At 68.7% G+C, this 461,373-nt stretch carries 356 protein-coding genes and 8 tRNA genes (1 of these 364 cut by a window edge); 230 read left to right on the top strand and 134 right to left on the bottom strand.

Annotation, left to right across the window (positions count from 1 at the left end):
- Positions 1-836 carry the 3' portion of a MipA/OmpV family protein gene (locus FD678_RS02080; RefSeq protein ID WP_177497513.1) on the top strand. 4 nt of this gene lie to the left of the window's left edge, so the window shows 836 of its 840 coding nt (coding positions 5-840); its start codon lies beyond the left edge, outside the window; it ends in the stop codon at positions 834-836.
- A 176-nt stretch (positions 837-1,012) separates the two neighbouring features.
- Positions 1,013-2,845, top strand: a complete 1,833-nt coding sequence (locus FD678_RS02075; RefSeq protein WP_140718938.1) for an ABC transporter ATP-binding protein — start codon at positions 1,013-1,015, stop codon at positions 2,843-2,845.
- A 61-nt stretch (positions 2,846-2,906) separates the two neighbouring features.
- Here FD678_RS02075 and FD678_RS02070 read toward each other — a convergent pair whose 3' ends face one another.
- A complete protein-coding gene (locus FD678_RS02070) occupies positions 2,907-3,560 on the bottom strand; it encodes a TetR family transcriptional regulator (protein WP_140718937.1) in 654 nt (217 codons plus the stop codon).
- 93 nt (positions 3,561-3,653) lie between these two features.
- On the opposite strand from FD678_RS02070, the gene FD678_RS02065 reads away from it, so the two are divergent.
- Positions 3,654-4,319 carry an O-methyltransferase gene (locus tag FD678_RS02065; RefSeq protein ID WP_140718936.1) on the top strand — a complete coding sequence of 222 codons (666 nt, stop codon included), beginning with the start codon at positions 3,654-3,656 and terminating at the stop codon, positions 4,317-4,319.
- Positions 4,320-4,418: 99 nt separating this feature from the next.
- Here the strand turns inward: FD678_RS02065 and FD678_RS02060 are convergent, their stop codons facing one another.
- Both FD678_RS02060 and FD678_RS02055 read right to left on the bottom strand, forming a co-directional pair.
- A complete protein-coding gene (locus FD678_RS02060) occupies positions 4,419-6,503 on the bottom strand; it encodes a TonB-dependent siderophore receptor (protein ID WP_140718935.1) in 2,085 nt (694 codons plus the stop codon).
- Between the two features lie 117 nt (positions 6,504-6,620).
- The gene (locus FD678_RS02055) at positions 6,621-7,634 is read right to left on the bottom strand and encodes an AraC family transcriptional regulator (protein WP_140718934.1); all 1,014 of its coding nucleotides are present in this window, start codon (positions 7,632-7,634) and stop codon (positions 6,621-6,623) included.
- Between the two features lie 75 nt (positions 7,635-7,709).
- On the opposite strand from FD678_RS02055, the gene FD678_RS02050 reads away from it, so the two are divergent.
- Together FD678_RS02050 and FD678_RS02045 are read left to right on the top strand one after the other, a co-directional pair.
- The gene (locus FD678_RS02050) at positions 7,710-8,936 is read left to right on the top strand and encodes an MFS transporter (RefSeq protein WP_218569445.1); all 1,227 of its coding nucleotides are present in this window, start codon (positions 7,710-7,712) and stop codon (positions 8,934-8,936) included.
- A gap of 20 nt (positions 8,937-8,956) precedes the next feature.
- Positions 8,957-10,000 (top strand): NADP-dependent oxidoreductase, encoded by a 1,044-nt coding sequence (locus FD678_RS02045; RefSeq protein ID WP_140718933.1) that lies wholly within the window; start codon positions 8,957-8,959, stop codon positions 9,998-10,000.
- Positions 10,001-10,050: 50 nt separating this feature from the next.
- Here the strand turns inward: FD678_RS02045 and FD678_RS02040 are convergent, their stop codons facing one another.
- Positions 10,051-11,868: a DUF885 domain-containing protein gene (locus FD678_RS02040; RefSeq protein ID WP_140718932.1), complete on the bottom strand. Its 1,818-nt coding sequence runs from the start codon at positions 11,866-11,868 to the stop codon at positions 10,051-10,053.
- A gap of 159 nt (positions 11,869-12,027) precedes the next feature.
- Between FD678_RS02040 and FD678_RS02035 the strand changes: the two genes are divergently transcribed.
- Entirely contained in the window at positions 12,028-12,384 is a 357-nt protein-coding gene (locus FD678_RS02035; RefSeq protein WP_140718931.1) for a GFA family protein, read from the top strand.
- A complete protein-coding gene (locus FD678_RS02030; protein ID WP_218569444.1) occupies positions 12,381-13,199 on the top strand; it encodes a DUF4349 domain-containing protein in 819 nt (272 codons plus the stop codon). The genes FD678_RS02035 and FD678_RS02030 overlap by 4 nt, the downstream gene beginning before the upstream one ends.
- Before the next feature lie 731 nt (positions 13,200-13,930).
- Here FD678_RS02030 and FD678_RS02025 read toward each other — a convergent pair.
- Both FD678_RS02025 and FD678_RS02020 read right to left on the bottom strand, forming a co-directional pair.
- The gene (locus FD678_RS02025) at positions 13,931-14,224 is read right to left on the bottom strand and encodes a hypothetical protein (RefSeq protein WP_140718930.1); all 294 of its coding nucleotides are present in this window, start codon (positions 14,222-14,224) and stop codon (positions 13,931-13,933) included.
- A 96-nt stretch (positions 14,225-14,320) separates the two neighbouring features.
- Complete coding sequence (locus FD678_RS02020; RefSeq protein WP_140718929.1) at positions 14,321-15,310, bottom strand: LysR substrate-binding domain-containing protein; 990 nt, start codon at positions 15,308-15,310, stop codon at positions 14,321-14,323.
- 164 nt (positions 15,311-15,474) lie between these two features.
- On the opposite strand from FD678_RS02020, the gene FD678_RS02015 reads away from it, so the two are divergent.
- Both FD678_RS02015 and FD678_RS02010 read left to right on the top strand, forming a co-directional pair.
- Positions 15,475-16,371, top strand: coding sequence for a DMT family transporter (locus FD678_RS02015; RefSeq protein WP_140718928.1), 897 nt, complete (start codon positions 15,475-15,477; stop codon positions 16,369-16,371).
- Between the two features lie 25 nt (positions 16,372-16,396).
- Positions 16,397-16,891: a DinB family protein gene (locus FD678_RS02010; protein ID WP_140718927.1), complete on the top strand. Its 495-nt coding sequence runs from the start codon at positions 16,397-16,399 to the stop codon at positions 16,889-16,891.
- Positions 16,892-17,822: 931 nt separating this feature from the next.
- Here the strand turns inward: FD678_RS02010 and FD678_RS02005 are convergent.
- The 18 genes from FD678_RS02005 to FD678_RS01920 form a co-directional block, all read right to left on the bottom strand.
- Positions 17,823-18,731 (bottom strand): peptidylprolyl isomerase, encoded by a 909-nt coding sequence (locus FD678_RS02005; RefSeq protein WP_140718926.1) that lies wholly within the window; start codon positions 18,729-18,731, stop codon positions 17,823-17,825.
- Between the two features lie 231 nt (positions 18,732-18,962).
- The gene (locus FD678_RS02000; protein ID WP_140718925.1) at positions 18,963-19,415 is read right to left on the bottom strand and encodes a DUF4442 domain-containing protein; all 453 of its coding nucleotides are present in this window, start codon (positions 19,413-19,415) and stop codon (positions 18,963-18,965) included.
- 55 nt (positions 19,416-19,470) lie between these two features.
- Positions 19,471-21,090, bottom strand: a complete 1,620-nt coding sequence (locus FD678_RS01995) for a CHASE2 domain-containing protein (RefSeq protein ID WP_218569442.1) — start codon at positions 21,088-21,090, stop codon at positions 19,471-19,473.
- A gap of 2 nt (positions 21,091-21,092) precedes the next feature.
- Positions 21,093-22,664: a FecR family protein gene (locus tag FD678_RS01990; RefSeq protein WP_140718924.1), complete on the bottom strand. Its 1,572-nt coding sequence runs from the start codon at positions 22,662-22,664 to the stop codon at positions 21,093-21,095.
- Between the two features lie 292 nt (positions 22,665-22,956).
- A complete protein-coding gene (gene trxA / locus FD678_RS01985) occupies positions 22,957-23,814 on the bottom strand; it encodes a thioredoxin (RefSeq protein WP_140718923.1) in 858 nt (285 codons plus the stop codon).
- Between the two features lie 243 nt (positions 23,815-24,057).
- Complete coding sequence (locus tag FD678_RS01980; protein ID WP_218569441.1) at positions 24,058-24,777, bottom strand: DUF2968 domain-containing protein; 720 nt, start codon at positions 24,775-24,777, stop codon at positions 24,058-24,060.
- A gap of 140 nt (positions 24,778-24,917) precedes the next feature.
- Positions 24,918-26,861 carry a TadG family pilus assembly protein gene (locus tag FD678_RS01975; RefSeq protein WP_140718921.1) on the bottom strand — a complete coding sequence of 648 codons (1,944 nt, stop codon included), beginning with the start codon at positions 26,859-26,861 and terminating at the stop codon, positions 24,918-24,920.
- Positions 26,862-26,867: 6 nt separating this feature from the next.
- Positions 26,868-27,311: a DUF3613 domain-containing protein gene (locus tag FD678_RS01970; protein WP_140718920.1), complete on the bottom strand. Its 444-nt coding sequence runs from the start codon at positions 27,309-27,311 to the stop codon at positions 26,868-26,870.
- Positions 27,308-28,132, bottom strand: a complete 825-nt coding sequence (locus FD678_RS01965) for a tetratricopeptide repeat protein (RefSeq protein ID WP_140718919.1) — start codon at positions 28,130-28,132, stop codon at positions 27,308-27,310. Before FD678_RS01965 ends, FD678_RS01970 begins: the two co-directional genes overlap by 4 nt.
- Positions 28,129-29,064: a type II secretion system F family protein gene (locus FD678_RS01960; RefSeq protein ID WP_140718918.1), complete on the bottom strand. Its 936-nt coding sequence runs from the start codon at positions 29,062-29,064 to the stop codon at positions 28,129-28,131. Before FD678_RS01960 ends, FD678_RS01965 begins: the two co-directional genes overlap by 4 nt.
- A 22-nt stretch (positions 29,065-29,086) precedes the next feature.
- Positions 29,087-30,028: a type II secretion system F family protein gene (locus tag FD678_RS01955; protein ID WP_140718917.1), complete on the bottom strand. Its 942-nt coding sequence runs from the start codon at positions 30,026-30,028 to the stop codon at positions 29,087-29,089.
- Complete coding sequence (locus tag FD678_RS01950; RefSeq protein ID WP_140718916.1) at positions 30,025-31,374, bottom strand: CpaF family protein; 1,350 nt, start codon at positions 31,372-31,374, stop codon at positions 30,025-30,027. Before FD678_RS01950 ends, FD678_RS01955 begins: the two co-directional genes overlap by 4 nt.
- Entirely contained in the window at positions 31,359-32,651 is a 1,293-nt protein-coding gene (locus tag FD678_RS01945) for an AAA family ATPase (protein ID WP_218569440.1), read from the bottom strand. Before FD678_RS01945 ends, FD678_RS01950 begins: the two co-directional genes overlap by 16 nt.
- A gap of 23 nt (positions 32,652-32,674) precedes the next feature.
- Positions 32,675-33,979: a type II and III secretion system protein family protein gene (locus FD678_RS01940; RefSeq protein ID WP_218569439.1), complete on the bottom strand. Its 1,305-nt coding sequence runs from the start codon at positions 33,977-33,979 to the stop codon at positions 32,675-32,677.
- Between the two features lie 33 nt (positions 33,980-34,012).
- On the bottom strand, positions 34,013-35,053 hold the full coding sequence (cpaB, locus tag FD678_RS01935) for a Flp pilus assembly protein CpaB (RefSeq protein ID WP_140718914.1): 1,041 nt from the start codon (positions 35,051-35,053) through the stop codon (positions 34,013-34,015).
- A gap of 31 nt (positions 35,054-35,084) precedes the next feature.
- A complete protein-coding gene (locus FD678_RS01930; protein ID WP_218569438.1) occupies positions 35,085-35,585 on the bottom strand; it encodes a TadE/TadG family type IV pilus assembly protein in 501 nt (166 codons plus the stop codon).
- Positions 35,578-36,111 (bottom strand): A24 family peptidase, encoded by a 534-nt coding sequence (locus tag FD678_RS01925; protein WP_218569437.1) that lies wholly within the window; start codon positions 36,109-36,111, stop codon positions 35,578-35,580. The genes FD678_RS01930 and FD678_RS01925 overlap by 8 nt, the downstream gene beginning before the upstream one ends.
- 31 nt (positions 36,112-36,142) lie before the next feature.
- On the bottom strand, positions 36,143-36,325 hold the full coding sequence (locus FD678_RS01920) for a Flp family type IVb pilin (protein ID WP_140718912.1): 183 nt from the start codon (positions 36,323-36,325) through the stop codon (positions 36,143-36,145).
- Between the two features lie 607 nt (positions 36,326-36,932).
- On the opposite strand from FD678_RS01920, the gene FD678_RS01915 reads away from it, so the two are divergent.
- From FD678_RS01915 to rlmH, 12 genes are all read left to right on the top strand, one after another.
- Positions 36,933-37,772, top strand: coding sequence for an AraC family transcriptional regulator (locus tag FD678_RS01915; RefSeq protein ID WP_218569436.1), 840 nt, complete (start codon positions 36,933-36,935; stop codon positions 37,770-37,772).
- A 210-nt stretch (positions 37,773-37,982) separates the two neighbouring features.
- Positions 37,983-44,612, top strand: a complete 6,630-nt coding sequence (locus FD678_RS01910) for an ESPR-type extended signal peptide-containing protein (protein WP_177497511.1) — start codon at positions 37,983-37,985, stop codon at positions 44,610-44,612.
- Between the two features lie 40 nt (positions 44,613-44,652).
- Positions 44,653-45,453: an OmpA family protein gene (locus FD678_RS01905; RefSeq protein WP_218569435.1), complete on the top strand. Its 801-nt coding sequence runs from the start codon at positions 44,653-44,655 to the stop codon at positions 45,451-45,453.
- Positions 45,454-45,622: 169 nt separating this feature from the next.
- Positions 45,623-58,213, top strand: a complete 12,591-nt coding sequence (locus FD678_RS01900; protein WP_177497509.1) for a FimV/HubP family polar landmark protein — start codon at positions 45,623-45,625, stop codon at positions 58,211-58,213.
- Between the two features lie 282 nt (positions 58,214-58,495).
- Positions 58,496-59,107: a DUF998 domain-containing protein gene (locus tag FD678_RS01895; RefSeq protein WP_218569434.1), complete on the top strand. Its 612-nt coding sequence runs from the start codon at positions 58,496-58,498 to the stop codon at positions 59,105-59,107.
- Between the two features lie 99 nt (positions 59,108-59,206).
- The gene (gene leuS / locus FD678_RS01890) at positions 59,207-61,849 is read left to right on the top strand and encodes a leucine--tRNA ligase (protein ID WP_140718907.1); all 2,643 of its coding nucleotides are present in this window, start codon (positions 59,207-59,209) and stop codon (positions 61,847-61,849) included.
- A gap of 401 nt (positions 61,850-62,250) precedes the next feature.
- On the top strand, positions 62,251-62,826 hold the full coding sequence (locus FD678_RS01885) for an LPS-assembly lipoprotein LptE (protein ID WP_140718906.1): 576 nt from the start codon (positions 62,251-62,253) through the stop codon (positions 62,824-62,826).
- Between the two features lie 40 nt (positions 62,827-62,866).
- Positions 62,867-63,898, top strand: coding sequence for a DNA polymerase III subunit delta (gene holA / locus FD678_RS01880; protein ID WP_140718905.1), 1,032 nt, complete (start codon positions 62,867-62,869; stop codon positions 63,896-63,898).
- Positions 63,895-64,569, top strand: coding sequence for a nicotinate-nucleotide adenylyltransferase (gene nadD, locus FD678_RS01875; RefSeq protein WP_140718904.1), 675 nt, complete (start codon positions 63,895-63,897; stop codon positions 64,567-64,569). Before holA ends, nadD begins: the two co-directional genes overlap by 4 nt.
- Before the next feature lie 111 nt (positions 64,570-64,680).
- The gene (gene rsfS, locus FD678_RS01870; protein WP_256661860.1) at positions 64,681-65,034 is read left to right on the top strand and encodes a ribosome silencing factor; all 354 of its coding nucleotides are present in this window, start codon (positions 64,681-64,683) and stop codon (positions 65,032-65,034) included.
- 36 nt (positions 65,035-65,070) lie between these two features.
- Entirely contained in the window at positions 65,071-66,192 is a 1,122-nt protein-coding gene (locus tag FD678_RS01865; RefSeq protein ID WP_140718902.1) for a J domain-containing protein, read from the top strand.
- Positions 66,193-66,214: 22 nt separating this feature from the next.
- Positions 66,215-66,685, top strand: a complete 471-nt coding sequence (gene rlmH / locus FD678_RS01860; RefSeq protein ID WP_140718901.1) for a 23S rRNA (pseudouridine(1915)-N(3))-methyltransferase RlmH — start codon at positions 66,215-66,217, stop codon at positions 66,683-66,685.
- 199 nt (positions 66,686-66,884) lie between these two features.
- Here rlmH and FD678_RS01855 read toward each other — a convergent pair whose 3' ends face one another.
- From FD678_RS01855 to FD678_RS01845, 3 genes are all read right to left on the bottom strand, one after another.
- Positions 66,885-67,544, bottom strand: coding sequence for an energy transducer TonB (locus FD678_RS01855; RefSeq protein WP_140718900.1), 660 nt, complete (start codon positions 67,542-67,544; stop codon positions 66,885-66,887).
- Positions 67,545-67,780: 236 nt separating this feature from the next.
- Positions 67,781-70,516: a TonB-dependent receptor gene (locus tag FD678_RS01850; protein ID WP_218569433.1), complete on the bottom strand. Its 2,736-nt coding sequence runs from the start codon at positions 70,514-70,516 to the stop codon at positions 67,781-67,783.
- 252 nt (positions 70,517-70,768) lie between these two features.
- A complete protein-coding gene (locus FD678_RS01845) occupies positions 70,769-71,506 on the bottom strand; it encodes an SIMPL domain-containing protein (protein WP_140718898.1) in 738 nt (245 codons plus the stop codon).
- 251 nt (positions 71,507-71,757) lie between these two features.
- Here FD678_RS01845 and FD678_RS01840 point away from each other — a divergent pair, with 251 nt between their 5' ends.
- The 4 genes from FD678_RS01840 (at position 71,758) to tldD (ending at position 79,469) form a co-directional block, all read left to right on the top strand.
- Positions 71,758-72,330: a Maf-like protein gene (locus FD678_RS01840; RefSeq protein ID WP_140718897.1), complete on the top strand. Its 573-nt coding sequence runs from the start codon at positions 71,758-71,760 to the stop codon at positions 72,328-72,330.
- Positions 72,331-73,830, top strand: a complete 1,500-nt coding sequence (gene rng / locus FD678_RS01835; RefSeq protein WP_140718896.1) for a ribonuclease G — start codon at positions 72,331-72,333, stop codon at positions 73,828-73,830.
- Between the two features lie 143 nt (positions 73,831-73,973).
- Positions 73,974-77,858 (top strand): YhdP family protein, encoded by a 3,885-nt coding sequence (locus FD678_RS01830; protein ID WP_140718895.1) that lies wholly within the window; start codon positions 73,974-73,976, stop codon positions 77,856-77,858.
- A gap of 165 nt (positions 77,859-78,023) precedes the next feature.
- Entirely contained in the window at positions 78,024-79,469 is a 1,446-nt protein-coding gene (gene tldD, locus FD678_RS01825) for a metalloprotease TldD (protein ID WP_140718894.1), read from the top strand.
- A 71-nt stretch (positions 79,470-79,540) separates the two neighbouring features.
- On the opposite strand, the gene yjgA is transcribed toward tldD, so the two are convergent.
- A complete protein-coding gene (gene yjgA, locus FD678_RS01820) occupies positions 79,541-80,095 on the bottom strand; it encodes a ribosome biogenesis factor YjgA (protein WP_140718893.1) in 555 nt (184 codons plus the stop codon).
- A 120-nt stretch (positions 80,096-80,215) separates the two neighbouring features.
- Between yjgA and pmbA the strand changes: the two genes are divergently transcribed.
- Positions 80,216-81,559 (top strand): metalloprotease PmbA, encoded by a 1,344-nt coding sequence (pmbA, locus tag FD678_RS01815; protein WP_218569506.1) that lies wholly within the window; start codon positions 80,216-80,218, stop codon positions 81,557-81,559.
- 104 nt (positions 81,560-81,663) lie between these two features.
- Complete coding sequence (locus FD678_RS01810) at positions 81,664-82,077, top strand: DUF4870 domain-containing protein (protein ID WP_140718891.1); 414 nt, start codon at positions 81,664-81,666, stop codon at positions 82,075-82,077.
- A gap of 142 nt (positions 82,078-82,219) precedes the next feature.
- On the opposite strand, the gene FD678_RS01805 is transcribed toward FD678_RS01810, so the two are convergent.
- The 4 genes from FD678_RS01805 to FD678_RS01790 form a co-directional block, all read right to left on the bottom strand.
- A complete protein-coding gene (locus FD678_RS01805; RefSeq protein WP_140718890.1) occupies positions 82,220-83,095 on the bottom strand; it encodes a polyprenyl synthetase family protein in 876 nt (291 codons plus the stop codon).
- A 2-nt stretch (positions 83,096-83,097) separates the two neighbouring features.
- Positions 83,098-83,358: an exodeoxyribonuclease VII small subunit gene (locus FD678_RS01800; RefSeq protein WP_140718889.1), complete on the bottom strand. Its 261-nt coding sequence runs from the start codon at positions 83,356-83,358 to the stop codon at positions 83,098-83,100.
- 200 nt (positions 83,359-83,558) lie between these two features.
- Complete coding sequence (gene tilS / locus FD678_RS01795) at positions 83,559-84,860, bottom strand: tRNA lysidine(34) synthetase TilS (protein WP_218569432.1); 1,302 nt, start codon at positions 84,858-84,860, stop codon at positions 83,559-83,561.
- An 83-nt stretch (positions 84,861-84,943) separates the two neighbouring features.
- Complete coding sequence (locus FD678_RS01790) at positions 84,944-86,650, bottom strand: alkaline phosphatase (RefSeq protein ID WP_140718888.1); 1,707 nt, start codon at positions 86,648-86,650, stop codon at positions 84,944-84,946.
- 155 nt (positions 86,651-86,805) lie between these two features.
- On the opposite strand from FD678_RS01790, the gene FD678_RS01785 reads away from it, so the two are divergent.
- Positions 86,806-88,122 (top strand): dicarboxylate/amino acid:cation symporter, encoded by a 1,317-nt coding sequence (locus tag FD678_RS01785; RefSeq protein ID WP_140718887.1) that lies wholly within the window; start codon positions 86,806-86,808, stop codon positions 88,120-88,122.
- 72 nt (positions 88,123-88,194) lie between these two features.
- Here the strand turns inward: FD678_RS01785 and FD678_RS01780 are convergent, their stop codons facing one another.
- The 3 genes from FD678_RS01780 to FD678_RS01770 form a co-directional block, all read right to left on the bottom strand.
- Entirely contained in the window at positions 88,195-91,356 is a 3,162-nt protein-coding gene (locus FD678_RS01780; protein ID WP_218569431.1) for a TonB-dependent receptor, read from the bottom strand.
- Positions 91,357-91,622: 266 nt separating this feature from the next.
- Entirely contained in the window at positions 91,623-92,300 is a 678-nt protein-coding gene (locus FD678_RS20520; protein WP_256661829.1) for a C40 family peptidase, read from the bottom strand.
- 199 nt (positions 92,301-92,499) lie between these two features.
- Positions 92,500-93,015, bottom strand: coding sequence for a C40 family peptidase (locus FD678_RS01770; RefSeq protein ID WP_218569503.1), 516 nt, complete (start codon positions 93,013-93,015; stop codon positions 92,500-92,502).
- Positions 93,016-93,148: 133 nt separating this feature from the next.
- Here FD678_RS01770 and FD678_RS01765 point away from each other — a divergent pair, with 133 nt between their 5' ends.
- The 4 genes from FD678_RS01765 to FD678_RS01750 all read left to right on the top strand — a co-directional run bounded on the left by FD678_RS01765 (position 93,149) and on the right by FD678_RS01750 (position 96,931).
- Positions 93,149-93,628, top strand: a complete 480-nt coding sequence (locus tag FD678_RS01765; protein ID WP_140718883.1) for an FKBP-type peptidyl-prolyl cis-trans isomerase — start codon at positions 93,149-93,151, stop codon at positions 93,626-93,628.
- A 199-nt stretch (positions 93,629-93,827) separates the two neighbouring features.
- Positions 93,828-95,051 carry a DUF418 domain-containing protein gene (locus tag FD678_RS01760; RefSeq protein ID WP_140718882.1) on the top strand — a complete coding sequence of 408 codons (1,224 nt, stop codon included), beginning with the start codon at positions 93,828-93,830 and terminating at the stop codon, positions 95,049-95,051.
- Positions 95,052-95,168: 117 nt separating this feature from the next.
- Complete coding sequence (gorA, locus tag FD678_RS01755) at positions 95,169-96,527, top strand: glutathione-disulfide reductase (RefSeq protein WP_140718881.1); 1,359 nt, start codon at positions 95,169-95,171, stop codon at positions 96,525-96,527.
- The gene (locus tag FD678_RS01750; protein ID WP_140718880.1) at positions 96,524-96,931 is read left to right on the top strand and encodes an MGMT family protein; all 408 of its coding nucleotides are present in this window, start codon (positions 96,524-96,526) and stop codon (positions 96,929-96,931) included. Before gorA ends, FD678_RS01750 begins: the two co-directional genes overlap by 4 nt.
- A 158-nt stretch (positions 96,932-97,089) precedes the next feature.
- Here the strand turns inward: FD678_RS01750 and selD are convergent, their stop codons facing one another.
- The 8 genes from selD to fdnG all read right to left on the bottom strand — a co-directional run bounded on the left by selD (position 97,090) and on the right by fdnG (position 107,615).
- Complete coding sequence (selD, locus tag FD678_RS01745) at positions 97,090-98,184, bottom strand: selenide, water dikinase SelD (protein ID WP_140718879.1); 1,095 nt, start codon at positions 98,182-98,184, stop codon at positions 97,090-97,092.
- Positions 98,185-98,240: 56 nt separating this feature from the next.
- A tRNA-Sec gene (locus tag FD678_RS01740) sits at positions 98,241-98,336 on the bottom strand.
- A 46-nt stretch (positions 98,337-98,382) separates the two neighbouring features.
- Positions 98,383-100,317: a selenocysteine-specific translation elongation factor gene (gene selB, locus FD678_RS01735; protein WP_140718878.1), complete on the bottom strand. Its 1,935-nt coding sequence runs from the start codon at positions 100,315-100,317 to the stop codon at positions 98,383-98,385.
- Positions 100,314-101,738, bottom strand: a complete 1,425-nt coding sequence (gene selA / locus FD678_RS01730) for an L-seryl-tRNA(Sec) selenium transferase (RefSeq protein ID WP_218569430.1) — start codon at positions 101,736-101,738, stop codon at positions 100,314-100,316. Before selA ends, selB begins: the two co-directional genes overlap by 4 nt.
- 4 nt (positions 101,739-101,742) lie before the next feature.
- Positions 101,743-102,723, bottom strand: a complete 981-nt coding sequence (gene fdhE / locus FD678_RS01725; RefSeq protein ID WP_140718876.1) for a formate dehydrogenase accessory protein FdhE — start codon at positions 102,721-102,723, stop codon at positions 101,743-101,745.
- A 236-nt stretch (positions 102,724-102,959) separates the two neighbouring features.
- The gene (locus FD678_RS01720) at positions 102,960-103,607 is read right to left on the bottom strand and encodes a formate dehydrogenase subunit gamma (RefSeq protein ID WP_140718875.1); all 648 of its coding nucleotides are present in this window, start codon (positions 103,605-103,607) and stop codon (positions 102,960-102,962) included.
- Positions 103,604-104,530, bottom strand: coding sequence for a formate dehydrogenase subunit beta (gene fdxH, locus FD678_RS01715; RefSeq protein WP_305955969.1), 927 nt, complete (start codon positions 104,528-104,530; stop codon positions 103,604-103,606). Before fdxH ends, FD678_RS01720 begins: the two co-directional genes overlap by 4 nt.
- 16 nt (positions 104,531-104,546) lie before the next feature.
- On the bottom strand, positions 104,547-107,615 hold the full coding sequence (fdnG, locus tag FD678_RS01710; protein ID WP_140718873.1) for a formate dehydrogenase-N subunit alpha: 3,069 nt from the start codon (positions 107,613-107,615) through the stop codon (positions 104,547-104,549).
- Positions 107,616-107,889: 274 nt separating this feature from the next.
- Here fdnG and FD678_RS01705 point away from each other — a divergent pair, with 274 nt between their 5' ends.
- On the top strand, positions 107,890-108,540 hold the full coding sequence (locus FD678_RS01705; protein WP_140718872.1) for a rhomboid family intramembrane serine protease: 651 nt from the start codon (positions 107,890-107,892) through the stop codon (positions 108,538-108,540).
- Positions 108,541-108,601: 61 nt separating this feature from the next.
- On the opposite strand, the gene FD678_RS01700 is transcribed toward FD678_RS01705, so the two are convergent.
- Positions 108,602-110,608, bottom strand: coding sequence for a M13 family metallopeptidase (locus FD678_RS01700; protein ID WP_140718871.1), 2,007 nt, complete (start codon positions 110,606-110,608; stop codon positions 108,602-108,604).
- A 146-nt stretch (positions 110,609-110,754) separates the two neighbouring features.
- Positions 110,755-112,860, bottom strand: a complete 2,106-nt coding sequence (locus tag FD678_RS01695) for a M13 family metallopeptidase (protein WP_218569429.1) — start codon at positions 112,858-112,860, stop codon at positions 110,755-110,757.
- Between the two features lie 226 nt (positions 112,861-113,086).
- Between FD678_RS01695 and FD678_RS01690 the strand changes: the two genes are divergently transcribed.
- Entirely contained in the window at positions 113,087-114,679 is a 1,593-nt protein-coding gene (locus FD678_RS01690; RefSeq protein WP_140718869.1) for a phytoene desaturase family protein, read from the top strand.
- 65 nt (positions 114,680-114,744) lie between these two features.
- Here FD678_RS01690 and FD678_RS01685 read toward each other — a convergent pair whose 3' ends face one another.
- Positions 114,745-117,834: a TonB-dependent receptor gene (locus FD678_RS01685; protein ID WP_140718868.1), complete on the bottom strand. Its 3,090-nt coding sequence runs from the start codon at positions 117,832-117,834 to the stop codon at positions 114,745-114,747.
- A 542-nt stretch (positions 117,835-118,376) separates the two neighbouring features.
- Complete coding sequence (locus FD678_RS01680; protein WP_140718867.1) at positions 118,377-121,364, bottom strand: TonB-dependent receptor plug domain-containing protein; 2,988 nt, start codon at positions 121,362-121,364, stop codon at positions 118,377-118,379.
- 110 nt (positions 121,365-121,474) lie between these two features.
- Here FD678_RS01680 and apbC point away from each other — a divergent pair, with 110 nt between their 5' ends.
- The gene (gene apbC, locus FD678_RS01675) at positions 121,475-122,443 is read left to right on the top strand and encodes an iron-sulfur cluster carrier protein ApbC (RefSeq protein ID WP_218569428.1); all 969 of its coding nucleotides are present in this window, start codon (positions 121,475-121,477) and stop codon (positions 122,441-122,443) included.
- Positions 122,444-122,528: 85 nt separating this feature from the next.
- Complete coding sequence (dcd, locus tag FD678_RS01670; protein ID WP_140718865.1) at positions 122,529-123,104, top strand: dCTP deaminase; 576 nt, start codon at positions 122,529-122,531, stop codon at positions 123,102-123,104.
- Positions 123,105-123,119: 15 nt separating this feature from the next.
- Here the strand turns inward: dcd and FD678_RS01665 are convergent, their stop codons facing one another.
- From FD678_RS01665 to FD678_RS01650, 4 genes are all read right to left on the bottom strand, one after another.
- On the bottom strand, positions 123,120-123,305 hold the full coding sequence (locus tag FD678_RS01665) for a LiaI-LiaF-like domain-containing protein (RefSeq protein ID WP_140718864.1): 186 nt from the start codon (positions 123,303-123,305) through the stop codon (positions 123,120-123,122).
- Between the two features lie 119 nt (positions 123,306-123,424).
- Positions 123,425-123,592, bottom strand: a complete 168-nt coding sequence (locus FD678_RS01660) for a LiaI-LiaF-like domain-containing protein (protein ID WP_140718863.1) — start codon at positions 123,590-123,592, stop codon at positions 123,425-123,427.
- Positions 123,593-123,617: 25 nt separating this feature from the next.
- A complete protein-coding gene (locus tag FD678_RS01655) occupies positions 123,618-124,025 on the bottom strand; it encodes an HIT family protein (RefSeq protein ID WP_140718862.1) in 408 nt (135 codons plus the stop codon).
- On the bottom strand, positions 124,022-124,681 hold the full coding sequence (locus FD678_RS01650) for a dienelactone hydrolase family protein (RefSeq protein WP_140718861.1): 660 nt from the start codon (positions 124,679-124,681) through the stop codon (positions 124,022-124,024). The genes FD678_RS01655 and FD678_RS01650 overlap by 4 nt, the downstream gene beginning before the upstream one ends.
- A 201-nt stretch (positions 124,682-124,882) precedes the next feature.
- On the opposite strand from FD678_RS01650, the gene rimO reads away from it, so the two are divergent.
- On the top strand, positions 124,883-126,259 hold the full coding sequence (gene rimO, locus FD678_RS01645) for a 30S ribosomal protein S12 methylthiotransferase RimO (protein WP_140718860.1): 1,377 nt from the start codon (positions 124,883-124,885) through the stop codon (positions 126,257-126,259).
- An 81-nt stretch (positions 126,260-126,340) separates the two neighbouring features.
- Here rimO and greB read toward each other — a convergent pair whose 3' ends face one another.
- Entirely contained in the window at positions 126,341-126,844 is a 504-nt protein-coding gene (gene greB, locus FD678_RS01640; RefSeq protein ID WP_140718859.1) for a transcription elongation factor GreB, read from the bottom strand.
- A 109-nt stretch (positions 126,845-126,953) separates the two neighbouring features.
- Between greB and FD678_RS01635 the strand changes: the two genes are divergently transcribed.
- Positions 126,954-128,408 carry a rhomboid family intramembrane serine protease gene (locus FD678_RS01635; RefSeq protein WP_140718858.1) on the top strand — a complete coding sequence of 485 codons (1,455 nt, stop codon included), beginning with the start codon at positions 126,954-126,956 and terminating at the stop codon, positions 128,406-128,408.
- Between the two features lie 25 nt (positions 128,409-128,433).
- Here FD678_RS01635 and FD678_RS01630 read toward each other — a convergent pair whose 3' ends face one another.
- Both FD678_RS01630 and FD678_RS01625 read right to left on the bottom strand, forming a co-directional pair.
- On the bottom strand, positions 128,434-129,729 hold the full coding sequence (locus FD678_RS01630) for a tetratricopeptide repeat protein (RefSeq protein WP_140718857.1): 1,296 nt from the start codon (positions 129,727-129,729) through the stop codon (positions 128,434-128,436).
- Between the two features lie 226 nt (positions 129,730-129,955).
- Positions 129,956-131,464 carry a helicase HerA-like domain-containing protein gene (locus FD678_RS01625; protein ID WP_140718856.1) on the bottom strand — a complete coding sequence of 503 codons (1,509 nt, stop codon included), beginning with the start codon at positions 131,462-131,464 and terminating at the stop codon, positions 129,956-129,958.
- Positions 131,465-131,643: 179 nt separating this feature from the next.
- On the opposite strand from FD678_RS01625, the gene FD678_RS01620 reads away from it, so the two are divergent.
- Positions 131,644-133,158, top strand: a complete 1,515-nt coding sequence (locus tag FD678_RS01620; protein ID WP_218569427.1) for a transglycosylase SLT domain-containing protein — start codon at positions 131,644-131,646, stop codon at positions 133,156-133,158.
- A 213-nt stretch (positions 133,159-133,371) separates the two neighbouring features.
- Here the strand turns inward: FD678_RS01620 and asd are convergent, their stop codons facing one another.
- Together asd and FD678_RS01605 are read right to left on the bottom strand one after the other, a co-directional pair.
- Positions 133,372-134,217 (bottom strand): archaetidylserine decarboxylase, encoded by an 846-nt coding sequence (gene asd, locus FD678_RS01615; RefSeq protein WP_140718854.1) that lies wholly within the window; start codon positions 134,215-134,217, stop codon positions 133,372-133,374.
- 226 nt (positions 134,218-134,443) lie between these two features.
- A complete protein-coding gene (locus FD678_RS01605) occupies positions 134,444-135,094 on the bottom strand; it encodes an SCO family protein (RefSeq protein WP_140718853.1) in 651 nt (216 codons plus the stop codon).
- A gap of 80 nt (positions 135,095-135,174) precedes the next feature.
- Between FD678_RS01605 and prmB the strand changes: the two genes are divergently transcribed.
- From prmB to FD678_RS01570, 7 genes are all read left to right on the top strand, one after another.
- The gene (prmB, locus tag FD678_RS01600; RefSeq protein WP_140718852.1) at positions 135,175-136,101 is read left to right on the top strand and encodes a 50S ribosomal protein L3 N(5)-glutamine methyltransferase; all 927 of its coding nucleotides are present in this window, start codon (positions 135,175-135,177) and stop codon (positions 136,099-136,101) included.
- The gene (gene aroC, locus FD678_RS01595; RefSeq protein WP_140718851.1) at positions 136,098-137,201 is read left to right on the top strand and encodes a chorismate synthase; all 1,104 of its coding nucleotides are present in this window, start codon (positions 136,098-136,100) and stop codon (positions 137,199-137,201) included. The genes prmB and aroC overlap by 4 nt, the downstream gene beginning before the upstream one ends.
- Positions 137,194-138,237, top strand: coding sequence for a 2-hydroxyacid dehydrogenase (locus tag FD678_RS01590; RefSeq protein WP_140718850.1), 1,044 nt, complete (start codon positions 137,194-137,196; stop codon positions 138,235-138,237). The genes aroC and FD678_RS01590 overlap by 8 nt, the downstream gene beginning before the upstream one ends.
- A 115-nt stretch (positions 138,238-138,352) precedes the next feature.
- Complete coding sequence (locus FD678_RS01585; RefSeq protein ID WP_140718849.1) at positions 138,353-139,378, top strand: aspartate-semialdehyde dehydrogenase; 1,026 nt, start codon at positions 138,353-138,355, stop codon at positions 139,376-139,378.
- Between the two features lie 372 nt (positions 139,379-139,750).
- Positions 139,751-141,511 carry a type IV pilus assembly protein FimV gene (locus FD678_RS01580; RefSeq protein ID WP_140718848.1) on the top strand — a complete coding sequence of 587 codons (1,761 nt, stop codon included), beginning with the start codon at positions 139,751-139,753 and terminating at the stop codon, positions 141,509-141,511.
- Positions 141,512-141,690: 179 nt separating this feature from the next.
- Positions 141,691-142,464 carry a tRNA pseudouridine(38-40) synthase TruA gene (gene truA, locus FD678_RS01575; RefSeq protein ID WP_140718847.1) on the top strand — a complete coding sequence of 258 codons (774 nt, stop codon included), beginning with the start codon at positions 141,691-141,693 and terminating at the stop codon, positions 142,462-142,464.
- Positions 142,461-143,117 carry a phosphoribosylanthranilate isomerase gene (locus tag FD678_RS01570; protein ID WP_140718846.1) on the top strand — a complete coding sequence of 219 codons (657 nt, stop codon included), beginning with the start codon at positions 142,461-142,463 and terminating at the stop codon, positions 143,115-143,117. The genes truA and FD678_RS01570 overlap by 4 nt, the downstream gene beginning before the upstream one ends.
- 63 nt (positions 143,118-143,180) lie before the next feature.
- On the opposite strand, the gene FD678_RS01565 is transcribed toward FD678_RS01570, so the two are convergent.
- Positions 143,181-144,068 carry a LysR family transcriptional regulator gene (locus FD678_RS01565; protein ID WP_140718845.1) on the bottom strand — a complete coding sequence of 296 codons (888 nt, stop codon included), beginning with the start codon at positions 144,066-144,068 and terminating at the stop codon, positions 143,181-143,183.
- Between the two features lie 132 nt (positions 144,069-144,200).
- Here FD678_RS01565 and trpB point away from each other — a divergent pair, with 132 nt between their 5' ends.
- From trpB to pnp, 30 genes are all read left to right on the top strand, one after another.
- Positions 144,201-145,403 carry a tryptophan synthase subunit beta gene (trpB, locus tag FD678_RS01560; protein WP_372237520.1) on the top strand — a complete coding sequence of 401 codons (1,203 nt, stop codon included), beginning with the start codon at positions 144,201-144,203 and terminating at the stop codon, positions 145,401-145,403.
- A gap of 177 nt (positions 145,404-145,580) precedes the next feature.
- Positions 145,581-146,384 carry a tryptophan synthase subunit alpha gene (gene trpA, locus FD678_RS01555; RefSeq protein WP_140718843.1) on the top strand — a complete coding sequence of 268 codons (804 nt, stop codon included), beginning with the start codon at positions 145,581-145,583 and terminating at the stop codon, positions 146,382-146,384.
- 183 nt (positions 146,385-146,567) lie between these two features.
- Complete coding sequence (gene accD, locus FD678_RS01550) at positions 146,568-147,449, top strand: acetyl-CoA carboxylase, carboxyltransferase subunit beta (protein WP_140718842.1); 882 nt, start codon at positions 146,568-146,570, stop codon at positions 147,447-147,449.
- 100 nt (positions 147,450-147,549) lie between these two features.
- Positions 147,550-148,911, top strand: coding sequence for a phosphoglucosamine mutase (gene glmM / locus FD678_RS01545; RefSeq protein WP_140718841.1), 1,362 nt, complete (start codon positions 147,550-147,552; stop codon positions 148,909-148,911).
- 55 nt (positions 148,912-148,966) lie between these two features.
- Positions 148,967-149,905 carry an isopenicillin N synthase family dioxygenase gene (locus FD678_RS01540; protein ID WP_140718840.1) on the top strand — a complete coding sequence of 313 codons (939 nt, stop codon included), beginning with the start codon at positions 148,967-148,969 and terminating at the stop codon, positions 149,903-149,905.
- Positions 149,906-150,118: 213 nt separating this feature from the next.
- Positions 150,119-150,880 (top strand): triose-phosphate isomerase, encoded by a 762-nt coding sequence (gene tpiA, locus FD678_RS01535; protein ID WP_140718839.1) that lies wholly within the window; start codon positions 150,119-150,121, stop codon positions 150,878-150,880.
- A gap of 37 nt (positions 150,881-150,917) precedes the next feature.
- The gene (gene secG / locus FD678_RS01530; protein ID WP_218569426.1) at positions 150,918-151,331 is read left to right on the top strand and encodes a preprotein translocase subunit SecG; all 414 of its coding nucleotides are present in this window, start codon (positions 150,918-150,920) and stop codon (positions 151,329-151,331) included.
- Between the two features lie 47 nt (positions 151,332-151,378).
- Positions 151,379-151,463 (top strand) — tRNA-Leu (locus FD678_RS01525).
- Between the two features lie 107 nt (positions 151,464-151,570).
- Entirely contained in the window at positions 151,571-151,927 is a 357-nt protein-coding gene (locus FD678_RS01520) for an NADH-quinone oxidoreductase subunit A (protein ID WP_140718837.1), read from the top strand.
- A 20-nt stretch (positions 151,928-151,947) separates the two neighbouring features.
- A complete protein-coding gene (locus FD678_RS01515; RefSeq protein WP_017912133.1) occupies positions 151,948-152,472 on the top strand; it encodes an NADH-quinone oxidoreductase subunit NuoB in 525 nt (174 codons plus the stop codon).
- Between the two features lie 33 nt (positions 152,473-152,505).
- Entirely contained in the window at positions 152,506-153,258 is a 753-nt protein-coding gene (locus tag FD678_RS01510; RefSeq protein WP_140718836.1) for an NADH-quinone oxidoreductase subunit C, read from the top strand.
- On the top strand, positions 153,255-154,559 hold the full coding sequence (locus tag FD678_RS01505) for an NADH-quinone oxidoreductase subunit D (RefSeq protein ID WP_140718835.1): 1,305 nt from the start codon (positions 153,255-153,257) through the stop codon (positions 154,557-154,559). Before FD678_RS01510 ends, FD678_RS01505 begins: the two co-directional genes overlap by 4 nt.
- Positions 154,556-155,083 (top strand): NADH-quinone oxidoreductase subunit NuoE, encoded by a 528-nt coding sequence (gene nuoE / locus FD678_RS01500; protein WP_140718834.1) that lies wholly within the window; start codon positions 154,556-154,558, stop codon positions 155,081-155,083. Before FD678_RS01505 ends, nuoE begins: the two co-directional genes overlap by 4 nt.
- A 4-nt stretch (positions 155,084-155,087) precedes the next feature.
- Positions 155,088-156,428, top strand: a complete 1,341-nt coding sequence (nuoF, locus tag FD678_RS01495; protein WP_140718833.1) for an NADH-quinone oxidoreductase subunit NuoF — start codon at positions 155,088-155,090, stop codon at positions 156,426-156,428.
- On the top strand, positions 156,425-158,659 hold the full coding sequence (gene nuoG / locus FD678_RS01490; RefSeq protein WP_140718832.1) for an NADH-quinone oxidoreductase subunit NuoG: 2,235 nt from the start codon (positions 156,425-156,427) through the stop codon (positions 158,657-158,659). Before nuoF ends, nuoG begins: the two co-directional genes overlap by 4 nt.
- On the top strand, positions 158,656-159,747 hold the full coding sequence (gene nuoH, locus FD678_RS01485) for an NADH-quinone oxidoreductase subunit NuoH (protein ID WP_140718831.1): 1,092 nt from the start codon (positions 158,656-158,658) through the stop codon (positions 159,745-159,747). The genes nuoG and nuoH overlap by 4 nt, the downstream gene beginning before the upstream one ends.
- Positions 159,748-159,752: 5 nt before the next feature.
- Complete coding sequence (nuoI, locus tag FD678_RS01480; protein ID WP_140718830.1) at positions 159,753-160,241, top strand: NADH-quinone oxidoreductase subunit NuoI; 489 nt, start codon at positions 159,753-159,755, stop codon at positions 160,239-160,241.
- Positions 160,242-160,248: 7 nt separating this feature from the next.
- On the top strand, positions 160,249-160,905 hold the full coding sequence (locus tag FD678_RS01475) for an NADH-quinone oxidoreductase subunit J (RefSeq protein ID WP_140718829.1): 657 nt from the start codon (positions 160,249-160,251) through the stop codon (positions 160,903-160,905).
- Positions 160,902-161,207, top strand: coding sequence for an NADH-quinone oxidoreductase subunit NuoK (gene nuoK / locus FD678_RS01470; RefSeq protein ID WP_140718828.1), 306 nt, complete (start codon positions 160,902-160,904; stop codon positions 161,205-161,207). The genes FD678_RS01475 and nuoK overlap by 4 nt, the downstream gene beginning before the upstream one ends.
- Positions 161,208-161,214: 7 nt before the next feature.
- Positions 161,215-163,326, top strand: coding sequence for an NADH-quinone oxidoreductase subunit L (nuoL, locus tag FD678_RS01465; protein ID WP_140718827.1), 2,112 nt, complete (start codon positions 161,215-161,217; stop codon positions 163,324-163,326).
- Between the two features lie 20 nt (positions 163,327-163,346).
- Entirely contained in the window at positions 163,347-164,852 is a 1,506-nt protein-coding gene (locus FD678_RS01460) for an NADH-quinone oxidoreductase subunit M (RefSeq protein ID WP_140718826.1), read from the top strand.
- A gap of 35 nt (positions 164,853-164,887) precedes the next feature.
- Positions 164,888-166,348 (top strand): NADH-quinone oxidoreductase subunit NuoN, encoded by a 1,461-nt coding sequence (gene nuoN / locus FD678_RS01455; protein ID WP_140718825.1) that lies wholly within the window; start codon positions 164,888-164,890, stop codon positions 166,346-166,348.
- 187 nt (positions 166,349-166,535) lie between these two features.
- Positions 166,536-166,612 (top strand) — tRNA-Met (locus FD678_RS01450).
- A gap of 178 nt (positions 166,613-166,790) precedes the next feature.
- Entirely contained in the window at positions 166,791-167,381 is a 591-nt protein-coding gene (gene rimP / locus FD678_RS01445) for a ribosome maturation factor RimP (RefSeq protein WP_140718824.1), read from the top strand.
- Positions 167,382-167,385: 4 nt separating this feature from the next.
- Positions 167,386-168,897, top strand: a complete 1,512-nt coding sequence (nusA, locus tag FD678_RS01440; protein ID WP_140718823.1) for a transcription termination factor NusA — start codon at positions 167,386-167,388, stop codon at positions 168,895-168,897.
- Positions 168,898-168,992: 95 nt separating this feature from the next.
- Positions 168,993-171,662 (top strand): translation initiation factor IF-2, encoded by a 2,670-nt coding sequence (gene infB, locus FD678_RS01435; RefSeq protein ID WP_177497505.1) that lies wholly within the window; start codon positions 168,993-168,995, stop codon positions 171,660-171,662.
- Between the two features lie 101 nt (positions 171,663-171,763).
- Positions 171,764-172,123 carry a 30S ribosome-binding factor RbfA gene (gene rbfA, locus FD678_RS01430; protein WP_140718821.1) on the top strand — a complete coding sequence of 120 codons (360 nt, stop codon included), beginning with the start codon at positions 171,764-171,766 and terminating at the stop codon, positions 172,121-172,123.
- A gap of 101 nt (positions 172,124-172,224) precedes the next feature.
- A complete protein-coding gene (truB, locus tag FD678_RS01425; protein ID WP_140718820.1) occupies positions 172,225-173,127 on the top strand; it encodes a tRNA pseudouridine(55) synthase TruB in 903 nt (300 codons plus the stop codon).
- A gap of 181 nt (positions 173,128-173,308) precedes the next feature.
- Positions 173,309-173,569 (top strand): 30S ribosomal protein S15, encoded by a 261-nt coding sequence (gene rpsO / locus FD678_RS01420; protein ID WP_140718819.1) that lies wholly within the window; start codon positions 173,309-173,311, stop codon positions 173,567-173,569.
- 150 nt (positions 173,570-173,719) lie between these two features.
- The gene (pnp, locus tag FD678_RS01415) at positions 173,720-175,822 is read left to right on the top strand and encodes a polyribonucleotide nucleotidyltransferase (protein ID WP_140718818.1); all 2,103 of its coding nucleotides are present in this window, start codon (positions 173,720-173,722) and stop codon (positions 175,820-175,822) included.
- 213 nt (positions 175,823-176,035) lie between these two features.
- Here the strand turns inward: pnp and FD678_RS01410 are convergent, their stop codons facing one another.
- From FD678_RS01410 to FD678_RS01400, 3 genes are all read right to left on the bottom strand, one after another.
- A complete protein-coding gene (locus FD678_RS01410) occupies positions 176,036-177,109 on the bottom strand; it encodes a DUF2272 domain-containing protein (RefSeq protein WP_140718817.1) in 1,074 nt (357 codons plus the stop codon).
- 167 nt (positions 177,110-177,276) lie between these two features.
- The gene (gene nadC / locus FD678_RS01405) at positions 177,277-178,143 is read right to left on the bottom strand and encodes a carboxylating nicotinate-nucleotide diphosphorylase (RefSeq protein WP_140718816.1); all 867 of its coding nucleotides are present in this window, start codon (positions 178,141-178,143) and stop codon (positions 177,277-177,279) included.
- A gap of 11 nt (positions 178,144-178,154) precedes the next feature.
- A complete protein-coding gene (locus tag FD678_RS01400; protein ID WP_140718815.1) occupies positions 178,155-178,424 on the bottom strand; it encodes a Trm112 family protein in 270 nt (89 codons plus the stop codon).
- Positions 178,425-178,492: 68 nt separating this feature from the next.
- Between FD678_RS01400 and purE the strand changes: the two genes are divergently transcribed.
- Positions 178,493-178,996 (top strand): 5-(carboxyamino)imidazole ribonucleotide mutase, encoded by a 504-nt coding sequence (purE, locus tag FD678_RS01395; RefSeq protein ID WP_140718814.1) that lies wholly within the window; start codon positions 178,493-178,495, stop codon positions 178,994-178,996.
- Positions 178,993-180,138, top strand: coding sequence for a 5-(carboxyamino)imidazole ribonucleotide synthase (locus FD678_RS01390; RefSeq protein WP_140718813.1), 1,146 nt, complete (start codon positions 178,993-178,995; stop codon positions 180,136-180,138). Before purE ends, FD678_RS01390 begins: the two co-directional genes overlap by 4 nt.
- Before the next feature lie 123 nt (positions 180,139-180,261).
- On the opposite strand, the gene FD678_RS01385 is transcribed toward FD678_RS01390, so the two are convergent.
- Positions 180,262-180,840 carry a superoxide dismutase gene (locus FD678_RS01385; RefSeq protein WP_140718812.1) on the bottom strand — a complete coding sequence of 193 codons (579 nt, stop codon included), beginning with the start codon at positions 180,838-180,840 and terminating at the stop codon, positions 180,262-180,264.
- Between the two features lie 116 nt (positions 180,841-180,956).
- Here FD678_RS01385 and grxD point away from each other — a divergent pair, with 116 nt between their 5' ends.
- From grxD to FD678_RS01320, 13 genes are all read left to right on the top strand, one after another.
- A complete protein-coding gene (gene grxD, locus FD678_RS01380; protein WP_140718811.1) occupies positions 180,957-181,277 on the top strand; it encodes a Grx4 family monothiol glutaredoxin in 321 nt (106 codons plus the stop codon).
- Positions 181,274-182,020: an SDR family NAD(P)-dependent oxidoreductase gene (locus tag FD678_RS01375; RefSeq protein WP_140718810.1), complete on the top strand. Its 747-nt coding sequence runs from the start codon at positions 181,274-181,276 to the stop codon at positions 182,018-182,020. The genes grxD and FD678_RS01375 overlap by 4 nt, the downstream gene beginning before the upstream one ends.
- Positions 182,017-182,616 carry a YhgN family NAAT transporter gene (locus FD678_RS01370; RefSeq protein ID WP_140718809.1) on the top strand — a complete coding sequence of 200 codons (600 nt, stop codon included), beginning with the start codon at positions 182,017-182,019 and terminating at the stop codon, positions 182,614-182,616. The genes FD678_RS01375 and FD678_RS01370 overlap by 4 nt, the downstream gene beginning before the upstream one ends.
- A 232-nt stretch (positions 182,617-182,848) precedes the next feature.
- Positions 182,849-185,218, top strand: coding sequence for a TonB-dependent receptor (locus FD678_RS01365; protein WP_140718808.1), 2,370 nt, complete (start codon positions 182,849-182,851; stop codon positions 185,216-185,218).
- Positions 185,219-185,763: 545 nt separating this feature from the next.
- Entirely contained in the window at positions 185,764-189,009 is a 3,246-nt protein-coding gene (locus FD678_RS01360; RefSeq protein WP_140718807.1) for a TonB-dependent receptor, read from the top strand.
- 108 nt (positions 189,010-189,117) lie between these two features.
- Positions 189,118-190,506, top strand: coding sequence for a nucleotide 5'-monophosphate nucleosidase PpnN (gene ppnN / locus FD678_RS01355; protein WP_140718806.1), 1,389 nt, complete (start codon positions 189,118-189,120; stop codon positions 190,504-190,506).
- Positions 190,507-190,644: 138 nt separating this feature from the next.
- Positions 190,645-191,157, top strand: coding sequence for a GspH/FimT family pseudopilin (locus tag FD678_RS01350; protein ID WP_140718805.1), 513 nt, complete (start codon positions 190,645-190,647; stop codon positions 191,155-191,157).
- The gene (gene pilV, locus FD678_RS01345) at positions 191,154-191,633 is read left to right on the top strand and encodes a type IV pilus modification protein PilV (protein WP_218569425.1); all 480 of its coding nucleotides are present in this window, start codon (positions 191,154-191,156) and stop codon (positions 191,631-191,633) included. Before FD678_RS01350 ends, pilV begins: the two co-directional genes overlap by 4 nt.
- The gene (locus FD678_RS01340; protein WP_140718804.1) at positions 191,630-192,796 is read left to right on the top strand and encodes a PilW family protein; all 1,167 of its coding nucleotides are present in this window, start codon (positions 191,630-191,632) and stop codon (positions 192,794-192,796) included. Before pilV ends, FD678_RS01340 begins: the two co-directional genes overlap by 4 nt.
- A gap of 5 nt (positions 192,797-192,801) precedes the next feature.
- Positions 192,802-193,311: a pilus assembly PilX family protein gene (locus tag FD678_RS01335; RefSeq protein ID WP_140718803.1), complete on the top strand. Its 510-nt coding sequence runs from the start codon at positions 192,802-192,804 to the stop codon at positions 193,309-193,311.
- Positions 193,312-193,319: 8 nt separating this feature from the next.
- A complete protein-coding gene (locus tag FD678_RS01330; protein WP_140718802.1) occupies positions 193,320-197,150 on the top strand; it encodes a pilus assembly protein in 3,831 nt (1,276 codons plus the stop codon).
- A 13-nt stretch (positions 197,151-197,163) separates the two neighbouring features.
- Entirely contained in the window at positions 197,164-197,610 is a 447-nt protein-coding gene (locus FD678_RS01325) for a type IV pilin protein (RefSeq protein ID WP_140718801.1), read from the top strand.
- Positions 197,611-197,667: 57 nt separating this feature from the next.
- Positions 197,668-197,744 (top strand) — tRNA-Asn (locus tag FD678_RS01320).
- A gap of 48 nt (positions 197,745-197,792) precedes the next feature.
- Here FD678_RS01320 and FD678_RS01315 read toward each other — a convergent pair.
- The gene (locus FD678_RS01315) at positions 197,793-198,320 is read right to left on the bottom strand and encodes a GspH/FimT family pseudopilin (protein WP_140718800.1); all 528 of its coding nucleotides are present in this window, start codon (positions 198,318-198,320) and stop codon (positions 197,793-197,795) included.
- 155 nt (positions 198,321-198,475) lie between these two features.
- On the opposite strand from FD678_RS01315, the gene uvrB reads away from it, so the two are divergent.
- From uvrB to FD678_RS20135, 5 genes are all read left to right on the top strand, one after another.
- Positions 198,476-200,491 carry an excinuclease ABC subunit UvrB gene (gene uvrB, locus FD678_RS01310; protein ID WP_140718799.1) on the top strand — a complete coding sequence of 672 codons (2,016 nt, stop codon included), beginning with the start codon at positions 198,476-198,478 and terminating at the stop codon, positions 200,489-200,491.
- A 100-nt stretch (positions 200,492-200,591) separates the two neighbouring features.
- Positions 200,592-200,666 (top strand) — tRNA-Val (locus tag FD678_RS01305).
- Between the two features lie 355 nt (positions 200,667-201,021).
- Positions 201,022-201,255, top strand: coding sequence for a DUF3606 domain-containing protein (locus FD678_RS01300; protein ID WP_140718798.1), 234 nt, complete (start codon positions 201,022-201,024; stop codon positions 201,253-201,255).
- 66 nt (positions 201,256-201,321) lie between these two features.
- Positions 201,322-201,807 carry a hypothetical protein gene (locus FD678_RS01295; protein ID WP_140718797.1) on the top strand — a complete coding sequence of 162 codons (486 nt, stop codon included), beginning with the start codon at positions 201,322-201,324 and terminating at the stop codon, positions 201,805-201,807.
- A gap of 88 nt (positions 201,808-201,895) precedes the next feature.
- Positions 201,896-202,039 (top strand): hypothetical protein, encoded by a 144-nt coding sequence (locus FD678_RS20135; RefSeq protein WP_177497503.1) that lies wholly within the window; start codon positions 201,896-201,898, stop codon positions 202,037-202,039.
- 20 nt (positions 202,040-202,059) lie between these two features.
- On the opposite strand, the gene FD678_RS01290 is transcribed toward FD678_RS20135, so the two are convergent.
- Positions 202,060-202,317: a hypothetical protein gene (locus FD678_RS01290; RefSeq protein WP_140718796.1), complete on the bottom strand. Its 258-nt coding sequence runs from the start codon at positions 202,315-202,317 to the stop codon at positions 202,060-202,062.
- Between the two features lie 153 nt (positions 202,318-202,470).
- On the opposite strand from FD678_RS01290, the gene FD678_RS01285 reads away from it, so the two are divergent.
- The gene (locus tag FD678_RS01285) at positions 202,471-202,749 is read left to right on the top strand and encodes a hypothetical protein (protein WP_177497501.1); all 279 of its coding nucleotides are present in this window, start codon (positions 202,471-202,473) and stop codon (positions 202,747-202,749) included.
- A 49-nt stretch (positions 202,750-202,798) separates the two neighbouring features.
- On the opposite strand, the gene FD678_RS01280 is transcribed toward FD678_RS01285, so the two are convergent.
- Positions 202,799-203,311 (bottom strand): ferritin-like domain-containing protein, encoded by a 513-nt coding sequence (locus FD678_RS01280; RefSeq protein ID WP_140718794.1) that lies wholly within the window; start codon positions 203,309-203,311, stop codon positions 202,799-202,801.
- A gap of 302 nt (positions 203,312-203,613) precedes the next feature.
- On the opposite strand from FD678_RS01280, the gene FD678_RS01275 reads away from it, so the two are divergent.
- Entirely contained in the window at positions 203,614-205,227 is a 1,614-nt protein-coding gene (locus FD678_RS01275) for an alpha-glucosidase family protein (RefSeq protein WP_140718793.1), read from the top strand.
- 547 nt (positions 205,228-205,774) lie between these two features.
- Here the strand turns inward: FD678_RS01275 and FD678_RS01270 are convergent.
- Positions 205,775-208,543 (bottom strand): TonB-dependent receptor, encoded by a 2,769-nt coding sequence (locus tag FD678_RS01270; protein ID WP_218569424.1) that lies wholly within the window; start codon positions 208,541-208,543, stop codon positions 205,775-205,777.
- A gap of 293 nt (positions 208,544-208,836) precedes the next feature.
- Entirely contained in the window at positions 208,837-210,864 is a 2,028-nt protein-coding gene (locus tag FD678_RS01265) for a glycoside hydrolase family 97 protein (RefSeq protein ID WP_218569423.1), read from the bottom strand.
- Between the two features lie 437 nt (positions 210,865-211,301).
- On the opposite strand from FD678_RS01265, the gene FD678_RS01260 reads away from it, so the two are divergent.
- The 3 genes from FD678_RS01260 to FD678_RS01250 are packed head-to-tail and all read left to right on the top strand — an operon-like array spanning position 211,302 to position 216,687.
- Positions 211,302-213,494 (top strand): alpha-L-rhamnosidase-related protein, encoded by a 2,193-nt coding sequence (locus FD678_RS01260; RefSeq protein ID WP_218569422.1) that lies wholly within the window; start codon positions 211,302-211,304, stop codon positions 213,492-213,494.
- On the top strand, positions 213,491-214,972 hold the full coding sequence (locus FD678_RS01255) for an MFS transporter (protein WP_140718789.1): 1,482 nt from the start codon (positions 213,491-213,493) through the stop codon (positions 214,970-214,972). Before FD678_RS01260 ends, FD678_RS01255 begins: the two co-directional genes overlap by 4 nt.
- Entirely contained in the window at positions 214,969-216,687 is a 1,719-nt protein-coding gene (locus FD678_RS01250) for an alpha-amylase family glycosyl hydrolase (protein WP_140718788.1), read from the top strand. The genes FD678_RS01255 and FD678_RS01250 overlap by 4 nt, the downstream gene beginning before the upstream one ends.
- Before the next feature lie 28 nt (positions 216,688-216,715).
- Here FD678_RS01250 and FD678_RS01245 read toward each other — a convergent pair whose 3' ends face one another.
- Positions 216,716-217,747 (bottom strand): LacI family DNA-binding transcriptional regulator, encoded by a 1,032-nt coding sequence (locus FD678_RS01245; RefSeq protein WP_140719910.1) that lies wholly within the window; start codon positions 217,745-217,747, stop codon positions 216,716-216,718.
- Positions 217,748-218,039: 292 nt separating this feature from the next.
- On the opposite strand from FD678_RS01245, the gene thrS reads away from it, so the two are divergent.
- From thrS to FD678_RS01130, 23 genes are all read left to right on the top strand, one after another.
- Positions 218,040-219,944, top strand: coding sequence for a threonine--tRNA ligase (gene thrS, locus FD678_RS01240; protein WP_140718787.1), 1,905 nt, complete (start codon positions 218,040-218,042; stop codon positions 219,942-219,944).
- Positions 219,847-220,536, top strand: a complete 690-nt coding sequence (gene infC / locus FD678_RS01235; protein ID WP_441346740.1) for a translation initiation factor IF-3 — start codon at positions 219,847-219,849, stop codon at positions 220,534-220,536. The genes thrS and infC overlap by 98 nt, the downstream gene beginning before the upstream one ends.
- Positions 220,537-220,828: 292 nt before the next feature.
- Entirely contained in the window at positions 220,829-221,026 is a 198-nt protein-coding gene (rpmI, locus tag FD678_RS01230) for a 50S ribosomal protein L35 (protein ID WP_010342861.1), read from the top strand.
- A gap of 10 nt (positions 221,027-221,036) precedes the next feature.
- The gene (gene rplT / locus FD678_RS01225) at positions 221,037-221,396 is read left to right on the top strand and encodes a 50S ribosomal protein L20 (protein ID WP_140718786.1); all 360 of its coding nucleotides are present in this window, start codon (positions 221,037-221,039) and stop codon (positions 221,394-221,396) included.
- 127 nt (positions 221,397-221,523) lie between these two features.
- Complete coding sequence (gene pheS / locus FD678_RS01220) at positions 221,524-222,519, top strand: phenylalanine--tRNA ligase subunit alpha (protein WP_140718785.1); 996 nt, start codon at positions 221,524-221,526, stop codon at positions 222,517-222,519.
- 115 nt (positions 222,520-222,634) lie between these two features.
- Positions 222,635-225,028 carry a phenylalanine--tRNA ligase subunit beta gene (pheT, locus tag FD678_RS01215; protein ID WP_140718784.1) on the top strand — a complete coding sequence of 798 codons (2,394 nt, stop codon included), beginning with the start codon at positions 222,635-222,637 and terminating at the stop codon, positions 225,026-225,028.
- 21 nt (positions 225,029-225,049) lie between these two features.
- Positions 225,050-225,349: an integration host factor subunit alpha gene (locus FD678_RS01210; RefSeq protein ID WP_002811076.1), complete on the top strand. Its 300-nt coding sequence runs from the start codon at positions 225,050-225,052 to the stop codon at positions 225,347-225,349.
- Positions 225,330-225,686: a MerR family transcriptional regulator gene (locus tag FD678_RS01205; protein WP_140718783.1), complete on the top strand. Its 357-nt coding sequence runs from the start codon at positions 225,330-225,332 to the stop codon at positions 225,684-225,686. Before FD678_RS01210 ends, FD678_RS01205 begins: the two co-directional genes overlap by 20 nt.
- 75 nt (positions 225,687-225,761) lie before the next feature.
- Positions 225,762-225,838, top strand: a tRNA-Pro gene (locus FD678_RS01200).
- Between the two features lie 587 nt (positions 225,839-226,425).
- Entirely contained in the window at positions 226,426-227,124 is a 699-nt protein-coding gene (locus FD678_RS01195) for a polysaccharide biosynthesis/export family protein (protein WP_177497499.1), read from the top strand.
- Positions 227,121-228,521, top strand: a complete 1,401-nt coding sequence (locus tag FD678_RS01190) for a GumC family protein (protein WP_218569420.1) — start codon at positions 227,121-227,123, stop codon at positions 228,519-228,521. The genes FD678_RS01195 and FD678_RS01190 overlap by 4 nt, the downstream gene beginning before the upstream one ends.
- Positions 228,522-228,782: 261 nt before the next feature.
- A complete protein-coding gene (locus tag FD678_RS01185) occupies positions 228,783-230,237 on the top strand; it encodes an undecaprenyl-phosphate glucose phosphotransferase (protein WP_140718781.1) in 1,455 nt (484 codons plus the stop codon).
- A gap of 65 nt (positions 230,238-230,302) precedes the next feature.
- Entirely contained in the window at positions 230,303-231,610 is a 1,308-nt protein-coding gene (locus FD678_RS01180; RefSeq protein ID WP_218569419.1) for a hypothetical protein, read from the top strand.
- On the top strand, positions 231,607-232,698 hold the full coding sequence (locus FD678_RS01175; RefSeq protein WP_140718780.1) for an acyltransferase family protein: 1,092 nt from the start codon (positions 231,607-231,609) through the stop codon (positions 232,696-232,698). Before FD678_RS01180 ends, FD678_RS01175 begins: the two co-directional genes overlap by 4 nt.
- A gap of 31 nt (positions 232,699-232,729) precedes the next feature.
- Complete coding sequence (locus FD678_RS01170; RefSeq protein WP_140718779.1) at positions 232,730-233,872, top strand: glycosyltransferase family 4 protein; 1,143 nt, start codon at positions 232,730-232,732, stop codon at positions 233,870-233,872.
- On the top strand, positions 233,869-234,909 hold the full coding sequence (locus FD678_RS01165; protein ID WP_218569418.1) for a glycosyltransferase: 1,041 nt from the start codon (positions 233,869-233,871) through the stop codon (positions 234,907-234,909). Before FD678_RS01170 ends, FD678_RS01165 begins: the two co-directional genes overlap by 4 nt.
- Positions 234,910-234,926: 17 nt before the next feature.
- Positions 234,927-236,405: a lipopolysaccharide biosynthesis protein gene (locus tag FD678_RS01160; protein ID WP_218569417.1), complete on the top strand. Its 1,479-nt coding sequence runs from the start codon at positions 234,927-234,929 to the stop codon at positions 236,403-236,405.
- A 37-nt stretch (positions 236,406-236,442) separates the two neighbouring features.
- Positions 236,443-237,639, top strand: coding sequence for a GumK N-terminal domain-containing glycosyltransferase (locus FD678_RS01155; protein WP_140718777.1), 1,197 nt, complete (start codon positions 236,443-236,445; stop codon positions 237,637-237,639).
- A 47-nt stretch (positions 237,640-237,686) separates the two neighbouring features.
- Entirely contained in the window at positions 237,687-238,481 is a 795-nt protein-coding gene (locus tag FD678_RS01150; RefSeq protein WP_140718776.1) for a polysaccharide pyruvyl transferase family protein, read from the top strand.
- A gap of 170 nt (positions 238,482-238,651) precedes the next feature.
- Positions 238,652-239,446 carry a polysaccharide pyruvyl transferase family protein gene (locus tag FD678_RS01145; protein ID WP_140718775.1) on the top strand — a complete coding sequence of 265 codons (795 nt, stop codon included), beginning with the start codon at positions 238,652-238,654 and terminating at the stop codon, positions 239,444-239,446.
- A 53-nt stretch (positions 239,447-239,499) separates the two neighbouring features.
- The gene (locus tag FD678_RS01140) at positions 239,500-240,279 is read left to right on the top strand and encodes a WecB/TagA/CpsF family glycosyltransferase (protein ID WP_218569416.1); all 780 of its coding nucleotides are present in this window, start codon (positions 239,500-239,502) and stop codon (positions 240,277-240,279) included.
- 105 nt (positions 240,280-240,384) lie between these two features.
- A complete protein-coding gene (locus FD678_RS01135; RefSeq protein WP_140718774.1) occupies positions 240,385-240,843 on the top strand; it encodes a cupin domain-containing protein in 459 nt (152 codons plus the stop codon).
- A 65-nt stretch (positions 240,844-240,908) separates the two neighbouring features.
- A complete protein-coding gene (locus FD678_RS01130) occupies positions 240,909-241,946 on the top strand; it encodes a TraB/GumN family protein (RefSeq protein WP_218569415.1) in 1,038 nt (345 codons plus the stop codon).
- Between the two features lie 162 nt (positions 241,947-242,108).
- Here the strand turns inward: FD678_RS01130 and dxs are convergent, their stop codons facing one another.
- The 9 genes from dxs to FD678_RS01085 all read right to left on the bottom strand — a co-directional run bounded on the left by dxs (position 242,109) and on the right by FD678_RS01085 (position 250,277).
- Complete coding sequence (gene dxs, locus FD678_RS01125; protein ID WP_140718773.1) at positions 242,109-244,019, bottom strand: 1-deoxy-D-xylulose-5-phosphate synthase; 1,911 nt, start codon at positions 244,017-244,019, stop codon at positions 242,109-242,111.
- A 143-nt stretch (positions 244,020-244,162) separates the two neighbouring features.
- Complete coding sequence (locus FD678_RS01120; protein WP_218569414.1) at positions 244,163-244,723, bottom strand: HNH endonuclease; 561 nt, start codon at positions 244,721-244,723, stop codon at positions 244,163-244,165.
- A gap of 403 nt (positions 244,724-245,126) precedes the next feature.
- Positions 245,127-246,914, bottom strand: coding sequence for an acyl-CoA dehydrogenase C-terminal domain-containing protein (locus FD678_RS01115; protein WP_140718771.1), 1,788 nt, complete (start codon positions 246,912-246,914; stop codon positions 245,127-245,129).
- Between the two features lie 44 nt (positions 246,915-246,958).
- Positions 246,959-247,432 (bottom strand): LEA type 2 family protein, encoded by a 474-nt coding sequence (locus FD678_RS01110; RefSeq protein WP_140718770.1) that lies wholly within the window; start codon positions 247,430-247,432, stop codon positions 246,959-246,961.
- Between the two features lie 79 nt (positions 247,433-247,511).
- On the bottom strand, positions 247,512-248,048 hold the full coding sequence (locus tag FD678_RS01105; protein ID WP_177497497.1) for a lipocalin family protein: 537 nt from the start codon (positions 248,046-248,048) through the stop codon (positions 247,512-247,514).
- A 131-nt stretch (positions 248,049-248,179) separates the two neighbouring features.
- A tRNA-Phe gene (locus FD678_RS01100) sits at positions 248,180-248,255 on the bottom strand.
- A 269-nt stretch (positions 248,256-248,524) separates the two neighbouring features.
- Positions 248,525-248,788, bottom strand: a complete 264-nt coding sequence (locus FD678_RS01095; RefSeq protein WP_140718768.1) for a hypothetical protein — start codon at positions 248,786-248,788, stop codon at positions 248,525-248,527.
- Between the two features lie 192 nt (positions 248,789-248,980).
- A complete protein-coding gene (locus tag FD678_RS01090; RefSeq protein WP_218569413.1) occupies positions 248,981-249,235 on the bottom strand; it encodes a hypothetical protein in 255 nt (84 codons plus the stop codon).
- 286 nt (positions 249,236-249,521) lie between these two features.
- The gene (locus tag FD678_RS01085; RefSeq protein ID WP_218569412.1) at positions 249,522-250,277 is read right to left on the bottom strand and encodes an XRE family transcriptional regulator; all 756 of its coding nucleotides are present in this window, start codon (positions 250,275-250,277) and stop codon (positions 249,522-249,524) included.
- A 138-nt stretch (positions 250,278-250,415) separates the two neighbouring features.
- On the opposite strand from FD678_RS01085, the gene FD678_RS01080 reads away from it, so the two are divergent.
- Positions 250,416-250,874, top strand: a complete 459-nt coding sequence (locus FD678_RS01080; RefSeq protein WP_140718766.1) for a DUF6491 family protein — start codon at positions 250,416-250,418, stop codon at positions 250,872-250,874.
- 18 nt (positions 250,875-250,892) lie between these two features.
- On the opposite strand, the gene FD678_RS01075 is transcribed toward FD678_RS01080, so the two are convergent.
- The 4 genes from FD678_RS01075 to FD678_RS01060 all read right to left on the bottom strand — a co-directional run bounded on the left by FD678_RS01075 (position 250,893) and on the right by FD678_RS01060 (position 254,732).
- The gene (locus tag FD678_RS01075; protein WP_140718765.1) at positions 250,893-251,168 is read right to left on the bottom strand and encodes an oxidative damage protection protein; all 276 of its coding nucleotides are present in this window, start codon (positions 251,166-251,168) and stop codon (positions 250,893-250,895) included.
- A gap of 20 nt (positions 251,169-251,188) precedes the next feature.
- Complete coding sequence (mutY, locus tag FD678_RS01070; protein WP_140718764.1) at positions 251,189-252,244, bottom strand: A/G-specific adenine glycosylase; 1,056 nt, start codon at positions 252,242-252,244, stop codon at positions 251,189-251,191.
- Between the two features lie 304 nt (positions 252,245-252,548).
- The gene (gene ftsY / locus FD678_RS01065; protein WP_140718763.1) at positions 252,549-253,859 is read right to left on the bottom strand and encodes a signal recognition particle-docking protein FtsY; all 1,311 of its coding nucleotides are present in this window, start codon (positions 253,857-253,859) and stop codon (positions 252,549-252,551) included.
- Between the two features lie 165 nt (positions 253,860-254,024).
- Positions 254,025-254,732: an AraC family transcriptional regulator gene (locus tag FD678_RS01060; protein ID WP_177497495.1), complete on the bottom strand. Its 708-nt coding sequence runs from the start codon at positions 254,730-254,732 to the stop codon at positions 254,025-254,027.
- A gap of 171 nt (positions 254,733-254,903) precedes the next feature.
- Between FD678_RS01060 and FD678_RS01055 the strand changes: the two genes are divergently transcribed.
- The 20 genes from FD678_RS01055 to FD678_RS00955 all read left to right on the top strand — a co-directional run bounded on the left by FD678_RS01055 (position 254,904) and on the right by FD678_RS00955 (position 293,824).
- Entirely contained in the window at positions 254,904-255,845 is a 942-nt protein-coding gene (locus tag FD678_RS01055) for a proline racemase family protein (RefSeq protein WP_140718761.1), read from the top strand.
- The gene (locus FD678_RS01050; RefSeq protein ID WP_140718760.1) at positions 255,842-256,954 is read left to right on the top strand and encodes an NAD(P)/FAD-dependent oxidoreductase; all 1,113 of its coding nucleotides are present in this window, start codon (positions 255,842-255,844) and stop codon (positions 256,952-256,954) included. Before FD678_RS01055 ends, FD678_RS01050 begins: the two co-directional genes overlap by 4 nt.
- Complete coding sequence (locus FD678_RS01045) at positions 256,951-257,196, top strand: 2Fe-2S iron-sulfur cluster-binding protein (RefSeq protein WP_140718759.1); 246 nt, start codon at positions 256,951-256,953, stop codon at positions 257,194-257,196. The genes FD678_RS01050 and FD678_RS01045 overlap by 4 nt, the downstream gene beginning before the upstream one ends.
- Positions 257,189-258,499 carry an NAD(P)/FAD-dependent oxidoreductase gene (locus tag FD678_RS01040; RefSeq protein WP_140718758.1) on the top strand — a complete coding sequence of 437 codons (1,311 nt, stop codon included), beginning with the start codon at positions 257,189-257,191 and terminating at the stop codon, positions 258,497-258,499. The genes FD678_RS01045 and FD678_RS01040 overlap by 8 nt, the downstream gene beginning before the upstream one ends.
- Positions 258,496-259,401, top strand: coding sequence for a dihydrodipicolinate synthase family protein (locus FD678_RS01035; protein WP_140718757.1), 906 nt, complete (start codon positions 258,496-258,498; stop codon positions 259,399-259,401). Before FD678_RS01040 ends, FD678_RS01035 begins: the two co-directional genes overlap by 4 nt.
- Positions 259,402-259,629: 228 nt before the next feature.
- Positions 259,630-261,228: an aldehyde dehydrogenase family protein gene (locus tag FD678_RS01025; protein WP_140718756.1), complete on the top strand. Its 1,599-nt coding sequence runs from the start codon at positions 259,630-259,632 to the stop codon at positions 261,226-261,228.
- Entirely contained in the window at positions 261,225-262,427 is a 1,203-nt protein-coding gene (locus tag FD678_RS01020; RefSeq protein ID WP_140718755.1) for a M24 family metallopeptidase, read from the top strand. Before FD678_RS01025 ends, FD678_RS01020 begins: the two co-directional genes overlap by 4 nt.
- 178 nt (positions 262,428-262,605) lie before the next feature.
- A complete protein-coding gene (locus tag FD678_RS01015) occupies positions 262,606-264,456 on the top strand; it encodes a DUF885 domain-containing protein (protein WP_140718754.1) in 1,851 nt (616 codons plus the stop codon).
- The gene (locus FD678_RS01010) at positions 264,453-266,288 is read left to right on the top strand and encodes a DUF885 domain-containing protein (RefSeq protein WP_140718753.1); all 1,836 of its coding nucleotides are present in this window, start codon (positions 264,453-264,455) and stop codon (positions 266,286-266,288) included. Before FD678_RS01015 ends, FD678_RS01010 begins: the two co-directional genes overlap by 4 nt.
- A 62-nt stretch (positions 266,289-266,350) precedes the next feature.
- A complete protein-coding gene (locus tag FD678_RS01005) occupies positions 266,351-267,922 on the top strand; it encodes an APC family permease (protein WP_140718752.1) in 1,572 nt (523 codons plus the stop codon).
- A 176-nt stretch (positions 267,923-268,098) separates the two neighbouring features.
- Positions 268,099-270,480 (top strand): S9 family peptidase, encoded by a 2,382-nt coding sequence (locus tag FD678_RS01000; protein ID WP_177497493.1) that lies wholly within the window; start codon positions 268,099-268,101, stop codon positions 270,478-270,480.
- Between the two features lie 89 nt (positions 270,481-270,569).
- Positions 270,570-272,126, top strand: a complete 1,557-nt coding sequence (locus FD678_RS00995; protein ID WP_218569411.1) for a DUF5597 domain-containing protein — start codon at positions 270,570-270,572, stop codon at positions 272,124-272,126.
- Positions 272,127-272,738: 612 nt separating this feature from the next.
- Positions 272,739-274,118 carry an MFS transporter gene (locus FD678_RS00990; protein ID WP_140718749.1) on the top strand — a complete coding sequence of 460 codons (1,380 nt, stop codon included), beginning with the start codon at positions 272,739-272,741 and terminating at the stop codon, positions 274,116-274,118.
- Positions 274,119-274,173: 55 nt separating this feature from the next.
- The gene (locus FD678_RS00985; protein ID WP_140718748.1) at positions 274,174-276,126 is read left to right on the top strand and encodes a glycoside hydrolase family 127 protein; all 1,953 of its coding nucleotides are present in this window, start codon (positions 274,174-274,176) and stop codon (positions 276,124-276,126) included.
- Positions 276,127-276,275: 149 nt separating this feature from the next.
- Positions 276,276-278,549 carry a hypothetical protein gene (locus tag FD678_RS00980; RefSeq protein ID WP_218569410.1) on the top strand — a complete coding sequence of 758 codons (2,274 nt, stop codon included), beginning with the start codon at positions 276,276-276,278 and terminating at the stop codon, positions 278,547-278,549.
- Between the two features lie 427 nt (positions 278,550-278,976).
- Positions 278,977-281,757 (top strand): TonB-dependent receptor, encoded by a 2,781-nt coding sequence (locus FD678_RS00975; RefSeq protein WP_140718746.1) that lies wholly within the window; start codon positions 278,977-278,979, stop codon positions 281,755-281,757.
- 205 nt (positions 281,758-281,962) lie between these two features.
- The gene (locus tag FD678_RS00970; RefSeq protein WP_218569409.1) at positions 281,963-286,195 is read left to right on the top strand and encodes an Ig-like domain-containing protein; all 4,233 of its coding nucleotides are present in this window, start codon (positions 281,963-281,965) and stop codon (positions 286,193-286,195) included.
- A 140-nt stretch (positions 286,196-286,335) separates the two neighbouring features.
- The gene (locus tag FD678_RS00965) at positions 286,336-287,862 is read left to right on the top strand and encodes a family 43 glycosylhydrolase (RefSeq protein ID WP_218569408.1); all 1,527 of its coding nucleotides are present in this window, start codon (positions 286,336-286,338) and stop codon (positions 287,860-287,862) included.
- 249 nt (positions 287,863-288,111) lie between these two features.
- Positions 288,112-290,538 carry a glycoside hydrolase family 127 protein gene (locus FD678_RS00960; protein ID WP_140718743.1) on the top strand — a complete coding sequence of 809 codons (2,427 nt, stop codon included), beginning with the start codon at positions 288,112-288,114 and terminating at the stop codon, positions 290,536-290,538.
- Positions 290,539-290,947: 409 nt separating this feature from the next.
- The gene (locus tag FD678_RS00955; RefSeq protein ID WP_140718742.1) at positions 290,948-293,824 is read left to right on the top strand and encodes a TonB-dependent receptor; all 2,877 of its coding nucleotides are present in this window, start codon (positions 290,948-290,950) and stop codon (positions 293,822-293,824) included.
- A gap of 116 nt (positions 293,825-293,940) precedes the next feature.
- Here the strand turns inward: FD678_RS00955 and htpG are convergent, their stop codons facing one another.
- On the bottom strand, positions 293,941-295,839 hold the full coding sequence (htpG, locus tag FD678_RS00950) for a molecular chaperone HtpG (RefSeq protein WP_140718741.1): 1,899 nt from the start codon (positions 295,837-295,839) through the stop codon (positions 293,941-293,943).
- Positions 295,840-296,083: 244 nt separating this feature from the next.
- Here htpG and rsmD point away from each other — a divergent pair, with 244 nt between their 5' ends.
- The 7 genes from rsmD (at position 296,084) to FD678_RS00915 (ending at position 303,057) form a co-directional block, all read left to right on the top strand.
- Positions 296,084-296,716 carry a 16S rRNA (guanine(966)-N(2))-methyltransferase RsmD gene (gene rsmD, locus FD678_RS00945; protein WP_140718740.1) on the top strand — a complete coding sequence of 211 codons (633 nt, stop codon included), beginning with the start codon at positions 296,084-296,086 and terminating at the stop codon, positions 296,714-296,716.
- A complete protein-coding gene (gene coaD / locus FD678_RS00940) occupies positions 296,713-297,219 on the top strand; it encodes a pantetheine-phosphate adenylyltransferase (protein ID WP_140718739.1) in 507 nt (168 codons plus the stop codon). The genes rsmD and coaD overlap by 4 nt, the downstream gene beginning before the upstream one ends.
- A 42-nt stretch (positions 297,220-297,261) precedes the next feature.
- Positions 297,262-297,756 carry a hypothetical protein gene (locus FD678_RS00935; RefSeq protein ID WP_177497491.1) on the top strand — a complete coding sequence of 165 codons (495 nt, stop codon included), beginning with the start codon at positions 297,262-297,264 and terminating at the stop codon, positions 297,754-297,756.
- A 257-nt stretch (positions 297,757-298,013) separates the two neighbouring features.
- Entirely contained in the window at positions 298,014-298,298 is a 285-nt protein-coding gene (locus tag FD678_RS00930; RefSeq protein ID WP_140718738.1) for a YfhL family 4Fe-4S dicluster ferredoxin, read from the top strand.
- A complete protein-coding gene (gene ggt, locus FD678_RS00925; protein ID WP_140718737.1) occupies positions 298,295-300,043 on the top strand; it encodes a gamma-glutamyltransferase in 1,749 nt (582 codons plus the stop codon). The genes FD678_RS00930 and ggt overlap by 4 nt, the downstream gene beginning before the upstream one ends.
- Before the next feature lie 301 nt (positions 300,044-300,344).
- Positions 300,345-301,235 (top strand): MBL fold metallo-hydrolase, encoded by an 891-nt coding sequence (locus tag FD678_RS00920; protein ID WP_140718736.1) that lies wholly within the window; start codon positions 300,345-300,347, stop codon positions 301,233-301,235.
- Between the two features lie 82 nt (positions 301,236-301,317).
- On the top strand, positions 301,318-303,057 hold the full coding sequence (locus tag FD678_RS00915; RefSeq protein WP_140718735.1) for a glycoside hydrolase family 9 protein: 1,740 nt from the start codon (positions 301,318-301,320) through the stop codon (positions 303,055-303,057).
- Between the two features lie 313 nt (positions 303,058-303,370).
- Here the strand turns inward: FD678_RS00915 and upp are convergent, their stop codons facing one another.
- Positions 303,371-304,003 carry a uracil phosphoribosyltransferase gene (upp, locus tag FD678_RS00910; RefSeq protein ID WP_140718734.1) on the bottom strand — a complete coding sequence of 211 codons (633 nt, stop codon included), beginning with the start codon at positions 304,001-304,003 and terminating at the stop codon, positions 303,371-303,373.
- Positions 304,004-304,276: 273 nt separating this feature from the next.
- Here upp and FD678_RS00905 point away from each other — a divergent pair, with 273 nt between their 5' ends.
- From FD678_RS00905 to FD678_RS00890, 4 genes are all read left to right on the top strand, one after another.
- Entirely contained in the window at positions 304,277-306,802 is a 2,526-nt protein-coding gene (locus tag FD678_RS00905) for a TonB-dependent receptor (RefSeq protein ID WP_177497489.1), read from the top strand.
- Positions 306,802-307,962 (top strand): phytase, encoded by a 1,161-nt coding sequence (locus FD678_RS00900; RefSeq protein WP_218569407.1) that lies wholly within the window; start codon positions 306,802-306,804, stop codon positions 307,960-307,962. Before FD678_RS00905 ends, FD678_RS00900 begins: the two co-directional genes overlap by 1 nt.
- Positions 307,959-309,329, top strand: a complete 1,371-nt coding sequence (locus FD678_RS00895) for a purple acid phosphatase family protein (RefSeq protein WP_140718732.1) — start codon at positions 307,959-307,961, stop codon at positions 309,327-309,329. Before FD678_RS00900 ends, FD678_RS00895 begins: the two co-directional genes overlap by 4 nt.
- Positions 309,330-310,077: 748 nt before the next feature.
- Positions 310,078-310,698 (top strand): inorganic diphosphatase, encoded by a 621-nt coding sequence (locus FD678_RS00890; protein WP_140718731.1) that lies wholly within the window; start codon positions 310,078-310,080, stop codon positions 310,696-310,698.
- A 19-nt stretch (positions 310,699-310,717) separates the two neighbouring features.
- Here the strand turns inward: FD678_RS00890 and FD678_RS00885 are convergent, their stop codons facing one another.
- The 3 genes from FD678_RS00885 to FD678_RS00875 form a co-directional block, all read right to left on the bottom strand.
- Positions 310,718-311,620: an alpha/beta fold hydrolase gene (locus tag FD678_RS00885; protein ID WP_218569406.1), complete on the bottom strand. Its 903-nt coding sequence runs from the start codon at positions 311,618-311,620 to the stop codon at positions 310,718-310,720.
- A gap of 47 nt (positions 311,621-311,667) precedes the next feature.
- Positions 311,668-312,273: a TetR/AcrR family transcriptional regulator gene (locus FD678_RS00880; RefSeq protein ID WP_140718729.1), complete on the bottom strand. Its 606-nt coding sequence runs from the start codon at positions 312,271-312,273 to the stop codon at positions 311,668-311,670.
- A 90-nt stretch (positions 312,274-312,363) separates the two neighbouring features.
- On the bottom strand, positions 312,364-313,863 hold the full coding sequence (locus tag FD678_RS00875; RefSeq protein ID WP_140718728.1) for an aminotransferase class III-fold pyridoxal phosphate-dependent enzyme: 1,500 nt from the start codon (positions 313,861-313,863) through the stop codon (positions 312,364-312,366).
- Positions 313,864-314,030: 167 nt separating this feature from the next.
- Between FD678_RS00875 and FD678_RS00870 the strand changes: the two genes are divergently transcribed.
- The 6 genes from FD678_RS00870 (at position 314,031) to secF (ending at position 320,525) form a co-directional block, all read left to right on the top strand.
- Positions 314,031-314,462, top strand: coding sequence for an Lrp/AsnC family transcriptional regulator (locus tag FD678_RS00870; protein WP_140718727.1), 432 nt, complete (start codon positions 314,031-314,033; stop codon positions 314,460-314,462).
- A gap of 251 nt (positions 314,463-314,713) precedes the next feature.
- Positions 314,714-315,766, top strand: coding sequence for a tRNA preQ1(34) S-adenosylmethionine ribosyltransferase-isomerase QueA (gene queA / locus FD678_RS00865; protein ID WP_140718726.1), 1,053 nt, complete (start codon positions 314,714-314,716; stop codon positions 315,764-315,766).
- 63 nt (positions 315,767-315,829) lie between these two features.
- Positions 315,830-316,969 carry a tRNA guanosine(34) transglycosylase Tgt gene (tgt, locus tag FD678_RS00860; RefSeq protein ID WP_140718725.1) on the top strand — a complete coding sequence of 380 codons (1,140 nt, stop codon included), beginning with the start codon at positions 315,830-315,832 and terminating at the stop codon, positions 316,967-316,969.
- A gap of 240 nt (positions 316,970-317,209) precedes the next feature.
- The gene (yajC, locus tag FD678_RS00855) at positions 317,210-317,560 is read left to right on the top strand and encodes a preprotein translocase subunit YajC (protein WP_140718724.1); all 351 of its coding nucleotides are present in this window, start codon (positions 317,210-317,212) and stop codon (positions 317,558-317,560) included.
- Between the two features lie 58 nt (positions 317,561-317,618).
- Positions 317,619-319,463 carry a protein translocase subunit SecD gene (gene secD / locus FD678_RS00850; protein ID WP_140718723.1) on the top strand — a complete coding sequence of 615 codons (1,845 nt, stop codon included), beginning with the start codon at positions 317,619-317,621 and terminating at the stop codon, positions 319,461-319,463.
- 93 nt (positions 319,464-319,556) lie between these two features.
- Complete coding sequence (gene secF / locus FD678_RS00845) at positions 319,557-320,525, top strand: protein translocase subunit SecF (RefSeq protein WP_140718722.1); 969 nt, start codon at positions 319,557-319,559, stop codon at positions 320,523-320,525.
- 319 nt (positions 320,526-320,844) lie between these two features.
- Here the strand turns inward: secF and FD678_RS00840 are convergent, their stop codons facing one another.
- The 4 genes from FD678_RS00840 to ptsP form a co-directional block, all read right to left on the bottom strand.
- Positions 320,845-322,092 (bottom strand): carbohydrate porin, encoded by a 1,248-nt coding sequence (locus FD678_RS00840; RefSeq protein WP_140718721.1) that lies wholly within the window; start codon positions 322,090-322,092, stop codon positions 320,845-320,847.
- Between the two features lie 171 nt (positions 322,093-322,263).
- Entirely contained in the window at positions 322,264-323,958 is a 1,695-nt protein-coding gene (locus FD678_RS00835) for a PTS fructose transporter subunit IIC (protein WP_140718720.1), read from the bottom strand.
- Positions 323,959-324,082: 124 nt separating this feature from the next.
- A complete protein-coding gene (gene pfkB / locus FD678_RS00830; RefSeq protein WP_140718719.1) occupies positions 324,083-325,036 on the bottom strand; it encodes a 1-phosphofructokinase in 954 nt (317 codons plus the stop codon).
- Complete coding sequence (gene ptsP, locus FD678_RS00825; protein ID WP_218569405.1) at positions 325,033-327,543, bottom strand: phosphoenolpyruvate--protein phosphotransferase; 2,511 nt, start codon at positions 327,541-327,543, stop codon at positions 325,033-325,035. Before ptsP ends, pfkB begins: the two co-directional genes overlap by 4 nt.
- Before the next feature lie 155 nt (positions 327,544-327,698).
- Here ptsP and FD678_RS00820 point away from each other — a divergent pair, with 155 nt between their 5' ends.
- Positions 327,699-328,682 (top strand): LacI family DNA-binding transcriptional regulator, encoded by a 984-nt coding sequence (locus tag FD678_RS00820; protein ID WP_140718717.1) that lies wholly within the window; start codon positions 327,699-327,701, stop codon positions 328,680-328,682.
- A gap of 204 nt (positions 328,683-328,886) precedes the next feature.
- Here FD678_RS00820 and FD678_RS00815 read toward each other — a convergent pair whose 3' ends face one another.
- The 3 genes from FD678_RS00815 to FD678_RS00805 are packed head-to-tail and all read right to left on the bottom strand — an operon-like array spanning position 328,887 to position 333,944.
- Entirely contained in the window at positions 328,887-332,057 is a 3,171-nt protein-coding gene (locus tag FD678_RS00815; protein WP_140718716.1) for a multidrug efflux RND transporter permease subunit, read from the bottom strand.
- A 12-nt stretch (positions 332,058-332,069) separates the two neighbouring features.
- The gene (locus FD678_RS00810; RefSeq protein WP_140718715.1) at positions 332,070-333,293 is read right to left on the bottom strand and encodes an efflux RND transporter periplasmic adaptor subunit; all 1,224 of its coding nucleotides are present in this window, start codon (positions 333,291-333,293) and stop codon (positions 332,070-332,072) included.
- Positions 333,294-333,308: 15 nt separating this feature from the next.
- Positions 333,309-333,944, bottom strand: a complete 636-nt coding sequence (locus FD678_RS00805; RefSeq protein WP_140718714.1) for a TetR/AcrR family transcriptional regulator — start codon at positions 333,942-333,944, stop codon at positions 333,309-333,311.
- Positions 333,945-334,241: 297 nt separating this feature from the next.
- Between FD678_RS00805 and FD678_RS00800 the strand changes: the two genes are divergently transcribed.
- The 4 genes from FD678_RS00800 to FD678_RS00785 all read left to right on the top strand — a co-directional run bounded on the left by FD678_RS00800 (position 334,242) and on the right by FD678_RS00785 (position 342,328).
- Positions 334,242-339,236 carry an NAD-glutamate dehydrogenase gene (locus tag FD678_RS00800; protein WP_140718713.1) on the top strand — a complete coding sequence of 1,665 codons (4,995 nt, stop codon included), beginning with the start codon at positions 334,242-334,244 and terminating at the stop codon, positions 339,234-339,236.
- Between the two features lie 425 nt (positions 339,237-339,661).
- Positions 339,662-340,447, top strand: a complete 786-nt coding sequence (locus tag FD678_RS00795) for an NAD kinase (protein ID WP_140718712.1) — start codon at positions 339,662-339,664, stop codon at positions 340,445-340,447.
- A gap of 197 nt (positions 340,448-340,644) precedes the next feature.
- Positions 340,645-341,607: a 5'-nucleotidase gene (locus tag FD678_RS00790; RefSeq protein ID WP_140718711.1), complete on the top strand. Its 963-nt coding sequence runs from the start codon at positions 340,645-340,647 to the stop codon at positions 341,605-341,607.
- Complete coding sequence (locus FD678_RS00785; protein WP_140718710.1) at positions 341,591-342,328, top strand: transferase; 738 nt, start codon at positions 341,591-341,593, stop codon at positions 342,326-342,328. The genes FD678_RS00790 and FD678_RS00785 overlap by 17 nt, the downstream gene beginning before the upstream one ends.
- A 63-nt stretch (positions 342,329-342,391) precedes the next feature.
- Here the strand turns inward: FD678_RS00785 and FD678_RS00780 are convergent, their stop codons facing one another.
- On the bottom strand, positions 342,392-343,387 hold the full coding sequence (locus tag FD678_RS00780; RefSeq protein ID WP_140718709.1) for an MBL fold metallo-hydrolase: 996 nt from the start codon (positions 343,385-343,387) through the stop codon (positions 342,392-342,394).
- Positions 343,384-343,929 (bottom strand): DUF2939 domain-containing protein, encoded by a 546-nt coding sequence (locus tag FD678_RS00775; protein ID WP_140718708.1) that lies wholly within the window; start codon positions 343,927-343,929, stop codon positions 343,384-343,386. Before FD678_RS00775 ends, FD678_RS00780 begins: the two co-directional genes overlap by 4 nt.
- Positions 343,930-344,028: 99 nt before the next feature.
- Between FD678_RS00775 and FD678_RS00770 the strand changes: the two genes are divergently transcribed.
- The gene (locus tag FD678_RS00770; RefSeq protein ID WP_140718707.1) at positions 344,029-345,012 is read left to right on the top strand and encodes a hypothetical protein; all 984 of its coding nucleotides are present in this window, start codon (positions 344,029-344,031) and stop codon (positions 345,010-345,012) included.
- Between the two features lie 16 nt (positions 345,013-345,028).
- Here FD678_RS00770 and FD678_RS00765 read toward each other — a convergent pair whose 3' ends face one another.
- The 11 genes from FD678_RS00765 to asnS form a co-directional block, all read right to left on the bottom strand.
- A complete protein-coding gene (locus tag FD678_RS00765; protein WP_140718706.1) occupies positions 345,029-345,715 on the bottom strand; it encodes a DUF2461 domain-containing protein in 687 nt (228 codons plus the stop codon).
- Entirely contained in the window at positions 345,712-347,151 is a 1,440-nt protein-coding gene (gene sbcB / locus FD678_RS00760; protein WP_140718705.1) for an exodeoxyribonuclease I, read from the bottom strand. The genes FD678_RS00765 and sbcB overlap by 4 nt, the downstream gene beginning before the upstream one ends.
- Positions 347,152-347,504: 353 nt before the next feature.
- Positions 347,505-348,869, bottom strand: coding sequence for an FAD-dependent oxidoreductase (locus tag FD678_RS00755; RefSeq protein WP_140718704.1), 1,365 nt, complete (start codon positions 348,867-348,869; stop codon positions 347,505-347,507).
- A gap of 102 nt (positions 348,870-348,971) precedes the next feature.
- Positions 348,972-350,246: a kynureninase gene (kynU, locus tag FD678_RS00750; RefSeq protein ID WP_140718703.1), complete on the bottom strand. Its 1,275-nt coding sequence runs from the start codon at positions 350,244-350,246 to the stop codon at positions 348,972-348,974.
- A 127-nt stretch (positions 350,247-350,373) separates the two neighbouring features.
- Positions 350,374-350,895: a 3-hydroxyanthranilate 3,4-dioxygenase gene (locus FD678_RS00745; protein ID WP_140718702.1), complete on the bottom strand. Its 522-nt coding sequence runs from the start codon at positions 350,893-350,895 to the stop codon at positions 350,374-350,376.
- A gap of 22 nt (positions 350,896-350,917) precedes the next feature.
- A complete protein-coding gene (can, locus tag FD678_RS00740) occupies positions 350,918-351,580 on the bottom strand; it encodes a carbonate dehydratase (RefSeq protein ID WP_140718701.1) in 663 nt (220 codons plus the stop codon).
- Between the two features lie 44 nt (positions 351,581-351,624).
- On the bottom strand, positions 351,625-352,266 hold the full coding sequence (locus tag FD678_RS00735) for an FMN-binding negative transcriptional regulator (RefSeq protein ID WP_140718700.1): 642 nt from the start codon (positions 352,264-352,266) through the stop codon (positions 351,625-351,627).
- A gap of 1 nt (position 352,267) precedes the next feature.
- A complete protein-coding gene (locus tag FD678_RS00730) occupies positions 352,268-352,582 on the bottom strand; it encodes a hypothetical protein (protein WP_140718699.1) in 315 nt (104 codons plus the stop codon).
- Positions 352,579-352,884: a hypothetical protein gene (locus FD678_RS00725; protein ID WP_140718698.1), complete on the bottom strand. Its 306-nt coding sequence runs from the start codon at positions 352,882-352,884 to the stop codon at positions 352,579-352,581. Before FD678_RS00725 ends, FD678_RS00730 begins: the two co-directional genes overlap by 4 nt.
- A complete protein-coding gene (locus FD678_RS00720; RefSeq protein ID WP_140718697.1) occupies positions 352,881-353,126 on the bottom strand; it encodes a hypothetical protein in 246 nt (81 codons plus the stop codon). The genes FD678_RS00725 and FD678_RS00720 overlap by 4 nt, the downstream gene beginning before the upstream one ends.
- 157 nt (positions 353,127-353,283) lie before the next feature.
- Positions 353,284-354,684: an asparagine--tRNA ligase gene (gene asnS / locus FD678_RS00715; RefSeq protein WP_140718696.1), complete on the bottom strand. Its 1,401-nt coding sequence runs from the start codon at positions 354,682-354,684 to the stop codon at positions 353,284-353,286.
- A 219-nt stretch (positions 354,685-354,903) separates the two neighbouring features.
- Here asnS and FD678_RS00710 point away from each other — a divergent pair, with 219 nt between their 5' ends.
- From FD678_RS00710 to rplI, 4 genes are all read left to right on the top strand, one after another.
- The gene (locus tag FD678_RS00710; RefSeq protein ID WP_140718695.1) at positions 354,904-355,245 is read left to right on the top strand and encodes a HesB/IscA family protein; all 342 of its coding nucleotides are present in this window, start codon (positions 354,904-354,906) and stop codon (positions 355,243-355,245) included.
- 188 nt (positions 355,246-355,433) lie between these two features.
- The gene (rpsF, locus tag FD678_RS00705) at positions 355,434-355,865 is read left to right on the top strand and encodes a 30S ribosomal protein S6 (protein WP_140718694.1); all 432 of its coding nucleotides are present in this window, start codon (positions 355,434-355,436) and stop codon (positions 355,863-355,865) included.
- Positions 355,866-355,876: 11 nt separating this feature from the next.
- Positions 355,877-356,107, top strand: a complete 231-nt coding sequence (gene rpsR / locus FD678_RS00700) for a 30S ribosomal protein S18 (RefSeq protein WP_002804494.1) — start codon at positions 355,877-355,879, stop codon at positions 356,105-356,107.
- Positions 356,108-356,259: 152 nt separating this feature from the next.
- Positions 356,260-356,709 (top strand): 50S ribosomal protein L9, encoded by a 450-nt coding sequence (gene rplI / locus FD678_RS00695; protein WP_140718693.1) that lies wholly within the window; start codon positions 356,260-356,262, stop codon positions 356,707-356,709.
- A 175-nt stretch (positions 356,710-356,884) separates the two neighbouring features.
- On the opposite strand, the gene FD678_RS00690 is transcribed toward rplI, so the two are convergent.
- Positions 356,885-357,547: a flavodoxin family protein gene (locus FD678_RS00690; RefSeq protein ID WP_140718692.1), complete on the bottom strand. Its 663-nt coding sequence runs from the start codon at positions 357,545-357,547 to the stop codon at positions 356,885-356,887.
- A 118-nt stretch (positions 357,548-357,665) separates the two neighbouring features.
- On the opposite strand from FD678_RS00690, the gene FD678_RS00685 reads away from it, so the two are divergent.
- The 3 genes from FD678_RS00685 to zipA all read left to right on the top strand — a co-directional run bounded on the left by FD678_RS00685 (position 357,666) and on the right by zipA (position 363,057).
- The gene (locus FD678_RS00685; protein WP_140718691.1) at positions 357,666-358,550 is read left to right on the top strand and encodes a LysR substrate-binding domain-containing protein; all 885 of its coding nucleotides are present in this window, start codon (positions 357,666-357,668) and stop codon (positions 358,548-358,550) included.
- A 188-nt stretch (positions 358,551-358,738) separates the two neighbouring features.
- Positions 358,739-362,242: a chromosome segregation protein SMC gene (gene smc, locus FD678_RS00680; protein ID WP_140718690.1), complete on the top strand. Its 3,504-nt coding sequence runs from the start codon at positions 358,739-358,741 to the stop codon at positions 362,240-362,242.
- A gap of 86 nt (positions 362,243-362,328) precedes the next feature.
- On the top strand, positions 362,329-363,057 hold the full coding sequence (gene zipA, locus FD678_RS00675) for a cell division protein ZipA (protein WP_140718689.1): 729 nt from the start codon (positions 362,329-362,331) through the stop codon (positions 363,055-363,057).
- Positions 363,058-363,084: 27 nt separating this feature from the next.
- Here the strand turns inward: zipA and FD678_RS00670 are convergent, their stop codons facing one another.
- Positions 363,085-364,197, bottom strand: coding sequence for a pyridoxal phosphate-dependent aminotransferase (locus tag FD678_RS00670; protein WP_177497485.1), 1,113 nt, complete (start codon positions 364,195-364,197; stop codon positions 363,085-363,087).
- Positions 364,198-364,483: 286 nt separating this feature from the next.
- Here FD678_RS00670 and ligA point away from each other — a divergent pair, with 286 nt between their 5' ends.
- The 9 genes from ligA (at position 364,484) to FD678_RS00625 (ending at position 376,979) form a co-directional block, all read left to right on the top strand.
- Positions 364,484-366,961 carry an NAD-dependent DNA ligase LigA gene (gene ligA, locus FD678_RS00665; protein WP_140718687.1) on the top strand — a complete coding sequence of 826 codons (2,478 nt, stop codon included), beginning with the start codon at positions 364,484-364,486 and terminating at the stop codon, positions 366,959-366,961.
- Positions 366,958-367,431: a GNAT family N-acetyltransferase gene (locus FD678_RS00660; protein ID WP_140718686.1), complete on the top strand. Its 474-nt coding sequence runs from the start codon at positions 366,958-366,960 to the stop codon at positions 367,429-367,431. The genes ligA and FD678_RS00660 overlap by 4 nt, the downstream gene beginning before the upstream one ends.
- The gene (gene epmA, locus FD678_RS00655; RefSeq protein WP_140718685.1) at positions 367,431-368,390 is read left to right on the top strand and encodes an EF-P lysine aminoacylase EpmA; all 960 of its coding nucleotides are present in this window, start codon (positions 367,431-367,433) and stop codon (positions 368,388-368,390) included. Before FD678_RS00660 ends, epmA begins: the two co-directional genes overlap by 1 nt.
- Positions 368,391-368,582: 192 nt before the next feature.
- Positions 368,583-369,191 carry a DUF3011 domain-containing protein gene (locus tag FD678_RS00650; protein ID WP_218569403.1) on the top strand — a complete coding sequence of 203 codons (609 nt, stop codon included), beginning with the start codon at positions 368,583-368,585 and terminating at the stop codon, positions 369,189-369,191.
- A 218-nt stretch (positions 369,192-369,409) separates the two neighbouring features.
- Positions 369,410-370,471 carry an S-methyl-5-thioribose-1-phosphate isomerase gene (gene mtnA, locus FD678_RS00645; protein WP_140718683.1) on the top strand — a complete coding sequence of 354 codons (1,062 nt, stop codon included), beginning with the start codon at positions 369,410-369,412 and terminating at the stop codon, positions 370,469-370,471.
- A 380-nt stretch (positions 370,472-370,851) separates the two neighbouring features.
- Positions 370,852-373,545 (top strand): DNA gyrase subunit A, encoded by a 2,694-nt coding sequence (gene gyrA / locus FD678_RS00640; protein WP_140718682.1) that lies wholly within the window; start codon positions 370,852-370,854, stop codon positions 373,543-373,545.
- Between the two features lie 13 nt (positions 373,546-373,558).
- Positions 373,559-373,792, top strand: coding sequence for a hypothetical protein (locus FD678_RS00635; RefSeq protein WP_140718681.1), 234 nt, complete (start codon positions 373,559-373,561; stop codon positions 373,790-373,792).
- A complete protein-coding gene (locus FD678_RS00630) occupies positions 373,782-376,331 on the top strand; it encodes a membrane-bound PQQ-dependent dehydrogenase, glucose/quinate/shikimate family (protein ID WP_140718680.1) in 2,550 nt (849 codons plus the stop codon). Before FD678_RS00635 ends, FD678_RS00630 begins: the two co-directional genes overlap by 11 nt.
- Before the next feature lie 135 nt (positions 376,332-376,466).
- A complete protein-coding gene (locus FD678_RS00625) occupies positions 376,467-376,979 on the top strand; it encodes a TonB C-terminal domain-containing protein (RefSeq protein ID WP_218569402.1) in 513 nt (170 codons plus the stop codon).
- Between the two features lie 23 nt (positions 376,980-377,002).
- Here FD678_RS00625 and FD678_RS00620 read toward each other — a convergent pair whose 3' ends face one another.
- Positions 377,003-377,521 carry a hypothetical protein gene (locus tag FD678_RS00620; RefSeq protein WP_140718679.1) on the bottom strand — a complete coding sequence of 173 codons (519 nt, stop codon included), beginning with the start codon at positions 377,519-377,521 and terminating at the stop codon, positions 377,003-377,005.
- Positions 377,522-377,771: 250 nt separating this feature from the next.
- Here FD678_RS00620 and FD678_RS00615 point away from each other — a divergent pair, with 250 nt between their 5' ends.
- From FD678_RS00615 to FD678_RS00505, 23 genes are all read left to right on the top strand, one after another.
- The gene (locus FD678_RS00615; protein ID WP_372237519.1) at positions 377,772-379,349 is read left to right on the top strand and encodes a ShlB/FhaC/HecB family hemolysin secretion/activation protein; all 1,578 of its coding nucleotides are present in this window, start codon (positions 377,772-377,774) and stop codon (positions 379,347-379,349) included.
- A 37-nt stretch (positions 379,350-379,386) separates the two neighbouring features.
- The gene (locus tag FD678_RS00610) at positions 379,387-381,198 is read left to right on the top strand and encodes a MotA/TolQ/ExbB proton channel family protein (RefSeq protein WP_140718677.1); all 1,812 of its coding nucleotides are present in this window, start codon (positions 379,387-379,389) and stop codon (positions 381,196-381,198) included.
- A 9-nt stretch (positions 381,199-381,207) separates the two neighbouring features.
- The gene (locus FD678_RS00605) at positions 381,208-381,618 is read left to right on the top strand and encodes an ExbD/TolR family protein (protein WP_140718676.1); all 411 of its coding nucleotides are present in this window, start codon (positions 381,208-381,210) and stop codon (positions 381,616-381,618) included.
- A 6-nt stretch (positions 381,619-381,624) separates the two neighbouring features.
- Entirely contained in the window at positions 381,625-382,323 is a 699-nt protein-coding gene (locus FD678_RS00600) for a TonB family protein (RefSeq protein WP_256661821.1), read from the top strand.
- A 49-nt stretch (positions 382,324-382,372) separates the two neighbouring features.
- On the top strand, positions 382,373-384,103 hold the full coding sequence (locus FD678_RS00595) for a putative porin (RefSeq protein ID WP_140718675.1): 1,731 nt from the start codon (positions 382,373-382,375) through the stop codon (positions 384,101-384,103).
- Positions 384,104-384,156: 53 nt separating this feature from the next.
- The gene (locus FD678_RS00590) at positions 384,157-384,462 is read left to right on the top strand and encodes a hypothetical protein (protein WP_140718674.1); all 306 of its coding nucleotides are present in this window, start codon (positions 384,157-384,159) and stop codon (positions 384,460-384,462) included.
- Positions 384,463-384,496: 34 nt separating this feature from the next.
- Positions 384,497-385,273, top strand: coding sequence for a SapC family protein (locus tag FD678_RS00585; RefSeq protein WP_140718673.1), 777 nt, complete (start codon positions 384,497-384,499; stop codon positions 385,271-385,273).
- Positions 385,274-385,324: 51 nt separating this feature from the next.
- The gene (locus FD678_RS00580; RefSeq protein ID WP_140718672.1) at positions 385,325-385,924 is read left to right on the top strand and encodes an OmpH family outer membrane protein; all 600 of its coding nucleotides are present in this window, start codon (positions 385,325-385,327) and stop codon (positions 385,922-385,924) included.
- Positions 385,925-386,925: 1,001 nt separating this feature from the next.
- The gene (locus tag FD678_RS00575; protein ID WP_177497483.1) at positions 386,926-387,564 is read left to right on the top strand and encodes a hypothetical protein; all 639 of its coding nucleotides are present in this window, start codon (positions 386,926-386,928) and stop codon (positions 387,562-387,564) included.
- Positions 387,557-388,075, top strand: coding sequence for an RNA polymerase sigma factor (locus FD678_RS00570; protein WP_140718670.1), 519 nt, complete (start codon positions 387,557-387,559; stop codon positions 388,073-388,075). The genes FD678_RS00575 and FD678_RS00570 overlap by 8 nt, the downstream gene beginning before the upstream one ends.
- 98 nt (positions 388,076-388,173) lie before the next feature.
- A complete protein-coding gene (locus FD678_RS00565) occupies positions 388,174-389,166 on the top strand; it encodes a FecR family protein (RefSeq protein WP_140718669.1) in 993 nt (330 codons plus the stop codon).
- 165 nt (positions 389,167-389,331) lie between these two features.
- The gene (locus FD678_RS00560; protein WP_140718668.1) at positions 389,332-389,898 is read left to right on the top strand and encodes a transposase; all 567 of its coding nucleotides are present in this window, start codon (positions 389,332-389,334) and stop codon (positions 389,896-389,898) included.
- Between the two features lie 144 nt (positions 389,899-390,042).
- Complete coding sequence (locus FD678_RS00555; RefSeq protein WP_177497481.1) at positions 390,043-390,636, top strand: transposase; 594 nt, start codon at positions 390,043-390,045, stop codon at positions 390,634-390,636.
- 132 nt (positions 390,637-390,768) lie between these two features.
- Positions 390,769-391,209: a type II secretion system major pseudopilin GspG gene (gspG, locus tag FD678_RS00550; RefSeq protein ID WP_372237516.1), complete on the top strand. Its 441-nt coding sequence runs from the start codon at positions 390,769-390,771 to the stop codon at positions 391,207-391,209.
- 19 nt (positions 391,210-391,228) lie between these two features.
- Positions 391,229-392,212, top strand: a complete 984-nt coding sequence (gene gspK, locus FD678_RS00545) for a type II secretion system minor pseudopilin GspK (protein ID WP_140718666.1) — start codon at positions 391,229-391,231, stop codon at positions 392,210-392,212.
- The gene (gspL, locus tag FD678_RS00540; protein ID WP_140718665.1) at positions 392,209-393,438 is read left to right on the top strand and encodes a type II secretion system protein GspL; all 1,230 of its coding nucleotides are present in this window, start codon (positions 392,209-392,211) and stop codon (positions 393,436-393,438) included. Before gspK ends, gspL begins: the two co-directional genes overlap by 4 nt.
- Positions 393,435-394,010 carry a type II secretion system protein GspM gene (gene gspM, locus FD678_RS20510; RefSeq protein WP_177497479.1) on the top strand — a complete coding sequence of 192 codons (576 nt, stop codon included), beginning with the start codon at positions 393,435-393,437 and terminating at the stop codon, positions 394,008-394,010. The genes gspL and gspM overlap by 4 nt, the downstream gene beginning before the upstream one ends.
- The gene (gene gspD, locus FD678_RS00530; protein ID WP_140718663.1) at positions 394,010-396,454 is read left to right on the top strand and encodes a type II secretion system secretin GspD; all 2,445 of its coding nucleotides are present in this window, start codon (positions 394,010-394,012) and stop codon (positions 396,452-396,454) included. Before gspM ends, gspD begins: the two co-directional genes overlap by 1 nt.
- 90 nt (positions 396,455-396,544) lie before the next feature.
- Positions 396,545-397,969 (top strand): type II secretion system ATPase GspE, encoded by a 1,425-nt coding sequence (gene gspE, locus FD678_RS00525; protein WP_177497563.1) that lies wholly within the window; start codon positions 396,545-396,547, stop codon positions 397,967-397,969.
- 19 nt (positions 397,970-397,988) lie between these two features.
- Entirely contained in the window at positions 397,989-399,194 is a 1,206-nt protein-coding gene (gene gspF / locus FD678_RS00520; protein WP_140718661.1) for a type II secretion system inner membrane protein GspF, read from the top strand.
- Between the two features lie 562 nt (positions 399,195-399,756).
- On the top strand, positions 399,757-401,040 hold the full coding sequence (locus tag FD678_RS00515; RefSeq protein WP_305955965.1) for a substrate-binding domain-containing protein: 1,284 nt from the start codon (positions 399,757-399,759) through the stop codon (positions 401,038-401,040).
- A gap of 125 nt (positions 401,041-401,165) precedes the next feature.
- A complete protein-coding gene (locus FD678_RS00510) occupies positions 401,166-402,380 on the top strand; it encodes a substrate-binding domain-containing protein (RefSeq protein ID WP_140718659.1) in 1,215 nt (404 codons plus the stop codon).
- A gap of 247 nt (positions 402,381-402,627) precedes the next feature.
- Entirely contained in the window at positions 402,628-415,302 is a 12,675-nt protein-coding gene (locus FD678_RS00505) for a filamentous haemagglutinin family protein (RefSeq protein ID WP_140718658.1), read from the top strand.
- A gap of 248 nt (positions 415,303-415,550) precedes the next feature.
- On the opposite strand, the gene FD678_RS00500 is transcribed toward FD678_RS00505, so the two are convergent.
- Genes FD678_RS00500 through gspH form a run of 3 tightly spaced genes read right to left on the bottom strand, consistent with a single transcriptional unit; the run spans position 415,551 to position 417,078 of the window.
- Positions 415,551-416,198: a prepilin-type N-terminal cleavage/methylation domain-containing protein gene (locus FD678_RS00500; protein WP_140718657.1), complete on the bottom strand. Its 648-nt coding sequence runs from the start codon at positions 416,196-416,198 to the stop codon at positions 415,551-415,553.
- On the bottom strand, positions 416,195-416,548 hold the full coding sequence (gene gspI, locus FD678_RS00495; protein ID WP_140718656.1) for a type II secretion system minor pseudopilin GspI: 354 nt from the start codon (positions 416,546-416,548) through the stop codon (positions 416,195-416,197). Before gspI ends, FD678_RS00500 begins: the two co-directional genes overlap by 4 nt.
- Before the next feature lie 35 nt (positions 416,549-416,583).
- Complete coding sequence (gene gspH / locus FD678_RS00490; RefSeq protein ID WP_140718655.1) at positions 416,584-417,078, bottom strand: type II secretion system minor pseudopilin GspH; 495 nt, start codon at positions 417,076-417,078, stop codon at positions 416,584-416,586.
- Positions 417,079-417,205: 127 nt separating this feature from the next.
- On the opposite strand from gspH, the gene FD678_RS00485 reads away from it, so the two are divergent.
- Together FD678_RS00485 and FD678_RS00480 are read left to right on the top strand one after the other, a co-directional pair.
- Positions 417,206-417,655, top strand: a complete 450-nt coding sequence (locus FD678_RS00485) for a type II secretion system protein N (RefSeq protein WP_140718654.1) — start codon at positions 417,206-417,208, stop codon at positions 417,653-417,655.
- Between the two features lie 179 nt (positions 417,656-417,834).
- A complete protein-coding gene (locus FD678_RS00480) occupies positions 417,835-419,982 on the top strand; it encodes a glycoside hydrolase family 2 protein (RefSeq protein ID WP_177497476.1) in 2,148 nt (715 codons plus the stop codon).
- Between the two features lie 178 nt (positions 419,983-420,160).
- On the opposite strand, the gene FD678_RS00475 is transcribed toward FD678_RS00480, so the two are convergent.
- The 6 genes from FD678_RS00475 to hutI form a co-directional block, all read right to left on the bottom strand.
- Positions 420,161-420,553 carry a DUF3037 domain-containing protein gene (locus FD678_RS00475; RefSeq protein WP_140718652.1) on the bottom strand — a complete coding sequence of 131 codons (393 nt, stop codon included), beginning with the start codon at positions 420,551-420,553 and terminating at the stop codon, positions 420,161-420,163.
- Complete coding sequence (locus FD678_RS00470) at positions 420,531-421,325, bottom strand: HipA family kinase (protein WP_140718651.1); 795 nt, start codon at positions 421,323-421,325, stop codon at positions 420,531-420,533. Before FD678_RS00470 ends, FD678_RS00475 begins: the two co-directional genes overlap by 23 nt.
- 88 nt (positions 421,326-421,413) lie before the next feature.
- Positions 421,414-423,084 (bottom strand): urocanate hydratase, encoded by a 1,671-nt coding sequence (hutU, locus tag FD678_RS00465; RefSeq protein ID WP_140718650.1) that lies wholly within the window; start codon positions 423,082-423,084, stop codon positions 421,414-421,416.
- 42 nt (positions 423,085-423,126) lie between these two features.
- Positions 423,127-423,975 carry an N-formylglutamate deformylase gene (gene hutG, locus FD678_RS00460; protein ID WP_140718649.1) on the bottom strand — a complete coding sequence of 283 codons (849 nt, stop codon included), beginning with the start codon at positions 423,973-423,975 and terminating at the stop codon, positions 423,127-423,129.
- Between the two features lie 250 nt (positions 423,976-424,225).
- Positions 424,226-425,824, bottom strand: coding sequence for a histidine ammonia-lyase (gene hutH / locus FD678_RS00455; protein ID WP_140718648.1), 1,599 nt, complete (start codon positions 425,822-425,824; stop codon positions 424,226-424,228).
- Positions 425,825-425,869: 45 nt separating this feature from the next.
- Complete coding sequence (gene hutI, locus FD678_RS00450) at positions 425,870-427,075, bottom strand: imidazolonepropionase (RefSeq protein WP_140718647.1); 1,206 nt, start codon at positions 427,073-427,075, stop codon at positions 425,870-425,872.
- 63 nt (positions 427,076-427,138) lie between these two features.
- Between hutI and FD678_RS00445 the strand changes: the two genes are divergently transcribed.
- Both FD678_RS00445 and hutC read left to right on the top strand, forming a co-directional pair.
- On the top strand, positions 427,139-428,521 hold the full coding sequence (locus FD678_RS00445) for a formimidoylglutamate deiminase (protein WP_256661820.1): 1,383 nt from the start codon (positions 427,139-427,141) through the stop codon (positions 428,519-428,521).
- Between the two features lie 62 nt (positions 428,522-428,583).
- Positions 428,584-429,330, top strand: coding sequence for a histidine utilization repressor (gene hutC / locus FD678_RS00440; protein WP_177497474.1), 747 nt, complete (start codon positions 428,584-428,586; stop codon positions 429,328-429,330).
- A 47-nt stretch (positions 429,331-429,377) separates the two neighbouring features.
- Here hutC and FD678_RS00435 read toward each other — a convergent pair whose 3' ends face one another.
- The 4 genes from FD678_RS00435 to FD678_RS00420 all read right to left on the bottom strand — a co-directional run bounded on the left by FD678_RS00435 (position 429,378) and on the right by FD678_RS00420 (position 431,822).
- Positions 429,378-429,662, bottom strand: a complete 285-nt coding sequence (locus FD678_RS00435; RefSeq protein WP_140718646.1) for a hypothetical protein — start codon at positions 429,660-429,662, stop codon at positions 429,378-429,380.
- Positions 429,663-429,741: 79 nt separating this feature from the next.
- Complete coding sequence (locus FD678_RS00430) at positions 429,742-430,719, bottom strand: restriction endonuclease (protein ID WP_140718645.1); 978 nt, start codon at positions 430,717-430,719, stop codon at positions 429,742-429,744.
- A gap of 212 nt (positions 430,720-430,931) precedes the next feature.
- Positions 430,932-431,447 (bottom strand): phasin family protein, encoded by a 516-nt coding sequence (locus FD678_RS00425; protein WP_140718644.1) that lies wholly within the window; start codon positions 431,445-431,447, stop codon positions 430,932-430,934.
- A gap of 90 nt (positions 431,448-431,537) precedes the next feature.
- The gene (locus FD678_RS00420; RefSeq protein ID WP_140718643.1) at positions 431,538-431,822 is read right to left on the bottom strand and encodes a polyhydroxyalkanoic acid system family protein; all 285 of its coding nucleotides are present in this window, start codon (positions 431,820-431,822) and stop codon (positions 431,538-431,540) included.
- Between the two features lie 114 nt (positions 431,823-431,936).
- Between FD678_RS00420 and FD678_RS00415 the strand changes: the two genes are divergently transcribed.
- Entirely contained in the window at positions 431,937-432,749 is an 813-nt protein-coding gene (locus tag FD678_RS00415) for an FHA domain-containing protein (RefSeq protein ID WP_140718642.1), read from the top strand.
- On the opposite strand, the gene msrQ is transcribed toward FD678_RS00415, so the two are convergent.
- Both msrQ and msrP read right to left on the bottom strand, forming a co-directional pair.
- A complete protein-coding gene (msrQ, locus tag FD678_RS00410; protein WP_140718641.1) occupies positions 432,718-433,344 on the bottom strand; it encodes a protein-methionine-sulfoxide reductase heme-binding subunit MsrQ in 627 nt (208 codons plus the stop codon). The two genes, FD678_RS00415 and msrQ, sit on opposite strands and share 32 nt — an antisense overlap.
- A 187-nt stretch (positions 433,345-433,531) precedes the next feature.
- On the bottom strand, positions 433,532-434,503 hold the full coding sequence (gene msrP / locus FD678_RS00405) for a protein-methionine-sulfoxide reductase catalytic subunit MsrP (RefSeq protein WP_140718640.1): 972 nt from the start codon (positions 434,501-434,503) through the stop codon (positions 433,532-433,534).
- A 174-nt stretch (positions 434,504-434,677) separates the two neighbouring features.
- On the opposite strand from msrP, the gene serC reads away from it, so the two are divergent.
- The 3 genes from serC (at position 434,678) to aroA (ending at position 438,811) form a co-directional block, all read left to right on the top strand.
- On the top strand, positions 434,678-435,763 hold the full coding sequence (gene serC / locus FD678_RS00400; protein WP_140718639.1) for a phosphoserine transaminase: 1,086 nt from the start codon (positions 434,678-434,680) through the stop codon (positions 435,761-435,763).
- Between the two features lie 72 nt (positions 435,764-435,835).
- Positions 435,836-436,981, top strand: coding sequence for a prephenate dehydratase (gene pheA, locus FD678_RS00395; protein ID WP_140718638.1), 1,146 nt, complete (start codon positions 435,836-435,838; stop codon positions 436,979-436,981).
- Between the two features lie 513 nt (positions 436,982-437,494).
- Complete coding sequence (aroA, locus tag FD678_RS00390) at positions 437,495-438,811, top strand: 3-phosphoshikimate 1-carboxyvinyltransferase (protein ID WP_140718637.1); 1,317 nt, start codon at positions 437,495-437,497, stop codon at positions 438,809-438,811.
- Here aroA and FD678_RS00385 read toward each other — a convergent pair.
- Positions 438,795-439,352 carry an energy transducer TonB gene (locus FD678_RS00385; RefSeq protein WP_218569400.1) on the bottom strand — a complete coding sequence of 186 codons (558 nt, stop codon included), beginning with the start codon at positions 439,350-439,352 and terminating at the stop codon, positions 438,795-438,797. The genes aroA and FD678_RS00385 overlap by 17 nt on opposite strands.
- Positions 439,353-439,457: 105 nt before the next feature.
- Complete coding sequence (locus tag FD678_RS00380) at positions 439,458-440,120, bottom strand: energy transducer TonB (protein WP_140718636.1); 663 nt, start codon at positions 440,118-440,120, stop codon at positions 439,458-439,460.
- 110 nt (positions 440,121-440,230) lie between these two features.
- On the opposite strand from FD678_RS00380, the gene serS reads away from it, so the two are divergent.
- The 3 genes from serS to FD678_RS00365 all read left to right on the top strand — a co-directional run bounded on the left by serS (position 440,231) and on the right by FD678_RS00365 (position 442,914).
- Entirely contained in the window at positions 440,231-441,511 is a 1,281-nt protein-coding gene (serS, locus tag FD678_RS00375; RefSeq protein WP_140718635.1) for a serine--tRNA ligase, read from the top strand.
- A 211-nt stretch (positions 441,512-441,722) separates the two neighbouring features.
- Positions 441,723-442,718 (top strand): LysR family transcriptional regulator, encoded by a 996-nt coding sequence (locus FD678_RS00370; RefSeq protein ID WP_140718634.1) that lies wholly within the window; start codon positions 441,723-441,725, stop codon positions 442,716-442,718.
- A gap of 106 nt (positions 442,719-442,824) precedes the next feature.
- Positions 442,825-442,914: transfer RNA gene (locus FD678_RS00365), tRNA-Ser, on the top strand.
- Here the strand turns inward: FD678_RS00365 and FD678_RS00360 are convergent.
- The 5 genes from FD678_RS00360 to FD678_RS00345 form a co-directional block, all read right to left on the bottom strand.
- On the bottom strand, positions 442,876-443,193 hold the full coding sequence (locus FD678_RS00360) for a helix-turn-helix transcriptional regulator (protein WP_140718633.1): 318 nt from the start codon (positions 443,191-443,193) through the stop codon (positions 442,876-442,878). The two genes, FD678_RS00365 and FD678_RS00360, sit on opposite strands and share 39 nt — an antisense overlap.
- A gap of 73 nt (positions 443,194-443,266) precedes the next feature.
- Positions 443,267-443,443 carry a hypothetical protein gene (locus FD678_RS00355; RefSeq protein ID WP_177497472.1) on the bottom strand — a complete coding sequence of 59 codons (177 nt, stop codon included), beginning with the start codon at positions 443,441-443,443 and terminating at the stop codon, positions 443,267-443,269.
- Positions 443,444-443,531: 88 nt separating this feature from the next.
- Entirely contained in the window at positions 443,532-444,125 is a 594-nt protein-coding gene (locus tag FD678_RS20130) for a hypothetical protein (RefSeq protein ID WP_177497470.1), read from the bottom strand.
- Positions 444,126-444,216: 91 nt separating this feature from the next.
- Positions 444,217-444,618: a hypothetical protein gene (locus FD678_RS20125; RefSeq protein ID WP_177497468.1), complete on the bottom strand. Its 402-nt coding sequence runs from the start codon at positions 444,616-444,618 to the stop codon at positions 444,217-444,219.
- Positions 444,611-444,862 (bottom strand): hypothetical protein, encoded by a 252-nt coding sequence (locus FD678_RS00345; protein ID WP_140718631.1) that lies wholly within the window; start codon positions 444,860-444,862, stop codon positions 444,611-444,613. The genes FD678_RS20125 and FD678_RS00345 overlap by 8 nt, the downstream gene beginning before the upstream one ends.
- A 425-nt stretch (positions 444,863-445,287) precedes the next feature.
- Between FD678_RS00345 and FD678_RS00340 the strand changes: the two genes are divergently transcribed.
- Positions 445,288-446,295: an LLM class flavin-dependent oxidoreductase gene (locus FD678_RS00340; RefSeq protein WP_140718630.1), complete on the top strand. Its 1,008-nt coding sequence runs from the start codon at positions 445,288-445,290 to the stop codon at positions 446,293-446,295.
- A gap of 48 nt (positions 446,296-446,343) precedes the next feature.
- Here the strand turns inward: FD678_RS00340 and FD678_RS00335 are convergent, their stop codons facing one another.
- Positions 446,344-446,994 carry an exopolysaccharide biosynthesis protein gene (locus FD678_RS00335; RefSeq protein ID WP_140718629.1) on the bottom strand — a complete coding sequence of 217 codons (651 nt, stop codon included), beginning with the start codon at positions 446,992-446,994 and terminating at the stop codon, positions 446,344-446,346.
- Positions 446,978-448,291 (bottom strand): hemolysin family protein, encoded by a 1,314-nt coding sequence (locus FD678_RS00330; RefSeq protein ID WP_140718628.1) that lies wholly within the window; start codon positions 448,289-448,291, stop codon positions 446,978-446,980. Before FD678_RS00330 ends, FD678_RS00335 begins: the two co-directional genes overlap by 17 nt.
- A gap of 274 nt (positions 448,292-448,565) precedes the next feature.
- Between FD678_RS00330 and FD678_RS00325 the strand changes: the two genes are divergently transcribed.
- From FD678_RS00325 to FD678_RS00315, 3 genes are all read left to right on the top strand, one after another.
- Entirely contained in the window at positions 448,566-449,192 is a 627-nt protein-coding gene (locus FD678_RS00325) for a DUF47 domain-containing protein (protein ID WP_140718627.1), read from the top strand.
- A 73-nt stretch (positions 449,193-449,265) separates the two neighbouring features.
- On the top strand, positions 449,266-450,387 hold the full coding sequence (locus FD678_RS00320; RefSeq protein WP_140718626.1) for an inorganic phosphate transporter: 1,122 nt from the start codon (positions 449,266-449,268) through the stop codon (positions 450,385-450,387).
- A gap of 157 nt (positions 450,388-450,544) precedes the next feature.
- Positions 450,545-451,327 (top strand): CDP-diacylglycerol diphosphatase, encoded by a 783-nt coding sequence (locus tag FD678_RS00315; RefSeq protein WP_218569398.1) that lies wholly within the window; start codon positions 450,545-450,547, stop codon positions 451,325-451,327.
- A gap of 104 nt (positions 451,328-451,431) precedes the next feature.
- Here FD678_RS00315 and parE read toward each other — a convergent pair whose 3' ends face one another.
- Complete coding sequence (gene parE, locus FD678_RS00310; protein ID WP_140718624.1) at positions 451,432-453,321, bottom strand: DNA topoisomerase IV subunit B; 1,890 nt, start codon at positions 453,319-453,321, stop codon at positions 451,432-451,434.
- 165 nt (positions 453,322-453,486) lie between these two features.
- Between parE and FD678_RS00305 the strand changes: the two genes are divergently transcribed.
- From FD678_RS00305 to truD, 8 genes are all read left to right on the top strand, one after another.
- Positions 453,487-453,747: a hypothetical protein gene (locus FD678_RS00305; protein ID WP_140718623.1), complete on the top strand. Its 261-nt coding sequence runs from the start codon at positions 453,487-453,489 to the stop codon at positions 453,745-453,747.
- Between the two features lie 176 nt (positions 453,748-453,923).
- Positions 453,924-455,588 (top strand): CTP synthase, encoded by a 1,665-nt coding sequence (locus tag FD678_RS00300; protein WP_140718622.1) that lies wholly within the window; start codon positions 453,924-453,926, stop codon positions 455,586-455,588.
- A 157-nt stretch (positions 455,589-455,745) separates the two neighbouring features.
- Positions 455,746-456,576 carry a 3-deoxy-8-phosphooctulonate synthase gene (kdsA, locus tag FD678_RS00295; protein ID WP_140718621.1) on the top strand — a complete coding sequence of 277 codons (831 nt, stop codon included), beginning with the start codon at positions 455,746-455,748 and terminating at the stop codon, positions 456,574-456,576.
- Positions 456,577-456,757: 181 nt separating this feature from the next.
- Positions 456,758-458,050 carry a phosphopyruvate hydratase gene (eno, locus tag FD678_RS00290; RefSeq protein WP_140718620.1) on the top strand — a complete coding sequence of 431 codons (1,293 nt, stop codon included), beginning with the start codon at positions 456,758-456,760 and terminating at the stop codon, positions 458,048-458,050.
- A gap of 3 nt (positions 458,051-458,053) precedes the next feature.
- Positions 458,054-458,404: a cell division protein FtsB gene (gene ftsB / locus FD678_RS00285; RefSeq protein WP_140718619.1), complete on the top strand. Its 351-nt coding sequence runs from the start codon at positions 458,054-458,056 to the stop codon at positions 458,402-458,404.
- The gene (ispD, locus tag FD678_RS00280; protein ID WP_140718618.1) at positions 458,401-459,099 is read left to right on the top strand and encodes a 2-C-methyl-D-erythritol 4-phosphate cytidylyltransferase; all 699 of its coding nucleotides are present in this window, start codon (positions 458,401-458,403) and stop codon (positions 459,097-459,099) included. The genes ftsB and ispD overlap by 4 nt, the downstream gene beginning before the upstream one ends.
- Positions 459,100-459,130: 31 nt before the next feature.
- Entirely contained in the window at positions 459,131-459,619 is a 489-nt protein-coding gene (ispF, locus tag FD678_RS00275) for a 2-C-methyl-D-erythritol 2,4-cyclodiphosphate synthase (protein ID WP_140718617.1), read from the top strand.
- A 96-nt stretch (positions 459,620-459,715) separates the two neighbouring features.
- The gene (gene truD, locus FD678_RS00270) at positions 459,716-460,750 is read left to right on the top strand and encodes a tRNA pseudouridine(13) synthase TruD (RefSeq protein ID WP_140718616.1); all 1,035 of its coding nucleotides are present in this window, start codon (positions 459,716-459,718) and stop codon (positions 460,748-460,750) included.
- A gap of 4 nt (positions 460,751-460,754) precedes the next feature.
- Here the strand turns inward: truD and FD678_RS00265 are convergent, their stop codons facing one another.
- On the bottom strand, positions 460,755-461,291 hold the full coding sequence (locus FD678_RS00265) for a Smr/MutS family protein (RefSeq protein WP_140718615.1): 537 nt from the start codon (positions 461,289-461,291) through the stop codon (positions 460,755-460,757).
- Positions 461,292-461,373: the final 82 nt, after the last annotated feature.

Here is a 461,373-nt window from a genome sequence, read left to right as displayed (position 1 = left end):
CGGTGGGTTTTGTTCACGGCGCGTGGCGCCTGGCGTTGGCGGCCCTGGCTGGCCTGCCCCTGACCTTGCAGGCCGCGCCTGCCGATGCCGATCCCCCTGCGTCGCCTGCCTCGTCCCAGAGCCTGTGGGGGGACAAGACCGAGGTTACGGTCGGCATGTCCGCCCTGCTCACGCCTAGCTACGACGGCGCATCGCAGGATCGTTGGGAGCCGTTGCCGGTCGTGTCGGTACAACGCGGCATATTGTTCGCCGACAGCGTGCGTGGCGCCGGCTTGCAGTTCCAGACCGCGTCGGGCCTGTCATTATCGCAATCGATCTACTACGACCTGGGCCGCGCGGACCACGACAGCCGCTGGCGGCCAGGAGACAGCTCGCTTGCCGGGATGGGGCAGGTACCCGATTCGTTCACCAGCAAGACGCTGGTAGGTGAGCAGGTCACCCCTTGGTTCATGGCCAGTGCCGAGGCCGAACTCACGCTGCGCAGCGGCCTGCATCGCCAGCGCTACCGCGCCGGCGTGGAGCTCACGCCGTGGAAGACGGACAGCGACGAAGTCTCGATCGACCTGGACGGGCACTGGGGCAACAGCCGCTATAACCAGGCCTATTACGGGGTCACCGCACTGCAAAGCTCGCGTACCGGTTTCGATGCGTTCGCGCCGCGGGCGGGTTTGTATGCGGTCTCCAGCGGGGTCGAGTGGGACCACACTTTCAGCCCGCATTGGACCAGCGTGTTCCAGTTGACCGGCACGCATTACACCGGCCAGGCGAGCGGCAGCCCGATCGTGGCCGACCATACCGGCCTGGAAGTCACGCTGGGGTTCACCTACACCCGTTGAAGGCCGCCTGCTGCCCCAGGCCGCGTCTCGCGACGATGCGCTCCGGACGTGTTGCGCACGCCGCCGTTCGCGCCGCCGGTGCGGGGCCGGGCTCGCCGCGATCGGTTCGATCCCGTTCGCTTGACCACCACATCCAATGAGCTACCCTCGGCGCCTTTGTCGATTGGGGTCTGGCGATGTTCCGGTGGTTCGAATCCTTGGTGGAGGTGTTTCCTTCGCCGGAAAACCGCACGCCACCCGGTGCGGTATGGCGTTTCTACCTGCATTACCTGCGCCCGCTGTGGCCGGTCCTGCTGGCGACGCTGGTCGCCGGCCTGCTGTTGGCGCTGGTCGAAGTGGCGATGTTCGATTTCCTCGGTCGCATCGTCGACATGGTGGCCGAGCGCCCGGGCCCGGATTTCTTCCGGCGCCATGCCGTCGAGCTGCTGTGGATGGGAGGCATCACCCTGATCGCGCGCCCGCTGCTGGTGGGCGTGCACAACCTGCTGGTCAACCAGGCGATCGTGCCGGGGCTGAGCAACCGCGCGCGCTGGCTGATGCACAACTACGTGGTGCGGCAGAGCCTGTCGTTCTTCCAGAACGACTTCGCCGGCCGCATCGCCAACCGGGTGATGCAGACCGGCACCTCGCTGCGCGAGTCGGCGGTGCAGATGGTCGATGCGCTCTGGTACATCGTGGTCTACACCGGCAGCGCGCTGTACCTGTTCGCGCAGGCCGACCCGCTGCTGACCGCGCCGCTGCTGCTGTGGCTCGTCGCCTACGTGGCGCTGATGGTCCACTTCGTGCCGCGCATGAAGACCCGTGCGTGGATCGCCTCGGATGCGCGCTCCAAGGCGATGGGCCGGATCGTCGACGGCTACACCAACGTGGCGACGTTGAAGCTGTTCGCCCGGGCCGGGCGGGAGCAAGGCTACGTGCGCGAGGCGATCGACGAGCTGGCGGTCAAGCATCGCGCGCAGACCCGCGTGACCACCTCGATGGATACCTCGATCGCGATCATCAACGGCTTCCTGATCGTCGGCACCTGCGCGCTGGCGCTGTGGCTGTGGAGCCGCGGCCAGGTCAGCGTCGGCGCGATCACCGTGGCGACCGGCCTGGTGATCCGCATCCACAACATGTCCGGCTGGATCATGTGGACGATCAACGGCATCTTCGAGGACATCGGCACGGTGCAGGACGGCATGCAGACCATCTCGCGGCCGCTCACGGTGCAGGACGCGCCGGACGCGCGCGAACTGCAGGTGACGCGCGGCGAGGTGTGCTTCGAGGACATCCATTTCCACTACGGCAAGCAGGGCGGGGTGATCGCGGGGTTGGACCTGGAGGTGCGGCCGGGCGAGAAGATCGGCCTGGTCGGCCCGTCCGGCGCCGGCAAGTCGACGTTGGTCAACGTGCTGCTGCGCCTGTACGACCTGGAGAGCGGCCGCATCCTGATCGACGGGCAGGATGTGGCGCGGGTGACGCAGGAGAGCCTGCGCGCGCAGATCGGCGTGGTGACCCAGGACACCTCGCTGCTGCATCGCTCGATCCGCGACAACCTGCTGTACGGCCGGCCCGACGCCACCGAGGCGCAACTGCACGAAGCGGTGCGCAAGGCCCGCGCCGACAGCTTCATCGAGACGCTGGTGGACGGCGAGGGCCGGCGCGGCTACGAGGCGCACGTGGGCGAGCGCGGCGTGAAGCTGTCGGGCGGCCAGCGCCAGCGCATCGCGATCGCGCGGGTGCTGCTGAAGGACGCCCCGGTCCTGGTGCTGGACGAGGCCACCTCGGCGCTGGATTCGGAGGTCGAGGCCGCCATCCAGGACAGCCTCGACGAGCTGATGGCCGGCAAGACGGTGATCGCGATCGCGCACCGGCTCTCGACCATCGCGCGCATGGACAGGCTGGTGGTGATGGACCGCGGCGCGATCGTCGAGACCGGCACGCACGCCGAACTGGTCGCGCGCGGCGGGCTGTATGCGCGGCTGTGGGCGCGCCAGACCGGCGGGTTCGTGGCGGCGGAAGCCTGAGGCAACGCACCGCCGCGGTGCGCGTCGGCCCGCCCGGCAGGTTCCGTATCCGGGCGGCCCGCTACGGGGCGCGTCCCTTGGCGCTGGCTTCCGCCAGGCGTTCAAGGTAGGCGCAGAACATGTCCGCCATCGCGTCGGCGTAGGCGGCGATCTCCTCCGGCCGGCGCGGGCTTTCGGAGAACTGCTTGCCGGCGCCGCTGAGGGTATCGGTGATCAAGCCGCCGGCCCGAGCGCGGGTCGGCGCGTCGGCCCCGGGCAGCGCTTCGCGCATGAAATCGGCGAAGGCGCGTTCGCCCGCTTCGCGCGCCTGGCGCGCCTCCGGCGCGTGCCGGTAGAACGGCGCGGCATCGCCGAGCGCGACGCGCATGTCCGCTTCCTCGCACTCGGAGCGCACGAACGCATGCACCAGGGCGCGCAAGCGCTCGGCCGGCGGCTGCGCGCGATCGGCCATCAGGCGGGCCAGCAGGTTGCTGGTGTGGCGCCATTCGTCGCTCTGCAGGCGGAACAGGATCGCCGCCTTGTTGGGGAAGTACTGGTACAGCGAGCCGATGCTGACGCCGGCCTTCTCGGCGACTCGAGCGGTGGTGAAACGGGTGGCGCCTTCGGCGGCCAAAACCTGAGCGGCCGCCTGCAGGATCGCCGCCATCAGTTCGTTGGAACGCGCCTGTTTGGGCTGTTTGCGCTGGGAAATACGGGGCGCGCGCGGTGCGCTCATGGCCAGTCCCGGAATGCGATTAGAAAACGCGAATGATTGCTCGCATTCTAGTCCGGCGCGACGTGCACCTTCATTCCTTTCGGAGATTCACCAATGAACACCCCGGTTTTCCCCCTCCTGGCGCCGCTGCTGGACCGCCTGTTCGCCGAGGACGCCGCCGCCTCGCCCGTGGACAGCCCGGCCGTGGCCGCATTGTCCGCGGACGAGCAAGCGCGCCTGATGCGCAGCAAGACCGACTACCTGGATTTCTACGGCCGGTTGAAAGATCTGCCGCTGGCGGTCTCGCGGCGGACCGGCACGTTGCTGTACATGCTGGCCCGCAGTTGCCGGGCGCGCAGCATCGTCGAGTTCGGCACCTCCATCGGCATCTCCACGTTGCACCTGGCCGCCGCCTTGCGCGACAACGGAGGCGGCCGGCTGGTCACCAGCGAGTTCGAGCCGTCCAAGCTGGCGCGCGCACGCGCCAACCTCGAAGCGGGCGGCCTGCTCGACCTGGTGGAGATCCGTGCCGGCGACGCATTGCAGACCCTGGCTGCGGATCCGCCGGAGACGATCGACCTGTTGCTGCTGGATGGCGCCAAGGCCTTGTACCCGGAGGTGCTGGCGCTCCTGGAGCCGCGGTTGCGCCCGGGTGCGCTGGTGGTCGCCGACAACGCCGACTACAGCCCCGAGTACCTGGCGCGGGTGCGTTCGCCGGAAGCCGGCTACCTGTCGCTGGCGTTCGACGAGGACGTGGAACTGTCGATGCGGCTGGGCTGAGCCGGACTTCCATGCGCCGCATCGGAGAGCGATGGCGGCGCACGGAGGCGGTCAGTCCGAGCCGGGGCCGCCACCGCCCGGTGGCGGCCCGCCGCGGTCTCAGAAGCGGTAGGTCGCCGTGCCCACCATGTTGCGGGTGTTGCCGCTGAAGCAATCGCCGAAGTTGCGGCACGGCGCGAAGTATTCCTTGTCGAACAGATTGGTGACGCTCAGGGAGAACGTCCACGACGGCAGTTGCAGCTCCACCAGCGCGTCGACCAGCGTGTAGCTCGGCGTGCGCACGGTGCTGGTGGCGCCGGCCGAGATCGTGGATCCGACATGGCGGCCGCCAAGCCCGGTGCGCAGGCGCAGGCCGTCGTCCAGGACGAAGCCCTTGGCGAGCCAGACCGAGGCCAGGTCCTGTGGCGTATCGTTCAGGCGCCGGCCCACTTCCGGCGCGTAGTTGCTCCTGGTCACCTCGGCCTTGTTGTGGCTGTAGCTGGCCGTGACCGTTAAGTCGCCGGCGAAGGCGTAGGCGCCTTCCAGTTCCACGCCCTTGGACTGGATCTCGCCGGTCTGCACCACGTTGAGCACGTTGTCCGGGTCGTTGGTCTGGCGATTGGTCTCGGTGATGCGGTAGGCCGCCAGCGTCAGCAGCGCACCGGGGGCGGGCTGCCACTTCGCGCCCGCTTCCACCTGGCGGCCGCGCATCGGTTCGAAGGCACGACCGTACAGGTCCTGGCCGGTCACCGGCAGGAACGACTCGCTGTAGCTCAGGTAGGGCGATACGCCGGCGCCGACGTCGCCGATCAGGCCGATGCGGTAGGTGGTGGCGTTGTCGGTCTGCGCCGATACCCCTTCGGTCTTGGTACGGGCGCGGTCGCGGCGCGCTCCGAGCACCAGCGAGACGCGGTCGGCGTAGCGGAGCTGGTCCTGCACGTAGACGCCCGTCTGGGTGGTGCGCTGGTCGGGCAGGCGATCCCAGCCGTCGATGGCGACCCCGGCCGAGACCGGCGCGTAGATGTCGATCGGCGTGGCCGTGGCCCGCAGGTTCGACGAATCCTCGCGGAAATCGGTGTAGTCCACGCCGGCCAGCAGCAGGTGCCGGAAGGCGCCGGTGGTGAAGTCGAACTGCAACGAGTTGTCGGCGGTGGTGATGCGGTCGTGCGGCTTCACGCCGTAGGCCGTCCGCTTGACCACGCGGCCGTCGGCATCGATGAACGGGTTTTCGGGCTTCTCGTAGACGTTGGGGAACAGCTCGCGGAATTCCACCTTGGAGTCGATGTAGCGCAGGTTGGAACGCCAGGTCACCGTGTCGTTGAAGGCGTGGTCCAACAGCATGGCGGCGCTGAACAGGCGTGCGTCGAGCTTGTCGAAATCCTTGTCGCCGAGGAAGGTGGACGGATCGAGCTTGCGTCCCGGCGGCGCCTTCAGCGTTGCCACGACCGGCAGGAACTGCTGGCTGGAGGCGGTCTCGTCGTGCTGGTAGCTGGCCAGGAAGGTGATATTGGTGCGCTCGCCGCGCCAGGTGAGCGACGGTGCCAGGTAGATGCGGTCGTCGTCGATCTTGTCGGTCTGCATGCCCGAATCGCGGAACACGCCGACCACGCGCCCCGCCAGCGAATCGCCGAGCGCGCCGGTGACGTCGCCTTGCAGTTGCTTGCGCCGGAAGTTGCCGACCTGCACGCCGATCTCGCCGCCGTCCTGGAAGCTGGGGCGCTTGCTCATGGCGTTGATGATGCCGCCGGTGGCGCCGGCGCCGTACAGCACCGAGGAGGGGCCGCGCAGCACTTCCACCCGCTCCAGCCCGTAGACCTCCGGGCGGGCCATCGGGTTGAAGCCGTAGACGCGGCGCATGCCGTCCAGGTATTGCACCGGGTCCAGGCCGCGGATGGTGCTGCCGTCGCCGCGGGTATCCAGGCCCCAGGCGTCGGCGGTGACACCGGCGCTGTAGCGCAGGGTTTCCTGCAGGTTGCGCGCGCCGCGGTCGGTGAACAACTGCGAAGTCACCACGCTGATCGCCTGCGGGGTTTCCACCAGGGGCGTGTCGGTCTTGGTGGCGGTGCTGGCGCGATCGGCCACCACGGTCACGCCGTCCAGCGTGCGTGCGTCGACGTCGTGCGCCTGGGCCATGGCGGCCGCGAGCAGGGCGGGCGCCGCCAGCGACAGCGCGGCGACGGTGTGGCGGCGAAGATCGCCCGGCATGTTCAATCCCCCGATGAAGTCAGGGGCGGGATTATGGGAATCCAATGATGAGGATGCAAATTATTCGCAGTTGCGTGGCGGCCACGCAGGCGCGGAGCGGGCTGGCCGATCGCCGCCTCAAGCGGCGGTGCGGGCCTGCGGCCGCACCGCGCTCGGCGGCACGCCGATGATGCGCTTGAAGGCGCGGCTGAAGGACGCCTCGCTGTCGTAGCCCAGGCGCCCGGCGGCCACCGCCACGCGCATGCCTTCCTGCTCGATCCAGCGGCGTGCGCGGAACATCTTGACCTTGGCGACGTAGCGCGCCGGGCTCTCGCCGACGGTGCGCGTGAACGATTCGGCGAAGCGCGAGCGCGAGGCGCCCATCAGGTCGGCGAGCTCGGCGACGCTCCAATCGCGCTCCGGTTCGGCATGCACGGCCGCGATCACCTTGCCGATCTTGGGGCAGTGCACCGCCGCGATCCAGCCGCTGGCGTCGCTGCAGGCGCATTCCACCCAGGCGCGGATGATGCTGGCGGCGAGCACGTCGGCCATGCGCGCGAGGATGCCGCAGGCGCCGATGCGGTCCAGCGACGCCTCGCGCTCCATCGCTTCCAGCAGCACCGGCACGGCCGGGTCGCGCTTGAGCAGGTCGCCGGCCAGCATCTGCTCCGGCATCATCGCCAGCAGCGGGTGCAGCGGGTCCAGGTTGAAGCGCATCGCCCCGCAGAACAGTACGTCCGGCGGCGGAGGCTCGGCCTTGCCGCCGTCGCCGCCGGTGCCGTCGCAACCGCGCTTGCAGACGAGGTAGACGTCGTCGCACACCGGCGTGCGCGCGCAACTGCCGATCTCCACCGTGGGCACGTCCGGCGCGCTGGCCAGCACGTGCGCGCTGCCACGCGGCAGCAACACCGCGTCGCCGGCCTGCAGCCGCTTCCATTCCGCGCCCTCCACGCGCAACCATGCGCCGCCGCGTGCGACGAAATGGAAGCGCGCATCGCGCTGCGCCGGAAACGCCAGCGACCACGGCGCCTGCAATTCGCAGCGGCCGTACTCCACGCCGTCCAGGCGCAGGCCCAGCAACACCTGGGTCAGCATGTCCGGGGGCGTCTGGGCCGAGGCGATCGGGGAGGGTTGGGAGGATTGGACAAGCATTATGGGTTTTCCGGCATGGAAACGCCAGAATCATACGCCTAATCTGCCGGTCCCTTCACTTCCCGGTCCCCCACCGTGATCCCCGACACCCGTTCCGACCCCGCCTCCGGCCCTGTTCAGCCCGACGCTCCCGCCGCCGCCAACTGGTGGGCGGTGGGCGCCATGACGTTGGGCGTGTTCGGCCTGGTCACCGCGGAATTCCTGCCGGCCAGCCTGTTGACCGCGATGGCGGCCGACCTGGCGGTCAGCGAAGGCGCGGCCGGGCAGAGCGTCACCGCGACCGCCCTGGTGGCCGCGGTGGCCGCCCCGGCATTGCCGCTGCTGACCCGGCGCCTGGACCGCCGCCAGGTGATGTTCGGCCTCACGCTGCTGTTGCTGTTGTCGAATGTCCTGGCGGTGATGGCGCACACCCTGTCCACGCTGCTGGTGGCGCGCGTCGTGCTGGGCGTGGCGCTGGGCGGCTTCTGGGCGATGGCCGCGCCGCTGGCGATGCGCCTTGTGCCGGAGTCGCTGTTCCCGCGCGCGATGTCGCTGATCCTCACCGGCGTCTCGGTCGCCACGGTCTGCGCGGCCCCGGTAGGCGCGTGGATGGGGGACACCTGGGGCTGGCGCAGCGCCTTCATGGCGGCCGGCGCGGTCTCGCTGCTGACCCTGCTGGCGCAACTGCTCAGCCTGCCGGCGCTCAAGCCGCGCGCGCAGTCGGACCTGCAGGTGCTCGGGCACCTGCTGGCGCGGCCCGGCATCCGCGTGGTGCTGCTGGCGGTGCTGCTGGTGATCTCGGGCCACTTCGCCGGCTTCACCTACGTGCGCCCGTTGATGGAGAACGTCAGCCATCTGTCGCTGAGCGCGATCTCGGCGGTGCTGCTGGCCTACGGCATCGGCGGCTTCTTCGGCAACCTGTTCGGCGGCTACCTGGCGGGGCGCAGCGAGCGCCTAGCGATCATGTTCGGCAGCGTGACCATCTCCTTGCTGGCCGCCAGCCTGCTGGTGCGCGGCGAGTCGGCGCTGGTGGCCGCGGTGGCGATCACCTTGTGGGGCTTCGCCTTCGCCGCATTCCCGGTCGGTTTCCAGATCTGGATCGTGCGCGCCGCGCCGGACCAGGCCGAAGGCGCCAGTGGCCTGCTGGTGGCGGCCTTCCAGGTGGCCATCGCCAGCGGCGCGGTGGGCGGCGGCGTCCTCGTGGACCACATGGGGGCGCTCGGGGCGCCGCTGTTCGCGCTGGTCACCATGGTGCTGGGCGCGATGCTGACCTGGCACCGCGGTCCGCGCGTCGGCCAGGAGTCGGTCGGCGAAGCGGCCTGAAGCACACGATGGAGAACCCGATGCAAAGCACGTCTTCCGCGGCGGGATCGCCGGTCAACCGCCGCATCGTCCTCGCCGCGCGGCCGCAGGGCCTGCCGGGCGCCCGGGATTTCCGCCTCGAGCAGGTGCCCGTGCCGTCGCCGGAGGAGGGCGAGGTGCTGCTGCGCACGCACTATCTCTCGCTCGATCCGTACATGCGCAACCTGATGGACGAGATCGGGCCCGGCTATGCGCCGCCGCTGGCGCTGGGCGAGGTGATGGTCGGCGGCACCGTCAGCCGCGTGGTCGAATCGCGCCATCCCGGCTTCGAGGCGGGCCAGCTCGTGCTGGCGCAGGCCGGCTGGCAGGACTATGCGCTGTCCGACGGAACCGGCCTGGAACGCCTGGGCGACATGGAGCGGCCGTCGTTGGCATTGGGCGCGCTTGGCATGCCCGGCTTCACCGCCTACGTCGGCCTGCTCGACATAGGGCAGCCGCGGCCGGGCGACACCGTGGTGGTGGCCGCGGCCACCGGCGCGGTCGGGGCGATGGTCGGGCAGATCGCCCGCCTGAAGGGTCTGCGCGTGGTCGGCATCGCCGGCGGTGCCGACAAATGCCGGCATGCGGTGGGGACGCTCGGCTTCGATGCCTGCGTGGACCGCTACGACGAGGACTTCGCGCAGCGGCTCGCCGCGGCCTGCCCGTCGGGGATCGACGTGTACTTCGAGAACGTCGGCGGCGCGGTGCTGGAGGCGGTGCTGCCGCTGCTGAACATCGGCGCGCGCGTGCCGGTGTGCGGTTTCATCGCCCACTACAACGCGGCCGGCGAGGCGCCGGGGCCGGACAGGTCGGCCAGGCTGCTGGCGACCGTGCTGAGCAAGCGCGTGCGCATGGAGGGTTTCATCATCCTCGACCACTACGCCACGCGCCACGCCGAGTTCCGCCGCGAGGCGGAAGCCTGGATCGCGGCCGGCCTCATCCACCCGACCGAGGACATCGTCGATGGCCTGGAGCAGGCGCCTGCGGCGTTCGCCGGGCTGCTCCAGGGGCGCAACTTCGGCAAGCTCGTCGTGCGGGTGGCCTAGAGCCTGGATTCCAGGAAGTGCCCGGCCCGGCCGGGCACTTCCGTTGCCGGTCACTCGATCGGCTGGTCCAGCATCAGCTCGCGCACGAAGCGCACCGGCGGCGCGCCGTACGACAGCACCTGGTCGTGGTAGGCCTTGAGGTCGAACTTGTCGCCCAGCTTCTCCTGCACCGCCTTGCGCATGTCCAGGTGTTCCTGCACGCCGACGAAGTAGGTCGGCAGCTGCGCCGAGGACAGCTGCGCGCGCACCCATTTGCCGGCCGCCTCGCTCTCCTGCTGGAACGCGTCGTGGGTCATCAGGTGCATCGCCTGCTCGCGGCTCCAGCCGTCCACGTGCACGCCCTGGTCGAGGATCGCGTTGGCGATGGTGCGCAGGTAGAACTTCAGCTGCACCAGGTGGAACAGCGGGTCGTTGTCCAGGTAGCCCTGCTCCTGCATCATCCGCTCGGTGTAGACCGCCCAGCCCTCGGCGAACATCCCCGAGCGCAGCACGCCGCGCAGCGTGGAGGGGAACTTGGCCGAGTGCCAGCCTTCCAGGTAGTGGCCGGGGATGCCTTCGTGGATCGACAGCAGGTGGATCATCCGCGAGTTGTACTCGCGCAGGAACGAATCGACCTGCGCCTGCGACCAGTCGTCCGGGATCGGCGAGATCGCGTAGAAGGTCTTCAGGTTCTTGTCGAGCGGGCCGGGCGAGTCGCAGTAGGCGACCGCGACGCCGCGCTGGAACTCCGGCATCAGGATCACGTCCACAGGCGCGTCCGGCAGCGTCACCAGGTCGTGCGCGCGCACGAAGTCGGTGGCCGACTTCAGCGAGGCCTTGGCGTCCTCGACCACCTTGTCGCGCGCCGGGCGCTCGGCGTAGGCCAGCTCCAGCGCGGCCTCGATGGCCTTCTGCTGCTGCTCGTCGCTGGGCGCGTCCGGCAGGGCCGGGGCGCCGGGCTTGTCCTTCAGCACGGTGCGGGCGATCCCGTACATCTCCTCGCGCACGCGCTTGAGTTCGGACTCGGCGCGCTGCTTGATGTCGGCGCGCGAGAGCGAGGACAGCAGCGCGAACTTCAGCTTCTGGTCGTACTTCTCCGCGCCGATGCGGAAATCGCCCTTGGCGTTCGGCACCAGGGTCTTGTCCAGCCATTCCTGCTGCTCGGCGACCGCCTTCTTCAGCGTCTCGATCGCGGCGCGGGTGCGTTCGGCATCGGCCGGCGCCAGTTCGCCCAGGTGCGGGGTGATGAAGGCGTCGACGATGGAGAGGATGCCCTTGTTCTGCTTGGCGACGGTCTCGGCGTGGATCTTCGGCACGCGCGCCGGGTCCAGGTTCTCGCGGGCCTGGGCGAAGACCTGCGGGATCTTCTCCATGCGCTCGGTGGCGGACTTGATGCGCTCGGGCAGCGGCGCGAACTCGCGCGCCATCAGGCCGTAGATCGCGCTGCCGGCCAGGCCGTTGTAGAGCTGCGGGTCCCAGGCCCAGCTCTGCAGCGTCTCGGTGCCCCAGATGTCCGACTGCAGCTGGTTGCGCAGGATCGCCGCATCGACCTGGTTCTCGCGCGAGAGCCTGGCGACGTCGATCGCGTCCAGCTCGGCCAGCAGGGCCTTGCCGGCGCCCAGGCTCTTCTGCCGGCCGGCCGCGCTGAGGTCGTCGATCTGCGTGTCGAAGCGATGGTCGCCGATCTGGGTGGCGTTGACCGGCGAGAGCTGCATCCAGGTGTCGAGCGCCTTCTTCGACAGCTCGGCGAAGCGGGCGTCCACGGCCGGGTCGGCGGCCGGGCTGGCCGTGGCGCTGGCGGCGGAGGACGAGGCGGACGACGGGGATTCGGCCTGCTGGCAGCCGGCGAGGGCGGCGAGCAGGGCGGCGGCGAGCAGATGCTTGCGCATGGGATGACCTTGGGTGGACGAAACCCCCAGCATACGGCGCCCGCCGCCCGGGCACCCCTGCCGTTGGATGGGGCCGGGTCCATCGGGCCGGCTCGTCGCGTCCCGTCCCACGGGCCGTCGCTCGCTCTAAACTGGCGCTTTCCAAGGGAGGGTACGCACATGAAGTACGCAGGCAGCTGTCATTGCGGGGCGGTCGCGTTCGACCTGGAGGCCGAGCCGGCCATCGCCGAGGTCTACGACTGCAATTGCTCCATGTGCAGGCGCCGCGGCGGCCTGCTGTGGTTCGGTCCGCACGCATCGTTGTCCCTGCACGGCGATCCGGCCGGGCTGGCCACCTACCGGTTCAACCACCATCACATCGATCACCACCATTGCACCGTATGCGGCATCGCGCCTTTCAGCGAGGGCACCGATCCTCGCACCGGCGAGCGGATGGTGGCGGTGAACGTGCGCTGCCTGCCGGAGGTGGACCTGTCCACGCTGAAGGTGGTGCCGATCGACGGAGCGCGCCTGTGACCCTGCGCATGCTCGGCCTCGCCGCCGCGGCGCTGGTCGCGGTGGGCTGCAGCCGCCAGGGCGGCGAAGGTTCCGCGGCGGAGAGTTTTGCCGCCATCGCGCCAGCGGCGCCGGCGGCCTCGGCCAAGATGCTGCAGGCGCCCGAAGGGACCTTCCTCGCCTACGAGACGGACGTGCAGGTGCGCGTGCCGGCGGCGGAGATCCCCAAGCGCATCGATGCGGTGCAGCAGGCCTGCCAGCAGGCGCGCTTCGGCGATTGCGCGGTGCTGTCGGTGTCGCAGCAGGGCGGGCCCTACGCGAGCGGCGACATCGAGCTGCGGATCGCGCCGGCCGGGGTCGAACCGATCCTGAAGCTGGCCGGAGAGGGCGGCGAACTGGCCTCGCGCAGCACGCGCGCGGAGGACCTGGCCCAGCAGGTCGCCGACAACCGGATGACGCAGGAGCGGTTGCAGAAGGAGCATGCGCGCCTGCTCGAATTCCAGCAGCGCGGCGACCTGAAGGTGGCCGACCTGCTCGCGATCTCGCAGCGGCTGGCCGAGATCGAGGCCTCCGCGGAAGCGGCGCAGCGCGAGGCGGCGCAGCAGCGCCGTCGTATCGATACGCAGAAGGTCACGATCGCTTATCGCGCCACCGGCGGGGAGCAGGGACGCAGCGAGATCGGCGAAGCGTTCGCGGAAAGCGGCCGGATCTTCGCGGGGAGCGTGGCGTTCCTGGTGCGTGCGGTGGCGGGATTGGCGCCGGTCGCGATCGTGGTGGTGGTGTTGTTGGCGGTGTTGCGCGGGTGGTGGCGCAGGCGGCGCAAGCGCGGCGCGTGACAGATTGGCCATGTGGATGGGAGGTTTGCGCTTCCCGTGGAGCCCATCCCATCCACGTGGTTCTCGCTATTGCCGGCCGGTAAAGGGTGGCGTGAGGTCCTCTTCTTGGGGCGAAGACGTGTGGCCCGCGAGCCACTGGCTCGCACGCGCCTGAGCGTCCAGCGCGCGAAGCGAGGTACTCCGAAGGAGCGGATGAGGGTACGAGTGAGGCCTTGGGATCCTTGCCATCGCCATTCCCGCGAACGCAGGAGTGCTTTCAGCAGCCGAAGTGCTTCATGACAGCCGAATGTGGCTGGTCATGGCTGATCATCCCGGGATTTTTTCGCCATCCATCCGACCCCCATTATCCATCTATCGTCATCCCCGCGAAGGCGGGGATCCAGGGACGTTGCTCTTGGCTTTGGGGTCTTTGGCAATCAAGGCAAAGGCTTTCGCCTTCGGTCAGTCACTTTTCTTCGCTTGTGCACGCGCGCCGCAGGAGCGGCGCCGCCCGGCGAATGCCCGCCCGCCGGGAGCGAAGCGGTGCTTCGCCTTTTTCCGCCCTGCCGCGGCGAAAAACGACGTGCAGCCATGCACATCGCCCTTCGGGTTTTTCCCGCCGACTCCGCCGCTTCGGAGGGGCCGCGCCTCAGTGACGCTCGCAGTCCATACAAGGTTGGCGCACGCCGCGCGAGGAGGGGCCACCCCGATCCAATGCAAGATCACGGGCAACAGCAACAACTGCTGCTGCCTCAGCCTTCGTCCTCTTCGAATTCGACGAACACGTCCAGTTCCCGTGCCAGCTCTTCAACCGCATCGCGCACCTTCTGCGCAGTGGCGTCGTTGCCGGCTTCCACTTCGATCTCGTGGGTGCCGGGGCCTTCGTCGTCGGGCAGTCCGGCCGAACTGGAGTCGTCGTCGTCCAGGTGGGACATCAGGTCGTCCACTTCCTCGACGTGCTCGATGCCGTCCAGGCTCAGCAACAGGTTGCCGATGGCGCGGGCGTCGTCTTCGCTGCCGGTGATCCGAAGGCGTAGTGTCGGCATGGTCGTCGCTCCGTGGTGAGGGACGTCCAGCCTAGGCGGGCCGCGGGCAACGCGAGGTGATGGCGCGCGGATGCAGGGCAGTCCGGCGTGTCGATGTCACGCGCCTGGGCCCGCGCGGGGCGGGCGCCTGCGTTCGCGCGTCCGTCCGCTGCCGGTGGCCGGCAATCCCGCCAGGTCGGCCGGCAAGGCCGGCATCGGCGTGCGTTCGTCGCCGGCCTCGCGCTTGAGCCAGTCGATGAACAGCGCCGCGGCCGGGCTCGGTGCGCGGTGCGTGGGGTAGACGATGTAGTACGAGGGCCGGGCGCGCAGGACCGGTCCCGGCAGGCGTACCAGCTCATGGCGCTGCAGGTACGGCTGGGCGATGTGCTTGCGCGCCAGCGCCGCGCCGATGCCGTACACGGCCGCGCGCATCACGTCGGTGCTGTCGTTGAAGCTGTGCATCGGCGGCAGCTCCAGGCCGTGCACGCCCGCGGCGCGGAACCAGTCGCGCCAGCCCTGCGGCGACAGGTCGGTGAGCAGCGTCAGCGCCGCCACGTCGCGCGCGCCGCGCAGCCCGGCGACCTGGGGCAGGGCGGGCGAGGCCACCGGGAACAGTTCCTCGTCCATCAGGTGATGGGCGGTGAGTCCCGGCCAGGCGCCTTCGCCATAGCGGATGCCCAGGTCCGGGCCGCCTTCCTCGAAGCGCGAGAATGCGCTGTCGGTCTGCACCTCGAGGCGGATATGCGGGTGCGCCTGGCAGAAGCGCGGCAGCCGCGGCAGCAGCCAGCAGTACGACAGCGAGCGCAGCGTGGTGATGCGCAGCGGCGCGGCGTCCGGGCGCGGATGCAGGTTGCCGGCCACCGCGGCGATGTCGTTGAGCGCGGCGCTGGCGGCGTCGGCCAGTTGCCGGCCCTCGGGAGTGAGCTTGACGCCGCGCGCGTGGCGTTGGAACAGCGTCGTGCCGAGCAGCGTTTCCAGCTTGCGCACGTGATGGCTGACCGCGCTGGCGGTGAGGTGCAGTTCTTCGGCGGCATGCGCGAAGTTCTGGTGGCGGGCCGCCGCAGCGAACACGCCGAGCGCAGGCAGCAGGGTCGGGCGGAGCTTCATCGAGACGTGAGTGAGATTTGTGGCTCGCCGCGATACTACTCGCTTGTGGCCGGCGGGTCCGAGGTGGATGCTCGCATCCTCTCCCACCGGGTTCCTGCCATGCGTGCCGTGTCGTCCGCCGTCGTGCCTTGTCCTTCCGCAGCGCCTGCCAAGGCGGTGTCGCCATGAGCGGCGCGCAGGGCGAGGCGGTGGCGGCGACGCTGGCGGCGAGCCGCGATTGGCGGACGCCGGTCGAGCTGCTGTTCCTCGGCGTGGTCTGGGGCTGTTCGTTCCTGTTCATGCGGGTGGCGGCGCCGGCGTTCGGGCCGTTCGCGCTGGTCGAGCTGCGGTTGACGCTGGGCGCGCTGGTGCTGCTGCCGTTCCTGTGGCTGGCGCGCCAGCGCTTCCCGCTGCGGCGCTGGCCGGTGCTGGCCGGGATCGGCGTGCTCAACTCGGTGCTGCCGTTCCTGCTGTTCGCCTGGGGAGCCGAGCGCGCGCCGGCGGCGATCGGGGCGATCTGCAATGCGATGACGGTGCTGTTCACCGCCCTGGTGGCGTTCCTGTTCTTCGGCGAGAAGATCGGCGCGCGCCGCGCCGGCGCCTTGCTGGTCGGCTTCGCCGGGGTGGTCGTGCTGGCCACCGGCAAGGCGGGCGGCCTGAGCGTCGGCCCGGCCGCGCTGGCCGGCGCCACCGCGTCGCTGCTGTACGGGATCGGCTACAACCTGGTGAAGCGGCACATGGCGGACCTGCCGCCGGCCGCGTCGGCCGCGGCCACGCTGAGCGCGAGCGCGCTGTTGCTGTCGCCGCTGGCCTGGTCGCACTGGCCGGAAGCGGCGGTCCCGGCGCGCGCCTGGGCGTGCGCGGTGGCGCTCGGCGTGGTCTGCACCGGCCTGGCGTACCTGCTGTACTACCGCCTGATCCATCGCATCGGCCCGGCCCGCGCTTCGACCGTGACCTACCTGATCCCGGTGTTCGGCGCGCTGTTGGCCTGGTTGATCCTCGACGAGCCGCTGACCTGGACGATGCTGCTGGCCGGCGTGCTGATCCTGGGCAGCGTGGCGGTCAGCCAGCGCGCGCGTTGAGCCGGACGAGAGGCCGGGCAGTCGCATGGAAAGGCAGTTCGCATACAAGGCGTGGGCCAACGCGGAGATACTCGACGCGCTCGCGCGGATCGATGCCTCGAGATATCCGGAGCAGCGCAAGCTCGCCATCCGCCTGGTCAACCATACCCATGTGGTGGACCGCATCTTCGCCGCGCACCTGAGCGGTGCACGGCATGGCTTCCAGGACACGAACACCCCGGAGACGCCCACGGTCGAACGACTGCGCGAGCAGGTCGCCGAGTCCGACGCCTGGTACCGGGATTACGTCGGCAGGCTCGACAGGCAGTCGCTGCACGAATCCATCGCCTTCATCTTCACCGACGGCGACAGCGGCACCATGACGCGCGAGGAGATCCTGTTCCATGTCCTGGCGCATGGGACCTACCACCGCGGCAATGTCGGCATGGTGCTGGCCGAATGCGGCATCGACCGCCCCCGCGACTCGTTCACCCGCTTCCTGCATGCGACCGAGCCGGGTCGCCGCCGCGCGAGGGATTAAGATCCGCGCTTGTTTCTCCAGCTCGTTTCTCCAACGGGCCGCTTGCTCCCCGGGCTGCAAGCGCATTTCTCCCGCTCGCGAGGTGAGGTCGCGCAAAGCGCCGGATGAGGCCGCTTTGGCCGGAGCACATTCCCCCATCCGCCCTGCGGGCACCTTCCCCCGCAAGCGGGAGAAGGGAAAAGCCGGTGTTTCTTCGGCTCGTTTCTCCAACTGGCTGCTTGCTACCCGGCTGCAAGCGCACTTCCTTCTCCCGCTTGCGGGAGAAGATGGCGCAAAGCGCCGGATGAGGCCGCTTTGGCCGGTACACATTCCCCCATCCACATCTCCGGGCACCTTCCCCCGCGAGCGGGAGAAGGGAAAAGCAGGTGTTTCTCCGGCTCGTTTCTCCAACGGGCCGCTTGCCCTCGGGGCTGCAAACGCATTTCCTTCTCCCGCTCGCGGGAGGAGGTGGCGCAAAGCGCCGGATGAGGGCCTTTGGCCGGTGCACATTCCCCCATCCGCCCTCCGGGCACCTTCCCTCGCAAGCGGGAGAAGGGAAAAGCCGGTGTTTCTCCGGCTCGTTTCTCCAGCTGGCCGCTTGCTACCCGGGCTGCAAGCGCACTTCCTTCTCCCGCTTGCGGGAGAAGATGGCGCAAAGCGCCGGATGAGGGCCTTTGGCCGGTGCACATTCCCCCATCCGCCCTGCGGGCACCTTCCCCCGCAAGCGGGAGAAGGGAAAAGCAGGTGTTCTCCGGCTCGTTTCTCCAACGGGCCGCTTGCCCTCGGGGCTGCAGGCGCATTTCCTTCTCCCGCTCGCGGGAGAAGGTGGCGCAAAGCGCCGGATGAGGGCCGCTTTGGCCGGTGCACATTCCCCCATCCACCCCCGGCACCTTCCCCCGCAAGCGGGAGAAGGGAAAAACCGGGTTCCCGGTCGATCGGTATCTCTGCGCGATCAACCTTTCGTTGGCGCACGCACCGGGACCGGTACGTTGCACAGGTCGATGTGCCCGGCCGGACGCTTGTAGAAGTCGTCGACGCGGTTGCGGCGCGCCTCGGTCGCGTCGCGGAAGGTCTGGCTGTCGGTGCGCAGCACCTGCAGGGGCGTGCGCTCGGTTTCGGGCACCTCGCTGGCCAGGCGGATCGCGCGGATCGGCGTGCGCTGCGCGGGATCCTCGTAGAAGCCCATCGGCGGCGGGCCGCGCCGGATCGTGCTGAGCAGTTCCATGCCCTGGACCACGCGCCCGACCACGGTGATGTTGTCGTCGAGCTGGCGCGGCGACTGGCCGATCACCACGTACAGTTCGGCGCCGATGCTGCTGTCGTCGGCGTTGTTGCGGCCGGCGCCCAGCATGCCGTAGCAGTGCGCCAGCCAGGCGGTGCCCTTCTTCGGGTCGCGCGCGGCGGGAAAGCCGGCGACGAAGCCCACCTCCGGCGCCCAGCCGTCGCTGTCGGGCAGGCGGTCGAAGGCCAGCCCGGCGGCGGGACGATGGAACTCGGCGGGCAGGTGGGTCCTGGCGCTGCCCAGCGACTTGGCCTTGCCGGGTTCTTCCCCGTCCGGATCGCCGAACTGCACGACGAAGTTGTCCTGCGCGCGATAGATGCTCAGCCCATCCCAGAAGCGCTCGTGCGCCAGCGTGCGGATGTTGGCGACATGCTCCGGCGCGAACTCCGGCGCCAGCTCGATGATCACCCGCCCGGCGTCCAGTTCCATGTACAGCGTGCGCGCCGGATCCAGCGTGCGCCAGGCCGAAGCGGGCGAGGCGTCGAGGATCTGCTGGGCGCTGCGATAGGGCGTGGCGGCATCGGCGCAGGTACAGGCGAGCAGGGCGGCGCAGGCCAGGGCAAGGCGGGTGGCGGGCATCGGCGTATCCAGGACGGGATCGGCCGATTGTGAGCGAGCCGCGGGCTGCGGTACAGCGAAGTCCGGCTTCCGGATCGGCTGGCACGCGCGGGATGGATCGCGCGGGATGGATTGCAGGAGTGGTTCCTGTGGGTGCGGCTTTTGTGGGAGCGGCTTCAGCCGCGATGGGGCTTTACCGGTAAAACCCCATCGCGGCGGGAGCCGCACCCACAAGAAGCAGAGCCTGGCGCTCTAGGTTCGCGCAGGTTTGCGTTTGACGTACAACTGCTTGCGCACGCGCGCGACCACGTCGCCCTGGGCGTCGGTCACCTCGTTCTCGAACCAGCGCAGGTACTTCTCGCCGCCGGCGGTGGCGGCGCGGATCTCTTCCAGCAACGCATCGTCCAGCCGGAACTCGGCCACGACCGTGCCGCGCCCGGGCTTGACGAACTCGATGGTCCCGGCCTTGTCCCAGACGTAGTAGTCGCGGCCGACGTTGTGCATCACCAGCAGCATCCAGAACGGGTCGGTCATCGCGAACAGGCTGCCGCCGAAGTGGGTACGCACGTAATTGCGGTTCCACGGGCGCATGCGCAGCTCGACCCGGGCATGGCGATAGTCCTCGGCCAGGGTGGTCACGTGGATGCCGGTGAACAGGAACGGCGGCCACAGGTTGAGACCGAATCTGAGCAACCCTGCCTTCATGCGCAGCTCCATGGATCACAAAAGACGGAGCTTACCATTCGCATGGGTATGGTGGTCAGGGGCGCGCGCTGGCGGCGTAGCCGTCGCGCCCCCCTTCCTTGGCCCGGTACAAGGCCGCGTCGGCCTGGGCGAAGAAGCCCTGGGTGCTCTGGTCGGGGTTCCCGGGGACCGCGCTGTGCACTCCGAGCGTCACGGTGATGGCGGGCGGATGCCGCGGATCGGCGGCGTGCAGTTCATGGACATGGGCGAGCAGGTGCTCGGCGCACTGGCAGGCCTTTTCCCGCGGCGTCTCCGGCAACAGCAGGGCGAACTCGTCGCCGCCCAGGCGTGCGGCCAGGTCGCGCGCGCGCCGGGCATGCGCGCGCGCGGCCCCGGCGATGCCGCGCAATACCAGGTCGCCGGTCGGGTGGCCGAGCCGGTCGTTGACCTGCTTGAAGTGATCGACGTCGATGAGGATCAGGGCCAGCGGTTTCCCGCTTCGACGGGCGGCCTCGAATTCGCGGGCGAACGCGGTTTCGAAGCCGCGGCGGTTGGCGAGCCCGGTCAGCGGGTCGCGTTCGGCCAGGGTCCGCCAGTGGTGCAGGTGGATGCCGAGCCATGCCGCGAAGACCGCGGCCGTGGTGATCATGGCCGGTGCGATCGCGGTCCCGCGTTCGGCGCCCAGCAGCAGGAGCAGGCCGGCCAGGGCGATGCCGCCGAGGGCGACGACCGGGGCAGCCACCCAGCCGCGCCGGCGTTGCGCAGGCAGGGTGGCGACCCAGGCGCCCGCGGCGGCCAGGAACGCCGCCAGCAGCATCCGCAGCGTGGGAGGCAGTGGAGTGACTGCCTTGGACTGCAGCAGCATCGAGGCGACATTGGCCTGGACTTCCGCCCCGCTCATCCAGGTCTGCTGCGACATGGGGGTCAGGAACCGCGGGCCGAGGCCGCTGGCGGTCACGCCGACGATGACGTTGCGGCCGCGCAACAGGTTCGAAGGCACCCGGCCTTCGATCACGTCGATGTAGGAAAACGTGGGAAAGGTGCCGGGAGGGCCGGCATAGCGGATGCCTGCATAGGCGTCGCGGTGCCAGCGATAGGCGGTGCCATCGCCCGGGATGTTCGAGCGCAGCCCGGGAGGCGGCGGCTCGACTCCGGCCAGGGTGGCGCCGAGCGCGGGCCAGTGGGCATCGCCGAGCCCCGCGCGCAGGTACACGCCCCGGGTCACGCCGTCGGCGTCGCGCTCCAGGTCGGTATGCCCGAAACAATGGGTGCCGGCCGCAACGGTGGGCGTGGGCAGCAGTTCCTGCGGCGGGAGGGCCGCGTCCATGCTAGGGATCACCGGCAGACAGATGCGCCCGTTGCGGGCGATCGCTGTGCCCAGCGTGCGGTCGTCGTCCGGGGCGCGGCTGTCGGGCTCGCTGAACACGAGATCCAGTGCCACCGCATTGGCGCCGGCCGCGCTCAGCTGGTCCACCAGGCGCGCGTGCACCGCGCGCGGCCAAGGCCAGCTTCCCAGCGCCTGCAGGCTGCGGTCGTCGATCGCGATGATCGCCAGTCTCGGATCGGGCGGCACCGGCCAGTTGCGCACCGCCATGTCCTGGATCTGCCTGTCCTGCCGCCACGACAACCCGGACCAGGACAGCGCGCCGGCGACCAGCGTGGCGGCGGCGACCAGCGTCCAGCGCAAGCGCGACATCGCTACAACGCCAAGAGCAACAGCAGGCTGCCGCCGGCGATGCCGTAGCAGGTGTAGCAGCGCAGCGCGATCTGCTGCGGCTCGGAGAACGGTGCGGCGTAGCCATCGTCGTCGAGGGTCTGCACGCGCACGTACCAGGTGCCACCCCATGGCCGCTTCAGGCTGACCTGCGGCTGGTCGACCACTTCGTCCAGCTTTGGTCGCGCGAAATCCGGCTTGCGGGCGAGCTGCACGCGATAGCGCTGGCCCGGGGCGCCGGCCTGCCAGCGCAAGGTCAGGCGTCCCTTTTCGTTCTCAGGCGCCAGCCCCGGGTCGACCGGGGCGTCGCTGACCTGCAAGGCCAAGGGCTGGCCGAACGGCCCCAGGTGGCCTTCCGCGGCGCGCGAGGCCACGCGCCAGTAATAGTTGCCGGGCGGCAACGGTTGCGGCGCGCGGGCGCGCACGCCCTTGACGTCCTGTTCGAACACCAGGTCGGCGAAGGCTTCATCGTGCGCGACCTGCAGCCGCGTCGCGGCGGCGTCCGGATGGCGGGTCCATTCGAAGCGCGGTTGCGGCTGGTGGACTTGCGCGTCGGCGAGCGGGGCAATGGTCAGGGGCGGCGTCGGGGTGGCCGCCACGTCGAGCGCGTGGACGGCGTCCTCGCCCTCGATGCCGTAATCGGTGATGGCGCGGACCAGCAACCGGTATTGGCCCGGTTCCAGCCCGTCGAGCTGCAACGAAGGCTGCGTGGTCTCGCGGGCATAGCGCAACACCTGCGGGCGCTCGGCTTCGACCGCCTCGATGCGGTATCCGCTGGCGCCCGGCACCGGTGCCCAGGCCAGCCGGAACGGCGGCGTGTCCAGCCGGCTCGCGGCGGCGTCGAAGACCGGGGCCGGCAGCAGCGGTTCCTGCTGCGGCGCGCTCGCAGCCCCCTGTCGCGCGGCCTGCCCGGGGCGCAGCAGGCGCTGGGCCTTGCCGCTCTCGACCTGCACCACGCCATGCAGCACCTCGGTCGCGCCACGCCCGTCGTCCGCACCCGCGGCGACGCGGAAACGGGTACCGCGCACGCTGCTGCTGCCATTGGGCGTATCGATGATGTATCGCGAGGCGGGGCCGCGGGCCGGGGCGACCTCGTTGAGGAGCCGCCCGGTCTCCAGGCGCACCTCGGTGTCGACCATGCCCGTGGCGCCGTACCGGCTCATCCGGTCGAACCGCACGCGAGTGCTCTCGCGCAGCTGCATCTGCGAACCGTCGGCGAACTCGACGGTGGCGCTGGCATCGGGGCCGGTTTGCAGTTGCGCACCGATCTGCAACGGCATGCCGGTCGTGGCCGGCAGCACGACGTGCCCGGTCAGCACCTGGACGCCGCCGCGTACCGCGATCAGCCGCGCCGGCGCCGGTTGCACCCGCAGCCATGGGATCGGGAAGCGCAGGGTACGGCCGGGCGGCAGCGCGTACGGGTCGGCGACCGCATTGAAGCTGCCCAGGCGCTGCCAGGGGACGTCCGGCTTGAGATAGCGCGCGCTGAGGTCCCACAGCGTGTCTCCCGGGCGCACGCGGTAGTTCCAGTCCGCGGCCTGGACCGGCATCGACATCGCAAGAAGACAGAGCAAAAGGCAGCGGACCGCTTGGCTCCACGGGAAACGCGACTGGCGGCGGGAGAGCAAAGACAAAGGCGGCACAGTTTCCTCGAAGACGCAGGACCGCAGGCCGGTGGGAAGCGCGTCGGCTTCGTGCCGTCCTTTAGCCGTGGGGTGGAGCAACCGCGGTCGATTCCGCGTTCAATAATGTGACGCAGTGCGCCCAATTATGCGGCATATCCCGGTGTCCCCGCATATCCCGCCCCCGGGCCCCTCCCCGCCGGGGGAGGGGCTGGACGACGCCGGCTCAGAACAGCAGCGAGGACATCTTCCGACGGTAACGGCCCACCAGGTCCTCGTCTTCGATCACCCGGAATGCGTCGATCAGCGCCTTGCGCGGCAGCCCGTCGTCGAAACCGCGGTCCTGGCGCAGCATTTCCAGGAACTGTTCCAGGGCCGCTTCGTCCTGGCCGTCCAGCAACAGGCGCACGCCGAGCAGGTGGCGCGCGCGCAGGTCGGCGCCGTTCGCCGAAATGGCGGCCTGCAGCGCATCGGCGGGCGGAGCGTCCTTCAGGACCCCGGCAAAGCCCAGGCGCGCCTTGGCGCGCAGGGCCCGGTCATCGGTGGCGAGATTGGCAGGCAACGCATCGATCAGCTGGCCGGCCTCGGCGGTGTCGCCGGTCTTCAGCAACGCGAGCGCCAGGTCGAGCTTGAGCTCCTCCTTGTCGGGGGCGGCGGCGATCGCCTCGCGCAGCCGCGCGACTTCGGCATGCGGATCGAGCGGAGCTTCCGGCACCGCCGCCTCGTCGCCAGCTTCGGCCGGGACGATCCCGTGCTGGGCGAGGAATTCGCGCAGCTGGCCTTCCGGCAGCGCGCCGGGGAAGCCATCGACCAACTGGCCGCCCTTGACCAGGAACACGGTCGGCACCGAACGGATCTGGAAGGCCGCGGCGATCTGCTGCTCCTTGTCCACGTCGACCTTGGCCAGTTCGAAAGCGCCGCGATACTCGGCCGCCAGCTTCTCCAGGATCGGCCCCAGCGTCTTGCACGGGCCGCACCAGGTGGCCCAGAAGTCCACCAGCACCGGCACCTGCAGCGATTTTTGCAGGACCTCGGTCTCGAAGGTCTCGGTCGTGGCGTCGAATACGTAGGGCGTGTCGGACATGGGGCTCGTTTCGGTAGCGGCGAAATCCGCTTTATGGTGGCGAAAGCCCCCCGACTCAAGCCATGGCCCGCTTACCCCTCGCCGTTGCCGGCCCGCGGGGCGGCGCGCGGAGGCGCGATGGATGCCAAAAATGGATTCCAGCGTGCCCGGCGCCACCTTCCCCTGGAGGTGGCAGGGCATGCGTGCACGGAGGCGGCGGGCGCAGGGTAGGGCCGCTCCGCCCTGCGAAGCGGCCCCTGGATCCTATGGCGTGTCCGCCGCTGCCGGCGTCGGGCTCGGTGCCGGCGGCGTGTTGACCGGCGGCAGCTCCAGGTCGGGCTTAACCTGCTGCGCCTGCAGCGCCTGGATGCGCTGGTTGATCGCCTCCAACTGCGAATTGCTGGCACGCAGCTCGCTGCTCAGCGATACCGCCTGCTGCTTGTTGGCCTCGATCGACGCGCTGACCTGCATCGCCTGCTGGCGCTGCTGCTCGATTTCCTGCTGCATGCCCTGCAGGCGCCGCTCGTTGAGCGAGACCATGCGCTCGGTATAGCGCTTGCCGGCTTCCAGGCGGATCGTGTCGATGTAGACCTGGGCCAGCTGCTGGGTCTGGTCGGCGAAGGTGCGATAGAGCTGCTCGGCGTTCTCGACCGAATCGGTGCGGATGACGCGCCAGAACTCCTTGTCGTGGAACAGCGCAACGTAGTAGTGCAGCGAATCGGCGTGGAACAGCAGGCTGGCGCCGTAGTTGCCGTTATAAGTGGTACGCAACTCGGTCAGCTGCTGGGCGTCCATCAGCCGGCGCAGTTCGGCCGCGGTATTGCCGACGGTGCTCTCCGGGGGCTGGGCCGGAGCCGTCGTGGCCGGTGGCGGCGCTACGCTGCGCTGTTGCCCACGGGCGGCGGAGGCAATGGGCGTGCAAGCGGTGGTGACCAGCAAGGTGAGGGCAAGCCAGCCGGCCGCGATATAAGTACGATGCGTCATCCCCTTTGATTCCTGCATGTCGAGCCTGGACGGGTCCCCGTGTGCGACTGCACGTCGCCGGGCGAGTCTAGCATGGACATTGCGCGGCGGAGGGCGACCGGGCTTGTTACTTGGAAGCTGCTGATAGGGGGCAGATTCCCTCAATACACCAGCCGGACGTTGCCATTGCACCGTACATCCAAGAGCCGGACTTGTGCATTGCCGACATCAATGCCGAGTAGCCCAAGCAATGGGCCGAGCACCAGTTGGTCGAGCAGAGAAAAGACCGGGGTCAGAATGCTGCCAAGCAGCCCGACGAGCCAGCTTACTAGGACGTTGAGTGCGCCGAGCAGCCCATTCACGATATTGGATAGCAAATTGGCTTGAATCCCGAGGATGCGCAAATCCCGGATGACTTTCTCGTCCAGAGTAATGTTACCGGGTGTCAGCAGTCCTCTGCTGACACTTGCGAGAATGTCCTGGTTTGAGCTGATGTCGGCTTGAAGATGTTGGTCGGAGACCGGCGTTTCTGGATCAATGGCAGCGAAAGTTACCGATTGCGGATTTGCCTCGGCATTGGCGGGGACGTTGGCGTAGGCGCGCAACGCAATGGTCGTATCGGCGACCGGGATGATGTCCAGAAGAAGGTTCACCTTTAGCTTGAGCGATAAAAGGTTGGCGAAGGCGGAGCCGTCGGCAATGGCTGCATCTACTACTTCGCTCCAACTAGACCTGGTATTGGTGAAGGCCTTATCCAGGTTGCCCACGAAAACATTGGCAATGCCCGGTGCGGCGGAGAGGTCGACCCGGTGGGTGAGCGGGTTAGGGGACTGATAACAGCGGATGTCTTCCAGCGTGGCGGTCCCCGAGGCCAGCTCTAGATTGATCGGAAGAGAAAGTGTCTGGCCTGCCGGGGCACCAAGAGTGATGCGGGCGAGTCCCAGAATGTTTAGGTCGATGATGGTGCCGTCGCTGCTGTTAGTGGCATTGAGTAATTTCAGGTCTAGCTTCAAGCGCGTCTGAGCGGTATGGGCAGTGACGCCAGGTGCGCCGATTGCGATCTTCGGTGGCTCAACTACGGCCAGCTTGAGGGCGATCGTGGCGAGTGATCCCAGGTTTATCGCGGTACCCAAGTCCAATGCATGCTCGCGATTTGCCGCTTGCAGGGTAACACTGATTAGATCGCCGACGCCGACGTCTGCGTCGAGGGCGCTGCGAGGATTGGAGGTGTTGGCCGACACGTTGAGGATGTCGCGAAGCTTGATCGTGACATCGCCTAATACAGCCTTGACGCGGGCAACTTCCGTGTTGATTGCGTCTAGCACGACCCCGACCAGTTCATTGTTTTCGGCCAGTACGCCGACAGTTGCATCCAATAGATCGCCGACCGAGATTTCCGAATCGAGCACATCGTCGAGTGTGGCGGCATTTAGGTCCACACCCGCTGGCAGTACGCCAGGTAAAACGTCGAGCAGCTTGATCTTCGCTCCGGCGATACCTTCGCTGCTGAGTAGTCGCAGTCCTAACTGTGTGCCCAGCGCGCTATTCAACAAAGGGGCCAGGGCGCTGTCATCAGTGTTCAACTCCAATAGTGAGGAGCCGATCGAGAAAGCGGCAATCGGCTCTGCATTGGTGGCAACAGCTGAGGCGGACAGAGTTAATTCATCGGACTTGAACGCCTGTCCGAAGAATGGAACAGCCGGGCGAGAGGCGATCACCTTGACTGCGTTGACGGGGGCGGAAGCGCTGGCGACATAGAAGTGGTCGAGAGCGGTTGGATCCTCCGGATTCCAGTGGCCACATGAGACTTGTAGGGAGCCATCGAAGGCATTGTCGATCCTAGCGTTGCCAAGAGCTGCAGCATTGCTATCGTTAGCGGCATTACACTGGTCCAGCCGGCCAGCGCCCGCCAGCGCTGCAAGATCGGCGACCTTCTGCAGGTCGCGCTTGGTCCAATAGAGATAACCGACCTCCACCAGCCCCAGCATCGCGACCAGCGACAGCATCAGCAGCAGGATGGTGACCGCGGCGGCGCCTCGCTGCCCCTCGATCGCGCGCGGACTGCTTGGCGATGTGGACGACGATGGCCGGATCGAGGTGGACATGGCGGCTTACTGGGTTTGATTGTTGTTGCGGACGGTCTGTTCGAAGTGCTCGGGGATCGGGTAGTCGAAGCTGTCCAGGTAGCGCTTGTAGCTGCGGCTGGCCTGGTCGCCGAGGATCGGGAGCGAGCGGCCGGCGTAGGTGCCTTCGGCCTGCAACCGCAGCAGGGCGCGGGTGGCATCGCCGATCTCGTGTCGCGCCGGACGCGTGGAGGCGGCCACCGGAGCCGGGGGCGCGGCATCGGCGAACGGCGAGGTTTGCGGCGGCAGTGGCGTGGCAGGGCCGGCATCGGGCGCCCGCAGCGGCTCCGTGGTCGTGGTGGCTGCCGCCGTCGCGGGCGTTTCGGGCAGGGTATCGGTCAGCCGGCGCTGTTGCTGCTGGGCCCCGGCACCGCAGGCGAACAGGGCCAGGATGACGGCGATCGGCAGGCGCCAGGAGTTCGGTGCGGTCACGGGGTGGTCTCCGAAGAGGGGGAATTGGGACTGCCGAAGCGTTCGAGCATCGAAGGCGGTGCGACGATGCCCGGGCGTGGCGGCGCGGCCGTGGCGGGTACGGAAGAGGGCGGGGTACTGGCGACACCGGGCGCCGCGCCGGGTGCCGGCCGTGGCCGGGCGTTGCGGAGGTTGCCGGCCAAGCGATAGACCTCGTTGCGGGTGGCATCCGGCAAGGTGGCCTGGCGCATGATCGCCTCGGCCTGGGATGCCTGCCCGTGCAGCAGCATCCACAGCGCCAGGTTGGCTGCGGCGCGCGGATCGCCCGGGGCCAGTTCCGCGGCTTGCGCCAATGGTGCTCGGGCCTCCTCGGCCTGGCCGTTGCGCAGGCGGTTGAATCCCAGGTCGCCCAGGTAGTCGACATTGAGCGGATCCAGTTCCACTGCCTTCGCCAAGGCGAACTCGGCATCGCCGCTGCGCTCCTGGGTCGCCGCGATCAGGCCCAGCCCATGCCAGGCGGCGGCGGCTTCCGGACCCTTGAGCAGGCCTCGGTAGATCTCGGCGGCTTCGTCGCCGCGGCCGGTGCGGCGCAGCGCCTCGGCCTGCAGCGAGCGCAGGACCGGCGTGTCGGGGAAGCGCTTGCGGTAGGCGTCGATGTGCGCAAGCGATGCGTAGTAGGCACCCTCGCGCTGCATCCTCCGGATCAGCTCGAGGTACATGCCGCGATCGTCCTGCGGCGATGGCTCGGACAAGGTCTCGGCAGCCACGGGTGGGCGCATGTAGCCGCCGTGCGCGCAGGCAGCCAGCAGGCAGATGGCGATGGCTGGAGCCAATATTCTCATGAGCCCATCCTCGCAACTGCCCTTACAAGTGCGAGCAGAGCGGGGCCACCCAGCACCAACATCAGTGCCGGCAGCAAAGTCAGCATCATGACCATGGTCATCTTCACCGACAGCTTGCCCACCTTCTCCTTGAGTTGCATGCGGCGCTGCTCGCGCAGGCGCATGCCGAACTGGCGCAAGGGTTCCTGCATGGCGCCGCCGTGCTGGTGCACTTGCACCAGCATCTGCACCAGGCTGTGCAGGTCCTCGTTGCCGAACGATTCGCCGATGCGGCGCAGCGACTGCGCCCGGCTGCGGCCACGCGTGTAGGCGGTATTGGCCTCGTTCAATTCTCCGCCGAGCAATGGCAGCGCGTCGCGCAGCTTGTCGCCGAGCATCTGCAGGCTCTGGTCGACGCTGAAGCCCACGCCCTGCAGTAGCCGCAACAGGTCGATCAACAGCGGTAGCTCGTCGCTGGCGCGCTTGCGCAAACGCGCAGCCCAATTGCGTAGAACGATCTTTGGGAGCAGTACGCCGATTGCCAACGCAGCCACGATCAAGATCGGGACATGATTGCCTTTGGGTTGGAGAACAAGCAACGCCAATATGGGTAAGAGCAAGGCAAGCAGCAGCCGGAGGCCGAGGAATGCCGCCGTGCCGTTGCGGGTGTTCCAGCCAACCTGTTCCAGCAACAGGCGGTCTTCCGGTGCCAGCAACCACGCATGCAGGCGGCTACCCTCGAGGCGCTGGCCGAGCAAGGTCACCTTGTCGAGCAGGCGCTGGACAGGAGTGCGCGACGCGCTGTCTGCCTGCGCCTGCTCGCGCTGGCCTTGCAGCGCCTGCTGCAGGGCGCGCTCGGCCTGTTCCGCGCGGCGGCCGCGCAACAGCAGGTCGATGGCGAACAACAGCAGCGCCAGGGCGAACAGGAACACGGCGGAGGCGAGCAGGTTCATGGACTCTCCCTAGCCATCGATGTCATAGCGACTTCGCCATGCGGTACAGCAGGAACGCCCCGAGCACCTCGAGTCCCAGCGCGCCGAGCAGCAGCTTGTGGCCGAAGGACTGCTCCAGCATGGGCTGGAAGAACGCAGGGCTGAACAAGGCCATCAACAGCGCGCAAGTGGGGGGCAGCAAGCCGATCACCCAGGCCGACATGCGGGTTTCGGACGTGGTGGCGATCAATTCCTGCTGCACCTGCTCGAGATCGCGCAGGAAGTCGCTCATGCGCTGCAGGATCTGGTCGCTGCGGCCGCCGATGCGCAGGCTGGTGCCCAGTACCACGGCCAGCGTCTCGATCTCAGGCAGGCGATAGGGGCGTGCGGCGTGTTGCAGGGCGCGGTCGAGGTCCAGGCCGCCACGCGTGTAGACCAACGCGTTGTCCAGCAACGGGCGCAACGGCGGCACCACCTGCGCCGTGGCGGTCTGGAACGCCATGGACAGGCTGTTGCCCACGCCTGCCAGGCGCACCATGTTCTCGAGGAAGTCGGGCAACTGGCGCAGCAGTTGCTTGCGCTGGCGCTCGATGCGCCGCCGGATCCACAGGGTTGCCACCAGGGCGTACAGCACCAGCGCGAGCATGGCGAAGCCCAGCGAATGCAGGCGCAGCCAGGTCAGCAGGGCCAGGACCAGGCCGGGCACGGCCAACAATACGAGGGTGGAGATGCTGTCGCGCAAGTTGGCGCGCCGCAGGAGGGCGCGCCATGCCGGCAAGGCCTGTTGTGGTGCGAGCGCGCCGGGACGCGAGGGCGCCGCCATGCCCGGAGCGGCGGCGCCCTGCGGCTGGACGTTGCCGAGCCGGTTTTCCACGTGGCTGGCCGCCGCGCGCTGGCGCTGCCGGGCCGTGGTGTTCCACCACAGCTCGATACCGCCGGCGAGGCACAGCAGGGCGACGCTCAGCAGTACCAGGGCCGCGGTCACTGGAAGTCCTCCGTCGCGGCATTGCGCAGGAACTGGCGGAACGGCTCCAGCTTGTGGCAATGCGGATGGAAGCCGAGCCCGACCCAGCGGTCGCGCTCGACGTTGTTGGCGTCGTACCAGTTCTCGTGGCGGAACAGTTCCTGGGTGGTGATCAGGTTGTCGGTCACGCCGGTGACCTCGGTGATCGACACGATCACGCGCCGGCCACCGCCCAGGCGCGCGATCTGCACGATGAAGTCCACCGCGCTGGCGATCTGGCGGCGCAGGCTTTCCTCGCTGCCCTGGAAGCCGGCGAAACCCGCCAGCATTTCCATGCGGTAGAGGCAATCGCGCGGCGAGTTGGCATGGATGGTGGCCATCGAGCCGTCGTGGCCGGTGTTCATGGCCTGCAGCATTTCCAGCACCTCGGCGCCGCGTACCTCGCCGACCACGATGCGGTCCGGGCGCATGCGCAAGCTGTTGCGCACCAGGTCGCGGATGCTGACCGCGCCGCTGCCGTCAGGACCGCCGAGCCGGCTCTCCAGTCGCACCACGTGCGGATGGTTGAGCGACAGTTCGGCGGTGTCCTCGATGGTGACCACCCGCTCGTCGTGCGGGATGAAGCTGGCGAGCGCGTTGAGCAGCGAGGTCTTGCCGGAACTGGTGCCGCCGGAGATCAGGATGTTGCACCGGCCCAGGACCATGGCATTGAACAACGCATGCATGGGCTTGTCGAAGGTGCCCTTGGCGAGCAGTTCGTCCGGCGTGAACGGATCCTTGCGGAACTTGCGGATCGACACCATCGGCCCGTCCACGGCCAAGGGCGGGATGATCGCGTTGAGGCGGCCGCCGTTGGGCAGGCGCGCGTCGACCATCGGATTGGATTCGTCCAGGCGCCGGCCCAGCGGGGCCAGGATGCGGCGCAGGATCCGCAGCAGGTGGCGATCGTCGCTGAAGCGTTGCTGTGCGCGCCTCAGCACGCCGCCCTGGGAGATATGGACGTCCTTGTAGCTGTTGATGAGGATGTCCTCGATCGTCGGATCGAGCAGGAGATCCTCCAGGGGCCCGAAGCCGGTCAGCTCCTTGTGCAGGGCCGTGGCGACCTGCTCCATTTCCTGCTCGTTGACCGGGATGCGCCACTCCTGCACGAAGCTGGCGGTATGCGAGCGCACGTACTTGGCGATGGTGTCCGGCGCCCAGGCATCGATATCGATGCGTTCGTCCTCGATGCGATTGAGCAGGTGCTCGTGCGCGGCCGACAGCACGCCCTGGAACTGCTCGGACTGTTCGAACGGCTGCGGCTCGGCGGGAGCGGCGACCGCTACCGTCGCACCACCGGAATTGAGCACGGTTACTTTGTTTTCCATAGATTGCCACTCAGGCCGCGAACGAGGCGTTGATGAAGGCCGACCGGCTGTGCCGGCACTGCGGCGGGATCGAGCCGGCGCACCAACGGCGCGAGGGCCCGGATGTAAGGGTCGTTGGGCGCTTGTTCGGAGAGCAGTTTGCCTTCGGCCGCGCAGGCGTGCAGGGCGCGAGCGCGATCCGGCAAGGTGGCCAGCAGCGACAGCCCGAAGCGCGCGGCGAGCTGGGGCGCGCTGATGCCGTGGCTGTCGTCGTAGCGATTGACCAGCAACTGCAGGCGCTCGTTGCGGAGCCCTCGCTGTTCCAGTTCCTTGAGGAGGTGGTCGAGCGAAACCAGGGCGCCGATGCTCTGATCGGTGAGCAGCCAGGTCTCGGCGGCGGCGTGCAGCAGCCCGCTGGGCAGTTGCTGCGGTGCCAACCCGCCGAGGTCGCACAGCACCAGGCCAAACACGCTGCGCAGCCGGTCCAGCAGCATGCTGGGGTCATGGGCCGGCGGCTGGATGCCGGTGGGATGACCCAGCAGCGCCAGCCCGCTCGCGTGGTGGGCAAGCGCCGTGCGCGCCAAGGTGGCGTCGATCCTGCCGAGATTGCGCAGGGCGTCTTCGTAGTGGAAGGTGACGTCGGTATTGAGGTAGAGCGCGGCATCGCCGCTGGGAATGCCCAGGTCGAGCAGGAGGCGGCGCGCCTCCGTGCTTTCGTTGTCGCCGGGAGCATCCGCCGGTCGTTGCAGCAACACGCTCAGTTGGGTGGCAAGGGTGGTGGTGCCGACACCGGGCCGGCTGCCCAGCAGCACGACCAGCCGGCCCTTGGGCTGCGGTACCGGCGCCGGCTCGGCCGCGACCGGCACGCGTGCCGTGGCCGGTTGCGCCAGTACCCGTTTCAGGGTCGTCTGGATTTCCTCGGCGGGGCTCTCGATGTCGATGAAATCGCTCACGCCCGCGCGCAATGCGGCGAGGACGGTCGGCGCATGGTCGGCATTGGCGAGGCCGACCGCCACCACCGGCAGGGCTGGCATCAACGAGCGCAGTTGGACGGTGAGTTCCGACGAGTAGTTGGCGTTGGTATTGGAATAGTCCAGGAGCACCAGGCGCCAGCTTGCCTGCTGTGCCGCCAGCATCGCCGGGGCGATGTCGCGGCTGTCTTCCCACTGGAGGTCGCCGAAGCCGGCCAGCTTCGCGGCCAGGCGCGCGCTATAGCGATTGTCGGGGGCGTACAGCAGCACGCGCACCGCCTGACCGGCTGCGCTGCGGACCTGCTGCATGGCCGTTACCTTCGACATGGGCGGATGGGGTTCCTCGCTACTCAACGGGAAAAACCTGGCAATTGGTCGGACCCGGCCGGGTGCGTCAGCCACGCCCCCCAGACCGGCATGTTGGGTTTGGATTCGCGTTCGCCCGGCAGCGGCAGTTCGGCGCCGCGCGCGATCGGACGCACCAGCCGCGGCGTCACCACGATCACCAGTTCCTTGTCCTGCCGGCTGTAGTTCAGATTGCGGAAGAAGGAGCCGATGATCGGCAAGTCGCCCAGCAGCGGAATCTTGTTGACCGTAGAGGTAAGATTGCTGCTGACTAGGCCGCCGATCACGAAGCTCTCGCCATCGCCCAGCTCGACCGTGGTGTCGGCACGACGGGTGGTGATGGAGGGCACCTGAACCCCGTTGTAGGTGACGCCATTGCTGTAGTTGAGGTCGCTGGCTTCCGGGGCGACCTTCAGGGCGATGCGGTCGGCCGAAAGCACGGTGGGCGTCACCGTGAGACCGATGCCGAACGGCTTGAAGGTCACCGTCGTGGTGCCAAGCCCCTGCGGCTCCAGGATCGGCAACTCGCCGCCGGCCAGGAAGCTGGCGCTCTGGCCCGATAGCGCGACCAGCGTCGGTTCCGCCAGCACCCGCGCCATGCCGTTGCTCTGCAACAGGTCGATATTGGCTTCCCAGCCATGCGTCAGCGAGCTGGCCACCAGGTTGAACGCCGACGACAGTGCATTGCCGCTGCCCCCGGTGCCGCCACTGCTGGAATTGCCGCTCGGCGAGGTGATGCCATAGCTGAAGCCGCCGTTGGTGTTCTTGAAGTTGATGCCGATCTGGCGCAGCACGCTCTTGTTGAACTCGACGACCTTCACCTCGACCTGGACGACGCCGCCGGTGGCGACGGTGGAGACGTCGCTGATCGCTCCCTTCTCGCCGGCCGAAGCCTGGGCGGCCTTGTAGGCCCGCTGGTGCGAGAGCACCGAGTCGGTATCGCCCTGGAGTAGGGAGCTATCGCCGGCCAGGGTAAGTCCCGGGCCGCGGCCATCGAGCAGCTCCTGCTGCACCGGGCTGCGCACGGCCACCTGGATGCGCTGCGGACTGCCGTTGCCGCGCTGCCAGAGCAGCAGGGTGGTCTGCCCCGGCTGCTTGCCCACCAGCAGCACCTGTTGCTTGTTCTTCAGGGTCACCAGGTCGGCCACGGCGGGATCGGCGATGGCGATGCGTTCCAGGTTGGCGGGCAGGTTCCAGGGACGCTGCTCGTGCGTCTGCAGTACCAGTTCGGCGCCCTCGTTGCCGGCGGCACCGGTGCAGGCCAGCGCGAGCATGGCTGCCAAGGGCCAACGGCGGAGGATGGAACGCATGCGGCGGGATCGTTCGCTCATGTGGGCACCGGATCAGGGAGAAGAAAGCGTGCCGCTCTGGCCGCCACGGATGATTTCGAGAGAGGGGCCGGCGGGCCGGCGGATGCTGCGCTGCTGCGGAGCCGCCACGCGAGTCGGAGACGCGGTGTTGCGACCGGCCAGCGCCGCGCCGTCGATGCCCGCGAACGCAGTGTTCTCCGGCGTCGAGGCGGTCTCGCGCAGGCTCGGATCCAGGTCCAGGCGCGGCGTGAGCACGTTGCGTGGGCGTGGGAACAGGCTTTCGTCGGGCCGGCCGGGGTCGGAGGGATGGCGCAAGGCGAGGAACAGCTTGCCGCTTTGCGCACCGAGCAGCAGCCGGTTCGCCTCTTCGACCGGGACGGCCAGCACCGCGCTGCGCGGTTGTGCGGCCCTTGCCTGGCTTCCGGAGGTGCCGCCGCCGCTGCGGCTGGCGATGCTGGCCGCCCGGCTGCCTTCCGGGGGCTGGGAGGCGTCGGATCCCGCTTCGTCCGTGGACGGCGGAACGGAATCGATGTCCTGGGTACCGTAGCCAAGTACCCGCAGGTGCGAAAGCAGCAGGCGCGACTGGCTATCATCGCCTTCCTGTTGCTGCAGGCCGCGCTCCCTGTCCTTGAGGCTGAGGAAGACGTCGACGTAGTCGCCCGGGACGATGCGATTGCCGACGCCGGCCAGTTCGTCCACGGGCACCGCCAGCGCGCGCTCGCCCGGCTGTAGGTTGAGGGCCAGGCCCTCCGCCAACTGGTTGCTCGTCAGCGGCGTGCCGCTGCCGATCGCCACGGCCGGCACCTTGCCGATCAGCGGCGCGGCATTGGCAAACCCGCCCGGCGGCAATGCCGCCAGCGGCGCCATGCGCAGGTCGCCCGTGGTGATCGGTACGCCGGCGGGAAGATCCCGCGCCGCCACCACCACCGCGACCTCGCCGCGCTGCGTGGACGCCGCCGTGGCGACCGGCGCGGCCGGCTTCGGCTTGCGCAAGCCCATCGCGATCGCGACGACCAGCAACAGGCCGGCGAGGGCGACCAACAGCAAGGCAACGGTCCTGGTCACTTTCTGCATCGCCGGTTCTCCTTGTTGCAAATTTGAATAATCAGTTGCCCATGTCGAGTTGGGCCACGGCGGAGCTGGTCAAATCACCCATCGTCCAGCCGTAGAGCGCCACGGTGCCGGGCAGGAAGGGATGGTTCTCGTAATCGTAGGAAACGGTGACCCGCATGCACTGAAGCCCGGCGGTTCCCGTGCACGCCACGGACTCGACGGCGATGGGGGCGGCGCTGGCGCTGCTGCAGTTGGGGGTCTGCCGGGAGAAATCGAGCAGCCATTGCATGGACCGGCTCGCGGCCGTGCAAGCGGCCTGGCGGCGCTCGGGAAGCGTGCCATAGCGCAGCGAGGCTCGCGCGCCTTCGGCTGCGGCAAGCGACAGCGTCTGCTTGGCGGCGAAGATCATTACGCCTGTGAATGTCAGCATGATCAGCGGAAATATTCCGAATATCATCATCAATGCATATTCAACGGTAACGATGCCGCGAGCGTTCCGCGAGCCCATTGAAGTGCATCTATTTTTTGAATGGATGTGGAGGTGCTCAGCCATGTGGGAGCCCTTTCCAGATAAGCGCCAGGGAAGCGAACGCAAGATATGCCGCGTAAGGAATGCCTTGCCGGCCTTGGCGCGCAGCGAGCATGCGCTGATGAAACGGTGTGGCATCGAGCCTGCGCTGTGAGTATGCGATAGAGATGCGCAAAGGTGCTGGAATGAAATTCAGCAGGCGCGATGAGGAAAGTATGACGACTGCATGCAGGCCAGCCATTAGGCTGGCTGCAACCCAGATTGGGAGCATTGCTTGCCAGCCAAGCAGAAATCCCAATGTTCCGAAGAATTTAACGTCTCCAGCCCCCATCAATCTGAATGCGTAGAAAGGAAGTAGCGCCAGCCCGCACAGGAGGCCAATCAAAGCCTGGGACGGGCTGGGGCTACCATTCAGCTGCAAGCCGATGGCTATGGCGCCAACAAGCAACGAAGCTAGTAGCGCGCCATTAAGCACCTTCCGTGCGTACAGGTCACTAATGGCGACCTGTACGCAGAGAAGGGTGACAATCATGGCAGCTGCGTTAGGCATGAAAGCCTCAATTTGGCCTATGAAGATTCCTTTAGGTTGCAGGGCCTTCGGCCTCAACCAGGCCTTTCAGAGTGGTGAAAATGCTTTCGAAGAAATCTTCGATGGTTTCGTGAGCAGCGACGATGGCGCCTGCAATTACCGCAGCCAGTAATCCGTATTCGAGTGCCGTAACGCCATCTTCCTCACGCAGAAAACGCTTGATCGAGCTAACCATGGTGGATCTCCTTGTCAGTGGTCGGGTTCGCCTGCGTGGCAGGCAACACCCGGGGGGAATCGGTATCGATTGATACCGAATGGTTGCTTGGCGAAATGAATGGGCGAGGTGGGGCGAGTGGCGGGTCCCGGCCCACCTGCGCGGGATTAACTGTCTGGTCTCATGGCATTCCCCTGCTTATGCCGAAGCGTAGGGCTTCGCCCCGTTAGCATCGATACTCAGACAAAAATCCGCATGCAAATGCGCAAAAACGGCAAATCGACGTTTCCCAATGTGATTTTCATCGCAAGGGACATCATCAGTGGACTGGCGTGAAGATTTCTTCACGCGGCGTTCGCACGCGAATTACATAGTAGGCATACGGGACAAGCCGGGCACGAATTCACGGAGATGATTCGGCGCCCGGCTTCGGCTGGAGCAAGACCGCGAGCGTGCCGCCCTCGATGGGGCGAGGGCGCGCTTCGGGCAACACGAAGAGGACCTGGGGATTGTTATGGAAGGTGCCGGCGACAGGCCAAGAGCGTTCGACCTCGTCGGATTGGGGGGATTGCTGCGGGTCTGCGAGATCGAACTGGTGCTCCTGGACGGGAACGGGCCGAATGCGACCGTGACCAGCCACGTCCACGACGAGGCGCTGTTCTGCACGATCAAGACGGAGTTCGCCGCACGCGGACGTTTCATGTTGCCGTTGGATTGGTGCCTGCTCGGCTATATCCATCGCACCGACGATGCGATGAGCTGGTGCCATGGCGCGATGATGGCGACGGGCAGCGTGGTGACGCTGATGCCCGATGGCGTGAGCGAGTTCGCGCTCAGCGCCAACAGCTGGGTGACGTTGGTGATGGTGCCGGTCAAAAGGTTGCGCCAGAAGTTCAACGAGCTGCACCTGGGCGACCGCCCCGGCCATTCGCTGGCGCTGCTCAACCCGGGGCCATCGAACCCGTTGCGGCGCTACTACGCGGAACTGCAGCAACGCCTGGTCGAGGGGTCTGCATCGATGGCCGACCTCCGGCTGGACGACGTGCTGGACCAGCACCTGCGCGGGATCCTGGCGACCAGTCCACTCGATCGCGCGGTCAAGGGCAAGGGACGGCGCGGGCATTACCTGATCCTGCGCAAGGCCGAGGACTTCATGCGCATGAACCTCCGCCAGAACATCTACATGAACGAGATCTGCGCGGCGGCCGGCGTCAGCGAGCGGGCCCTGCGCTACGCCTTCGACGACATGCTCGGCATCTCGCCCAACCGCTATCTGTCCATGCTCCGCCTCTGCACGGCCTGCCGCAGCCTTTCGTCGGCCGACGCGGGCAGGAAATCGGTGAAGGCCATCGCGCTGAGCTGCGGGCTCTGGGACCTCTCCCGCTTCGCCGAGAACTATCGCCGCGTGTTCGGGGAACTGCCGCGCGAGACGCTGATGCGGCAGTCGGGCAGTGCCGAATACGCGTAATGCACGTATTCGGCATCTCCCGGTGCCGGGACCGACGGGGAAACCGGCCGCTGCCGTAAATGTGCATTGGCGTGCCGGATTTCGCCAACGACTTGCCGTATTGGCTTCTTTGCCTGCCGAAACGGAGTAAGAACGCGGCGCGCGAAAATCTGTAATGGCTCCTACAACGCCGGCATCGGGTGGATGCCGCGGAATACAGGGAGCAAGCATATGAATCGCATCTACCGGCTGGTGTGGAATCACCGCCTGAACGCTTTCGTCGTCGGCTCCGAGCTGGCGTCCGCAAGGGGCAAGAAGAGCAGCGCCGACCGGCAGCTGCAGACGCTGTTGGCCTCGCCGCTGGCTTTCGGCCTGGCCTTGTTCGCCGCGGGGTGGCATGGACAGGCCTTCGCCGCCGATCCGCGCATGGACGAACTGCTGGATCTCGCCGGCAAGTACGCCACCCCGGCGCCGGTGCTGACGCTGCCGGAGCCCGGGACCTCGTCCGCGGGCGCCGCCGTCGCCTCCGCCGGAAACACGCTTTCCACTTCAACGCGTTCCACGGCGCTGTCCGTGTCGTCGGCTGTCACGCCCCTGCGGTCGGCGGCACGGACAACGTCTCTTGCTTCCGCGCCTGTGCGCAGCGCTTCGAGCGCAGCGAAGGCGAGCATCCGGGCCGCCGTGCCCGCGACGCTGGGCCTGGTCGATGCCGCTGGCGGCCTCGTCGCGGGTTCCGCGCCGGCGAGCGGCGCCAGCCTGCAGGAGCCGATCGCACAGATCGTCGCGCATGTGCAGGACAGCATCGCGCTGAAGGATGGCAGCCAGCTCGTTGGCGCCCCCGGCGATGGCCCGTTGGTCGGCCGCGACAATCCGATCGGACCGGTGAAGGACGTGGTGGCGACCACCGCGAGCCTGGTCGAGAACGGCCATGGCGGCAAGTTGCCGACCTCGCTCGGTGGCGCGCTGACCGACGTGGTCGGAAAGACCGGCAAGCTGGTCTCCGGCACCGGCCAGGTGCTCGACAAGACGCTGAAGGGCGTGACCGGTTCGGCGGCCCTGGGTGGTGTCGTCAGTGGCGCCACCCAGAACATCGAAACGGGCTTGAATGCGACGACCTCTTCGCTGGTGGCGGGCAACGTGCCGGGCGTGGTGGATCGCGTGAGCGATACCGCGCAGTCGCTGGTGACCACCACGACCAAGGGCCTGGATGCGGTGCTGACCGGCACGGCCGGCGGCACGGTCGGCCTGGGCAAGGTGGGCACGGCGGTGAACGGCGTGGTGAATGGCGTGACCGATGCCGCCAGCAGCGTGCTGGCGGGCACCGCCGGCGGCAACAATCCGGTCGGCCAGGTCGTGGACAAGGTGGTCGGCGGGGTCGTGGGCAAGGTCGGCGATACGGTCTCCGGCGTGCTTGCGGCGGGAAGCGCGCACGACGTGCTGACGACCGTGGCGGACCTGACCAAGGGTGGCGGCACGCTGCCGGTTTCGCTCGGTGGCGCGCTGACCGACGTGGCCGGGAAGACCGGCAAGCTGGTCTCTGGCACCGGCCAGGTGCTCGACAAGGCGCTGACGGGCGTGACCGGTTCGACGTCTCTGGGGGGTGTCGTCAGTGGTGCCACCCAGAACGTCGAAACGGGCTTGAATGCGACGACTTCGTCGCTGGTGGCGGGCAACGTGCCGGGCGTGGTGGATCGCGTGAGCGATACCGCGCAGTCGCTGGTGACCACCACGACCAAGGGCCTGGATGCGGTGCTGACCGGCACGACCGGCGGCACGGTGGGCCTGGGCAAGGTGGGCACGGCGGTGAACGGCGTGGTCAATGGCGTGACCGATGCCGCCAGCAGCGTGCTGGCGGGCACCGCCGGCGGCAACAATCCGGTCGGCCAGGTCGTGGACAAGGTGGTCGGCGGTGTCGTAGGCAAGGTCGGCGATACGGTCTCCGGCGTGCTTGCGGCGGGAAGCGCGCACGACGTGCTGACGACCGTGGCGGACTTGACCAAGGGCGGTAATGGCACGCTGCCGGCCTCGCTCGGCGAGGTAGTGACCGATGTGGCCGGGAAGACCGGCAAGCTGGTCTCCGGCACCGGCCAGGTGCTCGACAAGACGCTGACGGGCGTGACCGGTTCGGCGGCCCTGGGTGGTGTCGTCAGTGGTGCCACCCAGAATGTCGAAACGGGCTTGAACGCGACGACCTCTTCGCTGGTGGCGGGCAACGTGCCGGGCGTGGTGGATCGCGTGAGCGATACCGCGCAGTCGCTGGTGACCACCACGACCAAGGGCCTGGATGCGGTGCTGACCGGCACGACCGGCGGCACGGTGGGCCTGGGCAAGGTGGGCACGGCGGTGAACGGCGTGGTCAACGGCGTGACCGATGCCGCCAGCAGCGTGCTGGCGGGCACCGCCGGCGGCAACAATCCGGTCGGCCAGGTCGTGGACAAGGTGGTCGGCGGCACCGTGAGCACGGTGGGCAACACCGCCGCCGGCGTCCTGGGCGCGAAGAGCGGGCAGGACGTGGCGCAGGTGGTGGCGGACACCGGCAGCGACGCGAAGTCGCTGGTGACGACGACGGCCGGCGCCACCAGCAGCTTGTTGTCGAGCATCGGCAGCGGCGGCCAGCCGGGCGGCAACGTCCTGGCCCAGACCCTCAGCGGCGTGCTGAAGGGCACCGTGGACGCGCTGGGCAAGACCACGGCGGGCCTGCTGGATGCGACCAGGCTGGGCGACACCACCGGGAAGGTGGTCGATGGCGTCGCCGCGGTGGTCGATGGCGCCGGCAAGGTGGTGGGCGCGACGGTCGAGAAGGTCACCGGCTCGGAAGCGCTGGCCGACACCGTCACCGGTACCACGTCGGCGCTGGGCAGCGGGCTGAAGGACACGGCGTCGAACCTGAAGGAAGGCGACCTGGTCGGTGTCGTCGATAGCGCCGGCAAGACCGTCGGCAATTCCGGCAGCACCCTCGTATCCGGCGTCACCAAGACGGTGGACCAGTTGACCGGCTCCAACTCCGGCATCGCCGGCGTCGGCAGCACGCTCGCCGGTGCGGTGAGCAGCGTCGGCAACGGGCTGGGCAGCACGGTGGGCAACCTGCTCGACCTGGGTACGTCGTCGCCTGGCGGCGGGACCATCAATGCGGCACCGCCGGTGCCGGCGCAGACCGGCAGCCCGGGCCTGATCATCGGCACCGGCGGCTTCACCGGCTCGTTGAACCAGCTGCTGAGCCCGACCCTGAGCAGCCTGCTCGGTGGCGATGGCTACGTGCGCAACGGCGATCTGGCCATCAACAGCGCCAACGTGGTGCAGACCTATTCCAGCGTGAGCGTGCTCGGTATCCCGGTGGTCAACCTGACCCCGGTCGGGCAGCTGCTGAACGGCCTGGGCGGCGCCACCACCGGCGGCAACTCGCACATGACGCTGATCGGCGGCGTCACCTCCGACAGCTACATCTACAACATCAACAACGGCGATCCGAACGGTCTGCTCGGGCTCATCCTGCCCGACCAGGCGCCGGCCTGGGCCAGCAAGTGCCTGAACGTGCTGGGCGTGGTGGAAGCCGATTGCTGGGCGATCAACGCCGCGCAGGACTACCAGGTGCTGATCGGCGACGGCGCCTATGCCAACGGTTCCAAGGAAGTGGTGATCGGCACCAATGCCCGCCACGAACTGGCCAAGCAGGATGCCAACGTGGCCTTCCCGGGTGCGGGCACCAACGACCCGAACAATCCCACCGGCGTGCCGACGGCCGACTACGACGCACGGCAGGGCCACTCGGTGGTGATCGGCGACAGCGCCAAGGGCACCGCCAACGCGCAGACGCTGATCGGCGCCGGCGCGAAGTCGGACAAGGCCAATACCGTGGCGCTGGGCTACCAGTCCAACGCCGATCGCGGCGGCATGGACAACTACACCGCGGTCGGCCTGAGCACGCCGCAGACCTCGATCGGCGAAGTGGCGGTGGGCTCCGCCGGGCGCGAGCGGCAGATCACGCATGTCGCCGCCGGCAGCCAGGACACCGACGCGGTCAACGTCGCCCAGTTGAAGGGCGCGGTGATCCAGGCCAACGAACTCGCGGTGACCTACGACACCGATGCTTCGGGCAACCCCGACTACACCCGCGTGACGCTGGGCAAGGGAAGCGCCCCGAACGGGACGCTGCTCGACAACGTCGCCGCGGGCTCGGTCGCCGCCAACAGCCGCCAGGCGATCAACGGCAGCCAGCTGTACCAGACCAATGTGCAGCTGGCGGACTTCCTCGGTGCCGGCACGCAATACGATTCCGCCACCGGCACCTGGACCGCGCCGCAGTTCCAGATCACTTCGGTCGCCACGGACGGCACCACCAATGTTGCGACCTATGGCGACGTCGGCTCGGCGTTCGAAGCGGTGGATGGCTCGCTGACCAACGTCAACCAGCGCATCACCAATATCGACAACACCACCAAGTACCTGTCGGTCTCCTCGACGGCGGCCGCGGCCTCGGCCACGGGCGCGGAGGCCGTGGCGGTCGGCCCGCAGGCGGTCGCCAGCGCGGCCGGCAGCGTGGCGCTGGGTGCGGGCGCGGTGGCGGATCGTGCCAACGCGGTCTCGGTCGGGGCGGCGGGCGCCGAGCGCCAGATCGTCAACGTGGCCGATGCCACCGCGGACCACGACGCGGTCAACCTCAAGCAGCTGAACAGCGCGATCGACAATAGCAACGCGTTCGCGGTCACCTACGACAAGGATGCCGCGGGCAATCCGGACTACACCCGCGTCACGCTGGGTTCGGCCGGTTCCGGCAGCGCCACCGTGATCGGCAACCTGGCCGCCGGCGTGGTGTCGGCCGACAGCAAGGAGGCCATCAACGGCGCCCAGATGTTCGCGCTGGCGCAGGGCACCGCGCTGCACCTCGGCGGCGGTTCCACCGTGGGCCCCGACGGCGTGCCGACCGCGCCGCTGTACGTCATCAACAACATCGGCGCCGATGGCACGGTCACCACCGGCAACTACAACAACGTCGGCAGCGCGCTGGATGCGATCAGCCAGTCCCTGGCGAACGTGAGCTCCAACGACACCGATGCGCTGGCCGTGCACTACGATGCCGACGCCAACGGCGCCGCGACCAACAAGGTGACGCTGAAGGGCGACAACAGCGGTGCGGCGGTGACGATCGCCAACCTGGCGAACGGCGCGGTGGCCGCCGACAGCAAGGAAGCGATCAACGGCAGCCAGCTGTACCAGACCAATGCGCAGCTGGCCACCTTCCTGGGCGCCGGCACGCAGTACGATCCGGCCACCGGCACCTGGACGGCGCCGCAGTTCCAGATCACCTCGATCACCAGCACGGGCGGCACCAGCACTTCGAGCTACGGCAACGTCGGCGACGCATTCGAAGCGGTGGACGGTTCGCTGAACAACCTCAACCAGCGCATCGACAACATCAATACGGGCGGCAGCAAGTTCGTGTCGGTGAACTCGACCAAGGATGCGGCCTCGGCGACCGGCACGGATGCGATCGCGATCGGCCCCGTGGCCGTCGCCAGCGGTGCCGGCAGCGTGGCGCTGGGCGATGCGGCCTCGGCCACGGCCGCGGGCAGCGTGGCGCTGGGTTCCGGGTCGGTGGCGAGCCGCGCCAATACGGTCTCGGTGGGCAGCGCCGGCGCCGAGCGCCAGATCACCAACGTCGCCGCCGGTACCGAAGACACCGATGCGGTCAACGTCGCCCAGCTGAAGGACTCGATCGGCAAGGCGCAGGCGGGCGTGGTCCGCTACGACACCAACAGCGACGGCAGCATCGACTACAGCCGCGTGACCCTGGGCGCCCCCGCCAATGCCTCCGGCGACGTGGCCGCCGCGGCGGCTGCTCCCGTGACCATCTCCAACGTGGCCGATGGCGCGGTGACCGCCGACAGCAGCGATGCGATCAACGGCAGCCAGCTGCACGAGACCAACACCAAGGTGGCGCAGTACCTCGGCGCGGGCGCGCAGTACAACAACGGGACCTGGACCGGACCGCAGTACCAGATCACCTCGGTGGGCAGCAACGGCAACACCACCCAGGCGAGCTATGGCGACGTGGGGTCGGCGTTCGCGGCCATGGACAGCTCGCTGGTGAACGTCAACCAGCGCATCAACAACATCCAGGTCTCCGGCAACGAATACGTGTCGATCAACTCGTCCAAGGCCGCGGCCGCGGCGACGGGCGCCGACTCGGTGGCGATCGGCGGCGCGTCCACCGCCAGCGGCACCGGCAGCGTCGCGTTGGGCGACGCGGCGGCGGCCAGCGCGGCCAACAGCGTGGCCCTGGGTGCCGGCTCGGTGGCCAACCGCGCCAATACGGTCTCGGTCGGCAGCGCGGGCGCGGAGCGCCAGATCGCCAACGTCGCCGCCGGTACCGCGGCCACCGACGCGGTCAACGTGGCCCAGTTGGAGGCGTCGCAAGCCGGCTCGGTGCGCTACGACACCAACAGCGACGGCAGCGTCAACTACAGCAGCGTGACGATGGGCCGGGGCACCAACACGGTGACCCTGCACAACATCGCCGCGGGTACTGCCGACACCGATGCGGTCAACGTCGGGCAGCTCAATGCCGGCCTCATCAACGCGATGGACTGGTCGAAGGATTACACCGACCGGCAGATCAAGCGTCTCGACAACCGCGCATCGGCAGGCGTCGCTTCGGCGATGGCCATGGCCGGCCTGCCGCAGCCCACCGAGGCGGGCCGCAGCATGGCGTCGATCGGCGCCAGCTCCTTCGGCGGCGAATCGGGCATCGCGATCGGCCTGTCGGGCGTCTCCGAGGGCGGGCGCTGGGTCTACAAGGCCAGCGGCTCGACCAACAGCCGCGGACAGGGTGGTGTTTCGGTGAGTGCCGGCATCCAGTGGTGATGCCGGTTGACCAGGCGCAATACGCAGGAGGGGCGAAGTCATGCAGACGATGATGAAGATGGTGGTGTTGGGCCTGGCGTCGGCAGCGGCGCTGGGACTGGCGGGATGCAGGAGCGTGGCCGGCGATGGATTCCCGGATCCGGAGCGCGCCTATCCGCGCGGGGGCACGTTCGTCAACATCGACGACCTGCGCCAGTACGCACCGGGGATGAACAAGGACCAGGTCCAGGCCTTGCTGGGACCGCCGCAGTTCAACGAAGGAATGTGGGGCGTCCGCGAATGGAACTACCTGTTCAACCTGCGCCGCAGCGTGGGAGCCGAGCCGGTGCGTTGCCAGTTCCGGATCGAGTTCGACTCGAAGGGCGTGGCCCAGAACCAGCACTGGAAGCCGGAGGCGTGCAGCGCATTGCTTGAGCCTCCGGCGGTGGCGGCTCCGGCGGCACCGCCGCCGCCGCCTCCGGCACCGGTGCGATTACAGACCGATGCGCTGTTCGATTTCGACAGCGCCACGCTCAAGCCGGCTGGGCAGGAGCGGTTGCGGCAGCTGGTGCGGGAAGCCGGCGACCTGGAGGCGGTACGCGACGTCCTGGTGGTCGGCTATACCGATCGCATCGGCAGCGACGCGTACAACCTGAAGCTCTCGCAGCGCCGTGCGCAGGCCGTGCGCGACTTCCTGGTCGGGCAGGGACTGCCCGCCAGCGCGGTACGCGCCGAAGGTCGCGGCGAGGCCGATCCGGTGGCCGAATGCCCGCCCGGCAGCAGCCGGGCGGTGATCGAGTGCCTGGCGCCGAACCGCCGGGTGGAGATCACGGGCATCACCGTGCCGGCCAAGAGCGATTAATTAAGTGTCCCCGGCCACCGTGGACCGGCAGTTGCCGGCACGGTTGCGGGGGAGTACCGTCTGGAGCAGTCCCCCGCAGTCAGCGCTGAGCCGCATGCCGGCGCGACGGACGCAGAAAAAAAAGTAGTGAGCGCCCTTGTCGCGCCGCATGCCCATGGGAGACCAGGTCATGTGGAACAAGAACACCACGCGCACACGCCGTTATCACGCTCGCCTGCGGCTGCGGCTGCAAGCCAGGCGCAAGAAGCGCCATCTGCTCAGCAGCAGCATTTCCCGCGCGCTTTTGATCTTCGTCGCCTTGCAGGGCGCCAGCGGCGTGGCCCGCGCGAGCTGCACGCCGGGCGCCCCCGCCGACGGCTCGACGGTGACGTGCACCGGCACCGCGACGGTGTTCAGCCCGAACGGCTTCAGCTCCAACGCCAACAACCTGACCGTGAACGTGCAGGCCGGCACGACGATGAGCTCCACGTCGATCCTCGGCGGCAACGTGCTGACGCTGGGCGGGAGCGGGGCCACCCTCAACAACTTCGGCACCATCGACCCGGCGGTCGCGCTGGGCGGCATCACCTCGCCTTCGCTGATTTCCGGCGTGCGCATCGGCAACTTCACCACGCCGACGAGCAGCGACGTCAAGGTCAACAACGCCGCCGGCGCCATCATCAACGGCAGCGCGACGCTGCTGCTCGGGGGCGAGGCGCTGGCGATCTCGAACGGCTCCGCGGGGATCACCACGGTCACCAACGACGGCAAGCTGGGAACGCGGAACTTCGGCATCTACCTCAGCGACCTGGCCACGTCGCGGGTCGTCACCATCAGCGGCGGCGGGACCACCGATTTCACCAACGGCACCACCGGCACGATCTTCGGCCAGGTCGTCATCGACGGCGCGCTCGCCGGCGGCCACACGTTCCGGAATTTCGGCGAGATCACCGGGGGCGTATCGCTCGGCGACAGCCTGTCGGGCAACGTCTTCTACAACGCGGGCGCCATCTCCGGCGCGGTCTCGCTCGGCTCGGGCGACGATACCTATACGGCGGTGACGGGATCGACGGTGGGGTCGGTCGATGCAGGGCTCGGCCTCAACACGCTCAACCTGGAGGGCACCGGCACCGGGTCGCTGTCCGGTTCGCTGGTGCCGGGCGTGGGGTTCTACGGTTTCACCAATCTCAATCTCAATGGCGGCACCTGGACCTTCTCCGGCGCGGCGCCCGTCGTCAGCGGTTCGGCCTTCCTCAACGGCGGCCTGGCGATCTTCGATTCCGCATTGGCCTTCGGGAGCGGCACGATCTTCGGCAATGGCGGTTCGCTGCAGGCATCCGCGCTGGGTGCCGGCACCACCTTCACCCAGAACATCACGCTGGGCGCGGGCGGGCTGAGCCTGCTGGGCGGCAACGGGTTCAATTTCGGCGGCAGCCTGGGTGGCAGCGGCAGGCTGAACCTGGGCGGCAGCGGCACGTTCAATCTCACCGGCAACAACGCGCTCTGGAGCGGTGGGGCCTCGATCACCGGCGGCGGCACCCTGGGACTCGGCAGCGCTGCCTCGCTGGGCACGGGCGCGTTGAGCGTGAGCGGGCTGGGCGGTTCGCTGGCCACGTCGTTCAGCGGTACGCTGGGCAACGACATCGACCTCGGCCTGGGCGCCGGGTTGAATCTGTTCGGTACCGGCAACCTGCAGCTGGATGGCGTCATCTCCGGCGCGGGCGGCCTGAGCCTCGGCGGCGGCTCGCTGACGCTGACCGGCGCCAACGCGGCGTGGTCGGGCGGCTTCGCGCTCAACGGCGGCAACGTCGCCATCGGCAACAGCCTCTCGCTCGGCACCGGCGACGTCACGGTGAACGGCAGCGGCGGATTCAGTGCGCTGTCCGGCCTGAGCCTGTCCAACCGTTTCAACCTCGCGACGGGGGCCACGCTGGGCTTCGGCGGTGCCCATGGCATCACCCTCGACGGCACGCTGTCCGGGGCGGGAGGCATCCTCCTGGACGGCGCGCTGGGGGCCAGCCTGACCCTCAACGGCGCCAACACCTATGGCGGCGGCACCGGCCTGTTCGGCGGCTCGCTGACGGTCGGCAACGATCTGGCCCTGGGCACGGGCCTGGTTTCCCTGTCGGGCCTTTCTTCGCTGGATGCCAATGCCGCGGTCTCGCTGGGCAACGCCTTCAACCTGGCCGCGGGCGCGACGCTCGGCTTCGGCGGCTCGGCGAACCTGGGCCTCACCGGCGACATCGGCGGTGCCGGCGGCATCGCCATCAATGCCGGCCTAGGCGGCGCGCTGACCCTCGGCGGCAACAACAGCTACGCCGGCGGCACCCTGCTGAATGCCGGTGGCCTGCTGTACGTCGGCAGCGATACGGCGCTCGGCACCAACGCCCTGTCGGTGGCGGGCAACGCGACATTCGGCGCCACCACCACGGTGAACCTGCTCAACGCGGTGAACCTGTCCGGCGGTGCCGGCCTCACCATCGGCGGCATCGGCGATCTCACCCTGGGGGGCACGATCGGCGGCAACGGATCGCTGATCGTCGATACCGGCGGGACGTTGTCGCTGGCCGGCAACAACACCTTCGACGGCGGGATCAGCGTGAACAGCGGTTCGCTGGTGGCGCTCAGCGCGGGCGCCTTCGGCTCGGGCAATCTCGCGCTGGCCGCGAATGCCGCGCTCGGCGTCGGCGACGGGATCACCATCGCGAACGATATCGCCCTGGGGGGCAACGCGATCCTCGACGCCACGTTCGGGCTGGGGACGATCAGCGGCACGATTTCCGGCAACTACGGCCTGATCAAGTCGGGTGGCGGCACGCTGGCGTTGACCGGCGACAACCTGTTCGATGGCGGCCTGTCGATCGATGCCGGCGGCGTGCTGGCGGGCAGCCTCGGCGCGCTCGGTACCGGTGGCGTGACCTTGGGCAACGCCACCTCGTTGACCTTTGGCGTGGCGGGCGGCTTCGGCAATTCGATCGGCCTGGGAGGCGGCCTGGCGGGAACGATCGCGGTCGGCAACGGCCTGGACGCATCGTTGAGCGGCGGCCTGGACCTCGGGGCCGGCGCGACGCTGGGGATCGGCTCGGGAACCGCGACGGGCAGTCTCACGCTGTTCGGCGGCGGCCTGGCGGGCCCCGGGGCGACGCTGTCGGCCGACTTCGGCACGCTGCACTTCGGCGACCAGGCTTCCGCGGGCTTGCTCGGCAATGGCACGCTCAACATCGGCGCATCAGGCACGTTGGACCTCAATGGCTTCGCGGGCATTGCAGGGGCGCTGACCGGATCGGGCCTGCTGACCAACCTGGGAGGGGCACCGGCCTCGCTCGACGTGGATGGCGGCATCTTCTCGGGCACGATCAGCGATGGCGCGGGCGGCCTTTCGCTGAGCATGAACGGTACCGGCACGCTGAGCCTGGGCGGCAACAACGCCGGCTGGAGCGGCGGCCTCACGTTGGGCAGCGGCACGCTGGACCTGGGCAATGCCATGGCCCTCGGCACGGGCCTGCTGGATGTCTCGGGCAATGCTCAACTGACCACGGGCCTCGCCGGGTTGGATCTCGGCAATGCGATCAATCTGGGCGCGGGCGCCACGTTGGGCCTGGGCGGCACGGCCGATCTCGACCTGAGCGGAACCCTGGGCGGCTCCGGCGGGCTGAACTTCAACGGCAGCGGCACGCTCGGCTTGAACGGCAACAACGTCGGGTGGAGTGGCGGCTTCACGTTGGGCAGCGGCACGCTGGACCTGGGCAACGCCCTGGCCCTGGGTACGGGGCTGCTGGATGTCTCGGGTAATGCCAACCTGACCACCGGCCTCGCCGGGTTGGATCTCGGCAATGCGATCAATCTGGGCGTGGGTGCCACGTTGGGCCTGGGCGGCACGACCGACCTCGACCTGAGCGGAACCCTCGGCGGCTCCGGCGGACTGAGCTTCAACGGCAGCGGCACGCTGGGCTTGAACGGCAACAACGCCGGTTGGAGTGGCGGTCTCACCCTGGGCAGCGGCACGCTGGACCTGGGCAACGCCCTGGCCCTGGGTACGGGGCTGCTGGATGTAACGGGCAACGCCAATCTGACCACGGGCATTGCGGGTCTGGATCTCGGCAATGCGATCAACCTTGGCGCGGGCGCGACGTTGGGCCTGGGCGGCACGACCGATCTGGATTTGAGCGGAACCCTCGGCGGCTCTGGCGGATTGAGCTTCAACGGCAGTGGCACGCTCGGCTTGAACGGCAACAACGCTGGGTGGAGCGGCGGTCTCACCCTGGGCAGCGGCACGCTGGACCTGGGCAACGCCCTGGCCCTGGGTACGGGGCTGCTGGATATCTCGGGCAATGCCAACCTGACCACGGGCCTCGCCGGGTTGGATCTCGGCAATGCGATCAATCTGGGCGCGGGCGCGACGTTGGGCCTGGGCGGCACGACCGATCTGGATCTGAGCGGAACCCTTGGTGGTTCCGGCGGACTGAGCTTCAACGGCAGCGGCACGCTCGGCTTGAACGGCAACAACGCCGGCTGGAGCGGCGGTCTCACCCTGGGCAGTGGCACGCTGGACCTGGGCAACGCCCTGGCCCTGGGTACGGGGCTGCTGGATGTCTCGGGCAACGCCAACCTGACCACCGGCCTCGCCGGGTTGGATCTGGGCAATGCGATCAATCTCGGCGTGGGCGCCACGTTAGGCTTGGGCGGTACGGCCGACCTCGACCTGAGCGGAACCATTGGCGGCTCCGGCGGACTGAGCTTCAACGGCAGTGGCACGCTGGGCTTGAACGGCAACAACGCCGGCTGGAGCGGTGGCTTTACGCTGGGCAGTGGGACGCTGGACCTGGGCAGCGCCATGGCCTTGGGTACGGGCCTGCTAGATGTAACGAGCAACGCCAATCTGACCACTGGCATTGCGGGTCTGAATATCGGCAATGGGATCAACCTGGGCGCCGGCGCTACGTTGGGCCTGGGCGGCACGACCGACCTGGACCTGAGCGGAACCCTTGCTGGTTCCGGCGGACTGAGCTTCAACGGCAGCGGCACGTTGGGCTTGAACGGCAACAACGCCGGCTGGAGCGGCGGTCTCACCTTGGGCAGTGGCACGCTGGACCTGGGCAGTACCACGGCCCTGGGTACGGGCTTGCTGGATATCTCGGGCAACGCTCAACTGACCACCGGCCTCGCCGGTCTGGATCTGGGCAATGCGATCAATCTCGGTGTGGGCGCGACGTTGGGCCTGGGCGGTACGACCGACCTCGACCTAAGCGGGACTATTGGCGGCTCCGGCGGACTGAGCTTCAACGGCAGTGGCACGCTGGGCTTGAACGGCGACAACGCCGGCTGGAGCGGTGGCTTTACGCTGGGCAGTGGGACGCTGGACCTGGGCAGCACCACGGCCTTGGGCACGGGCCTGCTGGATGTAACGGGCAACGCCAATCTGACCACTGGCATTGCGGGTCTGGATATCGGCAATGGGATCAACCTGGGCGCCGGCGCTACGCTGGGCCTGGGTGGCACGACCGACCTCGACCTGAGCGGAACCATTGGCGGCTCCGGCGGATTGAGCTTCAACGGCAGCGGCACGCTCGGCTTGAACGGCGACAACGCCGGTTGGAGCGGCGGCCTCACGCTGGGCAGCGGTACGTTGGATCTGGGCAGCAGCACCGCCCTGGGCACGGGCCTGCTGGATGTGACGGGCAACGCCAATCTGACCACTGGCATTGCGGGTCTGGATATCGGCAATGGGATCAACCTGGGCGCCGGCGCTACGTTGGGCCTGGGAGGCACGGCCGACCTCGACCTGAGCGGAACCATTGGCGGTTCCGGCGGATTGAGCTTCAACGGCAGCGGCACGCTCGGTTTGAACGGCGACAATGCCGGTTGGAGCGGTGGCCTCACGCTGGGCAGCGGTACGTTGGATCTGGGCAGCACCACCGCCCTGGGCACGGGCCTGCTGGATGTGACGGGCAACGCCAATCTGACCACCGGCCTCGCCGGGCTGGATCTGGGCAACGCGATCAATCTTGGCACGGGCGCGACGTTGGGCCTGGGCGGTACGGCCGATCTGTCGTTGAGCGGCGCGATCGGCGGCAATGGCGGCCTGAACTTCGATGGCACCGGCACGCTGACGCTGGGTGGCGCCAACACCTACCTGGGCGACACCACCATCGCGTCCGGCACCCTGGCAGTGAACGGTTCTATCGTCTCGACGACGACGATCGGCGCGGGGGCAATGTTGACCGGCACCGGCAGCATGGGCGACGTGATCCTCAACGGCGCGCTCAACCCCGGCAGCATCGGTGCGGCCGGCACATTGACCACGGGGTCGTTGTTCATGGGGAGCGGCTCGCTGCTCAACTACGACCTGGGCGTCGCGGGCGTGATCGGCGGTGGCGGCAACGACCTGATTTCGGTCAACGGCAACCTGACCCTGGACGGCACGCTCAACGTCGTCGACATCGGCGGCTTCGGTCCCGGCGTGTACCGCCTGATCGACTACACCGGTGCGCTGACCAACAACGGCCTGGACATCGGCACGGTGCCGGGGCCGTTCTCGACCGGCGACCTGCTGGTGCAGACGGGCGTGGCGAACCAGGTCAACCTGGTCGTCGATGGCAGCGGGGTGGTGCAGTTCTGGGATGGCGTGAATTACCTGCCGAACGGCAGCGTGGACGGCGGCGCCGGCATCTGGACCATGGGCACGACCAACTGGACGAACGCCAACGGAACCGCGAACAGCGGCTGGGTGGGCGGCTTCGCGGTGTTCCAGGGCACCGGCGGCACGGTGACGGTCGTGGGGCCGGTCGATTTCAGCGGCATGCAGTTCGCGGGCAGCGGCTACACCATCGCCGGTGGATTGGGCGGCGTGCTCAACACCGACGAAGCCCAGACGATCATCCGCGTCGATCCCAACCTGACCGGCACGATCTCGGCTTCGATCGGCGGTACGGGCGGGCTGGTCAAGAACGATGCCGGCACGCTGGTGCTTTCGGGAGCCAACACGTTCACCGGTGGCGTCGATCTCAACGCGGGAACCTTGACCCTGGGCAACAACCTGGCCCTGGGTACGGGTTCGCTGGACGTGCTCGGGAACGCCAACCTGACCACGAACGTGGCCGGACTGAACATCGGCAATGCGATCAATCTCGGGTCCGGCATTACGCTGGGCCTGGGCGGCGCGAACGATTTCGCCTTGAGCGGCATGATCGGCGGTGGCGGCGGATTGAGCTTCAACGGCACCGGTACGTTGAGCCTGGCGGGTGCGAATACCTTCACGGGTGGTTTCGACCTGTTCAGCGGCACGTTGAGCCTTGGCAACGCTTCCGCGCTGGGCACCGGCGCGCTGGACGTGCTCGGCAATGCCGGCCTGACCACGAGCGTGGCCGGGCTGGACATCGGCAATGCGATCAACCTGGGCGCCGGCGCGACGCTGGGCATCGGCGGGGCCAACGATCTGGAACTGAGCGGCACGATCGCCGGCAGCGGCGGGCTGGGCTTCAACGGTACCGGCACGTTGGCGCTGAGCGGCAACAACGCAGCGTGGAGCGGCGGACTGGACCTGGCCAGCGGCACCGTGAACCTGGGCGGCGCGACCGCGTTGGGCACCGGCGCGCTGGACGTGCTCGGCAACGCCGGCCTGACCACGAGCGTGGCCGGGCTGGACATCGGCAATGCGATTAACCTGGGCGCCGGCGCGACGCTGGGCCTCGGCGGGGCCAACGATCTGGAACTGAGCGGCACGATCGCCGGCAGCGGCGGGTTGGGCTTCAACGGTACCGGCACGTTGGCGCTGAGCGGCAACAACGCAGCGTGGAGCGGCGGACTGGACCTGGCCAGCGGCACGCTGGACCTGGGCAGCGCGACCGCGTTGGGCACCGGCGCGCTGGACGTGCTCGGCAACGCCAGCCTGAGCACGAGCGTGGCGGGACTGAACATCGGCAACGCGATCAATCTCGGTTCGGGTGCCATGCTGGACCTGGGCGGCGCGGTCGGCCTCGGCTTGAGCGGCAACATTGCGGGGGGCGGCGGATTGAGTTTCGACGGCACCGGCACGCTGGGCCTGAGCGGTGCGAACACCTTCTCGGGCGGCTTCGATCTCGGCAGCGGCACGTTGAACCTGGGCAGCAGCACCGCACTGGGTACCGGCGTGCTGGACGTGCTCGGCAACGCCAGCCTGGCCACGAGCGTGGCCGGGCTGAACATCGGCAACGCGATCAACCTCGGCACCGGTACGACGCTGGATTTGGGCGGCGCGAACGGCTTCGCCCTGAGCGGCACGATCGGCGGTGCCGGCGGATTGAGTTTCGACGGCACCGGCACGTTGGGCCTGAGCGGCGCGAACACCTTCACGGGTGGCTTCGATCTCGCCAGCGGCACGTTGAGCCTTGGCAATGCTTCCGCGCTGGGCACCGGCGCGCTGGACGTGCTCGGCAATGCCGGCCTGACCGCGAGCGCAGCAGGGCTGGATATCGGCAACGCGATCAATCTCGGGTCCGGCATTACGCTGGGCTTGGGCGGTGCCAATGACTTCGCCCTGAGCGGCACGATCGGCGGCGCCGGCGGGCTGGGCTTCAATGGCACCGGTACGCTGGTCCTGAGCGGCGCGAACACCTTCACGGGTGGCTTCGACCTGGCCAGCGGCACGCTGAGCTTGGGCAATGCTGCCGCACTGGGCACCGGCGCGCTGGACGTGCTCGGCAACGCCAGCCTGGCCACGAGCGTGGCCGGGCTGGACATCGGCAATGCGATCAACCTCGGCACCGGTACGACGCTGGATTTGGGCGGCGCGAACGGCTTCGCCCTGAGCGGCACGATCGGCGGTGCCGGCGGATTGAGTTTCGACGGCACCGGCACGTTGGGCCTGAGCGGCGCGAACACCTTCACGGGTGGCTTCGACCTGGCCAGCGGCACGCTGAGCTTGGGCAATGCTGGCGCACTGGGCACCGGCGCGCTGGACGTGCTCGGCGATGCCGGCCTGGTCACGAGCGTGGTCGGGCTGGACATCGGCAACGCGGTCAACCTCGGCACCGGCGCGACGCTGGAGCTGGGCGGCACCAACGATTTCGCGCTGAGCGGCACGATCGGCGGCGCCGGCGGGCTGGGCTTCAATGGCACCGGTACGCTGGGCCTGAGCGGCGCGAACACCTTCACGGGTGGTTTCGATCTGGCCAGCGGCACATTGAGCCTCGGGAATGCTTCCGCGCTGGGCACCGGCGCGCTGGACGTGCTCGGCGATGCCGGCCTGACCACGAGCGTGGCCGGGCTGGACATCGGCAATGCGGTCAACCTGGGCACCGGCGCGACGCTGGAACTGGGCGGCACCAACGATTTCGCGCTGAGCGGCACGATCGGCGGCGCCGGCGGGCTGGGCTTCGACGGCACCGGCACCCTGGGCCTGAGCGGCGCGAACACCTTCACGGGTGGCTTCGATCTGGCCAGTGGTACGCTGGACCTGGGCAGCAACACCGCACTGGGCACCGGCGCGCTGGACGTGCTCGGCAATGCCGGGCTGACCACGAGCGTGGCCGGGCTGGACATCGGCAATGCGGTCAACCTGGGCACCGGCGCGACGCTGGAACTGGGCGGCACCAACGATTTCGCGCTGAGCGGCACGATCGGCGGCGCCGGCGGGCTGGGCTTCGACGGCACCGGCACCCTGGGCCTGAGCGGCGCGAACACCTTCACGGGTGGCTTCGATCTGGCCAGTGGTACGCTGGACCTGGGCAGCAACACCGCACTGGGCACCGGCGCGCTGGACGTGCTCGGCAATGCCGGCCTGACCACGAGCGTGGCCGGGCTGGATATCGGCAACACGATCAACCTCGGCACCGGTGCGACGCTGGAACTGGGCGGCACCAACGACTTCGCCTTGAACGGCACGATCGCCGGCAGCGGTGGCCTCGGCTTCGGCGGCACCGGCACGCTGGGCCTGAACGGCGCGAACACCTTCGCGGGCGGCCTCACGCTCAGCAGCGGCACGGTGAGCCTGGGCAACGCCGCGGCGCTGGGCACCGGCGCACTCACCGTCGACGGCGCTGCTGCGTTGCAGGCCAGCCTGTCCGGCCTGAACGTCGCCAACGCCTTGGACATCGCGAGCACCGGCGCGCTCACGGTCGGCGGCAGCAATCCGTTGACGATGAGCGGCAGCGTCTCCGGCACCGGCGAACTGCTGTTGAACGGCCCATCGCTCACGCTCGAGGGCGACATGTCGGGATTCGACGGCAGCCTCGATGTCCAGGCCGGCACGTTGAACGTGGTCCACGGCGTCACCGCCGGCATCAACAGCGCGGCCGGCACGGTGGCCAACTTCGGTGACGAGGTGGACGATCTCACCAAGATCACTCCAGACTCGGTGCACGGCACGATCAACCTCGGCGGCGGCAACGATGTCTTCAACAGCGTGCTGGGCTACCTGGGCGGCATCACCGGGCTGATCGACGGGCAGGCCGGCACCGACGCGCTGCTGATCAGCGGCCCGGGCGATGGCATCCTGCCGACGAGTTCGTTCGTCGACTTCGAGATATTGAACCTGGACGGCACCGGGACCCTGGTCATTCCCGAGGGCGGCACGGCCGACTTCCTCGATACCACCGTCCAGAACGGCGTGCTCGCGCTGGATGGCACCCTGGGCGGCGACGCCGTGGTGGCCTCCGGCGGCAGCCTGGTGGGCGGCGGCCAGGTTCTCGGCAACCTGCTGCTGCAGGGCACGCTGGCGCCCAGCGGCCTGGCCGGTGCGACGGGAGCCGCGGCAGGCAGCGGCGTGCCGGGCAGCACGCTTGCGGTCGGCAGCCTGGTCACCGATCCGTCGGCGGTCCTGCAGTTGCGCCAGGACGGCAGCGGCGCCACCGATGCGCTGCTCGTGTCGGGCGCGGCCACGCTCAACGGCGGCCAGGTGGTCGCGCTGCCCACGCCGGGTGCCTACGCCGACCGCACGGACTACCGGATCCTCGATGCGGGTTCGCTGTCCGGCGCGCTTGCCGGCGTCACCCAGACGGTGCTGCCGTTCCTGGAGGCCAGCCTGTTCACCCAGGGCAACGACGTCTACCTGCGCCTGGAGGAAGCCAACCGGTTCAACGAATTCCCCGGCCTTGATCGCAACCAGCAATCGGTGGCCGACGCGCTGCAGTCGCTGGCCGACAGCGGCAATCCGGCGGTCGAGAACCTGGTCGCGGCTGCGCGCGGCGTGACCGCCGAGCAGGCCGTGCCGATGTTCGACACGTTGACCGGCGAAACCTACGCTTCCGTGCTCAGCGCGTCGCGCTACAGCATCGAACGCATGCAGCGCAGCATCGGCGGTCAGCTCGACGCGATCCGCAATAGCGGCGATGCGATGCGGTGCGGAGGCGCCTGGGTGACCGCGTTCGGCGGGGATGCGGCGTTCAACGGCGATGGCAGGTCGAACCTGGACAACCAGGTGCGCGGGATGACCGCCGGCGCCGATGCCGCCCTGGGCGACAATTTCTGCCTGGGCGGGCACGTGGGTACCGCGCGTTCCGACATGGACGCGGCCCGCCGCAGCGACCGCATCGATGCCGACCAGGTCTACGTCGGCGCGCAGTTCCTGTACGGCACGACCGGACCGTTCTGGCTGCAGGGCGCCGCCGGCTACATGAAGCAGGACAACGACAGCCGCCGCGAGGTCAACGTGGGCGTGTTCCAGCGCACCGCGCGGGCCGATTTCGACAGCAAGGGCTACTACGCGATGCTCGAGGGCGGCTGGCGCGTGCAGACGCGGAGCTGGACGATCGAGCCGATGGTGGGCATCTACCACAGCCGCATCGACATGGACCGCATCGTCGAGACCGGGGCCGACGACGCCAACCTGGTGATCGCATCGAAGTCGTACGACACCACCAGCGTCGGCGCCGGCATCCGCTTCGCCGGCAACGTCCAGGGTGGCCGGCTGACGCCGACGCTGGACGTGCGCTACCTGCACGACCTCAACGACGATCTGCCGGTCACGACGAACCGTTTCGCCGCCGCGCAGGCGCCGAGCTTCGCGACCACCGGGTTCTCGCCGGACCGCAACCGCGTCAACGCCGGCATCGGCCTGGCCTATGCCTTCACCCCGGCGGTGCGCGGTTTCCTCGAATACCGCGCGGACCTGAGCGACGACGACAATGCGCATGCGGTGCAGGCCGGATTGCGCGCCAGCTGGGGCGGTTCCAGCGGCGTGGCGGCGCGGCCTGCGCCGGTCGTGCCCGTCGTCGGTGCCGCGATGGCGGCGCCCGCGCCGGCAGCGACGTCGGCGGCGCCGCAAGCCGATCCGCAGGCCTCGCTGGCTCCGGCCGCAGTCGCGGCGCCCGTCGCCCCGGCGGCGGCGACGTCCTCGAACCGAGGCGCTTCCCCGGCGCCGGTCGCGGCCGCAGCAGTGGGGCTGGGGGCCGCGGCCGCCGCGAGCGCGGGTGCGGGTGCGGGCTCCGCGTCGTCCCCGGAAGGAGGCATGTGCCGGATCGGGGCCATGGCCCCGGCCAAGCTCGAAGGTTGCTCGCACTACACCACGGTCCCCGGCGACTCCGTGGGTAGCATCGCCAGTCGCATGACCGACGGTGTACCCGAGCAGCGGATGGTGGCCCTGTTCCGTGGCAATCCCGCCGCATTCGCCAGCAGCAACATGAACCAGCTGAAGGCCGGGGCCGAACTGAACATCCCGTGCGCGGATGCGGTCGAGGGCATCCCGGTGCCCGAGGCCAAGCAGGTGGTCGGGCAGCATGTCCGCAGCCATGTCCGGCGCTACGGGCCGTTCAAGCCGGCAGCGGCCGCGACGGATCCGCAACAGCCGATGCAGTGCGGCGGATGAGCGCCTTCGCCCGGCGGCGACGCAGCCGCCGGGCGATCCCGGGACTTCGGCCCCCCTAGAGCAGGCGGTGCCGTAGGCCGGCCCGCCAGCGGCGGCAAGGCCGGCATGGTCTTCCTCGGGGCGGGCGGCCCGGTACCCGGACCTCCCCGGAAGTCGTTGCGAGCGATGCCACGAGCGACGCCCGGATTCACGCGATCCGTCGCAGCGGCGAGAATGGTCGCCTGGGCCGACGCGACATGCACCGCATCGGGTGGTGCAAGTGGCGGCCCCGGGAGATGCCGAGTGTCGAATGTCGTGAAGTGGGGGCGCTGGGCCGCGGCCCTGGTGCCGGTGAGCCTGGTCGTGGCGGTCGCCGGATTCGGTGCCGCGTTGCCCGGCTATTCGCAATGGCGGCATCCGGTCGCGCTGCTGGGCGCCACCGGCATTCCCCATGCTTCGGCTTTCTGCGTGCTGGGCTTCGTGCTGCCTGGCCTGCTGGCGTTCGCGGCGGTGCCGGGCCTGTTGGCGGGCAGCCGCGACAAGCTGCAACGCATCGGCCTGCAACTGACGATGCTGTCGGGCATCGCCTTCTGCGGACTGGGCCTGTTCCCGCTGGATCCTACCGACCTGGACAGCCGCTCCAGCCAGTTCCATGCCACCGCCTGGCTGCTGTGGGCGCTGGCGTTCGTCCCGGGCGCCGGGATGCTGGGCCTGTGGCTGCGGCAGCAGCCCGGCGGCCGGCTGCCGGGCGCGCTCTGCCTGGCAGCGGCCGCGGCGTTGGCGCTGTTGTCGTTCCTGCCACCCGGCCCCTGGCTGCCGGCCCCGCTGGCGCAGCGCCTGGCATTCCTGGCCTGGGCGCTGTGGTGGCCGCTGGCCAGCTGGACTTGGCCGCGGGCACGGGGCACCGCCCTGTAACAAGGGGAGCGGCGTTCCCCGGTGCCGCCGGGTGGAGCGGCCTGCTGCGCTGCGGTACCCTTTGCGGCTTTGCGCCGTCCCGCGTCCCGACCGCCTTCCATGTCCTCCGCCGAAACCACCGCCTACGACCCGCAGCAGGTCGAATCCTCCGCCCAGTCGTTCTGGGAGTCCACCAAGGCCTTCGAGGTCAAGGAGGATTCGGACAAGCCCAAGTACTACTGCCTGTCGATGCTGCCGTACCCGTCCGGCGCGCTGCACATGGGCCACGTGCGCAACTACACCATCGGCGACGTGATCAGCCGCTACAAGCGCATGACCGGGCACAACGTGCTGCAGCCGATGGGCTGGGACGCGTTCGGCCTGCCGGCCGAGAACGCCGCGATCAAGAACCGGACCGCGCCGGCGGCATGGACCTACAAGAACATCGACCACATGCGCAGCCAGCTCAAGTCGCTGGGCTACGCCATCGACTGGTCGCGCGAGTTCGCCACCTGCCGCCCCGAGTACTACGTGCACGAACAGCGCATGTTCACCCGGTTGATGCGCAAGGGCCTGGCCTACCGGCGCAACGCGGTGGTGAACTGGGACCCGGTCGACCAGACCGTGCTGGCCAACGAGCAGGTCATCGACGGCCGCGGCTGGCGCTCGGGCGCGCTGGTGGAAAAGCGCGAGATCCCGCAGTGGTTCCTGCGCATCACCGACTATGCCCAGGAACTGCTGGACGGCCTGGACCAGCTGGAAGGCTGGCCGGAATCGGTCAAGACCATGCAGCGCAACTGGATCGGCCGCTCCGAGGGCCTGGAGATCCAGTTCGACGTGCTCGACGCCCGGGGCCAGCCGCTGGACCCGCTGCGCGTGTTCACCACGCGCCCGGACACGCTGATGGGCGTGACCTTCGTGTCCATCGCCGGCGAGCACCCGCTGGCGCTGAAGGCGGCTGCGGGCAATCCTGCGCTGGCCGCGTTCCTGGACGAGCTGAAGAAGGGCGGCGTCTCCGAGGCCGAGCTGGAAACCCAGGAAAAGCGCGGCATGGACACCGGCCTGAAGGCGGTGCACCCGGTCACCGGGGAGCAGGTGCCGATCTGGGTCGCCAATTTCGTGCTGATGGGCTACGGCACCGGTGCGGTCATGGCCGTGCCGGGCCATGACGAGCGCGACCACGCCTTCGCCAACAAGTACGCGCTGCCGATCCGCCAGGTCATCGCGCTCAAGGATGCCCGCAACGACGACGAGCGCACCTGGGAGCCGACCCGCTGGCGCGACTGGTACGGCGACAAGACCCGCGACATCGAACTGATCAATTCCGCCGAGTTCGACGGCCTGGACTACCAGGGCGCGTTCGAGGCCCTGGCCGAGCGCTTCGAGCGCCAGGGCCGCGGCCAGCGCCGGGTCAACTACCGCCTGCGCGACTGGGGCGTGAGCCGCCAGCGCTACTGGGGCTGCCCGATCCCGGTGATCTACTGCGATAGCTGCGGCGCCGTGCCGGTGCCGGAGGACCAGCTGCCGGTGGTGCTGCCGGAGAACGTGGAGTTCAGCGGCACCGGCTCGCCGATCAAGGCCGACCCGGAATGGCGCAAGACCACCTGCCCGGAATGCGGCAAGCCGGCCGAGCGCGAGACCGACACCTTCGATACCTTCATGGAGTCGAGCTGGTACTACGCGCGCTACACCTCGCCGGGCGCCAAGGACATGGTCGACAAGCGCGGCAACTACTGGCTGCCGGTGGACCAGTACATCGGCGGCATCGAGCACGCGATCCTGCACCTGATGTACTTCCGCTTCTACCACAAGCTGATGCGCGACGCGCGGCTGGTGGACAGCGACGAGCCGGCCACCAACCTGCTGACCCAGGGCATGGTGATCGCCGAGACCTTCTATCGCCAGAACGACGATGGGTCCAAGGACTGGATCAACCCGGCCGACGTGGAGGTGCAGCGCGACGACAAGGCGCGCGTGGTCGGCGCGATCCTCAAGTCCGATGGCCAGCCGGTGCTGATCGGCGGCACCGAGAAGATGTCCAAGTCGAAGAACAACGGCGTGGACCCGCAGGCGATGGTCGACAAGTACGGCGCCGACACGGTGCGCCTGTTCTCGATGTTCGCCGCGCCGCCGGAGCAGTCGCTGGAGTGGAACGAGGCCGGCGTGGACGGCATGGCGCGCTTCCTGCGCCGGTTGTGGGCGCAGGTGCACAGGCACGTCGCCGACGGCGCGGCCCCGGCGCTGGACGCCTCGGCGCTGGACGCCGGGCAGAAGGCGATGCGCCGCAAGACCCACGAGACCATCGGCAAGGTCGGCGACGACTATGGCCGCCGCTACAGCTTCAACACCGCGATCGCCGCGGTGATGGAGCTGTCCAATGCCCTGGCCAAGTTCGAGGACGCCAGCGCGCAGGGCCGCGCCGTGCGCCAGGAAGCGCTGGAAGCGATGGTGCTGCTGCTCAACCCGATCACCCCGCATGCCAGCCATGCCTTGTGGCAGGCCCTGGGCCATGCCGAAGCGTTGCTGGAGGACGTGCCGTTCCCGGCGGTGGACGAGTCCGCCCTGGTGCGCGACGCGCTGACCCTGGCGGTGCAGGTCAACGGCAAGCTGCGCGGGACCATCGACGTGCCGGCCGATGCGCCGAAGGACCAGATCGAGGCGCTGGCGAAGGCCGAGCCGAACGCCGCCAAGTTCCTGGAAGGCCTGACGATCCGCAAGGTGATCATCGTGCCGGGCAAGATCGTCAACATCGTTGCGGCATAGCCGCAGCGATGTTCATGCCGTCGGATGGAGCCTGACGGCTGCGCCATGCACTTCCATCCCCATCCGTGCTACGCGCGGATAGCCCCAACTTGGAGGCGTACCGGCTTCGTCGCGCATTTCCTGGCCGTCGTCCTCGCGCGAGCGGGGACCCAACGGCTTCCGCATGCTGCCTATCCTAGGAGCGGCGGCAGCCGCGAAAGGGCTTTCATGCGAGGCCCCGGCGCAGATGCTTTCCCGAATCCCGAATCCCGGCTTTTCGCGGCTCAAGCTCCACCTGCGCCCCGCCGCATGCGTTGCCGTGCGGGCGGAAACCTTGTCTCAAGCGGCGTTCACGCGGTTTCGGGCAGGCTGTGGCGCTGTTTCCAGTTGCCGCTTCCGGCCCGCTCATCCAGACTGTGCCCATGATCCGATCCTTCATCGTCCTCGTCCTGGTCGCCGGGCTGACCGCCTGCGGTTTCCATCTGCGCAGCAGGTTGGCCCTGCCGCCCGACGTGCCGGCGGTGAAGGTGACTTCGGTGGCGCCCTACAGCGAACTGGTCAAGCTGCTCAAGCGCAGCCTGACCGCCTCCGGCGCGACCATCGCCGACGAGGACGCCAAGACCGGCTTCGCCCAGCTGAACGTGCTGTCCGAGCGCTGGGGCGACCTGCCGATCGCGATCGATGCCGAGGGCCGCGCCCAGGAGTACAGCCTGCGCTATGCCGCGATCTTCACCCTGCTGGCGCCGGACGGCTCGGTGATCGTGCCGCAGCAGGTGATCGAGATGTCGCGCGACTACGTGTCGCCGCCGACCGACGCCACCGGTACCGCGACCGAGCGCGAGATCCTGGCCGACGAGCTGCGCCGCGACATGTCCGCCTCGATCCTGCGCCGCATCGACAGCGTGGTGCGCGCCCGCACCAAGAACGGGTTGCCGCTGAGCTCCGGCGCCGCCCCAGCCGGCGGATCCGGCACGACCCCGGCCGAGCCGGCCAAGTGAGCGCGCGCCAGCCGATGCTGGCGCATTCAGCCGAAACTCCATGGAACTGCGTCCGGAACAGCTAGCCAATCCGTCGGGCTCGCAGCCGTTGCAACCCGTCTATCTCGTGGCCGGGCCCGAGACCCTGCGCGTGCTCGAAGCGGCCGATGCGATCCGCGCGCGCGCGCGCGCCGAGGGGATCGGCGAACGCGAGGTGTTCGACGCCGAAGGCCGCGACTTCGACTGGAACCAGCTCGATTCCTGCTTCAACGCGCCCAGCCTGTTCAGTGCGCGCAGGCTGGTCGAACTGCGCCTGCCCAGCGGCAAGCCGGGCAAGGAGGGCGCCGAGGTCATCGCCAACTTCTGCGCCAATCCTCCGCCCGACGTGGTGCTGCTGATCACCGCCAACGAGTGGAGCAAGGCGCACCACGGCAAGTGGGCGGACGCCATCGCGCGCATCGGCACGATCGCGGTCGCGTGGGCGATCAAGCCGCACGAGCTTTCCGACTGGATCGAGCGCCGCCTGCGCAGCAAGGGCTTGCGCGCCGATGCCGAGGCCGTGCAACGGTTGAGCGAGCGCGTGGAAGGAAATCTGCTTGCCGCCGCGCAGGAGATCGACAAGCTGGCGTTGCTGGCGCAGGGCGAGACGCTCGACGCCGCGGCGATGGAGTCGCTGGTCGCCGACGCGGCGCGCTACGACGTATTCCGGCTCGCCGAGACGATGTTGTCCGGCCAGCCGAACGCGGTGATCCGCATGCTGGTGGGCCTGCGCGCCGAGGGCGAGGCCGCCGCCGCGCTGATGCCGATCCTGATCAAGGAATTGATGCGCACGGCGGCCCTGGCCAAGGTGCAGGCGCGCGGCGGCAACCTGGCCGCCGAAATGAAGGGGCAGGGTATCTGGGAGTCGCGCCAGGCTCCGTTCAAGCGGGCGCTGCAGCGCCATGCCGATCCCCGGCGCTGGGAGCGCTTCGTCGCCGAGGCCGGCAAGGTGGACCGGATCGCCAAGGGACGCGGCGATGGCGACGTGTGGGTCGCGCTGGAACGCCTGCTGGTGGCCGTGGCCGAGGCGCGCGCGGTGCGGTTGCTGGCATGAAGGCCGGCCCCGAACTCCACCTCTACTACGGCGGCACGTTCGACCCGGTCCATCAAGGGCACCTGGCCATTGCGCGCGCCGCGCGCGACGAACTCGGCGTGCCCGTGAACGTGGTTCCCGCGGCCGACCCGCCGCATCGCGCGCCGCCCGGGGCCGATGCCGCGCAGCGCGCGCGCATGCTGGAACTCGCCCTGGCCGGCGAGCACGGGCTGATCCTCGACCGGCGCGAGCTCGAACGGGCGGCGCGGACGGATCGTCCCTCCTATACGGTGGACACGCTGGCGGAACTGCGGGCCGAACTGGGCCCCCGGGTCCCGATCGCCTGGTTGCTCGGGGCCGACAGCCTGGTATCCCTGGCCGACTGGTACCGCTGGCAGGAGCTGTCGGGCCTGGCGCACCTGGTCGTGGCCGAGCGTCCAGGCGCCTCGCTGGAAACCCAGATGCCGGACGCCGTGCGCGCCCACCTGGATGGCTGCTGGGCCGAGGACGCGGCGGAACTGTCGAGCCTGCCTGCCGGCCGGGCCTGGCGACTGCGCCAGCCGCTGCACCCCGGATCGGCCAGCGAGGTCCGCGACCGCATCGCCTCCGGCGAGCCCTGGCGCGATCTGGTGCCGGCCCCGGTCGCACGCTACATCGACGACCACCGGCTGTACCGTGGCGCCGGTGCCTGAACGCGGCAGGGCGGCCAGTTGCCTATAATTCGCTCCATCCCATCGAGTCATTCGCCTTTGACCAGTCAAGCCCAAGTCATCAAGACCTCCCTTCCCAACCCGCCGCCGCCGCTGCCGGTGCTGCTGGCCACCGTCCGCGACGCCGTCGAGGAGCTCAAGGCCAAGGACGTGGTGGAGATCGACGTGCGCGGCAAGTCCAGCGTCGCCGACTACCTGGTGATCGCTTCGGGCACCTCCACCCGCCACGTCAAGGCGATCGCCGACGAGGTGGTGAAGTTCGCCAAGAAGCTCGACGTGATGCCGCTGGGCGTGGAAGGCGAGCGCGAGGCCGAATGGGTGCTGGTCGATCTGGGCGACGTGATCGTCCACGTGATGCTGCCGCGCGTGCGCGAGTTCTATGCGCTGGAACGGCTGTGGACGGTCGGCGACCAGCCGCCGTCGGACGAGGACGGCGCCGACGATTGATCGTCGCGTCGTTGTCCAGGCGTGGCGGAGTAGGAAATGACCGGAGCCACCCCAAAGAAATCATCGATCCAGGTACGGCTCGCCGAAGGGAGCGACAGCTACGCGACCTCCGCGGCGCGCAGGCGCTTCGATGGATTGGTGAGCCGGCTGGAGAGCTGCCGGGCCTCGTTGCAGGCCTGGAACGAAGCGCTGCCGCGTTGGCGCGAGCGCTATCACGAGCAGCTCGAACCCTTGTTCCGGCAACGCGACGACCTCGATTGCGAAAAGCTGGATCTGCTCGATCGGGCCCACGCCACCTACAAGCTCGGCAAGACCGACCGTGGCTTCCTGTCCGAATTGATCTGCGCGCTGGCCGGCCCGTTGATCGAACAGGGGCACGCGCGCCTCAAGCCGTTGTACGACCGCCACAGCGCGGTCGGTTACGACGAGAGGGGCGAGGCATCCAGGCAACTGGCCAAGGAACTGCTGGGGGCGCATCTTGGCCTCTCTCCCGACGAACTGGATGAACTCGCTTCGGCCGAGGGGCTGTTCGAGAAGCTGCGCGAGCGCGAGCGGGCCCAGCAGGCGCACGCGCGGGAGCGCCAGGAGCGCGCCCGGGCGCGCAAGGCGCGGAGCAAGGGCAAGCCGGATCCGGCCGAGCCACCGAACCTGCCGCCGGCGCGGGAGCTTTATCGGAAGCTGGCGACGGCGCTGCACCCGGATCGCGAAGCCGATCCGTCCGAACGTGCGCGCAAGACCGAGCTGATGCAGCGCCTCAACCAGGCCTACAAGGCCGGAAACCTGCTGGCGCTGATCGAATTGCAACTGGAGATCGGCCAGTTGCTGCCGGAACAGTTGCGCCGGATGGACGATGCGCGGATATGCGACTACAACCGGGAACTGGATCGCCAGTTGAAGGAAATCGAATCCGAGTTGTTGCAGGTGGAGGAAGGATTCCGCGCCGAGTACGGCCTGACGGGCGGCCGCCGGCTGGACCCTGCCAAGCTCAATGCGTTGATGGCCGGGATCAAGCGCGACCTGGGCGAGGATATCCTCGACACCGAGGCCGAACTCCGGGCATTGCAGACGCAAGCCGAATTCAAGCGCTGGCTCAAAGGCCAGCGCGAGCGGGCCGAATGGGACGCGCAGGCCTTCGGCGGCCTGGGCTCGCCATCGTGATGGGCCGGGAGCATCCGCACGCATGAAAGCCCGGTTGATCGCCACCGGCGAACGCGCGCCCTCATGGGTGGCGCAGGGATTCTCCGAGTACCAGAAGCGGCTCTCGCACTGGCTGCCGCTGGAACTGGTCGAGATCGAACCGGGCCTGCGCGGCAAGGGCCGCGATCCGCAACGGGCGATCGAGGACGAGGGGCGCCGGGTACTGGCGGCGTTGCCGAAGAACCCGCACGTGGTCGCGCTGGATGTGCCGGGACGGCAGCTCAGCTCGGAGCAGCTGGCGCAGCGCCTGGAACATTGGCGTGGGCAGGGGCGCGACCTGGCGTTCCTGATCGGCGGTCCCGAAGGCCATGCCCCTGAAGTCAAGGCCGCCGCCGCCGAACTGTGGTCGCTGGGGCCATTGACCTTGCCGCACATGCTGGTGCGCCTGGTGGTCGCCGAGCAGTTGTACCGGGCCGCGGCGATGCTGGCCAACCACCCGTACCACCGGGGGTGAAGCCCCGGTGGTACGGGTGATGCTAGGGGCATCCTATCCCCGCGCCTTGGGCGCGCCCCCTTAGCAAAGGGGGATCCACACCATGAAGAGGGCCGGGGTTTTGTAGGAGCGGCTTCAGCCGCGATGGGACTTTCCCGGGAAAGCTTCATCGCGGCTGAAGCCGCTCCCACGGTTTGTGGATGTCTGAAGCAAGAACGTTCTAGTCCAGCGAGAACGCGATCGGCACCAGGCCGTAGGCCTGCGAGGCATGCCCATCTTGCATGGCCGGTTTGAAACGCCACTGCTTCAGCACCTGGTTGCGCGCGGCCTGGTCGAGCACGCGGTGGCCGCTGCTGGATTCGATCGTCACTTGCAGCGGTTTGCCATCCACGTCCACGAGCACGCGCAGCATGACCGTGCCGGTCAACCGGTCCTGGAGCGCGGCACGCGGATAGGGCGGTGGCGGAGCGGCCAAGTACTGCAATTGGATGCCCGGGACCGGCGGGGCGAGGGCGGTGGGCGCCGTTGTCTCGGCGATTGGCGCTGCATCGGCTTCCAAGGTCGCCACGTCCGGGACGGGCGCATCCATCGTCGGTTGCACCGAGGGGATGTCGAGGGCAACCGGCTGCGTGCGGGGCGCGGGAGCGGTGCGGGGCTGCTCGGGTTGCACCTGCCGCGGCGGCGGAGGTGGCGTCGGAACGAGCTCGGGAAGCTGCCAGCGTACCTGGATGCGTTCCGGCGGCGCGGCGGCAGGGTGGTAGGACAGCGGGGCGAGGAGCAGCGCGAGCGCCAGCACGTGCAAGGCGATGGCGGCACTGAAGGCGAGGACGCGGGAGGGATCGATGCCGGGAAAGCGCGGCTCGGAGTGCGTGCGAACCATGATTCCACCTCCTGGAAGGACCTGCGGAAAGGAAGCAGCGGTATCGCCCTGCGGATCCTGCAGGGCGGTTCCATCATGGTGCGCGGCCAGGGCCGATGGGCAGGGGCGTGTCCATCGTCGTTTGGTTGGCGTTGGGGATCGATTGCCAGGATCTGGACCTGGAGCGGCCAGTTGACCGTTCGCGGCCATTGCCAAAAAAGCGGCGCCGGGCAACGATGGCCCGGCGCCGCACGTCTTCAGTTGAAGGTGTACTTCGCTCCCAGGGTGAAATAGCGGCCGATCGCGCCGCTGTAATGCAGCGGGTTGTAGTTGACCGCGCCGTAGGTGACCGGATCTAGCGGGGCGACACGGTCGAACACGTTCTGCACCGAACCGAAGAGCTCGAATGCATCGGTGATCTTCCAGTTCGCCGACAGGTCGAACGTCGTGAACGAACCGAGCTTGCATCCGCTTGGCGCGGGGACGCCGTCGGTGTAGTACCACAGGCACGCATCTTCCTTGTCGTCGCCACGCTGCTGGATGTTGTCCATGCTGGAGATGTAGTTGACGATGCCGCTCACCGACCAGGCGTTGTAGTTCCAAGTCGCGCCGAAGTTGATGCGGTCCTTGGGCGTGCCGATGCAGTTGGTCACGTTGCAGTCGCCGTGGGTGCCGGCGAAATCCACGGTAGCGTCGCCTTCGGTGCGCTCGAACTTGCGGATGTGGCTCCATTGCAGGTCCAGGCGCAGGTCGCCATAGGCCCCGAGAGGGATGTCCTGGCGGATGTCGGTATCGATGCCTTCGACCTTGGACGAATTGGCGTTCACGTAGGCGGTATTGATCGCCAGGATGCTGCCGCTGCCCGGGACGCCGTTGATCAGGTCGGTGTCGCGCAGCACGTTGCCGGCTGCGATCGCCTCCGCGGTGCTGCTCTGGGCGATCTCGTCGGTGCGCTTGATGCGCCAGGCGTCCACCGTCACCGATGTGGTGCGGGTGGGTTGCAGCACGATGCCGATCGAATAGCTCTTGGACTCTTCCGGCTTCAGGTCCGGGTTCGGCCGGGTGATGATCGCCACGGGTTGCGCACCGCACTCGCTCGGGTCGAGCGCGCAACGTACCGGGTCGCGTGCATTGGAGAAGGCAGCCAGTCCGCCGTCGCCGTTCTCGGCCGGGTTCGGTGCGCGGAAGCCCTCGGCATAGGTGCCACGCAAGGCGAACCAGTCCACCGGGTTCCACTTGAAGCCGACCTTTGGCTTGGTGGCGCTGTCGCCGCTTTCGTACTTGTCATAGCGCACGGCGCCATTGAGCTCCAGCGATTCGAGAACGGGCGCCGACAATTCGGCATAGGCGGCATAGACGTTCTGGGTGCCGTCGTAGGCCGAGTAGCCCAGGCCGATGATGTCGCCCTGGTCGGTATAGGTCTGGGGAGTCAGCGAATTGGATGTGCGCCGCCACTCGGTGCCTAGTGCCAGACCGAGCGGGCCGCCCTTCAGGTCGACCAGCGAGCGGCTGACCTTGAAGTCGAACATGTCCAGGCTCGACTTGGCGTTGGCATGGATGGTCGGCGAGATGTAGTCGTACAGGCTTTGCGGATTGCTTTCCGAGCCCTGGCCGATGTTCCAGGTGCCATAGGGGCAGGCGTCGTTGCCGAGCACGCATTGCACTGCACTGTAGCGCAGGAAACCGTGGCGGGTATTGACCAGGTCGGTGGACGAGTGCAGGTAGGCGGTGTCGTAGTCCCAGTCGCCCCAACTGCCCTTGATCCCGGCAAGGAATCGGATGAACTCGTTGTCGTTCTCGGTGATGCGCGAACCGACGTCGCCGGCGTTGTAGCGCACGCGCACCGCCTGGCCAGGATAGGGGTTGTCGGGATGGTTCGGGCCCAACACCACTGCGCCGTCGCCGCTATTGGCATTGACCGGCCCGCCCGGGTAACCCCATCCGCCGGAAATGTTGGAGGGCGTGTTGCGGAACGTGGTCTCCTTCTTCGAGTAGCCCATCTCGACGTAGGCCTCGGCGCCGCTTTCGAAGGCGAAGGTCGCGCGAGCGAAGATGTTGGCGTACTTCTCCTCGGGCACCATGTCACGCCATTTGCCCATGTCCCACAGGCAGCCGCCGCCCGGGTCCTGGGGCGAAACGCTCGAGAGCTGGTCGCAGCCTGGCAGCGACACCAGCAATTCAGTGGTCGGGTCGAATACGCTGCCGGCCTGGGAGTTGCCGCCGCTGGCGCCGCCATTGGTGATGGATCCGCCGAGGAACTGGTTGTTCTCCACGGAATAGCCCCAGCGCCGGATGTCGCCCGTGCCGATCCACTTGCGGTCCTTGCGATCGGAAATCCTCACCGCGTCGCTCTTGCCCACGTCGAGGCTGAAGAACGCGTTCCAGCCATCCTCGGACAGGCTGCCGGTACCGGCGGTCAGCGTGGCCTTCTTCTGGTCGCCGTCGCTGTCGCCGGATAGTCCGTACGAGCCCCGCAGGATCGCGCCGTTGAAATCGGTGCGCAGGATGATGTTGACCACGCCGGCGATGGCATCGGAACCGTAGATCGCCGAGGCGCCGTCCTTCAGCACTTCCACGCGCTCGACCGCGTCGAGCGGGATGGTGCTCAGGTCGGTGAACACCTTCTGGCCGTCGTCGGCCAGGCCGTAGGTGGCCATGCGGCGGCCGTTGAGCAGCACCAGCGTGGAGCCGGCGCCCAGTCCGCGCAGCGAAATGCCGGCACCGCCGCCGGCGAAGCCGTTGCCGAAGGTCTTGGGAATCGAACCGGCACCGTCCACGGTGAGGGTCTGCAGGAATTCGGCGACGGAAGTCTTGCCGGTGCGGTCGATATCCTGGCGGCTGACGATCTGCACAGGAGAGGGCGTCTCGGTATTCGTGCGCGGGATGTTGGAGCCGGTCACGGTGATCCGGTCCAGCGTGGTGGCCTGTCCTTGGTCTTGCGCAAAGGCCGGCGCGGCCAGAGCGACTCCGGCGGTGGCGGCGATGGGAAGCAATGCAAGGAACAACGGGGAGCGTCGAAGCGCAGGCCTGGGATGACGGTATTTCACGGTTCTCTCCTGACAGTGAATGCCTGACGCGGTGTCGGGATGACACCGACAGGGCGCAATCTAGGTTTCTCTTTTGTGAGAGAGTCGTGAAATATTGCTTAATGCGACATCCGCGGCGGTCTGTGTGACTTCTCCCGTCCAATGTGTCGCCAGGAACACATGGGGGCGCCCTGTCCCGGCAGGGCGCCCCCGGACGGATTACTTGCCCAGTTCGAACGTCACGTCCAGGTTGACCGACAGGCTGGTTTCGCCGGGGGACACCGGCGGGGCGGCGGCATCGGCCGCCATCGCCTGCATCCGCATCATCGGCATCGGGCGCACGCCGCCGCCGCGACCCTCGGAGATGCTGACGATGCGGCGCACCCGCAGGCCGAGCGACTTGGCATAGGTCTCGGCGCGCGCCTGGGCCTGCTTCAGGGCGGCGATGCGGGCCTCGTCGTAGACCGGCTCCGGCTTGTCGATCTCGAAGCTGGGGCCGTTGATCTGGTTGGCGCCCTGCGCGGCCAGCACTTCCAGCACCTTGCCCAGGCGGGTCAGGTCGCGGACCTTGAGGTTGACGGTGTTGCTGGCCTGGTAGCCGGTGATGCGCGGGTTCTCGCCTTCCTTGTAGGTGTACTGGGGATAGAGCGTGATGCCGCTGGTCTGCACGTCCTTCTCGGCGATGCCGGCGCCGCGGATCGCCTGCATGACCTTTTCCATCTGCTGGGCGTTCTGGCGCATCGCGGCGTCGCCGTCGGGCGCCTGGGTCACGACGCCGGCCGAAAGCGAGGCCACGTCCGGCACGCGCTTGGCCTCGGCCTCGGAGGCGATGTTCAGCAGGGTGCCGTCGGCCGGGATGGCATAGGGGGCCACGGTCTGGGCATGGGCGGTCATGGCAACTCCGGTGGCGAGGCTCAGGGCGAGCAGGAGCGGGGTCGAACGAAGGGTGGTGCGCATAGACGTCTCCTTGGTTAGCGCGTGTCATGGATTCCGGGACGGGACGCGTGGGCCTTCAGCGGCGCCGGTTCCGTGCCGCAGACGGTCCACCCTGCGGGACATGCTTCCCCAGGCCGCTTCGCGTCCGCCCCAACTCCATGACGCTCATATGCGGGCAGTGAGCGTGGCGGCAGGCGGATGAACCGGCTGTGAGCCGCGCCGGGCCAAGCATGCGCCATCCGGCGCGCGACGGCTCCGGTTATGCTTGCCGGATGCTCTATCTCGCTTCGCGCTCTCCCCGACGAAAAGAACTGCTGGCGCGCCTGGGCGTCGCGTTCGAGACCATGGACCTGGACGTGCCGGAGGTGCGCGGCGAGGGCGAGCCGCCGGCCGGCTACGTGCGCCGCGTGGCGCTGGAAAAGGCCCGGGCGGGATTGGCCCAGGTGGGCGGGCGCGACCCGCAGGCGGTCGTGCTCGGGTCGGATACCGAGGTGGTGCTGGGCGACAGGGTGTTCGGCAAGCCGGTGGACCGGGCCGACGCGATCGCCATGCTGCAGGCCCTGTCCGGCCGCACCCACGAGGTGATCACGGCGGTCGCGCTGGTCGCCGGGCAGCGCGAGCCTGCCCTGGCCGAGGTGGTCTCGCGGGTCACCTTCGCAGGGATGACGGCCCGGCAGATCGAGGCTTATGTCGATACCGGCGAGCCGATGGGCAAGGCCGGGGCCTATGCGATCCAGGGCGGCGGCGAGCGCTTCGTGGTCCGGCTCGAGGGCAGCTTTTCCGCGGTGATGGGCCTGCCGCTCCACCATACTTCGCAGCTGCTGGCTGCCTTCGGGGGGCATTGAGTGTCCGAGGAAATCCTGGTCAACGTCACCCCGCGCGAGACCCGCGTGGCGGTGATCGAGAACGGCATGCTGCAGGAGCTGCACATCGAGCGCGGCTGGCGCCGCGGGGTGGTCGGCAACATCTACAAGGGCAAGGTCCAGCGGGTGATGCCGGGCATGCAGGCCACCTTCGTCGAGGTCGGGCTGGAGCGCGCCGCGTTCCTGCACGCCAACGACGTGGTGCGGCCCGCCCCGGCCGCGGCCAGCGTGGTCGACACGGAGGAAACCCCGATGCCGCCCCCGCCGCCGGCCTCCGTGCCGATCGTCGAGCTGCTGCGCGACGGCCAGGACGTGGTGGTGCAGGTGGTCAAGGACCCGATCGGCACCAAGGGCGCGCGCCTGACCACCCAGATCAGCATCCCTTCGCGCTACCTGGTGCTGCTGCCGCAATCCAAGGTGGTGGGCGTATCGGCGCGGATCGAGGACGAGGCCGAGCGCGCGCGCCTGAAGGCCATCGTCACCGAGCTGGCGGCCAGCCATGGCGGCTACGGCTACATCATCCGCACCAATGCCGAGGGCCAGCCGGCCGAGGCGCTGGCCGAGGACATCGCCTACCTGTCGCGGGTCTGGAACGTGGTCGAGCGGCGCGGCCGCGAAGCGCCGCCGTGCAGCATGATCTACGAGGACCTGAGCCTGCCGCTGCGCGCGGTGCGCGACCTGATCCGCAAGGACGTGGACAAGGTCAAGGTGGACTCGCAGGAGACCTTCGCCAAGCTGCAGGCGTTCGTCGCCAAGTACATGCCGGTGCTGGCCGAGCGGATCGAGCTGTACACCGGCGACCGGCCGATCTTCGACCTGTACGGGGTCGAGGACGAGATCGGCCGGGCCCTGGACAAGCAGGTGCCGCTCAAGTCCGGCGGCTACCTGGTGATCGACCAGACCGAGGCGATGACCACGGTGGACGTCAACACCGGCTCGTTCGTCGGCCAGCGCAACCTCGAGGAGACGGTGTTCCGCACCAACCTGGAGGCGGCGCAGGCGGTGGCGCGCCAGCTGCGGCTGCGCAACCTCGGCGGCATCATCATCATCGACTTCATCGACATGGACGATCCCGAGCACCGCCGCCAGGTGCTGCGCACGCTGGAGAAGTCGCTGGCGCGCGATCACGCCAAGACTACCGTCTACGACTTCTCGCCGCTGGGGTTGGTCGAGATGACCCGCAAGCGCACCGTCGAGAGCCTGGAGCGGCAGTTGTCCGAGCCGTGCCCGGAGTGCGCCGGGCGCGGTTCGATCAAGACCGCCGAGACGGTCACCTACGAGATCTTCCGCGAGATCACCCGCCAGGTGCGCCAGTTCGACGCGGCCCGGCTGCTGGTGATCGCCTCGCCCAAGGTGGTGGCGCGGATCACCGACGAGGAGTCGGCGGCCGTGGCCGAGCTGGAGGAGTTCCTCGGCAAGACGATCAGCTTCCAGGCCGACGAGCAGTACCTGCAGGAGCAGTACGACGTGGTGCTGTTGTGAGGCGGGGATCGGGGTTGGGGGATTCGGGATTCGCGACGGCGGTTTTCACGCGGCCCGGGCAAGCTGTGTTGCATCGCGATTCCGGTGCATGCAGGCATGCTTTCTCCCATCCCGGATCCCCCATCCCGAATCCCGGCTCCTAGATGCCCACTCCGCTGCGCCGCCGACTTCGCCTGACCCGCCGCTACGCGATCTACGCCTGTGCGATCGCGGTGGTGGCGCTCGCGCTGGTGGTCGGCGCGGCCAGCCAGTTGCTGCCGCTGGCGGAGCAGCATCCGCAGCGGATTGCCGCCTGGCTGAGCGAACGCGTGGGCAAGCCGGTGCATTTCGACCGGCTCGATACCCGCTGGACCCGGCGCGGCCCGTTGCTGCAGCTGAAGGGGCTGCGGATGGGGGCGGGCGAGGGCGTACGCATCGGCGATGCCGAGGTGCTGGTGGCGATGTACACGGGGCTGTTGCCGGGGCGCTCGTTGACCGAGCTGCGCCTGCGCGGCCCGGTGCTGACCCTGTTGCGCGCCGACGACGGCACCTGGTCGGTGCAGGGATTGCCGAGCGACGGGCGCGGCGATGCGCTGGATTCGCTGCGCCGGCTCGGCGAGCTGCAGATAATCGGGGCGCGGATGCAGGTGCATGCGCCGTCGCTGGGCCTCGACGTGGCGCTGCCGCGGATCGACCTGCGCCTGCGCGTCAACGGCTCGCGCCTGCAGGCCGGCAGCCGCGCCTGGATCGATCCGCAGCGGGCGCCGCTGCAGGCGGTGGTCGACTTCGACCGGAACCGCGGCGACGGCACCGCCTACCTGGAAGCCGAGCCGGCCGACCTCGGGGCGTGGGCGCCGCTGCTGCGCGTGGCCGGGGTGCAGGCGCGCGGGGGGCGCGGCGAACTGCACGTGTGGGCCCAACTGCGCGAGCACCGCATCGCCTCGGTCAGCGTCGATGCCGACCTGCGTTCGCTGCTGCTGGAAGGCGCTCCCCTGCCGGGGCAGCGCAAGCCGCCGGCGCTGGCATGGGAGCGCCTGCAGGCCCGGGCGCGCTGGACGTCCGGGACGGAGGGATGGCGGCTGGACGTGCCGATGCTGCGGGTCAGGAGCGGCGGCAAGGTACAGGCGATGGACGGGGTGGCGCTGGCCGGCGGCAAGCGGTTCGCGGCGGCGGCCGGGGCCGTGGATGCCTCTCCCGCGATCGCCGCGCTGGCCTTGAGCGATCGGCTCGGTCCCCGCCTGCGCCAGTGGCTGGCCGGCGCGCGCCCGCAGCTGCGCCTTTCCGAATTGACGCTATCGGGCACCCAGGGGGGGCCGCTGCGGGCCCAGGGACGGCTGGCCGAGCTGGCGTTCTCGCCGGTGGGCGACGCGCCCGGGTTGAGCGGGCTGCAAGGCCGTTTCGACGGCGACGCGCAGGGCGTGGTGTTGCAGTTCGAGCCGCAGGCGTTGCTGCGTTTCGATTGGCCGACCGGGTTCGGCGTGGTGCACGAACTGCACCTGGCCGGGCGCGTGGTCGGCTGGCGCGAAGGCGAGGGCTGGAAGATCGAGACCCCGGCGCTGCGCGTGCAGGCGCCGGACTATGCGGCCGACGTGCGCGGCGGGATGTGGTTCCAGAACGACGGCAGCCGGCCGCGCATCGACCTGGCCGCCAAGCTGGACGATGCGCCGGTGCCGGTGGCGAAGAAGTTCTGGATCCATTCCAGGATGAGCAAGGCGGCGACCGGCTGGCTGGATGCCGCACTGGCCGGCGGCACGCTCAGCGGCGGCATCGGCCTGGCCAGCGGCGACCTGGACGATTGGCCGTTCGACCAGCACGACGGGCGTTTCGAGGCCACCGGCCACATCCGCGATGGCCAGATCCGGTTCCAGCACGACTGGCCGCCGATGGAGAAACTCGACGGCGACATCGCTTTCATCGCCAACGGTTTCTCCCTGCGCGGCACCGGCGAACTGGCCGGCGTGGCGGTCTCCGGGATCGAAGCGGGCATTCCTGACTTCAAGACCAACGAGCTGTACGTGCGCGCCAGCAGCCGCAGCGACGCGGCGACGATGCTGGAGATGCTGCGCCGCAGCCCGCTGCAGAAGAGCTACGGCGACACCTTGAAGAACCTCAGCGCGTCCGGTCCCGCCACCGCCACGTTCGACATGCTGCTGCCGCTGCGCAACGACAACGGCCAGGGGCACCTGCGCGGCAACGTCGGCCTGGAAGGCATCAAGCTGGGCGACAAGCGCTGGGACCTGGCGTTCGAGGGCGTGCGCGGCAGCGCCGGCTACAGCGACCGCGGCTTCGACGCCGAGAACCTGGCGGTGGTGCATCGCGGTCGCCCGGGCCAGCTCTCGCTGCGCGCGGGCGATGCGGTGAAGGATCCGCAGCAGGCGTTCCAGGCCGATTTCTCCGCCGCGCTCGATGCGAAGGAACTGTTCGATCGCGCGCCGCAGATGGAATGGCTGCACCCCTATGTGCACGGTACCTCGCAGTGGCGGATCGGCGTGGACCTGCCCAAGGTCGAGCCCGGCGCGCCCGAGGAACCGACCCACCTGACCCTGGACTCGGACCTGATCGGCACCACGCTCGACCTGCCCGCGCCCCTGGACAAGCGGCCGGACAAGCCGTTGGCGACCCACGTCGACGTGGCCTTGCCGTTCGGTACCGGCGACGTCGACGTGGCATTCGGCAAGCTCGTGGCATTGAAGGCGTCCAGCCGCGGCGACCAGACCGGCGTGCGGGTGGTGATGGGCAGCGACCGCGTGCAGGAGCGGCCGCCGGCGAAGGGCCTGGTGGTCAATGGGCGCACCCCGTCGCTGGATGCGATGGACTGGATCGCGCTGACCCGGTCGGGGGCTTCCGATCCCAAGCAGGCCGATGCGATGCCGCTGCAGCAGATCGACGTGCAGGCCGACCGGTTGCTGATGCTCGGCGGCGTGTTCCCGAATACGCGGCTGCAGTTGCGCCCGGTCCGCGATGCGGTCGCGGTGACCCTGGACGGACCGTCGCTGGCGGGCCAGATCAACGTGCCCAATGCCGACGGCGCGGTGGTGCGCGGCCAGTTGCAGGCCGTGCACTGGCAGCCGGCGACGCCGGTCGAGCCGGCGCCGGCGCAGCCGCAGGCGACGCCGACCGCGGTGCCCGCGCCGCTCGCCGACAACCTGCCGGAACCGGCACGCAAGGCGGTCGCCGATTTCGACCCGGCCACGATCCCGCCGCTGGCGCTGGACATCGCCGATCTGCAGTTCGGCAAACTGGCGCTGGGCAGCGCCACGCTGCGCACGCGCCGGCTCACCGACGGCATGCAGGTGGACCAGCTGCAGCTGCGTTCGGACAAGCAGAAGATCGCCGTCACCGGCGCCTGGCGCGGCAAGGGCGAGTCGGCGACGACCCGGGTGTCGGCGCGGGCCGACAGCGAGAACCTCGGCCAGCTCATGCAGGCGCTGACCTTCGGCGGCCAGCTGCGCGGAGGCGAGGGCCAGATCGAACTCAACGTGGGCTGGAACGGCGCGCCGACCGCGTTCCAGCTGGCCTCGCTGCAGGGCAACCTCAAGGTCGACGCGCGCAACGGCCAGTTGCTCGAAGTGGAGCCCGGCGCCGGGCGCGTGCTCGGCCTGCTCAGCCTGGCGAAGCTGCCGCGGCGCTTGATGCTCGATTTCCGCGACTTCTTCTCCAAGGGCCTGGCGTTCAACCGGGCCAGCGGCGAGGTGCTGTTCGGCGATGGCCTGGCCAAGGCCGACGGCATCCGCATCGAAGGGCCGGCGGTGGACATCGACATGCGCGGCCAGGCCGACCTGCGCCAGCAGACGTTCGACCAGACGGTCGATGTCTATCCCAAGTCCGGCAACCTGCTGGCGGTGGTCGGCGCGGTCGCCGGCGGACCGGTCGGCGCCGCGGTCGGCGCGGCCGCCAATGCGGTGCTCGGCAAGCCGCTGGGCGAGATCGGCGCGAAGACCTACCACGTGTCGGGGCCGTGGAAGGACCCGAAGGTCGAGGTCGTGGACCGCCAGGAAGCGCGCAAGGACCGCCAGGCCGACCGCGCGGAGAAGGCCCGCCTGGATTGAAGCGCGATGCGCCGGGCGCGCAGGCGCGGGACGCGTGCGCGTTCGGTCCTGGCCCGGTCCTTCGCCGGGGCGTTCTTCTTCATCCGGCTGCCCGCCTTCGCCCGATAGGCAGCCCATATCGGCAGCCGGCTTGTATGCGCCGGCCGCGGGCCCCATCCTGTCCGGATGACCGACAACGCACTCTCCCTGGCCGAATCGCGGCTACTGCTTCCCGCCGGGCTCGACGCCGGCCAACTCGACCGTGCCTTCGGCACCCTGCTCGGGCCGGGCATCGACTTCGGCGACCTGTATTTCCAGCACTCCCGGCGCGAGAGCTGGAGCGTGGAGGACGGCATCGTCAAGGACGGCGCCCATTCGATCGAGCAGGGCGTCGGCGTGCGCGCGATCGCCGGCGAGAAGACCGGCTTCGCCTATTCCGACGACATCCACCGCGATGCCCTGCTGGAGGCGGCGAACTCCGCGCGCGCGATCTCGCGCGAGGGCGGCGCGGCCAGTTCGCGTTCGCTGGTGCGCGGCGATGCGCGCGCGCTGTATCCGGCGGTAGACCCGGTCGATGCGATGGAGAACGCCGCCAAGATCGAGGTGCTGCGCCGGCTCGACAAGTTCCTGCGCGCGGCCGATCCGCGCGTGCAGCAGGTGATGGTGAGCCTGAGCGGCGGCGTGGACACCGTGCTGGTCGCGCGCAGCGACGGCGTGCTCGCCGCCGACGTGCGCCCGCTGGTACGGCTCAACGTGCAGGTGATCGTCGAGCAGGACGGCCGCCGGGAGTCCGGCTATGCCGGCGGCGGCGGTCGCTACGGCTACGAGGAACTGTTCGCCGAAGGCCGTCCGGAAGCGTTCGCGCGCGAGGCGCTGCGGCAGGCGCTGGTCAACCTGGAGGCGATTCCCGCGCCGGCCGGGGTGATGCCGGTGGTGCTGGGCGCGGGCTGGCCGGGCGTGCTGCTGCACGAGGCGGTCGGCCACGGCCTGGAAGGCGACTTCAACCGCAAGGGCACCAGCGTGTACGCCGGCCGCATCGGCCAGCGCGTGGCGTCGCCCGGCGTGACCATCGTCGACGACGGCACGCTCGACGGCCGCCGCGGTTCGCTCAACATCGACGACGAGGGCACGCCGACCCAGTGCACCACGCTGATCGAGGACGGCGTGCTGGTCGGCTACATGCAGGACACGCTCAACGCCCGCCTGATGGGCATGAAGCCCACGGGCAACGGCCGCCGCGAATCGTTCGCGCACCTGACCATGCCGCGCATGACCAATACCTACATGCTGGCCGGCCGGCATACCCAGGAAGAGATGATCCGCTCGGTGAAGAAAGGCCTGTACGCGGTCAACTTCGGCGGCGGGCAGGTCGACATCACCAGCGGCAAGTACGTGTTCTCGGCGACCGAGGCCTACCTGATCGAGGACGGCAGGGTCACCGCGCCGGTGAAGGGCGCCACGCTGATCGGCAACGGCCCGGAGACGATGCAGAAGGTGCGCATGGTCGGCAACGACCTGGCCCTGGACGAGGGCGTGGGCGTATGCGGCAAGGACGGCCAGAGCGTGCCGGTCGGCGTCGGCCAGCCCTCGCTGTTGATCGAGGGACTGACCGTGGGCGGTACGCAGGCGTGAGCGCGCCGGCCGGGACCGGGAGCCCGCGACCGGGGCCCCGGGAAAAGCAGGCGCCGGCCGGGCCTTTGCGCTTACTCGGCTTCCGGCTCCCGGCTCCCGGGGCCCGCCGCCACCAGCATCAGCTCGCGAAGGACCTGGTAGATCTCGCGGAACGCGCGCGGCGGCTTGTTGCGGGCGCGTTCTTCGGCGGCATTGCGCACCAACTGGCGCAGGTGCTGGCGGTCGGCCGCTGGGTATTCGTCGAGCAGCGCGGCCAGGGCGGCGTCGCCTTCCTCGATGAGCCGTTCGCGCCAGGCCTCGATGCGATGCATCACCGCCACTTCGCGGCGCGAGGTCTCGCTGTTGGCATCGAGCGCGTCGCGGATGGCTTCCAGCACCTCGTCGTCCTCGCGGCGCATCTGCTTGGCCAGGTAGGCCAGCTGGCGCTTGTGCGCGATGTGCGAGGTGATCCGCTTGGCTTCGGCGATGTGCGGAAGCAAGTCCTCCGGGATCGGCAGGCGCGCCAGCTGGGCCGGCGTCAGCGCCACCAGCTTTTCGCCGAGCGCGAGCACCTCCAGCGCTTCGCGGCGCTTCTGCCCGCGGCTGGCGTCAAGGAATTCGCCGGTTTCTTCGTCGCGTCCGCGCATCGGTCTGCCACTCACTAGACTTCAAGAAATTAGACAGTCCGGCCGGATGGCCGGGTTTTTTTCGCGAAGGATTCGCCCAGCAAGGATAAAGCATTGAACGCGATCACCCCTGAAACCCGCATCGACGACGACAGCACGGCGCGCCTGGACGCGCTGGCCGACATCTCGCAGCGCCTGCTCGCCCGCGCCCGCGAACTCGGCGCCAGCCAGGCCGAGGTGACCTGCAGCGAGGAACGCGGCCTGGACGTGAACGTGCGGATGGGCGAGGTCGAGACGGTCGAGTCCACCCGCGACCGCGGCGTCGCCATCACCGTGTATTTCGGCCAGCGCAAGGGCAGCGCCAGCACCGCCGACCTGCAGGACGCCAGCCTGGAGGCCACGGTCGCCCAGGCCTGCGCGATCGCCCGCTATACCGAGGACGATCCGGCCGCCGGGCTGGCCGAGGCGGAGTCCATGGCCACCGAATTCCCGGACTTCGACGGCTGGCACCCGTGGGCGATCGACGCCCAGCAGGCGGTGGACATCGCCCTGGCCTGCGAGGCCGCCGGGCGCGATGCCGACGCCCGGATCAGCAATTCGGACGGGGCGTCGTTCGGCAGCAGCCGGAGCCTGTCGGTGTATGCCAACTCGCACGGCTTCATCGGCCGCGAACGCGATACCCATCACTCGATCGGCTGCGCGCTGATCGCCGGCGAAGGCGATGGCATGCAGCGCGACGGTTGGTATACCAGCGCGCTGGCCCGCGAGGACCTGTGGAGCCCGACCGAGGTCGGCCGGCGCGCGGCCGAGCGCACCGTGGCCCGCCTGCAGCCGCGTTCCGTGCCGACCGGCGAGTATCCGGTGCTGTTCGCGCCGGAGGTGGCCCGGTCGCTGGTCGGGCACCTGCTCGGGGCGATTTCCGGCGGCGCGCTGTACCGCAAGGCCAGCTTCCTGGTGGGCAGCGCCGGGACCCGGCTGTTCCCGGAGTGGCTGGCGATCGAGGAGCGCCCGCACCTGCGCCGCGGCCTGCGCTCGACCGCGTTCGACAGCGAAGGCGTGGCGACCCAGGCCACCTCGCCGCTGGTGACCGACGGCGTATTGCAGCGCTATGTGCTGGGCAGCTACTCGGCCCGCAAGCTGGGCCTGCGCAGCACCGCCAACGCCGGCGGCGTGCACAATCTGCTGGTTTCGGCGAATGCCGGCGACCTGGCCTCGATCATCGCCGATCTGCCGCGCGGCCTGCTGGTCACCGAGCTGATGGGGCAGGGCGTCAACAGCGTGACCGGCGACTATTCGCGCGGTGCCGGCGGCTTCTGGATCGAGAACGGCGCGATCGCCTACCCGGTGGACGGCATCACCATCGCCGGCAACCTGCGCGGCATGTTCCATGGCATCGAGGCGGTGGGCAGCGACATCGACGTGCGCTCGCACATCCATGTCGGTTCGGTGCTGGTCGGCAGGATGACCGTAGCCGGCGACCGGTGAGGTCCGCCGCTCGTCCGCATCTTCTTGACGGGGCTCGGGCGACTGCCGACAGTGGCGTTCCGGCAACCGCCGATCAACCCCATCGAGACTAGGGAAGGAAGCAGATGAGCGAGTTCGAGAACCTCACCACCCCGCCGCCGCCGGTATCCGGCGTGCCCTCGGCGGAAGAAAAGCAATGGGCGCTGTTCGCGCACATCTCCGCGTTGACCGGCCTGTTCACCGGCGGCATCGGCTCGATCGTCGGCCCGCTGGTGATCTGGCTGATCAAGAAGGACACCATGCCGTTCGTGGACGACCAGGGCAAGGAAGCGCTGAACTTCAACATCACCGTGCTGATCGCGGTGGTCGCGCTGACCATCGTCGGTACCGTGCTGATGGTGATCCTGATCGGTTTCCTGTTCTACCTCTTGGCGGGCGTGGTCGGCATCGCCTGGCTGGTGCTGACGATCGTGGCCACGATCAAGACCAGCAACGGCGAGAGCTACCGCTATCCGCTGACGCTGCGCCTGGTCAAGTAACCGATCCGCGCATCGGCAGGCAGGAACCCGGCTGCGGCCGGGTTCCTGCGTTCTGGGCGACGGCATGCCTTCCGCGAAAGGACGCCGGCAAAGGCATTCGAATCCGGCAGCGACAGCCCGGCGTCGCCGGCGAACGCCCGACCTAGTGATTGCGCTCGACCGCCATGCGCGCCAGCGCCAGCAGCGGGCCGGCGGAGTCCCCGTAGGCTGCGAGCTGCGCATGCATCTGCCCGGCCAGCATCGACAGGCGCTGCTTGGCGCCGTCCATGCCGAGCAGGGCCGGGAACGTGGACTTGTTCTGCGCGACATCCTTGCCGGCGGTCTTGCCGAGCTGCTCGGAGCTGGATTCGACGTCGAGGATGTCGTCGCGGACCTGGAAGGCCAGGCCGAGGTCGCTGGCGAACGCGTCCAGCCTCCCTAGATCGGTTGCGCTGGCGCCGGCGCCCAGGGCGCCCATCCGCACCGCGGCACGGATCAGCGCGCCGGTCTTCAACGCGTGCATGCGCTCGAGCTGCGGCAGCGACTGCTGCTGCCCGGTGGCGTCGATGTCGAGCGCCTGTCCTCCGCACATGCCGGCCGCGCCGGATGCGTTCGCGAGGGTCTGCAGCCAGTCCACCCTGAGCCCCGCATCCACGGGCGCACGGGCCAGCACGTCGAAGGCGAGGGTCTGCAGGGCGTCGCCGGCGAGGATCGCGGTGGCCTCGTCGAAGGCCACGTGCACGGTGGGCCGGCCGCGGCGCAGGTCGTCGTCGTCCATGGCCGGCAGGTCGTCGTGGACCAGCGAATAGGCATGCACCAGTTCGACGGCGCAGGCGGCGGCGTCGAGCCTGGACGATTCGGCCTGCAGCAGCGTGCCGGTCGCGTACACCAGCAACGGACGCATGCGCTTGCCGCCACCGAGCACGGCATGCCGCATCGCCTCGTGCAGGTGGTGCGGGGCGAGCGACGGATCGGGCAGGCAGGCTTCCAGGCAGGCCTCGATATGCGCCTGCCAGCGTGCGAACAGCTCGGCGGCCACGTCTAGGTGCCGTCGCCGGGCGGATCGAACGGTTCCGCGGCCTCGGGCCGGGCCGGATCGCTGAGCAGGCGCACGCGCAGTTCCGCCTGCTCCAGCGCCTGCTGGCACTGCCGGTACAGGCCGATGCCGCGTTCGTAGGCGCTCAGCGATTCTTCCAGGCTCAGGTCGCCGGCTTCCATCTTCTCGACCAGTTGCTCCAGTTCCTCGAGCGACTGCTCGAAGCGGGCCACCGGCGAGGTCTCGTTGGGGGACTTCTTGGGCATCCCGAAAGTGTGCGGGCCACGGCCGGGCGGGTCAATTCGGGAAGATAGGAGCGGGCGCGCGGGATCCCGTGGGAGCGACTTCAGTCGCGATGGGGTTTTCTCATTTGAACCCTGCACAGGGATGTGCAGGCTGTTGCAGAGGGATCTGCATGTAAGCGCCATCGCGGCTGAAGCCGCTCCCACAAGGTGCGCTGCATGGATCATTCCGGGGGTTGCCACGCCAGCCACGCCGCCCGAGCATCCAGCCAGGCGCGCAGCTGCGCCGAGACGATGCCGTCGCCGGCGGCCAGCAAGGTATCGCCATCGAACAGCAAGGGCATCGCCAGGCGCTGCCATGGTGGCAGGTCCGCCTCCTGCAGCAGGTGCTTCAGCGCATGCGAATGCGCGCGGCCCGGCAGCAGGATGCGCTCGCCGCCGCGCCGGGCGCGTACCTGCAGAGGACGCTCGAAGCGCAACGGCGCGGGGCCGAGCAGCGCAAGCGTCCCGCCGTCGGGCAGGGACAGCGGCAAGGCGCCGTCCCAGGCGGCTTGCCAATCCGGCGGCCATGCGCGTGCGGGGTGGAGCAGGTACAGGCGCTGGCGCCAGCGCCGGATCTCGACGTCGCGCCAGACGAAGCGCATCTGGCGATCGGGGCCGGCATGGGCGAGTTCGGCTTCCAGCGCCGCCACGCCCTGGGCCGGCAGTGCGGGGGCGTGCCGACCGGCCACCCAGCGCCGCAGCAGGCGGGAGCGCAGCGGGGAGGGCTGCGCGCGCAAGCCCTCGAGGTCGAGCGCGCCCTGCGCGTCGAGCAGGCCCGCCAGCGCCGCGGCCTCGCCAGCGGCGAGCAGGCCGGCGGCCTCGCCGCTCAGCGTGGCGCTGCGCGCCAACGCCGCCGACGCGTGCGGCCAGCGCTCGCGCAGCAGCGGCAGGACGCGATGGCGCAGGAAATTGCGGTCGTGTTCCAGGCGCTCGTTGCCGGGATCGTCGATCCAGGCCAGCCGGCGTTCGTGCGCATAGGCGAGCAGGTCTTGGCGCGGCACCTCGAGCAGCGGCCGCCACAGCGTGCCGGCGGCGAACGGACGTTGCGCGGCCATCGCCGCCAGCCCGTCCGGCCCGGAGGCGCGCAGCGCGCGCAACAGGAAGGTCTCGGCCTGGTCGTCGAGGTGATGGGCCAAGGCAAGCCACTGGCCAGGCGCCAGGTGCTCGGCGAAGGCGGCATGGCGGGCATGCCGGGCCGCGGCTTCCAGCCCTTCGCCGGCGTCGCGCGGCACCTGCACGCGCGCGATCCGCAGTGGCACCCCGAGCGCGTCGCAGGCCGACTGGCAGTGCCGGCTCCAGGCATCGGCTTCCGGGTGCAGACCGTGATGGACGTGCAGGGCCGCCAGGCCGCGCGTGCGCTGGACGGGCGAGGAGGCCAGCCAGTGCAGCAGCACGGTGGAATCCAGCCCGCCGCTGTAGCCGACCAGCAGCGGCGCGTCGATGTCGGCAGGGGCGGGGAAGGCGGCCAGGACGATGGGCGGCAAACGAAAACGGCGGCCAGTATGGCCGCCGTTCCGATCCGGTCCAAGGCCCGGCGCCGCCTAGCCGGCAGCCGGGCGCCGCAGGTTCATTGCGCGCCGGCCTGGCGCTCGAACTGCCTGGGCTGCGGCAGCTCCACCGGCACGCCGTTGCCGTCGCAGGTGCCGGCCGAGCACAGGCGCTGGCGCAGCCGGGGCGTGGCCTGCACGATCACGTGGTAGATCACGTTCTCTTCCAGCGTGCCGCGGAAGGCGCTGCTGCCCGGGCCGGTGGCCCAGATGCCGACGTCCTCGCCGCCATGGGTCTCGGCGCTGGTCGGCACCAGCGCTTCCTGCATGTAGTCGGGCGCCTCGGTGTCGACGTGGGTCAGGTCGGGGCGGCCCTGGACCGGCTCGACGCTGCTCGGCGAGTGCGGGAACTTCTTGGGGCCGGCGGGCTGGGCGTTGCTGGCGCCGGTATAGCCGGGGCCGTTGGCGTAGCTGAGCGTGGTGTAGGGCAGGCCCAGCTGGTCGCGCGCGTACTGGGTACGGTCGCCGTCCTCGCCGCCGGTGCCGCGCACCTTGCCGAGGATCGGGTTGCCGCGCACCGGGTAGCCGACGAAGTTCAGGGTGTGGGCGTGGTCGGCGGTGACGACGATCAACGTGTCCTCCGGCGCGGTCTCCACGGCGGTGCGGACCGCTTCGGACAGGGCGATGGTCTCGTCGAGCGCGCGGTAGGCGTTGCCGGCGTGGTTGGCATGGTCGATGCGCCCGCCTTCCACCATCAGCACGAAACCGTTGGGATCGTGCGCCAGCGACTGGATCGCGGTACGGGTCATTTCGGCCAGGCTCGGTTCGCCGTCGGGGCCGCGCTTGCGGTCGTGGTCGTACTGCATGTGGTCCGGCTCGAACAGGCCCAGCAGGGCCGGTGCGCCGGCCGCGGCCTGCAGCTGTTGCTCGTTCCAGACATAGGCGCCTTGCGGGTGCGCCTGCTTCCACTCGCCGACCAGGTCGCGGCCGTCCAGGCGCAGGCCGACGCGGTCGTCGTACTCGGGATCGCGCTGCTCGACCGTGGTGAACTGGCCGCGGCCGCCGCCGAGCACGACCAGCGGGCCGCGCCCGTAGCGGGAGGCCGACAGCAGCTGCTGGGCGATGTCGCGACAGCCGGCGGCGACGGCCTGCTCGGGCAGGTCGGTATCGCTTTCCCAGTTGCGCTCCGGCGAGTGCGCGTAGGTGGCCGCGGGCGTGGCATGGGTGATGCGGGTGGTGGTGACGATGCCGGTAGCCATGCCGGCGCTGTCCGCCAGCGCCAGCCAGCTCAGCAGGCCCTTGCCGAGGCTGTCCGTGCAGTCGCTGCGGTTGCCGGCGCTGACGCCGATCGCGCCCATGTGGGTCTTCACGCCGGTGGTGATCGCGGTCATCGTGCCGGCCGAGTCGGGCGTCTGCGAGTCGGTGTTGTAGGTCTTGCTCAGCGCGGTCGCCGGGAAGCGCTCCCACGACAGCAGGTTTTCCTCGCCGGGGCTGCCCTTGCGCTGGCCGTCCAGGATGCGCGCGGCGGCCACCGTGGTCAGGCTCATGCCGTCGCCGAGGAACAGGATCACGTTGCGGGCCTTGCCGGCCATGGCCCCGTTGGCGGCCGCCTTGGCCGCGCCGCTGCGGTACCACCAGGCCGGCGTCTCGCCCTGCGGGTGCGCCACGGCGGGGACGTCGACGGCCAGGCCGGCCGGCGGCGCGCTCGGGGCGGAGGCGGGCTGCGTGGCGCAGGCCGCCAGCAGCAGGGTGGAGAGCGTGGCAAGGAGCGGGGTGCGGCGGGACATGAGGCGCGGTTTCTCGCGGCAGGGTGAAGCCTTCATTATGACCGGATGACAAAGTCATGCCGATGACATGCCGCTGTTCCAGCCGTGGCGTCGCGGCGGGCGGTGGCATGAGCTAATGTGCGTTTCTTCCTCCTCCCGCTTGGCGATCTGACGACATGAAACTGGTCTCGGCCTGGTTGCGCATCCCGTTCTGGCAGCGCGTGGTGGGCGGCTTCGTGCTCGGCGCCCTGGCCGGTTGGCTGATGGGGCCGGCGGCGGAGACCTGGTTCGGGCCGCTCGGCGACCTGTACGTCACCCTGATCAAGATGATCGCGGTGCCGCTGGTGTTCTTCGCGGTGATCAACGCGATCTCGGCGCTGCACGGGCAGAAGTCGGTGGCCGCGCTGGGCGGGCGCACGTTCCTGTGGTTCATCGTGACCGCGGCGCTGGCGGTCTGCGTGGGCCTGGCGGTGGGCACGATCATGCAGCCGGGCGCCGGCCACTTCGGGCTGAGCGTGGACTCGGCCTGGAAGCCGCGCGACGTGCCCAGCCCGATCAAGGTGCTGCTGGACGTGGTGCCGGCCAACCCGTTCTACGCGCTGACCGGCATCGGCACCCGCACCAACGCCGCCGGCGAGACCGTGCTGGCGGCCGGGCGCGGTTCGATCCTGCCGGTGATCTTCTTCGCCGCGCTGCTGGGCTTCGCGATGGTCAAGCTCGGCGAGCGCGTGGCCGAGGCGCGCAAGCTGGCCGGGCAGATGAGCGAGATCATGATCCAGGTCACCCGGTTCGTGCTGGAGGTGACCCCGCTCGGCACGTTCGGCCTGATCGCCGGGCTGGTCGGCGCCTACGGCTTCGAGAAACTGCTGCCGCTGGGCAACTTCGTGATGGCGCTGTACATCGCCTGCGCGATCCACATCGTGGTGGTGTACGGCTCGCTGCTGCTGGTGCATGGGCTGAACCCGTGGAAGTTCTTCCGCGGCGCCGCGCCGGGCATGCAGGTGGCCTTCGTCAGTTCGTCGAGCTTCGCGGCGATGCCGGTGGCGATGCGCTCGATCACCCACAACCTGGGCGTCAACAAGGACTACGCCGCGTTCGCGGTGCCGCTCGGCGCCAGCATCAAGATGGACGGCTGCGGCGCGATCTACCCGGCGCTGTGCGCGGTGTTCATCGCGCAGTACACCGGCGTGCCGCTGACCGCCGACCAGTACTTCGTGGTGCTGATCGCCTCGGTGCTCGGCAGCTTCGGCACCGCCGGCGTGCCGGGCACGGCGGTGGTGATGGCGACCGTGGTGCTGAGCGCGGCGAACCTGCCGCTGGAAGTGATCGGCTACCTGTACGCGATCGACCGCATCCTCGACATGATGCGCACGATGACCAACGTCACCGGCCAGATGCTGGTGCCGGTACTGGTGGCCAAGGAGACCGGCCTGCTCGACCGCCAAGCCTACGACGTGGCATCGACCAACGTCGGGGTCGAGGACGCGACCTGATTCCCGGCCGGAAACGGCGGGCTGGAAAGAAAACCCGCGCGGTCGCCCGCGCGGGTTTTCCATTGCCAGACATCACCAGCTGGCGCGCAGCACGGCCGAGTAGCGTCGGTCGTTCTCGAACCAGGCGCGCGTGTACAAGGTCTCGTCCACGTAGCCGTCGCGGTTGTACTTGCGGGGCCCCATCAGCAGCTTGGTGATGCTGTTGGTCAGGTTGTTGGCCTGCACGCCGATCTGGACGTGGTCGTTGATGCGGTAGAAGAACGAGCCGTCCAACTGGCCGTAGTCGTCGTTCCAGACCGGCAGGCGGATGATCGCGTCGCTGCTGGTCAGCAGGTAGCGCGAGCGCCAGTTGTAGGCCAGGCGCAGCGACACCGGGCCCTTCTCGTAGATGCCGACCAGGTTGTAGGAACGCTTGGAAAGCCCTTCCAGGGGCAAGTCCACCGGCGCGGTGCGCAGGTCGGTCTCGTACGGGTTCACGACCGCGTTGGTGCCGCCCTTGCTGTCCACGTAGGTGAAGTTGGCCTGCACGCCGAAACCGGGCAGGAAATCGTAGAACTGCGAGTAGCCGATCTCGAAGCCGCGGATCTTGCCCTTGTCCAGGTTGCGGGTGCGGGTGATCTGGTACTCGTTGCCGAACAGGACCTCGGTCCCGGTGCCGCTCGCGAAGTAACCCTTCACGTCCTTGTAGAAGAAGGTGGCGTACACGCTGTTGGCCGGGCCGAAATACCACTCCAGCGCGGTGTCGAACTGGTTGGCGCGCATCGGCTTGAGTTCCGGGTTGCCGCCGCTGCCGCTGTAGCTCAGGTCGGCTTCGCCGCACAGTTCGGTGCGCAGCCCGTCGCTGAGCGCGCGCTGGCACGCCGAGGCGCTGGCCTGCAGGGGCAGCCACGGCTGCATCAGGCGGAACTCCGGCCGGGCGATGGCCTTGGACGCGGCGAAGCGCCATTGCAGGCCATGGTCGAAGCGCGCGCGCAGGTTCAGGCTGGGCAGCACGTCGGTGTAGGAACTGCGGGCGTCGGTACTGAAGATCTGGCCGGCGAACTTCTGCAGCACCTCCGGCGTCACCACGTCGGCCCAGCTCTGCATGTCCGGCATTTGCCCGCCGCCGGTGGTGCTGACGCTGGTCTTGACCACGCGCACGCCGATGTTGCCGTCCACCGGCACGTCCAGCGCATCGTTGCCGAAGTAAAGCGCCAGGTAGCCGGCCTGGGTGCGTTCGTCCTGCTTGTTGACGTTGCCCGGCCCGTAGTCGAGCGGCCGCCATTTCGCGTTCGGGATCTGCGCCAGCGTCGCGGCGACCCGGTCGATGTCGACCATGCCGTTGGCGGCCGACCAGAACCGGGTCGGCACGTTGGCCTTGCCGCCGAAGAAGTCGCCCATCGAGTACAGCACCGAGTCGCTCGGGTAGAACAGGTCCAGCCAGGCCACGTCGGGGCGGGCGGGGTCGGGGCTTTCGGTCTTGTTCCAGTCGTCGCTGATCACGCCCCAGTTCCAGCCGGTGGCGTAGCTGGTGTAGCTGCGGTCGGCCACGCGCGCGCCGAAGCGGACGAAGCGCAGCCAGTCGCTGTCGCGGAAGTTGTACTCGAAATCGACGCGGCCGGCACGTTCGTCGCCCTCGTTGTCGGCGATGTGGTCCATCGCCGAACGCCAGAAGTAGCGGTTCTTGTCGAGCGCGGTGCTCGGGTCGCCGAGCGTCACCGAGGGGTATTTCCCGCTCAGGTCCAGGGTCAACTCCTCCAGCAGGGTGGTGGTGTGCAACGAGAAGTCGACCTGGTCGCTCTCGGCCTTGACGTACTGGAAATCGCCGCGGACCACGAAGTCGTCGGTGATGAAGTGCTGGAAGCCGGCCGACCAGTCGGTGGTCTTCGAGGTCTGCTGGTTCAGGCGATGGCCGCTGATGAACTGGATGCCGGGCCCCTGGTACAGGCCCGGCTCGGCATCGCCGGGCTGGCCGCGCCAGCCGCCCTGGCGCAGGGTGCCGCTGACGAAGCGGCCGTTGGCGTCGTAGACGAACTGCGTGCCCGGCATCGGGATCACGTTGTTGGTGCGGTCGGCCAGGCCGTCGGTGTACCACGGGTTGTAGTGGTCCGGGTCGCCGTTCCAGTTCAGTTCGTTCTTCTGCGAGGCGCCGCCGAATTCCATGAAGTGCTCGCGCCAGGTCAGGTCGTACTTGGAGGTGATGAACTGCGTGTAGACCTCGGTGTCCTGGTTCGGCCTCCACTGGAAGGCGAAGGCGCCGCCCTGGCGCTTGCGCTCGAAATCGGTGCGGCGCCAGTTGACGCCGCCGGGGACGAAGACCTGGTCGAAGTCGGTGCCGGCCAGCAGCGATTCGCGTTGGGACTCGGCCGATTGCCAACTGCCCTGTTCCCAGTCGTAGACGTAGTCGCTGTCGCCTCCCTCGGGTTGTTCGGCCGGCTTGCGGCCGCGCCTATCGAAGGGCATGACCTGGATGCCGTCGGACTGCGTGGCCATCTCCGAATACGAGGCGTTGGCGAGGAAGCCGATTTCGCCGATGCCGGTCTGCCAGCGGTCGCTGAACAGGAACGAGGCCGAGGGCTTGCCCTTGCGCGCCTTGTCGCCGCGGTTGTAGTCCACGCTGCCGGCGATCTTGCGCCCGGCTTCGTCGAACGGCTTGCGCGTGCGCAGGTTGATCGTGCCGCCCAGGCCGCCTTCGATGATCTCGGCAGAGGGATTCTTGTACACGTCCACGCCGGCCATCAGTTCGGCGGGCACTTCCTCGAAGCTGATGCCGCGACCGCCGTTGGCGCTGAACACGTCGCGGCCGTTGAGTTCGCCGCGCACGAAGGTCAGGCCGCGGATCATCACGCCGCTGCCCTCGGCCGAGAAGTGGTCGGTGTCGTCGCGCGCGGCGAAACCGGTCACGGTGACGCCGCTGATGCGCTTGAGCGACTCGGTGACGCTGCGGTCGGGCAGGGCGCCGATGTCCTCGGAAGTGACCGAGTCGATGATCTGCTCGGCGTCCTGCTTGATGTCCTGGGCACGGATCATGGCGCCGCGTACCCCTTTCACCACCACGGCGTCGAGTTCCTTCACTGCGGCCGGGGCGGCATTCCCGGATTCTGCGGCCTGTTGGGCATGCAGCGTGCCGCTGGCCAGCGCGCACGCCACGCCGAGGGCGAGCGTGCGATGGCCGGGGATGGAGCGGTTGGAAAAAAGAGCGGCGCGCGCGAGGACGCCACGGCCAGCGGTACGGACCGGTCGATTCAACTTCACGATTCCCCCTCCCAGAGATATCGATTCCATGTTGTCGGCAAGCGCTTCCCGGTCTCCCGGACCGAGGGCATGCCGAATTCAGGTTAGCGCTAACAACAGAAGCATTGCAAAGCCATGACAAGCCACTGATTCATAAGGGCAATATCGTGCTGCGTTGCGGAAACCAGGGCGCCGCGAGGGATGCGCGGTAGCCAGAGCGGACCCGGCAAAACGAGAAAGGCCGCGACGAGCGCGGCCTATCCGAGAACGCCAGCGGATCGGAAGGATCACATCGCGATGCGGCGCGCCTGCATGAACTTCTGGCTCCAGTAACCGCTGGCGAGCGAGTCGATCTGCACGTCCTTGCCGCGGCTGGGCGCGTGCAGGAAACGGCCTTCGCCGACGTAGATGCCGACGTGGTCGATGCGGCCGCGCTTGCCGAAGAACACCAGGTCGCCGGCATTGAGCGCGTTGCGGTCCTTGATGATCTCACCGCTGCCGTCGTGGGCCATCTCGCGCGAGACGCGCGGCAGTTCGATGCCGAGGGCGGTCTTGAACACGTAGCCGACCAGGCCGCTGCAGTCGAAGCCGTCCGGCGAGGTGCCGCCCCAGCGGTACGGGGTGCCCAGCAGGGTCATGGCGCGCTTGAGGATGACCTGGACCTTGCTGTCGTTGACCGCGGCTTCGGCGGCGGCGACGGCGCTCTGCGAGACGTCGTAGTTGGCGAGCAGGCGGCTGAGGTCGCCGGCGAACATCGCCGAGCGGTCCATCAGCGGAATGGTGTCGTTGCCGGCCAGATGCGGCAGCAGCGCGGCGAGGGTGGCAGTGGCGGCGGCATCGGCGCGGCTGCGGGCCGGTGCGGGGGTCTTGGCGGCGGAAGAGGGGGGAGCCGGTTCGGCGGCGGGGCCGGGGACATCGGCGATCTGCGGCGGGGTGGATTGCGCCAGGGCCGGAAGGGAGGCCATGCAAAGCGCGGCACTGCAAAGCAAGCGGAGCGGATGGGACAGGCGGCGAGGGGCGGCGAAGCCGGGTTTGAGCTGGTCGTCGGTCGTCACGCGTGGGTCACATTGCGGCAGGCGATGCGCGATGATGCCCCGGTGAAGGTGGCGTGATGTTCAAAAAAAGTTAAATTTCCGTTGGGTTACATGTGACGCAGTTCGCTTTTCAGGGCAAAACCCGTTTTGCGCCCGTGTAGTGATCCCGCCAGTAATACCCGTCGAGGTAATCCAGCCGGACCGTGCCGCCGGTGCTCGGCGCATGCACGAACCGGCCCTCGCCGACGTAGATCCCGACGTGGGACACGTTGCCGCGCGTGCCGAAGAACACCAGGTCGCCGGCCGCCAGCCGGTCCTGCGCGATCTTCGGCCCCAGGACGGCGGCCAGTTCGCCGGAACTGCGCGGCAACCGCAGGTCCAGCACGTCGCGATATACGTAGGTGACCAGCCCGCTGCAGTCGAAGCCGGTTTCCGGCGTGTTGCCACCGTAGCGGTAAGGCGTGCCCACCAGGCCCAGGGCCCGCATCAGCACGTTGTTGGCGGCGGCCGGATTGGCGGGGGCCACTTGCGGCCAGCTGCGATGCGAGGGCGGTGGGCCGGCCTGCTTGACCGGGGCGCTGCCGCAACCGGCCAGCAGCAGGAGCGAGAGGCTGGCCAGCCATGGCAGGAGCCGTGGCGGACGCATCGGGACGGCTGGCTTGTTGTGCATCGAGCCGGGATAATGCGCGGTTTGAGATGCCGCCATGATGGCGGCGCCCCTGGCGGCCGACAAGCCGTCCCCCTCGTCTGCCACCGGGCAGCCCATTCCAGAGTCAGGCATGAAGATCGAAAAAGACCGCGTCGTCCGCTTCCATTACACCGTTTCCGAGGTCGGCCAGGAGCCGATCGAGAGCTCCAAGGACCGCGAGCCGCTGGCGATCCTGATCGGCCACGGCAACATCATCCCGGGCCTGGAGAACGCGATGATGGACAAGGAAGCCGGCGAGAGCTTCGGCGTCGACGTGCCGGCGGCCGATGCCTACGGCGAGCGCCGCGATGGCCTGACCCAGCGCATCCCCAAGAAGCATTTCGGCAACACCAAGCTGGCGCCGGGCCAGCAGGTAGTGCTGCAGACCAACTTCGGTCCGCGCGCGGTCACCGTGCAGAAGGTCGGCCTGAGCGTGGTCGACGTCGACCTGAACCACCCGATGGCGGGCAAGGACCTGCATTTCGACGTGGAGATCGTCGAGGTGCGCGAGGCCAGTGCCGAGGAAGTCGAGCACGGCCACGTGCACGGCGACGGTGGCCACCACCACTGAGTCACGTGTGAGTCCCTCTCCTGTTGGTTGAGAGAGGGGTTGGGGTGAGGGTACTGGGGCGAAGCTTCGTCCGTACCCTCATCCGGCGCTTCGCGCCCGGCCGGGCGCAGCGCGCCGGGCGTTCAGGCGTATGCGAGCCAGCGGCTCGCAAGCAATACGCCTTCATCCCGAAGGAAGAAGGGAATAACGGCCTATTCCAATGACGCCCACCTCCTTCCAGCCCGTCGCCCCCGGCGAACGCATCGCCCTGCTGGACGTGCTGCGCGGGTTCGCGCTGCTGGGCATCCTGCTGATGAACATCGAGGCGTTCGTCGGCCCGCTCAATGCGGCGCTGACCGGCGTCGATCCTGCGTTGGCCGGCGCCGATCGCTGGGCCGATGCGCTGGTCTACGTCCTGGTGCAGGGCAAGTTCTACACGCTGTTCTCGCTGCTGTTCGGCATGGGATTCGCGGTGATGGCGCAGCGCGCCGGGCAGGCCGGGCGCCCGTTCGCGGGGTTCTACGTGCGCCGCAGCCTGGGCCTGCTGGCGATCGGCCTGCTGCACGCGCTGCTGGTCTGGTCCGGCGACGTGCTGGTGAGCTATGCGCTGCTGGCGATGCTGTTGCTGGCGGTGCGGTCGATGCCGACGTCCTGGCTGCCGGTCGCCGCGATCGTCGTCTACCTGTGCGCCCCGGCCATGGTGATGGCCTATGGCGCGCTCGGCTCGCTGATGCAAGCGAATCCTTCCAGCGCGGCGGAATGGCAGCGCACGATGGCGCGGATCGGCCAGGACGCGGCGGCGGCGGTGGACGCGCAGCGGGCGGCGTACGGTGCGGGCCGCTATGCGCAGGCGGTGCTGCAACGCCTGCACGATCTCGGCGAAACGCTGCGCGGGTTGACGATCAACGGCCCGGCCATGTTCGGCATGTTCCTGCTGGGGGGCTGGTTCGTGCGCTCCGGCGCGATCCAGGCGCCGGAGCGGTTCGCGCGGTTGTTCGCGGCGCTGCGCTGGGGAGCGTGGCCGCTGGGGCTGGCGGCCATGCTGGCCAGTCTCGCATTGGAGCCGTACATGGACCCGGGCCGGCTCGATCTGCGCCTGTCGAGCGCGTTCGCGCTGTCCTCGGTGGCCGGTCTGCTGATGTGCCTGGGCTACCTCGCCTGGGTGGCGCGCTGGCGCGGCGCGCTGGCGTGGCTCGCTCCCGCCGGGCGCATGGCATTGAGCAACTACGTGCTGCAGTCGCTGCTGTGCACCTGGATCTTCTACGGCTACGGCCTGGGCTACTTCGAACGATTGCCGCGCGCCTGGCAGCTGCCGTTCGCGACCGGGCTGTTCCTGCTGCAGGTGGCGGCGAGCGCATGGTGGCTGCGCCGGTTCCGTTTCGGTCCGCTGGAATGGGCATGGCGCGCCTTCACCTACCTGCAGTGGCCACCGCTGCGGCGATAGGGCCGGCGCGCCGGCGGCGCCCCGGATGACGGGATGCGGAAGCCGGGAGCGCTACGATGTCCCGCAATCCGGAAACAGGAAGGAGCAGCCGATGTCGATCGGGGCGGGAGGCAAGTGATGGGGGCAGCATTCGATTACGACGTGATCGTGCTGGGCGGCGGTTCCGGCGGCCTGGCCGCGGCGTTCCGCGCCGCCCGCCATGGGGCGAGCGTGGCGATGCTCGAACCCGGGCTGCTGGGAGGCACCTGCGTCAACGTCGGCTGCGTCCCGAAAAAGGCGATGTGGCTGGCCGCCGACCTGGCGAACCGGCTCGACCAGGCGCGTGCGCTCGGCTTCCGGATCGGGCCGAGGCCGGCGCTGGCGTGGGACACCCTGGTCGAGCACCGGCAGGCCTACATCGCCAACATCCATGCCAGCTACCGCAAGCGGCTTGACGAGAACCGCATCGCGGTGGTGCCGCGGCGCGGGCGGTTGCGCGATGCGCATACGGTGGTGTGCAGCGATGGCGTGGCGATCAGCGGACGGCACATCGTCATCGCCACCGGCGCGCATGCGGCCCGCCCGTCGTTCGAGGGTGCCGGGCTGGGCAGCATTTCCGACGACTTCTTCAAGCTGAGCGCGGCACCCGGACGGGTCGCCGTGGTCGGGGGCGGCTACATCGCGGTGGAACTGGCGGGCTTGCTGCAGGCGCTGGGCAGCCAGGTGGAGATGTTCGTCCAGGGGCGCCAGCTGCTGGCGCGTTTCGATGCCGAGCTGGCGGCGCAGCTGGCCGAGAGCCTGCGCCAGCAGGGCGTGCACGTGCACTTCGAGTATCGCGTCCGCCGGATCGAACAGGCCGGCGGCGGGTTGCGCGTGCTGGGGACCGGCGATACCCGGGATGCCGCGTTCGACCAGGTCTTCCTGGCCATCGGGCGCCGCCCCAATACCCAGGACATGGGCCTGGAGGATGTGGGCGTGCGGCTCGGGGAAAAAGGCGAGGTGGTGGTCGATGCCTGGCAGACCAGTTCGGTGCCCAACATCCATGCGGTGGGCGACGTCGCCGGCAAGGTCGGCTTGACCCCGGTCGCGATCGCCGCCGCGCGCAGGCTGATGGACCGGTTGTTCGGCGGCGATGCCCAGGCCCGGCTCGACTACGAGAACGTGCCGACCGTGGTGTTCTCGCATCCGCCGCTGGGCATGGTGGGCATGGGCGAGGAGGAGGCGCGCGAGCGCTACGGCGACGCGGTGAGCGTCTTCCGCAGCCGTTTCCGGCCGATGTTGAACGCCTTGTCGGATTCGCCGCACGGCAGCCTGTTCAAGGTGGTATGCCTCGGCGAGGAGCGGCGCGTGATCGGCGTCCACCTGCTCGGCGAGGCCGCCGACGAGATCCTGCAGGGCTTCGCTGTGGCGCTGAAGATGGGCGCGACGCTGCAGGACTTCGAGGACACGGTGGCGATCCACCCGACCTCGGCCGAAGAAGTGGTGTTGATCCGATGACGCGCGCGGCCGCACGCAAGCCCGCGCCCGGCGCGCGCAAGAAGGCGGTGGCGAAGGGCGCGGCGATGACGCCGGAGCAGGCGCGGGCCCGCATACTCGCGGCGATCCGGGCGATCCCGCGCGGCCAGGTGGCCGGCTACGGCGAGGTCGCCGCCCGCGCCGGCTTGCCCGGGCGCGCACGGCTGGTGGCGCGGGTGCTGGCCGGCAACGACGATCCGGACCTGCCGTGGCATCGCGTGCTGCGCTCGGACGGCCGCATCGCGATGCCGGAAGGCTCGCGCGGCTGGAGGGAGCAGAGCCAGCGCCTGCGCAGCGAGGGCGTGGCGGTCGAGCGCGGGCGCGTGAAGCGCGAGAGGACGCGCGACGACGACCTGGATGCGGCGCTGTGGGGGCCGCCGTCATAGGGATTTCTTCGCAGGACCGCTCCGCCTGCCGCCATCCGGCAGCCTGGCCGGAGTTTCCCGTGGAAGCGACTTCAGTCGCGACAGGGCTTTACCGGTGAAGTCGCTGCCGCGACTGGAATCGCTCCCGCAACCCGCGCGCTATCGCAGCGGGAGCTCTCTCATTCGCCGCCCATCCGTACTTCGACCCCGGGAACGCCTTCGTGCAATTCGCCGACCACCGCGGCCTGCGCGAACCCGGCATCGCGGAACACGTCGAGCACTTCGTCCGCCGCTTCCGGGGCGCAGGCCAGCAACAACCCGCCACTGGTCTGCGGATCGGTGAGCAGCGACTGCCACGGCGCGGGCAGGTCGGCCGCCAACGCGACTTCGGCGCCGTACGATTGCCAATTGCGGTTCGACGCCCCCGTCACGCAGCCTTGCGCCAGCAGTGCCCGTGCCTGGCGCAGCAAGGGCAGGCGGGTCGCGTCCACGCGCGCCTTGGTCCCGCTGGCGCGGCACATTTCCAGCAGGTGGCCGAGCAGGCCGAAGCCGGTCACGTCGGTCATCGCGTGCACGCCCTCCAGGCGGGCCAGGCGGGTACCGGGCCGGTTGAGGCGGGAGGCGGTGGCCAGCATCTCGCGGTAGCCGTCGGCGTCGAGCAGGTCTTTCTTCAATGCCGCGGAGTAGACGCCCACGCCGAGCGGCTTGCCGAGTACCAGCAGGTCGCCCGCGCGCGCGCCGCCGTTGCGCTTGAGGTGCGCGGGATCGATCATGCCGATCGCCGCCAGTCCGTAGATGGGTTCGACCGAATCGATGCTGTGGCCGCCCGCGACCACGATGCCGGCGTCGGCGCATGCGGCCTCGCCGCCGCGCAGGATCTCGCGGATATGCGCGTGCGGCAGGGTGTTGATCGGCATGCCGACGATCGCCAGCGCGAACAGCGGCGTCGCGCCCATGGCGTACAGGTCGGACAGCGCGTTGGCGGCGGCGATCCGGCCGAAGTCGAACGGATCGTCCACGATCGGCATGAAGAAGTCGGTGGTCGCCACCACCGCCTGGCGGTCGTCGAGGCGATACACCGCCGCGTCGTCGGAGGTTTCGCGCCCCACCAGCAGGTCGGCCGGCGCGGGCAGCGCAGGCATGCCGCGCAGCAGCTCCGACAGCACGCCCGGTGCGATCTTGCATCCGCATCCGCCGCCATGGGCGAGCGAGGTCAGGCGCGGTTGCGCGTTCCCGGCAGGGGCTTGCGAAGCGGGCGGCGAAAGCGTGGCCATGCATTGCGTCCCTGGATCAGGAGCGGCCCCGGTGCGGGCTCGCATCCTGCGCGGAATGGCGGAAGGCAGCAGGAGTCGAACCTACCAGGAAGCGATCGACGCCCCCTACTGGGTTTGAAGCCCAGCCGCATGCCCGGATGCGCATGCCTCCCGAATCGAGCGGCGACCCGCGGCCTTCGCACTGGAGCGCCGACTGCATCATGGCGCGGCATTCCATTGCATGTCGTTGCGCAGGCGGTGGCTGTCGCCGACGCGGCGAGTGTAGCCGACGCGATCGAAGAACTCCAAAATCTGGATGCTGCGCTTGCGCCCGAGGCCGATGGCATCGCGGAAGAGCGCGGCTTCGACCGCGCCGTGGGTCCTGGCCAGTGCGCCCAGCGTGCCTGCCAGCTCGGCGATGCGCTGCGGGTGGTAGAACAGGTCGGACACCACCTGGAACACCTCGCCGCGCGCGGCCGCGTGCCTCAGCGTGGCGCGTACGAGTTCCTCGTCCGCGCCGGTCTGCGCGGCGAGCGTGCGCACCCAGGGCGGATCGAAGCCGCCGGCGGACAGCAGCGGCAGCAGCTCAGGCAACAGTGCCCGTTCGCGTTCCGGCAATGGCGTGTCGTGGCCGGGCAGGTGCCACCAGGCGCCGTTGCGCTGGATCCGCCCGTTCGCCTGCAATTCGTGCAGGAGCGCCTGCCACAGGGCCGGGGCCAGCCCGGGCAGGGTGCTGCGCTGCAGACGCCCGCTGTCGACGCCCGGTTCGTCCGGCCGCCGCTGGTGCCAGGTGCGCAGGGATTCCAGCACCTGGTCGCAGAGCGCCTGCCAATGCGTCAGGAGGATCGCGTGGCCATCGTCGCGGCCTTCGACATGCCGCGCATCGGCCGGCAGGACGATGCGCTGGACCGGCAGGCGGCAATGGCGCGCGAGCGCGGCCATGGACAGGCCGAGCGGCGATTGCCGCAACAAGGCTTCGATGCCGTCGCCCGCCGCCAACCGTTCCAGCGCCGCCAGCCAGGCGAGCCGGGCCGGGCTGCGGCGTCGGCGCTGCGGCGGATCGGTGTCGAGCACCACGCCGCCGCCGAGGGTGGCCGTCGCGCCGGCGTTGCGCACGATGAAGCGGTCGCCGGTCATCGCGCACACGGGCGCGTCGAACACCAGTTGCACGAGCATGCTGCGCGTTCCGCCGGGCGATGCCTGGCCGCCGTCGAGTACCACGGCATGCGCCAGCCGATGCATCGTGCCCCAGTGCACGTGCAGCGGGGTCCAGTCGCGCAGGGGCGGCGCATCGGCGTCCAGGTGCAGGCGCACGTCCACGCGCGGGCTGGGAAGGAAGGCGCGCGGATCGGCGATCCAGTCGCCGCGCGATATCGCATCGCGCCCGATCGATGCCAGGTTGAGCGCGCAACGTTGTCCGGCCTCGGCGGCGGCGGCGGCACGGTTCTGCGCATGGATGCTGCGGATGCGCACGGCGATGCCTTGCGGCATCAGGCGCAGGTTGGCGCCGACCTCGGCGCGGCCGCCATGCACGGGGCCGGCCACCATGGTGCCGTGTCCCGGCAGCGTGAACACGCGGTCGATCGGCAGCCGGAACAGTTCCTCGTGCGCGGAGGCGCCTTGCCTGCCGGCCGCGCCGGCGGCTTGCGCATGCAGGTACGCACGCAGCGCGGCGATGCCGGCGTCGGCCGGAGCGGTGCTGTCGCAGGCGAAGCTCGGCGCATCCCGCAACGGCGTGCCGGCCAGCAGGGCAGCGACCTGCGCCTGCACTTCGGCCAACCGCGCCGCGTCCACCCGGTCGACCTTGGTCAGCGCGATCGCGCCGCGTTCCACGCCCAGCCACGCGAGGATCGCAAGGTGCTCGCGGGTCTGCGGCATCACGCCATCGTCGGCGGCGATGACCAACAGCGCGAAATCGATGCCGGTGGCGCCGGCGACCATCGTGTGCACGAAACGCTCATGGCCGGGCACGTCGACGAACCCGAGCATCTCGCCGGCGGCGGCGTCGCCCTCGAGCGGCACGTAGGCGTAGCCGAGTTCGATGGAGATGCCGCGCGCCTTCTCTTCCTTCAGGCGGTCGGTGTCGATGCCGGTGAGCGCGCGGACCAGGCGGGTCTTGCCGTGGTCGATATGGCCGGCCGTGCCGACGATCATCCGCGCAGCTCGTGGAGTTGTGCGAGGAACGCGGCTTCGTCCCCGGGTTCCAGGCAGCGCAGGTCCAGCCACAGCGCATCGTCGGCGACGCGGCCCAACACGGGGCGCGGCAATGCGCGCAGGCGCCTGGCCAGGCGGTCCAGGCCGCCGCGCTTCGCGCCGGCCGGCTGGATCCGGAAGCCGGCGCTGGGCAGGCGCGCTTCGGGCTGCGCGCCGCTGCCGACCTGGCTGTGCGGCGATGCCAGTTCGACGCGGTAGGCCGGCGCCAGCGCCTGCTGCAGCGGCGCGAGCAGGCGCTGCGCCTGCTCGCGCATCGCTTCGGGCGGGCGGGCGAGCGCGCGCAGGGTCGGCAGGCGCCGCGCCAGCAGTTCCGGCTCGCGGTACAGGGCGAGCACCGCTTCGAGCGCGGCCAGCCCCATCTTGTCCATGCGCAGCGCTCGCTTGAGCGGATTGCGGTTGATGCGCGCGACCAGGTCGGCGCGACCGGCCAGGATGCCGGCCTGAGGGCCGCCGAGCAGCTTGTCGCCGCTGAAGGCCACCAGGTCGGCGCCAGCGGCCAGGGTTTCCTGCACGGTGGGTTCGTGCGGCAGGTCCCATGCTTCCAGACCGCACAGGCTGCCGCTGCCCAGGTCGACGGCCAGCGGCAGCGCGTGCCGGCGTGCCAGTTCCGCCAACTGCGGGACCTCGACCTTGGCGGTGAAACCGGTGATGGCGTAATTGCTCGCATGCACCTGCATCAGCAACGCGGTGCGCGGGCCGATCGCGTTGGCGTAGTCGCCCGGGTGCGTACGGTTGGTGGTGCCGACTTCCACCAGCCGCGCGCCGGCGCTGCGCATCACGTCGGGGATGCGGAAGGCGCCGCCGATCTCGACCAGTTCGCCGCGCGAGACCACCACCTCGCGACGGTTGGCGAGCGTGTTGAGCATCAGCAGGACCGCCGCCGCGTTGTTGTTGACCACGCAGGCGGCTTCCGCGCCGGTGAGCTCGCGTACCAGGGCCTGGACGTGCGCATCGCGTTCGCCGCGACGGCCGCGATCGAGGTCGAACTCCAGGTCGACCGGCGACGCCATCGCCCGCACCACCGCTTGCACTGCGGTTTCCGGCAGCAGGGCGCGGCCGAGATTGGTGTGCAGCACGGTGCCGGTCAGGTTGAATACCGGTTGCAGCCGCTGGCGGTCCTCCTGGCGGATCGCGTCTTCGAGCGCCATCGCCACGGCCGCGTCCTGCAAGGCGTCGTCCAGCGCATCGCGCGAAAGTCCGCCCAGCGCGATGCGCTCGCGCAGGGCCTGCAGGCGGATCCGCAGCAGCCGGGCGATGCGCGAGCGGCCATGCCGTTCCAGCAGGGGCGCGAGTTGCGCGCTGCGCAGCAAGCGGTCGAGCGAGGGCAGGGCGTCGGCCGATGCCGGTTCGGCACGCTGCATCGGCTCAATCCCCATCCGCCTGCCACAGCAAGGGGTTCTGGCTGGCGCGCTCGTAGCCCTGTTCGCCGAGCAGCAGGTCCAGCGCCAGCGTGCCGAGATCGTCGGCGACCGGCTCCACCTGCGGGTCCTTCTCCAGGTACAGGATCTTGCGATACCCGTGGCAGCGTTCGCAGGTCTCGGCGCGCACGGCGGCGTCCTTGGCAGTATCGGCAGGATCATCGATGCCGGCCAGCGAGGGGTAGGCGATGTCCTTGCCCGCGGCGCCGCAGCGGCTGCACTGCACGCGTACGTAGTGCCATTGGCAGGCGCACAGCGCACAGTACAGGTAACGGTAGGAGGCATGGGGCGCCTGCGCATGCACGAGGCTGGCGACCGGCGCGGTGCCGCACAGCGGGCACAAGCCGGGGGCATCCGCCATCGGGGCAAGCTCGCCGGTCCCGTAGGCCAGGCCCAACGCGACCCAGTACACCTGCAGGGCCGCCATCACGAAGGGGGCGGTGCCGGCTTCCACCGGGGGAGCGCCCGGCACGTCGAGCAAGGCATCGGCCTGGGCCTCGAGCCAGGCATCCTGGGCGGCGGCCAGCTGCTCCAGGATCGCCTTCGCCTGCGCCGGGAAGGCTTCATGCCCGGCGCAGTGGGCGCACAACTCGCGCAGGAGCGTGCGCCAATATCCGTCGCGCGCGAGGCTGGCGGCATGCAGCGGCGGCATGCCGGCACCGGCCGCGCCGTTGCGCCGCTGCGACGCGGCGGCGGCCTGGAGGCCGGCGAGCCGTTCGGGCGCGATCCGCGCAAGCGCGGCGTGCTGCGCATCGACCAGCGCGGCGAGCAGTTGCAGGTAGCCGGAGATCGGGCTGGCGGAGGCCAGGACGCGCAGTCGGTCGGCGCGCGCGGCGAACAGGCGATCGCGGTCGGCGAGGATGATGCGGGGAATATCGCGCTGCGCGAGCGTTTCGATCTGGCCGGGTTCGAGGATGCGTTGGGCCATGGCGATGCCGGTGGGCTAGCTGCCCGGTATCGTCGCCGTTGTCGGTGGTCGAGTCCAGTGTGGTGCGGCGACGGGTGCGTTCCGGAGCTGGGAACGCTGGAGTGCCTTTGTGGGAGGGACTTCAGTCCCGACGGGCTTCATCGGCCCATTGTCGGGACTGAAGTCCCTCCCGCAGAAAAATGCCTGATCCAGGCCAGGATGCTTTGCCGAATCCCGAATCCGAATCCCGAATCCGGCTACTCCTTCGGCCGCTGCCCGCTCAACACCTGGCGGAACCACGCTCGATGGTGCTTGTGGGCCCAGCCGTAGCTGACCTTGCCGCGGGTCATGGCCTTGACCGAACCCTTCACCCAGATCGCCGCGTAGATGTGCACCACGATCGCGCAGACCAGGACCAGGCCGAACAAGGCATGCACGACGACCGAGAAGCGGATCACGCCGATCGGGAAGTAATGGCTGAAGTAGGCGCGCCAGATCACCAGTCCCGACAGCAGCAGCGCCAGCAGGCAGCCGACGATGCTCCAGAACAGCAGCTTCTGGCCGGCATTGAAGCGGCCCACCGGCGGCAGCTTGTCGTCCTCGTTGCGCAGCACGTGGCGCATGCCGCGCAACCAGCTCCGGTCGTCGCGGTCGAGCAGGTTGTCGCGCCACATGCGCGCGGCCAGCAAGGCGAACGCGACCACCATGACCAGGCCGATGAAGGGATGCAGGATCCGCGTCCACGGGCCGCCGCCGAACAGCGCGCTCAGCGGGAACAGGGCCGGGTGGAACAGGGCCAGTCCGGACAGCGCGACCAGCACGAAGCTGATCGCGACGATCCAGTGGTTGATCCGGGTCGGGGCCCGGTAGCGGACGATCTCGTTGTCGCGAGGCGCATGGCTCATGGCCGTTCCTCCTCGTTGGCGGTCCCGGCGCGGATCTTCTCCGCCTCGCGCTCGGCGGCCTTCTCTTCGTCCTCGTCGACGGTGTTCGGGCCGACGCCGATGTAGTGCAGGAAGCCGGCGAACGCGGTTGCGGCGATCGCGAACAGGCCCAGCGGCTTGGCCGCGCCCTTCCACAGCGACACCATCGGGCTGATGTGCGGGTCCTTGGGCAGGTCGCTGTACAGCTGCGGCTGGTCGGCATGCTGCAGCACGTACATCACGTGGGTGCCGCCGACGCCGGCCGGATCGTACAGGCCGGCGTTCTGGTAGCCGCGCGACTTCAGGTCCTCGATGCGCTCGGCGGCGTGCTGGGTCATCGCCTCCTTGCTGCCGAAGGTGATCGCGCCGGTCGGGCAGGTCTTCACGCAGGCCGGTTCCATCCCGACCGCGACCCGGTCCGAGCACAGCGTGCACTTGTAGGCCTTCTTGTCCTTCTTCGAGATGCGCGGCACGTCGAACGGGCAGCCGGTGACGCAGTAGCCGCAGCCGATGCAGTTCTCCTCGTGGAAATCGACGATGCCGTTGGCGTACTGCACGATCGCGCCGGGCGAAGGGCAGGCCTTCAGGCAGCCGGGGTCGGAGCAGTGCATGCATCCGTCCTTGCGGATCAGCCATTCCAGGTTGCCGTTGGCGTCCTCGTACTCGTCGAACTTCATCACCGTCCACGACTGGTCGCTCAGGTCGGGCGGGTTGTCGTAGCTGCCGGTGCAGTTGCCCACCTCGTCGCGCAGGTCGTTCCACTCCATGCAGGCGACCTGGCAGGCCTTGCAGCCGATGCACTTGCTGACGTCGATCAGCTTGGCGACCTGGCCGGTGTGCGCGCCACGCGCCTCCGGCGAGGGCGTGGTGGTGGCCGAGCGGCGGATGATGTCCAGCGATTGCAGTGACATGGTTCGTCTCCTACGCCTTCTCGACCTTGACCAGGATGCACTTGGACTCGGGCGTCTGCGAGTTGCCGTCGCCGATCGCGTTGGTCAGCGCGTTGGCGATGTAGCCGGGCTTGGCCGCGCCGAGGAAGCCCCAGTGGATCGGCACGCCGACCTGGTGCACGGTCCTGCCGTCGATCTGCAGGGCCTTGATGCGCTTGGTCACCATCGCCACCGCCTCGATGTGCCCGCGCTTGGAACTGACGCGGACGCGGCTGCCGTTGGCGATGCCCAGTTCGTCGGCCAACGCCGTGCCGATCTCCACGAACTGCTCGGGCTGGATGATCGCGTTGAGCCTGCCGTGCTTGGTCCAGAAGTGGAAATGCTCGGTGAGGCGGTAGGTGGTCGCCACGTGCGGGAACTCGTCCGGCGAGCCGATCTGGGCGCGGTCGCTGGCGAACACGCGCGCGGCCGGGTTGTTCAGCGCCAGCGGCTGTGCCGGGCTCAGCGGGTTCTTCGCCAGCGGCGTGTCGAACGGTTCGTAGTGCTCGGGGAACGGACCTTCGGCCATGCCGCCCTTGGCGAAGAAGCGGGCGATGCCTTCCGGGTTCATGATGAACGGGCCCATGCCGTTGGCCGGGTCTTCGTCGGCCTTGTAGTCCGGCACGTCCACGCCGCCCCAGCTCTTGCCGTTCCAGGCGATCAGCGTGCGCTTCGGATTGAAGGGCTTGCCGGCTGGGTCGCAGGACGCGCGGTTGTACATCACGCGCCGGTTGGCCGGCCACGCCCAGGCCCAGCCGATGGTGTTGCCGATGCCGGAAGGATCGCTGTTGTCGCGCCGCGCCATCATGTTGCCGGTCGGACCCCAGGCGCCCACGTAGATCCAGCAGCCGCACGCGGTGCTGCCGTCGTCGCGCAGTTCGCCGAAGGCGGCCAGCTGCTCGCCGGCCTTGCGCACCAGCTTGGTCGGGTCCTTGGGGTCGTACACGTCCGCCAGCGCCTTGCCGTTGTACTCCATCGCCAGTTCCTCCGGCGTCGGCAGCTCCGGGTTGGCGTACTTCCAGGCCAGGTCGCGCACCGGGTCCCACCAGGCGCCGCCTTCCTTCTCGTACAGGGCCTTGATGCGGTGGAACAGCTCGGACATGATCTCGATGTCGCTGCGCGCCTCGCCCGGCGGCTTGGCGCCCTTCCAGTGCCACTGCAGCCAGCGCGAGGAGTTGACCACCGCGCCGTTCTCCTCGGCGAAGGACGTGGTGGGCAGGCGGAACACCTCGGTCTGGATCTTGCTCGGGTCCACGTCGTTCAGCGCGCCGTGGTTCTGCCAGAACGCGATGGTCTCGGTCTCCAGCGGGTCCATGCTGACCATGAACTTCAGCTTGGAGAACGCGCTGATCAGCTTGCCCTTGTTCGGCGCGGAGGCCAGCGGGTTGAAGCCCTGGCAGATGTAGCCGTTCATCTTGCCCTGGTCCATCAGCTCGTAGGCCTGCAGCATGTCGTACGGCTTGTCGAGCTTGGGCAGGTAGTCGAAGCACCAGTCGTTGTCGGCGGTGGCCGCGTCGCCCCACCACGACTTCATCAGGCTGACGTGGAACTTGGGATAGTTCTGCCAGAACGACATCTGGTTGGGTCGCAGCGGCTTCTGCGTGCGCTTGGCGATGTAGGCTTGGTAATCCTGCTCGTCCTGCTTCGGTAGGGTGAGATAGCCCGGCAGCAGGTCGGACATCAACCCGATGTCGGTCAGGCCCTGGATGTTGGAGTGCCCGCGCAGCGCGTTCATGCCGCCGCCGGCCACGCCGATGTTGCCCAGCAGCAGCTGCACCATGGTGCCGGCGCGGACGTTCTGCGCGCCGACCGAATGCTGCGTCCAGCCCAGCGCGTACAGGATCGTCATCGCCCGGTCCTTGCTGGCGGTGGAGGCGATCATGTCCCAGATCTGCCGGATCTTGTCGGCGGGCGTGCCGCAGATGCGCTCGACCATCTCCACGGTGTAGCGCGCGTAATGCTGCTTGAGCAGGTTGTAGACGCAACGCGGGTCCTTCAGCGTCGGGTCGGTGCGGACGTAGCCGTCGTCGCCGTACGCGTAGTCCCAGCTGGAACGGTCGTAGCTGCGAGTCTGCTCGTTGTAGCCCGAGTACAGGCCGTCCTTGAAGGCGAACTCGTCCTTCACCAGGAACGGCATGTCGGTGTAGTTCAGCACGTACTCGTGCTGGATCCGGTCCTCGGCGAGCAGGTAGTTGATCAATCCGCCCAGGAACACGATGTCGGTGCCGGTGCGGATCGGCGCGTACACGTCGGCCACCGCGGCCGAGCGGTTGAAGCGCGGGTCGACCACGATCAGGCGCGCCTTGTTGTGCGCCTTGGCCTCGGTCACCCATTTGAAGCCGCACGGGTGCGCCTCGGCGGCGTTGCCGCCCATGATCAGGATCAGGTCGGCATTCTTGATGTCGACCCAGTGATTCGTCATCGCACCTCGGCCAAGCGTCGGGGCAAGACCTGCCACCGTCGGGCCGTGTCAGACACGCGCCTGGTTGTCGAACGCGAGCATCCCGAGGGAACGGACGACCTTGTGGGTCAGCACGGCGGTTTCGTTGCTGGTCGCCGAGGCGGCCAGCATGCCGGTGGTCAGCCAGCGGTTGACCGTCTGGCCGGCCTCGTTCTTCTGCACGAAGTTGGCGTCGCGGTCGGCCTTCATCAACCGCGCGATGCGGTCCAGCGCGTCGTCCCAGGACAGCCGCTGCCACTTGTCCGAACCCGGCGCGCGGTATTCGGGATAGAGCAGGCGCGACTTGCTGTGGATGATGTCGACCAGGCCGGCGCCCTTCGGGCACAGCGTGCCGCGGTTGACCGGGTGGTCGGGGTCGCCCTCGATGTGGAAGATGCTCGCTTCCGCGTTCTTGGCGCCGTCGCCCAGCCCGTACATCAGGATGCCGCAGGCGACCGAGCAATAGGTGCAGGTGTTGCGGGTCTCGGTCGCGCGGGCCAGCTTGTACTGGCGCACCTCCGCGAGCGCTACCCCGGGCGCGAAGCCCATCAGAGCCAGGCTGGAACCCACCAGGGTCGTCCCGGTGACTTTCAGGAACTGGCGGCGACTCAACGTGGTCATGCCGTTCTCCTCCCCGCCTTCATGAAGACGCCAGAAGGGCAGTGCCGCTTCGTGGCATCGCTCGCCGAAGCCGTCCGCTCCCGTGGCAGTGGATGCCACACCGGACGGCCCCGGCCCACCGGCGCCTTATAGCACACCCATGTAAGCGCGGCGTTGCGCCGGCGCGGCCTGGGCCGGCCGCGCCGGGCCCCATGGCGGCCGAAGCGCTTGCCGCGGAGACAGGGGCAGGCGGTGGCAGCCGTTATGATGTGGCGCAGTTTCCACGGATGCCGCCATGTTCCCCCGACTGCCCACCGTCACCAAAGCGTTGCTGATCGCCAACGGCCTGCTGTTCCTGCTGCAATGGGCATTGGGGGACGGCACGTTCGCGCCGCTGATGCTGTGGCCGGTGGGCGAGGCCGGTTTCGACCCGTTCTCGCCCGGGCAGAACTTCCAGGTCTGGCAGCTGCTGACCTACGGCTTCCTGCACGGCAGCTTCTCGCACCTGTTCTTCAACATGCTGGCGCTTTTCATGTTCGGCGCCCCGCTGGAACAGACCTGGGGCGAGAAGCGCTTCCTGGCCTATTACCTGGTCTGCGTGGCCGGTGCCGGCCTGTGCCAGCTGCTGGTGGGCTGGCTGGCCGGCAGCGACATGCCGGTGCTGGGCGCGTCCGGCGGCGTGTTCGGCCTGCTGCTGGCCTACGGCATGCTGTTCCCGAACCAGCGGGTGATGCTGCTGTTCCCGCCGATCCCGATGAAGGCTCGTACTTTCGTGATCGTGTTCGGCGCGATCGAGCTGTTGTTGGGCTTCACCGGCTGGCAACCGGGCGTGGCGCACTTCGCGCACCTGGGCGGCATGCTGTTCGGCTGGCTGCTGATCCGCTACTGGCGGGGCCAGCCGCCCTTCGGCGGCAAGCGCAAGCCACCGATGCGGATCGTCCGCTAGACACTTAAATAAAGAAGGGGCGCGATTCCGCGCCCCTTCTTGCTTGCCCGTCCCGGACCGGTCAGCGCCAGATCCGGACCTGGTCGGCCTCCGCGCGCTGCATCGGCTGGCCCGGCTTGCAGCCGAAGGCCGCGCCGAACTCCGGCAGGTTCGACAGCGGGCCGTTGGTGCGCCACTTGCCGGGCGCGCGCACTTCCGCGGTGGCGCGCTGCACCGCTTCGTTCGGGGACAGCTGCTGTGCCCAAAGCCCGGCCCAAGCATTGAAGAACGCCTGCTTGCTGGCCTGGGTGGCCTGCGGCTGGGCCTTGGCGAAGGCCTGCCAGGCCAGCTCGACGCCGGCCTGGTCGGCCAGGTTCTCCTCGGCGGTCAATGTGCCGTTGACCTTGGTATTGGGAACGCCCGGATAAGGGTAGGCGCCGTACTGCGCGGCGACCTTCTGCGTCAGCAGGGTCCAGGCGGTCTTCTCGGCCGGGCTCCACCAGCTGCGCAGCTGGCCCTGCGCATCGACCAACGCGCCCTTGGCATCGATCGCGCGGGTGATCTCGTGCGCGGCGAGCGCGCCGAACGCACCGTACTGGGCGGCCGGGTCGCCGCCCTGCGCGAACACCGGCGCTTGCAGCACCGCGGCGGTGACGATCAGGCGGTTCTGCGCGATGTCGTAGGCGATCGCCGGCTGCTGCGGCAGCACGTCCCAGCGACGGTCGGCGTTGCCCTTGCCGATCCGCTTCATTTCCTCGCGATGGCGCCAGGTGGAGGCGATCAGCATGTTGCCGCCGAAGCTGCCGCGGCCCATCGGCTGCACGCTGTAGTCGAGGTCGCGGCGGGGCGCGCCGATCTCGATCTTCATCGCGTCGAGCTTGGCCTTGGCCTCGGCCACGACTTCCGGATTGCCCCAGCCGGTGCGTTCGATCGCCGCGATCTGGGCCTCGCGGACCTGGTCGACGATGACGGCGGCCTGGCGGCGCGTGTCCGCGCCGAGGTAGCGGGCGACGTACTCGCGGCCGAGCATCGGGCCGGCCGCGACGTTGATCGCGTCCAGCACCTGCTGCCAGCGCGGCGGCGGCAGCACGTCGCCGCGCAGCAGGCGCCCGCGGAACTGGAACTCGGCGTCGCGGAAGCCCTTGGACAGGTACGGCGCCATCGCATCGCCCACGCGCCAGCGCAGGTAGGCCTTCCACTGGTCCGGCTTGAGGCTGGCGATCAGGCCGTCGAGCTGCTTGAAGTAGCCCGGGTCGGCCATCGACACCAGGTCGTCCTGCACGCCCTGGGCTTTCAGGAAATCGGCCAGCTGCAGGTTCTTGAACTGCTTGGCGACGTCCTTGGTCGCCAGCGGCGCGTAGTTGTTGAAGGGGTTGTTGATGTCGGCGACCGGCTTGCCGGCCTTGGCCAGCAGCGTCTCGATCTGGATCACCGCGGCCGAGTCGGCGTCGAGGCGGTTGGCGGCGGTGCCGGTCAGCGCCAGGATCTGCTTGACGTAGGCGCGGTAGCGGCCCATCAGCGCGGTGGTATCGGCATCGGTGCGGGTGTAGAACGCGGGATCGGGCAGGCCGGTGCCGCCCTGCATGAAGTAGCCGATGTGGCGGTCCAGGGCCTTCAGGTCCACGTCGGGGCTGAAGTTGAACGCCACCGGGATGCCGACCTGGTGCAGCGCGGCGATCGCCGCCGGTATTTCCTTGGCCTTCTTGATCGCGTCGATGCGCGAGAGCAGCGGGGCGATCGGCCTGGAGCCATCGGCCTCGACCGCCGCTTCGTCCAGTCCGCTGGCCCAGAAGTCGCCGAGCAGCTTCTGCACGTCGTTCTGCGGCGCCTTCATCGCGGCGTCGAGCAGGTCGCGCTGCTGCTGCAGCGCATGCTCGGCGAGTTGGCCGAGCGCGGTGGTCGCGCCGGTCTGCGGCAGCGGGTTGGCCTTCAGCCAGGCGGCGTTGGCGGCGTCGTAGAAATCGGTGCAGGCCGGCGGCACGGCCGGGGCCTTGGGAGTCTTCTTGCGGGCGGCTTCGGCATGGGGCGCGGCCAGCAGGGCGGTCAGGCTGAAGCCGAGGGCGAGGGCAAGCGGACGAAGGGTGGGCATCGAAATGGATCCAGCCAGTTGGAAGTCGGCGGAGTTTAACAAGGCCGGCAAGCGTGCTGTCAGGGGATTGACGATCCGGCATGGGCCAAGCAAAAAAGAAGGCCCGGCAATGCCGGGCCTCCATGGATCGCACCTACGCGGGCGGTTTACCAGATGACCACCTGCTGGTCGCCCTGGCGCACCATCTTGTCGCCCGGCTTGCACGAGAACGCCGCCGCGAACGCCGGCATGTTCGACGGCGCGCCGATCGCGCGGAAGTTGGCCGGGGCGTGCGGGTCGGTCTTCAGGCGCACGGCCAGTTCGTCCGGGGTGAAGTTGCGACGCCATACCGTGGCCCAGTTCAGGAAGAAGCGCTGGTCGCGGGTGATGCCGTCGGTCTTCGGGTCTTCCTGGCCGGCGGTCGCCGCCTTCATCGCGTCGTAGGCGGTGTTCAGGCCGCCCAGGTCGGCGATGTTCTCGCCCAGCGTCAGCTTGCCGCTGACGTTGCCCTTGTCGGTCTTGTAGCCGTCGAACTGCTTGACCAGCCTGTCGGTCCGGGCCGCGAAGCCCTTGGCGTCGGCCGGCGTCCACCAGTTCTCGAAGTTGCCGGTCGGTCCGAAGCGGCTGCCCTGGTCGTCGTAGCCATGGGTCATCTCATGGCCGATCACCGCGCCGATGCCGCCGTAGTTCATCTCCACCGGGGCGTTCGGGTCGAAGAACGGCGGCTGCAGGATCGCGGCCGGGAACACGATCTCGTTCTGCAGCGGGTTGTAGTAGGCATTGATCGTCTGCGGCGTCATGCCCCATTCGGTCTTGTCGACCGGCTTGCCGATCTTGGACAGGTTCCACTTGTAGTTGAACTCCTGGGCCGCCTGGAGGTTGCCCAGGTAGCTGTCGCGGTTGGTCTGCAGGCCGTCCCACGAGCGCCACTTGTCCGGGTAGCCGATCTTCGGGGTGAAGCTGTTCCACTTGGCGATGGCCTTTTCCTTGGTCTCCGGGCTCATCCAGTCCAGCTTCTCGATGCGGGCCTTCAGCGCGGTGCGCAGGTTGCCGACCAGCTCCTCCATCTTGGCCTTGGAATCGGCCGGGAACGCGACCTGCACGTACAGCTGGCCCAGCGCCTCGCCGACCTGGCCGTTGACCGCGGCCAGCACGCGCTTCCAGCGCGGCTTGATCTCCTTCTGGCCGCGCATTTCCTTGTTGTAGAAGGCGAAGTTCTCTTCGACGAACGGCTGGCTCAGGTACGGCGACGCGCTGTCGACCGCATGGAAGCGCAAGTAGGCGCGCCACACCGCCGGATCGGTGTCGGCGATCATCTTGCTCACTTCCTCGTGGAAGGCCGGGATCGCCAGCGAGAACATCTGGGGCACTTCCACGCCCTGCGACTTGAAGAACTCGGTCCACGACCAGTTCGGGGTCAGCTTGTCGGCGTCGGCGGGGCTGACCGGGTTGTAGAACAGCGAAGCATCGCGCGAGAGCTCGGTGCTGGTCTTGGAGACCTTGGCCAGGCGGGTCTCGAACGCGACCACCTGCTTGGCCTGCTCGGCGGCATCGGCCGCCGGCGTGCCGGACAGCTCCAGCACCTTGGCGATGTGCGCCTGGTAGGCGTCCAGCTTCGGCTTGTTCTCGGCCTTGGTGTAGTACTCCGGATCCGGCAGGCCCAGGCCGCCCTGTGCGGCATAGGCGATGTTCATGCTGGAGTTCTTGAAGTCGGCCTCGGCGCCGAACGAGAACAGCCCGTTCCGTCCCTTGGCGGCGCTGGTGTGCAGGTAATCGACCAGCTTGGCCTGGTCGGTGACGCCGTCGATGGCGGCGAGTTCGGGCTTCAGCGGCTCGATGCCCTGGGCGTTGATCTTGGCCTCGTCCATGCCGGTGGCCCAGATGTCGCCGACCAGCTTCTCCACGCCGGTGGCGTTCTTGTCGGCGGCGGCCTGCTCGACCAGCTGGTGCTGGACCGCGTTGGAACGCTCGTCGAGCATCTCGAACGCGCCCCAGCTGGTGCGGTCGCCCGGCACCGGATTGGCGGCCAGGAACTTGGCGTTGGCGTAGGCGTTGAGGTCGGTGCAGGCGTTCGCGTTCGGGTCGATGTCGCCCGGCTTGAACTGGTTGAACGGCGGCAGCTTGGACTCGTCGAGGGTCAGCTTCTTCGGCGCGGCTTCGCTTTCGCTGGCCGGCGCGGCGGCGCTGGGGGCTTCCTCGGGCTTCTTGCAGCCGCTCAGCGCGGCGGCGACGGCGAGGGACAGCGTCAGCAGATGAGGTTTGCGGAAGGTCACGTAGGGCTCCGGAATCGGGCATGGACAAGGAAGCCCCGTCGCCGGGGCCGTGGCCGGCATTCTGAACCTCTGCGCGACGGTAGTCAGTGTCGAAGGTCATGGCCGGCTGGGGCCGGACATCCGCCGTCTCCGGGGAAGAGCAGGGCCGACGGGGCGACGCGCCGACCAGGCATGCCTGGCCAAACAGGGGAATCGGACCCCGCCAGCGCATGCTATACAGGCCGGCATGGGCACCCGACGCGACCCGTACGACACGATCATCATCGGCGCCGGCCACAACGGGCTGGTGTGCGCCGCCTACCTCGCCAAGGCCGGCCGCAAGGTGCTGGTGCTCGAACGGCGCGACGTGGTGGGCGGGGCCGCGGTCACCGAGGAGTTCCATCCCGGCTTCCGCAACTCGGTCGCCTCCTACACCGTCTCGCTGTTGCAGCCGAAGGTGATCGAGGACCTGGAACTGCCGCGGCACGGCCTCAGGGTGGTGCCGCGCCGGATCAACAACTTCCTGCCGCTGCAGGACGGATATCTGTTGGCCGGGGCCGGACGGACCGCGGCCGAAGTCGCGAAGTTCTCCGCCCGCGATGCCGAACGGCTGCCGGCCTACGAGGCGCGCCTGGAACAACTGGCCGACGTGCTGCGCGCGCTGGCCTTGCAGCCGCCGCCCAACGTCACCGACGGCGGGTGGTGGCAGGCGCTGCCCCAGCTCTGGCGAGCCGGCCAGCTCGGGCGAAGGCTGCATGCGCTGTCGCCGGCCCTGCGCCAGGAACTGCTCGACCTGTTCACGATCTCGGCGGCCGAGTACCTGGACCGCTGGTTCGAAAGCGCACCGATCAAGGCGCTGTTCGGCTTCGACGGCATCGTCGGCAACTACGCCAGCCCGTACGCGCCGGGCACCGCTTACGTCTTGCTGCACCACGTGTTCGGCGAGAGCAACGGCGTCAAGGGGGCGTGGGGGCACGCGATCGGCGGCATGGGGGCGATCACCCGGGCGATGGCCGCCTGCTGTCGCGAACGCGGCGTGGACATCCGTACCGGACGTGGCGTCGCACGCGTGCTGGTCGAAGGGGGACGAGCGGTCGGCGTGACGACGCTCGACGGCGAATCGCTGCGCGCCGACTGCGTGGTTGCCAACGTCAACCCCAAGCTGCTGTACGAACGGTTGATCGATCCCGCGCACGTGCCGGCCGCGACGCGCGAGCGCATGGCGAACTGGCGCTGCGGCTCCGGCACCTTCCGGATGAACGTGGCATTGTCCCGGCTGCCGGACTTCCGCGTCCTGCCGGGCGAGGGCGACCACCTGACCGCCGGCATCATCATCGCCCCGAGCCTGGACTACATGGACAAGGCCTGGCGCGACGCGCGCGACCACGGCTGGTCGCGCGAGCCGATCGTCGAGATGCTGATCCCGAGCACGCTGGACGACTCGCTGGCCCCCCCGGGGAAGCACGTGGCGAGCCTGTTCTGCCAGCATGCCGCGCCGGTACTGCCGGAAGGACGCAGCTGGGACGACCACCGCGAGGAAGTCGCCGACCTGATGATCGCGACGGTGGAACGGCACGCTCCCGGCTTCGCTGCCTCGGTCCTGGGACGCCAGGTCCTGAGCCCCCTCGACCTCGAGCGCGAGTTCGGCCTGGTCGGCGGCGACATCTTCCACGGCGCGCTGAGCCTGAACCAACTGTTCTCCGCAAGACCGATGCTGGGCCAGGCCGATTACCGCGGCGCGATCCCCGGGCTCTATCTATGCGGGTCGGGCACGCACCCGGGAGGCGGCGTCACCGGGGCGCCTGGGCACAATGCGGCGAGGGTCGTGCTTGGAGGCTGAAGAAAAAAAGAGCCGCCAGCGCTGCTGGCGGCTCCGGTGTCGCGGTTAACAAGATGCCTTCTGGCTTACCAATCGTACTGAATCTGGAAGCGCACATAGCGCGGCGTGCTGAAGTACTTGGGCGCGCCGTAGCTGTGATAGATGCGAGTGGCAGCGGCATTGGGATAGCCGAAGTTCGCTTCGTACACCTGGGTTTCCACGATCTTGTTGAACAGGTTGAAAACGCTCAGCTGGGCGCTCAGGCCCGGCAGCCAACTCGGACGATAGGTGACATTCGGGCTGACAGTGATCAGCCACGGAGTCCGGCCGGCGGAACCGAGCTTGCTGGGTAGATCGTCGCTGGCACGGTTGGGGCCAGTGACGATATCGCCGTAGTCGCAGACGTGGAACACGCCGGTATAACCGTACTGCGTGTCGTAGCTGCCGGTGCCGCCGCCGAGGCAGGTCTTGGGCGATCCGGATTGGGCCAGGATGTTCAGCCCCATCTCCCACTCTTCCGTGAACTTGTAGCCCCCGTAAAGCTTGATGCTGTGGCGGTGATCGTTGAACAGTTCGCCGTCGGCCCCGTACATCAACTCCTTGAAGTCGAAGTCCGAGGTGGTGCCCGTGTCGTCCTGCCCGTTGGTGCTCTTGATCAGGCCTTCATAGTTGCCGTTGAGCTTGGACCACGTGTAGGAAGCGCTGACATACCACTTGTCCGTATTCTTGTCGGCGCTCAAGGTGACGGCCTTGTAGTAGCGCTTGGCCTTGGGGCCCAGTTCGTTCGCCGGCACGTTGATGTTGTCGGCGGTGCCGTCACCATCCACATCCAGGGTCACATTCAGGTCACGGCCCGGATTGTACAGGTAGCAGCCGGGCAGGCCGGAAGGAATGGCCCAGGGGCTATCCCAGTTGGACAGGTCGTAGCCAGCGGCCTCGGCGGCGTTGTAGATCGCGCGGCTGTCGCAAGTGTCGTCGATCGCATCGTTCACGCGCCGATACGTGGCCTTGATGCCCAAGGTCCAGCCATCGAAGAACGAGTTGTTCGAGGAGATCAGTTGCTGATATCCGAGAATCGCTTCGTCCGCCGTGTAGGGCTTCAAGCCACGCGAAGCGACGGCACGCGGATCGGGAGTGCTTCCGTCTTCGCCGTTGACGATCTGGTCGTACGCGCCATCCGCGTAGGAGCCGGTAGGCGTGGGAACCTTGGAGACGGGATCCAGCGTGCCGTCGTAGGTGTACAGATAGTCGGTATAGAACGATGCCGAAGCCGCCCTGAGCGCGACGTTTGCCGCGATCGGGAGAGAGTACCGGCCGACCGATCCATACAGCTTGCTTGTGCCATCGCCGAGCATATCCCAGGTGAAGCCGACGCGGGGCTGCCAGATGTTATCTTGCTTGACGAAGGTGGCGCCGCTGCCGTTCTTGTTCTCGAAGTTGTCGTTGCGAATGCCGAGATACAGCATGAAGTTGTCGGTGATGTTCCAGTTGTCCTCCAGATACCAGGACTTCTGGTCGATCTTGATCGAGCCGCCCGTCATGTAGCGTACGTGCTCGTAGACATTCGCATTCGGATCGCCGAGTTCGCCGCCGTCGACATCGTCGCCGGTGCCCAGGATGTAGTAGATCGACTGGGCATCGCCCTGCTTGGATTTCCACTGTTCGTCGCTATAGCCGAACGAAACCTTGTGGTCGCCGAGCTGCCACTCGAAGTCGATGCGGCCGGCATCGCGCTGGTTGATGCCGTCGGCGATCGGGGTCGTGGAGATGGTGGAGCAACCGATGATGCTGCCGTAGGTGGGGCTGGCCGGGTTCTGGTCCAGGACATAGGGACAGGTCGGGCCGTTGCCGAACACGTTGCCGTCGTACTTGTTGGCGACGCCGGCGGCATTGACGCTGTAGTATTCGTTCTTGTTGTGCATCTCACCGTACTGCAACGCCATGGTGAGATTGTCCGTCAGGTAGCTGGTCCACTTGAATATGCCGGTGTGCCCGCCATTCTTCTGCACTTCGGTATTCGAATAGCCAGTCTTGGTCGGCTTGGCGTTGCCGTCGATGCTGCTGTAGGCAGCTGTATAGTTCGTGTACTCGGTACGGCGATTGTTGGTGAACCCGGTGAATTCCAGGTGATTGTTGTCGTTCAGGTACCAGTCGAGCTTGAGCAGCGTATACGGCATTTTCGAGCTGGAGTCGTATGCCGTGGTGCTGCGCGTGGTCGACATCGGCGCCGGATAGTTCGCGTATCCGTTGGTGCGCGTGCTATAGGAAGTGTTGTCGTTGTCGGTCAATGAGGCCAGCGCGAACACGAACAGCTTGTCGGGAATCAGCGGGCCCCCGGCCCAGATGCTGTAGACGGATGATTCGGACTCGTTGTTCTTGTAGGAGCGGAATACGCTGCCGTCATCCAGGCGAACATTGTCGGGTTGTTCGCGCAGGGAGTCCGGGGCATAGGTCCAGCTTGCTCCTCCCTTCCATTCATTTGTTCCGCGCTTGACGTTGATGCTGGTGACACCGCCGGTGGAGAAGCCGTAGCGAGCCCCGTATCCGCCGGTCTGGACGTCCAGCTGATCGATCGCCTGGTACGGTACTTCGGTGAACGACAGGCTGTCGTAAAGGTTGGTGACGTTGAAGCCATTGATGTAGTAGCTGTTCTCGGCCGCCGACGCGCCACCGAAGGAAGCGTTGCTGAAGTATCCGCTGCTCGAGGTCGTGCCGGGGGTAAGGAGCGAAACGCTGGTGACGTCGCGCGCCACGGGCAGGGTGTTCAGTTGCTCGGCGGTAAACGTGGTACGGGTTTCCACGCTGTTCAGGTCGATGGCATTGGGGCCCGAGCCGCGGACCACGATGGTGTCAAGGCTCGTGGCGTCCGCGAAGGACGCTGTAGTCGCCTGGCCGGCTACCACGGTCACCGTCGTGGTTTTTCCGTCTATGGAAACCTCGTACTGGCCTGTGGGGAGCGAAGGAACCCGGAACTTGCCATCGGCGCCCACGGTGACTTCACGTGCGATGCCCGACGATAGAGAACGAACTTGCACCTTGCTGCCGGCCTGGCCGGAGGTGCTGCCTATGATGTCGCCCGAAGTGCTCTGCGCAAGTGCAGCGCCTTGGGCCAAGCACGTGCCGAGTACGATAGCCAAAGCTGTCCGCTTCAGCAGACGGCGGTTTGCGTTGCTCATTCCTTTAAACCCCGTGAGAACGAATGGATGGATTTCGGTCGACCGTACTGGGTCCGGATTCGACCTTAACCGGACCGTAACGATAGTTTGGTAGAGGATGCAACAGTTAGAGATATTTCAGCATTGAATGTGCTGAATTCGTCTTCTTATATGCGGATTTCGGCATATTCTTGCGGCTGCGGACATCATTCTGCGCAGGTTCATCTCTAGTGGGGCGGGACCTGACCGGTCCGGAGATTCTGGATGAATGAAGCGCCATGGAGCAGGCGGATGTCTGATGCGCTTCCGGCGGTCAATCGTTTCTGCGCCAACCGGGTACGAGATCGAGCATTCCGGATGAGAGCTCGCGCGTATAGATCGGCCACAGAAGCGGACGACGGCTAGCGAACCGTGTTTTTTTCGACTTTCATCACAAACTTGGCCTCTGACGAATGTGCAGCGGCTGAAATGCACCGTTCGGTCGAGATCCAACTGGTAATGGCATAGAAAAAAGCCCCGCCTTTTCGGCGGGGCTTTCCAGGCGTTTCCGATCGATGCCGCGATCAGAACTTGACGGTCGTCCCGAGATAGAAGAACCGGCCGATGTTGTCGTAATAGGCCGAGCCCACATCCGCTCCGAAGTAATTGCGGGGCGGATCCTTGTCGAAGGCGTTATCGATGCCCAGGTACACATCGATCTTGGAGCCCGGGAAGGTGTAGCCGAACTGGAAGTTGTGGTAGGTGTAAGAGCCGTTCTTGATGGGGGCTGCCGACCCTGGATTGCTGTTGTAGCTCTCCGGCGTAACCCGCAGGTTGCCATCGACATAGTTCATGTCCCAGGAAACGCGCCATTCGTTGCGTTGGTACTTCGCCTGGATCTGGGCTCGCCAGCGAGGATCGGTGACGTAGGTGACGTATTCGTCATACTCGCTCGGGAAATCCTGGAAGGGCCATTCGCGCGACTGGATAAGACGTGTCCCGACCAGGCGCAGGACGGTGCTTCCGCCGGCCAGGTTGAAGCGATAGTCCATTTCGACATCCACGCCGACTCGCTTGCGCCTGGCAAGATTTTCATTGAGTGCCTGCCAGCCGATGATGCTGTGTTCCGGATAGATGCGGCCCTGGGCGTCGGTGTATCCCCCCAGCGGCGCTCGCTGCACCATGCCGCAGAACGAATTGTTGATGCCGCCGGGGTTGTCGACGCACCTCGTGGCGAGTGTCTCCGCCGACACGGCGCCAATGACATCGCGCAGGTCTATGCGCCAATAGTCGACCGATACCCCGAAACCTTCCAGGAACTCAGGTTGCCAGATCAAGCCATAGGAAAAGCTGCGGGAGCGCTCTGGCTTCAGATCCGGGTTGCCGCCGCTAACGCCGGGCCGGCTCGACGAGAAGGTATCGATCCAGCCGACAGGAATGCCCAGGGCGCTGCAGTTCGCCTGGCGCAATGCCACGTCGGCCGCCGTGCTCGGCCGATTGACGTTCGTGGACAGGTAGTTGCAGGGGTCGGCGATGGTGGCGAAGTTCTGGCTTTGCGGATTGTAGAGTTCGCCAATGCTTGGCGCGCGCACCGCCCTGGCCAAGGTCGCACGAGCACGCAGCGACGACAGGATTGTCCAGTTCAGGCCGATATTCCATGCCTTGGTGCTGCCTACGCTGCTGTAGTCGGAGTAACGCCCGGCGACGTCAAAAGCCAGGTATTCGATGCCGGGGATGCCGGACAGCACGGGAACTGAAGTCTCGGCGAAGACTTCCTTGACGTTGTATTCGCCCATGCGGCTCGGGATGGCGTTGAGGAAGGTGGCACCGGTGGCGGCGAGTGGATCGGTGATCTCCTCGCTTTGTTCCTTGCGATACTCGATGCCGGCAGCCACGCCGACGTCTCCGGCCGGAAGTGTGAACAGGCTACTGTTGGCCACCGATGCGCTGAAGACCGTCTGCTTCAGCTTGGACCGGTTCAGCGAGTCCACGTTGAACCAATCGGCGGCCTCCCGGGAGACGGCGCCGTTGCCGAAAATGCTGAACGGCACGCAGCCTTCGCGGGCCAAGGCCGAATACACGCGACCGGTGTGGGGGTTTACCGCGTTCGGATCGAGCGTCGTGCGGCAGACGATGTTGCCGTTGGCGTCCACGGCGGCGTCCATGCCGGCCTGCCAGCGCTCGTTGATACGGTTATTGAGGTTGAGCCGGCGGATCTTGGTTTCGCCGTAATTGATCGACACGTCGTAAGTCCAGGCGTCGAACAAGTTACCCTCGCTGCCGAGGACCGCGCGATAGGTCTTGCGATCGATCTTCTCGCCACGGCGTCCCGCATCGACATTGAATCGATTGAGTATGAGCTGCGACATGCCGTTGGCGTCCAAGAGCGCGCCAAGTTCGGGGCTGATGTAGGGATTCTGCCGCCGAATGCGTAGCGAAGTGTCGAAAGCCGGTTGGCCGTAGAACTCGGAATCGGTTTCGCTGTACTTGCCTTCGAAGTACAGGCGATGGTTCTGGTTGAGGTCGAAGTCGAGCAGCGTGTTGACGCTCTTGCGCTCGAATCCGGGCTGCAGATCGGCAACTGCGTTCAGGTCGGTGAAATCGCAGTCCACGCACGACGTGTTGCTGACGACGACACCGTCATAGCGATTGCGCTGGAACGTGCCGTCCTCGTTGAAGATGTAGCGATTGCCATAGGTCGCCGGATTACGGAAGTTGAACGTGCCTATGTCGAATGTGCCGCCGTAGGACGTCGAGTGATTGCCGCCTGGGCGGCTCAGCACCGTCTGGGGATTGCTTTGGCTGGGAGGCTTGGTCGGGTCGTAGCCGGGATTGGGGACGCTGACGAGATACTCGCGGCCGATCCTGCGGTTGCCGCGGCCAAAACGGTCCTGCTTGCTGTACTCCACCGCGATGGCCGCGTTGCCCCGACCATCCGCGAATTCGGAACCGGCCGAAACGCTGGCGAACGAACGATTGTAATTACCCTCGTCGGCGATGCCCGTCTGAGCACGCGCTTCTATGCCATCAATGGACTTCTTCAGGATGAAGTTGACGACGCCTGCCACGGCATCGGCACCGTAGACCGCAGACGCGCCGCCGGTGATGACTTCCACGCGATCGATCCATTCCACCGGGATCGTATTGACGTCCACGGCCGTGGAGCCTGGGCTGGAGCCTACATGCCGGCGACCATTGACCAGGACCAGGGTACGGCTGACGCCCATGCCGCGGAGATCGAGTTGCCCCAGTCCCGCCGTTCCGATGAAGCGGGTGGAGTTGCCGAGGCTGTAGGTCGGAGTGAGTGCGGGCAGGCGGGTCATCAGGTCGCTGATGGTGGTTGCGCCTGTCGCGCGGATCTCTTCGGCACTGATCGAGGTAACCGGGGTGGGCGTGGCGAAGCCGGTACGTGCGATGCGCGAGCCGGTTACGGTGATCCGATCCAAGTTAGTGGCGTCGGATGCGGCCTGGGCTGATTCGTTTTGCGCGGCTGCTTGGGTTGCCGGAAGCAGCAACACGGCGACCAGGGCGGAACTCAGGCGATTGCGGCGTGCGTTAAGCATTTCGGGCATGTAGGAGCTTCCTTTGCTGACTCGGTGCATGAATGGATCTTTAACTGGCGTGAGCTCCGAAATTAACGTTGTCTTAATTTGTTGTCAACGAATGACAAATATGTCTTTGCATGGCACATTCTGGACCTGCCCTCTTAATCGGCGGTCACGGTGTCCGGTGGACTAGAATTGCCGCATTCGCGCCAGGCTTGGCGATGGCTGCTTCCACGGTGAATGAATTGAGTTCGGCAAGTCCCTTGGCGCTTATTCCCGCCCATCGGCCGCAAGGCGGCCTGTCCCCCCATCCCCGCATCCGCAATGTCATTGCCGTCGGTTCCGGCAAGGGCGGGGTGGGGAAATCCACCACGGCCATCAATCTGGCGCTTGCCCTGCACCAACTTGGTGCAAAGGTCGGGGTGCTCGATGCGGACATCTACGGACCCAGCGTGCCGGCGATGCTGGGGCTGAGCGGGCGTCCGGAAAGCCCCGACAACAAGTCGATCGAGCCGTTGCGGGCGTTCGGGGTCGAGGCGATGTCGATCGGGCTGCTGATCGACCCGGACACGCCGATGATCTGGCGCGGGCCGATGGCGACCTCGGCGCTGACCCAGTTGTTCAACGACACGCTGTGGGGCGACCTGGACTACCTGCTGGTCGACCTGCCGCCGGGCACCGGCGACATCCAGTTGACCCTGTCGCAGAAGATCCCGGTGGCCGGCGCGGTCATCGTCACCACGCCGCAGGACATCGCGACGCTGGATGCGCGCAAGGCGCTGAAGATGTTCGAGAAGGTCGAGGTCGCCGTGCTCGGCATCGTCGAGAACATGGCGGTGCACGTGTGCTCGAACTGCGGGCACGAGGAACACTTGTTCGGCGAAGGCGGCGGCCAGCGCATGGCCGGGCAGTACGGGGTGCCGCTGCTGGGTTCGTTGCCGCTTGACATCGGCATCCGCGAGCGCGGCGACGAAGGGCGGCCGATCGTGGTGGCCGACCCCGGGTCGGCGGCGGCCAAGGCGTACCTGGCGGCGGCGGAACGGTTGGCCGAGGAGCTGGGCAAGCGGCCCCGCGCGGCGATCCCGATCGTGTCCTCGCTGGCCTGAGCCCGTTCGCGGAGGGCGGCCGAAGTCGCTCCCCCGGGGCACTCATGGGTAGAATTGCCGACCCCCACGGGCATCAGGATTCCGCATGAGCATCAAGAGCGACCGTTGGATCAGGCGCATGGCCGAACAGCACGGCATGATCGAGCCGTTCGAGCCGGGCCAGATCAAGCAGGACGCCGCCGGGCAGCGCATCGTCAGCTACGGCACGTCCAGCTACGGCTACGACGTGCGCTGCTCGCGCGAATTCAAGGTCTTCACCAACATCAACTCGACGATCGTCGACCCGAAGCAGTTCGACCCGAAGAGCTTCGTCGACGTGATCGGCGACGAGTGCATCATCCCGCCGAACAGCTTCGCGCTGGCGCGCACGGTGGAGTACTTCCGCATCCCGCGCGACGTGCTGGTGGTATGCCTCGGCAAGAGCACCTACGCGCGCTGCGGCATCATCGTCAACGTCACGCCGCTGGAGCCGGAGTGGGAAGGCCACGTGACGCTGGAGTTCAGCAACACCACGCCGCTGCCGGCGCGCATCTACGCCAACGAGGGCGTGGCGCAGATGCTGTTCTTCCAGTCCGATGCCGACGACGTCTGCGAGACCTCGTACCGGGACCGCGGCGGCAAGTACCAGGGCCAGACCGGGGTCACGCTGCCGCGGACCTGAGTCGCGGCCGGCGGATCAGGCGCCGGCGCTCTTCCCGTCGAAGCGGCGCGTCAACTGGCCGATCCCGGCCAGGATCAGCAGGGCCGGCCACCAGGTGGCGACCAGGTGGCGGGCGTCGAGGTCGGCCAGGCCGAGGTTGTCGAGCAGGAACAGGGTGCCCAGGCAGATCAGGACCAGGGCGGGGATCAGGCGGCGAGGCATGGCGGGCGTCCTTGTTGGCGTGGCGCCATGCTGCGTCCGGGCCGGCGCCGGATCAGGTGCCGGAAGTCAGCTCTTCCGGGTGCCGGTGGTCAGCCCCCTGCCACTGCGGGGCCGCCGAGCTACTTGCCCTTGCCGAACAGCATGCCGATGCCGACCGCCACCAGGATCGCCGGCCACCAGGTGGTGATCAGCTTGCCGATGCTCAGGTTGGTCCAGCCGAGGTTGTTGGCCAGGAACAGCAGGCCGACCACGATCAGGATCAGGGCGGCGACGATGTTCGATCTCATGCAGGTGACGGTCCGGAAGGGCCGCCTATCGTAGCCGCTGTGCCCATGCGCTGGCACGCTCGGCCAGCGCCTCGGGAACGAAGCGCTGGGCGGGGCCGCTGCCCCAGACCGGCCCCGGCCAGGCGGGGTCGCCTTCGCGGCGGCCCACCAAGTGCACGTGCAGTTGCCGCACGATGTTGCCGAGCGCGCCGATGTTGAGCTTGCCGACGCCTGGCTCCGCGCGCAGCAGGTGCGAGAGCTGGTTGATCTCGGCCAGCAACAGGCGCTGCTGGCCGCCGTCCAGGTCGATCCACTCGCTGGCGCCTGCGACGCGGGGCACCAGGACCAGCCAGGGGAAGCGCATGTCGTCCATCAGCCGGACCTGCGACAGCGGGCCGTCGGCGACGAACGCGCTGTCGGCGGCCAGGCGCGCATCGAGCTGGAAACCGCTCATGCCAGGTGCTCGGCGAAGAAGTGCAGTGTCCGTTCGCGTGCGAGGCGGGCACTCTCCGGCTCGTGGGCGTGGCCGCCGTCGCGGTTGAAGGCGTGGTCGGCCGGATAGGTGAAGACTTCCATCTGCGGCAGCTTGTCGCGATGCCGCTGCACCGCTTCCGGCGGAATGCTCTTGTCCTTCTCGCCGAAGTGGAACATCACCGGCGCCTTCGGGGTTTCGTCGAGGAACTGCGTGTTGCGGGCGCCGTAGTAGCTCACCGAGGGCAGGCCCAGGCGGATGGCCGCCAGCAGCGCGATGGTGCCGCCCCAGCAATAGCCCACCGTGCCCACGGGACCGGCGGGAGCCAGCGCCATCGCCGCGGCCTTCACCACGTCGACCGCCTTGTCGAAGCCGATCTGGCCGACCAGTTCCAGCCCGCGCTTGACGCCTTCGTTGTCGTACGGCAGTTGCAGGTCCTTCTCGACCAGGTCGAAGAAGGACGGCGCCAGCACTTCGTAGCCTTGCGCGGCGAAGTCCTCGGCGACCCGGCGGATGTGATCGGTGGTGCCGAAGATCTCCTGGATCACGACCAGGCCGCCGCGCGGCGCTGCGGCGGGCGTGGCATGCCAGGCCGAGACCTGGCCATGGGGCGTGTCGAGGGTGGTCCAGTGGGCCATGAGCGTTCTCCTGACGGGGGAAACGGGGATTATCGCGCCGTGGGATGTCGCGGGAGTGTTTCCGGCCGTCGTCCATCGTCCCGGCGACGGTTGCGTGCGAGCCCGGACTGCGCGGCATTCAGGCCGGCCTGCGGCGGCCGGCTATAATCCGCCGGCTCAGGCCCCAGGCCGCATCCCACCCAGGCCCCCCCCTCGTTTCCCATGTCCTTGTCGAACCCCAAAGTCGGCTTCGTCAGCCTTGGCTGCCCGAAGGCGCTAGTCGATTCCGAACGCATCCTCACCCAGCTGCGGGTCGAGGGCTACGACATCGTGCCGTCCTACGATGCCGCCGACGTGGTGGTGGTCAACACCTGCGGTTTCATCGACTCGGCCGTGGCCGAATCGCTCGACGCGATCGGCGAGGCGATGAACGAGAACGGCAAGGTGATCGTCACCGGCTGCCTGGGCAAGCGCAGCGAACTGATCCGGGAGCAGTACCCGGACGTGCTGGCGGTGTCCGGCCCGCAGGACTACGACAGCGTGATGCAGGCCGTGCATGCCGCGCTGCCGCCGCGGCACGATCCGTTCGTGGACCTGGTGCCGGACTACGGCGTCAAGCTGACCCCGCGCCACTACGCCTACCTGAAGATCTCCGAGGGCTGCAACCATCGCTGCAGCTTCTGCATCATCCCGTCGATGCGCGGCGACCTGGTGTCGCGGCCGGTCGACGAAGTGCTGCGCGAGGCCGAGCGGCTGGTGCGCGGCGGCGTGCGCGAGCTGCTGGTGGTGTCGCAGGACACCTCTGCCTATGGCGTGGACCGCAAGTACGCGCCGGGTACCTGGCAGGGCCGCGAGTACGCCACGCGGATGAAGGCGCTGTGCGAGGGCCTGTCCGAACTGGATGCCTGGACCCGCCTGCACTACGTGTACCCGTACCCGCACGTGGACGACGTGGTGCCGCTGATGGCCGAAGGAAAGATCCTGCCGTACCTGGACATCCCGTTCCAGCACGCCAGCCCGCGCATCCTCAAGCTGATGAAGCGCCCGGGCGCGGTCGACAAGACTCTGGAGCGCGTGCTGCGCTGGCGCGAGCTGTGCCCGGACATCACGGTGCGTTCGACCTTCATCGTCGGTTTCCCGGGCGAGACCGAGGCCGAGTTCGAGGCGCTGCTGGATTTCCTCGACGCGGCCCAGCTCGACCGCGTCGGCGCGTTCGCCTATTCGCCTGTGGAAGGCGCGGCGGCCAACGACCTGCCCGACCCGGTGCCGGAGCCGGTGAAGCAGGAACGCCTGGCGCGCTTCATGGAAAAGCAGGCGGCGATCTCCGCGGCCAAGCTGGAAGCCAAGATCGGCAGCGTGCAGCAGTGCCTGGTCGATGCGATCGAGGACGGCATCGCGGTGGCGCGTTCGAAGGCGGACGCGCCGGAGATCGATGGCCTGGTGCACATCCAGAACGCCGGGGAGGCGAAGCTGCGGGTCGGCCAGTTCGTCCAGGTGGAGATCACCGACAGCGACGAGCATGATCTGTTCGGCGAAGCCTTGCCGGCGCAGAACGCGGGCTTGGGCGGGCCTCTCGCGCTGGACCTGCGGGTCGTCTGAACGCCGCTGTGGGAGGGACTCCGGTCCCGACATGCTCTACCGGTAGAGCCTCGCCGGGACCGGAGCCCCCCCCACAATCGTTCAGTCCGCGTATTCCACCGCCAGCACCGCGAAGCGATGCCGGCCGCCCGGCAGCTGGACCTCGAACTCGTCGTCGATGCGCTTCTTCAGCAGCGCGCGCGCCAGCGGCGAGTCGATGCTGATCCAGCCGCGGGCCGCATCGGTCTCGTCCGGACCGACGATCCGGTAGCGCACGACCTCGCCGCTGTCGGCGTCCTCCAGCTCCACCGTCGCGCCGAAGAACACCGCCTCCGGATCGGACGGCACGGTGTCCACCACGCGCAGGCTTTCCAGGCGTTTGCTCAGGTAGCGCACGCGCCGGTCGATCTCGCCGAGCTGCTTCTTGCGATAGGTGTACTCAGCATTCTCGGAGCGGTCGCCTTCGGCCGCCGCCGCGGCCAGGGCCTTGACCACCTCAGGCCGCCGCACCCGCCACAGCTCGTCCAGCTCCGCCTTCAGCCGCGCGTGGCCTCCGGGGGTGATCAGGGCGGTGCTTTTCTCTGCGGGGGGACGCCAGCGGCTCATGCTTTGCGGGAGGGGGCCAGGTACGGGCGCACGATGCTAGCGCCTGCCGGCTTGCGTGTCCCGCGGCGATCGCCGAAGCTGCGCGGCCATCGATACATGGAGTGTCGCGATGTTCATCCTGCCCCTGCACAAGCCGCTGGACCGGGAGACCTTCCCGTGGATTACGATGCTGCTGGTGCTGGCGAACGCGCTGGTGTTCTTCGGCCTGCAAGCGGGGGACGATGCGGCGTTCGCGCGGGCACGGGCGTACTACCTCGAATCCGGCCTGGGCCGCTACGAACTGCCGGCCTACGAGCGCTACCTGCAGCGGGCCGGGCGCGGCGACGCACTGGCGGAGTTGCGCCGGCAGCCGGAGCCGCTGCGGTTCGCCTACGTGGCGGCCGGCACGGTCAACGATCCGGCGTTCCAGCGCGCCCTGGCCACGGGAGGCCTGTTCGAGGACGCGGGCCAGGAGTCGGCCTGGGAGCCGTTGCGCCGGCGCTACGACGCATTGCTCGGCGAGGTGTTCACGCTGCGCCACAACCTGCGCAGTTCGGAATGGTCGCCCTGGCGCATGGTGGCCGCGGCGTTCCTGCATGGCGGGGTGATGCACCTGGTCGGCAACATGTTGTTCCTGGTCGCGCTGGGCCTGCTGCTGGAAGGCGCGATCGGCCCGCTGCGGCTGCTGGCGGTGTACGTGCTGGGTGCGTTCGGCGCGAGTGCGGCGAGCCTGCTGTGGCGCTGGGGGCAGCCGGGCGGCGGGCTGGGCGCGTCGGGCGCGATCGCGGCCCTGATGGGAGCGTTCTGCGTGGTGTGGGGGCGGCGCCCGGTGCGCTTCTTCTACTGGTTCGGCGTGGTGTTCGACTACGCGCGCGCACCGGCGATCGTGCTGCTGCCGCTATGGTTGGGATGGGAGCTGTACAACCTGCTTTTCGGCGGCGAGAAGGGCATCGGCTTCGATGCGCATGCCGGTGGCCTGGTGACCGGGGCGTTGCTGGGCGGCGTGCTGGTGCTGACGCGGCAGACCCGGCCGGACTTCATGCACGACGCCGGCGAAGCCGGAACCGGCGACGATCGCTGGGAACGCGCGCAGCGGCACCTGGGCAGGATGGAGAACCTCGAGGCCGAGCGCTTGCTGGCCGACCTGGCCGCCGAGCAGCCGCAGCGCTTCGACGTTGCGCTGGCGCGCTGCCGGGTGGCGCGCAATGCGGGCCAGCGCAGCGCATTGCGCGATCGCGCATTGGAACTGCTGGCATTGACGGCGACGGACGCGGAGCAGGCCCGGGCGCAGCGCGCCATCCTGCAGGAGCTGCCGCCGGGAGCGTTGCCCGCCCGGCAGTTGCTGTCGCTGGCGCGCCGCTGGAGCGAGCTGGGCTTGCTCGCCGAAGCGGAAGCGCTGCTGCAGTCCGCCGGCCAGGCGGATGCGTCGCGCGAATGGGTGGCGCAGGCGTGGCTGTCGCTGGCGATGCGCCATGCCGAGCAGAACGCGCCGGAGGGGCAGCGGCGCATCCTGGGCCTGGTGGTCGAACGCTATGCCGACCAGCCGCAGGCGGCGAAGGCGCGCTTCCTGCTCGACAACCTGTAGCCGCCGGGCCGGGGCGGCGGGGGCGTCATGGGCGTGCCGCCGCGATATCCGTCCCCGACAGCGCCTTCAGCGCCGCCAGCAGCTTGCGTCGCTGTTCCTCGTCCTCGCTGGCCGCCAGCCCTTGCTGCAGCAGCGCGCGGGCATCGTCGTCGCGGCCGAAGCGCTCGACCAGCAGCATCGCGGCATCCAGCGACCATTGCGGCGCCTGCGGCGAGCGTGGCCAGGTCTTCAGCATCGCCGAGAGGATGTCGCTGGCGAGCTGGTACTGGCCGGCCAAGCGCGCGCGCTCGGCCAGCAGCGCCGCCTGGGCGTCCTGCGCCGGGACGAAATCCGGTTGTTGGTCGAGCATCTCCCGCATCAGCGCGAGCGCGCGCCGTTCCTGGCGCTCGTCGACCAGGCGCGAGACGTAATGGCGGGCGTGTTCGCGCAGTTCGTCCCGGCGCGCGCCCTGCCGGAGCAAGCGATGGTAGAGCTCGTGCACCGGCAGGCCCACGGCGCGGCTGCGCACGGCGGCGCGCAGCGTCTCCAGCGCGGCTTCGGGGTGGCCGTCGCGGACCTGCCCCTCGGCCTCGTCGAGCAGGGGCCGGTCCGGGTCATGCCGGTCCGGTGCGTCCAGCGCGTCGGGCTCGAAGCCCAGCACCTCGTGGTACTGGTAGACCAGGTAGCCCATCAGGTGGAAGGTGGCGAACAGGCCCCAGATCGAGACCACGGTGATCGCCAGGTCGTCCAAGACCGGGGGCAGGTAGCGGTGCAGCCAGCGGTTGGCGGTGAAGGCGCTGCCCTGGATCACGAACAGCAGGCCGAATGCGGCCAGGTAGGGCCAGCCGATGCGCGTGGCCAGGCCCAGCGATACCGCCGGATTGAGCGCCCTGCGCAACGAGCCGTCCAGCGCCAGCGAGATCACGCATCCCGGCTGCAGCAGCGCGGCAAGCAGCAACGCCACCCCGGTCAGGGCAGGGCTGCGGGTGAGCAGCGCCACGGCCGCCACCGCGGCGACCATCAGGATCATCAGCAGGATCAGCCGCAGCACCGTTCCGTCGCCGACGTCGAAGCCGTGCTGGGGCGACTCCAGGTGCCCGTTGGCGGTGTGGCGCAGGATCTCGAAGGCGTACTTGTAGATCGCCAGCCAGGTGACGATGGCGATGATCCAGCCCACGCCCGGCAATATCCCCAGCAGGCTGCACAGGGTCAACGCGACCAGCGTCCATAGCGCCGAGCCCTGCAGCGGATACAAGGCGATGGCGCGGGTGCGGGTCCAGAACGGTGCGGGTGCGGCGCTGTGGCTGGACCGTGCCCGCGTCCGGTAACGACGGTCTTCCATGACATTCCCCTGAGTGTCGATGGCGGATTTTGGTGGGAACGGCAGCGGCGGTGCAATCGGGTCGGTGGCATGGCCTGCCGTGGCGCCCGAGGCTCCCGCGGGCGCATTCGTGCGCTGCCCGCGCGGGGGGATTCCGCTCCCGCGCGATATGCCGATGTTCGAGTGGCCGTGCCCGGGTTCCTTTCCCCACCCGGCATGCGGGAGGGCCGGGTGGAGCGACGGCGCGCTAGCGCTTGCCCCCGAAAATGCCGCCGAGGATGCCGCGCACGATCTGCTGGCCGAGCTTGCTGCCGACCGTGCGGGTGGTCTGCTTGGCCATGGTTTCCAGCAGGCCCTGGCGGCGCTTGGTGCCGAACACCACGTCCTTGACCGCCTGGCCCCAGTCGTTGCCGGCTTGCGCCTCGTCCTGCTCGCGGGTGCGGGCGGGCGGGGCGCCAGCCTTGGCGGATTGCTCGCCGGCGCGCTTGGCCAGCATCTCGGCGGCCGATTCGCGGTTGACCGCGGTGTCGTACTTGCCGCCGACCGGGCTGGTGGCGCGGACCTGGGCGCGCTCGGCGTCGGTGATGGCGCCCATCCGGCAGCGCGGCGGGGCGACCAGGGTCTGCTGCACCGGCATCGGCACGCCCTTGTCCTGCAGCGTGGACACGAGCGCTTCGCCGGTGCCCAGGCTGGAGATGGTCGTGGCGACGTCCAGCTTGGGGTTGGCGACGAAGGTCTCCGCGGCGGTCTTCACCGCCTTCTGGTCGCGCGGCGTGTAGGCGCGCAGCGCGTGCTGCACGCGGTTGCCGAGCTGGCCGAGTATGTTGTCCGGCACGTCGTCGGGGAACTGCGAGCAGAAGTACACGCCCACGCCCTTGGAGCGGATCAGTCGCACCACCTGTTCGATGCGCTGCACCAGCGCCGGCGGCGCGTCGTCGAACAGCAGGTGGGCCTCGTCGAACACGAACACCAGCTTGGGCTTGTCCAGGTCGCCGACCTCGGGCAGCCGCTCGAACAGCTCCGACAGCAGCCACAGCAGGAAGGTCGAGTACAGGCGCGGCTTGAGGATCAGCTGCGCGGCGGCGAGGATGCCGATCACGCCGCGGCCGTCCGGGGCCGTGCGCATGATGTCGGCCAGGTCCAGCGCCGGTTCGCCGAAGAAGCCCTCGCCGCCGTCCTGCGACAGCCGCAGCAGCGCGCGCTGGATCGCCGAGACCGACTGCGCGCCGATCAGGCCGTACTCGGTGGAGACTTCCTTGCGTTCCTCGACCACCAGGTTGAGCAGGGCGCGCAGGTCGTCCAGGTCGAGCAGGAGCAGGCCGCGGTCGTCGGCGAGCTTGAACACGATGTCGAGCACGCCGGCCTGGGTGTCGTTGAGTTCCAGGATGCGCGCCAGCAGGGTCGGGCCCATCTCGCTGACGGTGGTGCGCACCGGATGGCCGAGCTGGCCGTACAGGTCCCAGAACACCACCGGGCTGGCGCCGGGCGCGTAGTCGGCCACGCCGATGTCCTTCGCGCGCTGCAGCAGCTTGTCGTTGCCATCGCCGGGCGTGGCCAGGCCGGCCACGTCGCCCTTCACGTCGGCCATGAACACCGGCACGCCGATCCGCGAGAAACCTTCGGCCAGGGTCATCAGGGTGACGGTCTTGCCGGTGCCGGTGGCGCCGGCCACCAGGCCATGGCGGTTGCCGAAGCGGGGATTCAGGACGACCTGGATGTCGTCGGTGATGCCTTTGCCGAGCAGGATCGGGTCCATGGCGGTCTGCGGATGGGAGGTGACCGGATTCTAACGGCGGACTGTCCTCCCGGCGCCAGTCGCCTTGCTCCGGCGCACGGCCGGCGGCTACCCTGCGGGCCTTTCCGTCGCGCCCGCCCACGATGCCGCTTTCCCGATTCGCGCCGCCCCTCCGGTCGACCCTGGCCGTCGCCCTCCTGATGTCGTTGTTGCCCGCCGCGCACGCGGCCTCGCGCGAGGAGAAGATCGCCGCGCTCGATCAGCGCATGGCCGCGGCCGAGAAGCGCTACCGCGACGGCATGGTGCTGGTGAACAACTCCGACCCGAGGGGGCAGGCGGAGACCGACGCCGCGCTGGAGGACATGGAGGACGTCATCGATGCCTGCCTCAAGCTGCGCGGCTGCCAGGTCAACACGATGCTGGCCGGCTACAAGCGCCTGCTGAAGGCCAACGTCGATGCCGAGGCGGCGGCCAGCGACGAGGAGGGCGACGAGTTGCTCGAGGCCGATCCGGACCACATCGGCCCGCTCGCCGCGGACGTGCCCGAGGCGGCGCGCGCCGCCGACCTGCTCAACGACCACCGCCATGCCTTCGACGACATGGTCCAGTACAACGCCGCGGTGCAGGCCGGCATCCGGCGCTGGCTGACCGACCTGCGGCCGGCGCTGCTGACCAGCTACGAGAACTACGAGAACCTGCGCGCGATCATGTGGCCGGAATGGCAGAAGCGCGGCCTGCCCGAAGCGCTGCTGTTCGGCATCATGGCCAAGGAGTCCAACGGCCGCGTGCACGCCAGCTCGCGCGCCGGCGCGGCCGGGTTGATGCAGTTCATGCCGGCGACCGCGGCGCGCTTCGGCCTGGGGCCGGACGGCACCGGCTTCGATACCCGCTTCGATGCGCGCAGCGCCGCCGAGGCCAGTGCGAGCTACATCAACGAGCGCCTGGCCGAACTCAACCGCAGCGTCGAGCTGGCGCTGGCCGCCTACAACGGCGGCGAGGGCCGCGCGGCGCGCGTGTTCGCCCAGACGGGCGGGCGCAACTTCTGGGACCAGTCGGTTTACGAGCAGTTCCCGGCCGAGACCAAGGACTACGTGCCGATGGTGATCGCCGCCGCATGGATCTTCCTGCATCCGCGCCAGTACGGGGTGGAATTCCCCAAGATCAACGCGCAGCCGGCCACGCTGCGGCTGGCCAAGTCGACCACGATCTACGAGTTGACCATCTGCCTGGGCAGCGCCGGTACCCGCGACGGCTACATGCGCGTGCTGCGCAACCTCAACCCGCGCTACGAGGCGGACGGCTGGATCCCGGCGGGCACGCTGATCAATGCCAACACGCGCATCGTCGGGCTGTACAACAGGTACTGCGTGAGCGGCCCGCGCGCCGACCTGGCGCGGACCCTGATCACCGCCGACCTGAACGCGGCGATCGTGCGCCCCGCGCCGAACAGCTATACCGGCAGCGTCGCGGTGGGCGATGCCTCCCCGATCGCCGCCGGCGTGCCGACCACGGTGGCCACCGGTCGGCCGGAGCCGGCCAAGCCGAAAGCGAAGCTGGCGCGCAGCTACAAGGTCGCCAAGGGCGACACGCTGGGCCGCGTCGCGCAGAAGTACCAGTGCGAGCTGAAGGAGCTTGCCCGCGCCAACGGGCTCAAGGCGCCGGCCTATGCGATCAAGCCGGGGCAGACGATCAAGCTGCAGGGCTGCGACAAGTAGGCCGCGGGCAAGTAGTGCCCCTCTCTTCCGCGCCGCTGGCGTGGGTGGGAAATGGGGTGGAGCGGGCCGAGGGTACGGGGGCGACGCCCCCAGCCTTGTTTAAATCCCATGAGGCTTCGCCCGAACCCCCATCCGCCCCCGCGGGCCCTTCTCCCGAGGGGAGAAGGGGGCACCGGACAACACGCCTTCATCCCTGGAGGGATAAGGAAAAACTCAGTCCCGCCGTGCCAGCGCCTGCCCGAGCTTCACCGGACTCTCCGCCTGCAACCCCGGGGCGAACGCGGCCACCCCGGGCGGCAACAGCACGATCACCGTGGAGCCGTAGTTGAACCGCGCCATCTCGGCGAACCGCTCCAGCACGATGCCCTTGCCGCGCCAGTCCTTGCGGGTGATGCGGTCGCCATAGGCGGGGATTTCCACGCCGCTCCACACGGTTTCCACCCCGGACACCAGCAGCGCGCCGACCATTACCTGCACCATCGGCCCGAAGTCGGTGTCGAAGTGGCAGACCAGTCGCTCGTTGCGGGCGAACAGCCTCGGCACGTTGCGCACCGCGTCCGGGCCGACGCTGAACAGGCGGCCGGGCACATGCACGGTCTCGCGCAGCGTGCCGGTCCACGGCATGTGCACGCGGTGGTAGTCGCGCGGTGACAGGTAGACGGTGGCGAACAGGCCGTCGTTGAACGGCGTGGCGGCGGCCTCGTCGCCGAGCAGTTCGGCGGCGGTGAAGGATTGCCCCTTGGCCTGGAAGATGCGGCCGGCCTGGATCGGGCCGAGCTGGCTGATGCGGCCGTCGGCCGGCATCAGCAGGGTGCGCGGGTCCGGGTCGGCCTGGCGCGCGCCGGGTTTCAGCGGACGGGTGAAGAACGCATTGAAGCTGGGATAGGCGCGGGCATCGGGCTCGGCGGCCTCGGCGAGGTTGACACCGAACTTGGCCACTACGGTGTCGATCAGGCGCTGCTTGATCGCGGGATGGGTCGAATACGCCAGCCGGCGCGCCAGCGACGACAGCAGGCGGTGCGGCAGGGCGTAGGTCAGGGTGGTAATGGAGCGTGTCATGCGCTTTTTCATGAGATGCGTTGGTCGTCAGCGGTGCGGAGCGTGTGTTGCGTGGGGCAGCCTTGGCTGGCCGCCAAGGCGAGCCGCGCGGCGCTGGCTCCGTGCCGCTGACGACCAACCCTCCGGGAAGTCCCTTGGGACGCGCCGATCCTGCGTTGCGCGCCTTGGCTCGCCGCGCCCCAAGGGGCTTCGCGCTCATGAAAGAGTGCATGACACGCTTTACAACTCAAGGGGCGGTTTCCTGGGTCAGCTTGGTGAAGTCGGCGGCGATCGCCTGCGGGTCGAGCGGGGGGCGGATCAGGCCGGCGAGGCGGCCTTCCGGGTCGAGCACGGCGATGCCGGCCGAATGGTCCATGCTGTAGTCGTTCGGGTTCTCGTCGAAGTGCTTGCCCGGCACCTTCTGGAACACGAAGCCGAGCGCGGTGGCGAAGCGCTCCAGCGAGGGCGTGTCGGCGGTGGCGGCGAGGGTGTCCTTGTGGAAGGCATGGGCGTACTCGCCCAGCCTCGCCGGCGGGTCGCGGTCGGGGTCGACCGAGACGAAGAGCACGCGCGGGCGCAGCGAGTCGGGGATCGATTCCCACTGCTTCTGCGCGATCGCCAGGTCGGCCAGCGTGGTCGGGCACACGTCCGGGCAGAACGTGAAGCCGAGGAACACCAGCGTCCAATGGCCCTTGAGCTCGCCCGGGACCAGCTGGGTGCCGTCGGACTGGCGCAGGCTGAAGTCGGGCAGGGTGCGCGGCTGCGGGTAGAAGGTCACGGTGCGGGTGTCCGGCCACGGCGCGGGCTTGCCGCCGCCCAGCAGCTTCTGTCCGAGCAGCAGGCCCAGCCCGGCGGCCAGCGCCACCACCAGCACGATCAAGGTATTCCGGTTGAACATGGACGTTTCCGATGCAACAGACGCTCAATCATACCGGCGGGAACCCTATAATCGGGGGCCGACCTGACCCAGCTGTTGCCATGACTGCCGCCGCGGCCGACGAACTGCACACGATCATCGACCTGATCCGCTACGGCGCCAGCCGTTTCAACGAAGCCGGCCTGACCTTCGGCCACAGCTACGACAACGCGCTGGACGAGGCCACCCAGCTGGTCCTGCACGCGCTGCACCTGCCGCACGACCTCGGCCCGGCCTACGGCCAGGCGCGCCTGCTGCGCGCCGAGAAGGACGCGGTGCTGGCGCTGTTCCAGCGCCGCATCGACGAGCGCGTGCCGGCCGCCTACCTGACCGGCGAGGCCTGGTTCGCCGGGTTGAGCTTCAAGAGCGACGCGCGCGCGCTGGTGCCGCGCTCGCCGATCGCCGAGCTGATCGAGGCCGGCTTCGAGCCCTGGCTGGCCGGGCGCGACGTGCACCGCGCGCTCGACCTGTGCACCGGCTCGGGCTGCATCGCCATCGCCATGGGCCACTACAACCCGAACTGGGACGTGGACGGCGTGGACATCAGCGACGACGCGCTGGCGCTGGCGGCCGAGAACAAGGAGCGCCTGCTCGCGCACAACGTCACGCTGCTCAAGTCCGACCTGTTCGACGGGCTGACCGGCCGCCACTACGACCTGATCGTCACCAACCCGCCCTACGTCACCAACGCCGAGACCGACGCCCTGCCGAAGGAGTATTCCTACGAGCCGGAGCTGGGCCTGCGCGCCGGCGAGGACGGCCTGGACCTGGTGCTGAAGATCCTGCGCGACGCCCCGCTGCACCTGAGCGAGGATGGCCTGCTGATCTGCGAGGTCGGCGATTCCGAGCAGCACCTGGTCAAGCTGCTGCCGGAGGTCGATTTCGCCTGGATCGAGTTCAAGGTCGGGCAGATGGGCATCTTCGCGGTGGAGTGCCGCGAGCTGATCCGCCACAACGCCCGCATCGCGGAGCTGGCCGCGCAGCGATGAGCTCCAATTCGTTCGGCAAGCTGTTCACCGTCACGACCTTCGGCGAATCGCACGGGCCGGCGATCGGCTGCGTCATCGACGGCTGCCCGCCGGGCCTGGCGATCGCCGCCGAGGAGTTCGCCCACGACCTGCATCGGCGCGCCACCGGCAAGACCCGCCACACCTCGGCGCGGCGCGAGGCAGACGAGGTCGAGATCCTGTCCGGCGTCTACGAAGGCGTCACCACCGGCACGCCGATCGCGCTGCTGATCCGCAACACCGACCAGCGCAGCAAGGACTACGCCACCATCGCCGCGCAGTTCCGCCCCGGCCATGCCGACTACAGCTACTGGCAGAAGTACGGCATCCGCGATCCGCGCGGCGGCGGCCGCAGCTCCGCGCGCGAGACCACGATGCGGGTGGCCGCCGGCGTCGTCGCCAAGAAGTGGCTGAAGCAGCGCCACGGCGTGAGCGTGCGCGGCTACCTGTCGCAACTGGGCGAGATCAGGCCCGAGGGCTTCGACTGGAGCGCGGTCGAGGACAATCCGTTCTTCTGGCCGCACGCCGCGCAGGTGCCGGCGCTGGAGGCCTACATGGACGCGCTGCGCAAGTCCGGCGACTCGGTCGGCGCGCGCGTGGACGTGGTCGCCGATGGCGTGCCGCCCGGTTGGGGCGAGCCGATCTACGGCAAGCTCGACGGCGAACTGGCCGCGGCGCTGATGAGCATCAACGCGGTCAAGGGCGTGGAGATCGGCGACGGTTTCGCCAGCGCGGCGCAGAAGGGCACCGAGCATCGCGACCTGATCACGCCGCAGGGTTTTCTCAGCAACCATGCCGGCGGCATCCTCGGCGGCATCTCCACCGGCCAGCAGGTCGTCGCCTCGATAGCGCTCAAGCCCACCTCCAGCCTGCGCCTGCCGGGCCGGACCGTGGATGTGGACGGCAACCCGGTCGACGTGGTCACCACCGGCCGCCACGATCCCTGCGTCGGCATCCGCGCCACCCCGATCGCCGAGGCGATGGTCGCGCTGGTGCTGATGGACCAGGCGCTGCGCCATCGCGCCCAATGCGGCGACGTCGGCGAGGTCGCGCCGCGCATCCCGGGGAGCGTCGATGGCTGAGTCGCGGCCACGCGTGTGGGTCAGCCAGCCGCTGTTCGACGACGTCGTCGCGCAGCTGGGCGAGCATTTCGATCTGGCCACCACCGCGGACGTGACCGCGTATTCGCCGCAGGAACTGGCGGCGAAGCTGGCGCCTTTGGACGGCGCGCTGGTGACGCTCAACGAGCGCATCGGCGAGGCCGAGATCGCCGGCGCGCCGAGGCTGCGCGCGATCGCCAACGTCGGCGTCGGCTACAACAACCTGGACATCGCCGCGCTCAGCGCGGCCGGCATCGTGGCGACCAACACGCCCGACGTGCTGACCGAGACCACCGCCGACCTGGGCTTCGCCCTGCTGATGGCGGCGGCGCGGCGCATCACCGAATCCGAGCGCTGGCTGCGCGACGGGCAGTGGGGGCAGTGGTCGTTCAAGACCATGCTCGGCGCCGACGTGCACGGCGCCACGCTGGGCATCCTCGGCATGGGCCGGATCGGCCAGGGCATCGCGCGCCGCGGCCACCACGGCTTCGGCATGAAGGTGCTGTACCACAACCGCTCGCGGCTGCCGGAAGGCGTCGAGCGCGAGGTCGGCGCGCGCTACGTCGGCTTCGACGCGCTGTTGGCGCAGGCCGACCACCTGGTGCTGGTGTTGCCGTACAGCGCCGCCTCGCACCACGTCATCGACGCGGCCGCGCTGGCGAAGATGAAGCCGACCGCGACGCTGGTCAACGTCGCCCGTGGCGGCCTGGTCGACGAGTTGGCACTGGCCGAGGCGCTGGCCAACGGCCGCCTGGCGGCGGCCGGGCTCGACGTCTACGAGGGCGAACCGCAGGTGCGCCCGGAGTTGCTGGCGCTGCGCAACGTGGTGCTCACGCCGCACATCGGCAGCGCCTCGCTGGCGACGCGCCGGGCGATGGTGCAGCTGGCGGTGGACAACCTGGTCGCGGCGCTGGGCGTCGGTCCCGATGCCGGCCACCCGCCGTGCGCGATCAACCTCGACGCGGCCAAGGCGGCCGGCGGCACCGCGGGCGCGGGCAAAACCGGCGAGAAACGATAGGGAACCTCCGCGGCCGTATCCGGAGGTTCCCCGAACCCGTTGGTGCGATTCCCTCGCAAGAGCGCGCACATCCATGTGCCGTTATCAAACTTCGTTTCCTATCCAAAGGTCCGCAATGAACAACCCTGCCCGTCGTTTCACCGTCGCGGTCGTGGGCGCCACCGGCGCCGTCGGCGAAACCATGCTGTCCATCCTGGCCGAGCGCGATTTCCCGGTCGGCAAGCTGATCCCGCTGGCCTCGGCCCGTTCGGCCGGCAGCCAGATCGAGTACAAGGGCGAGAAGGTCGACGTGCTCGACCTGGAGACCTTCGACCCGGCCGGAGTGGACATCGCGCTGTTCTCGGCCGGCGGCGGCGTCTCCAAGGAGTACGCGCCGAAGTTCGCCGCCGCTGGTGCGGTGGTGATCGACAATTCCTCCACCTTCCGCTACGACGACGACGTGCCGCTGGTGGTCTCCGAGGTCAACCCGCACGCGCTCAAGAACCGTCCGCGCGGCATCGTCGCCAACCCGAACTGCTCGACCATGCAGCTGATGCCGGTGCTGGGCCCGATCCACAAGGAATACGGCATCGAGCGCATCAACGTGGCCACCTACCAGTCGGTGTCCGGCGGCGGCCGCTCGGGCCTGGAGGAGCTGGGCAAGCAGACCGCGCAACTGCTCGCGTTCCAGGACATCGAGCCGAAGAAGTTCCAGGTGCAGATCGCCTTCAACCTGATCCCGCACATCGACGAGTTCCAGCCCAACGGCTATACCAAGGAAGAGATGAAGCTGGTCTGGGAGACGCAGAAGATCCTGGAGGACAAGAACATCCTGGTGAACCCGACCGCGGTGCGCGTGCCGGTGTTCTACGGCCACTCCGAGGCGGTGAACATCGAGACCAGGAAGAAGATCACCCCGGAACAGGCGCGCGAACTGCTGCGCCGTTCGCCGGGCGTGGAGGTAGTGGACGAGCAGAAGGCCGGCGGCTATCCGACCCCGGTGACCCATGCCTCCGGCAAGGACCCGGTGTTCGTCGGCCGCATCCGCGAGGACTTCTCGCATCCGCGCGGCCTGAACCTGTGGGTGGTGGCCGACAACATCCGCAAGGGCGCCGCGCTCAACGCGGTGCAGCTCGCCGAACTGGTCGCGCAGGAAGGCTGAAGCCCGGCCGGCGATGCGGTGCCGGCCATCGACGCCCCTCCCCCGTCGGAGAGGGGTTGCGGCGAGAGAGCGGGCTAAAGCCGTGTCGAGGGAACTGGAAACCATCGCATCGAAGAAGGCATCGTGGCCCGCCCGGTCGGGAAACGATCCGGGCTCCGCGATGGATTCCCGGGCCGATGCGCGGCGACGCGTTCTTCCATGTCGCCATCGGGGGGACTTGCGGCGCGGTTGCGCCCGGCCCACGGCCTTGGGGGCGGCATCCAGGCGTGTGCGAGCCGAGAGGAAGAAGGAACGCGGCCACCCGATGCCGATCGGCACCGCGCGCGCCACGCGCAGTATTCGGATCAGGGGCTTGCGGCTATATTGGCGCCCATGAAACGTAGCGGCAGGGGCGCATTGCGCCCGTTACAAGGTCTGGGTGCACTGGTCCTGGCGCTTTGCAGCGGCGCGGCGGCGGCGCTGGGCCTGGGCGACATCCGGGTGCTGTCCGGGCCGGGGCAGCCGCTGGTCGCCGAGATCCCGGTGATCTCCAACGAGCCGGGCGAGCTGGAGAGCGCGCGCGTCGCGCTGGCCTCGCCGGAGACTTTCGAGCGGGTCGGGTTGGAACGCCCCACGGGATTGGTCAACGACCTGCAGTTCCAGTTCACGCAGGATGCGCGCGGTCGCGCGGTGATCCGGGTCACCAGCAGCGTGCCGGTCGAGCAGAAGGCGATCGGTTTCCTGATCGAGGTGGATTGGGGCAGCGGCCGGCTGGTGCGCGAGTATTCCGCGTTGGTCGACGCGCCCAATGCCGCCACCGCGATCGCCGAGCCGGCGATCGAGGCGCCCCAGGCGGGCAACAGCGACGCGATCGTGCGCGAGTCGGCGCCGGCTGCCGCGCCATCGGCGGATGCGGCAGCCGCCGCACCGGCCGCGGCGCCAGCCGCACCGGCAGCCAGGCCCCAGCGTCCGCCGCCGGCCGCACCGGTATCCCCCGTGGCGCCGGGCGAGAACCTGGCCCCGGTGCGGCGCGGCCAGACGTTGTCGCAGATTGCCATGCAGTTGAACCGCGGCGCCGGCTATTCGCTCGACCAGACCATGCTGGCGCTGCTGCGGGCCAATCCGGAGGCCTTCATCGGTGGCAACATCAACCGGCTCAAGCAGGGCGCGGTGCTGCGCACGCCGCGGCAGGACGAGCTGGCGCAGATCGGCGCCTCGGAGGCCCGGGCGATCGTGCGCGAACAGGCCGCGCAGTGGCGGCAGGCGCGCGCGCCGATTCCGCAGCCCGCGGAAGCGGGCGCGACGCCGCGGGCGGCGAGCGCCGCGCCGGCCGCGGCGACCGGCGCGCGGCTGGAGATCGCGCCGGCCGTCGCCAGCGACGGCAACAAGGCAGGTACGACCACCGGCACCGGAGCCGGCGGCGAAGGGGACAGGCTCGTGAACGAACAACTGCAGCAGGCGAGGGAAGACGTCGCCACCCGCGATGCCGAGATCCAGGAGCTGCGCACGCGCGTGGCGGAGCTGGAAAAGCTGCAACAGCAGCAGGCCAGGCTGATCGCGATGAAGGATACGGACCTGGCCGCGGCGCAGCAGCGCCTGGCCCAGCAACGGCCTGCGGACGAGTCCGGCGGTTTCCCGATGTGGTTGTGGGGCGGCGTGGTGCTGGTGCTCGCGGGCATCGCCGCATGGCTGGCTTCGCGGCGGCGCAAGCCGTCGCCGTTCGCCGCGCCGCCGCGCCGCTTCGACGGCGCGGCGTTCGGCGCGACGACGACCGCGCCGACCGCCGTGCAGGACGAGCCGGTGATCGGCGAGCGCGAATTCGACCACGACGTGGAGATCGAGGAAGCGTCCCTGCGCGCGGACGAGCGCATCGCGAGGAGCGAAGAGCCCGAAGCGCCCGTCGCGGAGGCGCCGCAACCGCTCGAAGAGCGTCCGCTGCCGGCCGCGTGGGGGCCGACCTGGCATGCTCCGGAGGCGCCCTCGATCGCCCCGTTGAATCCGGCCCCGGCCGGCCGCGACAGGCTGGAGCTGGCGGTGGCCTATCTGGACCTGGGCGACAAGGAAACCGCGCGCAGCCTGCTGCTGGAGGTGGCGGCGAGCGGGGACCCGGACGCGCGTGCCGAGGCGTCCGCCTTGCTCAGCCGGATCGGCTGAAGCCACGTCCTCCGCGGGGCGGCGAAAGCCGCGCAAGGCTTCGACGAACGGCTCGCTCGGCAAGGCTCCGCCGCCTCGTGCGTGGCGGTTCGAACGCAAGGTTCCATCGTGTCCGTGTCGCTGCCGCGGCGGCAATCGTTCCGGCAAGTGCGGCCAAGATCCAATCAGTAGAGGTTCCGATGCGCTACGCCATGGGCGTGGAATACGACGGCAGCGAGTTCCTGGGCTGGCAACAGCTCGGCGAGCATGGCGGCCCCAGCGTGCAGGCGACCTTGCAGGAGGCGCTGTCGTCGGTCGCCGCCGCGCCGGTGCAGGTGGTCTGCGCGGGGCGTACCGACGCGGGCGTGCACGGCGAATGCCAGGTGGTGCACTTCGACAGCGAAGCGAAGCGCGAGCCGCGCGGCTGGATGCTGGGCACGACCGCGCGCCTGCCGGTTTCGGTGGCGGTGCGCTGGTGCGTGCCGGTGGCGGACGACTTCAACGCCCGCTTTTCGGCGCGGGCGCGCCGCTACCGCTATCGCCTGCTCAATCGCCAGGTGCGCCCGGCGCTGCACCGGCAGACCCTGAGCTGGGAACGCCGGCCGCTGGACGCGGCGGCGATGCACGATGCCGCGCAGGCATTGCTGGGCGAGAACGACTTCAGCGCGTTCCGCAGCGTGCAGTGCCAGGCGCTGCACGCGCGCCGCGAGTTGCAATGGATCGACGTGCGCCGCGATGGCGACCTGGTCGAGATCGGCGTGCAGGCCAATGCATTCCTTCATCACATGGTGCGCAATATCGTCGGTTCGCTGATTCTGGTCGGAGCCGGAGAAAGGCCGGTGGAGTGGATCGCGGAACTGCTCGCCGGGCGCGACCGCACCCTCGCGGGCCCGACCGCCCCCCCGCAGGGCCTGGTCTTCGTCGGGCCGCTGTATCCGGCAGAATGGCGCCTGCCACCCGAGGTCACCCTATGAGCCGAACCTTCTACCGTACCCGCATCAAGTTCTGTGGCATGACCCGGGCGGGCGACATCCGCCTGGCCGGCGAGCTGGGCGTGGATGCGGTGGGCTTCATCTTCGCGCACGGCAGCTCGCGCCGGGTCGCGCCGACCGAGGCGCGCGCGATGCGCCAGGCAATCGCGCCGATGGTCGACGTGGTGGCGCTGTTCCGCAACAACCCGAAGGAGGAAGTGCGCGAGGTGCTGCGCACGGTGCGGCCGACCCTGCTGCAGTTCCACGGCGAGGAAGACGACGCGTTCTGCCGCAGTTTCAACCTGCCGTACCTGAAGGCGGTGCCGATGGGCGGCAGCGAGGAGGTCAGCGCGCGCGGCCTGCAGTTGGCGCACCCGAACGCGTCCGGCTTCCTGTTCGACAGCCATGCGCCGGGCGCCAGCGGCGGCAGCGGCCTGACCTTCGACTGGGCGCGCCTGCCGACCGGGCTGCACCGGCCGTTCCTGCTCGCCGGCGGCATCACCCCGGACAACGTGTTCGACGCGATCGTCGCGACGCTGCCCTGGGGCGTGGACGTGTCCAGCGGTATCGAGCTGTCGCCGGGCATCAAGGACGGCGACAAGATGCGCCGCTTCGTCGAGGAAGTGCGGCGCGCGGACTGCCACGAGCTGGGGTGATCCCTTTCGCGGCGGAGCGGCTCCGGAGCGGCGGGCCGCTCCCGATGGCCGGAGGGCGCGGGGTCAGCGCTCCAGTTCCTCGCGGAACCATCGGGCCAGCCGCTCCACGCGCGGGTCCGGGTTGCGACGCAGCCGACACAGCGCCCAGCGCGCCGGCGTCTCCACGAAGCCCCAGGGGGCGATCAGCCGGCCGGTCGCGAGGTCTTCGCTGACCAGCGGCTGCGGCGCGATCGCGATGCCAAGGCCGGCCACGGCCGCTTCCAGCAGATAAAGCAGGTGCTCGAACTCGCTGCCGTGGCGCAGCGCAGCGGCCTCCATTCCATGCGCGGCAGCCCAGTCGGGCCAGGCCTGCGGGCGCGACCGCGTGTGCAGCAGCGGGTAGTCGAGCAGGCGCTGTGGCGCGCTGCCGACAAGCCGGGCGACGTCCGGATGGTGCGGGCTCAGGACCGGGCCGATCCGTTCCGGCCCGAGGTCGGATACCTGCCACTCGGATGGCCACGGGGGCGCCGCCAGCAACAGCATCGCGTCGAGCCCGGGCAGGTGCGGTTCGGGCGCCTGTTCGCGTGCCGACAGGTGCAACCGGACTGCCGGCAAGGCCTGCTCCAGCCGGCCCAGGCGCGGGATCAGCCAGCGTGCCAGCAGGCTGCCCGAGCACCCCAGGACCAAGGGCGTCTCGGCCGGCAGGCGGCGCAGTTGGGTCCAGGCGTCGCCGAGCTGGGCGAAGGCTTCGCTGGCGGCTTCGCGCAGGCGCTCGCCCGCCGGGGTCAGGGCCAGGCCTCGCCCGGCCTTGGCGAACAGGGCGGTGCCCAGGGCCTGCTCCAGGGTGCGGACGTGCCGGCTGACCGCCCCGTGGGTGACGTGCAGTTCGTCGGCGGCCCGGCTGACGCTGCCCAGCCGGGCCGCGGCCTCGAAGGCGCGAAGGGCGGCAAGCGGGGGCAGGGGAGAGGTCATGATGTGTGAGTATAGATCACGCATCGTGCGTAATCGTCGATTTTTCCGGGGTGCCCAGGCGCGCTAGAGTGGCGTCCAAACCACTGTTCCCGCGTTCCGCGGGATGGAATCTCCCCGATGTCAGCCTCTCCCATTCGTGATTTCCACGCCTTCCCCGACGCGGCCGGCCATTTCGGCCGCTACGGCGGCCGTTTCGTCGCCGAGACCCTGATCGGTCCGCTGGAAGAGTTGGCCGCCGCCTACGACGAGGCACGCCGGGATCCGGCCTTCATCGCCGCCTACGACAAGGACCTCAAGCACTACGTCGGCCGGCCCAGTCCGATCTACCACGCCGAGCGGCTGAGCCGCGAGGTCGGCGGGGCGCAGATCCTGCTCAAGCGCGAGGACCTGAACCACACCGGCGCGCACAAGATCAACAACACCATCGGCCAGGCGCTGCTGGCCGCGCGCATGGGCAAGAAGCGGATCATCGCCGAGACCGGCGCCGGCCAGCACGGCGTGGCCAGCGCCACGGTGGCGGCGCGGTTGGGCTTGGAGTGCGTGGTCTACATGGGCGCCACCGACATCGAGCGGCAGAAGATCAACGTCTTCCGAATGAAGCTGCTCGGCGCGACCGTGGTGCCGGTGAACTCCGGCTCGGCCACGCTCAAGGACGCGCTGAACGAGGCGATGCGCGACTGGGTGACCAACGTGCAGGACACCTTCTACATCATCGGCACCGTGGCCGGGCCCGATCCGTACCCGCGCATGGTGCGCGATTTCAACGCCATCGTCGGGCGCGAGGCGCGCGCGCAGATGCTGGAGGACTATGGCCGCCTGCCGGATGCGATCGCCGCTTGCGTCGGCGGCGGCAGCAATGCGATCGGGCTGTTCCACGCCTTCCTCAACGATGCCTCGGTGAAGATCTACGGCGCCGAGGCGGCCGGCGACGGCATCGGCACGGGCCGGCATGCGGCCTCGATCGCGGCCGGCCGGCCCGGCGTGCTGCACGGCAACCGCACCTACGTGATCTGCGACGACGATGGCCAGATCATCGAGACCCATTCGGTCTCGGCCGGCCTGGACTATCCCGGCGTCGGCCCCGAGCACGCGTTCCTGGCCGACAGCGGCCGCGCCAGCTACGTCGGCATCACCGACGACGAGGCGCTGGCCGCGTTCCACCTGCTGGCGCATACCGAGGGCATCCTGGCCGCGCTCGAATCGAGCCACGCCGTCGCGCAGGCGATCAAGCTCGCCCGCGACCTACCCAAGGACGCGCTGGTGCTGTGCAACCTGTCCGGCCGCGGCGACAAGGACGTGCACACCATCGCCGCGCGCGAAGGCATCGTGTTCTGAACCTTTCTCTCTTCTCCCGTTCGGGAGAAGAGCTTGCCCCGCGAAGGCGGGGATGGCGCGAAGCGGCGGACGAGGGCAGCAGGCGGAGCCTTGCATGCCCGAATTCCGCGAGGCTTCGCCCATACCCTCACCCCGACCCCTCTCCCGATCGGAGAGGGGCTTACAGGCAGCCCGTCCATGAGCCGTATCGCAGAGAAGTTCTCCCAGCTTCAGTCCCAGGGCCGCAAGGCGCTGATCCCCTTCGTCACCGCCGGCGATCCCTCGCTGGAGGCGACCGTGCCGCTGATGCACGCGCTGGTGCGTGCCGGCGCCGACGTGCTCGAGCTCGGCGTGCCGTTCTCCGATCCGATGGCCGACGGCCCGACCATCCAGCGCAGCTCCGAGCGCGCGCTGGCGCGCGGCGCCGGCCTGGCCTACGTGCTGGAGGCGGTGCACGAGTTCCGCCGCGAGGACGCTTCCACCCCCGTGGTGCTGATGGGCTACCTCAACCCGATCGAGATCCACGGCACGGAGCGCTTCGCCGAGGAGGCGGTCAAGGCGGGCGTCGACGGCGTGCTGCTGGTCGACCTGCCGCCGGAAGAGGCCGCCGAGACCCGCGCGATCTTCACCGCCGCCGGGCTGGACCTGATCGTGCTGGCCGCACCGACCACGACCGACGCCCGCCTGGCGACCCTGTGCGATACCGCGCAGGGCTATCTCTACTACGTCAGCTTCGCCGGCGTGACCGGAGCGGACCGGCTCGATACGCGCTCGGCCGGCGATCGCCTGCGGCGGATCCGCGAGCGCGCGAAGGTGCCGGTGGTGGCCGGCTTCGGCATCAAGGACGCGGCCAGCGCCGCGGCGATGGCGGTCGACGCCGACGGCGTGGTGGTCGGCAGCGCGCTGGTGGCGGCGCTGGCCGAGGCCGGCGATACCGCGACGGCCCGCCAGCGCGCCGAGGCCTTCCTGGCGCCGTTGCGGGCCGCGCTGGACGCCGGCTGAGCGGTCCGCCGGGGCAGCGTCCGGCGAGACCCGCGGGCAAGCGGGCGCAACCCATCCTGCAGCGCAGGCCCGGCGGGGGCGGCGCTCCATTCGGTGCCGTCCTGCACCCCAATGGGGCGTCGAGTTAGACTGTCGCCCCTCTGCGGTCCCCCGGGGCCGCCCTGCATGGATTTTTCATACCGCATGAGCTGGCTCAGCAAATTGATGCCCTCCGGCATCCGCACCGACAACACCCAGAGCAAGAAGCGCAGCGTTCCCGAGGGCCTGTGGGAAAAGTGCAGCAACTGCGGCGCGGCACTGTACCGGCCCGAGCTGGAGGAGAACCTCGAGGTCTGCCCGAAGTGCGGCCACCACATGCCGATCCGCGCGCGCGCGCGCCTGGCGGCGCTGTTCGACCCGGACAGCACCACCGAGATCGCCGCCGGGCTCAGCCCGACCGACGTGCTCAAGTTCAAGGACCAGAAGAAGTACGTCGACCGCATCAAGGCCACCCAGAAGAGCACCGGCGAGTACGACGCGCTGGTGGCGATGCGCGGCCTGCTCAAGGGGCGCCCGCTGGTGGCCGCGTCGTTCGACTTCGCCTACATGGGCGGCTCGATGGGATCGGTGGTCGGCGAGCGCTTCGCGCGGGCGGCCGAGGTCGCGCTCGAAGCCGGCTGCCCGTACGTCTGCTTCTCCGCCAGCGGTGGCGCGCGCATGCAGGAAGGCCTGTTCTCGCTGATGCAGATGGCCAAGACCTCCGCCGCGCTGGGCCGCCTGCGCGAGGCCGGCCTGCCGTACATCTCGGTGCTGACCCATCCGACCACCGGCGGCGTGTCGGCCTCGTTCGCGATGCTGGGCGACATCAACATCGCCGAGCCGCAGGCCCTGATCGGCTTTGCCGGCCCGCGCGTGATCGAGCAGACCGTGCGCGAGAAGCTGCCGGAAGGCTTCCAGCGTTCCGAATTCCTGCTCGAGCACGGCGCCATCGACCAGATCTGCGACCGCCGCGAACTGCGCGACCGCCTCGCCGACCTGACCGCGCTGATGATGCGCCAGCCGATGCCGCAGGAGAGCGCGGCATGAGGCCGGGAAGCGCGGGGGCCGGAAGGGCCGATTGCCGTTCCGTTTCCCGCCTGCAGGGGCGGCGGGGCGGCTCCTGCCCTCAGCGGGTCCCGGCTTTCCCATGAGCGCCCGCAAGTACTTCGGCACCGACGGCATCCGCGGCCGGGTCGGGCAGGGGCCGATCTCGGCCGATTTCGTGCTGCGCCTGGGCAATGCGCTCGGCCGCGTGCTCGGGCAGAAGCGCGCCGGCGGCAAGCGGCCGATGGTGCTGATCGGCAAGGACACGCGCATTTCCGGCTACATGTTCGAGGCCGCGCTGGAGGCCGGGCTGGTCGCCGCCGGCGCCGACGTGCAGCTGATCGGGCCGATGCCGACCCCGGCGGTGGCGTTCCTGACGAACACCTTGCAGGCCGATGCCGGCATCGTCATCAGCGCCTCGCACAATCCGCACTACGACAACGGCATCAAGTTCTTCTCCGCCGACGGCGAGAAGCTCGACGACGCCACCGAGGCGGCGATCGAGGCCGCGCTGGACGAGCCGTTCTTCACCGTCGAGTCCGAAGGCCTCGGCAAGGCCGCGCGCGCGCGCGACGCGATCGGGCGCTACATCGAGTTCTGCAAGGCCAGCGTGCCGCGCGGCTTCGACTTGCGCGGCATCCGCATGGTGCTCGATTGCGCGCACGGGGCCACCTACCACATCGCGCCGATGCTGTTCCGCGAACTTGGCGCCGAGGTGACCGTGATTGGCGCCGCGCCCGATGGGCTGAACATCAACGCCGGCGTGGGCTCGACCCACATCGACAACCTCGCCCTCAAGGTGCGCGAGGTCGGCGCCGATCTCGGCATCGCCTTCGACGGCGACGGCGACCGCGTGCTGATGGCCGACGACCAGGGCAACCCGGTCGACGGCGACGACCTGCTGTACGTGCTGGCGCGCGCCTGGCAGGCCAGCGGCCGCCTGAAGGGCGCGGTGGTCGGCACGCTGATGACCAACTACGGCCTGGAGAAGGCCCTGGCCGGCCTGGACATCCCGTTCAAGCGGGTCAACGTCGGCGACCGCTACGTGCACCAGGCGCTGGTCGAAGGGCAGGGCGTGCTGGGCGGCGAGACCTCCGGCCACGTGCTGTGCCTGGACCGCGCCACCACCGGCGACGGCATCGTCAGCGCGCTGCAGGTGCTGGAGGTGCTGCGCCGCGACGGCGTCTCGCTGCGCCAGGCGTTGTCGGGCCTGCAGAAGGTGCCGCAGAAAACCGTCAACGTCCGCCTCGAGGGCGCCAATGCCAAGGCGGCCGTCGCCGATGCCGGCGTGCAGCACGCGCTGCAGCAGGCGCAGGCGGCGGTGCAGGGGCGTGGCCGCGCGTTCCTGCGCCCGTCCGGCACCGAGCCGGTGGTGCGGGTCACCGTCGAGGCCGGCGACGAAGCGTTGATGCAGTCCACGCTCGACCGCCTCTCGGCCGCGGTGCGCCAGGCCGCGGCGGCCTGAACCGTTCCCCGCCAGGCCGCCCATGCGCGCCGGCCACCTTCCTGGAGTCAAGACGATGAGTTCCCGCATTCCCACCCTCGACATCACCCGCTTCGAAAGCGACCGCGACGCCTTCGTCGCGGAGCTGGGCGCCGCGTACCGCGAATGGGGCTTCGCCGGCATCCGCAACCACGGCATCCCGCAGGCCGAGATCGATCGCGCCTACGAGGCGTTCAAGGCGTTCTTCGCGCTGCCGGAGGAAGTCAAGAAGAAGTACCACGTGCCGGGCGGCGGCGGCGCGCGCGGCTACACCGCGTTCGGCGTCGAAACGGCCAAGGACTCCAAGCACTTCGACCTGAAGGAGTTCTGGCACATCGGGCGCGAGATCCCGGACGACTCCAAGTACCGCGACGTGATGCCGCCGAACCTGTGGCCGGTCGAGGTCCCGGGCTTCCGCGAGGCCGGCTACGGCCTGTACCAGGCGCTGGACAAGCTCGGCTCCAAGGTGCTGTCGGCCCTGGCCCTGCACATCGGGCTGCCGGCGGACTACTTCGCCGACAAGACCGACAACGGCAATTCGATCCTGCGCCCGATCCACTACCCGCCGATCACCGCCGACGACATCCCGAACGTGCGCGCCGGCGCGCACGAGGACATCAACCTGATCACCCTGCTGGTCGGGGCCAGCGCCGCCGGCCTGGAAGTGAAGTCCAAGCAGGGCGAGTGGGTGCCGTTCACCTCGGACGCGGACACCATCGTGGTCAACATCGGCGACATGCTGCAGCGCCTGACCAACCACGTGTACCCGTCCACCACCCACCGCGTGGTGAACCCGCCGGGCGAGGAGGCGCGCAAGCCGCGCTATTCGGTGCCGTTCTTCCTGCACCCGAACCCGGATTTCCTGATCGACGTGCTGCCCTCGACGATCACCCCGGACAACCCCAAGCGCTACCCGGAGCCGATCACCGCGCAGGGGTACCTGGAGGAGCGCCTGCGCGAGATCAAGCTCAAGTAGCGCCGGGCGGCGCCCGGCGGGCTCGGGATCCACGGTCGCACGGGGTTCCTCGGCGCCGGGAGGGCGGTCCGGCGGCAGGCGACCAGGGACAAGGGCCGGTCAATCGACCGGCCCTTGTCGTGTCCGGCATGTCCCGTCGCTGTCCATCCATAACCTGACGGAAGCGGTCGATAGATTATCCTTATACCTTTGGCATGTTCCCGAGGAGTCTCGATGTCCAAGCGCCGCAAGATCGTCGCCGGTAACTGGAAGTTGCACGGCACGCGCACCTTCGCCCACGAGCTGGTCCGCGAAGTCGCCGCCGGCCTGCCGATCGAGGGCGTGGAGGTGATCATCCTGCCGCCGCTGCCTTACCTGGGCGACCTGATCGAGGACTTCGAGGGCCGCCCGGTCGGCTTCGGCGCCCAGAACGTCAGCAGCAACGAGGTCGGCGCCTATACCGGCGAGGTCTCCGCGGCGATGCTGGTGGATGTCGGCGCGACCTACGGGCTGGTCGGGCATTCCGAGCGGCGCGAGCACTACCACGAGGACAGCGAGCTGGTTGCGCGCAAGTTCCGGGCCGCGCTCAACGCGGGGCTTGTGCCGATCGTCTGCGTCGGCGAATCGCTGCAGCAGCGCGAGGCCGGGCAGGCCGAGGCGGTGATCGCCGCGCAGCTGGGCCCGGTGCTGGAGCTGGTCGGGGCCGAGGGGATCGGCCGGGGCATGGTCGCCTACGAGCCGATCTGGGCCATCGGCACCGGCCGCAGCGCCAGCCCGGAGCAGGCGCAGGGGATGCACGCCTTCATTCGTGGCGAAGTGCGCCGGCATGATGCTAGAATTGCCGATTCGTTGCCGATCCTGTATGGCGGCAGCGTGAAGCCCGACAACGCCGCCGTGCTGTTCTCGCAGCCGGACATCGATGGCGGGCTGGTGGGCGGAGCATCGCTGGTCGCCGGGGATTTCCTGGCCATCGCGCGGGCGGCCGCGAACAGATAAGCCAATAGGTCTCGTCCGGGACGGATTCGAAATGTTGATGTTGATCCTCAATGTGGTCTACGTGCTGGTGGCGATCGCGATGATCGCGCTGATCCTGATGCAGCGCGGCGCGGGCGCGGCCGCCGGTTCGGGTTTCGGCGCCGGCGCTTCCGGTACCGTGTTCGGCGCGCGGGGTGCATCGAATTTCCTGTCCAAGTCCACCAAGTGGCTGGCCGTGGTGTTCTTCGGCATCAGCCTGTTCATGGCGTGGTACGCCAGCCATGGTTCGCGCCCGGCCGACCAGGGCCTGGGCGTGATGTCGCAGGCCGCGACGCCGGTCCCGGCTGCGCCCGCCGGCGAGATGACCCAGCCGCTGCCCCAGGCTCCGGCGGCCGCCACTCCCGCCCAGCAGCCACAGCAGGCGCCGGCGAAGAGTGAAGAAAACGCTTCAGAACCATCACAAAAACACTGAAGCCGGTTACAATACGCTGCGCACTTGAGTACGGGTGCGCAACGTAAGCCCAGGTGGCGGAATTGGTAGACGCACTACCTTGAGGTGGTAGCGACGCAAGTCGTAGGGGTTCGAGTCCCCTCTTGGGCACCATGTTTGGCTGCGAGTCCTGTGCGTGTCGGTGATGCCGGCACGCGGGGGTTCGTTTATCCCCCATGCCCGCATGCGGTTGGTGCGGGCAGAGGCAAGAGAGAAAAGCCGTGCTGGCCGAATATTTGCCGAGTCTGCTGTTCCTGGTCGTCGCCACCGGTATCGGCATCGCCCTGATGCTGATCGGTAGTTTCCTCGGTCCCCGCCGTCCCGACGCGCAGAAGCTTTCGCCGTACGAGTGCGGTTTCGAGGCCTTCGAAGACGCGCGCATGAAGTTCGACGTGCGCTACTACCTGATCGCGATCCAGTTCATCGTCTTCGACCTGGAAATCATCTTCATCGTGCCCTGGACCCAGGTGTTCATGGATATCGGCCCGCGTTCGCTGGTCACCATGGGCCTGTTCGTCGGCATGCTTTTCCTTGGCTTTATCTACGTGTGGAAGAAGGGAGCGCTGGAATGGGAGTGATTCAGACCCTCGATCGTCTGATGACCAATCCGATCCCCGAGGGTCGGGTCGACGACATCCTGCGCCCGGAAGGCGAGAACCCGCTGCTCGAGAAGGGCTACGTGACCACCAGCGTCGACGCGCTGCTGAACTGGGCGCGCACCGGCTCGATGTGGCCGATGACCTTCGGCCTGGCCTGCTGCGCGGTGGAGATGATGCACGCCGGCGCGGCGCGCCTGGACCTGGACCGCTACGGCGTGGTGTTCCGCCCGTCGCCGCGTCAGTCCGACGTGATGATCGTGGCCGGCACGCTGGTCAACAAGATGGCCCCGGCACTGCGCAAGGTGTACGACCAGATGCCCGATCCCAAGTGGGTGATCTCGATGGGCAGCTGCGCCAACGGCGGCGGCTACTATCACTACTCGTATTCCGTGGTGCGCGGCTGCGACCGCATCGTGCCGGTCGACGTCTACGTGCCGGGCTGCCCGCCGACGGCCGAGGCGCTGGTCTACGGCATCCTCCAGCTGCAGAAGAAGATCTGGCGAACCCAGACCATCGCGCGCTGATCCCTCTACCTTAAAGAGAGCAGCCAAGCCCCCATGGCAGAGCAAGCATCCTCCTTCACCGACCGACTCAGTGCGCGCTTCGCCGGCGCCCGGGTCACCGTGGTCGAACCGCGCGGCGAAGTGACGCTGGAAGTGCCTGCGGCCGACTGGCATGCCACCTGCCTGGCGCTGCGCGACGAGTTCGGTTTCGAGCAGCTGTCCGACCTGTGCGGCGTCGACTATCTCGGCTACGGCAGCGACGAGTGGGATACCAGCGACGTGTCGTCGCAGGGATTCAGCCGCGGCGTCGAGGGCAAGGCCGTCGGCCGCTTCGCCTGGGGCGAGTTCCCCTCGCGCGAGACGGCCGAGGGCGTGCAGCCCGACGTGCTGCCGGCGCAGCGTTTCGCCGTCGTCGCGCAGCTGCGTTCCTACCAGCACAACCTGATGCTGCGCGTGCGCTGCTACGCGCCGAACGACGAGTTGCCGGTGGTGGCCTCGGTCACCGACGTCTGGCCGGGCGTGAACTGGTTCGAGCGCGAGGCGTTCGACCTGTACGGCATCGTCTTCTCCGGCCATCCGGACCTGCGCCGCATCCTCACCGACTACGGCTTCGTCGGCCACCCGTTCCGCAAGGACTTCCCGCTGATCGGCAACGTCGAGGTGCGCTACGACGAAGAGAAGAAGCGCGTGATCTACGAGCCGGTGACCTCGGTCGAGCCGCGCGTGAACGTGCCGCGCGTGATCCGCGACGACGCGCGCTACCAGACCGCGGCCGGCGAGTCCGCACAGACGGAGGCCGCCAAGTGAGCGAGTTCCACCAGGCCCACCAGGGCTTCGCGACGCCTGCGCAGAGCAAGCAGGAAATCCGCAACTACACGATGAACTTCGGTCCGCAGCACCCCGCCGCGCACGGCGTGCTGCGCCTGATCCTGGAAATGGACGGCGAGACCGTGGTCCGCGCCGACCCGCACATCGGCCTGCTGCACCGCGGTACCGAGAAGCTGGCCGAGACCAAGCCGTTCAACCAGTCGATCGGCTACATGGACCGGCTGGACTACGTGTCGATGATGTGCAACGAGCACGCCTACGTGCGCGCGATCGAGACCCTGATGGGCATCGAGGCGCCGGAGCGCGCGCAGTACATCCGCACGATGTTCGACGAGATCACCCGCATCCTGAACCACCTGATGTGGGTCGGGTCGAACGCGCTCGACCTGGGCGCGATGGCGGTGATGCTCTACGCGTTCCGCGAGCGCGAGGAGCTGATGGACGTCTACGAGGCGGTCAGCGGCGCGCGCATGCACGCCACCTACTACCGTCCGGGCGGCGTCTACCGCGACCTGCCGGACCGCATGCCGAAGTACAAGGAGTCGCGCTGGCACAAGGGCAATGCGCTGAAGAAGCTCAATGCCGCCCGCGAAGGCTCGATGCTGGACTTCCTGGAGAACTTCACCAACGAGTTCCCCAAGCGCGTCGACGAGTACGAGACGCTGCTGACCGACAATCGCATCTGGAAGCAGCGCACCGTCGGCGTCGGCGTGGTCGAGCCCGAGCTGGCCAAGGCCTGGGGCATGACCGGCGTGATGCTGCGCGGCTCGGGCATCGCCTGGGACCTGCGCAAGAAGCAGCCGTACGCCAAGTACGACGCGGTCGATTTCGACATCCCGCTCGGCACCCAGGGCGATTGCTACGACCGCTACCTCTGTCGCGTGGCCGAGATGCGCGAGTCCAACCGCATCATCAAGCAGTGCGTCCAGTGGCTGAAGGCCAACCCCGGCCCGGTCATGGTCAAGAACTTCAAGGTCGCTCCGCCCGCGCGCGAGGACATGAAGGACGACATGGAAGCGCTGATCCACCACTTCAAGCTGTTCAGCGAAGGCTATTGCGTGCCGGCCGGCGAGACCTACTGCGCCGTGGAAGCCCCGAAGGGCGAGTTCGGCTGCTACCTGGTCTCCGACGGCGCCAACAAGCCGTTCCGCGTGCACCTGCGCGCGCCGGGCTTCGTGCACCTGTCGTCGATGGACGCGGTGGTGCGCGGCTACATGCTGGCCGACGTGGTGGCGATGATCGGTACTTACGATTTGGTTTTCGGTGAGGTCGACCGATGAAGGCGACGGGTAATTTCGAGGCGGCGCGCGACGTCGATCCGATGGTGGTGCTCAGCGACAAGACGCGGGCGCACATCGACCACTGGCTCGCCAAGTTCCCGCCGGACCGCAAGCGTTCGGCGGTGCTGCAGGGCCTGCATGCCGCGCAGGAGCAGAACCAGGGCTGGCTGACCGACGAGCTGATCGCCGGCGTCGCCAAGTACCTGGACATCCCGCCGGTGTGGGCCTACGAGGTCGCCAGCTTCTACTCGATGTTCGAGACCGAGAAGGTCGGCCGCAACAACGTCGCCTTCTGCACCAACATCAGCTGCTGGCTCAACGGCGCCGAGGAACTGGTCGCGCATGCCGAGAAGAAGCTCGGCTGCAAGCTGGGCCAGTCCACCGCCGACGGGCGCGTCTACCTCAAGCGCGAAGAAGAATGCCTGGCCGGCTGCGCCGGTGCGCCGATGATGGTCATCAACGGCCATTACCACGAGCGCCTGACCAAGCAGAAGGTCGACGAGCTGCTGGACGGGCTGGAGTAACGGCATGGCACATCACCACGAATCCCATGGGCCGGTCGGCCCGGCGCCGCAGCCGCACCAGGTGGTCTACACCACGCTGCACTACGACACCCCGTGGTCGTACGAGAACTACCTGAAGACCGGCGGCTACGCCGCGCTGCGCAAGATCCTCGAGGAGAAGATCCCGCCGGCCGACGTGATCGAGATGGTCAAGCAGTCCGGCCTGCGAGGCCGCGGCGGCGCGGGCTTCCCGACCGGGCTGAAGTGGTCCTTCATGCCCAAGGGCGACATGCAGAAGTACATCCTGTGCAACTCGGACGAGTCCGAGCCGGGTACCTGCAAGGACCGCGACATCCTGCGCTACAACCCGCACTCGGTGGTGGAGGGCATGGCGATCGCCTGCTACGCCACCGGCTCGACCGTGGGCTACAACTACCTGCGCGGCGAGTTCCACCACGAGCCGTTCGAGCACTTCGAGCAGGCCCTGGCCGATGCCTACAAGCACGGCTGGCTGGGCAAGAACGTGCTGGGCTCGGGCGTGGACATCGACATCTACGGCGCGCTCGGCGCCGGCGCCTACATCTGCGGCGAGGAAACCGCGCTGATGGAGTCGCTGGAAGGCAAGAAGGGCCAGCCGCGCTACAAGCCGCCGTTCCCGGCCAACTTCGGCCTGTACGGCAAGCCCTCGACGATCAACAACACCGAGACCTACGCCTCGGTGCCGGCGATCATCCGCAACGGCCCGGAGTGGTTCAAGGGCCTGAGCAAGACCGCCAATGGCGGCCCCAAGATCTTCTCGGTCTCCGGCTGCGTGCAGAAGGGCGGCAACTTCGAGGTGCCGCTGGGCACGACCTTCGACGAGCTGCTGGAGATGGCCGGCGGCCTGCGTCCGGGCCGCAAGCTGAAGGGGGCGATCCCGGGCGGCGTGTCGATGCCGGTGCTGAAGGCCGAGCAGCTCAAGGGCCTGCAGATGGACTACGACACCCTGCGCGCGCTCGGCACCGGCCTGGGTTCCGGCGCGATCGTGGTGCTCGACGACAGCGTCTGCTGCGTCAAGTTCGCCTGCCGCATCAGCCAGTTCTTCCACAAGGAATCGTGCGGCCAGTGCACGCCGTGCCGCGAAGGCACCGGCTGGATGCACCGGGTGCTGGAGCGCATCGTCGCCGGCAAGGCCACGATGGAAGACCTGCACCAGCTGCGTGCCGTGGCCGGCCAGATCGAGGGTCACACGATCTGCGCCTTCGGCGAGGCCGCGGCCTGGCCGATCCAGGGTTTCCTGCGCCAGTTCTGGGACGAATTCGAGTACTACATCGTCAACGGTCATTCGATGGTTGACGGCAAGAAGGTGGAGGCTGCTGCCGCATGAGCGCGCAACCGGTAAATCCAAACGTGCCGCCGGATCACGTCACCATCGAGATCGATGGGCAGAGCCTGGTCGTGCCGAAGGGCTCGATGATCATCCAGGCCGCCGACAAGGCCGGGATCCCGATCCCGCGCTTCTGCTACCACGACAAGCTGGCGATCGCGGCCAACTGCCGCATGTGCCTGGTCGACGTGGAGAAGTCGCCGAAGCCGTCGCCGGCGTGCGCGACGCCGGTGATGGACGGCATGAAGGTCTTCACCCGCAGCGACAAGGCGCTGAAGTACCAGCGTTCGGTGATGGAGTTCCTGCTGATCAACCACCCGCTGGACTGCCCGATCTGCGACCAGGGCGGCGAGTGCGAGCTGCAGGACGTCTCGCTCGGCTACGGCCGCTCGGTCAGCCGCTTCAACGAGCGCAAGCGCGTGGTCCCCGACGAGGACCTGGGCCCGCTGGTCGCCACCGAGATGACCCGCTGCATCCAGTGCACGCGCTGCGTGCGCTTCACCGCGGAAGTGGCCGGCACCTACGAGCTGGGCGGCATGTACCGCGGCGAGAACCTGCAGATCGGCACCTACGACGGCAAGCCGCTGACCACCGAGCTGTCCGGCAACGTGATCGACGTCTGCCCGGTCGGCGCGCTGACCAACAAGGTGTTCCAGTTCCGCGCCCGTCCGTGGGAGCTGCAGGCGCGCGAATCGCTGGGCTACCACGACGCGATGGGCTCGAACCTGTTCCTGCACGTGCGCCGCGGCGAAGTGCTGCGCGCGGTGCCGCGCGACAACGAAGCCGTCAACGAGTGCTGGTTGTCCGACCGCGACCGCTATTCGCACCAGGGGCTGTACAGCGCCGACCGCGCGCTCAAGCCGCTGAAGAAGGTCAACGGCGAATGGCAGGAAGTGAGCTGGGCCGAAGGCCTGGCCGCGGCCACCGAGATCCTCAAGGCCCACCGCGGCGACGCGCTCGGCGTGCTGGCGCACCCGGCCACCTCTAACGAGGAGGGCGCGCTGCTGGCCCGCCTGGCCGAGGGCCTGGGCACCGGCAACCTGGACCATCGCATCTACAACCGCGACTTCTCCGACGCCGCCATCGCCCAGCCGTTCGCGATGCCGCTGGCCGAGATCGAGCAGGCCGACGTGATCGTCCTGGTCGGCAGCAACGTCCGCCACGAGCTGCCGCTGCTGCATGCCCGCCTGCGCAAGGCGCAGACCAAGCACGGCGCCAGGATCCACTCGGTCAATCCGGTCGACTTCGACTTCGCCTTCGCGCAGGCCGGCAAGAAGATCGTGGCCCCCTCGGGCTACGCCGCCGCGCTGGAAGACGGCGCGCTGCGCGATGCGGTCAAGGCCGGCACGCGTGCGGTGGTGATCGTCGGCGGGCTGGTCGAGAACCATCCGCAGGCCGCCACGCTGCGCAAGGCCGTGGCCGACTTCGCCGCCGCGACCGGCGCCGCGCTGTGCCGCATCCCGCAGGGCCCGAACAGCCTCGGCCTGGGCGCCCAGGGCGTGCTGCCGACCGGCCTCGACGCCTCGGCCATGCTGGCCCAGCCGCGCCAGGCCTACGTGATCTACGGCATCGAGCCCGGCCTGGACTTCGCCGACACCGCGGCCGCGCGCAAGGCGCTGGCCGGTGCCAAGGTGGTGGCGTTCAGCCAGTTCGCCTGCGCCTCGACCCGCGACGTGGCCGACGTGATCCTGCCGATCGGCGCGTTGCCGGAAATCGAGGGCACCCTGGTCAACCTCGACGGCCGTGCGCAAACCACGCGTGCCGCCGGCAAGCTGCCGGGCGAGGCCCGCGAGGGCTGGCGCGTGCTGCGTGCGCTCGGCGGCGAGCTGGGCCTGGCCGGTTTCGATTTCACCGACCTGGCCGGCCTGCGTGCAGGCATGCAGCAGCGCGACGTGGCGCCGAAGGCCTCGGCCCAGCCGTCCGTGGCGGGCGAGGGCCTGGAAGTGGCGGCGACGGCGGCGATCTACCGCACCGATGCCGTGGTGCGCCGCGCCCAGGCGCTGCAGTCGCATCCGCTGAACGTGGCGCCGCATGTCGCCCTGCATCCCGACGAGGCCGCGCGGCTGCAGGTGCGGGAAGGGCAGGTAGTCAAGGTCGGCACCGCCACCGGGCATGCCACCTTGCCGGTCGTCGTCGACGCGCGCGTGGCGGCCGGGACGGTCTGGATTGAGTCGGGCCACGGCGCTACCGCGCCGATCGGCGCCGGTCGCGTAACGGTGGTGGCTGCATGAACGAGATGCTGTTGAACGCGGTGGACCCGCTGCACCAGTGGTTCCTGGGACTGGGCACCATCGGCGCGATCCTGTGGATCGTGCTGAAGATCCTGCTGATCGCCGTGCCGGTGATCATCGCGGTCGCCTTCTACGTGGTCTGGGAGCGCAAGCTGATCGGCTGGATGCACGTGCGCCACGGGCCGATGTACGTCGGCATGGGCATCTTCCAGGCCTTCGCGGACGTCTTCAAGCTGTTGTTCAAGGAAGTCATCCAGCCGAGCAGCGCGCACAAGGCGCTGTACGTGATCGCCCCGCTGATCGTGCTCGCGCCGGCGTTCGCGGCCTGGTCGGTGGTGCCGTTCGACGCGAAGGTGGTGCTGTCCAACGCCAACGTCGGCCTGCTGTACCTGCTGGCGATGACCTCGCTGGGCGTGTACGGCATCATCCTCGCCGGCTGGGCCTCGAACTCGAAGTACGCCTTCCTCGGCGCGATGCGCTCGGCCGCGCAGGTGGTCAGCTACGAGATCGCGATGGGCTTCGCCCTGGTCGGCGTGATGATCGCCGCGCAGAGCGCGAACCTGAGCGAGATCGTGATGGCGCAAGCCGGCAGTTCCGGCTTCCTCGACTGGTTCCTGATCCCGCTGCTGCCGCTGTTCGTCGTGTACTGGGTGTCCGGCGTGGCCGAGACCAACCGCGCGCCGTTCGACGTGGTGGAAGGCGAATCGGAAATCGTGGCCGGCCACATGGTCGAGTACTCCGGCGGCGCGTTCGCGCTGTTCTTCCTGGCCGAGTACGCCAACATGATCTTGGTCAGCTTCCTGATCTCGATCTTCTTCCTCGGCGGCTGGTTGAGCCCGATCCAGGGCTGGGTCGCGGCGGACGTGTCGCCGTGGGTCAACTGGATCTGGACCGGCGGCTGGCCGTGGCTGCTGCTGAAGGTGCTGTTCTTCGCCAGCGCGTACATCTGGTTCCGCGCCAGCTTCCCGCGCTACCGCTACGACCAGATCATGCGCCTGGGCTGGAAGGTGTTCATTCCGTTGACCATCGTGTGGATCGCGGTCACGGCGCTGATGGTGTTCTACGGCGTGATCCAGAAGGGCGTTTGATTTCGATGAACAAGATCACCCACTACTTCAAGAGCCTGCTGCTCCTCGAGCTGATCGGCGGCCTGTGGCTGACGCTGAAGTACACCTTCAAGCCGAAGTACACCGTGCTGTACCCGATGGAGAAGTTCCCGCAGTCGCCGCGCTTCCGCGGCCTGCACGCGCTGCGCCGCTATCCGAACGGCGAGGAGCGCTGCATCGCCTGCAAGCTGTGCGAGGCGGTGTGCCCGGCGCTGGCGATCACCATCGACTCGGCCAAGCGCGAGGACGGCACCCGCCGCACCACGCGCTACGACATCGACCTGTTCAAGTGCATCTTCTGCGGCTTCTGCGAGGAGAGCTGCCCGGTCGATTCGATCGTGGAGACCCACATTCTCGAGTACCACTTCGAGAAGCGTGGCGAGAACATCGTTTCCAAGCCGCAGCTGCTGGCGCTGGGTGATCGGCTCGAGGCCGAGATCGCCGAGCGTCGCGCCGCCGACGCCGCCTTCCGCTGAGGTCATGATGGACTGGGTCAATATCGCTTTCTGGGCCTTCTCCGCCATCGCGGTCGTCGCCGCGGGCGCGGTGATCAGCGTGCGCAACCCCGTGTACGCCGTGCTGTGCCTGATCCTGACGTTCTTCTCCATCGCCTGCGTGTGGCTGCTGGTCGGCGCCGAGTTCCTGGGCGTCACGCTGGTGCTGGTCTACGTCGGCGCGGTGATGGTGCTGTTCCTGTTCGTGGTGATGATGCTGGACATCGATACCAGCCGCCTGCGCGAGGGCTGGGTGAAGTACCTGCCGGTCGGCGCGGTCGTGGCGGTGGCGATGCTCGTGCAGATGATCACCCTGATCGGGGTCAAGGCGCGTTCGGCCACGCCGCTGCCGGCCGACAACGCCGCCGCCCAGGCCGCCGACGTGTCCAACCTGAAGTGGCTGGCGCACAGCCTGTTCACCGAGTTCCTGCTGCCGTTCGAGTTCGCCGCCGTCATCCTGACCGTGGCGGTGATCGCCGCGGTGATGCTGACCCTGCGCAAGCGCGAGGGCGTGAAGACCCAGGACGCCGGTGCGCAGACCCGGGTGAAGGCCGGCGACCGCCTGCGCATGGTCAAGATGCCCGTCGAGAAGAAGCCGGCCGCGTCGTCCGGTTCCAATGCCGAAGCACAGGAGGCTAAGTCGTGATCACCCTGGGCCACCTGCTCGCGCTGGGCGCGGTGCTGTTCTGCATCAGCCTGGCCGGCATCTTCCTGAACCGCAAGAACATCATCGTGCTGTTGATGTCGATCGAGCTGCTGCTGCTGTCGGTCAACATCAACTTCATCGCCTTCTCCCGCCAGATGGGCGATCCGGCCGGCCAGTTGTTCGTGTTCTTCATCCTGACCGTGGCGGCCGCCGAGGCCGCGATCGGTCTGGCGATCCTGACCACCCTGTTCCGTACCCGCCGCACGATCAATGTGGCCGAAGTCGATTCGCTGAAGGGCTGAGCCGTAGATGGAAATCACTCTCTCCAAGAATCTGCTGATCGCCGTGGTGCTTGCGCCGCTGCTGGGCAGCATCATCGCGGGCCTGCTGGGCCGGCAGGTGGGGCGCAAGGGCGCGCAGCTCGTCACCATCCTCGGCGTCGCCGTCAGCTGCGCGCTGTCGTGCTGGACGCTGTACCAGCTGGTCGGGCAGGGCGCGGTGCCGTTCAACCAGAACGTCTACACCTTCTTCGAGGTCGGCAACTACTCCGCCCACGTCGGCTTCATGGTCGACCGCCTGACCGCGATGATGATGGTCGTGGTGACCTTCGTGTCGCTGCTGGTGCACGTGTACACCATCGGCTACATGGCCGACGACCCGGGTTACCAGCGCTTCTTCAGCTACATCTCGCTGTTCACCTTCTCGATGCTCACCCTGGTGATGAGCAACAACTTCCTGCAGCTGTTCTTCGGCTGGGAAGCGGTGGGCCTGGTGTCGTACCTGCTGATCGGCTTCTGGTTCAAGCGCCCGACCGCGGTGTTCGCCAACATGAAGGCGTTCCTGGTCAACCGCGTCGGCGACTTCGGCTTCATCCTCGGCATCGCCGGCGTGCTGCTGTGGTTCGGCTCGCTGGACTACTCGGTGGTGTTCGCCAACGCGCCGCTGCTGGCCGGCGCCCAGGTGCAGCTGTTCGAGGGCCATACCTGGAGCGTGATGACCCTGATCTGCATCTGCCTGTTCATCGGCGCGATGGGCAAGTCGGCGCAGGTCCCGCTGCACGTGTGGCTGCCGGACTCGATGGAAGGCCCGACCCCGATCTCGGCGCTGATCCACGCCGCGACGATGGTGACCGCCGGCATCTTCATGGTCGCGCGCATGTCGCCGCTGTTCGAGCTGTCGCAGGCAGCGCTGGACTTCGTGCTGTTCGTCGGCGCCACCACCGCGTTCTTCACCGGCCTGATCGGCATCGTGCAGAACGACATCAAGCGCGTGGTCGCGTACTCGACCCTGTCGCAGCTGGGCTACATGACCGTGGCGCTGGGCGTGTCGGCGTACTCGGCGGCGGTGTTCCACCTGATGACCCATGCCTTCTTCAAGGCGCTGCTGTTCCTCGCCGCCGGTTCGGTGATCATCGGCATGCACCACGAGCAGGACATGCGCAAGATGGGCGGCCTGCGCAAGTACATGCCCATCACCTACATCACCAGCGTGATCGGTACGCTGGCGTTGGTGGGCACGCCGTTCTTCTCGGGTTTCTACTCGAAGGACACCATCATCGAGGCGGCCGCCCACCACGCCCACGAGGCGCACAGCTGGGTGGCGAACTACGGCTACTGGGCGGTGCTCGGCGGCGTGCTGGTGACCAGCTTCTACAGCTTCCGCCTGCTGTTCCTGACCTTCCACGGCAAGGAGCGCTTCCGCGACGCGCATGACGACCATGCGCATGGTCATGGCGCCCACGCCCACGACGACCACCACGCCCACGACGATCATGGCCACCACGGCGCCCACGAGCCGCACGAGTCGCCCTGGGTGGTGACCCTGCCGCTGGTCCTGCTGGCGATCCCGTCGATCGCGGTCGGCTTCTTCTCGATCGGCCCGATGCTGTTCGGCACCGACTGGGCCGGCCACCACGCCGCCGAGGCGATCAAGGGCCAGGCCGTGTCGTTCTTCACCGGCATCGTCGACTTCTACGATCCGGCGCGCGACACGGTCGGCGCGCTGGCCGAGGAGTTCCACGGCCCGGTCGCCTTCGCCCTGCATGGCCTGACCGCGTGGCCGTTCTTCCTGACGGTGGCCGGCTTCCTGCTGGCGGCGCTGATGTACCTGTGGAAGCCGGAGCTGGCCGCCAAGGCGCGCGAGGCCTTCTCGCTGCCGGTGCGCATCCTCGAGAACAAGTACGGCTTCGACAAGCTCTGGATCGGCGGTTTCGCCGGCGGCGGCGTCAAGCTGGGCAAGGTCTCGCGCGCCATCGACACCTACGTCGTGGACGGCGCCGCGGTGAACGGCTCGGCGCGCCTGGTCGACCTGGCGGCGAACCTGCTGCGCCGCACGCAATCCGGTTTCCTCTACCACTACGCCTTCGCGATGATCATCGGTCTGATCGCTCTGCTGGCGGTACTGATGCATTACTGGCGTTGACCTGTACGGAATAAGAAGACGTGTCGAACTGGCCCTTACTGTCTGTCCTGATCTGGCTGCCGATCGTCGGCGGTGCCCTGATCCTCGCACTGCGCAATGCGCAGGCCGCCCGCTGGGCGTCGCTGCTGGTCGCCGTGGTGACGTTCCTGCTCAGCCTGCCGTTGCTGAGCGGATACGACACCGGCAACGACGCCCTGCAGTTCGTCGAGCAGCACGCGTGGATCCCGGCCTACGACATCGGCTACAACCTGGGCGTGGACGGGATCGCGGTGGCGCTGATCCTGCTGACCACGCTGGTGACGGTGCTGGCGCTGATCGGCGCGTGGAGCGCGATCGAGAAGCGGGTCAACCAGTACGTGGCCGCGTTCCTGATCCTGGAAGGCGTGACCGTGGGCATCTTCGCGGCGACCGACGCGATGCTGTTCTACGTGTTCTTCGAGGCGATGCTGATCCCGATGTTCCTGATCATCGGCGTCTGGGGCGGCCCGCGCCGCATCTACGCGGCGATCAAGTTCTTCCTGTACACCTTCCTCGGCTCGGTGCTGATGCTGGTGGCGCTGATCTACCTGTACCTGAAGGGCGGCAGCTTCCAGCTGCACGACCTCTACGCGCTGCAGCTGACCGCCAGGGAGCAGACCTGGATATTCTTCGCGTTCCTGATCGCCTTCGCGGTCAAGGTGCCGATGTTCCCGGTGCATACCTGGCTGCCCGACGCGCACGTGGAGGCGCCGACCGCCGGTTCGGTGATCCTGGCCGCGATCGCGCTGAAGATCGGCGGCTACGGCTTCCTGCGCTTCAACCTGCCGATCGTGCCGGACGCCAGCCACGAATGGGCCTGGCTGGTGATCGCGCTGTCGCTGGTCGCGGTGATCTACGTCGGCCTGGTCGCGCTGGTGCAGGACGACATGAAGAAGCTGGTGGCGTACTCGTCGGTCGCGCACATGGGCTTCGTCACCCTGGGCACGTTCATCGCCTTCACCCTGGTGCGCGACTACGGCAGCGTCGATGCCGCTCGCCTGGGCCTGCAGGGCGCGATGGTGCAGATGATCTCGCACGGCTTCGTGTCCGGCGCGATGTTCTCCTGCATCGGCGTGCTGTACGACCGCATGCATACCCGCCGCATCGCCGACTACGGCGGCGTGGTCAACGTGATGCCGTGGTTCGCCACCTTCGCCATGCTGTTCTTCATGGCCAACGCGGGCCTGCCGGGCACCAGCGGCTTCGTCGGCGAGTTCATGGTGATCCTGGCCAGCTTCCAGAAGCACCCGTTCGTCGCCTTCGGCGCGGCGACCACGCTGGTGATCACCGCCGCGTACACGCTGTGGCTGTACAAGCGCGTGTTCTTCGGCGAGGTGGCCAATGCCCACGTCGCCGAGTTGAAGGACATCAACGGCCGCGAGGCGTTCGTGCTCGGCGTGTTCGCCGCCGGCGTGCTGGCCCTGGGCCTGTATCCGAAGCCGCTGACCGATCTGATGGAGCCGTCGATCGCCAAGCTCGCCACGCAGATCGCCGCGAGCAAGCTCTGAACGGCCGTTGCAAGACTTGATTCCAGGATTTGATGATGACCACGCCAACGCCCTTGTCGTTGACCACCGCTGATCTGGCACCCCTGGCCCCCGAGCTGGTGCTCGTCGCCGGCGCCTTCGCGCTGCTGATGATCGACCTGTTCGTGAGCCAGCGACACAAGGCGGTCACGCACGTGATCTCGGTGGCCATCCTGGCCATCGTGTTGGCCATGCTGGCCACCGGTACCGGGGGGCAGGGGGAGGTCTTTCACGGCATGTTCGTGCGCGATACCGCCGCGGACGTGATGAAGGCCGTGATCGTGCTGGTCAGCGGCCTGACGCTCGTCTACGGCTGGAGCTACCTGCGCGAGCGCAACCTGTTCCAGGGCGAGATACCGGTGCTGGTGCTGTTCGCCACCTCGGGCATGATGATCCTGGTCTCGGCCGGCAGCCTGCTGATGGTGTACCTGGGCCTGGAGCTGCTGGCGCTGTGCTCCTACGCGCTGGTCGCCTCCAACCGCGACAACGCGCTGGCGACCGAGGCGGCGATGAAGTACATCGTGCTGGGCTCGCTGGCCTCGGGCCTGCTGCTGTACGGCATGTCGCTGATCTACGGAGCCACCGGCACGCTGAGCCTGGCCGGCATCCACGAGGCGATCGACGGTTCGTCCGAGAAGACCCTGCTGCTGACCGGCACGATCTTCATGATCGCCGGCGTGGCCTTCAAGCTCGGCGCCGCGCCGTTCCACATGTGGCTGCCGGACGTCTACCAGGGCGCGCCGGCGCCGATCGCGCTGTTCATCAGCTCGGCGCCGAAGCTGGCGGCGTTCGGCATGGCCTACCGGCTGCTCGAGGTGGGCGTCGGCCCGCTGTCGCAGCAGTGGCACCTGCTGATCGGCGGCCTGGCGGCGGCGTCGCTGGTGATCGGCAACCTGATGGCGATCGCGCAGAGCAACCTCAAGCGCATGCTGGCGTACTCGACCGTTTCGCACATCGGCTTCCTGCTGATGGGCGTGGCCGGCGGGGACGAGCGCGGCTACGCGGCGGCGATGTTCTATGCGGTGAGCTACGCGATCATGTCCACCGCGTCCTTCGGCGCGATCATCGCGCTGTCGCGCAGCGGCTTCGAGGCCGAGAACATCGACGACTTCAAGGGGCTGAACGCGCGCAACCCGTGGATGGCCGGCCTGGTGCTCTGCATCATGGCATCGCTGGCCGGCATCCCGCCGTTCCTGGGCTTCTGGACCAAGCTGGCGGTGCTCGGCGCGGCGGTGCACGGCGACATGCTGTGGCTGGCGATCCTGGGCGTGGTCAGCGCCGTGATCGGTGCCTACTACTACCTGCGCGTGATCAAGGTCATGTACTTCGACGAGCCGGTCGGCGAGCCGCTCCCGGCCAACAACGACCGCGTGCTGGGGATCGTGCTGGGCGTCAATTCGCTGGCCCTGCTGGCGCTGGGCCTGGCCTGGAACCCGATCATGGTGTGGTGCCAGCGCGCCTTCGCCGGGCTGGCCTGATCGGTCGTTCTGCGCCCGCGGCCTCCGTTCGCATGGAGGCCGCGGCGATGGATTGGGTTGTTCGTATTCCTTAATCGGAATACAGCGGTTATCATTGACCGCCTCGGTGGACGTGCTTCGGCCGATCATCGATCGAGTGAACAGGGCTTGCAATGTTTTCCCGGTTCCCTCATAATTCCGCTTCTGCTGCGGGGTGGAGCAGTCTGGCAGCTCGTCGGGCTCATAACCCGAAGGTCGCAGGTTCAAATCCTGCCCCCGCTACCAAGTTTCGGTTCGTTGCCTTTGCGGCGAATGTCCTTGGAATCGCAAAGACGCTTGTTCCCGTCTTTGCGCCAACCCTCCGAGGTTGGATTTTTTCGCGCAAGGGGCCCATTGGGCCCCTTGTTGTTTCCGGGGCTCATGTTTTTCCGGGGCCTCGCTAGTCAGACTGGATCAGGTGGCTGTGAGCGACAAGGCAACCGAAATCGCGAATATGCTGGCTCCCACGGTGCAGGCCCTGGGGCTCGAGCTGCTGGGCGCGGAATACCTCCCCGCACCCGGCAGCGCGACCTTGCGCCTGTACATCGACGTTCCGTTGGCGGAGCAGCCCGAGCGGGTGGTGAACATCGACGACTGCGAGCGGGTGAGCCGCGAGGTTTCGGCGCAGTTGGACGTGGAAGACCCGATCAGCGGCAACTACACGCTGGAAGTGTCCTCGCCGGGCGTCGACCGCCCGCTGTTCACGCTGGACCAGTTCGCCCGCCATGTCGGCGAATCGGCGAAGGTCGGCCTGAAGCTGCCGCAGGACAACCGCAGGCGCCTGCAGGGGACGATCGTCCGCGTCGAGGCGGCGGCCGGCCAGGTCGTCTTCGACGTCGACGGTAGCGAGATGGCGGTCGCTTTCGACAACATCGACAAGGCGCGGATCGTCCCCGACTGGGTCGCCCTGGGGCTGGCGCCGCAGAAACCGAACAAGCCGGGCCCGAAGAAGGCGGGCCAGGCCAAGAAGAAACCATCCAACGAGTCGGCGGCCGGCAAGCCGCGCGCGGAGTGATCAGATGAGCAAGGAACTTTTGCTGGTAGTGGACGCGGTCGCCAACGAGAAGGGCGTCCCGCGCGAAGTCATCTTCGAGGCGATCGAGGCGGCGCTGGCGTCGGCGGCGAAGAAGCGCTACGTGGACCAGGACGTGCTCACGCGCGTGAGCATCGACCAGAAGGATGGCAGCTACGAGACCTTCCGCCGGTGGGAAGTGGTGGCCGACGACGTGGTGATGGAGTCGCCCGACCGGCAGATCCGCCTGATGGACGCGATCGATGAGGCCGACGGCGTCGAGGTCGGCGACTACATCGAGGAGCAGATCGAGAACCCGGACTTCGGGCGCATCGCCGCGCAGGCCGCCAAGCAGGTGATCGTGCAGCGCGTGCGCGAGGCCGAGCGCCAGCAGGTCGTAGACGCCTGGAAGGACCGCGTGGGCGAGCTGGTCACCGGCGTGGTCAAGCGCGTGGAGCGCGGCAACATCTACGTCGACCTGGGCGGCAACGCCGAAGCCTTCATCCCCAAGGACAAGGGCATCCCGCGCGATGTGCTGCGCGCCGGCGACCGCGTGCGCGGCTACCTGGCCGAGGTGCGCTCCGAGCCGCGCGGCCCGCAGCTGTTCATCAGCCGCGCCGCTCCCGAATTCATGATCGAGCTGTTCAAGCTCGAGGTGCCGGAAGTCGGCCAGGGGCTGGTCGAGATCAAGGCCTGCGCGCGCGATCCGGGCGACCGCGCCAAGATCGCCGTGATCGCGCACGACAACCGCACCGATCCGATCGGCGCCTGCATCGGCATGCGCGGCTCGCGCGTCCAGGCGGTCTCCAACGAGCTCAACGGCGAGCGCGTGGACATCGTGCTGTGGAACGAGAACCCAGCCAACTTCGTCATCAACGCGATGGCGCCGGCGGAGGTGCAGTCGATCATCGTCGACGAAGAGAAGCATTCGATGGACCTGGCCGTGGCCGAGGACCGGCTAGCCCAGGCGATCGGCAAGGGCGGCCAGAACGTGCGCCTCGCCAGCCGCCTGACCGGCTGGCAGCTCAACGTGATGACCGCCGACCAGGTCGCCGCCAAGTCGGAAGCCGAGCAGGCGGCCGCGCGCCAGCTGTTCATGGACAAGCTGGAGGTCGACGAGGAGATCGCCGGCATCCTGGTGTCCGAGGGCTTCAACACGGTCGAGGAAATCGCCTACGTCCCGGTCGGCGAGCTGCTGGCGGTGGAGGGCTTCGACGAGGACATCGTCGAGGAGCTGCGCGCCCGCGCCCGCGACGCGCTGCTCAATGCCGCGCTGGCCGAGGAGGAGGGGCTGGACGAGCAGCAGCCGGCCGACGACCTGCTGGCGCTGGAGGGCATGGACGAGGCCACCGCCTTCGCCCTGGCCGCGCACGGCGTGCGCACCAGCGAGGACCTGTCGGACCTGGCCGCCGACGAGATCGTCGAGTTCGGGATCGAGGGCATGACCGCCAAGCGCGCCGCCGCGCTGATCCTGGCCGCCCGTGCCGAGGAGATCGCCCGCCTGGAGCGCGGCGAATGAGCCGGCGATGAACCGCGCCCTGACCCCTTCAGGGCTTAGAATCTGCGTTTCCCTTGCGATGGGCGAGGGGGCGCCCACCAGAGCATAGGATCCGAATGTCGCAGCAAACCACCATCCGCAAGCTTGCCGAACTGGTCAACACGCCGGTCGAGAAGCTGCTGGAGCAACTGGCCGAGGCCGGCATGAAGTTCAGCGGTCCCGACCAGGTCGTGACCAGCACCGAGAAGATGAAGCTGTTGGGCTTCCTGCGTCGCATGCACGGCAAGTCCGAGGCTTCGGCCGAGGCCGTGGGCGAGGCGCCCAAGAAGATCACGCTCAACCGCCGCAAGCTGCAGGAGGTGACCGTCAACGCCGGTCGCAGCAAGACGACGGTGAACGTGGAAGTGCGCCAGAAGCGCACCTACGTCAAGGCCGCCGAGAACGAGGCGGCGCCGCGGGCCTCCGCCGGCCCGGTGGACGACGAGCGCGCCGAGATCCTGCGCAAGCTCGAGGAGTCCCGCCAGCGCAACCTGGCCGAGCAGCAGCGCCTGGCCGAGATCGACCGCCAGCGCGCCGAGGAACTCGAGCGCAAGCGCAAGGAAGAAGAAGCCGAGCGCGAGCGCCAGGAGGCCGAGCGGCGCGCAGCCGAGGCCGCGGCAGCGGCCGAAGCCGCGCCGGCCGGTGCCGACGGCACCGATGACGAGGCGCCTGCGCCGCGTGCCGCGCGCACCGCGCCGGCCGCGCGTCCGGCCGCGCCTGCGCCGCGTTCCGCGCCGCGCAGCGACGATCGCGGTGCCCCCCGGCACAAGAGCCGCGGTTCGCACGCGATGGTGGCCGGCGTGGACGACGACGATACGACCAAGCGTTTCGCCGGACAGTTGCACCTGTCGGCGGCCGACCGGGCGCGTCGTTCCAGCTCCAATACCCGCGGTCGCCCGGGCAAGGCGTCGCAGGGCTCGCGCCGCGGCAACGAGCCCTCGCGCAGCGGCGGCGGCAGCCATGGATTCGAGCGCCCGATCGCCCCGGTGGTGCGCGAGGTCGCCATCGGCGACACCATCACCGTGGCCGACCTGGCGCAGAAGCTGGCGCTGAAGGGCGGCGACGTGGTGAAGGCGCTGTTCAAGATGGGAGTGATGGCCACCATCACCCAGAGCATCGACCACGACACCGCGGTGCTGGTCACCGAGGAACTGGGCCACAAGGCCACGCGTGCCGACAGCGCCGACTTCGAGGACGCGCTGCTGGCGCATGCCGAGGAAGTGCAGGGCGAGACCTCGCCGCGTCCGCCGGTGGTCACCATCATGGGCCACGTCGACCACGGCAAGACCTCGCTGCTGGACTACATCCGCCGTACCAAGATCGCCTCGGGCGAGGCCGGCGGCATCACCCAGCACATCGGCGCCTACCACGTCGAGACGCCGAAGGGCGTCATCAGCTTCCTGGACACCCCCGGCCACGCCGCGTTCACCTCGATGCGTGCCCGCGGCGCCAAGATCACCGACATCGTGGTGCTGGTGGTCGCGGCTGACGACGGCGTGATGCCGCAGACCAAGGAAGCGGTGCAGCATGCGAAGGCGGCCGGCGTGCCGCTGATCGTGGCGGTGAACAAGATCGACAAGTCCGACGCCGACCCGCTGCGCGTGAAGAACGAGCTGCTGGCCGAGGACGTGGTGGCCGAGGAGTTCGGCGGCGACACCCAGTTCGTCGAGGTCTCGGCCAAGACCGGCCAGGGCATCGACAACCTGCTCGACGCCATCAGCCTGCAGGCCGAGGTGCTCGAACTGAAGGCCGTGGCCGAAGGCCGCGCCAGCGGTACGGTGATCGAATCCTCGCTGGACAAGGGGCGCGGCCCGGTCGCGACGGTGCTGGTGCAGCAGGGCCGCCTGAAGAAGGGCGACTACCTGGTGTGCGGCATCCAGTACGGCCGCGTGCGTGCGCTGTTCGACGAGACCGGCAAGCAGCCCGAGTTCGCCGGGCCGTCGATCCCGGTGCAGGTGCTCGGCCTGTCCGGCGTGCCGGATGCCGGCGACGACTTCGTGGTCGTCGACGACGAGCGCCTGGCCAAGGACGTCGCGCAGCAGCGCGAGGCCAAGCGCCGCGAGTCGCGGCTGGTGGCCTCGGCGGGCAACCGCATGGAGGACATCCTGGCGCAGATGGGCAAGGGCGAGGGCCAGCAAGTCCTCAACCTGGTCATCAAGGCCGACGTGCAGGGCTCGGTGGAGGCGCTCAAGCAGGCGCTGGTGGCGCTGTCCAACGACGACATCCGCATCAACGTGATCCACGCGGGCGTCGGCGGCATCACCGAGTCGGACGCCAACTCGGCGGTCGCGGCCAAGGCCACGGTGATCGGCTTCAACGTCCGCGCCGACGCGTCGGCGCGCAAGATCATCGAGTCCAACGGCGTGGACCTGCGCTACTTCTCGATCATCTATGACGTGATCGACCAGGTGAAGCAGGTGGCTTCCGGCCTGTTGGGCGTGGAGATCCGCGAGGAGATCATCGGCATCGCCGAGGTCCGCGACGTGTTCCGCAGCTCCAAGTTCGGCGCGGTCGCCGGCTGCATGGTGGTCGAGGGCGTGGTCAAGCGGAGCAAGCCGATCCGCGTGCTGCGCGACAACACCGTGGTGTTCGAGGGCGAACTGGAATCGCTGCGTCGCTTCAAGGACAACGTCGACGAGGTGCGCAACGGTACCGAGTGCGGCATCGGCGTGAAGGCCTACAACGACGTCAAGGTAGGCGACCAGATCGAGTGCTTCGAGCGCATCGAAGTGGCGCGGACGCTGTGAGGCCGTGATTCGGGACTCGGGATTCGTGATTCGCAAAGGCGGAACACGTTCCCCGATCCCGCCACTGCTTGGCGAATGACAAATCACGAATCACGAATCACATGCCCACCAAATCCTTCCACCGTACCGACCGGGTCTCTGCGCAGATGCGCCGGGACCTGGGCACGATCGTGCACGCCGCCGTGCGCGAGCACGGGTTGCCTTCGGTCAGCGTTTCCGACGTCGAGGTGAGCCGCGACCTGGCGCATGCCAAGGTGTTCGTCACCGCGCTGCAGCCGGAGCGCTCGGCCGAGGCGGTCAAGGGCCTGAAGGAACTGGCCCGCGAATTGCGGACCCAGTTGGCGCGCGCGATGAAGCTGCGCCACGTGCCGGAACTGCACTTCCAGTACGACGATTCGGTGGACCGCGGCGAGCGCATCGGCAACCTGCTGCGCGATCTGCCGAAGGGCGACGAAGAATAAGCCGTCCCGGCTGTGGCGCCCGGTTGCCAGCCGGGTAGGCCCGTCGGGACCGGGGCCCGCCCGCAACGGCAGGCCCGGCTTCGCACTGCACTCGATCCTGAATGACCTCGAAGAAGATTTCCTTCCGTCGCCTGGACGGCATCCTCTTGCTCGACAAGCCGGCAGGCATGAGCTCCAACGGGGCGTTGCAGGCCGCACGCCGGCTGTTGCGGGCCGAGAAGGGCGGGCACACCGGCAGCCTGGACCCGCTCGCGACCGGCCTGTTGCCGTTGTGCTTCGGCGAGGCGACCAAGATCGCCGGGTTGCTGCTCGGCTCGGCCAAGGCCTACGAGGCCGGGGTGGTCCTGGGCGCCACCACCGATACCGACGACGCCGACGGCGTGGTGCTGCGCGAGCGACCGGTGCCGGCCCTGGACATGGCTTCGGTGCGTGCGGCCCTGCAGCCGCTGACCGGACGCATCCGGCAGCGCGCGCCGATCTATTCCGCGCTCAAGCAGGGCGGCGAACCGCTGTACGCCCGGGCGCGACGCGGCGAGGCCATCCAGGCGCCGGTGCGCGAGGTCGAGGTGCAGGCGATCGAGGTCCTGGAGCTGGACGCCGGGCGCCTGCGCCTGCGGGTGACCTGCGGCTCCGGGACGTACATCCGCAGTCTGGCCCGGGACCTGGGCGAGGCCCTGGGATGCGGGGCGCATATCGCCACGCTGCGGCGCCTGTGGGTGGAGCCGTTCCGGGAGCCCGGGATGGTCACGCTGGACGCCCTGGAAGCGGCCCCGGAGGCCGGGCGCGAGGCGATGCTGTTGCCGCTGGCGGACGGACTGGCCGGGTTCCCGCGGCTGGAGCTCGACGGCGAGCAGGCGCGCCGCTTCCGCATGGGCCAGCGCCTGCGCGATGCTGCCTTTCCGCAAGGGCAGGTCGCGGTGTTCGGGCCCGACGGGGCGGCGAGCGGCCTCGGCCACGTGGACGGTTCAGGTTTGTTGTCGCCGCAGCGGCTGTTCAACCCCTGAATCCGGCCCGGATCCAGCCCGCCCCAAGCCCGCGCCTTGTTCCGGGAAGTCGCCAACGTTACAATTTCGTGCGCCTTTCTGGCGCATTCCGGCGCCAAGGGCGCATATCACCAGCAAACGGCGAGTCGGGCGGTGCGCAATCGTGCGTTCCTGCCGGCCACGCATCTACGAGAAAACTACCATGTCGATCGACACCCAGAAGGTCATTGAAGACAACAAGCGCAGCGCGCAGGACACCGGTTCGCCGGAAGTGCAGGTCGCGCTGCTGACGGCCCGCATCGAGCTGCTGACCGAGCACTTCAAGACCCACAAGAAGGATCACCACAGCCGTCGCGGCCTGCTGCAGATGGTCAACCGCCGTCGCAGCCTGCTGGACTACCTGAAGAAGAAGGACGGCGAGCGCTACAAGGCCCTGATCGAGAAACTCGGCCTGCGCCGCTGATCACCCTAATCCGCCGCGGCGCAGCGATGCGCCGCGGCTTCGTTTTGGTTCTTCGCTGAACTTCCGGCCGGGATCGCCCGGCAGCCGTCCACGGCAAGGGCCGCGGCCGGTCCATCCGCAGAAAAGCATTCATTCCCCAAGGAAACCCTCGTGGCAAAAATCACCAAAACCTTCCAGTACGGTAAACATACCGTCACCCTGGAAACGGGCGAGATCGCCCGCCAAGCCAGCGGTGCCGTCATCGTCAACATGGACGAGACCGTGCTGCTGGTCACCGCCGTCGCCGCCAAGAGCGCGCGCGAAGGCCAGGACTTCTTCCCGCTGACCGTCGACTACGTGGAGAAGTTCTATGCCGGCGGCCGCATCCCCGGCGGCTTCTTCAAGCGCGAGGGACGCCCGACCGAGAAGGAGACCCTGGTTTCCCGCCTGATCGACCGCCCGATCCGCCCGCTGTTCCCGGAGGAGTACAAGAACGAAGTGCAGATCATCGCCCAGGTGATCTCGCTCAATCCGGAAGTGGACGGCGACATCCCGGCGATGATCGGCGCCTCGGCCGCGCTGGCGCTGGCCGGCACGCCGTTCAAGGGCCCGATCGGCGCCGCCAAGGTCGGCTACAAGGACGGCCAGTACATCCTCAACCCGACCACCACCGAGCTGCAGACCTCGCAGCTGGAGCTGGTCGTCGCCGGCACCTCCAACGCGGTGCTGATGGTCGAATCCGAAGCGCAGCTGCTGAGCGAGGAAGTGATGCTCGGCGCGGTGACGTTCGGCCACCGCGAGATGCAGAAGGTCATCAACGCGATCAACGAGCTGACCGTCGAGGCCGGCACCAAGCCGAGCGACTGGGTCGCCCCGCCGAAGAACGAGGCGCTGATCTCGGCCCTGAAGGAAGCGGTCGGCACCAAGCTGGCCGAAGCCTTCCAGATCCGCGACAAGCTGCAGCGCCGCGACGCGATCGCCGCGATCAAGAAGGACGTGACCGAGCAGCTGGCCGGCCGCGTCGAGGCCGAGGGCTGGAGCCCGGCCGAGCTGTCGAAGGAATTCGGCGAGCTGGAATACCGCACCATGCGCGACGCGGTGCTGGACACCAAGATCCGCATCGACGGCCGCGACCTGACCACCGTCCGCCCGATCGCCGTCAAGGCCGGCGTGCTGCCGCGCACCCACGGCTCGGCGCTGTTCACCCGCGGCGAGACCCAGGCGATCGTGGTCACCACGCTGGGCACCGCGCGCGACGGCCAGATCATCGACGCGATCAGCGGCGAGTACAAAGAGAACTTCCTGTTCCACTACAACTTCCCGCCGTTCTCGGTGGGCGAGACCGGCCGTTTCGGCGCGCCGAAGCGCCGTGAGATCGGCCACGGCCGCCTGGCCAAGCGCGGCGTGCTGGCGGTGATGCCGAGCCTGGAGGACTTCCCGTACACGATCCGCGTGGTCTCGGAGATCACCGAGTCGAACGGCTCCTCGTCGATGGCCTCGGTGTGCGGCTCCTCGCTGGCGCTGATGGACGCCGGCGTGCCGGTGAAGGCGCCGGTCGCGGGCATCGCGATGGGTCTGGTGAAGGAAGGCGACCGCTACGTCGTGCTGAGCGACATCCTGGGCGACGAGGACCACCTCGGCGACATGGACTTCAAGGTCGCCGGCACCGCCGAGGGCGTATCCGCGCTGCAGATGGACATCAAGATCGACGGCATCACCGAGGAGATCATGAAGGTGGCGCTGGCCCAGGCCAAGCAGGGCCGCCTGCACATCCTCGGCGAGATGAGCAAGGCGCTGACCGCGCCGCGCGCCGAGCTGTCGGACTACGCGCCGCGCCTGCTGACCATCAAGATCCACCCGGACAAGATCCGCGAGGTGATCGGTAAGGGCGGCTCGACGATCCAGGCGATCACCAAGGACACCGGCACCCAGATCGACATCCAGGACGACGGCACCATCGTCATCGCGTCGGTCAACAACGCCGCCGCGCAGGAAGCCAAGCGCCGCATCGAGCAGATCACCTCGGACGTCGAGCCGGGCCGCATCTACGAAGGCAAGGTCGCCAAGATCATGGACTTCGGTGCGTTCGTCACGATCCTGCCGGGCAAGGACGGCCTGGTGCACGTCTCGCAGATCTCCAGCGAGCGCGTCGAGAAGGTCAGCGACAAGCTGAAGGAAGGCGACGTGGTGAAGGTCAAGGTGCTGGAAGTCGACAAGCAGGGCCGTATCCGCCTGTCGATCAAGGCCGTCGAGGAAGAGGGCGCCGGCGAGTAATCGCGGCGATCCTGGCACTCGGGAAAAGCGGGCTCCGGCCCGCTTTTTCTTTGTCCCATGCAAGCCTTGAGTAGGAATGGCTTTCGTGGGAGCGGCTTCAGCCGCGCTGGGGCTTTCATGCAGGTCCCTCTGCAAAAGCCTGCACATCCTTGTGCAGGGGTTTGAATGGGAAAGCCCCATCGCGGCTGAAGCCGCTCCCACGAAAAGTCGCTGCTAGGGGTTTTCAGGGTTTTGCGGATTCGGGGGATTCTGCCGCTCCTGCCTGGTGGCCGGCCGTGGTGGCACCACGCGCGGGAATCCCGGTGGCATCGCAGTGGGGGCGGATGCGGGAATGGACTGCGACGGGACGACCGGCAGGCTGGCAGGCGCCGCCAGCGCGGCGTCCTCGCGCAGCTTCAGCAGCGCGGCCCAGTCCCGGCGGTTGAAGTCGCACAGTTCCTCGCGGGCGGGCGTGCATTCCAGGCCGGCGCCCTGGGTGTCCTCGTCGCTGCCGCCGTTGCCGTCGATGGGCGCGGGCAGGACCAGGCGGCCGGCGCGGTCCAGCGGCAGCTTGCGCATCATCACCGTGTTGAGCACGTTGCCGCCGATCAGGTACAGCGTGCGATCGCCGCCGACATTGGCGGCCACGACGATGTCGCAATGCGATTTCCAATGCACGGTGCCGCCGCGGGCGAGTTCCGCGTTCAGGCCGGCGAAGCCCAGCGAGCGGTCGCGTCCGCGCAGCAGGCACAGCAGGTCGCCGGGCGCGGGTTTCTCGATGCCGGGGTCGGTCAATCGATAGGGGCTGCCGCCGTCGTTGCGGTAGGCGGCGCGGACGTAGTCGATGTGGCGCGGGGAGCGCAGGAAACCCGCCACGCCGGCCTGCGTCATCACCCACGATACGAAGGCCGCCGACCACGGATTGTCGCTGATGAAGGCGCGGCAATCGCTGGCGGTGTAGCGCGAACCGTCCAGCGCCGCGCAGCCGGGGGCGCCTTCGATGCCGCCCATCGCCGCCAGCGTGCCGCTGTCGCGCCAGTAGCCGGCCACGCGCTGCCAGGCGACCACGCCGTGGTCGGCAAGATAGCCGCTTTCCGCTTCGGTGATGGACAGGCTCGCCACGCGTCCGCGCAGGTCGATGAACGGACGCATCCACAGGCGATGCTCGTTGCATGCGGTGCGGACGATGGCGATGGCGGCCTGCCCGAGACCGTAGCGCGGCGGCAGGTCGCAGACTTCCGCGGCGGCGGCCGGAGCCGCCAGGCCGGCCAGCGACAGGCACAGCCAGGACAGGCGGGTACGAGCCATCGAGGATCCTTCCGGAGGGAGAGAGAGGATGCCGGGAGGCTGCCAAAGACCACCGCGAACGGGTCGTGAAAGCGCCTGTCGCCGTTCCGGCGAAGTCGTGGGCTCCTACGGTGCGGGCTTGCGGGATGCCCCGCCGCCGTCCGCGGTCGCTCCGGGCGGATGGCCGGTCAGCCCGGCGGCGGACCGAGCTTGAGCGAGAGGTCGACGGCCTGCACATGCTTGGTCAGCCCGCCGATCGAGATGAAATCCACGCCGTCCTCGGCGATGGCGCGCACGCCGGCCAGGTCGACGCTGCCGGAGACTTCCAGCGGTATGCGGCGCCCGGACGGGGCCGAAGCGGCGATGCGCACGGCCTCGCGCCGCATCGCGGCGTCGAAGTCGTCGATCAGGATCCTGTCGCAGCCGGCCTGCAGCGCTTCGCGCAACTCGTCCAGCGTCTCGACCTCGACGATCAGCGGCAACGCCGGCTGCTGCGCGCGCGCAGCCCGGATCGCCGCGCCGATCGAACCGGCGGCGCGGATGTGGTTTTCCTTCAGCATCACCGCATCGAACAGGCCGATCCGGTGGTTGAGGCCGCCGCCGCACCGCACCGCGTACTTCTGCGCCATGCGCAGGCCGGGCAGGGTCTTGCGGGTGTCGAGGATGCGCGCACCGGTGCCGGACACCGCGGCGACATAGCGTGCGGTCGTGGTGGCGGTGGCCGACAGGGTCTGCAGGAAGTTCAGCGAGGTGCGTTCGGCGCTGACCAGGCTGCGGCTGCGGCCCTGCAGGGTCGCCAGCACGGTGCCGGCGGCGACCGGCTGGCCCTCCTCGACGCGCCAGTCGATGCGCACCTGCGGGTCCAGCGACCGGTGGCAGGCATCGAACCAGGGGCGCCCGGCGATCACCGCGTCCTGCTTGCACAACAGGTAGGCGCGGTCCTCGGCATCCGGCAGCAACGCGGCGGTGACGTCGCCGCTGCCCATGTCCTCGGCCAACGCCCGGGCGACGTCGGATTGCACCGTCAACGGATCGGGGGCGATCACGGCCTGCATCGCGATGCGCCTTACTTTTCGGGAAAATCGGCCACCTGGGCGGTGGCGATGGCTTCCTCGGCCAGCAGCACCGGGATGCCGTCGTCGACCCGGAACACCTGCTTGCGGTCGCGGGTGACCAGCGCCTCGCGCAACGGCTGCTCCTGGCGGCTGCCGTCGGCGCGCTGGACGCCACCGGCGGCGATCGCGCGATTGAGTGCCTCCAGCCCTTTCGCGTCCAGCAGCGAAAGCGGCTGGCGGGTATCGGGCGAGCACAGCAGGTCGAGCAGTTTGCGGTCCATGGGGCTTGTTCGGGTCTTCGTCTTGCGCGGAAGACGGCTAGAATACGTCTTTAAGGCAGGGCAGGGCCATGACCTCGAACCAAACCACGCCGCTGGTCGGCATCGTGATGGGGTCCCGATCCGACTGGGACACCATGCAACACGCGGCACAGAAGCTCGACATGCTCGGTGTGCCCTACGAAGTGAGAGTGGTTTCGGCGCATCGCACGCCGGACGTGCTGTTCTCCTACGCCGAACAGGCGGCCGGGCGCGGCCTGCGCGCGATCGTCGCCGGCGCCGGCGGCGCGGCGCACCTGCCGGGCATGTTGGCGGCCAAGACCGCGGTGCCGGTGCTGGGCGTGCCGGTCCAGTCCAAGGCGCTGAACGGGATGGACTCGCTGCTGTCGATCGTGCAGATGCCGGCCGGCATCCCGGTGGCGACGTTCGCGATCGGCAATGCCGGCGCGGCCAACGCGGGGCTGTTCGCCGCGGCGCTGCTGGCGCCGGAGCACCCGGCGATCGGCGCGGCGCTGGCGCAGTTCCGCCAGCGCCAGACCGACGACGTGATGGCGGCGGACGATCCCCGACAATGACCACGGTCGGCATCCTGGGAGGCGGGCAGCTGGCCCGCATGATGGTCTTGGCGGGAGCGCCGTTGGGATTGCGGTTCGCGGTGTTCGACCCGGCGACCGACGCGTGCGCGGGCCAGGTCGCCCCGCTGCAGGTGGGAGGATTCGAGGACGAATCCGCGCTGGCCGAGTTCGCCGCGCAGGTCGACGTGGTGACCTTCGACTTCGAGAACGTGCCGGCGCGCAGCGCGCAGTGGCTGGCCGATCGCGTGCCGGTGTTCCCGAATCCCGGTGCGCTGGCGGTCGCCCAGGACCGGCTCAGCGAGAAGAGCCTGTTCCGCGAACTGGGCATCCCCGTCCCGGACTTCGCCGCGGTCGACGACCGGGCGGGCCTGGATGCGGCGCTGGCGCGCATCGGCACGCCGTGCATCCTCAAGACCCGGCGGCTCGGCTACGACGGCAAGGGCCAGTTCCGGATCAAGTCCCCGGCCGACGCCGATGCGGCCTGGGCCGCGCTGGGCGAGCAGGCGGGCAAGGTCGGCCTGATCGCCGAGGCGTTCGTGCCGTTCCAGCGCGAGGTCAGCGTGGTCGCGGTGCGCGGTCGCGACGGCGAGTTCCGCGCCTGGCCGCTGACCGAGAACTGGCATGTCGATGGCGTGCTGTCCGCGAGCCTGGCGCCGGCACCGGTCGACGCGGGCATGCAGCAACGGGCCGAGGCGCATGCGCGCAAGTTGGCCGGGAAGCTGGATTACGTGGGCGTGTTCGCGCTGGAGCTGTTCGTGCGCGACGGCGAACTGCTGGCCAACGAGATGGCGCCGCGCGTGCACAACTCCGGGCATTGGAGCATCGAGGGAGCGGAGACGTCGCAGTTCGAGAACCACGTGCGCGCGGTGCTCGGCCTGCCCTTGGGCAGCACCGCGATGCGCGGCCATGCCTGCATGCTCAACTGGCTGGGCGAGATGCCGCCGGCCGTGCCGTTCCTGGCCGTGCCCGGCGGGCACTGGCACGATTACGGCAAGCAGCCGCGCGCCGGGCGCAAGGTGGGACATGCGACCCTGCGCGCCGATGATGCCCGGGCGTTGCGGGCAGCGTTGGCGCAGACGGGCGATGCGCTGGGGCGCCAGGCACAGGTGGCGCCGGTGCTGGAGCGATTGGCGCAGGAGTGATCCTGCGGCCCGGCGCGAGCCGCGCCGGGCTTGCCGCCCCAAGCCGCGCATGGGCGCGTGGGTTTTCGCAGGAGGTGCATCGGCGCCCCGCGGCGGCTTGCGTCGCGCCCGCGGGACGCGGGCTCATTGCAGCCGGCTGGCGACGAAGTCCCAGTTGACGACTTTCCAGAACGCTTCCAGGTAGGCGGCGCGCGCGTTCTGGTGGTCCAGGTAATAGGCGTGTTCCCAGACGTCGCAGGCAAGCAGCGGCGTATCGCTGCCGGTCAGCGGCGTGCCGGCATGGGGCGTGCTCGCCACGGCCAGGAGGCCGTCCGGGCGCTGCACCAGCCATACCCAGCCCGAACCGAACAGCGCCAGCGCGGCGCGATCGAATTCCTGGCGCAGTTGCGTGACGCCGCCGAAGGACTGGGCGATCTTCTCGGCGAGCGCGCCGGTGGGATCGCCGCCGCCGCGCGCGCGCATGCACTGCCAATAGAAGCCGTGGTTCCAGACCTGCGCGGCGGTGTCGAACAGGCTGCCCTGGGCGCGCCGGACGATTTCCTCCAGCGCAAGATCGGCGAACTCCGTGCCTTCGATCCGCGCGTTGAGCTCCTCGACGTAGTTCCGATGGTGCTGGCCGTGATGGCTGTCCAGCGTCGCGGCCGACAGGTGCGGCTCGAGGGCGGAGCGGGAATAGGGCAGGGGAGGCAGTTCGATCGGCATGAGGGCGTTTTTTCCTGGTCGGCCCGCGGTTGAACGCGTTGGGGCTTACAATGGGCGGCAATGCGGAAGTCTATCCGACCCGGATGGCCGGGCTTCCGCCCAGCAAGGAGAATCCCATGGCGGTGATCGAGCGGATCCAGGCCGAAGTCGAGCGGTATCCCATCGTGCTGTTCATGAAGGGCACGCCGCAGTATCCGATGTGCGGGTTCTCAAGCCGGGCCGTGCAGGCGCTGCTGGCCGCCGGCGCCGAGCAACTGCACACGGTCAACGTGCTCGAGGAGCCCGAGATACGGGCCAACCTGCCGCGCTTCTCCAACTGGCCGACCTTCCCGCAGCTGTTCATCCACGGGGAACTGATCGGCGGTTGCGACATCACGCTGGAGCTGTTCGAGTCCGGCGAACTCAAGCGCATCGTCAGCGAGGCCTACCAGCCGTGAGCCAGGAGCAGGCGACCTCCCTGCCAGCGGCGGCGTTGGCGGGGCGCGTGGTGTTGGTCACGGGGGCCGCGGGCGGCCTCGGCGCGGCGGCGGCGCGCGCGTGCGCGGCGGCGGGCGCGACCGTGGTGCTGCTCGGACGGCAGGTGCGCAAGCTCGAGCGCGTCTACGATGCCGTGGCGGCGGCAGGGCCGGAGCCGTTGCTGTATCCGATGGACCTGGCCGGCGCCAGCCCGGACGACCATGCCGAGCTGGCCGCGCGGATCGGGGCCGAGCTCGGCCGCCTGGACGGCGTGCTGCATTGCGCGGCCGATTTCCCCGGCCTGACGCCGCTGGAGAACACGGATCCCGCGGTGCTGGCGCGTTCGCTGCAGGTCGGCCTGACCGCACGGCTGTGGTTGTCGCAGGCTTGCCTGCCGCTGCTGCGCCAGCGCCAGGACGCGGCGCTGGTGTTCGTGGTCGACGACCCGGCCCGGGTGGGCCAGGCGTACTGGGGGGCATACGGCGCCGCGCAGCATGCGCAGCGCGGCCTGGTATCGAGCCTGCACCAGGAGACCGCCGCCGGGCCCGTGCGGGTCTGCGGCCTGCAGCCGGGGCCGATGCGCACGCCGTTGCGCGCGCGCGCGTTCCAGCACCAGGACGACCATGCGGCCGTGGATCCGGGGCATTACGCGGATGCCTGCGTCGCCTTGCTTTCCGCGTCGGGCATCGCGCACCGCGGCACTGTCTGGAGTCCTTCGGCATGACCATTCTTTCCGCCGCACTGCTGTTGTTCCTGATCCTGGACCCGCTCGGCAACGTCCCGGTGTTCCTCAGCGTGCTCAAGCCGCTGCCGCCGCGGCGCCAGCGCATCGTGCTGGCGCGCGAGCTGCTGATCGCGCTGGTGGTGCTGATGGGGTTCCTGTGGGGCGGCAAGTACGCGCTGGAGCTGATGCACCTGCGCCAGGAGTCGGTGGCGATCGCCGGCGGCATCGTGCTGTTCCTGATCGGCATCCGGATGATCTTCCCGCGCCCGGAGGGGCTGATGGGCGAGATCCCCGACGGCGAGCCGTTCATCGTGCCGCTGGCGATCCCGCTGGTGGCCGGTCCTTCCGGCATGGCCGCCGTGATGCTGATGGGCAGCAACGAGCCGGCACGCCTGCCGGAGTTCAGCCTGTCGCTGCTGCTGGCATGGGGCGCGACCGCGGCGATCCTGTTCTGCTCGCCCTTGCTCTACAAGCTGCTGGGCCACCGCGCCCTGACCGCGCTGGAGCGCCTGATGGGCATGTTGCTGGTGGCGATCTCGGTGCAGATGTTCCTCGACGGCATCGGTACCTATCTCAAGTTGCCGGTGAACATCTGATCGCTACGCGATCTTTGTGACAACTTGATGGCGAGCGAGGACATTTTCCTTGCTCGTCCTTGCCGGCGTGTGTCCGGCTTGCAATGCGCCCCGGCATATGGCGGCGACATGCGCTGCTTAACGTGATCGTCACGTTTCGAGCGCCCTCCCTTTTCGGTGGATCGACCGGACGCCGGCATGCCGGCGGCGGGAGGGGCGCGCTTGTCGCATTCCTTCAGCCCAGAGGTCCTCCATGAAATCACGCCAGCCGTCCTCCCTGTCGGTGCTCGCCGTCGCCCTGGCCAGCGCGCTCGCCAGCCACGCGCAAGCGCAGAGCAACGACACCGAGCAACAGCAGAGTTCCCGCGTCACCGCGTCCAGCACGTCCAACACCACCTCGGCGTACGACACCAAGCGCGTGCAGGAACTCGACAAGGTCAGCGTCACCGGCAACAAGAACGCCTACGTGCTAGGCGGCGGCAACATGACCGTGCAGACCGCCAGCAAGGCGATCTCCACCGTGACGCGCGAGTCGATCTCGCAGGCATCCGGCGGCAGCAACTTCACCCAGGTGATCGACGCCATCCCCGGCGTGGATGCTTCCACCAGCGACGTGACCGGCCTGAACAACGGCAACTACAGCCTGCGCGGCTTCGATTCCTCGGCGATCGGCATCACCGTCAACGGCGCGCCGGTCACCGACAGCGGCAGCTACTCGGTCTACGCCACCGAGTACGGCGATGCCGAGAACTACAACGACATCACGGTGATGCAGGGCACGCCGAACGTGGACCAGCCGGAGATGGGCGCCACCGGCGGCCAGATCGCCTGGTCGACGGTCGATCCGACCCACGATTTCGGCGTCGACTTCAACCAGGGCTTCGGCAGCAACGACTATCGCCGCAGCTTCATCCGGGTGAACACCGGCGATACCGGCCCGGTGCGCTCGTGGGTCTCCTTCTCCCGCAACACCGCGGACAAGTGGAAGGGCAAGGGCACGATGGACGTCAACAAGATCGACGGCAAGAGCCTGTGGGAGATCAGCCCCGGCAACTCGATCAGCGCCTCGTTCCAGTACAACCGCCAGTCCAACTACTCCTACCAGACCGGCAGCAAGGCCCAGCTCGCCAACGATTACGAATACGACTACGCGGACGACTGGGGTACGGGATCGACCTCCTACTACAAACTGCGCCGCAACCCCTACAAGAGCCTGCTGGCCAGCCTCGATGGCGAGTTCACTCTGAGCGACAGCCTGCGCCTGTCGGTGGTGCCGTACGTGTGGTGGGGCCAGGGCGGCGGCTCCAGCGCCACCACGATCCGCCCTTCGACCAGCAGCGCCAACGTCTACGGTCGCTCCGGCAGCGTCGTCGACGCCAGCGATTACGCCTACACCTATTCGTACTCCAGTACGGTGCGCCCGGGCATCGTGGCCAAGTTCTTCCAGGATATCGGCCTGGACCACAATCTGGTATACGGGTTGTGGTTCGACCGCTCGCGCAAGAGCCAGAACAGCAGCAGCGTCGCCGTCGACCAGTCCACCGGCGAACCCTGCGACGTGTGGGCCGATACCGACAGTTGCTTCATCACCTATCCGGACGGTTCGGTGCAGCAGAGCTATCGCACCTACACCGTGACGAACGTGCAGAAGTACTTCGTCCAGGACAACTGGACGCCGGCCGACGATTGGGCGCTCAACCTGGGCCTGTCGTGGATTCATGCCACCCGCAAGGGCCACAACTACCAGTGGCCGGGTTCCACCCAGGAGATCGGCGTGGAGTTCGACAACAGCTACAGCAAGCTGCTGCCGGCCTTCGGCGTGAAGTACTCGCCGGACAGCCGCAACCAGTTCTTCTACGGCGTGGCCAAGACCTTCCGCGTGCCGGCGACCAACTCGATCACCTTGAACATGTCCGCCGACCAGGCGATCCCGGAACCGGAGTCGGCCTGGACGAACGACATCGGCTGGCGCTTCTACGGCGACCGCCTCGCCGTCTCGTCGATGCTCTACCAGAGCAACTACGAGAACAAGCAGATGAGCAGCTACGACCAGAACACGGCGCTGACCACCTACGTATCGATCCCGAAGGTGCGCATGCGCGGCTTCAACACCGAAGCCAGCTACGCGTTCACCGACAGCCTGAAGCTGTATGGCTCCTACACCTATACCCAGGCCAAGATCCTGAGCGATACGCTGGCGGTGGGCACTTCCAGCGGCGTCTACGAGTACGCCGTCGGCGGCAAGCAGTTGGCCAACACCCCGAAGAACATCGCCAACCTGCGCCTGAGCTACAACTACGGCAACTTCTGGGCCACCTTGAAGGGACGCTATTCCGGCTCCCGCTACGGCGACTACATGAACACCGAACGGGTCGGCGGCTACACCACCTTCGGCATCGACACCGGCTATACGTTCAACGATTGGGCCTGGCTGAAGAAGCCCTCGATCAAGCTCAACCTGTACAACCTGACCGACAAGCGCGTGATCACCTGGGCCAATACCACCCAGGTGCTGGCCGCCTCCGGCGCCAGCGAGTACCCGGACGTGGCGTCCACCGGCACCCCGTACTACTCGGTGCTGGAATCGCGCGCCTTCGCTGTGACCTTCGGCGCTTCGTTCTGACCTGATCCAGGCGTTCCACCTAAGCGAGTCCATGCAGGGGAGGCCGGCGCCGAGCGCCGGCCTTTTTTGCGCCTGTGTTCCCGGCATCCCGGGCTCCCCAACGCCCAGGGTTGTCATTTTTCTTTCAAGTTCGCGGTTCCGGACGGCTTCCCCCGACGACGGGCGAGCATGGGACTTTCTTTTTTCTGAATGAATTCAGGTTGATGTGCCATACGCTGGCGCCTGCGGACCGGACCCGCATCACGGCCGAGGTGGCGGATGCATCGCACTGCGAAGAGCGCTTGCCGGCGGGTGCGTTCCGGATGTTCTGTCCGCAACAAATGTCCTGATGCGCTAAAAATGTCATGGCACGGTCACAATCCGTGGATACCGTGTTAACCTGTTGTTAACCGTTGCGGCTGCAACCGGCCGCCCGGTCAGGGAACCCCAGAGCACAACACATTCAGGTCCATCCATCTCTTCCAGTGGATGGATCAGCACGTCTTTTTTCGTCCGCCAAATCCGCATCGAGGCTACCGACAATGACTGACCACCGCCGTCTCCGCATGTCCAAGCTCACGCTTGGTCTCGTGGCTGCGCTCGCCGCCGCTCCCGTCTTCGCGCAGAGCACCTCCGCCGGTGTCGGCGGCCAGGTGACCACCACCAGCGGCCAGCCGGTTGCCGGTGCCGAGGTGACGATCACCCACGTGGAGTCGGGCACGGTCAGCCGCGCGACGACGGATGCCGCCGGCCGCTACAACGCGCGCGGCCTGCGCGTCGGTGGCCCGTACACCATCACCATCACCAAGCCCGGCGAAGGCACCAAGACCGAGGATGGCGTTTATCTGGCCCTCAATCAGATTAGTACGGTCAATGCGCAGCTGACTGGCGACGTGACCACCTTGGGTACCGTGACCGCAACCGCGATCGCGGGTGGTTCGGAAGTGTTCAGTGCCAACAAGATGGGGGCGGGTACCTCGATAGACCAACAGAAGATCGAAGCGCTGCCTTCGATCAATGGCAATATCCAGGACTACATGCGCCTCGATCCGCGCGTGGCCTTCGTCGATCGCGCTTCGGGCACCATATCTGCCGGTGGCCAGAATCCACGCTACAACTCGATCAGCATCGATGGCGTCTCGGCCAGCGATACCTTCGGTCTGGAAGGCAACAACATGACCACCCGTCGCCAGCCGGTATCGATGGAGGCCATCGAGGCGATCGACATCAACCTGTCCAACTATGACGTCAGCATCGCCAGCGCCGTGGGTGCGACGGTCAATGCCGTAACCAAGTCGGGTACCAACGAGTTCCATGGATCTATCTATGGCAACTACCGGGACGGCGACTGGTTCGGCGACAACCCGGACGGCACCCCGTTCAACGGCTTCACCAAGGAAAAGACCTACGGCGCGACCTTCGGCGGCCCGATCGTCAAGGACAAGCTGTTCTTCTTCGCCAACTACGAAAAGTTCGAGCAGAAGGCTCCGGGCGCCGACCTGAGCAGCACGGCTTATGGCAAGCCCAATGCGTTGATCACCGATTCGGTGATCCAGCAGGCTCAGGATATCGCCCGTAACACTTGGGGCATCGACGCTGGCGGCCTGTCCAGCGACGGCAATACCGACCTCGAAGAGTACGCGCTGAAGCTGGACTGGAACATCAACGACAATCATCGTGCCAGCCTCCGTTACAGCAAGTTGGAGCAGAACAAGCTCCGGATCAACGGCATGAGCACCAGCAGCCAGGTATCGCTGAGCTCTTACTGGTACGAACACGAGAAGACCGTCGAGAGTTACGTCGGCCAGCTTTTCAGCGACTGGACCGATAATTTCTCCACCGAGTTCAAGGTGTCCTATCGCGATTACTCGGCGATCCGCGTCGTGCCGACGACTGCCCCGAGCATTGCGATTTATATGGGAGGCGACGAAGCTACTCCGTCCGGAGACGTGCTGTACTTCGGTACCGAGACCAACTCCCAGAACAATATCCTCGAAACCAAGACTTGGAACTACTACGCCGCGGGTACTTGGACGCTGGGTGACCATGACCTGAAGTTCGGCGTCGATTACAGCGACAACGACGTCTACAACTACTATGGCGCCAATTCCTGGGGCGTTTACCGCTTCTATGGCCTGGAGAACTTCCGTCTTGGCAAGTGGAGCCAATACGACCTCAGCGCCGAAACTTCGCCGGGTTCGATCGCCGCAGACTACAAGAACAAGAACCTTGGCCTGTTCGTGCAGGATACCTGGTACGTCAACAGCAACCTGACGCTGACCCTTGGCCTGCGCGCCGATCGCCCCGATACCTCCCCGGCGCCGGCCTACAATGCTGCGGCCTCAGAAAAATTCGGTTACGACAATAGCAAGATCTTTGATGGCGACTTCCTGATCCAGCCGCGCTTCGGCTTCAATTACACCTTCGATACCGATCGCCCCACCCAGCTGCGCGGCGGCGTCGGCTTGTTCCAGGGCGATGCACCGCAGGTTTGGATCGGCAACAGCTACGCAACCACCGGCCTCAACTACACTTCGTACACCAACTACTTGGTATCCAGCAGCCCGTCGAACCAGACGTGGACCACGCTGCCGTTCAGTCCCGATGGTTTGGCCCAGAACGTGCCGACGGTCGCAGGTTCGGCGACCCAGAACGTCAACTTCGTGGCCAAGGATTTCAAGTTGCCGTCCGTATGGAAGGCCAACTTGGCATTCGATCACGAACTGCCGTGGTACGGCATCGTCGGTTCGGCCGAGTTCCTGATCACCAAGGTCAAGAACGGCTTGTTCTACAAGAGCTTGAACATCGGCAATGTGGCCGCCCCGGGTGAGGATCCGAGCCCGACCTTCTATGGTCCGGATGGCCGAGCCCTGTATTGGAACCCGAACAAGCGCAATACCGGCGTTTGGCAATCGGGTGATGCGCGTGCCGGACGTGACCGCAACTACAACAACGTATTCCTGATCGACAACACCGATAAGGGCGAGAGCCGTCAATTCACGGTGTCGTTGACCAAGCCGTTCAGCGAGACGAGCGATTGGTCATGGACCTTGGGTTACACGTACACCGACGCGACCGAAGTGGGCCCGCTTACCAGCTCCACCGCCAGCTCGGGCTTCGGCTACCAGTATGGCTTCAATACCAACGACAATGTTGCCACGACCTCGCGCTACGAGATCAAGGATCGGGTCTCGGGCTCGCTGAACTGGAAGCACAAGTTCTTCGGCGATTACGAGACCCGCGTGGGCTTGGTATACGAAGGCCGCAGTGGTCGTCCGTTCAGCTACATCTTCAACGGCGATGCCAATGGCGACAGCCGTACCCTGAACGACCTGTTCTATGTCCCGTCGGGTCCTGGCGATGTGCTGTTCGGAACCATTGGCAACAACGGTTCGTTCACGCCGAATGCCGCGTTGGAGAAGCAGTTCTTCGACTGGCTTGCCCAGCATCCGCAACTGGCCAAGTATGCTGGCACCTACGCGCCGGCCAACGGCTTCCGTACCGGCTGGGTCAATACCTTCGACGTGCGTATCACTCAGCAATTGCCTGGTTTCGCCAAGGGGCACAAGTCGGAACTGTGGCTGGATATCCAGAACGTCGGCAACCTTCTGAACAAGAAATGGGGCCGCATCATGGATTACGGCTTCTATGCCGATGCCCGTGTTGCCAACCTGCAAGGTATCTACAACGGGAAGTACGTGTACAACACCCTGTACACCGATGCGCCGACCGCCGCCAACTCCGACGCGGACGGTTTCAACATCGGCGTCTCGCAGTGGTCCATGCAGTTGGGCTTCCGCTACGAGTTCTGATCCTTCGCGGTATATACTGCAGTCCATGGAACGGCCGGGGCGACCCGGCCGTTTCCTTTTGGATGGGGGAGTGCGTTACATTCCCGCGGCTGCAGACAGGAGCACACGATGGAAACAGGCAATACGGCACCGAGGGCGTTGCCGGTGGTGGACGCGCGGATCTATCCGCGGGGCGGTCTGGACGTGCTGTCGCGGGCGGAGGTCGCCCGGTTGCGCGACGCCTCCAGCGGCGGCATGCACGAGCTGCTGCGCCGCTGCGCGTTGGCGGTGCTGACCAGCGGCAGCGCCTCGGACGATCCGCGGGCGGCCCGCGACCTGTACCCGGACTTCGACATCCAGGTCGCGCAGCGCGACCGGGGCATCCGCCTGGAATTGACGAACGCCCCGGCCATGGCCTTCGTGGACGGCGAGATCATCAACGGCGTGGCCGAACTGCTGTTCGCCGTGGTGAGGGACCTGGCCTACATGGCGATCGAGCTGGGCCCGGAATCCACGGCCGACCTCGAATCCAGCGAGGGCATCACCAACGCGGTGTTCGGCCTGCTGCGCAACGCCCGCATGCTCCAGCCCTCCGATCCCAACCTGGTGGTCTGCTGGGGCGGACACTCGATCTCGCGCGACGAATACCTTTACACCAAGCAGGTGGGTTACGAGCTGGGCCTGCGCGGCCTGGACATCTGCACCGGCTGCGGCCCGGGCGCAATGAAGGGGCCGATGAAGGGCGCGACCATCGCCCATGCCAAGCAGCGCCGCACCAGCACGCGCTACATCGGCATCACCGAGCCCGGCATCATCGCCGCGGAGTCGCCGAACCCGATCGTCAACCACCTGGTGATCATGCCGGACATCGAGAAGCGGCTCGAAGCCTTCGTGCGCCTGGGGCACGGCATCATCGTGTTCCCGGGCGGCGTGGGCACGGCCGAGGAGATCCTGTACCTGCTCGGCATCCTGCTGCGCGAGGAGAACCGCGACCTGCCTTTCCCGCTGGTCTTGAGCGGGCCGACCATCGCCGCGCCGTACTTCGAGCAGATCGATCGATTCATCCGCCTCACGCTCGGCAACGAGGCCGCGTCGCGCTACGAGATCGTGATCGGCGATCCGGTGATGGTGGCCCGGAAGATGGCGGAGGGCATCCAGCGCGTGCGCGAGTATCGCAAGGACCAGAAGGACTCCTTCTATTTCAACTGGTCCGTCGACATCCCGCTGGAATACCAGCGTCCGTTCGTGCCAAGCCACGAGGCCATGGCGGCACTGGACCTGCACCACGGGCGCCCGGCCCATGCGCTGGCGGCCGACCTGCGCCGCGCCTTCTCCGGCATCGTCGCCGGCAACGTCAAGGAAGACGGCATGCGCCGGATCGAGGCCTTCGGCCCGTTCGAGATCAACGGCGACCAAGACATCATGCAGGCGCTGGACGGCCTGCTGCGCGCCTTCGTCGAGCAGCGCCGGATGAAGATCTCGGGCGAGTACCACCCCTGCTACAGGGTGGTGACCTGAGGCGGCATCACTCGGCATGTGATGGGCGTCAAATCGTTGACGCCCATCCCGCCTGAACGACCGTTCGTCCCCCGGGGATCTTGCCGCTTCGGCGGCGCTTTGTCAGGCTTTGCCCAACACGCTGGGGAGCGTTCTTCGATGTCACCTCGTCGGATTGGCGGCTTCACGCTGGTGGAGCTGATGGTCACCGTTGCCGTGCTGGCGATCCTGTCGGCGATCGCGTATCCGAGCTTCCAGGGGGTGATCCGCTCCAATCGTGTCAGTAGCGCCAGCAACGAAGCTTTGGCGCTGCTGTCCTTGGCGCGTAGCGAAGCAATCCGCAACCGGCGGGGGGCGGGCGTGTGCGGCAGCAGCACAGGGGAAGTTTGCGACGACGATTGGGCCGCGGGCATGTTGGCTTGGTCGGATGCCGATGGGAATGGGGTATATCAGACAGGGGAGACTGTCCTTCGTTTCGTCGCCATCGACCCGGCTCTGCAAAGTGCCGGGCCGGCAGCGGCGGTCGCCTTCGATTCCCGCGGACGGCGACGGGGTGACGTCGCCCAGGAGATCTCTTTGCAGCCCGTCTCGTGTGGCGAACAGGAGTTGCGCCGGGTCTTGACGATCAATGCGTCCGGCCAAATCCGCATCCAGAAGGAGGCTTGCTCGTGAAACGCCCGCGCTTCCCCTCGTTCGGAAACGACGCCGCAGGCTTCAGCATGATCGAGGTGCTGATCGCAATTCTGGTCCTGGCCATTGGCCTGCTCGGCTTCGCCTTGCTGCAGACCATGAACGTGCGTTTCGTTCAGAGTGCGAACTATCGTACCCAGGCGACCAACCTGGCCTATGACCTAATCGACCAGATGCGGAGCAATCGCTACCAGGCCGCTTGGTACAGTGCGGCGACGTTTGCGCCTAACACGGTTTCGGTCGGCCGGTGCCGCCGCCCGATAGGCAACGACGTCACCATCGACCAGAACATCCAGCGATGGCAGTGCCAAGTCGTGCAGGCGTTGGGAGAAGGCGCGAGCGCCACCGTGGTCAATGCCAATGGACAAGTGACCGTGGGTATTAGCTGGGGCGACCAACGTTGGGACAAGGACGATCCGGATGCCCTGACCACCTTTACCTTGGTCTCGCAGCTATGAAAAAAGCCGTTGCAAGACCGCGGCTGCAAGCCGGCCTCTCGTTGATCGAGATGATGATCGCGATGGTGATCGGGCTGGTCCTGATGCTGGGCGTGATCCAGGTGTTCTCCGCTTCGCGAGAGGCTTCGCGATTGGCCGAAGGAGGATCGCGTAGCCAGGAAAATGCGCGTTTCGCTCTGGATTTCCTGCAGCGCGATATCCGCATGGCCGGGCATTTCGGTTGCGTCAACGATCAAGCACATTTCGTCCGTGGCGAAGGCGATCCGGTGGTCCATATCGCGGGTGTGTCGACCGGGAGCGGCGATCCTCTGGATTTCAGCGTGTCGATACAGGGATATGAGGCGCCGAACACGAGCGCCAACTCCTCGCTGACGCTAGGCCAGAACTGGGCAGGCCCGAGCAATCTCCCTGCCAAGTTGCAGGGCCTCGGCATCCGGGGGGGCAGCGACGTGCTGGTATTGCGGTACCTGTCTCCTGAAGGCGTGCCGGTGACGGGAATCGCCTCCGGGACCAACAGCACGCTGACGTTTGACGCCGCCTTGGGAGCCCGTCTTACCGAGGGTGGAGTCGCCTCGCCGGCACTTTTTGGTGTTGCCGATTGCAGCCACGCCGATGTGTTCAGCGGTGTCTATTCTTCAGGAACGGTCACCGCCGCCGGCGTGAACCTGGAACGCTACACTGCCCAGCCGAGCGGCCAGACCATGCTGTACCGTGCCGAATCCATCGTCTACTTCATCGGCACAGGTACGTCGGGCGAACCGAGCTTGATGCGGGCTCGGGCGGATGGCGCCGGAAACTACGGGCAGCCCGAGGAACTGGTGGAGGGCATCGAGAGCCTGCAAGTCCTCTATGGCCTGGACAGCACGACCGCGATCAGTTCGACCACGCCACCACTAGGCAACATCACGGTGCAAGGCACCGCGGCCGATGTCAGCACGGGCACCGATGCCGACGCGGCTGCCCAGTGGCGACGCGTGGGACAGGTGCAGGTGGGAATCCTGGCCCGGAGTCCCACGCCGGCAGCGGCTGCATCGCCTAGCGACGCGGTCCACTATCCGCGCGCACTGGGCGTCGAGTTCGTACCGGCAGCCAACGGCGACGGCCGCTATCGCGCCGCTTACGAATCCACCATTGCCTTGCGCAATCGCTTGTTCGGGAATTGACACACATGGCTACCTTGTCGCGATCGCTCCCATTGCGTGCCCGGCAGCGCGGCGCGGTGCTGTACGTGGCGTTGATCATGCTCATCCTGCTGGCTTTGCTGGGGATCGCGGGCATGCAGGTGGCAGGGATGCAGGAGAAGATGGCAGCCAACTATCGAGCAGCCAACCTGGCATTCCAGCGAACAGAGGGGGTGACCCGGCGTGCGGAGAATGCCGTTGAGAGCATCGCCAATCGCACGTCTCTCGCTGCCGATGCGCCGCTCCAGTCGGGCGACATCCAGTTGGCGTGCGACGATGGATTCGACCCGGTCGCCTGGGGAAGAGCGCGCACTCTGGAAGGAGGGGAGGCCGTCAACGTCCGGCGCATCGATACCTGCATCGTCGGTCAGAGTGATTACGGTATGGGCAGTCCTTTGGATCCTGTTTCGCCCATCTACCAGATCACGTCGTTCTCCACCGATACCGATAGCGATCCCTCCTCTTCGGCGGTGATCGACACCGTGTTCAAACTCTGAGGTTCGCGATGGCAAGCCGTACATCCAAGATCGTGGTCGCCGGCACTTTCGCGTTACTGGCGGCCGGTGGCTACTTCGCCTACAACCTCCTGGCTGCGCAAGGGCAGGGCGAATTGGCCCAGGCGCCATTGAACAACACGACGCAAGCTCCGCCGGCTTTCATCATGGCGGTGGACGATTCCAACTCGATGACGTTCGAGCGGATCTTTCCCGGCGGCGATGGGCGGATGCAGTGGAACGGAAGCAGCTTCTTCAGTTCGGCGGGCGTGTTCTATAACGTGGGACAGCCGTGCTCCAACAACTCTGTCGACTGTTATCTGTATTTGTTCCCGCACGTGGGCTTCAATAGCTCGTACTCGCCAGGTCGTGCCATCCCGCCCCTGGACGTGTTCGGCTTCGCGCGGTCGCCGACCTATAATGCCGGCTACTTCAATCCGAACGTGAATTACGATCCGTGGAAGCTGGCGGCCGCGGACAGTCAAGGGAACACGCTGTGGCCTGACGCGACGATTATCGATACTCGCGCGGATCCCCGGACTGGAACGGACTTCGCCACGGCTCATGGCGTCAGCTACGATCTCACGTCCTCCAGAGCGGTGAACAACGAGCCATTCCAGTTCTTGACCGGCATGGTCATCCCCGCGGGGACCACCTATCGCTCGACGTCTCGAACATGCAATAGCTCCAATAGCAACGGCCTGCCTAGCACTAGCGGCAGCTGGACCTCCTTGAAGAACGACGTCGAGGTGCGCAACAACTGCACTGTCCAGCTGCAGTATTTCCCCGCTACGTTCTATCTGCCTGCCGACGCGGATGCCCCCGCGGGTTATCGCACGGACGATGCCAACCGTCCGGTCATCGCCAATGCCTGCGGGCCTGGCTGCGGCATGCGCCGCTACGAGATAAAGCCGGCCAACTACACGTCCACGGCGGCTTACGACGCGGCTATCAAGAACTTCGCGAATTGGTTCCAGTACCACCGCAATCGCATTCTTTCGATGGTGGGATCGTCCTCGCATGCGATGTTCGATGCCAGCAACATGCGGGTGGGATATTTCACGATCAACAACCGAACCGCGGTGACCATGTATGACGTGGTCACGCAGCGTTCGAACCTGTACGCGCAGATATACGCGTTGAAGCCCAACGGAGGGACTCCCAATCGCGAGGCCGTCGCCTTCCTGGGAGAACAGTTCCGCCGGACCGACGACAATGCGCCAGTGAAGCTTGCCTGCCAGCGCAATGGCGGCATGTTGTTCACGGATGGATACACCAATACCACCAGTAGCGTATCCGGCTATGGCAATGCCGATTCGGCGGGAGGAGCCAACCTGAGTGGTGCTCCCTTCCCTGACAACTATTCCAATACGATCGCCGACATCGCGGCCGCCTACTATGCGGGCGGAACGTACACGCCCTTGCGTACCGGAACGAATTTCCCGGTGGGCAGGGTGCCGGTGCCCAAACAGTGCAATACGTTGGATCCGAGTTCGGCGGATTGGAAGCGCCTGGACTGCCAGACCAACCTACACATGAATTTTTACGGCGTTACCTTGGGGGCCCAGGGCAAGATCTTCGAGGTCAACCAGGCGGCTACCGAGGATCCCTACACCAATCCGCCAAGCTGGAATGCGAATGGCGATCCATTGAGCTCCGATGACGGCCGCGTCATCGACGAGCTCTGGCACGCGACCATCAACAGCCGCGGCGAGTTCATCAATGCCAAGACACCTGCGGAAGTCACTGCCGCAATGCGTCGCGTCCTGTCCTCTGTGAGCGCGGGCTCCTCGCCCTCAGGAAGCCTCGCATTGACGGGTGCCAGGATCGGAGCCGGGTCACTTACCGTTTCCCCGAGCTACGAGGTCGCCAACGAAGGCACCGATTGGTTCAGCCGACTCAATGCCTCCAGCGTCAGCGTGGATCCGAGAACGCGCGAGGTCCTGTACACGCCCCTATGGGAGGCAAGTGCACGCTTGCCTGCCGCCGCCTCGCGCCGCGTGTACTTCTCCAGCGGCAGCACGGTCAGCGAATTCACTAGCGACAACGTGACCCTGGCCGGGCTGTGCAGCACGCCGTCCTCGAGCTATCCCGGCATGAGTCGGTGCACCGAGGTTACGCTGGGGGGGCTGGGAGCTACATCCGAGAGTGCTGTTGCCTACCTGCGCGGGGACGTCAGCGGTGAGAAGCGCAACGGCGGCAAACTGCGAGATCGCACCACAAGACTGGGCGATATCGTGAATTCGACACCCGTGATCAGTTCGCCTATCGACGACTATGGGTACCGCTCCCTGGCAGGAGGTCTGGGGGCAAGCTATCTCCAGTACTTGAACGCAAAGCGCCAAAGCAAGCGTTATATGGTCTACGTCGGCGCCAACGACGGCATGTTGCATGCCTTCGATGGCGGCATGGACGGCAGTGGGGCGATCAGCGGTAACGGTGGCCAGGAAGTATTCGCGTACATCCCGGCCACTTCCTATGGTCACATGGGCAATCTGTTGTTTCCCTACGATCCGGACCAGAAGAACGACCAGAAGTTCGCGCATCGCTACTTCGTGGATGGGCCGGTGGCCTTGGGCGATAGCTATTACGGAGGCAGCTGGCATACCACGCTCGTGGGAACCACGGGTGCGGGCGGTCGCGGCGTGTTCGCTCTGGACGTCACGACGCCAGGCAGTTTTGGTGCCAGCAGTAGGCTGTGGGAGATCAACGATCTCGATACCAGCCTCCCCCAAGCCGTGCGCCAGAACATCGGCCACGTGCTTGGCAAGCCAGTGATCGTGCCCGTGAAGGCCGGCAATGGCGATGTCTCCTGGAAGGCGATCTTCGGCAATGGCTACAACAGCGCCAGCGGGAAGGCGGTGTTGTTCTTGGTCGACATCGGGACCGGAGCGCCGAGCATCCGGATGATCGAGGCAGTCGAACCCGCCAGCAGTGCCCCGGCCGGCAGCAACGGCCTGGGCAATATCGTCGTGATCGACCGTTGGGGCGGAGCCAGCCAGACAACACGGGTAAGGGATGGCTTTGCTGATACCGTGTATGGAGCCGACCAGCGCGGTGCCGTGTGGAAGTTCGACTTGCGCGATGCGTCCAATTCCGTGTCCGTGCCCGTGTTCACGACGGCTACGCACAGCGACTCGGGACAGATCTATCGGCAGCCAATCACCGGGGGCTTGGCCGCCGCCGCTGGCGAGATGGGGGGGGTGCTGCTGGTATTCGGTACCGGCAGTTTCTCCTTCACGAACGACGTCAGCGATACGAGCACGCAATCGCTGTATGGTTTCACGGATATTTCCGAAGGGCGGGCGACCACGACGCTGACGCGTTCCAGCCTCATGCCTTATACGGTCTCTTCCAGCGGGAACGTCCGTACGCTCACCGCAGGTGCCCGTCCTGCGGGGGCGGTTGGCTGGTACGTGGATCTGCCGGCAGGCGAACGATTCGTCGGTAACCCGGAGATCGTATCAGGCATCGTGTTCATGCCCACGTACGTACCACAGCAGACGTCCAGCGGTTGCAGTACCGATGGATCCAACTGGCTCTTCGGTCTTAGTGCTCGCACTGGCGCTGGAGGCTTGGCCGGAGTGAGGGTAGGGTCGCCCACGGGGGCCTCGTTGACGGGGGGCACTGCAGGAATTTCGCTGGATACAGGGGGCAACGCACCCGTGAAGGACGTTGCAGTGTCAGTGGTTCCGAGGCTTGCGCCGCCCGAGACGGTGGGTGGCGGCAATCCACCGTCCCCGCCGGAGTTCGGATGCTGGATGGCGGTCAATGTGAGTGGTGCCAGCCCGATGTACTTGCCATATCCCTGCGGTCGCCAGTCCTGGCGCCAAATCCAATAGCGGAGAGCGTCAGATGGCCACGATCTATGGAAATCCTCCGGTTCCGCGAGCTATGACATCCATACGGTCCATCGGGATGGCCGGCTTCACGCTCATCGAACTGATGATTGTGGTGGCCGTGATAGCCATTCTTGCCGCCATTGCATATCCGTCTTACCAGGATCAAGTGCGCAAGTCGCGTCGAGCCCAGGCCAAGGCGGACCTGGTGGAGTACGCACAAAGGGCCGAGCGTTACCACACCACCAACAACACTTACGAAGGCTATGCGCTGCCCACTGCGCAATCGCCAAGGGAAGGCGGGACGGCTCATTATCAGCTCGCCTTCCAAGGAGCCCAGGCGACGTTCACGATCACCGCCACTCCCCAGGGGGGGCAGGCCCAGGACAAGTGCGGGACGTTGACGCTGAACCAGGCCGGCGTGAAAACGCCGGCGGAAACGACGGTTTCCGGCTGTTGGTAGCGATGTATCGATCAAGGCTTGCATCGGACGAAACCAGTGTCTAGAATGCGCCTCCCCGCCCGAATAGCTCAGCCGGTTAGAGCACTTGACTGTTAATCAGGGGGTCGTTGGTTCGAGTCCAACTTCGGGCGCCATATCCTGCAAAGGGCTGCGAGAGATCGCAGCCCTTTGTTTTTTTGGCTTCACCGGCCGCAGGGCAGGTTGCCTGTGGGGCGGGAGGTGCGGACGCGGCCGAGGTTGTTCACGACGATTTCGGCCATGAAGCGTTCATCCGAGCAGACCCGCACGCTCAGGTTTGTGCCCGCACTGCGGCCGTCCGGCAGGAAGCGGATGAGGCGGCGGCCCGGGCTCGAGAGCAGGCGCGTCGCGCCTGAGGCCGGCCGGTTCTCCCACCTGAGCACGGACGCGGCGCTGGCGGGCTGGGGTGTCCTGCCGGGATCGCGGTACATGATCCAGCCGCGGCTCCAGTCGGTGCCCTCCGTACAGCGGAGCCCGTCCGCGGAAGGACACACGGTGGTGGGGGTGCGATGGCTGATGGCCACGCTGCGGGCGCTGGCGAACTGGGCGCTGAGCAGGTGCGTGGCGGTACGGGCCCGTTGCCGTTCGAGCGTGGCCTTGAAGGCGGGGATCCCGATGGCGACCAGGATGGCCAGCACGGCCATGGCCATCATGGATTCGATCAGCGTGAAGCCGGTGTCTCTGCCTGGCATTGCGACTGCTTCCCTGCGGTCCCGGTGCAGTGTCGGGGGCAGGGGCGCCGGCATGAATCGGTGAAGCAGTCCGGCGGGGGTAGGACTTCTGCCCACGAGGGCGTCGGCGAACGATGGCTATACTGGTCAATCGTCCAGAGCGGCACCCCCTTGCCATGAGCGACCGTTTCCAGTTGGTATCCCCCTATTCGCCCGCGGGCGACCAGCCCGCGGCGATCGAGAAGCTGGCCGCCAATTTCGAGGCCGGGCTGGCCAAGCAGGTACTGCTGGGCGTGACCGGCTCGGGCAAGACCTACACCATCGCCAACGTGGTGCAGCAGATCCAGAAGCCGACGCTGGTGATGGCGCCGAACAAGACGCTGGCGGCGCAGCTGTACGGCGAGTTCAAGGCGTTCTTCCCGCACAACGCGGTGGAGTATTTCGTCAGCTACTACGACTACTACCAGCCGGAGGCCTACGTGCCTTCGTCGGACACCTACATCGAGAAGGACAGCTCGATCAACGAGCACATCGAGCAGATGCGGCTGGCGGCGACCAAGACGCTGCTGTCGCGCCGCGACGCGCTGGTGGTGGCGACGGTGTCGGCGATTTACGGCCTGGGCGCGCCGGAGGATTACCTCTCGCTGCGGTTGATCCTGTCGGTCGGTGAGCACATCGACCAGCGCCAGCTGATCCGGCACCTGACCGACCTGCAGTACACGCGCAACGAGTTCGAACTGACCCGCGGCGCGTTCCGCGTGCGCGGGGAGGTGGTGGACGTGTTCCCGGCGGAGTCCGACACCGAGGCGCTGCGCATCGAGCTGTTCGACGGCGACATCGAGAACCTGACCCTGTTCGATCCGCTGACCGGCGAGACGCTGCGCAAGCTGCAGCGCTACACGGTGTATCCGAAGACCCACTACGCGACCACGCGCGAGCGCACGCTCAGCGCGATCGACACCATCAAGGCGGAACTGAAGGAGCGCCTGGAGCAGCTCTACGCGCAGAACAAGCTGGTCGAGGCGCAGCGGCTGGCCCAGCGCACCCAGTTCGACCTGGAGATGATGGCCGAGGTGGGGTACTGCAACGGCATCGAGAACTATTCCCGGCACCTCACCGGCAAGGCGCCGGGCGAGCCGCCGCCGACGCTGTTCGACTACCTGCCGCCGGACGCGCTGCTGGTGATCGACGAATCGCACGTGACCATCCCGCAGATCGGCGCGATGTACAAGGGCGACCGCTCGCGCAAGGAGACGCTGGTGGAGTTCGGCTTCCGGTTGCCCTCGGCGCTGGACAACCGGCCGCTGCGCTTCGAGGAATGGGAGGCGCGTTCGCCGCGCAGCATCTACGTCTCGGCGACGCCGGGGCCGTACGAGTTGCGCGAGGGCGGGGACGAGATCACCGAACTGGTGGTCCGCCCGACCGGCCTCGTCGATCCGGAAGTGGAGATCCGGCCGGTCGCGACCCAGGTCGACGACCTGATGAGCGAGTGCAACGAGCGGATCAAGCTGGGCGACCGCGTGCTGGTCACCACGCTGACCAAGCGCATGGCCGAAAACCTGACCGAGTACCTCGGCGAGCACGGTATCCGCGTGCGCTACCTGCACTCGGACATCGATACGGTCGAGCGCGTGGAGATCATCCGCGACCTGCGCCTGGGCAAGTTCGACGTGCTGGTGGGCATCAACCTGCTGCGCGAGGGCCTGGACATGCCGGAGGTGTCGCTGGTGGCGATCCTGGATGCCGACAAGGAGGGCTTCCTGCGCTCCACCGGGTCGCTGATCCAGACCATCGGCCGTGCCGCGCGCAACCTGCGCGGCAAGGCGATCCTGTACGCGGACAAGGTCACCCGGTCGATGCAGGCGGCGATCGACGAAACCGACCGCCGCCGGCAGAAGCAGATCGAGTACAACGCCGAGCACGGCATCGTGCCCAAGTCGGTGGCGCGGCCGATCGCGGACATCCTGGAAGGCGCCCGGGACGAGGGGGCGGCGACCGGCAAGGGCAAGTCCAAGACGCGCCGGGCCGCGGAGGAACCCGCAGATTACCGCGCCCTGGGGCCGGCCGAGGCCGCCGCCCGGATCAAGGCGCTGGAGCAGCAGATGTACCAGCATGCCCGCGACCTGGAGTTCGAGGAGGCGGCCCGGATCCGCGACCAGATCCATCGCCTGAAAGAAGCCAGCCTGGGCTGAGGCGCCACGATCGGCCGGAATTTTCGTGTGGCTATTGTGAAGTGCCCGGGAGCTGGGCTAGAATGCGCGCCCCTGCAGAGAGCAACTCACTGCAGATGACGGGCGGTTAGCTCAGCGGTAGAGCACTACCTTGACATGGTAGGGGTCACAGGTTCGAACCCTGTACCGCCCACCACTCCGGACCAGGCAATACAAGGTTCCGGGTGGCTTCACGATCATCGATGCGATCTCCGCTGACCCCAAGGTGACCCTGGTCGATCGGGGTAAGCGCGGTTGCGTATCGATCGTTTCCTGCCGATCCGCGCGTGGCGAACGCAGTCGCGCTCCCGTCGCCTGCCATCACGCGGGCTTGCCGGCACATGGACGCGGAATTACGCCCACGGATGCTGCGATGGCCCTGTCGAGTCATCCCGAGCGGAGGTCATCATGCCGCGCATTTCGATAGGCATCCCGTCCGGCCATGCGCTCCGTGCGTGCGGACATGGCGCCTGCCGGGCCGGCCGCGGGCGCCCGTCGCCGAGGGGCGGCGCATGAGCCGGCGCAATCCCGGCCCGGAGCCGACGCCGCCGGATACCGAGCCCGTGTCGGAGAACGTCGATTCGCGTGGCCGTCCACGGGATCCGGAACGGGTCGATGTCAACGATGAGTGGGAGCTGCGCTACTGGGCCCGGGAGCTCGGCTTGACGGAAGACCAGTTGCGCACGGCGGTGCGCGAGCTCGGCGACCTGGTCACGCGCCTGCGCCAGTACACGCCGCCGCACTGAAAGGCAGGCTCCCGGCCCTATCCGATGCCGGTCCGCCGACATGACCGAAGCGATATCGGGGCGTTCATGGATCTGCCCGCCTATCTTCTCTATCTCGCCTGGATCGCGGCCGGCCTGGGCGATTTCGCCCTGCATCGCCGCAGCGATCTGCCGCATACATCCGGCCTGGCCGAATCCCGCCTGCACCTGGCGCAGCTTTGCGTGGTCGGGTCCGGCGTGCTTGCCTGGTGGGCACTGGAGGCCACGTCGACCGCCTGGGGCGTGCTGGCCCTGGCCGCGCTCGCGCATGCCGTGCTCGGCTATGCCGATACGTGCGCGGCGTACGGCAAGCGGGTTCTCTCGCCGTTGGAGCAGCACGTGCACAGCGTGCTCGATATCGCACCGTGGATCCTGTTGGGTTGGGCGGCGCTCGGCGTGGACTGGCACGATGGGCGGCTGCGCTTGGAGCCGCGTGCGCCTGGAGTCCTGCTGGCCCTGCTGGCGCCCGCGCTCCTGCCGGTGACGGCGGCATCCTGGGAGTTCGCCCAGGCCTGGCGCGTGGCGAAACGGTGAAAGCAGGCGCTGCGCCTCCGGGCTTCCTGGACGTCGTATCGATGGGGTCCGGTGCAGGGTAAGGCTTCGTTCCCAAGGGAAGACGCCCATGCCGCACCACAAAGACCCGGCCAGCCCGGCGCTGGACGAGCAAAAGCGCCGCGAGCAGCGGCTCCAGGACAAGCAACGCCAGCAACCGCAGGATCCACGCGAGCAACGCGAAGGAAATCCCGAGCAGCGGCAGATCCGTTGAGCTTCCGCCGGGCCGCGATGTCAGCCGTCGTCGCGGTCCGGCTCGGGCTTTTCCTCGGTGCTGGCATAGGTGCCGTGCTGGCCGAAGTTCGGCTGAGTGCGTCCATCGCGCTCGGGATGGCCTTCCGGTTCGCCTTCGCCCAGGCGGCCGCCGCGGCCGTGTCCGCGAGGGTGGAAGCCTTCCAGCGAGCGGCTTTCAGGGAGGGGCGCCGACGACGGTTCGCGACGCGGATCGTTCGTTGCCGGAGAGCGTGGTTGGGGCTTGCGGGAAGACGTCATGGGGAACTCCAGTGATTCTTCATGTCGATCCGGTCGATCTGGTCGATCCGGACATGGGACGTGGTTGCGCGGTGAATCCCGGCAAAGGCGTGCCGGGAATCTTGATCCGGGCATGGCGTGCGGTGCGATGTCATGCCGGCCAAGGAGGTGGTTATGGATCGAGCGACAGTGCAGGTGGTCGATGAGGAAATGGCGCATTGGCAACAGGAGCACCGGAAAGGCGAACTGGGGTATTGCGAATTCGACCGGGTGCCGGCGAGGGTGGTGCGTGCCGCCTGCACGCAGTACCTGAGCGACCCAGGCCGGGACGAGCGCGAAGCGCTGCATGCGGTGTACGCCATGCTGGCGTTGCCGGAGGGATCGATGGACGCGGCGCTGGCCGCCTGGCTGGCGCCGCGCTGCCTGCGGCGCCTGCGCAGCCGGCGGCCATGACGGACGATGCCCTGTCGCTATCCGGCGGTCCTGGCCGTGGATCCACCGGTCAACGCTTGGCCGTCACGCCTTCCGCCGCCTCGCGTTGGAGGAAGCGCTTGACCAGGCCGGTGTGGTGCTCCAGCAGCCAGTCCGCCATGGCTTGCTCCTCGGCCAGGATGTTCTCGCAGACGGTGGCGATCTCGCCATGGCCGGCCTCGCGGGCGGCCACGATCAGCGCGCGATAGGAGGCGACCTCCATGTTCTCGAAGGCGTAGCTGATCCCGACGCCCTTGACCACCTCGTCGCTCATCATGGCGTTGCCGGTGGCGTGCACCTGCGCCATCAGGCTGGCGAACAGGCTTTTCGCGGTGGGCAGCGATCCGCCGAGGCGTTCGATGCAACCGCCGATGCGATCGGCCTGCAGGCGGGTTTCCTCGACGTGGCGTTCGACGCGTTGGCGCAAGTCGGGGTAGTTCTCGAGCCGGCCCGCAAACGCCTTCATCATCGTCTCGGCTTCCTGCTCCATCGCATAGGCGTCCTGCAGCCATTGCAGAAGGCGTTTCTCGTAATCGGTGCTCATCGCGTGGGTCCTCGGCTGGAAGTCCGGGATACCGTGGCGTGGCCGGGGTGGATGGAGCGTCGCCAGACGGCGGTCGTCGGCAGGCCTTTTCACGCCTCGGGCACGATGCCGCACGGCGAAGCGGGACGTTCCGGATCGACCATGGCGCGGCGAGTGGATCCCGGTCCGAGCGCTTCGCCGCGCCGCGCGGCGAAGGCATGAATACGTATGCGGACAGGCATCCTGAAACCGGCTCGACGCTAAGCTAGCGGGGTTTTCAAGGCGCCGTCCCGCGGGCGCCTCAGCCCGGAGGGGGGCGCTCGATGTCGCAGACTCCATGGTGGCGCGGAGCCGTCATCTACCAGATCTATCCACGCAGTTATCTCGATACCAACGGCGATGGCGTCGGCGATCTTCCCGGCATCATCGAGCGGCTGGACTATGTCGCTTCGCTGGGCGTGGACGCGATCTGGGTCTCGCCGTTCTTCAAGTCGCCGATGGCCGATTTCGGCTACGACATCGCCGATTACCGCGATGTCGATCCGCTGTTCGGCACGCTCGACGATTTCGACAGGCTGTTGGCCAAGGCGCACGCGCTCGGCCTGAAGGTGATGATCGACCAGGTGTTCAGCCATACCTCGGCCGACCATGCCTGGTTCCGCGAAAGCCGCGAGGACCGCAGCAATCCAAAGGCGGACTGGTACGTGTGGGCGGACGCGCGCGAGGACGGCACGCCTCCCAACAACTGGCTGTCGATCTTCGGCGGCGTGGCCTGGCAGTGGGAGCCGCGACGGCGCCAGTACTACCTGCACAACTTCCTGGCCTCCCAGCCGGACCTGAATTTCCATAATCCGGAAGTGCAGCAGGCCACGCTGGACTACGTGAAGTTCTGGCTGGACCGGGGCGTGGATGGGTTCCGGCTGGATTCGATCAACTTCTGCTTCCACGATCCCGCGCTGCGCGACAACCCGGCCAAGCCGATGGAGCTGCGGCTGGGGCGGGGCTTCAGCCCCGACAATCCGTACGCGTTCCAGTACCACTACTACAACAACACCCAGCCGGAGAACCTCGGGTTCCTCGAGCGCTTGCGCGGGTTGCTGGACCGGTACCCGGGTACGGTGACGCTCGGCGAGATTTCCTCGGAGGATTCGCTGGCGACCACCGCCGAGTACACCGCGCCGGGGCGCCTGCATATGGGCTACAGCTTCGAGCTGCTGGTGGACGATTTCAGCGCTTCCTACATCCGCGGGACGGTGGAGCGCCTGGAAGCGACGATGCGCGATGGCTGGCCGTGCTGGGCGATCTCCAACCACGACGTGCAGCGCGCGGTGACCCGCTGGGGCGGGAAGCCGGCGCGGCCCGAACTGGCGAAGATGCTGGTCGCGATGCTGTGCTCGCTGCGCGGCTCGGTCTGCGTGTACCAGGGCGAGGAACTCGGCCTGGGCGAGGCGGAAGTGCCGTTCGAGGCGCTGCAGGATCCCTACGGCATCACCTTCTGGCCCAACTTCAAGGGGCGCGACGGTTGCCGCACGCCGATGCCGTGGCGGGACGAGCCGCTCGCGGGCTTCACCACCGGCAAGCCGTGGCTGCCGATCGCGGCCGAGCACCGGACGCATGCGGTACAGGTGCAGGAGCCGGACCCGGGCTCGGTCCTGAACGCGTTCCGTGCGTTCCTGGCCTGGCGCAAGACCCAGCCTGCCTTGGTGGCCGGGGCAATCGAGTTCGTGGATGCGCCGGAACCGGTGCTGATGTTCCGGCGCGAGCTGCAGGGCGAGACGCTCCTGGTGGCCTTCAATCTCTCGCCCGAGGCCGCAGTCGCGCCGCTGCCGGCGGGACGCTGGGAGCGGCTCGACGCGCCGGGGCCGGCGAGCGGGGAAGTGCGCGGCGAAGGGTTGGCGTTACCCGGTTATTCGGCGTTCTTCGCCAAGGCCGGCTGAGCTCGTCTGCCGGAACGAAGAAGAAGGCCACGGCATGTCGCCGTGGCCTTCTTCGTTTCGGCATGTGCCGGCCCGCGGCGATGAGGTGGCGCTGCAAGGGTTCTTGCCGGCCCGGGACCTGCGGCGGGGAGCCGCTTCACGGCGATGTCGGCCTTGCTGCGGCGCGAGGGTTCGCAGGGCGGTGGAACTGCCAGGGCTGTCCTGTACGAGCAGGACTTTGCCGGGGGGCGTTCGGCCGCGGCGGGCAACCACGGCGACTCCCTTCTCCCCGCGCATGGCAGGAGGCGCTTGCAGGGGAATGCAGTCCGCTCGCGTTGGCCCGGCTCGCCACGGGGGCGCCGGTTCAAGCGTCCTGGGCGAAGCCCTCTTGGCGATCGCGCAGCCGTTGCGAAGCGTTCGTTTGCTCGCATGCGCGTGCACCAAGCCATTTCCGGCGGTGGATGCGGCTCCGCCCCGGGGCGCGGTTTCGCCGGGAGCCCGGTGTCCAGGCAAAAAGAAGCCCGCCGCAAGCGCGGCGGGCCGTGCGTACTCCGTACCTGGGAGCCGGTCAGAACTTGTAGTTCACCCCGAGCAGGTAGGTGCGGCCCCATTCGATGGTTTCCAGCGGGCGGTCCTTGGTCTGCGCGTAGGTGTGGTACTTGGAGTTGGTGAGGTTGGTCGCCTGCAGCAGCAGGCTCAGGCCCTTCAGGCGGCTGCCGTCGCCAAAGGTATAGCTGAGCTGCGCGTCGGTGACGTCCTCGCCTTCCACGTAGCGCAGCGTGCGCACGCCGGAGAAGTTGCCGATCTCGCCGATGAAATCCGAGCGCTTGCGCTGGCTGATGCGCGCCTCGAAGCCGTTGCGCTCGTAGTAGGCGGTGAGGTTGTACACGCGCTTGGAGAGGCCGGGCAGCATGATGTCGCCGGAGCCCACGCTGGATGCGCTTTCGGGATCCTGGACCTTGATGTTGCTGTCGTTGAAGCTCGCGCTGGCGACGATGCCGAAGCCCTGCAAGGCATCGGCGACGATGTCCAGCGGCAGCGACGCGGTGAGCTCGGCGCCGCGCAGCGTGCCGCCCTTGCCGTTAAAGGGCGCGCTGTAGTTGCCGGTGTTCTGCACCGGCGCGGTCACCGTGTCGCCATTGGCGGCGAGCCAGGCCGTGACCTGCTGGGTGAAGTCGTAGCCGTCGCGGGTCTGGGTGAAGATGTAGCTCTTGAGCTGCTTGTAGAAGAACGCCGCGGCCACGTAGGCCTTGGTGCCGAAGTATTTCTCGTAGGAGATGTCCAGCGCGTTGGCCCGCCAGGGATCCAGGTTGGGATTGCCGCCGCTGGCGCCGGGCCTGCCGGTGCTGGTGTCCACGCCGAATTCCATCGACGCGCGCAGCTGGTCCACGCGCGGGCGCGCGACCTGGCGCGCGACGGCGAACCGCAGGGTCTGCTCGGCCGGGAACATGAAGGCCAGGTTCAGGCTGGGCAGGAAGTCGGTGTAGGTCTTGCCGAGCTTGATCGGGATGACCTGGCTGCCCGCGGGCTGCGACCCGTCCCAGTAGTTGGAACTGGACGACTGGTCCACGTGCTGGGCCTGGATGCCGATGTTGCCACGCACCGGCACCGAGCCGATCTCGGTATCGATGTTGGCGCGCAGGAAGGTGGTGGTGATCTTCTCGTTCACCGTCCACTGCTTGGGAATCAGGTAGGACTCGGTGGTGGTCGGGTTGAACGTCATGTAGCGCGCGACGGTGGCCGGCACGTTCCAGCTCGGGATGTAGCCGGCACCGGCGAAGCCGAGGTTCACCAGGCCGTACTGCAGGTCGGAGGCGATCGTGGTGTCGCCCTGCGAGCCCAGCAGGATGTTGCCCTCGGGCTGGGTCTTGTTCTTCTCGCGGTCGGCGTAGTTGATGCCGGCGTCGATGTCGGAGAACCAGGTGAAGCCCTCGGGCGCGGGGAAGGTGGCGGCGAGCTTGTAGCCCCTCAGCTCGTCGTCCACGCGCGGCGTCTTGCCGTAGCCGGAACCGTAGATGGTGTTGGTGATGTACAGCGAGTTGTAGTCGGAATAGTCCAGGCCAGGCGTGAACTGCGGGAAGTCGCCGACCGTGTAGTCCAGCTTGACCGAGTCCAGCTGCGGCGCCGGCAGCAACTGCAGGTTGTTCTCGAGGCTGATCTCCTCGCGCTCGGCCTTGGACCAGCTGACGTCCGCGACCAGCTTGACGTCGCCGGCCTGGATTTCGTTGTTCCAGCCGAAGGCCTTGATGCGGTCCTCGCGGTGGTTGTACATGCCGCGCACCAGCGGGTAGACGTTGTTGGCCACGCCCCCCGTGAAGGTGTCGTTGCCGTTGACGACCGGGTCGGTCACGTTCAGCGGCGCATAGTTGCCGTTGTAGTTGCCGAGATGGACTTCCAGCTGGTTGGCGGTGTCGTATTCCTTCGCCTTGGTGTAGAAGGCATCGAGCGTGCTGGTCCAGGCGTTGTTGGGGCGGAACTGGACGGTGGCCATCACGCCGTCGCGCTTGGCGTTGCCGGTGCGGCGCAGGGCCTTGATGCCGTCCGAGTAGTAGGTGTAGTCCGGCACGCCGGGGCGATCCAGCGGGTTGCCCGCATCGTCGATGTTCCGCCATGGCTCGTACAGGCCGACCTGGTTCTCTTGTTTCGGCATGTCCGAGTGGGCGTAGCCGACCGCCACGCCGAGGGTGCGGTCGGCGAACTGGTCCACGTAGCTGACGTTGAAGCGATTGCCGTAGGCATCGACGCCCGCGGCCTTGCCCAGCGAATTCTTCTGGTAGCGGCCGCCGACGGAGATCACGCGGTCCTGGAAGCTCAGCGGGCGCACGGTCTGCATGTCGATCGTGCCGGACAGGCCTTGCCCGACCAGGCCGGAGTCCGGCGTCTTGTACACGGTGACGCCGCTGATCAGCTCGGATGGGTACTGGTCGAACTCGACGCTGCGGTTGTCGCCGGTGCTGACCATCTCGCGGCCGTTGAGCAGGGTGGTGGCGAAGTCGGGCGACAGGCCGCGCACGCTGATCACCTGGGCGCGGCCGGCCACGCGCTGGGCGGCCAGGCCGGGCAGGCGGGCGATCGATTCGGCGATCGAAACGTCCGGCAGCTTGCCGATGTCCTCGGCCGAGATCGCCTCGACGATCGACGTGGCGTCCTGCTTCACCGAGATCGCGCTCTCGATGCCGCGGCGGATGCCGGTCACCGTGACGGTATCGAGATCCACCGCCTTCTGCTCGGCGTTCTGTTGGGTGTCGCTGCCGGCATCGGCGTTCTGGGCGTGCGCGCCGGTGGCATTGAGCGTCAGTGCGGACGCGAGCGCCACGCTCAGCAGGTTGCGCTTCATGTTCAACATTTTCCCCTCCCAGGCAATGTTGTGATTCGAGTTGTGCGTCCGGGCGTTCGCTGGACGTTTGTCGCACGCGACGGAATGGCCCGTTCGTGACTGGCCTGTATGGTAGACAGCGGCATACGTCGCAGCGCTTTCCTGCATACGTATTCAATGCACTTTCGTGTCCGGTGCCCCGGCTGGAATCGATTCCAGCCGGGGCCGGAGCGGTGCGTCCCCGAGGACCGGAAAAAAAGGTCATCCCGCGAAACGCTTCGCGGGATGGCGATGGCAATGCCTTGCGATGGCTTCTAGCGACCGGCGTCCAGCGGCACGAACCGGATCGCCTCGCCGCCGCCCGGCGCCAGTTTCAACTCCAACCGGTCCGCGCTGCCCACCTCGCGCGTTTCGCGCACGAATGCGAACGGGTTGCTGCGGTAGTCGGCGGTGTCGCCGTCGCGGTAGATCTCGGCACGGTAACGAACGCCCGGCTCGAGGAAGGAGAGATCGATCGGCAATACGCGGCCATGTTCGTCGGTGATGCTGCCGACGAACCAGTCGCGGCTATGGCGATCCTTGCGCGCGATCGTCACGTAGTCGCCGACCTCGCCGTTGAGCACGCGCGTATCGTCCCAGTCCACGGCGACGTCCTCGATGAAGCGGAACGCCTCGCGGTGCCGTTCGTAATGTTCCGGCAGGTCGGCGGCCATCTGGATCGGGCTGTAGATGGTCACGTACAGCGCCAGTTGGCGGGCGAGGGTGCTGGGGATCGGCTGGCCGCCGCGTCCCTTCAGGCTGAGGATGCCGGGGGTGTAGTCCATCGGCCCGGACAGCAGCCGCGTGAACACCAGGTCGACCTCGTGCGCGGGAGGATTGGGTGGTTGCCCCCAGGCGTTGTACTCCATGCCGCGCGCGCCCTCGCGCGAGAGCCAATTCGGATAGGTCCGGCGCAGGCCGGTGTCCTTGATCGGTTCGTGCGCATTGACCGACAGGTGCCGCCTGGCCGCTTCCTGCACCACCTTCAGGTGGTGGCGCGCCATGAACTGCCCGTCGTGCCACTCGCGCCACAGCGGGCCGCCGGCCGGGTTGCGCCGGTCGACCTGGCCGTCGTCGCAGACGTAGCCGGTCTTGAAGGTGTCCACGCCTAGCCGCGCGTACAGGTCGAGCGCGGCATGGAGCTGGTCCTCGTAGTGCTCGATGGCGCACCCGGTCTCGTGGTGGCCGATCAGGTGCACGCCTTTCTTCGCGGCGTAGGCGCTCAAGGCCTCGATGTCGAAATCCGGCGTGGGCCGGGTGAAGTCGAAGGCATAACCGTTGCCGACCCAGTCGCCATCCCAGCCCGGATTCCAGCCTTCCACCAGCACCCCGCGGAAACCATGGGCGGCCGCGAAGTCGATGTAGCGCTTGGTGTTGGCGGTGGTGGCGGCATGCCTGGGGCCGGTGGCCCAACTCTGCTGGTCGAGGTGCATCGACCACCACACGCCGACGTACTTGGCCGGATGCACCCAGCCCACGTCGCCCAGCACATTGGGTTCGTTGAGGTTGAGGATCAGGTCGGACTCGACCAGCCCGCCCGCGCGGTCGGCGATCTGCAGGGTGCGCCAGGGCGTATCGAACGGAAGGGCGCGCCGCACCTTCCAGCCTTCCGCGGACGGCGAGAGCTGCGCACGCAGGCGCTGGCCTTCGGTGCGGCGCAGCCACATGCCGGCGTAATCGACCAGCGCCGCCTCGTGGATGGCCACGTGCAGGCCGTCGCGGCTGCGCAGGGTGAGCGGCGTGTGCGCCAGCGGCACTTCGTCCAGCGGCGTGCGCCGGTACAGGTATTCGTAGTGGATGGGTTCGCCCGCCGGGATCCACCAGGCGGTGGATTCGGGGGCGATCGCGAATTCGGTCAGTTCGTCGTCGATGACCGCTTCGCGCATGGAGGCCTGCTCGGGGAAGCGGTAGCGGAAGCCAAGGCCGTCGTCGTAGACGCGGAATTCCACGTTCAGGCGCCTTTTCAGCCCGCCGCGCTCGGCCAGCCGCACCGTGAGCGCGTTATAGCGGTTGCGCACGTAGCGGCGTTCGCCCCAGGGCTGCTCCCAGGTCTCGTCGTGGTTGGACGCGGACTGGTCCAGCAGCACGAAGTCGCGGTCCAGGCGGCCATTGCGCAGCTGGAAGCCGAGCTGCGAGGGCGCCACCACCGTTTCGCCGAAGCGCTCCACCGTATAGCTGGGGCGTCCGCCGTCCAGCTGCAGCGATACGCGCAGCACGTGGCCGGGCGATTCGACGCTGGCGACCGTGGCGGGCTCGGCCTGCGCCGCGAGGGCGAACACGGTCAGGAGGATTGCCGACAGCATTCTTGCCGTCATCCCCGCGAAGGCGCACTGCTGTTCGGGGAAAGTCCGCTCGTCGCCCCCGCGCAGGCGGGGGACCAGTGACTTTGCCGTGATTGGCGCGGAAGTCGCTGGATCCCCGCCTTCGCGGGGATGACGAGCGTTATCGGTTGTCCTACGGCAATGAAAAACGCGGCGATGCGGCGTCAGCGGCATGTCCCCTCCCAAGGCGGCCGGTGGCGTGGATGTGCCGGGAATATAGCGGCGCGACGCCGGTCCCCATCCAGGGATTCGATGAATACGTATGCAGCTGCGCATCGTCCCGCCGCCCGCGTCTACCATGTCGCACGGTGCCTCGGGAGGGGCCGTACGACCATCGCGCCGCGGTGCGGTGGAACACAACGGGCAAAGAGGGAGGGAGGCCAGCCGGCGCGTGCCGGTGCGCCGCTTCGATGCTGAAGATGACAGGTCTGGCCATCGCCCTGGCGATGATGGCAAGTGCATCCGTGCAGGCCGCGGATGTGGAATGGAACGGGCTCGGGGCCCAGGCCACCGCATTGCCGGACGGCGGCTTCGTGCTGGCCACGCCGCAAGGCGAACGGCGCATCGCGGCGCAACCGATGCGCAGCGAGACCGGCAGTGCCATGTTCGACGCGCTGTTCGCGCTGGCCCAGCAGGAGCTCGAGGCGGATCGGGTCGATGCGATCCGCGATCCCGCGTTCGATGAGGGCAAGCCGGTGGCATGCCGCTGCTTCGAGACCGGCGAGCGCTGGCCCTACGTGTGGACGCGGGACGTCAGCTATGCCACCGACCTGGCGCTGGCGCGGCTCGATCCGGAACGCGCGCGCGCATCGCTGCGGTTCAAGCTGTCCAGGGCGCGCGGCGAGCATGCCCCGGCCGGATTGTTCGTGGCGCAGGACACCGGCTCCGGCGGCAGTTGGCCGGTCAGCACCGACCGGGTGGTGTGGTTCCTCGCCGCCGAGGACCTGCTCGACGATCCCGCCTTCGCCGGCGAGGTCTGGCAGGCGCTGCAGGGCACGCTGGCCCAGGACCGCGAGTACGCGTTCGATCAGCGCATCGGGCTGTACCGCGGCGAGACCTCGTTCCTGGATTGGCGCGAGCAGACCTATCCGGGCTGGACCGCCTCCGACGTGCGCTTCATCGGCGAATCCTTCGCGCTGTCCACCAACGTGCTGCACTATCGCGCGCTGCGGCTGGGCGAGCGGTTGGCGAAGGCGCATGGCGACGCCGCGGCCGCGGGGCGCTACGGGCAGTGGGCCGGGGCGCTGCGCCGCGCGATCGACGTGCGCTTCTGGCGCGAGGAGCGCGGCCAGTACATGAGCTACATCGGCACGGCCGCGCATCCGGTGCCGTTCGAGAAGTACGACCTGCTGGGCCTGTCGCTGGGCATCGTGTCGGATGCGTTGCCGCGCGAGCGCGCCGCCGCCGCGCTCGCGCGCTACCCGGCCACCGCGGCCGGCAGCCCGGTGGTGTGGCCGCAGGAGCGCGAGCAGCCGATCTACCACAATCGCGCGCTGTGGCCGTTCGTGAGCGCCTATTCGCTGCGCGCCGCGCGCCGGCTCGACGATGCGCCGCGCATCGCGATGGAGATCGAATCGTTGCTGCGCGGCACGGCGCTGGCCGGCTCCAACATGGAGAACTACGAAATGCTCAGCCAGGCCGTCCACGTGGACGAAGGCCGGCTGAGCGGGCCGGTGGTGAACTCGCCGCGCCAGTTGTGGTCGGTGGCCGGCTACCTGTCGATGGTGATCGAAGGCGTGTTCGGCGTCGAAGCCGATGGCAGCGTGGCGCCGAAGCTGCCGGCACGGCTGGTGCCGCTGCTGTTCGGCGAGCGCGACCGGATCGTGTTGCGGATGGACGGGCGGCGCTGGACGCTGCTGCGGCCGGCGCGGGACGCCGGCGACCTGCTGGTGGCCGGCCGGCTGGACCGGCGCGGCGACGAGACGATCGTGCACCTGGTCGGCGCACGGTCCCGGAATACCGCGCCTCCCCCCCTGGCTGAGGCCCATTTCGCTCCCGAAACGCCGGCCGAGCCGCGGCTGCAGGCGGATGGCGCGGACTGGCGCGTGCAGGTCCCGGCCGACGCCACGCTGTACCTCGATGGCCGGCCATATCGCGGCGATGCCGCTGCCTTGCGCCTGCCGCGCGAGGGCATCGCGCACTGCCTGAGCCTGACCAGGCGCGATGCGCATTGGGAGTCGCTGCACGGTCCCACCGTCTGCACGGGCGCACAGGCCACGCTGGCGGGCGACCGGGCCTGGACCTGGCTGGCGCCCGCCGCCGGCCGCTACCGGGCATCGCTGCGCTATCGCAACGGCAACGGGCCGATCAACACCGGCGTGACCGCCGCGGTGAAACGGCTGGTCCTGCGCTGCGAAGGGCAGCCTCCGCAACGGCATGCCGTGGTGATGCCGCACAGCGTCGGCGAGCAGGATTCCACCCAGGCCGTGTTCGATGTCCCCACCGCGGGACGTTGCGGGTTCGCGCTGGAGGAGGGCTTCAACATGAGCGGCCTGGAGCATTTCGCGCACTACACCGGAGGCGCGGGAGGGCGCTCGGGCGTGCTCAATGCCGCCGACGTCGTGGCGCTGCAACTGGTACGCGTCGGCGCGGACGGAGCGGCGGACCAATGAACCGCAAGCCGACCCTGTCGTTCTGGCAGATATGGAACATGTGCTTCGGCTTCCTGGGCATCCAGTTCGGCTTCGCGCTGCAGAACGCCAACGCCAGCCGCATCTTCCAGACCCTGGGCGCCAACATCGACGACGTGCCGGGATTGTGGATCGCCGCGCCGCTCACGGGCCTGCTGGTGCAGCCGATCATCGGCCACCTGTCCGACCGCACCTGGAACCGCTTCGGCCGGCGCCGGCCGTACTTCATGATCGGCGCGGTGTTCACCACGCTGGCGCTGCTGGTGATGCCCAACTCGCCGGCGCTGTGGATCGCGGCCGGCACGCTGTGGGTGCTCGACGCCTCGATCAACATCTCGATGGAGCCGTTCCGCGCCTTCGTCGGCGACCAGCTCGCGCCGGCGCAGCGCCCGACCGGCTATGCCATGCAGAGCTTCTTCATCGGCGTCGGCGCGGTCGTGGCGAGCTTCCTGCCCTGGCTGTTGGCGAAGTGGGGCGTCGCCAATACCGCGGCGCCGGGCGAGATGCCGGATACCGTGCGCTACGCCTTCTACCTCGGCGGCGCGGTGCTGTTCCTGTCGATCGCCTGGACGGTGCTCACCACCCGCGAGTATTCGCCGCAACAACTGGCTGCGTTCGACGACGCCGTGCCGCCGGAGGCGGCGGGAGAAGCGCGGCCTGCCGGCCTGCCGTCGTCCGCGGCGGGCGCCGGCTGGGTGGGCGCCGGCCTGGCGCTGGCGGCCGCGATCGCCTGGCGCGAGGGCGACCGCATGCTCTACGTGCTGGCCGGGCTGCTGGCCGGCTACGGCCTGCTGCTGCTGGCGGCGCGGTGGATCCGTCGCGACCGCATGCTGGTCTCGATCGTGCACGACTTGGGCCGGATGCCGCAGGCGATGCGACGGCTGGCCTGGGTGCAGTTCTTCTCCTGGTTCGCGCTGTTCGCGATGTGGATCTACACCACCGCCGCGGTGACCCAGGTGCACTTCGGCGCGACCGATCCCGGTTCGGCCGCCTACAACGACGGCGCCAACTGGGTCGGCGTGCTGTTCGGCGCCTACAACGGCTTTGCCGCGGTGGCCGCGCTGGTGATCCCGTGGATGGTCCGCGCGATGGGCCTGCGCTGGAGCCACCTGGTGAACCTCGCGCTCGGCGCGGCAGGCCTGTACTCGCTGCTGCTGATCCGCGATCCGCAATGGCTGCTGCTGTCGATGGTCGGCGTCGGCTTCGCCTGGGCCTCGATCCTGTCGCTGCCGTACGCGCTGCTGTCCGATTGCGTGCCCGCCGCCAAGATGGGCGTGTACATGGGCATCTTCAACTTCTTCATCGTGATCCCGCAGCTGGTCGCGGCCAGCGCGCTCGGCTTCGTGCTGAGGCATTGGCTGGGCGGCCAGCCGATCCAGGCCCTGGCGATCGGCGCGGCCAGCCTGGTGGTGGCGGGAATCTGCGTTCTGCGCGTGCCGGTCGTCGGGGAGAAAGCATGAGATCGAACAGGTGGGTGGCCATGGCGACGCTCGCCGCGCTGGCGGGGGCGGCCGGCGCGCAGCAGCGCGCGGACTACTACGGCACCCTGGAGCCGTTCGCCGCCAACGCGGTGTACTTCGTGGTCACCGACCGCTTCGTCAACGGCGATCCGTCCAACGACCACCGCGACCAGGGCGGGCGCCACCGCACCTTCGACATCCCGGTGCGCTGCCCCGACGGCATCGACGGCAACATCGGCTATCTCGGCGGCGACTTCAAGGGCGTGGTCGACAACGCGCGCTACATCCGCGACCTCGGCTTCGGTGCGGTCTGGATCACCCCGATCGTCGACAACCCGGACGAACCGTTCAGCGGCGGCAAGCCGGTCGGCTGCAGCAGCACGCTCAGCGACCAGGGCAAGACCGGCTACCACGGCTACTGGGGCGTCAACTTCTACAAGCTGGACGAGCACCTGCCCAGCCCGGGGCTGGACTTCGCCGGCTTCACCCGCGCCATGCACGCGCAGGGATTGAAGGTGGTGCTCGACATCGTCGGCAACCACGGCTCGCCGGCGTTCACGATGACCCGCAAGCAGGCCGGCTACGGACAGGTCTTCGACCGCGACGGCAAGCTGCTGGCCGACCACCAGAACCTGCCGCCGCGGCAGCTCGATCCCAAGCACAATCCGCTGCACGCGTTCTACAACGACATCGGCCCGGTCGATCCCAAGGACGGCTCGATCTTCGACGGCAACCTCGCCGAGCTGGCCGATTTCGACCAGGACAACCCGGCGGTGCTGGACTATCTCGCCGGCGCCTACCTGCAATGGCTGGGGCAGGGCGCCGACGCGTTCCGCATCGACACCATCGGCTGGATGCCCGATGCGTTCTGGCACCGGTTCAGCGCGCGCATCCGGGCCGAAAAGCCGGGCTTCTTCATGTTCGGCGAGGCCTTCGACTACGACCCCGCCTCGATCGCCCGCCACACCTGGACCCGCAATGCCGGCGTCAGCGTGCTGGACTTCCCGCTGCGCGGCGCGCTGTCGGACGTGTTCGGCCGCAAGCGGGCCGGCTTCGAACGGCTGGCCGACGCGCTGTTCCTGCAGGACGGCCCGTATCGCAATCCGTACGAACTGATGACCTTCTACGACAACCACGACATGGCGCGCCTGGATGCCGACGACCACGGCTTCATCGACGCGCACAACTGGCTGTTCACGGCGCGCGGCATCCCGGTGATCTACTACGGCTCGGAGACCGGCTTCATGCGCGGCCGCGCCGAGCATGCCGGCAACCGCGCCTACTTCGGCCAGGAGCGCGTCGACATCGCCCCGCAGAGCCCGATCTTCGCGCCCTTGCGGCGGATCGCCCGCCTGCGCGAAACCACGCCCGCGCTGCAGCGCGGCCTGCAGGTCGACGTGGCGCTGCGGGGCGACCAGGCCGCCTTCTACCGGGTCTACCAGCACGGCGGCCAGGCCCAGACCGCGCTGGTGCTGCTCAACAAGGGCGATGCGCCGCATCGCTTCCGGGTCGACCGTTACCTGCAGGCGGGGCGTTGGCGCGACGCGCTGGACGGCGGCGCGGTCGAGGCCGGCCGGAGCTTGGAAGCCGAGGTGGCGCCGCACGATGTCAAGGTGTTCGTGCTGGATGCCGCGGTGACCGAGCCGGCACTGGTCCGGCAGCTGGACCTGCAGATGCAGGCCCAGGCCGAGCGCGACCGGCGCGATGCGCGGTAGCCGCCGCGAACCGGCGCGCGCGGGCTAGCTAGCCGGCCTGCGACGAATCGCGCAGCACCAGCCGGGTCGGAATGGTGCGGTTCTCCGCGGGTTCGCCCCGGATCAGCGCGATCAGGCTCTCCACCAGCAGTGCGCCGGCCTGCTTGGTGTCCTGCTGCACGGTGGACAGGGCCGGCGCCATCGCGCCGGCGATCGGGATGTCGTCGAACCCGGTCACCGCGACGTCCTGCGGCACGCGCAGGCCCCGCTCGCGCAGCGCCCGCATCGCCCCGATCGCGATCAGGTCGCTGGCGGCGCAGATCGCATCGAACGGCACGCCCCGCGCCAGCAGCTCCGCGGCCGCCTCGTAGCCGGACTGCTCGGTGGTGATCGCATCGGCCTGCAGCGCGGCATCCGCCGACAGCCCGGCGCTTTCCAACGCCTCGCGATAGCCGCGCCAGCGCTCGAAGAATTCCGGGTAGTGGTTCGAGGCATGGCCGAGGAAGGCGATCCGGCGGCGGCCGCGCTCGATCAGGTGGCAGGTGATGTCCAGCCCGCCCTGGAAGTTGTCGCTGCCGATCGAGATGCCGGGCTGGTCGGGCAGGGCGGCGCCCCAGCGCACGAAGTGCGTGCCCTGTTCGACCAGTTGCTGCAGCCGGTGCCGGGCCTCCAGGTAGTCGCCGTAGCCGAGCAGGATCAGCCCGTCGGCCTTGTGGCTGTCCTCGTAGTCGGCGTGCCAGTCGGTGGACAGCTGCTGGAACGACACCAGCAGGTCGTAGCCGCGCATCGCGCAGGCGCGGGTGATCGAGCCCAGCATCGAGTGGAAGAACGGGTTGATCAGCGAATCGTCCGGGGTCGGGTCCTCGAAGAACAGCAACGCCAGGGTCCCGGCATTGCGCAGGCGCAGGCTGGAGGCGTTCTTGTCGACCTTGTAGTTCAGCTGCCGGGCGATCTCCAGGATCCGCTTGCGGGTCTCCGGGTTGACCATCGGGCTGCCGCGCAGCGCCCGCGACACCGTCGGCTGGGAAACCCCGGCCAGGTAGGCGATGTCGAGCGAGGTGGGCTTGCCCTTGATGGTCATGGCGGCCGAAGGCACGGAACGGGTCAGGCATCATGCCACGTCGCGCACCGCCGCCGGGATTGGTTTACCATTGCCGGGATCACCCTCCTGTACGGACAAGGTGGCCCGCGGAAACGCCGGCCGAGCGTGCGACATGAGCACTACCACCGCCCACCGCTGACCCATGCCGCAGGCCCCGCACAGGCGCCTTCCGGCGCCTTTTTTTGTGGGTCCCTGAACAGAGCTGCGCCTTCGCGCGGCTTTCCGAACGCAACCCCGCCGGCCCCGGCCAGGCATCGAGTTCTTCCCCGCCATGATCACCATCACGCTCCCCGACGGCAGCCGCCGCGAATTCGAAGGTCCCGTTTCCGTCATGCAGGTCGCCCAGTCGATCGGCGCCGGCCTGGCCAAGGCCACCATCGCCGGCTCGGTGGACGGCGTGCTGGTCGATGCCAGCGACGTCATCGACCACGACGCCAGCCTGCGCATCATCACCGCCAAGGACGAGGAGGGCGTGGAGATCATCCGCCACTCCTGCGCGCACCTGGTCGGGCACGCGGTCAAGCAGCTGTACCCCGAGGTGAAGATGGTGATCGGCCCGGTCATCGCCGAGGGCTTCTACTACGACATCTACTCCGAGCGCCCGTTCACGCCGGAAGACCTGGCCGCGATCGAGAAGCGCATGGCCGAGCTGATCGCCCAGGACTACGACGTGGTCAAGAAGATGACCCCGCGCGCCGAGGTGGTCGAGATCTTCAAGGCGCGCGGCGAGGACTACAAGCTGCGCCTGATCGAGGACATGCCCGAGGACGTCAAGGCGATGGGCATGTACTACCACCAGGAATACGTGGACATGTGCCGCGGCCCGCACGTGCCGAACACGCGCTTCCTGAAGGCGTTCAAGCTGACCCGCATCTCCGGCGCCTACTGGCGCGGCGACGCGCAGAACGAGCAGCTGCAGCGCATCTACGGCACCGCCTGGGCCGACAAGAAGCAGCTCGACGCCTACATCCAGCGCATCGAGGAAGCCGAGAAGCGCGACCACCGCAAGATCGGCAAGGCCCAGGACCTGTTCCACCTGCAGGAGGAAGGCCCGGGCCTGGTGTTCTGGCATCCCAAGGGCTGGGCGATCTGGCAGGTGGTCGAGCAGTACATGCGCCGGGTCTACCGCGAGAGCGGCTACGGCGAGGTGCGTTGCCCGCAGATCCTGGACGTGTCGCTGTGGCAGAAGTCCGGCCACTGGGACAACTATCAGGAGAACATGTTCTTCACCGAGTCGGAGAAGCGCACCTACGCGGTCAAGCCGATGAACTGCCCGGGCCACGTCCAGGTGTTCAACCAGGGCCTGCACAGCTACCGCGACCTGCCGATCCGCTACGGCGAGTTCGGCGCCTGCCACCGCAACGAGCCGTCCGGCGCGCTGCACGGCATCCTGCGCGTGCGCGGCTTCACCCAGGACGACGGCCACATCTTCTGCACCGAGGAGCAGATCGAGGCCGAGGTCACCGCGTTCCACCAGCAGGCGCTGAAGGTCTATTCCGACTTCGGCTTCGACGACATCCAGATCAAGATCGCGCTGCGCCCGGAAAAGCGCCTGGGCGACGATGCGACCTGGGACAAGGCCGAGGCCGCGCTGCGCTCGGCGTTGAGCCGCAACGGCGTGAGCTGGCAGGAACTGCCGGGCGAGGGCGCCTTCTACGGCCCGAAGATCGAGTACCACCTGAAGGACGCGATCGGCCGGACCTGGCAACTGGGCACGGTGCAGGTCGATTTCATGATGCCGCAGCGCCTCGGAGCTGAATACGTCGACGAAAACAGCCAGAAGAGGCATCCGGTGATGCTGCACCGGGCCATCGTCGGCTCGATGGAGCGGTTCATCGGCATCCTGATCGAGCACCATGCCGGTGCGTTCCCGGCCTGGCTGGCCCCGGTGCAGGCGGTGGTGGCCAATATCACCGACGCGCAGGCCGAATACGTCGAGTCGGTCCGGAAAACCCTTGCAAATCAAGGCTTCCGGGTCGAGGCCGATTTGCGGAACGAGAAGATCGGCTATAAGATTCGCGAGCATACGCTGCAACGCGTGCCATACCTGCTGGTGGTCGGCGACCGCGAGAAGGAAAATGGCGCGGTCGCTGTGCGGACGCGGTCGGGCGAAGACCTGGGGACGATGTCGATCTCCGCCTTCATCGAGCGCCTACGGGCAGAGCAGGCAGCCTAAGCCAACCCCGGCCGGTCTGGATGATCCGGAAGTGCCGGTTCGATTCCCCTGGGAGATTGCAACAATCAGTACCCCTGACAACAAACAGAACCGCAGGAACCATGAAATCCGTGTGCCGCGCGTGCGCGTGATCGGCAGCAACGGCGAAATGGTCGGCGTGTTGTCGCGCGACGAAGCGCTGTCGATGGCCGAGGACGAAGGCCTCGACCTGGTCGAGATCCAGCCGCAGGCCGATCCGCCGGTCTGCAAGATCATGGATTTCGGCAAGTTCAAGTTCGAGCAGCAGAAAAAGGCCAACGAGGCCAAGAAGAAGACCAAGCAGGTCGAGATCAAGGAGCTCAAGTTCCGTCCGGTCACGGACGAGGGCGACTACCAGATCAAGCTGCGCAACATGCGCCGCTTCCTGGAGGAGGGCGACAAGGTCAAGGTCAACATCCGCTTCCGTGGCCGCGAGATGAGCCACCAGGAGCTGGGCCGCGAGATGGCGGCGCGGATCGAGGCCGACCTGGGCGACGAGATCGTCATCGAGTCGCGCCCGCGCCTGGAAGGGCGCCAGATGGTCATGATGATCGCCCCCAAGAAGAAGTCTTGAGGGCGCGCCCCCAGCCGGTGCCCGCACGTCCCGTGCGGGGATCCGGCGGGGCGGGACCCGCGCGGCCGCCCGTGCCCCCGCACCGGGGCGCCGGCGCCAATGCGCTGATTTGCAAGACATTCCGCAATCTGGCATGATAGGCGGCTCCGATTCGTCGGGGTGCCGCGCGAGCGGTACAGGACCGGCTCCGTTCCCTTGGGGAACAGGGGCTTACAAGCAGGCCGGGGCAAGGACGGAAAGCGTGGCAAGGCCACCGCCCTCGTCAGTGACATACACCATCAAGGACATAGCAATGCCCAAGATCAAGACCAACCGGGCGGCGGCCAAGCGTTTCCGCAAGACCGCCTCCGGCAAGTACAAGGCCGGCCACGCCAACCGTAGCCACATCCTCACCAAGAAGGCGACCAAGCGGAAGCGCAACCTGCGTCAGACGAACCACGTCCGCGCAGAAGACGCAGGCCGTCTGGACCGCATGCTTCCCTACCTCTGAGGACTGAACAATGGCACGAGTCAAGCGTGGCGTGCAGGCGCGCCGCCGTCACAAGAAGATCCTGACCCTGGCGAAGGGCTACTACAACGCCCGTCGCAAGGTCTTCCGCGTTGCCAAGCAGGCGGTCATCAAGGCGCAGCAGTACGCCTACATCGGCCGCAAGCAGAAGAAGCGCAACTTCCGTTCGCTGTGGATCACCCGCATCAATGCGGCTGCCCGCATCAACGGCCTGAGCTACAGCCGTTTCATGAACGGCCTGCAGAAGGCCGGCATCACCCTGGACCGCAAGGTGCTGGCGGACATCGCCGTGCACGACGCGGCCGGTTTTGCCGCGCTGGCTGAGAAGGCGAAGGGCGCGCTGGCGGCTTGAGTGCGAGTCCCCTCGCGGGAACCCGCGCCTCCGTGCACGGGCTCTTGCTAGGGAAACATCGCCGAAATCCGGGGGAAGGGCGCGAGCCCTTCCCCTTTTTCTTTGAGGCAAACGGATGCCGGAATCCATGAGCGACATCGAGACCCTGGGCAGTCAGGCGCTGGCGGACATCGCCGCCGCGCAGAATCCCGAGCAGTTGGAGGCGCTGCGCGTCGCGCTGCTGGGCAAGAGCGGCAGCATCACCGCGCAGCTCAAGCAGCTGGGCGCGCTGCCGGCCGAGCAGCGCAAGGCCGCCGGCGAGGCGATCAACGTGGTCCGCGATGCCGTCTCGACCGCGCTCGGCGAGCGCCGCGCGGTGCTGGAGGACGCCGCGCTGGACGCGCGCCTGGCCGGCGAGCGGATCGACGTGACCCTGCCGGGCCGGCGCGGCGAGCGCGGCGGCCTGCACCCGGTCACCCGCACGCTGGAGCGCATCGCCGAGATCTTCGGGCGGCTCGGCTACGAGCTGGCCGACGGCCCGGAGATCGAGGACGACTGGCACAACTTCGAGGCGCTGAATTTCCCGCCGCACCATCCCGCGCGGGCGATGCACGACACCTTCTACTTCGGCGACGGCCGCCTGCTGCGCACCCACACCTCCGGCGTGCAGGTGCGCTACATGGACGCGCACCGGCCGCCGCTGCGGATGATCGCCGCCGGCAAGGTCTACCGCAGCGACAGCGACCAGACCCATTCGCCGATGTTCCACCAGATCGAAGGCCTGCTGGTCGACGAGCATTCGACCTTCGCGGACCTGAAGGGCACGCTGTCGGAGTTCGTGCGCGCGTTCTTCGAGCGCGACTTCGAGATGCGCTTCCGTCCCAGCTATTTCCCGTTCGTCGAGCCGGGCGCCGAGGTGGACATCGCCTGGCAGCAGCCGGACGGCAGCACGCGCTGGCTGGAGGTGCTCGGCTGCGGCATGGTGCACCCGAACGTGCTGAAGAACTGCGGCATAGACCCGGAGCGCTACACCGGCTTCGCGTTCGGCTTGGGCGTGGAGCGCTTCGCGATGCTGCGCTATGGCGTCAACGACCTGCGCGCGTTCTTCGAGAACGACGTGAGGTTCCTGCGCCAGTTCGCCTGAATCACGTCCGGGACTCGGGACGGGGCTCGGGCTCGCAGAAGCGCTACTGCTGCTGCCGGTCCGCGAGCCAGCCCCTCCGAGTCCCGGGTCCCCAGTCCCGAGTCCCGGAAAGACCATGAAATTCTCCGAAAATTGGTTGCGCAGCCATGTCCCGACCAGCGCCTCGCGCGATGAACTGAGCGCGGTGTTGACCGCCATCGGCCTGGAGGTCGAAGAGGTCGTCGCGTTCGGCGAGGGCCTGCAGCAGGTGGTGGTGGCGCGCATCGTCGAGGCGGTCCGCCACCCGGAAGCCGACCGGCTGCAGGTCTGCAAGGTCGATGCCGGGCAGGGCGAGCCGTTGCAGATCGTCTGCGGTGCGCCGAACGCGCGCGCCGGGCTGGTCGCGCCGCTGGCGCTGGTGGGCGCCCAGGTCGGCGAGCTGAAGATCAAGCCGGCCAAGCTGCGCGGCGTGGAGTCCAACGGCATGCTGTGCTCGGCCAGGGAACTGGGCCTGGACAGCGACGGGTCGGGCCTGTTCGAGTTGCCGGACGACGCGCCGGTCGGCCAGCCGCTGGCCGAGTACCTGGGGCTGCCCGACGCCAGCATCGAGATCAAGCTCACCCCGAACCGCGCCGACTGCTTCAGCGTGCGCGGCATCGCCTACGACGTGGCGGCAGCCACCGGCAGCACCGTCAATCCCTTGCAGGCCGAACCGGTGCCCGCGCAGAGCGACAGCCGCCTGGAGGTCGAACTCCAGGCGGGCGCGCGCGTGCCGCGTTTCGTCGGCCGCGCCATCGATGGCGTCGATGCCGGCCGGCCGACGCCGCTGTGGATGGCCGAGCGCCTGCGTCGCGCGGGCCTGCGCCCGATCAGTTTCCTGGTCGATGTCACCCAGTACGTGATGCTGGAACTGGGCCAGCCGATGCATGCCTTCGACCGCGACACCTTGCAGGGTCCGGTGGTGGTGCGTCCCGCGCGCGCCGGGGAAACCGTCAAGCTGCTCGACGAGCGCACCGTCAGCCTGGACGAGGAGTTCCTCGTCGTGGCCGACAGCCAGGGCGGGGCCGGCGCACGCGCCGTCGCGCTGGGCGGCATCATGGGCGGCGCGGATACCCGCGTCACCACTGCCACCACCCGCGTTTTCCTGGAGGCGGCGCACTGGGTTCCCTCGGCGATCATCGGCCGCAGCCGCCGCCTGGGGCTGCATACCGACGCGGGGCACCGCTTCGAGCGCGGCGTGGACCCGCAGTTGCCGCGCATGGCGATCGAGTACGCCACCCGGCTGATCCTGGACGTGGCCGGCGGCGTGCCGGGGCCGGTGGTCGAGGCCGTGCGCGAGCAGGACCTGGCCAGGCCGCAGCCGATCGGCCTGCGCCGCGCGCGCATCGCGCGCGTGCTGGGGATCGCCATCGAGGACGCCGAGGTGGAGCGCATCCTGCGCGCCCTGGGCATGCAGGTGGCCGCCTCCGCCGATGGCTGGCAGGTGACCGCGCCGGGCCGCCGCTTCGACATCGCGATCGAGGAAGACCTGATCGAGGAACTGGCGCGCATCCACGGCTACGGCAATATCCCGACCACGCTGCCCGGGGGCGCCGCGCGCGTCGCGATGCCGACCGAGACGCGGGTGGACGAGTGGAACGCGCGCCGCCAGCTGGTCGCGCGCGATCTGCAGGAGACCATCAACTACGCCTTCGTCGATGCCGGCTTGCTCGGGCACTGGCAGCTCGAGGCCGATACCGTCCCGCTCGCCAACCCGCTGTCGGCCGAGCTGGCGGTGATGCGGCCGCAACTGCTGCCGGGCCTGGTGGCGGCGCTGGGCCGCAATGCCGCCCGCCAGCTGGGCCGGGTGCGCCTGTTCGAGCTGGGCAAGGTGTTCTCGCGCGCGGCCGAGGCCGGTGCCGCGCCGGTGGAGCGCCTGTGCGTGGCGGCAGCGGTCTGCGGCGATGCCCAGGCCCTGCAATGGGGCGAGCCGGCGCGCAAGGTCGATTTCCACGACCTGAAGGGCGACCTGGAATCGCTGGCCGCGGCGTCCGGCGCCCAGCTCGAGTACCGCCGCTCGGACCGCCCGTTCGGCCATCCGGGCCGTTCCGCCGACGTCTACCGCGACGGCGAGCGCATCGGCTGGATCGGCCAGTTGCATCCGCGCCTGGCGCGGGCGCTGGACCTGGACATGGACGTGTTCGGTTTCGAGCTGGAGTTCGAGGCCCTGGCGCGGCGCGCGCTGCCGCGGGCGGCCGAACTGTCGCGCTATCCCTCGGTGCGCCGCGACCTGGCCTTCCTGGTGCCGGAGGCGGTGGACTGGTCCGCCCTGGAGGCCACGGTGCGCGGGGCGGTCGGGCCGCTGCTGCGCGAGGTCCAGCTGTTCGACCGCTACGTCGGCACGGGGGTCGAGCCGGGCTTCAAGAGTCTGGCTATGGGCTTGATTTTGCAGGATAACTCGCGCACTCTGACCGACCGAGACGTGGATGCCGTCGTGAACGAGGTGGTGACCGTCATCGAGCGCGAGCACCGCGCCCGGATCCGTGGTTGAGGCGGTAGGCTGGGGGATGTGATGGCATTGACGAAAGCGGAAATGGCCGAACGGTTGTTCGACGAGGTCGGTCTGAACAAGCGCGAAGCCAAGGAGTTCGTGGACGCGTTCTTCGACGTGTTGCGCGACGCGCTGGAGCAGGGGCGGCAGGTGAAGCTGTCCGGTTTCGGCAACTTCGACCTGCGTCGCAAGAACCAGAGGCCCGGTCGCAATCCCAAGACCGGCGAGGAGATTCCGATTTCCGCCCGCACGGTGGTCACCTTCCGTCCGGGCCAGAAGCTCAAGGAGCGGGTGGAGGCATATGCTGGATCCGGGCAGTAACCGCGAACTTCCGCCGATTCCGGCCAAGCGCTACTTCACCATCGGTGAGGTCAGCGAGCTGTGCGACGTCAAGCCGCACGTGCTGCGCTACTGGGAGACCGAGTTCCCGAGCCTGGAACCGGTCAAGCGTCGCGGAAACCGCCGCTACTACCAGCGCCACGACGTGCTGATGGTGCGCCAGATCCGCAGCCTGCTCTACGAACAGGGCTACACCATCGGCGGCGCGCGCCTGCGCCTGGAAGGCGAGGGCGCCCGCCAGGAATCCGCGCTGAGCAACCAGATCATCCGGCAGGTGCGGATGGAGCTCGAGGAAGTCCTGCAGCTGTTGCGGCGTTGAACGTGCCGGGCGAGCTAGGAAAAGCCTTCACAAAGCCGCTATAATCGCCAGCCCGCCGAGAAGCGGGACACCTTCCGGGGTATAGCGCAGCCTGGTAGCGCACCAGTCTGGGGGACTGGTGGTCGTCGGTTCGAATCCGGCTACCCCGACCAAACCATCGAAGCGGCGGCCTGCATCGTGCAGGCCGCCGTTTTCGTTTGGCGGTCGGGCGCGCAACCGCATGCGCAGTTCTCCCGCGCGGGGGCGTCGGCTCCGCACCGATGCGCGTTCCATCGGCCGAGTTGCGCAACGCGCCCTCGCCATCGGCATGGATTGAGACATGCCGCGCACATTGCCCATGACCGGATGCGCGGCCGTCCGCGACGCGCGGATCAATGCAGCGAAGTGCGCAAAACGTCGCAGCTTCATGTGGTGAATACGTGAATGTGTGATCGCGGTCGTTCGATGCGCACAGCTTTCGCCACGCTTTCTTCGCATGGATATTCATGCGGCGTGAAGGCCTTGGGAACGAACTTGAACCCTGCCTACAACGCGCGTCAAAAAATCGACGCGAGGGCATTGCAGGACATCTTTTCTGTGCCATAGTGCGGCGCAACACGTAGCTCCGTTGTTGGTTCCGGCCGGGAGTGCCGGAATCGGAAATCCTCCGTAGACACCCGTTTCGACTGGCGCACCGGCGTCGGCCGAAGGGTGCCGGAGTTCCCGAACCCCACCCAACAAAGGCGGATAGACGCGACGCATGAAGACACCGATCGGAAGACCCGGACAAGGCGCGTGCCTGGCCCTGATCTGCTCGATACTCCTGGGCGCATGCAGCACGACCTCGCACATGGCGAGCCAGCTGCCGGAGCCCGATCCGCTCGCGCTGTCGACGGTGCAGCCCGAGTACCGGTTGGCCCCTGGCGACCTGCTGCTGGTGAAGGTGTTCCAGGTCGACGACCTGGAGCGCACGGTGCGCGTGGACAACCAGGGCCACATCACGCTGCCGCTGATCGGCGAGGTGCAGGCGTCCGGCGTGGGCGTGGTTGAACTGGAGAAGCAGATCGCCGATCGCTATCGCGCGGGCTACCTGCAGGACCCGCAGGTCTCGGTCTTCGTGCAGGAAGCCAACGGGCGCCGCGTCACCGTGACCGGCGCGGTGGACGAGCCGGGCATCTATCCCGTCGTCGGTTCCAACCTCACGCTGCAGCAGGCGCTGTCGCAGGCCAAGGGCGTGAGCAGCGTGGCGAGCCGGCGCAACATCATCGTGTTCCGCACCGTGCAGGGCCAGAAGATGGTCGCGCGGTTCGACCTGACCGACATCGAGGAGGGCAAGGCGCCCGATCCGGAGATCTACGGCGGCGACATCGTGGTCGTCTATCGCTCCGACGCGCGGCTGTTGTTGCGCACCGTGCTCGAGCTGACTCCCTTCGTCATGGTGTGGCGCGCCTACCGATGAGCATCCATCCCGAACATCGTTCCGTGCCGCATGGGCACCTGCAACCGGCTGACATGGGCCTGCGCGACTACTGGCAGGCGCTCTACGGCCAGCGCTGGCTGATCGTGCTGATCACCGTGGCGATCGTGGCGCTGGTGGCGCTGGCGACGTTCCTGCTGACCCCGAGCTATCGCGCGAGCAGCACGCTGCAGATCGAGCGCGACACGCTCAACGTGGTCAACGTCGAAAGCCTGATGCCGGTGGAGTCGCCGCAGGACAAGGACTTCTACCAGACCCAGTACCAGCTGCTGCAGAGCCGCTCGCTCGCGCGCGCGGTCATCCGCGAGGCGAAGCTCGACCAGGAGCCGGCCTTCAAGCCGCTGGTCGACGAGGCCATGGACAAGGTGCAGTCGGCCAGGCGCGAACGCGGCGGGGAACTGGTGAGCCGGCAGAGCATCGCCGAGCGCGTGCTGACCCCAGTGTTGCTGGCCGGGCTGGACATCGAGCCGGTGCTGAACTCGCGGCTGGTCTACATCAACTTCGATTCGCCCGATCCGGCGCTGGCCGCCAAGATCGCCAACGCCTATGCGCGCGTGTTCATCGTCAGCAACCAGGAACGGCGGCTGCGCGCGTCCGCGTTCGCGACCAAGTACCTGTCCGAGCGGCTGGAGCAGTTGCGCGGCAAGGTCGAGGAGTCGGAGAGGAACCTGGTCGATTACTCGAGCCAGGAGAAGATCGTCTCCGTCGGCGAGGACAAGCCGTCGTTGCCGGCGCAGAACCTTACCGAGCTGAATGCGATGCTGGCTTCGGCGCAGGACGCGCGGATCAAGGCGGAAGCGGCCTGGCGGCAGGCCGCGGCCGGCGACGGCATGAGCCTGCCGCAGACGATCGCCAACCCGCTGATCCAGACCCTGCGCGCCGAACAGGCCAAGATCGACGCGGAGTACCAGCAGAAGCTGGCGACCTTCAAGCCGCAGTATCCGGAGATGCAGCGGCTGCAGTCGCAGCGCGACGAGCTGCAGCGCCAGATCAACCGCGAGGTGCTGAACATCCGCGGTTCGCTCAAGGCGGCCTACGACGCCGCGAGCCGGCAGGAGCAATTGCTCGAAAGCCGGATCGCCAGCCTCAAGGGCGACGAGCTGGACCTGCAGTCGCGCAGCATCCGCTACAACATGCTCAAGCGCGAGGCCGATACCAACCGGCAGCTCTACGATGCCTTGCTGCAGCGCTACAAGGAGATCGGCGTGGCCGGGAACATCGGCAGCAACAACGTCTCGATCGTCGACGTGGCCGACGTTCCCAGCAAGCCTTCCTCGCCGAAGTGGCCGCTGAACCTGGCGATCGGGTTCATCTTCGGCGCATTCATCGCGGTGGCATTCGCGTTGCTCCGGTATTTCCTGCGCGAGGAACAGCGGTGACGTCGATGAACGCAGCGCCGCGAGGTACAGCTTCGGTAACAGGAACTGACGATGATGAAGTGCGATCCGGCGAGAAGAGGAGGCATTCCATTACCCTGCGAGTCCGCGTGTTGAACGTTTGATCTGTTGATTGTCGAAGGGCTGTCGCATGGCCTGGGGTCGGTGTTAGGGGCGCCGCAGCGGTGTGCGACAGACGAATCGAGACCCGGTAAACCGGCGTGTCCCCCTGCATGCCGGCCAACGGGTTTGGAGGACCACCCCATGCTCTTGGCAGACCTCAGTAGTGCGACCTACACGTCTTCGTCGCGACGTCTCCTCTCGAAATACTCGGCGGCGGCCGACCTGGCCCTGCGAGTGCTCGATCTCGCCGTCGTCGTCGCCTCCGGCCTGGCGGCGTATCGCGTGCTCTACGGTACCTGGGTGCCGGCGGCCGCCTATCGCGTGGCGATCGGCACCACCTTGCTGTACGCGGTGATCTGCTTCGCGATGTTCCCGTTGTACCGGAGCTGGCGCGGTCGCGGCCTGCGCAAGGAGCTGCTGGTGCTCGGCGCGGCGTTCGCCGGCATCTTCGCGCTGTTCTCCGTGCATGCGCTCATCGTCCAGTTCGGCCAGACCGTGTCGCGGCTCTGGATCGGGCTGTGGTTCGCCGGCGGGCTGGCCGTGCTGGTGCTGGCGCGCACCGGCCTGCGCACGTTCCTGAACCACCTGCGCGCGCGCGGCATGGACGTGCAGCGCGTCGTCGTGGTCGGGTTGCGCCACCCGGTGCTGAAGATCCATCGCTACCTGGACCGCAACCCATGGGTCGGCATGAACGTGGTGGGCTATTTCACCAGCCGCTACGACCTGGCGCTGCCGGAAGAGCGCTCCGCGATCCCGTGCCTCGGCGCGCCGGACGAACTGGTGGCCTATCTCGACCAGAACCGCGTGGAGCAGGTCTGGATCTCGCTGCCGCTGGGCGAGCGCGACAGGATCAAGCAGTTGCTCGAGAAGCTCGAGCGCTACCCGATCAACGTCAAGCTGGTGCCGGACCTGTTCGACTTCGGCATGCTCAACCAGTCGGCCGAGCAGATCGGCACGGTGCCGGTGATCAACCTGCGCCAGGGCGGCGTGGACCGCGACAACTACTTCGTGGTGGCCAAGGCCCTGCAGGACAAGATCGTGGCGGTGCTGGCGCTGATGCTGCTGTGGCCGCTGATGCTGGCGATCGCGGTCGGCGTGAAGCTGAGCTCGCCCGGCCCGGTGTTCTTCCGCCAGCGCCGCAACGGCCTGGGCGGGCGCGAGTTCCACATGATGAAGTTCCGCTCGATGCGCGTGCATGACGACAGCGGCCCGCAGATCGTGCAGGCCACGCGCAACGACCCGCGCATCACCCGCTTCGGCGCCTTCCTGCGCAGGACCAGCCTGGACGAGCTGCCGCAGATCTTCAACGTGCTGGGCGGCAGCATGTCGATCGTCGGGCCGCGCCCGCACGCGGCCCAGCACAATACCCATTACGAGAAGCTGATCCACCGCTACATGCAGCGCCACTACGTCAAGCCGGGCATCACCGGCTGGGCGCAAGTGAACGGCTTCCGCGGCGAGACCCCCGACCTGCGGACGATGAAGAAGCGCATCCAGTACGACCTGGACTACATCCGCCGTTGGTCGCTGTGGCTGGACATCCGCATCATCGTGCTGACCGCGGTACGCGTGCTCGGCCAGAAGAACGCCTACTGACGGCCATGGAGAAAGGGCACCCCGCCAGCGTCCCGCCAGGACCGCCGCGACCGCCGGAAACCCCGGTGGCCGCGGCGGAGACCGCGCGGCTGCGGCGCACGCGCTGGACGAACTTCGGCATCGAGGTGCTGATGTTGCTGGCCGTGGGCTACAACATCGTGCTGGCGGTGATCAACGCGAAGGTGTTCACGGTCCGGCCGGCGATGACGTATGCCGTCGAGTTCCTGATCTACGCGGCCTGCTTCGCGATCGGGATCTGGTCGCTGGAGCGCAGGCGGCTGGCGCTGGTGGTGAGCGGGCTCGGACTGGTGGTGGCGTTGATGCTGGTGCGGTTCCTGTTCTCCTGGCAGGTGGATCCCAAGTTCTTCCGCGACGCGCTGATCGCCTTCGCCTTCCTCGTCCTGGGCGCGTCGTACCGCGGCTCCCTGCCCAAGCTGTTCCTGCGCATGACCGTGGTGGTGGCGCTGGTGGCCCTGTTCGAGCTCGCCACGCCGGACGTGTACGGGGACGTCGTCAACCCGAAGAGCTACTTCGTCAACGCCCGCGGCGCCAGCGCCGAGGGTTTCTGGAACCAGGACAGCAATCTCTACGTCAGCGCCACGCGGCCGGGCGAGCGCAACTTCCTGCCGGGTTCCAACCTGCCGCGCGCCTCTTCGGTGTTCGTCGAGCCGGTGACGATGGGCAACTACATCATCTTCTTCGCGGCGATCGTGCTGGCGTTCGCGCGCTGGTTCAAGCCGCCGGCACTGCTGTTGTCGATCGGATTGATCGGCTTTCTGATCGTCGCCTCGGACGGACGGCTCGCCGCCGGCACCTGCGTGCTGATGCTGCTGCTGGCGCCGTTCCTGTTGCGGCTCGACCAGCGCCTGGCGTTCCTGCTGTTCTTCCTGGTGCTGGCCGGAGGATGGCTGCTGGTCTGGGTCTCGGGCATCACCGCGTACGAGGACACCACGCTCGGCCGGATCTTCTTCACCGTCGATTCCATCAACCATCTCCCGTTCGCGACGTGGATGGGATTGGATCCCGGGGCGGCGTACCGCTACTTCGACAGCGGCATCTCCTATTTCATCGCGTCGCAGTCGGTGGTCGGCGTGCTGGCGTTCCTGCTGGCCTATTCCTTCCTGCTGACGCTGCCCACGCGCGAGGGGCAACTGTTCAAGAACCTGGCGATCTTCGCCTTCGCGCTGAGCCTGCTGGTGTCCAACGGCTATTTCTCGATCAAGACGTCGGCGCTGTGGTGGTTCGCCTGCGGCTGCCTGTGGCAGATGCAGGCCATGCCGGCGGCGAGCGCGATGCGGACGGACAGGGCCGTACGCTCGCCCACGTCCATCGCCGGAGGGAAGGACCACGTTCCGGCGGGGGCGCTGCCATGAGCGACGTGCTGCGGGTGGGGAACGCGGTCCTCCCGGCACACCGTGCGGCGACGCCGGTGCGCGTGCGCGACCTCAGGATCGACGCCGCCAAGGCCCTGGCCATCGTGCTGGTGGTGCTCGGCCACGCCAAGGGCATACCGCAGGCATTCACGATCCTGGTCTACAGCTTCCACGTGCCGCTGTTCTTCTTCGTCTCCGGCTGGGTGGGGGAGGGACATGGGTCGGCGCGCGCGGGCTGGAAGGCGTGGAAGAAGCTCGCCCGCACGCTGCTGGTGCCGTACGTGTGCTTCTTCGCGCTGGGCTACGCGTACTGGCTGCTGACCCGCAACATCGGCGAGAAGGCCGCACGCTGGGGCGACCGGCCTTGGTGGGAGCCGCTGCAGGGATTGGTGAGCGGCATCGGGCCCGAGTTGTACGTGCAGCCGGCGTTGTGGTTCCTGCCGGCCCTGTTCGTCACGACGCTGGCCTATCTTTACCTGCGGCGGCGCGTCCTGCCGGGGTGGATGGCGCTGGGCGCCGGCGTGGTGTCGTGGCTGTGGATCGGTTGGTTCCCGGGACTGGGGCTGCGGCTCCCGTTCGCGCTGGACGTGCTGCCGGTGGCGCTCTTCTTCTTCTCCGCGGGCGCCCTGTGCTCGTACGCGGGCTGGCTGCTGCCGCGCACCCCGGCCGGCAACCTGGTGGGCCTGGTGGTGCTGGGCCTGCCCTGGCTGGTATTGGCCTGGCGCAACGGGCGGGTGGACATCAACCAGCTGGAGTTCGGGTACTCCCGCATCGTGTTCCTGGTCGCGGCCCTGCTGGGCACGGCGATGACGCTGTGCGCCGCGCAGCTGCTGGCGCGGTGGCGCTGGGTGCAGTGGATCGGCCGCAACACGCTGCTGGTGCTGTGCACGCATCTGCTGGTGTTCTTCGTGCTTTCCGGGGTGGCTTCGCTGCTGGGTGGCTTCGGCCCCGGCGGTCCGGGGCCGGCCTGGGCATTGTTCGTGTCGGTCGTGGCATTGCTCGCCTGCGTGCCCATGCACGCGGTGCTGATGCGGTGGGCGCCGTGGTCGCTGGGGGCCAGGCCGGCCGCCGCGGGTACGGCCGCCTGATCCGTTCGTTTTGGAGGAGAGAGAAGGCCTGATGAAAGTCGTGCACGTGGTCCGCCAGTTCCATCCTTCCATCGGTGGCATGGAAGAGGTGGTGCTCAACATCGCGCGCCAGCATCGCGCGGTGGCGGACGACGACGTGCGCGTGGTGACGCTGGACCGGCTGTTCACTGCGCCGGCGACGACGCTGGCGCGCGAGGCGCACTACGAGGACCTGCCGGTGACGAGGATCCCCTATCGCGGATCCACGCGTTACCCGCTGGCGCCCTCGGTGCTGGCGGCGCTGGGGGCCGCCGACCTGGTGCACGTGCATGGCATCGATTTCTTCTACGACTTCCTCGCCGTGTCGCGGCCGCTGCACGGCAAGCCGATGGTGGTCTCCACCCATGGCGGCTTCTTCCATACCGGCTACGCGTCCAGGCTCAAGAAGGTGTGGTTCAACACGCTGACGCGCGCTTCCGCGCTGGCCTATCGCCGGGTGATCGCGACCAGCGAGAACGACGGCGACATGTTCTCGCGCGTGGTGGCCCCGGCGCGGCTGCGCGTGATCGAGAACGGCGTGGACGTGGGCAAGTACGCCAGGCAGGGGGCGCAGGTCCCCGGCCGCACCCTGATCTACTTCGGGCGCTGGTCGGTCAACAAGGGCCTGATGGAAACGCTGGACCTGCTGAAGGCGCTGATCGCGCTCGATCCGGCCTGGCGGCTGATCGTGGCCGGCCGCGAGTACGACTTCAGCGAGGCCGACATCCGCGCGGCCATCGCGACCCGCGGGTTGGCCGCGCACGTCGATCTGCACGTTTCGCCTAGCCAGGAGCAGCTGCGCCTGCTGATGCGCCAGGCGCAGCTGTTCGTCTGCCTGTCGCGGCACGAGGGATTCGGGATCGCGGCGGTCGAGGCGATGAGCGCGGGACTGATTCCCGTGCTGAGCGACATTCCCCCGTTCGCGCGGCTTTCGGGCGAGTCGGGGCAGGGCATCCTGGTCGATCGCGACGACCCGATCGGGGCGGCCGTGCGCGTGGAGCGGCTGGCGCTGGAGCTGGAGCGAGATTTCGGCCGGCGCCGCGAAGCCGCCATGGCCTACGTCGAGCGCTACGACTGGCGGCACGTCGTGGGGCGCTACCTCGACGAGTACCGGAGCGCGCTCGGCCAGCGGCACCCGCAGGAGGCGCTGCGATGAATGCCATGACGATGGCGCGCGAAGCGACGCTTCCCGAGATCACCGTGCTGTTCTCCACCGAGCAGCCGGGGGAGAAGACCAATCCGTACCTGACCCAGCTCTACGCTGCCCTGCCGGAGCGGGTGACGCCGCGGTTCTTCTCGATGCGCGACGCGCTGCTGTCGCGCTACGACGTGTTGCACCTGCACTGGCCCGAGTACCTGCTGCGCCATCCGACCCGCCTGGGCACCCTGGCCAAGCAGTGCGCGGTCGCGCTGCTGCTGCTGCGCCTGAAGCTGGGCGGCACGCCGATCGTGCGTACCCTGCACAACGTCGCCCCGCACGAGGACCATGGCGCGATCGAGCGCGCGTTGCTCGGGTGGATGGACCGCATGACCCGGCGCTGGATCCGCATCAATGCCGCCACGCCGGTGCGGCCGCCTTTCACCGACACGATCCTGCACGGGCATTACCGCGACTGGTTCGCGCGCATGCCCCAGGCCGCGAGCGTGCCGGGCAGGCTGCTCCACTTCGGGCTGATCCGCCCCTACAAGGGCGTGGAGGCGCTGCTGGATGCGATGGGCGACGTCGGCCGGGCCGGGGTTTCGCTGCGCATCGTCGGCAACCCCGCCACGCCGCAGATGCGCGAGCGCGTGGAGCGGGCCTGCGCGGAGGACGATCGCATCAGCGCGCTGCTCGCCTACGTGGAGGAGCCGGTGCTGGCCAGGGAGGTCAGCCAGGCCGAGCTGGTGGTGCTGCCGTACCGCCAGATGCACAACAGCGGCACGTTGCTGCTGGCGCTGTCGCTGGCGCGGCCGGTCCTCGCGCCGTGGAGCGAATCCAACTCCGCGCTCGCCGAGGAGGTCGGCCCGGGCTGGGTATTCCTGTACGAGGGCGATTTCGAGCCCGCGCTGCTGGAATCCACGCTGGACAAGGTGCGCGGCACGCCACGCGGCAGCGCTCCCGATCTTTCGCAGCGGGACTGGCCGAGGATCGGCCGGCTGCATTACCGCACCTATCTGGAGGCGCTGGGCCTGGACGGGGACGCCGCGCAATGAGTACGGAGGCTTCGACGATGGCACCACCCACTCCGCCACGAAGCCTGGCTTCGCGTGCCGCCGGCGGCGCGGCCGTGACGATGGCCGGGCAGGCGGCCAAGATGGCGGTGCAGTTCGGCGGGATCGTGCTGTTGGCGCGATTGCTGACGCCGCACGACTACGGCCTGATGGCCATGGTCACCGCGATCGTCGGCGTGGCCGAGATCCTGCGCGACTTCGGCCTGTCCTCGGCCGCGATCCAGGCCCGCCACGTCAGCCGCGAACAGCGCGACAACCTGTTCTGGATCAACAGCGGCATCGGCCTGGTGCTGTCGGTCGCGGTGTTCGCGTCGGCGCATGCGATCGCCTCCTTCTACGCCGAACCGGCGCTGGTGACGATCTCGCAGGCGCTGGCGGTGACCTTCCTGCTGAACGGCATGACCACGCAGTACCGCGCCCACCTCAGCCGCGGGCTCAGGTTCGGGCAAGTGGCGCTGAGCGACGTCGGGGCGCAGGTCGTGGGCCTGGCCGCCGGCGTCGCCGCCGCGCTGCTGGGCTGGGGCTATTGGGCGCTGGTGCTGCAGCAGGTCGTGCAGGCGTTCGTGAACCTGGCCATCGCCGCGGCCTGTTCGCGCTGGCTGCCGCGCGGCTACCGGCGCGATGCGGCGATGGGCGGCTTTCTCAGCTTCGGCTGGAACCTGATGGCCGCGCAGTTGCTCGGCTACGCCAGCCGCAACGTCGGCCAGGTGATCATCGGTGCCCGCACCGGGGTCGAGGCGCTCGGCCTGTACAACCGCGCGTTCCAGCTGCTGATGATGCCGCTCAACCAGATCAATGCGCCGGCCACGACGGTGGCGCTGCCGGTGCTGTCGCAGTTGCAGGACGAGCGCGAGCGCTTCGGTGCGTTCCTGGTGCGTGGGCAGACGGTGATGGTGCACCTGATCGTGGCGCTGTTCGCGTTCGCATGCGCCCAGGCGTTGCCGCTGATCGTGCTGGTGCTCGGCGAGCAGTGGCGCGACGCGGTGCCGTTGTTCCAGGTACTGACGCTGGGCGGCATCTTCCAGGCCGCGGCCTACGCGGCCTACTGGGTGTTCCTCGCCAAGGGCCTGATGCGGCAGCAACTGGTCTATTCGGTGGTGTCGAGGGTACTGCTGATCGCCTGCATCCTGGTCGGCTCCTGGTGGGGCGTGATGGGCGTGGCGGCAAGCTACTCGATCGGCCTGTTGCTGCTGTGGCCGCTGTCGCTGGTCTGGATCGGGCGGATATCCGACGCCCCCGCCGCGGCGCTGTTCAACAACGGCTTGCGCGCGTTGGCCGGCTACGGTGCGGCGGCGGCGCTCTCCTGGTACGTGTCGTGGAGGATCGGCGGGCCGCTCTGGCAGGTGCTGGGGATCGGCTGCGCGGCGATGGCGCTGGGATGCGTCGCCGTGTTCCTGGCCTGGCCGGCCTTCCGCCGCGACGTGATGGCCATCGTCGACATCCGCAAGCTGATCCGGGAAGGAGGAGGACGCCGATGAACGCCGCCGCTCGTCTCCAGCCCGTGGGAGTCCAACCATGAACGCGATCCGCACCGACGGCGTCCCGAGCCCGCGGCGCCCGCGCTATCTCGTGCTTTCCGCGCACGACTACCGCACGCCGCGCCGCGCCAACATCCACTTCATCGCCGACGAACTCGCGCGCCGCGGCAAGACCCGGTTCTTCTCGCTGCGCTACAGCCTGCTGTCGCGGATGAAGGGCGATGCGCGGCTGCCCCTGGACGACACCGCCAACCGCGTCGTCGAGCACAATGGGGTGGAGTGCTACCTGTGGCGCACCGCGGTCCATCCGTTCAACACGCGCCGGCCCTGGCTGCGCCCGGTCGAGGACGCCATGTTCCGTTGGTACGCCTCGCATCCGCCGCGCGCCTTGGTGGACTGGATCAGGGACTCGGACGTGATCGTGTTCGAGAGCGGCTATGCGATCGCCTTCATCGAGCTGGCCAAGCGGCTCAATCCGAACGCCCGCCTGGTGTATCGCGCTTCCGACGGGCTCAGCACGATCAACGTGGCGTCGTGGATCGAACGGACCTTCGACCGGGTCGCGCCGGCGATGGACGTGATCGCGCTGGTGTCGCCGGCGATGGCGGCGGAGATTTCCAGCCGCGACAACGTGTTCCACGTCGGGCACGGCGTCGACCACGACCTGGACAGCCTGGGCGACCCGTCGCCCTACGGAGAGGGCACGCATGCCGTGTCGGTGGGCTCGATGCTGTTCGATCCCGGCTTCTTCGTCGTGGCGGGCCGGGCTTTCCCGGAGGTCACCTTCCACGTGATCGGTTCCGGCATGGGGCGGCACCCGGACTACGGCGACAACATCGTGGTCTACGGCGAGATGAAGCACGCCGAGACGATCCGCTACATCAAGCACGCGCGCTTCGGCATCGCGCCCTATGCCTCCGAGCAGGTGCCGGACTACCTCGCCGACAGTTCGATGAAGCTGTTGCAGTACGACTTCTTCGGCCTGCCGGCGGTGTGCCCGCATCGCGTGGTCGGCGGCTACCGCGCGCGCTTCGGCTACACGCCCGGCGACGCGGACTCGGTGGTCGCCGCGATCGGCAAGGCGCTGGAGGCGCCGCGCGTGCGCTACCGGCAATGCCTGAGCTGGGCGGAGACGACCGATCGCGTGCTCGATCCTGCCGCCTATCCCGAAACCCGTCTCGTGCAGGCCGCTCCGACGGCCAGCGGCGATGGCCTGCGAACGGCGCCCGCCTGACCGGCGGCCTCCTCCTCCTCCCCCCCCCCCCGTCAGAAAGAAACCCGATGCCGAACCCGTTGTTGCAGAAATGGCTGGACCGTGCCGAGCGCCAGGCGCTGTTCTGGTGGCAGCCCAAGAGCGGCCGCGTCAACATGGGCGATTACCTGTCCAAGGTGATCGTGTCCAGCGTGCTGGCGCTGCAGGACAAGGTGCTGATCGAGAAGCGCCAGACCGGGAACAAGCTGGTCGCGATCGGCTCGGTGCTGCATTTCGCCAATACCGGCGACACCGTCTGGGGCAGCGGCATCAACGGCAAGATCCCGGCCGAGCGCAATGCCTTCGGCATGCTCGACGTGCGCGCGGTGCGCGGGCCGAAGACGCGCGAGTTCCTGCTGGCGCGCGGCATCCCGGTCCCCGAGGTCTACGGCGATCCGGGCCTGTTGATGCCGAAGTTCTTTCCCGCCGATGCGCTCGGCCCGCCCGAACCGCGCCGCTTCGTGGTCGTGCCGCATTTCAACGAGCCGCGCGAGAAGTACGCGGCCTGGTCCGAGCACCTGGTGTTCCCGGAAGGCAAGCCGGCCGCGTTCGCGGCGCGGCTGCAGGGCGCGGAGCTGGTCGTGAGCAGCTCGCTGCACGGGCTGATCCTGGCCGAGGCCTACGGCATCCCGGCGGTCTACCTGGACTGGGGCAACGGCGAGGACCGCTTCAAGTACGACGACTACTACCTCGGCACGGGAAGGCCGGGTTGGCACGCCGGCGCCAGCGTGGAGGAATGCCTCCAGCTCGGCGGCAATGGTGCATTCGACCTGTCGCGGCTGCAGGCGCAGCTGCTGGCGGCGTTCCCGTACGACCTGTGGTGACTCCATGAACATCGAAACGTCCACTGCAAAGAAGAACCGCCGTAGCCGCGGCTCCCGCGCGCCGGTCCAGGGCGGATGCCGCCCCGGTCCGGCGTGCTGCCAGGCCCGGACGACGGTACGCCTTCATCACAGCCAGGATGGCCCCCCCACGCCCGGAAGGATCGAGTGCCATGCCTAAGACCCTGCTCCATCGCATGCTCGAAAGTGCCGAGCGCCGTGCATTGTTCTGGTGGCAGCCGCGTAACGGGGAAGTCAACGTCGGCGCCCATCTGTCGAAGGTCATCGTCAGCTCCATGCTGGCGCTGCGGGGGAAAGAGCTGATCAACAAGCGCGACCCGACCCGCCGCCTGCTGGCGACGGGATCGATCCTGCATTTCGCGCGCCAGGGCGACACGATCTGGGGGAGCAGCGGCGACAGCCGGGTCGTTTCGGAAATCGACGGCATAACGTATCTGGACGTGCGCGCGGTGCTCGGCCCGCGCACGCGCGAGCTGCTGCTCAAGTGCGGCATCCGGGCGCCGGAGGTCTACGGCGATCCCGGCCTGCTGATGCCGCGCTTCTTCCCGGCCGACGCGCTCGGTCCGCGCCAGCGCCGGCCCTACGTGGTCGTGCCGCATTTCAACGAGCCGCCGGCGAAGTACAAGGCCTACGCGGAGCACCTGGTGTTCCCGAACGTCAAGACGATCACCTTCGTGCGCAAGCTGCTGGGCGCGGAACTGGTCATCAGCAGTTCGTTGCACGGCCTCGTGCTGGCCGAGGCCTACGGTATCCCCGCCGTGTACCTGGATTGGGGCAATGGCGACGACCGCCTGAAGTACGACGACTACTACCTGGGCACCGGGCGTCCGCAATGGCACCTGGGCCGCTCGGTGGAAGAGTGCCTGGCGTTGGGAGGGAACGCCTCGTTCGACCTGGCCGCCGCGCAGGAGCGGTTGCTGGATTCGTTTCCCTATGACCTATGGTGACCCCAATGACTGACAAGTACCGTGGAAATCGTGCATCGACGATGAGCGGCGACATGCCGGTCGCTCGTGGCCGGTTCGAGGTCGGCGAACTCGTGCCCCTGGGCGGCTTTCCCGTGTTGTCCACCACCCAGGAGGCGTTCGCGGAAGACCTGTTCCGCGCGATGGAACGGCGGCAGCGCCGCCGGATCTGCTTCGCCAACACCAACTTCGTGGTGAAGTGCCAATCGCTGCGCGGGCGGATGACCGGGCCTTCCTGGCGCATCGTCAACGATGGCATCGGCATGGACCTGGGGGCGCTGCTGATCCATGGCCGCCGCTTCGCCCAGAACCTCAACGGCACCGACCTGATCCCCTACCTGTGCAAGCGCTCGCCGCGTCCGCTCAGGTTCTTCCTGCTCGGTTCCGGCGCAGGTATCGCCTTCGAGGCCGCCGACCTGCTGCGGGGCATGGGCCAGGACGTGGTCGGCACCTGCGACGGCTATCGCGAGTTCCAGGCCGGCGAGGAGAGCCTGGTCGACCGCATCAACGCCAGCGATGCCGACGTGCTGCTGGTCGCGTTCGGCAACCCGCTCCAGGAACGCTGGATCGTCGAGCACGGCGCGCAGCTGCGCACGCCGCTGGTGTTCGGCGTGGGCGCGCTGCTGGACTTCCTGTCCGGCAACGCCCAGCGCGCCCCGGCCTGGGTGCGGCGCGTGCACGGCGAGTGGCTGTTCCGCCTGTTCAACGAACCGAAGCGGCTGATCAAGCGCTACAGCTGGGACCTGCTGCTGTTCTTCGCCGTCTGCCTGCGCTCCGGCAAGCGGGTGTCGCGCAAGATGCAGACCAAAGCGTGATGCGGCTGCGGGAGCCGGGACGCCGGGGCCCGCCATGGGGTCCTGGGGCGGGCTGCGCCGCCGGTGCAGGCTCCCGAAGTCCACGGCACGCTCTAAGATCGGGCAATGGACGACATTGCCGCGGAACTCATCGAGCGCTTCGACCTGCAGCCGCATCCGGAAGGCGGGCACTACCGGCGCATCCACGAGTCGAAGGTGCGCAATGGAGCGCGTCCGGCCGTCACCGGCATCCGCTTCCTGCTGGCGCGTGGCGAGGCGAGCCGTTGGCATCGCGTCGACGGCGACGAGTGCTGGCACTGGCAGCAGGGCGGCGTGCTGGAGTTGCTGACGCTCGATGCGCACGGCGGTGCGGTGCGGCGGCAACGGCTGGGTCCCTACGGCGACGGCGTCGAGCCGATGCGCGTGGTGCCGGCCGGCGTGTGGCAGGCGGCGCGTCCGTTGGGCGATTTCGCCTTGGTGGCGTGCACGGTGTCGCCGGGATTCGCCTGGGAAGGGTTCGCGTTGATGGCGCCGGACGATCCGCTCGCGACGCCATTGCGCCGGGCGGGCGTGTGGTTCGACTGAGCCGGGCAACGATTCGCTAACGCCGCCCGCCGGGGAATCGGCTAGCTTTCCCGGCCGGAGTCGCCATGGATCGCGTCGGGGAGGGCGCACGCCGCATGAAGCAGGGACTGGGGATCGCGTTGTGGTTGGCGGCATTCGCCGCGGGGGCGCAGGCCGCGGAGCCGCCTCCCGTGCCGGCGCGGGAGGCCGCCATCGTCGACCTGGACGCGATGGTGGTGCGGGGCGTGCAGCCCGGTCCCGGTCTGTGGAAGGTCAGCAAGGGCGAGCACGTGCTGTGGATCCTGGGCACGGTGTCGCCGCTGCCGAGCGATATCGAATGGAAGCCGGACGAAGTCGAGTCCGCCATCGCGCAATCGCAGCAGGTGCTGCTTTCGCCCGCGTTGGCGTTCGACGCCGACGTCGGGTTCTTCGGCAGGCTGGCGCTGGCGCCTTCGGCGCTGAAGGCGATGAAGAACGAGGACGGCGCCGAGCTGCGCGACGTCCTGCCGCCGGATCTCTATGCGCGCTGGCAGGTGCAGAAGCAGCGCTATCTCGGGCGCGACCGTGGCGTGGAGAGGAAGCGGCCGATGGTCGCGGCCGGGGAGCTGTACGAGGCGGCGGCGAAGAAATCGGGTCTCGGCCGCAAGCTGCTGGTCGGGCCGGTGGTGGAGCGGGCCGCCAAGGCGGCCGGCATCAAGCCTACTCCGACCCGGCTGGTGCTGAAGATCGAGGACCCCAGGGCGGCCATCAAGGAATTCCGCGCAGGCGGCATGGACGACGTGGAATGCTTCCGCAGCGTGCTGACGGCGGTCGAGCGCGACCTGCCGACCATGGTCGAACGCGCCAACGCATGGGCGATGGGCGACATCGAGGCCTTGCGCCGCCTGCCGCGCGAGGACCCGCGCGGCGTGTGCACGCGCGCCCTGTCGCAATCGGGCTTCGCCAGGGGCCGGGGATACGGCGATCTCAACGAGAAGCTGGCGCAGCACTGGCTGGCATTGGCCGAGGCCGCGCTGCAGAAGAACGGGAGCACCTTCGCCTTGCTGCCGATCAGCGAATTGCTCGCGCCGCAGGGCTACCTGGCCCGGCTGCAGGAGCGCGGCTACGTCGTGGAAGCGCCCTGACCAGTCGATGGTGGTCCGGGCTGGCCGCCGGGTCTGCCGGCTTTCCCGATGCGATCCCCGCTCGTCATTCCCGCTTTCGCGGGAACCACGGATAGAGCGCATGCGAGGTCATAACGGCCGGCCCAGCGTGCCGGCGCCATGCGACAGAAGCCGGCACCTCGATCAACCTGCCGCGCTGAGCGGGCCGCTGGCCACCGCGAGCGCGGGCCAGCGCTTGAGCACCGAGGCGCGAATGCCGGCCGCATCGATGCCGGCCTCGGCCAGCAGGTCCTCGCGGCTGGCGTGGTGCTGGAAGGCGTCCGGCAGGCCCAGGTGCAGCACCGGCAGCAGCACGCCTTCGGCATTGAGCAGTTCGGACACGCCGGAACCCGCACCGCCGGCGACCACGTTGTCCTCGACGGTGACGAAGCCCTCGTGCGTCTTCGCCAGCTCCAGCACCAGCGCGCGGTCGAGCGGGCGGACGAAGCGCATGTTGACCACGGTGAGGCCGAGCTCGCGGCCCACCTGCTCGGCGGCGGCGACGGTCGCGCCGAACGCCAGCAGCGCCACGCGCGAACCGGACGCGCGCAGCTGCGCCTTGCCGATCGGCAGGGTCGAGAGATCGCTGCCGGGCGCGACGCCCGGACCGGTGCCGCGCGGGTAGCGCACCGCGGCCGGGCCCTTGTATTCCAGGCCGGTGGTGAGCATCTGCCGGCACTCGGCCTCGTCGGCGGGCGCCATCACCACCATGTTCGGCACGCAGCGCAGGAAGCTCAGGTCGAGGTTGCCCGCGTGCGTGGCTCCGTCCGGGCCGACCACGCCGCCGCGGTCGATCGCGAACAGCACGTCCAGCTTCTGGATCGCCACGTCGTGCACCAGTTGGTCGTAGGCGCGCTGCAGGAAGGTCGAATAGATCGCCACGACCGGCTTCGCGCCCTGGGTCGCCATGCCGGCCGCCAGCGTCACCGCGTGCTGCTCGGCGATCGCCACGTCGAAATAGCGCTCCGGGTATTCCTTGCTGAAGCGGACCAGGCCCGAGCCTTCGCGCATCGCCGGGGTGATGCCCAGCAAGCGCGGCTCGGCCTTGCCGGCATCGCACAGCCAGTCGCCGAACACGTCGGTATAGGTCGGCTTCTTCGCTCCGCCCTTGGCGACCAGGCCCTTCTCGGGATCGAACGGGCCGACCGCGTGGTAGCCGATCTGATCGCCCTCGGCCAGCTCGTAGCCCTTGCCCTTGGTGGTGATCACGTGCAGCAGCTTGGGCCCCTTCAGGCCCTTGAGCGTCTTCAGCGTGGACAGCAGCGCCGGCAGGTCGTGGCCGTCGATCGGGCCGGTGTAGTGGAAGCCCATTTCCTCGAACAGCGTGGACGGCACGAACATGCCTTTCCAGTGTTCCTCCCAGCGCTTGACGAAGCGCGCGGTCGAGCTGTTCTTCTTGTCGCCGAGGATCTTCTTGCCGCCCTCGCGGATCGCGTTGAGGGTGCGGCTGCCGCTCATGCGGCCGAGCATCTTGGTCAACCCGCCGACCGCCTCGGAGATCGACATGCGGTTGTCGTTGAGGATCACCAGCAGGTTCGGCTCGGGGTCCATGCCGCCGGCGTGGTTGAGCGCCTCGTAGGCCATGCCGGCGGTCATCGCGCCGTCGCCGATCACCGCCACCACCTTGCGCTCGTCGCCGCGCTGCTGCGCCGCGATCGCCATGCCCAGGGCCGCCGAGATCGAGGTCGAGGAGTGGCCGACGCCGAAGGTGTCGTACTCGCTCTCCTCGCGCTTGGGGAACGGCGCCACGCCGTCCTTCTGCTTGACCGTGTGGATGCTGTCGCGGCGCCCGGTGAGGATCTTGTGCGGGTAGGTCTGGTGGCCCACGTCCCAGACCAACTGGTCCACCGGGGTCTGGTACAGATAGTGCAGGGCGACGGTCAGCTCGATCACCCCCAGCCCGGCGGCGAAATGCCCGCCGCTGCGGCCGACCGACTCGATCAGGTACGCCCGCAACTCGTCGGCCACGGCGGGGAGCTCGGCCTCCTCGAACCTGCGCAGGTCGTCGGGGGTCTGGATGCGCGCCAGGCGCGGATAGCGGGTGGAATCGATCATCGTCTTGGCTTTCAGCTGAAGCGGCATTTTCGCCCCCCGGGTCGGGGTGGGGCAAGCAAACCGGTTCAGGTGCCAGCGCGGGGTGACGCGCGGGAAAACGCCGCGTGAAGCGAGGCCCGTCCCGCCGGGATTCCGGCGCGGCCTCAGCCAAGCCGGCGCAGCGCCTGGCGGGGCAGTTGCGCCTTCAGGAAGGCCATCTGGTCGGCCAGGATGTTGCGGTTGGAGAGGATCAGGTGCTCGATCCAGCTGGGCCGGTAGGGCACCGCCAGCAGCGGCATGTTGGCCTGCTGCGGGGTACGGTTGGCCTTGCGCGAATTGCAGTGGAAGCAGGCGGTGACCACGTTCTCCCAGGTGTCCTTGCCGCCCTTGGAGATCGGCATCACGTGGTCGCGGGTCAGGTGCGGGCGGCTGAAGTGCTGGCCGCAATACAGGCACAGCTGCGAATCGCGGGCGAACAGCGCGGTGTTGGTCAGCGACGGGGTCGGGTCGAGCGCGCGCGCATGGGCGTGGCCGCGGGCCGCGATGATCGGGTGGAGTTCGAGCACGCTGCGCTCGCCGGTCGCGCGCGAGATGCCGCCGTGGATCTGCAGGCAGGGCTCACCGAGGGTCCAGGACACCGCGTCGCGGGCGTACAGGCAGGCGGCGTCCTGCCAGTTGATCCAGTCCAGCACCCGGCCGTGCGCGTCGAGCGACAGGAATCGCATCGAGCCGACGGGGCGGGAAAGGGAAGGGAAGTCCGCCGGAGCGGAAAGGACCGGCGCTGCGCAGGCTCCGGTGTCGATCAGATCACGCGAGGTAGTGTCTGTCTCCATCGGGAAGACAGCTTATACCCCATTGTTGACAATTTGTGTATGGCTGTTCAGGGGGAAGGTCGGGGCTTGGATTTGGGACTCGGCAGAGCGACAGGCCTGCTTAGAGCCGGGTTTGTTGTGGGAGGGACTTCAATCCCGACAGTCGGCGGCAAGGCCCTGTCGGGACTGAAGTCCCTCCCACAGAAGAGGGGAGGCAGGAAATCCGCGCAAAGCATCAGGTCGCTTGACGACCGGACCCGGGCAAAGATGCTTTTCCCGAATCCCGAATCCCGAATCCCGAATCCCGAATCCCCGCTCAGCCGAACAGCGCCTCGTCCAGCGCCATCAGCGGCTTGGCCCCGGCGCGGATGTTGGCGGCATGGGTCAGGGTGCGGGGCAGGATGCGGGCGTAGTAGAAGCGCGCGGTTTCCAGCTTGGCGCGCTTGAAGCCCTCGTCGTGCGCCGAGGCGTTGGCGGCGGCGACGCTGCGCGCCCACCAGTAGGCCAGCACCACGTAGCCGGAATAGAACAGGTAGTCGTAGCTGGCCGCACCGATCTCCTCCGGATCCTTCGCGGCGCGTTCCAGGACGTCGCGGGTCAGCATCGCCCATTCGCTGGCCTTGTCGCGCAGCGGCTTGATGAACTCCGCCAGGGCCGCGTCGCCTTCGCATGCGCGCGCGAACTCCTCGACCTCGGCCAGGAACAGCTTCAGCCCGGCGGCCTGGGTGGAGGCGGTCTTGCGACCCATCAGGTCCAGGGCCTGGATGCCGGTGGTGCCTTCGTACAGCGTGGTGATGCGCGCGTCGCGCGCCAACTGCTCCATGCCGTGTTCGCGGATGTAGCCGTGCCCGCCGAAGCACTGCAGCGCGTGGTAGGTGTTCTCGATGGCCCATTCGGTCTGGCAGGCCTTCGAGATCGGGGTCAGGAAGCTCACCAGCGTGTCGGCGCGCTCGCGCTCGGCCGGATCCTGCGAGCGGTGGGCGACGTCGATCAGCGTGGCGGCGTGCAGCGCGAGCAGGCGGCTGCCCTCCGTCAGCGACTTGATCGTCAGCAGCATGCGGCGCACGTCCGGCTGCACGACGATCGGGTCGGCCGGCTTGTCCGGGAACCTGGCGCCGGCCAGCGAGCGCGACTGCAGGCGCTCGCGCGCGTAGCGCAGCGCGTTCTGGTAGGCGCGCTCGGACAGGCCGATGCCTTGCAGGCCCACCCCCAGGCGCGCGGTGTTCATCATGGTGAACATCGCCTGCAGGCCCTTGTGCGGCTGGCCGACCAGCCAACCCTGGGCACCGTCGAAGTTCATCACGCAGGTGACCGAACCCTTGATGCCCATCTTGTGCTCGATCGAGCCGCAGTGCAGCGCGTTGCGCTCGCCGACGGCACCGTCGCGGCCGACCTTGAACTTCGGGGTGACGAACAAGGAAATGCCCTTGGCGCCCGGAGGCGCGTCGGGCAGCTTGGCGAGCACCAGGTGGACGATGTTGTCGGTCAGGTCGTGCTCGCCGGCGGTGATGAAGATCTTGGTGCCGGTGATCGCGTAGCTGCCGTCGGCGTTCGGTTCGGCGCGCGTCTTCAGCAGGCCCAGGTCGGTGCCGCAGTGCGGCTCGGTCAGGCACATCGTGCCGGTCCAGCGGCCCTCGATCAGCGGCTTGAGGAAGACTTCCTGCTGCCATGCCTCGCCGTGCTGCTTCAACGCCTCGACCGCGCCGTGCGAGAGCAGCGGGAAGTTGCCCCAGGCCAGGTTGGCGGCGTTGACCATCTCGTTGAGCGGGATGCCCAGCGTATGCGGCAGTCCTTGGCCCCCGAGTTCCGGCGCCGCGGTCAGGCCGGTCCAGCCGCCCTCGACGAACTGCTCGTAGGCCTGCTTGAACCCCGGCGGCGTGGTGACCTCGTGCGTGGCCTTGTCGAAGGCGCAGCCGATCTCGTCGCCCACGCCGTTGAGCGGCGCCAGCACGGTGCCGGCGAAGCGCGCGGCTTCCTCGAGCACGGCATCGACGATGTCGCGGCTGGCCTCGGCATGGCCCAGGCGGGAGAACAAGGCTTCGACGCCGAGCACGTCGTACAGGGCGAAGCGCAGGTCGGCAAGCGGTGCGGAATAGCTGCTCATGGTGTTCCCGGAGTTTGCGTGCCCGTGGCCCGGGCGTGGATGGTTCAGCGCAGGACGCCGTCCAGTCCCGGTGCGGGGCTGAGCGTGTTGCGCGCATCGACGTCGAATTCGCGCTGCTTCTTCTCCTCGGGCGTGGCCCAGACCTTGCCCTTCAGTTCGTAGGGCAGCGAGCGCCGCCCGGCGAGCACGTCGGCGACGGCGAGCTTGGCGAACGAGGAGGGTTGCAGGGCGACCTGCACGACATCGGCGGTTTCCGGGCCGATCGAAATGCCGATGGCCTGGTCGATCTTGCCCGCGCTCTGGTCGGAGAGCAGGACATCGAGGGAAACCCGCTCGAAGCGCATCGGGATGCTGCTGTAGTTCTGCAGGCGCAGGTCCAGCGACCAGCTGCCGTCGGCCCGGACGGTGAGCTGCTGGATACTGGCGGTGGGCTCGGACACCCGCCGCACCATGCCGCCGCCGCAGCCAGCCAATGCCAGCGCGACCACTACCAGGATCAAGCTTCGGTAAAAACGCATGCCGCATGCCCCTCGATGGCTGAGAAACAGCCTCAAGGATACTACGGCGTATGGGGCGGGCGCCGTGGCGGCGGTGCGCTCAGTCCAAGGGAGCGGCCACGACCAGGTCCGACAGGTCGTAGCCCATGCGGACGGCCTCGCCCTTGAGCTGCTCCAGCTGCACGCGCGACATCCGCGGCGAGCGCGAGAGGATCCACAGGTATTTGCGGTCCGGCTCGCCGACCACGGCCCACCGGTAGTCCGGATCCAACACCAGCACCCAATAGTCGGCCCACACGAACGGTACCCAACCCAGCCAGTCCGGGGCGAAGCGCACCTGGAGCCGAGCAGGGTGCCCAGGCACCCGGCGCGCCACGCCTTGCGCTTCGATCTGTGTTCCATCGTGCGTGACGCATGCGTTGCGCACGCCGATCAGGCCATCGTCGCGCAAGGTGTACTGTGCGGTGATATCGCGGCTGCACTTCTTCTGGAACGAGACCGGCAGGTGTGCGATCTCGTGCCATTGGCCCGCATAGCGCGAGATGTCGAGTCGCTCCACCGCGACGACCGGTTCGGCGGCGATGGCGGCAGGCGCGAAGGCGAGCAGGCTGGAGAGCAGCAGCGGACGAAGACGCATCGGCACACTCCGATCGGATGCCGCGACGCTAGGCGAAGCGATCTTCGTCTCGCGTGAACGAAAGGGCGGGCCGCCGGCTTGTCGATGGTGCCCGGATACGAAAAAAGCGCCTTCCGGCGCTTCTTCGATCATGGTGGCCGGGGAGGGAATCGAACCCCCGACACGGGGATTTTCAATCCCCTGCTCTACCAACTGAGCTACCCGGCCACTTCGCCGCAATGCAGTGCCTGCGTTGCGAGGACGCGCATCATAACGACCGTCCGCGGATAGGGCAAGCCTTTGTTGCGGATTTGCTTCGAGAAGGATGGCGAGGGTTCTCGTGCCTGCTTGTTCCGCGATCTCCCGGGTATCGACGCGTGGTGGAGCGCAAGGCGCTGCGGGCCACCGATGGATTTGGCCTTGATTCCGCGATGAGGATGACGGGCCGTTGGCTTTCCTGGCCGCATCGATGCGGCGGTGCATACGCCGCTCGTCGTTCAGGTCGCGGGCGCGACCGTTTGCGGGCTCGGGTTGGCCTGGGGCAGAGGATGCCGGCTGCTCGGGCAGGCGCGGCCGAGGACCTGGGAGAACGTCGCCAGGGCCTCGACGATGGCGGGCTCTTCGTCCGGGTAGGTGGTCAACAGCAGCTCGTGCGCCCGCTGGTAGGCCATGTTGAACAGCCGCGGATCCCCGGCTGTGGCGGCCTGGAGCAGGGCATAGGCCTGCGAGTAGGCGTGTTGGCGGGCGGATTCCGGTTCCATGAGGCGGACTTTAAGGATGCTGGTCTCACCAGCTGAGACGGCAATGGGAGCGAATGCACATGTCGGGATATGCACGGCAAGAAGAGGCTGGACAGGCCATCGCCGGATGGGGTCTCTTCTGTCCAGCACGCTCCGGTTTTCGAAGTCCTGCCAGGCACACGACGGCGCCTTCAAGCGAGGCCCGAGGGCCGATCACTGGACTTTTGCCAGCTCCGAGAGCAAGGCATCCGCGCATTCCACCGACCATCGGGCGGTGAGCTCGGGGGAACTGCTCCTGTTGGCGTCGTTGGCAAGATGGCCCTGCATGGCGAAGGCGGCGAACAGCTCGCGCTTGCTCATGCCGGTCGCCCAGCCGGTGGCATCTCCCGTTTGCAGGCCGCGGACGACTTCGTCCCCGGACCATTCGCATTCCACCGGCATCGCCGGCATGTTTCCGTTCTGGCTCATTGGGTTTGCTCCTGATGTTGATGATCGTCCTGGCGGCCTTCCGGGCGCGGCGCGTTCTTGCGGTCGTTGCCCGGCGGCCGTTCCCTGCCGGTCGTGGCAGGTGAGACGAATGCTAAATTTATTTAGCAAAATGTCAAGCGGCGAAGTGCCTGGCCCGAGGTGCACATACGGCCGCGGACAGGCGAAAAGCGGCAGGAGCGCGAAGGCATCCTGCCGGAGGGGATGCCGGGGTAGTCGATTTGTTGAAAAGATGTTTAGCAGGATGGCATGCGCCTACGGCGGGGCGTCAGAAACCCAGGCCGCCACTGCCCATCTTGTCGATGACCTGGCCGATGATGTAGACCGCCTCCAGCTCGTCGGCCTGGACGATTTCGTCGGGGTAGCGCGCCTTGTCGGGGTTGCTGCTGACGATGCGCAGCCCGCCGCCGGGCAGCTTGAACAGCCGTTTCACCCTGGCCTCCCCCGCGTAGATGAGCGAGTAGACGCAGTCGTCGATCACGCGCCTGCGACCGGTATGGATGACCACCTTGTCGCCGTTGTACAGCACCGGCTCCATCGAGGAGCCGCGCACCTTGGCGATCAGGATGCTCTCCGGCTTGGCCTCCCAGCGGTTCAGCCAGTCGATCTGGTAAGGCAGCCGGTACCGGGTCTCCACATACTCGGGAATGATGGTGCCCGGGCCGCCGGATACTTCTATGTCGTAGACCGGGATCGAGACGTCGGTGGCGGGATCGAGGCCGTCCTCGCCGTCCACGGCCCGGATCTGATAGGCATGCACCCGGATGCGTTCGCCCTCGTCGGGCGTCCATGGATAGCCATCGTGGCTGGACGACAGGTCGTTGATCCATTGCGGGCGCACCTGGTAGGCGCGGGCCACCTCGAACAGCCACTCCTGGCCCACGGACTGCACCGCGCTGGACGGCGCCTCCCACATCCCGACATTGCCCCGGTCGCAGCCGATGGCATCCGCCGCCGTGCGCTGGCTCTTGAAGCCGGCGCGCAGCCGGATGCGCTTCATGCGTTCTTTGAATGTCTCGGGCATGCAAAGCATTTTAGCAGGTCGCCGGGCCGGTGCCGCGGCGGCGGTGTTCCGCCATCCTGGCTGAACGAGCCCGCCAGCCTCCACGCCGCCTGCAAGCCGGCGCGGCATGATGAGGGCATTCCATTCGAGGATCGCGCCATGAAAGGTCTGCTCAGTGCGGTGGTTGTGGCCACGTTGCTGGCGGCTTGCGCGACGGGGCGCCTCGGCGACGACGAGCGGTTATCGCTGTACCGGGCGCATGCGGGCGCGCCGGTCAAGGACTTCCAGTACTTCGGCAGCCTCAACGGCTGGACCAACCTGGGCGATACCGCGTTGGCGGTATGGACCAGGCCCGGGACGGCGTACCTGCTGGAATTGGCGGGCCGCTGCAACGACCTGGACTTCGCGCCGGCGATCTCGATCACCAACATGATGGGGCGCGTATCGGCGCGCTTCGACGACGTGATCGTGCTGGGCGGGCCGCGCGGGATCCGCATTCCCTGCCGGATCCAGGCCATCCGCCCGTTGGACGTGAAGGCGCTGAAGACGTCCGAAAAGGAACTGCGCGAAGCCAAGGTCGAGGAGCGCGCCCGGCCGCAGGACGGCGACGGCCGCTGAGGCCGCCGCCGGCGTGGGTCACTCCGCGCCGGGGGCCACGTAGCCGGCCGGCTTCTCGGCGTCGCGCGCGAACAGGAATTTCTGCAGCTGTTCTTCGAGGAAGGCGCGATGCTTGGGATCGCGCGGGGACAGCCGGTTCTCGTTGATCAGCATGGTCTGGTGGGCAAGCCATGCGGCCCAGCCGGCCTTGCCGATCTGCTCGAACACGCGCTTGCCCAGTTCGCCGGGATAGGGGACGAAGTCCAGGCCTTCGGTTTCGCGTTGTTCGTAGTGGCAGAAGACGGTACGGGGCATCGGAGGTCCTCGCGGGCGGCCTAGAGGCCGTCGAGCAGTTTGCGGATCGGGGCGGGCAGGCCGAGCGCGACGAGGTCGGCGCGCGCCACCCAGCGCTGGTCGCCATTGTCGCGCACCTCGCCGCGCAGGGCGACCTTGCGCAGGCGCAGCGGTTGCAGGTGCAGGCGGTAGTGGCTGAAGGTGTGGACGATCGTGGGCAGCGCCTCGGCGGCGTCGTAGTCGCCCTCGATCTCGTGGGCGAACCAGTCGCGCAGTTCGGCGTCGGTATCGGCCTGCGGCAGCGTCCACAACGAAGCCCATATGCCGGTCGGCGGGCGGCGCTGCAGCAGCAGCTCGCCGGCGGCGTTTTCCAGCAGCAGGGCGGTCGCTTCGCGTTCCGGCAATGGCTTGCCCGGCTTGGGCGTGGGCAGCGCGTCCACCAGGCCTTCGTGGCGCGCGCTGCAGTCGTCCTGCAGCGGGCACACCACGCACGCCGGCTTGGCGCGGGTGCACAGGGTGGCGCCGAAATCCATCTGGGCCTGGGTGTAGTCGGCCATGCGGCCTTCCGGCACCTCGGCGACATGGTCGCCGGCGAACGACCACAGCGTTTTCTCCACCGCGGGCAGGCCCGGCCAGCCGGCGATGCCGTGGTAGCGGGCCAGCACGCGCTTGACGTTGCCGTCGAGGATCGGGAAACGGTCGTTCCAGGCCTGCGCGAGGATCGCGCCGGCGGTGCTGCGGCCGATGCCGGGCAGGGCGTGCAAGGCGTCGAAGTCGCGCGGCAGGTCGCCGCCGTGGTGCGCCACGCAGGCCTTGGCCGCCGCATGCAGGTTGCGGGCGCGGGCGTAGTAGCCCAGGCCGGCCCAGTGCGCCATCACCTCGTCGGTGGAGGCGGCGGCGAGGTCGGGCAGGGTCGGGAAGCGCTCGACGAAACGCAGGAAGTACGGGATCACCGTGGCGACCTGGGTCTGCTGCAGCATGATTTCCGACAGCCAGACCCGGTATGGCGTGCGCGGATGCTGCCAGGGCAGGTCGTGGCGGCCGTGCTGGTCGAACCAGGCGAGCAGGCGGGGGGCGTAGGGGGTGGGCTGGCTCATGCTGGCGATGGCTGGAGTTCCTTATTCCCCACGGGAGAAGGTGCCTTGCGGGGGATGAGGGTACGGGCGGAACCGCGACGCAGGAATACGGCCGATGGATGATGGACGCGTCGCGGCGCGTCAGCCAAGGCGAACCATCGCGCCACGGTGGCGATCCCTTGGCTGCGGAGGTTTCGCCCGTAGCCTCAACCCAACCCCGCTCCTCACTCCGGTCTGCGCTTGCGGCGCGGGCGTTCCAGAGCACGCGCGCCAATGGCGCGCAAACCGTGCTCTGTCACCCCGGCGGGAGAGGGGACTTGGATGCTTAGGTGCCCAGGGCTTCAGGGAGCAGGGCATCCACGAAGGCTTCCGGATCGAACACGCGCAGGTCCTCGGGGCGCTCGCCGATGCCGGCGAAACGGATCGGGATCCCGAACTCGCGGGCGAGCGCGAACACCACGCCGCCCTTGGCGGTGCCGTCGAGCTTGGTCACGACCAGGCCGGTGACGTTGACCGCGGCATGGAACTGGCGCAGCTGCGAGAGCGCGTTCTGGCCGGTGGTGCCGTCGATCACCATCAGCACCTCGTGCGGCGCTGCCGGATCCAGCTTGCCGAGCACGCGGCGGATCTTGCCCAGCTCGTTCATGAGGCCGGTCTGGGTGTGCAGGCGGCCGGCGGTGTCGGCGATCAGCACCTGGGTGCCGCGCGCCTTGGCGGCCTGTAGCGCGTCGTAGGCCACCGAGGCGGCATCGGCGTTCTGGCCCTGCGCCACCACGGCCACGCCGTTGCGCTGGCCCCAGGCCTGCAGTTGGGCGACCGCGGCGGCGCGGAAGGTGTCGCCCGCGGCCAGCATCAGGCTGTGGCCTTCGTCCTTGAAGCGCTTGGCGAGCTTGCCGATGGTGGTGGTCTTGCCGACGCCGTTGACGCCGACGGTCAGCACCACGAAGGGCTTGGCGTCGCGATCGATGACCAAGGGCCTGGCGACCGGTTGCAGCAGCGCGATCAGGTCCGCGCGCAGCGCCGCCAGCAAGGCGTTGGCGTCGGCGAATTCGCGCGCCTTCATGCGCTTGCGCAGGTCCTCGACCAACGCGGTGGTGGCGGGCACGCCGACGTCGGCGGTGATCAGCGCGGTCTCGATCTCGTCCAGGAGATCGTCGTCCAGGCGCGGGTTGCGCGAGAACAGGCCGCCGAAGCTGCGGGCGAAGGCGCTGTTGCGCAGGCGCTCGCGCCAGCCCGGCTTGCCGGCCGGGGCGGCGGGCGCGGCGTTGGCCGGCACCAGGGCGTCGTCGGCCTGCACCGGGGGCGCAGGCGTGGCCACCGGGTCGGGAATCGCGGCGATCGGGGCCGGTACGGGCTGCGCGACGGGGGCCACAGGCTGCGCGGCGTCCTGCGGGGTTTCCAGCGGCAGTGCGGCGATCGGCGGGGCCTCGCCGGCGACCGCCGGAGGGGCGTCGGCACGGGCTTCGACCGGGAGCGTCGCCGGCGGCTCGGCGGCCGGCGGTTCAGGGGCGGGGGGCTCGGACGCGGACGGAGCCTGCGGGAACGCGGCAGCCAGGTCTTCGTTGCTGTAGTGCGCGGTCCGCGGTTGGTCGCTAGCGGCGTCCTGGGGCTTCTTGCGGCGGAAAAAGCTGAGCATCGGACAGGGGGACTTGAACAGGCCGACATGCTACCACCGGGGCCGGCACCGGCCGTGATCCGGCTCCGGCACGGCGTCCGGGGGCGGGTCCGCCCCCGGAGCCGGCAACTGCGAAGAAACCGGCGGATTCGGCGGTTTTGCGCATCCAGGCCGCGCGGCGCCCGGCTACAGCTGCCCCTTCAGGGTGCGGTAATCGCGCGGCGTCATGCCCACGGTGGCCTTGAACTGGCGGGCGAACGCGCTCTGGTCGGCGAACCCGCACTGCTGTCCGATCGCGGCGATGCTGTCGTCGCCGTGCAGCAGGCGCATCGCCGCCTCGATGCGCAGCTTGGTCAGCAGCTGCTGCGGGGTGACCTGGAACACGCGGCGGAAATGCCGCTCCAGCTGCGCCACCGACAGGCTGGCGAGGTCGGCCAGGGTCTGCACGCGCACGTTGTCGCCGAAGTTGGCCTGCATGTATTCCATCACCCGGTTGAGGCGCTCGTAGGCGCTGTGCTTGCTGTCGGGCTGGCCGAGGTCGCGCGAGACGCCGATGATGCCGACCACCTCGTCGCCTTCGATCAGCGGGCGCTTGAAGGTGAGCGCCCAGCCCGGCATGCGGTTGGGGTACAGGTGCATCTCCAGCTGGTTGTCGATCAGTTCGCCGCAGAGCACGCGGCGGTCCTGCATGATGTAGCTGCCGCCCAGCGCCACCGGGAACACTTCCAGCGGCAGGCGCCCGATGACTTCGCTGCGCTGCTTGCGCCCGAGCCGGCGCACCAGGGTGAGGTTGCAATGGGTGTAGCGGCCTTCCCGATCCTTGACGAAGAACACCACGTCCGGCAGCGCGTCGAACAACGTCTGCATTTCGAGGGCGGGCAGGTTGAGGTCCATCGTGTTCTCTGGCGTGATGCGGGTGCGAAGATGAGGCGCCGGTCACGGCCGGCCAACCGATGCTAGCGCAAACCACGGTTGCCGACGCATTGCCGCGTTGTGCGGATTTCCGCATTGCGGGCCGGCATTCTCCGCTAGTCGCCATCGCGCTCCGGATGTGAGCATGGCGGCATGCACACCATCGACGTGATCGACTCCCATACCGCCGGCGAACCGACCCGGGTCGTGCTCGCCGGATTCCCTGACCTGGGCGACGGCGACCTGGCCGGCTGCCGCGAGCGTTTCCGTGCCGAGTTCGACCATTGGCGCAGCGCGATCGCCTGCGAGCCGCGCGGCTCGGACACGATGGTCGGCGCGCTGCTGCTGCCGGCCCGCGACCCCCGCGCCTGCACCGGGGTGGTCTTCTTCAACAACGTCGGCTACCTGGGCATGTGCGGCCACGGCACGATCGGCGTGGTGCGCACGCTGCAGCACCTGGGCCGGCTCCAGCCGGGCCGGCATTTCGTCGAGACGCCGGTGGGCACGGTCGGCGTGGACCTGGACGCGGACGGACGGGTGTCCATCGACAACGTCGAGAGTTACCGGCACGCGCAGGACGTGGCGGTGCAGGTGCCTGGCCATGGCGAGGTGCGCGGCGACATCGCCTGGGGCGGCAACTGGTTCTACATCACCGAGCAGTCGCCGTACGCGCTCGACCTGGCGCACCAGCGCGAACTGACCGCCTACACCGAGGCGATCCGGCAGGCGCTGGAGGCGGCCGGCATCACCGGCGCGGACGGCGGCGAGATCGACCACATCGAGGTCAACGGCCCCGCGCCCGACGGCAGCGGGCAGGCGCGCAACTTCGTACTGTGCCCGGGCCTGGCCTACGACCGCTCGCCGTGCGGTACCGGTACCAGCGCCAAGCTGGCCTGCCTGGCCGCCGACGGCAAGCTGGCCGAGGGCGAGGTCTGGATCCAGCAGGGCATCCTCGGCAGCGTGTTCGAGGGCAGCTATCGCCGCGGCGAGCGCGGCGTGCTGCCGCGCATCGCCGGGACCGCCCACGTCACCGCGCGTTCGCAGTTGCTGGTCGATCCGGCCGACCCGTTCGCCTGGGGCATCCGCGTCGGATGAGCCGCTACGACCTCATCGTCGTCGGCGCCGGCATCGTCGGCGCGGCCTGCGCCGAGGCGGCAGCGGGCGAGGGCCTGCGCGTGGCCATCGTCGAGCCGGGGCCGGTCGGTGGCGGCGCCACCGCGGCGGCGATGGGGCATCTGGTGGCGATGGACGACGACCCGGCCGAACTGGCGCTTTCGGCCTACTCGCTGCGGCTGTGGGAGCGTTACGCGGACCTGCCGGAGGCCGAGTTCAGCCGCTGCGGCACGCTGTGGGTGGCGCGCGACGAGCGCGAGCTGTCGGCGGTGCCGGCCAAGATCGCGCGGCTCGCCGCGGCGGGCCTGGAGGCCGAGCGGGTGGATGCGCGCCGGCTCTACGAACTGGAACCGTGGCTGGTACCCGGCCTGGCCGGCGGCATGCGCGTGCCCGGCGAGGCGGTGGTGTATCCGCCGCGGATGGCGCGGCACCTGGTCGCGGTGGCGCAACGCGCCGGTGCCGTGCTGTACCACGGCCTGCGCGTGGATGCGCTGCTCGACCACGGCGTGCGCCTGGACGATGGCACGCAGCTGTCCGGGCCGGTGCTGGTCGCGACCGGCACCGAGCTGCCGCGGCTGCTGCCGGAACTGCCGCTGCGCCCGCGCAAGGGCCAGCTCGCGATCACCGATCGCCATCCCGGCCTGGTCCGCCACCAACTGCTGGAACTGGGCTACGCCGATTCCGCGCATGGCGACGCCGACAGCAGCGTGGCCTTCAACGTGCAGCCGCGTCCGACCGGGCAGATCCTGATCGGTTCCTCGCGCGAGTTCGGCGCGACCGACCGCGAGGTCTCGCTGCCGCTGCTGCGGCAGATGCTGCAGCGCGCCTTCGCGTTCCTGCCGGTGCTGCGCGAACTACAGGCGATCCGGATCTGGACCGGGCTGCGCCCGGCCACGCCGGATGGGCGGCCGTACCTGGGCAAAGTGCCGGATCGCCGCGATGTCTGGGTGGCCGCCGGCCACGAGGGACTCGGCGTGACCACCGCGCTGGGCAGTGCGCGCCTGATCGTGGACGCCCTGCTCGGGCGCGCGCCGGCGATCGACCCGGCGCCGTACCTGCCGTCGCGCGCGTTGCCAGGAGCCGCGGCATGAGCGGCACGTTGCGCCTGGAAGTCGACGGCCGGCCGGTGGACGTGCCGGCCGGCGCCAGCGTGGCCGCGGCGGTGGCGGCGCTCGGCGTGCCGTTCCGGCGCTCGCGCGAAGGCCAGCCGCGCGCACCGTTGTGCGGCATGGGCGTGTGCTTCGAATGCCGCGTGCGCATCGACGGCGTGGCGCAGCTGCGGGCATGCATGACGCCGGCGCGAGAAGGCATGCAGGTGCGCACCGATGGCTGATCCGGTCCGCCATTACGACGTGCTGGTGGTCGGCGCAGGCCCGGCCGGGCTCGCGGCCGCGCGCGCCGCGGCCTCGCATGGCGCGCGCGTCGGGGTGGTCGATGCGCAGCCGCGCGCGGGTGGGCAGGTGTGGCGGCACGACGTAGAGCGGGGCGTGCCGGCGATGGCGCGCCGCGCGCTGGAGGCGTTGTCCGGTCCCGGCATCGAATGGTTGCCGGGCACCCAGGTGGTGCTGGCGCAGCCGGGGTGGCTGCTGGCCGAGGGCGCGCATGGCGCGTTGCGATTGAACTACCGCGCGCTGGTGCTGGCGACCGGCGCGCGCGAACTGCTGCTGCCGTTCCCTGGCTGGACCTTGCCGGGCGTGACCGGCGCAGGCGGTGCGCAGGCGCTGGCCAAGCAGGGCTGGCCGTTGCGCCGCAAGCGCGTGCTGGTGGCCGGCAGCGGGCCGCTGCTGCTGGCGTCGGCGGCGACGCTGCAGGCGCATGGCGCGCGCGTGCTCGGCATCCACGAACAGGCGCCGGCGCATGCGTTGCGCGATTTCGCGCTGTGGCTGCCGCGCTGGCCCGGCAAGGCGCTGCAGGCGCTGGCATTGCGCGCGCGCCTGGCCGGCGTGCCTTACCGCAGCGGGAGCGTGGTGGTCGCCGCCCATGGCGACGACGCGCTGCGCGAGGTCGAGATCGAAGGTCCGCGCGGGCGCGAGCGCATCGCCTGCGACCAACTGGCGGTCGGCTATGGGCTGGTGCCCAACACCGAACTGGCGGCATTGCTGGGCTGCAGGCTCGAAACGGCCGGGCGGCATGCGCGCGTGGCGACCGACGAGGCGCTGCGCACCAGCGTGGACGGCGTGTTCGCCGCCGGCGAGGCGCTCGGCATCGGCGGCCGCGATTGCGCGCTGGTCGAGGGCGAGATCGCCGGGCACATGGCCGCGGGCGCGGAATCCGCCGCGCGGGCGCTCAAGCCGCGACGCGACCACGCGCGTGCCTTCGCCGCGTTGCTGGACGACGCCTTCGCGCTCGACCCGCGCGTGCATGCGCTGGCCGAGCCGGAGACCCTGGTGTGCCGCTGCGAGGACGTGCCGCTGGGCGCGGTGCGCGACATCGCCGACGCGCGCGACGCCAAGCTCGCATCGCGCTGCGGCATGGGCGCCTGCCAGGGACGCATCTGCGGCACCGCGCTGGCGGAACTGGGCGTCAACCGGCCCGGCACCTCTTCCGATGGCGGCCGCCGGCCGCCGCTGTTCCCGGTCCGCCTCGCGGCGCTGGCCGATCCCTTCACCAACGATCCGCAAGAGACGACATCATGAGCAACGCTTCCTTCTGGAAGGGCGTCCTGCCCGCCATCACCACCCCGTTCAACGCCGACGGCAGCGTCGACCACGCATTCCTCGCCAAGCACGCCAACCAGCTGGTCGATGCCGGTTGCACCGCGATCGTGCCGCTGGGTTCGCTCGGCGAAGCGGCGACGCTGTCCTTCGACGAGAAGGTGGCGATCATCCAGACGCTGGTCAAGGCGGTCGGCGATCGCGTGCCGGTCGTGCCGGGCATCGCCTCGCTGTCCACCGCCGAGGCGGTCAGGCTGGCGCAGGCGGCCAAGGCGGCCGGCGCGCGCGGCCTGATGGTGCTGCCGGTGTACGTCTACTCGTCGGACTGGCACGAGGCCAAGGCGTACGCGCGCGCGGTGCTGGGCGCGACCGAGCTGCCGTGCATCCTCTACAACAACCCGGTGGCCTACCGCACCGACATCCTGCCTACGCAGATCGCCGAGCTGGCGGCCGAGTTCCCGAACCTGCAGGCGGTCAAGGAGTCCTCGGGCGAGGTGCGCCGCTTCGCCGCGATCAAGGAGCTGCTGGGCGACCGCCTGGTGCTGCTGGTCGGCATGGACGATGCGATCGTCGAAGGCCTGTCGATGGGCGCCGAAGGCTGGATCGCCGGCCTGGTCAACGCCTATCCGGTCGAGTCGGTGAAGTTGTTCGAGCTCGCCCGCGACGGCGGCTACAAGGCCGCGGCCGGGCTGTACAACTGGTTCCTGCCGCTGCTGCGCCTGGACACCGTGCCCAAGTTCGTGCAGCTGATCAAGCTGGTGCAGGCCAAGGTCGGCATGGGCAGCGAGACCGTGCGCGCGCCGCGCCTGGCAATCGAGGGCGCCGAGCGCGAAGCGGTGCTGAAGGTGATCGACCACGCGATCGCGACGGCTCCGAAGCCGTGAAGCCTGAAACCTCTCTCCCTCCGGGGTGACAGGGCGCGGTTTGCGCGCCACTGGCGCGCGCGCTCCGGAACGCCGCAAGCGCGGGCCGGGGCGCGGAGCGGGGGAGGGTACGAGGGCGAAGCCTCTGAGCATGTTCGACTACACGAGGCTTCGGCCGTACCCTCATCCGCCCCTTCGGGGCACCTTCTCCCGACGGGAGAAGGGAATGACGCAACGAGGTCCATAGCAATGAACGAAACGATCCAACCCATCCTGCTTGCCGGCCGCTGGCAACCCAGCCTCGAAGCGAAAGGCAGCTTCCGAGCCGCCGACCCGACCACGGGCGAGGCGATCGGCCCGGCCTTCCCAATCAGCGGCGCCGCCGACGTGGAAGCCGCCGTCGCCGCGGCCAGCGCCATCGCGGCCGAACTGGCCGCCGCACCGGTGGAGAAGATCGCCGCATTCCTCGAGGCCTACGCCGACGCGCTCGACGCCGATGCCGACGAACTGGTCGCATTGGCGCACGTCGAAACCGCATTGCCGGCGCCCACGCGCCTGCGCGGCAACGAACTGCCGCGCACCAGCGGGCAGCTGCGCCAGGCCGCCAAGGCGGTGCGCGAACACGCCTGGACGCAGCCGGTGATCGATACCGCCGCCGGCTTGCGCGCGCACCTGGCGCCGCTGGCCAAGCCGGTGGTGGTGTTCGGCCCCAACAACTTCCCGTTCGCCTTCAACGCGATCGCCGGCAGCGACTTCGCCTCGGCGATCGCCGCGCGCAACCCGGTGATCGCCAAGGCGCACCCGCTGCATCCGGCCACCAGCCAGCGCATGGCGCAGCTGGCGCACCGGGCCCTGCTCGCCAGCGGCTTGCCGGCCGCGGCGGTGCAGATGCTCCATCACCTCGACAATGCCGCCGGGCTGAAGCTGGCCGGCGACGCGCGGATCGGCGCGATCGGCTTCACCGGCAGCCGTGGCGGCGGGCTGGCGCTGAAGGCGGCCGCCGACGCCGCCGGCATCCCGTTCTACGCCGAGCTGTCCAGCGTCAATCCGGTGTTCATGCTGCCAGGGGCGCTGGCCGAACGGGGCGAGGCGCTGGCGATGGAGTTCTTCGCCTCGTGCACGCTCGGCAGCGGGCAGTTCTGCACCAATCCCGGCGTGGTGGTGGTGCCGCGCGGCAGCGAGGGCGATGCCTTCGTCGCCAAGGCCGCCGCGCATTTCGCCGGGGCGTCGCCGATGGTGCTGTTCTCGCGTTCCGGCGTGGAACACGTGGCGCAGGGCGTGGATACGCTGCGCAAGGCCGGCGCCGAGGTGCTGGCGGTGGCGCCGGACCGGGGCGAGGCCGGGTTCCGCTATCCGCCGACGCTGCTGTCGGTGGATGCGGTCGATTTCCTGGCGCGTCCGCGCGAGCTGCAGACCGAGGCGTTCGGCCCGGTCAGCCTGCTGGTGCGGGCGCGCGACACCGACGAGATGGTGGCGGTGGCGCGCGCGTTCGAAGGCAACCTGACCGGCACGCTGTACCGCGCGGCCGATGGCTCGGACGACGCGGCCTGGCGCGCGATCGCGCCGGTGCTGCGGGTCCGCGTGGGCCGCCTGATCAACAGCAAGATGCCCACCGGCGTGGCGGTCAGCGCGGCGCAGAACCACGGCGGGCCGTTCCCGAGCACGGGGCACCCGGGCTTCACCGCGGTCGGCATGCCAGGCGCGATCCGGCGTTTCGCCGCGCTGCACAGCTACGACGCGGTGCCCGATGCGCTGCTGCCGGTGGAACTGCGCGACGCCAACCCGGGCGGCGTGCAGCGTCTGGTCGACGGGCGGTGGACCACCGCCGACGTAGGGACGCCGGCATGAGCGCGCAGATCGGCCACCTGACGCTCGCCGAGGCGCAGGCGCAACTGCAGCCGTGGGCGCAGCGGGCGCCTGCGATCTCCGGCGCGGAGTACCAGCAGCGGATCGAACGCGCGCGCATGCTGCTGCGCACGCTCGGCGCCGACGCGTTGCTGGTCGGTGCCGGCACCTCGCTGCGCTACTTCGCCGGCGTGCCGTGGGGCGCGAGCGAGCGCCTGGTCGCGCTGCTGGTCACGCTGGAGGGCGATCCGCTGCTGGTCTGCCCGGCGTTCGAGGAAGGCTCGCTCGATGCGGTGCTGAAGATTCCCGCGCGCAAGCGCCTGTGGGAAGAGCACGAGGATCCGCACGCGCTGGTGGCGCAGGCGATGGCCGAGCGCGGCGCGCGCACGCTGGCGCTGGATCCGGGCGCCGCGTTCGCGATCCATACCGGCCTGCGCGCGCACCTCGATCCGCGATCGATCGTCGATGCCGCGCCGGTGATCGACGGTTGTCGGCTGTGCAAGTCGCCGGCCGAGCTGGCGTTGATGCAGCAGGCCTGCGACATGACCCTGCACGTGCAGCGGCTGGCGGCGGGCATCGCCCGCGAGGGCATCGGCACCGACGAACTGGTGCGCTTCATCGACACGGCGCATCGCGCGCTCGGCGCCGACAACGGCTCGACCTTCTGCATCGTCCAGTACGGCCACGCCACCGCGTTCCCGCACGGCATCCCCGGCGTGCAGCACCTGCGCGAGGGCGAACTGGTGCTGATCGACACCGGCTGCACCGTGCAGGGCTACCACTCCGACATCACCCGCACCTGGATCTTCGGCACGCCCGACGACGAGCAGCGCCGGATCTGGGAGCTGGAGAAGGCGGCGCAGGCCGCGGCGTTCGCCGCGATCCGGCCCGGCGTGGCCTGCGAGGACGTGGACAATGCCGCGCGCAAGGTATTGGAAGCGGCCGGGCTCGGCCCGGACTACCGCCTGCCGGGATTGCCGCATCGCACCGGGCACGGTTGCGGCCTGGCCATCCACGAGGCGCCGTACCTCGTGCGCGGCAACCGCACCGCGTTGCAACCGGGCATGTGCGCCAGCAACGAGCCGATGATCGTGGTGCCGGGGCGGTTCGGGGTACGGCTGGAGGACCATTTCCATGTCACCGGGGACGGCGCGCAGTGGTTCACCCCGCCGTCGGTGGCGATCGACCGGCCGTTCGCGTGATGGTGATGGAACAACGGCCCTCATCCGGCGCTCCGCGCCACCTTCTCCCGCAGGCGGGAGGAGGGATGGGAGGGCAGGGCTTCTCGGATGTCGCCCTCTCCCGCCTGCGGGAGAAGACGCCCGGAGGGCGGACGAGGGCACCTTCAAAAACGCTATCCCGACTTCCTGGAGAGACCGCATGCCACTGATTCGATCCGTCGCTGTTCCGCTGCTCGCCGCGGCCTTGCTCTCGGCCTGCGGCGCTTCCCAGCCCCCGGCCGCGCCGAAGGCGGATCCGGCCAGCACCGGCACCGCTTCCGAACAGGCGGCCCAGGCTTTCGACAAGCTCCTCGACGAGCAATGGCAGTACCAGCTCGAACACAGCCCGGAGTTCGCCAGCATCATCGGCGACAAGCGCTACAACGACCGCTGGAGCGATTATTCGCTGGCCGCGGTGGCGGCCGACCGCAGGGCCACGGCCGACTTCCTGCGGCGCTTCAAGGCGGTGGACGCCGCCGGCCTGGACGAACAGCGCCGGCTGAGCCAGCAGATGATGCTGCGCCAGCTGCAGGACCGGCTCGATTCGATCGACCTGAAGAACCACGAGATGCTGCTGGAACCGGTCGGCGGCATCCAGCTGGCATTGGCCGGCTATGGCGATGCGTTCCCGTTCGAGGAGGCCAAGGACTACCAGGACTGGATCAAGCGCCTGCAGGCGGTGCCGGCGCTGGTCGACCAGGTGATCGAGGCCTCGCGCCAGGGCGCGAAGGACGGCCTGGTGCAACCGCGCTACCTGCTGGAGAAGTTGCCCGGGCAGATCCGCAAGATCGCCGCGGCCAAGGGCGCCGACAGCCCGTTCGCCTCGCCGCTGAAGAAGCTCGAAAAGGCCGTGCCCGATCCCGCGCAGCGCGATGAACTGCGCAAGCAGGTGATCGCCGCGATCGACCAGCAGGTGCGTCCGGCCTACGAGAAGCTGGCCGCGTTCGTGCAGGACGAGTACGCGACGCAGGGGCGCGAGCATGAAGGGCTGTGGTCGCTGCCGGACGGCGACAAGCGCTATGCGTTCGCGGTCCGCACCCAGACCACCAGCGACAAGACCCCCGAACAGATCCACCAGATCGGCCTGCAGGAAGTGGCGCGGATCGAGGGCGAGATGACCGCGATCGCGACCTCGCTGGGCTACGAGGACCTGGCGAGCTTCCGCAAGGCGGTGGCGAGCGACAGGAAGCACTTCGCCAAGAGCAGCGGGCAGATCCTCGATCTCTATCGCGGCTACATCGCCGGGATGGAACCCGAGCTGCCCAGGCTGTTCGGCCGCCTGCCGAAGACGCCGCTGGAAGTGCGCGCGATGCCGGCGTACCGGCGCGAGGCGCCGGGCGCCGAGTACTGGCAGAGCAACCCGGAGGGCACCAAGCCGGCGATCGTGATGGTCAACGCCAACGATGCCACCGAGCGCACCCTGGTCAACATCGAGACCACCGCCTACCACGAGGGCGTGCCCGGCCACCACCTGCAGATCTCGCTGTCGCAGACCCTGCCGCTGCCGCCGTTCCGCCAGCAGGCCGGCTACAACGCCTTCATCGAGGGTTGGGCGCTGTATGCCGAGCGGCTGGGCAAGGAGGTCGGTTTCTTCAAGGACCCGTACAGCGACTATGGCCGGTTGTGCGGCGAATTGCTGCGCGCCAACCGGCTGGTGCTCGACACCGGCGTGCACTACAAGCGCTGGACGCGCCAGCAGATGGTGGATTTCTTCCACGCGCATCCGTCCGACGACGAGCCGAGCATCCAGGCCGAGACCGACCGCTACATCGTCTGGCCGGGCCAGGCACTGGGCTACAAGATCGGCCAGCTGGAGATCCTGGCGCTGCGCGCCAAGGCCGAGAAGGAACTGGGCGACAGGTTCGACATCCGCGCCTTCCACGACGCCATCCTCGGCGGCGGCGCGATGCCGCTGGACCTGCTGGATGCGCGCATCGACGCCTGGATCGAGCAGACCAAGCGCGCGCCGGCCGCATCGGCCGGCGGGTCCGGAAGCGAGGGGAAAGCATGAGCCGGCTGCACGCACTGCCTGCCGCCCTGTTCGTCGCGATCGCCGTGGCAGGGACTTCGGTCCCGGCCGCGGTCCGGGCAGAGCCGACCGGGGCCGAAGCCGCTGCCACGGAGGCCGCCACCCAGCGCTTCAAGGCCCTGTACCAGCGCGAGTGGGCGTGGCGGCAGCAGCAGTTCGCCGGTGCCGACGACGAGGACGGGCAGGGCGCGCCGGCCGACCACCTGCCCAGGGTCGATCCGGCCACGCAGCAGGTGCGCACGGCGTACTGGCAGCAGGTGATGAAGGAACTGGACGCGATTCCCCAGGACCAGCTGCCGCAGGCCGAGCAGGTCAACTACCAGGTCTACCGGCAGCAGATCGCGGTGTTCCTCGACCAGCAGCGCTTCCGCGCGTGGGAGATGCCGTTCAACAGCGACACCGCGTTCTGGAGCAACCTCGGCTTCACCGCGCGCGGCAGCTTCCACAGTGCGGAGGACTACCGCCGCTATCTCGGCCAGCTGGCCGACATCCCGCGCTACTTCGACGAGCAGATCGCCAACATGCGGGCCGGCCTGGCGCGCGGCTTCAGCCAGCCGCGGGTGACGCTGGACGGGCGCGACCAGTCGATCGCGGATGTGGCCCGGGCGACGGGCGAGGCCAACCTGTTCTACACGCCGTTCAAGCGGATGCCGGCGGCGATCCCGGCGGCCAAACAGGCCGAACTGCGCGGCCAGGCGCTGGCGGCGATCTCCTCCAGCGTGATCCCCGCCTATTCCAAGCTGCTGCGCTTCATGCGCGAGGAATACCTGCCCAAGGCGCGCACCACGCTGGCCGGCGAGGCGTTGCCGGACGGCAAGGAGTACTACCGCGCGCAGATCCGCGAATTCACCACGCTCGACCTCGACCCCGGGCAGATCCACGCGCTCGGATTGAAGGAAGTGGCGCGCCTGCGCAAGGAGATGGACGAGACCATCGCGGCCAGCGGCTTCGAGGCGCCGGCCGGCGAGCAGACGTTCCCGGCGTTCCTGCACTTCCTGCGCACCGATCCGCGGTTCTACCCCAAGAGCGCCGAGGAACTGCTCAAGGAGGCGGCGTGGATCGCCAAGAAGGTGGACGCCAAGGTCGGCGACTACATCGGGCGCCTGCCGCGCCGGCGCTTCGCGATCGAGCCGGTGCCGGCCGATCTGGCGCCGTTCTACACCGGCGGCCGCGGCGGCCCGGGCATCTACCTGGTCAATACCTACGACCTGCCGTCGCGCCCGCTCTACAACCTGCCGGCGCTCACGCTGCACGAGTCCTCGCCCGGGCATGCGCTGCAGATGCCGCTCGCGGCGGAGGACGCCACGCTGCCCGACTTCCGCCGCTACAGCTACATCTCCGCCTATGGCGAGGGCTGGGCGCTGTATTCGGAGTACCTGGGGCAGGAGATGGGCATGTACACCACGCCCTACGAGCGCTTCGGCTATCTCACCTACCAGATGTGGCGGGCCTGCCGGCTGGTGATCGACACCGGCATCCACCACGGCGGCTGGACGCGCGAGCAGGCCATCGCCTACCTGCGCGACAACACCGCGCTGAGCGAGCACGAGGTGACCACCGAGGTCGACCGCTACATCGCCTGGCCGGGGCAGGCGCTGTCGTACTACCTCGGCGAACTGAAGATCCTCGAACTGCGCCGCAAGGCCGAGACGGCGCTGGGCGAGAAGTTCGACATCCGCGCCTTCCACGATGCCGTGCTGCAGACCGGTTCGGTGCCGCTGCCGGTACTGGAGGCGCAAGTCGACCGCTTCATCGCGGATGGCGGCAAGTCGCCGTGGGCGGACAAGAACAAGTCCCAGGATGCTGCACTGTAGGAGCGGCTGAAGCCGCTCCCACGGGGTGGTCATGCCGGTTGTACCTTTTCCAGGGGAGATCCATGGCTGCACAAGGCAAGTTCCACAAGAGTCTGAGCCTGACCGACCTGACCTTCATCGGGCTGGGCTCGATCTTCGGTTCCGGCTGGCTGTTCGCCGCCAGTCATGTCTCGGCGATCGCCGGCCCGGCCGGCATCCTGTCCTGGGTGATCGGCGGCATCGCGGTGCTGCTGCTCGGGCTGGTGTACTGCGAACTCGGTGCTGCCTTGCCGCGCGCGGGCGGGGTGGTGCGCTATCCGGAGTACTCGCACGGCGCGCTGCTCGGCTCGCTGATGGGCTTCATCACCCTGATCGCGTTCTCCAGCCTGATCGCGATCGAGGTCGAGGCCTGCCGCCAGTACGCCGCGGCCTGGTTCCCGTCGCTGAGCCAGCCCGGCAGCACCCATCCGAGCCTGTCCGGCTGGCTGCTGCAGTTCGCGCTGCTGGTGCTGTTCTTCGGGCTCAACTACTTCAGCGTGAAGACCTTCGCGCTGGCCAACAACATCGTCAGCGTATTCAAGTTCGTGGTGCCGGTACTGGTGATCGTGCTGCTGCTGGCGCACTTCGACACCGGCAACCTGCACGTGCACGGTTTCGCGCCGTTCGGCGCGGCCGGCGTGGAGGCGGCGATCTCCGCCGGCGGCATCATCTTCGCCTACCTTGGGTTGACCCCGATCGTCTCGGTCGCCAGCGAGGTGCGCGAGCCGCAGCGCACGATCCCGATCGCGCTGATCCTGTCGGTGGCGTTGTCCACGGTGATCTACGTGCTGTTGCAGCTGGCCTTCCTGGGCGGCATTCCCGCCGACCATCTCGCCGATGGCTGGAGCGGCATCGACCGGACGTTCTCGCTGCCGTACCGCGACATCGCGCTGGCGCTGGGCATGGGCTGGCTGGCGGTGCTGGTGGTTTGCGACGCGGTGGTGTCGCCGAGCGGCACCGGCAACATCTACATGAACGCCACGCCGCGCGTGGTGTACGGCTGGGCGCGCAGCGGCGGGTTCCTGCCGGTGCTGACCCGGATCGACGCGAAGTCGGGCATCCCGCGTCCGGCGCTATGGCTGAGCTTCGCCCTGTCGGTGTTCTGGACGTTGCCGTTCCCGTCGTGGGAGACGCTGATCAACGTGGTCTCGGCGGCGCTGGTGCTCAGCTACGCGGTCGCGCCGGTGACCGTGGCGGCGCTGCGGCGCAGCGCGCCGGCGCTGGCGCGACCGTTCCGGGTGAGCGCGTTCGGCGTGATCGGGCCGCTCTCGTTCGTGATCGCCGCCTTGATCGTCTACTGGTCGACCTGGAAGACCTTGTCGTGGCTGCTGGGACTGCAGGTGCTGGCGTTCGCGGCCTACGTGGCGTACCGGCTGCCGTCGCGCGAGGCCCGGCCGCGCCTGCTGCGCCAGGTGCGCGGCTCGTCGTGGCTGATCGGGTTCTACGTGCTGGTGATGGCCGTGTCGTACCTGGGCACCTTCGGCGGCATCGGCGCGATCGCGCACCCGTGGGACACGCTGGCGGTGGCGGCCATCGCGCTCGGCGTCTACCACTGGGGCGCGCGGACCGGCTTGCGCAGCGACGAGCTGGCGCTGGAAGAGGACGACGGGGAATAGTTTCTGCATTTGCTGGAGCGGCTTCAGCCGCGATGGGACTTGCATGCGAATCCCTCGCAAAAGCCCGCACATCCATGTGCGGGGATTCAAAGGGGCGAGCCCCCATCGCGGCCGATGGCCCCAGGCCACGTAGACCTGCTCCCGCAGGAGCATGATCGGAGATGTCGGGAAAGCCCATGAGAAGCGTCTTTGCTGCATTGCTGCTGGGCTGGCTGGGTATGGCCCATGCCGGCCCTGCGCCGGCCGACTACACGCGCTCGCTGGGTCTGCGTGAAGCCTGGAGCGGCCTGACCCGCGATGTCGCGTTCCCGGCGCAGTGGCGCGACGACGGGCGTTTCTACTACCGCAAGACGGTCGAAGGCGGCTTCGCCTTCGTGCTCGGCGATCCGGGCGGCGATGCGATGCAACCGGCGTTCGATGCGGCACGGTTGGCGCGGGCGCTGTCGGAAGCCAGCGGCCACGCCTATGCGCCGTCGCAGTTGCCGTTCGACCGCTTCGACTACGTCGCGGCTGGCGGCGACCCGCATGGCGCGATCCGTTTCGATATCGGTTATGCACCGTGGCGCTGCAGCCTGGCCGACTATGCCTGCGCGCCCGTGCAGGACAAGACGCGGCCGCGCGCCTTCGGCGTGGTGCGCGACCTGCGCGTGCCGGCCGACGACACGCCGCGCCGCTCGCCGGACGGGCGATGGGAGGCGTATGTCGATGGCCTTGGCGTGGCGCTGCGCCGCGTTGCGGATGGCCAGGTGCGGCGGCTCTCGAATGGCGGCTCCTGTGCGAATCCCTCGCAGGAGCCGCATACGTCCGTGTGTGCGGATTCTTCCTGTGCGAGTCCCTCGCAGGAGCGGCGCACATCCCTGTGCACGGATTCTTTCTACGATCCGGAAAGCATCGCCTGGGCGCCGGATTCGCGGCATTTCGCGTTGTACCGGGTCAAGCCCGGCTATCCGCGGTTGGTGACGCGGGTGGAGTCCTCGCCCTCGAACCAGTTGCAACCGATCGTGCGTACCCAGCTGTACCCCAAGCCGGGCGATGCGGTCGACATCGAGCGGCCGGTGCTGTTCGGCGTGGACGGCACGCGGCGCGAGATCGACGATGCGCTGTTCGCCAACCCGTATTCGCTGTCGCCGATCCAGTGGCGCCGGGACGGTGCCAGTTTCAGCTTCCAGTACGTGCAGCGTGGCTTCCAGCGGGTGCGCGTGATCGCGGTGGACGCCGCCAGCGGCAAGGCGCGTGCAGCGGTCGAGGAGGATGCGAAGACCTTCGTGTATGCCGACCGGACCTTCGCCCACGAGGTCGACGGCCTGGGCAAGGAGATCGTCTGGATCTCCGAACGCGACGGCTGGCGCCATCTGTACTTGATCGATGGCAACCGCGGGCGCGTGAAGCGGGCGATCACCCACGGCGACTGGGTGGTGCGCGAAGTGCTGAGGGTGGACGACCGTCAGCGCCGGATCTGGTTCTTGGCCAGCGGCATGGACGCGGGCAAGGATCCGTACCATCGCCAGCTGTTCGCGGTCGATTTCGACGGATCGCACCTGGACCGGCTGACGCAGGCCGATGCCGACCACGACGTGGCGATCTCCGGCGACGGCCAATGGTACGTGGATGTGTACTCGCGTCCTGACCTGGCGCCGGTCGCCGAACTGCGTCGCATCGACGGCACGCTGGTGCGGACGCTGGAGCGCGGCGACATCTCGCGCCTGCTCGCGGCCGGCTGGAAGCCGCCGCAGAGTTTCGTCGCCAAGGGCCGCGACGGCAGGACCGACATCTGGGGCATGGTGGTGCGGCCGCGCGATTACGATCCCGCGAAGAAGTACCCGGTGATCGAGAACATCTACGCCGGCCCGCACGATTCGTTCGTACCGAAGACGTTCTGGCCTTTCGGCTACCACTCCGGCGGGGACAAGCAGATCGGCATGCAGGCGCTGGCCGACCTGGGCTTCATCGTGGTGATGATCGACGGCATGGGCACCGCCAACCGTTCCAAGGCCTTCCACGACGTGGCCTGGAAGAACCTGGGCGACTCGGGCTTCCCCGACCGCATCGCCTGGCACAGGGCGCTGGCGGCGCGGGACCCGTCCTACGACATCGCGCGCGTCGGCATCTACGGCGCTTCGGCGGGCGGGCAGAGCACGCTGGGCGCGCTGGAGCGGCACCCGGATTTCTACAAGGCCGGCGTGGCGATGGCCGGCTGCTACGACAACCGCATGGACAAGATCAGCTGGAACGAGCAGTGGATGGGCTGGCCGGTGGACGACGGCTACGCGCGCGCCTCCGGCGTGGTCAACGCCGGCAAGCTGCGCGGAGACCTGTTGCTGGTCGTCGGTGAGCAGGACAGCAACGTCGATCCGGCCTCGACCGCACAGGTGGTCGGTGCGTTGATCGCCGCGGGCAAGGATTTCGAGCTGCTGAACGTGCCGGGCGGCGAGCACGCGGTGGGCCGCTCCAGCGGGCCGGTCGACTATGTCACACGCCGCATGTACGACTTCTTCGTGCGCCATCTGCAAGGCGCGCAGACACCCCACTGGAATTCGCTCGAGGAAAGCCCGCAATGAAGCCCGTCATCAGGAGTACGGCAGGGACCCCAGTCCCGGCGCTTGCCCGGCAGATCCCGTCGGGACTGAAGTCCCTCCCACAACGGATCTTGCCGGTTCTGCTGCTGCTGTTGCCGCTGCTGGCATGGGCCGAGGAGATCCCGCGTTACGTCACCGAGAACGGCCGCCATGCGCTCTACGTGGACGGCGCGCCCTACCTGGTCCTCGCCGCGCAACTGCACAACTCCAGCGCCTGGCCGGCGGTATTGCCCAAGGCGATGGACGAGGCCAAGGCGCTGAACGTCAACACCATCGAGGCGCCGGTGTACTGGGAACAGTTCGAGCCCGAGCCCGGCCGCTACGACACCGCCAACGTGGATGCGTTGATCGCCCAGGCGCGCAAGCGCGGGGTGCGACTGGCGCTGCTGTGGTTCGGCACCTGGAAGAACGGCCAGATGCACTACGTGCCGGAATGGATCAAGCGCGACGATGCGACCTATCCACGCATGCGCGATGCGGACGGCGAACCGATCGACGTGCTGTCGCCGCATGCGCCGGCCAGCCTGGAAGCCGACGCGCGCGCGTTCGCCGCGTTGATGCGCCACCTGCGCAAGGTGGACGGCGGCAAGCGCACGGTGATCCTGGTGCAGGTCGAGAACGAGCCGGGTGCGATCGGCAGCGTGCGCGACCATGGCCCGCTGGGCGAGGCCGCGTTCGCACGGCCGGTGCCGGCGCAGATCGCGGCGAAGCTCGGCAAGCCGGCCGGTACCTGGCGGCAACTGTTCGGCAGCGAGGCGGCCGAGGCGTTCAACGCCTACAGCACCGCCGCCTACATCGAGCAGGTGGCCGCCGCCGGCAAGCGCGAGTACCCATTGCCGATGTACGTGAACACCTGGCTGCGCTACAAGGGCAAGCGTTATCCGGGGCTGGACTATCCGTCCGGCGGCGCCACGGTCAACGTGTTCGAACTGTGGCGCGCGGCCACGCCGTCGATCGATTTCGTCGGTACCGACCTGTACACCAGCGATTACAACGAGTTCACCAAGGTCGTCGGCCAGTACGCCCGCCCGGACAATCCGGCCTGGATCTCCGAAACGGGATTCGAGGCCGCGACCGCGCCCTTCCTGTTCCACGTGCTGGGGCAGGGCGGGATCGGTTTCTCGGTGTTCGGTGTCGACGGCAATGCCGACAGCGAGGACAACCGCGCGGCGATCGCCGCGCATGCGGCCAGCTTCGGCCAGTTGGCGCCGATCGACCGCCTGCTGGCCATGGCCAATGCCGAAGGCCGGTTGCAGGCGGTCACCGAGCAGCCGGGCCAGCCGCAACGGACACTGGTTTTCGACGACTGGCAGGTCAAGGTGTCGTTCGGTGCGCCGTATTGGGGCGATGCACCGCCGATCCTGCCGGGCAATGCCGATCACGGCGGGCGCCTGCTGGTGGTGCGGCTCGGGGAGGGCGAGTTCCTGGTGACCGGCTTCGCCGCGCGTGCCGAGTTCTCGCGGGTGGCCGCCGATGGCCGGCGCGGGCAGGTGTTGCGGGTGGAGCAGGGCCGGTATGTGGATGGGCGCTGGCAGTTCGAGAGGGTGCTCAATGGGGACCAGACCGACTACGGGCTCAATTTCCGTGCGTCCGATCCGCCGGTGTTGCGGGTCAGGGTGGGGGTCTAGGGGGATCCGACCGGACTTTTCCGGTATTGCTTGGGTGGTGGTTTCTCCCGTTCACGGGAGAAGGCGCCCGAAGGGCGGATGAGGGGCTTCGGCTTTTCCGCTTTTGCTCCAGGAGCAAAGGCTTTGGTCCCTTGGGCGAGCCACTGCTGCGTCGCCGCGAATGGGCTCCGCTAAGTCAAGGGCGAAAAACCGAGCCGCGCGCGACAGCCGCGGCCATTCCCGCTCATGAATGCCGACATGTCCCGGCATCCCGGTCCGGGTAAGGCATGAGGTGCCGCGGCTTGTGCCGAAAGCCGCATGGGGGCCGTCGTCCTGCAACAAGACAGCCGAGGCCACGGGCCGCAAGATCGAAGCGGCATGGCGGGAGCCATGGGAACCGGAAAAGCAGTCGAGGGCCGAATTCCGGCGGTATTCCAAAGGGCTGGACGGGAATATGCCGGGATACGCGTGCAGCGGGGATGGCGCCGCGACGCGCTGGCGACGATGGCGTCGGGTCGCGTTGGTTATGCGATTTGCCGCGCTGCCGCAGTTCCGGAGCTTGCGCCCGCGCGGCGGTCTGGTTGAAGAACACTTCGGCGCGCGACGTTCGCGCCGGGGCCTGGGAGGGCCAGGATGGATGCTTCGGCGAATCCGGCGGCACCGGAGACGACAGCTCGGCTGCCGCTGTACGAAAAAGTGGGCTATGGCCTGGGCGATGCCGGCGGCACCGTCGTTACCTGCCTGATCATGAGCTTCCTGAATTTCTACTACACCGATGTCGCCGGCCTGGCGCCGGCGGCGGTGGGGGCGATGTTCCTGGTGGTGCGCGTGCTCGATGCGGTGGCGGACCCGTTGATGGGCATGCTGGCCGACCGCACCCGCAGCCGCTGGGGACGCTACCGGCCCTGGCAGCTGTGGATGGCGCTGCCGGTCGGCGCGGCCGGGGTGTTGGCGTTCAGCGTGCCGGGGCTGGGCGAAACCGGCCGGCTGGCCTGGGCCTGCGCTACCTACTTCCTGCTGTCGCTGGGGTACACCGCGGTCAACGTGCCGTACTGCGCGATGATCAACGCCATCACCACCTCGCGCCGGGAAATACTGGCTTTCCAGTCCTGGCGCTTCACCTTGTGCGGAGTCGCATCGCTGCTGGTCTCGGTGGGCCTGCCTTGGCTGGTGCAGGCGCTGGGCCGCGGCGACGCCAAGCGCGGCTACAGCCTGGGCGTGGCGGTGGTCTGCGCGCTGGCGGTGGCGATGCTCCTGGCCTGCTTCGCCAGCGTGCGCGAGCGCGTGCCGCTGCCGCGCGAACGCGCCGGGCTGCGCGGGCGGTTGGCGACCGTGCTGGGCAACGACCAGTTGCGCCTGACCATGCTGATGTCGTTCCTGTTGATCAACGTGATGAACCTGCGCGGCGGCGGCTATCTGTACTTCGCGACCTACGTGCTCGGCGGCGGCACGCGCTATGCCTCGATGTTCCTCGGACTGGTCGCGCTCGCGGCGATCGCCGGCGCGATGCTGGCCACGCCGCTGGCGCGCGGGCGCGACACCCTGCGCCTGTACATCGGCATCAACCTGTTGCTGGCGGCGACGTCGCTGGCGATGTGGTACCTGCCGGCCGGGCCATCCTGGCAGGGGCTTTGGCTGGGCGTGGTGTTCGCCAACGGCACCGTCCTGGGGCTGACCTTGCCGCTGCATTTCGCGCTGCTGGCGTATGCCGACGATTACGGCGCATGGAAGTCGGGGCAACGCAATTCGGGCCTCAACTTCGCCCTCAACCTGCTGGCGATCAAGCTGTCGTGGGCGGCCAGCGCCGGGATCATCGCGGCGGTGCTGTACCTGGTCGCCTACCAGCCCAACGTGCCGCAGAGCGCATTGTCGCGCCAGGGCATCACCGCATTGGAAACACTGATCCCGGCCGCGCTGCATCTGCTGCTGGCACTGGCTGCGCGCTTCTGCACGCTGGACGAGCCGTGCATGCGCCGCGTCGCCGCGGACCTGGACCGGCGGGCCGCCGCCTGAGCCGCTCGCTGCATCCCACCCCCTTTCGCCGAATCGAACGCACAGGAAATACCGCATGCCGGGCATCCAGGACCCCCAGCTGAAACAGATCGCATTGACCGCGCCGTTCTGGAGCGGCTACCAGGCGCTGGTGCGCGACGTGGTGGTGCCTTACCAATGGCTGGCGCTCAACGACCGCGTCCCGGATGCGGAACCGAGCCACGCCATCGCCAATTTCCGCATCGCCGCCGGGCGCGAGCAGGGCGATTTCCGCGGCATGATCTTCCAGGACAGCGACGTGGCCAAGTGGCTGGAGGCGGTCGCCTACCTGCTGGTGCAGCAGCGCGACCCTGCGTTGGAGCGCACCGCCGACGAGGTGATCGACCTGGTCGCCGCCGCCCAGCAGCCGGACGGGTATCTCAATACCTACTTCACCCTGAAGGCGCCGGCCGAGCGTTGGAGCAACCTGGCCGAATGCCACGAGCTGTACTGCGCCGGGCATCTGTTCGAGGCCGGCGTGGCGTATTTCCAGGCCACCGGCAAGCGCACGCTGCTGGAGGTGTGCTGCCGGTTCGCCGACCATATCGATGCGGTGTTCGGCACCGGGCCGGGCAAGCTGCAGGGCTACCCCGGGCATCCGGAGGTCGAGCTTGCGCTGCTGCGCCTGTACGAAGCCACGGGCGAGGAACGCTATCGCGCATTGGCGCGCTACTTCATCGACCAGCGCGGCAGCCGGCCGCACTGGTACGACATCGAGCACGAAAGGCGCGGCGGCGTCTCGTACTGGGACAACCATGGCAAGGACTGGATGGTGCGCGACAAGGCCTACAGCCAGGCGCACCTGCCGCTGGTCGAACAGCAGCACGCCACCGGCCATGCGGTGCGCTTCGTCTACCTGCTGGCCGGCGCGGCGCACCTGGCGCGGCTGGACGGCGACGCCGCCAAGCGCGAGGCCTGCCTGCGCCTGTGGCACGACATGAGCGCGCGGCAGATGTACGTGACGGGCGGCATCGGCGCGCAGGGTTGGGGGGAATCCTTCACCAGCGCGTACGACCTGCCCAACGACAGCGCCTATGCGGAAAGCTGCGCCGGCGTGGGGCTGATGATGTTCGCAAAGCGCATGCTGCAGATGGAGGGCGAGGCCGGCTACGCCGACGCGATGGAGCGGGCGTTGTACAACGTGGTGCTGGCAGGCATGTCGCTGGACGGGAAGGCGTTCTTCTACGTCAACCCGCTGGAGACGGTGCCGCGCGCGATGGCGGCCAACCATGCCTACGACCACGTGAAGCCGACGCGCCAGCGCTGGTTCGGCTGCGCCTGCTGCCCGCCCAACATCGCCCGCCTGATCGCTTCGCTGGGACACTACGTCTACACCAGCCGCGCCGAGGCGCTGCACGTGGACCTGTACGTCGGCGGCGAGGCGTGGTTCGAACGCGACGGCGTTCGCTTCGGCCTGCGCCAGCGCACCGATTATCCCTGGGATGGGCGCGTCGAGATCGAGGTCCTGGCCGAGCAGGCCTTCTCCACCGCGCTGGCATTGCGCCTGCCGGACTGGTGCGGGCAGCCGCGGTTGCAGCTCAACGACGAGGACGTGCCGCTGCAGGTGCGCAAGGGCTACGCCTGGCTGGAGCGCGAATGGCGGCCCGGCGATCGCCTGCGGCTGGAGCTGCCGATGCCGGTGCGGCGGATCGGCGCGCACCCGCGCCTGCGCCAGGCGGCTGGCAAGGTCGCCCTGCAGCGCGGACCGCTGGTCTATTGCCTGGAGGAGGCCGACAACGGCGCCGACCTGCACCAGCTGGCGCTGCCGGCGGACGCGGCGCTGGTGCCGGTCGCCGGCGATGGCGTGTTCGCGGGCATGACGCTGGTCGAGGCCGATGGCCTGCGGCGCGAGCCGCAGGGGCGGGAAGCGCTGTACCGCTATGATCCGCCGCCCGCACGCGCGCGATCGCAGCGATTGCGGTTCGTGCCTTACTTCGCCTGGGCCAACCGCGGCGAGGGCGAAATGCGGGTGTGGCTGGACGCGGGTTGAGCGGACCGCGAACGGCGGTTTTTCGAACGGCCAGGTCGCCGGGCGGCGCCGGCCCGATCTTTTCGAGAGGAGCGTGACAGGTGGACCGGAGACAGTTCTTGCGTGGAGGCGTCGGCGTCACTGCCGGGACCATGGTGTGGGGATGGCAAATGCCGGCGATCGCCGGCGCAGCGGAGGGGATGGCATCGCCGGCGCTCTCGCCGCCGCGCGACCCATTGCCCGAGCATGCGAAGTTGCTCGAGTTCGACCACCGGGGCCGGCGCTGGAGCGTGCACGAGGACCTGCGCACGCCGCAGGGTTCGCTGGTGCTGGCCTGCGCCGAGGGCGTGCTCGACCTGGGCAAGCGCACCGAGGCGGTGTGGGGCAGCGACCGGCCGCCGTATTTCGGCATGAAGCTGGCCGAAGTGGCCATGGCCGAGGCCGACCTGCTCGCCGACCGATTGCTGCGCGACGGCGACCCACGCGAGGACGAGGTACGCGACGCCGCACCGCCGCCGGCCTCGCGCCTGGATCCTAAGGACTACAACGGCCGCCTGCCGTGGACCACCTTCGTCGGGACCGTGCAGGGCAACGACACCATGCAGGTCTATCCGGACGGGCGCACCCGCACCTACCGGGCGATCCAGTACTTCCCCGAGCTGGGCGAGGCCGGCAAGATCGCCCGCCGCGAGGAGGGCCTGCTCGGCGGCTGGCTCCCGGCGGTGCACAAGGTGGTGCCGGCCGGCGAGGGCCGCTGGTACGACCTGATCGTGTTCGCCGACGTGAATGCGCACGACCGCTTCGTCGTGCAGACCTGGCACCGCGCGGTGCTGGTCGAGAACGGCAAGGCGGCCAGGACCGTCTACGGCTACAGCTATCCGGAGTACCCGCCGCGCCGCAACGGCGCCAGCGCCGAGGACTTCTACCGCGGCCTGCTCGATTTCGCCGGCTATTGGCAGGCGCGCGTGGCCGATGCCGCCGAGGCGCAGTTGCCCGACCCGAGCTGGGCCGACATGGCGCGCTTCGCCTTCGCGCGCGAACTGGTGGTACGCCCGGCCGGGGTCTATCCCAAGTACGGCGCGGTCGACCGCGACTACTACGGCAACGAGTACGACGGCTTCCAGGACACCTTCACCAGCTCGCTGTACGCCAACCTGGAGTGGGGCCGCTTCGCCCAGGCCGCGGCGGTGCTCGACAACTACCTGTCCGAGTACACCCAGGCCGACGGCATGATCAACATGCGCGGCCCGGAGACCGGCCAGTTCGGCCTCACCCTGTCGCTGCTGGCGCGTTACCTGCGCTATACCGGCGACGCCGCGCTGCTGCGCAAGCATCGCGGCAAGATCGCCGCCACCGCGCAGATCCTGGCCGAACTGCACGATGCCGCGCTGGCGCTGCCGAAGAACGACCGCGGCCATGGACTGATCCATGGCTGGAACGAGTCCGATGCCTGCCTGTATCCCGATCCGTCGCTGTGGTGGAAGCCGTACTTCGCCAACAGCGCGTTGGCGATCCGCGGCTGGGAGGACATCGCCGCGGTATGGACCTCGCTCGGCGGCAGCGGCACCGAGGCCGCGCAGTGGCGCGCGCGCGCGAAGCGGCTGCGCGAGCGCCTGCTGCAGAGCATCCGCGCCAACGTGCGCCGGGACCTGTCGCCGCCGTACATCGGCCCGCTGCCGGGCGCCACGCAGACCTTCCGCGAGGCGATGTCGCAGGAGGACCCGAGCAAGAGCGAGCAGCTCTGGTCGCACCGCGTCTATGCCGAACTGCTGCAGGCCGACGTGCTGCCGGAAGACCTCGCCAACCTGGTGATCGATTGCCTGCGCGGCCACGGAGGCACCACGCTCGGCATCGTTTCCAACATCTGGAAGCCGACGCCGGAAGGGCGCGACATCCTAGGCTTCATTTCCTACGGCTATGCGCAGCAGCTATTGCGCCTGGACAGGATCGAGGAATACCTGTTGTTCCTGTACGCGCATCGCTACCAGGCGCATACGCGCGGCAGCTGGACCGCCGGCGAGGTGGCCGGCATCACCGGTGGCATGCCGCTGTTCTGCATGCCGGCGCAGATGACCGTGCCGCTGCTGTTGCGCTGGATGCTGGCGTTCGACCAGGGCGACGCGCTGTACCTGGCGCGCGCGCTGCCGCGCGACTGGCTCGCCAGCGGCAGGCCGGTCGCGCTGCGCGGCGCGCCGACGCCATGGGGGCGCGCCAGCCTGCACCTGCAGGCCGATCCGGCACGGGGCACGATCGAAGGACGCGTCGAACTGCCGGAACGCGCGCCGTCGCGGGCCTGGCTCAGTCTGCGGGTGCCGGCGGGCAAGCGCCTGGTCGAAGTGAGCGTCGATGGCCGTCCTGCCGTTCCCGCCGGTCCGCAGCGCGATCGCGTTGCGTTGCCGGTGAAGGCGGGCGGCAGCGTGATGGTACGGGCGCGATATGCCTGAATCCGTATGCGCCGGATCCGGATTTGATATCGCATGACCGAGGCGGATCCCGTATTCGGCTCTTGGATATCCATGGATATCCAAGAGCCGGGCCGCCGGGAAATCCTCCCGCCGTTCGACGGCATGGAGGGAAGATCCGCGGGACGCCGAACCCGCTGCGGAAAGTGCGGATTTCCGCATCCTTCTTCGCTATTTGCGTCAAGACGTTTGCGCTGTCGTTACCGGAACATGAATTCCACGTGGGGGAAGGCGTGAGGGTTCCCAGGCACGCACCACGGGCGCGGTAATTCGCCGATCCACGCCGCGTCGCCGTTCCGAAGTTCCGTTGCACATCGACCATCCCGCTTCCGGCGCCATGCGCCGGGACGGGGTCGTTCGGCCCGAATTCCAGCGTTCCCTTAGCCAGAATCGCCAGAGGAATCCTCCGATGTCGCCCAGTTCCGCTGTTCCCGTCCCGCACGTCGCCGCGTTCCGCGCCGCAAGGCATTCGTGTCCATTGACGCTGGCGATCCTGCTGGCGATGAGTGCGGCCGCGCCCGCGGCGCACGCGCAGGAGGCCGGCGACGACCGGTCGCAAGACAACAAAAAGGCCAAGCAGCTCGACACGGTGACCGTGACCGGCTCGCACATCCGCCGCGTCGACATGGAGACCGCGAGCCCGGTGGTCACGATCGACCGCCAACGCATCGAGGACAGCGGCAAGGCGACGGTCGGCGACATGCTGCAGAGCCTGCCGGTGATGTCCGGCATCCAGACCAACACTTCGATCAACAGCGGTTTCAGCCATGGCCGCGCGTTGGTCTCGCTGCGCGGGCTGGGGCCGGAACGCACCCTCGTGCTACTCAATGGCCATCGCATGACCGGCCCGGCCAGCAGCGTCGCCGCCGCGCCCGGCGTGGACGTGAATTCGATCCCCGCGGCGATGGTCGACCACATCGAGGTGCTGACCGCCGGTGCCTCGGCGATCTACGGTTCCGATGCGATCGGCGGCGTGGTCAACATCATCCTCAAGAACGGCTACGACGGCGGGGCGGTCGAGGCCGACTACGGCATCAGCGGCCATGGCGACGCGGCCCGCCGCAACTTCGCGGTGGAATGGGGCAAGACCTGGAGCCGCGGCAGCGTGATGCTGGCGCTGAGCCACAACTCGCAGAACGCGCTCTACAACCGCGACCGCGGCTTCGCGAAGAGCCAGCTCAGCTACAACAACGGCGTGATCGGCGACATGACGGGCAGCAATACCCGTGCCGTGCTGGGCGACGGAACGCGGCTGACGCCGAACTACGACGTGGGCGCCGGCGCCCTGACCGCCGCGGACTACCATGCGTTCGGCACCGATTCGCGCGACCGCTACAACTACTACGATTCCCAGTACATGATCACGCCCGGGGACCGCACCAACTTCTCGATGCGCGCCACCTGGGACATCACCGACGGCATCCAGGCCTATGCCGACCTGCTGTGGACGCACAGCAAGACCACCTCGCACCTGCAGCCCTATGGCATCAGCGCGGCCGGGCTGGGCGCCGACGTCGCCGGCAATCCATACAATCCGTTCGGTTCGGACCTCAGCGACTACATCCTTCGCACGCCGGTCTTCAGCCGCAAGTACGTCTCGTCGATGGCGCAGACCAACGCCGTCGCCGGCCTGCGCGGCAGCTTCGGCGATTCGAGCTGGCAGTGGGACGCCAGCGTCGGCTACGCCAGCTACAAGGACAAGCTGGTGCGCTACGGCTTTGCGGTCACCTCCGAGCTGGTCGACGTGCTCGAAACCGGGAACGTCTTCAACCCGAACGACCCGGACACCCTTGCCGCGCTCCGGTCGACCCTGCTGCCGGTGGACCTGAAGGACGAGAGCACCTCGAAGAACATCAACCTGGCCACCAATGGCACGCTGTTCGCGCTCCCGGCCGGCGAAGTGAAGGCCGCCTTCGGACTGGAATACCGCAGGAACGATTTCCACCAGGGCACGCAGAGTTCGGTCGCGATGGCCGATGCGTACGGCGCCTGCGACTACATGGACGGCTGCATCATGAAGCAAGGACACGCCGAGACCCTGAAGGAAGCCTATGCCGAGCTGCTGGTGCCGATCCTGTCGGACCTGCCGCTGGCGCATTCGCTGAGCCTGGACATCGGCAGCCGCCTGTCCGACTACAGCGCCTGGGGCCGTACCACCAACAGTTCGCTGGCGCTGGAATGGCGCCCGGTCTCCGACCTGCTGGTGCGCGCCACGGCCGCCGAAGTGTTCCGCGCGCCGGCGCTGGGCGACTTGTACGGTTCGCCCTACCAGGGCATCAACGATGCCGGAAGCTACTACGATCCATGCGAGCACTACACCGGCGGCGCCGGTGCCGGCGGCTGCCAGAACGTGCCGGCGGACGGCAGCTTCGTCAACACCGGCACGATGACCGTGATCGTCACCGGCGACGCCAACGCCGGATTCGACCTCAAGCCGGAATCCGGCCATTCCTACGACGTGGGATTGGTGTACGACCCGGATTGGTTGCCGGGCTTCTCGGTGAGCTTCGATGCCTGGAAGGTCAAGCTGGAGAACATGATCAGCGGCACCGGCTACGAGCAGGTGCTCGATCGCTGCTACCAGGGCGAAGCTGCCTACTGCGCGCTGGTGACGCGCAGCGCGACGGGCCAGTTGGTCAGCGTGACCGTGCCGTACTCGGTGAACCTCGACAAGGTCGAAATCCGCGGCTACGACTTCGCCACCAAATACCAGCTGGAGACCGATCGCTGGGGCCGTTTCCAGCTCGGCCTGGATGCGACGCTGATGTCGAAGTACCTGGTCGGCGACGACGGCCACAACTACGTCGGCGAGACCTCCAGCTACGGCAACCTGCCGCGCCTGAAGGCCAACCTCAACCTGGGCTGGGACTATGGCGACTGGCATGCCGCCTGGACGATGCGCTACATCGGTTCCAGCGTGGTCGGCAGTGCTTACGAGGGCTACTGCAACAATACCGACGCGAGCGGCAATTGCGTTTACTTCGACGTGCCTGCCTACGTCTACAACGACCTGACCGTCAATCGCAAGTTCAAGTCGCTCGGCCTGACCGCGACGATCGGCGTGGACAATGCCTTCGACAAGAAACCGCCGATCTATTACGGGTATTACTCCAACGCTTCCAACACCGATGCCTGGACCTACAACACGATCGGCCGCTATTTCTGGGGCAAGGTGAGGTGGGAGTTCTGATCCGAGCGTCGAGGGAGCTCGTCATCCCCGCGAAAGCGGGGATCCAAGGACACTGCTGGTCAAAGCCAAAGTCCCTGGATCCCCGCCTTCGCGGGGACGACGGGTTGGGATGGCGGTTCCACGAGGCTGCATGAATATCTACGTTTCCGTCCCGCGTTGTCGTGCCCCACGATGGCGATGCCTGCTCCTGGCCTGGCTGGCACTGATGCCGGCCGCATTCGCAGCATCCGCCGGCGAGCCAGCGCCGGCGCATCCCAATGCCGCCATCGGCGAGCCGCGTTTCCTCGGCGATGCGCATCCGGTACCGGAGACCGGCGTGGACTTCGTCCCGGGCGGCCACCTGCAGCGCGTGTTCGCGGCCGATCTCGCGGCCGGCGCCGGCAGTGCGCCCGGGCGCGACTTCTGGATCGACCGGATGCTGGCGCGCGCGGGCGAGGGCGGTGGCCACGGGGATACCAACAACTGGCTGTTCACGCGCGGCCGTGCCGCCTATCTGTACACGCACAAGCCGGAGGAGCCTGGCTTCGTCGGCGATGTGGCGTACTGGCACAAAACCGGACACGACGCGTTGTTTCGCGTGCAGGTCGAGCAGGATGGAAAGACGCTGGCGCTGAAGGAGGTCGCGCCGCAGCGGCGGCAAACGCCCAGCTACTTCTCCACGGTGTTCGAGGATGCCGCCGCGGGTGTGCGATTGCACCTGGTGAAGTTCATCACCCAGCAGAACGTGGCGGTGGCCGAGGTCACGCTGTCGGCGCTGGACGGGCGTGCGCACGCGCTGACGCTGCGCGCGATCTCTCCGATGGCGGTACACGCCGATGATGTCGAGTTGACCGGCGCATTCCAGGCGCGCAACGACGTCACTACCGTATTCCCACGCTTCTCCGGCGATGGCTTCACGGTGGCCGACGGTGCGCTGGCACGGCCAGTGCAGGTGCCGGCAGAAGGCGGGAGCGCCACGTTCAAGCTGCAACTCGGCCTGACCACGCGCGAGCTTCCTTCCTCGCTGGCCGAGTATCGACGGATCGCCGCGCAGTCGCCGCAACAGGCGTATCGGGAGCACGTGCTCGCCTACAACCGCTGGTGGGCCGACAACATCCCGTACCTCGACACCCCCGAGGACAACATCGACAAGACGTTGTTCTATCGATGGTGGTTGCTGCGTTTCAATTTCCTCGACGCCGCGGTGCCGGGCAACGACTACCAGTTCCCGGTGGCGATCGAGGGCGTGCTCGGCTACGACAACGCCATCGTGCTGACGACCTGCATGTTCCTGGACGACCTGAAGTACCTGCGCGATCCGGTCTATGCCTACGGGAGCTGGATCGGGGCGGGCGAGGTCGCGGGTGGCGGCAAGTACGTCGACAACCCCGGCTCGCCGCAGAATTGGTCCAACTCCTACGCGCAGTACATCACCGCCGCGGCCTGGCGCGCCTACCAGGTGCACGGCGGGCCTGCGGCGCTCGCGGGCAAGCTGGCCGACTACGGCCGCGGCGACGTGCTCGGCCTGCTGAAGGCCTACGACCGCAACGGCAACGGCCTGATCGAGTACGACTGGGCGGCGATGACCGGCAACGATGCCGACGCGGTGTCGTTCGACTGGGCCAAACGGCATGGACAGGCGCGCATGGATCGTGCCGAGAGCGCCTATGTCTGGGCCAATGCCAAGGCGGCGGCCGAGGCGGCGCGGCTGGCCGGCGATGCCGACGTCGCGCGGCAGATGGAACAGGTGGCGGCGCGCATCCGCGCCTCGGTGCTGGCGGTGCTGTGGCAGGACCGCAGCAGTGCGGCCGACTCGATGGGCCTGCACGGCGACCTGCTCAAGCACCGCCAGGCCAGCGGGCCGGAACTGCCGGTGGATTGGAAGGAGACCAACAACTATTTCCCGTTCGCGGTCGGGCTGATGCCCAAGCGAGGCGATGCCGACTACGACCCCAAGTACGTGCGCGCGCTGCGCCTGTTCGCCGATGCCGACCAGTACCCGGTGTTCCCGTTCTACACCGCGAACCAGGCCGACAAGCATGCGCGGGGCGAGGAAGGCAGCAACAATTTCTCGGTGATCAACTCCACCGTGATGTTCCGCCTGCTGGCTTCGGCGCTGCGCGACTATCCGAGCCCGTACCTGGATGCAGGGTGGTATCGCAAGCTGCTGTACTGGAACGCCTGGGCGCACTACATCGACGGCGACAACCGCTACCCGGACCAGAACGAGTTCTGGGCCAAGGGCAGCGCCGCCGATGGCGGCAGCATCGGTTATCGCTCGTGGATTCATCACACCCAGCTCGGCGCCACCAACTTCACCGTGATCGAGGACGCGATGGGCCTGCGCCCGCGCAGCGACGCCAGGATCGAGCTGGATCCGATCGACATCGGCTGGGACCACTTCGCCGCCGACGGCATCCGTTACCGCGACCACGATCTGTCCATCGTCTGGGACCGCGATGGACGCCATTACCAGGGCAAGGTGCCGCAAGGCTATTCGCTGTATCTGGATGGCCGGCGGGCGTTCACGGTGGACCGGCTGGCGCACGTGCTCTACGACCCGGCCAACGGCCGTGTCGAGCCGGTCGCGGATGCGCGCGGCCAGGTCGCGGCGACGGTGCTGCACGCCGGGCGCGCCACGCTGGCGCGCCCGGAACAGGTACGCATCGAGACCGGCACGCGCACTGCCGAGGTGCTGGCCGATGCCGGCATCGAGGTCGCCCCGGCGCTGGCCGGCGCACGCAACCTGGCGCGCGACGCGACGGTCTCGGCCAGCTTCGCCACGGCCGGGTTCGAGGCGAAGGGCGCGGTCGATGGCAGCACCGCGAACGAGCCGTTCTGGGGCACCGCCGGTTCGCCCGATGCCAGCGATTGGATCGAGCTGGACTTCGCCCGGCCGCAAACGCTGGACACGCTGCTGCTGTACTTCTACCGGAGTTCCTCGGCGGAAGGCGAGCAGCATGGCTTTCCGTCCGGCACCCGCGCCGGCTATGCGCCGCCCTGGATGTACACATTGCAGTACCTCGACGGCGGCACCTGGAAGGACGTACCCGGGCAAGTGCGCGACCCCTCGATCGCGCAGGGCAACCGCAACCGGCTGCGTTTTCCTGCGATCGGCGCCGCCCGGTTCCGGGTGAAGGTCTTCCATGCCGGCACGCTCCGCACCGGGATCAAGGAAATCCAGGCATACGCGACCGGCATGCCGGCGCCGAAAGCGGTGGCGAACCGGGCACCGCAGGTCGTGGCATGGCAGGAGGATCGCGCGTCGGCATCGGGGGCGTTGCGATTGTCCGGCCGGGTCGGCGACGACGCCTTGCCGCAGGGGCGATTGGCGTTGCATTGGAGCAGGCTGAGCGGGCCGCGGGATGGCGAGGCGATCTTCGAGGATGCCGGCGCTACCGATACCTTCGTGCGCTTCACCGCGGCCGGCGACTACGTGCTGCGGTTGACCGCAAGCGACGGGGCGTTGCAATCGCATGCCGACGTGCGCGTGAGCGCTGCGGCGAAGGCGTCGGGGCAGGGTATCCAGGTGCAGGGCGATGCCGTGGCCCGTGCCGAGTTCACCGCGTCCCATCATCGCGTGCAGGCGCTCAACGACGGCGAGGTGCCGGCACCGGGCAGCACGCCGAGCGGCGACCGGCGCTGGGGCAGCTGGGGCCGGCAGCAACCGGCGACGGTGTGGCTGCAATACCAGTGGCGGCAACCGGTGCGGATCTCGGCCAGCACGCTGTACTTCTGGGACGACCAGCCCGGGGGCGGCGTGGCCGAACCCCGCGGCTGGAAGCTGCAATACCTGCGCGACGGACGCTGGCTCGACATCGCCGCCGATTATCCGCTCGCGGGCAACGGCGCACCCAGCCACGCGCGCTTCGCCCCGGTGACGACCTGCGCATTGCGCGCGGTGATCGCGACTGCACCCGACGGTGCCGGCTACAAGGCCCTGGGCGTGGACGAATGGCAGGTGTTCGCCGATCTGCCGGAACGGCTGGAGCCGATCGACGTGCGTACCGGCATCGGCCAGGCGCCGCGGTTGCCGGAGAGGATCGCGGCCTGGTATGCCGATGGCGGCAGTGCCGAGGTCGGCGTGAGCTGGCCGCAGATCGATCCCGCCAGGCTGGCGAGCGATGGACGCATCGACCTGCATGGCCTGGCCGAAGGCGGCGTGCCCGCGACCGCCACGGTCTGGGTGCGCGCCAGCGAGCCGGGGCAGGTCAATACCGTCGATGCTCCACCGGAGGTGTGGGTAGCGCCTGGCCAGGTGCCGGCGCTGCCCGCGTTCGCCACCGTGCAGTACAACGACGGCTCGCGGGAACGGCGCGCGGTGCGCTGGCGTTCTGCGCCCGGAACCGCGCCCGCGGCGGGTACGACGCTCACGGTCGAGGGCGAAGTCGACGGGCGCGGCGCAACCGGCACGCTGCCGCTGCAGGTCGTGGTGCGCACGCGGGAGGGACGACCGTGATGGCAGGATCGAAGATTCTTCGGCTTCTCTCCAGCCGTCAGCCCCGCGAAAGGGTTCGTTGGCGATTGCGAGCGCGTCCATGGATTTCCGCTTTCGCGGGAATGACGCGTTGGATGGTCGTGATGGCGTGCATGATCGCTATGCCCAACGCAACGGCTGGCATCACTCCGCGCGTCGTGCAGGCGCACGGCAATCCGATCCTGGCCGATGGCGATTACTACTCGGCCGATCCCGCGCCGCTGGTTGCCGGCGGCAAGCTTTACATCCTCGCCGGCCGCGACGAGGCACCACTGGATGTCAACGACTTCGTCATGAAGGAATGGCAGATGCTGGTCACCGACGACGTGGCCGGCGGGCGTTGGCAACACTATCCGGGGATGCTGCGCCCGGAGCAGGTGTTCGCATGGGCCGCTCCGGGCCGCGCCTACGCCGGCCAGATCGTGCAGGGGCCGGATCGGCGCTATTACCTCTATGCGCCGGTGGAAGAGCGCGATTCCACCAATCCCGACCGGTTCGCGATCGGCGTGGCGGTGGCCGACACGCCAGTGGGGCCATGGCGGGATGCGCATCCACAAGGGCCGATCGTTTCCCAGTCGGTGCCCGAGAAGAACGACATCCAGAACATCGACCCGACCGTGATGGTCGACGACGACGGCCGGGTCTACCTGTACTGGGGCACCTTTGGCCGGCTGCGCGGCGTCGAGCTGGAACGCGACATGCTTACGCCCAGGGGCGCGGAGTTCGCGGTGTCCACGCTGGACGGCTTCTTCGAGGCACCCTGGCTGTTCAAGCGCGGCGGCACCTATTACCTGGCCTATGCCGGCAACGAGGCAGGGCCCGATTCGCCCTGCACGCCGGCGATCTACCACGCGTGCATCGCCTACGGCACCGCACCCACGCCGCGCGGGCCGTGGACCTACCGCGGCGTGATCCTGGGCCCGGTGTCCTCGACCACCTCGCATCCGGGCGTGATCCTCTACAAGGGCCAGTGGTACCTCGTCTACCACACGGCCGACGCACGGGACGGCGGGCATTTCCGCCGCAGCGTGGCGATCGACCGGATCGACTGGGACGATGCGGCCACGCCCGCGCGGATGCGGCCGGTGCGCCAGACCCGTCCGCCGCGACCTGCACCGAAGCCGCAGCGCAATCTCGCGCCGGCCGCGTTCGCCAGCGCGTCCAACAGCCCGGGCGTGCCGGTCCAGTACTGGATCGCCGCGCTCAACGACGGCATCGCCCGTGCCGCGCCGTTGCCGCCGGACATGTGGAGCAACTGGACGCCGCGGCCACCGGCGCGTGCATGGATCCAGTACGCCTGGGACCTGCCGGTGACGCTGGACGGCAGCACGATCGTGTTCTTCGCCGACCAGCCGGCCGGCGCCACGACCGGCATCGCGCCGCCGCGCGCCTGGCACCTGGAATATCGCCATGAGGGCCGCTGGCTGCCGGTGCGGCACGCCAGCGGTTACGGCACCCGGCCCGGCATGCCCCAGCACGTGCGCTTCGCTCCGGTGACCACGCGCTGCCTGCGCGCGGTGTTCGATGCATCCGGCGACGGCGACGCCCACGCCGCGGTGGCGGTGCAGGAGTGGATGGCCCTGTCGGTGCGGCCGCAATGGCTGCCGAAAACCGCGACCGCGGGCGCCGCGCACTGCGACGGACCTTGAGGCCTTGCCGGATTTCGTGCGGATTTCCGCATCGATGCCCGCGGGTCGGGTCAAGACGCGCGGCGCACAGGGCGCGATAGTCGGGACTTGCGTGCCGTCGCGTCGACGGTGCCGATTCGCCGCTCTTGCGGTGCAGCAAGCCCGTGCCTTCCCCCGCAGACGCCAAGGGTACCGGGATCTTCGTTGCGCGGACCGGCGACTTCCACCTGATCGGTCCCGCGCCGATCGCCGCCAGGAGAGAAACCCCGCATGCGTTCTTCCGTTCCTCCCGTACCCGCGTCCGACACGCCTTGTCTGCAGGCCGCCCACGTCCACGCCGCGGCCGCCGGCATCGACGATCCGGCGCGCCGCCGCTTCCTGCAATGGAGCGCGCTGGCGGTCGCCGCCGGCTTCCTGCGCTTTCCCCTGGAGGCGGCCGCAACGGAGGCCGGCAAGGTGCAGGCGGCGCCGCTCGGGAACGTCCGACTCAAGCCTTCGCTGTTCCTGGATTCGGTATTGACCAACCGCCGCTACCTGTTCGAGCTGGAACCGGATCGCCTGCTGTGCAACTTCCTCAAGTACGCCGGATTGCCGTCGAAGGGCGAGAGCTATGGCGGCTGGGAGGGCGACACCATCTCCGGGCACACCCTGGGCCATTACCTGAGCGCGCTGTCCAAGCTGCACGCGCAGACCGGCGACGCCGACGCCAGGCAGCGCATCGACTACATCGTCGCCGAGCTGGCGCGCGCGCAGGCGGCCGACAAGGACGGCTACGTCGGCGGCTTCACCCGCAAGAACGACAAGGGCGGGATCGAGGGCGGCAAGCAGGTGATGGAGGAGGTGCGGCGCGGCATCATCAAGGGCAGCAAGTTCAACCTCAACGGCAGCTGGTCGCCGTTGTACACCCAGCACAAGCTGTTCGCCGGCCTGCTCGATGCGCACGCGCTGGCGGGCAACCGGCAGGCGCTGGAGGTGCTGGTGCCGATGGCGGGCTATTTCGCCGGGGTGTTCGACGCGCTCGACCATGCGCAGATGCAGCAGTTGCTGGACACCGAGTTCGGCGGGCTCAACGAGTCCTACATCGAGCTGGGCGCGCGCACCGGCGATCCGCGCTGGACCGCCGTGGGCAAGCGCCTGCGCCACGAGAAGGTGGTCGACCCCGCCATCGCCGGCCGCGATGCGCTGCCGCACATCCATGCCAATACCCAGATCCCCAAGTTCATCGGCGAGGCGCGCCAGTTCGAGGTGGCCGGCGACGCCGATTCGGCGGCCGCGGCGCGCTTCTTCTGGGAAACCGTGACCGCGCACTACAGCTACGTGATCGGCGGCAACGCCGACCGCGAGTACTTCCAGCAACCGGACACCATCGCCGCGTTCCTGACCGAGCAGACCTGCGAGCACTGCAACAGCTACAACATGCTCAAGCTCACCCGGCACCTGTACCAGTGGACGCCGCAGGCGCGCTACTTCGACTACTACGAGCGCACCCTGCACAACCACACGATGGCGGCGCAGCATCCGGGCACCGGCATGTTCACCTACATGACCCCGATGATCGCCGGCGGGCGCCGCGAGTTCTCCGACAAGTTCGATTCGTTCTGGTGCTGCGTCGGCACCGGCATGGAGGCGCACGCGCAGTTCGGCGACTCGATCTTCTGGCACGACGCGCAATCGCTGTACGTCAACCTCTACATTCCCTCGGCGCTGGACTGGCCGGAGCGCGATCTCGCCCTCGACCTGGACAGCGGGCTGCCGGTCGACGGGAAGGTGCGCTTGCGGGTCGCGCGCATCGGCGAGAAGACGCCGCGCCGGTGGTGCCTGCGCGTACCGGCATGGTGCGAGGGGCGCTACGCGCTGCGCATCAACGGCGCTCCCCGGAAGGCGCAGGCCGGGGAGGGCTACATCGTCCTGGAGCGCGCCTGGAAGGCGGGCGACACGATCGACTTGGAATTCGCCATGCCATTGCGGCTGGAACCGGCGCCGGGCGATCCGGACACGGTGGTGGTGATGCGCGGTGCGCTGGCGCTGGCGGCCGACCTCGGCCCCGCCGGCGAACCCTACGATGCGCCGGATCCGGCGCTGGTGGCCGATGCCTCGCCGCTCTCGGGCTTCGCCGAGCGTCCTGCGCCGGCAACCTACCTGGCCAGCACCACGCGCCCGGAGGGACTCACGTTCATGCCGTTCTATTCGCAATACGAGCGTCGCAGCGCGCTCTATTTCAAGCGCATGGATTCCGCGCGATGGGTGCGCGAGTCGGAGCGGCGGCTGGAGCAGAAAGCCGCCTTCGAAGCCATGCAGGCCAGCGCCGTCGATTCGATCCGGTTCGGCGACGAGGCGTCGGAGAAGGCGCACGGGCTGACCAGCGATACCTCCTTCGGCGGCGAGTACCGCCGGCAGAAGTGCCGCGACGTGCGCGGCAAGGGTTTCGTCGAGTTCGAGATGAAGGGCAGCGACCGCCCGTTGGCGCTGCGCCTGCGCTTCTGGGGCAGCGACAAGGGCCGCTTCAACATCCTGGTCAACGGCACGCTCGCGGTGGAAGTGCAGGTCGAGCGCGGCCAGGTGATCGACTTCGTCGACCGCGACTATCCCTTGCCCATCGCGCTCACCCGCGATGCGAAGACGTTGAAGTTCAGGTTCGAGCCGCAGCACGGCGATACCGCCGGGCCGCTGTTCGGCGGTTGGCTGGTGCATGCCTGATGGAACGCCTCGCGACGCGGAATGGTTGCAGGCGTATCGGCTTGCGGCCGGCGGCGGCGCGACGCGCGGAAATCATGCCGTTTTCCGCAGCCATGGACGAAAAATGCGACAAGACGCCATGTCGGACTACAGGCACATTGTTACCGACTGATTAACGCAAGACCCGACGCCGTTGCCTGGCACGGCGTCGAAGGTTGCCCCGCTTTTCGTTGAACCTGCGTTCCAGCGCGGGATCCGGCGGTCCTGGCACGGGTGCGCTGCCCCCGTCGCGCATGACGCCTGCGCCCGGCTGCATTCCATCTTCCGATTCGCCGGCCGCGCCGGCGTGGCCTCGCTTTGCCCGAAAAACGCTGCACATCACCTCCGAGGAGTCCGCTGCATGTCGTTGCATCCGTCAAATCCCGCCCCGATGTCCCGCCCGCCCATCGCCCCCGGCACCGCCGCGCGCCGGCTCAGCCTCGCGATCACTTCCGTGCTCGCCTCCGCGGTGGCGGCGCCGGCGTTCGCCCAGGATGCGGCGCCCTCGGGCGGCGATGCCACCCAGACCCTGGACAGCGTGGTCGTGACCGGCTCGCGCCTGCGCCGCGTCGACACCGAGACCGCCAACCCGGTGGTCACCGTCAGCGCCGAGCAGATCGCGGCCACCGGCAAGGCCACGGTCGGCGACCTGCTGCAGGAACTGCCCTCGATCGCCGGCAACGCGACCAACCCGTACACCAACAACGGCGGCGGCACCGGCGCCTCCACCGTGTCGCTGCGCGGCCTGGGCGACAAGCGCACGCTGGTGCTGGTCAACGGCATCCGCCTGGCCTACAACGACGTCAACGCGATCCCGGCCAGCATGATCGAGCGCGTCGAGGTGCTCAGCGATGGCGCCTCGGCCGTGTACGGCTCGGACGCGATCGGCGGCGTGGTCAACTTCATCCTGCGCGAGAAGTTCGAGGGCGTGCAGTTCAGCAGCGACTTCGGCACCAGTTGGAAGAGCGACGGCAACCGCCGCAACTTCGCGCTGACCGCCGGCAAGGCCTGGGACCGCGGCAGCCTCGTGGCCGGCGTCTCCTACCACGACATCGATCCGGTCTCGGCCGGCGCGCGCGGCTACTCCAAGGACGCGCTGTACCTGATCGACGGGCAGTCGGTGAAGCAGGGGTCCTCGGCCACGCCGACCGGTTCGATCAACTTCAACGACGGTTCCGACGCCTCCAAGGCCCTGGCCGCCCGCCACGGCTGCTCGCGCGTGACGCTCGACGGCGGCGTGAGCGGCACCCCCGGCCAGGGCGACTTCCATTGCTACAGCGCCACCGCCGATTCGTACAACTACCAGCCGTTCAACCTGCTGCAGACGCCGCAGAAGCGCACCAACGCGTTCGTGCTCGGCAGCTACCGGCTCACCGACAACGTCGAGGCCTACGTCAACACCTGGTTCAGCAAGACCGAATCGGCCTCGGTGATCGCCCCGATCCCGATCTTCGCCAACGGCGACAACTTCCTGGTGTCCGCCGACAGCTACTACAACCCGTTCGGCGTGAACTTCGGGACCGACCGCGCCACGGGCACCTCGTACAACGATTTCAACACGCGCATCACCTCGCTCGGCAACCGCCGCTACCAGTACGACACCTACAACTTCCAGGCCACGGCGGGATTGCGCGGCGGCTTCGGCGAGAGCTCCTGGCGCTGGGAAACCGCGCTGAACTACGGGCGGGTCAGGCAGAAGTCGACCAACTACGGCTTCCTCGATTACGCCAAGTTCAACCAGGCGGTCGGGCCCTCGTTCATGGACAGCGACGGCACGGTCAAGTGCGGCAGCGCGGGCAACGTCATCGCCGGCTGCACGCCGATCAACGTCTTCAACATCAACGATCCGTCCAACACCGCCGCGCTGGAATCGATGGTGGTCGACCCGGTGGTCACCAGCATCTACACGGTCAAGCAGTTCGAGGCCAATGCCAACGGCGACCTGTTCGACCTGCCGGCCGGCACCGCCAGCCTCGCCGCCGGACTGTCGTATCGCAAGGAAGAGACCACCACCCATGCCGATCCGCTGTGGACCGCCGACGAGAACGGCCTGTGCGGGGTGATCGAGTACTGCGGCTCGGTGCTGAACGGCGGCTTCAACGTCAAGGAGGCCTACGCCGAGGCGCTGTTCCCGCTGCTGAAGGACCTGCCCGGCGTCAGCTCGCTCAACGTCACCATCGGCACGCGCTTCTCCGACTACAGCTCGGTGGGCAGCAAGACCAACAGCAAGCTCTCGATCGAGTACCGGCCGGTGGAGGACCTGCTGCTGCGCGGCACCGTCTCGCAGGTGTTCCGCGCGCCCAACATCAGCGAACTGTACGCGGGCGTGGCCGGCGACGCGGCCACCGCCAACGATCCGTGCAACGGCTACACCGGCGGCCACGAGGCGGCCTGCGCCAACGTGCCCACCGACGGCAGCTACCAGCAGGCCGACGGCCAGGTTTCCGGCAAGGCGTCGGGCGCGGCCGTGGCCGGCTACCAGCTCAAGCCGGAGACCGGCAAGTCCTACGACGTCGGCTTCGTCTACGATCCGCACTGGATCGAAGGGTTGTCGCTGAGCGCGGACTGGTGGCGCATCGACCTGGAGGACACCATCACCACGGTGTCGGCGCAGACCGTGCTCAACCAGTGCTACGCCAACTCGGCCAGCGCGTTCTGCGCGCTGATCCATCGCAACGGCAATGGCACGATCAACTACATCGCCGAGCCGACCGTCAACCTCGGCAAGCTCTGGGCGCGCGGCATCGACTTCAACCTGACCTACCGGCTGCCGGAAAGCGCGTGGGGCCGCTTCACCGCCGGCCTCACCGGCACCTACCTGACCCGCTACGACATCCTGCCCGACACCACCGACCCGAGCACGGTGACGATCCACAACGTCGGCAAGTACACGTATTCCTACGGCAACTTCCCGCGCTGGCGCGGCCTGGCGACGCTGGGCTGGAACCTGGGCGACTGGAGCGCGAGCTGGCGCGTGCGCTACGTCGGCAAGACCCAGATCGGCAGCAGCGACCTGGAGCAGAGCTTGTCCGCCGATTCCGGCGCGCCGGGCGTGGTGCGCGAGATCGGCAGCTACGTCTACCACAACCTGCAGGCCGGCTACGATTTCACGCCGTGGCACCTGCGCTTCGAGGTCGGCGTGGACAACATCACCAACAAGCAGCCGCCGCTGTACTACGCCAACAACGTCAACAACGCCAACACCGACGTGGCGACCTACGACCTGCTGGGCCGCTACTACTGGGGCCGGGTGACCGTGAAGTTCTGAGGGAGGCCGGGACCCGGGACTCGGAAAAGCAGTTTCCCGCGACCGGTTCGGTCGCGGGCTTCCCTGGCAGGCCGCGAGAACGCGGCCTGCTTTTTTTTGAACCCTCAGTCCGGCTCTTACACCGTCAACTGCAACAACAGCTTGTTGAGCCGGCGCACGTAGCCGGCCGGGTCCTTCAGGCTGTCGCCGGCGGCGAGCGCGGCCTGGTCCAGCAGCACCCGGCTGAAGTCGGCGAAGCGGTCCATGTCCTGCTCGGCGTCGAGTTTCTCGATCAGCGGGTGGGTCGGGTTGAACTCGAACACCGGCTTGCTCTCCGGCACCTTCTGGCCGCTGGCCTCCAGGATCTGGCGCATCTGCAGGCCCAGGTCGCCCTGGCCGATGGCGAGGATCGCCGGGGAGTCGGTCAGGCGATGGGAGACGCGCACCTCGGCCACCTCGTCGCCGAGCGCGGCCTTGATCCGGCTGGCCAGGCCTTCCTTGGTCCTGGCGATTTCCTCCTGCGCCTTCTTTTCCTCCTCCGAGTCCAGGCTGCCCAGGTCGAGGTCGCCGCGCGCCACGTCCACGAACGACTTGCCGTCGAACTCGGTCAGGTAGCCCATCAGCCACTCGTCGATGCGGTCGGTCAGCAGCAGCACCTCGATGCCCTTCTTGCGGAACACCTCCAGGTGCGGGCTGTCCTTGATCTGCGCGTGGCTCTCGCCGGTCAGGTAGTACAGCTTGTCCTGGCCTTCCTTCATGCGCGCCACGTAGTCGGCCAGCGACACGCTCTGCTCGCCGCCGGCGTCGTGCGTGGACGCGAAGCGCAGCAGGCCGGCGATCTTCTCGCGGTTGCCGTAGTCCTCGGCCGGGCCTTCCTTCAGCACCTGGCCGAAGTTGCGCCAGAACGTGGCGTAGTCCTCAGGCTTGTCCTTGGCCAGCTTTTCCAGCATGTCCAGGGCGCGCTTGGTCAGCGCGGACTTCATCGAGTCGACCACCGGGCCGGACTGCAGGATCTCGCGCGAGACGTTGAGCGAGAGATCGGCCGAGTCCACCACGCCCTTGACGAAGCGCAGGTACAGCGGCAGGAACTGCTCGGCCTGGTCCATGATGAAGACGCGCTGCACGTACAGCTTCAGGCCCTTGGCGGCGTCGCGGTGGTACAGGTCGAACGGCGCGCGGCCCGGCACGTACAGCAGCGAGGTGTACTCGAGCTTGCCCTCGACCTTGTTGTGGCTCCACGCCAGCGGGTTGGCGACGTCGTGGGCGATGTGCTTGTAGAACTCCTGGTATTCCTCGTCCTTGATCTCGGACTTGGGGCGGGTCCACAGCGCGCTGGCCTTGTTGACCGCCTCCCATTCCGGCTCGGCCGGCTTGTCCTCGCCGTAGTGCTCCTTGAGCATCTCGATCGGCAGGCCGATGTGGTCGGAATACTTCTTGAGGATGCCGCGCAGCTTCCAGCCGTCGGCGAAGCCTTCCTCGCCGTCCTTCAGGTGCAGCACGATGCGGGTGCCGCGCTGCGGCTTGTCGATCGTGGCGACCTCGAAATCGCCTTCGCCCTTGCTCGACCAGTGCACGCCCTCGGCGGCCGGCAGGCCGGCGCGGCGGCTGTACACGTCGACCTGGTCGGCGACGATGAACGCGCTGTAGAAACCGACGCCGAACTGGCCGATCAGGTTGGCGTCCTTCTTCTGGTCGCCGGACAGGTTCTTGAGGAACTCGCCGGTGCCGGACTTGGCGATGGTGCCGAGGTGGGCGACGGCCTCCTCGCGGCTCATGCCGATGCCGTTGTCGTCGATGGTGACGGTCCTGGCGTCCTTGTCGAACTCGACGCGGATGCGCAGGGCGGGGTCTTCCTCCAGCAGCGCCGGCGCCTTGAGCGCCTCGAAGCGCAGCTTGTCGGCCGCGTCGGCGGCATTGGAGACCAGTTCGCGCAGGAAGATCTCCTTGTTGGAGTAAAGCGAATGGATCATCAGCTGCAGCAGCTGCTTGACCTCGGTCTGGAAGCCCAGCGTCTCTTTGTGCGTCTCAACGGTCATCGTCGTCTTGCTCCGTGGTGGCCTGGGCCGCGTGGCGGCCGATGGGCCCGGGGTATGGGTTGGACGGGCGATTTCAAGGCAAGGCGCCCGTTCGGCCCGCCGATTGCGGGAGGACTCCGGTCCCGGCGGGCCTCGCCGGGAAAGCCCGCCGGGACCGGAGTCCCTCCCGCGGTCCACCGTGTGGCCGCGGTGGAGCCCCTTTCGCAAGCGCTATCATGCCGGCCGCTCTCCGTCGCCTGTCCGCATGTCCCGACCACCACGCCCGTCGCCGCGCCCCGCCCATGGCGGAGCGGGCCAGATCCGCATCATCGGAGGACGCTGGCGCAATACGCGCCTGCAGGTCCCGGACCTGCCCGGATTGCGCCCGACCGGCGAGCGGGTGCGCGAGACCCTGTTCAACTGGCTGATGCCGAAGATCGCGGGTGCGCGGGTGCTCGACCTGTTCGCCGGCAGCGGCGCGCTCGGGCTGGAGGCGGTTTCGCGCGGGGCCGCCTCGGCGGTGCTGGTCGAACGCGATCCCGGCCTCGCCGCGCAACTGCGCCAGCAGGTCGCCAGGCTGGATGCCGGGGCGCAGGTGCAGGTCGTGCAGGCCGATGCCCTGGCATGGCTGCGCCAGCCGGGGCAGGGGGACTTCGACGTCGCCTTCGTCGACCCGCCTTTCGCCGCGGGGCTCTGGGACGCGGTGCTGGAATCGCTGCCGGCGCGGCTGGCCGGCAGCGCCTGGCTGTACCTGGAGTCGCCGCAGGACGCCCATCCGCGCCCGCCCGCCGACTGGCACCCGCACCGCGAGGGGACGACCCGCGAGGTGCGCTATGCGCTGTACCGGCGGGCCGCTGGTACACTGCGCGACGACCTGAATCCGACCGCAGACGCATGACCGTGGCCAATAGCCGCATTGCCGTTTACCCGGGCACCTTCGATCCGATCACCAACGGCCACATCGACCTGGTGAGCCGCGCCGCGCCGCTGTTCGAGAAGATCGTGGTGGGCGTGGCGCAGAGCCCGTCCAAGGGGCCCGCGCTGCCGCTGGAGCAGCGCGTCGAACTGGCCCGCGGCGCGCTGGCCCGCCATGCCAACGTCGAGGTGCGCGGTTTCGACACCCTGCTGGCGCACTTCGTGCGCGACGTCGGCGCCGGGGTGCTGCTGCGCGGCCTGCGCGCGGTGTCGGACTTCGAGTACGAGTTCCAGATGGCGAGCATGAACCGCCACCTGATCCCCGAGGTGGAAACGCTGTTCCTGACCCCGGCCGAGCAGTACAGCTTCATCTCGTCCTCGCTGGTGCGCGAGATCGCCCGGCTCGGTGGCGACGTCTCCGGCTTCGTGCCGGCCTCTGTCGTCGAGGCCCTGCGCCGGGTCCGCGAAGCGCGCGGCCAGGCCTGACCCAAAACACATCATCACACGTCCTACAGAGGGAGGAGTTCCATGAAGACCACCATGCGCGCCCTGGCGCTCGCGACGATGACCACGCTGGCCCTGGCGGCCTGCAAGAAGGAAGAGGCCCCGGCCCCGGTCGCCGAGGTCCAGGCCCTGAAGGCCCCCGCCAAGGACGACAACGCCGGCTGGAAGCAATACCTGCAGGCCGAGGTCGGCCAGAACCTGGGCACCATCACCAACAGCCCGTTCCTGTATTACCTGCCGCCGGAGTCGGATGCCGAGTTCCAGGGCAGCTACGAGCGCCAGCTGGAGAGCGTGAAGACCGCGCTGAGCCGTGGCGTGCAGCCGGGCAACATGCTGGCGTTCGGTTCGTCGGCCTCGGCCAAGATGGCGGACCTGATCGAAGCCTCGTTCAAGGACGTGCAGGCCGACTCGATGAAGGGCGTGCGCGTGCTGTTCATCGGCGAGGCGGCCGACAACGAGCGCGTGCAGGCCGTGGTGAAGCCGACCGGCGCGGAATACGTGTTCGTCGAAGCGAAGTGATGCCGGGCGGCGGGCTTCGGCCCGCCCGTCCACGACGCGGAGGCGCCGTGCTTCCGCCGCCGGTGCGACCGGCGGCCGGGGCGGGCGCCTCCCGCCTTTTGTGGGAGCGGCTTCAGTCGCTCCCACAAAAGGCGCTCCACGAAGGCCGTCCCCCGGCGAAGCCGGCATCGCAAAAGCCGGCCGCAGCGTTCCATGCGGGGCCGGACCTGCCTGTCCGATCCCGGTAATATGGCCGGGTTGGTGCCGAATTCCCCTAAATGTCCCTGAAGATCAACGAGCTCTGCGTCAATTGCGACGTCTGCGAGCCGGCCTGCCCGAACCACGCCATTTCGATGGGCGAGACGATCTACGTGATCGATCCCGCGCGCTGCACGGAATGCGTCGGCCACTTCGACGAGCCGCAGTGCGTCGTGGTGTGCCCGGTGGAGTGCATCGATCCCGACCCGGACATCCCGGAAACGCACGACCAGCTGCTCGCCAAGCTGCTGCGGCTGCAGCAGGAGCACCCCGAACTGTACGAACAGGAGCCCCCCGCCTCATGAGAACGTTCGCCCGCCATGTCCTGCTGCTGGGCCTGATGCTGTCGCCGGTCGCCTGGGCCGGGACCGCCCCGGCCGCCGTACCTGCCGCCGGCACCGCGGCGCATCCGCCGGGCGCGGCCGTGGCCAGCGGGCACCGGCTCGCCACCGAGGCGGGCCTGCAGATCCTGCGCGAAGGCGGCAACGCGTTCGACGCGGCCGTGGCGGTGTCCTCGACGCTGAGCGTGGTCGAGCCGATCAGTTCCGGCCTGGGCGGCGGCGGCTTCTTCCTGCTGCACGATGCCAAGACCGGGCAGGACGTGATGCTGGACGCGCGCGAGACCGCGCCGGAGTCGGCCACGCCCGACCGGTTCCTGGACAAGGACGGCAAGCTCGACCCGAACAAGTCGATCAACGGCCCGTGGTCGGCCGGCATTCCGGGCCTGCCGGCGGCCCTGGTCGAACTGGCGACGAAGCACGGCCGCCTGCCGCTGAAGCAGTCGCTGGCGCCGGCGATCCGCATCGCCACCGAGGGCTTCCCGGTCTACGCGCGCATGGCCAGGGGCTACGCGCAGCGGCGCGAGGTGATGGAGCGCTACCCCGGCACGCGCGAGGTGTACCTGCGCAACGGCAAGCCGATCGCCGAGGGCGACATCTTCAAGCAGCCCGAACTGGCGCGCACGCTGGCGTTGCTGGGCGAGAAGGGCTTCGACGGCTTCTACAAGGGCGAGACCGCCAGGAAGCTGATCGCCGGCGTCAACCAGGCCGGCGGCAAGTGGACCGCCGCGGAACTGGCCGCCTACCGGGTCAAGCAGCGCACGCCGATCCAGTTCGACTACAAGGGCTGGAAGATCACCACCGCGCCGCCGCCGTCCTCGGGCGGCATCGCGCTGGCGTCGATGCTGCAGATCCTGGAGGGCTACGACCTCAAGGCGATGGACCCGGCGCATCGCACCCACCTGGTCGTCGAGGCGATGCGCCGCGCCTATCGCGATCGCACCTTCTTCCTGGGCGATCCGGACTTCACCGCGATCCCGCAGCGCGTGCTGCTGAGCAAGGACTACGCGCTCGGCCTGCGCTCGACGATCAACCCGGAGAAGGCCACGCCCAGCGACCTGCTGTCGGGCAATCCGACGCCCCTGGAGGACGACGAGACCACGCATTTCTCGATCATCGACGACGAGGGCAACCTGGTCGGCGCGACCCAGACGGTGAACCTGCTGTACGGGTCCGGCCTGATCCCGAAGGGCACCGGGGTGCTGCTCAACGACGAGATGGACGACTTCGCGCTCAAGCCGGGTACGCCGAACGCCTTCGGCGTGATGGGCTACGAGGCCAACGCGCCCAGGCCGGGCAAGCGCCCGCTCAGCTCGATGACGCCGACTTTCATGCGCAACGCCGACAAGACCGTGGTGCTGGGCACGCCGGGCGGCAGCCGCATCATCACGATGGTGCTGCTGGGCATCCTCGGCTACGACGACGGCCTGACCCCGCAGCAGGTCGCGGCGCTGCCGCGCTACCACCACCAGTGGCTGCCCGACGTGATCGAGGCCGAGAGCGGCACCTTCGACGAGGCTACGGTCAAGGGCCTGCAGGCGATGGGCCACGCGCTCAAGCTGCCGGGCGACACCGCCGCCGGCGGGCGCGGCTCCAGCCACGTCTGGGGCAATCTGCAGACGGTGGAATGGGACAGGCGCAGCAACACCCTGGCCGGCGGCAGCGATCCGCGCAACGAGGTCGGGGCGGCCGAGGTGCAGTTGGACAAGTGAGGGAGCCGGAACCCCCGGAGCAGGAAGCCGGAAAAGGCTGCTCCGGGGCCGTTGCGGGAGGGACTTCAGTCCCGACAGCTGGCCGGTAAAGCCTGTCGGGACTGAAGTCCCTCCCACAGGAAAGCAAGAAGCAGCAAGAAGCGGCAGGTCGCTTGACCGCCTGGCCCAAGCAAGGATGCTTTCCCCAATCCCCAATCCCCAATCCCCAATCCCGAATCCCGAATCCCGAATCCCGAATCCCGAATCCCGAATCCCCAGCCTGCTTCCAAATCCTTAACGCCGAATCCCCGATGATTTGCAAATGAAACTTTGGTCGATACGGGGCAATACCCAGAAGCTGGATGGCGGTGCGATGTTCGGGAACGCGCCGCGCGCGATGTGGGAAAAGTGGGCCGTGCCGGACGAGGCCAATCGCATCGAACTGGCTTGCCGCGCCTTGCTGGCCAGTCCGCTGGCGGGCAAGACCGTGCTGTTCGAGACCGGTGTCGGCGCGTTCTTCGAGCCCAGGCTGCGCGAGCGCTACGGCATCCAGGAAGAGAACCACGTGCTGATCGAATCGCTGCGCGAGGCGGGGTTCGAGCACGAGGACATCGACGTGGTGGTGCTCAGCCACCTGCACTTCGACCATGCCGGCGGCTTGCTCGCGCCGTGGGCCGAGGGGCGCGCGCCGGAACTGCTGTTCCCCAATGCGACCTACCTGGTCGGCGCCGCGCACTGGGAACGCGCCAGGCATCCGCATCCGCGCGACCGCGCCAGCTTCATTCCCGAACTGCAGGACCTGCTCGAAGCGAGCGGGCGGCTGGAGATCGTCGATGGCCCGCATTCGCGCGTGCTCGGCGAGGCGGTGCGCTTCAGCTTCAGCGATGGGCATACGCCGGGGCTGATGCTGTCGGAGATCGTCGGGCCCGAACAGGTGCAGGGGCGGGCGCACGGTGGCGTGGCGTTCTGCGCGGACCTGATTCCCGGCCGCTCGTGGGTGCACTTGCCGATCACGATGGGCTACGACCGCAACGCGGAGCTGCTGATCGACGAGAAGCGCGAGTTCCTGGAAGACAAGCTCGCGCGCAACGTGCACCTGTTCTTCACCCACGATCCGTCGTGCGCGCTGGCCCAGGTGGTGCGCGACGACAAGGGGCGTTTCTCCACGGCGCACGAGGTCCAGGAACTGCGCGCCCGGCCGCTGGCGGCCTAGCCGGCGCGGCTATTCGGCCGCGCGCGCCGCCTATAACCGGCACGATCTTGCTGGCCGGCAGGGGCGGCGGCAGTATCGGCGCATGAACCGGATCGCTTTCCTCGCGCTCGTCGCCTGCTGCATGCCGTGGAGTGCCCAGTCGTCCGAAGCCGGGTCTCCGGCGGCGGCGCCCATCCATCTCGACCAGCTGGGTTTCCTGCCGGGATCGCACAAGCTCGCGGTGGTCGGACGGCCGGCGGGATCCGCGGCGGCCGCCTCTGCCTTCAGCGTCGAGGATGCGCGAGGGCGCGTCGTCCTGCGCGGGACGCTGTCGCCGCCGCTCGAATGGGCGCCGGCAGGACAGGCGGCGCAGGTGGCCGACCTCAGCGCCCTGGACAAGCCCGGCCGCTACCGGGTGCGGGTCGAGGGCCTGCCTCCGTCCGATCCGTTCCCGGTGGCGGCGGAGGCCTACGTGCCGCTCGCCCGGGCCGCGTTGAAGGCCTTCTATTTCAATCGCGCCAGCACCGATCTTCCGCAGCGCCACGCGGGGCGTTTCGCGCGCGCTGCCGGCCATCCCGATACCGACGTGCGGATACACGCGTCCGCGGCCTCGGCGGCGCGGCCCGAGGGCAGTTCCATCTCCGCGCCCAAGGGCTGGTACGACGCCGGCGACTACAACAAGTACGTGGTCAATTCGGGCATCAGCACCTATACGCTGCTGGCCGCCCACGAACACTATCCGCAGTTCTTCCGGACGCTCGAGGCGGGCATCCCGGACGACGCGCCGGGCGTGCCCGACATCCTGCAGGAGGCGTGGTGGAACCTGCAGTGGATGCTGGCGATGCAGGACCCGGCCGATGGCGGGGTGTACCACAAGCTGACCACGCTGCGGTTCGAGGGCAACGTGATGCCCGAGCAGGCGCGCGCGCAGCGCTACGTGGTGATGAAAGGCACCGCGGCCACGCTCGATTTCGCCGCGGTGATGGCCGCCGCGAGCCGGATCTACGCCCCTTTCGAGAAGCAATACCCGGGCCAGGCCGCGCGCATGCTGGACGCCGCACGCAAGGCCTGGGCCTGGGCGCAGCGGCACCCCGACACGGTCTACAGGCAGCCGCCGGACGTGCATACCGGCGGCTACGACGATACCGAGCTGGACGACGAATTCGCCTGGGCCGCGGCCGAGCTGTACGTCGCCACGGGCGAGGACGGTTTCTACGATGCGTTCGCCGCGCGCGACGTGCCGGCCAGCGTGCCGTCGTGGGGCAACGTCGCCGGGCTGGCGTGGACGACGCTGGCGCAGCATCGCGAGCGGCTGACGGCACGCGCCGATCGCGAACGCATCGTCCGCGAGGTCGACGGGCTGGCCGCGAGGCTGTCCGCGCGGTGGCGGCAGTCGCCGTGGCGGATCGCGATGAGCGAGGACGACTTCCGCTGGGGCAGCAACGCGATCGCGCTGAACCAGGCGATGATGCTGTTGCAGGGCTACCGGCTATCCGGCCAGCGCGATTACCTGGATGCGGCGCAGTCGCAGCTCGACTACGTGCTGGGGCGCAATCCGCTGGGCCTGTCGTTCGTCACCGGCATCGGCCTGCGCTCGCCGATGCACATCCATCATCGCGTTTCCGAGGCCGACGGGATCGCCGATCCGGTCCCGGGCTGGTTGGCCGGCGGGCCGCAGCCGGGGCAACAGGACGCGGCGGGCTGCAAGGCGGCCTATCCGTCCAGCCTGCCGGCGCTGTCGTACCTGGACGACGCGTGCAGCTATGCCAGCAACGAGGTGGCGATCAACTGGAACGCGCCGCTGGTGTACGTCAGCGCGGCGATCCAGGTGTTGACGCGTTGAGAGACGGGACCTGGGGCCCGGGACTCGGCAAGGCGCCGAGCCTGCCCCGGGCCTAGCGCCGTTGTGGACGGACTTCAGTCCCGACGGGCCTTGCCGGGAGAGCCAGGACTCGGGGCCGGGACCCAGCCCGGCGAAGCGACGAGCCTGCTCGGACCGGATGCCGTTGTGGGAGGGACTTCAGTCCCGGCAGGGCTTTCCGGCCCCCTGTCGGGACTGAAGTCCCTCCTGCGAAAAAGCAAAAAGCCGCGAAAAAGCCGCAAATCGCCTGATGGAGCCAAGCGCGGGCAAAGATGTTTTTCCCGGGCCTGCCGCTTCACTCCACCCGCGTACCGAAGATGCGGTCGCCCGCGTCGCCCAGGCCGGGCAGGATGTAGCCCTTCTCGTTGAGGCGCTCGTCGATGGCGGCGGTGTAGACCTCCACGTCCGGATGCGCGGCTTCCAGGGCCTTCAGGCCCTCCGGCGCCGCGACCAGGAAGATGCCCTTGATGCGGCGGGCGCCGGCGCGCTTGAGCATGTCGATGGTGGCGATCAGGGTGCCGCCGGTAGCCAGCATCGGGTCCAGGATCAGGGCGTCGCGCTCGGTCAGGCGGCCGGTCAGGCGTTCGAAGTAGGGCACCGGCTGCAAGGTTTCCTCGTCGCGCTGCAGGCCGACCACGCTGACGCGCGCGGCGGGGATCAGCGCCAGCACGCCCGGCAGCATGCCGAGGCCGGCGCGCAGGATCGGCACCAGGGTGATCTTGGCGCCGGCGATGCGCTGCACCTGGACCGGCCCGGCCCAGCCCTGCTGGGTGTGCGCTTCGGTGTCGAGGTCGGCGGTGGCCTCGTAGGCCAGCAGCGTGCCCAGCTCGGTCACCAGCTCGCGGAAGCCCTTGGTGCTCAGTTCCGCATCGCGCAGCAGGCCGATCTTGTGCTTCACGAGGGGATGGCGGACTTCGACGATCTTCATGGGGTTGTCTGGCGTGGGGGTGCGCACAGTGTGCCGCAGGCGCGCCTCCTGCCGCCAGCTGTCACCCGGGTGTCATCTAGGTGTGCCGCCGGGTGCCGGAAACGCCTCCTTTGTCGGAGCGGCGTCGGAACGGCGTTAAAAACACGTCGGAATGTCACTGGCATGAAACCTGTCGGAAATACGTTGCCTGCCCATCTTTTGTGAATCCGTCACAAGAGCAGCGCACATCCACGTGCGCGGGTCCTTTCTTTTACCGACATGGGGAATCCGGCAGTGCACACCAAGCATCCATTGTTCGTGGCGATCGCCCTCGGCCTGGCCGCGGCGGCCTCCGCCTCCACCGCGCAGGCCGCCACCGGGGCGGCGAGCGCCGCCGTGGACCTGGACCGCGTCGAGGTCCGGCCGCAGCTGGAGGCGCAGGCGCGCGCGGTGGACCTCAAGCGCGAGTCCGATGCGATCCTGGACGCGGTGTCGGCGGACGAGGTCGGCGACTATCCCGACCAGAACGTCGCCGAGTCGCTGCAACGCCTGCCGGGCGTCAGCGTCACCCGCGACCAAGGCGAAGGCCGCTTCGTGGTGGTGCGCGGCCTGGACGCGGCGCTCAACAGCGTCAGCGTCGACGGCATCGAGATCGGCACGCCCGAGAGCGACAACCGCGCCGCGCCGATGGACGTGATCCCGTCCGAGTCGACCGAGCGCCTGAAGGTGGTCAAGTCGCCGACGCCGGACATGCCGGGCGACTCCATCGGCGGCGCGATCCAGGTCGAGTCGGCCTCGGCGTTCGACCGCGACGGCCGCAGCATCCGCGCCAAGGTCGAGGCCAACCACCAGCAGCTCAGCGACAAGACCAGCCCCAAGGCCTCGTTCAACTACAGCGACCTGTTCGCCGACGATACCTTCGGCATTGCGCTGGGCCTGAACTACCAGGACCGCGAGTTCCAGTCCGACAACACCGAGGGCGAGTACGACGAGATCGACAACGGCGACCTGGTCATGGTCGAGCAGCAGCGCCGCAAGTACTACATCGACCGCAAGCGCATCGGCGCCAACCTCAACCTCGACTGGCGCCCGGACGCGGACAACCGCTATTACCTGCGCACGCTGTTCAGCAGCTTCGAGGATGCCGAGACCCGCCAGAACACGGTGATCTCGTTCGAGCCGGACGACATCGAGGCCAACGGCGACGGCACCTATTCGGCGCCGGTCGACAAGCTCTCCAAGCGGGTGCGCTACCGCACCAAGAAGCAGGACACGCTGGCGGCGAGCTTCGGCGGCGAGCATCGCCTGAGCGGCGCGGTGGTGGATTACCAGGCCGGCTACACCAAGACCCGCGAGCGCGTGAACGACGAGAAGGAAGCGCGCTTCAAGTACGACGGCGACGACCTGGATGCGGACATCGACCAGACCGGGCGGATGCCGGCCATCGGCCTGTCCAGCGACGAGTGGGTGTCCAACGACGGCTACAAGTTCGACAAGTTCGTGGTCGCGCCGGGCCGCACCGACGACGACGAGTACAGCGCCAAGGTCAACGTTCGCTTCGACGACGACAACGCCAGCTACAAGTTCGGCCTGCTCGGGCGCTGGCGCGACCGCGACGTGGACAAGAACGAGGCCGAGCTGTCGGAAGGGCCCAAGATCGACCTGGCCGACTGGACCGTGGCGCCGCCGTCGCACCGCGGCAACAGCCTCGGGCAGGCGCTCAGTTCCTCGGCGATGCGCCGCTACTGGGCGCAGTCCGGCGGCCTGTACAGCGCCGACGACGGCGACGTCGGCAGCAATGCGGTGAGCGCGCTGTCGGAGGACTACACCTCGCGCGAGGACATCCTGGCCGCCTATGCGATGGGGACCTGGGACATCGGCGCGCTGCGCGTGATCGCCGGCGTGCGCGTGGAGAACACCCGCTTCAACGCGACCGGCTACCGGATCGACGTGACCGAGGACGGCGAATCGTTCGCGGTAAGCCCGCTCGAGGCCAGCGCCAGCTACACCAACGTGCTGCCGGGCCTGCACCTGCGCTGGAACGGCGGCGACGACTGGGCGCTGCGCGCGGCGGTCAACAAGACCGTGTCGCGGCCCGGCTTCGGCCAGATCGCGCCGCACGCGGCGATCAACAACGACGACGAGGAAGTGTCGCTGGGCAACCCGAACCTCGATCCGTACGAGTCGACCAACGCCGACCTGTCGTTCGAGAAGTACATCGGCAAGAGCGGCATCGTCTCGCTGGGCCTGTTCCACAAGTCGATCGACGGCTACATCGTCGATACCGTCGTGGACAACGATCCGGCCTATGCCGGCTACGACGTGAGCATGGCCATCAACGGCAAGAGCGCCAAGGTGTACGGCGCGGAGTTCAACTGGCAGCAGCAGTTCGACTTCCTGCCGGAAGGCTGGAACGGGTTCCTGGCCGGCGCCAGCGGCACCTGGCTGCACACCGACTTCGACCCGGGCCTGGAAGGCCGCGAGGACGAGGACTTCCCCCTGCCGCGCGCTTCCAAGAACGTCTATACCGCGTTCCTGGGCTACGAGAAGAACGGCTTCTCGGCGCGCGCCTCGGCGGTGTACCGCAGCGAGTACCTGGACGAACTGGGCAAGGCCCGCGACTACGATATCTACGTGGCGCCCAACACCCAGCTCGACTTCAGCCTCAGCTACCAGGTCACCGACAACGTGCAGCTCTACTTCGACGCCTCCAACCTGCTCGACAAGCCGCTGGAACGCTACCAGGGCACGCGCTCGCACACGCAGCAGTACGAGGAATACGGCCGCACCTACGCGGTCGGCCTGCGGGTGAAGCTGTGATGGCGGCCGCTGCGATGCTGCGGCTGGGAACGCTTGCGCTGGCCTGCGGGCTGGTCGTCGCCTGCAAGGCGCCGTCGCCCGGGCCGGCGCAAGCGCCGACCGCCGCGCCGGCCGGCGATCGCGAGCCGGACGAGGCGGCCGGGAAGGATCCGTTGCTCGGCGAGGCCAAGGTCCCGCACCAGGTGGTGGCCGAGGCCTTCGTCACCGCGTCCGCGCCGGCCGACAACCTCGACTCGCCGGCCAGCTGGACCGCGCCGGACGGCAAGCGCTGGGTCATCACGACCGCCAAGAAGAGCGGCGAACTGGTGGTGTTCGACGGCGACAGCGGCGAACGCCTGCGCACCGTCGGCGGCAAGGGCGGCGCGGCGGGACAGCTGGACCGGCCCAACGGCGTGGCCGTGGTCGGCGACCGCGTGCTGGTGGTCGAGCGCGACAACCACCGCGTGCAGATGTTCTCGCTGCCGGACTTCGCCTCGGTGCTGACCTTCGGCGCCGACGACCTGGCCAAGCCCTACGGCCTGTGGGCGCGCGAGAAGGAGGGCGGCATCGAGGTCGTCGTCAGCGACAACTACATGCTGGGCGCCGACGAGAAGACCGTGCCGCCGCTGGCGGACCTCGGCCGCCGCTTCCGTCGCTACCAGTTGATGCCCGAGGGCAGGGGCTGGAAGGCCGCGCTGGTGCAGACCTTCGGCGACACCGGCGAAGCCGGCGCGATCCGCATCGCCGAATCGGTGTTCGGCGACCCCGCGCACGACCGGCTGCTGCTGGCCGAAGAGGACGTGGCGACCGGCACCCGGCTGCGCGAGTACGGGCTGGCCGACGGCAAGTACCGCGGTCGCGACATCGGCGCCGGCCTGTACAAGGCGCAGGCCGAGGGCATCGCCCTGCAGGCCTGCTCAGACGGCAGCGGCTACTGGATCGGCACCGACCAATTCAAGGACCGCAGCGTCTTCCACGTGTTCGACCGGCAGACGCTGGCGCACGTGGGCGCCTTCGCCGGCAAGGTCACCGCCAATACCGACGGCGTGTGGATGGACATGCGGGGCGATGCGCGCTTCCCGCAGGGCGTGTTCTACGCCGTGCACGACGACCAGGCGGTGGCGGCCTTCGACTGGCGCGACGTGGCCAAGGCGTTGAAGCTCAGGACCTGCGCGCAATGAGGCCGGTGCGCCAGGGAGGATGGGCGCGGTGGCTGCTGGTGCTGGTGCCGGTGCTCGGCCACGCCGCGCCGGCGGCCGAGCCGAACACGCAGGTGCCGCCGGGAAGCCGCCACTATGCCGCCAGCGGCTTTCCCGACCGCATCGTCGCATCGCCGGCGCAGGACGCCGCGCACGGCTTCGCGGTGATGTGGCGCACCGACGCGTCGGTGGACCGCCCGCAGCTGGAGCTCGTGCCGGCCGGCGATTCGCCGGACCTCGGCACGCCGCGCCGGATCGCCGCCACCACGGTCGGACTGCAGAGCGAGAACGGCGTGTCGCACCACCACCGCGCCGACGTGGACGGACTGCAACCGGACACGCTGTACGCCTACCGCGTGCAGGGCAACGGCACCTGGGGGCCGTGGGAACACTTCCGCACCGCCGCCGGCGCCGAGGCGCCGCTGACGCTGCTGTACTTCGGCGATACCCAGAACAAGAACCTGAGCCTGGTCTCGCGGGTGATCCGGCAGGCCTGGCGCAGCGCGCCGGACGCGCGGCTGGCGCTGTTCGCCGGCGACCTGGTCAGCGGCGGCGACGGAGTGGACGACAGCGAGTGGGGCGAGTGGTTCGAGGCCGGGCGCTGGCTGCTGGAAGGCACCGCGGTCGCGCCGGCCCCGGGCAACCACGAGTACCACGAGGAGTTCGAGGACACGCCGCAGGAGCGGCGCGTGCTCGGCGGGCACTGGCCGGTGGCGTTCGCCCTGCCGCGCAACGGGCCGGCGGAAACGCAGCGCACCAGCTACTGGTTCGACTACCAGGGCGTGCGCATCGCGGTGCTCGACGGCACGTCGGCGCTCGATCTCGGCACCGGCGCGGCGCAGGCCGCATGGCTGGACAAGGTGCTGGCCGGCAATCCGCTGCCGTGGTCGATCGTGCTGATCCACCAGCCGTTCTATTCGCCGCGCGCCGAGCGCGACAACGCCAGGCTGGTGGAGCAGGTATTGCCGGTGATCCGCAGGCACAAGGTCGACCTGGTGCTGCAGGGGCACGACCATACCTATGGCCGCCGCAGCGACGAGGGCAGCACGTCCACGCCGGTGTTCATCGTTTCGGTGGCCGGGCCCAAGCAGTACCGGTTGTCGGATTTCGCGCGCCGCACGATGAAGCCGGTGGGCGAGGACACCCAGCTCTACCAGGTGTTGCGCATCGATCCGCAGCGGCTGGCCTACGAGTCGCGGACCGCGACGGGGCGGCTCTACGATGCGTTCGAGCTGGTCCGCGAGGGCGCGGACAAGCGCCTGGTCGAGCACGAGGAAGGCCGCATCGCGCCGCGCGATTGTGCACGGCCGGTTTCGCCGAAGGGGCGGGCGGATCGGTGTTGGGAGTGAGTGGGGACGGTGTGGACTGCCCTGATCTGATTCTTTCCGCAGGAGGATTTCGGCACCGACGAGCTTTGCTGGTTTGCTGGCGGTGCTCGATAGTGAATAACGGAGCTGCTTTCCCTGCTCCCGTTTACGGGAGAAGGTGCCCGAAGGGCGGATGAGGGTGGCTTTGGCTTCTCTTTTTTGAAAGCAATAGCCAAAGTTTTCGCCTTGCGGCGAGTCACTTTTCTTTGCTTGTGCACGCGCGCCGCAGGAGCGGCGCCGCACGGCGAAGCCGGCCCGAAGGGCGCGGCACAAGGATGTGCCGCGTAAAGAAAAGTAACCCAAAGAAGCGCTTCACAGCAGCCGAACGGCTGATCAAGCACACCCCGCCTTCGCGCCCGCAGCTGCGCTGCGGGTTCGCGGTGCCGGCGGGATTTTTCGACGCGGCATCCTGTCGCGGCGAAAAACGACGTGCTCGTCCGCTACGCGGCCGAGTCCGGGGCATTCGCCGCGCGGCGAATGCCCGCCCGCCGGGGCGAAGCAGTGCTTCGCCTCTTCCGGCGAGCCCATGCACGTCGCCCTTCGGGTTTTTCCCGCCGTCTCCGCCGCTTCGGAGGGGCGCGCCGCAAGGAAAATGGGGGGGGCAGCAAAGATTGGCGCGCCGCCGCGCGAGGAGGTATTACCCTGCGCTGGGCAAATCACGAGCAACAGCAACAGCATCGGGACTGAAGTCCCTCCCACAGGTGAACAGCAATAGAGGCCGAGAGAAGCCATGAGCACATCCCATGTTTTGCGTCCGCTGTTGCTGGCCCTGGCGCTCGCCGCGCCTGCCGCATTGGCAGGTGACTTCATCCGCCATCCGTTCCTGGCCGCGCAGCCCAAGGCCGCACCGGAGGAGGTCAACCTGGCGGTGGAAATCCCCGCCGGCAGCTTCACCAAGTACGAGATCAACGAGGAAGGGCTGGTCTACGTCGATCGCTTCCAGTCGATGCCGGTGGCGTATCCGGCCAACTACGGGTCGATGCCGCGCACCCTGGCCGGGGACGGCGATCCGCTCGATGCGCTGGTGCTGACCCGCGAGCCGCTGCATCCGGGCGTGCTGATCCGCTTCCGCCCGATCGGCGTGCTGCGCATGATCGACAAGGGCGAGCGCGACGAGAAGATCGTCGGCGTGCCGACCGACAAGGTGGACCCGACCTATGCCGGCATCCGCGATCTGTCCGACCTGCCGAAGGTCGAGCGCGACCGCATCGAGGCGTTCTTCCGCGTCTACAAGGACCTGCCGGAAGGGCGCAACCCGGTCGAGCTGCGCGGCTTCGGCGACGCGGCGGAGGCCAAGGCGCTGGTCGCCGAGGCGATGCGGCGCTTCGAGGCGGCCGAGCCCGCACGCTGAGCCGCGGGTCGCCCGCTGCCTACGCGCCCAACGGGCGTTCCAGGAAATCCCGCAGCAGGCCGGCCAGCGCCCCTGGCTGTTCCTCGGGAACGTAGTGGCCGCAGTCGGCGATGGTCGCCGCTTCCACGTGCTCGAAGCAGGCGCGCAAGGGCGCGGCCATGTCGCGGATCGAGCCCTGGTCGGCACTGATCGCCAGCAGCGGCACGGCCAACTTGCCGGCGCGGGCGCGCTCGCGGTTCTGTTCGGCCGAACGCCCGGCGGCGCGGTAATAGCCCAGGCCGGCGCGCAGCGCGCCCATGCCGGCGAAGCCGCGCAGGTACTCGTCGATGTCCGCGGCGGAAAACGTGCCGGGATCGGCGGCCTTGCGCTTCAGGAACCACTCCAGATAGAGCCGTTCGCGCCCGGCCAGCAGCGCTTCGGGCAGGTCGGGCAGGGCATGGAAGGCGAAATGCCAGGTCTTCCAGGCGACTTCGGGCGCGCTCGGCAGCGCGTCCGGCAAGGTGGCGCCCGGAATGCCGGCATCGATCAACGCCAGCCGTTCCACGTCGGCGGCGAACATCCCCGCATAGGCATAGGCGACCCAGGCGCCGACGTCGTGGCCGACGACGGCGTGGCGCCCCCAGCCGAGCTTGCGCACCAGGGCGTGCAGTGCGTTCGCCAGGGCCGCGGTGTCGTAGCCCTCCAGCGGCCGGTCCGAGTCCCCCTGGCCGGGCAGGTCCGGCGCGAGCAGGCGATGATGCGGCGCGAGCAGCGGCAGCACGTGCCGCCACGCGTACCAGCTCTCCGGGAAGCCGGCCAGCAGCAGCAACGGCGGCGCGTCGGCGCGGCCGCCTTCGACGTAGTGCAGGCGCAGGCCGTCGACCAGCGCATGGCGATGGACGAAGCCCTCGGGGGTATGGGGATGGGAAGGTTGCGCGGACATGGGGATCTCCATTTTAGGAAACGTTAGTTTCCAAATTAGGCGAAAAATCAGTCGAGGATCTTCAGCGCCAGCCCGCGCAGGGCATCGCCGTGCAGCGGGTGTCCGGCCTTGCCGAGTACGCGCAGGCCGAGCAGGAACGCCAGCAGGGCCTGGGCCGCGTCGCCGGGAACGAGTCGCGAGGGAACCGAGCCATCGGCCTGGCCCTGGCGGACCAGCTCTTCCAGCTGCGCCTGGTTGCGCCGCAGCGCGTCGGCGACGATGGCCTGCATGGAGGTGTCCAGCGTGCGCGCCTCGGCGGCGCTGCCGGCGACCAGGCAGCCACGCAGGCCTTCGATCCCCTGCGAGAATTCCAGGTAGAAGTCGATCGTGGCCGCGATCCGCTCGCGGCCGCTGCGGCGGGTTTCGAGCCGTTGCCGCAAATCCGCGGCGCGCGCCTGGACATAGCGCTCGAAGGCTTCCAGGAACAGCGCGCGCTTGTCGCCGTAGGCCTTGTAGATGCTGCCGGTGGTCAATCCCATCGCCTGCCCGAGCAAGGCGATCGAGGCGCCGCCGTAGCCGCGCTCGCGGAAGACCTCGAGCGCGCGTTCCAGCGCCAGCTCGGAGTCGAACTCGCGCGGACGGCCGGGCAGGCGGGTGGAAGCGGCGGCAGGCATGCCCGGCATATTAGGAAATGGTCGTTTTCCAATCAAGCCGCTCCCGCCGGAGCGATGCCGGGCCGGCGCGGCCCGGCGCGTCCGTGCGGGTCAGGCCGCGGCGGCCTGCTCGCGCCGCGGTCCCTCGCGCAGGGCGCGGCCGATCATGCCGACCAGCAGGTCGAGCTCGGCGTCGTCCATCGCGAAGTGCGGGGTGAACCGCAGCGAGTTCTCGCCGCCGTGGATGACGTTGACGCCGTGGCGGCGCAGCCATTCCTCGGTCGAATCGGCGCCGTAGCACTTGAACTGCGGCGCCAGCTCGCAGGAGAACAGCAGGCCGGTGCCCTGGACCTTGGTGATCAGCCCGCCCAGCTCGCTCTTGAGCTGCTCCAGCTTGCGCACGGCCGCCTCGCCGCGCTCGCGGATGTTGGCGCGCACCTGCGGCGTGAGCAGGCCGAGCGTGGCGCAGGCCACGTCGAGCGCGCGCGGGTTGGTGGTCATGGTGTTGCCGTAGGTGCCCTTGCGATAGACCTGCGCGGTGGCCTCGGTGACCGCGAGCACCGAGAGCGGGTACTGCGCGGCGTTGAGGGCCTTGGAGTAGGTCTCCATGTCCGGCGCTTCCAACTGCTCGAAGCCGGGATAGTCCACCACCGACAGCACGCCATGCGCGCGCAGCCCGGCCTGGATCGAGTCGACCAGCAGCAGGCTGCCGTGGGCGCGGGTCAGCTCGCGCGCGGCGGCGTAGAACGCCGGCGGCAGCGCACGGCCGGGGTCGCCTTCGCCCATCACCGGCTCCAGGAACACCGCCTCGATGAACCAATGGTTGCGTTCGGCGTCGGCGAAGGCCTTGCGCAGCGCCTCCACGTCGTACGGGGCGATCACGATCAGGGAATCCTCGCCGCGATAGCTGGCGAGGTACTGCAGGTAGGTCTTGCGGCTGGAGTGCGAGTACAGCCCGGGCCGGTCGGTGCGGCCGTGGAAGCTGCCCTTGACCACCAGCCGCTTGATCGTGGCGCCGGCATGGCGCGCGCCCGGGTCGGTCTGCAGCTTGGCGTTGGTATCGACGATGCGCGCGGCCAGGCCCACCGCTTCCGAGCCGGAGTTGAGGCACATGAAGCGCGCGTACGGGCAGCCGCCGGCGCGGGTCTGGCCGATCTCGCGGCGCAGCACCGCATCGAAGCGCCGCTGCGACAGGCTCGGCGTCATCACGTTGGCCATGACCTGCGGGCGCGCCATCGCCTCCAGCACCGCTTCCGGGGTATGGCCGAAGCCGAGCATGCCGTAGCCGCCGGCGTCGTAGAGGACGGCGCCCTTCAAGGTCACCACCCAGGGGCCGCGCGCCGCCAGGGCGATGTACGGGGTCACGCAGTCGTCGGCGTAGAAGTTGACGAAGCCGCCCTGGACCGCCTCGATCTGGCGCCGTTCGTCCAGGTCCAGCAGGTCGGCGAACTCGTCCTTTAGGCGGGCGTACTCGGCGGCGGCCGCCTCCAGGGCCTGGCGCAGCGCCGGGTGCGAGGCGGCCAGGCGTTCGACCGTGGCGTCGTCCAGGCCATCGGTGAGGCGGCTGCCGGCGTGGGCGCGCAACGGGGCGAGGGTGTCGATCAGGGACATGCGGCTCTCCGGGTTGTGGCGGATTTCGGTTCCCCCGGACGCGCGCCGGATGGGCGGGTTCGACGGGGGACTTGTCTAATGTAGAGGGAGGGACTCGTCGTTTGGCAGCTATGATCCGTGCATAATCCCGGAATGTTTCGTCGTTTCGACGAAGGAGGCTGGCGAAAATGAAACTCACGGCGGCCGACGAGGCCTTGCTTGCCCTGCTGCGCGAGGACGCCCGCGCTTCCACCGCGCAGATCGCGCGCCGGCTCGGGGTGTCGCGCACCACGGTGCAGAGCCGGATCGAGAAGCTGGAGCGCCAGGGCACCATCCGCGGCTACACCGTGCGGGTGGACGATGCGGTGGAGCAGGCCTACATCCGCGCCCACATCATGATCACCGTGCTGCCCAAGCACATGCCGCAGGTGGTGAAGGCGCTGCAGGCCATCCCCGAGGTGCGCGAACTGCACTCGGTCAGCGGCCCGTTCGACCTGGTGGCGCTCGGCGCGGCACCGACCGTGAGCGAAATGGACGTGCTGACCGACCGCATCGGTGCGCTCGATGGCGTGGAGCGCACCACGTCGGCGATCGTGCTGTCGACCAAGTTCGCGCGGTGAGTGGGGCCGGGTCTCGGAGGACACGGAGCCCGGAACACGGGGGAACGGGGGCACGGAAAGCCTGTTCCGGCGGGAGGCCCGCTGTGGGACGGGCTTCGGTACCGGCCCACTGCCGGGACTGAAGTCCCTCCTGCAGGAATCCATGTCGCCTGGCAAGCGACCGGGACCGAGGCGCTTGCCCGAGTCCCCGGTCCCGGCTCCCGAGCCCCGGCCGCTACAATGCCACCCCCGAAAGCTCCCTGCCCCTTGCGTTGAAGAAGTCCGATTTCCGCTACGAACTGCCCGAAGAACTGATCGCCCAGGCCCCATTGGCCGAGCGCTCCGCCAGCCGGTTGCTGGTGGTTCCGCCGGCGCCGGCGGCGCTGGACGACCGCCACGTGCGCGATCTGCCGGAGCTGCTGAATCCCGGCGACCTGCTGATCTTCAACGACACCCGGGTGATCCCGGCCCGGCTGTTCGGCCACAAGGCCAGCGGCGGGCGGGTCGAGATCCTGATCGAGCGCCTGCTCGGCGCGCAGCAGGCGCGGGCGCAGATCGGCGCGAGCAAGTCGCCCAAGGCCGGCAGCCGGATCGCGCTCGATGCCGGCGGCGAGGCCGAGGTGCTGGGCCGCGACGGCGAGTTCTACGTGCTGCGCTTCGAGGTGGCGGAGCCGCTGGAACAGTGGCTGTTGCACGCCGGGCGCCTGCCGCTGCCGCCGTACATCCGCCGCGAACCCGGCTTGGACGACCGCGAGCGCTACCAGACCGTGTTCGCCCGGGAGGTCGGCGCGGTGGCCGCGCCGACCGCGGGCCTGCATTTCGACGAGCCGCTGCTGGAACGCCTGCGCGAGCGCGGCGTCGAGTTCGGCCACGTCACCCTGCACGTCGGCGCCGGCACGTTCCAGCCGGTGCGGGTGGAATCGCTCGACCAGCACGTCATGCACCGCGAATGGCTCAACGTCGGCGCCGAGGTGGTGGAGCAGGTGCGCCGCACCCGCGCTCGCGGCGGGCGGGTGATCGCGGTGGGCACGACCGTAGTGCGCTCGCTGGAGAGCGCGATGCGCGATGGCGAGCTGCAGCCGTTCGCCGGCGAGACCCAGATCTTCATCATCCCGGGCTATCGCATCCGCAGCGTCGATGCGATGGTGACCAACTTCCACCTGCCCGAGAGCACGCTGTTGATGATGGTCTCGGCCTTCGCCGGCCGCGAACGCATCTTCGAGGCTTACCGCCACGCGGTCGAGCAGCGCTACCGCTTCTTCAGCTATGGCGACGCGATGCTGCTGTGGGGTGGGGATTCGGGATCGGGGATTCGGGATTCGTAGAAGCGATTCCGATCCCCCGCCTTTGCGAATCCCCAATCCCGAATCCCCAATTCCGGCCTTCCAATGTCCCGACTCCAGTTCCAACTCCAGGCCACCGACGGCAACGCCCGACGCGGCCAACTGACGTTCCCGCGCGGCACCGTGCAGACCCCGGCCTTCATGCCGGTCGGCACCTACGGCTCGGTCAAGGGCGTGCTGCCCGGGCAGCTGCGCGAGCTGGGCGCCGAGATCATCCTCGGCAACACCTTCCACCTGTACCTGCGCCCGGGTTTGGACGTGATCGGCGACCACGGCGGGCTGCACGGCTTCTGCAAGTGGGACGGCCCGATCCTCACCGACTCCGGCGGGTTCCAGGTGTTCTCGCTGGCGCACCGGCGCAAGATCACCGAGGAAGGCGTCACCTTCGCCGCCCCGACCGACGGCTCCCGGGTGTTCCTGGGCCCGGAGGAGAGCATGCGGATCCAGAAGGTGCTGGACTCGGACATCGTGATGATCTTCGACGAATGCACGCCGTACCCGGCCACGGAGGAGGTCGCGCGGCGCTCGATGGAGTTGAGCCTGCGCTGGGCCAAGCGGTCCCGGCAGGCCCACGATGCGCTCGGCAACGACGCGGCGCTGTTCGGCATCGTCCAGGGCGGCGTCCATGCCGGGCTGCGCAGCCGGTCGGCCGAGGGCTTGCAGGCGATCGGTTTCGACGGCTACGCGATCGGCGGGCTGGCGGTGGGCGAGCCCGAGCACGAGCGCAACGCGATGCTCGACCACATGCATCCGATCCTGCCGGCCGACCGGCCGCGCTACCTCATGGGCGTGGGGCGGCCCGAGGACCTGGTCGAGGGCGTGGCGCGGGGCGTGGACATGTTCGACTGCGTGATGCCCACCCGCAACGCCCGCAACGGCCATTACTTCACCTCGTTCGGCACCGTGCGCATCCGCAACGCACGCTACGAGCGCGACCAGGACCCGATCGAGCCCGGCTGTGGCTGCTACGCATGCCGCACCGGCTACACCCGCAGCTACCTGCGCCACCTGGACCGCTGCAACGAGATGCTGGCGCCGATGCTCGGCACCCTGCACAACCTCTGGTACTACGAGAAGCTGATGGCCGACATGCGCGCGGCGATCGCGGCGGGAACCTTTGCCGAGTTCCGGCGGTCCTTCTATGCGGCCAGAGGAGCGGTGACGCCGTCGCTCGGGGGGGAATGACCGGTCGTCGTCCCCGCGAGCGGGGACCCAGCGACTTGGGGCTTTGCCGCGGCAGGGCACTGGATCCCCGCGGGACGATGGCCGGGGCCCTCAAGCTGTCTCCCTGGCAGGGATACGCGGGTCCCGAGAGGGCTTGCATAAACCCATGGCATACTTCGCGGCTGACCTCCGCCCCGGCGGGGACCACAACGGCCGGCACGCCCCCGGGCAGGCCGGCAACCAACGATAGGAAGCAACCTGATGAACCTGCTCGATTTCCTGATCCCCGCCGCCCAGGCGCAGACCGCTGGTGGTGCGCCGGCCCAGGGCTCCATGGGGCTCACCACGCTGCTGTTCCCGATCATCCTGATCGCGGTGATGTACTTCCTGATGATCCGCCCGCAGATGAAGCGGCAGAAGGAGCACAAGGCCATGCTGGACAAGCTGTCCCGCGGCGACGAAGTCATCACCAACGGCGGCATCGCCGGCATCGTCAGCGATATCGGCGACAACTTCGTCACCGTCGAGGTGGCCGACAACGTGCGCGTGCGCGTGCAGAAGGGCGCCATCGGCCACGTGCTGCCGAAGGGCACGCTGAAGTCCGCCAACTGATCGATCCTCACCCAACGCTAGGCGCGGCGCCGGGAAGGCGCCGCGCGGGACCGTCGCAATGCTCGAATTTCCCCGCTGGAAATATTTCCTGATCCTGGTCGTGCTGGTGCTGAGCACGCTGTACGCGCTGCCCAACGTCTACCAGAAGGACCCGTCCGTGCAGATCACCGCCAACCGCGGCGGGCAGATCGACGATGCGTTGCGCGAGCGCGTGAGCGCCGACTTGGCCGCGGCCGGCATCGCGCCGAAGTCCGTGGCCAAGGAAGGCGACAGCCTGATCGTGCGGCTGCCGTCGCTGGAGGCGCAGACCCGCGCCAACGACGTGCTGCGGCAGAAGACCGGCGAGAACTACACGGTCGCGCTCAACCTGGCCTCGACCGTGCCGGACTGGCTGGCCAGGCTGGGCGGCAAGCCCATGGTGCTCGGCCTGGACCTGGTCGGCGGCGTGCACTTCGCGCTGCAGGTCGACCAGAAGGCCGCGCTGGACAAGCGCCTGGACGGCTTCGCCGAGGACATCCGCACCACGCTGCGCGATGCCCGCATCGTCTACCGCAGCGTCGACCGCCGTGCCGACAACAGCATCCAGGTGCAACTGGGCGAGGGCGCCGACGCGGACGCCGCGCGCGCCGCGCTGGCCAAGGCGCAGCCGACCCTGAACTACGCGGTCTCCGGCAACGCCATCGCGGTGACCGTGCCGCAGGCGGAGCTGCAGCAGATCGCCAGCGGCGCGATCGAGCAGAACCTGACCACGCTGCGCAACCGCGTCAACGAGCTGGGCGTGGCCGAGCCGATCATCCAGCGTCAGGGCGAGGACCGCATCGTGGTCGAGCTGCCGGGCGTGCAGGACACCGCCGAGGCCAAGCGCCTGATCGGCGCCACCGCCACGCTGGAGTTCCGCGGCGTGGTCGACGGCAACGCCGAGGACGCGGTGCGCACCGGCAACATCCCGCCGGAAGCCAAGGTCTACCGCCTGCGCGACAGCGGCGCGCCGGTGCTGCTGAGCAAGCGCGTGCTGGTCTCGGGCGACCAGATGGTCAACGCGACCGTCGGTACCGACCAGAACGGACTGCCGGCGGTCAGCGTCACCCTCAACAACTTCGCCGGCCAGCGCATGTTCGACTACACCAGCGCCAACGTCGGCAAGCTGATGTCGGTGGTCTATATCGAGCGCATCCCGACCGTGACGATGGTCGACGGCAAGGAAGTGCGCAGCGTCCGGGTCAAGGAAGAGGCGCTGGCGCCGACCCGCATCGCCGGCGTGTTCGGCAAGAACTTCCAGACCACCGGCCTGGAGAAGACCGAGGCCGAGAACCTGGCCAAGCTGCTGCGCGCCGGCTCGCTGGCCGCGCCGATGGATTTCGTCGAGGAATACGTGATCGGCCCGAGCCTGGGCGCGGAGAACGTCGAGCGCGGCATCCAGGCGGTGGTGTTCTCGTTCCTGTTCACGCTGGTGTTCTTCACCGTCTACTACCGCGTGTTCGGCGCGATCACCTCGGTGGCGCTGCTGTTCAACCTGCTGATCGTGGTCTCGGTGATGTCGCTGTTCGGCGCGACGATGACGCTGCCGGGCTTCGCCGGCCTGGCGCTGTCGGTGGGCCTGTCGGTGGACGCCAACGTGCTGATCAACGAGCGCATCCGCGAGGAACTGCGACACGGCATGCCGCCCAAGTCGGCGATCGTGGCCGGCTACGACAAGGCCGGAGGCACCATCCTCGACGCCAACCTGACCGGCCTGATCGTCGGCGTGGCGCTGTACGCGTTCGGCACCGGTCCGCTGAAGGGCTTCGCGCTGACCATGATCATCGGCATCTTCGCCTCGATGTTCACCGCGATCACCGTGTCGCGCGCGCTGGCGACGCTGATCTACAGCCGTCGCAAGAAGCTCAAGACCGTTGCTATCTGATGCGAGTGCATCGCAAGCGCCCGCCCTTCAACGCGAGTCCCTCGCAGAAGCCCGCGCATCCGTGCGCGGACTTTTAAAACGGAAGAACATGGCATGAAATTGTTCCCGCTCCACCTCATCCCGAACGACACCAAGATCGACTTCATGCGCCACCGCAAGCCGGTGCTGGTGCTGATGCTGGTGCTGCTGGCGGCGTCGATCGCGATCATCGGCATGAAGGGCTTCAACTACGCGCTGGAGTTCACCGGCGGTACCGTGGTGCGCACCCACTTCGACAAGCCGGTCGACGTCGACGCCGTCCGCGAGAAGCTGGCCGCGGCCGGCTTCGAGGGCGCGCAGGCGCAGAGCGTCGGCGGCGGCAACGACGTGATGGTCCGCCTGCAGCCGCACGGCGAGCACAACAACGCCGACGACGCCTCGCGCCAGGTCGCCGAGCAGGTCCGCCAGGCCGTCTCCAGCCCCGACAACCCGGCCACGGTGCAGCCGGGCGAGTTCGTCGGCCCGCAGGTCGGCAAGGACCTGGCGATGAACGGCGTCTATGCGACGATCTTCATGCTGGTGGGCTTCCTGATCTACATCGCGTTCCGCTTCGAGTGGAAGTTCGCGGTGGTGGCGAGCCTGACCGCGTTCTTCGACCTGATCCTGACCATCGCCTACATGTCGCTGCTCGGCCGCGAGTTCGACCTGACCGTGCTGGCCGGCCTGCTGTCGGTGATGGGCTTCGCGATCAACGACATCATCGTGGTGTTCGACCGCGTCCGCGAGAACTTCCGCAGCCTGCGCGTGGAGCCGCTGGAAGTGCTGAACCGCTCGATCAACCAGACCCTGTCGCGCACGATCATCACCGCGGTGATGTTCTTCCTGTCGGCGCTGGCGCTGTACCTGTACGGCGGTTCGTCGATGGAAGGCCTGGCCGAGACCCACATGGTCGGTGCGGTGATCGTGGTGGTGTCCTCGGTGATCGTGGCGGTGCCGCTGCTGTCGATCGGGCCGTTCGCGGTCAGCAAGCAGGACCTGCTGCCGAAGGCCAAGGACGTGGAGGCGCTGGCGCGCCGGCCTTGATCGGCGCTGGCGTTCGGCCGCGCAACGAAACGCGAAGCCGCGCCCGAAAGGGCGCGGCTTTTTTCGTGGCAACCGAGGAAGCCTTGCGGGAGGGACTTCAGTCCGACCGGCTTCGCCGGCGTTTGTTCGGCTGGCGGGGCTTTCTCCTCTCGCGCTTGCGAGCCCCATGCGGCGCTCCCGGGCGGAGCATCCGCTGGCTCCGCCGTTGCGAACGAGGACGCGCAACGGCGGGGCCCGGAGGCCAGGGAGCCGGGCGCGCCGCCATGCGGAGAGATCCTCTGCGGCGGCGGGAGCATCATCTGCCCGCCACGGCGCGGCCCTACAGGCTCCAATCGATCCGCATGCCCGCGATCAGCGCGTTCGGCAGGTCGTGCAGGCGCGCGGGTTCGTCGAACTGGTCCGGGTGCACGATGTAGTGCAGGTTCGGCGCGATCCGCAGCTTCGGCGTGACCTGGATGCCGTAGCTCAGTTCCATCATGACCTGGCTGTCGTGCGGGGTGCCGCTGCCGCCGGCCGCGGCACGGGCCAGGCGCAGGTCTTCCAGCGCGATGCCGCTGTACTTCTGCCGGGTCACGACGAAGGCGATGTTGTCCTGCGGGCGACTGGCGAAGATGCCTTTCTGCACCAGCCCGGCTTGCAGGAACCAATCTTCGATCAACTGGCCGGAGGTGCCTTTCAGTACCGCGCCGAACACGGTCAGGCCGCGCCCGTCGCCATCGCCGGTGAGCTGCTGCTCGAAGCGCGCGAACGCGCCGGAGCGGCCGTGGCGGCTGGCGTAGTCGAGGCCGCTGAGGCGCGCCGGCATGCCGTTGGCGTCGCGCAGCGGATCGTCGTAGCTCGAGTTGTCCTGCCAGCCGCCGATCTCGTACTTGGCCTTCAGCCGGGCCGAGGCGGGGCTGCGCCAGCCGATGGCGTAGGGCACGATCCAGCCGGTGGCCTGGTTCGTGCTCCACTTCAGGCCGTGCTGGCCGTCCTCGGCCTGACTGGGGTCGACCTGGTAGGCGCCGACATGCACGTAGACGTCCGGCGTGACCCAGGCGGTGGCGTCCGCCATCCAGCTCGACACCGGCCACCATGTGAAGTTGCTGGTGCGGAACACGTAGGTCGGGTTGCCGCACGCGGAATTGCCCTGGAAATACTGGCACAGCTCCGAGCCGAGGAAGTGGATGTTGGCGACGCTGCGTCCGGCCTCCAGCACCAATCGCTCGCCGAACAGTTTCTGCTCCAGCGTCAGGTTGGCCAGGCGCGTGCCCTGGCCGCCGTAGATCTCCTGTACCGAAGTGCTGTTGCCGGTGCTGCTCCTGGCCAGGTTGGTGCCATGGCGGTTGATGCCGTAGGCCTTGAGCGTGGCGCCGCGCCAGCCGAAGGCGGCATCGAGGTCGACGTCGGCGCCGAACATCAGCTGGCCGGCGTAGGCGCTGCCGCTCTTCTTGCCGCCGTCGAGCGTGGCTGCCGCTTCGCCGGTGTAGGAAAGCTTGGGAGTGAAGACGTCGTCCGCATGGGCCAGCGGCGCGAGCGCCCATGCGGTCGCGATCGCCAGCAGGCGCGGGGTGGAAGGGATGGGCATGGCGGGAGACTCCAGGGTGGGGCGGTGGTCGGGCGCTTGGTCGATGCGGGAGGCCTCGTTCCCGCGTGGGCGGAGATCCGGCGGCTGGCTGGAATCGGGCGCGGGTCGCCGGATCCCCGCTTGCACGGGGACGGAGGCGGGTGCTGCCTCGGCCGGGAGGGGCCGGGAATGTCAGGTCGAGTTCGCGACGGGCTTCTTCAGCACGCGCAAGGCGACGGCGGTGACGGCGACGCCGGCGAGCAGCGCCAGCAGGTAGATGCCCAGGTGCGTGACCGCGTTCGGGATCGGCAGCACGAACACGCCGCCGTGCGGCACCTTCAGCTCGACGCCCGCCGCCATCGAGATCGCGCCGGCGACCGCGGAGCCGAGCACCAGCGCCGGGATCGTGCGCAGCGGATCGCGCGCGGCGTAGGGGATCGCGCCTTCGGTCACGAACGCCAGCCCGAGCACGCCGGCGGCACCAGCGGTGCCGCGTTCCTCGCGGGTGAAGCGGTTGCGGAACAGCCAGGTCGCCAGCGCGATGCCCAGCGGCGGGGTCATGCCGCCGATCATCGTCGCCGCCATCGGCGTGTAGACCTGGCTGGAGATCAGTGCGGTGGAGAACGCATAGGAGGCCTTGTTGACCGGCCCGCCCATGTCCACCGCCATCATCCCGCCCAGCAGCAGGCCGAGCAGGATCGCGCTGCTGCCCTGCATGCCGCGCAGCCAGCCGGTCAGCCAGGCCAGCAGTTCGGCCACCGGCGTGCCGATCACGTACATCATCAGCAGGCCGACCAGCAGCGTGCCGAGCACCGGCAGGATCAGTACCGGCTTGAGGCCCTCCAGGCTGCGCGGCAGGCGCAGCGTGCGGTTGATCCAGTGCACGCCGTAGCCGGCGATGAAGCCGGCCAGGATGCCGCCGATGAAGCCGGCGCCCATGTTGGCCGCGACCAACCCGCCGATCATGCCCGGCGCGATGCCGGGGCGGTCGGCGATGGAGTAGGCGATGTAGCCGGCCAGCGCCGGCACCATCAGGGTGAAGCCGGCCTTGGCGCCGATCTGGAACAGCGACCAGGCCAGCGTGCCCTTGTGCGCGTCGTCGAAGGCGTAGATGCCGCCGAGCGCGAACGCCAGCGCGATCAGCAGGCCGCCGGCGGTGACGAACGGCAGCATGAACGACACGCCGGTCATCAGGTGCTTGTACGGGCCGGCGGCCTGGGTCTTCTCGGGGGCAGCCTTGGCGCCTGCGGCGCCGGCATGCACGCCGGCCTCGGCGAGCGCCTTGCGGATCAGGTTCTGGCCGTCGTTGATCGCCGGCTTGGTGCCGCTGCGGTACAGGCGCTTGCCGGCGAAGCGCGACAGGTCCACCTCGCGGTCGGCGGCGACCAGCACCAGGTCGGCGTCGCGGATCTCGGCCTCGCTCAGCGCATCCTGCGCGCCGACCGAACCCTGGGTCTCGACCCGGATCGCATGGCCCAGCGCCTGCGCGGCCTGCTGCAATCCTTCGGCGGCCATGAAGGTGTGGGCGATGCCGGTCGGGCAGGAGGTGACTGCGACGATGCGCTTGCCCGCGGCCGGTACCGTGGCGGCGGACGCGAGCGGCGCCAGCGCGGCGGCCGGATCGTCCAGCACCGCGCCCAGGCCGGCGCGGACGAGCGCGGCGCCGCCGAAGCGCGCGAGGTCCGCGTCGCCATCGCCGACCACCAGCACCTGCGCGGCGGCGCGCGCCTGCGCGTCCGCAAGCGCGCCGGTCACGCCGTGGTCGCTGCGGATCTCGATGGCCAGGTCGAGCCCGCGCTGGCGCGCGGCGCGGCGCAGCGCTTCGGCGGCGAGGACCGCCTCGATGCCGCGTTCGCCGGCGGCGATGACCACGATGGAAGCTTGCATGGATGACTCCTGGGATTCTCTTGTTCTGCTCTTGCGCTTGTCTTGCCCTTGTGGAAGCGGCTTCAGCCGCGATGGGCTTTACCGGTAAAGCCCATCGCGGCTGAAGCCGCTCCCACAGATGTTTTCACTGCGGCTCGATCAACACTTCGCTGGCCCACGCACGTACCTGCGCCGGGTCCACCCGGCGCGCATCGCCGCTTTCCAGCCGGCTCATCGAGAATGCGGTCGCCAGCCGCGCGCAGGCCTGCAGGTCGAACGCGGGCTCGAGCAGCGCTGTGGCGATGCCGGCGACCATCGCGTCGCCCGCGCCGACCGTGCTGCCCGCGGCAAGCCGCGGCGGGCGCGCGATCGCCGCGCCGTCGCGATCGACGAACAGCGCGCCTTCGGCCCCCATCGAAATCGCCACCAGCGCGATGCCGCGCCCGACCAGGGCACGGGCGGCATCCAGCCATGCCGCGCGGTCGGGCAGCGACGTGCCGGCCAAAGCTTCCAGTTCGTGCCGATTGGGCTTGATCGCATAGGGCAGGGCGCCTCCGGCCGCGTCCAGCGCGCTGGCGAGCGCATCGCCGCTGGTGTCCAGCAGCACGCGCGCGCCGGCCTGGGCGGCGCGCGCCTGCAACCGGGCCCACGCATCGGCCGGTAGGCCGGACGGCAGGCTGCCGGACAGCACCACCGGCATGCCGGGCGCCAGCAGCGCGTCCAACCGCTCGCGCACCGCGTCCAGTTCGCCGTCGCCCAGCACCAGGCCGGGCAGGTTGACGTCGGTGGTCTCGCCGCCGGCGTCGTCGACGAGCTTGATGTTGGTGCGGGTCTGGCCCGGCACGCGCAGGCAGCCGTCGGCGATGCCGCGCTGGGCGAACAGCGCGCGGAATGCGCCGTCGTTGTCGGCGCCGAGCACGCCCAGCGCGGCGGTGGGGATGCCCCAGTCGGCGAGGCAGGCGGCGACGTTTACGCCCTTGCCGCCGGCGTCGTAGCGCGCGCTGCGGGCGCGGTGCACGTGGCCGGGGTGCAGCCGGTCCAGCCGCACGGTCTGGTCGATCGCCGGATTGAGGGTGACGGTGACCGCGCGCGCGCTCATGCGGTGCCTCCCTCGAGCGCGCGCACCTGCTCGGCGGTCTCGCAATCCAGGGCCTTGCCGGCCAGCGCCTGCAGGTCGGCGAGCGCCGCGCCGCGCAGGCGCGCCTTCACCGCCGGGATGTCGTTCGGCGTCATCGACAGTTCGTCCACGCCCAGGCCCGCCAGCAGCGCCGCGCCGAACGGATCGCCGGCCAAACCGCCGCAGACGCCGACCCAGCGGCCATGCGCGCGCGCCCCTTCCACGGTGGCGCGGATCGCGCGCAGCACCGCCGGGTGCAGGCTGTCGGCTTCCGCCGCCAGCTCCGGGTTCTGGCGGTCGATCGCCAGCACGTACTGGGTCAGGTCGTTGGTGCCGATCGAGAAGAAGTCGGCGTGGCGCGCGAGCACGTCGGCCTGCGCGGCGGCGGCCGGCACCTCGATCATGATGCCGACCGGCACCTGCGGGGCGTCGAGCCCGGCGCGGATGCGCTCGCAGATGCCGCGCAGCGCGACGAGTTCCGGCACCGAGGTGATCATCGGGAACATGATCGACAGCCGCGCGCCGTCCTTCGCCGCGCGATACAGCGCGCGCAGCTGCGGCTCCAGCAGGTCGGGCCGGCGCAGCAGCAGGCGGGCGCCGCGCACGCCGAGGAACGGGTTTTCCTCGCGCGGCAGCTCCAGGTGCGCGACCTGCTTGTCGCCGCCGATGTCGAGCGCGCGCACGATCAGCGGGCGGCCGTCCAGCGCCTGCGCCATCGCGCGGTAGGTCTGGTATTGCTCGTCCTCGCCCGGCGTGCTGCCGCGTTCGAGGAACAGGAACTCGGTGCGCATCAGGCCCACGCCTTCGGCGCCTTGCTCCAGCGCCAGCGGCACCTGGTCGGGCAGGTTGACGTTGGCGCCGATGTCGACGCGGTGGCCGTCGGTGGTCTGCGCCGGCTGCGCGCGCTGGGCCGCCTCGCGCTCGCGGACCTGTTGCTGTGCGGCGATCCACGCGCGTGCGGAGGCGAGGTCGGTTTCGGTCGGCGACAGGTACAGGCGGCCGCTGTTGCCGTCGATGATCGCGGGCGTGCCGTTGGCGATCGCGAGCAGTTCGCTGCCGCCCGCGACCAGCGCCGGCAGGCCGAGCGTGCGCGAGAGGATCGCGGTGTGCGAGGTCGGCCCGCCCTGCGCGGTGGCCAGGCCGAGCACGCGGTCCGTGTCGAGGTTGGCGGTGTCGGACGGCGACAGGTCGGTGGCCAGCAGGATGCAAGGGTGTTCCGGCAGGTCGGCCAGTCCGCCGCCGGCCGCGGCCGGGTCGAGTTGGCCCAGTACGCGGCGGCCGACGTCGCGCAGGTCGGCCGCGCGCCCGGCCAGCACCGGATTGCCCAGTGCGGCCAGCCCGGAGGCGATCTGCTCGACCGCCTGGTGCCAGGACCAGGCCACGCCATGGCCTTCGACCATCAATTGGCAGGTGCGGGTGATCAGGTCGGTGTCGTTGAGCAGTTCGGCCTGGGCCTTGAAGATCGCCGCGTCGGACGCGCCGAGCCGGCGCTGGGTGTCGTCCTGCAGGGCGGCCAGTTGCTGGCGGGTACGGTCGAGCGCGTCCTGCAGGCGCGCGCCGCCCTCGCCGAGCGGTTGCGGCCGGTCGGCGATCTCGGCGTTCGTGCCGGCGAGCACGTGCACGGGGCCGATCGCCAGGCCCGGGCTGGCGCCGATGCCGACGATCGCCGGCTGCGCCTCGGGCGGGTGCCAACCGGCGACCGGGGCGGCCTTGCGCTGGGCGGCGCGCTCCGCGTCGGCCTGCTCCTGCGCGACCAGGCCGTCCATGACCTTGCGCAGGGCGGCCAGCAGCGCCGGCGCATCGGCGCCCTCGGCCGAGACCACGACCGGGTCGCCATGGCGCAGTCCCAGTTGCAGCAGCGCCACCAGGCTCTTGGCGTCGGCGGCCTGGTCGCCGGCGCGCACCTGTACGCGTGCGGAGAAGCCGCGTGCGGTCTCGGCCCAGCGCGTGGCGGGGCGGGCGTGCAGGCCGCTGGGGTAGGCGACGGTCCACTCGAAGCGCTCGGCGAGGTCCGTCGCCGGCGCCGCGGCCGCCGCGGGAGCGGCATCGCCGGACAACGCCGCGACGATCTCGCCCGCGTCCGTGGTGGCGAACAGGCGCTGCAGCGTCGCATCGTCCTGGATCAACCGGGTGAGGCGGCGCAGCAGCGTGATGTGGGTGTCCGACTGGGCCGCGATGCCCACCACCAGCCGGGTGGTCTGGCCGGGGTTCCATTCCACGCCCTCCGGCAGCTGCAGCACCGCGATGCCATCGCGGCGCACCAGGTGGCGGTCCTCGCCCAGGCCGTGCGGAATGGCCACGCCGTGGCCGAGGAAGGTGTTCGCCAGTTGCTCGCGCCGGCCCATGCTGGCCTCGTAGCCGGGGGCGACGCAGCCGGCGGCGACCAGCATCTGCGCGGCCTGGGCGATGGCATCGGCCTTGTCGCGGGCGCGTGCGGCGAGGCGGACCAGTTCCCGGCTGACGGGTTCGGAGGAGGGCAGGGACGACACGGACGGGCTCCAAGCGTATTCGTGCGGTGTATTGGGAACGTTCCCAATCGAGAATTCAATGTGCAGTGCACAAAATGCCATTGGTTATTTGGCGTTAGCATGCCGGTGGCCGGCATTTCGGCCGGGATGTGGGAAATTTTCCGGGAACGTTTCCAGTGAGCATCAGCATCAACGACGTGGCCCGCGTGGCCGGCGTCTCCAAGTCCACGGTCTCGCGCGTGATCGGCGGCGGGCCGGTCAGCGAGGAAGTGCGCGCCCGGGTCGAGGCGGCGATCCGCCAGACCGGCTATCGCCTCAACCTGCAGGCGCGGCGGCTGCGTTCGCGCCAGAGCGGCATCGTCGGGCTGATCGTGGCCGACATCCGCAATCCGTTCTTCACCGCGCTGATCCAGGCGGTGGAGGAGGTGGCCTACCGCGAGGGCCTGCGCGTCACCTTGTGCAATACCGACGAGGATCCCGAGCGCGAGGCGCTCTACCTGCAGCTGATGCAGGAGGAGCGGATCAGCGGGCTGATCTTCGCGCCGACCCGGACCACGGTCGGGCGCCTGGACCGGCTGCCGCTGGACTATCCGACCGTACTGGTGGACCGCGCCGCGCCCGGCGGCCCGCACGACAGCGTGGTGCTCGACAACCCGGCCGCGATGGCCGGGCTGGTCGAGCACCTGGTCGAACGCGGCTATCGCCGCATCGGCGGGCTGTTCGGCAGTACCAGCACCACCGCCGCCGAGCGCCGCGACGGCTACCTGGCGGCGATGCGCACGCACGGGCTGGAGCCGGACTACCGGGAAATCGAGCCGACCGCCGAGGCGGCCATCGCCACGACCGGAAGGTGGCTGGCCGATCCGGCGCGTCCGGAGGCGATCGTCGCCAGCAACAGCCTGCTGCTGATGGGCGCGCTGAAGGCGGTACGCGCCGCGGGACTGGCGATCCCGCGCGAACTGGCGCTGGCGGGTTTCGACAACGAGCGCTGGACCGAGCTGGTCGAGCCGGGCATCACCGTGGTCGAGCAGCCGGTCGAGGACATGGGGCGGGCCGCGATGTCGTTGTTGCTGGAACGCATGCGCACGCCGCAGTTGCCGGTGCGCCGGCTGGTGATGACCGGCCGCTGCGTGGTGCGCGGGTCGACCGCGTCGCGCTGAACGCGCCGGCCGCATGGCGCTGGTTTTTGTGGGAGCGGCTTCAGCCGCGATGAGGCTTCACCGATAAAGCCTCATCGCGGCTGAAGCCGCTCCCCACGAGGGCGCTCCCGCGCACCTTCCATCTTCGCGGCGGCGCCGAAACCGGCGCCGCAAACAAGAAGCCCCGGCATGGCCGGGGCTTCTTGCGCGCGCGGGGCGGACGGATCAGCGATCCGGCCGCGCCTCGGCGGCTTCCTTGCGGGCTTCGATGAACTCCTTCGATTGCTCGTCCAGCTTGTCGCCCAGCATGCGCCGCACCGTCACGAAGAACAGCGGGATGAAGATCACGCCGAGCACGGTGGCGAACAGCATGCCGCCGATCACGCCGGTACCGATCGAGTGGCGCGCGTTGGCGCCGGCACCGGTGGAGATCGCCAGCGGCAGCACGCCCAGGATGAACGCGAACGAGGTCATCAGGATCGGGCGGAAGCGCAGGTGCGCCGCCTCGATCGCCGCCTCGCGCAGGGTCTTGCCCGCCGCACGCTGCTCGACCGCGAACTCCACGATCAGGATCGCGTTCTTGGCCGCCAGGCCGATCACCGTGATCATGCCGATCTTGAAGTACAGGTCGTTCGGCAGGCCGCGCAGCAGCGAGAACGCCACCGCGCCGAGCACGCCGATCGGCACCACCAGCAGCACCGCGACCGGGATCGACCAGCTCTCGTACAGCGCCGCCAGGCAGAGGAACACCACCACCACCGACAGCACCAGCAGCAGCGTGGCCGCGTTGCCGGCGATGATTTCCTGGTAGGACATGCCGCTCCAGTCGAAGCCGAAGCCCGGCGGCAGGTCGTTGGTGACGATGTCCTCCATCGCCTGCATCGCCTGGCCGGAGCTGCGCCCCGGCGCGGCGTTGCCGACGATGTTGACCGCCGAGTAGCCGTTGTAGCGGGTCAGCGAGGGCGAGGCGTAGATCCACTCGGCCTTGACCACGTTGCTCAGCGGGATCATCGACGCCTGGCCGTCGGCATCGGTGGCGGAGCTGCTGGGCACGTAGAAGCTGCGCAGCGATTCCGGCCCGGTGCGGTAGGCCTCGTCGGCGCGCACGTTCACGCGCTTGATGCGGCCTTCGTAGAAGAAGTCGTTGACGTACGTCGGCGCCAGCATCAGCTGGATGGCGCTGTAGATGTCGCTGACCGAAAGGCCCATCGCCTGCGCGGCGACGCGATCGACGTGCAACTGCAGCTGCGGCGAGTTCTCCAGGCCGTTCGGGCGCACGCCCACCAGCGTGTCCTGCCGCTGCGCGGCCTGGCCGAGCAGGATGTTGCGCGCCTGGGTCAACGCGTCATGCCCTGCGCCGGAACGGTCCTGCAGCCACATGTCGAAGCCGCCGAACTGGCCCAGGCCCTGCACGGTCGGCAGGTTGACCGCGAAGATCTGCGCGCCCTTGATCCCGTAGAACATCCCGTTCAACTGCTGGATGAGCTGCTCGGCGGTGATCTTGCGCTCGTCCCAGGGCTTGAGCCGGATGAACGCCATGCCGACGTTCTCGCCGGAGCCCAGGAAGCTGAAGCCGGCCACCTGCAGCATGCCTTCCACCGCGTCCTGCTGCTGCAGGATGCCGCGCATCTGCGCGAACACCTCGTTGGTGCGGGTCTTGGTCGCGCCCGGCGGCAACTGCACGATCGCCAGCGCGAAGCCCTGGTCCTCCTCGGGCAGGAAGCTGCCGGGCATGCGCGTGAACAGGAAGCCGCACAGCGCCACCAGCACCACGAACAGCACCATCCAGCGCGGCGCGCGGTTGAGCGTGTTGCCCACCACCCGCACGTAGCGGTTGGACACCTTGTCGTAGTACTTGTCGAAGGTGCGGAACACCCAGTTCTTCTTCTGGCCGTGCGTGGACTTGAGGAAGGCCGCGCACAGCGCCGGGGTGAAGCTCAGCGCCAGGAACGCCGAGAACGCCATCGACATCGCGATCGTCAGCGCGAACTGCTTGTAGATCGCGCCGGCCGCGCCGGGCTGCATCGCCGAGGGGATGAACACCGCCGCCAGCACCACGGTGATCGCCACCACCGCGCCGGTGATCTGCGTCATCGCCTTGACCGTGGCGGCCCGCGGCGACAGGTGCTCCTCGGTCATGATGCGCTCGACGTTCTCGATCACCACGATCGCGTCGTCGACCACGATGCCGATCGCCAGCACCATCGCGAACAGGGTCAGCTGGTTGATGGTGAAGCCGATCACCCACATGCCCAGGAAGGTGCCGAGCAGCGCCACCGGGATCACCAGGGTCGGGATGATGGTGGCGCGGAAGTTCTGCAGGAACACCAGCATCACCAGGAACACCAGCACGATGGCCTCGAGCAGGGTCTTGACCACTTCCTCGATCGAGATCTTCACGAACGAGGTGCTGTCGTAGGGCACGAACCAGCTCACGCCCTGCGGGAAGCTGGCCTGCAGCTCGTTCATCTTGGCCTCGACGGCCGCGGCCACGTTCAGCGCGTTGGCGCCCGGCAGCAGCTGGATCGCGAACGCGCCCATGGGCTGGCCGTTCCACTGGGTGTCGAAGCCGTAGTTGGTCGGGCCGATGGCGACGCGGGCGACGTCCTTCAGGCGCACGGTGGCGCCGTTGGCATCGCTGCGCAGGATGATGTTCTCGAACTCCTCGGGCGAGGAGAACCGGCCTTCGGCCGAGACGGTCGCGGTGAAGCCCTGGCCGTCGGGCGCCGGGTCGGCGCCGACCGCACCGGCGGCGAACTGCACGTTCTGGGCGCTGATGGCGCTGTAGACCTGGCTGGCCGACAGGTGGTAGCCCTGCAGCTTCTCCGGGTTGAGCCAGATGTTCATGGCGTACTCGGCGCCGAACTGCTGGGTACTGCCCACGCCGGGCACGCGCGATATCTGCTCAAGCACGCGCGCGCCGACGATGTCGTTGAGGTCGTCGCGCGTGATCGAGGGATTGTCCGAGCGCAGGCCGACCACCATCAGGAAGCCGGCATTGGCCTTGGCCACCACCACGCCCTGCTGGGTGACCTCGGTCGGCAGGCGCGGCGTGGCCAGCGAGACCTTGTTCTGCACCTGCACCTGGGCGATGTCCGGGTTGGTGCCGGTCTCGAAGGTCAGCGTGATCGAGGCCTGGCCGCTAGAGGACGAGGACGAGTTGAAGTACAGCAGGTGGTCGATGCCGGTCAGCTGCTGCTCGATCACCTGGGTGACCGACTTCTCGGTGGTCTCGGCGCTGGCGCCGGGGTAGGTCGCGGTGACGGTGACCTGCGGCGGCGCGATCGAGGGGTACGACTCGACGCCGAGGTTGAGGATCGCGATCACGCCGCTGAGCGAGATCAGGATCGCCACCACCCAGGCGAAGACCGGATGGTCGATGAAGAATTTTGGCATGGCGGGATCCTGTTACTTCTTCTCGGACGGAGCGGCGGCCTGGCCCTGGCCCTGCTGGCCCTGGCCTGGCTGGCCTTGGCCGGGAGCCTGGCCGTTCTGGCCGCCCTTGGCGTTCGGGTTGTACGGCACCGCCTTGGCGGGCTGTCCTTCCTTGGCCTTCTGCAGGCCTTCGACGATGACCTGGTCGCCGGTGGCGAGGCCGCCGGTCACCACCCACTGGCCCTGCTGCTGGCTGTCGATGGCCACGTTCTTGCGCGCGACCTTGCCGTCCTTGCCGACCACCAGCGCATAGGCGCCGGCCGCATCGCGCTGGATCGCCGCCTGCGGGACCAGGTAGGCGTTGTTGCGCTGGCCCAGGTTGGCCTTGAACGACACGAACGCGCCCGGCAGCAGCGCATGCTCGGGGTTGGGCAGCGTCGCGCGCAGCGACACCGAGCCGGTGCTCGGGTCGACCGTGACCGAGGAGAAGTCCAGCGTGCCGCTGTGCGGATAGGTGCTGCCGTCGCCGAGCAGGACGTCGATGGTGGACTTGCCGTCGCCGCTCAGCTGCAGGCTGCCCTGGTTCTGCGCGGCGCGCAGCTGCGACAGCTCCTCGCTGTTCATCGAGAAATTGACGTACAGCGGATCGATCTGGTCGATGGTGGTCAGCAAGGTCACGTCGCCCTGGCCGACCAGCGCGCCCTCGGTGACCTGCTGCTTGCCGGCGCGGCCGCTGATCGGCGCGGTGACGCTGGCGTAGCCGAGGTTGATGCGGGCTGTCTGCACCGCGGCGCGGGCCTGCTGCACGGCCGCGGACGAGCTGCGCTCGGTCGCCTCGGCGGCATCCAGGTCGGACTGCGAGACGTACTGCTGCGGGATCAGGCGGCGGGCACGGTCGGCGGCAGCCTTGGCGTTGAAGTAGGTCGCCTCGGCCGAGGCCAGCTCGCCCTGCGCCTGCGACAGCGAGGCCTGCAGCGGCGCCGGGTCGATCTGGAACAGCACCTGGCCTTCCTTGACGTCGGTGCCTTCGGTGTACAGGCGCTTCTGCAGGACGCCCGCCACGCGGGCGCGCACGTCGGCCGAACGGTAGGCGGACAGGCGGCCCACCAGCTCGCGCTGCAGCGGCAGGGTCTGCGGCTGGGCGTTGACCACGCTGACCTCCGGCGGGGGCGGCATCTGCTGTTCCTGCTTGCCGCAGGCGGCGACGGCCGCCGAGATGGCGCAGGCCAGGGCTAGGGTGCGGAGCGGGGCAATCATCGGGAGAAACTCCGTTTACAGGTTTGAATGGGGAAAATCGCTGGCGGAGAAGGTGCGCAGGAAGCTGTCTACCGCGAATTCGGCCCATCGCTGCCGCTCCCTGGCGGTAGCGCGATGGGGCATGTGGAAACGCCGGCGTTCGAAATCCAGGCCGACGATCATGCCGAGAAGTAGCTCGGCCATGAAGTGCGGATCGTCATGACTGCTCAACTGGCCGCGGTCCATGGCCGCCCGCAGCCAGTCGGCCAGGCGGTGCTGCAGCCCGGCCACGCCGTCGCGGTAGATCCGCCGGGCCTGTTCCGGGAAACGGGACGATTCCGCCTCGATCAGCTGGCTGATGCGGATCGTCTCGGGGCGGTTGAGCTGGTCCAGGTGCTCCCGGGCGAAGGCCAGCAGGCCGGCGCGCAGGTCGGGGCCGTCGGCGGCCAGGTGCGCCGTGATCAGGTCGGTGTACTCCTGCATCACCTGCCGCAGGAGGTTCTGCTTGCTGCCGTAGCGCGCGTACAGGGTCTGCTTGGCGCAGCCGGCGCGTGCCGCCACCGCGTCCATGCTCAGCCGCATGCCCTGTTCGGCCAGCAGCGCGTGGACCGCCTCGCGGACCCGGCGGTCGCGCTCGTCGGAGGGCAGGTGGAGGGCGGTGGAGGCGGTCATCGCGTGGACTATACCGTCCAGTTTAGTTTTTCAGAAGCCCTTGACGCTGCTGGATGTTCGTGCGCCGCGCGGCCGGGCCGGCGGCGGCGGGCCCGGCTTTGCGGATCATGGCGGCAACGAAGCGCGCCGAGTGTGCGAAAACGGCGGCGAACGCCGCGTGAGCCCCGCGTCGACGCGCCCGGCGCCGCTTGAACGCCATCGCAACGCACGGGCGCGTTTGCGCTGTGCAGCAAGGCAGCGTCATGGCGCATCGCTACAATTCTCCGCTTTATATCCTCGGCATCCGCCAGCTTCGTCATGAAACCCAAGAAAGCCGCTTCGAAATCGACCCAAGCTTCTTCCACAAGGACGACCCGCAAGAAAGCCCAGTCGCCGTCCGGTACCGGAACCCAGGCCTTCAGCCTGGAGCCCATCTTCGAAGCGCTGCGCAAGCGCTATCCCGCCTCCAGGCAGGCCGAGGCGCTGGCGTTCGCCGCCGATTTCTACCGGCGCATGCAGGAGGACGAGTATCCGCACCACAGCGCCGAGGAATGGGCCGCGCTGGCGGCGGACACGCTGGAGTTCGCGCGGGCGCGCAAGGCCGAGACGGCCAGCATCCGCGTCTTCAACCCGACCCGCAAGGCCAACGGCTGGGAATCGCCGCACACCGTATTGCAGATCGCCAACGACGACATGCCGTTCCTGGTCGACACGGTCAGCATGACCCTGGCCGAGCTCGGCGTCGGCGTGCACGTGCTCGGCCACCCGGTGCTGCGCTTCACCCGCGACCGCGCCGGCAAGCTCACCGCGATCGGCGAGGGCAAGTCCGAGTCGCTGATGGTGCTGGAGATCGATCGCCAGCCGGCCGACGAGATGAAGCGCATCGAGGACGCCGTGCGCGCCGCGCTGGCCGAGGTGCGCCAGGTGGTCAAGGACTGGAGCGCGATGCGCGAGAAGATGGTCGCGCTGGCCGACGACCTGAGCACGCGCCGGCTGCCGGTCGACGACACCGCCCGCCGCGAGGCGCAGGAGTTCCTGCGCTGGGCCGCGGCGGACCACTTCACCTTCTTCGGCTACCGCGAGTACCGGGTCGAGAAGCAGGGCGGCAGCGAGATGCTGGTGGCCGAGGAGAAGAGCGGGCTGGGCCTGCTGCGCGGCCGCGACAAGTCGCCGGCTCGCCCGGTCGCCACGCTCGCCGCGCACGGCATCAATGCCAGCACCGGCTTCCGCGACGGCGTGATCCTGACCAAGACCAACGCCCGTTCGCGCATCCACCGCAACGGCTACATGGACTACATCGGCGTGCTGGAATTCGACGCCAAGGGCCGCATCGTCGCCGAGCAGCGCTTCCTGGGCATGTTCACCTCCGGCGCGTACAACCGCCGCCCGTGGGAGATCCCGCTGGTGCGCCAGCGCTACGAGTACGTGATGGCCAAGTCCGGCCTGTCGCCGACCAGCCACAGCGGCAAGGCCCTGCGCCACATCCTGGAGACCCTGCCGCGCGAGGAGCTGTTCCAGTCCAACGAGGAAGAGCTGTTCGCCACCGCGATGGGCATCCTCGGCCTGCAGGAGCGGGTGCGCAGCCGCCTGTTCCTGCGCCGCGACAAGTACGGCCGCTTCATCTCCACGCTGGTCTACATCCCGCGCGACCGCTTCAACACCGACGTGCGCCTGCGCATCGAGGCGCTGCTGAAGGACGCGCTGCACGGCGAGCACGTCGATTCCAGCGTGGTGCTGGGCGAGTCGCCGCTGGCCCAGCTGCACCTGATCGTGCGGCCGAAGAGCGGCGAGGCGCTGGAGTTCGACACCAGCGACCTGGAGAAGCGCCTGGCGCACCTGCTGCGCAACTGGCAGGACGACCTGCGCGAGACCCTGGTCGCGCGCCACGGCGAGGGCGAGGGCTTGCGCCTGGCCGCGCGCTACGGCCGCGCGCTGCCGGCCGGCTACATCGAGGACTCCTCCGCCGAGGCCGCGGCCACCGACGTCGAGCACCTGGCCTCGCTGGCCGGCCCCGACGACCTGCACCTGAGCCTGCAGGCGGTGCAGCGCCCGAACATGTCCGGGCTGCGCCTGAAGCTGTATCGCCAGCTCGACGACATCCCGCTGTCCGACGCGCTGCCGATGATGGAGAACCTCGGCCTGCGGGTGATCTCCGAGCGCCCCTACCGGCTGCAGGTCGACGACGCGCCGGTCTACATCCAGGACTTCGAGGTCGAGTCCACCGCGGGCGCGATCGACGCCGCGAGCGTGGACGCCGCCTTCGGCGAGGCCTTCTCGCGGGTCTGGCACGGCGATGCCGAGAACGATGCGTTCAACCGCCTGATCCTGGCCGCCGGCCTGCACTGGCGGCAGGTCGCGCTGCTGCGCGGCTACTGCAAGTACCTGCTGCAGACCGGCGTGCCGTTCTCGCAGAGCTACGTGGAGGCCACCTTCGCGCACTATCCGTTACTGGCGCGCCTGCTGGTCGAGCTGTTCGAAGCCCGCTTCGACCCGGCCACCGGCAACGAGAGCAAGGCCCAGATCGCCGAGGGCCAGGCCCGCTTCCGCAGCCAGCTCGAAGCGCTGGCCGGGGGCGACGAGGCCACGCTGAAGGCGCTGGAGCCGGTGATCGCCGCCCGCGGCAGCGACCGCCAGGCGCAGATGGACGCCACCCGCGCCGCGTTGCTCAAGTTGATGGACCGCGTCTCCAGCCTCGACGAGGACCGCATCCTGCGCAGCTTCATCGGCGTGATCGACGCGACCCTGCGCACCAGCTACTACCAGACCGGCAAGGACGGCCAGGTCGGCCACTGCATCAGCTTCAAGTTCGACTCGGCGCTGGTCCCCGACCTGCCCAAGCCGCGCCCGTACCGCGAGATCTTCGTCTACGGCCCGCGCGTGGAAGGCGTGCACCTGCGCTTCGGCGCGGTCGCGCGCGGCGGCCTGCGCTGGTCGGACCGCCGCGAGGACTTCCGCACCGAGGTGCTGGGCCTGGTCAAGGCGCAGATGGTGAAGAACACCGTGATCGTGCCGGTCGGCGCCAAGGGCGGCTTCTTCGTCAAGCGCCCGCCGGTCGGCGGCGACCGCGATGCGGTGCAGGCCGAGGGCATCGCCTGCTACAAGCTGTTCATCCAGGGCCTGCTCGACATCACCGACAACATCGTCGGCGGAAAGATCGTGCCGCCGCCGCAGGTGGTGCGCCACGACCAGGACGACCCGTACCTGGTGGTCGCCGCCGACAAGGGCACCGCGACCTTCTCCGACATCGCCAACGGCCTGGCGCTGGAACACGGCTTCTGGCTGGGCGACGCGTTCGCCTCGGGCGGTTCGGTCGGCTACGACCACAAGGGCATGGGCATCACCGCGCGCGGCGCCTGGGAATCGGTCAAGCGCCACTTCCGCGCGCTCGGCCGCGATTGCCAGAGCCAGGACTTCACCTGCGTCGGCATCGGCGACATGTCCGGCGACGTGTTCGGCAACGGCATGCTGCTGTCGCGGCACATCCGCCTGGTGGCCGCGTTCGACCACCGCCACATCTTCCTCGACCCCAACCCGGAGGCGGCCGCCTCGTTCGCCGAGCGCGAGCGCCTGTTCAAGCTGCCGCGCTCCAGCTGGGCCGACTACGACGCCAAGCTGATCAGCAAGGGCGGCGGCGTCCACGCGCGCACGCTCAAGTCGATCGAGATCACTCCGCAGGTGCGCGAGGCGCTGGGGCTAGACGCCTCGGTCAAGAGCCTGTCGCCCAACGAACTGATGAGCGCCATCCTGAAGGCGCCGGTGGACCTGTTCTGGAACGGCGGCATCGGCACCTACGTCAAGGCGTCGAGCGAGACCCATGCCGACGTCGGCGACCGCGCCAACAACGCGCTGCGCGTCAACGGTGGCGAGCTGCGCTGCAAGATCGTGGGCGAGGGCGGCAACCTGGGCCTGACCCAGCTCGGCCGCATCGAGGCCGCGCAGAACGGCGTGCTGCTCAACACCGACTTCATCGACAACTCGGCCGGCGTGGACACCTCCGACCACGAGGTGAACATCAAGATCCTGCTCAACGACGTGGTGCAGGCCAAGAAGCTGAGCTTCGAGGCGCGCAACAAGCTGCTGGCCTCGATGACCGACGAGGTCGCCGAGCTGGTGCTGTGGGACAACATCCGCCAGAACCAGGCGTTGAGCCTGATGGAGCGAATGAGCGTCAAGCGCCTGGGCTCCAAGCAGCACTTCATCCGCACGCTGGAGAAGCAGGGCCTGCTCGATCGCCAGATCGAGTTCCTGCCGAGCGACGCCGAGCTGTCGGCGCGCAAGGCGCGCGGCCTGGGCCTGACCCGTCCGGAGCTGGCGGTGCTGCTGTCGTACTCCAAGCTGGTCGCGTTCCAGCAGCTGCTGGAATCGGACATCCCCGAGGACCCGTACCTGTCCAAGGAACTGCAGCGCTACTTCCCGCAGCCGCTGCAGAAGAAGTACGCCGACGCGATGGAGCGGCACCGCCTGAAGCGCGAGATCATCGCCACCGCGGTGACCAACACGACGATCAACCGCATGGGTGCGACCTTCCTGATGCGCATGCAGGAGGACACCGGCCGCAGCATCGCCGAGGTGGCCAAGGCCTACACGATCAGCCGCGAGACGCTGGACGCGCGCGCGCTGTGGACCCAGATCGACGCGCTCGACGGCAAGGTGCCCGAATCGGTGCAGATCGATGCGCTGGAGGTGATCTGGAAGCTGCAGCGCTCGTTCGTGCGCTGGCTGCTGTTCCGCCCGGGCGCGATGCCGGCGATCACCGCGGCGGTGGAGCGCTACCACGGTCCGTTCAACGACATCCGCGTGGCTTCCGGCGTGCTGCCGGACGCGCAGCGCCCGCAGTACGAGGCGCTGGTCCAGCAGTGGCAGGACAAGGGCCTGCCGGCGGCGCTGGCGCAGCAGCTGTCGGAGCTGCAGTTCCTGGAGCCGGCCTTCGACATCATCGAGCTGGCGCGGACCCGCAAGCTCAAGCCGGTGGAAGTGTCGAAGGTGCACTTCCGCCTGGGCGACGCGCTGCGGCTGCCGTGGTTGTTCGAGCAGATCGACGCGCTGGAAGTGAACGGGCGCTGGCATGCGGTGGCGCGGGGCGTGCTGCGCGACGAGCTGGCCGCGCACCATCGCACGCTGGCCGGGCAGGTGCTGTCGATGCCGGGCGGCACGGCCGAGGAAAAGGTGGCGCAGTGGATTTCCCGCGACGACACCAGCCTGCGCTTCACCCTGTCGATGCTGCAGGAGCTGGCCGAGCAGAAGACGCTGGACTACCCGACGGTATCGGTGGCGGTGCAGCGCCTGGGCCAATTGGCGGCGCACGGGGTGTAGCGGGCACGGGGTGTAGCCCCGTGGTCGGGCCCGCTTTGCGGGTCCGACCCAAAAGTTCGCGCAGCAAACTTTTGGCCCCGCCCTGGGGACTTGCCTATCCCCTGCGGCTATCGCCGCGCCCCCCTTAACAGAAGGGGGGCTTTGCTCCAGATGCAATGCATGGTGCCAATGCAGTGCCTTCGGGGCCTCTGCATTCGACTATCGTCATCCCCGCGCAGGCGGGGGATCCAGGGACTTTCGGGCCGATTGCGGCAAAGTCACTGGGCCTCCCACCTACGCGGGAGCGACGGTCGAAGTTTGCCTGGGCAGCCGTGCGTGCGGGCGGGCATCGGGAATGTCATGCCGGTGCGGCAATGGCTCCGGCTTCCGCCTTGTGGACGGGTGGGGAGCTACGGGCCGCCAGGCATGGCGGTTATGATCGGCGCATGAGCTCCGTTCCCCCCACCGGGATCTCCCGGATCTGTTTCCTGGCCAGCAATGCGCCGCCGGCGCAGCAAGCGCGCGGGCAGCTGGTGGCGCGCTATGGCGATCATTCCGCCGAAGAGGCCGACGTGCTGTGCGCGCTCGGCGGCGACGGTTTCATGCTGCAGACGCTGCACCGGCACGGCGCCGCCGGCAAGCCGGTGTTCGGCATGAAGCTGGGCTCGATCGGCTTCCTGATGAACCAATACCGCGAGGACGACCTGTTCGAACGCCTGCAGCGCGCCGAACCGGCCAACCTGCGGCCGCTGGAGATGCTGGCGCAGACCGAGTCGGGCACCACCACCGGTTCGCTGGCCTACAACGAGGTTTCGTTGTTGCGGCAGACCCGGCAGGCGGCGCACCTGAGCGTGGACCTCAACGGCCAGACCCGCATCGACGAGCTGATCGGCGACGGCGTGCTGGTGTCCACGCCGGCCGGCAGCAGCGCCTACAACTATTCCGCGCACGGCCCGATCCTGCCCCTGGGCTCGCATACCCTGGCGCTGACGCCGATCGCGCCGTACCGGCCGCGGCGCTGGCGCGGGGCCATCCTCAAGGCCGATACCGAAGTGCGCTTCCGCGTGCTCGATCCCTACAAGCGCCCGGTCAGCGTCACCGCCGACTCGCACGAGACCCGCGACGTGGTGGAGGTGGTGATCCGCGAATCCCGCGAGCACCGGGTGACCTTGTTGTTCGACCCGGAACACAATCTGGAAGAGCGCATCTTCAGCGAGCAGTTCGTGGTGTGAGGCCGGGAGCCGGCAAAGCGGCAAGCCTGCCTCGGGCCGAGTGCCGATGTGGGAGCTCCAGTCCCGACAGAAGGCCGGTGAAGCCGTCGGGACTGAAGTCCCTCCCCCAAAAAGCCGCGAGAAAGCTTCGGATCGCTTGACAGCCGAACCCGGGCAAAGATGCTTTTCCCGAATCCCGAATCCCGAATCCCGAATCCATGCCCGACAACACTCCACGCCTGCTGACGGTCGCCGTCACTTCCCGCGCGCTATTCGACCTGGAAGAGGGGCACGCCTTGTTCGAGCGCGAGGGCGTGGAAGCCTATGCGGCCTACCAGCGTGCGCACGAGGACGACGTGCTCGCGCCCGGCGTCGCCTTCCCGGTGGTGCGCAAGCTGCTGGCGCTCAACGAGGGCGCGCCGCCGGACACGCCGCGGGTCGAGGTGATCCTGCTGTCGCGCAACTCCGCCGACACCGGCCTGCGCATCTTCAACTCGATCCAGCACTACGGGCTGGGCATCGTGCGCGCGACCTTCACCTCCGGCGAGGCGACCTGGCCCTACGTCAAGCCGTTCGGCACCGACCTGTTCCTGTCGGCCAACCCGGATTCGGTCCGGCGCGCGCTGTCGCACGGCATCGCGGCAGCGACGATCCTGCCGCGCAGCCCGGGCGAGCAGGCCGCTGCCGCCGAGGCGATCGTGGACAAGGACAATGCGCGCCTGCCGACCCAGCTGCGCATCGCCTTCGACGGCGATGCGGTGATCTTCGGCGACGAGAGCGAGCGGATCTCGCGCGAGCAGGGCGTGGAGGCGTTCGGCCGGCACGAGCAGCAACGCGCGCGCGAGCCGCTCAGCGGCGGACCGTTCCGCAACTTCCTGTCGGCGCTGCATGCGCTGCAGGCGGCGTTCCCGGCCGGCGAGGCCGCGCCGATCCGCACCGCGCTGGTCACCGCGCGCTCGGCGCCGGCGCACGAGCGGGTGATCCGGACCTTGCGCGAATGGGGCGTGCGCCTGGACGAGGCGCTGTTCCTGGGCGGGCGCCACAAGGGGCCGTTCCTGGAGGCGTTCGGCGCGGACATCTTCTTCGACGATTCGCAGCACAACATCGACAGTGCCCGCCAGCACCAGCGCGTGGCGGCCGGGCACGTGCCGCATGGCGTCGCCAATGACCCGCCGAAGTGAGCGCCGCGCACCCGGCGCGCCCTACGTGCGCCGGGGCTGGCGCTACGTCGAACTGCAGTTCCGCGGCGAGGTGACCCAGACCCGGATGCTGCGCTGGTGCCCGTACTGGCTGCAGGTGGGCTATACCCGCACGATGCTGGCGGCGCTGCTGTCGAACCCGCATCCGGCGAACATCGGCATCGTCGGCCTCGGGGGCGGCGCCCAGGCCAAGTTCTGCTATCGCCACCTCCCGCGCAGCCGCATCGAGGCGGTCGAGAACGACGCGGACGTGCTGGCGCTGCGCGATGCATTCCACGTGCCGGCCGACGATGCGCGTTTCTCGGTCGAGCAGGGGGATGGCGCGGCATGGTTGCGCTCGCGCGCCGGCCGCTACGACCTGCTGCTGGTGGACGCCTACGACGTGGACGGCATCCCGCCGGCACTGTCGACGCAGGCGTTCTACGAACGCTGCGCCGCCGCGCTCGTTCCCGGCGGGACCATGGCGACCAACCTGTACGCCACCGACGTGCGCGCGCACGTCAATCGCATGCGCCGCGCGTTCGACGGGCATGTCTGCGTGCTCGACGAGCCCGGCATGGAGAACAAGGTCGCCTTCGCCTGGCGCGGCGGGCCGCCGGCCGTCGATGCGGAGGCGGCGTTGCGCGCGTTGCCGTGGCTGGCCCGCCGGCAACTGGCGGCGCCGATGCGGCGGCTGGAGCGGAAGCTGCAACGGCGTTGCTGAGGCGCCGTCCCGCCGGCGCCTCGGTGCCTGGTAGCGGAGGAGAAGGCAACCGCCGGAAGGAGATCAGGCGGCGCCGGCCCGGTCGTCCTGCCAGACCTGGCCGGCCTCCAGCGCCAGGAAGCGCGATTGCGCGATGCCGCGCCGCGCCAGCTCGGCTTCCAGCAACTCCTTCGGTTCCATCCGGCCTTCGTCGGTCAGCTGGAAGGTCCCCCAATGCACGCCGAGCGCCTGCGTGGCGCCGCAGTCGAGCATGGCCTGCACCGCCTCGGCCGCGTCCATGTGCTGCGGGCGCATGAACCAGCGCGGTTCGTATGCGCCGATCGGCAACAGCGCCAGGTCCGGGGCGCCCAGCCGTTCGCGCAGCTGGCGGAACGGCCAGCCGTTGCCGTAGCCGGTATCGCCGGCGACGTAGCAGCCGTATCCGCCCCCGCGCAGGTGGAAGCCGCCCCACAGCGCCATGCGCCGGTCCGAGATACCGCGCGAGGACCAGTGCAAGGCCGGCGTCACGGTTATCTCGATCGGCCCCAGCTGGCACGACTGCCACCAGTCCAGCGCGGTCGCCGGCATGTCGGGCAGCGTGCGTGCGACCAGCGCGTCGTTGCCCAGCGGCGCGATCAACCGCGGCCGGTGTCCGCGGTGCAGCCGCCGCAGGGTGTGCAGGTCGAGATGGTCGTAGTGGTTGTGGGTGATCAGCACCGCATCGATGGGCGGCAGGTCGCCGAAGGCGATGCCCGGCGGCGCGAACCGGCGCGGGCCGAACCACTGCAACGGGCTGGCGCGCCCGGACCAGACCGGATCGACCAGCAGGTTGAGCCCGGCCACCTGGATCAGGACGCTGGCATGGCCGACCATGGTCACGGTCAGCGCATCCACGCGCGGCCGCGGCATGGCGGTCGCGATCGCCGCCAGCGGCCGGCCCCAGCGCACGCGCTTGCCGGTCAGTTGCCAGCGCAGCAGGTCGCGCGGGCCGTGGTCGGTGGAAGGGTGGTCGGGGTTGAAGAAGCGCAGCCCGTCGAAGTGGTCGCTGGCCGGGCCAGTGTAGTAGGGGTTTCGGGTCACGGGGGCAGCGGCAGCACGATATTGGTCAGTTTCCAGCGCAGGCCGTCGCGGCCGAGCACGAACACCACCGGCGTGCCGGCCTCGGTATGCACGGTGGCGGAGAACCGGGAAATGGAATCGAAGCGCCCTTCGTAGCGTGCCAGCGGCCGGTCGGGCCTGGGCGCGGCATAGGTGTCGCCTCCGACGGTGTCGCCGGTGGCGCGCTTCCACAGGGTGCGTCCTTGCAGCAGCGCGCCGATCCCGGCGGGCGTCGCCACGGCGTCCACGCCCGCGCCAGCGACGCCGCCGGCGGCGCGCAGCGCGAACGCCCCGAGCAGGCTCGACTGCAGGCCCGGCCCGGCCTGGCGTACCAGGTAATCGTCGACCTGCGCCTTGAGGTTGGCGCGCAATGCCGGGAAATCCACGTGGCGCCCGAGGGCGGCCGTATCCTGGCGCTCGATCGCCTGGCCGATGGCACGGATGGCCAGGTAGGGCCCGGCGACGACGTAGCCCAGCAACGCGCAGAACACCAGGCACGGCGGGAGCCACCACCATCGCTTCATCGGCTGTTTCCTGCTCCGGAACCGGTGCAGCATACGCACGGCGCATGAACGCGCCAACAGGAACGATCGTGCCGCGCCGGCGGCCGGGGGGAGAAACGAGTGAAGAAGCTTGCAACGTGCCTGCTGGGCCTGGCATGGCTCCTGGCCGCGGGGCGTTCGGGGGCGGACGAGACTGCCACGGTCGGGGTCGTCGATTCCGACATCGCGCTGTTCTGGCAGGTCTACGACCGGGTCCGGGCCGAGCCCGAGCGCGACCGGCAACTGCAGTTGCTGCAGCACGGCTACCTGGACCGGGGCTCGCCGGGCCTGGCCGCGTTCGCGCAGGCCAAGGGCTACGATGCCGCCGCCTACGTCGACGCGATCCGCGCCTATCCGCGCTACTGGGATTCGATCCGCCCGCGCACCGGGCTGGTCGCGCCGGTGGTCGGCCGGGTCGAGCGGCACCTGCGACGGTTGCGGCAGGTCTACCCCGGCTTGCGCGATGCGTCCATCTACCTGGAGGTCGGCGCGCTGCGTTCGGCCGGCACCACCCTGGACGACAAGGTGTTGATCGGCGTGGAACTGGCCGCCGGCGACGGCACCGTCGATACTTCGCAGATGCCGGAGCGGCTGCAGCGCTTCTTCGCCGGTTATTTCGCCAGCCGTCCGCTGGACAACCTGGACCTGCTGCTGGTCCACGAGGCGGTGCACACGCAGCAGCGCGGCGCGCGCGGCAGCCTGCTCGCCCAGGCCGTGTACGAGGGCGTGGCCGATTTCGTCGCCGAGCAGGTGACCGGACGCCTGCCCGAACTGGATTACGTCCGCTACGGGCCGGCCCACGATGCGGCGATCCGCGCGGCATTCCGGAAGGACATGGCCGGCAACGACTACAGCGGGTGGCTCTACAACGACGCCGACAACCCGTTCGGGACGCGCGATCTCGGCTACTACGTCGGCTACGCGATCTGCGCGGGCTATTACCGGGCCAGTGCGGACCGGGCCGCGGCGATCCGCACGATGATCGAACTGGACCTTGCCGATGCCGCGGCGGTGCAACGCTTCGTCGATGCCTCCGGCTACTTCGGCCGCGACGCGGGGCGGTGACCGGCCCGGCGCCGGTTCAGAACTCCAGGTCCAGCGCCGCGCACAGGTAGTCGACGAACGGGCCGAGCGTCGCCAGGTCGGCGGCGACGGTCTGGCGCAGGCGCGGGCCGGTCATCGTGACGTCGTCGAGCGGGCGCCACATCACCCAGTTGCGCTGCTTGAGGTCGTCCAGGAACTCGAAGTCGGCCGGGAAGCCGCGCGGCGGCCGCACCATCTTCTCTTCCTGCGCCAGTTCGAACTTGCGCCGCAGTTTCGGAGCGTGCGCGGCTGCCTTCCAACTGCCCGGGTTGTCGAAGATGAACTGCCGGATGCGGCGCTGCACTTCCGGCTCGGGGTGCCAGATGCCGGCGCCGACGAAGCTCTCGCCCGGCTGCAGGTGCAGGTAGAACGAGGGCGCCGGCACCTCGCGGCGGCGGGCGTGGAACAGGCGCGCGCCCTGCCAGCTCTTGTAGGGCGACTTGTCGTTGGAGAAGCGCGCATCGCGGTAGATGCGGAACAGCGAGCCGCCCTGGCTGCGCGGGTCGGCGCGGAAGTGCTCGCTGACCCCGGCCAGCGCCGGCTGCAGGTCGGTCAGCAGGCGCAGGAACGGCTGGCGCACGTGTTCCTCGTACTGCGCCTTGTGCGCGTTGAACCAGGTCTTGTCGTTGTGGCGGGCCAGGCCGCGCAGGAACTTGAAACTGGCATCGGTGAAGTAGGTCGTCATAGCGAACGCTGCAGGTCGTGGCCCCAGGCCGCCAACTGGTCGAGCAGTGCCAGCTTGGCGGCATCGTGGGCGTGGGCGAGGCGCAGATCGGCGATCTGCGCCCAGAACTGGTCGAAACTGGTTTCTGACAAGCCGCTGTCGGCCATCAGGCGGTGGCGGCGGTAATCGTCCCAGCGCGCCTGCTGGTCGAACGACAGCGTCTGCGGCCAGTTGCGCGCCTGGTAGCGGAACAGCAACTCGGGCATGCGTTCGTCGCGGAAGCGCGATGCCAGCGCCGGCAGGTCGGCCGGCGCGCTGGCGCGCACCAGGGGCATCAGGCGGCGGTCGCCTTCCGCCAGGAAGCCGTCGTACAGCGAGGCGTCCACGTCCCCGGGCGGGACCGCGCGCTCGGTGCCGAATACCCTGCGCACCTTCTCGGCCAGTTCGGGCCCGGCCTGGCGCAGGCGCGCGGCCTTGGCTTCCACGGCGGCCGGATCGATGCACAGGCGGTCGAAGTCCGGCGCGCGCAGGTGGTTCCAGGCCACCAGCGCCGGCACCTTGTTGGTATGGACCTCCTTGAGGGCGATGCGTTGCTCGCCTTCGGGCAGGTCGGCCGCCGGCGTGTACAGGCGATCGGCGATCTCCTCGGGCGACATCCGCAGCAGCGGCTCGATCTCGCCGTCCAGGTCGAACACGATCACGCGGCTGTCGATGCGCGGGTGCCTGGCCAGCGGCAGCACCGGCGCGGCGCACATGCGCGCGGCCGGGTAGCGCTGGGAGACGTGCAGTACCGGCGTGGGCGCGATCACGTCGAGCAGGCCGGAGGCGTAGCGCTTGTCGCGCAGGCGCAGCGCGTATTCCCACATGCGCGGCTGGTGGCGCTTGAACAGGCGCGCCATGCCGATCGTGGCGAACACGTCCGACAGGGCCTCGTGCGCGTCGCCCTCGCGTACGCCGTTGGCCTCGGCCAGGTGCTCGAGCTTGAACGAGGTCGCGCCGTCGTCCCGCTTGGGCCAGGCGATGCCTTCCGGGCGCAGCGCATGCAGCAGGCGCAGCATGTCGAGCAGGTCCCAGCGCGAGTTGCCGCCGCGCCATTCGCGCTCGTAGGGATCGTAGAAGTTGCGGAACAAGCCGTGGCGGACGAACTCGTCGTCGAAGCGCAGCGTGTTGTAGCCGAGCGTGCAGGTCTCCGGGCGCGCCATCAGCTCGACGATGCGCGCGAACGCCTCGGCCTCGTTGATGCCTTCGAGCTGCGCCCGCTGCGGCGCGATGCCGGTGACCAGCGTGGCATGGGGCGAGGGCAGCAAGTCGTCGGCTGGCCGCACGAAGAAGCTGACCGGTTCCTCGACCACGTTGAGTTCGGCATCGGTGCGCACGGCGGCGAACTGCGCGATGCGGGTCTTGCGCGGATCCTGGCCGAAGGTTTCGAGGTCGTAGAAGAGAAAGCTGGCGGGCATGCAGGGACGATCGGGGAGGGCGCGGCCATTCTACGGCGGCTTTGGTGGATGTCCCTACGGGTACGGCTTGCCCGTCGTGGCGCCTCTCCCATCGGGGGCGAGAGGGCATGGCTTGCGCGCCGCTGGCGTGGGCCGGGGCGTGGCGATGCGTTCCTCGATGCGATGGCTGCCGAGCCCTCGCGGCGCGGCTTCGCCCGTACCCTCATCGGCGCTTCGCGCCTTCTCCCGGAAGTGGGGAAGGAAGAAGCCTTCCCATGCCGCAGGCATTGCGCCATACGCCGGGCATCCAGGCGTGTGCGAGCCAGGGGCTCGCAAGCCACGCGTCTAGGCCGCGGGAGGAGAAGGCCGGGCGCTCAATGCGCGCCCTCCAGCGGCGCCAATCGCGCGTGCACGGCCCTTTCCAGCGCGGCCCAGTCGATCCGCGACAGGTCGCGATGCCCGCGCGTGGCCTCGACCAGGATGTCCCGCTGGATTTCGCTGCGCTGCAACGCCGTCGCATACGGCGTGCGCAGGAACGTCACCATCGTGTAGTGCGGCACGAAGCGCGTCGGCCAGCGAGCCTGCAGTTCGCGTTCGAGTTCGCGCTGGAGCAGGAAGTCCGCATCGTCGACGCGGTCGCGCATCTCGACGTAGTTCTCCAGCGCCATTCGCTGGATCGCCTGCGCGTTCGGCTTGCGCTCGCGTTCGAAGGCGGCGAAGGCCCGTTCGATGTCGTCGTGCGCGCACAGCATGTCGGCCAGGGCCACGCAGTCCTCGAACGCGCAGTTCATTCCCTGGCCGTGGAACGGCACCATCGCGTGCGCGGCGTCGCCGACCAGCGCGGCGCGGCCGCCGAGGTGCCAGCGGTCCAGGTAGAGGGTGCCGAGCAGGCCCGGCGGATGTTCTTCCCAGTCCTGCTTCAGGCGCGGGATCAGCGGCAAGGCGTCCGGGAACTCGCGCGCGAACAGCGCAAGCGCCTCGTCGCCGGTGCGGGTGGTGGCGAAACTCGGCTCGCCCTCGTTGGGCAGGAACAGCGTGACGGTGAAGGTGCCGCCATCGTTGGGCAGGGCGATGCACATGTAGTGGCCGCGCGGCCAGATGTGCAACGCATTGCGCTCGATCCGGAACCCTCCGTCCTCGGCCGGGGGGATCTCGAGCTCCTTGTAGGAGTGGTCGAGGAACTCGGTCCGCTCGCCGAGCGGGCTCTTGCGGTTCATCGCCGCGCGCAGCGCCGAACCCGCGCCGTCGGCGCCGACCAGGGTCCGGAAATGGATGTCGTGCGGTTGGTCGTCGCGGTCGTCGATGAAACGCGCGTAGCCAGCGTCGAAATCGACGGTGTGCAGGCGCCGGTAGAAGTGGATCCGCGCGCCGGCCTGTTCGGCCAGCTCCAGCAGCACCAGGTTGAGGTCGGCGCGATGGATCGACCAGATCACCTCGCTGTCGTCGCGGCCGTAGCGCTGCAACTGCGCGGCGGCGCCGGCCGGGTGCACCATGCGCCCGCGCATCATCACCGCGCGCGCCATCACCGCGTCCTCGGCGCCGGCCTGGCGCAACGCATGGCGCCCGCGTTCGGCGAGCGCGAGGTTGATCGACCGGCCCGATTCGTATCCCTTCACGCGCGGGTCGCCGCGTCGTTCGTAGACGGTGACATCCCAGCCGCGCCGGGAAAGAAGGATCGCCAGCAGCGAGCCGGCGAGGCCGGCGCCGACCAGGGTGAGGGAGCGTTGCGTGACGTTCAACGGAGCATCCAGAAGAGGAAGAATCCTGTGGGAGGGACTTCAGTCCCGACGGGCTTTACCGGTAAAACCCGTCGGGACTGAAGTCCCTCCCACAGATGAGGTCTAGTGCCGGCCTGCCCAGCGCTCCACTTCCTCGACGAAGTGGTGCAGGTCGGCGAAGCGGTTGTACATCGGCACCGGGGAGATGCGGATCACGTCCGGCTCGCGCCAGTCGCCGAGCACGCCGGCCGATTGCAGGTACTCGAACAGCGAGCGCCCGCGCTCGCGGCCGCCGATCACGCGCAGGGACAGCTGGCAGCCCCGCCGCGTCGGTTCGGACGGCGTGACGATCTGCAGCACCTGGGACAGGCGCGCGCGGATCAGCGCTTCCAGCAACCCGGTGAGCTGCTCGGACTTGCGCCGCAGCGCGGGCATGCCGGCCTGGTCGAACAAGGCGAGCGAGGCGCGCAGCGGCGCGATCGCCAGGATCGGCGGGTTGCTCAGCTGCCAGCCTTCCGCGCCGGGCGTGGGCACGAACTCCGGCGCCATCCGGAAGCGGGTCTGCTTCTCGTGGCCCCACCAGCCGGCGAAGCGGGGCAGGCCGGCGCGCGCGTGGCGCTCGTGCACGAAGCACCCGGCGACCGCGCCGGGGCCGGCATTGAGGTATTTGTAGTGGCACCACACCGCGAAATCGGCGCCGTCCTCGTGCAGCGACAACGACAGGTTGCCGACCGCGTGGGCCAGGTCGAAGCCCACGGCCGCGCCCTGGGCGCGCGCGAGCCGGACGATCTGCGCCAGGTCGAACGCCTGCCCGGTGCGGTACTGCACGCCCGGCCACAGCACCAGCGCGAGCCGCGGGCCATGCTCGGCGATGGCGCGTTCGATCGCCGCCATCGAGATGGTGCCGTCGGGCTCGTCGGCGTCCACCTCGATCAGGTCGGTGGCCGGGTCGAAGCCGTGGAAGCGGATCTGCGACTCCACGGCATGCCGGTCCGACGGGAACGCGCCGGCCTCGATCAGGATCGCCGGCCGTTCCGGGGTCGGGCGATAGAAGCTGACCATCATCAGGTGCAGGTTGACGCTCAGCGAGTTCATCGCCACCACTTCGACCGGCTTGGCGCCGACCAGTCGCGCCAGCGGTCCGGTGACCAGCTCCTGGTAGGTCATCCATTGCGCCTGTCCGGTGAAGTGGCCTTCCACGGCCAGCGTGCCCCAGTGGTCGAGCACTTCCTGGATCATCGCCTTGGCGCCGCGCGGCTGCAGGCCCAGCGAGTTGCCGACGAAGTAGGTCTGTTCGCCGTCGCCGTGGCGCGGGAACAGGAACTCCCCGCGCAGGTGGCGAAGCGGATCTTCCGCGTCGAGCGCGAGGGCGTGGGTGCGAGAGAGCGGTTCGGTCATGGGCTGGGCGGTGCAGGAACAGGCCCGCAGTGTATCGCCGTGGGAGGGTTTCCAGTCCCGACGGGGCTTCCCCGGGAAAGCCCCGTCGTTACCGAAGTCCCTTCCACGGGAGCGTTCGTGTCCGTCGCTATGCCCGATGGCGCGCCGGGACCGGGTGCACCTCGCCGCACGCGCCGCAGGTGCGCAGCGCCTCGGAGCCATAGAAGCGCTCGAACACCGGCGGGAAGTCGGCCTCGATGTTCTTCAGCGGGAAGTACTCCTCGTACAGCTTGTGGTTGCATTTCCCGCAGAACCACATCAGCCCGTCCTGTTCGTGCGGCAGGCGCCTGCGTTCGACCACCAGCCCGACCGAGTCGGGCATGCGCTGCGGCGAATGCGGCACCTTCGGCGGCAGCAGGAAGATCTCGCCGGCGCGGATCGGGATGTCGCGGACCCGGCCGTCCTCCTGCACCTTCAGCACCATCTCGCCTTCCAGCTGGTAGAACCACTCGGGGCCTTCGTCGTAGTGGTAGTCGGTGCGCGCGTTGGGCCCGCCGACGACCATGACGATGAAGTCGTCCTGCTGGATGCACTTGTTGCCGACCGGGGGCTTGAGCAGGTGCCGGTGCTCCTCGATCCAGGCCTGCAGGTTGATGGGCGAGGGCAGCATGGCGGCTCCGGTCGGTGAGGGGTCAGCGTTCTTCGCGATCGGCCTGGATGCGCGCCAGCGCAGCCTGGTAGCGCTCGTCGAGTTCTTCCGGCCGGGCGACGTCCATGCCCAGGTCGTGCACCCGGCCGTCGCGCAGGCTGTAGACCCAGCCGTGCACGGCCAGCGCCTGGCCGCGGTTCCACGCGTCCTGCACGACCGTGGTGCGGGCGACGTGCACGACCTGCTCGAGCACGTTCAGCTCGCACAGGCGCGCATGCTGCATCGACAGCTCCCCGGCGTCGTGCAGGCAGCCGGCATGCTTGTCGGCGACGTCGGTGACGTGGCGGATCCAGTTGTCGACGAGGCCGAGCCGCTGCTGGGTCAGGCTGGCGTAGACGCCGCCGCAGCCGTAGTGGCCGACCACCAGGATGTGCTTGACCTTGAGCACGTCGACCGCGAACTGGATCGTGGACAGGCAGTTCAGGTCGGTGTGCACGACCACGTTGGCGACGTTGCGGTGCACGAACACCTCGCCCGGCGCCATGTCGATGATCTGGTTGGCCGGCACGCGCGAATCGGAGCAGCCGATCCACAGGTATTCGGGCTTCTGCTGCTTGGAAAGCCGCGCGAAGAACTCCGGGTCCTCGCGATGGATCCGTTCGGACCATTCGCGGTTGTTTTCGAGCAATTGGGTCAGTGAACTCATCGGGGGATGCTCCAGTAGCCGCGAGGCGGCTGGAAGGGAATGGATCAGCCTGGCGAAGCCTCGCGGCGCGGGCGCCAGCGTTGCATCCAGGCGGCGGTGTCGCGGGCGTCCTGCGCCGGCTGGCGCCCCAGCGCCTCGATCACCGCATCGACATTGGCTTGCGGATGGTTCTGGCTCAGCTTCAGCTTGAGCTCGATCGAGGCCACCTCGAAACGGAAGCCGACGATGCCGCGCAGCTGGCGCACGTGCTCGGGACGGTCGGTCTCGAACCGCCAGTCGCTGCCGATGCCGGATTCGAAGGCATCGCCGAGGCGCGTCACCAGGTCCGCCAGCAGGGCCTCGTCGCGGTAGGGCAGCAGCCGGCCCTTCAGGTGGGCGACCGCGTAGTTCCAGGTCGGTACGCGCGCGGCGGCTTCCTTGTCGGGGTACCAGCCCGGCGAGACGTAGGCGTGCGGGCCGTGCACGATCGCCAGCGCCTGGCCTTCGTGCACGGCCTGCGGGTTGGGGCGCGCCCAATGGCCTTCCAGCACCACGGCGTCGCCGTCGCGCGCATACAGCACGGGCAGGTGGCTGACCTGCGGCAGCAGGCCCTCGCCCGGCGTGACCAGCGTGACGAAGGGATCGCGCGCGAACAGGTCGTCCAGCGCGGTCAGGTCGGTGCCGGCGAAGGCGCGGGGCGTGTACATCTCAAGCGCGATGCCCGAGGGTGACCGTCATCAGGCCGCGCAGCTCCTCGTCGCTGCCGGCGCTGGGCGGGGCGATCTCGCCCAGCGAGAAGCCGCGCGCCAGCGCGTCCTCCTCGTCGAGGCCGTCGAAGGCCACGAACTCGGCGTCGAACAGGGCCGCGCGCGCGCTGTCCTCGCTGTCGTAGACCAGTACCTTGCCGTCGCTGTCGAGCACTTCGGCGGTACCGGCGTCCTTCACCCGTAGCCGTGCCCAGATCAGCAGCCGGCCGAGCGTGGCCAGCCACCACTGATCGTATGCGCGGTTGGATTCGTTCATTGCATCACCTTGGACAGCAGGGCCAGCAGGGCGGCCATGCCCAATCCGGCGAAAATGGTCAGCAGCGCCAGCCAGGCCGGCGTGGCCAGGCCCGACAGGCTGCCGTCGCGCTCGCTGCGGTAGCGGCGTTCGAGCAGCCAGCGCAGCGCCGCCGGGTTGAGGAAGGCGCCCTGGCCGAACGCATCGGCCAGCGCCGGATGGCGGTCGCGGACGTGCACCAGGGTCAGCGGCCAGAAGATCACGAACGCGCAGAAGCCGGCCACCGCGACGCCGACGAAGCAAAGGGCGAAGAACAGGGTCATGCGTGCATCGCTCCCAGCAGGCGCGGGGCGAACGCCCCCAGCACCAGGGCGGCGGCGGTGATCCACAGCGGCTTGAGCGCATGGGTCACGGCCGTGCGCGCCTCGGCGGTCTCCCACCACGAGCCGCCGCCGTGGCGCGAGGCCATCCGCTGCAGCTTGGCGGCACGGACGATGGCGACGATGGCCGCCACCATCGCCACCACGTAGAGCGCCAACTGCACCGTCACCGCCAGTTGCAGCATGGCCTAGGGCCCGCCGACGCCGCCGGGACGGGGCACGGCGGCCCGGAGGGCCGCGCCTGGGCAGGCATGGTGCCGCGTCGTCACTGGGTCTTTCGTCGACATAAGCTTCCTCGTTCTCCCTTGCCCCGCGCGCGTCCAGGCACGGCGCGACGTGTCGCTAGAACTCCGCGCTGCCCGGCGCGCGCGGGTACGGGATCGCGTCGCGGATGTTGGACAGGCCGCAGACGTAGACCACCAGGCGCTCGAAGCCCAGGCCGAAGCCGGCATGCGGCACCGAGCCGTAGCGGCGGAAGTCGCGGTACCACTGGTAGTGCTCCGGATCCAGGCCGAACTGCGCCATGCGCGCGTCCAGCACGTCCAGGCGCTCCTCGCGCTGGCTGCCGCCGATGATCTCGCCGATCCCGGGCGCCAGCACGTCCATCGCCGCGACGGTCTTGCCGTCGTCGTTCAGGCGCATGTAGAAGGCCTTGATGTGCTCGGGGTAGTTGGTCACCACCACCGGCCGGCCGACGTGTTCCTCGGTCAGCCAGCGCTCGTGCTCGGTCTGCAGGTCCAGGCCCCATTCGACCGGGAAGTCGAACTTCTTGCCGGACTTCTGCAGCAGCGCGATCGCGTCGGTGTACTCGATCCGCTCGAACGGCGAGTTGATGAAGTTCTCCAGTTTGCTGACCGCGGTCTTGTCCACGCGCTCGGCGATGAAGGCCAGGTCGTCGGCGCGCTCGTCCAGCACCGCCTTGAACAGGTACTTGAGGAACTGCTCGGCCACGCGCGCGTCCTCGGCCAGGTCGGCGAAGGCGATCTCCGGCTCGATCATCCAGAACTCGGCCAGGTGGCGGGTGGTGTGGCTGTTCTCGGCGCGGAAGGTCGGGCCGAAGGTGTAGACCTTGCTCAGCGACAAGGCGTAGGCCTCGACGTTGAGCTGGCCGGAGACGGTCAGGAAGGTCTCCTTGCCGAAGAAGTCGCGGCTGAAGTCGACCTCGCCCTTGTCGGTGCGCGGCAGGTTGACCAGGTCCAGCGTGGAGACGCGGAACATCTGCCCGGCGCCCTCGGCGTCGGAGGTGGTGATGATCGGCGTGGAGATCCAGAGGTAGCCGTTCTCGTGGAAGAAGCGGTGCACCGCCTGCGCCAGGCAGTTGCGGATGCGGGCGACCGCGCCGAACAGGTTGGTGCGCGGGCGCAGGTGCGCGACCTCGCGCAGGAACTCCAGCGAGTGCGCCTTGGGCTGGATCGGGTAGGTCTCCGGGTCCTCGACCCAGCCGACCACCTCGATCGACTGCGCCTGGATCTCGAACGCCTGGCCCTGGCCCTGCGAGGCGACCAGCGTCCCGGTGGCGATCACCGAGCAGCCGGCGGTGAGCTTCTTCACTTCCGACTCGTAATTGGGCAGGTCGGACGGGGCGACCACCTGGATCGCGGCGAAGCAGGAGCCGTCGCTGACATTGACGAAGCTCAGGCCCGCCTTGGAATCACGCCGGGTACGCACCCAGCCACGGACCGTCACTTCGCCGCCGGCCGGGATCTTCCCGGCAAGCGCATGTTCAACGCTGACCACCGTCATGATTGTTCCTTTGCCACGGCAAACCGCTATAGGGGCCGCCCAGTTTAAAGGCGGAGCGGAGCGGGCGCGAGATACCTGAACGGGTGGGTTGAACCCGGGCCGATGCGTCCCATCTTTGTCGAGGCGATCGCGGCAGGCGTCGGATCCGCCGGATTTCCCGGCGAGCCTCGCCCTGCCGGGCGCCTCGTATAATCGTCAAGTCCGTCCGGAGTGGAACCCATGGCCGTCACCCTCACCCCCGTCGCCCTCGAGCGCGTACGCCGCTTCACCCAGCAGACCCCCGGCGCGCTGGGCCTGCGCTTCGGCGTGACCCGTACCGGGTGTTCGGGCTGGGGCCACGTCACCGACCTGGCGCGCGAGCAGCGCGAGGACGACACGGTGTTCGAGCAGGACGGCGTGCGCATCTACGTCGACGCGCAGAGCCTGCCGCTGGTGGACGGTACCCGCATCGACTTCGGCAAGCACGGGCTGAGCGAGACCTTCACCTTCCAGAATCCCAACGCCACCGCCGAGTGCGGCTGCGGGGAGAGCTTCACGACGGACGCCTCGCACGCGGCGTGATGGCCGCGTCCATCGCGTGCCCGGCCGCCCGCCCCGGGGCGGGCGGTTGCGGGCGCCTGCGCGAACTGCCATAATTTCGAGCTTCCTGCCCGCGACCCGGGCGGGATTTCCTTGCTCCACCGGCCGCTTGGCGGATCCCGGGGGGCTGTCCGGCCCGCGTGGCCACATCCGAAAGGTAACGAACCAACATGAGTCGTCATTACGAAATCGTGTTCCTGGTCCATCCGGACCAGAGCGAACAGGTCCCGGCCATGATCGAGCGCTACAAGAGCTTGGTCGAGAACGGCAACGGCAAGATCCACCGCCTGGAAGACTGGGGCCGCCGCCAGCTGGCCTACCCGATCCAGAACCTGGTGAAGGCGCACTACGTGCTGATGAACATCGAGGCCGACCAGGCCGTGCTGAACGAGCTGGTCGAAAGCTTCCGCTTCAACGACGCCGTGCTGCGCAACCTGGTCATCAAGCGCGATGGCCCGGACACCGAGCAGTCGCTGATCATGAAGAGCAAGGACGAGAAGGGCGACAAGCCCGAGCGTGGCGAGCGTCGTCGTCGTGACGACGAAGAGGGCGACAGCAATGCCGCCGCCGACAACGACGGCGACAACGCCGAAGCCGCCTAAGGAGCACACCCATGTCCAAGTTCTTCCGCCGCCGCAAGTTCTGCAAGTTCACCGCCGAGGGCGTCAAGGAGATCGACTACAAGGATCTCAACACCTTGCGCCAGTACCTGACCGAGAACGGCAAGATCGTGCCGAGCCGCGTCACCGGCACCAAGTCGAAGTACCAGCGCCAGCTGGCCACGGCCGTCAAGCGCGCCCGCTTCCTGGCCCTGATCCCGTACACCGACAACCACGACGTTTGATTCGAGTCCCTCGGAAGAGCCCGCACATCCGTGTGCGGGTTTTCAACAGGAAAGCATCCTCCGATGACTTTTCTGGCGTCTTTCCCGTCCTATTCGGACAGCAAGCGTTGCGGCGGCCGCGTGCCGCCGCTAACGAATAACGGAGCATTACGATGGAACTGATTCTTCTGCAGAAGGTGACCAACCTCGGCAACCTGGGCGACAAGGTCAGCGTGAAGCCGGGCTACGGCCGCAACTACCTGGTGCCGCAGGGCAAGGCCGTGCCGGCCACCGAGGCCAACGTCGCCGCGTTCGAGGCCAAGCGTGCCGAGTACGAGGCCAAGGCCAAGGCCAGCCACGACGAGGCCCAGGCCCGTGCCGCCAAGTTCGAGGGCGCGAGCGTGACCATCGCCGCGCACGCCTCGACCGAAGGCAAGCTGTACGGCTCGGTGGGTCCGCGCGACATCGCCGAGGCCTTCACCGCCGCTGGCCTGCCGCTGTCCAAGAGCGAGGTCATCCAGGGCGAGGGCGCGTTCCGCCAGATCGGCGAGTACGACGTGCTCCTGCACCTGCATGCCGACGTCGAGGTCACGGTCAAGGTCGTGGTCGAGGCCGACGCCTGATCCGCCTGGCGGATCGATCGCTGTAAACCGAGACGGGCGCCCCTTGGGCGCCCGTCTTCTTTTGGCGCTGCCCATCTTCCTCGCGGGAGGGGCTTTCGTCCCGGCGCCAGGCCGGTAGGGCCCGCCGGGGGCGGAGTCCCTCCGCACAATCGCCGGCCAATGCCAACGGCGCCCATCATGAGGCGGTGGCGGCCGGTCGGGGCGTCGGCGCCCAGACCGCATTGCCCCGGGGCGTATCCACCCGGTAGTCCGAATAGTGCCGGTCGAGGATGTCCCGGCCCAGCGCGCGTGCGGCGTCCAGCGGCCGGCGCGGGTCGTGCGCGACTTCGCCGCGGGCATTGCCCACGCCGTGCACGAAGCCGGCGAATTGCGAATGGGTGTAGCGCGCATATTCCTGCAACTGGTGCACGATGCCCTGCGCCACGCCGGGGTAGCTTTCCTCCGAGGCGACCACCAGGCCCAGGCGCTTGCCGGTCATGCGGCGCTTGACCTCCTCCGACTGCGGATGCGAGGCGACGTAGTAGGCGAACGAGCGATCGAAGAACGCCTTGGTCTGCGCCGACATGCCGTACCAGTAGACCGGCGTGCAGAACACCACGCCGGCCGCGGGCAGGAAGTGCTCGAGGAACAGCTCGCCGTAGCGATCGGCCGCGGGAGGTGCCTGCCGGATATCGGTCAGCAGGCCGGCGATGTAGTCGTCGGCGAAACGGATGCTGGCGTCGAGGCCGGCTTCCGAAGCGCCCTCGGCGACCGCCTGGGCCATCAGGGCGCTGTTGCCGTCGCGGCGCGGGCTGCCGACGAGGATCAGTAGGCGTTTATCTGGGTGAGCTTGATTCATTTGTCGTCCTGTTTGGGATGGCGATGGAGGCGTTGATTCTTCAGCTTGGACGAGGTTCGCGACAAACGATGGTTTTTCACCGATGATGAATTGAATTCATCCATGGGAGACGACCTCTGTGTTCGCTTCGCTGCCGCTGTCCGGGTTGCGCGCGTTCGAGGCGGCCGCGCGCTGGCTCAGCTTCAAGCGCGCCGCGGCCGAGCTGTCGGTGACGCCGACCGCCGTCTCGCACCAGATCCGCAATCTCGAGCGCACCCTCGGCTTCGCCCTGTTCGAACGACGTCCGCGCGGATTGGCCCTCACGGCCAAGGGCGCGCAATTGTTCGAAGGCGTGCATGGCGCCCTGCAGGAGGTGGCCTGGACGCTGGAGCGGCTCAGGCCGGAGCCGGACGCCGGCACGGTCACGCTGACCACGACGCACTCCTTCGCCGCGCTGTGGCTGGTGCCCAGGCTCGGGCGCTTCTACGAGGCGCATCCGCGCTACCAGGTGCTGCTGGAGACCGGGCCGGAGGTGCTCGACCTGCAAAGGAACGCCCGCGTGGACCTCGCCATCCGCTACGGCGGCGGCCCCTATCCCGGGCTGCGCGAACTGGCGGTCCTTGCCGAGCGGTTCGGCGTGTACGGCGCGCCGGCGCAGGTGGCGGGGGCGACGCTGCAGGTGCCCAGGCGCATCACCGTCCGCTGGCGGGACTCGCGCCTGTACGAGGAGGCCTGGCAACGCTGGTGCGCCGCCGCCGGCGAGGCGTGGCCGGAGGAGGAGCCGCGGGTCTACGACGAGGAGAGCTATGCGCTGCAGGCCGCGATGGCGGGCCAGGGGCTGGTCATGGCCAGCTCGCTCATGGTCGCCGAGGCCGTGGCGAACGGCTTGCTGTGCGCGTACCGGCCGGAGATCGCGGTGCCCGGCGGCAGCTACGCCGTGCTCTGCGTCCCGGGCCGGGAGCGGCGCCCGGCCGTGGCGGCGTTCCTGGAGTGGATGGCGGGCCAGGTCGCCGCGCCGGCATGAACGGGCGAGGCCGATCCGGGGCGAACCGCCCCCCGGCCCGGCGGCGTCGCCGTACAGCCGGCTATACTCATCCCCGACTGCCGTTTCGCGATCCGGGTCTCCTTGAAGATCATGGGTTTACGAACGGATTCCTTCCGGAATACTGAGGTGCCGCCGCGACCGGCCTGGCACTGGAAATCTCCCGCCCAATGCGCCTGTCCACGATCAAGCTGTCCGGTTTCAAGTCGTTCGTCGATCCGACCACGCTGCACCTGCCGACCAACATGACCGGCATCGTCGGTCCGAACGGCTGCGGCAAGTCGAACATCATCGATGCGGTGCGCTGGGTGATGGGCGAAAGCTCGGCCAGCCGCCTGCGCGGCGACTCGCTGACCGACGTGATCTTCTCCGGCTCCTCGGCGCGCAAGCCGGTGGCGCAGGCGACGGTGGAGCTGATCTTCGACAATTCCGACCACGCGATCAGCGGCGAGTACGCCTCGTTCAACGAGATCTCGGTCAAGCGCACGGTCAGCCGCGACGGCACCAGCGCCTACTACCTCAACGGCACCAAGTGCCGCCGCCGCGACATCACCGACCTGTTCCTCGGCACCGGCCTGGGCCCGCGCAGCTACTCGATCATCGAGCAGGGCATGATCAGCCAGATCATCGAGGCGCGCCCGGAGGACCTGCGCATGTACCTGGAAGAGGCCGCCGGCATCTCCAAGTACAAGGAGCGGCGCAAGGAGACCGAGAACCGCATCCGCCACACGCGCGAGAACCTGGATCGCCTCAACGACCTGCGCGAGGAAATCACCAAGCAGCTGGCGCACCTGCAGCGCCAGGCCAAGCAGGCCGAGCAGTACCAGGCGCTGCAGGAGGAGCGCCGGGTCAAGGACGCCGAATGGAAGGCGCTGCAGTACCGCAACCTGGACGGGCGCCTGCAGGGACTGCGCGAGAAGCTGTCGCAGGAGGAGACCCGCCTGCAGCAGCTGATCGCCGAGCAGCGCGAGGCCGAGGCCCGCATCGAGACCGGCCGCGTGCGCCGCGAGGAAGCGGCCGAGGCGATGGCCAGGGCGCAGGCCGATGTCTACCAGGTGGGCAGCACGCTGGCCCGCATCGAGCAGCAGATCCAGCACCAGCGCGAGCTGTCGCAGCGCCTGCACAAGGCGCGCGACGAGGCGCAGAGCCAGCTGCAGGAGCTGATCCAGCACATCAGCAGCGATTCGGCGAAGCTGGCGGTGCTGCAGGAGGCGGTGGCGCAGGCCGAGCCGAAGCTGGAGCAGTTGCGCGAGGAGAACGAGTTCAAGCAGGAGGCGCTGCGCGAGGCCGAGGCGCGGCTGGCCGACTGGCAGCAGCGCTGGGAAAGCCACAACCGCGACACCGGCGAGGCCTCGCGCGCCGGCGAGGTGGAACGCACCCGCGTCGACTATCTCGACAAGCAGGCGATGGAAGCCGAGCGCCGGCGCGAGGCCCTGGTCAGCGAGCGGGCGGGCCTGGACCTGGAGGCCCTGAACGAGGCCTTCGAGGAACTGCAGCTCCAGCACGAGACGCAGCGCACCGCGCTGGACGGCCTCACCGAGCAGGTCGAGGAGCGCAAGGAAGCGGTGACGGCGCTGCAGGAACAGCAGCGCACCAGCCAGGCCGAGCTGGCCGACGTGCGCAAGCAGGCGCAAGCCACGCGCGGCCGCCTCTCGTCGCTGGAAACCCTGCAGCAGGCCGCGCTGGGCCAGGAGCAGGGCGCGGCGGTGGCATGGCTCAAGGCGCGCGGGCTGGATTCGGCCGCGCGCGTCGGCGAGCGCATCACGGTCGAGTCGGGCTGGGAGAACGCGGTCGAAAGCGCGCTCGGGCAGTTGATCGAAGGCGTGCTGGTCGACGACCCGGGCGCGCTGGTCGATGCGCTGGGCGAGCTGGGCGAGGGTCGCATCGCGCTGGTCGCCGACCAGGCGGGCGAAGGCGAGTTCGCGCCGACCTCGCTGGCCGCCAAGGTGCGCGGACCGCTGGCGATCCGGCGCCTGCTGGCGCGCCTGCACGGCGCCGACGACCTGGCCGCCGCGCGCGCGCTGCAGGGCCGGCTGGGCGAGGGCGATTCGGTGATCACCCGCAACGGCGAACGCCTGGGCGACGGCTGGGTGCGCGTGTCGCGCTCCGGCGCGGCCAAGCAAGGCGCGCTGCTGCGCGAGCGCGAGATCCAGGAGCTGCGCGCGCAGATCGAGACGCTGCAGGAGCGCGAGGCCGAGCTGGAGCGGCGGCTCTCGAGCTTCCGCGACCAGTTGCTCGCGGCCGAGCAGCAGCGCGAGGAAGCCCAGCGCCAGCTGTACGTGGCGCATCGCAGCGCCTCCGAGCTGGCCGGTCGCTTGCAGAGCCACCAGGGCAAGGTCGAGGCCGCGCGCAACCGGATCGAGCGGATCGAGAGCGAACTGGCGCACCTGGTGGAAACGCTGGATGCCAGCCGCGAGCAGGCGCGCGAGGCGCGCGCCAAGCTGGAGGACGCGGTCGAGCGCATGGGCGACCTGGAAAGCGCGCGCCAGGCGCTGGAGGCCGAGCGCCGCCAGCTCACCGAAGCGCGCGACCAGGCCCGCGACGCCGCGCGCAGCGTGCGCGACGCCTCGCACGCGCTGGCGCTGACGCTGGAGTCGCAGCGCACCCAGATCGCCTCGCTGAGCCAGACCCTGGAGCGCATGGGCAACCAGCGCGGCCAGCTCGACACCCGCCTGGAGGACCTGATCGCCCAGCTCAGCGAGGGCGACTCGCCGGTGGTGGAGCTGGAGCAGCAGCACCAGGCCGCGCTCAGCGAGCGGGTGCGCACCGAGCGCGTGCTGGCCGAGGCGCGCTCGCAGTTGGAAGGCATCGACGGCGAACTGCGCGGCCTGGAGCAGACCCGCCAGCAGCGCGACGAGCAGGCGCTGGCGCAGCGCGAACGGATCTCCCAGCGCAAGCTCGACCAGCAGGCGCTGGTGCTCAGCGCCGAACAGTTGCAGGCCGAGGTGGAGAAGGCCGGCTTCGTGCTGCAGGACGTGGTCAATGGCTTGCCCGACGGCGCCGACATCGGCGAGTGGGAACAGAACGTGGCGCAGATCGATGCGCGCATGCGCCGGCTGGAGCCGGTCAACCTGGCGGCGATCCACGAGTACGGCGAGGCCGCGCAGCGCGCCGAGTACCTGGAGGCGCAGAACGTCGACCTGACCACCGCGCTGGAGACGCTGGAGGAGGCGATCCGCAAGATCGACCGCGAGACCCGCGGACGCTTCAAGGACACGTTCGACCGCGTCAACGCCGGCGTGCAGGCGCTGTACCCGCGGCTGTTCGGCGGTGGCCACGCCTACCTGGAACTGACCGGCGAGGACCTGCTCGATACCGGCGTATCGATCATGGCGCGCCCGCCGGGCAAGCGCGTATCGAACATCTCGCTGCTGTCCGGCGGCGAGAAGGCGATGACCGCGGTGGCGCTGGTGTTCGCGATCTTCCAGCTCAACCCGGCGCCGTTCTGCCTGCTCGACGAGGTCGACGCGCCGCTGGACGAGGCCAACGTCGGCCGCCTGGCCAACATGGTCAAGGAGATGAGCGAGAAGGTGCAGTTCCTGTTCGTCAGCCACAACAAGGCGACGATGGAGGCGGCCTACCAGCTGTCCGGCGTGACCATGCGCGAGCCCGGGGTGAGCCGCCTGGTGAGCGTGGACCTGGAAGAGGCCGCGCGTTTGGCCGGCGCGGCCTGACGTGCCATGCTTTTGGCGAGTCCCTCGCAGGAGCACGGCACCTCCATGGGCCGGGATCTTATTTTCAATCTTCGGAGGCAAGCCGAATGTCTGACGTGGCCATGATCCGGATCGGCATCCTGGCCGCCGGCCTGCTGCTGATCGCCGCCATCTTCCTGTTCGGCCGGCCCAAGAAGCCGCCGCAAGGCCGCCGCGTGGAATCCGGCGACAACGCCGCGCGCGAGCGGCGCGAGCCGGTGCTGGGCGAGGGCGAGGCGGTGCCGGCGGACGGCGACTACAGCGGCGAGGCGGTCTCGCAGCCGGAGCTGGGGCTGGAGCCGGCCGAACCGGACACCTCCGAGCTCGGCAAGCGGCCGAGCCAGGATTTCGACAAGATCGTCTCGCTCTACGTCGCGGCCAAGGCCGGGCAGGTGCTGCGCGGCGAGGACATCGTGGTGGCGGCCGAGAAGACCGGGCTGGTGTTCGGCCACATGAACGTGTTCCACCGCCTGATCGAGGGCCACCCCGAACGCGGGCCGATCTTCAGCATGGCGAGCATCCTCAAGCCGGGCAGCTTCGACATGGCCAACATCCGCGAGATGCAGACGCCGGCGATCGCGTTCTTCCTGACCCTGCCGGCGCCGATGACCGCGCTGGACGCCTGGGAGAAGATGCTGCCGACCGTGCAGCGCATGGCCGAGCTGCTCGACGGCGTGGTGCTGGACGACAGCCGCAACGCGCTCGGCCGCCAGCGCATCGCGCACATCCGCGACGACCTGCGCGCCTACGACCGCCAGCACCAGGCGCCGCCGCTGACCAAGTCGCCGCGCTGGTAGCGGCGGCCGGCCGTCGATCCCGGCGCGTCAGCGGCGCGCCGCCAGGAACGCCTCGCGGAACCTGAGCATCTCCGCCTCGGTGCCGACGGTGATGCGCACGCGCTCCGGCCATACCGGCCAGCTGCGGCCGACCAGCACGCCTTGCCGCTGCATCGCCTGCGCGAACGCCTTGCCGTCGCGCTTGACGTCGACCATGAAGCAGTTGGACTGCGAGGGCAGGCAGGCGTAGCCCTGTTCCTCCAGCCAGGCGATGGTGGCCTGGCGGATGCGGGCGTTCTCCGCGCGGCGCTGCGGCACCAGCTGCGGATCGCGCAGGCTGGCCATGCCGGCGGCCATCGCGGTCACCGCCAACGGGTTGCCGCCGAGTCTTTCCAGGCGTTCGAGCAGGACCGGCGCGGCCATCGCCGCGCCCAGCCGCAGGCCGGCCATGCCATACAGCTTGGAGAACGTGCGCAGCACCACCAGGTCCTGGCGCTCACGCACCAGTGGCGCCACCGAGGCTTCCTCGCTGTAGTGGATGTAGGCCTCGTCCACCAGCAGCACCGCGGAAGCGGGCTTGTTCGCCAGCAGCCACTCGATGTCCGCGCGCGGGGTGATCGAGCCGGTCGGATTGTTGGGGTTGCAGAGATAGATCAGCCCGGCGTCGCGCGCGGCCCCGGCCATCGCCCGCACGTCGTGGGCGCCGTCGGCGCGCAGGGGCACGCGATGCACCGGGGCGCCCTGGGCCGCGGCGACCTCGGCCACCGCCTCGAAGGTCGGGTCGGCCACCACCACGCCGGCCTTGGCAGAGGTGAACAGCGCGCCGCAGCGATTGAGCGGGTCGCTGGACCCCGGGTACAGGGCGAGGTGGTCCGCGGGCAATCGCTCGATCTCGGCCATCTGCCCGGCCAGCTCCCGGGCCATGTCGAACAGGTAGCGTCCGGAGCGGGCCACGATCCGGGTGGCGGCGTCCTGCGCCGCCGGCGCGGGGCCGAGCGGGCATTCGTTGAAGTTCAGGTAGACCGGGCCGGCGGCCGGGGCGGGGGCGATCGCCGGCATCCGGGTCGCACGTGCGGCCGCCTCGCCGGCACCGAGTGCGGAGACGGCCAGGCCGGAAGAGGCCAGTTGCAGGAACGAGCGACGCGAGACGGGCTGGGACACGGAAGGCTCCTTGGAGATTTGTGTAATCTTAAGTCCGTCCAGGTTTTCCGGAGGCGCGGCTTTTCGTGGGAGCGGCTTCGGCCGCGATGGGGCTTTCCCATCTGAACCCCTGCACATGAATGTGCGGGCTGTTGCAGAGGGATCTGCACGAAGCCGAACGCCCCATCGCGGCTGAAGCCGCTCCCACAAAAAAACGCGCCTGTGGATTACGGGCGCGCATGACCGCATGTCGCCTTCGCGCCATGCCCGATAGAATCGCCGCCCCAGAGCAATGCCGCGAGAGCGCATGACCGCCATCCCGGATCCCGCCCGGCGCGCCGAAGAGCTGCGGCGCCGCATCGACGAGGCCAACTACCGCTACCACGTGCTCGACGAGTCGCCGATCCCGGACGTCGAGTACGACCGGATGCTGCGCGAGCTGGACGAGCTGGAGGCCGCGCATCCGGAGCTGGCCACGCCCGATTCGCCGACCCAGCGCGTCGGGCATGCCGCGTCCTCGAAGTTCGCCGAGGTGCGCCACGCCATCCCGATGCTGTCGCTCGGCAACGCCTTCAGCGACGAGGAGGTGGAGGAGTTCGTGCGGCGCATCGTCGAGCGGCTCGACGTGGCGCAACCGGCGTTCTCGGCCGAGCCCAAGCTGGACGGGCTGGCGATCAGCCTGCGCTACGAGCAGGGCGAGTTCGTGCAGGGCGCCACGCGCGGCGACGGCGCCACCGGCGAGGACGTGACCGCCAACCTGCGCACGGTGCGCGCGATCCCGCTGAGGCTGCGCGGCGAAGGCTGGCCGCGGGTGCTGGAGGTGCGCGGCGAGGTCTACATGCCGCGCGCCGACTTCGAGAAGTACAACGAGCAGGCGCGCCTGCACGGAGGCAAGGTGCTGGCGAACCCGCGCAACGGCGCGGCCGGTTCGCTGCGCCAGCTGGACCCCAGGATCACCGCGCAGCGGCCGCTGAGCTTCTACGCCTACGGCGTGGGCGAGGTGCAGGACGGCGAGCTGCCGGCCACGCACTCGGCGATCCTGGCGCGCCTGCGCGACTGGGGCTTCCCGGTCAGCGGCCTGGTCGAGGTCGTGCGCGGCAGCGACGGGCTGCTGGATTACTACCGCCGGATCGGCGCGGCCCGCGACGGGCTGCCGTTCGACATCGACGGGGTGGTCTACAAGCTGGACGACCTGGCCGGCCAGCGCGAAATGGGCTTCGTCTCGCGCGCGCCGCGCTGGGCGATCGCGCACAAGTTCCCGGCGCAGGAGCAGACCACCACGGTCGAGGCGATCGAGATCCAGATCGGCCGTACCGGCGCGGCCACGCCGGTGGCGCGGCTGGCACCGGTGCAGGTGGCCGGCGTGGTCGTCACCAACGCGACGCTGCACAACGCCGACCAGATCGCGCGGCTGGACGTGCGCGTGGGCGACACGGTGATCGTGCGCCGCGCCGGCGACGTCATCCCCGAAGTGGTCAGCGTGATCGCCGAACGCAGGCCCGGCGGCACCGTGCCGTGGCAGATGCCGCCGGCCTGCCCGGTCTGCGGCTCGGAGATCGTGCGCGAGGAAGGCGCCGCGGTCTGGCGCTGTTCCGGCGAACTGACCTGCCCGGCGCAGCGCAAGGAGGCGATCCGCCATTTCGTCTCGCGCCGCGCGATGGACGTGGACGGCCTGGGCGAGAAGTTCATCGAGGTGCTGGTCGATGCCGGCGTGGTGCAGGGCGTGGCCGACCTGTACCTGCTGACGCGCGACCAGTTGCTGCTGCTGAAGCTGGCGCTGGACGCGGAATCGGCGGAAAGCCTGGCGACGCAACTGATGCCGCACCTGCCGCGCGAGGGCAGCGGGGACAGCCTCAATGCGGTGGTGAAGCTCGGCACGGCCGAGGACTGGCGCCTGCGGGTGCTGGCCTTGCCGCTGCGACTGGAGTGGAACCCGAAGAAGATCGCCACCAAGTGGGCCGAGAACCTGGTCGCGGCGATCGATCGCTCGCGCGACACCACGCTGGAGCGCTTCCTGTTCGCGCTCGGCATCGAGCACGTCGGCGAGAGCACCGCCAAGGCGCTCTCGCAATGGTTCGGCGACCTGGAACTGGTCCGGCGCATGCCGTGGCCGCTGTTCAAGCGGGTGCCGGACATCGGCGGCGAGGTCGCGCGCGCGCTCGGGCATTTCTTCGACCAGCCGGGCAACCAGCAGGCGATCGACGACCTGCTGGCGCGCGGCGTGCGCATCGGCGACACGCACCCGCCGTCGCCCAGGCTGCGCGGCGAACTGGCGCTGGCGACGCTGCTGGTGGACCTGGAGATCCCGAAGATCACCAGGTTGCGCGCCGAGCAGTTGGCCGGCGCGTTCGACTCGGCGGCGCGCCTGCTCGACGAGGACGAGCACAACTACGTGGCCGCCGGGTTGCCGGCCGAGGCCGCCCAGTCGCTGGCAGGCTGGCTGGAGGACCCGGCCAACGCGGCGCTGCTGGCCGCGGCCGACGCCATGCGGACCCGGCTGCTCGAGCGATTGCCGGAGGCCGCCGAGATCCAGGCCGGCCCGCTCGACGGCCAGACCGTGGTGCTGACCGGCACGCTGGCCGCGCTGACCCGCGATGGCGCGCGCGAGCGGCTGGAAGCGCTCGGCGCCAAGGTCGCCGGCAGCGTGTCGAAGAAGACCGCGTTCGTGGTGGCGGGCGAGGAGGCCGGCTCCAAGCTCGACAAGGCGCAGGCGCTGGGCGTGGAGATCTGGGACGAGGCGCGGCTGCTGGCGTTCTTGCGGCAGCACGGAGGAGAGGGACCATGACGGCGACGGAACTGGGCTGGCGCGTGGCGGTCCCCGCAGACGAGGACGCATTGCTGGCGATGATGCGCGCGTTCTACGTCGAGGACGCTATCGAATTCCATCCGGAACGTGCATTGCGCGGCCTGCGCACGCTGTTGCACGAGCCGCACCTGGGCGAAGCGCTGCTGTGGCTGGCGCCGGACGGCACGGCCGTCGGCTACGCGATCCTGACGCTGTGCTTCAGCGTGGAGATGGGCGGCCGCTACGCCCTGCTCGACGAGCTCTACCTGGGACCGGCCGCGCGCGGCCGCGGCTGGGGGCGCCAGGCGGTCGCCCTGTTCGAGGCGCGGGTGCGCACGCTAGGCCTGGACATGGTGCGAATGGAGGTCAATCGCCATAACGCCGCCGCCAGGCGGCTCTACCTCGGCCTGGGCTACCGCGACGACCAGCGCGACCAGTTGAGCCGGCGCCTGCCGGCCGCGGAGGCCTGATGTCCCTGCTCGACAAGCTGCGCCTGCGCGCGCGCCTCAACGCGGCGATCCGCGCGTTCTTCGCCGAGCGCGGCGTGCTGGAGGTGGAAACCCCGGTGATGTCCGAGGCCGGCAACACCGAGCCGAACATCGAGAGCTTCTCGACCCGTTTCACCGGCCACGTCGATGCCGGCTCGCCGCTGCGCTGGCTGCGCACCTCGCCCGAATACCCGCTCAAGCGCCTGCTCGCCGCCGGCGTCGGCGATTGCTACGAGCTGGGCCGCGTGTTCCGCAACGGCGAGGCAGGCGGCCGCCACAATCCCGAGTTCACCATGCTGGAGTGGTACCGCGTCGGCTGGGACGACCGCCGGCTGGCCGAGGAGACCATCGCGCTGGTGCGGCAGGCGCTGGCGCTGGTGGGACGCGAGGCGTCGGTGCAGGTCACCACGTACCGGCAGCTGTTCCTCGATGCGCTCGGCCTGGATCCGTTGGTGGCGGCCGAAGACGCATTGCGCGGCGCGCTCGGCGAGGTCGGCGTCGACCCGCAAGGCCTGGTGCGCGACGACTGGCTCGATCTGCTGATGACGCATCGGATCCAGCCGTATTTTCCGGCCGACCGCATCACGGTGGTGCACGACTGGCCCGCCAGCCAGTGCGCGCTGGCCAGGATCCGCGAGCCGGCCACGGGCGATCCTCCGGTGGCCGAGCGCTTCGAGCTGTACTTGGGAGTTCACGAAATCGCCAACGGCTACCACGAGTTGAACGATGCCGCCGAGCAGCGCCGGCGCTTCGAGCGCGACAATCGGGTGCGCGCCAGGCGCAACCTGCCGCAGTTGCCGCTGGACGAGCGGCTGCTGCAGGCGCTGCCGGACCTGCCGGACTGCGCCGGCGTCGCCGTCGGCGTGGATCGCCTGCTGATGGCGATGCGCGCCACGCCGCGCATCGCCGACGTGCTGGCGTTCGAGTTCGCGCGGGCATAACGGAAACGCAACCCGGCGCGTATTGCTTTCTTCACGGCGATGATGCTTTGATCGTTGCGCCAAGGAAGGTGCGTCCGGATCATTCATGTTGTCAGGGGGAGTCGCGGGATGAAGCGGTTCATCGTTCTTTGCGGCGTGCTCGGCTTGTCGTGGTGGCCCCAAGCCGCGTTCGCAGGGGACGGAGACCTCCCGGTGCAAGTCCGTTGCGAATCGCGCGGCATGGAGCGGCGGCACTGCCCGATCGACACGGCCAACGGCGTGCAGTTGGTACGCCAGCTGTCGGAGAGCACCTGCATCCGGGGCAGCGAATGGGACGTCGAACCGAACGGCGGCGGCATCTGGGTCGCGCTCGGATGCCGGGCGGAATTCCGTTCCATCCGGCCGCAAGGCGACGCGCTGACCCGGCGCGTGGTGCGCTGCGAGTCCAACGGGCCGCAGACCAGCTGCCCGGTCATGCTGCGCGGCGCGCCGGTGCGGCTGTTGCGGCAACGCTCGGCGTGGCCCTGCAAGGAAGGCCGCACCTGGGGCACGCGCCGCAACGAGATCTGGGTATCGCGGGGCTGCGACGGCGAGTTCGAGATCGGGGCCGAGGACGGGTCCGGTTTCGTCGACGTGCCGCGCCGGGTGACCTGCGAGTCCAAGAACCGGATCCGGCGCATGTGCGGCGTCTCGGTCGAGCGCGGCGTGCGGCTGGGCCGGCAGATCTCGGGCACGGCCTGCGTGCAGGACAAGAACTGGGGCTGGAGCCGCGACGGGATCTGGGTCGACGGCGGCTGCCGGGCGGAGTTCATCGTCGATTGAAGGCCGGGACCGGGTTCCGGCACCGGGAACTCGATAAAGCGGAGCTCGCTTCGGCATGATGGCTGTTGTGGGAGGGACTTCAGTCCCGACAGCAGGCCAGTAAAGCCTGTCGGGACTGAAGTCCCTCCCACAACGACACGCGACCCGAAGCAGGCTTGTCGCTTTTCCGAGCCTCCGCTCCCGGAACCCCGGTCGCGGCTTCGGCCTACAATGGCGCGATGACGACCGAATCCCACATCGATTACGCCCGCTACGACCATATCCGCCCGATCCTCTGGACCGGCGACGCGCTCGAACTGCTCGACCAGCGCAAGCTGCCGTTCGTGGTGGAGCACGTGCAGTGCCACACCAGCGACGAGGTCGCGCAGGCGATCCATGCGCTCACCGTGCGCGGCGCGCCGGCGATCGGCATCGCCGCGGCCTGGGGCGTGGTGCTGGCCGCGCGCGCGATCGACGCCGGCGACGGCGCCGAGGCGTTGCAGAAGCTGGAACCGGCGCTGCAGCGGCTCAATGCCGCGCGGCCGACCGCGGTCAACCTGGGCTGGGCGCTGGCGCGGATGCGCCGCGCGCTGCAGGAGGCGGGGGCGGACTGGCGCGACGTGGTGACCGCCGAGGCCCAGGCCATCGCCGACGAGGACCTGGCCGCCAACCGCCGCATGGGCATCCTCGGCGCCGGCCTGATCGCGCCCGGAAGCGGCGTGCTGACCCACTGCAACACCGGCTCGCTGGCGACCGCCGGTTTCGGCACCGCGTTGGGCGTGATCCGTGCCGGCGTGGCGCAGCAGCGCATCGGCCGGGTGTTCGCCGGCGAGACCCGGCCCTGGCTGCAGGGCGCGCGGCTGACCGTGTGGGAGCTGCAGCAGGACGGCATCGACGCCACCCTGATCGCCGACTCGGCCGCCTCGCACCTGATGAAGACCGGCGCGGTGCAATGGGTGGTCGTCGGCGCCGACCGGATCTGCGCCAACGGCGACACCGCCAACAAGATCGGCACCTACCAGCTGGCGATCGTCGCGCGCCACCACGGCGTCCGGTTCATGGTGGTGGCGCCGTCCTCGACGGTCGACATGGGCACCGCCAGCGGCGACCTGATCGAGATCGAGCAGCGCGACCCGGGCGAGCTGTTCGGCGTCGGCGGCGTGCGCACCGTGGCCGAGGGCATCAACGCCTGGAACCCGGTCTTCGACGTGACCCCGGGCGAGCTGATCGATGCGATCGTGACCGAGCGCGGGGTGATCGAGCGACCGGATGCAGCCGCGATGCGGGCGGCGTTCGGTTGAGCCCGGGATCCGGGAAGCCATCGTTGCCCGGGCCGGGCTGTCAAGCGCCCCGACTTTTTTGCAGGCCTTTGCGGGAGGGACTTCGGTCCCGACGGCAGGCCGGTAAAGCCCGTCGGGACCCAAGTCCTTCCCACAATCGCCTTCGGTCCGAAGCGGGCTTGCCGCTGTTCCGGGGCCCCGGTGCCGAAACCCGGGGGCGGCCCATCCGGCCCCGGTCCCGAAAATCCTGCAAGTGCTTGTTTCTGGCTGGCAAAACGCCAGCATCGATAGGCCTGCCGTGGTAGAATCGGTCGCTTGAATCGACCGGCGGATTGGACGCCTTCGCGCCGTGGTGCGCGAGGTCCTCCCGATCCGCCGCAAAACCAGACTACGGAACCCGAATGGCAGAAACCGCCAAGGAAATCATCCAGGTCAACCTGGAAGACGAGATGCGCAAGAGCTACCTCGATTACGCCATGAGCGTGATCGTGGGGCGCGCACTCCCTGATGCCCGCGACGGGCTCAAGCCGGTGCACCGGCGCGTGCTGTACGCGATGAACGAACTGGGCGCGCACAGCAACAAGGCCTACTTCAAGTCGGCGCGTATCGTCGGCGACGTCATCGGTAAGTACCACCCGCACGGCGACGCCTCGGTGTACGACACGCTGGTGCGCATGGCCCAGCCGTTCTCGTTGCGCTACATGCTGGTCGACGGCCAGGGCAACTTCGGCTCGATCGACGGCGACTCCGCCGCGGCGATGCGTTACACCGAGTCGCGCATGGCGCGCCTCAGCCACGAGCTGATGGCCGACATCGACAAGGAAACCGTCGATTTCCAGCCCAACTACGACGAGAAGGAACTGGAGCCGACGGTCATGCCGACCCGGTTCCCGAACCTGCTGGTCAACGGTTCGGCCGGCATCGCGGTGGGCATGGCGACCAACATCCCGCCGCACAACCTGACCGAGTCGATCAACGCCTGCATCGCGCTGATCGACAACCCGGAACTGGATGTCGACGGCCTGATGGAGTACATCCCGGGCCCGGATTTCCCGACCGCCGGCATCATCAACGGCACCGCGGGCATCGTCGCCGGCTATCGGACCGGCCGCGGCCGCGTGCGCATCCGCGCCAAGGCGGAGATCGAGGTGGCCGACAACGGCCGCGAGGCGATCGCCGTCACCGAGATCCCGTACCAGGTCAACAAGGCGCGCCTGATCGAGAAGATCGCCGAGCTGGTCAAGGAAAAGAAGATCGAGGGCATCAGCGAGCTGCGCGACGAGTCCGACAAGGACGGCATGCGCATCTACATCGAGGTCAAGCGCGGGGAGTCGGCCGAGGTCGTGCTGAACAACCTGTACCAGCAGACCCAGATGGAGTCGGTGTTCGGCATCAACATGGTCGCGCTGGTCGATGGCCGGCCCAAGCTGATGAACCTCAAGGAGATGCTGGAGGCGTTCATCCGCCACCGCCGCGAGGTGGTCACCCGCCGCACCATCTTCGAACTGCGCAAGGCGCGCGCCCGCGCCCACATCCTGGAAGGCCTGACGGTCGCGCTCGCCAACATCGACGAGATGATCGAGCTGATCCGGACCTCGGCCAACCCGCAGGAAGCCAAGGAACGCATGCTGGCGCGGACCTGGCAGCCCGGCCTGGTCGGCGCGCTGCTCGGCGCGGCCGGCGCCGAGGCGTCCCGCCCGGAGGACCTGCCGAAGGGCGTCGGCCTGATCGACGGCCTCTACCAGCTGACCGAGGTCCAGGCGCAGCAGATCCTGGAAATGCGCCTGCACCGCCTGACCGGCCTGGAGCAGGACAAGCTCACCGAGGAATACAAGCAACTGCTGGAAACCATCGCCGGGCTGATCCGCATCCTGGAAGACCCGGACGTGCTGCGGCAGGTGATCCGCGACGAACTGGTCAACGTGCGCGAGGAGTACGGCGACGAGCGCCGCACCGAGATCCGCCACAGCGAGGAAGACCTGGACATCCTCGACCTGATCGCGCCGGAAGACGTGGTGGTCACGCTCTCGCATGCCGGCTACGCCAAGCGCCAGCCGGTGTCGGCGTACCGCGCGCAGAAGCGCGGCGGCCGCGGCCGCAGCGCGGCGGCGACCAAGGAAGAGGATTTCATCGAGCAGCTGTGGCTGGTCAACACCCACGACACGCTGTTGACCTTCACCAGCAGCGGCAAGGTGTTCTGGCTGCCGGTGCACCAGTTGCCGGAGGCCGGCTCGAACGCGCGCGGGCGCCCGATCATCAACTGGATCCCGCTGGAACCGGGCGAGAAGGTGCAGGCGGTGCTGCCGGTGCGCGAGTATGCCGAGGGCCGGTACGTGTTCTTCGCGACCCGCAACGGCACGGTGAAGAAGACGCCGCTCAGCGAGTTCGCGTTCCGCCTGGCGCGCGGCAAGATCGCGATCAACCTCGACGAAGGCGATGCGCTGGTCGGCGTGGCGCTGACCGACGGCACCCGCGACGTGCTGCTGTTCGCCTCCAACGGCAAGACCGTGCGCTTCGGCGAGGAAACCGTGCGCTCGATGGGGCGTACCGCCACCGGCGTGCGCGGCATCAAGCTGGCCAAGGGCGAGGAAGTGGTGAGCCTGATCGCGGCCGAGCCTGCCGGCGGTGCCGAGGACGAGGGCGACGACGTCGAGGAGAGCGTGGACAGCGGCGAGGCGGAGGTCGTGGAGACCGGCGCCGAGAAGGCCGGTGTCGCCTACATCCTCACCGCCACCGAGAACGGCTACGGCAAGCGCACGCCGCTGGCCGATTACCCGCGCAAGGGCCGCGGCACGCAGGGCGTGATCGGCATCCAGACCACCGAGCGCAACGGCAAGCTGGTCGCGGCGGTGCTGCTGGGCGCCAGCGACGAAGTGCTGCTGATCTCCGACGGCGGCACGCTGGTGCGTACGCGCGGCGCCGAGATCTCGCGCGTCGGCCGCAACACCCAGGGCGTGACGCTGATCCGGCTCGGCAAGGGCGAGAAGCTGCAGGCGGTGGAACGCCTGGATGCCTCGCTCGCCGATGCCGACGAGCCGGGCGAGGAGGTCGCGATGCCCGCCGCCAGCGAGGAGAACGCGCCGCCGCAGGCATGAAGGCGGGCGTGGCATGACCGATGAGAACGCCGGCGCAAGCCGGCGTTCTTCTTTCCAGGCCGTGGCCAGCGGCCTCCTTTCGCGTTGCCTGCACACGGCAGGGCTCGCCGGATGGCGCGAGGGCGTCTTCACCCCGGCGCGCGAAAGAACGCAGGACGTTCACAAACGCATTGCCACCCTGTGCGCGCCCGGCGGCGGCATGCCGTCGGCGATGTCGCATCGAGGAGGACAGACGCATGGCCGTTGACTACCGTGCCCGCCGCACAGGGCACTGGACGCTGGTGCTGCTCGGCATCGCGATCGGATTGCTGGGGCTGGTGTTGCTCGCCGGCGGGATCTGGCTGGCCGCGCTCGGCGGCTCCTGGTACTACCTGCTGGCCGGCGTCGGCATGTCGGTGGCGGGCGTGCAGTTGGTGCGCGGCCGCAACTCGGGTGCCTGGTGGTTCGCGGCGGTGTTCGTCGGCACCTTGCTGTGGACCTGGTGGGAATCGGGGGCCAGCTATTGGCGCTGGGTGCCGCGCCTGGGATTGGTGACGGTGCTCGCGCTGGTGCTGGCGCTGCTGTCGCCCCGGCTGGAGCGGCCCGCTTCGCGCGCGCTCTCGCGTGGCCTGGCGGGCGTGCTGGCGGCGATCTTCGTGGTGGCATTCGCATTGGCGTTCGTGCCGCACGGCGTGACCGGGCCGGAAGGCAGGTTCCCGGAACCGCAGCCGCGGGCTTCGGCGCCTTCGCCGAACCCGCAAGGCGCGCCGGCGGGATTCGTGCAGCCCTCGGACCAGCCGGCCGACGGCGACTGGACGGCCTACGGCCGCAGCAACGCGGCCGAACGCTTCAGCCCGCTCGGCCAGATCACGCTCGACAACGTGGGCCGGCTGCAGCGGGCCTGGGAGTTCCGCACCGGCGACCTGCCGGAGCGCCGCTGGGGCGCGGAGACGACGCCGCTGAAGGTCGGCGACAGCCTGTACCTGTGCACCGCGCGCAACCAGCTGATCGCCCTCGATGCGCGCACCGGCAAGCAGCGCTGGCGCTTCGACCCGAAGGTGGCGGACGAGTCGATCCCGTACACCGCCGCCTGCCGCGGCGTGGCCTACTACGAAGTGCCTCCCGCCGGCACCGACGCCGATGCGGCCGCGGCCGCCGTGCCGGGTGCCGTGCCCGAAACCCGCGGCGCCAATGCGGACGATCCGGTGCCGCGGGTGCAGCCGGCGCCGGTGGCCGAGGAGGCCGCCGGCCAGGCCTGCCGCAAGCGCATCATCGAAGGCACGCTGGACGCGCGCCTGATCGCCGTCGACGCGGAGACCGGCAGGCCCTGCCAGGGTTTCGGCGACAACGGCCAGGTCGACATCACCGTCGGCATGGGCGACACCCCGCCGGGCTACGTGTCGATCACCTCGCCGCCGGCGATCGTGCGCGGCGTGATCGTCACCGGGCACCAGGTGCTGGACGGACAGCGCCGCTACGCGCCATCGGGCGTGATCCAGGGCTACGACGCGGTGACCGGCAAGCTGCGCTGGGCCTGGGACATGCTCAATCCCGATCGGAGCGGCCTGCCGCCGGAGGGCGAGACCTACGCGCGCGGCACCCCGAACATGTGGACCACCGCCACCGGCGACAACGAACTGGGGCTGGTGTACCTGCCGATGGGCAATTCGGCGGCGGACTACTGGAGCGGGCTGCGCACGCCCATCGAGAACCGCTATGCCACCTCGGTGGTGGCGCTGGACGTGGCCACCGGCAAGCCGGCCTGGCATTTCCAGGCCGTGCGCAACGACGTATGGGACTACGACTTCGGCTCGCAGGCGAGCTTGGTCGACTATCCGACCGGCAACGGCACGGTCCCGGCGTTGCTGGTGCCGAGCAAGCAGGGCGACATGTACATCCTCGATCGCCGCACCGGCAAGCTGCTGACGCCGGCCGAGGAGCGCAAGGTGCCGCAGGGCGGCGTGGAACCGGAGCAGCGCTCGCCCACGCAGTTGTTCTCGCTGTACCACACGCTGCGCAAGCCCGACCTCACCGAGCGCGACATGTGGGGCATCACGCCGATCGACCAGCTGGTATGCCGGATCCAGTTCCGCAAGGCGAGCTACCAGGGCTTCTATACGCCGCCCGAGGCCGACCGCCATTCGATCGAATACCCCGGCTACAACGGCGGTTCCGACTGGGGCAGCGTGGCGGTGGATCCGACCCGGCGCGTGATCGTCGCCAACTACAACGACATGCCCAACTACAACATTCTGGTGCCGCGCGCGAAGGCCGACGAACTGGGCTGGGCGCCGCGCGAGGACGTGCGCGGCGACATGGGCGGCGCGGAGGGCGCGGGCGACCCGCAGGCCGGCACGCCGTACGCGGTCAACGTCAACGCCGGCTGGCGCCTGCCGTTCACCAAGCTGCTGTGCAAGCAGCCGCCGTACGGCGGCATCCGTGCGATCGACCTGCAGACCGGCAAGACCCTGTGGGACCGCCCGTTCGGCGAGGCCCGCAGCAACGGTCCGTTCGGCATCCGCTCCGGCCTGCCGATCCAGATCGGCACGCCCAACAACGGCGGCCCGGTGGTCACCGCCAGCGGCCTGGTGTTCATCGCCGCCGCCACCGACGACCTGATCCGCGCGATCGACCTGAGGACCGGCGAGACCGTGTGGCGCGACAAGCTGCCCGCGGGCGGGCAAGCCACCCCGATGGTCTACGAGGTCGATGGGCGCGAGTACCTGGTGATCGTCGCGGCCGGCCATCACTTCATGGAGACCCGGCCCGGCGACTACGTGATCGCCTACGCGTTGCCCCAGGGCTGAGCCTGCGGGGAGGACCGGGCTGGACCGGTCCCCGGTGCACCTGTCGCGGCGCATCCGCGGCAGGCGATCCTTGCCGCGGCGCTTTTGGCCGTCCGCTTCCGTCTAGCTTGGGAGGATCGCGACGGGAACCATCGCATGAACGGGCACGGCAACGAGGACGGGGAGGCGAGGGTCGCTCCGCGCATCGAGGCATCGATGCGGCAATGGGCGAGATCGCTGTCGCGACGTGTGCGCCTATGGGCAGCAGGCTTGCTGGCGGTGGGAGCGCTGGCTGCCCAGGCGGAGGAGGCCGTGCCCGCGAGCTGGATCGACTATGCGGCAACGACCGGGAACGCCCTGCAGGCCAGATTGAGCGAAGGCAGCGGCGACCTGGTCACGCGCCTGCATGCCTGGCTGGAGAAACGGCAGGCGCGAAGCGCCACGCCGTTGCCGGTGGTGGTGCGCTTGTGGATCTCCCCGCGCGGTACGGTGGAGCGCAGCGAATTCGGCAGCCTGGGCGACGTCCAGGCCGATGCCGACCTGCGCGCGATCCTGGCGGCGAGCCCGCTTCCCGAGCCGCCGCCCGAGGACATGCCGCAGCCGCTGGTGATGCAGTTGACCCTGCAGCCCAACCCGGATTTCGACGCGGACGCCGCCCCCGGCCGCTGACGCTCACGCCCGGCGGCGCGCGATCACGGTTTGCGGATCGCCGGCGGCAGCACCGGCGGTGCCGGTGGCGGGCGCTGCGGCAACGTGGACTTGCCGAAGGTATTGCCCATCCGCTGGCGCGTGGCTTCCGGATTGGCCAGCCCCAGCGCGGTCGAAGGACGCCTTGCGATCTCCTCCGAACGCAACTGCGCGGGCGACCGCGCGGCGTCGCCCGTGGAGGGCATGAGCAAGCCGCTCAGGCAGTTGTAGTCCCGCACCCGTTCGCCGTTGACCTCGATGTCGATGCAATGCCGATCCGGGATCTTCCCTGTCTTGCCGTGGCCAGGATCCTGCCGTGCCTGCGCGATGCCGCAGGTGGCGGGGACCAGCAACGCGATCAGCATGAGGCGGCGCATCGTCGTGGATGAGTGATGGGCGGTGAGCGCGATCGCGCCGGAAGCAGGCAGCGCGATGCTATGCCGAAAATGAAGGGCGGGAAAGTGCGTACCTTCAAACGTCGTGGACTCGGGGCAGCCGCACGTCGCCACCGCAAGCGGAAGCATCATGCCATTGGCTCGCGGGATGAAGATCCCGGCGTTGTAATCACTCGGAAACGTACGCCTGCTACCGGCCCCGGGTGGGCACGACGGCGCAAAAAATGTGTGCGGTTTCGGATAACTGAATCCGTCCTAAGTAAGGACGCGGCACAACCTCCACCGGTTGCCTGCCGACCATCGTTTTCGTTATCCGGATAACTGCCTGATGTCCGTAAAAAAGATAAGGCCGGCCGCCTCGGCGCTGGCTACCGGCCTGATGCTGGCGATGTGCTCGGCCGCGGTCCATGCCCAACAGGCGGAAGCGCCCGCGTCCGCGCCTTCCGGCGAAGGGAGCGGCACGGACACGCGCAAGGTCACCATCAACGAGTACATCGTGCGCGGCAACAGCGTGCTCGACGCACGCTCGATCGAGCGCGCCGTCACCCCGTACCTCGGCCCGGGCCGGACCCTGGAAGACGTGGAAGCCGCGCGCGCCGCACTGCAGGCGGCCTACCAGGAGCGCGGCTACCAATCGGTCTACGTCGATCTGCCCGAGCAGCAGGTCACCGGTGGCGTGGTCTTCCTGCAGGTGACCGAGACCAGGCTGGGGCAGGTCGAGGTCGTGGGCGCCAAGCACAACGATCCGGAAGCGCTGCGCGAGCGCGTGCCGTCGCTGCGCGCCGGCGAGGTCCCGGATTTCAACCGCGCCCAGCAGGAGCTGACCCGGCTGAACCGTACCGCCAAGCGGCAGGTGATCCCGCTGGTGAAGCAGGGCGGGCAGGCCGGCACGATGGACGTGCAGCTGAAGGTCGAGGACGAATCGCCCTGGCGCTTCAGCGCGTCGGTCAACAACGACCACAGCGCCGACACCTCCGCGCTGCGCTCGGTGGTGAGCGTCGGCAACGACAACCTGTGGCAGAAGGAACACGTGGCCTCGCTGACCTTCTTCGCCGCGCCGGAGGACCTGGACGAAGCCAAGGTGTGGTCGGGCTCCTATGCGCTGCCGCTGGGCAGCCCGGACTGGACGCTGGAGTTCTCCGGCTACACCTCCGACAGCGACGTGCTGACCGAAGGCAACACCAACGTCACCGGCCGCGGCCACGAACTGGGCGTGAAGCTCAGCCGCACCCTGGCCATGTCCGGGGCCTGGTGGCACCAGTTCTCCGTGGGCGTGGCGTTCAAGGACCGCAAGGAAGGGGTCGGCATGCTCGACCAGGAAACCCAGTACGTGCCCCTGAAGTACGCGCCGATCACGGTGGGCTACAGCGGCTTCATGCAGGGCGAGAAGAACCAGCTCGGCACCGGCCTGCAGGTCGTGTTCGGCACCCGCAACTTCCTCGGCTACGGCAGCGATGCGGACGCGTTCGACTGGGCGCGCTACAGGGCCGACCCGAGCTTCGTCGCGGTGAAGGCCGATCTCAACGACACGCTGACCCTGGAAAGCGGGGCGCAGTGGTATGCGCGCCTGTCCGCGCAGGTGAGCGACATCCCGCTGGTGTCGGGCGAGCAGTTCGCCGCCGGCGGCATGTACACCGTGCGCGGCTATCGCTCGGCCGAGGCGCTGGGCGACTACGGCGCGATCGGCTCGATCGAATGGCGCACCCGGCCGCTGGGATTGTGGGGCCTGCAGGACTGGCGCCTGTACGCCTACCTCGACGGCGCCTGGCTCAAGCTGCGCGATCCCTTGCCCGAGCAGGACGACGAGTTCTCGCTGGGCTCGATCGGCGTCGGCAGCAACTTCCGGCTCTACGACCACGTCAACGTCCGCCTCGACTACGGCTATCCGCTGACCGACGGCCCGACCACGACCAAGGGCGCGCACCGGCTGCATTTCAGCGTCGGCACCAGCTTCTGATTCCCGACTTCCACGCTCTATCTGGAGAACTCCGTCCATGCAACGTCTCTTGACCGCACTGTTGCTCCTGCTGGGTATCGCGATGTCCGGCGCGGCCAGCGCAGACACCTCGTGGTGGCAATCCGACTGGAAATACCGCAAGCCGATCACGCTCGATGCGGGCAGCGCGGGGCTGGCCGCCGGTGCCGGGAGGATGCCGGTGCTGGTGCGCCTGCATGCCGGCAACTTCGCCTTCGACGGCGTCGCGCCGGACGGCAGCGACATCCGCTTCGTCGGGGCGGACGGCCGCACCGTGTTGAACCACCAGATCGAGCAGTTCGACCCGGGCCTGGGCATGGCGCTGATCTGGGTCGACGTGCCGGCGGTCGGGCCGGGCCCGGCGCAGACGATCTGGATGTACTACGGCAACGACAAGGCGCCGGCCGGCGGCAGCGGCCAGCAGGCGTTCGACCCGGACTACAGTGCGGTCTACCACTTCGCCGAGCAGGAGGGCGCGGCGCGCGACACCACGGCCTATGCCAACAACGCGCGCAACGCGCTGCCGCGCGCCGATGGCGTGGCCATCGGCCGCGGCCTGAAGCTGGGCGGCGAGGCGATGGTGGTGCCGGCTTCGCCGTCGCTGGCGATCGCCGAAGGCGGCGCGTTCACGTTCTCGGCCTGGATCAAGCCCGAGCAACTGGCGCCCAACCAGGTGATCTACGCGCGCCGCGACGGGGCGGGTTCGCTGCGGGTGGGGCTGGACAACGGCACGCCGTTCGTCGAGGTGAACGGGGCGCGCGCCGCGGCGGGCAGCGCGCTCGCCGCCGGACAGCCTGCGGCGCTGGCGCTGGCCGCCGGCAACGGCCAGGTGCTGCTGTACGTCGGCGGCCGCGAGGCGGCGCGCCTGCCCGCCGCGTTGCCTGCGCTCAATACCGACACCTACATCGGCGGCGATGCCCCGGCGCCGGCGGCCGCCGACGGCGCCAGCGCCATCGTGCCGGGCGCCCCGTTCGCGGGCGCGATCGACGAGGTGCGCATTTCCAAGGCGGCGCGCCCGGCGGCCCTCATCCAGGCCGATGCGCTGTCGCAGGGCGGCGATTCGCGGCTGCTCGCGTTCGGCGAGGACGAGCAGTCGGCGGGCGTGAGCCATTTCGGCTTCATCCTCAAGTCGATGCCGGTGGACGCCTGGGTCGTGGTGGTCGTGCTGTTCCTGATGTTCCTGGTCTCGTGGGCGATCATGATCGCCAAGAGCCGGTATTTCGGCAGCGTGGACAAGGCCAACGAAGCCTTCACCGAGCAGTACCGCAAGGTCTCCGGCGACTCCATCACGCGCTTGAACGACATGGCCGGCGCCGGCCGGATCAGCCCGGAGATCCTGCAGCGCTCGACGCTGTGGAAGCTGTACCGGATCGCGATCGAGGAAGTGAAGGGGCGGCAGGCGCATACCGGCAGCCTGCGGCTGTCCGATTCGGCGATCGGCGCGATCCGCGCTTCGCTGGACGCGGAAGTGATCCGCGAGACCGAGCGCATGGCCAAGCGCATGAACTGGCTTTCGACGACGATCGAGGGCGCGCCCTATGTCGGCCTGTTCGGCACGGTCATCGGCATCATGCTGGTGTTCGCGGTGGCGGCGATGGCCGGCGCGGTCGACATCAACTCGGTGGCGCCCGGCATGGCGGCGGCGCTGTTGTGCACCGCCGCCGGCCTGGGCGTCGCGATCCCGGCCTTGTTCGGCTACAACTGGCTGTCGGCCCGCTCGGAGTCGATCTCGGCGGACATGGCGGTGTTCGTGGACGAATTCGCCGCGCGGCTGGCGGAAGAGTCCGAGGACGGCACGCTCGGCGCCGTCGCGCCTTCGGCCCAGGCCTGAGGACGCGCCATGGCCAAGCGGGCATTCGGCATCAAGAAGCGCGAGAAGGGCATCAACGTGACGCCTTTCGTCGACGTGCTGCTGGTGGTCCTGGTGATCTTCATCCTGACCAGCAACGCGACGATACCGGGGCTGGAGGTGAACCTGCCCAAGGCCAGCTCCAGCACGCCGCTGGAGAAACCCAAGACCAAGGCGATCACCATCGACAACGCCGGGCAGGTGTTCCTGGACGCGTACCCGGTCACGTTGCCCGAGCTGGAGGACCGGCTGCGCCAGGAGAAGGCGGTCAATGCCGATTTCCCGGTGATCGTGCGCGGCGACGCGCAGGTGCAGTACGCGCGCGTGGTGGAAGTGCTGGACCTGCTGCGGCGGATCGAGCTGAGCCAGGTCGGGTTGGTCACCGGCAAGCCGCAAGGGTGACCGGGCGTGAATTCCGAATCCTCCAACCCGACGGGATCGCCGCGCAAGCCGGCCGGATGGTGGCGGCCGGCGGCGGGCATGGTCCTGCTGCTGGCCGCGCTGGGGGCGCTGCTCTGGTATCTGCTGTTCAAGGACACCGCGACCACCAAGCGCCAGGTGCCCGACATGCCGATGCTGGCGTTGCCGCCGCCACCGCCCCCGCCGCCGGAACCCGAACCGGAGCCCGAGCCGGAACCGAAGCCGGAAGAGACCATGCCGGAACCGGAGCCGCTGGAAGAGGTGCCCAAGCCCACCGAGGAGGCGCCGACGCCGGATACCTCCGATCCGGTGACGATGGACGCCGATGCGCAGGCCGGCAGCGACAGCTTCGGCATCCAGAAGGGCAGCGGCGGCGGCTCCGTCGGCGCGGGCCCCGGCGGCGCCGGCAACGCGAGCTACGGGCGCTACCTGGGCTACGCGTTGCAGCAGGCCATCGCGCGCGACGAGCGCGTGCGCCGGCTGGCGTTCCAGTTGCAGCTCGATGTCTGGCTCGAATCCGACGGCACGATCAGCCGGGTCGAGCTGGTGCGTGGCAGCGGCAACCAGGAAGCCGACCAGGCCGTGCTCGAGGCCTTGCGCAACTACGGGAAGGTCGACGAGCGGCCGCCCGCGTCGCTGCCGTTCCCCGCGCGCGTGCTGGTGCAGGGGCGCCGCCCGGCCGGATGAACCGCGGCATCTCCGCCTTCCGATGAATTTCCTCTTGCGAGAACACCCGATGAAAAGTGCAGGACTCCACACGATCCCCGGTCCCGCCAAGCGCACCGCGCTGGTGGCAGCGCTCGGACTGGCGCTGGCGGCAGGCAACGTCCAGGCGCAGCAGGCGGCCGGGCACGAAAGCACGATGGTCAAGCTGATCCGCAGCCTCATCGACAGCGGCGCGCTCAAGCCCGAGGCCGGCCAGCTGCTGCTGCAGGAAGCCCAGCGCGAGGAGCGTGCGCAGGCCCCGGCGGCGGCCGCAGCGGTGCAGGCGCAGCCGGGCGACGTGCGCGTGCCGTACATCCCGCAGACCGTGCGCGACGAGATCCGCGAGGAAGTGAAGGCCGAGGTGCTGGCGCAGGCCAAGGACGAGCGCTGGGCCGCGCCGGACGCCGTGCCGGAATGGACCCAGCGCATCCGCGTGCAGGGCGACGTGCGCGTGCGCAACGAGTCGCGCCTGTACTCCGACCGCAACAGCGTCATCGAGGTCGATTGGCCGGCGATCAACAACGGCTCCGGCTACGACGTCAATTCCAATACCAACCTGCGGTTGCCGCCGCTGCGCAATACGCGCCAGGACCGCAACAACTCCTGGCGCATCCGCGGCCGCATCGGCATCGCCGCCGACCTGGGCGGCAATACCGAGGCCGGCATCCGCCTCGCCACCGGCAACGACAACGGGCCGGTCTCGACCACGCAGACGCTGGGCGGCGGACTGGACAAGAAGGACGCCTGGATCGACCAGGTGTGGCTCGCCTGGAAGCCGGTGGACTGGCTGCGCGTGGTCGGCGGACGTTTCGACAATCCGTACTGGTCCACCGAGACGCTGTTCTCCAACGACCTGAACTTCGACGGCATCGCGTTCCAGTATGCCGACAAGTTCGCCGGCGACGATCTCTCGCTGTTCGCGACCCTGGGCATGACCCCGCTGGAGTACTCCTCCGACGGCTTCCCCAGCACCAGCACGAACAAGCAGAAGAGCCGCGACAAGTGGCTCAACGGCTTGCAGGTGGGCGCGGAATGGGCGTTCTCGGACGCGCATCGCCTGCGCGGCGCGCTGGCCTACTACGACTTCCGCCGCGTCAACGGCCGCCTGTCCGAGCCCTGCGCGCTGTACGCGGGCGCCGACTACTGCAGCACCGACTGGACGCGCCCGGCGTTCATGCAGAAGGGCAACACGCTGATGCTGTTGCGCAACATCGCGCTGGATCCCGCCGATCCGGCCAATACGCCGCAGCCGCAGTACGTGGGCCTGGCCTCCGAGTTCGAGCTGCTCGACGTCAACCTGCGCTACACGCTGCCGGCGTTCGGCGGCTACGGCCTGCAGCTGGACGGCAACTGGATCAAGAACCTGGCCTACGATCCCAGGCAGATGTGGGAACGGGCGCAGGGCGGTATCGTCACCAATCTCGCCGCGGCTGCCGACGGCCAGCCGTCGTCGGCCGACATCAAGAGCGGCGACACGGCCTACCAGTTCCAGGCGACCTTCGGCGTGCTGCAGCCGGGCGCCATCGGCGACTGGAACGCCTGGCTCGGCTATCGCCGGGTCGATCCGGACGCGGTGGTCGATGCGTTCAACGATTCCGACTTCCACCTGGGCGGCACCAATGCCAAGGGCTACTACCTGGGCGCTTCGTACCTGTTCGGCAAGCGCGTCTGGGTGACCGGCAGCTGGTTCGCGGCCAAGGAAGTGTTCGGCCCGCCGCTGTCGATCGACGTGTTCCAGCTGGAGGTCAATGCCAAGTTCTAAAGGGGGCGCGTGGCCGGCGTTGAAGGCCGATCGATATACAGGGAGAAACATCGATGCGCACGCAAGAGAGAGTCATCAGCCTCAGGCGCCTGGCGAGCAAGCTGGGCGAGATCCTGATGTCGGGCGACCGTCCCATGGTGGTGACCCGGGACGGCATCCCGGTCGCGTTCTTCATCCCCGCGCGGGTGTGGAAGGCACAGGAGGATTCGGAGCTGTCGCGGCAACTCGTGCAACTGGTGCTGGATCGCGCCGGCCTGCCGAGGGAGGAAGTGCAAAAATCCATCGAGGCCGTCCAGCCCAGGAAACGCCGCCTGCTCAAGATGGCGCTGGCGGACGGCCACGGAGCCGGTCGCCCGTGACCGCTCCGGAAAACACATCGGAAACGGAGTAGGGATGAACGATCTCGCAAAAGCAGGAACCGGTACGGAAGCAGGGAACGCGGCGCCGCAGGCCGCGGAAACGAGCGAACGCCACGCCCAGGCCGCGCCGCTGTTCTATCGGCGGCCGGAACTGTTGAACGCCGCGATCCACGGGGCATGGCGGATCCGGCCCGCGGGCGTGGATTTCGCGGCCGGCGCGAACTCGGTACCGGTCATGGCCGGCGAGTTCGCCGCGGCCGCGCGCCACTATCCGCTGGTCTTCGCCGGCGCCGAGCGCATGCCGGTGGCCGTGCTCGGGCTGGAGCGGAGCAACCGGTTCGTCAAGGACGGCGCATGGCAGGCCGGCGCGTACGTGCCGGCCTACGTGCGACGCTATCCGTTCGTGTTCGCGCAGATGAACGAGGGCGACTACGCGCTGGCGATCGACGCCGAGTCCGCGATGGTGGTCAAGGACGGAAGCGAGGGGGCGCCGCTGTTCGAGGACGGCAAGCCTGCCGCGATCACCCAGCAAGCCTTGCAGTTCTGCGACGCGTTCACCCGCGAGAGCGCCGCCACGCAGGCGTTCGTCGGCGCATTGGAGCAGAACGGCCTGTTGCTCGAGCGTACCGCCAGCATCGCCTCGCCGCAGGGCGGCCGGACCACGCTGACGGGATTCTCGGTGGTGTCGGCCGAAGCGTTCGAGAAGCTGCCCGAGCAGGTCGTCGTCGAATGGCACCGCAAGGGATGGCTGGCGTTGGTGAACGCGCACCTGCTCTCACTGGCCGGCTTTGCCGACCTGCTGCCGGACTGACGGTCCCGCCTCGTTTCCGATGATTCGCGTATTGCCAGGAGATTTGCCGGAATGAAGAAGATCAGCCTCTGGATGGCCTTGGCGCTGCCGGCCGCGGCATCGCTGCCCTTGCCGGGCCTGGCCCAGGAAAGCGCCACCTCGCTGGGCGGCAGCGCGGTGCCCGGTGTATGCCTGTTGAGTCGCGAGGCGGTGTTCGCCAATGCCAAGGTCGGCAAGAGCGCCAACGAGAAGCTGCAGCAGTTCACCCGGACCGCGCAGACGGAGATCGGCGGCGAGCAGGCCGCGCTCGACCAGGAGATGGAGCGCCTGGGCCTGCGCCGGCCGGGCTTGCAGGAATCGCAGTTGAACGAACAGCAGCGCGCCGCGATGCAGAAGTTCAACGCGCTGCGCCAGAAGGCCGCCGAGCGGGGCCGCCAGATCGAAGCCACGCGGCTCAAGGCGATGCAACGCATCTCCGACGAGGCGCAGCCGGTCATCGCGCAGGTCTATGCCAGGCACAAGTGCGGTTTGCTGCTGGACCGCGGCAGCGTACTGGGCGGCAACCTGAGCAACGACCTGACCGCGGAGGTGGTCGCCGGGCTGGATGCGAAGATCGCCGCGCTGCCCATCGCACTGGAACCCGTGCCGGCCGCGGCAGGCGATACCAGATAGTCATGTGGCTGGGGTAAGGTCGCCGGAACTGCCCTGGAGAGCTGTCTTCAGCGAGAAAGCATGTTCATGCGGGACTTCCAGAAGGCCTACCGGAAAGCGCGCGGCTGGGGATGCTCGTCCCCGGTCGCATTGGGCGCTGCGATCCGTTACGCCATCACCGGCGACAGCGGCCGGTTCACGCCGCGGAAGGGCTTCCAGAGCTATCGCATCGTCAGGGAGCGCAAGGACGGGCCCGATTCCACGTCCTAGTTGATTGCTGCCTGCCGATCTTCGGTCCGATGGATGGGGACTGAGCCCTCGTGTTGTTCCTTGTGGAGGGACTCCAGTCCCGACGGGCCTTGCCGGTGCTGTCTGATCAGGCGATGCAGGCTTCCTTCCCCTTCGGGAGAAGGTGCCCGAGGGCGGGCGAGGGTACGGGCGGAGCCTCATGGTCTTCATGGTCGTCGCTCCCGCGAAGGCGGGAATCGGGGACGTTGTTTCAGCTTTTTGCTTCTTGCTTCGGAAGCAAGGGCTTTCGCCCCAAGAAGTCACGCCCCCGGGTCCCCGCGCCTTGCGCGCTACGCGCTCCGGGGCCGTCGCGGATAGGGCCGCGGTGAATCAAAGACGGAAAGCGCAAGCAACGGCAAGATCACGGGCGACAGCAACCGCCTGGCGTTGTTCATGGGCGTCGGCGTGGCCCTGGGCAGCATGAACAGGTTCCGGGAACGCCATCGCGATATTCCCGAGGTAGGAATGTCGCAAAAGTGCAACCTGGGCTTGCTAGGTTGTCGACGAGGAGCGGGGGGCACCGCCATTGCCGGCGGTGGTCGCCCGGCCATCCGATGGATGTCGAGTGTGGGGCCTGGGGTTGCGATGCGATGCAACGCCAGGCGTTCCACGAGGTGAATGTGGTCAGGACGTACGTTGCGCAAGCTTGCATGGGCTCGCTGGTCCTGGCGTGCGGGTTGGCTTGCGCGAATGCGTCCGGGGCAACGGGAGGGCAGTCGACAGGGGGGGATGTTGTGGCCGTGTCCGGGGCGGATGCCGAGGGCACCGTGGAGTTCGATATCCAGGCTTTGCCGTTGCAGGTGGCGCTGGAGCGCTACAGCAGCTTGACCGGGTGGTCGGTCCTCTACCAGGGCGCGTTGGCGCAAGGGAGGACTTCCAGGGCGGTCAAGGGGCGGTTCACCCCGGATGCGGGGCTGCGCATGCTGATCGACGGAACCGGGCTGATGCCCCGGCATTCCGGACCGGATCGGGTCGTGCTGCTGCCCACGGCGTCGGCGCCGGTGCGCAGCGTTGCGCCCGCCCGGACGCCTCCGGCGTACATCGCCTACTACGGCAGCGCGCAAGCGAACCTGCGCCGCAGGTTCTGCCAGGACGCGCGGCTCGCTCCCGGCGACTACCGGGCGGCGATCCAACTGGACATCGGCGGCGACGGCCGCCCGCGGCGCGTGAAGCTGCTCGACACCACCCGCGACCCCTCGCTCGATGCGGCCCTCGTGGAGACGATTTCGGCAACGGCATTCGAGGCCCCACCGGCCGGCATGCCGCAGCCGTTGACCTTGTTGATATTGCCAAAGACGGTCGCGCGTTCGGCGGATTGCCCCGGTGGGCGGAACGCGGCGCCTGTCACGGAGGAGGAAGCGGCTCATGGCTGACGGCATGGCGGACACGGCGGACCTCAGGGACTATCTCCTCGGGGCCTACGACGACCTGAGGGGACGGCTGGCGCGCCGCCTGGGATGCACGGAGCAGGCGAGCGACGCCCTGCAGGACGTCTGGCTGCGCCTGGCCACCCGCCCCGAGCAACGCGGCCTGGAAGCGGTGCGCAACCCGCGCGCCTACCTGCTGCGGATGGCCTTCAACGTGATGGTCGACCGGCAGCGGGCGGACAGCCGGCTGCTCAATGCCGAGGAAATCGATTCGCTGCTGAACCTGGCCGACCCCAATCCCGGCCCGGCCCAGTCGACCGAGGAGCGCCTCGAACTGGAGGCGCTGGCCGGCATCATCGAGCGCATGCCGGCGCGCCGCCGGCAGATCCTGCTCTCCGTGCGCGTGGAGGGCATGCAGCAGCGCGACGTGGCCGAGCGCCTCGGGGTGTCGCTGCGCCTGGTGCAGCGGGAGCTCAAGGCCGCCCAGGAATACATCGCGGCCCGCCTCGGCATTTAGATTTCGTGCGTATTGCACGCGCTCGATCCGTCTACAGTTAGGCGAGACATCGAGCGAACAGGTGGCCCCGGCGTGCCCGGGCGCCGCAGAAGAACCCCATGAACCCATCGGACGAGCGGATCCGTACCGTCAGCCCCCTCGAGCGGGAGGCCTATGCCTGGATCGCCCTGCTTACCTCGGGCCAGGCCACGGCGGCCGACGCCGATGCCCTGAAGGCCTGGTGCGCCATCAGCGAGGAGCACCGGGCGGCGTTCGCCAAGGCGCAACGGCTCTGGCGGCAGATCGGCAGCGCCGGCCAGGACGTGGCCAACTGGAAGCCGCTGGCGGCGCCGGGAGCGGCTCGCGGAAGGGGCGGGCCGCTGTTGCGGCGGCGGGCGTTCATCGGTGGCGCGCTGGCCGCGCCGGCCGCCCTGGTGGCGCTCGCGGCATGGCGTCCGCCGCTGGGGCTGTGGCCATCGCTGGACGAACTGCGCGCCGACTACCGCACGTCCACCGGCGAGCGCCGGCAGGTGCAGCTCGCGGGCCGGGCGGTGGTCGAGATGGACGCCCAGACCAGCCTGCGCGTCGCCGACGGGCCCGTGCAGGCCATGGAACTGGTCGCTGGGCGCGCCGGCGTCCGGTTGTCGGGCGCGCGTCCTTTCACCATCCGTGCGGGCAACGGCTGCGTGGTGCTCGACAGCGACGGCGCGCGCGTGGATGTCTGGCGCAGCGGCGAACAGGTCCAGGTGAGTTGCCTGGCCGGCACGGCGCGCGTCGAGCATGCAGGGCCGCACGTGCTGAACCTGCAGGCACGCCAGCAGGTGGCGTATACGCGCGATGCGATCGGCGGGCTGGTGGCGGTCGACCCGGCGGACGTGGCGGCGTGGCAGCAGGGCGTGCTGGTGTTCCGCCAGGCCGCGCTCGCGCAGGTCGTCGATGAGCTCAACCGCTATCGACCGGGCCGCGTGGTGATCCTCGACGACCAGGTCGCCCGCCAGCCGGTCAGCGGGCGGTTCAGCGTCGACGATCCGGATGCGGTGATCGAACAGCTGCGGCTGGCATTGAACCTGGACGTGCACGCCTATCCCGGCGGCGTCGTTCTGCTGGCGTGAAGGCGCGCGGGACGAACGCCCTCGTTCGTCTTCGCCGCGCGGGATACGTCTCCAGTGGATGGCACGTTCCAGTGCGGGCATGGTGTCGCCGCCGAAACCGCCGGCGCGGGCCGCTGCGGTTGCGAAGCGCCGGATAAGGAGGTACCGGTAGTGCGAAAGTCGGAAGTGAGCGCCGTCGATCTCAGGCGCAGCCTGTCGGCGTTCCTGGATTCGGCCTGGCGCGAACCCTTGCTGGTGACGCGCTACGGCATGCCGTGGGTGTGGATCCTTTCGGACGCGACATGGCGGCAGCAGCACCAGCACCTGCGTTTCTCGCAGGAAGACCACCCGCTGGTGCCGGTGCGCAAGCACGTCGACGAGGTGCTGGAGCAGGAAGTCGCCCTGATGAGGCGCCTGTTCCGTACCAGTCCGCTCGGCACGACGCCCGAGCCGCTGTTCCGCGCCTTGGTCCTGCAGGCGATCTATTCGTTCGGCAGCGTGGCGCTCCTGCACGAGCAGATCGTCCACAACCGCCTGTTCGGCTGGTTCGTCGGCTTCGACAGCGTGCTGCTGGAAAGCTGGAAGCCCGCGCAGTTGGCCGACGGCCTGCGCAACGTGCTCGACGACGAAGGAGCCGTCGATCTGGTGGGACTGTTGCTGCAGGAGCTTCCGATTGGTGACGTGCTGCGCAGTTCCGGTCTCGCGATGGAGGCCGATGCGATGAAGCACTGGCGTTCGCGGCTTCCCTGGTGATGCCGGCGGCGGCATCGCCGCGTCGTTGCGTGTCGCTCGCGGCCGGCGCGATCCGTCTTCATGGGGAGGGGCCCGGCCGGCGATGGCGGGCCCCATGCCATCACATGGGGCGCAGCGCGTATGGACGAGTTTCCCAGAGTCACGATGCTGGAGATGGATCGCTCGCTGACGCGGATACTGAAGTCGGCCCAGCGCGTTCCCGTTTCGGTATGCCGCTACGGCAAGCCCTGGGTGTGGATCGTCTCGCACGAGACCTGGTTGAACACGGTCCGCGGAGCGAGCCCGGTTCCCGACCGGCATCCGCTGGCGGCGTTGCGCGCGCATCTCGACGCGCGCATGCAGGAGAACGCCGCATCGCTGCACGCGCTCGCGGGCCAGCAGCAGGGCGACGCGGACATCGCCGCACGGCTGCGCGCGTTGATCCTGCAGCGCGTCTACGGCATCGAGAGCGCTCGATTCCTGCAGGAGCAGCTCCGCCACAACGCGTTGTTCGAGGGGTTCGTCGGCCTGGAGCAGGCCGAGGTGGACCGGCCCGGCTTCGTGGGCGAACTGGCGCGCCTGTCCCGCCATCCCGATGCATGGGCGCTGATCGAGCTCTTGCTCGCGCGCGCGCCGCTGGAGCGGTTCGTCTCCGAACTCGGGCTGGTGCATGCCATCCACATGGAGATCGCGACGCCCCGCGCGCTGCGCGAGGAAGCACCGGAAGGCGGCCGCCGCGCCGAGGTCAGGGCGGCATGAACGCGCCACGATCCGTGCGCGCCTTTCGCGGCCGCGTTCGCAGCGCGTTCTCCAAACCTTTTTTTACCGTTCTGACACACGCACCTGCAAGGATCGCCGAGCGGGTTTTTCTGGCGCACCGAGGACAGTGAGATGGATATCGTCCGTACCGGCATTCCCATGGGCCCCGGCGCGCCGCGGCAACGCGGCTTCAGCCTGATCGAGATCATGGTGGTGGTCGTCATCATCGGCATCCTGGCGGCGTTGATCGTGCCCCGGTTGATGGACCGGCCCGACCAGGCGCGCGCCACGGCGGCGCGCCAGGACATCGCCGCGCTGATGCAGGCGCTCAAGCTGTATCGCCTGGACAACGGCCGCTATCCCACCAACGAGCAGGGCCTGCAGGCGCTGGTGAACCCGCCGGCCGGCGGTGCGCAGCCTTACCTGGAACGCTTGCCGCCGGACCCCTGGGGCCATCCGTACCAATACTCGAACCCGGGCCAGAACGGCGAGATCGACGTGTTCTCGCTCGGTGCCGATGGCAAGGCCGGCGGGGAGAAGGCGGATGCGGACATCGGTTCCTGGCAGTTGTGATGCGTCGCCTGTCGGTGCAATGACGCCCGGTTCGCGCGCATGCCGCGGGCCGCGTGCCGGCCAGCGCGGCATGGCGGTCGTCGCCGCACTGATCGTGGTCGCGCTCGTGGCGGTGATCGCCGCCGGCGTGGCGGTGCGGCAGGCCGCGTTCATGCGCATGGTGCAGGGCGACCAGTCGCGGGTACGGGCGCAGTGGCTGGCGCGCGACGGCGTGGCGCAGGCCATGGCCGTGCTGCGCGAGGACGCGGCGCGCAACCCGTTGACGCGGCTGGATGGCGAGTGGGCCAGGCCGCTGCGCGCGGTGCGTTCGACCGATCGCGCCACCGGCGAGGTGGTGCTGCGGATCGAGGACGAGCAGGGCAAGTTCAACCTGCGCAACCTCGTGCGCACGGGAAAAGTGGATGCCGACGAGGTGGCCGCCTTCCTGCGCCTGTGCAGGGAGCTGGGCGTGAAGCAGGACGTCGCGGACCGGATCGTCGGCCGGGTGGTCGCCAGCGTGGCCTTGCAACGCCCGCATGGCGGCGAGGACGCAGGCGATGCCGCGGATCCGGCAGACGTGCCGGTGGCACTGGCCGTGGCGCGGCAACCGCTGCCGCGCACGCTCGACGACCTCGGCACGCTTGCGGGCGTGGACGCGGGCGTGCTGGCGCGGCTACGCCCGTATGTCACCGTGTTGCCGGAGAACACCTGGATCAACGGCAACACCGCCAGTGCGGAAGTGATCGGCGCCGGCGTTCCCGGGCTGACGCCGGAACGCGCACGCGAAGTGCTGCAGGAACGCGACCGCGGGCGCTGGTTCGTCAACCGCAGCGATTTCATCAACCGCCTGCGCCTGCGCGACCTGCCGGTGGACGAGTTGCGCGTGACCATCGTGAGCCAGTGGTTCCAGGTATCGGGCACGGTGGCGGTGGATGGCGCGCAGGTGCCGGTACAGGCGCTGGTGCGCCGGAGCGTCCGTGCCGGGCGCGAACCCCAGCTCGTCTGGCTGCGGATGGGCGCATGAGCCGCCGCGCCGCATTGCGCCTGGCATTGCCGCCACTGGCGGCGCTGGCGCTCGGTTCGCGGGTGTGCGGCGCACTGCGCGGCCGCGATGGCAACTGGGCCGAGGGAGCGTGGTCCTTGGCCGAAGCCGGGCAGCGCTGGCCCGGCGGCCGCGTGCAGGCCGTGCTGCATGCGGACGACCTGATCCTCGTGCGCATCGCCGTGCCGCCCTTGACCGGCGCGCGCCTGCGCGCGGCGGTGCGTAGCGAAGTCGAAGCGCTGATGCTGGACGATCCCGGCGAGGTCGCTTTGGCGCATGGCCCGCGCGGCAGCGACGGGCGCGTATCGGTGGCGTGGGTGTCGCGCACGGCGCTGGCGCGCGCCGCCGGCGTGTTCGCCTCGTGCGGGCTGGTGCTGGACCGGCTCTATCCCACGCCGTTCTTCCTGCCTGCCGCCGGCGACGGGTGGACCGCGCAAAAGGTGGACGCCGGGATCGTGGTGCGCTGTGGCGAGGACATGGGCTTCGTGCAGCCGGCCGAGGCGATGGACGATGCGACGCTGTCGGTGTTGGTGGCGGCCGTCGAGCGCGAGGCCCCGGCCACCCTGGACTGGATCGGAGCGCCGCCGCAGGGCTTGCCCGGGCGCGTTCCGGTGCCGGTCCGGTCCATGCCGGCCGGACAGGCATGGTCCGGCCATGCGCCCGACTGGTCGCTGCCGGTGCCGGCCACCGCGGCCGTGGCTTCGCCCGGGCGCTGGCGCAAGCCGCTGCTCTGGTGCGCGGCCGCGCTCGTGGTCGGCCTGGGCGGATTGAACCTGTATGCCGCGCGCCTGGCGATGGAAGGCGAGCGGCTGCGCGCGCAGATGGCGCAGCGGGTCATGCAGGCGTTCCCTTCGCTGCCGAGCGTGATCGATCCGCTGCAGCAGGCGCGCCGGCAGGTCGCAGCCGAACGCGCCGGCGCCGCCGCAGGCACGACCTTCACCGCGCTGGCCACGGCGAGCGCCACCGCATTGCCGTTCCTCGCCGGGCAGGTGCAGGAGCTCCACTACGCCCCGGGGCAACTCGTGCTGCGGTCCATGGAAAGAAGCGATCCCGGTGCACCCAAGGCGACGGAGCCTCCACCCTGGGCGTCGGCGGCGCAGGCGGCCGGCATGCAGGTCGAAGCGACGGACGATGGATGGCGCATTCGCCAGGGCGCAGACGCGTCGCCGGCGCCTGCCGAGGGCAACGAGCCCGGAGGCCAGGCATGAAGTTGCTGCCGGCACTGCATGGAGCGAATGGCGCAGGGCGATCTTCCCTGCGCGATGCGATCGCCCCGTTGCGAACCTACTGGCGCGGCCTGGCCAAGCGGGAGCAGCGGATGCTGCTGGCCGGCGGCCTTGCGGTGGCGCTGGTGACCACGTGGTGGGTGTTGGTCGAGCCGGCGCTGAAGTCGATCGCGTACTGGCAGGAGGAACTGCCGCGGCTGCGCTCCCAGGCCACGGCCCTGGATGGCGTGCTGAAGGAGCGGCAAGTCGCCGTGGCCGCGCCTGCCATGCCGGACGCGATCCGGCGCAGCCTCGATGCGAGCGGGCTCGCGGGGCATTACGAACTGGCTTCTTCGCGGGGGCAGGCCGGTTCGCCGATGGCATGGGAGCTGAAGTTCTCGCAGGCGCCGGCCGGGGCGCTGGTCGGTTGGCTGCTGGCGGAACCGCCGCGACTGGCCGCGGCGTTGGCCGAAGTGGAACTGGCCCGTGCCGGGACCTCCAACAACGATGGACAAGGCGCGGTGCTCTCCGGGCGGGTTCGCCTGGGCATGGCACCGGCAGGGGAATCGCGGTGATGCGTGGATGGAAGTGGGGCGGGGCGGTCGCGTTGAGCCTGTTCGTCGCGGTCGCATCTTCGGTCGTGGCCAAGGAGCCGGTGGAAGAGATCGACGACCAGGTGCGGCTGAACCTGGTGGATACCGACATCGGCGCGGTGCTGCGCCTGGCGGCGCGCTTCACCGGGCGCCAGTTCCTGATCGATCCGCGCGTGAAGGGGCAGCTGACGCTGGTGTCGGACGGTCCCGTCTCCTACGACAAGGCCTACGAACTGCTGCTGGGCGCGCTGCGCCTGCAGGGCTATACGGTGGTGGACGTGGACGGCGTCAGCCGCGTGCTGCCGCAGGCCGACGCCAAGCTGCACGGCGGCCCGGTCGGAAGCGCGAAGGGGCCCGGCGGCGAGATCGTCACCCGCACGTTCCAACTGAACTACGAGAACGCCGCCAACCTGGTGCCGGTGCTGCGGCCGATGATCGCGCCGGACAATCCCATCACCGCCTATCCCGGCAACAACACGCTGGTCATCACCGATTACGCGGACAACCTCGACCGGATCGCGCGGGTCATCGCCAGCATCGACACGCCGGTATCGCTGGATACCGAGGTGGTCAAGCTGCGCCATGGCATCGCCGTGGACGTGGCGGCGCTGGCCGCGCAACTGCTCGACTCGCAGCAGGGCAACGATCCAACCCAACGCATCCTGGTGGTGGCCGACCCGCGTTCCAACAGCGTGGTGGTGCGCGCGAGCAGCCCGGCGCGCACGCGCCTGGCGCGCGAGTTGATCGGCAAGCTGGACGAGGCCCAGACCGACCCCGGCAACCTGCAGGTGGTGTACCTGCGCAACGCACAGGCGGTGCACCTGGCCGGCGTGCTGCGCGGCCTGCTGACCGGCCAGAGCGACGCACCGGCCGCCGGCACCGATCCGGTACGCGAAGCGCTGGGCGCCAACGGCGCCATCTCGGGCAACAGCGGTTCCGGGTCGTCCAGCGCCAACGCCACCAACAACGGCAACGCCGGCAACACGGGCAGCGGCCTGCGCGGCGGCACGCAACCCTCGGCCACCGCGAGCGGCGCCACGCCGTCGGGAACCGGCCAGACCGACACCGCGTTCTCCGCCGGCGGCGTCACCGTGCAGGCGGACGCCACCACCAACACGCTGATCATCTCCGCGCCGGAGCCGATGTACCGCAGCCTGCGCAAGGTGATCGACCAGCTCGACCAGCGCCGTGCGCAGGTACTGGTCGAGAGCCTGATCGTCGAGGTCACCGAGAACGACACCGGCCGGCTCGGCATCCAGTGGCTGACCGGCAACGGCCGCACCTTCGGTGGCGCCAACTTCGGCGGCAGCGGGATCAACAAGAACGGCGCCACCACGATCGACGTGCTGCCGGAAGGCTTCAACATCGGCGTGCTCGACGGCACCATCAGGCTGCCGGGCATCGGCGAGGTGCTGAACCTGAAGGTGCTCGCCAACGCGCTGCAGAGCCGCAACGGCGCCAACATCCTGTCCACGCCCAACCTGATGACGCTCGACAACGAACCGGCCAGCATCATGGTCGGGCAGACGGTGCCCTTCGTCACCGGCCGCTACGTCACCAACAGCGGCGACGGCAGCAGCAATCCGTTCCAGACCATCGAGCGCGAGGACGTGGGCCTCAAGCTCAACATCCGCCCGCAGATCTCCGAGGGCGGCACGGTCAAGCTGGACATCTACCAGGAGGTCAGCAGCATCGACCAGCAACTGTCCAGCGACAGCGGCGTCGTCACCAACAAGCGCGCGCTGGATACCAGCGTGCTGCTGGACGACGGGCAGATCATGGTGCTGGGCGGGTTGCTGCAGGACAACGTCAGCAGCGGCCGCGACGCGGTGCCGGGGCTGGGCCGCCTGCCATTGCTGGGGGGACTGTTCCGCAGCGAGAACCGCAACCGGGTCAAGACCAACCTGATGATCTTCCTGCGCCCGCACGTGGTGCGCGATACCCAGGCGGGGCGCAGCCTCACGCTGGACCGCTACGAGTTCATGCGCCAGGTGCAAGGACGCGCGCAGCCGGGCAAGCATTGGCTGCTGCCGGAAATGCAGGCGCCCTTGCTGCCGCCCTCGGGCGTCCCCTTCGCGGCGGCGCACGACCTGCGTGCGCAGCCCCGCGCGACGGGCGCGTCGGCCACGGCGGCGGCCGCGAGTGGCGAACCGGCGCCGCAGGTCACCGGCGACCTGCAGGCGCTGTATGGCGCGGACGGCGCCATGCAGGTCGTGCAGTTCGCATCCGCGCCCGATCGCGAACAGGCCGACCGGATCGCACGGCAGGCCCAGGCCGGCGGCGTGCAGGCCTATGCGGCGGCGGCGCCCGATGGCCGGCGCTACTGGTTGCGTACGCAGGTCGCGCGCGATCCCGCCAGGCTGGATGCCACCGTGGCGCTGCTGCGGCGCATGGGTTACCAGCCCGAGCTGGTCATGGAGCCCTGAACCATGGAACCGGAGCTGACGGCGGGTCCTGCCCCCGGGCTCGTGCCGGCCGAAGGCGCGAGCGAGGGCGCTATCGCCGCCGCACCGGCGTTGCAGATGCTGCCCTACGCCTGGGCGAAGGCGCAGCGCGCCTTGCTGCGTTCCACCGCCGGCGGCCCGGAACTGCTCGTCGGTGCCGCGACCCCGGGCTGGGCCATCGCCGAGGTGCGGCGCAGGGTGGGAACCTTGCGCACGCTGCGGATCGACGATGCCGAGCTGGAGCGGCTCATCGCCGCCGCGTACGCCGATGCCGGCGACGCCGCCTCGGTGGTGGTGGCGGCCGAGAACGAGGCCGACCTCGACCGCCTGATGCAGGACATCCCGGAGATCACCGACCTGCTCGAAGCGCAGGACGACGCACCGGTGATCCGCATGATCAACGCGCTGCTGGCGCAGGCCGCGCGCGACGGCGCCAGCGACCTGCACATCGAACCGTTCGAGACCCGCTCGGTGGTGCGCTATCGCGTGGACGGCACCTTGCGCGAGGTGGTGCATCCGCGCAAGGCGCTGCATGCGGCCTTGATCTCGCGCATCAAGATCATGGCGCACCTGGACATCGCCGAGAAACGCCTGCCGCAGGACGGGCGGATCACGCTTCGGGTCGGCGGGCGCCCGATCGACGTGCGCGTCTCCACCGTGCCGACCGGCCATGGCGAGCGCGCGGTGCTGCGCCTGCTCGAGAAGGACGCCGGCCGCCTGCAGCTGGAGCGCCTGGGCATGGCGCCGGAGACGCTGGCGCGCTTCACTTCGCTGATCCGGCAGCCGCACGGCATCGTGCTGGTCACCGGCCCGACCGGCAGCGGCAAGACCACCACGCTCTACGCCGCGCTGGGCCAGCTGGATACGGCGACGACCAACGTGCTCACCGCCGAGGACCCGATCGAGTACGACTTCCCCGGCATCGGCCAGATCCAGGTCAACGCACGCATCGGCATGACCTTCGCGGCCGCGCTGCGCGCGATCCTGCGCCAGGACCCGGACACGATCATGATCGGCGAGATCCGCGACCTGGAGACGGCGCAGATCGCGGTGCAGTCCTCGCTGACCGGCCACAGCGTGCTGGCGTCGCTGCACACCAACGACGCCGTCTCGGCGGTCACCCGCCTGACCGACATGGGCGTGGAGCCGTTCCTGCTGGCCTCCTCGCTGCTGGGCGTGCTGGCGCAGCGCCTGGTCCGGCGGCTGTGCCCGGATTGCAAGCGGCCGGAGCTGCTCGCGGACGGCCGCACCGTCCATCGCGCGGTGGGTTGCGCGGCCTGCGGCCATACCGGCTATCGCGGCCGTACCGGCATCCACGAGCTGTTCGTGGTGGACGACGAGGTGCGGCGCCTGATCCACGAAGGCAGGGGCGAGCAGGCCCTGCGCGCCGCGGCGATGCAGGCCGGGATGCGCAGCATGCGCGAGGACGGGGCGCGCTGGATCGCGGCCGGCATCACCTCGCCGGAAGAGATCCTGCGGGTGACCGGCGACGGCTGAACGGAGGCGAGGGAAGGACATGCCGACATTCCAGTACGAAGCCGCCGACGCGACCGGCAGGATCGAGCGCGGCGCGATCGAGGCCGACGGGCAGCGCGCCGCGCGCGCGCGCCTGCGCGAGCGCGGCCTCACCGCGCTCAGCGTGGCCGAGGCACGCGCGCGCAATGTCGGCACCGGCATGCTCGGGCCGCGCCTGTCCAGCAGCGAACTGGCCTGGGCCACGCGCCAGCTGGCCAGCCTGCTGGCCGCGCGCCTGCCGCTGGAAGCGGCGCTGACCGCGACCCTGGAGCAGGCCGAGCGCCGGCACCTGGTCCAGGTGCTGACCGCCGTGCGCGCGGAGGTGCGCGCCGGCCAGCGTCTGGCCGATGCGCTGGCGATGCAGCCGCGCGATTTCCCCGGGATCTATCGCGCCCTGATCGGCGCCGGCGAGGACTCCGGCGACATGGCGCGGGTGATGGAGCGGCTGGCCGACTACATCGAGGAGCGCAACGCCCTGCAGGCCAAGGTCACGACCGCCTTCGTCTACCCCGCGGTGGTCACGCTGGTCTCGGTCGGCATCGTCGTCTTCCTGCTCAGCTACGTGGTGCCGCAGGTCGCCACCGCCTTCACCCAGGCCCGGCAGGCGTTGCCGCTGCTGACGCGCGCGATGCTGGCCGCGAGCGCCTTCGTGCGGGAGTGGGGCTGGGCGGCGCTGTTGGCCATGGCCGCCATGGTAGGTGCGTGGCGATTCTCGCTGCGCGCGCCGTCCCGGCGGCTGGCCTGGGATGGCGTGTTGCTGCGGATGCCGCTGCTCGGGAAGTTCGTGCTCGGCGTGAACACGGCACGCTTCGCCTCCACCCTGGCGATCCTCGTGGATGCGGGCGTGCCGCTGCTGCGCGCGCTGGACGCCGCGCGGCAGACGCTCGGCAACGAGCGCCTGCGCGCCTGCGTAGCGGACGCCACCGCGCGCGTGCGCGAGGGCGTGCCGCTGGGCGCGGCCCTGCAGGCGCAGGCGATCTTCCCGCCGGTATTGACCCACCTGACCGCCAGCGGCGAGAAGACCGGTGCGCTCGCGCCCATGCTCGATCGCGCCGCACAGACGGTCTCGCGCGAGATCGAACGGCGCGCCATGGCGTTCACCTCGCTGCTGGAACCGCTGATGATCCTCGGCATGGGCGGCGTGGTGCTGTTGATCGTGCTGGCCGTGCTGTTGCCGATCATGGAAATGAACCAGCTCGTCCAATGAGGTCCGCGCTGCGGGCACGACGAGCGCCGTCGCGCATCTGCATGCGCGAACGCGCGGACCAGGGACTCGGTGCAACGCCGTCGTTCCCGCGAAGGTTGGAACCCAGCGACTTCTGCTCCTGGAAGCCAGTACATCGGGTTCCGCGTCGCCGGGACGACAAGGGACATCAACCAGCGCTGCGCCCTCGGCAATCCTGGCGATGCTTGCGTATCCCGCTCTCGCCAAGCGCTGAGTCCAACAAGTACGCGCGTCATATTTTCCCGGAAATTTCCAGACATTCTTTAGCCGAACCGTCATGTGCATGCACGGCGGAATGAGCGTTTTCGCTGGATGTTCGAGAGGTTGATGCTTCCAGGCCATGTCGCCGGGCATGGATTTTCGAAAAAGGAATCGAGAGTTCCAAACAACGCGGCCGCACTCCAAACAATTTTTTGCCTTGCTGTCATCCGGGCGGCCGAGCATGGGCCCGTCGTCGACAGAGCATGTCGGGAGGAGATCGGCGACGGGGCAACCCTTTTTCCTCTCTCACGCGGTTTCGACTTTCACGTAGAACCAATCGGAGATGATCATGTTCAAGCACAACAAGCGGATGGCCGCCGCGCTGGCCCTGGGCCTGCTGTCGGTGGCGGGCGTCGCCTCGGCGCAGTCGGGCAACACCGCCGTGGGCGGTGGCGCCACCCTGCCTGAAGATCTGTACGACGAGATTCTTCCCAGCGGCGTCGGTCAGACCGCCTTCACCTATACCGGCACCGGCAGCGGCGCGGGCAAGGCGAACTTCCTGAATGACAACCCGCAGTTCAATGCCAGCAATTCGAACTCCTGGTTCCGCAACGAATCGGCTGGCGGCAACCCGCCTCCGGCGTGGGCGTCGACCGTCACCGTGCACTTCGCCGGTAGTGACTCCGTGCTGAGCCCCACCGAAATCAGCACCTATAACGATCAGTACAACAGCCAGGATGGCTCCCCGGCGACCATTGCCAACTACGGCAACCTTGTTCAGATCCCGTCCGCGGCCACTTCGGTCACCGTCCCGTTCAACAAGGCCGGCAGTGCGCTGGACCTGAATGTGACCGCAATCTGCGGCATCTTCTCCGGCAAGTTCACCAACTGGAACCAGGTCCCGAATTCCGGTCGGACCGGTACCATCACGGTGGTCTACCGCGACGAGAGCAGCGGCACCAGCGAACTGTTCACCCGCTTCCTGACGGCAGCCTGCTCGGCTTCGGACGTTGCGGGTACCACGCTTAAGACGGCCGGCAGCCCTGCCGCTCCGGCTTTCTCGGTGCAGTCGACCTTCCGCAACGTGTTCGTCAACAACACCACGCCGGCCAACTTCGTATCGGCCGTGGGTGGCACGGCGGTCTACAACCAGGTCTACGCCGTTGATGGCCGTATCGGCTACGTCGGCCCGGACGTGATCCCGGACGTGACCGATGCGACCAAGGTCGCCAAGGTCAAGGGCTTCTCGCCGAACGAAGTGAGTGTACAGGCCACGCTCGACACCGTTGCGCCGCCGACCGGTGCCGCCGCGGCCAATCCGGCCAACTGGGTTCCGACCTTCGGCAATCCTTCTGCTGGTTATCCGATCGCGGGTTACACCAACCTGATCCTGGGCCAGTGCTATGCCAATGCTACGGTCGCCAGCAATCTGCTGACTTTCCTGCGCAAGCATTACAACGCTATCGTCGCGTCCAGCAACGATGCCGCGATCCGGGCCCATGGTCTCATTCCGTTGACTTCGACCTGGAAGACCGCGATCCGCAACCGCTTCACCGTTGCGGGCGCGCCGCAGCTGATTGGCGACACCGCCAACGGCTGCGCCGGCGTCCCGGGCCGTCCGCTCTGATCGCACTGGAAGGACGTCGCTAATCGGGCCAGGGATGGCCTGTCATCCAGCCGGCAGTGGCCATCGGTCGCTGCCGGCTTTGCCAGTTTCATTGAATCCAGCAACCACTCCAGGAGGGAGATTCCATGTTCAAGGCCAAGTATTTGTGTGCGATGTTGTGTGCCCTTGCCGGTACGGTATCGTCCTCGGCGTTCGCGCAGGTCACGATACAGAGTGGTGGCGCTTCGATTCCCGCGAGCCTGTACAAAGGCGAGCCGGACAGCATTCTTCCGGCCAATTTCACCTATGCGGCGACCGGCAGCGGCATTGGCAAGACGGCGTTCCTGACCAACAACGCCTCGCTGTTCGGCACCACCGGTAACGTGCACTTTGTCGGTAGCGATTCGGTGCTCAGTCCGGCCGAGCTCAGTACCTACGACCAGCAGTACAACAGCCAGGATGGCAATGCCGCCACCATCGCCAATTACGGCAACCTGATCCAGATCCCGATGGCGGCCACACCGATAGCCATTCCTTTCAACAAGGCAGGTGGCTCGTTGGACCTGAGTGTGACCGCGATCTGCGGGATCCTTTCGGGCAAGTTCACCAATTGGAGCCAAGTGCCGAACTCAGGCAGGACGGGCGCCATTACGGTCGTTTATCGCAACGAGAGTAGCGGTGCAAGCGAAATACTGACCCGTTTCCTGACGGCGGCATGTTGGGCTTCGGACGTTTCAGGCACTACGCTTAAATATGTAACTTATCCGAATGGTACTACATACGGGCCTGGCTTCTCGGTGCAGTCAACCTTCCGTAACGTGTTCGTCAACAATACTGTCCCTCCCAACTTCATCTCACCGCAAATCAGGGGAGATGTGGCGCTTTACAACACGATCTACGCGGCGGATGGCCGAATCGGCTACACCGGACCCGATGTGATACCGGATATGGGCGATGCGACCAAGGTGGCCAGGATCAAGGGATTCTCGCCGAACCAAGCGAACATACAAGCTACGCTCGACACCGTTGCGCCGCCGACCGGTGCCGCCGCGGCCGATCCGGCCTATTGGGTTCCAACCTTCGGCAACCCGTCCGCGGGCTATCCGATCATCGGTTACACGAATCTGATCTTGAGCCAATGCTATGCCGATGCGACGGTGGCAAGTAATGTTTTGAGCTTCCTGCGTAAAAACTACGCGGCTGTTTTCAATAATGATGCTGCAATCCGTGCACATGGTTTTATACCGCTGACTGCCACCTGGAAGACCGCGATCCGCAACCGCTTCACCGTCGCGGGCGCGCCGCAGCTGATCGGCGACACCGCCAACGGCTGCGCCGGCGTCCCGGGCCGTCCGCTCTGATCGCACTGGAAGGACGTCGCTAATCGGGCCAGGGATGGCCCGTCCTCCAGCCGGCAGTGGCCATCGGTCGCTGCCGGCTTTCCTTTGCGGGAAAGCGTTGGACACGGGAGGGGTACGACGGCCCTGGTCGTGTCGTTTTTGGGCCGATCGATACGTCAAGTAAGAATGACGTGAAGCGCCGTGCCGACGCGGCACCGGTGCCCTTGCGTCGCCCCGAATGCGTGGATCAGCCAAGGTATCTCGAAAGATGAACGAGTCGAAGACGGTATGCCGTGCCGGCAAGAGCAAGGGCGTCAACCTGCCTGCGGGCGATGGCCGGCCGAGGTCGCTCCGTTTCAACCGGCTCTCCCATTCGATCGCGGCGCTGCTGCTGGTGGGCGGGGTGGCGGGCAGCGTCGCCGCGCAGCAGGCGTTCAGCCCGGCCTGGTTCGCCAACAAGGGCGCGATACAGGGCAATGCGGCGGCCACCGGGTTGCTGCCCAACGGCCTGCCGGCCAATACGCTCACCGCGCCGCAGCAGCAGTCGCAGGCCGCGCGCGAGCAGCTCCAGCAGTCGATCGCCAATCTCAATACCGCCGCCCAGGCCATCGCACTGCAGCAGGCGCTGCAGCAACAGGCCCGGCAGGCGGCGTTGGTTCGCTCTTCGGACATCCCCAACGGCCTCGGCGAGGGCGGCCTCAAGATCGACGACGACGCGTTGACCAAGGGCTGGCTCAACGCCAACGCGCCGACCCAGTCCACCCAGGACGGCCGCGTGGTCGTGAACATCGAGCAGACCGCCGACAAGGCCATCCTGAACTGGGAGACCTTCAACGTCGGTCGCAACACCACGGTGAATTTCGACCAGCAGGCCGGCTGGGCGGTGCTGAACCGGGTGAACGATCCGTTCGCGCGCCCGTCGCAGATCCAGGGCCGGATCACCGGCGACGGCACGGTGTTCCTGCTCAACCGCAACGGCATCCTGTTCGACGGCTCCTCGCAGGTGAACGTGCGCAACCTGGTGGCGGCCGCGGCGACGATGACCGACAGCCAGTTCAGCAATAGCGGCCTGTACAGCGCCGGCAATGCGCCGAGTTTCACCAACGCGGGCGGCGCGGTCTTCGTGGAGCAGGGCGCGCTGATCCGCACCGCGGCGCCGGCCAAGTCCACCGATGGCGGCGGCTACGTGCTGTTGCTGGGAACGGACGTCGCCAATGCCGGCGAGATCGCCACCCCCAAGGGCCAGGCGATGCTGGCGGCGGGCGACAGTTTCATCATCCGCAAGGGCGTGAGCACGTCAGGCAATGCCGCCTCGACCACGCGCGGCAACGAGGTGGCCGTGCTGCGCGATGCCGATGGCGTGGATGCGGCCGGCGACCCGCTGCCGAATCCCTCCGGCACGGTACGCAATACCGGCCTGATCCAGGCGCGCGAGGGCGACGTGACCCTGGCCGGCCATGACGTGCGCCAGGACGGCGTGGCGATGGCCTCCACCACGGTCAACAACCGCGGCACCGTGCACCTGTTGAACTCGCGCAGCGATGCCAGCGGGCGGGTCGCGCTGGGCGAGGGCGCGGTGACCGCGGTGCTGGTCGAGGACGATGGCAAGACCACCGCACTGGACGGCCAGCGCGATGCGCTGATCGAGGAATCGACCAAGCAGGATCTGTTGCGCCAACAGAGCAGCAGCGGCGCGTTCGACAACCTGTCGCGCCTGTCCGACCGCCGCGACCAGTCGCGCGTGGAGATCGTCTCCGGCGGCGATGTCGCCTTCGAACGCGACAGCCTGACCCTGGCGACCGGCGGCCAGATCGCGGTCGAGGCGCAAAGCCGCGCCTTCGTCGCCGGCCGGGCGCAGCTCGACGTGGCCGGCGCGGTGGGCGTGCAGGTGGCGATGGACAGCAACGCCATCAAGCTCAACGTGCAGGGCAACGAAATGCGCGACTCGCCGCTCAATCGCGACGGTGGGTTGCTGAGCAGCACGGTATGGGTGGACACGCGCGACCTGGTCTATGTGCCGGCCGGTACCGGCGGCTATGAATCCGAGCGCTGGTACACGCCCGACGGCCTGCTGGAAGTGGGCGGCTACCTGGGCAACCAGGGGCATCGCATCGGAGAGTGGGCGGCGCAGGGCGGCACCATCACGCTCGGCGGCAACGAGGTGGTCACCCAGGCCGGCTCGACCGTGAACATCGCCGGCGGCACGCTGGACGTGCAGAGCGGCTACATCAACCAGACCTGGCTCCGCACCCAGGACGGCCAGGTCCACGCCCTGGGCAAGGGGCCGAGCAATGCGGTGTACGCGGGCCTGTACACCGGCTACACGCTCGACCATGCCCGCTGGGGCGTGAAGGAAGACTTCTACAGCCCGATCCTGGCCCCGCAGCGGCGATTGGAGAACGGCTATACGGTCGGGCGCGATGCCGGTCGATTGGTCATCAGCGCGCCGACCGCGGTGCTGGAAGGCGATATCGTCGCCGACGTGTTCAACGGCGGGCAGCAGACCGGCGCCCGTGCCGATGGCGCCATCGATGGCTACAAGCTGGGGCAGAACACGGTGGCCAAGGCGGGCTCGCTGGTCCTGGGGCGCTACGGCCTGGATACGAGCGCGCCGAACGGCTTGTTCGACGTGAACGTAAAGATCGGCCAGGTGGACGATATCGCGTCCGCGCTGGCGGCCACCGATGCGCTCGCCGAGGACCGCATCGGGACGGCCTGGCTGGACGCGGACCGGCTCAACCGGAGCGGGCTGGGCGGGATCGAGCTGAAGACGCGCGACAGCATCGGCATCGAGCGCGATCTGATCCTGGCCGATGGAGGGACCGTCGCACTGGTGGCGCCGACCATCGACATCGGCGCCGGCATCACCGCGCGCAGCGGCAGCATCTCGGCCACCAACTATTTCGCCGGCGGCACTGGCCAGGGTGCCGAAGAACTGCTGTCCAACAGCGACGGCGCCGCTTCCATCACGCTAGGCGAACACGCCACGCTGGACGTGCGCGGCCTGTGGGTCAACGACACTATCGGGCCATCGCGCCCCGGCGCGCTCGCGCACATCGACGGCGGCACCGTCTCGCTGTCTTCGTATGCCGACCTCACGCTGGCCGCAGGAAGCCGCATCGACGCCTCTTCCGGGGCGGCCCTGCTGGCAGGCAACAAACTGCGCGGGGGGCAGGGTGGCGATGTCAGCCTCAGTCCTGCCGCTCGTGCCGGTTTGGTGCCGCTCGACAGCACCTTGGCGCTGGATGGCGAGATCGCCGGCTATGGCGTCAAGGGCGGTGGCACGCTCAAGATCGAAACCGCGTCCGCGATCACCATCGGCGGGACGCCGTCGGGCACCGATGGCATCACGTTGTCCACGGATCTGTTCCAGTCCGGCTTCTCGCAGTACGACATCAATGGCTATGGCGGCTTGACGGTCAGCGAAGGTACGGCACTCGACGTGACGATGCCGGTCTATCGGCTGGGGGCCAGCGGTACGCGCGCGCCGACGGGGACCGATCCGGCGGAGGTGCTCGAACGCTGGACTCCACCCGTCTACCTGGAGGACCCGGCCAAGGGGGCAATGACCCAGCGGGGCGGCGCGAGCCTGAAGCTGGGCACCGGCAACCATGCCACGCTCAATGGCACCCTCGACATCGGCAAGGGCGCGGTCGTCACGGTCGATCCCGGCGAGACCATCGAGCTCAGCGGCCGCAAGCAGATCACCATCGACGGCGCGCTCAATGCGTGGGGCGGGCGCATCGCGATCACCGATCCGGGTATGGAGAATACCGGCGCGGGCTATGCTTCCGCGCCGCATGACACTTCTGTCTGGATCGGCGACGAAGCGGTACTGGACGTCGCCGGACGCAGCCATGTCGCCCTCGACGCCAACGGCCGGCGCTACGGCGTGGTCCAGGACGGCGGCTCCATCGAGGTGGGGGGCGCGCTGGACTGGGAAGACACGCCGAATAATCCCAATCGTCCTTCGGACCGATTCCTCATTGTCCGCCCTGGCGCGGTATTGGATGCCTCGGGCACCAGCGCCGTACTCGACATCGCGGGCACGGGCCTGAGTTCGTCAGTGCAGCCGCACACGATCGCCACCGATGGCGGTTCGATCGTGCTGCGCTCGGCGAACGGCCTCTATCTCGACGGAACCCTGCGTGCGGCGGCGGGTGGCGAAGGCGCTTCTGGCGGCACGCTGGGCCTGGCGTTGACGGGCGCAATCTGGTCTGGGCCGCAGGATCCGGCGATATTGGCGCCTCGCGCCATCACTTTGGCTGAAACCCAGGGGGAAAGCGTCCTGTCCACCGGCCTGCGTGCGGGCATGGCGGATGCCAACCTGGTCTATGGCTATGGGCGCCTCGGGCTCGATGCGATCGACCGCGGCGGTTTCGATCATCTCTCGCTGCTGGGCGACGTGCGCGCAGAGTCGGCGCTCACCCTGCGCGCAGGCGGCAGCATCCGTCTGTATGGCAGTCTCGGAATGGCAGAGGATGCCGCCGGAGCGGCGACGCTCTCGATCGCCGCTCCCTATGTTCGATTGGCGCAAGCGGAATTCACGATGCCATTTGCGTCCGAACATGCGGTCTTTCCCAAAAGCGCTCCGTTCAGGACCGATCAGGATGAACGGCTCGCCGTCGATGCGGACCTGATCGACATCCGCGACACGATCGATTTCGCCGGGTTCGACGATGCGGCGCTGACCAGCCGGGGCGATATCCGCTTGCTGGACAGCCCATTGAAGCGTCCTACCAGTACAACTTGGCCGACCCAGCTTCTCGCGCCATCCAGCCTGACGCTCACTGCAGCGCAGATCTATCCCGCCACCGCCGCGCGGGCACGCATCGCGGTGGGCCTGTCCAAGGACTACGAAGGCCAGGGTTTAACAATCATCTCCAACCCGGACAGCCGCCTGACCGTCCGGTCGAATGGGGGGGCAACACCGGACGTTCCCTATTCGGCATTTGGCACGCTTTCCCTGGCGGCTGCCCAGATCGACCAAGGCGGCGTGGTGCGCGCACCGCTCGGCAGCATCCTGATCGGGGCGAACGGAGACATGGGCTCTGGAACGGTCAGTTCGCAGGTGGACTTCCTGCCCGGCAGCCTCACGTCGGTCAGCGCCGCGGATCTGGTCATGCCTTATGGCGGTACCGTGGATGGGATTGTTTATAAGTACGATGGCAACGAGCTCACCTTGGATGCAGTGAGCGACCGGAACGAAAATGACATCAAGCGCGGCATTTCCCTGCGCGGCGAGGCGATCGAAGTACAAGACGGAGCCGTACTGGATTTGTCCGGCGGCGGCGAACTGACGGGGGCAGGCTTCGTCAGCGGGCGTGGTGGTTCAGTAGACGTGCTGCATACTGCCTTGGCCAACGCCAGCCCTGCCTACGGTTTCAGCGGATCGGACAATGCGGTCTATGCCATCGTTCCAAGTTTTGCCGGCAGCTACGCGCCAGTATCGCCCGATGCAGGAGCGGGCAACCCGGCGATTGGCCAGCAATTGACGATACCGGAAGGCGTACCCGGCTTGCCGGCAGGCACCTATACGCTGATGCCGTCGACCTATGCGTTGTTGCCTGGCGCGTTCCGCGTCGAGATCGGCGCACCCAGTCAAACCGGGTTGGCGGGAGCGACCGGAACCGGCACCGGTTCCTACGTCGTGGCCGGCACGCTCGGGTTGGCCAACACCGGCACCCGCAATGCTTTGCCGAGCCAGGTCGTTTTGACACCTGCGGACACGGTGCGTGCCCAGTCCTCTTACAACGAGACCAGCTACAACGCCTTCGTGCTGGCCGATGCCAAGCGACGGGGTGTAACCCGTGGCATGTTGACCAGCGACGCCAAGACGCTGGACCTCAATCTAGCCAGTGGTGCTGGGCTGGGCGATACGCCTGCGCTCACTTTTGATGGTGAAGCGCGCTTTGCACCGAAGAGCGGAAGCGAGGGTTTTGGTGGCAGCTTGTTGGTGCGCACGTCCTCGAATTCGAGCATTGAGATCCTGGCCGACGGTCAGGCGCCGGTGAGCACGGATGGTGTGGCGCTTTATGCCAGCGATCTCAATGCCTTTGGCGCTTCACGAATGATGGTAGGGGGACTGCCCTATCTGAACGAGGGATACGGCGACAATCTGGTGCAGTTCGTCCAGGGGGCACGCAACGTGACGCTGCGATCGGGAGCCGTGTTGTCTGCTCCCGAAGTGTTCCTCGTTGCCGGCGGCGGTACATCGGGCGGCATTCTCGTCGAGCAGGGGGCTTCGATCACCACGCTCGGGCGCGGTGCACCGGCTTACGATTCCAGCGACGGTTTCCTCTTCGCGCCCGCAACTCAGGGTGTACTCGCGGTGTCCAATGGTTGGATCAACCTGCTTGCGCCAACCTATGCCGGCAGCACGCCGATAGATATCGGCAGCTGTGCTTCGATCTGCTCCGGCAACACCACGCTTTACACGGAGGGCACGATTGCGGTCTCGACGAATGAAGCCTTCACACTGCGTGACAACCTGAGTTACGGTGCGCGCAACCTGGTGTTCGGCGTTTCCGCGGTCAATCTCGGTTCGACCCAGGCTTTGAACGAAGCCGCCGCCGCCGGCCATCTGCCGCCCGGCATGTCGCTCAACCAGGACGTGCTGTCCAGCCTGCTCAAGGGCAACACCGCCATCGGCACGCCCGCGCTCGAGACGCTGGTGCTCAACGCGCGCGAATCCTTCAACCTGTTCGGCTCGGTCGAGCTCAATACCCTGGCTGCCGGCTCGGGTAGATCCTCGGTCCAGCGGTTGGTGTTCGGTACGCCGGCCATCTATGGCTACGGCTCGGCGAACGACACCGCCACGATCACCGCGGGCGAGTTCATCTGGTCGGGCGCAGTGGCCGCCGATTCCAATCCGCTGCCCGGCGTCGCGACGCCCGCTGCACCAGGCGCGGCGATGCGCGACCTGCTCGGCGACGGAAGCCTGGATATCAAGGCCGACCGCATCCTGCTCGGCTACGCCCCCAACACCCAGCCGGCGCCTCTGGTATCCGCCGACCGGCTCGCGCTCGGCTTCGGTTCGGTCAACCTGACCGCCCGCGATGCGATCACGTCCAGCGGCAAGGGTTCGCTGGCGGTGTACCACCAGCAAGGCGATTACGTCGCCGGCGAGGGCTGGCAGTACAGCGGTGGCGACCTGACCCTCAACAGCCCGCTGGTGACGGGCGAGTCCGGCTCTGCGCTGCGGATGTCCGCGGGCAATGCGATCGCGTTGACCGGCGCCGGAACCACCGCGGGCAACGACGCGCTCGGCGGCGAGCTGCAACTGTCGGCCCGGACCATCGATATCGATACCACGGTCGCGCTGGCTTCCGGCAAGCTGGGTCTGGACGCGGCCGGCGACATCGACCTGGGCGACAACGCGCGGATCGACCTGTCCGGTCGTGAAGTCCAGATGTTCGACGTCAAGAAGTACAGCTGGGGTGGCGATCTCGCCATGGCCAGTGCCGATGGCGATATCGTTGCGTCGGCGGGTTCGGTGATCGACCTGTCGGCCGAGCACAACCGAGCCGGTGCCATGACGGTCACGGCGCTGGGCGACGGTGCGGGACAGGTGGATCTGGCGGGCACGATCCTGGGTTCGGCCAGCGGCCAGCACGATGTGGGCGGTACCGTGGTGCCCTATGACGCGGCCCAACTGACGCTGCGTGCGCAGACGCTGGCCGATTTTGCCGGACTCAATGCACGCTTGAACAAGGGCGGGCTGTTCGGCGCGCGCCGCTTCCAGATCAAGCAGGGCGATCTTGTCGTCGGCGACGGCGTCAAGGCGCGCGAGGTGCAGATCGTGCTCGACGGCGGCGATCTCACCGTCAACGGCACGATCGATGCGTCCGGTTACCAGGTCGGCGCGATCCGTCTTGCCGCGATGGGCGATTTGACCATCAACGGCTTGCTGGATGCGCATGCCACCGGTCTGCGCGTGGACAGCTACGGCAAGATCATCGACAGTCCCAATCGCGCCGTCATCGATCTCACCAGCCGCGAGGGCACGCTGACCCTGGCCGACAATGCGGCGATCGACCTGCGCGCCGGCACGGCCGTGCCGGTGGGCAAGGCCGCCGGACAGAACGACGGCGTGGCACGCGGCACGCTCGATCTCAACGCTGCGCGCGTGGGCATGGACGACGTGGCGATCCAGGTGTCTGGTCCGCTCGACGTGCGCGGTGCCAAGATGATCGCGGTGAACGCGTTCCGCAGTTACGACGATGCGCCGCTGGCCGAGCTGCCCGACGTCTCCGGCTCGCGGCCGCAACTCATCACGCAGGCCTATCTGGACCGGATCGATCTCGACAGCCAATCGTTCATCGACGCTGCGCTGGGCAATGCCGCCCTGAGTGGCCGGCTTGCCAATCTGGGCGACCATCACCTGCGCCCCGGCGTGGAAATCGTCAGCAACGCCACGACCAATCCGACCGGCAACCTCACGGTATCCGGCGATCTGGACCTGTCCGGCTACCGTTACGGGCCGCAGGCGAATCGTGCCGACCCGGCTTTGCGCGGTTTCGGCGAGCCCGGCGCGCTGGTCCTGCGTGCGGCGGGCGACCTCAACATCCACGGCAGCATCAACGACGGCTTCGCGCCACCGCCGGACAATCCCGACGAGAAGGGCGCCGGCTGGGTGTTGAGCGAGACGCGCGACAACATGGGCGCCGGCAAGACGCCGTTCGGCGGCGATATCGTCATCCCGATCGACGGCGTGGTGCTGGACACGGGAACGCAGTTCCCGGCCGGCACCACGCTCAACTACGACATTCCGGTGCGGGCAGCGACATTGCCCGGCGGCACCACGCTGCCGGTCGCGGTGACGTTGACCGGTACGTTGACGCTCGCCGCGGGCCAGGTGCTGGCCGCGGACGTCGTCACGGCCGACGGCACGCATCTCAAGGCGGGCACGGTGTTGCCGGAGGCGCTGACCCTGACGGCCGGCGCGCAGCTCGGTGCAGGCACCCACCTGCGCGACAGCGCGGCGGTGGCGGCGTTCACCTGGCCGCGCGGCGTGCCGTTGCCGATGGCGCTCTCCACCAGCGGGCGGATCACGCTGGCGCGAGGTTCACTGATTCCGTCCATGACCAAGGTCGAACTGGTGAACGACGAGCCGGTGAACCTGTGGCCGGTAGATGCGGACGGGCGCCAGAACCGTCGCAACTGGGCGCTGGCGGAAATGTTGCCGGAAGGCACGACGTCGTGGGACCTGACCGCGGTGGCCGGTGCCGATCTGAGTTCGGCGGATGTGCGGGCGCTCAACGTGGCCAGCAAGGGTGATATCGTGCTGGCGGATACGCATTATGGCCTAAAAGGGGCAACGACCGGCGGCAGCGCCTTGGTCTTGTCCGAGGCAGGATCAATCAATCTCGTTGGGGATACTTCAGTAGCCGGGCTGACCGAACAGGAATTCTTGGACATGTTCGGCTTAAAGGATTTCGCGCGGGATGTCTACGGAATACCCTTCAGTGAGTTCTGTAATCTTGGGGGCTATTGCACAACCGTCGAAGCTTCCAAAGTCTTGTCCGAGGCAGGATCGATCAATCTTGTCGGGGATACTTCAGTGGCTGGACTGACCGAACGGGAATTCCTGGACATGTTCGGCTTAGAGGATTTCGCGCGCGATGTCTACGGGATACCGTTCAACGAGTTTTGCAACCAGGGCGATTTCTGCAGCGGCGGTGGCGGAAACAATATCTACACCTATACCCCCGAGTATCCCCTCTACAGCGTATTGCGCACTGGCAGTGGGGACCTGAGCTTGCTGGCAAGCCGTGACATAAAAATGATGTCGGCATTCGGCATCTATACCGCAGGAACGCAGACCTCGCTGCCCGGTGGCGAGGCTGCCAACGCAACTTTCAACCTGCCGCGCGGCACACGTGCAGGTACGACGTCCATCCTGGGCGATGTGGACGAGAGCATGGATTACTCCGCCGCGTTGGCTGCCTACCGCGCCTGGTATCCGGACCAGGGCGGCAATGTACTGGTGTCCGCCGGGCGCGACGTGGTGGGCGACAGCTGGGGATCAAGCGCTTCGAGCGATCCCACCGGCACGGAGGGTGCGGCCCTCTATGCCAGCGGTGCGGTGGGCAACTGGCTATGGCGCCAGGGGAGCGGAAGTACCGCGGGCATGGACAGTATCGCCACCAGTTGGTGGATCAACTTCGGTACCTACGTGAACGCCTCGACCGCAACCAAGGCCACGCCGCGATTGGTGGGATTCACCGGTATCGGCGCCTTGGGCGGTGGCAATGTGCAGATCAATGCGGGCCGGGACGCCGGCGTGGTCGAGGCGCGTGGCGACAGCGTGTATACGACCGGCGGCTATCGTGCGGCTCGTTCGCAGGGACTGGTGGCCGCAGTCGGCTCCACCGGCCGAGTCGTGGGCGACGATCTGGTGCTGACCGGCGGTGGCGACCTGTCGATCAAGGCCGGTGGCGCTTTCAATGCAGATCTGCGGGCGACGTCGCAGGAAAGCCAGAACGCGGATCGAAACCAGAATCTGGATCTCAATGGTGTACTGACGAATCTACGCGGAGCCTTGGTACTGGAAAGTGGAATGCTGGGCGGGCTTACCGCAGGTTACGGTGGTAGTGGTGGTGGGATTAGGACGGACGATCCTTTCACCCGAGCCGGTGGCCTCGCCATGGGCGGGCCAGTGCTGGTGTTGGGTGACGCCGTGACCAACATCGATACACGTGGTGACTTGGTGTTGGGAGGCGCAAGCGATCCCGGTCGCGTTGCCGTTCCGAATACCTCGCCTTGGACCTGGAACGGCGTCGATCATGCGGGGCAAGGGCTGGGATGGTTCTCGCTCTGGACTAGGAATACCGCCATCAATCTGTTCTCGGCTGGAGGCGATCTAACACCGACCCTGTTGCCCTCTGCGAGCAGGCGCGGAAGCAACGTGGAAGCCGAATGGACAGGGCCAAGTGGTAGGCAGTATTTGCTTTATCCGTCGATCTTCTCGGCAGTGGCTGCGGGTGGTGATATCAAGCTCGGGCGAGGCGCTTATTTGGATACGAATCCGACTTCGACCGAGAGCCCTACGGATAGCATGCTGCTATTGGCACCCTCGACGAATGGCGAGTTGGAGTTACTGGCTGGCAACGCCATCTACGCCACCGGCCATACCTATTCGATCGGCACATCCGGTGCGGATGCCGTACTCCCGTCGCCATTCGCGCCTGCCTTCGCAGGCTACGGCAGTGATATAACGCGCCCTCTTACGTCGAACCTGTCCGTCGACGGCTTTATTCATGGGCCCGAGAGCTACGCCCCCTTGTTCGCCTTCGGGCCGAACACGGCCGTCAACACTGCATTGCACGCAGGCAGCCCGACGCCCACGCGCATCTACGCGGTCGATGGCGACATCGTCGGCCTGAATTCCGGTGCGATCCGGACCGGGGCGGACCTGGACCGTACGCCGAGGGGCGAACGAACGATCACCACCTGGTACGAAGCCGGCGCGCCGGTGTGGATGCGGGCCGGGCGCGACATCCTGGGGGCCGATCTGCTGGCGGTGCACAGCAACGGCACCGACACCTCGCTGGTCGAGGCCGGGCGCGACATCGTCCATACCGGGGTGCAGGTAGCCGGGCCCGGTTCGCTGGAGATCAGCGCCGGGCGCACGATCCTGATGGAAGACCGGGCCAGCGTGACCTCGATCGGTCCGATCGTGGCCGGGGATACGCGGCCCGGCGCTTCGGTCGCGATGATGGCCGGCATGGACGGTGTGGACTGGACCGCGCTGCGCGAGCGTTATCTCGATCCGGCCAATCTCGCCGACTCGGGCCTGCCGCTGGCCGACCAGCCCGGCAAGGTCGCCAAGACCTACGAGGAAGATCTCGCGAAGTGGCTGTCCGAGCGTTTCGGTTTCTCGGGTTCCACGGAGCAGACGCTGGCCTACTTCGACGGGCTCGCGCCCGAGCAGCAGCGCATCTTCCTGCGCGAGGTGTACTACAGCGAACTGCGCGAAGGCGGGCGCGAATACAACGATCCCGACAGCCGCCGCTACGGTTCCTACCTGCGCGGCCGCAACATGATCGCGACGCTGTTCCCGGACCAGGACGCGGGCGGGCAGAAGATCGAGCGCAGCGGCGACATCGTCATGTACGGCGGCTCGGGCGTGCACACCAACTTCGGCGGCAACATCGAGATGATGGCGCCCGGGGGCCAGATCGTGGTCGGCGTGCAGGGCGAGCCGCCGCCGGCCAGCGCTGGCGTGATGACGCAGGGCCAGGGCGACATCCGGCTGTTCAGCGAGCAATCGCTGCTGCTCGGCCTGTCGCGGATCATGACCACCTTCGGCGGCGACATCCTCGCCTGGTCGGAAGAGGGCGACATCAACGCCGGCCGCGGCGCGAGGACCACGGTGCTGTACACGCCGCCGCGGCGTACCTACGACCAGTGGGGCAACGTGGCGCTGGCGCCGCAGGTGCCATCGTCCGGCGCGGGCATCGCCACGCTCAACCCGATCCCGGAAGTGGCGCCGGGCGACGTGGACCTGATCGCGCCGCTGGGCACGATCGACGCGGGCGAGGCGGGAATCCGCGTGTCGGGCAACGTGAACCTGGCGGCGCTGCAGGTGCTCAACGCGCAGAACATCCAGGTGCAGGGCGAATCCACCGGCCTGCCGGTGATGGCGTCGGTGAACGTGTCGGCGCTGACCTCGGCCACGGCCGCGGCCGGCAGCGCAGTGCAGGCCGCGCAGGACATGGTCAAGCAGCAGACCCGCCAGGCGCGCCCGTCGGTGATCCAGGTGCAGGTGCTGGGCTTCGGCGACCGGACCAGCAGCGTGGACAAGCCGCGTGGCCAATCGCAGCAGCATGCGTCCTACGATCCCGGCAGCGCCTTCCAGTTCCTGGGCAGCGGCCAATTGAGCGAGGAACAGGCGGCGCGGCTCACGGACGCCGAGCGGCGCAACCTGGGACGGTACTGAGGTCGAGGGCAAGGACGTGCCGGACGGCATTCTCGCTGCCCGGCGACACGGATGTCCAAAAAAGCTCCGCCACATGGCGGAGCTTTTTTTCAGGAGCGCCCCAAGCCGCGATGGCTTCCCCATCGGGAAACCACGGATACGCGTCGTCCCATGCGACGCCATCCCCGCGCTGGCGGGAATCGAGCGCCTTTGCGGTCGCCGGGAGCGCGTTCATGCCACGCGGCCGCGCCATTCCTGAGATGCCGGTTCTAGAGCAGCAATACCCGCCGATAGACCGCATTGCCGCGCTCGTCGCGCTGGCCGAGCGTCACTTCCAGTCCGGTCGCTTGCCTGGCCGGTGTACTGGACGGCAGCCGCTGCCAGCCGTGGTCGGGCTCCCAGGCGCGGATTTCGAAATCGGATACGCCTTCCAGTACTGCCACCGCCTCGGCGCTGGCCGGTGCCGGCAGCGGGAACCGGTCCGAGGCACGCGCGGCCGCGCGGTACAAGGTGTCGCGCTGGCGCCACCAGGCGACCCGTTGCCACCGGCCATCGCCGTCGGCGGCGCGGCGCACGATCTCGATCCGCAGCGGCGCCAGGCCCTGGCGCGTGCTGACCATGGCGTCCGGCAGCAATCGCCGCGGGATCGGACGCCCGTCCTCGTCCACCTCCGCGGGCTCGCCGTTGTCCAGCGGCGGCAGTTCGGTCGTGGCGCGCGCGGCCACGTCGAGCTCGAACTGGCGCAGCGTGCGCAGGATGGCCGTGCTCTGCTCGCCGGACCGCTCCAGGCGCTGGCTCGAGCGGGCGACGCTGTCCAGGCCTTTCCAGCTGATCAGGCTGATGACGGACAGCAGGACGATCGCGACCAGCACTTCGATCAGGGTGAAGCCCGGCGAGCCGGGGCGCACGCCGTTCATCGCTGCGTGCCCCCCAGGTCGAGCGTGGCCAACCGGCGACGGAGGTCGTCCTGGACTTCGACGGTGATCGCGTACTCGCCCGGTGCGGTGCGCGTCACGTGCTGCACGCAATCGAACCGGAGGTGCCCCTGCGGGCAGGCGACGCGCAGCGTTCCCGGCGGTGGCGGGCTCAACTGCAGCTCGGCCAGCCGGTTCTCGGCCGCCATCAACGCCAGGGCGCGGTCGCGGAGCAGGCCCTGGTTGGACGTGGACACGCCGATCGCGCGCATGATCGCCACCAGCGCGATCGAGACGATGGCCAGCGCGATCATGACTTCGATCAGGGTGAAGCCGCCAGGCCGGCGGCGCATCGGATGGGGCGGGCGAGGACCGGGCGGCATCGGCGTCAATGGATCGAGAGCCGCCCCGAGGCGTCGCGCGAGATGTCCACGCTGGCGTTGCCATCGGACAAGCGGATCCGCCAGCTCGGGCCGATCCATTCCGGCGTCACCAACAGGCGCGGCTGCGGCGATACCCGGGTGCCGGCGGAGCGCCATGCGCGGGCGCGCAGCACGTCGTCGCGGGCGAAGGCGTCCGGTGCCTGGGCGGAGCGCAGGCGCCCGCTTTCCGGGAGCGTGCCGGCACGGACGAAGCGGTAGCCTTCGCCGTCGGCCAGCCAGACGATCGGCCGGCCGTCGATGCGGGCCACGCTCTGCGCGACGACCAGCGCCTGTGCCAGTTGCTGCGCTTCCAGGCGCAATGCGCGCGCCGGGTCCTGGGTCAGTTTCAGGGTGATCGCGGTGGTGCCGATGCCGACGATGACCAGCACGATCATCAGTTCGATCAGGGTGAATCCTCGCTGGCGCCGGCGGGCGGGCAGGAAAGGCAGGGCGCTGCTCATGGCGCATCCATGTCCCGTGTCGACCGGCGATCAGGCTAGCCGGCGAATATGATCGGCGTATGAAACATTCCCGTCAGCGGCGGGTGCTAGCGTCGGCGATCCCAGGCGGGAAACTCGGGGTTCGGTGATGAGATTCGGCCAGTCGGCGCTGCCTTCCGCATTGCTTTGCCTCGGCGTGGCAGGGACCGTGGCGGGTCTCGCGGGGTGGGGCTGGATGTTGCTGCGGCCGTTCCCGGCACCGGCGCCCGCCGGGCCGGCCGGTGCGGTTCCCGGCGGCGTGCGCGAGGCCGCGCGGGCGATGGCGCACTGGTTCGAGCCGGCCGCGGCCACGCTCGACGTGCGCGCCAATGGCCTGGTGCACGGGGCCGGCCGCGACGTGGCCGTGCTTTCGGTCAACGGTGGCGCCGAACAGGCCTACGTGGTCGGCGAGAGCCTGGGGCCTTCGGCGAAGCTGCAGGCGATCGAGGCCGACACGGTGGTCATCGACCATGCGGGCACGCTGGTGCGGGTCGCGGTGCCGTCGTTGCCGGCCTTGCCCGAAGACGCCATGCAGCGGGCGGGCACCGCGCCGCGCTGAGGACCCTCCCGATCCGCGGTCGGGCACGGCGCCCTAGGCAGGGCCGCCCTCGGGCGCTTATGGTCTGTGCCCGGGCTTCGCCGTCGGAGCCGTCGGAGGGAAGGGGAGACATGCGGGCGAGAGTCGGGAGTGACGGGGGCCGGAGGGCCGGATTGCGGAGGTTCGCATTCCTCAGTGCGATGTCGTTGATCGTGGCGTTGGCATGGGGATGCGTCCACGCGTCCATCGCGATGGCCGCCGAGAACGCCGGGGCGCCCGGCGACGTCCCGCCGTCGCGCACGCAGGTCCCGATCGATGCGGGGTGGCGCTTCCTCCGCGCCGATGCGGCGGATGCGGCGCGGGAGGATTTCGACGACGGCCCGTGGGCCGAGGTCACCTTGCCGCATACCTACAACGCCGCCGATGGCGAGGACGGCGGCGGCTACTACCGGGGCGCAGGATGGTACCGGCGCGCGTTGCAGGTGCCCTCGCTTCCCGCCGACCGGCGCGTGTGGCTGCAATTCGACGGCGCGGCGCTGGCCGCGGACGTATGGGTCAATGGCCGGCATGTCGGGCGGCACGAGGGCGGCTATGCCCGGTTCCGGTTCGACATCACGCCGCAGCTGAAGGTGGGAGCGAACCTCATCGCGGTCCGCACCGACAATGCGGCATCGCTGCCCATCGCGCCGCTCGGTGGCGATTTCACGGTGTTCGGCGGGCTCTATCGCGGCGTGTCGATCGTGGAGGTCCCGGCGCTGCATATCGACCTGGCCGATCACGGCGGCCCCGGCGTTTATGCGTCCACGCGCTCGCTTTCGGACGACCGGGCATCGCTTTCCATCCGCGTCGCCTTGCGCAACGACGAGGCGCGCGCGCGCCGTTCCAACGTGAGCGTCACGATCGACGACGCCGAGGGAAATACCGTCGCCAGCGCGCGACGGCAGCTCCGGGTCGGTGCGGGCTCGACGGCGTCGCTCGACCTGCCCTTGGCCATCGCCCGCCCGCGCCTGTGGCAGGGCCGGGCGGATCCCTACCTGTATACGGTGACCGCGCGCCTGGATTCGGGCGACGAAGTGCGCGTTCCGCTGGGCCTGCGCACCATCCGGTTCGATCCGCGCGACGGCTTCGTGCTCAACGGCAAACCGTATCCGCTGCATGGCGTGAACCTCTTCCATCCCCAGCGACCGGGGCGCGGCACCGCCGTCGCCGAAACCGACGTGGCCGCGGACATGCAGGCGATGGACGAGCTCGGGCTGACCGCGCTGCGCCTCGTGCACTACCAGCATCCCCAAAGCGTCTACGACTACGCCGACAGGCACGGCATCGCGGTCTGGACGGAGATCCCGATCAACGGGGTGATCCAGGACAGCGCCCGGTTCCTCGACAATGCGTCGGCCCAGCTCAGGGAGCTGGTCAGGCAGAACTACCACCATCCTTCGGTGGTGTTGTGGGGCATCGGCAACGAGGTCTACGCGACCACGCCCGACGTGGCGGCGTTCCTGCGCCGCATGAACGACTTGGCGCACGAACTCGATCCGTCGCGCCCGACGGCCTACGCGCACTGCTGCCAGCGCGACGACGATCCCAAGGCGGCGATCACCGACGTGATCGGCTTCAACCGCTATTTCGGCTGGTATCCCGAGCAGACCGACACCATGCGCGCCTGGGCGGAGCGCTACCGGTCGGCGTTCCCGGAGCGCGCCTTCATGGTGAGCGAGTACGGCGCCGGCGGCAGCCCGTTGCAACAACAGGTGCCGCCGCCGGACAGGAACGTGCCGCAGAGCGGTTGGCATCCGGAGCAGGCCCAGACCCGCTACCACGTGCAGAACTGGCGCGACCTGCGCGACCAGCACGGCCTGTCCGGCGCCTTCGTGTGGGTCGCGTTCGACCTGGCCTCCGATGGCCGCCACGAGGGCGACCGGCCGGGCATCAACGACAAGGGGCTGGTCAGCTACGACCGCAGCGTCCGCAAGGATGCCTATTTCTGGTACCAGGCCAACTGGAGCGCCAGGCCGATGGTGCACCTGCTGGACCGGCGCCTGGCGGTGCGTTACGAGGACAAGGTGGATATTGCCGCCTTCAGCAATCTGGCGGAGGTGTCGTTGACCATCAACGGACGCATGTTCGGACAGACGCCGGTGGTCGACCACGTCGCGCAGTGGAGCGATGTCCCGCTGGTTATCGGCACCAATGACATCCGCATCGCCGGAAAAACGGCGCAGGGCACGACGGTGGACGACCGCATCCAGCTCACCCGGATGCCATCGCCCGAGACGGGCATTTCGCCGATTCCCGCGATTCGAAAGCCTGTGCCGGCAGCGCCCACGGGGAAGCCGCCGGGGCAGTAGCGCTTTCGGTATTCCGGCATCCGCGTTGCGATCCAGACATTGCCTTGATTTCAAACCCGTCGTTCCCGCCTTCGCGGGAACGACGGGAAAGAGGGTATGCAGGGCGCGATGTGCAACTACCCGTTAGGGGCAGTGGGTTGCGCGTATACCGTCCGTTACTGCGCATGCGCAGCACGCACTAGCGCGGTACGCGCACCATCCGTTCCAGGAGATGCTCGACGATCCGCTCCGGGTACAGGGTGCGGCCGACATGCGCCGGCGACACCTGCACGATGGAGCTGCGCTTGGCGGTCAGCCAGTGGAAGCGCGCGCGCGGCTGCAGCGCGGCGATCGGGCCGGCCCCGGCATCGCCGCGGCAGATCGCTTCGATCGCCCGCAGGTAGGGCAGCAGCGCGTCGATATCGAGCGCCGGCGCGAACGCGCGCAGGCGCGCCTCGTCCAGTTCGATGCGCGCCTCCAGCCGGCGCGCGCCGGGGCAGGACACGATCACGCCGACGTTGATGAATTCCTCGCGCTCCACCCGCGGTACCACGCGGATGATCGCGTAGTCATACGTGTGCGGCGTGGGCACGGACGGCCTCCTGGACGAAGACCTGGCGCTGGGCCAGGCGCTGCACGAGGTGTTCGACGTAGGCCCGGCGCTGCGCCTGGGCGTCGGCGAAGGCCGGGTCCGGCAACAGCCAGCCGTCCGGGACCTGCGCGACGATGCGCTCGATCGTCGCTTGGTCCAGCCGCGGCGCGAGCTCGGCATCGGCCGCGGCGATGCCGTCTGCGAACGGCAGCAGCACGTGGTCGCGGACCAGGGCGAACGGCTTGGCGGCGGCGCCGGCGGCATTGGCCCAGTCGTGGTGGAAGTACAGCGAGGCGCCGTGGTCGATCAGGTGCAGGCGGTCATGCCAGACCATCAGGTTGGTGTTGCGCGTGGTGCGGTCGACGTTGCTGACGAAGGCGTCGAACCAGACGATGCGCGAAGCCAGCGCGGCGTCCGGGCGCATCGCCGCGGGGTCGTAGTTGATCGCGCCGGGCAGGTAGTCGAGCGCCAGGTTGAGGCCCTCGCTGGCGCGGATCAGGTCCTGGATCTCCGGGTCCGGCTCGGTGCGGGCGAACTCGGTGTCCAGCTCCACGAATACGATCTCCGGCACCGGCAGGCCGAGCGCGCGCGCCAGCTCGCCGGAGATCAGCTCGGCGACCAGCGCCTTGGGGCCCTGGCCGGCGCCGCGGAATTTCATCACGTACAGGCCGTCGTCGTCGGCCTCGACGATGGCCGGCAGCGAGCCGCCCTCGCGCAGGGGCGTGACGTAGCGGGTCGCCTGGACGGTGCGTGGAAGGGGCTGCGTGCTCATCAGGGGCGCAAGTTTAGCGCCCGTGCGGCGCTTCCGGACCGGATCCTTCCGCGGAAGGATCCGGTCCGGCGGGGCCAGGCAGGGACGATCAGCCCAGGATGCCCGGCAGGTCCAGTCCCTTGTCCTTCGCGCACTGCACGGCGATGTCGTAGCCGGCATCGGCATGCCGCATCACGCCGGTGGCGGGATCGTTCCACAGCACCCGGGCGATGCGCCGGTCGGCGGCCTCGCTGCCGTCGCAGACGATGACCATGCCGGCATGCTGCGAGAAGCCCATGCCGACGCCTCCGCCGTGGTGCAGCGACACCCAGGTCGCGCCGGACGCGGTGTTGAGCAGGGCGTTGAGCAGCGGCCAGTCGGAGACGGCATCGGAGCCGTCGCGCATGGCCTCGGTTTCGCGGTTGGGCGAGGCCACGCTGCCGGAATCCAGGTGGTCGCGGCCGATCACCACCGGCGCCTTCAGCTCGCCGTTGCGCACCATCTCGTTGAACGCCAGGCCGAGCCGGTCGCGATCGCCCAGGCCGACCCAGCAGATGCGCGCCGGCAGGCCCTGGAACTTGATCTTCTCGCCGGCCATGTCCAGCCAGCGATGCAGGTGCGGGTTGTCCGGGATCAGCTCCTTGACCTTGGCGTCGGTCTTGCGGATGTCCTCCGGATCGCCCGACAGCGCGGCCCAGCGGAACGGGCCGATGCCGCGGCAGAACAGCGGGCGGATGTAGGCGGGCACGAAGCCGGGGAAGTCGAAGGCATCGCTTACGCCTTCCTCCAGCGCCATCTGGCGCAGGTTGTTGCCGTAGTCCACGGTCGGCACGCCGAGCCGGTGGAAGCCGAGCATGGCTTGCACGTGCGCCGCCATCGACTTGCGCGCGGCCGCTTCCACTTCCTTCGGCGCGGATGCGCGCTTGTCGTCCCATTGCTCGACGCTCCAGCCCAGCGGCAGGTAGCCGTTGACCGGGTCGTGCGCGGAGGTCTGGTCGGTGAGCAGGTCCGGCTTGATGCCGCGGCGGAGCAGTTCGGGCAGCACGTCGGCGACGTTGCCGAGCAGGCCGACGGAAGTCGGCTTCCTGGCCTTGCAGGATTCCCCGATCAGGCGCAGCGCCTCGTCCAGCGAGTCGGTCCAGGTGTCGAGATAGCCGGTGCGCAGGCGCATGTCGATGCTGCTCTTGCGGCATTCCACCGCCAGGCAGGAGGCGCCGGCCATCACCGCCGCCAGCGGCTGCGCGCCGCCCATGCCGCCGAGGCCACCGGTGAACAGCCACTTGCCGGACAGGTCGCCGCCGTAGTGCTGCCGGCCCATCTCGACGAAGGTCTCGTAGGTGCCCTGCACGATGCCCTGCGCGCCGATGTAGATCCAGCTGCCGGCGGTCATTTGCCCGTACATCGCCAGGCCCTTCCTGTCCAGCTCGTTGAAGTGGTCCCAGTTGGCCCAGCGCGGCACCAGGTTGGAGTTGGCGATCAGCACGCGCGGCGCGTCGGGATGCGTGCGGAACACGCCGACCGGCTTGCCCGACTGCACCAGCAGGGTCTGGTCGTCGTCCAGGCGCTTGAGCGTTTCGATGATGGTGTCGAACGACTCCCAGTCGCGCGCGGCGCGGCCGATGCCGCCGTAGACGACCAGTTCCTCCGGCCGCTCGGCGACGTCCGGATCGAGGTTGTTCTGGATCATGCGCAGCGGCGCTTCGGTCAGCCAGCTCTTGGCGCTGAGCGTGGTACCGGTCGGCGCGTGGATCTTGCGGGATGGATCGCGGCGGGTCGTCATACGGTGTCCCTTGGATTGGCGGGGCCGCGCGCAGGGCGCGGGTCAGTACGGGGAAGGGGCGGCGTCCCGCGGGGACGCCGCGAACGCGATGCAGGCGGCCAGGACCTGTTGCAGGACCTGGCGCAATGGCGCTGCGCGCTCGGGGTCCCAGGGCGTGGGCCAGTTGTCCGGCGACGGCACGGCCGGCTCGTCGATGTAGCCGCGGCAGGCCAGTTCCATCTGGATCGAGTGCACGCCGCGCGCCGGATCGGCATGGTGGCGGGTGATCCAGCCGCCCTTGAACCGGCCGTTGCGCACCGTGCCCAGCCCGCTGGCGCGGCAGATGCGCTCGACCTCGTCGGTCAGCGCGTCGTCGCAGCTGGTATCGCCGTTGGTGCCGATGTTGAACTGCGGCAATTCGCCGTCGAACAGGTGCGGGATGTGCGAGCGGATCGAATGCGCGTCGTAGACGACGATCCTTCCGTGCCTGCCGCGCAGGCGCGCGATCTCGCTTGCGAGGGCGTCGTGGTAGGGCGTGAACCAGGCAGCGCGGCGGCGCGCGATCGCGGCCTCGTCGGGCTCGGCGCCGGGCCTGTACAGCGGCTCGTCGTCGAAGGTGGTCAGCGGGCACAAGCCGGTGGTGTTCTGCTCGGGATAGAGCGAAGCGCCGCTGGGGTCGCGGTTGACGTCGATCACCGAGCGCGACACCGATGTGCGGATCGTGGTCGCGCCCAATGCCTGGGCGAAGTCGTAGAGGTGGTGCACCCACCAGTCGGCGTCGCGGCGCGCCAGCCAGGGCGATGCGAACCCGGCGGCCTCGCTCGCCGGCAGCTCGGTGCCGGTATGCGGGAAGCTCACGATCAGCGGGGCTTCGCCGCGGTGGAGTTCGAGCCAATCGGGAAGGGATGTCATGCGCGTCTCCTGGCTTGGATCGGGACATGCCTTTCCGCGCGGCCGCACAAGGAAAGGCAACTCGGTGCAACGCGAAGGCCTCCGTCTGCTGGCACGTCCGAATGGCGACGGAGCCGGTCCTTCTCCTGCTTGCCGAAGAAGGTGGCGCGAAGCGCCGGATGAGGGGCGGGAGCCCGCTTCCGATTCCCGCTCGGCTGGACGCAGGCCTTGCGGGCACTTCCCTCGTGGGCGAAGAGACCGCGGAACGCGATCATGTCCGTGCTTCCGGGGAAACGCCCGGCAACGCCAAGCCGACGCAGTCCGCCAGCGCGCCCGAGCGCACCAGTCCGGTCGCCGCCAGCATGTCCGGATGGAAATAGCGGTCCTCCTGCAGTGCCGGCACTTGCGCCCGCAGCAAGGCGCGCGCCGCCTCCAGCGCGTCGCTGGAGCGCAGCGGCGCGTGGAAGTCGCAGCCCTGCACGGCGGCGAGCAGTTCGATGCCGACCACGTTGGCCGCGTTCCCGGCCATCGCCAGCAGCCGGCGCGCGCCGTGCGCGGCCATCGACACATGGTCTTCCTGGTTGGCCGAGGTCGGGATCGAGTCCACGCTGGCCGGATGGGCGCGCTGCTTGTTCTCCGAGACCAGCGCCGCGGCGGTGACCTGCGGGATCATGAAGCCGGAGTTGAGCCCGGGCCGGGGCGTCAGGAACGCCGGCAGGCCCGACAGCGCCGGATCGACCAGCATCGCGATGCGACGCTCGCTGATCGAGCCGATCTCGCATACCGCCATCGCCAGCATGTCGGCGGCGAACGCCACCGGCTCGGCATGGAAGTTGCCGCCGCTCAGCGCCTCGCCGGTGTCGCTGAACACCAGCGGGTTGTCGGATACGCCGTTGGCCTCGGTCTCCAGCGTGCGCGCGGCCTGGCGGATCACGTCGAGCGCGGCGCCCATCACCTGCGGCTGGCAGCGCAGGCAGTACGGGTCCTGCACGCGCACGTCGTTCTCGCGATGCGATTCGCGGATCGCCGAGCCGGCCATCAGCCTGCGCAGCGCCTCGGCCACCGCGACCTGGCCCGGCTGGCGGCGCAGCGCATGGATGCGCGGGTCGAACGGCGTGTCCGAACCCTTGGCCGCCTCGGTCGAGAGCGCGCCGGCGACCAGCGCGGCCTGGAACACCGCCTCGATCTCGAACAGCCCAGCCAGCGCATAGGCGGTGGAGAACTGGGTGCCGTTGAGCAGCGCCAGGCCCTCCTTGGCGCCCAGTACGAGCGGCGCGAGCCCGGCCTGGCGCAGCGCATCGGCGGCGGGCATGCGCTCGCCGCGCAGGAACGCCTCGCCGGTGCCGATCATCGCCGCGGCCATGTGCGACAGCGGCGCCAGGTCGCCGGAAGCGCCTACCGAGCCCTGGCAGGGCACCACCGGCACCACGTCGCGCTGCAGCATCGCTTCCAGCAGCGCGATCGTCTCCGGCTTCACGCCCGAGGCGCCCTGGGCCAGGCTGGCGAGCTTGAGCGCCATCATCAGTCGCACGACCGCGGCCGGCATCGGCTCGCCGACGCCGGCCGCATGCGAGAGCACGATGTTCCGCTGCAGCGTCTGCAGGTCGTCGCGCTCGATGCGCACCGTCGCCAGCTTGCCGAAGCCGGTGTTGATGCCGTAGACCGGCTCGCCCTTGGCGACGATGGCGTCCACGGCCTGCGCGCTGCGCGCGATCGCCGCGGCCGAGGCCGGATCGAGCTGGATGCCCGCGCCGCGGTAGATGGCGCGCCACTGCGCGAGGGTGACCGCGCCGGGGTGCAGCAGGATCGGGGCCGCGTACGGGGATGTGCGCGGCGCTTGCGAGGGATTCGCGCCCAGGGGGGAATTCATGCGGTTGCTCCGTGGATCATGGAAGGCGGTGCGGAAGCGGCGGGGTCATGCCCGGCCGCCGCGATGGACGCGCGCGTGCAGCGGGTTGAAGCCGATCCGGTAGACCAGGTCGGCCGGGGCCTCGATGTCCCAGATCGCCAGGTCGCATTGCAGGCCGGCGCGCAGCCGGCCGATCCGCTCGTGGCGGCCGAGCGCGCGCGCCGCTTCGCGGGTGAAGCCGGCGATGCATTCGGCCACGGTCAGGCGGAACAGGGTCGCGCCCATGTTCATCGCCAGCAGCGGGCTGGTCAGCGGCGAGGTGCCCGGGTTGCAGTCGGTGGCCAGGGCCAGCGGCACGCCGGCCGCGCGCAATCCGGCGATCGGCGGCACCCGGGTGTCGCGGGTGAAGTAGAACGCGCCCGGCAGCAGGACCGCGACGGTGCCGGCCGCCGCCATCGCGGCGATGCCGTCGGCGTCCAGGTGCTCGATATGGTCGGCCGACAGCGCGCCGAAGCGCGCCGCCAGCGCCGCGCCATGCTGGTTGCTGAGCTGTTCGGCATGAATCTTCATCGCCAGCCCGGCGGCGCGCGCGGCGGCGAACACCTGCTCGGCCTGCGCGGGCGAGAACGCGATGTCCTCGCAGAACACGTCCACCGCTTCGGCCAGGTCCTGCGCGGCGATCGCCGGGATCATCGTCGCGCAGACCTCGTCGACGTAGTCCTGCGATTCGCGCCCGGGCGGCACCGCGTGCGCGCCGAGGAAGGTCGGGACCACGTCCACGCCGCGCAGCTCGCCGAGTCGCCTGGCCACGCGCAGCTGCTTGGTTTCGTCCTCCAGCGTGAGCCCGTAGCCGGACTTGATCTCGATCGTGGTGACGCCCTCGGCGAGCATCGCGTCCAGGCGCGGCAGCGATGCGGCGACCAGCGCCGCCTCGTCGGCGGCGCGGGTGGCGCGCACCGTGGAGACGATGCCGCCGCCGGCGCGCGCGATGTCGGCATAGCTGGCGCCCTGCAGGCGCTGCTCGAACTCGTTGGCGCGGTTGCCGGCGTAGACCAGGTGGGTATGGCAGTCGACCAGCCCCGGGCTGATCCAGCGGCCGCCGCAATCGATGCGCTCGGTCGGCGCCAGCGCGGGCGCGCCCGCGGCCGGGCCGGCGTAGGCGATCCGGCCGTCCAGGCTGGCGACCACGCCGTCGGGGACGATGCCCAGGCCGCCGTCGGCGGCGTCGAGCGTGAGCAGGTGCGCGTTGTGCCAGAGCGTGTCGCAGTGCATGTCGTGGTCCGGCGCGGTTCGTGATATGTCTATACAATAAATTCGGTTCGAGGAGGGCGTCCAGTGGCAGTGCAGCACGACGACAACGCACGGCATCTGTGGGCCGAACGCGCCCTGTTGCCGCAGGGATGGGCCCGCGACGTGCGCCTGCAGGTGGCGGGCGGACGCCTGGCCCGGGTGGAGGCCGGCGTGCCTGCCGCGGACGGCGACATCCGCCTGCAGGTGGCGCTGCCCGGCCTGGGCAACCTGCACAGCCATGCGTTCCAGCGCGGCATGGCCGGGCTGACCGAGATCGGCGGTGCGAGCGGCGACAGCTTCTGGAGCTGGCGCGAGCTGATGTACCGCTTCCTCGAACGCCTGGATCCGGACAGCCTGCAGGCCATCGCCGAGCAGGCCTACGTCGAGATGCTGGAGGCGGGTTTCACCCGCGTCGGCGAATTCCACTACCTGCACCACGCGCCGGATGGCGCGCCGTACGCCGATCCGGCGGAAATGTCGGCGCGCATCGCCGCGGCGGCGCAGGCCTCGGGCATCGGGCTGACCCTGCTGCCGGTGTTCTACGCGCACGCCGATTTCGGCGGCGCGCCGCCGAACCCCGCCCAGCGCCGCCTGATCCACGACATCGACGGCTTCGCGCGCCTGCTGGAGCGCTGCCGCGCCGTGCTCGCCGGCATCCCCGACGCGGTGCTCGGCATCGCTCCCCACAGCCTGCGCGCGGCGACGCCCGGAGAGCTGTCGGCCCTGCTGCCGCTCAACGCCGGGCCGGTGCACATCCACATCGCCGAACAGTTGCGCGAGGTCGAGGCCTGCCTGGCCTGGTCCGGGCAGCGCCCGGTCGAGTGGCTGCTGGCGCACGCGCCGGTGGATGAGCGCTGGTGCCTGGTGCATGCCACCCATGTCACGCCGGAGGAAATGGCGGGGATCGTCGCCAGCGGCGCGGTCGCCGGCCTGTGCCCGATCACCGAGGCGAACCTGGGCGACGGGCTGTTCCCGATGCGCGAGTTCGCGCGCGCCGGCGGTCGCTTCGGCGTCGGCTCGGATTCCAACGTGCTGATCGACGCCGCCGAGGAACTGCGCCTGCTCGAGTACGGCCAGCGCCTGCATGCGCGCGGCCGCAACGTGGTGGTGCCGGACGCGGGCATGTCGAGCGGACGTTGGCTGTACCAGCACGCGCTCGCCGGCGCCGGGCAGGCGCTGGGCGCGGCGGCGGGCCTGCAGGCCGGCGCTCCGGCCGACGTCGTCGAGCTGGACCTGCGGCATCCCTCGCTGGCCGGCCGCGAGGGCGACGCGCTGCTCGACAGCTGGCTGTTCGCCGCGCGCGGCGGCGCTGTACGCTCGGTATGGCGGCGCGGCGTGCAATGGGTGGACGAGGGACGCCACGTCCGCCGCGAGCAGGTCGCCGCCCGCTACCGGCAGGCGCTGGCGCGCGTGCTGGTGGCCGCGTGACCGCGCAGCGCTCGCGCGCCGGCGGGAGAGGCACAATGCCGGCCCCGGAGAATGGACGCCGCATGTCCGCCGCATCCCCGACATCCCGCAGCACGGCCACCACGCTGCACCAGCGCATCCGTGGCGACATCGAGGCGCGCATCCACAGCGGCGAATGGCCGCCGGGCCACCGCGTGCCGTCCGAACACGCGCTGATGGCGCAGTACGGCTGCTCGCGGATGACCGTGAACAAGGTGCTGGGCCTGCTGGCCGACGCCGGCATGATCGAGCGCCGCCGCCGTGCCGGCTCGTTCGTCGCGCGCCCGCACCCGCACATCGAGCAGGTCGCGCTGGCCATCCCGGACATCGAGGTGGAGGTGACCTCGCGCGGCCATGCCTATGGGTTCGAGCTGATCGCGCGCAGCCTGCGCAAGGCGCGTGCCTCGGTCCCGCAGGAGCGCGAACTCGGCAGCCGCGCGCGGCTGCTGTCGCTGCACTGCCTGCATCTCGCCGACGGCCGGCCGTTCGCGCTGGAAGAGCGGTTGATCGACACGGAGACCGTGCCGGAGGCGCTGGAGCAGGATTTCGCGGCCTCCGCGCCGGGCAGCTGGCTGTTGCGCCACGTGCCGTGGACGCGCGCGCAGCACCGCATCGGCGCGATCAACGCTGACGCGGTCCAGGCCGAGCGCCTGCGCGTGCCGGCCGGCACGGCCTGCCTGGTGATCGACCGGCACACCTGGCGCGGCGAGCAACCGGTGACCTACGTCAGGCAGGTGTTCCTGGGCAGTGCGTACGACCTGGTGGCGCGCTTCGCGCCCGGGATGCGCTAGGACGCGCCGAGCGGACGGGAACCCTCGGCCGCCTGCCGTGGAAGGCCCTAGGCCAGCACCGACAGGATCGTGCCCACGGTTCCGGCCGCGGCCAGCCACTTGCCCGCGGTGTAGTACTCGTTCTTCTCGGCCTCGGGCCTGGCCTTGGTGGGGTCTTCCAGCCCCAGCGCACCGGCCACGATCGAATGCACCGCCTGGAGCCCCGAGGTGCCGTCGCCTTGCTCGTCCTTGGCCACGGGCTCGTCGCCGCGCTTGGCGGCGGCCGCCAGGGCGCGGGCATGGGCGAGAGGGGCGGCTTGGCCGCCGGGGGAGGCTGTGCTGCCGATGACCATCCGGGGAGTTCCTGCGCGAAGCGGGGGGAGCCTGGCTGGTATCGGCGGGACGACGGCCGGCTTGAGCCTCCGGAAGCGCTCAGAAGGTCGCGCACTGGCGCCAGCGCACCGGCTCGTCGATCTCGGGGCGTGGATTGAGCTGCACGCGCACCGTGCGCAATACCGGATAGCGTTCCAGCTCCCGGCAGATGGACGGCCAGATCTCGGCATCCCCGCCGGTCCGGTCGACCGCGAGCGTCATCCGGGTCATCCAGATGCCGCGGACGACGCCCGGCACGCCGGTCAGGGCGCGCGATACCGCCTGCTGGTAGCGGTCCAGCGTGGCGTCGTCCGGTTCGGCGGTAGCCTGCATCGGGCGGACAGGAGCGGTTGCCGATGCCGCTTGTCCGGCCGGCATAGCCGGCGGCGGCGCGGGCCGAGGCGCGACGGCTTCCCGCAAGGGCGCTTCCGGCGTGGCCGGCCGATGGGTGGACAGCCAGCCGAGCCCGGCCAGCAAGCCGATACCGAGCGCGACGATGCCGGCGACGACGGTGTGCCGCCACGCGCGCCGGCGGGCGCCTTCGACGACGTCGTCTTCCAGCCCGCCTGGCAGGTACGCGCGCAGGATCGGCCAGGCGCGATGGCCGTCCAGGACCTCGATGGACTGCTTCCCGGCTGCGGCCAGGCCCTCGCGTTCGACCTTGCCCTCGGTGACCAGCACGCCGCCCCGGGCCCCGGCCAGGCGCAGCAGGGTGCCCAGCTCGCTCACCGCGACCGTGCCGATGCGGTAGGTGCAACCGTGCTTGCAGGAGACCATCCAGCGCTCGCCGCTATGGCGGTCGCGCATCAGGAAATCCGCGCCCGGCGGGTCGTCGTGCCGTTCCGGGTCGGCCTGCCAGCCGCGTCGTTCGCCCAGGGCGCGGTGCACGATCTCGGAGAAGTCCCGCCAGTGCAGGCTTGCCAGGGCCGCCAGGCCGGCACGCGTCTCGTCGCGGCGTCGGCGGAACAGCCAGAGATGGAGGATCGTGATGGTCCAAACCGCCGCGGCCGTCGCAAACGCGAGGATCCACGCAGACATAAAACTCCCTGGCCGAAAAATATCGCAGCGCGAAAAGTATATCGGCCCCGGGAAGCGTTCCTTGATCTGTCATGCCGCGACCGGGCGCGGGAACGCAGGCATAAAAAACCCGCCAGTCCGAAGCCGAAAGGGGAGGGGAGCAGACGGTCTTCTGGTGGACTGGCGGGTCGGGTCCGATTGTGGGCAAACATTTTGTGCTTTGCAACAAGCGCCTATTCGCCCGGGGAAGGCGGCGCCTGCGGAGGCGTGCGGTGGTCGGCCGGCGTGCTCCGGGCACGCGAACTGCGGCCGGCGCGGCGTGCGCGCACCTGGGCCGCATGCAACTGCGCCTTGAGCGACTCCACTTCCGCACGCAGGTTCTCGACCTCCGCGCGATCGGGCACCTGCAAGGCGTGCAGCACGCCTTTCACCCGCTCGTCGAAGGCCTTGCCGAGCCGATGCCAGCTCTCGCGAGCCTGGCCCAGGCCGGCTTCCACCTGGTCGCGCATCGCGTCCGCGCCGCTCTCGGCCCGGCGCTTGCCTTCGCGCTGGTAGGTGGCGCCTTCCTTCACCAGCGATTCGAACAGGCGGCTGCCTTCGCTTTGCGCGCGGCCGAACGCGCCGAGCCCGGCGAGCCACACCTGCTCGGCCGACTCGCCGAGCTTGCGCGAGAACCGACTGGCCTGGGCCTGGAATCCCCGGTCGTCGTGGTCGTCGGTATGGGATCTGGCGTTCCGGGTCGTGGTCATGGGGACTCCTCATCGGACGATGGAAGCCCTCACGCTAATCCCGCCGCTGCATCGGCGGGGTGAAACCGCGACGGAGCGTGCAGGGATCCTTCAGGATGCGGGACCCAGCTTTTCCGCCAGTACGCGGCGGATTTCCGCTTCGACCATGCCCTTCATCGCAGAAAGCAGGAACCCCAGCGTGGCGGTCACCCGCACCTGCCCGGGCAGCAGCTCGATCGCGCCGTCTACGCCGGAGCCGGAGAAGTCCAGCCGGTCGCCGTTCCAGCTCGAACGCAGGCCGAAGCGCTCGTCGAGCTTGCGCGCCGCCTCGTCGATGGCGGTGCGCGCCTGCTCGGCGCTCAGGGCATGGTCTTGGCGGATGTCGATGCTGGACATGGGCGGGCCTGGCTGAAGGGAGCCGCGCATTGTGCCACTTCGCCGCGCGCGGCTTCCTGTCCGGGCGGCAACGCCTCTCTTCCCAAAGGCCTGCGCACGCTCTAGTCTGCCGCGGTGCGCGATCTGCAAGTCCATTTCACCCACCGGCAGCAGCCGGACCATTCCCTCACGCCGGGCGTCCACAAGGTGGTCCGCCATGCCAGCGGCAGCGTTCGCCTGGCCGAGGACACCCAGGGCGCGTTGCTGCTCGCGCAGTTCTGCCTGGACCGGCGCGGCCTGTGGCTGCAGGTCGCCAACGGCGTGCGCGGCATCCACGTCAACGGCCGCCCGGTCCGGCGCATGGCGCTGCTGCGCGCCGGCGACGCGGTCTATGCCGACGGCGTGGAAATGCTGGTGCGGGGCGCCGCGGTGCCGGCGGGCCGCGTGCCCGAACCGGCGCAGCCGGGCGAGTCCGATCCGGGCGTGCTGCTGCGCGGGGTGGGCGGGCCGCACCATGGCCGCAGCTTCACCCTGCAATCGCCGCGGGTGATCGGGCGCGATCCCGCTTCGGACATCGTCGTGGACGACCCCGCGTTCGCGCCGCGCCATGCCAGCGTCGAACTGCACGACGGCAAGGTGTTGCTGCGCGATCTCGGGTCGGAGGACGGCAGCCTGGTGAACGGCGTGCCGGTCCGCGACTGCTGGCTGCAACCCGGCGACCAGGTCGCGTTCGATGCGCGGCACCGGTTCGTGCTGGAGGCGCCGCTGCAGCCGCCCGCGATGGACCTGCCGGCCGGCGAGGAAGACGAGCCGCCACCGGTCGCTCCGGGACACCCGCAGGCGGGCGGGGTGCGGCCGGTCAAGGTCGCGCGCTGGCCGTGGCTGCTGTTGAGCGCGCTGCTGCTGGCGGCGGCGCTCAGCGCGCTGCTGTGGTTCGGCGCGCGCTGAACCATCTCCAGCCGCGCCAGCCCAGCAGCACGGCCAGGATCGCCGCGTACATCGCCGGTTCGCGGATGTCGGATTTCACCACCCACCAGAAATGCAGCACCGCGAGCAGGCCGATCGCGTAGACCAGTTTGTGCAGCCGTCCCCAGGCGCGCTTGAGCCGGCGCATCCAGCCCTGGGTCGAGGTGATCGCCAGCGGCACCAGCAACAGCCAGGCCGCGAAGCCCACGGTGATGTAGGGGCGCTTGAGGATCTCCTCGAAGATCTGCGTCCAGTAGCCGCGCAGGTCCAGCGCCAGATAGGCGGCCAGGTGCAGCGTCGCGTAGAAGAAGGCGTACAGGCCGAACATGCGCCGGAAGCGGATCAGCACGGCCTGGCCGGTCAATTGCCGCAGCGGCGTCAGGGCCAGCGTGACCAGCAGCAAGCGCAGCGCCCACAGCCCGGTGCGATGCTCGATTTCCGCCACCGGATCGGCGCCGAGCGCATCGCTGCCGGTCTGCCACACCTGCCAGAACTGCCAGGCCAGCCATGCGGCGGGCGCGATCGCGAGGGCGTGCAGCAGGGTCTTGGCGGCGATCAGGCGCGATGAAGAGGGCATGGGGGAAGGAGCTCAAAGAAGTACGGATTCATCGCGGGAGCGGCTCGTGCGGGAGCGGCTTCAGCCGCTATGGGTTTGCACAGGGATGTGCAGGCTGTTGCAGAGGGACCTGCATGCAAGCCCCATCGCGGCCGAAGCCGCTCCCACGGATAAGCACGCAAGGATGCGCGCCTCTCCCGAGTCCCCATCAAAACCACTTCTTCAGGTCCATGCCCGCATACATCGAGGCGACCTGGTCGGCGTAGCCGTTGAACGGCCGGGTCGGGATCCGCTCGGCGAACAGCTTGCTGGCGGTGCCAGCGATGCGGCGCTCGGTCTTCTGGCTCCAGCGCGGGTGGTCGACCGCCGGATTGACGTTGGAGAAGAACCCGTACTCGTTCGGCTGCAGTTCGTTCCACGCGGTCGGCGGCATCCGCTCGACGAAGCGGATCTCCACGATCGACTTGATGCTCTTGAAGCCGTACTTCCACGGCACCACCAGCCGCACCGGCGCGCCGTTCTGCTGCGGCAACGGCTTGCCGTACAGGCCGGTGGCGAGCAGGGTCAGCGGGTGCATCGCCTCGTCGATGCGCAGGCCTTCCCGGTACGGCCAGTCGATCGAGCGGTAGCGCACGCCGGGCATCTGCTGCGGGTCGGCGAGCGTGGTGAAGGCCACGTACTTGGCCTTGGAGGTCGGCCCCAGGCGCTTGAGCACCTCGGCCAGCGGCACGCCCATCCACGGGATCACCATCGACCAGCCTTCCACGCAGCGCAGCCGGTAGATGCGTTCCTCCGGCTTCAGGCCCTTGAGCAGGTCCTCCAGCGAGACCATGCCGGTCTTGTCGCAGTAGCCCGTGACGTTGATCGACCACTGCCGGGTCTGCAGGGTCTTGGCGGCCCGGGACGGGTCGGTCTTGTCGGTGCCGAACTCGTAGAAGTTGTTGTAGCTGGTGACGTCCTCGTAGCGCGTCAGCGGCTCGTCGGTGGTGAAGCCGCTGCGCGCCTGCGCGGGGGAGACGACCCGGGCCGGCGGCGGGGGCGGGTCGGCGTCGGCGCAGCCGGCCAGTCCGAGCGCCGGCGCCAACCCGAGCATCTGGACCACGCGCCGGCGATCGCGGTACACCGCCTCGTCGGTCACGGTTTCGCCGGGGGATAGGCGAAGGGCATCGCGCAGGGACATCGCAGGCTCCTGGAATCGTTCGTTCGCTCAGACCGGCGGGAGGCGGGGAAGTTCGCGCCAGTGGATCGCATCGGCCGTATCCAACGCGCGAATGGGTGCAATTGCAACCTTTTGCCGGCGATGCCAGGGCTGGTGCACTGCGGCATACTAGGGGTCTTGCCCCGAAGGTGTGACATGACACGCGCGTTCAATTTCAGTGCCGGCCCCGCGACCTTGCCGGAATCGGTCCTGCGCCAGGCGCAGGCGGAAATGTTGGAATGGAACGGCGTAGGTGCCTCGATCGTCGAAATCAGCCACCGCAGCGCCGACTTCATGGCGGTCGCGGCGGCCGCCGAGGCCGACCTGCGCACCCTGCTGTCGATCCCCGACGACTACGCCGTGCTGTTCATGCCCGGCGGCGCGACCACCCAGCAGGCGCTGGTCGCGCTCAACTTCGCCGCGCCCGGCCAGGTCGCCGACTACGTGGTCACCGGCCACTGGGGCAAGACCGCGATCAGGCAGGCCAAGCCTTACGTCTCGGTCAACGTGGCCGCCGACGGCGAGGCCGGCGGCTTCCGCGACATCCCGGCGCGCGGCGGCTGGAAGCTGTCCAGCGACGCCGCCTACGTCCACATCACGGCCAACGAGACCATCCATGGCGTGGAGTTCCGGGACACGCCCGACGTGGGCGACGTGCCGCTGTTCGCCGACTTCAGCTCGTCGATCGCCTCCGAGCCGATCGACGTATCGAAATACGGGCTGATCTACGCCGGCGCGCAGAAGAACCTGGGGCCGGTCGGCATCACCGTGGTGATCGTGCGCCGCGACCTGCTCGAGCGCGCCGGCCAGCCGCGCGCGGACATCTTCACCTACGCCTCGCACGCCGCGCGCGACTCGATGCTCAATACGCCGCCGACGTGGAACTGGTACCTGCTCGGCCTGACCACCAAGTGGATGCTGGCCGAAGGCGGCGTACCCGAGTTCGCGCGCCGCAGCGCGGCCAAGGCCAAGCTGGTGTACGACGCGATCGATGCCTCCGGCGGCTTCTATCGCAACGAGGTGGCGCCGGCCGCGCGCTCGCGCATGAACATTCCCTTCTTCCTGCCCGATGCCGAGCTGGACGCGCGCTTCGTGGCCGAGTCCAAGGCCGCCGGGCTGCTGGCACTGAAGGGCCACAAGGCGGTCGGCGGCATCCGTGCCTCGCTGTACAACGCGATGCCGCTGGCGGGCGCCGAGGCGCTGGTCGCGTTCATGCGCGACTTCCAGCAGCGCCATGGTTGAGGGATGCCACGCGGCCCCCGCCGCACGCCGTGCCGCATGACGCGGGCGGACCGAACGAGGAAACACGCAACGATGGCCGCAAAGCCGAAGAAACCCACTCCCGCCAAGCGCGGCAAGACCCGGGAGCCGGCGCCGCCGGTCCCGGCGCTGGCCGACGTGCGGGCCAAGATCGACGAGATCGACCGCAACATCCAGGCGCTGATCGCCGAGCGCGCGCGCTTCGCCCACCAGGTCGGCAAGGCCAAGGGCAAGCTCGCCGCGGCGGTCGACTACTACCGGCCCGAGCGCGAGGCGCAGGTCCTGCGGATGGTGGTGGACCGCAACGAAGGGCCGCTTTCCGACGAAGTGCTGGTGCACGTGTTCCGCGAGATCATGTCCGCCTGCCTGGCCCAGCAGGAGCCGCTGAAGATCGGCTACCTGGGCCCGGAGGGTACCTTCAGCCAGCAGGCCGTGCTCAAGCACTTCGGCCGCTCGGCGGTCGGCCTGCCGATGGCGACGATCGAGGAGGTGTTCCAGGAGGTGGAGAGCGGCAACGCCGACTTCGGCGTGGTGCCGGTGGAGAATTCCGGGCAGGGCACGATCCAGGTGACGCTGGACATGTTCCTGACCTCCAGCCTGAAGATCTGCGGCGAGACCGAGCTGCGCGTGCGCCAGTACCTGATGTCGCGCAGCGGCCGCATCGAGGACATCGAGCGCATCTACGCGCACCCGCAGTCGTTCGCGCAGACCGCCGGCTGGCTGCGCGCCAACCTGCCCAAGGTCGAGAAGATCCCGGTGTCGAGCAATGCCGAGGGCGCGCGCCGCGCTCGCAATGCCGACGATGCCGCCTCGATCGGCGGGGAGAGCGCCGCGCACGTGTATGGCCTGAAGAAGGTCATCATGAAACCGATCGAGGACGACGACGACAACACCACGCGCTTCCTGGTGATCGGCCGCAAGATCTTCCCGCCGTCGGGGCACGATCGTACCTCGATCCTGGTGTTCATCCACGACAAGCCGGGCGCGTTGTTCGACGTGCTGAGCCCGTTCGCGCGGCATGGCATCAGCATGAACCGGATCGAGTCGAGGCCGTCGCACCAGGCCAAGTGGGAGTACGGGTTCTTCATCGACCTGGCCGGGCATGTCGAGGACGAGGCGATGAAGTCGGCGCTGGCGGAACTGGAGGCGCATTCGGCGCAGATCAAGGTGCTGGGTTCGTATCCGGTGGCGGTACCGTAGGCTACGTTTTTCCCTTCCTGCGCCGGGACATCAGCCCCCTTTGGGGGGGATGTGCCCGAAGGGCGGATGAGGGTGCGAGCGAAGCCTCATGCGGTTTCACTCGCCATCTCTCTACCGTCATCCCCGCGTAGGCGGGGATCCAGGGACGTTGCTTTTGGCCTTTGGGGCCTTTGGCGATAAAGCCAAAAGCTTTCGCCTTTGGCGAGTTACTTTTCTTTGCTCGTGCAAAGAAAAGTAACCAAAAGAAAGCACGCCCCAGATCTCCGCGCCCTCCGCGCCGTTGGCGCTCCGGGTCCGCTCCGCCAGCGGGATTTTTCGACGGGACATCCTGTCCCGGCGAAAAACGACGTGCATCCTTGCACGTCGCCCTTCGGGTATTTCCCCGCTGGCTTCGCCGCTGCGAATGGGGCCCCGGAAAGCAGAAAAGCAAGGCAACAACTTAAAGTCGCAAGCAACTGCAACAGCAAATTCAACGGCAACAACGCGGCTTCGGCCGCCGGACGAGACTTAACAATGACCGGTTCGCAATCCTGGATCGCACGCAAGGGCACGGCGCTGCACGGCACGCTGGCCATCCCCGGCGACAAGTCGGTATCGCATCGTGCGGTGATGTTCGCTGCACTGGCGGACGGCACGTCGCATATCGATGGTTTCCTGGAAGGCGAGGACACCCGGGCCACCGCGGCGATCTTCTCGAAGCTGGGCGTGCGCATCGAAACCCCGTCGCCGTCGCGACGCATCGTGCACGGCGTCGGCGTGGACGGCCTCAAGGCGCCCCAGGGCGAACTGGATTGCGGCAATGCGGGCACCGGCATGCGCCTGCTCGCCGGCCTGCTGGCCGCGCAGCCGTTCGACAGCGTGCTGGTGGGCGACGAGTCGCTGTCGCGCCGGCCGATGCGGCGCGTCACCGGGCCGCTGGAGCAGATGGGCGCCAGGATCGACACCCGGCCCGACGGCACGCCGCCGCTGCATATCCACGGCGGCCAGGCCTTGAGCGGGATCGACTTCGCCTCGCCGGTCGCCAGCGCCCAGGTCAAGTCCTGCGTGCTGCTCGCGGGCCTGTATGCGCAGGGCGAGACCACGGTGCGCGAGCCGCACCCGACCCGCGACTACACCGAGCGCATGCTGTCCGCGTTCGGCGTGGACATCGCGTTCTCGCCGGGCTACGCGAAGCTGCGCGGCGGCCAGCGCCTGCGCGCGACCGACATCTCGGTGCCGGCCGATTTCTCGTCGTCGGCCTTCTTCCTGGTCGCGGCCAGCGTGATCCCGGGGTCGGACGTGACCTTGAAGGCGGTGGGCCTCAACCCGCGCCGCACCGGCCTGCTCGCCGCGTTGCGGCTGATGGGCGCGGACATCGAGGAGCTGAACCACGGCGAGCATGGCGGCGAAGCGGTCGCCGACCTGCGCGTGCGCTACGCGCCGTTGAAGGGCGCGCGCATCCCCGAGGAGGTGGTACCGGACATGATCGACGAGTTCCCCGCGCTGTTCGTCGCGGCGGCGGCGGCTCGGGGCCAGACCGTCGTCAGCGGCGCTGCCGAGCTGCGCGTGAAGGAATCCGACCGCCTGGCGGCGATGGCGACCGGCCTGCGCATGCTGGGCGTGCAGGTGGACGAGACGCCGGACGGCGCGACCATCCACGGCGGCGCCGCGCTCGGCAGCGGCACGATCGAAAGCCATGGCGACCACCGCATCGCCATGGCCTTCGCGATCGCCGGCCAGCTCTCGACGGGCGAAGTCAGGATCGAGGACGTCGCCAACGTGGCGACCTCGTTCCCCGGCTTCGACACGCTCGCGCGCGGCGCCGGGTTCGGGCTTACTGCTGCGCCTTGAAGTCGACCGGCAACTGCACCGTGCTGGCCACGGCGTGGCCGTTGCGGATCGCCGGTTCGAAACGCCAGCCGCGGACCGCGTCGATCACCGCGCGGTCCAGCTCGCGGTCGCGGGTGCCCTTGCGCTCGATGATCTCCACGTCGTCCACGTGGCCGCGCGCATCGATGCTCACGCGCGCCACCACGCTGCCCTCGATGCCGGCGCGCAACGCGCGCGGCGGATAGACCGGCAGCGGATTGCCGCCCAGCGGCCGGGCGTCGCGGTTGCGCACGACGGGAGCGCTGCGCTGTGGCTCCTGCTTCACCATTGACGGTTGCTTCGGCTGCGCGGGGGCCGGGATCACTTCGCTGGCGGCGGGGGGCGCCGGCGGCGCGGCCACGGTCTCGGGGCGCTCGCTGCTGTTGCGGATCCACCACCAGGCAGGCGCGGCGATCAGCAGCAGGATCAACAGGGCCCACAGCAACGGGGAGACGGTGCGCTCGCGTTCTTCGGCCGGCACGTCGCCCTGGTGCCGGATGTCGTGGGTGGGGGACATGGCCATGGTCTACCTCCTGCGTCGTGGTACAGGAGCAGTCTTGCCACGATCGGGCGGCGAGGGTGTCAGTTCCGGGTGAACCCGGCGGTCGCGCCGCCGCTGGGGTTCAGCTTACTGACCCGGCTTGAAATCGAACGGCACGTCGATGCTGCCCGGCACGGGGCGGCCGTCGCGATGCGCGGGCCGGAAGTGCCAGTCGCGCACCGCGTCCATCGCGGCACGATCCAGGTCGCGCGAACCGCTGCGCTGGACCAGCGCCACGTCGACCGGAACGCCGTTGGCGTCCACGTCGACCCGCACCACCACGGTGCCGCTCTCGCCCCGGCGCAGCGCGGCCGGCGGATAGGTCGGCGGTGGCATCTGGCCCTGGATCGGCAGCGGGCGATCCTCGGGCAGGTTGGCGGCCGGGCCCGCAGGTGCCGGCGCGGGAGCAGGCTCGGCCGGCGCGGGCGGAGGAGGCGGCGCGGTTTCCACCAGCTTGGGGGCCTCGTCCCCGCTGGCGTCCTCGGCCGGCTTGGCGCCGGGCATGTCGGCGGCGCCGTCGTCTCCGGCGGCCAGCGGCGCCGGGAGCGGGGCGAGCGCGTCGTCCGGCTGTTGCCGCGCCGCATCCTGGGCCGGAGCGGTGGTCGCCGCGGCGGGATCGTCCTTGCGTGCCACCAGCCAGACCAGCACGAAGCAGAGCACGCCCAGGCCGAACGCGATGCCGGCGATCTTCCAGGTCTCTCGGGGAAGGCGAAACGCGAAGCGCGGAGCAGGGGAGCGGCGGGCAGGCATGAAGATCACCGGGAATGACCCCCGGATTCTGTCACAGCCCGAATGAATCGAGCGGCAGAACGGAGCGCGACAGGCGATAATCGCGGTCTGTCCCAACAAGAACCGCCTCCATGCTCGATCCGGCCCTGCTCCGCCAACAGCCCGCTGAACTCGCCGAACGCCTGCGCGCCACGCGCGGCTTCGCGCTCGATACCGCCCGGCTGGAGTCGCTGGAGAGCGAGCGCAAGCGCATCCAGGTGCGCACCCAGGAATTGCAGGCGCTGCGCAACAGCAAGTCCAAGGCGATCGGCCAAGCCAAGGCCAAGGGCGAGGACGCCTCGGCGCTGATGGCGGAAGTAGCGGGCTTCGGCGACGAGCTGAAGGCCTCCGAGGTCGAGCTGGAGCGCATCCGCGGCGAGCTGGAAGCGCTGGCGCAGGGCATCCCGAACCTGCCGGCGGACGACGTGCCGGCTGGGCAGGACGAGAGCCAGAACGTGGAGATCGCCCGCTGGGGAACCCCGCGCAGCTTCGATTTCGCGGTCAAGGACCACGTCGAGCTGGGCGCCCGCAACGGCTGGCTGGACGGCGAGACCGCCGCCAAGCTGTCCGGCGCGCGCTTCACCGTGCTGCGCGGCCCGATCGCGCGCCTGCACCGTGCGCTGGCGCAGTTCATGCTGGACCTGCACACCGGCGAGCACGGCTACGAGGAGACCAACGTGCCGGTGATCGTCAATGCCGAGAGCATGACCGGCACCGGGCAGTTGCCGAAGTTCGAGGAAGACCTGTTCTCGACCGAGCTCGGCGAGCACCGGCGCTATCTCATCCCGACCTCGGAAGTGCCGCTGACCAACATCGTGCGCGAGGAGATCGTCGATGCCGAGCGCCTGCCGTTGCGCATGACCGCGCACTCGATGTGCTTCCGCTCCGAGGCCGGCAGCGGCGGCCGCGACACCCGCGGCATGATCCGCCAGCACCAGTTCGAGAAGGTCGAACTGGTCAGCGTCTGCAAGCCGGAGGACAGCGAGGCCGAGCACCAGCGCATGACCGAATGCGCCGAGGCCGTGCTGCGCAAGCTCGGCCTGCCGTACCGCAAGGTGCTGTTGTGCACCGGCGACATGGGCTTTTCCGCGCGCAAGACCTACGACCTCGAGGTGTGGCTGCCGTCGCAGGGCACCTACCGCGAGATCTCCTCGTGCTCCAATTGCGGCGACTTCCAGGCGCGCCGGATGCAGGCGCGCTGGCGCAACCCGGCCACCGGCAAGCCGGAACTGGTGCATACCCTCAACGGCTCGGGCGTGGCGGTCGGCCGCGCGATGATCGCGGTGATGGAGAACTACCAGAACGCGGACGGCTCGATCGACGTGCCCGAGGCGCTGCGGCCGTACATGGGCGGTACCGGTCGGATCGGCTGAGGGTCTTCCGCAGCCTCCAGGCCGGAGAACGACGGGCCCGCGCATCGCGGGCCCGTCGCGTTTTCGGGACAGGGGAGCCTGGCGCGCTTGAAGGTGCGACAGGCGGCCTCATGGAAGAGGCGCGGCACCTGGACGGGCAACAAGGTACATCGTTGCCTTGGTGGGATAAATGGAGTCTAATGTCGGTTATCGTTCCATTGGTGTTGCCGTCATGCACGATCTGAATGACCTGTACTACTTCGCGATGGTGGTCGATCACGGCGGCTTCGCCGCGGCGGAACGCGCACTGGGAATCCCCAAGTCGCGCCTGAGCCGGCGCATCAGCCAGTTGGAGACCGACCTGGGCGTGCGCCTGCTGCAGCGCTCCACCCGGCGCTTCGCCGTCACCGACGTCGGCATGAGCGTGCACCGCCATGCCCAGACCATGCTGGCCGAGGCGCAGGCCGCACGCGAGGTGGTCGATCGCCTCAGCGCGGAGCCGCGCGGCCTGGTGCGGGTCAGCGTGCCGGTGTCGCTGGCGCAGATCCAGTTGCCCAAGCTGCTGCCCGAGTTCCTCAACAAGTACCCGAAGGTGCGTCTGCAGCTGAACATCAGCAACCGCCGCGTCGACGTGATCAACGAAGGCTACGACGTGGCCCTGCGCGTGCGTTCGCGGCTGGACGACGACGGCAGCCTGGTGATGCGCAGCTTCGGCCAGGTGCAGGAACTGCTGGTCGCCAGCCCGAAGTACCTCGATCGCGCCGGCCGCCCGCGGACGCCCGAGGACCTCGCGCACCACACCACCATGAGCATCAACGAGGACGAGGCGCACCAGCGCTGGGAACTGCATGGTCCCAACGGCGAGACGCGCCGCGTCGAACTGCAGCCGCGCGTGGCCGGTTTCGACTTCCCCTTGCTGCAATCGATGGCCCGCGACGGCTTCGGCATCACCATGCTGCCCGAGACCGTGTGCGCCGAGGCGGTGCGCGCCGGCGAGCTGGAAGTGGTGCTGCCGGACTGGTCGCTGCCGCAGGGCATCTGCCACGCGGTGTTCGCCTCGCGCCGCGGCCTGCTGCCGGCGGTCCGGGTGTTCATCGACTTCCTCGCCGAACGCCTGCCGCGAGAGATCGAACGCTCGCGCCTGGACTGCGGCGGCAACTGCGAGGAAGTGAAGGCCAAGCTCAAGCAGGCCAGCGAACGCCGCCTGCAGACCGCCGAAGTCGGCTGAGCAAAAACGCGTCGGGCATGCGAGAATGCCAGCCCGGCGCAAGCCGCGGACGCCGCACAACGCGGCGCCCATTCGCGACCGGAGCGGTCGCGCATGCAACAGCAACGGAGAGATGGCCGAGCGGTTTAAGGCACCGGTCTTGAAAACCGGCGAAGGGTCAAACCTTCCGTGGGTTCGAATCCCACTCTCTCCGCCAAGTGTATGCGCAAGCCCCTGATTCATAAGAGAAATCAGGGGCTTTTGCTTTATCGCCCATACTCGTACTCATACCGCGCTTGTCGATACCCCGGCTCGCGATTCGCTGCTGCTGCCAAGCCTCGATCTCGCTCTTCAGCCACCACCCGGACGCGGTATCGAGGTCCGGAATCGCACACGGGAACGTGCCTTCTTTGATTGGCTTGTAGATCGCCGATCGACCGAGGCCCACCCGGCGCTCCACCTCGGCGCGCGGCAGGAATACCGGGGGCCTGGGCATTGCCTGCGCTTGGTCGCTGATCAGTCGGGACTCGCTTGCTGCTCTCGTCGATTGTCTCTCCGTGGCGGCTGTGCTATTCGTCGCACACCGCCAGGTAGGTGGTAAGGAAGCTTCTGAAGATGCACCGCTGCAGGTGGCTTATCCCGCGGCCGCGCTTGGCCTCCAGCCGGCGCTGCGAGGCGCTCCCTTGCGTGTAGTAGACGCAGGTCCCGCAGCGAGGCGGATCGGGATCGAATCCCTGCTCGCGCATGGCGCGCACGCGGCGCGCGCGTCCTATGGGCTGCGCGGGTTTGCTCCCTCGACCTTGCGCATCATGTCCAGGAGTTCGGATCTCAGGCTCATCGGGATACTCCGTCCTGGGGCTGGGCGGCCGCATCCTGCTGGTGCTGAAGCGACCGCTCGTACTGATAGGCGGACAGGCTGGTCAGGAAGCGCAGGGCCATCGCGGCGACCTGAGTAGCCTCCGCAGCCACGTCCTCGGGTGTGGACTTGTGCGGTTCGTAGGTGGCTTGCAGGACGGCCTGGGTCAGCTCGCCGAATTCCTCGCCGAGCACAGCCAAGGCGTGCAGTGGATCGGTCGGCCAGGTCGGGAACTTGCGCACGGCGCGCTCCAGCTCTGCGAGCACGGGCTCGAGGCATTCCGGCACCGCCCGCTGCTCGGGGGCGGAGACGGGCGACAGCTTGGTTGCCCAGTCGTGCAGGTCGCCAAGGTTCGGTAGCAGTCTGTCCTCCCAGTGCGCCCACAAGGCCTTGCGTACTTCAGCGATGTCGTCGGCCGGCACGCCAGCGGCAGCAGGGGGCGCACGCAGGGCAGTGGCGATGGCGCGGACTGCGGCGGACATCGACACAGTGCCGCTCAGGTTCAAAGAGAGATCATGGCCGATCTGAGCCTCCAATAGGTTCCGGGCTTGCTTGAAATCAATCTCATCCATTACGGGGCTCCTTCTGGCTGATTCCAGCATTGCAGCAGAGCTGGCAGTTGCTCCGGGTTTTCCTCGCGCCACTGCCGCCAGCTCTCGTGAGTCAGCACGTGCTCAGCCCAGGCCGGGTGCTCACGGCTGGGCGGTGCATCGTGGGTGTGTCGCGGAACATCGTATCGATGAGCCGCGCAGTAGAACTTGTCGCACCGGCATTCATCCGCCACGCCCTGCGTAGGCCAGGCCGCGGTGATCTTAGCATCGCAGCCAACGTGATCGCAGAAGACCGGCACGCCGTAGCCGCGCCAGCGCTTCCACTTCTCTTGCGGAACTGCAACGCGTTGATCTGCGGCTGAAGCGGTTCGTCGTGCGCTGGCGACTGGGGCTCGTCCGCATGCTTGGCTTCTCGCAGGGCGGCGCAAACAGTCTGGATAGCGTCCTGTACCTCATGCGGGATGTGGCCCTTGCGGTGCTCAAGGACTTCCAGCGCCTTCTCGATCTCAGTCATTGCGGGCCTCCTTCTGGGTGTCGATCAGGGCACGTTCGACGGCATTGATCGCTTCGTCGAGATCGTCCATGCACTTCACGCCGCGTGTTTCGACCACTTTGTTCCGCAAGTACTTCGCGGCGGACGCGAGACGCCGTAGCGGCTTCTCCAGGTCCACAGCCTGCGCGGGCGCGGTGGTGCCAAGCCGCTCGGAACGCTCCGCCTGCACAATGAACCTCCCCGCCAGTGCGATGGTATCGGTCAACCTGGCGCGATTGATCGTGTTCGGCCGCGACCTGCCTGGCGCGGATCGGCCGCGGCGGTGCTGCGCGGATCGCTTCGGAGCAGGCGCAACTCGTCGGTTCGCTGCAGTACCCCTTGACGGTCGGGCGGGACGAGGAGGCGGTCGCCACGCTCAGGCGACTCGGTCCGACATATGCCGGGCTGCTCGCTGCGTTGCAGGACGCGGGACGGGAAAGGTAGTCGGGGGGCGGCGCCTGCCTGGGGAGGGCCTGGGCGCCGGCAAGCCTCGTCGGGACCGAAGTCCCTCCCGCAACGGCTCCCATCGAAATCCCGCGCGCTGCAAGCGGGATGCTGGAATGCTGTAACGCCATCGACCGGACGCTGGGCCGCTGGTGTCGGCGCCGGGCGGCCCCATCTCGGCAGGTATCCCCGTGCCGGAATCCGCCGATGATCCCGATTTCCGTACTCGACCTGGCTCCCGTCTGCGAAGGCAGCGACACCACTCGTGCGTTCGCCAACATGCTCGACCTGGCCCAGCATGCCGAGCGCTGGGGCTACCAGCGCTACTGGCTGGCCGAGCACCACAACATGCCGGGCATCGCCAGCGCCGCGACCGCGGTGCTGATCGGCCACGTCGCCGGCGGCACGAAGACGATCCGGGTCGGCGCGGGCGGGATCATGCTGCCCAACCATGCGCCGCTGCAGGTGGCCGAGCAGTTCGGCACGCTGGCATCGCTGTATCCCGGCCGCATCGACCTGGGCCTGGGGCGCGCCCCGGGCACCGACCAGCCGACCGCCCGTGCGTTGCGGCGCTATTTCGACAGCGCCGACCAGTTCCCGCAGGATGTGGCGGAGTTGCTGCGCTACTTCGAGCCGGCGGTGGAAGGGCAATTGGTGCGCGCGGTGCCCGGCGCCGGGATCGAGGTGCCGGTCTGGCTGCTCGGTTCCAGCCTGTTCAGTGCGCGGCTGGCGGCCGCGCTCGGCTTGCCGTTCGCGTTCGCCTCGCATTTCGCCCCGGATGCGATGGACGAGGCGCTGGCGATCTATCGGCGCGAGTTCCGGCCCTCGGCGCGGCTGCAGAAGCCGTACGCCTTGCTGGCGCTGAACGTGGTCGCGGCCGGTTCGCGCGAGGAGGCGCGGCAGTTGTTCACCAGCCAGCAGCAGGCGTTCGTCAACCTGCGGCGCGGCCGGCCCGGCAAGATCCCGCCGCCGATCGACGACATCGAGGCCTATTGGCAGCCGCACGAGAAGTTCGGCGTGGAGAACGCGCTGGCCTGCACCGTGCTGGGCGACGAGGCGGACGTGGCGCAGGGATTGGACGATTTCGTCGCGCGTCACCGCCCGGACGAGCTGATGGTCACCGCGAACATCTACGATCACGCGGCGCGGCTGCGCTCGTTCGAACTCGCAGCGCGCGCCTGGCAGGGGCGCCGGGCCGGTGCCCTGCAAGAGTGACGGCGATCGCCGCACGCGCCGCCCGTGCCCGGGAGGTTCCGCCCGGGCTCAGCCCAGCCTCGACAGCCAGCCCTGGAACAGGTCGACCAGCTGGTTCGACGTGATGCCGAAGGCGAACACGCAGATGCCCGCGGCGATCCAGCACGCCAGCATGAGCACGCCGTCCCGTTCCAGCAGCGCCAGCGCGAACAGCAGCAGGATGGCGCCGAACAGGTAGTTGGTGAGCGGGATCGGCAACGCCAGCAGCAGGCCGGTCAGCGCCAGCAGCAGGCCGGTGAACATGCGCGCGGGCAGCGGCGAAAGCAGCAGGCCGAACCGCGCCTTCAGCAGGCGGTCCAGCCAGTGCAGCATCGGCGCGATCTTGCCCATGAAGCGGCGCGTGGTGCTGCGGCGCGGACCGCGCTCGCCGATGAAGCGCGGCAGCCAGGGATTGCGCAGTCCGAACAGCATCTGCAGGCCGATCAGGATCACCAGCGGCCCGCTCACCGCGCCGCCGATGCCGGGGATCGGGATGAACGCCGGCAGGATCGCCACGAACAGGAACACGCCGAAGCCGCTCTGCTGCAGCGTCGCCAGGATGTTGCGCAGGGTCAGTACGGTCTCGTCGTCGCCGATCGTGAAGTGCGCCAGCAGCGTGCGGATACCTTCGTTGCGGTAGCGGGCCTCACCCGCGCCTGCAGGGTCACCCGACGATGTCATCGCTTTCCTCTTCCTCGAGCCGGCGCAGCAGCAGCTTGTCGATGCGGGCGCCGTCCAGGTCGACGATCTCGATGCGCCAGCCGGCCCAGTCGAAGTACTCGCCCGCGTGCGGGATGCGGCCGAAGTAGTAGATGCACATGCCGGCCAGCGTGTGGTAATCGCCTTCCTGCGCGGGCGGCAGCTCGGCGCCGCCGAGCACCTCGCGCAGTTCCTCGACCGGCAGCGAGCCGTCGATCAGCAGCGAGCCGTCCTCGCGCATCACCACCAGCGCGTCCTCGTCGGTGTTCTCCACCGCCTGCAGGCGGCCGACGACGGCGCCCATCAGGTCGCTGATGGTGACCAGGCCCTGGATCTCGCCGTACTCGTCCACCACCAGCGCCATCGACTGCTGTTCCTCGCGGAAGATCTCCAGCAGCTTCATCGCGTGGGTGGACTCGGAGACGAACAGGGTCTCGCGCAGGTGCTTGAACAGCTGCCGCGATCCTCCTTCCAGATGGGTGACCAGCGACTTGACCTCCAGCACGCCGACGATGTCCTGGTCGCTGTCGCGGTAGACCGGGTAGCGCGAGAACTCGTGCTCGCGCATCACCGCCAGGTTCTTCTCGGCGTCGGCGCCGATGTCGAGCCAGGCGATGCGGTTGCGCGGCGTCATCAGGCTGTCGGCGGTGCGGTCGCCCAGGCGCATGACGCGGTTCATCATGTCGCGCTCGTGCGTGTCGATGACGCCGGCCTCGTGGCTCTCGGCGACGAGCATGCGGATCTCCTCCTCGGTCACCGAGGCGGACTCGTCCTTGCCGAGGCCGAGCAGGCGTAGCACCAGCTTGGTCGAGCGGGCCAGCACCCAGACGAACGGGGCGCCGGCCCGGGCCAGCCACGACATCGGCATCGCCACGAAGCCGGCGAACGTCTCCGGCCGGGTCAATGCCAGGCGCTTGGGCACCAGTTCGCCGAAGATCAGGGTGATGAAGGTGATCAGCACGATCGCCAGCGCCTTGCCGATGGTCTCGGCATAGGGCAGGGCCGGGATCGCCGTGCCCAGCTGCGTGCCGATCACCTCGCCGATGGCGTCGCCGCCGAGCACGCCGGTCAGGATGCCGATCGCGGTAATGCCGATCTGTACCGTGGACAGGAAGTTCTCGGGGTTCTCGGCCAGCGCCAGCGCCTTCTCGGCGCGCTTGCTGGACTGGGCCATCTGCTTGAGCCGGCTCTTGCGCGAGGTCATCAGCGACATCTCCGACATGGCGAAGAAGCCGTTGAGCAGGATCAGGGCGAATACGATGAGGAGCAGCTCAAGCACGGGCGTCGTCCCCGGTCAGTGAAGGGGAGGGCGTCGCGGAGCGGTGTCCGGACCGCGCGGAGGCGGCGTAACGGGGGGAGGTAGGGTCGTCGTCCATAGGCTGCGCCCAGCGGGCGCGAGGACCATGTTAACAAAAACCCGGCCAGCGTCGGCCAACCCCGGCTAGGGCGCCGTGAAGGCGGCGTCGGGGCGGCGGATACCCAGAACGGTCATCCAGCGGTCATAATTCCGCCCCAGTGCCGTCCCTCCGCGACGGCGGGATACCACCTGACGCATGTTTTCCCTGCAGACCATCTTCGGTTCCGGCAAGCAGTTCTACACGCTGTTGAACGAGGCTGCCGAAGCCGCCCACGACAGCACCAAGGCCCTGCATTCGATGATGCGCGAGAGCGACCGGCAGCCCGCGCTCGATGCCTTCAAGCTCGCGCGCCTGCGCGAGCGCGCCGCCTCGGACAAGATCGGCCAGGCCCTGGTCGACAGCTTCATGACCCCGATCGAGCGCGAGGACATCGAGGCGCTGGGCTCGGCGCTGTACAAGATCCCCAAGCAGGTCGAGAAGTTCGCCGACCGCTACTCGCTGGCCACCCAGCACCTGGCGCACATCGATTTCGCCCCGCGCGCGGCGATGCTGGAGCAGGCGGCCTCGGTGGTGGTGGAGATGGTGCGCGAGCTGCCGTCGATGAACCTGGACCGCATGACCGCGCTCAACGACAAGCTGCGCATGCTCGAGAACGAGGCCGACCGGTTGATGCTGGAGCTGTACCGGGACATCTATTCCGGGCGCCTGGACAACCTGCAGATGTTCCTGCTCAAGGAGTTCTTCGAGATCCTGGAGAAGGCCATCGACCGCTGCCGCGAGGCCGGCGTGGTGGTCTACCAGATCGTGCTGAAGAACTCCTGATGGCCATGTCGCGGGTTGCTTGCATGTCCATTCCGGGAGTCGCGGGCGCGGTCGCGCGCTCGGGGAGGCAGGGATGCTGACGCTGGTCATCGTGGTGATCCTGGCCGCGCTCGTCTTCGAGTTCATCAACGGCTTCCACGACACCGCCAATTCCATCGCCACGGTGGTGGCCACCAAGGTGCTCTCGCCCGGATGGGCGGTGATGCTGGCCGCGGTGATGAACCTGATCGGCGCCCTGACCGGTACCGCGGTGGCGCTGACGATCTCTTCCGGCCTGCTCGATTCCAACGTGATCGAGGTGACCCCGCAGGTGGTGCTGTGCGCGCTGCTGGGCGGCATCATCTGGAACCTGATCACCTGGTGGAAGGGGCTCCCGTCCTCGTCCTCGCACGCGTTGATCGGCGGCCTGTGCGGCGCCGGCCTGGCCGCCGCGCACAACAACTGGGACGTGCTGATCTGGTCGGAGAACGTCGGCAACTGGGCCAAGAACAAGGGCCTGCTGTGGAAGGTGTTCGTGCCGATGATCACCTCGCCGATCGCCGGGTTCATCCTCGGCATCCTGGTCATGATGCTGCTGTGGGCGATCATCGCCGGCATGTCCAGGGTGGGCGGCTCGATCGGGCGGCTGGCGCGCCCGCGCTGGGTGAACGCGTTCTTCGGCAAGGCGCAGATCGCCTCGGCGGCCTACATGGGCTATGCGCACGGGCACAACGATGCGCAGAAGACCATGGGCATCATCGCCATGACGCTGATCGGCGCGCAGTCGGTAGGGGCCCTGGACGACCTGCCGCAATGGCTGTGGTTCCTGCACCCGCAGGCGCACGGCGGCGACGGCATCCCGACCTGGATCGTGCTGACCTGCGCGCTGGTGATGGCGGCCGGCACCGCCTCGGGCGGCTGGAAGATCATCAAGACGCTGGGCCACAAGATGGTCAAGCTGCATCCGATCCACGGCTTCGCCGCGGAAACCAGCTCGGCGACGATCCTCACGCTGGCGGCGCACTTCGGCATGCCGGTGTCCACCACGCACAGCATCTCGACCGCGATCATGGGGGTGGGCTACGCGAAGAATCCGCGCTCGCTGAAGTTCGGCGTGATCGAGCGCATCATCTGGGCCTGGATCCTGACGATCCCGGCGGCGGGCGGCGTGGCTTACCTGATCCTGCGCGGCTTCGAACTGTTCGGCTGGGCCTGAGCCCGTCGCGGCAGTGTCCCTGCCAGGCCCGCCGGTCGCCCCGGCGGGCCTTCGTGTTTCCGGTGGCGGACGCCCAGGCGCGTGCGTCATGGATCGGCAACCGGCGGCGGTCGCGGGACGGCTATCATCCCCGGTCCTGTCGCCTGCGGAGCCGTCGTTGAAATCGCTGGGAAAATGGTGGCTGGCGCCATCGCTGGCAGTCGCGGGGATCGCGGCCGCGCTCGCCGCCGGCAAGGTCCGCGATCCCGATGCCCTGTGGCGGATCGTAAGCATCGGCTGCAACGAGCGCGTCGCAACGCGTTCGGCGGATTGCGTGGCGGTCTGGGCCGATCCCGCCCGGCGCTCGGCGGTGCTGAAGGACCGCCACGGCGATTACCAGCACCTGCTGCTGCCGCTGCAGCGCGTCACCGGCATCGAGGATCCGCGGTTGCTGCAGCCGGCGATGCCGAATTACTTCGCCCTGGCCTGGCAGGCGCGCGGCTTCGTCGAGGGCGCGTTGGGTCGGCCGTTGCCGCGCCGCTATATGAGCCTGTCGCTGAACTCGCCGCACGGGCGCTCGCAGGACCAATTGCACATCCACCTGGATTGCCTGCGGGCGGACGTGGCCGCGGTGCTGGCGCGGCAGGCGAAGGTGATCGGCGGGGACTTCGCGCCGTTGCCCGAGCCATTGCGCGGCCATGCCTATCTCGCGCGCTACCTGCCCGGCGAGGCGCTGACCGCCGATCCGGTGCACCTGCTGGCGCAGGCGCTGCCGCCGGGGGAGGCGCTGGAGCGCTATTCGCTGGTGGTCGCCGGCGCCGAGGATGCGCGCGGGCCGGGTTTCGTGGTGCTGGCGACCCGGCTGGACGCGCTGGCGGGCAATTTCGCCAGCGGCGAGGAACTGCAGGACCACGCCTGCGGCGTGGTCACCGGGGCCAGGGCGCTCGACGGGGTGCGCTAGGCTAGGCGGGTGCTGCCGTGGAAGGGACTTCAGTCTCGACGCCTATTGTCGGGACTGAAGTCCCTCCCACAAGAAGGTCTCTGCTGGGGCGCTGGCGCCTGCGTTCAGACTTCCAGCGAGGCCAGGTCGCCCTTGGTCTCCAGCCACTGCTTGCGGTCGCTCGCGCGCTTTTTCGCCAGCAGCATGTCCATCAGCGAGCGGGTCTGCTCGCCGTCGTCGACGGTGAGCTGGACCAGCCGGCGGGTATCCGGGTGGATGGTGGACTCGCGCAACTGCTGCGGGTTCATCTCGCCCAGGCCCTTGAAGCGGGTCACGCTGACCTGGCCCTTGATCTTCTCGCGCTGGATCTTCTCCAGCAGCACGCGCTTTTCCTCCTCGTCCAGCGCGTAGAACACCTGCTTGCCCACGTCCACGCGGAACAGCGGCGGCATCGCGACGAACACGTGGCCGGCCTCGACCAGCGCCGGGAAGTGCTTCAGGAACAGGGCCGAGAGCAGGGTGGCGATGTGCAGGCCGTCCGAGTCGGCGTCGGCGAGGATGACGACCTTGCCGTAGCGCAGGCCGGAGATGTCGTCCTTGCCCGGGTCGCAGCCGATCGCGATGGCGAGGTTGTGCACTTCCTCGGAGGCCAGCACGCTGCCGGAGGCGACTTCCCAGGTGTTCAGGATCTTGCCGCGCAGCGGCATGATCGCCTGGAAGTCCTTGTCGCGGGCCTGCTTGGCGCTGCCGCCGGCCGAATCGCCTTCCACCAGGAACAGCTCGGTGCGGGAAAGGTCCTGGCTGATGCAGTCGGCCAGCTTGCCGGGCAGGGCCGGGCCCTGGGTGACCTTCTTGCGGACGATCTGCTTCTCGGTCTTCAGCCGCGCGCTGGCGCGCTCGATCGCGATCTGGGCGATCTTCTCGCCGATCTCCACGTTCTGGTTGAGGTAGAGGCTGAAGGCGTCGTGCGCGGCGCCCTCGATGAAGCCGGCGGCCTGGCGCGAGGACAGGCGCTCCTTGGTCTGGCCGCTGAACTGCGGGTCGGTCATCTTCAGCGACAGCACGAAGGCGACCCGGTCCCACACGTCCTCGGGCGCCAGCTTGACCCCGCGCGGCAGCAGGTTGCGGAAGTCGCAGAACTCGCGCAGCGCGTCGGTCAGGCCCGAGCGCAGCCCGTTGACGTGGGTGCCGTGCTGGGCGGTCGGGATCAGGTTGACGTAGCTCTCCTGGACCAGTTCGCCTTCCGGCACCCAGGCCACCGCCCAGTCCACCACCTCGGTGTCCTTCTTGAGCCCGCCGACGAACAGGTCGGCCGGCAGCAGCTCGCGCCCGGCCATCTCGCCCTTGAGGTAGTCGCGCAGGCCGTCCTCGAAGTACCAGGTGTCGCTCTCGCCGCTGGCCTCGTCGAACAGCTTGACGGTCAGGCCGGGGCACAGCACCGCCTTGGCGCGCAGCAGGTGGCGCAGCGAGCGCAGGTTGATCTTGGGGCTGTCGAAGTACTTCGGGTCCGGCCAGAACCGCACCCGGGTGCCGGTGTTCTTCTTGCCCACGGTGCCGACCACTTCCAGCGGCGTGTCGCGATGGCCGTCGCGGAAGGTGATGCGGTGCTCGCTGCCCTCGCGCTTGATGTGGACCTCGACCAGCTTCGACAGCGCGTTGACCACGCTGACGCCGACGCCGTGCAGGCCGCCGGAGAAGGTGTAGTTGCGGTTGCTGAACTTGCCGCCGGCATGCAGCCGGGTCAGGATCAGCTCCACGCCGGGGATCTTCTCCTCCGGATGGATGTCCACCGGCATGCCGCGGCCGTCGTCGGCGACCTCGCAGCTGCCGTCCTTGTAGAGCGTGACCTCGATCTGGCGAGCGTGCCCGGCCAGCGCCTCGTCCACCGAGTTGTCGATGACTTCCTGCGCCAGGTGGTTCGGGCGCGCGGTGTCGGTGTACATGCCGGGCCGGCGCTTGACCGGGTCAAGGCCGGAGAGGACTTCGATGTCGGCGGCGTTATAACGGGTATTCATGCATCTCGGACGGCGTGAAACGACGCGCAAGTGTGCGGTCTCGACCGTTTTTTTGCACGCGGCGACCCGCGTTCAGTGGCGATGGGGGCGGGGGCGGCTAGGCTGGCGTGGATTTCCTGGGTAGCCGCCCCCATGTACGGGGGCGACCGAGACGGAGGTGCGACGATGAAACTCAAGAGTGTCCTGATGCTGGCGGCGGGCCTTGCGGCCACCGCTGCCGTGCCGGCCGTGCTGGCGCAGAGCGCGCCGCAGCCGCAGGCGAACGAGGGCGCGGCCGCGCAGAAGCAGGCCGAGCAGAAGGCCCAGACCGAGGCCGAGCGCAAGGCCCAGCGCCGCGCCGCCGCCGCCGCGGAGAAGGCCAAGGCCGAGAAGGAAGGCAAGATCGGCAACCGCGTCGAGGAAGAGGAAGAAAAGCCCGCGCGCTGATCCCGGCAGGTCGTTTCGTGGACGCCCCGGCCCCGGCCGGGGCGTCCTTGTTTTTATGAGTCCTCCGCGGGAGCGCCGGCGCCCCGCGCGGGCTTTTTCGTTCGTCGACACCGGCCGGGGTGCTTGGGCAACCCGGCTCCAACCGTTAAACTATGGCTTTCCGGGAGTCCCCGACCATGACCCCCCTTATTTTCGTTACCGGCGGCGTCGTGTCCTCGCTTGGCAAGGGCATCGCGGCCGCTTCGCTCGCGTCCATCCTCGAAGCGCGTGGCCTGAAGGTCACGATGATGAAGCTGGACCCCTACATCAACGTCGATCCGGGCACGATGAGCCCGTTCCAGCACGGCGAGGTCTACGTCACCGACGACGGTGCCGAGACCGACCTGGACCTGGGGCACTACGAGCGCTTCGTGCGCACCCGGCTGAGCCGCAAGAACTCGGTCACCACCGGCCGGATCTACGAGAACGTGATCCGCAAGGAGCGCCGCGGCGACTACCTGGGCGCCACCGTGCAGGTGATCCCGCACATCACCGACGAGATCCGCCGCTGCATCGACGAGGCCACCGAGGGCTTCGACGTGGCGCTGGTGGAGATCGGCGGCACCGTCGGCGACATCGAGTCGCTGCCGTTCCTGGAGGCGATCCGCCAGGTCCGCACCGAACGCGGCGCCGAGAAGGCGATGTTCATGCACCTGACCCTGGTGCCGTACATCGCCGCGGCCGGCGAACTGAAGACCAAGCCGACCCAGCACTCGGTCAAGGAACTGCGTTCGATCGGCATCCAGCCGGACGTGCTGCTGTGCCGGTCCGAGCAGGCCATCCCCGACTCCGAGCGGCGCAAGATCGCGCTGTTCACCAACGTGTCCGAGCGCGCGGTGATCAGCTGCGCCGACATCGACGTGCTGTACGGCATGCCGCTGGAGCTGCATCGCCAGGGCCTGGACGAGATCGTCATCGACCAGTTCAAGCTGCGCAACAAGGCCGGCCAGGCCGACCTGTCCGAGTGGGCGGCGGTGGTGGACGCGGTCAAGCACCCGCTCGACGAGGTCAACATCGCGGTGGTCGGCAAGTACGTCGACCACCAGGACGCCTACAAGTCGGTCGGCGAGGCGCTCAAGCACGGCGGCCTGCGCCAGCGCACCAAGGTCAACCTGAAGTGGATCGAGGCGCAGGACCTGGAAGGCACCGACATGGCGCTGCTGCGCGACGTCGACGGCATCCTGGTGCCGGGCGGCTTCGGCGACCGCGGCTTCGAAGGCAAGGTGCTGACCTCCAAGTACGCGCGCGAGCACAAGGTGCCGTATTTCGGCATCTGCTACGGCATGCAGGCGGCGGTGGTGGATTACGCCCGCCACGTCGCCGGGCTGGAGAACGCCAACAGCACCGAGAACGACCGGCAGTCGCCGAATCCGGTGATCGGGCTGATCACCGAGTGGCGCACCGCCACCGGCGAGGTCGAGCGCCGCGACGAGAAGTCCGACCTGGGCGGCACCATGCGCCTGGGCCTGCAGGAGCAGCGCCTCAAGCCGGGCACGCTGGCGCGCGAGCTGTACGGCAAGGACGTGGTGGCCGAGCGGCATCGCCACCGCTACGAGTTCAACAACCGCTACCGCACCCAGCTGGAGGACGCCGGCCTGGTGATCGCCGCCAAGTCGATGGACGACACGCTGGTGGAGATGATCGAGCTGCCGCGCGAGGTGCACCCGTGGTTCCTGGCCTGCCAGGCGCACCCGGAGTTCCTGTCCACGCCGCGCGATGGCCATGCGCTGTTCGTGGGCTTCATCCGCGCCGCGCGCGAGAAGAAGGCCGGCGGCAAGCTGTTGAAGGAAGCGCGGGCTTGATGCTTTGACGCCTTCTCCCTCGGGAGAAGGTGCCCCGAAGGGGCGGATGAGGGTACGGGCGAAGCTTCGCGTATCCGACTCCGCAGGGGCTTCGCCCCGGACCCTCGTCCCAACCCCTCTCCCGGCGGGAGAGGGGGCCATGAGAACAGGTGACGCAATGAAACTGTGTGGTTTCGAAGTAGGCCTCGACCAGCCGTTGTTCCTGATCGCCGGTCCCTGCGTGATCGAGTCGATGCAGCTGCAACTGGATACCGCCGGCAAGCTGAAGGAGATCACCTCCAGGCTCGGCGTGAACTTCATCTTCAAGTCCAGCTTCGACAAGGCCAACCGTACCTCGGGCAACAGCTTCCGCGGCCCGGGCCTGGAAGAAGGCCTGAAGGTGCTCGACGCGGTGAAGAAGCAGATCGGCGTGCCGGTGCTGACCGACGTGCACGAGTACACCCCGATGAACGAGGTGGCCGCGGTCGTCGACGTGCTGCAGACGCCGGCGTTCCTGGTGCGCCAGACCGATTTCATCCGCAACGTCTGCTCCGCCGGCAAGCCGGTCAACATCAAGAAGGGCCAGTTCCTCTCGCCGTGGGACATGAAGCCGGTGGTCGATAAGGCCAAGTCGACCGGCAACGAGCAGATCCTGGTCTGCGAGCGCGGCGCCAGCTTCGGCTACAACAACCTGGTCAGCGACATGCGCTCGCTGGCGGTGATGCGCGATACCGGTTGCCCGGTGGTGTTCGACGCCACCCACTCGGTGCAGTTGCCGGGCGGGCAGGGCACCAGTTCCGGCGGGCAGCGCGAGTTCGTGCCGGTGCTGGCCAAGGCGGCGGTGGCGGTCGGTATCTCCGGCCTGTTCGCCGAAACGCATCCCGACCCGTCCAAGGCCCTGTCCGACGGCCCCAACGCGTGGCCGCTGGACAAGATGGAAGCGCTCCTGGAAACCCTGCTGGAACTGGACGCGGTCACCAAGAAGCACGGCTTCGAGCGGTTCGCCTGAACGAGGCGGACCTCGATGCAGGACCGAGGCCCGGAACGCCAGTTCCGGGCCTTTTCTTTGTCCATTCCCATGCCCGGCGGGAATGGCCGGCCGGCGGACGCGCATTTGGCAATGGCGCGCACCGCGGCGATAATCGCGGGCGTTTCGGCGTTCCCCCCTTTTCTGGCAACCGATCGGACCTATGACCAACATCGCCAAGATCCACGCCCGCGAGATCCTCGACAGCCGCGGCAATCCCACCCTGGAAGCGGAAGTCACGCTGGAAGATGGTTCGTTCGGCCGCGCCGCGGTGCCGTCCGGCGCCTCGACCGGTACCAAGGAGGCCGTCGAGCTGCGCGACGGCGACAAGACCCGTTACCTGGGCAAGGGCGTGCGCAAGGCGGTCGAGAACGTCAACGGCGCGATCGCCTCGGCGCTGAAGGGCTTCGACGCCGCCGACCAGCAGGGGCTGGACCGCCGCCTGATCGACCTGGACGGCACCGAGAACAAGGGGCGCCTGGGCGCCAATGCGCTGCTCGGCGTCTCGCTTGCCGCCGCGCACGCGATGGCCGCGTCGAAGAAGCAGCCGCTGTGGCAGTACCTGTCGACGATCACCGAGTCCGACGTGTCGCTGCCGGTGCCGATGATGAACATCATCAACGGCGGCGCGCACGCCGACAACAACGTCGACTTCCAGGAGTTCATGGTGCTGCCGGTCGGCTTCGCCTCGTTCTCCGAGGCGCTGCGCGCCGGCACCGAGATCTTCCACTCGCTGAAGTCGGTGCTGAAGGGCCACGGCCTGAGCACGGCGGTCGGCGACGAGGGCGGCTTCGCGCCCGACTTCCGCAGCAACGTCGAGGCGCTGGACACGATCCTGGAAGCGATCGGCAAGGCCGGCTACACCGCCGGCGAGGACGTGCTGCTGGGCCTGGACGTGGCCTCCAGCGAGTTCTACGAGAACGGCAAGTACAACCTGGTCGGCGAGAACAAGCGCCTGACCAGCGAGCAGTTCGTCGACTTCCTGGCCGACTGGGTCGCCCAGTACCCGATCATCAGCATCGAGGACGGCCTGGCCGAGAACGACTGGGCCGGCTGGAAGCTGCTGACCGACCGCATCGGCGGCAAGGTGCAGCTGGTCGGCGACGACCTGTTCGTGACCAACCCGAAGATCTTCAAGGAAGGCATCGAGTCGGGCACCGCCAACGCGATCCTGATCAAGGTCAACCAGATCGGCACGCTGACCGAGACGCTGGAAGCGATCGCGATGGCGCACAACGCCAAGTACGCGGCGATCGTCTCGCACCGTTCCGGCGAGACCGAGGACACCACCATCGCCGACATCGCGGTGGCGACCACGGCGACCCAGATCAAGACCGGCTCGCTGTGCCGCAGCGACCGCGTCGCCAAGTACAACCAGCTGCTGCGCATCGAGGAAGCGCTGGGCGGCCAGGCGCGCTACGCCGGCCGCGGCGCGTTCGTCTCGCTCAAGCGCTGAGCCGTGCGCAACTGGCGCTGGCTGCTGCTGGTGCTGGCGGTACTGCTGGCCTGGCTGCAGTACCGCTTCTGGTTCGGCACGGGCAACTCCGGCGAAGTGATGATGCTGGAGGCCCAGGTCGCCCACCAGAAGCGCGACAACGAGGGCCTGCGCCAGCGCAATGCGGCGCTGGCCGCCGAGGTGAAGGACCTCAAGGAAGGCGAGGCCGCGATCGAGGAGCGCGCGCGCAGCGAGCTGGGCATGATCAAGCCGGGCGAGAAGTTCTATCGCGTGGTCGAGAACGCGCCGGTCGCCGCGCCGGTCCAGCCCCGTCCGGCGAACGACGCCGAACACGCCCAGGGCGAACAGCCATGAGGACGTCGGTGTGGGCCGTGGTCCCGGCCGCCGGTCGCGGCACGCGCTTCGGCGGCCCGGTGCCCAAGCAATACCTGATGGCGGCCGGCAAGCCGCTGATCGCGCATGCGCTCGAGGCGCTGGCGGCGCACCCGGCGGTGGCCGGGCTGATGGTGGCGATTTCCGACGGCGACGCCGACTGGCCGGGCTGGACCGAGGTCGCCGGCAAGCCGGTGCTGACCTGCCTCGGCGGCGCCAACCGCGCCGATTCGGTGCTGGCGGGATTGTTGGCGTTGCCGGACAGCGTGCGCGCCGACGATTTCGTGCTCGTGCACGATGCCGCGCGGCCCAATCTCGCGATCGAGGACCTGGACCGGCTGCTCGAAACCGGCCGCGGCGATCCGGTCGGGGCGATCCTGGCGGCGCCGGTGCGCGATACCCTCAAGCGTTCCGGCGACGACGGCGGCATCGATGCCACCGAACCGCGCGAGCGCCTGTGGCGGGCGTTCACGCCGCAGCTGTTCCGCCGCCACCAGTTGGTGCGGGCCTTGCAGGACGCCGCCGCGTCGGGCATCCAGGTCACCGACGAGGCGATGGCCATGGAGCGGCTTGGATTGCGCCCGCTACTGGTCGAGGGCGCCGAAGGCAACTTCAAGGTGACCACGCCGGCCGACCTGGCCCGTTTCGAATTCGAACTTTCCCGGCGCGGCGGCTGATCCCGTCGCCGCTTTTCCGACAGGGAGCATCATGAGCGCGTTGAATTTCCGCATCGGCCAGGGCTACGACGTGCACGCCTTCGGCGAGGGCGACCACGTCATGCTCGGCGGCGTGCGCGTTCCGCACGGCCAGGGCGTGCTCGCCCACAGCGACGGCGACGTCGTGCTGCATGCGCTGTGCGATGCGATGCTGGGCGCGCTGGCGCTGGGCGACATCGGGCAGCACTTCCCGCCTTCCGACGATCGCTGGAAGGGCGCGGACAGCATCGCGTTCGTCCACCACTGCGAACGGTTGGCGCGGGAGCGCGGCTGGAAGGTCGGCAACGCGGACGTGACGGTGGTCTGCGAGCGGCCGAAGGTCGGGCCGCATGCCGCGGCCATGCGCGAGCGGATCGCCGGGGCGCTCGGCATCGACCTCGACTGCGTCAGCGTCAAGGCCACCACCAGCGAGAAGCTGGGGTTCACCGGGCGCGGCGAGGGCATCGCCGCGCAGGCGGTGGTGCTGCTGGTGCGCGCGTGAATTTTCCCTTCTCCCGCAAGGAGAAGGCGGCGCGAAGCGCCGGATGAGGGTACGACCGAAGCCGGGTACCCGAGCACCGACCGGAAACCAAGGGCCATGACCGACACTTCCATTCTTCCGCGCGCCCACGGCCCGGCCGTGCTGAGCGCCGCGATGCGCAGCCGACCCGAGGATTTCAGGGTCGACGAGATCGATGCGTTCGAGCCGCACGGCGAGGGCGAGCACCTGCTGCTGGCCTTGGAGAAGCGCGGACTCAATACCGCCGAGGTCGCGCGCCGCCTGGCCAAGTGGGCGGGGATCGGCGAGGTCGGGATCGGCTATGCCGGCCTGAAGGATCGCCATGCGGTCACCACCCAGCGCTTCAGCGTGCACCTGCCGAAGCGGGTCGCGCCCGATCTCGACGCGCTGCAGGACGAAGACCTGAAGGTCCGCCACCATGCCTGGCACAACCGCAAGCTCCCGCGCGGCGCGCTTGCCGGCAATCGCTTCACGCTGGTCCTGCGGCAGGTGCAGGGCGAGCCCGCGCCGATCGATGCCAGGCTCGCGCGGATCGCCTCGCGGGGCATTCCCAACTGGTTCGGCGAGCAGCGGTTCGGGCGCGGCGGCGGCAACGTGGCGCAGGCGCTGGCGATGTTCCAGGGGCGCAAGGTCAAGCGCGAGCAGCGTTCTATCCTGCTGTCGGCCGCGCGCTCGGAGCTGTTCAACCGGGTACTGGCGCGGCGGGTCGAGCGGGCCGATTGGGACACCGGCCTGGAGGGCGAGGTGTGGATGCTGGCCGGCAGCCGCAGCGTGTTCGGCCCCGAGCCGTGGAGCGAGGCGCTGGCGCAGCGCCTGGCCGCGTTCGACATCCACCCGACCGGCCCGCTGTGGGGCGAGGGGCCGTTGCGCACGGCGGCGGCCTGCGCCGAGGCCGAACTGGCGGCGCTCGGCGACGAGGTCGCGCTGCGGCTGCGACAAGGCCTCGAACAGGCCGGCCTGAAGCAGGAGCGGCGCTCCCTGCGCCTGCCGGTATCCGACCTGGCATGGACCTGGCAGGATGCCGGGACGCTGGAACTGGCGTTCTCGCTGCCGCCCGGCAGCTACGCCACCGCGCTGCTGCACGAACTGGGCGACGTAGCCGACCGGCCGTGACGCCCTAGGGCGCCAGCAGCACCAGTACCGCACCGGTGCCGCCCTGGGCGGGCGGCGCGGAGTGGAAGGCGAGCACGTCGTTGCGCTGGCGCAGCATCCGGTCGACCAGGTTCTTGAGCACCGGCGCGCCGCTGTCGGACTGCAGGCCCTTGCCATGGATGACCCGCACGCAGCCGTACTCGTGCGCATGCGCCTCGGCCAGGAACTGCCGCAGCATCGATTCCGCCTGCGCGGCGGTGGCGCCGTGCAGGTCCAGCTCGTCCTGCACCGAGAACTGGCCGCGCTTGAGCCGCTGGAACACGCGCGGCGGCACGTGGTCGCGTCGATAGCTGGCGGTGTCGCCGGCTTCCAGGGGCGTGGCGTCGCGCAGCATCCTGGCGAACTCGCCGAGCGCCTCGGCCTCGTCGCGTTCGGCCATGCGCGCGCGCGGGCGGGGCTTGGGCCTGTCGCCGGCGGCCGCGGCCGGGGCGCGGATCGGCTTCACTTTGCCGACGGCGGCGCGGAACAGCGCGGCGTCGTCTTCGTCTTCGGGATGCGACATGCGCACAGGGTAGCGCTGCCCATGCGGCGTGCAACCGTACCGGTTCGCGCGGACCGCATCCGGTATCATGGGGCGGTTTTCC

The organism is Pseudomonas sp. Hp2, from assembly GCF_006386585.1.
Classification (GTDB): Bacteria; Pseudomonadota; Gammaproteobacteria; order Xanthomonadales; family Xanthomonadaceae; genus Pseudomonas_S; species Pseudomonas_S boreopolis.
The sequence above is the reverse complement of the archived record's forward strand: the minus strand, read 5'-3'. Positions and strand labels throughout refer to the sequence as shown.

Bases quoted from the DNA above. Each gene is read 5' to 3' on its own strand.
- zipA (WP_140718689.1), top strand. From the start codon at position 362,329: ATGTCTGACGTGGCCATGATCCGGATCGGCATCCTGGCCGCCGGCCTG.
- FD678_RS01170 (WP_140718779.1), top strand. From the start codon at position 232,730: ATGAAAGTCGTGCACGTGGTCCGCCAGTTCCATCCTTCCATCGGTGGC.
- FD678_RS01990 (WP_140718924.1), bottom strand. From the start codon at position 22,664: ATGTCGATGCCGGTCCAGGCCGCGGACTGGAACTACCGCGTGCGCCCG.
- gspK (WP_140718666.1), top strand. From the start codon at position 391,229: ATGACGCCCGGTTCGCGCGCATGCCGCGGGCCGCGTGCCGGCCAGCGC.
- truB (WP_140718820.1), top strand. From the start codon at position 172,225: ATGACCTCGAAGAAGATTTCCTTCCGTCGCCTGGACGGCATCCTCTTG.
- FD678_RS00425 (WP_140718644.1), bottom strand. From the start codon at position 431,447: ATGACCACGACCCGGAACGCCAGATCCCATACCGACGACCACGACGAC.
- FD678_RS00370 (WP_140718634.1), top strand. From the start codon at position 441,723: ATGCACGATCTGAATGACCTGTACTACTTCGCGATGGTGGTCGATCAC.
- FD678_RS01720 (WP_140718875.1), bottom strand. From the start codon at position 103,607: ATGAGCCATGCGCCTCGCGACAACGAGATCGTCCGCTACCGGGCCCCG.
- FD678_RS00340 (WP_140718630.1), top strand. From the start codon at position 445,288: ATGATCCCGATTTCCGTACTCGACCTGGCTCCCGTCTGCGAAGGCAGC.
- ggt (WP_140718737.1), top strand. From the start codon at position 298,295: ATGAGAACGTTCGCCCGCCATGTCCTGCTGCTGGGCCTGATGCTGTCG.
- FD678_RS00970 (WP_218569409.1), top strand. From the start codon at position 281,963: ATGCCGGCCGCATTCGCAGCATCCGCCGGCGAGCCAGCGCCGGCGCAT.
- FD678_RS01175 (WP_140718780.1), top strand. From the start codon at position 231,607: ATGAGCGACGTGCTGCGGGTGGGGAACGCGGTCCTCCCGGCACACCGT.
- FD678_RS00360 (WP_140718633.1), bottom strand. From the start codon at position 443,193: ATGCCCAGGCCCCCGGTATTCCTGCCGCGCGCCGAGGTGGAGCGCCGG.
- FD678_RS01940 (WP_218569439.1), bottom strand. From the start codon at position 33,979: ATGCGTTCCATCCTCCGCCGTTGGCCCTTGGCAGCCATGCTCGCGCTG.
- FD678_RS00510 (WP_140718659.1), top strand. From the start codon at position 401,166: ATGTTCAAGGCCAAGTATTTGTGTGCGATGTTGTGTGCCCTTGCCGGT.
- FD678_RS01585 (WP_140718849.1), top strand. From the start codon at position 138,353: ATGAACAACCCTGCCCGTCGTTTCACCGTCGCGGTCGTGGGCGCCACC.
- holA (WP_140718905.1), top strand. From the start codon at position 62,867: ATGGAACTGCGTCCGGAACAGCTAGCCAATCCGTCGGGCTCGCAGCCG.
- cpaB (WP_140718914.1), bottom strand. From the start codon at position 35,053: ATGCAGAAAGTGACCAGGACCGTTGCCTTGCTGTTGGTCGCCCTCGCC.
- mutY (WP_140718764.1), bottom strand. From the start codon at position 252,244: ATGAGCCAGCCCACCCCCTACGCCCCCCGCCTGCTCGCCTGGTTCGAC.
- FD678_RS01260 (WP_218569422.1), top strand. From the start codon at position 211,302: ATGACAGGTCTGGCCATCGCCCTGGCGATGATGGCAAGTGCATCCGTG.
- asnS (WP_140718696.1), bottom strand. From the start codon at position 354,684: ATGACGGTGGTCAGCGTTGAACATGCGCTTGCCGGGAAGATCCCGGCC.
- FD678_RS00320 (WP_140718626.1), top strand. From the start codon at position 449,266: ATGCTGACGCTGGTCATCGTGGTGATCCTGGCCGCGCTCGTCTTCGAG.
- FD678_RS00800 (WP_140718713.1), top strand. From the start codon at position 334,242: ATGAAACCCAAGAAAGCCGCTTCGAAATCGACCCAAGCTTCTTCCACA.
- FD678_RS01785 (WP_140718887.1), top strand. From the start codon at position 86,806: ATGAAACTGGTCTCGGCCTGGTTGCGCATCCCGTTCTGGCAGCGCGTG.
- FD678_RS01015 (WP_140718754.1), top strand. From the start codon at position 262,606: ATGCCACTGATTCGATCCGTCGCTGTTCCGCTGCTCGCCGCGGCCTTG.
- FD678_RS00930 (WP_140718738.1), top strand. From the start codon at position 298,014: ATGTCCCTGAAGATCAACGAGCTCTGCGTCAATTGCGACGTCTGCGAG.
- FD678_RS01300 (WP_140718798.1), top strand. From the start codon at position 201,022: ATGAGCCGGCGCAATCCCGGCCCGGAGCCGACGCCGCCGGATACCGAG.
- FD678_RS01205 (WP_140718783.1), top strand. From the start codon at position 225,330: ATGCTGGATCCGGGCAGTAACCGCGAACTTCCGCCGATTCCGGCCAAG.
- FD678_RS00900 (WP_218569407.1), top strand. From the start codon at position 306,802: ATGGCGGCCGCTGCGATGCTGCGGCTGGGAACGCTTGCGCTGGCCTGC.
- FD678_RS01325 (WP_140718801.1), top strand. From the start codon at position 197,164: ATGGCCACGATCTATGGAAATCCTCCGGTTCCGCGAGCTATGACATCC.
- FD678_RS00485 (WP_140718654.1), top strand. From the start codon at position 417,206: ATGAGATTCGGCCAGTCGGCGCTGCCTTCCGCATTGCTTTGCCTCGGC.
- FD678_RS01005 (WP_140718752.1), top strand. From the start codon at position 266,351: ATGGCTGCACAAGGCAAGTTCCACAAGAGTCTGAGCCTGACCGACCTG.
- FD678_RS00435 (WP_140718646.1), bottom strand. From the start codon at position 429,662: ATGGTCATCGGCAGCACAGCCTCCCCCGGCGGCCAAGCCGCCCCTCTC.
- FD678_RS01370 (WP_140718809.1), top strand. From the start codon at position 182,017: ATGACCATTCTTTCCGCCGCACTGCTGTTGTTCCTGATCCTGGACCCG.
- coaD (WP_140718739.1), top strand. From the start codon at position 296,713: ATGACCGTGGCCAATAGCCGCATTGCCGTTTACCCGGGCACCTTCGAT.
- FD678_RS01705 (WP_140718872.1), top strand. From the start codon at position 107,890: ATGTTCCCCCGACTGCCCACCGTCACCAAAGCGTTGCTGATCGCCAAC.
- FD678_RS01145 (WP_140718775.1), top strand. From the start codon at position 238,652: ATGCCTAAGACCCTGCTCCATCGCATGCTCGAAAGTGCCGAGCGCCGT.
- mtnA (WP_140718683.1), top strand. From the start codon at position 369,410: ATGACGACCGAATCCCACATCGATTACGCCCGCTACGACCATATCCGC.
- FD678_RS00380 (WP_140718636.1), bottom strand. From the start codon at position 440,120: ATGCCTGCCCGCCGCTCCCCTGCTCCGCGCTTCGCGTTTCGCCTTCCC.
- aroC (WP_140718851.1), top strand. From the start codon at position 136,098: ATGAGCTCCAATTCGTTCGGCAAGCTGTTCACCGTCACGACCTTCGGC.
- FD678_RS01475 (WP_140718829.1), top strand. From the start codon at position 160,249: ATGGACTGGGTCAATATCGCTTTCTGGGCCTTCTCCGCCATCGCGGTC.
- FD678_RS00635 (WP_140718681.1), top strand. From the start codon at position 373,559: ATGACCGATGAGAACGCCGGCGCAAGCCGGCGTTCTTCTTTCCAGGCC.
- FD678_RS01255 (WP_140718789.1), top strand. From the start codon at position 213,491: ATGAACCGCAAGCCGACCCTGTCGTTCTGGCAGATATGGAACATGTGC.
- kynU (WP_140718703.1), bottom strand. From the start codon at position 350,246: ATGACCGAACCGCTCTCTCGCACCCACGCCCTCGCGCTCGACGCGGAA.
- FD678_RS01130 (WP_218569415.1), top strand. From the start codon at position 240,909: ATGGATCGCGTCGGGGAGGGCGCACGCCGCATGAAGCAGGGACTGGGG.
- FD678_RS01910 (WP_177497511.1), top strand. From the start codon at position 37,983: ATGAATCGCATCTACCGGCTGGTGTGGAATCACCGCCTGAACGCTTTC.
- nuoG (WP_140718832.1), top strand. From the start codon at position 156,425: ATGAGCGCGCAACCGGTAAATCCAAACGTGCCGCCGGATCACGTCACC.
- FD678_RS00630 (WP_140718680.1), top strand. From the start codon at position 373,782: ATGGCCGTTGACTACCGTGCCCGCCGCACAGGGCACTGGACGCTGGTG.
- FD678_RS00915 (WP_140718735.1), top strand. From the start codon at position 301,318: ATGAACCGGATCGCTTTCCTCGCGCTCGTCGCCTGCTGCATGCCGTGG.
- FD678_RS01110 (WP_140718770.1), bottom strand. From the start codon at position 247,432: ATGCGTTTTTACCGAAGCTTGATCCTGGTAGTGGTCGCGCTGGCATTG.
- FD678_RS01010 (WP_140718753.1), top strand. From the start codon at position 264,453: ATGAGCCGGCTGCACGCACTGCCTGCCGCCCTGTTCGTCGCGATCGCC.
- FD678_RS01950 (WP_140718916.1), bottom strand. From the start codon at position 31,374: ATGGAAAACAAAGTAACCGTGCTCAATTCCGGTGGTGCGACGGTAGCG.
- FD678_RS02010 (WP_140718927.1), top strand. From the start codon at position 16,397: ATGGAAAGGCAGTTCGCATACAAGGCGTGGGCCAACGCGGAGATACTC.
- gspI (WP_140718656.1), bottom strand. From the start codon at position 416,548: ATGCGCCGCCGGCCTGGCGGCTTCACCCTGATCGAAGTCATGATCGCG.
- nuoN (WP_140718825.1), top strand. From the start codon at position 164,888: ATGACCACGCCAACGCCCTTGTCGTTGACCACCGCTGATCTGGCACCC.
- FD678_RS02045 (WP_140718933.1), top strand. From the start codon at position 8,957: ATGCAAAGCACGTCTTCCGCGGCGGGATCGCCGGTCAACCGCCGCATC.
- hutH (WP_140718648.1), bottom strand. From the start codon at position 425,824: ATGAATTCCCCCCTGGGCGCGAATCCCTCGCAAGCGCCGCGCACATCC.
- msrQ (WP_140718641.1), bottom strand. From the start codon at position 433,344: ATGCCCTCTTCATCGCGCCTGATCGCCGCCAAGACCCTGCTGCACGCC.
- prmB (WP_140718852.1), top strand. From the start codon at position 135,175: ATGACTGCCGCCGCGGCCGACGAACTGCACACGATCATCGACCTGATC.
- nuoL (WP_140718827.1), top strand. From the start codon at position 161,215: ATGGAAATCACTCTCTCCAAGAATCTGCTGATCGCCGTGGTGCTTGCG.
- FD678_RS02005 (WP_140718926.1), bottom strand. From the start codon at position 18,731: ATGCCCGCCACCCGCCTTGCCCTGGCCTGCGCCGCCCTGCTCGCCTGT.
- FD678_RS01925 (WP_218569437.1), bottom strand. From the start codon at position 36,111: ATGCCTAACGCAGCTGCCATGATTGTCACCCTTCTCTGCGTACAGGTC.
- FD678_RS00790 (WP_140718711.1), top strand. From the start codon at position 340,645: ATGCCCGACAACACTCCACGCCTGCTGACGGTCGCCGTCACTTCCCGC.
- FD678_RS00810 (WP_140718715.1), bottom strand. From the start codon at position 333,293: ATGATTGCCCCGCTCCGCACCCTAGCCCTGGCCTGCGCCATCTCGGCG.
- FD678_RS01340 (WP_140718804.1), top strand. From the start codon at position 191,630: ATGAAAAAAGCCGTTGCAAGACCGCGGCTGCAAGCCGGCCTCTCGTTG.
- nuoI (WP_140718830.1), top strand. From the start codon at position 159,753: ATGAACAAGATCACCCACTACTTCAAGAGCCTGCTGCTCCTCGAGCTG.
- aroA (WP_140718637.1), top strand. From the start codon at position 437,495: ATGACCGGTTCGCAATCCTGGATCGCACGCAAGGGCACGGCGCTGCAC.
- FD678_RS00305 (WP_140718623.1), top strand. From the start codon at position 453,487: ATGAAACTCAAGAGTGTCCTGATGCTGGCGGCGGGCCTTGCGGCCACC.
- FD678_RS01095 (WP_140718768.1), bottom strand. From the start codon at position 248,788: ATGGAACCGGAATCCGCCCGCCAACACGCCTACTCGCAGGCCTATGCC.
- FD678_RS01150 (WP_140718776.1), top strand. From the start codon at position 237,687: ATGCCGAACCCGTTGTTGCAGAAATGGCTGGACCGTGCCGAGCGCCAG.
- FD678_RS01285 (WP_177497501.1), top strand. From the start codon at position 202,471: ATGGATCGAGCGACAGTGCAGGTGGTCGATGAGGAAATGGCGCATTGG.
- nuoF (WP_140718833.1), top strand. From the start codon at position 155,088: ATGGCACATCACCACGAATCCCATGGGCCGGTCGGCCCGGCGCCGCAG.
- FD678_RS00795 (WP_140718712.1), top strand. From the start codon at position 339,662: ATGAGCTCCGTTCCCCCCACCGGGATCTCCCGGATCTGTTTCCTGGCC.
- FD678_RS01160 (WP_218569417.1), top strand. From the start codon at position 234,927: ATGGCACCACCCACTCCGCCACGAAGCCTGGCTTCGCGTGCCGCCGGC.
- FD678_RS00355 (WP_177497472.1), bottom strand. From the start codon at position 443,443: ATGCGCGAGCAGGGATTCGATCCCGATCCGCCTCGCTGCGGGACCTGC.
- FD678_RS01075 (WP_140718765.1), bottom strand. From the start codon at position 251,168: ATGCCCCGTACCGTCTTCTGCCACTACGAACAACGCGAAACCGAAGGC.
- FD678_RS00625 (WP_218569402.1), top strand. From the start codon at position 376,467: ATGAACGGGCACGGCAACGAGGACGGGGAGGCGAGGGTCGCTCCGCGC.
- FD678_RS00980 (WP_218569410.1), top strand. From the start codon at position 276,276: ATGCCGGCGATCGCCGGCGCAGCGGAGGGGATGGCATCGCCGGCGCTC.
- FD678_RS00480 (WP_177497476.1), top strand. From the start codon at position 417,835: ATGTCGTTGATCGTGGCGTTGGCATGGGGATGCGTCCACGCGTCCATC.
- yjgA (WP_140718893.1), bottom strand. From the start codon at position 80,095: ATGCGCGGACGCGACGAAGAAACCGGCGAATTCCTTGACGCCAGCCGC.
- FD678_RS01580 (WP_140718848.1), top strand. From the start codon at position 139,751: ATGAAACGTAGCGGCAGGGGCGCATTGCGCCCGTTACAAGGTCTGGGT.
- FD678_RS00595 (WP_140718675.1), top strand. From the start codon at position 382,373: ATGAAAAGTGCAGGACTCCACACGATCCCCGGTCCCGCCAAGCGCACC.
- FD678_RS02020 (WP_140718929.1), bottom strand. From the start codon at position 15,310: ATGAAGCTCCGCCCGACCCTGCTGCCTGCGCTCGGCGTGTTCGCTGCG.
- glmM (WP_140718841.1), top strand. From the start codon at position 147,550: ATGAGCGCCCGCAAGTACTTCGGCACCGACGGCATCCGCGGCCGGGTC.
- FD678_RS01975 (WP_140718921.1), bottom strand. From the start codon at position 26,861: ATGTCCACCTCGATCCGGCCATCGTCGTCCACATCGCCAAGCAGTCCG.
- FD678_RS01965 (WP_140718919.1), bottom strand. From the start codon at position 28,132: ATGAGAATATTGGCTCCAGCCATCGCCATCTGCCTGCTGGCTGCCTGC.
- FD678_RS01980 (WP_218569441.1), bottom strand. From the start codon at position 24,777: ATGACGCATCGTACTTATATCGCGGCCGGCTGGCTTGCCCTCACCTTG.
- FD678_RS00335 (WP_140718629.1), bottom strand. From the start codon at position 446,994: ATGACATCGTCGGGTGACCCTGCAGGCGCGGGTGAGGCCCGCTACCGC.
- thrS (WP_140718787.1), top strand. From the start codon at position 218,040: ATGATCACCATCACGCTCCCCGACGGCAGCCGCCGCGAATTCGAAGGT.
- FD678_RS01250 (WP_140718788.1), top strand. From the start codon at position 214,969: ATGAGATCGAACAGGTGGGTGGCCATGGCGACGCTCGCCGCGCTGGCG.
- rsmD (WP_140718740.1), top strand. From the start codon at position 296,084: ATGTCCCGACCACCACGCCCGTCGCCGCGCCCCGCCCATGGCGGAGCG.
- FD678_RS00990 (WP_140718749.1), top strand. From the start codon at position 272,739: ATGGATGCTTCGGCGAATCCGGCGGCACCGGAGACGACAGCTCGGCTG.
- FD678_RS01040 (WP_140718758.1), top strand. From the start codon at position 257,189: ATGGCTGATCCGGTCCGCCATTACGACGTGCTGGTGGTCGGCGCAGGC.
- FD678_RS01905 (WP_218569435.1), top strand. From the start codon at position 44,653: ATGCAGACGATGATGAAGATGGTGGTGTTGGGCCTGGCGTCGGCAGCG.
- FD678_RS00815 (WP_140718716.1), bottom strand. From the start codon at position 332,057: ATGCCAAAATTCTTCATCGACCATCCGGTCTTCGCCTGGGTGGTGGCG.
- FD678_RS01020 (WP_140718755.1), top strand. From the start codon at position 261,225: ATGAGCGCGCAGATCGGCCACCTGACGCTCGCCGAGGCGCAGGCGCAA.
- FD678_RS01840 (WP_140718897.1), top strand. From the start codon at position 71,758: ATGCTCTATCTCGCTTCGCGCTCTCCCCGACGAAAAGAACTGCTGGCG.
- ispD (WP_140718618.1), top strand. From the start codon at position 458,401: ATGAGGACGTCGGTGTGGGCCGTGGTCCCGGCCGCCGGTCGCGGCACG.
- FD678_RS00875 (WP_140718728.1), bottom strand. From the start codon at position 313,863: ATGTCCCTGATCGACACCCTCGCCCCGTTGCGCGCCCACGCCGGCAGC.
- FD678_RS01830 (WP_140718895.1), top strand. From the start codon at position 73,974: ATGCCCACTCCGCTGCGCCGCCGACTTCGCCTGACCCGCCGCTACGCG.
- FD678_RS01855 (WP_140718900.1), bottom strand. From the start codon at position 67,544: ATGGTTCGCACGCACTCCGAGCCGCGCTTTCCCGGCATCGATCCCTCC.
- gspH (WP_140718655.1), bottom strand. From the start codon at position 417,078: ATGAGCAGCGCCCTGCCTTTCCTGCCCGCCCGCCGGCGCCAGCGAGGA.
- FD678_RS01335 (WP_140718803.1), top strand. From the start codon at position 192,802: ATGGCTACCTTGTCGCGATCGCTCCCATTGCGTGCCCGGCAGCGCGGC.
- FD678_RS01770 (WP_218569503.1), bottom strand. From the start codon at position 93,015: ATGCGTCCGCCACGGCTCCTGCCATGGCTGGCCAGCCTCTCGCTCCTG.
- FD678_RS20520 (WP_256661829.1), bottom strand. From the start codon at position 92,300: ATGGCCTCCCTTCCGGCCCTGGCGCAATCCACCCCGCCGCAGATCGCC.
- FD678_RS00895 (WP_140718732.1), top strand. From the start codon at position 307,959: ATGAGGCCGGTGCGCCAGGGAGGATGGGCGCGGTGGCTGCTGGTGCTG.
- FD678_RS01280 (WP_140718794.1), bottom strand. From the start codon at position 203,311: ATGAGCACCGATTACGAGAAACGCCTTCTGCAATGGCTGCAGGACGCC.
- FD678_RS00890 (WP_140718731.1), top strand. From the start codon at position 310,078: ATGAGCACATCCCATGTTTTGCGTCCGCTGTTGCTGGCCCTGGCGCTC.
- FD678_RS01025 (WP_140718756.1), top strand. From the start codon at position 259,630: ATGAACGAAACGATCCAACCCATCCTGCTTGCCGGCCGCTGGCAACCC.
- rimO (WP_140718860.1), top strand. From the start codon at position 124,883: ATGTCCTTGTCGAACCCCAAAGTCGGCTTCGTCAGCCTTGGCTGCCCG.
- tpiA (WP_140718839.1), top strand. From the start codon at position 150,119: ATGTCCAAGCGCCGCAAGATCGTCGCCGGTAACTGGAAGTTGCACGGC.
- FD678_RS01120 (WP_218569414.1), bottom strand. From the start codon at position 244,723: ATGCGATTCCTGTCGCTCGACGCGCACGGCCGGGTGCTGGACTGGATC.
- FD678_RS01960 (WP_140718918.1), bottom strand. From the start codon at position 29,064: ATGAACCTGCTCGCCTCCGCCGTGTTCCTGTTCGCCCTGGCGCTGCTG.
- FD678_RS01270 (WP_218569424.1), bottom strand. From the start codon at position 208,543: ATGAAGCGCAACCTGCTGAGCGTGGCGCTCGCGTCCGCACTGACGCTC.
- rplI (WP_140718693.1), top strand. From the start codon at position 356,260: ATGGAACTGATTCTTCTGCAGAAGGTGACCAACCTCGGCAACCTGGGC.
- FD678_RS00960 (WP_140718743.1), top strand. From the start codon at position 288,112: ATGCGTTCTTCCGTTCCTCCCGTACCCGCGTCCGACACGCCTTGTCTG.
- selA (WP_218569430.1), bottom strand. From the start codon at position 101,738: ATGCAGCGTGCCGAACCGGCATCGGCCGACGCCCTGCCCTCGCTCGAC.
- FD678_RS01620 (WP_218569427.1), top strand. From the start codon at position 131,644: ATGTCGTTGTTGCCCGCCGCGCACGCGGCCTCGCGCGAGGAGAAGATC.
- FD678_RS01105 (WP_177497497.1), bottom strand. From the start codon at position 248,048: ATGCGTCTTCGTCCGCTGCTGCTCTCCAGCCTGCTCGCCTTCGCGCCT.
- FD678_RS00885 (WP_218569406.1), bottom strand. From the start codon at position 311,620: ATGTCCGCGCAACCTTCCCATCCCCATACCCCCGAGGGCTTCGTCCAT.
- FD678_RS01920 (WP_140718912.1), bottom strand. From the start codon at position 36,325: ATGGTTAGCTCGATCAAGCGTTTTCTGCGTGAGGAAGATGGCGTTACG.
- nusA (WP_140718823.1), top strand. From the start codon at position 167,386: ATGAGCAAGGAACTTTTGCTGGTAGTGGACGCGGTCGCCAACGAGAAG.
- rpmI (WP_010342861.1), top strand. From the start codon at position 220,829: ATGCCCAAGATCAAGACCAACCGGGCGGCGGCCAAGCGTTTCCGCAAG.
- FD678_RS02070 (WP_140718937.1), bottom strand. From the start codon at position 3,560: ATGAGCGCACCGCGCGCGCCCCGTATTTCCCAGCGCAAACAGCCCAAA.
- rplT (WP_140718786.1), top strand. From the start codon at position 221,037: ATGGCACGAGTCAAGCGTGGCGTGCAGGCGCGCCGCCGTCACAAGAAG.
- hutC (WP_177497474.1), top strand. From the start codon at position 428,584: ATGTCCGCCGCATCCCCGACATCCCGCAGCACGGCCACCACGCTGCAC.
- FD678_RS00515 (WP_305955965.1), top strand. From the start codon at position 399,757: ATGATCATGTTCAAGCACAACAAGCGGATGGCCGCCGCGCTGGCCCTG.
- FD678_RS01245 (WP_140719910.1), bottom strand. From the start codon at position 217,747: ATGACCATCAAGGGCAAGCCCACCTCGCTCGACATCGCCTACCTGGCC.
- gspL (WP_140718665.1), top strand. From the start codon at position 392,209: ATGAGCCGCCGCGCCGCATTGCGCCTGGCATTGCCGCCACTGGCGGCG.
- FD678_RS02060 (WP_140718935.1), bottom strand. From the start codon at position 6,503: ATGCCGGGCGATCTTCGCCGCCACACCGTCGCCGCGCTGTCGCTGGCG.
- htpG (WP_140718741.1), bottom strand. From the start codon at position 295,839: ATGACCGTTGAGACGCACAAAGAGACGCTGGGCTTCCAGACCGAGGTC.
- FD678_RS00835 (WP_140718720.1), bottom strand. From the start codon at position 323,958: ATGCAAGCTTCCATCGTGGTCATCGCCGCCGGCGAACGCGGCATCGAG.
- FD678_RS01085 (WP_218569412.1), bottom strand. From the start codon at position 250,277: ATGCCCGAGACATTCAAAGAACGCATGAAGCGCATCCGGCTGCGCGCC.
- FD678_RS00745 (WP_140718702.1), bottom strand. From the start codon at position 350,895: ATGCTGCCCTCGCCCATCAACCTGCAGGCCTGGATCGAGGAGCACCGG.
- rpsO (WP_140718819.1), top strand. From the start codon at position 173,309: ATGTCGATCGACACCCAGAAGGTCATTGAAGACAACAAGCGCAGCGCG.
- FD678_RS00985 (WP_140718748.1), top strand. From the start codon at position 274,174: ATGCCGGGCATCCAGGACCCCCAGCTGAAACAGATCGCATTGACCGCG.
- FD678_RS01655 (WP_140718862.1), bottom strand. From the start codon at position 124,025: ATGAGCGGTTTCCAGCTCGATGCGCGCCTGGCCGCCGACAGCGCGTTC.
- FD678_RS00605 (WP_140718676.1), top strand. From the start codon at position 381,208: ATGGCCAAGCGGGCATTCGGCATCAAGAAGCGCGAGAAGGGCATCAAC.
- FD678_RS00615 (WP_372237519.1), top strand. From the start codon at position 377,772: ATGCTGGCGATGTGCTCGGCCGCGGTCCATGCCCAACAGGCGGAAGCG.
- dcd (WP_140718865.1), top strand. From the start codon at position 122,529: ATGAGCATCAAGAGCGACCGTTGGATCAGGCGCATGGCCGAACAGCAC.
- nadC (WP_140718816.1), bottom strand. From the start codon at position 178,143: ATGCAGGCCGTGATCGCCCCCGATCCGTTGACGGTGCAATCCGACGTC.
- FD678_RS00580 (WP_140718672.1), top strand. From the start codon at position 385,325: ATGAAGAAGATCAGCCTCTGGATGGCCTTGGCGCTGCCGGCCGCGGCA.
- FD678_RS00775 (WP_140718708.1), bottom strand. From the start codon at position 343,929: ATGAAGCGATGGTGGTGGCTCCCGCCGTGCCTGGTGTTCTGCGCGTTG.
- FD678_RS01625 (WP_140718856.1), bottom strand. From the start codon at position 131,464: ATGGACCCGATCCTGCTCGGCAAAGGCATCACCGACGACATCCAGGTC.
- FD678_RS01045 (WP_140718759.1), top strand. From the start codon at position 256,951: ATGAGCGGCACGTTGCGCCTGGAAGTCGACGGCCGGCCGGTGGACGTG.
- eno (WP_140718620.1), top strand. From the start codon at position 456,758: ATGACCAACATCGCCAAGATCCACGCCCGCGAGATCCTCGACAGCCGC.
- FD678_RS01930 (WP_218569438.1), bottom strand. From the start codon at position 35,585: ATGGCTGAGCACCTCCACATCCATTCAAAAAATAGATGCACTTCAATG.
- FD678_RS00870 (WP_140718727.1), top strand. From the start codon at position 314,031: ATGAAACTCACGGCGGCCGACGAGGCCTTGCTTGCCCTGCTGCGCGAG.
- FD678_RS01565 (WP_140718845.1), bottom strand. From the start codon at position 144,068: ATGACCTCTCCCCTGCCCCCGCTTGCCGCCCTTCGCGCCTTCGAGGCC.
- FD678_RS00735 (WP_140718700.1), bottom strand. From the start codon at position 352,266: ATGTACACGCCCCGCGCCTTCGCCGGCACCGACCTGACCGCGCTGGAC.
- FD678_RS00660 (WP_140718686.1), top strand. From the start codon at position 366,958: ATGACGGCGACGGAACTGGGCTGGCGCGTGGCGGTCCCCGCAGACGAG.
- infC (WP_441346740.1), top strand. From the start codon at position 219,847: ATGGCGCGGTCGCTGTGCGGACGCGGTCGGGCGAAGACCTGGGGACGA.
- FD678_RS00570 (WP_140718670.1), top strand. From the start codon at position 387,557: ATGGCTGACGGCATGGCGGACACGGCGGACCTCAGGGACTATCTCCTC.
- FD678_RS01945 (WP_218569440.1), bottom strand. From the start codon at position 32,651: ATGTCGAAGGTAACGGCCATGCAGCAGGTCCGCAGCGCAGCCGGTCAG.
- ligA (WP_140718687.1), top strand. From the start codon at position 364,484: ATGACCGCCATCCCGGATCCCGCCCGGCGCGCCGAAGAGCTGCGGCGC.
- asd (WP_140718854.1), bottom strand. From the start codon at position 134,217: ATGACACGCTCCATTACCACCCTGACCTACGCCCTGCCGCACCGCCTG.
- kdsA (WP_140718621.1), top strand. From the start codon at position 455,746: ATGAAACTGTGTGGTTTCGAAGTAGGCCTCGACCAGCCGTTGTTCCTG.
- FD678_RS01035 (WP_140718757.1), top strand. From the start codon at position 258,496: ATGAGCAACGCTTCCTTCTGGAAGGGCGTCCTGCCCGCCATCACCACC.
- parE (WP_140718624.1), bottom strand. From the start codon at position 453,321: ATGAATACCCGTTATAACGCCGCCGACATCGAAGTCCTCTCCGGCCTT.
- FD678_RS01810 (WP_140718891.1), top strand. From the start codon at position 81,664: ATGAGCGAGTTCGAGAACCTCACCACCCCGCCGCCGCCGGTATCCGGC.
- FD678_RS00610 (WP_140718677.1), top strand. From the start codon at position 379,387: ATGCAACGTCTCTTGACCGCACTGTTGCTCCTGCTGGGTATCGCGATG.
- FD678_RS00430 (WP_140718645.1), bottom strand. From the start codon at position 430,719: ATGTCTGCGTGGATCCTCGCGTTTGCGACGGCCGCGGCGGTTTGGACC.
- secG (WP_218569426.1), top strand. From the start codon at position 150,918: ATGTTGATCCTCAATGTGGTCTACGTGCTGGTGGCGATCGCGATGATC.
- FD678_RS00590 (WP_140718674.1), top strand. From the start codon at position 384,157: ATGCGCACGCAAGAGAGAGTCATCAGCCTCAGGCGCCTGGCGAGCAAG.
- gspF (WP_140718661.1), top strand. From the start codon at position 397,989: ATGCCGACATTCCAGTACGAAGCCGCCGACGCGACCGGCAGGATCGAG.
- FD678_RS02055 (WP_140718934.1), bottom strand. From the start codon at position 7,634: ATGCTTGTCCAATCCTCCCAACCCTCCCCGATCGCCTCGGCCCAGACG.
- selD (WP_140718879.1), bottom strand. From the start codon at position 98,184: ATGGCCACGCTTTCGCCGCCCGCTTCGCAAGCCCCTGCCGGGAACGCG.
- hutU (WP_140718650.1), bottom strand. From the start codon at position 423,084: ATGACGACCCGCCGCGATCCATCCCGCAAGATCCACGCGCCGACCGGT.
- FD678_RS00420 (WP_140718643.1), bottom strand. From the start codon at position 431,822: ATGTCCAGCATCGACATCCGCCAAGACCATGCCCTGAGCGCCGAGCAG.
- FD678_RS01135 (WP_140718774.1), top strand. From the start codon at position 240,385: ATGGACGACATTGCCGCGGAACTCATCGAGCGCTTCGACCTGCAGCCG.
- FD678_RS00880 (WP_140718729.1), bottom strand. From the start codon at position 312,273: ATGCCTGCCGCCGCTTCCACCCGCCTGCCCGGCCGTCCGCGCGAGTTC.
- FD678_RS00840 (WP_140718721.1), bottom strand. From the start codon at position 322,092: ATGCCCATCCCTTCCACCCCGCGCCTGCTGGCGATCGCGACCGCATGG.
- FD678_RS01510 (WP_140718836.1), top strand. From the start codon at position 152,506: ATGGCAGAGCAAGCATCCTCCTTCACCGACCGACTCAGTGCGCGCTTC.
- FD678_RS01605 (WP_140718853.1), bottom strand. From the start codon at position 135,094: ATGTTCAACCGGAATACCTTGATCGTGCTGGTGGTGGCGCTGGCCGCC.
- yajC (WP_140718724.1), top strand. From the start codon at position 317,210: ATGAACCTGCTCGATTTCCTGATCCCCGCCGCCCAGGCGCAGACCGCT.
- pheT (WP_140718784.1), top strand. From the start codon at position 222,635: ATGAAATTCTCCGAAAATTGGTTGCGCAGCCATGTCCCGACCAGCGCC.
- FD678_RS00620 (WP_140718679.1), bottom strand. From the start codon at position 377,521: ATGCTTCCGCTTGCGGTGGCGACGTGCGGCTGCCCCGAGTCCACGACG.
- FD678_RS01665 (WP_140718864.1), bottom strand. From the start codon at position 123,305: ATGCCTCGCCGCCTGATCCCCGCCCTGGTCCTGATCTGCCTGGGCACC.
- FD678_RS02075 (WP_140718938.1), top strand. From the start codon at position 1,013: ATGTTCCGGTGGTTCGAATCCTTGGTGGAGGTGTTTCCTTCGCCGGAA.
- FD678_RS01515 (WP_017912133.1), top strand. From the start codon at position 151,948: ATGACCAATCCGATCCCCGAGGGTCGGGTCGACGACATCCTGCGCCCG.
- FD678_RS01630 (WP_140718857.1), bottom strand. From the start codon at position 129,729: ATGGAAGACCGTCGTTACCGGACGCGGGCACGGTCCAGCCACAGCGCC.
- FD678_RS01360 (WP_140718807.1), top strand. From the start codon at position 185,764: ATGTCCAAGCTCACGCTTGGTCTCGTGGCTGCGCTCGCCGCCGCTCCC.
- FD678_RS01290 (WP_140718796.1), bottom strand. From the start codon at position 202,317: ATGACGTCTTCCCGCAAGCCCCAACCACGCTCTCCGGCAACGAACGAT.
- FD678_RS02040 (WP_140718932.1), bottom strand. From the start codon at position 11,868: ATGCGCAAGCATCTGCTCGCCGCCGCCCTGCTCGCCGCCCTCGCCGGC.
- FD678_RS01590 (WP_140718850.1), top strand. From the start codon at position 137,194: ATGGCTGAGTCGCGGCCACGCGTGTGGGTCAGCCAGCCGCTGTTCGAC.
- greB (WP_140718859.1), bottom strand. From the start codon at position 126,844: ATGAGCCGCTGGCGTCCCCCCGCAGAGAAAAGCACCGCCCTGATCACC.
- FD678_RS00955 (WP_140718742.1), top strand. From the start codon at position 290,948: ATGTCCCGCCCGCCCATCGCCCCCGGCACCGCCGCGCGCCGGCTCAGC.
- FD678_RS00385 (WP_218569400.1), bottom strand. From the start codon at position 439,352: ATGGCCATGTCCCCCACCCACGACATCCGGCACCAGGGCGACGTGCCG.
- FD678_RS01190 (WP_218569420.1), top strand. From the start codon at position 227,121: ATGAGCATCCATCCCGAACATCGTTCCGTGCCGCATGGGCACCTGCAA.
- rpsR (WP_002804494.1), top strand. From the start codon at position 355,877: ATGTCCAAGTTCTTCCGCCGCCGCAAGTTCTGCAAGTTCACCGCCGAG.
- FD678_RS01185 (WP_140718781.1), top strand. From the start codon at position 228,783: ATGCTCTTGGCAGACCTCAGTAGTGCGACCTACACGTCTTCGTCGCGA.
- FD678_RS00500 (WP_140718657.1), bottom strand. From the start codon at position 416,198: ATGAACGGCGTGCGCCCCGGCTCGCCGGGCTTCACCCTGATCGAAGTG.
- FD678_RS00975 (WP_140718746.1), top strand. From the start codon at position 278,977: ATGTCGCCCAGTTCCGCTGTTCCCGTCCCGCACGTCGCCGCGTTCCGC.
- FD678_RS01090 (WP_218569413.1), bottom strand. From the start codon at position 249,235: ATGAGCCAGAACGGAAACATGCCGGCGATGCCGGTGGAATGCGAATGG.
- FD678_RS01165 (WP_218569418.1), top strand. From the start codon at position 233,869: ATGAATGCCATGACGATGGCGCGCGAAGCGACGCTTCCCGAGATCACC.
- FD678_RS00935 (WP_177497491.1), top strand. From the start codon at position 297,262: ATGAAGACCACCATGCGCGCCCTGGCGCTCGCGACGATGACCACGCTG.
- selB (WP_140718878.1), bottom strand. From the start codon at position 100,317: ATGATCGTCGGCACGGCCGGCCATATCGACCACGGCAAGACCCGCCTG.
- FD678_RS00470 (WP_140718651.1), bottom strand. From the start codon at position 421,325: ATGAGCACGCAGCCCCTTCCACGCACCGTCCAGGCGACCCGCTACGTC.
- FD678_RS20135 (WP_177497503.1), top strand. From the start codon at position 201,896: ATGCCGCACCACAAAGACCCGGCCAGCCCGGCGCTGGACGAGCAAAAG.
- uvrB (WP_140718799.1), top strand. From the start codon at position 198,476: ATGAGCGACCGTTTCCAGTTGGTATCCCCCTATTCGCCCGCGGGCGAC.
- serC (WP_140718639.1), top strand. From the start codon at position 434,678: ATGACACGCGCGTTCAATTTCAGTGCCGGCCCCGCGACCTTGCCGGAA.
- nuoH (WP_140718831.1), top strand. From the start codon at position 158,656: ATGAACGAGATGCTGTTGAACGCGGTGGACCCGCTGCACCAGTGGTTC.
- ppnN (WP_140718806.1), top strand. From the start codon at position 189,118: ATGGAAACAGGCAATACGGCACCGAGGGCGTTGCCGGTGGTGGACGCG.
- FD678_RS01765 (WP_140718883.1), top strand. From the start codon at position 93,149: ATGAAGATCGAAAAAGACCGCGTCGTCCGCTTCCATTACACCGTTTCC.
- ispF (WP_140718617.1), top strand. From the start codon at position 459,131: ATGAGCGCGTTGAATTTCCGCATCGGCCAGGGCTACGACGTGCACGCC.
- FD678_RS00720 (WP_140718697.1), bottom strand. From the start codon at position 353,126: ATGCTGCAACTGGCGGTGACGGTGCAGTTGGCGCTCTACGTGGTGGCG.
- FD678_RS02000 (WP_140718925.1), bottom strand. From the start codon at position 19,415: ATGAAGGCAGGGTTGCTCAGATTCGGTCTCAACCTGTGGCCGCCGTTC.
- gspD (WP_140718663.1), top strand. From the start codon at position 394,010: ATGCGTGGATGGAAGTGGGGCGGGGCGGTCGCGTTGAGCCTGTTCGTC.
- gspM (WP_177497479.1), top strand. From the start codon at position 393,435: ATGAAGTTGCTGCCGGCACTGCATGGAGCGAATGGCGCAGGGCGATCT.
- FD678_RS01660 (WP_140718863.1), bottom strand. From the start codon at position 123,592: ATGAGATCGAACATCGTCGCCGCCCTGATCCTGATCGTGGTCGGCCTG.
- FD678_RS01750 (WP_140718880.1), top strand. From the start codon at position 96,524: ATGACGCGCGCGGCCGCACGCAAGCCCGCGCCCGGCGCGCGCAAGAAG.
- trpA (WP_140718843.1), top strand. From the start codon at position 145,581: ATGAGCCGTATCGCAGAGAAGTTCTCCCAGCTTCAGTCCCAGGGCCGC.
- FD678_RS01685 (WP_140718868.1), bottom strand. From the start codon at position 117,834: ATGAGCAACGCAAACCGCCGTCTGCTGAAGCGGACAGCTTTGGCTATC.
- apbC (WP_218569428.1), top strand. From the start codon at position 121,475: ATGGCACATTCTGGACCTGCCCTCTTAATCGGCGGTCACGGTGTCCGG.
- FD678_RS01195 (WP_177497499.1), top strand. From the start codon at position 226,426: ATGAAGACACCGATCGGAAGACCCGGACAAGGCGCGTGCCTGGCCCTG.
- FD678_RS00805 (WP_140718714.1), bottom strand. From the start codon at position 333,944: ATGACCGCCTCCACCGCCCTCCACCTGCCCTCCGACGAGCGCGACCGC.
- FD678_RS01385 (WP_140718812.1), bottom strand. From the start codon at position 180,840: ATGCCGATCGAACTGCCTCCCCTGCCCTATTCCCGCTCCGCCCTCGAG.
- FD678_RS01865 (WP_140718902.1), top strand. From the start codon at position 65,071: ATGACCGGAGCCACCCCAAAGAAATCATCGATCCAGGTACGGCTCGCC.
- FD678_RS02035 (WP_140718931.1), top strand. From the start codon at position 12,028: ATGAAGTACGCAGGCAGCTGTCATTGCGGGGCGGTCGCGTTCGACCTG.
- FD678_RS00765 (WP_140718706.1), bottom strand. From the start codon at position 345,715: ATGACGACCTACTTCACCGATGCCAGTTTCAAGTTCCTGCGCGGCCTG.
- FD678_RS00785 (WP_140718710.1), top strand. From the start codon at position 341,591: ATGACCCGCCGAAGTGAGCGCCGCGCACCCGGCGCGCCCTACGTGCGC.
- hutG (WP_140718649.1), bottom strand. From the start codon at position 423,975: ATGACATCCCTTCCCGATTGGCTCGAACTCCACCGCGGCGAAGCCCCG.
- tgt (WP_140718725.1), top strand. From the start codon at position 315,830: ATGTCCCGACTCCAGTTCCAACTCCAGGCCACCGACGGCAACGCCCGA.
- FD678_RS00555 (WP_177497481.1), top strand. From the start codon at position 390,043: ATGCTGGAGATGGATCGCTCGCTGACGCGGATACTGAAGTCGGCCCAG.
- pheS (WP_140718785.1), top strand. From the start codon at position 221,524: ATGAGCGACATCGAGACCCTGGGCAGTCAGGCGCTGGCGGACATCGCC.
- FD678_RS01900 (WP_177497509.1), top strand. From the start codon at position 45,623: ATGTGGAACAAGAACACCACGCGCACACGCCGTTATCACGCTCGCCTG.
- smc (WP_140718690.1), top strand. From the start codon at position 358,739: ATGCGCCTGTCCACGATCAAGCTGTCCGGTTTCAAGTCGTTCGTCGAT.
- FD678_RS01845 (WP_140718898.1), bottom strand. From the start codon at position 71,506: ATGCGCACCACCCTTCGTTCGACCCCGCTCCTGCTCGCCCTGAGCCTC.
- FD678_RS01885 (WP_140718906.1), top strand. From the start codon at position 62,251: ATGATCCGATCCTTCATCGTCCTCGTCCTGGTCGCCGGGCTGACCGCC.
- FD678_RS01080 (WP_140718766.1), top strand. From the start codon at position 250,416: ATGAAAGGTCTGCTCAGTGCGGTGGTTGTGGCCACGTTGCTGGCGGCT.
- FD678_RS02015 (WP_140718928.1), top strand. From the start codon at position 15,475: ATGAGCGGCGCGCAGGGCGAGGCGGTGGCGGCGACGCTGGCGGCGAGC.
- gspG (WP_372237516.1), top strand. From the start codon at position 390,769: ATGGATATCGTCCGTACCGGCATTCCCATGGGCCCCGGCGCGCCGCGG.
- FD678_RS00565 (WP_140718669.1), top strand. From the start codon at position 388,174: ATGAACCCATCGGACGAGCGGATCCGTACCGTCAGCCCCCTCGAGCGG.
- FD678_RS01350 (WP_140718805.1), top strand. From the start codon at position 190,645: ATGTCACCTCGTCGGATTGGCGGCTTCACGCTGGTGGAGCTGATGGTC.
- sbcB (WP_140718705.1), bottom strand. From the start codon at position 347,151: ATGCCCGCCAGCTTTCTCTTCTACGACCTCGAAACCTTCGGCCAGGAT.
- FD678_RS01050 (WP_140718760.1), top strand. From the start codon at position 255,842: ATGAGCCGCTACGACCTCATCGTCGTCGGCGCCGGCATCGTCGGCGCG.
- FD678_RS01060 (WP_177497495.1), bottom strand. From the start codon at position 254,732: ATGGACCTCAACCTGCCCGCCCTCGAAATGCAGACGTTGTTCGACGCG.
- FD678_RS00920 (WP_140718736.1), top strand. From the start codon at position 300,345: ATGAAACTTTGGTCGATACGGGGCAATACCCAGAAGCTGGATGGCGGT.
- leuS (WP_140718907.1), top strand. From the start codon at position 59,207: ATGTCCTCCGCCGAAACCACCGCCTACGACCCGCAGCAGGTCGAATCC.
- FD678_RS01650 (WP_140718861.1), bottom strand. From the start codon at position 124,681: ATGGCCCACTGGACCACCCTCGACACGCCCCATGGCCAGGTCTCGGCC.
- FD678_RS00965 (WP_218569408.1), top strand. From the start codon at position 286,336: ATGCCCAACGCAACGGCTGGCATCACTCCGCGCGTCGTGCAGGCGCAC.
- FD678_RS00690 (WP_140718692.1), bottom strand. From the start codon at position 357,547: ATGAATCAAGCTCACCCAGATAAACGCCTACTGATCCTCGTCGGCAGC.
- truD (WP_140718616.1), top strand. From the start codon at position 459,716: ATGACCGACACTTCCATTCTTCCGCGCGCCCACGGCCCGGCCGTGCTG.
- FD678_RS02025 (WP_140718930.1), bottom strand. From the start codon at position 14,224: ATGCCGACACTACGCCTTCGGATCACCGGCAGCGAAGACGACGCCCGC.
- FD678_RS01265 (WP_218569423.1), bottom strand. From the start codon at position 210,864: ATGCTGTCGGCAATCCTCCTGACCGTGTTCGCCCTCGCGGCGCAGGCC.
- rlmH (WP_140718901.1), top strand. From the start codon at position 66,215: ATGAAAGCCCGGTTGATCGCCACCGGCGAACGCGCGCCCTCATGGGTG.
- rpsF (WP_140718694.1), top strand. From the start codon at position 355,434: ATGAGTCGTCATTACGAAATCGTGTTCCTGGTCCATCCGGACCAGAGC.
- FD678_RS01790 (WP_140718888.1), bottom strand. From the start codon at position 86,650: ATGTCCCGCCGCACCCCGCTCCTTGCCACGCTCTCCACCCTGCTGCTG.
- pheA (WP_140718638.1), top strand. From the start codon at position 435,836: ATGGCCGCAAAGCCGAAGAAACCCACTCCCGCCAAGCGCGGCAAGACC.
- accD (WP_140718842.1), top strand. From the start codon at position 146,568: ATGAGCTGGCTCAGCAAATTGATGCCCTCCGGCATCCGCACCGACAAC.
- FD678_RS01680 (WP_140718867.1), bottom strand. From the start codon at position 121,364: ATGCCCGAAATGCTTAACGCACGCCGCAATCGCCTGAGTTCCGCCCTG.
- purE (WP_140718814.1), top strand. From the start codon at position 178,493: ATGACCTCGAACCAAACCACGCCGCTGGTCGGCATCGTGATGGGGTCC.
- serS (WP_140718635.1), top strand. From the start codon at position 440,231: ATGCTCGATCCGGCCCTGCTCCGCCAACAGCCCGCTGAACTCGCCGAA.
- dxs (WP_140718773.1), bottom strand. From the start codon at position 244,019: ATGATCGATTCCACCCGCTATCCGCGCCTGGCGCGCATCCAGACCCCC.
- ftsY (WP_140718763.1), bottom strand. From the start codon at position 253,859: ATGCTCAGCTTTTTCCGCCGCAAGAAGCCCCAGGACGCCGCTAGCGAC.
- upp (WP_140718734.1), bottom strand. From the start codon at position 304,003: ATGAAGATCGTCGAAGTCCGCCATCCCCTCGTGAAGCACAAGATCGGC.
- FD678_RS01275 (WP_140718793.1), top strand. From the start codon at position 203,614: ATGTCGCAGACTCCATGGTGGCGCGGAGCCGTCATCTACCAGATCTAT.
- tldD (WP_140718894.1), top strand. From the start codon at position 78,024: ATGACCGACAACGCACTCTCCCTGGCCGAATCGCGGCTACTGCTTCCC.
- FD678_RS00325 (WP_140718627.1), top strand. From the start codon at position 448,566: ATGTTTTCCCTGCAGACCATCTTCGGTTCCGGCAAGCAGTTCTACACG.
- FD678_RS01295 (WP_140718797.1), top strand. From the start codon at position 201,322: ATGGATCTGCCCGCCTATCTTCTCTATCTCGCCTGGATCGCGGCCGGC.
- FD678_RS01000 (WP_177497493.1), top strand. From the start codon at position 268,099: ATGAGAAGCGTCTTTGCTGCATTGCTGCTGGGCTGGCTGGGTATGGCC.
- FD678_RS01995 (WP_218569442.1), bottom strand. From the start codon at position 21,090: ATGTCGCGCTTGCGCTGGACGCTGGTCGCCGCCGCCACGCTGGTCGCC.
- FD678_RS00265 (WP_140718615.1), bottom strand. From the start codon at position 461,291: ATGTCGCATCCCGAAGACGAAGACGACGCCGCGCTGTTCCGCGCCGCC.
- FD678_RS00725 (WP_140718698.1), bottom strand. From the start codon at position 352,884: ATGACCCTGTTCTTCGCCCTTTGCTTCGTCGGCGTCGCGGTGGCCGGC.
- epmA (WP_140718685.1), top strand. From the start codon at position 367,431: ATGTCCCTGCTCGACAAGCTGCGCCTGCGCGCGCGCCTCAACGCGGCG.
- FD678_RS01155 (WP_140718777.1), top strand. From the start codon at position 236,443: ATGAACGCGATCCGCACCGACGGCGTCCCGAGCCCGCGGCGCCCGCGC.
- FD678_RS01115 (WP_140718771.1), bottom strand. From the start codon at position 246,914: ATGAGCAGCTATTCCGCACCGCTTGCCGACCTGCGCTTCGCCCTGTAC.
- FD678_RS00585 (WP_140718673.1), top strand. From the start codon at position 384,497: ATGAACGATCTCGCAAAAGCAGGAACCGGTACGGAAGCAGGGAACGCG.
- fdhE (WP_140718876.1), bottom strand. From the start codon at position 102,723: ATGGCCCAACGCATCCTCGAACCCGGCCAGATCGAAACGCTCGCGCAG.
- FD678_RS01140 (WP_218569416.1), top strand. From the start codon at position 239,500: ATGCCGGTCGCTCGTGGCCGGTTCGAGGTCGGCGAACTCGTGCCCCTG.
- gorA (WP_140718881.1), top strand. From the start codon at position 95,169: ATGGGGGCAGCATTCGATTACGACGTGATCGTGCTGGGCGGCGGTTCC.
- FD678_RS00505 (WP_140718658.1), top strand. From the start codon at position 402,628: ATGAACGAGTCGAAGACGGTATGCCGTGCCGGCAAGAGCAAGGGCGTC.
- FD678_RS01540 (WP_140718840.1), top strand. From the start codon at position 148,967: ATGAGTTCCCGCATTCCCACCCTCGACATCACCCGCTTCGAAAGCGAC.
- pfkB (WP_140718719.1), bottom strand. From the start codon at position 325,036: ATGAGCGCGCGCGCGGTCACCGTCACCCTCAATCCGGCGATCGACCAG.
- can (WP_140718701.1), bottom strand. From the start codon at position 351,580: ATGAGTTCACTGACCCAATTGCTCGAAAACAACCGCGAATGGTCCGAA.
- FD678_RS01690 (WP_140718869.1), top strand. From the start codon at position 113,087: ATGGGCACCCGACGCGACCCGTACGACACGATCATCATCGGCGCCGGC.
- grxD (WP_140718811.1), top strand. From the start codon at position 180,957: ATGGCGGTGATCGAGCGGATCCAGGCCGAAGTCGAGCGGTATCCCATC.
- FD678_RS01055 (WP_140718761.1), top strand. From the start codon at position 254,904: ATGCACACCATCGACGTGATCGACTCCCATACCGCCGGCGAACCGACC.
- hutI (WP_140718647.1), bottom strand. From the start codon at position 427,075: ATGCACTGCGACACGCTCTGGCACAACGCGCACCTGCTCACGCTCGAC.
- rbfA (WP_140718821.1), top strand. From the start codon at position 171,764: ATGCCCACCAAATCCTTCCACCGTACCGACCGGGTCTCTGCGCAGATG.
- nadD (WP_140718904.1), top strand. From the start codon at position 63,895: ATGAAGGCCGGCCCCGAACTCCACCTCTACTACGGCGGCACGTTCGAC.
- msrP (WP_140718640.1), bottom strand. From the start codon at position 434,503: ATGTCCCTGCGCGATGCCCTTCGCCTATCCCCCGGCGAAACCGTGACC.
- FD678_RS01400 (WP_140718815.1), bottom strand. From the start codon at position 178,424: ATGGACCGCAAACTGCTCGACCTGCTGTGCTCGCCCGATACCCGCCAG.
- FD678_RS01800 (WP_140718889.1), bottom strand. From the start codon at position 83,358: ATGCCCAAGAAGTCCCCCAACGAGACCTCGCCGGTGGCCCGCTTCGAG.
- secD (WP_140718723.1), top strand. From the start codon at position 317,619: ATGCTCGAATTTCCCCGCTGGAAATATTTCCTGATCCTGGTCGTGCTG.
- FD678_RS20125 (WP_177497468.1), bottom strand. From the start codon at position 444,618: ATGACTGAGATCGAGAAGGCGCTGGAAGTCCTTGAGCACCGCAAGGGC.
- FD678_RS02065 (WP_140718936.1), top strand. From the start codon at position 3,654: ATGAACACCCCGGTTTTCCCCCTCCTGGCGCCGCTGCTGGACCGCCTG.
- FD678_RS01365 (WP_140718808.1), top strand. From the start codon at position 182,849: ATGAAATCACGCCAGCCGTCCTCCCTGTCGGTGCTCGCCGTCGCCCTG.
- FD678_RS01410 (WP_140718817.1), bottom strand. From the start codon at position 177,109: ATGGCTCGTACCCGCCTGTCCTGGCTGTGCCTGTCGCTGGCCGGCCTG.
- FD678_RS01390 (WP_140718813.1), top strand. From the start codon at position 178,993: ATGACCACGGTCGGCATCCTGGGAGGCGGGCAGCTGGCCCGCATGATG.
- nuoE (WP_140718834.1), top strand. From the start codon at position 154,556: ATGAAGGCGACGGGTAATTTCGAGGCGGCGCGCGACGTCGATCCGATG.
- FD678_RS01315 (WP_140718800.1), bottom strand. From the start codon at position 198,320: ATGCCAGGCAGAGACACCGGCTTCACGCTGATCGAATCCATGATGGCC.
- FD678_RS01700 (WP_140718871.1), bottom strand. From the start codon at position 110,608: ATGCCCACCCTTCGTCCGCTTGCCCTCGCCCTCGGCTTCAGCCTGACC.
- FD678_RS00730 (WP_140718699.1), bottom strand. From the start codon at position 352,582: ATGAACGAATCCAACCGCGCATACGATCAGTGGTGGCTGGCCACGCTC.
- trxA (WP_140718923.1), bottom strand. From the start codon at position 23,814: ATGTCCGACACGCCCTACGTATTCGACGCCACGACCGAGACCTTCGAG.
- FD678_RS01760 (WP_140718882.1), top strand. From the start codon at position 93,828: ATGACGCCCACCTCCTTCCAGCCCGTCGCCCCCGGCGAACGCATCGCC.
- truA (WP_140718847.1), top strand. From the start codon at position 141,691: ATGCGCTACGCCATGGGCGTGGAATACGACGGCAGCGAGTTCCTGGGC.
- FD678_RS00300 (WP_140718622.1), top strand. From the start codon at position 453,924: ATGACCCCCCTTATTTTCGTTACCGGCGGCGTCGTGTCCTCGCTTGGC.
- gyrA (WP_140718682.1), top strand. From the start codon at position 370,852: ATGGCAGAAACCGCCAAGGAAATCATCCAGGTCAACCTGGAAGACGAG.
- FD678_RS01210 (WP_002811076.1), top strand. From the start codon at position 225,050: ATGGCATTGACGAAAGCGGAAATGGCCGAACGGTTGTTCGACGAGGTC.
- FD678_RS01330 (WP_140718802.1), top strand. From the start codon at position 193,320: ATGGCAAGCCGTACATCCAAGATCGTGGTCGCCGGCACTTTCGCGTTA.
- FD678_RS01570 (WP_140718846.1), top strand. From the start codon at position 142,461: ATGAGCCGAACCTTCTACCGTACCCGCATCAAGTTCTGTGGCATGACC.
- FD678_RS01635 (WP_140718858.1), top strand. From the start codon at position 126,954: ATGTTCATCCTGCCCCTGCACAAGCCGCTGGACCGGGAGACCTTCCCG.
- infB (WP_177497505.1), top strand. From the start codon at position 168,993: ATGTCGCAGCAAACCACCATCCGCAAGCTTGCCGAACTGGTCAACACG.
- FD678_RS20130 (WP_177497470.1), bottom strand. From the start codon at position 444,125: ATGGATGAGATTGATTTCAAGCAAGCCCGGAACCTATTGGAGGCTCAG.
- FD678_RS00710 (WP_140718695.1), top strand. From the start codon at position 354,904: ATGGCCGTCACCCTCACCCCCGTCGCCCTCGAGCGCGTACGCCGCTTC.
- secF (WP_140718722.1), top strand. From the start codon at position 319,557: ATGAAATTGTTCCCGCTCCACCTCATCCCGAACGACACCAAGATCGAC.